Origin of the sequence: Roseiconus lacunae, assembly GCF_008312935.1 — a bacterium.
Classification (GTDB): domain Bacteria; phylum Planctomycetota; class Planctomycetia; order Pirellulales; family Pirellulaceae; genus Stieleria; species Stieleria lacunae.
Genome location: NZ_VSZO01000001.1, coordinates 807,400 through 1,268,772, shown reverse-complemented (window position 1 = coordinate 1,268,772; position 461,373 = coordinate 807,400). Strand labels below are relative to the sequence as shown.

Annotated in this window: 381 protein-coding genes, 32 tRNA genes, 2 other RNA genes, 5 pseudogenes and 1 riboswitch (2 of these 421 cut by a window edge); of the genes and pseudogenes, 186 read left to right on the top strand and 234 right to left on the bottom strand. The window is 55.4% G+C overall.

The genetic code is table 11. From position 1 onward, the window contains the following. Both FYC48_RS04860 and FYC48_RS04855 read left to right on the top strand, forming a co-directional pair. Nucleotides 1–2,775: the 3' portion of a DUF1553 domain-containing protein gene (locus tag FYC48_RS04860; RefSeq protein ID WP_149495478.1), read on the top strand. Its footprint begins 1,263 nt before the window's first position; 2,775 of the gene's 4,038 nt are visible here — the last part of the coding sequence; its start codon lies off the left edge, out of view; it ends in the stop codon at nt 2,773–2,775. Then, the gene (locus FYC48_RS04855; protein ID WP_149495477.1) at nt 2,765–4,204 is read left to right on the top strand and encodes a DUF1501 domain-containing protein; all 1,440 of its coding nucleotides are present in this window, start codon (nt 2,765–2,767) and stop codon (nt 4,202–4,204) included. Before FYC48_RS04860 ends, FYC48_RS04855 begins: the two co-directional genes overlap by 11 nt. Here FYC48_RS04855 and FYC48_RS04850 read toward each other — a convergent pair. The 5 genes from FYC48_RS04850 to FYC48_RS04830 all read right to left on the bottom strand — a co-directional run bounded on the left by FYC48_RS04850 (nt 4,201) and on the right by FYC48_RS04830 (nt 17,148). After that, a complete protein-coding gene (locus FYC48_RS04850; protein WP_149495476.1) occupies nt 4,201–6,864 on the bottom strand; it encodes an ATP-binding protein in 2,664 nt (887 codons plus the stop codon). The genes FYC48_RS04855 and FYC48_RS04850 overlap by 4 nt on opposite strands. Further along, on the bottom strand, nt 6,861–8,123 hold the full coding sequence (locus tag FYC48_RS04845) for an ABC transporter substrate-binding protein (protein WP_200836535.1): 1,263 nt from the start codon (nt 8,121–8,123) through the stop codon (nt 6,861–6,863). Before FYC48_RS04845 ends, FYC48_RS04850 begins: the two co-directional genes overlap by 4 nt. Nucleotides 8,124–8,509: 386 nt before the next feature. Further along, entirely contained in the window at nt 8,510–12,883 is a 4,374-nt protein-coding gene (locus tag FYC48_RS04840) for a PVC-type heme-binding CxxCH protein (RefSeq protein WP_160149318.1), read from the bottom strand. A 50-nt stretch (nt 12,884–12,933) separates the two neighbouring features. Beyond that, nucleotides 12,934–15,669 (bottom strand): MGH1-like glycoside hydrolase domain-containing protein, encoded by a 2,736-nt coding sequence (locus FYC48_RS04835; RefSeq protein ID WP_149495474.1) that lies wholly within the window; start codon nt 15,667–15,669, stop codon nt 12,934–12,936. A 282-nt stretch (nt 15,670–15,951) separates the two neighbouring features. Further along, entirely contained in the window at nt 15,952–17,148 is a 1,197-nt protein-coding gene (locus FYC48_RS04830; RefSeq protein ID WP_149495473.1) for a phosphoglycerate kinase, read from the bottom strand. Nucleotides 17,149–17,482: 334 nt separating this feature from the next. Here FYC48_RS04830 and FYC48_RS04825 point away from each other — a divergent pair, with 334 nt between their 5' ends. The 3 genes from FYC48_RS04825 (at nt 17,483) to FYC48_RS04815 (ending at nt 20,820) form a co-directional block, all read left to right on the top strand. After that, nucleotides 17,483–18,511 carry a hypothetical protein gene (locus tag FYC48_RS04825; protein ID WP_149495472.1) on the top strand — a complete coding sequence of 343 codons (1,029 nt, stop codon included), beginning with the start codon at nt 17,483–17,485 and terminating at the stop codon, nt 18,509–18,511. A gap of 69 nt (nt 18,512–18,580) precedes the next feature. After that, the gene (locus FYC48_RS04820; RefSeq protein WP_149495471.1) at nt 18,581–19,267 is read left to right on the top strand and encodes a DUF2461 domain-containing protein; all 687 of its coding nucleotides are present in this window, start codon (nt 18,581–18,583) and stop codon (nt 19,265–19,267) included. A 347-nt stretch (nt 19,268–19,614) separates the two neighbouring features. Beyond that, nucleotides 19,615–20,820 (top strand): nucleoside monophosphate kinase, encoded by a 1,206-nt coding sequence (locus tag FYC48_RS04815; RefSeq protein WP_149495470.1) that lies wholly within the window; start codon nt 19,615–19,617, stop codon nt 20,818–20,820. A gap of 245 nt (nt 20,821–21,065) precedes the next feature. Here the strand turns inward: FYC48_RS04815 and dprA are convergent, their stop codons facing one another. The 3 genes from dprA to FYC48_RS04800 all read right to left on the bottom strand — a co-directional run bounded on the left by dprA (nt 21,066) and on the right by FYC48_RS04800 (nt 24,604). Beyond that, complete coding sequence (gene dprA / locus FYC48_RS04810) at nt 21,066–22,232, bottom strand: DNA-processing protein DprA (RefSeq protein WP_149495469.1); 1,167 nt, start codon at nt 22,230–22,232, stop codon at nt 21,066–21,068. Between the two features lie 176 nt (nt 22,233–22,408). Further along, nucleotides 22,409–23,005 carry a phosphatidylglycerophosphatase and protein-tyrosine phosphatase 1 family protein gene (locus FYC48_RS04805; protein ID WP_200836534.1) on the bottom strand — a complete coding sequence of 199 codons (597 nt, stop codon included), beginning with the start codon at nt 23,003–23,005 and terminating at the stop codon, nt 22,409–22,411. Between the two features lie 183 nt (nt 23,006–23,188). Then, nucleotides 23,189–24,604, bottom strand: coding sequence for a PQQ-binding-like beta-propeller repeat protein (locus FYC48_RS04800; protein WP_149495849.1), 1,416 nt, complete (start codon nt 24,602–24,604; stop codon nt 23,189–23,191). A gap of 577 nt (nt 24,605–25,181) precedes the next feature. On the opposite strand from FYC48_RS04800, the gene FYC48_RS04795 reads away from it, so the two are divergent. From FYC48_RS04795 to clpX, 5 genes are all read left to right on the top strand, one after another. Further along, nucleotides 25,182–26,324, top strand: a complete 1,143-nt coding sequence (locus FYC48_RS04795) for a TlpA disulfide reductase family protein (protein WP_149495468.1) — start codon at nt 25,182–25,184, stop codon at nt 26,322–26,324. Nucleotides 26,325–26,331: 7 nt separating this feature from the next. Continuing rightward, nucleotides 26,332–27,327, top strand: coding sequence for a UbiA family prenyltransferase (locus tag FYC48_RS04790; RefSeq protein WP_149495467.1), 996 nt, complete (start codon nt 26,332–26,334; stop codon nt 27,325–27,327). A 17-nt stretch (nt 27,328–27,344) separates the two neighbouring features. After that, entirely contained in the window at nt 27,345–28,172 is an 828-nt protein-coding gene (locus tag FYC48_RS04785; protein WP_149495466.1) for a sugar phosphate isomerase/epimerase family protein, read from the top strand. A 199-nt stretch (nt 28,173–28,371) separates the two neighbouring features. Further along, a complete protein-coding gene (locus FYC48_RS04780) occupies nt 28,372–28,647 on the top strand; it encodes a hypothetical protein (protein WP_149495465.1) in 276 nt (91 codons plus the stop codon). Nucleotides 28,648–29,031: 384 nt separating this feature from the next. Continuing rightward, nucleotides 29,032–30,312: an ATP-dependent Clp protease ATP-binding subunit ClpX gene (gene clpX, locus FYC48_RS04775; protein ID WP_149495464.1), complete on the top strand. Its 1,281-nt coding sequence runs from the start codon at nt 29,032–29,034 to the stop codon at nt 30,310–30,312. A gap of 120 nt (nt 30,313–30,432) precedes the next feature. Here the strand turns inward: clpX and FYC48_RS04770 are convergent, their stop codons facing one another. From FYC48_RS04770 to FYC48_RS04755, 4 genes are all read right to left on the bottom strand, one after another. Beyond that, nucleotides 30,433–32,184 (bottom strand): CotH kinase family protein, encoded by a 1,752-nt coding sequence (locus tag FYC48_RS04770; RefSeq protein WP_149495463.1) that lies wholly within the window; start codon nt 32,182–32,184, stop codon nt 30,433–30,435. 165 nt (nt 32,185–32,349) lie between these two features. Beyond that, nucleotides 32,350–33,078, bottom strand: coding sequence for a DUF4956 domain-containing protein (locus FYC48_RS04765; protein ID WP_149495462.1), 729 nt, complete (start codon nt 33,076–33,078; stop codon nt 32,350–32,352). Nucleotides 33,079–33,426: 348 nt separating this feature from the next. Continuing rightward, nucleotides 33,427–34,785 (bottom strand): porin, encoded by a 1,359-nt coding sequence (locus FYC48_RS04760; protein WP_408014872.1) that lies wholly within the window; start codon nt 34,783–34,785, stop codon nt 33,427–33,429. Between the two features lie 439 nt (nt 34,786–35,224). Beyond that, the gene (locus tag FYC48_RS04755; protein ID WP_408014871.1) at nt 35,225–36,484 is read right to left on the bottom strand and encodes a porin; all 1,260 of its coding nucleotides are present in this window, start codon (nt 36,482–36,484) and stop codon (nt 35,225–35,227) included. A gap of 598 nt (nt 36,485–37,082) precedes the next feature. On the opposite strand from FYC48_RS04755, the gene ftsY reads away from it, so the two are divergent. The 5 genes from ftsY (at nt 37,083) to FYC48_RS04730 (ending at nt 41,895) form a co-directional block, all read left to right on the top strand. After that, on the top strand, nt 37,083–38,102 hold the full coding sequence (ftsY, locus tag FYC48_RS04750) for a signal recognition particle-docking protein FtsY (RefSeq protein WP_149495461.1): 1,020 nt from the start codon (nt 37,083–37,085) through the stop codon (nt 38,100–38,102). A gap of 115 nt (nt 38,103–38,217) precedes the next feature. Then, the gene (gene miaE, locus FYC48_RS04745; RefSeq protein ID WP_149495460.1) at nt 38,218–38,799 is read left to right on the top strand and encodes a tRNA-(ms[2]io[6]A)-hydroxylase; all 582 of its coding nucleotides are present in this window, start codon (nt 38,218–38,220) and stop codon (nt 38,797–38,799) included. Between the two features lie 621 nt (nt 38,800–39,420). Beyond that, a complete protein-coding gene (locus FYC48_RS04740; RefSeq protein ID WP_149495459.1) occupies nt 39,421–40,422 on the top strand; it encodes a hypothetical protein in 1,002 nt (333 codons plus the stop codon). A 106-nt stretch (nt 40,423–40,528) separates the two neighbouring features. Further along, nucleotides 40,529–41,473 carry a universal stress protein gene (locus FYC48_RS04735; protein ID WP_149495458.1) on the top strand — a complete coding sequence of 315 codons (945 nt, stop codon included), beginning with the start codon at nt 40,529–40,531 and terminating at the stop codon, nt 41,471–41,473. Between the two features lie 32 nt (nt 41,474–41,505). Continuing rightward, the gene (locus FYC48_RS04730) at nt 41,506–41,895 is read left to right on the top strand and encodes a hypothetical protein (RefSeq protein WP_149495457.1); all 390 of its coding nucleotides are present in this window, start codon (nt 41,506–41,508) and stop codon (nt 41,893–41,895) included. A 190-nt stretch (nt 41,896–42,085) separates the two neighbouring features. On the opposite strand, the gene FYC48_RS04725 is transcribed toward FYC48_RS04730, so the two are convergent. Then, the gene (locus FYC48_RS04725) at nt 42,086–42,853 is read right to left on the bottom strand and encodes a hypothetical protein (protein ID WP_149495456.1); all 768 of its coding nucleotides are present in this window, start codon (nt 42,851–42,853) and stop codon (nt 42,086–42,088) included. 137 nt (nt 42,854–42,990) lie between these two features. On the opposite strand from FYC48_RS04725, the gene FYC48_RS04720 reads away from it, so the two are divergent. Beyond that, nucleotides 42,991–43,242, top strand: a complete 252-nt coding sequence (locus tag FYC48_RS04720; protein WP_149495455.1) for a Trm112 family protein — start codon at nt 42,991–42,993, stop codon at nt 43,240–43,242. 49 nt (nt 43,243–43,291) lie between these two features. Here the strand turns inward: FYC48_RS04720 and FYC48_RS04715 are convergent, their stop codons facing one another. The 3 genes from FYC48_RS04715 to FYC48_RS04710 all read right to left on the bottom strand — a co-directional run bounded on the left by FYC48_RS04715 (nt 43,292) and on the right by FYC48_RS04710 (nt 45,347). Then, a complete protein-coding gene (locus FYC48_RS04715; RefSeq protein WP_149495454.1) occupies nt 43,292–44,536 on the bottom strand; it encodes a M20 family metallopeptidase in 1,245 nt (414 codons plus the stop codon). Between the two features lie 189 nt (nt 44,537–44,725). Further along, the gene (locus tag FYC48_RS27600; protein ID WP_160149317.1) at nt 44,726–44,875 is read right to left on the bottom strand and encodes a hypothetical protein; all 150 of its coding nucleotides are present in this window, start codon (nt 44,873–44,875) and stop codon (nt 44,726–44,728) included. Continuing rightward, the gene (locus FYC48_RS04710) at nt 44,850–45,347 is read right to left on the bottom strand and encodes a Crp/Fnr family transcriptional regulator (RefSeq protein ID WP_149495846.1); all 498 of its coding nucleotides are present in this window, start codon (nt 45,345–45,347) and stop codon (nt 44,850–44,852) included. Before FYC48_RS04710 ends, FYC48_RS27600 begins: the two co-directional genes overlap by 26 nt. A gap of 251 nt (nt 45,348–45,598) precedes the next feature. On the opposite strand from FYC48_RS04710, the gene FYC48_RS04705 reads away from it, so the two are divergent. The 4 genes from FYC48_RS04705 (at nt 45,599) to FYC48_RS04690 (ending at nt 50,736) form a co-directional block, all read left to right on the top strand. Beyond that, nucleotides 45,599–46,894, top strand: a complete 1,296-nt coding sequence (locus FYC48_RS04705; protein ID WP_149495453.1) for an outer membrane protein assembly factor BamB family protein — start codon at nt 45,599–45,601, stop codon at nt 46,892–46,894. Continuing rightward, nucleotides 46,891–47,910: an ROK family protein gene (locus FYC48_RS04700; RefSeq protein ID WP_160149316.1), complete on the top strand. Its 1,020-nt coding sequence runs from the start codon at nt 46,891–46,893 to the stop codon at nt 47,908–47,910. Before FYC48_RS04705 ends, FYC48_RS04700 begins: the two co-directional genes overlap by 4 nt. A 229-nt stretch (nt 47,911–48,139) precedes the next feature. Then, a complete protein-coding gene (locus FYC48_RS04695) occupies nt 48,140–50,071 on the top strand; it encodes a glucosamine-6-phosphate deaminase (protein ID WP_149495451.1) in 1,932 nt (643 codons plus the stop codon). After that, nucleotides 50,068–50,736, top strand: a complete 669-nt coding sequence (locus tag FYC48_RS04690) for a tRNA (adenine(22)-N(1))-methyltransferase (RefSeq protein ID WP_149495450.1) — start codon at nt 50,068–50,070, stop codon at nt 50,734–50,736. The genes FYC48_RS04695 and FYC48_RS04690 overlap by 4 nt, the downstream gene beginning before the upstream one ends. 188 nt (nt 50,737–50,924) lie before the next feature. Here FYC48_RS04690 and FYC48_RS04685 read toward each other — a convergent pair whose 3' ends face one another. The 7 genes from FYC48_RS04685 to FYC48_RS04655 all read right to left on the bottom strand — a co-directional run bounded on the left by FYC48_RS04685 (nt 50,925) and on the right by FYC48_RS04655 (nt 61,684). Continuing rightward, nucleotides 50,925–52,721, bottom strand: a complete 1,797-nt coding sequence (locus FYC48_RS04685) for a hypothetical protein (protein WP_235034066.1) — start codon at nt 52,719–52,721, stop codon at nt 50,925–50,927. 50 nt (nt 52,722–52,771) lie between these two features. After that, nucleotides 52,772–55,120 (bottom strand): ABC transporter substrate-binding protein, encoded by a 2,349-nt coding sequence (locus FYC48_RS04680; RefSeq protein WP_149495448.1) that lies wholly within the window; start codon nt 55,118–55,120, stop codon nt 52,772–52,774. Then, the gene (locus FYC48_RS04675; RefSeq protein ID WP_149495447.1) at nt 55,120–58,491 is read right to left on the bottom strand and encodes an outer membrane protein assembly factor BamB family protein; all 3,372 of its coding nucleotides are present in this window, start codon (nt 58,489–58,491) and stop codon (nt 55,120–55,122) included. Before FYC48_RS04675 ends, FYC48_RS04680 begins: the two co-directional genes overlap by 1 nt. 98 nt (nt 58,492–58,589) lie before the next feature. Beyond that, nucleotides 58,590–59,414, bottom strand: coding sequence for a biopolymer transporter ExbD (locus FYC48_RS04670; RefSeq protein ID WP_149495446.1), 825 nt, complete (start codon nt 59,412–59,414; stop codon nt 58,590–58,592). 134 nt (nt 59,415–59,548) lie between these two features. Then, nucleotides 59,549–60,031 carry an ExbD/TolR family protein gene (locus tag FYC48_RS04665; protein ID WP_149495445.1) on the bottom strand — a complete coding sequence of 161 codons (483 nt, stop codon included), beginning with the start codon at nt 60,029–60,031 and terminating at the stop codon, nt 59,549–59,551. Nucleotides 60,032–60,034: 3 nt separating this feature from the next. Beyond that, nucleotides 60,035–60,688, bottom strand: coding sequence for a MotA/TolQ/ExbB proton channel family protein (locus FYC48_RS04660; protein ID WP_149495444.1), 654 nt, complete (start codon nt 60,686–60,688; stop codon nt 60,035–60,037). 66 nt (nt 60,689–60,754) lie between these two features. Then, nucleotides 60,755–61,684 (bottom strand): hypothetical protein, encoded by a 930-nt coding sequence (locus tag FYC48_RS04655; RefSeq protein WP_149495443.1) that lies wholly within the window; start codon nt 61,682–61,684, stop codon nt 60,755–60,757. Between the two features lie 287 nt (nt 61,685–61,971). Between FYC48_RS04655 and FYC48_RS04650 the strand changes: the two genes are divergently transcribed. After that, nucleotides 61,972–62,044, top strand: a tRNA-Phe gene (locus FYC48_RS04650). A gap of 528 nt (nt 62,045–62,572) precedes the next feature. Here the strand turns inward: FYC48_RS04650 and FYC48_RS04645 are convergent. Further along, the gene (locus FYC48_RS04645; RefSeq protein WP_235034065.1) at nt 62,573–64,399 is read right to left on the bottom strand and encodes an alanine/glycine:cation symporter family protein; all 1,827 of its coding nucleotides are present in this window, start codon (nt 64,397–64,399) and stop codon (nt 62,573–62,575) included. 245 nt (nt 64,400–64,644) lie between these two features. On the opposite strand from FYC48_RS04645, the gene FYC48_RS04640 reads away from it, so the two are divergent. Then, nucleotides 64,645–65,970 carry an alkaline phosphatase family protein gene (locus tag FYC48_RS04640; RefSeq protein WP_149495442.1) on the top strand — a complete coding sequence of 442 codons (1,326 nt, stop codon included), beginning with the start codon at nt 64,645–64,647 and terminating at the stop codon, nt 65,968–65,970. Between the two features lie 50 nt (nt 65,971–66,020). Here FYC48_RS04640 and FYC48_RS04635 read toward each other — a convergent pair whose 3' ends face one another. The 4 genes from FYC48_RS04635 to FYC48_RS04620 are packed head-to-tail and all read right to left on the bottom strand — an operon-like array spanning nt 66,021 to nt 72,718. Then, nucleotides 66,021–68,660, bottom strand: coding sequence for a VWA domain-containing protein (locus FYC48_RS04635; RefSeq protein WP_235034064.1), 2,640 nt, complete (start codon nt 68,658–68,660; stop codon nt 66,021–66,023). A gap of 17 nt (nt 68,661–68,677) precedes the next feature. Beyond that, nucleotides 68,678–70,756, bottom strand: coding sequence for a vWA domain-containing protein (locus FYC48_RS04630; RefSeq protein WP_149495440.1), 2,079 nt, complete (start codon nt 70,754–70,756; stop codon nt 68,678–68,680). 4 nt (nt 70,757–70,760) lie between these two features. Next, nucleotides 70,761–71,678 (bottom strand): DUF58 domain-containing protein, encoded by a 918-nt coding sequence (locus FYC48_RS04625; RefSeq protein ID WP_149495439.1) that lies wholly within the window; start codon nt 71,676–71,678, stop codon nt 70,761–70,763. A gap of 32 nt (nt 71,679–71,710) precedes the next feature. After that, on the bottom strand, nt 71,711–72,718 hold the full coding sequence (locus tag FYC48_RS04620) for an AAA family ATPase (protein ID WP_149495438.1): 1,008 nt from the start codon (nt 72,716–72,718) through the stop codon (nt 71,711–71,713). A gap of 520 nt (nt 72,719–73,238) precedes the next feature. On the opposite strand from FYC48_RS04620, the gene FYC48_RS04615 reads away from it, so the two are divergent. Next, the gene (locus FYC48_RS04615) at nt 73,239–74,540 is read left to right on the top strand and encodes a Trx7/PDZ domain-containing (seleno)protein (protein WP_149495437.1); all 1,302 of its coding nucleotides are present in this window, start codon (nt 73,239–73,241) and stop codon (nt 74,538–74,540) included. Nucleotides 74,541–74,625: 85 nt separating this feature from the next. On the opposite strand, the gene FYC48_RS04610 is transcribed toward FYC48_RS04615, so the two are convergent. Both FYC48_RS04610 and FYC48_RS04605 read right to left on the bottom strand, forming a co-directional pair. Beyond that, nucleotides 74,626–75,951 carry a tetratricopeptide repeat protein gene (locus FYC48_RS04610; RefSeq protein ID WP_235034063.1) on the bottom strand — a complete coding sequence of 442 codons (1,326 nt, stop codon included), beginning with the start codon at nt 75,949–75,951 and terminating at the stop codon, nt 74,626–74,628. A gap of 340 nt (nt 75,952–76,291) precedes the next feature. Continuing rightward, on the bottom strand, nt 76,292–76,858 hold the full coding sequence (locus FYC48_RS04605; protein WP_149495436.1) for a hypothetical protein: 567 nt from the start codon (nt 76,856–76,858) through the stop codon (nt 76,292–76,294). Between the two features lie 304 nt (nt 76,859–77,162). Between FYC48_RS04605 and FYC48_RS04600 the strand changes: the two genes are divergently transcribed. Further along, entirely contained in the window at nt 77,163–77,366 is a 204-nt protein-coding gene (locus FYC48_RS04600) for a hypothetical protein (protein ID WP_149495843.1), read from the top strand. Next, on the top strand, nt 77,363–78,217 hold the full coding sequence (locus FYC48_RS04595; protein ID WP_160149315.1) for a biotin--[acetyl-CoA-carboxylase] ligase: 855 nt from the start codon (nt 77,363–77,365) through the stop codon (nt 78,215–78,217). The genes FYC48_RS04600 and FYC48_RS04595 overlap by 4 nt, the downstream gene beginning before the upstream one ends. Before the next feature lie 237 nt (nt 78,218–78,454). Here FYC48_RS04595 and FYC48_RS04590 read toward each other — a convergent pair whose 3' ends face one another. From FYC48_RS04590 to FYC48_RS04580, 3 genes are all read right to left on the bottom strand, one after another. Continuing rightward, entirely contained in the window at nt 78,455–78,958 is a 504-nt protein-coding gene (locus tag FYC48_RS04590; RefSeq protein ID WP_149495434.1) for a carboxypeptidase regulatory-like domain-containing protein, read from the bottom strand. Between the two features lie 468 nt (nt 78,959–79,426). Beyond that, nucleotides 79,427–80,530, bottom strand: coding sequence for a DUF1559 domain-containing protein (locus tag FYC48_RS04585; protein ID WP_149495433.1), 1,104 nt, complete (start codon nt 80,528–80,530; stop codon nt 79,427–79,429). A gap of 705 nt (nt 80,531–81,235) precedes the next feature. After that, on the bottom strand, nt 81,236–81,604 hold the full coding sequence (locus FYC48_RS04580) for a hypothetical protein (protein WP_149495432.1): 369 nt from the start codon (nt 81,602–81,604) through the stop codon (nt 81,236–81,238). 440 nt (nt 81,605–82,044) lie between these two features. Here FYC48_RS04580 and FYC48_RS04575 point away from each other — a divergent pair, with 440 nt between their 5' ends. Further along, nucleotides 82,045–82,401 (top strand): hypothetical protein, encoded by a 357-nt coding sequence (locus FYC48_RS04575; RefSeq protein WP_149495431.1) that lies wholly within the window; start codon nt 82,045–82,047, stop codon nt 82,399–82,401. On the opposite strand, the gene FYC48_RS04570 is transcribed toward FYC48_RS04575, so the two are convergent. From FYC48_RS04570 to FYC48_RS04510, 13 genes and pseudogenes are all read right to left on the bottom strand, one after another. Next, nucleotides 82,385–83,518, bottom strand: coding sequence for a DUF6786 family protein (locus tag FYC48_RS04570; RefSeq protein WP_235034116.1), 1,134 nt, complete (start codon nt 83,516–83,518; stop codon nt 82,385–82,387). The two genes, FYC48_RS04575 and FYC48_RS04570, sit on opposite strands and share 17 nt — an antisense overlap. A 124-nt stretch (nt 83,519–83,642) precedes the next feature. Beyond that, nucleotides 83,643–84,614, bottom strand: coding sequence for a family 43 glycosylhydrolase (locus tag FYC48_RS04565; RefSeq protein ID WP_149495429.1), 972 nt, complete (start codon nt 84,612–84,614; stop codon nt 83,643–83,645). A 25-nt stretch (nt 84,615–84,639) separates the two neighbouring features. Further along, nucleotides 84,640–86,532 carry a sulfatase family protein gene (locus tag FYC48_RS04560; protein WP_149495428.1) on the bottom strand — a complete coding sequence of 631 codons (1,893 nt, stop codon included), beginning with the start codon at nt 86,530–86,532 and terminating at the stop codon, nt 84,640–84,642. A gap of 110 nt (nt 86,533–86,642) precedes the next feature. After that, nucleotides 86,643–88,208: a sulfatase family protein gene (locus FYC48_RS04555; protein WP_149495427.1), complete on the bottom strand. Its 1,566-nt coding sequence runs from the start codon at nt 88,206–88,208 to the stop codon at nt 86,643–86,645. Further along, nucleotides 88,205–89,143 (bottom strand): SGNH/GDSL hydrolase family protein, encoded by a 939-nt coding sequence (locus tag FYC48_RS04550; RefSeq protein WP_235034062.1) that lies wholly within the window; start codon nt 89,141–89,143, stop codon nt 88,205–88,207. The genes FYC48_RS04555 and FYC48_RS04550 overlap by 4 nt, the downstream gene beginning before the upstream one ends. Further along, complete coding sequence (locus FYC48_RS28305) at nt 89,127–92,726, bottom strand: sulfatase-like hydrolase/transferase (protein WP_235034061.1); 3,600 nt, start codon at nt 92,724–92,726, stop codon at nt 89,127–89,129. Before FYC48_RS28305 ends, FYC48_RS04550 begins: the two co-directional genes overlap by 17 nt. Before the next feature lie 157 nt (nt 92,727–92,883). Continuing rightward, on the bottom strand, nt 92,884–94,317 hold the full coding sequence (locus tag FYC48_RS04540; RefSeq protein ID WP_149495426.1) for a sulfatase family protein: 1,434 nt from the start codon (nt 94,315–94,317) through the stop codon (nt 92,884–92,886). Nucleotides 94,318–94,416: 99 nt separating this feature from the next. Continuing rightward, the gene (locus tag FYC48_RS04535; protein WP_149495841.1) at nt 94,417–95,889 is read right to left on the bottom strand and encodes a sulfatase family protein; all 1,473 of its coding nucleotides are present in this window, start codon (nt 95,887–95,889) and stop codon (nt 94,417–94,419) included. A 14-nt stretch (nt 95,890–95,903) separates the two neighbouring features. Further along, nucleotides 95,904–96,506, bottom strand: coding sequence for a hypothetical protein (locus tag FYC48_RS04530; protein WP_149495425.1), 603 nt, complete (start codon nt 96,504–96,506; stop codon nt 95,904–95,906). Nucleotides 96,507–96,714: 208 nt separating this feature from the next. Continuing rightward, a complete protein-coding gene (locus tag FYC48_RS04525; protein WP_149495424.1) occupies nt 96,715–97,653 on the bottom strand; it encodes a beta-propeller domain-containing protein in 939 nt (312 codons plus the stop codon). A gap of 116 nt (nt 97,654–97,769) precedes the next feature. Further along, complete coding sequence (locus tag FYC48_RS28785; RefSeq protein ID WP_230776630.1) at nt 97,770–97,892, bottom strand: hypothetical protein; 123 nt, start codon at nt 97,890–97,892, stop codon at nt 97,770–97,772. A 609-nt stretch (nt 97,893–98,501) separates the two neighbouring features. Beyond that, nucleotides 98,502–98,594: pseudogene (locus tag FYC48_RS28780) on the bottom strand (peptidase M28); the annotation flags it as partial. Between the two features lie 159 nt (nt 98,595–98,753). Further along, a pseudogene (locus tag FYC48_RS04510) lies at nt 98,754–99,222 on the bottom strand (DUF1569 domain-containing protein). Nucleotides 99,223–99,299: 77 nt separating this feature from the next. Between FYC48_RS04510 and FYC48_RS04505 the strand changes: the two are divergent. Continuing rightward, nucleotides 99,300–99,503: a GNAT family N-acetyltransferase gene (locus FYC48_RS04505; protein ID WP_149495422.1), complete on the top strand. Its 204-nt coding sequence runs from the start codon at nt 99,300–99,302 to the stop codon at nt 99,501–99,503. A 251-nt stretch (nt 99,504–99,754) separates the two neighbouring features. On the opposite strand, the gene FYC48_RS04500 is transcribed toward FYC48_RS04505, so the two are convergent. From FYC48_RS04500 to tnpA, 11 genes and pseudogenes are all read right to left on the bottom strand, one after another. After that, complete coding sequence (locus FYC48_RS04500; RefSeq protein ID WP_149495421.1) at nt 99,755–100,111, bottom strand: FKBP-type peptidyl-prolyl cis-trans isomerase; 357 nt, start codon at nt 100,109–100,111, stop codon at nt 99,755–99,757. A gap of 41 nt (nt 100,112–100,152) precedes the next feature. Further along, nucleotides 100,153–101,298, bottom strand: coding sequence for a hypothetical protein (locus tag FYC48_RS04495; protein WP_149495420.1), 1,146 nt, complete (start codon nt 101,296–101,298; stop codon nt 100,153–100,155). 586 nt (nt 101,299–101,884) lie between these two features. Further along, nucleotides 101,885–102,340: an NADAR family protein gene (locus FYC48_RS04490; protein WP_149495419.1), complete on the bottom strand. Its 456-nt coding sequence runs from the start codon at nt 102,338–102,340 to the stop codon at nt 101,885–101,887. A 255-nt stretch (nt 102,341–102,595) separates the two neighbouring features. Then, nucleotides 102,596–102,967, bottom strand: coding sequence for a hypothetical protein (locus FYC48_RS04485; RefSeq protein ID WP_149495418.1), 372 nt, complete (start codon nt 102,965–102,967; stop codon nt 102,596–102,598). 893 nt (nt 102,968–103,860) lie between these two features. Beyond that, nucleotides 103,861–106,950: a DUF3427 domain-containing protein gene (locus tag FYC48_RS04480; protein ID WP_149495417.1), complete on the bottom strand. Its 3,090-nt coding sequence runs from the start codon at nt 106,948–106,950 to the stop codon at nt 103,861–103,863. A gap of 283 nt (nt 106,951–107,233) precedes the next feature. Then, nucleotides 107,234–107,628: pseudogene (locus FYC48_RS28775) on the bottom strand (type I restriction endonuclease subunit R); the annotation flags it as partial. Then, a complete protein-coding gene (locus tag FYC48_RS04470; protein ID WP_390622113.1) occupies nt 107,627–109,201 on the bottom strand; it encodes a DUF3732 domain-containing protein in 1,575 nt (524 codons plus the stop codon). The pseudogene FYC48_RS28775 and the gene FYC48_RS04470, both read right to left, overlap by 2 nt. A gap of 350 nt (nt 109,202–109,551) precedes the next feature. Further along, nucleotides 109,552–110,037, bottom strand: a complete 486-nt coding sequence (locus tag FYC48_RS27595; RefSeq protein ID WP_160149313.1) for a three component ABC system middle component — start codon at nt 110,035–110,037, stop codon at nt 109,552–109,554. Beyond that, nucleotides 110,021–111,265 (bottom strand): ABC-three component system protein, encoded by a 1,245-nt coding sequence (locus FYC48_RS04465; protein ID WP_149495415.1) that lies wholly within the window; start codon nt 111,263–111,265, stop codon nt 110,021–110,023. Before FYC48_RS04465 ends, FYC48_RS27595 begins: the two co-directional genes overlap by 17 nt. Further along, entirely contained in the window at nt 111,262–111,468 is a 207-nt protein-coding gene (locus FYC48_RS04460; RefSeq protein ID WP_149495414.1) for a hypothetical protein, read from the bottom strand. The genes FYC48_RS04465 and FYC48_RS04460 overlap by 4 nt, the downstream gene beginning before the upstream one ends. Before the next feature lie 206 nt (nt 111,469–111,674). Further along, nucleotides 111,675–112,139 (bottom strand): IS200/IS605 family transposase, encoded by a 465-nt coding sequence (gene tnpA, locus FYC48_RS04455; protein ID WP_149495413.1) that lies wholly within the window; start codon nt 112,137–112,139, stop codon nt 111,675–111,677. 371 nt (nt 112,140–112,510) lie between these two features. Here tnpA and FYC48_RS04450 point away from each other — a divergent pair, with 371 nt between their 5' ends. The 3 genes from FYC48_RS04450 to FYC48_RS28285 are packed head-to-tail and all read left to right on the top strand — an operon-like array spanning nt 112,511 to nt 116,737. After that, nucleotides 112,511–116,284 carry a DEAD/DEAH box helicase family protein gene (locus tag FYC48_RS04450; RefSeq protein WP_149495412.1) on the top strand — a complete coding sequence of 1,258 codons (3,774 nt, stop codon included), beginning with the start codon at nt 112,511–112,513 and terminating at the stop codon, nt 116,282–116,284. Beyond that, nucleotides 116,281–116,496 carry a DUF6884 domain-containing protein gene (locus FYC48_RS28770; RefSeq protein ID WP_390622104.1) on the top strand — a complete coding sequence of 72 codons (216 nt, stop codon included), beginning with the start codon at nt 116,281–116,283 and terminating at the stop codon, nt 116,494–116,496. Before FYC48_RS04450 ends, FYC48_RS28770 begins: the two co-directional genes overlap by 4 nt. Beyond that, nucleotides 116,444–116,737, top strand: coding sequence for a hypothetical protein (locus tag FYC48_RS28285; RefSeq protein ID WP_235034058.1), 294 nt, complete (start codon nt 116,444–116,446; stop codon nt 116,735–116,737). The genes FYC48_RS28770 and FYC48_RS28285 overlap by 53 nt, the downstream gene beginning before the upstream one ends. Nucleotides 116,738–116,763: 26 nt before the next feature. Here the strand turns inward: FYC48_RS28285 and FYC48_RS04440 are convergent, their stop codons facing one another. The 3 genes from FYC48_RS04440 to FYC48_RS04430 form a co-directional block, all read right to left on the bottom strand. Beyond that, the gene (locus tag FYC48_RS04440; RefSeq protein ID WP_200836549.1) at nt 116,764–117,474 is read right to left on the bottom strand and encodes a DUF2726 domain-containing protein; all 711 of its coding nucleotides are present in this window, start codon (nt 117,472–117,474) and stop codon (nt 116,764–116,766) included. Nucleotides 117,475–117,701: 227 nt separating this feature from the next. After that, nucleotides 117,702–118,328 (bottom strand): hypothetical protein, encoded by a 627-nt coding sequence (locus tag FYC48_RS04435; RefSeq protein ID WP_149495411.1) that lies wholly within the window; start codon nt 118,326–118,328, stop codon nt 117,702–117,704. A gap of 319 nt (nt 118,329–118,647) precedes the next feature. Then, nucleotides 118,648–120,150, bottom strand: a complete 1,503-nt coding sequence (locus FYC48_RS04430) for a sigma-70 family RNA polymerase sigma factor (RefSeq protein WP_149495410.1) — start codon at nt 120,148–120,150, stop codon at nt 118,648–118,650. A 110-nt stretch (nt 120,151–120,260) separates the two neighbouring features. Between FYC48_RS04430 and FYC48_RS04425 the strand changes: the two genes are divergently transcribed. After that, entirely contained in the window at nt 120,261–120,521 is a 261-nt protein-coding gene (locus FYC48_RS04425; RefSeq protein WP_149495409.1) for a 4Fe-4S dicluster domain-containing protein, read from the top strand. Nucleotides 120,522–120,523: 2 nt separating this feature from the next. Here the strand turns inward: FYC48_RS04425 and FYC48_RS04420 are convergent, their stop codons facing one another. The 5 genes from FYC48_RS04420 to FYC48_RS04400 all read right to left on the bottom strand — a co-directional run bounded on the left by FYC48_RS04420 (nt 120,524) and on the right by FYC48_RS04400 (nt 125,519). Then, nucleotides 120,524–121,414 carry a M28 family peptidase gene (locus FYC48_RS04420; protein ID WP_149495408.1) on the bottom strand — a complete coding sequence of 297 codons (891 nt, stop codon included), beginning with the start codon at nt 121,412–121,414 and terminating at the stop codon, nt 120,524–120,526. 74 nt (nt 121,415–121,488) lie between these two features. After that, nucleotides 121,489–121,887 (bottom strand): GxxExxY protein, encoded by a 399-nt coding sequence (locus FYC48_RS04415; RefSeq protein ID WP_149495407.1) that lies wholly within the window; start codon nt 121,885–121,887, stop codon nt 121,489–121,491. Nucleotides 121,888–122,261: 374 nt separating this feature from the next. Next, nucleotides 122,262–122,783 carry a macro domain-containing protein gene (locus FYC48_RS04410; protein ID WP_149495406.1) on the bottom strand — a complete coding sequence of 174 codons (522 nt, stop codon included), beginning with the start codon at nt 122,781–122,783 and terminating at the stop codon, nt 122,262–122,264. 372 nt (nt 122,784–123,155) lie between these two features. Then, nucleotides 123,156–123,710 (bottom strand): RNA 2'-phosphotransferase, encoded by a 555-nt coding sequence (locus FYC48_RS04405; RefSeq protein ID WP_149495405.1) that lies wholly within the window; start codon nt 123,708–123,710, stop codon nt 123,156–123,158. A gap of 159 nt (nt 123,711–123,869) precedes the next feature. Then, nucleotides 123,870–125,519: a TROVE domain-containing protein gene (locus tag FYC48_RS04400; protein ID WP_149495404.1), complete on the bottom strand. Its 1,650-nt coding sequence runs from the start codon at nt 125,517–125,519 to the stop codon at nt 123,870–123,872. A 173-nt stretch (nt 125,520–125,692) separates the two neighbouring features. Here FYC48_RS04400 and FYC48_RS28765 point away from each other — a divergent pair, with 173 nt between their 5' ends. Next, nucleotides 125,693–125,932 (top strand): four helix bundle protein, encoded by a 240-nt coding sequence (locus FYC48_RS28765; RefSeq protein WP_200836533.1) that lies wholly within the window; start codon nt 125,693–125,695, stop codon nt 125,930–125,932. Between the two features lie 318 nt (nt 125,933–126,250). Here the strand turns inward: FYC48_RS28765 and FYC48_RS04390 are convergent, their stop codons facing one another. From FYC48_RS04390 to FYC48_RS04220, 35 genes are all read right to left on the bottom strand, one after another. Beyond that, nucleotides 126,251–126,616, bottom strand: a complete 366-nt coding sequence (locus FYC48_RS04390; protein ID WP_149495403.1) for a hypothetical protein — start codon at nt 126,614–126,616, stop codon at nt 126,251–126,253. A 1,137-nt stretch (nt 126,617–127,753) separates the two neighbouring features. Further along, nucleotides 127,754–127,824: transfer RNA gene (locus FYC48_RS04385), tRNA-Cys, on the bottom strand. 70 nt (nt 127,825–127,894) lie between these two features. After that, the gene (locus tag FYC48_RS04380; RefSeq protein ID WP_200836532.1) at nt 127,895–128,062 is read right to left on the bottom strand and encodes an SEC-C metal-binding domain-containing protein; all 168 of its coding nucleotides are present in this window, start codon (nt 128,060–128,062) and stop codon (nt 127,895–127,897) included. Between the two features lie 125 nt (nt 128,063–128,187). Beyond that, nucleotides 128,188–128,727: an endonuclease V gene (locus tag FYC48_RS04375; RefSeq protein ID WP_235034057.1), complete on the bottom strand. Its 540-nt coding sequence runs from the start codon at nt 128,725–128,727 to the stop codon at nt 128,188–128,190. Between the two features lie 152 nt (nt 128,728–128,879). Next, a complete protein-coding gene (locus tag FYC48_RS04370) occupies nt 128,880–129,755 on the bottom strand; it encodes a slipin family protein (protein ID WP_200836531.1) in 876 nt (291 codons plus the stop codon). Nucleotides 129,756–130,098: 343 nt separating this feature from the next. Next, nucleotides 130,099–130,172: transfer RNA gene (locus FYC48_RS04365), tRNA-Thr, on the bottom strand. Nucleotides 130,173–130,181: 9 nt separating this feature from the next. Further along, nucleotides 130,182–130,258 (bottom strand) — tRNA-His (locus FYC48_RS04360). A gap of 38 nt (nt 130,259–130,296) precedes the next feature. Beyond that, complete coding sequence (locus FYC48_RS04355; RefSeq protein ID WP_235034056.1) at nt 130,297–131,103, bottom strand: hypothetical protein; 807 nt, start codon at nt 131,101–131,103, stop codon at nt 130,297–130,299. Between the two features lie 71 nt (nt 131,104–131,174). Next, nucleotides 131,175–131,246 (bottom strand) — tRNA-Arg (locus FYC48_RS04350). A 12-nt stretch (nt 131,247–131,258) separates the two neighbouring features. Next, a tRNA-Ser gene (locus FYC48_RS04345) sits at nt 131,259–131,348 on the bottom strand. 9 nt (nt 131,349–131,357) lie between these two features. Continuing rightward, nucleotides 131,358–131,429: transfer RNA gene (locus tag FYC48_RS04340), tRNA-Ala, on the bottom strand. A gap of 89 nt (nt 131,430–131,518) precedes the next feature. Then, a tRNA-Val gene (locus tag FYC48_RS04335) sits at nt 131,519–131,591 on the bottom strand. A gap of 11 nt (nt 131,592–131,602) precedes the next feature. Further along, a tRNA-Leu gene (locus FYC48_RS04330) sits at nt 131,603–131,678 on the bottom strand. A gap of 181 nt (nt 131,679–131,859) precedes the next feature. Continuing rightward, nucleotides 131,860–131,943: transfer RNA gene (locus FYC48_RS04325), tRNA-Leu, on the bottom strand. Between the two features lie 19 nt (nt 131,944–131,962). After that, nucleotides 131,963–132,041 (bottom strand) — tRNA-Leu (locus FYC48_RS04320). A 15-nt stretch (nt 132,042–132,056) separates the two neighbouring features. After that, nucleotides 132,057–132,129, bottom strand: a tRNA-Asp gene (locus FYC48_RS04315). 15 nt (nt 132,130–132,144) lie between these two features. Further along, nucleotides 132,145–132,218 (bottom strand) — tRNA-Gly (locus FYC48_RS04310). A 13-nt stretch (nt 132,219–132,231) separates the two neighbouring features. Continuing rightward, a tRNA-Leu gene (locus FYC48_RS04305) sits at nt 132,232–132,305 on the bottom strand. A 16-nt stretch (nt 132,306–132,321) separates the two neighbouring features. After that, nucleotides 132,322–132,392: transfer RNA gene (locus FYC48_RS04300), tRNA-Ala, on the bottom strand. A gap of 64 nt (nt 132,393–132,456) precedes the next feature. Continuing rightward, nucleotides 132,457–132,530: transfer RNA gene (locus FYC48_RS04295), tRNA-Leu, on the bottom strand. Between the two features lie 7 nt (nt 132,531–132,537). Continuing rightward, nucleotides 132,538–132,609: transfer RNA gene (locus FYC48_RS04290), tRNA-Val, on the bottom strand. A gap of 20 nt (nt 132,610–132,629) precedes the next feature. Next, nucleotides 132,630–132,700 (bottom strand) — tRNA-Trp (locus FYC48_RS04285). Nucleotides 132,701–132,787: 87 nt separating this feature from the next. Continuing rightward, nucleotides 132,788–132,870: transfer RNA gene (locus tag FYC48_RS04280), tRNA-Ser, on the bottom strand. 21 nt (nt 132,871–132,891) lie between these two features. Further along, nucleotides 132,892–132,966, bottom strand: a tRNA-Glu gene (locus FYC48_RS04275). Between the two features lie 105 nt (nt 132,967–133,071). Beyond that, a tRNA-His gene (locus tag FYC48_RS04270) sits at nt 133,072–133,147 on the bottom strand. Nucleotides 133,148–133,412: 265 nt separating this feature from the next. Continuing rightward, a tRNA-Asn gene (locus FYC48_RS04265) sits at nt 133,413–133,485 on the bottom strand. Nucleotides 133,486–133,500: 15 nt separating this feature from the next. Further along, nucleotides 133,501–133,574: transfer RNA gene (locus FYC48_RS04260), tRNA-Pro, on the bottom strand. Nucleotides 133,575–133,583: 9 nt separating this feature from the next. Continuing rightward, a tRNA-Gly gene (locus FYC48_RS04255) sits at nt 133,584–133,654 on the bottom strand. Nucleotides 133,655–133,709: 55 nt separating this feature from the next. After that, nucleotides 133,710–133,780: transfer RNA gene (locus FYC48_RS04250), tRNA-Thr, on the bottom strand. Nucleotides 133,781–133,796: 16 nt separating this feature from the next. Then, a tRNA-Lys gene (locus FYC48_RS04245) sits at nt 133,797–133,869 on the bottom strand. Between the two features lie 29 nt (nt 133,870–133,898). Next, a tRNA-Ile gene (locus tag FYC48_RS04240) sits at nt 133,899–133,971 on the bottom strand. A gap of 4 nt (nt 133,972–133,975) precedes the next feature. Continuing rightward, nucleotides 133,976–134,048: transfer RNA gene (locus FYC48_RS04235), tRNA-Lys, on the bottom strand. Between the two features lie 161 nt (nt 134,049–134,209). After that, nucleotides 134,210–134,282: transfer RNA gene (locus FYC48_RS04230), tRNA-Pro, on the bottom strand. 42 nt (nt 134,283–134,324) lie between these two features. Next, a tRNA-Phe gene (locus FYC48_RS04225) sits at nt 134,325–134,396 on the bottom strand. A 469-nt stretch (nt 134,397–134,865) separates the two neighbouring features. Continuing rightward, nucleotides 134,866–135,333: a DUF1569 domain-containing protein gene (locus FYC48_RS04220; RefSeq protein ID WP_149495401.1), complete on the bottom strand. Its 468-nt coding sequence runs from the start codon at nt 135,331–135,333 to the stop codon at nt 134,866–134,868. Between the two features lie 77 nt (nt 135,334–135,410). Here FYC48_RS04220 and FYC48_RS04215 point away from each other — a divergent pair, with 77 nt between their 5' ends. Continuing rightward, nucleotides 135,411–135,980 (top strand): GNAT family N-acetyltransferase, encoded by a 570-nt coding sequence (locus FYC48_RS04215; protein ID WP_149495400.1) that lies wholly within the window; start codon nt 135,411–135,413, stop codon nt 135,978–135,980. Continuing rightward, nucleotides 135,980–136,474: a GNAT family N-acetyltransferase gene (locus FYC48_RS04210; RefSeq protein ID WP_149495399.1), complete on the top strand. Its 495-nt coding sequence runs from the start codon at nt 135,980–135,982 to the stop codon at nt 136,472–136,474. The genes FYC48_RS04215 and FYC48_RS04210 overlap by 1 nt, the downstream gene beginning before the upstream one ends. On the opposite strand, the gene FYC48_RS04205 is transcribed toward FYC48_RS04210, so the two are convergent. Both FYC48_RS04205 and FYC48_RS04200 read right to left on the bottom strand, forming a co-directional pair. Continuing rightward, nucleotides 136,467–136,862: a thiol-disulfide oxidoreductase DCC family protein gene (locus tag FYC48_RS04205; RefSeq protein WP_149495398.1), complete on the bottom strand. Its 396-nt coding sequence runs from the start codon at nt 136,860–136,862 to the stop codon at nt 136,467–136,469. The genes FYC48_RS04210 and FYC48_RS04205 overlap by 8 nt on opposite strands. Next, nucleotides 136,859–137,515, bottom strand: coding sequence for an SOUL family heme-binding protein (locus FYC48_RS04200; protein WP_149495397.1), 657 nt, complete (start codon nt 137,513–137,515; stop codon nt 136,859–136,861). Before FYC48_RS04200 ends, FYC48_RS04205 begins: the two co-directional genes overlap by 4 nt. Before the next feature lie 141 nt (nt 137,516–137,656). On the opposite strand from FYC48_RS04200, the gene FYC48_RS04195 reads away from it, so the two are divergent. Together FYC48_RS04195 and FYC48_RS04190 are read left to right on the top strand one after the other, a co-directional pair. Further along, nucleotides 137,657–137,932, top strand: a complete 276-nt coding sequence (locus tag FYC48_RS04195; protein ID WP_147872733.1) for a TIGR03643 family protein — start codon at nt 137,657–137,659, stop codon at nt 137,930–137,932. 5 nt (nt 137,933–137,937) lie between these two features. Beyond that, nucleotides 137,938–138,129: a hypothetical protein gene (locus FYC48_RS04190; protein ID WP_199773766.1), complete on the top strand. Its 192-nt coding sequence runs from the start codon at nt 137,938–137,940 to the stop codon at nt 138,127–138,129. Here the strand turns inward: FYC48_RS04190 and FYC48_RS04185 are convergent. The 6 genes from FYC48_RS04185 to FYC48_RS04160 are packed head-to-tail and all read right to left on the bottom strand — an operon-like array spanning nt 138,123 to nt 142,728. Then, nucleotides 138,123–138,542 (bottom strand): hypothetical protein, encoded by a 420-nt coding sequence (locus tag FYC48_RS04185; RefSeq protein ID WP_149495396.1) that lies wholly within the window; start codon nt 138,540–138,542, stop codon nt 138,123–138,125. The two genes, FYC48_RS04190 and FYC48_RS04185, sit on opposite strands and share 7 nt — an antisense overlap. Next, on the bottom strand, nt 138,539–139,345 hold the full coding sequence (locus tag FYC48_RS04180; RefSeq protein WP_200836530.1) for a radical SAM protein: 807 nt from the start codon (nt 139,343–139,345) through the stop codon (nt 138,539–138,541). The genes FYC48_RS04185 and FYC48_RS04180 overlap by 4 nt, the downstream gene beginning before the upstream one ends. Beyond that, nucleotides 139,342–140,055, bottom strand: coding sequence for a glycosyltransferase (locus FYC48_RS04175; protein ID WP_149495394.1), 714 nt, complete (start codon nt 140,053–140,055; stop codon nt 139,342–139,344). The genes FYC48_RS04180 and FYC48_RS04175 overlap by 4 nt, the downstream gene beginning before the upstream one ends. Next, nucleotides 140,048–140,809: a glycosyltransferase family 2 protein gene (locus FYC48_RS04170; RefSeq protein WP_149495393.1), complete on the bottom strand. Its 762-nt coding sequence runs from the start codon at nt 140,807–140,809 to the stop codon at nt 140,048–140,050. The genes FYC48_RS04175 and FYC48_RS04170 overlap by 8 nt, the downstream gene beginning before the upstream one ends. 4 nt (nt 140,810–140,813) lie before the next feature. Next, complete coding sequence (locus tag FYC48_RS04165) at nt 140,814–142,184, bottom strand: glycosyltransferase family 25 protein (RefSeq protein WP_235034055.1); 1,371 nt, start codon at nt 142,182–142,184, stop codon at nt 140,814–140,816. Continuing rightward, the gene (locus tag FYC48_RS04160) at nt 142,162–142,728 is read right to left on the bottom strand and encodes a hypothetical protein (protein WP_149495392.1); all 567 of its coding nucleotides are present in this window, start codon (nt 142,726–142,728) and stop codon (nt 142,162–142,164) included. The genes FYC48_RS04165 and FYC48_RS04160 overlap by 23 nt, the downstream gene beginning before the upstream one ends. Nucleotides 142,729–142,999: 271 nt before the next feature. On the opposite strand from FYC48_RS04160, the gene FYC48_RS04155 reads away from it, so the two are divergent. From FYC48_RS04155 to FYC48_RS04145, 3 genes are all read left to right on the top strand, one after another. Then, a complete protein-coding gene (locus FYC48_RS04155) occupies nt 143,000–143,233 on the top strand; it encodes a hypothetical protein (protein WP_149495391.1) in 234 nt (77 codons plus the stop codon). Nucleotides 143,234–143,937: 704 nt separating this feature from the next. Continuing rightward, complete coding sequence (locus FYC48_RS04150; RefSeq protein ID WP_149495390.1) at nt 143,938–144,378, top strand: hypothetical protein; 441 nt, start codon at nt 143,938–143,940, stop codon at nt 144,376–144,378. Between the two features lie 584 nt (nt 144,379–144,962). Further along, nucleotides 144,963–145,409 (top strand): hypothetical protein, encoded by a 447-nt coding sequence (locus tag FYC48_RS04145; RefSeq protein ID WP_149495389.1) that lies wholly within the window; start codon nt 144,963–144,965, stop codon nt 145,407–145,409. Here the strand turns inward: FYC48_RS04145 and FYC48_RS04140 are convergent. From FYC48_RS04140 to FYC48_RS04130, 3 genes are all read right to left on the bottom strand, one after another. After that, nucleotides 145,370–146,161, bottom strand: coding sequence for a hypothetical protein (locus FYC48_RS04140; RefSeq protein ID WP_149495388.1), 792 nt, complete (start codon nt 146,159–146,161; stop codon nt 145,370–145,372). The genes FYC48_RS04145 and FYC48_RS04140 overlap by 40 nt on opposite strands. Continuing rightward, entirely contained in the window at nt 146,161–149,295 is a 3,135-nt protein-coding gene (locus FYC48_RS04135) for a phage tail tape measure protein (protein ID WP_149495387.1), read from the bottom strand. Before FYC48_RS04135 ends, FYC48_RS04140 begins: the two co-directional genes overlap by 1 nt. Before the next feature lie 241 nt (nt 149,296–149,536). After that, on the bottom strand, nt 149,537–150,052 hold the full coding sequence (locus FYC48_RS04130; protein WP_149495386.1) for a hypothetical protein: 516 nt from the start codon (nt 150,050–150,052) through the stop codon (nt 149,537–149,539). 78 nt (nt 150,053–150,130) lie between these two features. Between FYC48_RS04130 and FYC48_RS04125 the strand changes: the two genes are divergently transcribed. Continuing rightward, entirely contained in the window at nt 150,131–150,478 is a 348-nt protein-coding gene (locus tag FYC48_RS04125) for an antibiotic biosynthesis monooxygenase family protein (protein ID WP_149495385.1), read from the top strand. Between the two features lie 53 nt (nt 150,479–150,531). Here the strand turns inward: FYC48_RS04125 and FYC48_RS04120 are convergent, their stop codons facing one another. The 15 genes from FYC48_RS04120 to FYC48_RS04050 form a co-directional block, all read right to left on the bottom strand. Further along, complete coding sequence (locus FYC48_RS04120; RefSeq protein WP_149495384.1) at nt 150,532–150,945, bottom strand: hypothetical protein; 414 nt, start codon at nt 150,943–150,945, stop codon at nt 150,532–150,534. A gap of 15 nt (nt 150,946–150,960) precedes the next feature. Then, nucleotides 150,961–151,518: a hypothetical protein gene (locus FYC48_RS04115; RefSeq protein WP_149495383.1), complete on the bottom strand. Its 558-nt coding sequence runs from the start codon at nt 151,516–151,518 to the stop codon at nt 150,961–150,963. Next, complete coding sequence (locus tag FYC48_RS04110) at nt 151,515–151,958, bottom strand: hypothetical protein (RefSeq protein WP_149495382.1); 444 nt, start codon at nt 151,956–151,958, stop codon at nt 151,515–151,517. Before FYC48_RS04110 ends, FYC48_RS04115 begins: the two co-directional genes overlap by 4 nt. Next, nucleotides 151,955–152,335, bottom strand: coding sequence for a hypothetical protein (locus tag FYC48_RS04105; RefSeq protein ID WP_149495381.1), 381 nt, complete (start codon nt 152,333–152,335; stop codon nt 151,955–151,957). Before FYC48_RS04105 ends, FYC48_RS04110 begins: the two co-directional genes overlap by 4 nt. Next, a complete protein-coding gene (locus tag FYC48_RS04100) occupies nt 152,332–152,610 on the bottom strand; it encodes a hypothetical protein (protein ID WP_149495380.1) in 279 nt (92 codons plus the stop codon). The genes FYC48_RS04105 and FYC48_RS04100 overlap by 4 nt, the downstream gene beginning before the upstream one ends. A gap of 5 nt (nt 152,611–152,615) precedes the next feature. After that, nucleotides 152,616–153,650, bottom strand: a complete 1,035-nt coding sequence (locus FYC48_RS04095) for a hypothetical protein (protein WP_149495379.1) — start codon at nt 153,648–153,650, stop codon at nt 152,616–152,618. Further along, a complete protein-coding gene (locus tag FYC48_RS04090) occupies nt 153,640–154,170 on the bottom strand; it encodes a hypothetical protein (RefSeq protein ID WP_235034054.1) in 531 nt (176 codons plus the stop codon). The genes FYC48_RS04095 and FYC48_RS04090 overlap by 11 nt, the downstream gene beginning before the upstream one ends. Nucleotides 154,171–154,274: 104 nt before the next feature. After that, a complete protein-coding gene (locus tag FYC48_RS04085; RefSeq protein ID WP_149495377.1) occupies nt 154,275–154,625 on the bottom strand; it encodes a DUF2190 family protein in 351 nt (116 codons plus the stop codon). A 21-nt stretch (nt 154,626–154,646) separates the two neighbouring features. Further along, nucleotides 154,647–154,976 (bottom strand): DUF2190 family protein, encoded by a 330-nt coding sequence (locus tag FYC48_RS04080; RefSeq protein ID WP_149495376.1) that lies wholly within the window; start codon nt 154,974–154,976, stop codon nt 154,647–154,649. A gap of 55 nt (nt 154,977–155,031) precedes the next feature. Further along, nucleotides 155,032–157,056, bottom strand: a complete 2,025-nt coding sequence (locus FYC48_RS04075; RefSeq protein ID WP_149495375.1) for a phage major capsid protein — start codon at nt 157,054–157,056, stop codon at nt 155,032–155,034. A gap of 121 nt (nt 157,057–157,177) precedes the next feature. After that, nucleotides 157,178–158,518, bottom strand: coding sequence for a phage portal protein (locus FYC48_RS04070; RefSeq protein WP_149495374.1), 1,341 nt, complete (start codon nt 158,516–158,518; stop codon nt 157,178–157,180). A gap of 60 nt (nt 158,519–158,578) precedes the next feature. Next, a complete protein-coding gene (locus FYC48_RS04065) occupies nt 158,579–158,776 on the bottom strand; it encodes a hypothetical protein (protein WP_149495373.1) in 198 nt (65 codons plus the stop codon). Nucleotides 158,777–159,107: 331 nt separating this feature from the next. Beyond that, nucleotides 159,108–160,412, bottom strand: coding sequence for a hypothetical protein (locus FYC48_RS04060; RefSeq protein ID WP_149495372.1), 1,305 nt, complete (start codon nt 160,410–160,412; stop codon nt 159,108–159,110). Nucleotides 160,413–160,611: 199 nt separating this feature from the next. Then, nucleotides 160,612–162,876 (bottom strand): terminase gpA endonuclease subunit, encoded by a 2,265-nt coding sequence (locus tag FYC48_RS04055; protein ID WP_149495371.1) that lies wholly within the window; start codon nt 162,874–162,876, stop codon nt 160,612–160,614. Next, nucleotides 162,869–163,075 carry a hypothetical protein gene (locus FYC48_RS04050; protein WP_149495370.1) on the bottom strand — a complete coding sequence of 69 codons (207 nt, stop codon included), beginning with the start codon at nt 163,073–163,075 and terminating at the stop codon, nt 162,869–162,871. Before FYC48_RS04050 ends, FYC48_RS04055 begins: the two co-directional genes overlap by 8 nt. 249 nt (nt 163,076–163,324) lie before the next feature. Between FYC48_RS04050 and FYC48_RS04045 the strand changes: the two genes are divergently transcribed. Then, nucleotides 163,325–163,666: an amidoligase family protein gene (locus FYC48_RS04045; protein ID WP_160149312.1), complete on the top strand. Its 342-nt coding sequence runs from the start codon at nt 163,325–163,327 to the stop codon at nt 163,664–163,666. After that, entirely contained in the window at nt 163,632–163,955 is a 324-nt protein-coding gene (locus FYC48_RS04040) for a hypothetical protein (RefSeq protein WP_149495368.1), read from the top strand. The genes FYC48_RS04045 and FYC48_RS04040 overlap by 35 nt, the downstream gene beginning before the upstream one ends. A 268-nt stretch (nt 163,956–164,223) precedes the next feature. Here FYC48_RS04040 and FYC48_RS04035 read toward each other — a convergent pair whose 3' ends face one another. The 6 genes and pseudogenes from FYC48_RS04035 to FYC48_RS04005 form a co-directional block, all read right to left on the bottom strand. Next, complete coding sequence (locus FYC48_RS04035; RefSeq protein ID WP_149495367.1) at nt 164,224–164,568, bottom strand: helix-turn-helix domain-containing protein; 345 nt, start codon at nt 164,566–164,568, stop codon at nt 164,224–164,226. Nucleotides 164,569–164,652: 84 nt separating this feature from the next. Further along, a complete protein-coding gene (locus tag FYC48_RS04030) occupies nt 164,653–165,090 on the bottom strand; it encodes a hypothetical protein (RefSeq protein ID WP_149495366.1) in 438 nt (145 codons plus the stop codon). Next, on the bottom strand, nt 165,087–166,652 hold the full coding sequence (locus tag FYC48_RS04025; protein ID WP_149495365.1) for a recombinase family protein: 1,566 nt from the start codon (nt 166,650–166,652) through the stop codon (nt 165,087–165,089). Before FYC48_RS04025 ends, FYC48_RS04030 begins: the two co-directional genes overlap by 4 nt. Next, nucleotides 166,649–167,143 (bottom strand): annotated as a pseudogene (locus FYC48_RS28280) (DUF2924 domain-containing protein). The gene FYC48_RS04025 and the pseudogene FYC48_RS28280 overlap by 4 nt, the downstream one beginning before the upstream one ends. A gap of 34 nt (nt 167,144–167,177) precedes the next feature. After that, a complete protein-coding gene (locus FYC48_RS04010) occupies nt 167,178–167,423 on the bottom strand; it encodes a hypothetical protein (protein ID WP_149495362.1) in 246 nt (81 codons plus the stop codon). Between the two features lie 86 nt (nt 167,424–167,509). After that, on the bottom strand, nt 167,510–167,743 hold the full coding sequence (locus FYC48_RS04005) for a hypothetical protein (protein ID WP_149495361.1): 234 nt from the start codon (nt 167,741–167,743) through the stop codon (nt 167,510–167,512). 281 nt (nt 167,744–168,024) lie between these two features. On the opposite strand from FYC48_RS04005, the gene FYC48_RS04000 reads away from it, so the two are divergent. From FYC48_RS04000 to tuf, 4 genes are all read left to right on the top strand, one after another. Continuing rightward, on the top strand, nt 168,025–168,900 hold the full coding sequence (locus FYC48_RS04000; protein ID WP_390622112.1) for a nucleotidyltransferase domain-containing protein: 876 nt from the start codon (nt 168,025–168,027) through the stop codon (nt 168,898–168,900). Beyond that, on the top strand, nt 168,897–169,724 hold the full coding sequence (locus tag FYC48_RS03995) for a nucleotidyltransferase domain-containing protein (protein WP_149495360.1): 828 nt from the start codon (nt 168,897–168,899) through the stop codon (nt 169,722–169,724). Before FYC48_RS04000 ends, FYC48_RS03995 begins: the two co-directional genes overlap by 4 nt. A 15-nt stretch (nt 169,725–169,739) precedes the next feature. Beyond that, nucleotides 169,740–170,081, top strand: a complete 342-nt coding sequence (locus FYC48_RS03990) for a hypothetical protein (protein WP_149495359.1) — start codon at nt 169,740–169,742, stop codon at nt 170,079–170,081. A gap of 470 nt (nt 170,082–170,551) precedes the next feature. Continuing rightward, nucleotides 170,552–171,754: an elongation factor Tu gene (gene tuf, locus FYC48_RS03985; RefSeq protein ID WP_149495358.1), complete on the top strand. Its 1,203-nt coding sequence runs from the start codon at nt 170,552–170,554 to the stop codon at nt 171,752–171,754. 94 nt (nt 171,755–171,848) lie between these two features. Here the strand turns inward: tuf and FYC48_RS03980 are convergent, their stop codons facing one another. Continuing rightward, nucleotides 171,849–173,012, bottom strand: coding sequence for a hypothetical protein (locus tag FYC48_RS03980; RefSeq protein ID WP_149495357.1), 1,164 nt, complete (start codon nt 173,010–173,012; stop codon nt 171,849–171,851). Between the two features lie 1,212 nt (nt 173,013–174,224). Between FYC48_RS03980 and FYC48_RS03975 the strand changes: the two genes are divergently transcribed. From FYC48_RS03975 to FYC48_RS03965, 3 genes are all read left to right on the top strand, one after another. Next, on the top strand, nt 174,225–175,301 hold the full coding sequence (locus tag FYC48_RS03975) for an integrase core domain-containing protein (RefSeq protein ID WP_149495356.1): 1,077 nt from the start codon (nt 174,225–174,227) through the stop codon (nt 175,299–175,301). Between the two features lie 227 nt (nt 175,302–175,528). After that, nucleotides 175,529–177,646 carry an AAA family ATPase gene (locus FYC48_RS03970; RefSeq protein ID WP_149495355.1) on the top strand — a complete coding sequence of 706 codons (2,118 nt, stop codon included), beginning with the start codon at nt 175,529–175,531 and terminating at the stop codon, nt 177,644–177,646. Then, nucleotides 177,643–178,779 (top strand): 5-methylcytosine restriction system specificity protein McrC, encoded by a 1,137-nt coding sequence (locus FYC48_RS03965; protein WP_149495354.1) that lies wholly within the window; start codon nt 177,643–177,645, stop codon nt 178,777–178,779. Before FYC48_RS03970 ends, FYC48_RS03965 begins: the two co-directional genes overlap by 4 nt. A 106-nt stretch (nt 178,780–178,885) precedes the next feature. Here the strand turns inward: FYC48_RS03965 and FYC48_RS03960 are convergent, their stop codons facing one another. Then, entirely contained in the window at nt 178,886–180,193 is a 1,308-nt protein-coding gene (locus FYC48_RS03960; protein WP_149495353.1) for a hypothetical protein, read from the bottom strand. 358 nt (nt 180,194–180,551) lie between these two features. Between FYC48_RS03960 and FYC48_RS03955 the strand changes: the two genes are divergently transcribed. Continuing rightward, nucleotides 180,552–180,797 (top strand): hypothetical protein, encoded by a 246-nt coding sequence (locus tag FYC48_RS03955; protein WP_149495352.1) that lies wholly within the window; start codon nt 180,552–180,554, stop codon nt 180,795–180,797. Continuing rightward, nucleotides 180,784–181,356 (top strand): nucleotidyl transferase AbiEii/AbiGii toxin family protein, encoded by a 573-nt coding sequence (locus FYC48_RS03950; RefSeq protein WP_149495351.1) that lies wholly within the window; start codon nt 180,784–180,786, stop codon nt 181,354–181,356. Before FYC48_RS03955 ends, FYC48_RS03950 begins: the two co-directional genes overlap by 14 nt. A 288-nt stretch (nt 181,357–181,644) precedes the next feature. On the opposite strand, the gene FYC48_RS03945 is transcribed toward FYC48_RS03950, so the two are convergent. From FYC48_RS03945 to FYC48_RS03875, 16 genes are all read right to left on the bottom strand, one after another. After that, on the bottom strand, nt 181,645–182,265 hold the full coding sequence (locus tag FYC48_RS03945; RefSeq protein ID WP_149495350.1) for a hypothetical protein: 621 nt from the start codon (nt 182,263–182,265) through the stop codon (nt 181,645–181,647). Between the two features lie 718 nt (nt 182,266–182,983). Next, a complete protein-coding gene (locus FYC48_RS03940; protein ID WP_160149310.1) occupies nt 182,984–184,687 on the bottom strand; it encodes a MotA/TolQ/ExbB proton channel family protein in 1,704 nt (567 codons plus the stop codon). Nucleotides 184,688–184,835: 148 nt separating this feature from the next. Continuing rightward, nucleotides 184,836–185,816 (bottom strand): hypothetical protein, encoded by a 981-nt coding sequence (locus FYC48_RS27590; RefSeq protein ID WP_160149309.1) that lies wholly within the window; start codon nt 185,814–185,816, stop codon nt 184,836–184,838. A 12-nt stretch (nt 185,817–185,828) separates the two neighbouring features. Continuing rightward, complete coding sequence (locus FYC48_RS03935) at nt 185,829–186,266, bottom strand: hypothetical protein (protein WP_160149308.1); 438 nt, start codon at nt 186,264–186,266, stop codon at nt 185,829–185,831. Nucleotides 186,267–186,286: 20 nt separating this feature from the next. Beyond that, the gene (locus tag FYC48_RS03930) at nt 186,287–187,003 is read right to left on the bottom strand and encodes a hypothetical protein (protein ID WP_149495347.1); all 717 of its coding nucleotides are present in this window, start codon (nt 187,001–187,003) and stop codon (nt 186,287–186,289) included. Nucleotides 187,004–187,012: 9 nt separating this feature from the next. Further along, nucleotides 187,013–188,791: a hypothetical protein gene (locus FYC48_RS03925; protein ID WP_149495346.1), complete on the bottom strand. Its 1,779-nt coding sequence runs from the start codon at nt 188,789–188,791 to the stop codon at nt 187,013–187,015. A gap of 30 nt (nt 188,792–188,821) precedes the next feature. Further along, nucleotides 188,822–189,355: a hypothetical protein gene (locus tag FYC48_RS03920; RefSeq protein ID WP_149495345.1), complete on the bottom strand. Its 534-nt coding sequence runs from the start codon at nt 189,353–189,355 to the stop codon at nt 188,822–188,824. A gap of 17 nt (nt 189,356–189,372) precedes the next feature. Further along, nucleotides 189,373–190,245: a peptidoglycan-binding domain-containing protein gene (locus tag FYC48_RS03915; RefSeq protein WP_149495344.1), complete on the bottom strand. Its 873-nt coding sequence runs from the start codon at nt 190,243–190,245 to the stop codon at nt 189,373–189,375. A 259-nt stretch (nt 190,246–190,504) separates the two neighbouring features. Then, complete coding sequence (locus FYC48_RS03910; protein ID WP_200836529.1) at nt 190,505–190,798, bottom strand: hypothetical protein; 294 nt, start codon at nt 190,796–190,798, stop codon at nt 190,505–190,507. A 158-nt stretch (nt 190,799–190,956) separates the two neighbouring features. After that, nucleotides 190,957–192,507 carry a recombinase family protein gene (locus FYC48_RS03905; protein ID WP_149495343.1) on the bottom strand — a complete coding sequence of 517 codons (1,551 nt, stop codon included), beginning with the start codon at nt 192,505–192,507 and terminating at the stop codon, nt 190,957–190,959. Further along, nucleotides 192,504–192,992: a DUF2924 domain-containing protein gene (locus tag FYC48_RS03900; protein WP_149495342.1), complete on the bottom strand. Its 489-nt coding sequence runs from the start codon at nt 192,990–192,992 to the stop codon at nt 192,504–192,506. Before FYC48_RS03900 ends, FYC48_RS03905 begins: the two co-directional genes overlap by 4 nt. 55 nt (nt 192,993–193,047) lie before the next feature. After that, complete coding sequence (locus FYC48_RS03895) at nt 193,048–193,236, bottom strand: hypothetical protein (protein WP_149495341.1); 189 nt, start codon at nt 193,234–193,236, stop codon at nt 193,048–193,050. A gap of 108 nt (nt 193,237–193,344) precedes the next feature. Beyond that, the gene (locus tag FYC48_RS03890) at nt 193,345–194,268 is read right to left on the bottom strand and encodes a hypothetical protein (RefSeq protein ID WP_149495340.1); all 924 of its coding nucleotides are present in this window, start codon (nt 194,266–194,268) and stop codon (nt 193,345–193,347) included. After that, entirely contained in the window at nt 194,225–195,418 is a 1,194-nt protein-coding gene (locus FYC48_RS03885) for a hypothetical protein (protein ID WP_149495339.1), read from the bottom strand. The genes FYC48_RS03890 and FYC48_RS03885 overlap by 44 nt, the downstream gene beginning before the upstream one ends. Before the next feature lie 5 nt (nt 195,419–195,423). Beyond that, a complete protein-coding gene (lexA, locus tag FYC48_RS03880) occupies nt 195,424–196,077 on the bottom strand; it encodes a transcriptional repressor LexA (RefSeq protein ID WP_145215297.1) in 654 nt (217 codons plus the stop codon). A gap of 204 nt (nt 196,078–196,281) precedes the next feature. Then, nucleotides 196,282–196,755: a hypothetical protein gene (locus FYC48_RS03875; protein WP_149495338.1), complete on the bottom strand. Its 474-nt coding sequence runs from the start codon at nt 196,753–196,755 to the stop codon at nt 196,282–196,284. 330 nt (nt 196,756–197,085) lie between these two features. Between FYC48_RS03875 and FYC48_RS03870 the strand changes: the two genes are divergently transcribed. From FYC48_RS03870 to FYC48_RS03825, 10 genes are all read left to right on the top strand, one after another. Next, entirely contained in the window at nt 197,086–197,700 is a 615-nt protein-coding gene (locus FYC48_RS03870) for an RNA polymerase sigma factor (protein ID WP_149495337.1), read from the top strand. Nucleotides 197,701–197,808: 108 nt separating this feature from the next. After that, nucleotides 197,809–198,048, top strand: coding sequence for a hypothetical protein (locus FYC48_RS03865; RefSeq protein ID WP_149495336.1), 240 nt, complete (start codon nt 197,809–197,811; stop codon nt 198,046–198,048). 38 nt (nt 198,049–198,086) lie between these two features. Further along, nucleotides 198,087–198,845 (top strand): ATP-binding protein, encoded by a 759-nt coding sequence (locus FYC48_RS03860; RefSeq protein WP_149495335.1) that lies wholly within the window; start codon nt 198,087–198,089, stop codon nt 198,843–198,845. A 52-nt stretch (nt 198,846–198,897) separates the two neighbouring features. Further along, a complete protein-coding gene (locus FYC48_RS03855; RefSeq protein ID WP_149495334.1) occupies nt 198,898–199,380 on the top strand; it encodes a DUF669 domain-containing protein in 483 nt (160 codons plus the stop codon). Nucleotides 199,381–199,474: 94 nt separating this feature from the next. After that, nucleotides 199,475–200,062, top strand: coding sequence for a RusA family crossover junction endodeoxyribonuclease (locus FYC48_RS03850; protein ID WP_149495333.1), 588 nt, complete (start codon nt 199,475–199,477; stop codon nt 200,060–200,062). After that, complete coding sequence (locus FYC48_RS03845) at nt 200,062–201,723, top strand: DEAD/DEAH box helicase (protein WP_149495332.1); 1,662 nt, start codon at nt 200,062–200,064, stop codon at nt 201,721–201,723. The genes FYC48_RS03850 and FYC48_RS03845 overlap by 1 nt, the downstream gene beginning before the upstream one ends. 45 nt (nt 201,724–201,768) lie before the next feature. After that, a complete protein-coding gene (locus tag FYC48_RS03840; protein ID WP_149495331.1) occupies nt 201,769–202,224 on the top strand; it encodes a hypothetical protein in 456 nt (151 codons plus the stop codon). A 65-nt stretch (nt 202,225–202,289) separates the two neighbouring features. Further along, nucleotides 202,290–204,494, top strand: a complete 2,205-nt coding sequence (locus tag FYC48_RS03835; protein WP_160149307.1) for a bifunctional DNA primase/polymerase — start codon at nt 202,290–202,292, stop codon at nt 204,492–204,494. A 356-nt stretch (nt 204,495–204,850) separates the two neighbouring features. Then, a complete protein-coding gene (locus tag FYC48_RS03830; RefSeq protein ID WP_149495329.1) occupies nt 204,851–205,438 on the top strand; it encodes an ankyrin repeat domain-containing protein in 588 nt (195 codons plus the stop codon). A gap of 107 nt (nt 205,439–205,545) precedes the next feature. Then, the gene (locus tag FYC48_RS03825; protein ID WP_149495328.1) at nt 205,546–206,856 is read left to right on the top strand and encodes a DNA modification methylase; all 1,311 of its coding nucleotides are present in this window, start codon (nt 205,546–205,548) and stop codon (nt 206,854–206,856) included. Between the two features lie 9 nt (nt 206,857–206,865). On the opposite strand, the gene FYC48_RS03820 is transcribed toward FYC48_RS03825, so the two are convergent. The 11 genes from FYC48_RS03820 to FYC48_RS03770 all read right to left on the bottom strand — a co-directional run bounded on the left by FYC48_RS03820 (nt 206,866) and on the right by FYC48_RS03770 (nt 211,329). Next, nucleotides 206,866–207,186 carry a hypothetical protein gene (locus tag FYC48_RS03820; protein WP_149495327.1) on the bottom strand — a complete coding sequence of 107 codons (321 nt, stop codon included), beginning with the start codon at nt 207,184–207,186 and terminating at the stop codon, nt 206,866–206,868. A gap of 3 nt (nt 207,187–207,189) precedes the next feature. Beyond that, nucleotides 207,190–207,420 carry a DUF4314 domain-containing protein gene (locus tag FYC48_RS03815; protein WP_149495326.1) on the bottom strand — a complete coding sequence of 77 codons (231 nt, stop codon included), beginning with the start codon at nt 207,418–207,420 and terminating at the stop codon, nt 207,190–207,192. Then, nucleotides 207,420–207,653: a hypothetical protein gene (locus FYC48_RS03810; RefSeq protein ID WP_149495325.1), complete on the bottom strand. Its 234-nt coding sequence runs from the start codon at nt 207,651–207,653 to the stop codon at nt 207,420–207,422. The genes FYC48_RS03815 and FYC48_RS03810 overlap by 1 nt, the downstream gene beginning before the upstream one ends. Before the next feature lie 263 nt (nt 207,654–207,916). Then, nucleotides 207,917–208,147, bottom strand: coding sequence for a hypothetical protein (locus FYC48_RS03805; protein ID WP_149495324.1), 231 nt, complete (start codon nt 208,145–208,147; stop codon nt 207,917–207,919). Between the two features lie 12 nt (nt 208,148–208,159). After that, a complete protein-coding gene (locus FYC48_RS03800) occupies nt 208,160–208,645 on the bottom strand; it encodes a winged helix-turn-helix domain-containing protein (protein WP_149495323.1) in 486 nt (161 codons plus the stop codon). A gap of 29 nt (nt 208,646–208,674) precedes the next feature. Further along, an RNA gene (locus tag FYC48_RS03795) (hammerhead ribozyme type II) lies at nt 208,675–208,759 on the bottom strand. Between the two features lie 6 nt (nt 208,760–208,765). Further along, complete coding sequence (locus FYC48_RS03790) at nt 208,766–209,008, bottom strand: hypothetical protein (RefSeq protein ID WP_149495322.1); 243 nt, start codon at nt 209,006–209,008, stop codon at nt 208,766–208,768. Between the two features lie 162 nt (nt 209,009–209,170). Then, entirely contained in the window at nt 209,171–209,476 is a 306-nt protein-coding gene (locus tag FYC48_RS03785; RefSeq protein ID WP_149495321.1) for a hypothetical protein, read from the bottom strand. 153 nt (nt 209,477–209,629) lie between these two features. Beyond that, nucleotides 209,630–209,839, bottom strand: a complete 210-nt coding sequence (locus FYC48_RS03780) for a hypothetical protein (RefSeq protein WP_149495320.1) — start codon at nt 209,837–209,839, stop codon at nt 209,630–209,632. Nucleotides 209,840–209,911: 72 nt separating this feature from the next. Continuing rightward, nucleotides 209,912–210,187 (bottom strand): hypothetical protein, encoded by a 276-nt coding sequence (locus tag FYC48_RS03775; protein ID WP_149495319.1) that lies wholly within the window; start codon nt 210,185–210,187, stop codon nt 209,912–209,914. A 284-nt stretch (nt 210,188–210,471) separates the two neighbouring features. After that, nucleotides 210,472–211,329, bottom strand: coding sequence for an amidoligase family protein (locus FYC48_RS03770; RefSeq protein ID WP_160149306.1), 858 nt, complete (start codon nt 211,327–211,329; stop codon nt 210,472–210,474). Nucleotides 211,330–211,578: 249 nt separating this feature from the next. Between FYC48_RS03770 and FYC48_RS03765 the strand changes: the two genes are divergently transcribed. Continuing rightward, nucleotides 211,579–211,785 carry a hypothetical protein gene (locus tag FYC48_RS03765; protein WP_149495317.1) on the top strand — a complete coding sequence of 69 codons (207 nt, stop codon included), beginning with the start codon at nt 211,579–211,581 and terminating at the stop codon, nt 211,783–211,785. Continuing rightward, complete coding sequence (locus tag FYC48_RS03760; protein WP_149495316.1) at nt 211,778–214,042, top strand: terminase gpA endonuclease subunit; 2,265 nt, start codon at nt 211,778–211,780, stop codon at nt 214,040–214,042. The genes FYC48_RS03765 and FYC48_RS03760 overlap by 8 nt, the downstream gene beginning before the upstream one ends. 12 nt (nt 214,043–214,054) lie before the next feature. Here the strand turns inward: FYC48_RS03760 and FYC48_RS03755 are convergent, their stop codons facing one another. After that, the gene (locus tag FYC48_RS03755; protein ID WP_149495315.1) at nt 214,055–214,354 is read right to left on the bottom strand and encodes an MTH1187 family thiamine-binding protein; all 300 of its coding nucleotides are present in this window, start codon (nt 214,352–214,354) and stop codon (nt 214,055–214,057) included. A gap of 150 nt (nt 214,355–214,504) precedes the next feature. Between FYC48_RS03755 and FYC48_RS03750 the strand changes: the two genes are divergently transcribed. The 14 genes from FYC48_RS03750 (at nt 214,505) to FYC48_RS03685 (ending at nt 224,525) form a co-directional block, all read left to right on the top strand. Then, nucleotides 214,505–215,650 carry a hypothetical protein gene (locus FYC48_RS03750; RefSeq protein ID WP_149495314.1) on the top strand — a complete coding sequence of 382 codons (1,146 nt, stop codon included), beginning with the start codon at nt 214,505–214,507 and terminating at the stop codon, nt 215,648–215,650. 41 nt (nt 215,651–215,691) lie between these two features. Further along, nucleotides 215,692–216,048, top strand: coding sequence for an FKBP-type peptidyl-prolyl cis-trans isomerase (locus tag FYC48_RS03745; RefSeq protein WP_149495313.1), 357 nt, complete (start codon nt 215,692–215,694; stop codon nt 216,046–216,048). Nucleotides 216,049–216,202: 154 nt separating this feature from the next. After that, a complete protein-coding gene (locus tag FYC48_RS03740) occupies nt 216,203–216,400 on the top strand; it encodes a hypothetical protein (RefSeq protein ID WP_149495312.1) in 198 nt (65 codons plus the stop codon). 60 nt (nt 216,401–216,460) lie between these two features. Then, nucleotides 216,461–217,954, top strand: a complete 1,494-nt coding sequence (locus tag FYC48_RS03735; protein ID WP_149495311.1) for a phage portal protein — start codon at nt 216,461–216,463, stop codon at nt 217,952–217,954. Beyond that, entirely contained in the window at nt 217,923–219,947 is a 2,025-nt protein-coding gene (locus tag FYC48_RS03730; RefSeq protein ID WP_149495310.1) for a phage major capsid protein, read from the top strand. Before FYC48_RS03735 ends, FYC48_RS03730 begins: the two co-directional genes overlap by 32 nt. Nucleotides 219,948–220,002: 55 nt before the next feature. Further along, nucleotides 220,003–220,332, top strand: a complete 330-nt coding sequence (locus FYC48_RS03725; protein WP_149495309.1) for a DUF2190 family protein — start codon at nt 220,003–220,005, stop codon at nt 220,330–220,332. A gap of 21 nt (nt 220,333–220,353) precedes the next feature. Then, on the top strand, nt 220,354–220,704 hold the full coding sequence (locus FYC48_RS03720) for a DUF2190 family protein (protein WP_149495308.1): 351 nt from the start codon (nt 220,354–220,356) through the stop codon (nt 220,702–220,704). A 35-nt stretch (nt 220,705–220,739) separates the two neighbouring features. Continuing rightward, a complete protein-coding gene (locus FYC48_RS03715) occupies nt 220,740–221,342 on the top strand; it encodes a hypothetical protein (protein WP_235034052.1) in 603 nt (200 codons plus the stop codon). A gap of 61 nt (nt 221,343–221,403) precedes the next feature. After that, a complete protein-coding gene (locus FYC48_RS03710) occupies nt 221,404–222,438 on the top strand; it encodes a hypothetical protein (protein WP_149495306.1) in 1,035 nt (344 codons plus the stop codon). Between the two features lie 5 nt (nt 222,439–222,443). Next, nucleotides 222,444–222,722 (top strand): hypothetical protein, encoded by a 279-nt coding sequence (locus tag FYC48_RS03705; RefSeq protein ID WP_149495305.1) that lies wholly within the window; start codon nt 222,444–222,446, stop codon nt 222,720–222,722. Next, on the top strand, nt 222,719–223,099 hold the full coding sequence (locus FYC48_RS03700) for a hypothetical protein (RefSeq protein WP_149495304.1): 381 nt from the start codon (nt 222,719–222,721) through the stop codon (nt 223,097–223,099). The genes FYC48_RS03705 and FYC48_RS03700 overlap by 4 nt, the downstream gene beginning before the upstream one ends. After that, nucleotides 223,096–223,539 carry a hypothetical protein gene (locus FYC48_RS03695; RefSeq protein WP_149495303.1) on the top strand — a complete coding sequence of 148 codons (444 nt, stop codon included), beginning with the start codon at nt 223,096–223,098 and terminating at the stop codon, nt 223,537–223,539. Before FYC48_RS03700 ends, FYC48_RS03695 begins: the two co-directional genes overlap by 4 nt. Continuing rightward, nucleotides 223,536–224,093: a hypothetical protein gene (locus tag FYC48_RS03690; protein WP_149495302.1), complete on the top strand. Its 558-nt coding sequence runs from the start codon at nt 223,536–223,538 to the stop codon at nt 224,091–224,093. Before FYC48_RS03695 ends, FYC48_RS03690 begins: the two co-directional genes overlap by 4 nt. A 15-nt stretch (nt 224,094–224,108) precedes the next feature. Continuing rightward, nucleotides 224,109–224,525 carry a hypothetical protein gene (locus FYC48_RS03685; protein ID WP_149495301.1) on the top strand — a complete coding sequence of 139 codons (417 nt, stop codon included), beginning with the start codon at nt 224,109–224,111 and terminating at the stop codon, nt 224,523–224,525. 25 nt (nt 224,526–224,550) lie between these two features. On the opposite strand, the gene FYC48_RS03680 is transcribed toward FYC48_RS03685, so the two are convergent. Beyond that, the gene (locus FYC48_RS03680; RefSeq protein WP_149495300.1) at nt 224,551–224,988 is read right to left on the bottom strand and encodes a protein-tyrosine phosphatase family protein; all 438 of its coding nucleotides are present in this window, start codon (nt 224,986–224,988) and stop codon (nt 224,551–224,553) included. Nucleotides 224,989–225,091: 103 nt separating this feature from the next. Between FYC48_RS03680 and FYC48_RS03675 the strand changes: the two genes are divergently transcribed. The 11 genes from FYC48_RS03675 to FYC48_RS03615 all read left to right on the top strand — a co-directional run bounded on the left by FYC48_RS03675 (nt 225,092) and on the right by FYC48_RS03615 (nt 237,503). Beyond that, a complete protein-coding gene (locus FYC48_RS03675) occupies nt 225,092–225,607 on the top strand; it encodes a hypothetical protein (RefSeq protein WP_149495299.1) in 516 nt (171 codons plus the stop codon). 241 nt (nt 225,608–225,848) lie between these two features. Continuing rightward, a complete protein-coding gene (locus FYC48_RS03670) occupies nt 225,849–228,983 on the top strand; it encodes a phage tail tape measure protein (protein ID WP_149495298.1) in 3,135 nt (1,044 codons plus the stop codon). After that, nucleotides 228,983–229,774 (top strand): hypothetical protein, encoded by a 792-nt coding sequence (locus FYC48_RS03665; RefSeq protein ID WP_149495297.1) that lies wholly within the window; start codon nt 228,983–228,985, stop codon nt 229,772–229,774. Before FYC48_RS03670 ends, FYC48_RS03665 begins: the two co-directional genes overlap by 1 nt. Continuing rightward, on the top strand, nt 229,774–232,350 hold the full coding sequence (locus FYC48_RS27585) for a hypothetical protein (protein WP_160149305.1): 2,577 nt from the start codon (nt 229,774–229,776) through the stop codon (nt 232,348–232,350). Before FYC48_RS03665 ends, FYC48_RS27585 begins: the two co-directional genes overlap by 1 nt. After that, a complete protein-coding gene (locus FYC48_RS03645; protein WP_149495293.1) occupies nt 232,347–232,898 on the top strand; it encodes a hypothetical protein in 552 nt (183 codons plus the stop codon). Before FYC48_RS27585 ends, FYC48_RS03645 begins: the two co-directional genes overlap by 4 nt. After that, entirely contained in the window at nt 232,891–234,261 is a 1,371-nt protein-coding gene (locus tag FYC48_RS03640; RefSeq protein ID WP_390622111.1) for a glycosyltransferase family 25 protein, read from the top strand. Before FYC48_RS03645 ends, FYC48_RS03640 begins: the two co-directional genes overlap by 8 nt. Before the next feature lie 4 nt (nt 234,262–234,265). After that, nucleotides 234,266–235,027, top strand: coding sequence for a glycosyltransferase family 2 protein (locus FYC48_RS03635; RefSeq protein ID WP_149495292.1), 762 nt, complete (start codon nt 234,266–234,268; stop codon nt 235,025–235,027). Then, nucleotides 235,020–235,733 (top strand): glycosyltransferase, encoded by a 714-nt coding sequence (locus FYC48_RS03630; RefSeq protein WP_149495291.1) that lies wholly within the window; start codon nt 235,020–235,022, stop codon nt 235,731–235,733. Before FYC48_RS03635 ends, FYC48_RS03630 begins: the two co-directional genes overlap by 8 nt. Then, nucleotides 235,730–236,536 carry a radical SAM protein gene (locus tag FYC48_RS03625; protein ID WP_200836528.1) on the top strand — a complete coding sequence of 269 codons (807 nt, stop codon included), beginning with the start codon at nt 235,730–235,732 and terminating at the stop codon, nt 236,534–236,536. Before FYC48_RS03630 ends, FYC48_RS03625 begins: the two co-directional genes overlap by 4 nt. Further along, the gene (locus tag FYC48_RS03620; RefSeq protein ID WP_149495289.1) at nt 236,533–236,955 is read left to right on the top strand and encodes a hypothetical protein; all 423 of its coding nucleotides are present in this window, start codon (nt 236,533–236,535) and stop codon (nt 236,953–236,955) included. Before FYC48_RS03625 ends, FYC48_RS03620 begins: the two co-directional genes overlap by 4 nt. A gap of 248 nt (nt 236,956–237,203) precedes the next feature. Further along, nucleotides 237,204–237,503, top strand: a complete 300-nt coding sequence (locus tag FYC48_RS03615) for a hypothetical protein (protein ID WP_149495288.1) — start codon at nt 237,204–237,206, stop codon at nt 237,501–237,503. Nucleotides 237,504–237,514: 11 nt separating this feature from the next. Here the strand turns inward: FYC48_RS03615 and FYC48_RS03610 are convergent, their stop codons facing one another. The 10 genes from FYC48_RS03610 to FYC48_RS03565 all read right to left on the bottom strand — a co-directional run bounded on the left by FYC48_RS03610 (nt 237,515) and on the right by FYC48_RS03565 (nt 253,379). Further along, nucleotides 237,515–237,871 carry a helix-turn-helix domain-containing protein gene (locus FYC48_RS03610; protein ID WP_149495287.1) on the bottom strand — a complete coding sequence of 119 codons (357 nt, stop codon included), beginning with the start codon at nt 237,869–237,871 and terminating at the stop codon, nt 237,515–237,517. Beyond that, nucleotides 237,868–241,326 (bottom strand): type I restriction endonuclease subunit R, encoded by a 3,459-nt coding sequence (locus tag FYC48_RS03605; protein WP_149495286.1) that lies wholly within the window; start codon nt 241,324–241,326, stop codon nt 237,868–237,870. Before FYC48_RS03605 ends, FYC48_RS03610 begins: the two co-directional genes overlap by 4 nt. 129 nt (nt 241,327–241,455) lie before the next feature. Continuing rightward, complete coding sequence (locus FYC48_RS03600) at nt 241,456–243,138, bottom strand: ATP-binding protein (RefSeq protein ID WP_149495285.1); 1,683 nt, start codon at nt 243,136–243,138, stop codon at nt 241,456–241,458. Then, a complete protein-coding gene (locus tag FYC48_RS03595; protein WP_149495284.1) occupies nt 243,135–244,328 on the bottom strand; it encodes a restriction endonuclease subunit S in 1,194 nt (397 codons plus the stop codon). The genes FYC48_RS03600 and FYC48_RS03595 overlap by 4 nt, the downstream gene beginning before the upstream one ends. A gap of 11 nt (nt 244,329–244,339) precedes the next feature. Then, entirely contained in the window at nt 244,340–246,478 is a 2,139-nt protein-coding gene (locus FYC48_RS03590; protein WP_235034050.1) for a type I restriction-modification system subunit M, read from the bottom strand. Nucleotides 246,479–246,594: 116 nt separating this feature from the next. After that, the gene (locus tag FYC48_RS03585) at nt 246,595–247,647 is read right to left on the bottom strand and encodes a PD-(D/E)XK nuclease domain-containing protein (protein WP_149495283.1); all 1,053 of its coding nucleotides are present in this window, start codon (nt 247,645–247,647) and stop codon (nt 246,595–246,597) included. 215 nt (nt 247,648–247,862) lie between these two features. Beyond that, entirely contained in the window at nt 247,863–250,139 is a 2,277-nt protein-coding gene (locus tag FYC48_RS03580; RefSeq protein WP_149495282.1) for a Piwi domain-containing protein, read from the bottom strand. A gap of 36 nt (nt 250,140–250,175) precedes the next feature. Further along, nucleotides 250,176–250,664, bottom strand: coding sequence for a hypothetical protein (locus FYC48_RS03575; RefSeq protein ID WP_149495281.1), 489 nt, complete (start codon nt 250,662–250,664; stop codon nt 250,176–250,178). A gap of 767 nt (nt 250,665–251,431) precedes the next feature. Then, a tRNA-Asn gene (locus FYC48_RS03570) sits at nt 251,432–251,504 on the bottom strand. A 180-nt stretch (nt 251,505–251,684) separates the two neighbouring features. Beyond that, complete coding sequence (locus FYC48_RS03565) at nt 251,685–253,379, bottom strand: YifB family Mg chelatase-like AAA ATPase (protein ID WP_235034049.1); 1,695 nt, start codon at nt 253,377–253,379, stop codon at nt 251,685–251,687. Between the two features lie 175 nt (nt 253,380–253,554). On the opposite strand from FYC48_RS03565, the gene FYC48_RS03560 reads away from it, so the two are divergent. Further along, nucleotides 253,555–254,082, top strand: a complete 528-nt coding sequence (locus tag FYC48_RS03560) for a hypothetical protein (protein ID WP_149495280.1) — start codon at nt 253,555–253,557, stop codon at nt 254,080–254,082. 154 nt (nt 254,083–254,236) lie between these two features. Here the strand turns inward: FYC48_RS03560 and FYC48_RS03555 are convergent, their stop codons facing one another. Next, on the bottom strand, nt 254,237–255,442 hold the full coding sequence (locus FYC48_RS03555) for a hypothetical protein (RefSeq protein ID WP_149495279.1): 1,206 nt from the start codon (nt 255,440–255,442) through the stop codon (nt 254,237–254,239). A 542-nt stretch (nt 255,443–255,984) separates the two neighbouring features. Here FYC48_RS03555 and FYC48_RS03550 point away from each other — a divergent pair. The 4 genes from FYC48_RS03550 (at nt 255,985) to FYC48_RS03535 (ending at nt 264,485) form a co-directional block, all read left to right on the top strand. After that, entirely contained in the window at nt 255,985–256,509 is a 525-nt protein-coding gene (locus FYC48_RS03550; RefSeq protein ID WP_149495278.1) for a hypothetical protein, read from the top strand. A gap of 367 nt (nt 256,510–256,876) precedes the next feature. After that, nucleotides 256,877–261,298, top strand: a complete 4,422-nt coding sequence (locus FYC48_RS03545; RefSeq protein WP_149495277.1) for a vWA domain-containing protein — start codon at nt 256,877–256,879, stop codon at nt 261,296–261,298. Nucleotides 261,299–261,682: 384 nt separating this feature from the next. Continuing rightward, entirely contained in the window at nt 261,683–263,371 is a 1,689-nt protein-coding gene (locus FYC48_RS03540; protein WP_149495276.1) for a hypothetical protein, read from the top strand. 205 nt (nt 263,372–263,576) lie between these two features. Continuing rightward, complete coding sequence (locus FYC48_RS03535) at nt 263,577–264,485, top strand: DUF1571 domain-containing protein (protein ID WP_160149304.1); 909 nt, start codon at nt 263,577–263,579, stop codon at nt 264,483–264,485. Nucleotides 264,486–264,536: 51 nt separating this feature from the next. Here the strand turns inward: FYC48_RS03535 and FYC48_RS03530 are convergent, their stop codons facing one another. Continuing rightward, nucleotides 264,537–265,886: a leucine-rich repeat domain-containing protein gene (locus FYC48_RS03530; protein WP_149495274.1), complete on the bottom strand. Its 1,350-nt coding sequence runs from the start codon at nt 265,884–265,886 to the stop codon at nt 264,537–264,539. A gap of 384 nt (nt 265,887–266,270) precedes the next feature. Here FYC48_RS03530 and FYC48_RS03525 point away from each other — a divergent pair, with 384 nt between their 5' ends. From FYC48_RS03525 to FYC48_RS03515, 3 genes are all read left to right on the top strand, one after another. Continuing rightward, nucleotides 266,271–267,680, top strand: a complete 1,410-nt coding sequence (locus tag FYC48_RS03525; RefSeq protein ID WP_149495273.1) for a Gfo/Idh/MocA family protein — start codon at nt 266,271–266,273, stop codon at nt 267,678–267,680. Between the two features lie 343 nt (nt 267,681–268,023). Continuing rightward, nucleotides 268,024–271,488: a sulfatase-like hydrolase/transferase gene (locus FYC48_RS03520; RefSeq protein ID WP_160149303.1), complete on the top strand. Its 3,465-nt coding sequence runs from the start codon at nt 268,024–268,026 to the stop codon at nt 271,486–271,488. 149 nt (nt 271,489–271,637) lie between these two features. Beyond that, on the top strand, nt 271,638–273,047 hold the full coding sequence (locus FYC48_RS03515) for a dicarboxylate/amino acid:cation symporter (RefSeq protein ID WP_149495271.1): 1,410 nt from the start codon (nt 271,638–271,640) through the stop codon (nt 273,045–273,047). 45 nt (nt 273,048–273,092) lie between these two features. Here FYC48_RS03515 and FYC48_RS03510 read toward each other — a convergent pair whose 3' ends face one another. Beyond that, a complete protein-coding gene (locus tag FYC48_RS03510) occupies nt 273,093–274,235 on the bottom strand; it encodes a hypothetical protein (RefSeq protein WP_149495270.1) in 1,143 nt (380 codons plus the stop codon). 228 nt (nt 274,236–274,463) lie between these two features. Between FYC48_RS03510 and FYC48_RS03505 the strand changes: the two genes are divergently transcribed. From FYC48_RS03505 to FYC48_RS03485, 5 genes are all read left to right on the top strand, one after another. Further along, nucleotides 274,464–275,387: a dihydrodipicolinate synthase family protein gene (locus tag FYC48_RS03505; RefSeq protein ID WP_149495269.1), complete on the top strand. Its 924-nt coding sequence runs from the start codon at nt 274,464–274,466 to the stop codon at nt 275,385–275,387. Further along, nucleotides 275,384–278,011, top strand: coding sequence for a sodium:solute symporter family transporter (locus FYC48_RS03500; protein WP_149495268.1), 2,628 nt, complete (start codon nt 275,384–275,386; stop codon nt 278,009–278,011). Before FYC48_RS03505 ends, FYC48_RS03500 begins: the two co-directional genes overlap by 4 nt. A gap of 78 nt (nt 278,012–278,089) precedes the next feature. Then, nucleotides 278,090–278,881, top strand: coding sequence for a hypothetical protein (locus tag FYC48_RS03495; protein ID WP_149495267.1), 792 nt, complete (start codon nt 278,090–278,092; stop codon nt 278,879–278,881). Nucleotides 278,882–279,125: 244 nt separating this feature from the next. Further along, a complete protein-coding gene (nrfH, locus tag FYC48_RS03490) occupies nt 279,126–279,653 on the top strand; it encodes a cytochrome c nitrite reductase small subunit (RefSeq protein ID WP_149495266.1) in 528 nt (175 codons plus the stop codon). 49 nt (nt 279,654–279,702) lie between these two features. Further along, nucleotides 279,703–281,250, top strand: coding sequence for an ammonia-forming cytochrome c nitrite reductase subunit c552 (locus FYC48_RS03485; RefSeq protein WP_149495265.1), 1,548 nt, complete (start codon nt 279,703–279,705; stop codon nt 281,248–281,250). A 200-nt stretch (nt 281,251–281,450) separates the two neighbouring features. On the opposite strand, the gene FYC48_RS03480 is transcribed toward FYC48_RS03485, so the two are convergent. From FYC48_RS03480 to FYC48_RS03465, 4 genes are all read right to left on the bottom strand, one after another. Continuing rightward, nucleotides 281,451–282,461, bottom strand: a complete 1,011-nt coding sequence (locus tag FYC48_RS03480) for an NAD(P)-dependent alcohol dehydrogenase (protein ID WP_235034048.1) — start codon at nt 282,459–282,461, stop codon at nt 281,451–281,453. Nucleotides 282,462–282,707: 246 nt separating this feature from the next. Then, complete coding sequence (locus FYC48_RS03475) at nt 282,708–283,475, bottom strand: hydroxypyruvate isomerase family protein (RefSeq protein ID WP_149495264.1); 768 nt, start codon at nt 283,473–283,475, stop codon at nt 282,708–282,710. Between the two features lie 413 nt (nt 283,476–283,888). After that, nucleotides 283,889–285,085, bottom strand: a complete 1,197-nt coding sequence (locus FYC48_RS03470) for an amino acid aminotransferase (protein ID WP_149495263.1) — start codon at nt 285,083–285,085, stop codon at nt 283,889–283,891. A gap of 212 nt (nt 285,086–285,297) precedes the next feature. Beyond that, nucleotides 285,298–286,017, bottom strand: coding sequence for an SOS response-associated peptidase (locus FYC48_RS03465; RefSeq protein ID WP_149495262.1), 720 nt, complete (start codon nt 286,015–286,017; stop codon nt 285,298–285,300). A 305-nt stretch (nt 286,018–286,322) separates the two neighbouring features. Here FYC48_RS03465 and FYC48_RS03460 point away from each other — a divergent pair, with 305 nt between their 5' ends. The 6 genes from FYC48_RS03460 to FYC48_RS03435 all read left to right on the top strand — a co-directional run bounded on the left by FYC48_RS03460 (nt 286,323) and on the right by FYC48_RS03435 (nt 300,877). After that, nucleotides 286,323–288,368: a DUF1592 domain-containing protein gene (locus FYC48_RS03460; protein WP_200836527.1), complete on the top strand. Its 2,046-nt coding sequence runs from the start codon at nt 286,323–286,325 to the stop codon at nt 288,366–288,368. Nucleotides 288,369–288,379: 11 nt separating this feature from the next. Next, nucleotides 288,380–289,786, top strand: coding sequence for a DUF1552 domain-containing protein (locus FYC48_RS03455; RefSeq protein ID WP_149495261.1), 1,407 nt, complete (start codon nt 288,380–288,382; stop codon nt 289,784–289,786). A gap of 476 nt (nt 289,787–290,262) precedes the next feature. Next, nucleotides 290,263–291,795, top strand: coding sequence for a TrkH family potassium uptake protein (locus tag FYC48_RS03450; RefSeq protein ID WP_149495829.1), 1,533 nt, complete (start codon nt 290,263–290,265; stop codon nt 291,793–291,795). 131 nt (nt 291,796–291,926) lie between these two features. Next, on the top strand, nt 291,927–294,965 hold the full coding sequence (locus FYC48_RS03445) for a VWA domain-containing protein (protein WP_149495260.1): 3,039 nt from the start codon (nt 291,927–291,929) through the stop codon (nt 294,963–294,965). A gap of 174 nt (nt 294,966–295,139) precedes the next feature. Further along, nucleotides 295,140–295,706, top strand: coding sequence for an RNA polymerase sigma factor (locus FYC48_RS03440; protein WP_149495259.1), 567 nt, complete (start codon nt 295,140–295,142; stop codon nt 295,704–295,706). After that, entirely contained in the window at nt 295,703–300,877 is a 5,175-nt protein-coding gene (locus FYC48_RS03435) for an MG2 domain-containing protein (RefSeq protein WP_149495258.1), read from the top strand. Before FYC48_RS03440 ends, FYC48_RS03435 begins: the two co-directional genes overlap by 4 nt. Before the next feature lie 24 nt (nt 300,878–300,901). Here the strand turns inward: FYC48_RS03435 and FYC48_RS03430 are convergent, their stop codons facing one another. Together FYC48_RS03430 and FYC48_RS03425 are read right to left on the bottom strand one after the other, a co-directional pair. After that, nucleotides 300,902–301,849, bottom strand: a complete 948-nt coding sequence (locus FYC48_RS03430) for an alpha/beta hydrolase (RefSeq protein ID WP_160149302.1) — start codon at nt 301,847–301,849, stop codon at nt 300,902–300,904. Between the two features lie 59 nt (nt 301,850–301,908). Beyond that, nucleotides 301,909–303,186, bottom strand: a complete 1,278-nt coding sequence (locus tag FYC48_RS03425; RefSeq protein ID WP_149495256.1) for a valine--pyruvate transaminase — start codon at nt 303,184–303,186, stop codon at nt 301,909–301,911. 120 nt (nt 303,187–303,306) lie between these two features. On the opposite strand from FYC48_RS03425, the gene FYC48_RS03420 reads away from it, so the two are divergent. Continuing rightward, nucleotides 303,307–303,687 (top strand): translation initiation factor, encoded by a 381-nt coding sequence (locus FYC48_RS03420; protein WP_149495255.1) that lies wholly within the window; start codon nt 303,307–303,309, stop codon nt 303,685–303,687. Nucleotides 303,688–303,830: 143 nt separating this feature from the next. Next, a complete protein-coding gene (locus FYC48_RS03415; RefSeq protein ID WP_149495254.1) occupies nt 303,831–304,724 on the top strand; it encodes a DUF6655 family protein in 894 nt (297 codons plus the stop codon). A gap of 166 nt (nt 304,725–304,890) precedes the next feature. Here the strand turns inward: FYC48_RS03415 and FYC48_RS03410 are convergent, their stop codons facing one another. The 3 genes from FYC48_RS03410 to FYC48_RS03400 form a co-directional block, all read right to left on the bottom strand. Next, the gene (locus FYC48_RS03410; protein WP_149495253.1) at nt 304,891–306,717 is read right to left on the bottom strand and encodes a Xaa-Pro dipeptidyl-peptidase; all 1,827 of its coding nucleotides are present in this window, start codon (nt 306,715–306,717) and stop codon (nt 304,891–304,893) included. 90 nt (nt 306,718–306,807) lie between these two features. Then, a complete protein-coding gene (locus FYC48_RS03405) occupies nt 306,808–308,157 on the bottom strand; it encodes a hypothetical protein (protein WP_149495252.1) in 1,350 nt (449 codons plus the stop codon). Nucleotides 308,158–308,321: 164 nt separating this feature from the next. Next, nucleotides 308,322–310,463 (bottom strand): prolyl oligopeptidase family serine peptidase, encoded by a 2,142-nt coding sequence (locus FYC48_RS03400; RefSeq protein ID WP_149495251.1) that lies wholly within the window; start codon nt 310,461–310,463, stop codon nt 308,322–308,324. A 242-nt stretch (nt 310,464–310,705) separates the two neighbouring features. Between FYC48_RS03400 and FYC48_RS03395 the strand changes: the two genes are divergently transcribed. The 3 genes from FYC48_RS03395 to hemA all read left to right on the top strand — a co-directional run bounded on the left by FYC48_RS03395 (nt 310,706) and on the right by hemA (nt 315,792). Further along, on the top strand, nt 310,706–313,324 hold the full coding sequence (locus FYC48_RS03395; protein WP_149495250.1) for a ComEC/Rec2 family competence protein: 2,619 nt from the start codon (nt 310,706–310,708) through the stop codon (nt 313,322–313,324). A 357-nt stretch (nt 313,325–313,681) separates the two neighbouring features. Continuing rightward, complete coding sequence (locus FYC48_RS03390) at nt 313,682–314,518, top strand: cytochrome C assembly protein (protein ID WP_149495249.1); 837 nt, start codon at nt 313,682–313,684, stop codon at nt 314,516–314,518. Continuing rightward, nucleotides 314,518–315,792, top strand: coding sequence for a glutamyl-tRNA reductase (gene hemA, locus FYC48_RS03385; RefSeq protein WP_149495248.1), 1,275 nt, complete (start codon nt 314,518–314,520; stop codon nt 315,790–315,792). The genes FYC48_RS03390 and hemA overlap by 1 nt, the downstream gene beginning before the upstream one ends. A 25-nt stretch (nt 315,793–315,817) precedes the next feature. Here the strand turns inward: hemA and FYC48_RS27580 are convergent, their stop codons facing one another. Beyond that, nucleotides 315,818–316,276 (bottom strand): hypothetical protein, encoded by a 459-nt coding sequence (locus FYC48_RS27580; protein WP_160149301.1) that lies wholly within the window; start codon nt 316,274–316,276, stop codon nt 315,818–315,820. Between the two features lie 28 nt (nt 316,277–316,304). Next, nucleotides 316,305–317,072 (bottom strand): SMC-Scp complex subunit ScpB, encoded by a 768-nt coding sequence (gene scpB, locus FYC48_RS03375; protein WP_149495828.1) that lies wholly within the window; start codon nt 317,070–317,072, stop codon nt 316,305–316,307. A gap of 234 nt (nt 317,073–317,306) precedes the next feature. Between scpB and FYC48_RS03370 the strand changes: the two genes are divergently transcribed. The 7 genes from FYC48_RS03370 (at nt 317,307) to FYC48_RS03340 (ending at nt 324,519) form a co-directional block, all read left to right on the top strand. Beyond that, nucleotides 317,307–318,026 (top strand): hypothetical protein, encoded by a 720-nt coding sequence (locus tag FYC48_RS03370; RefSeq protein WP_160149300.1) that lies wholly within the window; start codon nt 317,307–317,309, stop codon nt 318,024–318,026. After that, nucleotides 318,023–319,162, top strand: coding sequence for a cysteine desulfurase family protein (locus FYC48_RS03365; protein ID WP_149495246.1), 1,140 nt, complete (start codon nt 318,023–318,025; stop codon nt 319,160–319,162). Before FYC48_RS03370 ends, FYC48_RS03365 begins: the two co-directional genes overlap by 4 nt. A gap of 192 nt (nt 319,163–319,354) precedes the next feature. After that, nucleotides 319,355–320,461, top strand: coding sequence for a helix-turn-helix domain-containing protein (locus tag FYC48_RS03360; RefSeq protein WP_160149299.1), 1,107 nt, complete (start codon nt 319,355–319,357; stop codon nt 320,459–320,461). Between the two features lie 790 nt (nt 320,462–321,251). After that, on the top strand, nt 321,252–322,370 hold the full coding sequence (gene dnaN / locus FYC48_RS03355) for a DNA polymerase III subunit beta (RefSeq protein WP_149495244.1): 1,119 nt from the start codon (nt 321,252–321,254) through the stop codon (nt 322,368–322,370). A 52-nt stretch (nt 322,371–322,422) separates the two neighbouring features. After that, nucleotides 322,423–323,400 (top strand): transaldolase, encoded by a 978-nt coding sequence (tal, locus tag FYC48_RS03350; RefSeq protein ID WP_149495243.1) that lies wholly within the window; start codon nt 322,423–322,425, stop codon nt 323,398–323,400. Nucleotides 323,401–323,406: 6 nt separating this feature from the next. After that, nucleotides 323,407–323,775, top strand: coding sequence for a DUF721 domain-containing protein (locus tag FYC48_RS03345; RefSeq protein ID WP_149495242.1), 369 nt, complete (start codon nt 323,407–323,409; stop codon nt 323,773–323,775). A gap of 42 nt (nt 323,776–323,817) precedes the next feature. Next, nucleotides 323,818–324,519 (top strand): class I SAM-dependent methyltransferase, encoded by a 702-nt coding sequence (locus FYC48_RS03340; protein ID WP_149495241.1) that lies wholly within the window; start codon nt 323,818–323,820, stop codon nt 324,517–324,519. A gap of 144 nt (nt 324,520–324,663) precedes the next feature. On the opposite strand, the gene FYC48_RS03335 is transcribed toward FYC48_RS03340, so the two are convergent. The 4 genes from FYC48_RS03335 to cobA all read right to left on the bottom strand — a co-directional run bounded on the left by FYC48_RS03335 (nt 324,664) and on the right by cobA (nt 328,483). Beyond that, entirely contained in the window at nt 324,664–325,869 is a 1,206-nt protein-coding gene (locus FYC48_RS03335) for a molybdopterin molybdotransferase MoeA (RefSeq protein ID WP_149495240.1), read from the bottom strand. Continuing rightward, nucleotides 325,866–326,540 (bottom strand): molybdenum cofactor guanylyltransferase, encoded by a 675-nt coding sequence (gene mobA / locus FYC48_RS03330; RefSeq protein WP_149495239.1) that lies wholly within the window; start codon nt 326,538–326,540, stop codon nt 325,866–325,868. Before mobA ends, FYC48_RS03335 begins: the two co-directional genes overlap by 4 nt. Nucleotides 326,541–326,666: 126 nt before the next feature. Next, on the bottom strand, nt 326,667–326,981 hold the full coding sequence (locus FYC48_RS03325) for a carboxymuconolactone decarboxylase family protein (protein WP_200836526.1): 315 nt from the start codon (nt 326,979–326,981) through the stop codon (nt 326,667–326,669). Continuing rightward, nucleotides 326,978–328,483, bottom strand: coding sequence for a uroporphyrinogen-III C-methyltransferase (gene cobA, locus FYC48_RS03320; protein WP_149495238.1), 1,506 nt, complete (start codon nt 328,481–328,483; stop codon nt 326,978–326,980). Before cobA ends, FYC48_RS03325 begins: the two co-directional genes overlap by 4 nt. A gap of 522 nt (nt 328,484–329,005) precedes the next feature. On the opposite strand from cobA, the gene rpsT reads away from it, so the two are divergent. Beyond that, on the top strand, nt 329,006–329,269 hold the full coding sequence (gene rpsT, locus FYC48_RS03315; protein WP_149495237.1) for a 30S ribosomal protein S20: 264 nt from the start codon (nt 329,006–329,008) through the stop codon (nt 329,267–329,269). Between the two features lie 234 nt (nt 329,270–329,503). On the opposite strand, the gene FYC48_RS03310 is transcribed toward rpsT, so the two are convergent. After that, nucleotides 329,504–331,534, bottom strand: a complete 2,031-nt coding sequence (locus FYC48_RS03310; protein WP_149495236.1) for an ATP-dependent DNA helicase — start codon at nt 331,532–331,534, stop codon at nt 329,504–329,506. A gap of 501 nt (nt 331,535–332,035) precedes the next feature. On the opposite strand from FYC48_RS03310, the gene recA reads away from it, so the two are divergent. The 9 genes from recA to ruvX all read left to right on the top strand — a co-directional run bounded on the left by recA (nt 332,036) and on the right by ruvX (nt 340,447). Further along, entirely contained in the window at nt 332,036–333,148 is a 1,113-nt protein-coding gene (recA, locus tag FYC48_RS03305) for a recombinase RecA (RefSeq protein WP_149495235.1), read from the top strand. 204 nt (nt 333,149–333,352) lie between these two features. After that, complete coding sequence (locus tag FYC48_RS03300; protein WP_149495234.1) at nt 333,353–333,925, top strand: DJ-1/PfpI family protein; 573 nt, start codon at nt 333,353–333,355, stop codon at nt 333,923–333,925. A 496-nt stretch (nt 333,926–334,421) separates the two neighbouring features. Beyond that, complete coding sequence (locus FYC48_RS03295) at nt 334,422–335,723, top strand: sulfatase-like hydrolase/transferase (protein WP_235034047.1); 1,302 nt, start codon at nt 334,422–334,424, stop codon at nt 335,721–335,723. Next, complete coding sequence (locus FYC48_RS03290; RefSeq protein WP_149495232.1) at nt 335,720–336,031, top strand: DUF971 domain-containing protein; 312 nt, start codon at nt 335,720–335,722, stop codon at nt 336,029–336,031. The genes FYC48_RS03295 and FYC48_RS03290 overlap by 4 nt, the downstream gene beginning before the upstream one ends. A gap of 545 nt (nt 336,032–336,576) precedes the next feature. Then, the gene (locus tag FYC48_RS03285; protein ID WP_149495231.1) at nt 336,577–337,356 is read left to right on the top strand and encodes an NRDE family protein; all 780 of its coding nucleotides are present in this window, start codon (nt 336,577–336,579) and stop codon (nt 337,354–337,356) included. A 279-nt stretch (nt 337,357–337,635) separates the two neighbouring features. After that, entirely contained in the window at nt 337,636–338,889 is a 1,254-nt protein-coding gene (locus FYC48_RS28275) for a hypothetical protein (protein WP_230779278.1), read from the top strand. Nucleotides 338,890–338,973: 84 nt separating this feature from the next. Beyond that, nucleotides 338,974–339,072, top strand: a complete 99-nt coding sequence (locus FYC48_RS28760; protein ID WP_390622102.1) for a 50S ribosomal protein bL37 — start codon at nt 338,974–338,976, stop codon at nt 339,070–339,072. 44 nt (nt 339,073–339,116) lie between these two features. Then, on the top strand, nt 339,117–339,653 hold the full coding sequence (locus FYC48_RS03275; protein WP_149495230.1) for a 3-hydroxyacyl-ACP dehydratase FabZ family protein: 537 nt from the start codon (nt 339,117–339,119) through the stop codon (nt 339,651–339,653). A gap of 260 nt (nt 339,654–339,913) precedes the next feature. Next, nucleotides 339,914–340,447 (top strand): Holliday junction resolvase RuvX, encoded by a 534-nt coding sequence (gene ruvX, locus FYC48_RS03270; RefSeq protein ID WP_149495229.1) that lies wholly within the window; start codon nt 339,914–339,916, stop codon nt 340,445–340,447. 177 nt (nt 340,448–340,624) lie between these two features. On the opposite strand, the gene FYC48_RS03265 is transcribed toward ruvX, so the two are convergent. Together FYC48_RS03265 and FYC48_RS03260 are read right to left on the bottom strand one after the other, a co-directional pair. Beyond that, complete coding sequence (locus FYC48_RS03265) at nt 340,625–340,843, bottom strand: hypothetical protein (RefSeq protein ID WP_149495228.1); 219 nt, start codon at nt 340,841–340,843, stop codon at nt 340,625–340,627. 262 nt (nt 340,844–341,105) lie between these two features. Continuing rightward, nucleotides 341,106–341,537, bottom strand: coding sequence for a hypothetical protein (locus FYC48_RS03260; protein WP_149495227.1), 432 nt, complete (start codon nt 341,535–341,537; stop codon nt 341,106–341,108). A 334-nt stretch (nt 341,538–341,871) separates the two neighbouring features. On the opposite strand from FYC48_RS03260, the gene FYC48_RS27575 reads away from it, so the two are divergent. After that, complete coding sequence (locus FYC48_RS27575) at nt 341,872–342,351, top strand: hypothetical protein (RefSeq protein ID WP_160149298.1); 480 nt, start codon at nt 341,872–341,874, stop codon at nt 342,349–342,351. 157 nt (nt 342,352–342,508) lie between these two features. On the opposite strand, the gene FYC48_RS03255 is transcribed toward FYC48_RS27575, so the two are convergent. Further along, nucleotides 342,509–343,318 (bottom strand): SDR family oxidoreductase, encoded by an 810-nt coding sequence (locus FYC48_RS03255; protein ID WP_149495226.1) that lies wholly within the window; start codon nt 343,316–343,318, stop codon nt 342,509–342,511. 166 nt (nt 343,319–343,484) lie between these two features. Then, nucleotides 343,485–345,314 (bottom strand): UbiD family decarboxylase, encoded by a 1,830-nt coding sequence (locus tag FYC48_RS03250; RefSeq protein ID WP_149495225.1) that lies wholly within the window; start codon nt 345,312–345,314, stop codon nt 343,485–343,487. Nucleotides 345,315–345,437: 123 nt separating this feature from the next. Here FYC48_RS03250 and FYC48_RS03245 point away from each other — a divergent pair, with 123 nt between their 5' ends. The 3 genes from FYC48_RS03245 to FYC48_RS03235 all read left to right on the top strand — a co-directional run bounded on the left by FYC48_RS03245 (nt 345,438) and on the right by FYC48_RS03235 (nt 349,342). Next, complete coding sequence (locus FYC48_RS03245; RefSeq protein WP_200836525.1) at nt 345,438–346,955, top strand: leucyl aminopeptidase; 1,518 nt, start codon at nt 345,438–345,440, stop codon at nt 346,953–346,955. A 79-nt stretch (nt 346,956–347,034) separates the two neighbouring features. Next, entirely contained in the window at nt 347,035–348,258 is a 1,224-nt protein-coding gene (gene lpxB, locus FYC48_RS03240; RefSeq protein ID WP_149495224.1) for a lipid-A-disaccharide synthase, read from the top strand. A 304-nt stretch (nt 348,259–348,562) separates the two neighbouring features. After that, nucleotides 348,563–349,342, top strand: a complete 780-nt coding sequence (locus tag FYC48_RS03235; RefSeq protein ID WP_149495223.1) for a hypothetical protein — start codon at nt 348,563–348,565, stop codon at nt 349,340–349,342. Between the two features lie 22 nt (nt 349,343–349,364). On the opposite strand, the gene FYC48_RS03230 is transcribed toward FYC48_RS03235, so the two are convergent. Continuing rightward, nucleotides 349,365–350,534: a hypothetical protein gene (locus FYC48_RS03230; protein ID WP_149495222.1), complete on the bottom strand. Its 1,170-nt coding sequence runs from the start codon at nt 350,532–350,534 to the stop codon at nt 349,365–349,367. Nucleotides 350,535–350,805: 271 nt separating this feature from the next. Here FYC48_RS03230 and FYC48_RS03225 point away from each other — a divergent pair, with 271 nt between their 5' ends. The 3 genes from FYC48_RS03225 (at nt 350,806) to FYC48_RS03215 (ending at nt 354,651) form a co-directional block, all read left to right on the top strand. Further along, the gene (locus tag FYC48_RS03225; RefSeq protein ID WP_149495221.1) at nt 350,806–352,161 is read left to right on the top strand and encodes a putative sugar nucleotidyl transferase; all 1,356 of its coding nucleotides are present in this window, start codon (nt 350,806–350,808) and stop codon (nt 352,159–352,161) included. Between the two features lie 257 nt (nt 352,162–352,418). Continuing rightward, nucleotides 352,419–353,021 carry a class I SAM-dependent methyltransferase gene (locus tag FYC48_RS03220; RefSeq protein WP_200836524.1) on the top strand — a complete coding sequence of 201 codons (603 nt, stop codon included), beginning with the start codon at nt 352,419–352,421 and terminating at the stop codon, nt 353,019–353,021. A 187-nt stretch (nt 353,022–353,208) separates the two neighbouring features. Further along, nucleotides 353,209–354,651: an SGNH/GDSL hydrolase family protein gene (locus tag FYC48_RS03215; RefSeq protein WP_160149297.1), complete on the top strand. Its 1,443-nt coding sequence runs from the start codon at nt 353,209–353,211 to the stop codon at nt 354,649–354,651. A gap of 68 nt (nt 354,652–354,719) precedes the next feature. Here the strand turns inward: FYC48_RS03215 and folE2 are convergent, their stop codons facing one another. Together folE2 and FYC48_RS03205 are read right to left on the bottom strand one after the other, a co-directional pair. Next, nucleotides 354,720–355,565, bottom strand: coding sequence for a GTP cyclohydrolase FolE2 (gene folE2 / locus FYC48_RS03210; RefSeq protein ID WP_160149296.1), 846 nt, complete (start codon nt 355,563–355,565; stop codon nt 354,720–354,722). Beyond that, on the bottom strand, nt 355,558–356,277 hold the full coding sequence (locus FYC48_RS03205) for a MerC domain-containing protein (protein ID WP_149495218.1): 720 nt from the start codon (nt 356,275–356,277) through the stop codon (nt 355,558–355,560). Before FYC48_RS03205 ends, folE2 begins: the two co-directional genes overlap by 8 nt. 580 nt (nt 356,278–356,857) lie before the next feature. Here FYC48_RS03205 and ssrA point away from each other — a divergent pair. The 4 genes from ssrA (at nt 356,858) to thiC (ending at nt 361,685) form a co-directional block, all read left to right on the top strand. Then, nucleotides 356,858–357,229, top strand: a transfer-messenger RNA (tmRNA) gene (ssrA, locus tag FYC48_RS03200). A gap of 424 nt (nt 357,230–357,653) precedes the next feature. After that, nucleotides 357,654–357,998, top strand: coding sequence for a YciI family protein (locus FYC48_RS03195; protein ID WP_149495217.1), 345 nt, complete (start codon nt 357,654–357,656; stop codon nt 357,996–357,998). Further along, nucleotides 357,995–359,272, top strand: coding sequence for an RNA polymerase sigma factor (locus tag FYC48_RS03190; RefSeq protein WP_200836523.1), 1,278 nt, complete (start codon nt 357,995–357,997; stop codon nt 359,270–359,272). The genes FYC48_RS03195 and FYC48_RS03190 overlap by 4 nt, the downstream gene beginning before the upstream one ends. A 134-nt stretch (nt 359,273–359,406) precedes the next feature. Continuing rightward, nucleotides 359,407–359,520, top strand: a riboswitch (TPP riboswitch). A 68-nt stretch (nt 359,521–359,588) separates the two neighbouring features. Beyond that, nucleotides 359,589–361,685 carry a phosphomethylpyrimidine synthase ThiC gene (gene thiC, locus FYC48_RS03185; protein WP_149495216.1) on the top strand — a complete coding sequence of 699 codons (2,097 nt, stop codon included), beginning with the start codon at nt 359,589–359,591 and terminating at the stop codon, nt 361,683–361,685. Between the two features lie 137 nt (nt 361,686–361,822). Here thiC and FYC48_RS03180 read toward each other — a convergent pair whose 3' ends face one another. Both FYC48_RS03180 and FYC48_RS03175 read right to left on the bottom strand, forming a co-directional pair. Then, on the bottom strand, nt 361,823–363,091 hold the full coding sequence (locus tag FYC48_RS03180) for a hypothetical protein (RefSeq protein WP_235034046.1): 1,269 nt from the start codon (nt 363,089–363,091) through the stop codon (nt 361,823–361,825). A 261-nt stretch (nt 363,092–363,352) separates the two neighbouring features. Then, complete coding sequence (locus FYC48_RS03175; protein WP_235034045.1) at nt 363,353–366,250, bottom strand: hypothetical protein; 2,898 nt, start codon at nt 366,248–366,250, stop codon at nt 363,353–363,355. Nucleotides 366,251–366,420: 170 nt separating this feature from the next. Between FYC48_RS03175 and FYC48_RS03170 the strand changes: the two genes are divergently transcribed. From FYC48_RS03170 to FYC48_RS03155, 4 genes are all read left to right on the top strand, one after another. Then, on the top strand, nt 366,421–366,981 hold the full coding sequence (locus FYC48_RS03170; protein ID WP_149495215.1) for a sigma-70 family RNA polymerase sigma factor: 561 nt from the start codon (nt 366,421–366,423) through the stop codon (nt 366,979–366,981). Next, nucleotides 366,978–368,447, top strand: coding sequence for a DNRLRE domain-containing protein (locus FYC48_RS03165; protein ID WP_149495214.1), 1,470 nt, complete (start codon nt 366,978–366,980; stop codon nt 368,445–368,447). The genes FYC48_RS03170 and FYC48_RS03165 overlap by 4 nt, the downstream gene beginning before the upstream one ends. Then, the gene (locus tag FYC48_RS03160) at nt 368,447–369,181 is read left to right on the top strand and encodes a YqjF family protein (RefSeq protein WP_149495213.1); all 735 of its coding nucleotides are present in this window, start codon (nt 368,447–368,449) and stop codon (nt 369,179–369,181) included. Before FYC48_RS03165 ends, FYC48_RS03160 begins: the two co-directional genes overlap by 1 nt. Nucleotides 369,182–369,413: 232 nt before the next feature. Then, the gene (locus FYC48_RS03155; RefSeq protein WP_200836522.1) at nt 369,414–370,799 is read left to right on the top strand and encodes an outer membrane protein assembly factor BamB family protein; all 1,386 of its coding nucleotides are present in this window, start codon (nt 369,414–369,416) and stop codon (nt 370,797–370,799) included. Nucleotides 370,800–370,854: 55 nt separating this feature from the next. Here FYC48_RS03155 and FYC48_RS03150 read toward each other — a convergent pair whose 3' ends face one another. Beyond that, complete coding sequence (locus FYC48_RS03150) at nt 370,855–371,775, bottom strand: family 16 glycosylhydrolase (RefSeq protein ID WP_235034044.1); 921 nt, start codon at nt 371,773–371,775, stop codon at nt 370,855–370,857. A gap of 236 nt (nt 371,776–372,011) precedes the next feature. Between FYC48_RS03150 and FYC48_RS03145 the strand changes: the two genes are divergently transcribed. Both FYC48_RS03145 and FYC48_RS03140 read left to right on the top strand, forming a co-directional pair. Next, nucleotides 372,012–372,479 (top strand): DUF1569 domain-containing protein, encoded by a 468-nt coding sequence (locus FYC48_RS03145; protein ID WP_149495211.1) that lies wholly within the window; start codon nt 372,012–372,014, stop codon nt 372,477–372,479. Nucleotides 372,480–372,670: 191 nt separating this feature from the next. Further along, complete coding sequence (locus FYC48_RS03140; protein ID WP_315853761.1) at nt 372,671–374,044, top strand: nickel-dependent lactate racemase family protein; 1,374 nt, start codon at nt 372,671–372,673, stop codon at nt 374,042–374,044. A gap of 47 nt (nt 374,045–374,091) precedes the next feature. Here FYC48_RS03140 and FYC48_RS03135 read toward each other — a convergent pair whose 3' ends face one another. Next, nucleotides 374,092–374,952: a helix-turn-helix domain-containing protein gene (locus FYC48_RS03135; protein ID WP_149495209.1), complete on the bottom strand. Its 861-nt coding sequence runs from the start codon at nt 374,950–374,952 to the stop codon at nt 374,092–374,094. A 207-nt stretch (nt 374,953–375,159) separates the two neighbouring features. On the opposite strand from FYC48_RS03135, the gene FYC48_RS03130 reads away from it, so the two are divergent. The 9 genes and pseudogenes from FYC48_RS03130 to FYC48_RS03095 all read left to right on the top strand — a co-directional run bounded on the left by FYC48_RS03130 (nt 375,160) and on the right by FYC48_RS03095 (nt 385,174). Beyond that, nucleotides 375,160–376,443 carry an L-rhamnose isomerase gene (locus FYC48_RS03130; protein WP_149495208.1) on the top strand — a complete coding sequence of 428 codons (1,284 nt, stop codon included), beginning with the start codon at nt 375,160–375,162 and terminating at the stop codon, nt 376,441–376,443. 48 nt (nt 376,444–376,491) lie between these two features. Further along, nucleotides 376,492–377,928 (top strand): purine-cytosine permease family protein, encoded by a 1,437-nt coding sequence (locus tag FYC48_RS03125; protein WP_149495207.1) that lies wholly within the window; start codon nt 376,492–376,494, stop codon nt 377,926–377,928. 10 nt (nt 377,929–377,938) lie between these two features. Then, nucleotides 377,939–378,136: a hypothetical protein gene (locus FYC48_RS03120; protein WP_149495206.1), complete on the top strand. Its 198-nt coding sequence runs from the start codon at nt 377,939–377,941 to the stop codon at nt 378,134–378,136. 31 nt (nt 378,137–378,167) lie between these two features. After that, nucleotides 378,168–381,542 carry a sulfatase-like hydrolase/transferase gene (locus FYC48_RS28270; protein WP_235034043.1) on the top strand — a complete coding sequence of 1,125 codons (3,375 nt, stop codon included), beginning with the start codon at nt 378,168–378,170 and terminating at the stop codon, nt 381,540–381,542. Beyond that, nucleotides 381,484–381,693: pseudogene (locus tag FYC48_RS28705) on the top strand (sulfatase-like hydrolase/transferase); the annotation flags it as partial. The gene FYC48_RS28270 and the pseudogene FYC48_RS28705, both read left to right, overlap by 59 nt. A gap of 43 nt (nt 381,694–381,736) precedes the next feature. Further along, nucleotides 381,737–381,874, top strand: coding sequence for a sulfatase-like hydrolase/transferase (locus FYC48_RS28260; RefSeq protein WP_235034042.1), 138 nt, complete (start codon nt 381,737–381,739; stop codon nt 381,872–381,874). 19 nt (nt 381,875–381,893) lie between these two features. Further along, nucleotides 381,894–382,139 carry a sulfatase-like hydrolase/transferase gene (locus FYC48_RS28255; protein WP_315853765.1) on the top strand — a complete coding sequence of 82 codons (246 nt, stop codon included), beginning with the start codon at nt 381,894–381,896 and terminating at the stop codon, nt 382,137–382,139. Nucleotides 382,140–382,366: 227 nt separating this feature from the next. Then, nucleotides 382,367–383,857 carry an aldehyde dehydrogenase family protein gene (locus FYC48_RS03100; protein WP_149495205.1) on the top strand — a complete coding sequence of 497 codons (1,491 nt, stop codon included), beginning with the start codon at nt 382,367–382,369 and terminating at the stop codon, nt 383,855–383,857. A gap of 24 nt (nt 383,858–383,881) precedes the next feature. After that, nucleotides 383,882–385,174, top strand: a complete 1,293-nt coding sequence (locus FYC48_RS03095) for a class II aldolase/adducin family protein (RefSeq protein ID WP_149495204.1) — start codon at nt 383,882–383,884, stop codon at nt 385,172–385,174. A 203-nt stretch (nt 385,175–385,377) separates the two neighbouring features. Here FYC48_RS03095 and FYC48_RS03090 read toward each other — a convergent pair whose 3' ends face one another. Together FYC48_RS03090 and FYC48_RS03085 are read right to left on the bottom strand one after the other, a co-directional pair. Further along, complete coding sequence (locus FYC48_RS03090; protein ID WP_149495203.1) at nt 385,378–386,991, bottom strand: hypothetical protein; 1,614 nt, start codon at nt 386,989–386,991, stop codon at nt 385,378–385,380. Between the two features lie 140 nt (nt 386,992–387,131). Continuing rightward, nucleotides 387,132–389,234, bottom strand: a complete 2,103-nt coding sequence (locus FYC48_RS03085) for a type II secretion system protein GspD (RefSeq protein ID WP_149495202.1) — start codon at nt 389,232–389,234, stop codon at nt 387,132–387,134. 411 nt (nt 389,235–389,645) lie between these two features. Here FYC48_RS03085 and mntR point away from each other — a divergent pair, with 411 nt between their 5' ends. The 11 genes from mntR (at nt 389,646) to FYC48_RS03025 (ending at nt 402,087) form a co-directional block, all read left to right on the top strand. Continuing rightward, the gene (gene mntR / locus FYC48_RS03080; RefSeq protein WP_149495201.1) at nt 389,646–390,059 is read left to right on the top strand and encodes a manganese-binding transcriptional regulator MntR; all 414 of its coding nucleotides are present in this window, start codon (nt 389,646–389,648) and stop codon (nt 390,057–390,059) included. 576 nt (nt 390,060–390,635) lie between these two features. Next, a complete protein-coding gene (locus tag FYC48_RS03075) occupies nt 390,636–391,433 on the top strand; it encodes a type II secretion system protein (RefSeq protein WP_160149295.1) in 798 nt (265 codons plus the stop codon). A 304-nt stretch (nt 391,434–391,737) separates the two neighbouring features. Further along, nucleotides 391,738–392,457, top strand: coding sequence for a type II secretion system protein (locus FYC48_RS03070; protein ID WP_149495199.1), 720 nt, complete (start codon nt 391,738–391,740; stop codon nt 392,455–392,457). Nucleotides 392,458–392,524: 67 nt separating this feature from the next. After that, entirely contained in the window at nt 392,525–393,343 is an 819-nt protein-coding gene (locus tag FYC48_RS03065; RefSeq protein ID WP_149495198.1) for a hypothetical protein, read from the top strand. 59 nt (nt 393,344–393,402) lie between these two features. After that, nucleotides 393,403–394,926 carry a PilN domain-containing protein gene (locus FYC48_RS03060; RefSeq protein ID WP_149495197.1) on the top strand — a complete coding sequence of 508 codons (1,524 nt, stop codon included), beginning with the start codon at nt 393,403–393,405 and terminating at the stop codon, nt 394,924–394,926. Next, the gene (locus FYC48_RS03055) at nt 394,923–395,600 is read left to right on the top strand and encodes a hypothetical protein (protein ID WP_149495196.1); all 678 of its coding nucleotides are present in this window, start codon (nt 394,923–394,925) and stop codon (nt 395,598–395,600) included. The genes FYC48_RS03060 and FYC48_RS03055 overlap by 4 nt, the downstream gene beginning before the upstream one ends. Before the next feature lie 329 nt (nt 395,601–395,929). Continuing rightward, nucleotides 395,930–397,084, top strand: coding sequence for a type IV pilus twitching motility protein PilT (locus tag FYC48_RS03050; protein WP_149495195.1), 1,155 nt, complete (start codon nt 395,930–395,932; stop codon nt 397,082–397,084). Then, nucleotides 397,081–398,634, top strand: a complete 1,554-nt coding sequence (locus FYC48_RS03045) for a GspE/PulE family protein (RefSeq protein WP_149495194.1) — start codon at nt 397,081–397,083, stop codon at nt 398,632–398,634. The genes FYC48_RS03050 and FYC48_RS03045 overlap by 4 nt, the downstream gene beginning before the upstream one ends. Continuing rightward, nucleotides 398,634–399,839: a type II secretion system F family protein gene (locus tag FYC48_RS03040; RefSeq protein ID WP_149495193.1), complete on the top strand. Its 1,206-nt coding sequence runs from the start codon at nt 398,634–398,636 to the stop codon at nt 399,837–399,839. The genes FYC48_RS03045 and FYC48_RS03040 overlap by 1 nt, the downstream gene beginning before the upstream one ends. A 151-nt stretch (nt 399,840–399,990) precedes the next feature. Then, nucleotides 399,991–400,665, top strand: a complete 675-nt coding sequence (locus FYC48_RS27565; protein ID WP_160149294.1) for a hypothetical protein — start codon at nt 399,991–399,993, stop codon at nt 400,663–400,665. A 168-nt stretch (nt 400,666–400,833) separates the two neighbouring features. Next, nucleotides 400,834–402,087, top strand: a complete 1,254-nt coding sequence (locus FYC48_RS03025) for an SHD1 domain-containing protein (RefSeq protein WP_160149293.1) — start codon at nt 400,834–400,836, stop codon at nt 402,085–402,087. 219 nt (nt 402,088–402,306) lie between these two features. Here FYC48_RS03025 and FYC48_RS03020 read toward each other — a convergent pair whose 3' ends face one another. From FYC48_RS03020 to FYC48_RS03000, 5 genes are all read right to left on the bottom strand, one after another. Beyond that, nucleotides 402,307–403,137 carry a PhzF family phenazine biosynthesis protein gene (locus FYC48_RS03020; RefSeq protein ID WP_149495189.1) on the bottom strand — a complete coding sequence of 277 codons (831 nt, stop codon included), beginning with the start codon at nt 403,135–403,137 and terminating at the stop codon, nt 402,307–402,309. A gap of 283 nt (nt 403,138–403,420) precedes the next feature. Next, on the bottom strand, nt 403,421–403,711 hold the full coding sequence (locus tag FYC48_RS03015; RefSeq protein ID WP_230777857.1) for a hypothetical protein: 291 nt from the start codon (nt 403,709–403,711) through the stop codon (nt 403,421–403,423). Between the two features lie 200 nt (nt 403,712–403,911). Beyond that, nucleotides 403,912–404,118, bottom strand: coding sequence for a hypothetical protein (locus FYC48_RS03010; protein ID WP_149495187.1), 207 nt, complete (start codon nt 404,116–404,118; stop codon nt 403,912–403,914). Between the two features lie 78 nt (nt 404,119–404,196). Beyond that, entirely contained in the window at nt 404,197–405,462 is a 1,266-nt protein-coding gene (locus tag FYC48_RS03005) for a DUF1559 domain-containing protein (RefSeq protein ID WP_149495186.1), read from the bottom strand. A 226-nt stretch (nt 405,463–405,688) separates the two neighbouring features. Beyond that, nucleotides 405,689–406,846: an AraC family transcriptional regulator gene (locus FYC48_RS03000; protein ID WP_149495185.1), complete on the bottom strand. Its 1,158-nt coding sequence runs from the start codon at nt 406,844–406,846 to the stop codon at nt 405,689–405,691. Nucleotides 406,847–407,009: 163 nt separating this feature from the next. Between FYC48_RS03000 and FYC48_RS02995 the strand changes: the two genes are divergently transcribed. The 5 genes from FYC48_RS02995 (at nt 407,010) to FYC48_RS02975 (ending at nt 413,599) form a co-directional block, all read left to right on the top strand. Continuing rightward, the gene (locus FYC48_RS02995) at nt 407,010–408,107 is read left to right on the top strand and encodes a DUF1611 domain-containing protein (RefSeq protein ID WP_149495184.1); all 1,098 of its coding nucleotides are present in this window, start codon (nt 407,010–407,012) and stop codon (nt 408,105–408,107) included. Beyond that, complete coding sequence (locus tag FYC48_RS02990; protein WP_149495183.1) at nt 408,104–409,138, top strand: dipeptide epimerase; 1,035 nt, start codon at nt 408,104–408,106, stop codon at nt 409,136–409,138. The genes FYC48_RS02995 and FYC48_RS02990 overlap by 4 nt, the downstream gene beginning before the upstream one ends. A gap of 118 nt (nt 409,139–409,256) precedes the next feature. Next, complete coding sequence (gene ggt / locus FYC48_RS02985; RefSeq protein WP_149495182.1) at nt 409,257–410,999, top strand: gamma-glutamyltransferase; 1,743 nt, start codon at nt 409,257–409,259, stop codon at nt 410,997–410,999. Nucleotides 411,000–411,209: 210 nt separating this feature from the next. Beyond that, nucleotides 411,210–411,641 carry a VOC family protein gene (locus FYC48_RS02980; RefSeq protein WP_149495181.1) on the top strand — a complete coding sequence of 144 codons (432 nt, stop codon included), beginning with the start codon at nt 411,210–411,212 and terminating at the stop codon, nt 411,639–411,641. A gap of 26 nt (nt 411,642–411,667) precedes the next feature. After that, nucleotides 411,668–413,599, top strand: a complete 1,932-nt coding sequence (locus tag FYC48_RS02975) for a dienelactone hydrolase family protein (protein WP_149495180.1) — start codon at nt 411,668–411,670, stop codon at nt 413,597–413,599. Here FYC48_RS02975 and FYC48_RS02970 read toward each other — a convergent pair. The 11 genes from FYC48_RS02970 to aroF all read right to left on the bottom strand — a co-directional run bounded on the left by FYC48_RS02970 (nt 413,594) and on the right by aroF (nt 424,743). Then, nucleotides 413,594–416,395 carry an endo-1,4-beta-xylanase gene (locus tag FYC48_RS02970; RefSeq protein ID WP_235034041.1) on the bottom strand — a complete coding sequence of 934 codons (2,802 nt, stop codon included), beginning with the start codon at nt 416,393–416,395 and terminating at the stop codon, nt 413,594–413,596. The two genes, FYC48_RS02975 and FYC48_RS02970, sit on opposite strands and share 6 nt — an antisense overlap. A 299-nt stretch (nt 416,396–416,694) precedes the next feature. After that, entirely contained in the window at nt 416,695–417,036 is a 342-nt protein-coding gene (locus tag FYC48_RS02965) for a hypothetical protein (protein ID WP_149495179.1), read from the bottom strand. A gap of 627 nt (nt 417,037–417,663) precedes the next feature. Further along, a tRNA-Leu gene (locus FYC48_RS02960) sits at nt 417,664–417,747 on the bottom strand. A 203-nt stretch (nt 417,748–417,950) separates the two neighbouring features. Continuing rightward, the gene (locus tag FYC48_RS02955; RefSeq protein ID WP_149495178.1) at nt 417,951–419,594 is read right to left on the bottom strand and encodes a putative manganese-dependent inorganic diphosphatase; all 1,644 of its coding nucleotides are present in this window, start codon (nt 419,592–419,594) and stop codon (nt 417,951–417,953) included. Between the two features lie 45 nt (nt 419,595–419,639). Further along, the gene (locus FYC48_RS02950; protein WP_230777276.1) at nt 419,640–420,248 is read right to left on the bottom strand and encodes a flavoprotein; all 609 of its coding nucleotides are present in this window, start codon (nt 420,246–420,248) and stop codon (nt 419,640–419,642) included. Between the two features lie 9 nt (nt 420,249–420,257). After that, nucleotides 420,258–420,536 (bottom strand): DNA-directed RNA polymerase subunit omega, encoded by a 279-nt coding sequence (locus FYC48_RS02945; protein ID WP_149495177.1) that lies wholly within the window; start codon nt 420,534–420,536, stop codon nt 420,258–420,260. After that, the gene (gmk, locus tag FYC48_RS02940; RefSeq protein WP_149495176.1) at nt 420,521–421,123 is read right to left on the bottom strand and encodes a guanylate kinase; all 603 of its coding nucleotides are present in this window, start codon (nt 421,121–421,123) and stop codon (nt 420,521–420,523) included. The genes FYC48_RS02945 and gmk overlap by 16 nt, the downstream gene beginning before the upstream one ends. 65 nt (nt 421,124–421,188) lie before the next feature. Beyond that, on the bottom strand, nt 421,189–422,232 hold the full coding sequence (locus FYC48_RS02935) for a YicC family protein (RefSeq protein ID WP_149495175.1): 1,044 nt from the start codon (nt 422,230–422,232) through the stop codon (nt 421,189–421,191). Nucleotides 422,233–422,241: 9 nt separating this feature from the next. Continuing rightward, on the bottom strand, nt 422,242–422,883 hold the full coding sequence (secG, locus tag FYC48_RS02930; RefSeq protein ID WP_235034040.1) for a preprotein translocase subunit SecG: 642 nt from the start codon (nt 422,881–422,883) through the stop codon (nt 422,242–422,244). Between the two features lie 70 nt (nt 422,884–422,953). Then, nucleotides 422,954–423,709 carry a triose-phosphate isomerase gene (gene tpiA / locus FYC48_RS02925; RefSeq protein ID WP_149495174.1) on the bottom strand — a complete coding sequence of 252 codons (756 nt, stop codon included), beginning with the start codon at nt 423,707–423,709 and terminating at the stop codon, nt 422,954–422,956. Further along, on the bottom strand, nt 423,706–424,743 hold the full coding sequence (gene aroF / locus FYC48_RS02920) for a 3-deoxy-7-phosphoheptulonate synthase (protein ID WP_149495173.1): 1,038 nt from the start codon (nt 424,741–424,743) through the stop codon (nt 423,706–423,708). The genes tpiA and aroF overlap by 4 nt, the downstream gene beginning before the upstream one ends. A 686-nt stretch (nt 424,744–425,429) precedes the next feature. Between aroF and FYC48_RS02915 the strand changes: the two genes are divergently transcribed. The 4 genes from FYC48_RS02915 (at nt 425,430) to FYC48_RS02900 (ending at nt 431,090) form a co-directional block, all read left to right on the top strand. After that, the gene (locus FYC48_RS02915) at nt 425,430–425,951 is read left to right on the top strand and encodes a hypothetical protein (protein WP_149495172.1); all 522 of its coding nucleotides are present in this window, start codon (nt 425,430–425,432) and stop codon (nt 425,949–425,951) included. Between the two features lie 152 nt (nt 425,952–426,103). After that, a complete protein-coding gene (locus FYC48_RS02910) occupies nt 426,104–428,461 on the top strand; it encodes a hypothetical protein (protein ID WP_149495171.1) in 2,358 nt (785 codons plus the stop codon). Beyond that, complete coding sequence (locus FYC48_RS02905; RefSeq protein ID WP_149495170.1) at nt 428,458–429,510, top strand: ABC transporter ATP-binding protein; 1,053 nt, start codon at nt 428,458–428,460, stop codon at nt 429,508–429,510. Before FYC48_RS02910 ends, FYC48_RS02905 begins: the two co-directional genes overlap by 4 nt. Then, nucleotides 429,507–431,090, top strand: a complete 1,584-nt coding sequence (locus FYC48_RS02900; RefSeq protein ID WP_149495169.1) for an ABC transporter permease — start codon at nt 429,507–429,509, stop codon at nt 431,088–431,090. The genes FYC48_RS02905 and FYC48_RS02900 overlap by 4 nt, the downstream gene beginning before the upstream one ends. A 48-nt stretch (nt 431,091–431,138) precedes the next feature. Here FYC48_RS02900 and FYC48_RS02895 read toward each other — a convergent pair whose 3' ends face one another. The 3 genes from FYC48_RS02895 to FYC48_RS02885 form a co-directional block, all read right to left on the bottom strand. Next, complete coding sequence (locus FYC48_RS02895) at nt 431,139–431,486, bottom strand: nucleotide pyrophosphohydrolase (protein ID WP_149495168.1); 348 nt, start codon at nt 431,484–431,486, stop codon at nt 431,139–431,141. Next, entirely contained in the window at nt 431,486–432,610 is a 1,125-nt protein-coding gene (locus FYC48_RS02890; protein ID WP_235034039.1) for a glycosyltransferase family 9 protein, read from the bottom strand. The genes FYC48_RS02895 and FYC48_RS02890 overlap by 1 nt, the downstream gene beginning before the upstream one ends. A 241-nt stretch (nt 432,611–432,851) precedes the next feature. Next, on the bottom strand, nt 432,852–434,447 hold the full coding sequence (locus FYC48_RS02885; RefSeq protein WP_200836521.1) for a GntP family permease: 1,596 nt from the start codon (nt 434,445–434,447) through the stop codon (nt 432,852–432,854). Between the two features lie 581 nt (nt 434,448–435,028). Here FYC48_RS02885 and metF point away from each other — a divergent pair. Beyond that, complete coding sequence (metF, locus tag FYC48_RS02880) at nt 435,029–435,916, top strand: methylenetetrahydrofolate reductase [NAD(P)H] (RefSeq protein ID WP_149495167.1); 888 nt, start codon at nt 435,029–435,031, stop codon at nt 435,914–435,916. A 64-nt stretch (nt 435,917–435,980) separates the two neighbouring features. Here metF and FYC48_RS02875 read toward each other — a convergent pair whose 3' ends face one another. Together FYC48_RS02875 and FYC48_RS02870 are read right to left on the bottom strand one after the other, a co-directional pair. Next, on the bottom strand, nt 435,981–436,421 hold the full coding sequence (locus tag FYC48_RS02875; RefSeq protein ID WP_149495166.1) for a PH domain-containing protein: 441 nt from the start codon (nt 436,419–436,421) through the stop codon (nt 435,981–435,983). 49 nt (nt 436,422–436,470) lie between these two features. Beyond that, complete coding sequence (locus FYC48_RS02870; protein WP_160149292.1) at nt 436,471–437,616, bottom strand: WD40 repeat domain-containing protein; 1,146 nt, start codon at nt 437,614–437,616, stop codon at nt 436,471–436,473. A gap of 82 nt (nt 437,617–437,698) precedes the next feature. On the opposite strand from FYC48_RS02870, the gene FYC48_RS02865 reads away from it, so the two are divergent. From FYC48_RS02865 to FYC48_RS02855, 3 genes are all read left to right on the top strand, one after another. Beyond that, nucleotides 437,699–438,364: a hypothetical protein gene (locus FYC48_RS02865; protein WP_160149291.1), complete on the top strand. Its 666-nt coding sequence runs from the start codon at nt 437,699–437,701 to the stop codon at nt 438,362–438,364. Beyond that, nucleotides 438,339–439,757, top strand: coding sequence for a sporulation protein (locus FYC48_RS02860; protein WP_149495163.1), 1,419 nt, complete (start codon nt 438,339–438,341; stop codon nt 439,755–439,757). The genes FYC48_RS02865 and FYC48_RS02860 overlap by 26 nt, the downstream gene beginning before the upstream one ends. A gap of 138 nt (nt 439,758–439,895) precedes the next feature. Then, complete coding sequence (locus FYC48_RS02855) at nt 439,896–440,714, top strand: phosphoribosylformylglycinamidine synthase subunit PurQ (RefSeq protein WP_149495162.1); 819 nt, start codon at nt 439,896–439,898, stop codon at nt 440,712–440,714. A gap of 321 nt (nt 440,715–441,035) precedes the next feature. Here the strand turns inward: FYC48_RS02855 and FYC48_RS02850 are convergent, their stop codons facing one another. The 8 genes from FYC48_RS02850 to FYC48_RS02815 form a co-directional block, all read right to left on the bottom strand. Next, nucleotides 441,036–443,057 (bottom strand): multiheme c-type cytochrome, encoded by a 2,022-nt coding sequence (locus FYC48_RS02850; RefSeq protein WP_160149290.1) that lies wholly within the window; start codon nt 443,055–443,057, stop codon nt 441,036–441,038. Nucleotides 443,058–443,327: 270 nt separating this feature from the next. Then, on the bottom strand, nt 443,328–444,560 hold the full coding sequence (locus tag FYC48_RS02845; protein ID WP_160149289.1) for a DUF1573 domain-containing protein: 1,233 nt from the start codon (nt 444,558–444,560) through the stop codon (nt 443,328–443,330). Nucleotides 444,561–444,684: 124 nt separating this feature from the next. After that, on the bottom strand, nt 444,685–447,036 hold the full coding sequence (locus FYC48_RS02840; RefSeq protein ID WP_160149288.1) for an O-antigen ligase family protein: 2,352 nt from the start codon (nt 447,034–447,036) through the stop codon (nt 444,685–444,687). A gap of 71 nt (nt 447,037–447,107) precedes the next feature. Beyond that, nucleotides 447,108–448,241, bottom strand: coding sequence for an MraY family glycosyltransferase (locus FYC48_RS02835; protein WP_235034038.1), 1,134 nt, complete (start codon nt 448,239–448,241; stop codon nt 447,108–447,110). Between the two features lies 1 nt (nt 448,242). Then, nucleotides 448,243–449,589: an acetyl-CoA carboxylase biotin carboxylase subunit gene (gene accC / locus FYC48_RS02830; protein WP_149495158.1), complete on the bottom strand. Its 1,347-nt coding sequence runs from the start codon at nt 449,587–449,589 to the stop codon at nt 448,243–448,245. Nucleotides 449,590–449,595: 6 nt separating this feature from the next. Continuing rightward, on the bottom strand, nt 449,596–450,084 hold the full coding sequence (gene accB, locus FYC48_RS02825; protein ID WP_149495157.1) for an acetyl-CoA carboxylase biotin carboxyl carrier protein: 489 nt from the start codon (nt 450,082–450,084) through the stop codon (nt 449,596–449,598). Between the two features lie 41 nt (nt 450,085–450,125). Beyond that, nucleotides 450,126–451,211: a M24 family metallopeptidase gene (locus FYC48_RS02820; protein ID WP_149495156.1), complete on the bottom strand. Its 1,086-nt coding sequence runs from the start codon at nt 451,209–451,211 to the stop codon at nt 450,126–450,128. A gap of 157 nt (nt 451,212–451,368) precedes the next feature. Then, the gene (locus FYC48_RS02815; protein ID WP_160149287.1) at nt 451,369–452,115 is read right to left on the bottom strand and encodes a leucine-rich repeat domain-containing protein; all 747 of its coding nucleotides are present in this window, start codon (nt 452,113–452,115) and stop codon (nt 451,369–451,371) included. Nucleotides 452,116–452,829: 714 nt separating this feature from the next. Between FYC48_RS02815 and ccoN the strand changes: the two genes are divergently transcribed. The 7 genes from ccoN to FYC48_RS02780 form a co-directional block, all read left to right on the top strand. Next, nucleotides 452,830–455,148, top strand: coding sequence for a cytochrome-c oxidase, cbb3-type subunit I (gene ccoN / locus FYC48_RS02810; RefSeq protein ID WP_235034037.1), 2,319 nt, complete (start codon nt 452,830–452,832; stop codon nt 455,146–455,148). 96 nt (nt 455,149–455,244) lie between these two features. After that, on the top strand, nt 455,245–455,424 hold the full coding sequence (locus FYC48_RS02805) for a hypothetical protein (protein WP_149495153.1): 180 nt from the start codon (nt 455,245–455,247) through the stop codon (nt 455,422–455,424). Continuing rightward, complete coding sequence (locus tag FYC48_RS02800; RefSeq protein ID WP_149495152.1) at nt 455,417–456,049, top strand: cbb3-type cytochrome c oxidase N-terminal domain-containing protein; 633 nt, start codon at nt 455,417–455,419, stop codon at nt 456,047–456,049. The genes FYC48_RS02805 and FYC48_RS02800 overlap by 8 nt, the downstream gene beginning before the upstream one ends. Before the next feature lie 20 nt (nt 456,050–456,069). Then, nucleotides 456,070–457,476 (top strand): cytochrome c oxidase accessory protein CcoG, encoded by a 1,407-nt coding sequence (gene ccoG, locus FYC48_RS02795; RefSeq protein ID WP_149495151.1) that lies wholly within the window; start codon nt 456,070–456,072, stop codon nt 457,474–457,476. Then, complete coding sequence (locus FYC48_RS02790) at nt 457,476–458,036, top strand: FixH family protein (protein WP_149495150.1); 561 nt, start codon at nt 457,476–457,478, stop codon at nt 458,034–458,036. The genes ccoG and FYC48_RS02790 overlap by 1 nt, the downstream gene beginning before the upstream one ends. Next, entirely contained in the window at nt 458,036–458,818 is a 783-nt protein-coding gene (locus FYC48_RS02785) for a sulfite exporter TauE/SafE family protein (RefSeq protein WP_149495149.1), read from the top strand. The genes FYC48_RS02790 and FYC48_RS02785 overlap by 1 nt, the downstream gene beginning before the upstream one ends. Before the next feature lie 19 nt (nt 458,819–458,837). Next, nucleotides 458,838–461,373, top strand: the 5' portion of a protein-coding gene (locus tag FYC48_RS02780; protein WP_390622101.1) for a heavy metal translocating P-type ATPase. It continues 5 nt past the right edge of the window; 2,536 of the gene's 2,541 nt are visible here — the first part of the coding sequence; the start codon lies at nt 458,838–458,840; its stop codon lies beyond the right edge, outside the window.

Below are 461,373 nucleotides of genomic sequence, written 5' to 3'. Positions count from 1 at the left end.
CAGTGGCAACAATCACTCCCGCGTCTCACGCAGCGATTGATCGAAGACGACTTTGATGGGGCCGCAAAAGACAGCATCCTTGGGTTGCTGCTAAATGTAAAAGCGGAATTAAAGACCGGCAGAATATTCGAAGACGTGTGGAAACAATTACAACCCCGCGACTCCGTCAATTCTGATCGAACGGACTCCACGAAAATCACACAGTCTTGGGACCTTGGTCGAAAGGAAGACTGGAGCGATTGGTACGGAGTCAACGATGGTTTTGTGCGTGGGACCAGCGCCGGTAGCTTCGCAATTGAACCCGACGGGGACCGATTGATCACGGGAATATATCCGGCCGGCGTCTATTCACACCTTCGTTCGCAAAAGCATCCGGGCCGAACGAGCAGCGTCGACATTCCCTTGCCGGAAGGTCAATCGTTTTGGGTCGAATCGATCGGCGATTCGGGGGCTGCCGTCCGTTACGTCGTGCATGACTATCCGCGAAATGGCACCGTTTATCCCGTCAAACGCCTTGATCGACAATGGCGATGGCGATCCTTTGACGTGAGTTATTGGTCGGGTGACCAAGTCCACTTGGAAGCAGCGACTTCTCGCGACGCGCCGCTATTGGTGTCCGGACAAGACCGATCTTGGTATGGAATCCGGCGTGTTGTTTTAGCCGATCAATCGTGGTCACCACCCGATCAAAAAACAGAATGCTTGACGGCATTGATGCAGGCCGTCAAGTCGCGTCCACCGCATTCACTGAACGATCTGGCGCGGCTCTACACCGACGTTCTTGGAGAAGCGATCACTCGCTGGCGTTCAGGGACGATCGATGATTCGCATGCATTGTTTCTTGATCAAGCCGTCCAGACGACGATGCTAGACAATCGTTTCGAACACTGTCGTGAAGCTCGCAGAGCGGCAATCGAGTATCGAAAACTGGAAGCATCCATCCCGGTGCCCATCCGAATCCCATCGCTGGACGAGACCCGTCCCGAAAACCAGCCTTTGATGATTCGTGGGAACCACAAACAACTTGGCGAAATCGTTCCCCGACGTTTCCTTGAAGCGATCGATTCACAACCCTATCACCAGCCCAACAGCGGTCGCTTGGAACTTGCGGCGGATCTGCTGCGTGAAGATAACCCACTGACTCGTCGTGTCGTGGTCAATCGATTGTGGCACCATTTGTTCGGCCAAGGACTGGTAACGACTCCCGATAATTTTGGACGCTTAGGTGCAAAACCTACCCATCCAGAATTACTCGATTATCTGGCGAATCAATTTGCCGAAGATTCATGGTCGATTAAATCGATGATACGACGGATCGTTCTTTCGGAAGCTTGGCGTCGATCCTCCCGGGCCGATACAGACACCAAATTGCGTGATCCAACGAATCAGTTTCTGGCTCGAGCCAACTTACGGCGTTTGGAAGCCGAAGCGATTCGTGACCACTTGCTATCGATCTCCGGCGAGTTGAATGACGAGCTTTTCGGACCGCCGGTCAAGGCTAACATTCCGCGACGTGGCCTGTATGTCAACGTGGTCCGTAATTCGCTCGATCCATTTTTACGTGCATTCGATTTTCCCGAACCATTCAGCACCGTCGGTAGTCGACCTGCCACGAACGTTCCGGCTCAGTCGCTCGCCCTCATGAATGATGCCGCCGTCGCGAGGTCGGCCGATCAATGGGCGCGACGGATTCTGGAGCAGCCGTCGATGACCAACGACCGCGACCGCATCACGCAGATGTTCCGGCAAGCGTTTTCACGTGAAGCATCCGCTGATGAAATTGACCAAGCAGTGCAATTCGTTCGACAAGCCGAGCGAGAGATCGAAACTTTGATCGATAAACGAGAAGCTCTAACTCAGCGGCAAGCGAACCTGGATCGCGAGATCGAAGCGGCGTTTACGTTAGCCCGCAAGCAACTTACGACGCCCAGCCCCGGACAAGAACGAAATACTCCCAGCGTCCAACCCATCGCGAGTTGGGACTTTACCAAAAACACCGATGACTTGATTGGCGACCTAAACGCTTCGTTACAAGGCGATGCTTCGATCGGCCCCAATGGCTTGGCGGTCGGTTCGAAAGCGTATGCGGTTGCGGGCCCAATTCCGCGACCGATCGGCGAAAAAACACTCGAAGCATACGTCAAGCTTTCCGACCTTGATCAACGAGGCGGCGGCGTGCTGACGCTGCAGTCACCCGACGGGCGAGTCTTTGATTCAATCGTCTTTGCGGAACGAGAGCCAGGCCGCTGGATGTCTGGGAGCGATCATCATCGCCGTAGTGAGAACGTCGGTGGGCAACAAGAAACGGAAGCGGCAGGGCGACCGGTTCATTTGGTAATTACCTATCATGCTGACGGACGAATCATCCTCTACCGCGACGGCGTCCGCTACGGCCAACCATCAATTGTTGATGGCCCCGTCATGTTCGCCGCCGGTGAAGCGATGGTTAGCTTCGGCGTTCGACACCTTCCGGCGGTTGGCAATCGTTCGCTTTCAGGACATGTGTTGCGAGCCGCCGTTTACGATCTCGCGTTAACGGATCGGCAAGTCGGCGACCTAGCTAAATCAGCGCCCAAATATATCAGTGAGCGGTTACTGTTAGAGACGATGTCACCAAAACAAAGTGAACTCGTCAGGCACAATCGTCGCCAAAGACAAGCGTTGCAACCTCAAGTCGATTCATTGGCATCGATCGGGAATGATCCACGCCGGCAAGCCTACACAGAACTCGCCAAAGCGATGTTCTTGTTAAAGGAGTTCATCTATGTTCGGTAGCCGAAGGCAATTTTTAGAAACCGCATCAACAGGGTTCGGTGCCGCAGCATTATCCACGATCATGGCGTCCCAACGGGCGACAGCCGATCATCAAGGCGGTGAAACGCTTCCGGAGGACGCGGCGCTCAAGCGAACTCACTTCCCGGCCAAAGCAAAGCATGTAATTTTTTGCTACATGTCCGGCGGAGTTTCCCATTTGGATTCGTTTGACCCCAAACCGGAACTTCAGCGATTGCATGGCAAATCGATGCCCGTAGCGATCGAGCGGACTCAGTTCAACAACAACGGCAACGTGATGGCCAGTCCGTTCAAATTTCGCCAGCATGGCGAATCGGGAATGCCGGTCAGTGAGCTGTTTCCACATTTGGCCGGTGTTGTCGATGAACTTGCGGTAATCCGCTCCATGACCACCGCGGTCAATGAACACGCCCAAGGCAACTTCGTCATGCACAGCGGTTTTCCTTTTATGGGACACCCCAGTGCGGGGGCGTGGTGCTCGTACGGCTTGGGCTGTGAAACCGATGATCTACCCGGTTTCGTTGTACTCCAAAGTGGCGGAGCGGTCGCACCGCACGGTGGCGTCAGCCTATTTAGCAGCGGCTATTTGCCGGCCGAACACCAGGGATCGATCCTAGTCGCCGACGCACAAGAAGCGATCCGCAACCTTCGTCCCCGTGGGGTACGTCGATTGCAGCAGCGACGCTTGGAATTTGCGTCCGCGATCGACTCGCGATTTGTTTCTCAAACCCAACATGACTCGCAGGTCGAAGCGGCGATCAAGAATTACGAGACCGCATTTCGAATGCAGGCTTCGGTTCCAGAACTATGTGACCTTTCTCAAGAGTCTTTGCAAACAAGACAATCGTATGGTTTAGAATCCAAAGATAGCCAGATGGCCGCGTACGGCCGGCAATGCTTGCTCGCCCGACGATTGGTTGAAAAGGGTGTTCGCTTTATTGAACTGAGCTGTCTGCCGCAAACGCCCACCGGCAATCAAGCACCCAACCCTTGGGATCAGCACAGCGGGCTGGAAAAAGGCCATCGCGTGATGAGCCGGCAAGTCGACCAGCCGATAGCGGCATTGATCAAGGACCTAAAAGATCGTGGCCTGTTAGATGAAACATTGATCGTATGGGCTGGGGAATTTGGAAGGACACCGTTTTCCCAAGGTAGCGACGGACGCGATCACAATCCGTTTGGATTTAGCGTCTGGATGGCCGGGGGCGGCGTTAAAGGCGGCGTGGCCTATGGTGCGACCGATGAACTCGGTTATTACACCGTCGAAAACAAGCTTACCGTTTACGATTTATGGGCCACCGTCCTTCACCTTCTTGGTGTCGATCACACCAAACTCACCTATCGATACAGCGGTCGCGACTTTCGATTGACCGACGTACACGGGGAAGTGATCTCCCCCGTGTTGGTCTAGACGTCGGCTTGCGTTGGCGTTGCGATCGATTGGGTTGCCGAATCAAGATGGCTTTGCCGAGGCGTATCCAACTGGATCCCTTTTTCCCACGGAAAGCGAATCGTGAATTCCGTTCCGTGGTCTCGGTCTGATTGCACTGAAATGCTGCCGCCGAGCATTTCGCAAGCTGCCTTGACCGCACTCAGACCGACGCCGCGTCCGGACAAGTCCGTTGCTTCGCTGCGTGTGGAAAAACCATCGGTAAACATTGCTTCGAGTAAGTCTTCTCGGCGATCCGCCGGTAGACCGAGCGACGTCGCCTTCTCACGAATCCGCTCCCAGTCCAAGCCTCGCCCGTCGTCGCTGAGACTGATTTCCATCCAACCATTGACAACATCGCTGGACAACCACAATTGTCCGGCTTCACTTTTTCCAGCGGTCAGTCGTTCCTCCGATGACTCCAGTCCATGATCGACGGCGTTGCGAACGAGATGGATCATCGTCGGCCAAAATGATTTCAATCGTTCGGCGGGAAGACTTAGTCCGCCATCGTCAGTCGTCACATGTATTTTTTTGTCAAGTACCGTCGCGATCCGTGCCGCATGGTCGGCCAGTCGATTCAATTGAATGTTGACCGGTTCGAGTAGACACTGTTCGACCAATGGAAGGATGTCGTCGTATCCTGCTTCATTACGCAGCAAATTTGCCAGACGCTCTAAATCAGATCGCATCACATGGATGATGCCTTGGTCGCAGGTATCGAGGAAGGTTCCCATCCTGCTAAGCCCCTGATTCCAGCTTAAATTCAGCGATGCGACTTCTTCATCGCTCGGCAATCGATTGTCATCTTCGAGGATCGATTCGAGTTCATGAATCTGATCGGAGATCGAACGAAAGCCGATGATCGCGCAATTACCTTTGATCGTATGAATGATTCGTTTCGAAAAAATCATGTCGTCCGTCGTGCCGACACTTTCGATCAGCTTATTGCACTCTCGGATCGAGTCACAGAATCCGTCGCGATCTCGGAGCAAGTTACCGATAACTTCTTGCAGTTCTTTGATGGCCCGATCGGCGCGTTCGGCTTCGAGATGGGCGGTAATATCTTTGACGATAACCAGAACTCGATTCAAAGTCCCATTTGAACTGACCTCTCGATACTCCAATTCATAAGTCCGGCCGTCCAAGGTTAAGCGAGAAGGTGCCTGAGCGGCAGCGACTTCGAATGGAAAAATTTCGGAGACAATCTGATCGAAACCCATCCAAAACTCGTCCGAAAGGTTATCGTCATCGCCCGCCAGATACTCCCATAGCTTCGCGTTCTCACGCGGCTCACCAAACCATTCGACCACTGCTTTCGATCGCTCGGGAAGGATCAATCCATCGGTATCAACCGTGAAGATACCATCACCGGTACTATCGAGTACCAATTGTAGTGACGCGGTTCGCTGCTTGACGGCGAGTTCAAGACCGCTATTCGCTTCGGCCAGGCTTTGCGATAGCTCACTCAACCGCTCGTTCTGTGATCGCAAATCAAAGACACTCGTGCGGACACGAAAAGCGGCAATGATCATACAAAGCAAACCAATAATGACGATGAACGCCGTCGCCGCACGACTCCCACTGATCGTGTTCTCGGCAGTGCCGCTCGTCTCAGTCGCGAATCGCTCTGAGAATGCGAGCAAGCTTGACGTGCACCGTTGAAGAATGTGGGCAGAACGTTCCGATTCGTTTTGGATTTGACGCAGTTCCTGTCTGCGCAGCAGGATTTCGCGACGCTTGGCGGCGAGCGATTCGTTTGAATCATCGACCCGTTCGATCAACATGTTGGTCAATTGATTCAATTTCGCCAGCCGATCTTGATATTGGTCGTCGGTCAATACGCGTTCGATTTTTTCAAGTGACTTGCGGAGTTTCAATGAATTCTGAGCGGCTTCGTTGGCCGACAATGAATTTAGAATGTCAGTGTTGCCGGCGGCAGAGATTTTCCCGGCCAACGAATTGAGTTTTTGAGCCGACAAATTGAATGCCTCGATCGCTTCGGATTGCGCTCGGGTGTCGCCGACAATCAAATCTCTCAAGTGCGATTGATCTGTGATCTCGTGATCAAGGTCGTGAGCTACCTGTCGCATCTCGAGTACATATTTCAACCGCAGAACTCCGGCGATCGCCGCGGTCTCCTGAAGCAGGTGCTTTAAGTCAGCATCGACTTGGTCTTGAGCCCATTTGAATTCTTGCTCGAGTGATTCGGTAAGTTTGGCAACATGGAATAACTTTTTGCGAGCATCAAGAAATTGCTCGACTTCCGAATCCAGATTCGATGTCGCATCCGTTGGAAAGTGCTTCGCCGAAACGATAACGGGATCGGTAAGCTGCTGTTTTAGTTGGGCAAGACTTTTTAGCGCTGCGTGTTCATCTTGTTTATCATTTTCCAACGCCTCGATCTGTGTCTGATCGAGTGTATGAAGATTGCTTTGGCTAAGAAACATGCGTCCGACGGCTTCGTTCAATTCCGCCAGCTTACTTTGCATCGGAATGACCGACGTCGATAGCTGCTTGATGGATTTCCCAAGCGTATGCTGGACAACGCACACAGTCACGATCAGGCTTGCGAGAACAAATGCTCCCAATGTCGCGATCGTTTTGACATTGCGTTCGATTTTCAGCGAAGACTGACTCATTGATTCGTCCCCTGGACTTCAAAGCGTTTCGCGTCGACGACGGATTGATTCCAATCTTCGAGTAGGACCAATTGTCCATCGCGAATCGACGTGGGCCAGATTTGGTGGCTGAATTGATGTTCGTGTTTATCTAATCGATGTCGAATTCCTAGACCAAGGTCGATCGCATGATTGCTTTCGACCGCATCGATCAATGTTTCAGAGGTCGCGTCGTTACCGGCAAGTCGCAGGCTTTCGACGAACGCTTTGCCGACTAGGTAACCTTCAAAACTGACAAAGTTCTGATGTTGCGCAGGCACGATGTCACGAAACTCGGCCGCCGCCTCGGTCGTCCCATTCGGCGTCGGAACAACCTGAGTGATGATAACACCGTCACCCCACTGGCCGAGTTCGGTCACCAGGGATGAACTTCCGACGAAAGAGACGTTCAGAAAGATTGGATTAAACCCGTGTTTCCGGGCAAGCTTGATGAACCGCGCGCAGGGCTTGTAGGCTCCTACCATCACGACCGCCTTGACGGTTTCTCGTGGATCCATCAAACGGCTCAGTCCGTCTTCGACGTCGATGGTGTTTCGGGTGTAACGGCCGTGCGGAAGGAATTCGGCGTCGGCAAATCCGATTTCTTTCAAGGCGGCGACGGCTCCCTTCCATCCCGCGTCGCCGTAAGCATCGTTCTGTGTGAAAAAGCCAATTTCATTGGGCGAGAGCTGAAGCTCGTTGACGAGCCCCTCGATCATCCGAGCGGTTTCTTCCGCGTACGAAGCCCGATAGTTGATCACATAGCGATCAGGCGGTGTTCTTCGCAGTAGCCCGGCACCGGTAAACGCACCGAACATTGGAACCCGCTTTTCATTAGCGATCGGCACCGCGACCGCTGCGGTCGGTGTGCCCACGTTTCCGATCACGCACAAGACATTGTGTTGATCAATCAAACGACGCATATTCGGCGCCGTCATACTGGGTTCATAAGCATCATCGATCGTGATCAGTTCGAGCGTTCGTCCGGCCACTCCTCCCTGCCGATTGATCGACTCAAAATACGATTCGATTCCAACCCGCATTCCATTGCCCAGAGCACTCGCCGGGCCACTAAACGCGGCCGACATTCCGATGCGCCACGTATCGGTATTCCGCGTCGCATCGGAAACGTCTTCCGCGGCAACCTGGTTCCCCGCAAAGATGAAGGTGGCATAGATGACCGCGATACACGACGTCGACCGAACAGCCAAAAACGCGTTGGGGTGGGTTGCCCGAGGCATAGTAGCTCCAATGAGACGCCGTCATCGGCCTGCTTCAACAGACACTTGTGTGAAAGATACACGGTCAGCTTGGGCTACTATTGCAGCGATGTCGAAAGATCGATCCCGTCATTGATCATGGGTTGTCCCTAAGTGACGGTGAAATCGCCCTCGAACGGTGACGCATCGCGGTCATCGGCGTCCGTACAGAAACGAAAGCCGTTTAGACATCGGTAGCGACGCAACGGTATTCCGATCGGGCCGATATCCCTATGCCCCGCACAAAGTCACGTCCCACATCAGGTCACGCCCGGTACGAAGCGATGACCGGCGGCAACCGGTGGATGCGTCCAGTGCCGTCGATTGACTTGCCGCTCATCTCGCCGAGTGATCAATGATGCCGCGAATTACTCGTGGACGAACGTTACTTCTTCGCTTCGAAGTGCGATTGATTCCGGTAGCTCTCGTCCGTCGATTTGGATCAATAACGTGTGCTTGCCCGGTTCGAGTGCGACCAAATCGTCGACCGTACCGCGATCCATCCCGTCAATCCAAACGCGTGCCTTGTCGATGTTGTCAACGGCAAACTTTGCCACCGTCTTCGAACTGACCTCAATCTTGGTTCGCAGATAGATGTTTACCAACGAAGTGTGTCGCGGCTGAACAGTCAACTCTCGTAGCTGGTCTCGTTCGATATCACCGTTGACGCGAGCTTGTAAAGGTTTCCAACCTTGGAGCGGTTTGCCAGCGACGATTTCTTCGTTGCCTTCTTGCTCTATCCGGTGGGAACCGGCGAACACTTCGAGCACCCGTGCGACGGTTTGTCGACTTGCATCGAACTTGCCAGGCTTGCCCAATCGTGTCAGGAACTTGATCAGGTCCAATTGATCTTGCTGTGACACACGATCGAGTAGGGCTGCCGGCATAAGCGACTTACCTTGCTTCACTTGAACGACTTCTTCGCGAGGCAACCGAATTAGTTTGCCTGTCGCATCGCGGAGGACGAGTTCGTCTTCAGTACTTCCTTGTTCGATTCCGGCGAAGACTTGCCCGTCGTCATTCAAAACGGTCACGCTGTGATAGTTCTCTTTGATCTTCGCGTTGGGATCGAATAGCGACTCGATGATATAGTCGATCGGAGCACTTGCGCCCAAGCTAGTCATGTCCGGACCGACCTTTCCGCCAACGCCACCGATCGCGTGACAGGTCATGCACTGCAGATCGTTACGCCGGTAAACCCATTCACCGCGATCGGCATCACCACGGATCTCTACCAACCGACGGACTTCACGCGCCCGTTCGGGTGACCATGCCGAAGCCGTCATCGTCAAACCGCTCAATGGCATCAATGTATCGATCAACGGACCGGAGTTTTTACCAATTTCATTCGCGGCACGGATGCCTGCTCGAGCGGCGACCTCGCTAATCCCGCCGGCGGGAATCGAACTGACCAACAATTTTTCGCCATCTTTGGTCGACAACATTGAACGCCAAAGTCCGATCGCCGCCGTCTCATCTTCGATTTCGGTAAGCGCGGTATAGAATGGGGCAACTGCTTTGGAAGCATTCATCGAAGCGAGCGAGGAAATGGCGGCGTTGCGAACAACGATTGCCTCGGCATTCCCCGCAAGGTCCACGAGCGCTTCAAGTGCCTTTTCGCCGCCGCAAGAACGCAGGGCCATGATCGCATTTTGTCGAGCCGCATCCGAAGCTGTCACTTGTCCGGCGATCTTCGTTAATTGTGGAACGAAAAATCGCAATCGCCACGCACCGATCAAGTTCACGACGGCATCACGAATCGCCGGCTGGTCGTCCGTTAACAGTGCGCCTAATCCGCGGCCTGGCTGGTCTAGCGTTGGCGCCACTTTACGAAACTTCTTGGCATCGGCGACCGCGTTGATCGCGCGAACCAACGCGTCGTTTTCGAAATGCCGGTCGATCACTCGTTGGTAAAGCGCGGTGACTTCGCTGGGACCGCCTGCCTTGGCAATCAATTCGATCCAGGGACCGTCTCCATTGCTGGGGATTTCGTTTCGCTCGATGTAGCGACTCAGAAAAGCACTCGCTTTGGCGGCGGGAACGCTCGTCAGAACAAATTCCAACTGTGCTTGTCCATAGTCCGCTTGGTTTTGTTGTTGATTCAAATCCGCGATCAGACGATCGGTATTCGCATCGACGTTGTTAAACAAGGCATGGGAAATAAACCGATCGGTCGGGCGATTAAGTGCGTGAAGCGACAACTTGATTGCCTCGAGCGTACCGACTTTTTCGAGGGCACAGATTGACTCCAATCGCACGCGTGCATCGGTATCGACGATCAAACTTTTCAGCCATTCGATCGCCTGTCCACCTTCGACCGACACCGCTGGATTCGATGGATCGGCCCAGTCGCCGAGCAATCGTGTCGCGGCGGCGCGGGCGTCGGTGTCTTCGCCGGTCAAAACTGCTTTTAAACGATCGATGTTCGGATGACCGATCGCGGCGGTCAATCGAACAACATCGACCTGCTGACGTGGTGTCTTCGCAAGATCCCAAATCGCATCAAGCTTGCCGGCGGTCTGCTCGGCTTGTTCGATCAAAACGCGGCGTGATTGTTCACGAAGGTACCGATCATTCCCGAACAGGTTCGCCACCAACGTGTCCGTGGTTTGATCTCGAAGGTTGATCGGCTGACGAGTTGAGTGGCTCTTGCTCGTGATTCGCCAGATTCGACCGTGCCAACGGTCACGACGAGGATCACGAAAGTCGACTTCACCATGATTGATGATCGGATTGGACCAGTCGGCAACGTACAGTGCGCCGTCGGGGCCTTGTTTGACGTCGATCGGCCGAAAAGTGCTTGCGTTGGTTCTCAGCAAGTCGCTTTCTTGTGTGGTTACGAACCCTGATTCGGATTCAGAGAGACTGAAACGAGTCACCCGGTTGGCTCGGAAATCACAGGTCACAAACGAACCTTGCCAATCCTTAGGGAAGCTCTCGCCCTCGACGATTTCACCGCCGCAGAATTTCGGATAACCACCGGGGCTGATCAGTTGCAGCAATTGCCGAGCGCCTGGGGTGGGCCGAAACGTCGCCCCGGGAAACACGTACGCGATCCCTTCGAAACCGGCACCGTCGGTCATGAAGGAGTTTCCGTGTTGGTCAAACTGATGTCCCCAGGGATTCCAAAGTCCCCGAAAGAAGATATCCATCCGACCGTTGCGTGGATCAAAGCGGAGACCACCACCGGCTTTAAGTCGTGTGACGCCAAATGGGGTTTCCGCATCGGTCCGCGTGTAAACCGACTGATTCATGTAAAGACGACCGTCGGGGCCAAAATTCAGCGTATGCAAATTGTGGTGTGTATCCTCGGTCCCAAAACCGCTGAGCACTCGTTGTCGTCGATCCGCGGTGCCATCGCCATCGGTGTCTTCCAGATAAAGCAAGTCCGTGCTCTGTGCGACATACACGCCGTTACCCGACGGGGCGATCCCGGTGGGGATCAACAATTGATCGGCGAAGATCGTGGATTTATCAGCGGTTCCGTCATTGTTGGAATCTTCCAGAATCAGCACTTTATCCGGTAATGCTTGGCCGACTTCGATCATCGGATAGGCTTCACTGCTGACCACCCACAAGCGACCTTGAGGATCGAAGTTCATGTGGATCGGCTTGTTCAGCATGGGATTTTCAGCCCAAAGCGTGACTTCCAAGTCGTCACCGACGACAAACTCCGGAAGTGGCTGCGGGGTGAATTCGGCGTACTTCGATTTCAGGTGCCGCGTGTCTGCTTTGGGCTCGGTCGTCTTGAGCGATCGTAAGGCAGCGATTTTCTTTTCCTCTGCTTCGATCAACGGGTCGAACTGGGGAATCTCGACGGCGTTCTGCCCTTGCTCGTGCTTTCGAAAGCCAAAGACATAGGCCATGTTTGCTGGCCGTGATCGATGAAACCACAGACGATTTTTTTCCAAGATCACTTGTCGCAACGCCGCGACCGACGGTTCATTGTTCCAATCTTGATGTGTCATCCCCAATGATCGTGCGATGTCATTGGCGATGGCTTTGTAACCGGCTTCGTTTAAGTGGACGGCGTCTTTGCGTTGGTTGGGATCGGTCGCCGAATCACGTAGATCGATCGTATGTCCGTCGGTTTTCTTACTAACGGTTTGGATTGCTTCGGTAAAGCGATCGACAACATCACGGCTCAGTACCGAATCCCCGACCGGCGAGATCGGCGACAGGAAGAGCAAACGGCAGTCCGGGGAAGTTTCGCGAACACGGTTTGCGAGCCGCTCAAGTTGCGAAGTGAATCGGTCGGTCGCTTGGTCAAGGGTGATCGTCGCTCCCGGACGTTTGGATGCCGCGGCGTACTCCAAAGCGTCCGCCATGCCGTAACCGATCATCGCGACGGTCGGCTTGGTCAAGTCGATCTGTTTTTGCAATTGTTTCCAGCCTTCATCGGCAGGCTCGTTTCCGGCTTGCAGTAGGCTGAGTCCGAACCGAGAATCGCCGGCGGGGGTGTCCCCGTTCCAGCCTAAGTTCCGAAAAGTGACGTGATCGAGCGGATCGGCGGTTGTGATCATCGTCTCGATCCAACCGAAGTATTGCTCCTGTTCGATTAAGCCATCGCCGATCATGACGACGCGGTCACCATCGGCGAATCGGAACGGGACCGACTCGGCGACTTGTGCCTGACAAGCGGAGGGCCGAAGACTCGCGGTCGGGAAATTCGCGGTTAGGAAACTTGCGGTCAGGGCTACCAACATCACCGAGACGGCAAAATTCGGGCGTCGTCGTATCATCAATCGATCTAGCAGGAGGGCGTCGGGACAGGAGAGGACGCCCATTATATCTAAACCGTCGCGATTGGCGTGTGTCTTGGTAGATCCGATTGGCTGCGGATCATTGACGCAACCAATGCCGTCCAGCCCGTCTGGTGACTGGCCCCTAGCCCACGCCCGTCGTCGGCATGGAAGTATTCGTAAAACAGAATCAAATCCTTCCAAGCGGGATCGTCGCCGTACCTTGATTCCGAACCGTGCACGGCACGTGTGCCATTTTCGTCGCATTCAAACAGCGAGATACAGCGACTTTCGATTTCCGTGGCCACTTCCATCAACGTCATCATCTGTCCGCTCCCGGTCGGGCACTCGACCTTGAAGGCGTCCCCGTAGAAGGCGTGATAGCGTTTGAGCGACTGGATGATCAAATAATTCATTGGCAGCCAGATCGGTCCGCGCCAATTGCTGTTCCCGCCAAACATCGCGCTGTCACTTTCACCGGGGACGTAGCGAACTTCGTGACGTGTGCCGCCAAAATCGAAGACGAAAGGTTCTTTGCCATGAGCCGCCGAAAGGCTGCGGATGCCATACTTTGACAAGAACTCTGATTCATCCAGCATCACGCTCAGCAATCGCCTGAAGCGGTCTTCGCTTGGGATCGCCAGCAATCGCCGAGTGACTTTCGTATCGTCATCTGGTCCTTCGCCTTCCAGGTACGTCATGTGACTGGACAGATCCGGCCGACTGTCCAAGAACCATTGCATTCGACGTGTGAAACCGGGAAGCTTGCCAATAATTTTCTCTTCCAGGATGACACCGGCCATCAACGGTAACAGGCCAACGAGAGAGCGGACACGGATCGGAATCGATTTTCCATCGACGTACAGATGGTCGTAGTAAAAACCTTCTTCTTCGTCCCACAATCCGGTGCCATCCATCGTGTTCATCGCTTCGGCGATGGCGACGTAGTGTTCAAAGAACTTGCTGGCCATGTCGCCGTACGCTTCGCTTTCGTCGGCAAGCTCGATGGCGATCCGTAACATCGTGCCGCAATAGAACGCCATCCAAGCGGTCCCATCGGCTTGCTCCAAATGACCGTTGGGAAGTGGCTTACTGCGATCAAAGACACCGATGTTATCGAGTCCCAGGAATCCGCCGCTAAAGATGTTCCGTCCACGCGGGTCTTTTCGATTTACCCACCAAGTGAAGTTCAACAACAGCTTTTGGAACGCCCGCGCAAGAAACGAGCGATCCCGCTGCATCGGTGGACCGCTTGCTTTATAAACCTGCCACACGCCCCAGGCGTGTACCGGTGGATTGACGTCATCGAGGTGCCACTCGTACGCCGGGATTTGTCCACTGGGGTGCATGTACCATTCGCGCAAGAACAGGATCATTTGCTCTTTCGCGAACTTGGGATCCAGGTGAGCCATCGGGACCATGTGAAACGCCAAGTCCCAAGCGGCATACCAAGGGTATTCCCATTTGTCAGGCATCGAGATCACATCGCGGTTAAACAGATGACGCCATTCGCTATTTCGGCCATGCTGACGACTTTCAGAAACCGAAATGCCGTTCGGGTCGCCTTCCAACCACGTGTTGACGACATAGTGATAAAACTGCTTCGTCCACAGTAGCCCGGCGTACGCCTGACGCATCACACCATGACGACACTCGGGAATCGAATCGGGGATTCGGGTCTTGTAGTACTCGTCGCATTCTTCGATCCGCCTACGAAATGTTTCGTCAAAGCCTTCGCCAAACGCCGATTCAAAGAATTGCTCGATACGGCCGCCGCACGTTTCGGCGGCGATCGATTCGTCAACTCCGCTTAACCGCAGCTTCAGCACCCGAGACTCACCACCGGGAATTAAGTTCACGCCGTAGGGCGCGCACTTCGTCCCGGTTCGAGCGGGGTTGACCGTTCCCGTGTCGCCTTCGATGACGTATTCATGAAACGCATCTTTGTGGTACTTCGATTCCGAAGGCAAACCGGGATGGCGTTCGGGGTTCGTGTCATTATCGGTAAACAGCCAAGACCACGCCTCTTGGTTGTCCATCATGTCACAACTAAACCAGAATTCACCGAGTGTTTCATGTTTGACAAGGACCGACTGGCCAACTTGTTCCATCGTCGGGCGTTGGAGACACCCTTCATCGGTGCACTGCCACGTCCATGTGTTGCGAAAGAAAAGCTGGGGCACCAAGTGCAACACCGCGGGCTGTGCGCCGCGATTGGTCACGGTCAGTCGGATCAGTAAATCGTTGGGGCCATCTTTGGCATATTCTGCTTGAATATCAAAGTAGCGTGATTCGTCAAAAATCCCGGTGTCACAAAGTTCGAACTCGGGATCGTTGCGTGAACGCGAGCGGCTTTCGGCGACCAAATCTTCGTAGGGATAGCGCGCTTGTGGATACTTATAAAGCGCCTTCATGTAGCTGTGCGTCGGCGTGCTATCGAGATAGTAATAGCACTCTTTGACGTCTTCGCCATGATTGCCTTCCGGCCCGGTCACACCGAACAAGCGTTCCTTTAGGATCGGATCACGTCCGTTCCAGAGAGCCACCGAGAAACACAATCGTCCCTTGCGATCGGTGATCCCCAACAAGCCGTCTTCACCCCAACGATAGGCGCGGCTGCGGGCATGATCGTGGGGAAAGTACCCCCAGGTTGAATTTCCGTCTTCGCTATAGTCTTCGCGTACGGTGCCCCATTGCCGTTCGGACAGGTAGGGCCCCCATCGTTGCCAGTGGCGTTGGCGGCGTTCACTTTCGATCAAACGCTGGTCTTCGGCGGTGAATCTCATGGGACGCGTTTTCTCGGTGGTTCAAAGCTTAAGATAAAAAACGGGCCGAACTTGCGAACAGTCGCAAGCCCGGCCTTGGATGATCGATCGAGGCGGTCGTGTCATCACGGTGCCTCGAGCTAATCGCTTTAGGCCCAATCGCTCTAGTGCTCCGTCTAAACCAAATGTTCTGGTTCGGCTCATCAGACGAGCGTTAGCCGCGGTTACTGCACCGAAACCGTGGCTAACGCCATGCGGCTAATCCTAAAATCAAAAGTTGACGAAGCACTAGGCCCAATCGCTTTAGGCTTCGTCGAGTAAATCGACCGCGGCGAACGCTTGGCCTTCGAGCATTGCCAGGCTGGCCCCACCGCCGGTGCTGACATGGGAAACCTGATCGGCGAACCCGAGTTGATCAACCGCGGCGGCACTGTCGCCACCGCCGATAATGCTAATCGCGTCGCTATCGGCAACGGCCTGTGCGACGGCTTTGGTCCCGGCATCAAACGGCGGCTTTTCGAACACGCCCATCGGCCCGTTCCAAACGATCGTCTTGGCCGACTTGAGGATCTCGGCGTACTTCGCACTCGTGACCGGACCGATGTCCATGCCTTCGAAACCGTCTTTGATCGCACCGGCATCGACGACTTCTTTATTGCACCCGGCCGGATCTCCGAAATCGTCGCCGCAATGCGTATCGACGGGCAGGACCAGTTTATCGCCGCCCTTTTCAATCAATTCTTTGGCTAGGTCAACCTTGTCTTTTTCGACCAAGCTATTTCCGATCGATCCGCCTTGCGCCAGCGAGAACGTGTAGGCCATCGCGCCGCCGATCAAAACCGAGTCACAGATGCCCAGCAGGTTATTGATCACGTTAATTTTGTCGCTGACCTTGGCACCACCGAGGATCGCCACGAAGGGACGCTTGGGGTTGCCGATCGCATCGCTGAGGTATTGGATTTCTTTAGCGACCAAATGTCCGACGACGCGAGGCTTGCCTTCCATCGCAAGTGGAACGGCGTACATCGATGCGTCTTTGCGGTGGCAAGTCCCGAAGGCATCGTTGCAGTAAGCGTCGGCAAACGCGGCCAATTTTCCGGCGAACGCTTCGTCACCCTTTTTCTCACCGGCGCTGAATCGCAAATTCTCCAATACCAGCACATCGCCATCGGTCATCGCGGACGCTTTCGAAGTCGCGTCGTCGCCGACGGTATCGGTGGCGAACGCGACGCCTTTGCCCAGCAATTCGCCCAATCGCTTAGCGGCCGGGGCGAGCGAAAACTTTTCTGCGTCAGACGGATCTCCGCTAGGGCGTCCCAAGTGGCTCATCAGGATCAGCTTGCCGCCGCGATCGATGACACTTTTGATGCTGGGCAACGCCATCCGGATACGGCGATCGTCGGTGATCGCTTGTGAATCGTCCAAGGGGACGTTGAAATCGACCCGCATCAGGACGGTCTTTCCGGCGACGTCGATCTGGTCAATGGTTTTCTTGGCCATCTTTCGTTCAAGTTGGAGTGTAAAGTTCGTGCTTCCTTTGGTGGCCTGAATTATTCAGGACCCAATCAAAGGTGTCGAGGGTGCCAGACTTGAGCAATTTCGCGGCGAACTCAGAACTTTTTCGCCCCTCGGTGGGGGTCTGTGCCGAGGTGACGAAATCACTCAACTCCGATCGCCGCTTTGGCCGAACCTAACCCTGGGGTCTGGGACATCCGCGGACGTTTGCTGCCCGAATGACAGCAACGGCCTCGTGGTCGCATCAACGCAACCCAGTGTGGGCAAACTATTACGGCCCACACCTGTCCGGCATTCCCTCCGAACTCTAGGGATTTTGGTGGCAAAAAAGACCGGGCATATCGAATCCTCGGCGAGCGAATTCGGTCGTCGCTGTCGCTTTGTAGACCTTCGGTGGGCAACCTGGCTGTCCGCCGTGGTGTTTTGCTGCGTGTTGCCTACGACCATTCATGCCGAAAATCCCCGCTTGCGGAGCCCTTCAGGACGTGCCGGCGGAGATTCCGAGGATGACACCAAGCGATCCGGCGGGCTATTCGGAATTCGTTCGCTGATCGGTTCCGATAAGAACGAGCAGATAGCCGACGCCGACGACTTGATCGATGCTTTGCCGGTCGAACGGTTAACGCCCCAGGCTCGGCAACGAATCGCCTCGATCACCGACAAGCCGACGATTCGCCGGCGATTGCCCGCCCAGGCGATACGCTGCGACGAGGATCTGTTTCTCTTTTTGACCCGTCAGCCGGAAGCTATCATTGGGCTGTGGGACCTGATGGGCATTACCAATGTCCAGGCCGAACGGATCGGGCCGTATCAACTTCGAGCCGATGACAGCAGCGGAACCACCTGCGTGATTGACTTGATTTATGGTGATCGCAATCTGCACGTCTACTATGCCGAGGGCATGTACGATGGCAAGTTCACGCAAAAACCGATAGTCGGAAAAGGACTTTTCGTGTTTCGCAGTTCTTACGCGATCGCGGCCGACGGCGAAACAACTGTGATGGGAACGCTCGATTGCTATGTCAAATTCGAAAGTTTGGGCGCAGATCTGATTGCCCGTTCGTTGAGCGGCTTGATCGGAAAGTCCGCCGACCATAACTTTGTCGAAACGGCCAGTTTTATTAGCCAGGTTTCCGGGGCTTGCCAATCCAATCCGAAAGGGATGCTGGATATGGTCGAGCAACTCCCCCAGGTCGACGATTCGGTTCGAGCCCAATTTGAAACGGTGGTCAAAGAAACCTACCGCCGATCGGTCATTCGCCAAGCGAGCCGAGCGACGTCCAGCCGAGCGACAACTGGCACCGGCAATGAATCCCGTCAGCAAGGTGTCCAGCCGACGCGTCGCTAACGAAGGGGGCCGATCAAGGACGATTCGCCCACTAGCACTCGTCCACCCCCTAATCATCCAGGCGACCGAATGAGCGGACTGATCCTCGATAAGAAGCTGTTCAAGTTCCTGCGGGACCTTCGCGATCACAACGACCGCGATTGGTTCGCCGAGAACAAAAACCGTTACGAAACTGACGTGCGTGGCCCAGCGGTTGAACTCGTTTCGCGATTGCAGAAACCGCTCGACAAGGTCGCGCCGATGCTGCATGTGGTCCCCAAAGCTCACAACGGGTCGGTGATGCGAATCTACCGCGACACTCGATTTAGCAAAGACAAACTACCCTACAAAACCAACGTCGGCATTTCGTTTCGCCACCAAGCCGGGAAAGACATTCACGCACCGGGCATCTACTTGCACTTCGATCCCGATGAGTGCTTTATCGGGGCGGGCTGCTGGCGTCCAGACGGACCGACCTTGGCGGCGATCCGCGCGTTGATCGATACCGACCCCAAAGCTTGGAAACGAACACGCAACCAAAAATCATTCGCACAACATTACGAGTTGGTCGGTGAAAGTCTTAAAACCGCGCCACGTGACTATCCTAAAGACCACCCGTTGATCGAAGACCTTTGGCGTAAAGACTTCATCGCGATCGCACCCTTTACAACTTCAGAAGTCACCAGCGCGAGCTTTCCCGATCTCGTCGTCGAACGTGTCAAGCAAGCGCGCCCGTTGATGCGATTTTTGTGTGATGCGATTGACGTTCCCTACTGATCAATCTGCCTCGGGTTCGATCATCGACACACGCGGCGGCGCGAGGTTTTTTCCAGCCACGCCGTGATTTGTTTTCTAGTCGCCTTCCATTCCGGGCGTTCGTTTCGCTCCGCCGATGCAAGTCGACTTGTGCTACTTCGCACTGCAATTCGTTGACTTTTCGACGCAACCGACCTGACGATCAATAGGCTACTGCTAAGGGTGGTCTGCCCTCCGTCAATTGAATTTGTTTTGCTCGGTGACTCGCGCTGCTCACCGAGGCAAGTAGAATCGCCGATATTTCAGACGGGCTCGGGTGTCGAGCCGTTTCACTGCCCACCATCCTTCATGCCACCCGCTGATCTGCCGTGAATCGAGCTCCTGAACCTGAACGCAAACAGTTGCCGCCCGACGACCTTGAAGTCAAAGACGCGCAGCTGATTTTCAATTCTGTTTGGAAACAGCTCGAAACAGAAAGAGGGCATTTGAATTTACGGTTCCCCACCGAGTTGATTTTGCTGGGCGGGGCCCCCGGGGCGGGCAAAGGAACCAACACGGACTTCATCCGTGAGGTTCGCGACATCTCGGCCCAACCGATCGTCGTCAGTGAACTGCTTAGCACCCCCGAAGCTCAACGGATCAAGGCCCAAGGCGGCATGGTCGGTGACCGCGAAGTCGTTTCGCTGATCTTCAACAAATTGCTCGAACCGCAATTTCAAAACGGCGCCATCCTGGATGGTTTCCCACGAACGAAGGTTCAGGTCGAATGCCTGAAGATGCTGTACGATCGCATGAAGGCACTGCGCCGCGAATTGATCGACAACCCGCACCTGGAACAGATGAAGCCTCCGGTGTTTCATATCATGGTCTTGTTTGTCGATGAATCAGAAAGCATTCGACGTCAATTGATGCGTGGCCGTCAAGTGATCGCGCACAACGAGGAAGTCTCTCGCTCGGGCATCGGCGAACTTTGGGAAGAACGCGCCACCGACTTTAACGAAGAACTTGCCCGCAACCGTTACCGCGTCTTTAAAGAGAAAACATACGACGCGTTGGTTTCGCTGAAACAACTGTTTCACTTTCACTTCATCAATGCCCAAGCCGATTTGGTGATCGTTCAAGAAAATATCTTGAACGAGTTGGAATACCAAAGTTCACTCGAGCTTGACCCACGAACGTTTCACACCATCGGCGATATTCCGCTGGCAAGTCACATCGTCCAGCATGCGCGACGTGATTTGGTTCGACGACTAGATTCGTACGAGTACGATCATCCCGAAACGTTTCACCGGATTGTCAAACTGATCGAATCGAAGTTCATCCCAATCGTCCTTCGGCATGCGATTTCCGGGCGGGCGACAATCAGCAGTGAAGACGAGATCCTGGAAGACCCGCTCGCACTTCAAATGCTGATCGATGTGTTCTCCGAACGCGGTTACCACGCCGTAATCGATATCCGCAGACGCACGATCCCCGAACGTTTTGATTTAGAGACCGGCAAGATCTACTGCGAACAAATCAAAGTTTATCGCATTGCCGTCTTCTTCAAAGGTAGCGAAATCCGTCGCGGCTAGTGCATTGCCTCGGTTGAAAATATCTTGAGTGCAACGCCTTGAATGCAACGCGTTGTCAGCTCGGAGAGCTGAACGACATTGTCGTTCGGATCTCCGAGCCGTAAACGCTATGCATCGTCTCGTCGGGTATGCTCGTTTCGCCAAACCGAAACGCTGGAAACCGAACAGGAAGTCGGGACCGTCCTATGGATGTTTGGTGCCTAGTCCACGGGATAAGCTCCTCAACATTCACAGGTGCAACGCGTTCAGATCCTTGAAACGTACTGACCGCTGATTCGGCGGATCAATTTTCGCATCTCTAGAACGCTGATGGTCGCCATCACTTGGTGAGCGGCCAGCCCGCTCGAAGCGATCACTTGGTCGATCGGTGTGCTCGCCGATTCGATCGCGTCGAGGACTTGACGCTCCAAGTCGTTCAACTTTAGCTCTGCGGGATTGCGCACCTGCCGGTCATCTTCGGTCACGATGCCGCGCCCCATTGGCCCGATCGCCTCCAGAATATCGTCAACCGTTTGTACCAAGGTCGCGCCTTCGCGGATCAATTGGTTAACGCCTCGTGAAGCGCGACTCGTCACCGGTCCGGGAAGTGCTAGGACATCGCGTCCGATCTCGCCAGCTAGCCGCGCGGTGATTAGCGCGCCACTGCGATCGGGCGCCTCGATCACCAGTGTGGCCAAGGACATCGCTGCGATCAATCGATTGCGTTGTGGGAACATGCCCCCGCGTGGTTTGGCGTCGGGGCGATACTCGCTGACCACGGCTCCGTCGGCCGCGATCGCATCGGCTAATCCGACGTGTTCGGCAGGATAAATCTGTCCCAGTCCACCTCCAAGCACCGCGATAGTCCTGCCGCCGGCAGACAAAGCTCCTTCGTGTGCGGCCGCATCGATCCCTCGGGCTAGCCCCGAGACGACAGTGACACCTGCCTTCGCCAATCCATATGCCAATCGATCCGCTTGGCGGGTACCGTAGCTGGTCGCATGACGTGTCCCGACAATCGCGACGGCTAACTGATCGGCCGACTCGATCGTGCCGCGCGAAAACAACAAGGGAGGCGCGTCATGAAGATCACGCAACGAAGCCGGGTAAGCTCCTGATGCTTCGAGCAGCAAATCGACGTCGTGTTTTTGACACCAAGCCAAAATCCTTGCCGCGTCGACGTGATGATCGGCGGTCCGGATCCGATGAATCAGTTTCGGCCCCACGCCGGTCACCGTGGCCAATTGTTCTCCCGAGGCGGCGAGGACATCGGCGGGTGTTCCGAAGCGTTCTAGCAACAAACGCAAGGTTCGTGGACCGATGCCTGGCAACATCGATAACCGCAACGTTTGAAACAATTCCGCTGGCGGGGCCGACTCCTGCCGAGGGGTCAGCGTGGTCCGCACAGCCACGTCGTTATCCGAGCGGTCCATCTTGGCGGTTCCAATAGAAAGGCAAATTGATCCGACACCCGATCGGACCTCACCCGCAGGGTATCGTCTCCCCCACCGGCAGTCTACGGAGGCGTGCGCCGTAATTCATCTCCGCCGCCTTTCCGATCCGCGATGGCCGCCGTTGTCCCGTTCGCTGCGGTGATCCTATCGGAACCTTACTCGCTGCCGCTGGTGCTGAGCGGTTCTTCCTCGATCGAAGGAAACAGTCCCGAGTTGCTCTCTTCGGTACGAAGCGAGGCTTGGAATTGCCGGACGACGGGTCGTTCGGCAATTCGCGGGTTGCTATGCGGACGGACTGCCAACAGATGAGCTTGCGCTTCTTGGGGAGTCATGTCTCGGTACTTGATCAACCAGCACACCGCGACGGTCGCGCTGCGGGCGCGTCCCGCTTTGCAGTGAATGTAGACCGTGTCGTTTTGCAGCTTGTACTTCTGGATAAACTCAACCGCCGCCTCGACGTCTTCTAGTTTCGGATGCGTGAAGTCGGTCGTGGGGATATGGAGCTGCTCGATCCCGTGTTTGTGATATTCCGCCGTCGGGCCGCAATACTCTTCGCAGGTATTGACGACGGCACGAACGCCTTCCCCGCGCAACCCTGCGACGTCTCCGGAAAATGGGTAGGCGCCGACAATGACATGCTCGTCAATGCGGTCCCACCAGCGGCGGAACGGGAGCACCCTTGCGAGAAGATAGTTCCAGCAGAGTGTGGGAAAGAAAACGGTTCGGGCGTACAGGCGGGAGAGCAATGGCATGATTGCGATGATCTGATTTGCAAAACGACGAATGAGTTATTCTATCGCCGATCGACGCAAACGATAATTGCCAGTTTCTACAAACTGTATCGTAAAACCATGATTTATCGGCAGCGACGAAGTGGGACAGCCGCCCGGTTCATCGCGATCGTGTACTAAACGTTGCTCATTCCCCGGTCGGTATCACTGCTTGCCGACGCAGTAAACCGTACCGCCGCTGCGCAGGTACAAACGTCCTTCGCTAACCGCCGGTGATGAGGCAAACCCCGTGTCATCGGTTAACTGATTTGTGGCGATCACGTCCAACTCCGGAGTGGCGGTGATCACATGGAACTGTCCCTTGTTGGTGGGGACAATTAGTTTCCCATCGGCAATGACGGGGGTGGAGTAATCAATGTTGCCGAAACGACCACGTTGGGGGCTGGCGCCGGACCCGCTGCGGCGGTCCGAATCGCTGCTCGGCAAACGAGACTGGCCGACACGTTCACCGGTCTGAAGGTCATACGCGGAAATGCGTCCATCGGTATAAACGTACAAATGGCCTTGATAAGCGATCGGGGTTGAGAATCGCCCTGAAATTCCCGCCTCCCAAACAATGTGAGATTCGTTGACGTCTCCTTTGCCACCGGCACGAACCGCGATGGTCTCACCGCCTCGACCACCGATCGCATAAACGACATCGTCGACCACAAGCGGACTCGACGACGTCGTTCCATCTCCCGAACCGCGTGAATACCAACGCAACTTTCCGGTTTCGGGATTCATCCCCCAAATCTCACCGGGAACGGTCAGCACTAGATCAGTCCGATCGTCGAGCTCCACCAAATTGGGCGTGCTCCAGGTACCCGATAGGCTTGCCGCTTCCGATTTCCAAACTTGCTTGCCTGTCTTGGTATCAAACGCGACCAGCGATTCGCTTTCTTCCGCCGCGGTCACGATCAGCAAGTTCATCTGATCGGACTGGTACAAGATCGGACTCGCGGCTGACCCCCAACGAGCGCGGCCACTTCCCGTCCCTACACTTTGCCGCCACTTCTCGTTGCCTTCAAAGTCGTACGCGATGACTCCGGTTTTCCCCAGGAACACGAACACGAACTCTCCATCACTGACGGGCGTGTGGCTTGCGTACCCGTGCGATGTGACGCCTGGCGGACTGAAGGGATCTTCCGGCAAGACGGCGTCGATTGTTTTGCCCCAACGTTCCTCGCCGGTCTGCGCATCCAGGCAAGTCAGGTGACGTTTAAGATCATCCATCGACTCATCCTCTCCGCCGGTGCCGTAGCCGGAATAGCTCGTCACAAAGACCTTGCCATCGACGATGATCGGACTCGACACCCCCAATCCAGGAAGTTTTTTCTTCCATAGCAAGTTCTCGGAATCACCCCATCGGTCAACAATCTCAACCGATTCTTGGCTGACCGATCCGCCACCGGGGCCTAAAAAGCGATTCCAGTCGTCAGCGGCAGCACTTCGAAGTGGCGTGACTCCCACCGGAGCAAACGCGGATCCAACACAACTCGCCGCGGCTAGCCCCAGGGTAAGCAAGCGGCGGCAACTGGGCACGGTGGCAAATCGAGGGCGAAAAGAAAAGGCGTTCATCATTCAGACTCCCGAGTCGTTAAGAAGACAAGTCGCTTGGGGCGGTAGCCGACGGTCTAGTGGCGCTGTCGGACGCGAGCCGACACGATGCTATCGAGCGAAATCGGTTCGGACGTTTAGATCCACATCCAAAATCTCTTGGCCGGGCTCGCGCAAATGAACCCCGCCGGCGGCGGATAGTTCCGATCGAAACGACCGTTTTGCGATGTCTCGTCACGAAGTACTCTCGTGATGAACTCGCAATCGGGGGGGCACGGGCGACGGCTTAGAGACTCGGTTGGCCATCCCGAATACAATGCGTCAGTCTTGACGCAGCGATGCTGGCATTTGTGATTCTGGCAACCGTGACTTCCGGAGCGGTAAACGCATTGCCCCGAACGGCCTAGTGCTGGTCGGCGAGAAGACGTTCCTGGACCGTCGCCGCGATCATTCGACACCGAGCCGCGCTGCCGATCGGTGTTCATCGCTTTAGAATACCAGTTCACAGACGATTGATAACGACGACAACCAACGCCATGATCGGTCGGTATCGATCAGGCTTCCGTCCCAACAACACACTCAATTTGAGTTCTATTCGATGAAACGCTTTGCCCTCGCCGCTCTCTGTTGTGCCGTGACCGCCGCGATCACGGTGCGTCCTGCTCAAGCCGAAGCTGACCTCGACGTCGGCTCGAAAGCCCCCGCCCTGGATATCGCCCATTACTTTGACGAGAGCGATGCCAAAGTCACCAAGTTCAAAAAAGACAATGTGTATGTGGTCGAGTTCTGGGCGACTTGGTGTCCACCTTGCGTTGCCAGCATGCCGCACCTCGCAGAACTGCAACAGAAGCATCGTCCCGATAACGTTCACATCGTCAGCATCAGCGACGAAGACCGAGAAACGATCACCGAGAAATTGCAAGAACCCTACCCGGGCAAAGAACAATCGTTTGCCGAAGTCACCGCGCCGTACACGCTGACCAGCGACCCCGACGGATCCTCACACCGTGATTACATGTTGGCTGCGGGCCAAAACGGTATCCCCGCCGCCTTCATCGTCGGCAAGTCTGGCGTCATCGAATGGATCGGGCACCCGATGGAACTCGACGAACCGTTGGCACAAGTGATCGATGACTCCTGGGATCGCGAAGCCTTCAAGCAAGAACGCCTGCAAGAAGAACAGTTCCAAGAAGCACTTCAAAAATTCGCCCAGTTGGCCGGGCGAGGCAACGTCGAAGAAGCGGGCAAGATGCTGGAAACGCAAATCAGCGAAACGACCAATGAAGAATTCAAGGAGCGTTGGACGAACATCCGTTACCAGTTCCGTTTGCTAACCGGTATCGCGGGCGAAGAAGATTTCAAGCATTACCGCGAACAACTGAAGGAACTCAAAGGTAACGGGCCGGCCGTCTATCGTTTTTCGATGCAACTTTATGGCATCAGCCAAAACGATGGTGACTTGGGACCGCTTGTCGACGACGTGCTGACGGCCTTGAAGACCGAAGTTGAAACGATCGAAGGCAGCGAAAATAAGGTCGCCCTTCACGAAGCGATCGCCCGATTCTATGCGTTGAAAAAAGACTATAAGTCTGCCGTTGCCGCACAGGAAAAGGCCATCGAAGTCGGCGACGAACTCTCGAGTACTCAGAAACGTCGCTTGCAGTTGCTGCTCGATGAGCTAAAAGGCATGCTCGAAGGTGACGACGACAAGTCCAACGAAGATACGCCCAGCGAAGAATAATCAACGCATGTCAGAATCGGCTACGACACACCCCACCGGATCCCTGCTACCCTGGCTGCAATTGATTCGTTTGCCAACGGTGTTCACCGTCTTGGCAGACGTAAGTGCGGCCTACCTGTTGGTCGCGGGCGGCCCGGTGGCACCGCTTCGTTTGTTGACAGTCCTTGTCGCAGGCGTCGCGTTGTACTGGGCGGGGATGGTGCTCAATGATGTGTTTGATGTCGACAAGGATCGACATGAACGTCCGGGCCGGCCGATTCCCAGTGGTGCCGTTTCCTTGTTTGCGGCCAAGCGTGCCGGCTGGATCCTGCTGATCATCGGCGTTCTGGCGGCGGCGGCCAGCGGTTATGTAACGGCAGGGCCCGCCGATGCCGCCGGCGGTTTACCTTCGACATGGTTTCCCGCAGTTGTTGCCGTGGCGCTTGCGTCGATGGTGGTCGCTTATGACGGACCACTTAAAGCGACTCCGTTCGCCCCGGCGGCGATGGGAAGCTGTCGTTTCTTGAGTTTCATGTTGGGTGCGTCGGCCGCGCTTCCAATGGTCGACGGACTACCCGAGATTCCGCGTTTCGTTTGGTCTATCGCGCTGGGGTTTGGGGTCTACGTGATGGGAATCACGACGCTGGCGCGAGACGAAGCGACCGGGGGCGACCCGACCAATCGTCGGACCGGATTCGTACTGATGCTGATCGGAATTGTCATGTTGGCGTTTGCGCCCGGACTGGCCACGGCGGAACAACAACTCCATTTAGCCGTACGTCCGACCGGACAGTTTGTCTTCTTGATCGTGATGATCGGGGTTCCGGTGATCGTCCGAGCGGCTCGGTTGCAGTTAAACCCGACGCCTAAAGCGATCGGGCTGACCATCCGAGCGGCGCTGCTGACGATCATTCCATTCGCGGCGGCCTTTGCGTTTCTCGGCGCCGGCCCCAACGCAGGCCTTGCGGTTTTCGCCTTGGTCGCCCCGGCCATTCTGCTTTCCAAAAAACTCCAGGTCACCTGATCGATCACGCCGAAACGATGATTCCCGGATTCCACTGCAGCAGCCTTGAATTTCATGACGCGGTGGATTTGATTCCCATTCTCGCGGAGATGGGATTTGGGGCGATCGCGATCAGTCCCAAACGCGGCTCGTGGGATATCGATCTGGCTTGGTTTGAAACACGCACCGCCGAAATCGCAGGGCTTTGCAAAGAACACGAGGTTCGGATTGTCGTTGATTTGGACGCGCCGTTCTTCGATCGGCCGGTTTCGTGTGACTGCTTTGGTTTGGCCAGTGGGGACGCGGACGAACAGCGATTGGCGAGCGATAAGGTGCTGCGTTGGATCGACGCAACCGCCGAAATGAGCCCGCTCGCGATCACTTTTTCGAGCGGTCGGGGCTGCGGCCAAAGTGAACGGACACTGGAGCGATTGACGGCCGCCGTCCAGCCACTGGCCGAACGCGCCGCCGCCGTTGGCACTCACCTGGCTCTTCGTCCGGTCACTGAACACGCGATCGCCACGGTGGCCCATTTCGAACGATTCGGGCAATGGATTGGAGGCGACACGTCACTTCGATTGGCCGCCGACGTCGGCGAAATGGTCGTCGGTGGCGAGTTTCCGATCGGCGCCCGCTTGGCGAGGATGCAGCACCGGTTGAGTTGTGTTTACCTGTGCGAGCCGGATTTGGAATGCGGCGGAGACCTGCCATTTGGTCGTGGCGATATCGATATGGGGCGGGTTTGGCAGGTGATGACGCAGAGCGGATTTACGGGCCCAGTAATTTTTCGAGCCTTCGGGCAGGGCCGTCGTGGGCTAGACTTAGCCAGACAAGCGATCACTGTCGTGAATGATCATCGCGGGTGAATTTGGACATTCCGGTCCGGGGGATTGCTTTGGGGGCAAAATCGATGTTGACGAAATTGGCGTGAAACCCGAAAAAAGTGTTTCACGCAAGCGAAATTGCTGGACCACCCCGGCTGGACACTCGTATCATGCAGTGTTCTCGGTGTAGCCGGCAGGTGTCCCAAGAGCGTGTTAGAGATGAGCGGTAATAATGGGATTGTTGAGTGATCCAGCAGTGAAGGCTGGTGTTGCGTTATTGATTATGACCGTCTTGTCTGTAGCCGCATTTTTCCTCGTGGCAAGGTTGCGCGACTACACCAGTGGGGACTGGGATCCGAGCGCTGACGGGCCTTTAAACTTGGAAGAAATGCGTTTGAAAGGTGACATCAGCGAAGAAGAATTCCGAACAATACAGGCAGCGTCTCGGCCTCATTCCGCAGACGGTGAATTCGAAGGCGAGCAGGATTCGAACAAAGAATCCAACTCGTCGGAATGATTTGCCTGACCAAATGATTTGGACCCTCCTTCGATTTGCTTGCCAGATCGATAGATCCATCGCTAGGACGCGCCCCTTTTCCGCAGTTGGCCCTCCCAATTTCAACTGGGCAATCGGCTTCGGAAACCCTTACCAACTCGTTTACAACCAGGGTTCAAGCATCCGTTACGGATGACTCATTGTTGTCTCCTCCCATCAGCCTTGGCTGATTTTTTGGACGACATCGAGGTTGCTTGGACATTGGGCCGAACCGTTCGAAAGCAGTTCCGTGGATTGCCTCGAATGATTTGACGGAGCGCGTAGCGCTGGGCATCTGGCAAATGCTCGGCATCTCCCTACGCAGTCAGATCAGGCGGGGCTGCGCGAACGCAACAGGAGTCGTTTATGCCCGTCAAGGATAACAACAATAGTACTCGCGGCAGCTCGTCGAACAAAAAGAACGCTTACTGTTCGTTTTGTCGAAAGAGCTACCGTGACGTCGGCCCACTGGTCGAAGGCCCCGGCGATGTTTACATCTGTGCCGAATGTATCGACCTCTGCCAGTCCATTCTTGAACAAGAAGAACGGCGGCGTGGTCCGAGCAAGAAACTGTTCAAAGACATCCCGTCACCGCGGAAGATCGTTGAACACCTCGATGAATACGTGATCGGCCAAGGGGCCGCCAAACGTGTCCTCGCCGTCGCCGTTCACAATCACTACAAACGCCTGACCAGCGACTGGGAAGGCAACAGTGATGTCGAGATCGAAAAGAGTAACATCTTGCTCTGCGGACCGACCGGTAGCGGTAAAACGTTGCTCGCCCGTTCGCTCGCTCGCATGCTGGATGTTCCCTTCGCGATCGGCGACGCGACGACCTTGACCGAAGCCGGCTATGTCGGTGAAGACGTCGAGAACCTGTTGCTGAAATTGCTTCATGCTGCCGACTTCGATGTCGAAGCCGCCCAACGCGGCATCCTTTACATCGACGAGGTCGACAAGATCGGCAAGACCGGTGGCAACGTTTCGATTACCCGTGACGTGTCCGGCGAAGGCGTCCAGCAAAGCCTGCTCAAGATGCTCGAAGGCACCGTCGCCAACGTCCCACCGCAAGGCGGACGGAAACATCCAGAGCAGCAGTACATCCAGCTCGACACCAGCAATATTCTGTTCATCGTCGGCGGGACTTTTGTCGGGATCGAAGACATCATCCGTCAACGACTGGGCCATAAAACGCTTGGCTTCGGTGAAGGGGCCGGCAAGGTTAACGAACAGACCGCGGCCGAGCTGGTCGCCGAAATCCAAGTCGAAGATGTGATGCAGTTTGGGTTGATTCCCGAACTCGTCGGACGCTTGCCGGTCATCAGCTACTTGCAAGAACTGGACGAAGAAGGATTGGTTCGAGTGCTCCGCGAGCCCAAGAATGCTTTGACGAAGCAATTCGAGGCGCTCTTCGAAATGGAAAATTGTGAACTCCATTTCACCGACGGAGCGTTACACCAGATTGCCCGACGCGCCCTCAACAAAGGCGTCGGTGCCCGAGGTTTGCGGGGCATTCTGGAGGAAGTGATGTTGGACATCATGTACGAATTGCCCGACCAAGAATCGGGCAAGGTGTACACGATCGACGAAGATGTGGTTTCGGGAAAACATAAGCTCTTCCAAATGCCCACCACCAAGAGTGCTTGACCCGATCAGGTCAAACCATCACGGATCGATCACGGTCCCCACTTCCGATTTTCGAAACGCCGATGGCCCCCGCCATCGGCGTTTTCTTTTTCGCTGCAATCGTGTCGTCTTTGGCAACGACTATTGTTTGAGCAAGAACGCTCGACGTTTCTCAAAGAACGAACGCAACGAGTTTTCTGCGTCAGCGGAAGCCTCCAACGAGTTCGCTTGGTTGAACGCTTCCAAACGATCGAGCTTTCGTGTGTCGGCGGCCACTTCATCCGAGATCAGTTCCGCTTGACGGCGAACAAAGGGCTCGAGCTGCTGCCAGTCCAGTGAATCCTCTGCGATCTCGCGAATGTAGCCGAGGTACTTTGCCCGAAACTTCGGTACAGCCAACAGGCGACTGTGCAATGGCATCCGTGGGTTTTCGGCGGAGACCAAAGGGTCCAGGTCGACGCCCCCGTGGCCCGGGCCCCCGGGGCCTCTGCCTGCGGGGCCTCTGCCTGCAGGCCCACGTCCGGGTCCGCCGAATTCACCCGGACGACGTCTGCCCTCGCGGTCGTTCCCGCCGAAACGAGGAGGTGGCGGTCCATCAAATCCAGGTGGCGGTCCATCAAATCCGGGTGGTGGACCGCCGCGGCCCGGTCCCCGGCCGCCGCCATGACCGCGACTGAACGCTTCATTCATGTCGTGGGGGATGATGTGAAAGCGTCCTTCTTGATCGAGAAACAAACTATAGTCGCTCGCCCTTGTCCAGTAGCCATCACTGTTGACCAACGCGACGTCGAGCGCGAGGAAACGTAGTGTCCCGTCGATGTCCAGGAGTGGATCGAGTTCACGTTCGAGTTGATCGAGAGGTGTTTCGTTCAACGTTTTGCAAAGTTGAACGAGCTTCTTCCACGCCTTCTTACCGTCATTCGACTTCATCTCGAACCGTTCTTTGTAGGGTTCAAGTTCATCGCCAAGGTACCGTAGACCTCCGTCACCGCCGGGGCTGCCGCTAACCTTCCAGCGGGTCCCCTTGGTCGAATCAAAGTGTTCTCCCAAGAAATCTTTGTTGAACTGCTGTACGTTCACATACACTCCCCAACTTTCACCGTTGATCACGACATGAACATGGTTTGCCTTAGGGACGGGGATGTATTTGCTGGCGATGTGCGAGTAGAGAACCGTGCTCATGAACGACGGATCGCCGGAACTGTTCAGCAGGTTCAGGGTTTTGTAGCCATACAAACGCTGGTCTTCATCGGCCAGATCAAGCGACACGTTGAACGATCGCTTGTATCCCGTTGGCACCATTCCATACGACGACATTCCTCGGAATCGCATACCCACGTTCGGGTATATCTTTCCATCGACTGTAAGCATCGCGGGAACATCGACATCGGTCCCGTGGAAGTCTTCCAGTTCGCTTTCCCAGTCTTCGTTTTCGAATTCGAAGAACAGGGTTCTCACCATTGATGGATCATACAGCTCGGCGTCGTCATAGCTTGTCACATCACTCGGCGAGATCGCTCGCCCCGGTTTCGCAGGTTCTCGCTGTCCATGACCTCTGCCGCCGGGACCGCCACCTGGCCCTCGACGTCGCTCGCCGCCTTCTGCGGTCGCTTTCACTCGAGCCTTCGCCCGTTCGTCGCGATTCAACCAGCCATTGTCGTCCTGATCGAATTCCTTGACCAGTTTAAGATCGTCTTGCGGTCCGCCAGGACCAAACCCGGGAGGACCGAATCCTCGTGGGCCTCGTGGCTGTTCCGCATTTTCCCCGCGCCGGCTGATTTCATCGAAACGCGGCGAACCATTATCTCGGGGTGGCTGTGCAAAACAGCTATTGAATATTAACGCGCCTAAGGCGACACCGCCTAACAGCGTTGATCGATGTCGATAACTCATCTGATTGGGTCTCCGAGGATTGGATGAGAAAAGTTGATTGCGAAATATGTGACTCGGTGGACAAGAAAACGAAGGTGCCGCAGCGCCGGCAGCGATCCCGGTGACCGACGAGTCACGGCTTTCGGATCGATCATCGGTGCGAGTCCCGTCATCGAATTTTCTGTGCTAGCTCGGTGTCGGGCTTCCATTGCCCGGAACCGTCGTCCAAATCGTGAGTGTGGCTTTGTTGAGCACCAAGTCGACAGTTTTGATTTCCAGTTTGGTGATGTCCAATCCCGTTCGTTCACGAAGGTCAGCCATCAGATTGCCACGATGAGAATCACCCAGCCATTCGATGCGGTCGTATTCGATGGTCAGCTTGCTGGCTTTGAATGCCTTGCCAGATTGCCCATTTCCGGCGGCCTCATTTTTGGGTTTGTTCGAGCCGTTCTTTGCGATGACTTGCCCGTTCTGAGATTCACTGGCGCCGTTACGATCGCGGCCCACGATCCATTCTTTCAGCATCATTCCGGCAAAGATCAGGCTGTTGACCAGCATGATTTCGGCGTAGCTGGTTTTCTTGTTCGAGAGCGAATTGATGACGCCAATGCCGATGACGATGAACAGGTAGGTCATCTCCTTGGGACGAATCGCATCGGTGCGATAACGCAATACTCCGAAGACGGCGAACAAGCCCAAAGCAAGCCCAAGATCGAGTTCCAGCTTCTTCATCGTGAAGCAGATGAAGAACACGATCAGATTCAACATCACCGCCGTAAACGCGAAGTCGCGTTCGCGCTGGCCGGGATAGATTGCGAATACGGTGATCAGGGAGAGAAAAAATAGATCGATCGCAAGCCGGACGAGCAACTTAAAGATGTCATCGTCGTAGAGCGGGACTTCAAGAAATTCCATTGTCAGTGCAAACGGGGAGCGCGGCCCTCTTCGTGAGCACGAACATGCTGCGATCGAGAGCGATAGAATCAGTTCAAAGCGCCAAGCCGCAACGGCCCGGATAAACTGAAAAGCGAGATCGGACCGCGCAGGGGGCCACGTTTTTTAAGAAAAGATTAAGAAACCGTGGCGAACGCCATGCGGCTAATCAAGATCCCCTATCAGCCGACGAGCGTTAGCTCCGGTTATTGCACCGAATTCGTGGCTGCTAATCAGGAGTCTAGTTTGGTAGGCAAACATCAAACAAAAACGCATCGACCTTTGCAGATCGATGCGTTTCGTTGCGGGAATCGTTTGTCGGTTGATCGACTAGAACATGAAGATCGTGTCGATACCGAAGGTGGTTTGGTCGTCACCTTCATCCAGTCCGGCCAACAAGTCGTCGTCCCAATCCCAGCGGATTTCTGGACGGACGATGACATTGGCGTGTGGCTTGTAGTTCATGCCAAGGGTCAGAGCGTAAATGTCTGACTCTTGAGCGAAATCGTCGGCATCGTTGCCTGGGGTTCCGTTATCGTTGAGGAACACGCCTTCTTGGTTGTACCATTCGAAGCGGCCACCGAACGCAACGCAGTCGCTGACGGTGTAGATCAGGTACTGGTTGATGCCGAAGGTTTCACGAACCAGAGCACCGGCGTTGTTTTCCGTGTCAAGCAAGTCGCTTTGGAAAATGTATTGCAAGTTATCGGTCAGTGTTACGTCAGCAACGATCGAGTGCATGTAGCCTTGCTCGGTCGTGATCCGATCGTCAGCAAAGCGTCCACCAACGGTCGCGTAGGTGACGGTCAGGTCGTCGCTCAATCCAACCGACAATCCGCCTAGGAAAGCGTCGCCGTTGTCTTCGAAACCGCTGTCCCAACCGAACACGTATCCACCGTAAGCGGTCACGTTGTCGCTAACGTTGTACGTCGCCAGAGCACCGGTGTGGGTGAACGGCTCGCTGTTGTACATCGTGTAAGCGTGGCTGTAGAAGAAGTTGTCCGGGGCGGTCACGACTTCCCATCCGATGATGGTGTAAAAGTGACCGACTTTGACGGACAAATCGCCGTAGCCAGCTTCCAAGTACAACTGGGGCAGGGCGTGACCGTAGTCGTTGCCGTTGTCCCAGTCATTGTCCCAGTGATCGTTGTCGATGCCGAACGCCTGGGTGTCCTGCGAATCGGTACCGTAGACGTAATCAATCCGTCCACCGATGTCGAATCCGCACGAGGTGTCAATTGCTTTTTCAGCCCACAGCCACGCTTGGTGCAGTTGAAACTCATCGGGACGGCTATTGAACAACGGCAAAGCGTTGTTGTGGTAGCCCATTTGGACCCAGCCACCTGCCGAGAATCCGCATGCTTCGCCAAACAGGCTGAAGGGATCGCCCAAGTCGCATTCGCCAAGCTTGCAGGCAAGTGAGCCGTCAAGGATCGCGCCGCCGCAGCCGCTATCGCAGCCACTGTCGCATCCCATATCGCAAGCGTCGCCGATGACTTCGCAACCACACGCCGGTTCCGAACAGCCACAATCCATCGCGCCAGCGTCGCAGCTGGACGAATCACAATCGCAAGGGGTTTCACATCCGCAGTTCACTTCGTTGAAACCGACTTGTGCGACCTGCCCGCTCGCGCCCGGCGCGGCTTGGTAGTGGGCGTGCAGGTTTCCGGCAGCGGGGCCACCGGCCATAGCGGTTGAGCCAAAGCACAACATCGCAAGTGTGGTGAATAACAGTTTTCGTTTCATGGGTCTTCCTTTGAGTCCGCTCCGGAACGAGTCCTTTCGTTTCGGGATCTTGTTTCTCGATCGGGTACAATCGGAGTGCGTTCGCGGCACACCGACGACCACGTCATCCGCCAATCCGGGACGTCGATCGAGAGCCGCTTGATCATCTTCCACGGGATGTATCGGGAGGATGGCGCCGAAAATTCTGGTCTTTTTGGTTTTCGCATTTCGCCAATCTTTCCCGTTTTAACACTGGGTGTTAATCCGTACCGGTCACGTCGCGTTTGCACGTGCGAAAGTGATTTCCTCGCTGAGCGACGACGCGATCGGCGCAAAAAAAACGACCGCCTTTCGGAGTTCGAAAGGCGGTCGCCGGAGATGATCAAGCTGATCGGAGGATCGACTAGAACATGAAGATCGTGTCGAAACCGAAGGTGGTTTGGTCGTCACCTTCATCCAGTCCGGCCAACAAGTCGTCGTCCCAATCCCAGCGGATTTCTGGACGGACGATGACATTGGCGTGCGGACGATAGTTCATGCCAAGGGTCAGAGCGTAAATGTCTGACTCTTGAGCGAAATCGTCGGCATCGTTGCCTGGGGTTCCGTTGTCGTTGAGGAACACGCCTTCTTGGTTGTACCATTCGAAGCGTCCGCCGAATGCAACGCAGTCGCTGACGGTGTAGATCAGGTACTGGTTGATGCCGAAGGTTTCACGAACCAGAGCACCGGCGTTGTTTTCCGTGTCAAGTACATCGCTTTGGAAGATGTATTGCAGGTTATCGGTCAGTGCCAAGTCGGCAACGATCGAGTGCATGTAGCCACGTTCGTTCGCAGCGCTGTTGTCGGCAAAGCGTCCACCAACGGTCGCGTAGGTCAGGGTCAAGTCGTCGCTCAATCCAACCGACAGTCCGCCTAGGAAAGCGTCGCCGTTGTCTTCGAAACCGCTGTCCCAACCGAACACGTATCCACCGTAAGCGGTCACGTTGTCGCTAACGTTGTACGTCGCCAGAGCACCGGTGTGGGTGAACGGCTCGCTGTTGTACATCGTGTAAGCGTGGCTGTAGAAGAAGTTGTCCGGGGCGGTCACGACTTCCCATCCGATGATGGTGTAAAAGTGACCGACTTTGACGGACAAATCGCCGTAGCCAGCTTCCATGTAGACCTGGGGCAGGGCGTGACCGTAGTCGTTGCCGTTGTCCCAGCCATTGTCCCAGTGATCGTTATCGATGCCGAACGCCTGGGTGTCTTGCGAATCGGTACCGTAGACGTAATCAATCCGTCCACCGATGTCGAATCCGCACGAGGTGTCGATTGCTTTTTCAGCGTACAACCATGCTTGGTGCAGTTGAAACTCATCGGGACGGCTGTTGAACAACGGCAAAGCGTTGTTGTGATATCCCATTTGGATCCAACCACCTGCGGTCCAGCCGCAGTGCTCACCGAAAAGTGACCACTGCTCGCCTAGGCAGCAATCGCTACCAAGGCCTGACAGGAGCGATCCGCTGCCGCAGCCGAAGAGCGAATCGCATCCACTGTCACAAGCGTCTCCACAAGGATCGCAGTAGCTATCGACAGCTTCACATCCGCAAACCGGCTCGCCACAATCGCAAGCTGCTGCACAGTGAGAAACCAATTCAATCGAGTCGTTAGCGCTGGCGTTCATGCTGCTCGTGTAAGACGCGCAGGCAATCGCAGCCAGCATGGCAATTTTGCTAAGCTTCATCGCTTTAAATTCTCCCGAATTCCATTTTCTGGGTGTGATAAAAGGGCAGGGCAACAACGAGTAACGCCCGCGACCAAGGTACGCGGGCCGTTGCGACCCTCAATTGGTCGGGCCAGCACCTCTCCGAACAATCGCTTGTCCTTTCGTCCGCCCACAAAGCGCGAATTCAGCGAATGCGAATCTGCGTTTTCGTGGTTGCCCAAAAGAATTCCTTGCTGGAGCTGCGACTTGACCTTCTGACGCGTCGCCTCTGTCGTCACCAGCGTTATCGGGAAGCGGGAGGATTGTTTTGGGGTCAAAACAGATGAATTGTGAAGCCCGCGAGATTCGTCGGTCGGTGTGCTCGGACTGCGACGACCCGCCTTATCAGATAAACTTTTTCGATCGCAGTGACTTTGGCCGCGGTGGCATTTACACCGCCTTCATGCTGACCGAAATTAGACGGCGGGCGAGTGACCGGTATCGCGGCGCCGGGATATCCGGCAAACTTTAGCTCGCATCAGCCAGCCCCCCGACAGTTCGAGTACAGACACCTCCTATGGCTTTTTGGCGTTCAAAAAAGAAATCCGACGACTCCTCGCCCCCCAATACACCTGGCGATTCGAATTCGGCCCCCTCCGACGATTCGCCTGAGGCCGCCGACACAGGCGGCCTCTTCGGTCGCTTCCGCAGTGGTTTGGAGAAAACCCGTCGCACCCTGAACACCGACATTCGTGACCTGTTCAAGGACGAGGGCCGCTTGGTCGACGACGAGTTCCTGGGAGAACTATTCGCGAAATTGATCCGCACCGACATGGGTGCCGGACCGGCTGAGGAACTGCGGGACGAAGTCGCGAAACAATACCGCGGCCGCAAAGTCCAACTCAATGACGTGATCGAGTCGATTACCGAGCAAACGCGGACGATGCTCCGCCAGGACGAGGCGCCACTGAATCTTGGTGATCCCCCCAGTGTCGTCTTGGTCGTCGGTGTCAACGGAAGCGGCAAAACAACGTCGATCGGTAAGGTCGCTCATTTCTTGACCACCAGCGGCAAGAAGGTCGTACTCGGCGCCGGCGATACCTTTCGCGCCGCCGCCGTTCAACAACTAACCATCTGGTCGGAACGCATCGGCTGCGACATCGTGACCGGAAAACAAGGTGCCGATCCGGCCAGCGTCGCGTTTCAGACGGTCGATAAAGCCCTGCAGTCCGGAGCCGATGTGGCGATCATCGATACCGCCGGCCGCCTGCAAACCCAGTCCAATCTGATGCAGGAACTGGAAAAGATTCGCCGCGTAGTCGAAAAGAAACTCGGCCGTGAACCCGACGAAGTGCTGCTGGTACTCGATGCGACTGCCGGGCAAAACGCGCTTAGCCAAGCCAAAGGGTTTAGCGAGGCAGCCGGATGCACCGGTATTGTACTTGCGAAGCTCGACGGCTCGGCACGCGGTGGTGTGATCCTGCCAATTCGCCGCCAGTTCTCGCTGCCGGTGAAATTTGTCGGCCTCGGCGAAGGCATCGAAGACATTGCAAAATTCGATGCCGATAGTTTTGCCAAAGCTTTATTTGCGGATTGATCCTTCGCACTCCCATCGACCGGTCGTCACGCCCGCCGGCGACTGTCGGTTGTCCCTCCTCTGCCCGAAAGCGACAGGGTGTGAGTAATCGCATTCGTCGAATAGGAACTCTGTCATGCTGCATCTCCAATCCGAATCGACCACGCGTTGGTTGGCACAAGTCGACGAGAACTTGGACGAAGTTTTAATCGACCACGCCCATTGCGAACGAAAAGCCGCCTCGACCGCAATGAGCTTGATGAATTCTTACACCGAAAATCGCAAACTCTGTGAAGAGATGGCGAGGATCGTGGAGGAGGAACTGGAGCATTACTTTATGGTTCTCGACCTGCTAGAGAAACGCTCGATTGTCTTCCAACGATTGCAAAGTGGACACTATGGTCGCGAACTCAACTCGTTGACTCGGCCCCAAGAACCCCACCGCGCGGTCGATCGATTACTAATCGCTTCGCTGATCGAAGCGCGAAGCTGCGAGCGTTTCCGCCTGCTCGCCGAACACATTCGCGACCGCGACGAAGAACTCGCGACCTTCTATGAAGGTTTGTTCGAATCCGAAGCACGCCATCACACGACCTACGTCAAGCTCGCCGAACAGTTCGCCTCGCGCAAGACGGTGATGGATCGTCTGGACCAACTGTCCACTCAAGAGACTGCCATCATTGCCAAGGGAAGTCCACTAGCTCGGATGCATAGCTGAGCACCGATCTGGAGGAATGTTTCACGGTTCGGCACTCGCTTGCCGATGTGTCGTGTCAATCACTCACTGCCGCTCTAGCGTGTTGTCGCTCCTTCCTGGATTCGGATGCTCGGAAATCGAACGCGTCAGCCGCAAAAACTAGTGCTTCGTCACCTCTGAAATGAGGATTTGCCGCATGGCGTTCGCCACGGTTTCGGTGCAATCACCGGTGCTAACACCCGTCGGCTGATGAACCGGGGCTAACGCCCAATGGCTGATAAGCCGAACCCGAACATTTGGTCTCGATGGAGTGCTAGCCTGCGGGTAATCGAAATTGCTTCTCGGCCACTGCCCCGTTCGGCGTGATGATAGGCACGGTAACGTGCGGCGGCCGTGTTTCACAGGTCATCGTTTGGGTACTCTGCCAAGCACCGCGCGATCAACTGCCCCATCGCATGAACCGTTCACTCCCTTGCCAAGTGATGCCATCGCTTTAATCATCACATTGCCGACGCCGCCAAACGGACCTGAATATCAACGGCGTCAAACCTATGGAACCACACCGATCAAGGGAACTGATCGCGATCAACCAACGGAACGACTCCGGTTAACGTTTTCAGCGAAGACAGGAGTAAAACTGAGATGGACGTGCAACTTGCGAAAGGCATTTCACTGGTTGTTTTTCTAAGCGTGTTCTCTCACCAGGGCGTGTTCGCAGAAACACCGATTGTGCGATTTGATATGCCTGCGGTTGTCCCGGCGGTCGAAACCAGTGCATCCAGCGGCCACCGCGAAGTCACCGTCGCTTTACCACTTTCTTCGCTGATCGTTGACACCACTCGCCGCTCCGGATCGACGCCGCCGATCGATCATCTACTGGTCAAGTGCGCGACGCGAGATCAGCACCCCGTGGTCGGCTTCTTGCCAAAAACCGAGTTGGAAACCGACTACGCCGGACCGATCTCGATTACCCAAAAACGCGAGACCACCGACAACATCGGTGTCAACGTCGACGGCAGTTACCATCCATTCGGCGGAGGCCACTTGGGTGCCGATTCGAGCGACAAAGACTCCGACGCTTCGCAGTTCACCAAGCATGCCCCGATGCAAGCCGTCGTCGCGTCGGGCACCACCGACCGGGGACGTGGCGTGTACTTCAAGCTGCGTTGGACCGCCCAGCAAGTGCTCGAGGGCGAAAAGATTTTTCAAGTCTCTTTCGCCGTTCCCACCGGATGGCGAGGGGGATTGGTCGACGTCACGGTCGTCGCCAAAGGAACCAATAAGCCACTTTTCGGTGACGAAAAACTGCTGGACATCCACACGCAACAGTTCGTCGTCGCCGTCCACCAAGAGAAAGACGCCAAGGCGGCCGAAATCGCGATGCGTCTGGCGCAGCTGGATCATAAGCTTGCCGAGATGTCACGAGATAATTCCGGGGGTGCCACGCTTGCCGACTGGATTCGCAAAACGCTGATTCCGATGGCCGATCGGAAATCTCAGGATGACCGACCCGCACACTGGTATCAGCGAGTCATCGGTGGGACTGCCGATCCACACACCGACAAAGAAATTGCCAAGCTACCGATGCCCGTACGAGTCACCGTGCTGGACTATGCCGACGCATCACGAAAACTGACGCAGTGATCGTGACATCGGTTTCGTCGCGGCGTCTAACGGTCGATCGGCAAGCCTGTTACATTTGTGAGCTGTCATTGTTCCTCTCGGTTCCAACACCAGTCCGACAGCTTTCATGTCAGAATCGCAACAAGACGACCTCGGTCGCGAAGTCGATGCGGCCATGCGGATGTTCGAAAAATCGCAAGTCGGGGAAGCCGCCGCGATCACCCCGATTCAACCCTCACGCGTTTTGCTCGTTCTCGACGGTTCGCCGCAAGATGCCACCGCGATCGATTCGGTCGCTTACCTGCGCGAGCGTTTTAATACCGAAACACTTGTACTCGACGGGCGAATTTCCGGCGAAGATGACATCACCGCGGCGGTGATCGATCGAGTCACCGGATCGCGGCCAATCAAGGCCGAAGGCGAAGAACCTTACGACAAAGTCTTGGCGGCACTCAAGTCACATGACGTCGACATGGTCATTCTTCCCTGCCCCTTCGGACGCGACCTCGAAAAAGTCGGCACCGATAGCGCCGGCACCGTGATCGATGTCCTGCTCTCTCGGTGTGCAGTGCCAATGCTGGTCATCCGCCGAAATGATCAAACCCTTGGCGAATGTGTCAATCAAGTCTCGGTCGTCGTCGGCAGCGAATGCGATGTCGTCCCCCGAGCCGCCGCGTGGGCGTTCGGCTTGTCGGCCGAACGTGGCACCGTCGGGCTGAATTTGGTGATCGAAAAAGAACAGTTCGAAAACATTCGTTCGATCGTCGAAGCCCTGTCCGAAGAAACGACGCTGGACAACGAATCGTTCACCGAAGCGCTTACCAAAGCCCACCACGCCATCCATCAAGCGATGGCAAAGACCGCGACCTCGCTCTCGCGAAGTTATCATCTCCGCCCGTTGGCGGGTGAGATTTCACCGCCCAACCCGATGCAAAACCAAGACCGCTTGCTGATCGTCTTGCCGCTGGAAGTGGACGATCGATACGGTCAAGGTTTCGCCCATGATCGGATTCGCCGCAGCCCCCATCCGGTGCTGGTCATCCCCGGTCATGTTGAGACATCGACCGAATAATTCAAACGTTTTCAGCTTCTAGGCTTTCATCCATGAACATTGGCAATATCAGTCTGCTCAACGCGATCGTCTTGGTGGTGTTGGGCTTGTGGGGTTACTTCGGATCAGAAACCCCTTCGGCAACCGCGTTGATCCCGGTCGTATTCGGCGGAATTTTGCTGTTATGCAACCCTGGCGTTCGCAGCAAAAACAAGGCGATCGCGCACATCGCGGTGCTGGTCACCTTGTTGATCTTGTTGGGCTTGGCCATGCCACTGAAAGGTGCAATCGGTCGCGGCGACACGATGGCAATCCTACGTGTTGTCGTGATGCTGGCGACAACCGCATGGGCGCTCTATGCGTTTATCCAAAGCTTCATCGCGGTGCGCAAACAAAAAGCTGCCGAAGTGACTCCGGCAGCTGATGATCATTCGACAGAATAACGTTTGCGTCAGCCTCGGTCACTGTCACCTAACCGGGACTAACGCGCGTCGGCTGATGAGCCGAACCCGTAATCTTCTTTTCAAATAGAACGAGGTATTGGCGCTTCGTCTTGTCTTGATCTTTGGATAGCGAAAGCCTCCGCGGCTTCTATTACGGGAAGTGCCTCATTTCGAAATCTGGACGCGGCTCCTAACGATACTGCGTGAACGCCGGAACGGTTGCGATCGTCGAAGGTACCGCGGCACCGGGGGCGGCATACGGATCGCTCGGCGCCAGGTTGTGCGTCCGCATCCCCGATTGGTTCGAATTCCGCATCGGCGGTGCACTGGTCGAACGACCAACGGTATTGCTAGCAACCATTGCCGTTGGAGTGCTAACGGTCGATGCCGGAATGCCGACGGTGCTGCTGCTATTCATCGGGACCAATCGTGAGGCGACCGAAGCGCTGATCTTGGGGACGTCTTTGCCACGGGCGACCAACTGCAGGTCTTTCTCGTAGTTGGTTTCGTAACGTGTGATCCGATGTGGAACCTGGCGTTGTTCGGCAACGTATTGCGTGCGATAGGTCGTTCGGTCAACGACTTCGCTACGAGCTTCCCAGTGGGTGACGGGGACTTGCCGATATGCAACGGTTGGCTGACGGAACGGATTCCAACGCCCCTCCCAATAGGGCATCCAGCGAATTTGGGTCACCGGCGTGTAGTTGGTGCGATATTCCGGCCGGGTTTCTTTAACGGTTTCTGGACGGTAGTACGTCTGTGTCTCCATGCGTTCGTCAACGACGGGACGGACGACCTGGCGCGTTGTTTCGCGATAGATGTCGCCGGTCTCTGGATCCGTTTTCATTTGGCTGCCAACGACTTGTCCGTTGACCACCGGGCTCACGACGATCGCACTGGCCGCGACAACACAGCCTGCTGCCAAATGCCGCCACAGTTCCGCTTTACTAACGTTCATGCTCAAATTCACTCCCCGCCGGAATCCCTTCCCAGCGTCAATCCTTTGTTTATGAGAAGAACAGGATTTGCTTCTTTCCCAAAATCGGATTAACTGATAGCCAACTCGAACAATACCTGGTGGGGTCTGCAAAATTGATGATTGATGACAAGCTGCTGAAGTGGATTCGCTGCCCGATTTCAGGGCAAACCCTGCATCCAATCGAGCCTGAGGTGCTGGCCGCGTTAAACGAAAAAATTTCTCGTCGCGAGGTGCGGGATCGCTCCGATCAGCTTGTCGAGGAAGGCCTGCAGGGGGGACTTGTCAGCGAAAGCGGTGAGTATTTGTATCCCGTGCGCGGCGGCATCCCCAGCCTCGTGATCGACTCGGCAATCAGCCTCGACGTGTAACCAAAACGACCGCACGCGTGAACAACTGACCGCCTAACGACGGTTATCTTCAACAGGCCCACTGCTGCAGTGAACGCTCGTAAAGTCTGACACCCAGCTCAAGTTGTTCAATCGTGATCCATTCGTCGACCGTGTGGGCTTGGGCGATGCTGCCCGGCCCGATCACGATCCTCTGGTTCAACTGATTCCAGACACCACCGTCGGTGGCATAGCTGACCGTTCTTGCCTGACTGCCCGAGAGTGTTTCCATCATCTTCACGGCAGCGGTTTCGGGTGACGTCCACATTGGGGCACAACCGTCAATGACCTCGGCACTTACACCGTGCTGGGTTGCCACTTCGGTCACTTCGTCGATCAGCTGTTGCCCATCAATGTTCGGCATCGGGCGAAAGCTAACCCAGGCATCGCTACGATCGGGTGTGATGTTGATCGCGCGGGCATGATCGCTGACGCCAAAGTTCCAGGAAAGCACCGGTGGTTCGAACCGATCGTCAAGCAACGTCGTTTCACGTCGCGTCCGCTGACAGATCTCGAGTAGAGTCTGCAATACGGGCACCATCGATTCATTTGCGTTCCTGCCGAAGTCTGTCGCGCTATGCCCCGCTTTGCCTGTTGCTTGTAACTTGATTCCCCGGATTCCTTTGTGTGCGTGGACGACCTGCAACTCGGTCGGTTCACCGATGATCGACACCGGATCGTAACGAACCAGTTCGGCAAACGCGGTGCAATGATCGGCGAGATACTTCGCACCATCGAAACCGACTTCTTCGTCGGCGGTACAAACGATCCAGATCGGCCGACGTTGACTTTCGTGCGAAACACGGCACGCGGCGGCCAGCATTGCCGCCAGCGACCCCTTCATGTCGCAGGCACCACGGCCATAGATCCGCCCCTCCGATTCGACAGCATGAAACGGATCGGCGTCAGGCCGCCCCGATCCGGACAGATCCGTTGGGCCGATCCAATTTTGAGCGGGAACCACATCGGTATGGCAAAAATAGGCAAGTCCTCCAGCGAGCGACTGATCAGGTCCGGCGTCCGGCGAGACAGTATTGTCGGTGACTTGCCCCGTCGGTCGGCGGATCGCGACCAAGTTGGCTTTCTCGACGCCGGCGCGGTCCCGGTAAGTCGACTTGGTTACCGCAAATCCAAGTTGCCGCAAGACCGTCGCGACATGGTCGGTGATTGCAACGTTGCTAGAGGAACTGACCGTTGGGAACGCAATCAGATCACGCAGATACTTGATCGCATCAGACGCGGGACTAGAAGGACCACCGTGGGTCACAAGGCTCATAAAAACTCAGCTCGATTGAATGAAGGCATCGATCATCGGTAAAGAATCGTAACGCCCCTGCAAGGTTCGTTAAATGCCCGGCCAAAGACGAACGTTTTTTAACCCGACGCATCGGCGTAGGAATGCGCCAAACAAACGCGTCTAAGAAGCGTAAGCGCGAACGCGCTAGCGTCGGGCCCCGTTTTCTAACTAGCTATTGAGGCAAAAGACCACGATGAAGTTTTGATGCTTGGTTTCAGCGCCGAGCAACGTCGGCGTCCCGGTGACGGTCAGCAGGAACAGTCCCAACATCGCCCAAGCATCCTGGGCCGTATCAAGCATCATATTGAAGTTCATCATCAAACCAGTGATGCCCTAATTCTTGTTGGTAACGAAACAACCGTTCGCCGGCGATCCGCAAACGACGACTGACTTCGCGACCGAGATTCATCATCACCATCGCATACTGTTCGGCATCGACTTTGCATAACTTCGTCAAAGCGATGTACGGTATCCGCACGACCGAGCAGTCTGTTTCGGCACGGACGGATGCGAAGCGTTTTTGAAAGTCAATTAACGACATCTCCCCCACACAGTCCCCCGGACCGACGCGGGCAAGAACAATCGGTTGGCCTTTCCAATCTCGCTCGACGACCACCGAACCGCATCGCACCACGAACAGGCTGTCCCCGGGGTCACCTTCGTAGAACAGAAACTCGCCCGCGGTGAGATCGAGCTCGCTGGACTGTTGCAAGATGAAACGCAACGTTTCAATCTTCAAACCGCCGCAGATCGGGATTTTTTGAATCAGTTGCGTCTGTTCCAACAGCATTGTCGTTGTCCGCACCGAGGAATGCATTTCCGGAAACCAGCCCGGATACTCGCCCCCCATCGTCCCGGATCACGACCGAAGTGTCAAAGTTTTGGCTCAAACGTACACTAACTCTCGGACGCACTGTTACAGGGGGTTCGGTGTTGGAATAAACTGTAAGGCCGCATCTTCCAGAGCATTTTGTTGGCGTTTTAGACTGTGTCGTTGCGGCACGTTTCCCCTTTCATTCAAACCGTGATTCACCCTTTGCCATGCGTTCAACGTTATCTGCCGCGTTTTGTGTGTTCGTCGCACTGAGCTGTACCGCCCTGGGTTTCACCTCGCTAGGTTCGTCGACCGCTTCGGCGACTGACTGGCGTCATTGGCGTGGTCCGACCGGCAACGGAGTCGCGTCGAAGGGGACACCACCGACTTCGTGGTCCCTCGATAAGAATGTCAAATGGAAAGTCGCAATCCCTGGACGCGGTTCGGGTTCGCCGATTGTAGTCGATGACCGGGTGTTCGTTGTCACGGCAGTGCCGACCGGACGCGGCGGAGGATCGCTTCCCGAACTCAGTTTTCAGCTCCATTGTTTCGACCGAAATTCGGGGCAAGCACGGTGGAACAAAGTCGCTGTCGTTGCGACACCGCACCAGGAGACTCATTCGACCAATGGGTTCGCTTCGGCGTCGCCCTGCTCGGACGGCGAACACGTTTATGCCCATTTTGGGTCGCGCGGCTTGTACTGCTACACGCTCAAGGGCGAACTGGTGTGGAAACGGGAAGACTTCGGTCGCATGGAAACCCGGTCCAGTTTTGGCGAAGGCAGCTCGCCAACGTTAGCCGGTGAAAAGATTATTGTCCCCTGGGATCATGAAGGGGCTTCCGCGTTGTACGCTCTCGACAAGCGGACCGGCAAAACAATTTGGAGAACCGCTCGCGACGAACCAAGCTGTTGGGCGACACCGCTGATCATCGAACACGACGGAAGCCGGCAGGTGATCATGAATGGACAGAACGCGGCTCGTTCCTATGATCTTGAAACCGGAGCCGAGCTGTGGCGATGTGGCGGACAAACCGTTCGCCCGGTTGCTTCGCCAGTCGCCGACGATCGCTACGTTTACATCGGCAGTGGTTTCCGTGGCGCGTTTATGGCCGCATTCAAACCCGGCGGTCGTGGCGATATCGAAGGCACCGATAAAGTCGTCTGGACGGTCGATCGTGACACACCGGATATTGCCTCCCCCCTGTTGTCCGACGGTCGATTGTATTTCCACAAGGGCAAGAGCGGCATTCTTAGTTGCCTGGATGCGAACACGGGAAAGCCGCATTATGCCGCCGAGCGAATCAATAGCATTCGTTCGACCTACGCCTCGCCGGTCGCCGCCGGTGGTCATGTCTATTTGACCGGGCGCGGCGGAACGATTGTCGTCATCGCGGACTCAGAGCGTTTTGAAATCGTCTCGGAAAATACGCTTGGTGAAGGCATCGATGCGACGCCGGCGCCGGCGGGCGATGAATTGTTTATCCGAGGCGAACAACACCTTTTCTGTATTTCTAAGTCGTGAACACTCAAATCAGTTCGATCATCGATATGCCAGCGACGGAGTCCGAGCCCGTGGTGATGGGCATCGACCTTGGCGGGACAAGCGTCAAGCTCGGTTTGTTACAAGGCGAACAGATCATCGCGCGGACCTCGATCCTGACCAATGAATACGATCAACCGCGTGACGCCTTTATTCAGGCACGCCGCTTTGCCGAGCAAGCACTCACCAGTGCGGGGTACCAATTCGAGCAACTGCAAGCGGTCGGGCTAGCGATGGCTGGCGTCATCGACGAAGCGACCGCGACGTTGATGGAAACCGCCAACCTGCGTGCTTGGCACGGGATCGGATTTTACCGGGAACTTCAATCGGTCTTTGGCAAGCCTGTCGCGGTGATCAATGATGCTAACGCGGCGGCACTTGGCGAAGCTTGCTATGGCGAACACCCCGCAGACAGCCTGACGTTTTTGACGCTCGGCACCGGAGTCGGCGGCGGCGTGATCGTCGGCGGTCGGCCGATCAACGGTGAACACGGTTGTGGTGGAGAAATCGGACACGTCACGATCGAATACGGTTCTGACGCACGGCGATGTGGATGTGGAAAACCCGGACACCTCGAAGCCTACGCCGGCGCCGGCGGTATCGTACGCAGCGCCCAAGAACTGCTCGCCGAGTCTTCGCAAGAGTCGCTGATGCGTGAGATCGACGACCTGACGTCAGAGAAAATCGCCGATGCCGCTGAGGCGGGGGACAAGATCGCCAGTCAAGTCGTGCGGCAAACGGCAATTTATCTTGGCAGAGCCATTTCGATGTTGGCGCACATCGCCGACCCAGACGTAGTCTTACTTGGTGGTGCGGTAACGTTTGGCGGCCACGCGACGTCGACCGGGCGCGGTTTCTTGCGATCGATTCGCGAGGAGAACGCGCGGCTTTCCCTGCAACAAATCGGTACGACGATCGAAATCAATTTTGCCAGTTTGGGTAATGACGCGGGCATGCTTGGTGCTGCCCGACATGCATCGCAAATCGCATTCCGATAGCGAGACCACCGCACGGCTAGCCCGTGAAAGCGTGGTCCTTGCGAGCCGCCGCCGCTGCCTTGGGCATTGGTAATTGGCGACGCGCGGCTCGCTGACACCTACCAATGCGGCACGGTTGGCATTCGTCCGGTGACTGACGCTGGCCAGTCATCAGCGTCACCGAATCCATTTTTATCATCGCAAGCCGAAGCAAACCAACGATTATCGGCCATCATCTTGAGAAACCAACATGAGACTTGATTCTAAACGGCAACGCGGTTTCCCAACCGGCAACTCGCCGACATCGATTCCCTACCGCGTTTTTCCCGAAGCTCGCGATGCCAGCGAAGCCGCGGCTCAGGAAATCGCAACGCTGGTCCGCAGTCGCGCCGCCGAAGGCCGCACCTGCATCTTGGGCTTGGCGACCGGCTCGACCGTGGTCAAAGTCTACTCGGCACTGGTGCGGATGCATCAAGAGCAAGGCTTGTCTTTTGAAAACGTGGCGGTTTTCGTATTGGACGAGTTCCTGCCGATGACGCCGGAATGTTTGCAAAGCCATGTCAGGTTTATCTACGAACATCTACTCGATCATATCGATGTCCCCCGCGATCGAATATTTGTTCCCGATGGAACGATCAGCCAAGACCAACTATCAGATTACTGCTTGAAGTTCGAGAATCGCATCGATGAAATGGGCGGCATCGACATGCTGCTATTAGGGATCGGCCGCACGGGACACATCGGGTTCAACGAACCTGGTTCAGGCACCGATTCCCGCACCCGCCCGATCACGCTCGATGCGATCACTCGGATCGATTCGGCAAGCAACTTTTTCGGAGTCGAGAACGTTCCACGCCGAGCGATCACAATGGGGGTCGGAACGATCCTGGACGCGCGCCGGATTATCTTGCTCGCCTTCGGTGAAGGCAAAGCCTCGATCGTCGCCCGTGCCGTCGAAGGCGAGGTCGCTCCCTCTGTTCCGGCGACATTTTTGCAGCAGCACGACGACGTCGAATTCTTTCTTGATAGCGCAGCGGCGGCGAACCTCGAAGCGTTCCGTGCTCCCTGGCTGGTCGACGAAGTCAAATGGGATGACATCCTTGTCCGCCGTGCAGTCATCGCACTCTCGCAATCGGTCGAAAAGCCTGTCCTGATGCTGACCGATGCGGACTACAACAACAACGGGCTTCAAAGCCTACTCGCCGAATATGGTTCGGCCTACGAGATCAATTTGAGTGTGTTTCGCTACTTGCAAAACACGATCACCGGATGGCCAGCCGGAAAGCCTGATCAGCCCAACACCGTATTTCCAAAGCGGGTCGTACTGTTTTCACCGCACCCTGACGACGATGTGATCTCGATGGGAGGAACACTCACGCGTCTCGCCGATCAGAATCACGAAGTCCACGTCGCCTACCAAACGTCAGGTAACCTGGCCGTCTTCGATGACGACGCACTCCGATTCGCCGAATTCGTCGTCGACTTTTGCGAACAGTACGATGTCATGACCGAACCGTGCCGGCAACTGACATCTAAGATGGTTGATGCGTTGCAAAACAAAACCGCGGGGAGCATCGACATCGGCGAGGTGCAAAAACTGAAAGGTTTGATCCGACGTGGTGAAGCCGCCGCCGGGGCACGTGTCTGCGGTGTTCACGATGATCGCTTGCATCACCTCGACCTGCCATTTTACGAAACCGGAAAGGTGCGAAAGAATCCTTTTGGCGCCGAAGACATCCAGATCACGGTTGATCTGCTGCGATCGATCAAGCCACATCAAATCTACGCGGCCGGGGATTTAAGCGACCCCCATGGAACTCACCGAGTCTGTATCGACATCATCTTTGCCGCGTGCGAGGTATGTCGCAACGACGACTGGTTCCAGTCCTGTGTCATTTGGTTGTATCGCGGTGCTTGGCAAGAATGGGCACCCCATGAAATTGAGATGGCGGTTCCGCTAAGCCCGCAGGAAGTCGATCGGAAACGAGATGCGATCTTCAAGCACGAGTCGCAAAAAGATCGTGCCCTCTTCCCCGGATCCGACGCCCGCGAATTCTGGCAACGAGCCGAAGCACGCAACGCCCAAACGGCCAACATTTACGATCGCCTCGGTCTGGCCCAGTACCAAGCCATCGAGGGCTTCGTGCGATGGAAGGGCTTTGAATCGGATAATCAGTCGTGACCAAACTTGATCGACGGTTAGCAGCGGTGTCCCGTTTCGTCCCCGGTCCGATTCACGTGGATGTCGGATCCGACCATGGGTATCTGTTGCGATGGTTGCTGCGATCCGGCCAGATCAAACTCGGCATCGCAATCGAAAAAACAGAGACGCCCTATCAGAACTCCTGCCGTACACTCGCCGGTTTGAATACCGACGTGCGACTAGCCGATGGACTTGGTGGCTTGACCGAAGGCGAAGGCGATAGCGTGAGCCTGTGCGGAATGGGCGGCCGTTTGATCGCCGAAATCCTGAGTCAATTTCCAGATCGAGTTCCAAGGGTTGTCATCACGGCACCGAATGATCATCCCGATTTGGTTCGGCGATGGGCGATCGAAGCCGGTTTTGAATTAGACGACGAAGACTTCGTCTTTGACAAACATCCCTATATGATCCAACGTTTTCGAAAGTCGGTCAGCGGCACCTCCGCTGACAAAATCTACGCCTCGATCACAACCAGCGAACTTGATCGGAAGATTGCGTTACATTTCGGTCCGATTTTGATCCGTCGCCGAACGCCTGACTTTATCGCGTATCTCGAACGTGAACAAACACGACTACAGCGGTTACCCAAGCGGACCACGGTTTCTGAGCAACGTTTAGAGATGGTCAAACGGTTGCTGGGATAATGCAAACGCCTTGCCCCTCACGAAGCACCGATGCATGCCAGCTTGTGAGCCGACGGCGCTAGCCGCGGGTCCTGCTTCGGGCCGCATTCGACGACGCGGGCCCGACGCTACGCGGACGGCTAATCGGTTGTAAATCGGCGCGGAACGCAGCGTTCCCATTCGATCATCGGATCAGCCGGACCATCGCATTAGCTGCCGGCGGGTTCTTCCGCGTCCTCTTCCGGTGGCAGCTTGCCTCCGTTCGCACGTGCCGTCTCAAGGTCCAACTCCAATTCTCGAATGATCGTTGGATTGATTTGCTTGCCCAACATCTCGCGTGTTTCCTTGAACATCAAGTCGACCTTGCGACGCTGATTGGCGTTTCGATTCCCAATCTCTTTCAGATACAAACCTTGCTTGCGGCCCATATCGTTGGCGAGTTCTTCGTTGGTCGGGCGATCACGCAGCGTGTTCAACATCTCCTCGGCTTGTTCAATTTCGCCTCGCCGCAGACGCATCCTGATTCGCGCCGCGAGCAGCTTCCGAATCGCGACCAAGTCAATGATTGCGTTCTGGACACCACGAATATACGCTTCCGCCTGCAGACGGATGTCATCACCGGTCAGGTCGGCGACTTCGAGAGGCGTATTGCCGGGAACGACGGGGAGTCGCGCCAGCACGGCGCCGCCGTTTTTCACATACAACAAACGCAGCGGGTCTTCGCTTTGCGGGATCACCAATCGACCGTTCCAATCTGTTCGACCGACGAACGTCATCGATTTTCCCTGCAACTCTCGTTGATAAAGCTCGTAACCGATCAACGGAAGATCCGGATCACCCTTGGCATGTAGCCGCAGCGTCGTGTCAGGCAACTTGGGCTTAAGCAGTCGCGCCATCTTAAACGTCCGGCTGTTCGCACGCCCGGACAGTCCACCCGCCATTCCCGAATAGAAATCCATTTTGACATTCGGACCATCACGTTCGGTTGCCAATAGGTATGCCCACTCGATCTTACCGATCGCGATTGGCTTGCCGTTTCGATCATTCTTGCGAATCATCGGTTGTAAGACATCGCCAACGGAAACGTTCGCCGGTGAGTCACTGTCGGAGATTAAACGCGAGGCGCGAATCATTCCCGTGGCTGATTTCGTCCCGGCGTCGTCGATACGAACCATCGGAGAAAACGATTCGGTGACCGTATGTGCGATGACGGCTGGAAGGTCAACGGATGACAAAAACGACGACGTCGCGACCGGACCAAAGGCCTGCATCAATGTTTCCATTTCGACGGCGGACACTTCACTGACACCCGCTTCATCGGTGACACGAACGATGAAAATCTTGTCGTACGTATCGACTGCCTTAGAAATCAAGTCATCGATCGGCAGTGTCAGTAGTTTGGCTTTCGGGTTTTCCAGCAGCGAGGCACGGCCACGACTGACCAATACCGCTTCGGTTTGCGGATCCGCCCAACGTTCGATCAACTGCGCCGGATCGTTCTCGTTTGCTTTAAATAACTGATCGGCACCACCGAAGGTTGGGTCCCCACCGGCAGCGGCGCGATGCTTGATTTGCTTGACCAAACCTTCGGTCGCAAGGATCGAAGACACGTAACTAGGAAGACTGATCACCGACTGGATCCGAACGGCATCGTCGTGCGTTCGTTTGACCGCGATGACCGGATCGGATGAGGCGATCGTATCGTAAGTCATCGTGTCCATCGACCGGAACGCCGCGGTCGCTACGGAAGTCGGCGCAAGAGCAACGTCGGTTTGCCAAATCGAGAAGAAATCACGATCAAGATACTCAAGCAATGGCTCTCGTAACTGATCGACGTCATATCGCGTGTCGCGAGAAGCGATCCAGATCAGCACCTTATACGGTTTGTAATCCCAAGGTAGTTCTTCCTCGAAAAATTCAAACTCATCTGCTGCCGATTCGGCGGCGGGTGCGTCCTGGGCGATCGCCGTCGAACACAGCGTTAACGCTGCAACGTGGAACGACACGATCAATCCCGCGACGAAAGCAACCCAGTGGATGGCGGAACGGTATCGAATCAATGGTCCAGCCTCCAATTATCGGCGTTCTGATACAGCGACACGATTCGATTTCCCATGCCGGAAAGTGACCTACGGTAGGCAAACGATTCCACCATTTGCCAAAGCGGAAGAACCGGAAGCTCATGGTGCGAGATCGCGTGTAAGTCCAGCAAGCGATCGCGTACTTCTTTCCAATTCAGTGCTTCCTCAAGTCGGCGAAGACCTAGGCCGACCAACTGATCTTCGCTCTTGGCCAACCCGTTGGGACCGAGTAACCGTCGTGCATCGATGATCGGCTCCCAAATCGCCGCAGAAACATACACTAAGTCTGCCGTGTCCGGTTCCGGATACGTTTCGCCGATCGGAAGCTGCACCAATTCGACTTCCAAGCCGATCAACTGCCACTGGCTTTTGATCGCTTCGCATGCAACCCGAGACAAGTTATCAGCCGGAAAGGCGAGACGAATTTTGCGGAGCTTCGGTGGTGGCTCTTTCTTGCGTTCCGCTTCGGCATTCTTGAGGTTCTTGCTCAGTTCGACGAGTAGCTTTGCCAAACTCGGTTCGAACGGTCGCGGCAGGATCGATGCGTCGTAGGCGTATCCCAGTGGGTCCTCCTGACTGAGCCCTGCCGGAAACGGTCCGCTTAAAACGCGGCAACCATCAAAGCGTTTGTTTTCCAGCAGTTCGCCGTTGAGGATGTCGTCACGATTGATCCCGTACAGTAGTGCCCGTCGAAAGTTTTTGTCGGTAATGAATTCGTGATCCGAACAGGGGATCAGCATGTGGATCGTCGGCAACGGGTACTCGACGACTTTGATTTCCCGGCGTTGTTTAAGTGCCAGCGCATCGGCGGGGAACAGCTGATCGAGAACGTCGACTTCTCCGGAAAGCAATTTGGATACCGCATCACTTCCCGACTCACAGCGTACTTCGACAATTTCACGAGGCTTACTGTCATCGCTGTTGGCCCGTCGTGCTGCTTCGGTCAGCATGAAACGTGTTTCTTTTTCGTCTACCGAGTCGACAAAGTAGTCGCCGGTCGGCCCACCTTTTTCGCCGCCGAACCAACTGGCATCGACGTTCAGTTGCAACAAACATGTTGGCAAGACATGCGGCCGACGGAGCACACATTTAGCACGTTCGGGACTCTCGATTCCGATCCCCGTCACGGCCGCCGCCCACGGCGAAAAATACGTTTCTGATTCCGGCAGGGCTCGCTTGGTCAAGTGATCCGCCAAGACGTCGATCTCGATTTTGTTTAACGGTGAAGCAAGCTTATTCGTATCGAGTACCAGTTCGAGTTCCGTCCGGTCCGGGTTGGTGCGTGCGGTTCCGAATAAGAAGTCGTACTCGCCACCCTCGGGCGCGGCTCCTTGGATCTCGAACAGGTTGCGGTACAGCAATCGCCCTGCCCGACGGGCCGCCCAATTATCCATTCGAACGGGATCGTACTTTCGAGCGGCCTGCAGCACACCGACGGTAATCAGCGGATAGATCTCGTCGATCTTTTTGACAAGCTCTTGGCCGTTTTCGATGTCTGGTTTGAGGTACAAACTCTCTCGCGCCAGCTTTCTTGCCGAACGGTAATCTTTTGCTCGGACGGCGGCGATCGCTTCGCTACGTTTTTCGAGCGCCATTTTGAGGAACTGATCGTCCCATTTCGTAATCGCGGTCAGATCAAAATCACCGTAGTCATCTTTCAAACGGGCGAGCAACTGCTGTGCACCATCAAGCTCGCTTTCATCAACCATCGCTTGCATCAAGCCATCGGTGATTCCACTGATTGCCTTGAGCACGTTGGATTGCTTGAAGCGTGAATCGTATCGATGCAATTCTTCGAGCATCGCGAGCGATTCGGCTCGCTGATCCGTTCGTGCTCGTTGGATCGCGTTCCGCCACAGAAAATCGCAACGCAGTTCCTTCAATCCCGGTCGCCGCGGGTAATCACGAATCAGCACCGATAAAAACGGATATGCACCGACAAAGTCTTCTCGTGCGATCCGTTCTGCGACTTCGCGTTCTAGGCGTGTTTCCCAAAAATCGATTCGCTCGACGTCGGTCCATTTTGCAACGAACTCATCCGTTTCGATTCCCAGAATCTGAAACTTCAGTGTTCCTTTGCGTGCGGCCGCCGAAGGCATTTCGCGAAAGGCCAGTAGCCGCACCTTTGCCCAACCGCCACCCGAACCGTTGGTGAAATAAACGATGTCGTGCGGGTCTTCTTGCAACAGCCCCAGTCCGGGATCTTCCGGCGTCCCGGATTCGGCATACGTTAGCAGTTGCGCCGTCGCGGGCACGGCGGTGCAAGCGACAAGCAAGCTCACGACGAGCAACGACAAACGCCAATTTTTCTGAACACCAATCATCAATTGACTCCCCCGTTGGGAACGTCAATTACATAAACCACACCTTCGGCACCTGGCACCAGCAAACGTTGGCCGAGCGCCAACGGGGTTGCCGAGAACGGTTGCCGCAAATCGGTGATCCCTTGCAACTGACCGGACGCTTGATCGATCGCGGCCACCCAACCTGAATCGGCGGCGACGATCAATTGGCCATCCTGGACGAGCGGATCGCCGACAGGAATTCCTTTGGGAACCGACACACTAAACGTTGGCTTTCCGTCGATAGAAATACCGTGCAACGTTTGATCGTCGGTCAACACAATGGCTTGATCACCGGCGGCGACGGGGCCCCAGATCACGCGTCCTTCGAGTGAAAGTTGAAACTTCTCTTTGAGCGAGACGATGTCTCGACCCTGAATGATATCCGATGCCGGTCCGGCAATCGCCAAAATCACACTGCCGTTGATTCCCGCGATCGTTCCCAGTGGCTCACTTGCCAATTGAACTTTGGTCAATTCCGAAATGCGATCGCCGACACGCAAACGGTACATGCCTTTGCGGCTATCGGCGACGACGATTTGCGTCGGATCGTCTTTCAGTGCAATACAGTTGGTCCAGGCCACTTGGTCACCGGGAGCGCTAACGGGCTGGAATGGGCTACCGATTTGTGAGCCGGTTAAGTAATCCATGTAGACCGCACGGCCGTTATCAAGCGTTAAGAACACGCCTTTGTTCACGGCAATTCCCGTCCCGACGGGTTGGCCGGAGAGCAGGTTCAAACTGACCAGGCGAATTTTCTCGTTCGGACGCGCGGGATCATAAACGATCACCCGTTTACCGCCGTCACTGGAGGCCTTGTTTAATAGCACGCTGCGTTGTTCGTCGATCGGCAACGGGTTTTCGAACCGCATGATCACGCCCGAGCCGCCCACGTTCTCGATCGGGTTTCGAGTCGCACCGCTTCCGATCGCGTCTCGATCAAGTTCAAACAACGCGGCTTGGGTCGTCATCGCATGAACGCCGGCATCGACTCGCCGGAGCATCGCGACCGGGGCGCCGATATCATTTCGCCAAAACTCTTCCCCCGTTTTCGGGTCGACGGCCGAGACACGTACGCCGGATGTCCCGCGAAGCTGACGCGCGTGGACGAGTGCGTCGCCGATGATCAGTGGTTCGCCGAAGAACTTGTCTCCCGAATCCTTCGTCCAGTCCGAGATCACACGACCACGGTTGACTTGCAATTCATAGCGACCGATGCGGTCACCGGTCGTCCACATTTGACTGCGTCCGACCGCCATTTGAGTCAGCGTCGGTTGGCTGAACGATGCGGGCAGCTTGGCGACGATCGAGACTTTATCGGTTTCGATGCTTGGCTCGACGTCGAACACGGCGATTTCACCCAAGTCGGTCAGCACGACCATCCGCCGCTGTTGGGCGACGACCGGTGGTACCAGAACGTTACCACGCAGCCGAAACGGGTCTTGAGCCTTGCCGATCGAACGACCTGTTTCGTCGACGCTAAGGACATGAACCAAGCAGTAATCGGATCCTTTGTTTTCGACGACAAACAGGTGACCGAGCAACGGCTGCGGCGGAACGACAATCGTTCCCTGACTGTGTCCTAAATAGTAACTCTCGATGCTTTCGCCGTTGTTACTTGAAAGTAGATACAAGTTGCTGTGGTCACCCGGCTGATACAAGACCGAATGACGACTGTCGATTCCGGGACCGGTTTCCAGCGTTTGCGGGATCGACTGGGCCCATTTGGCATCGCCCGTCGTCGCGTCGATCGATAGTAGTCGTCCGCTTTTCGCCGACACATAGATGTCATCACGGTTGACCACCGGCTGATTAAATGACTCACCAATCTGCAACCGCCAATCGACTTTGCCGTTGCGGCCGTCACAGCGATTGATCGCGAGTGCCGCCGATTCGCTCAGCAAGACCGCTTCGCCTTCGTCCAATCGTGCCGGGCGGTGGGCGAGTGAATCGCCGACATAGCGACGCCACAACAGCGTTCCGTCTTCACCGTTGAATGCCAAGACACTTCCTTTGGCACGAAAGAAGATCACTTCGTCTCGCAGATCGGGAGCCCGATCGCCCGATCGGGCGGTCAGTACGATCGGCTTGATCTTTGATTCGGGTTCCGGGTCGATCAATTCAGGAAGCTTCGCACTTGTTTCGACCAAACCTTGTTGGATGTCGCTCGCCTGACGAATCAATTTAGTCAGGCGTTCGTTGTCGGAAAGTTCAGGAAACGCCCGCAGTAATTCAAAACGAACGTCATAAGCCTCTTTCGTTTTCTTTTGACCGAGCAACTGAGTCATCTCCGCGACCGCGGCGTCGAGTTGCTCGTTGCGAGTGATGTCGCGGACGACGCGTTCACGTTCTTCGCTGATCGCCTTTAAACGCCCCGACAACGTCGTGCGCAGGACGCCGGTCATGTAGTTCGGATTTTCGGTCAGCTCCATCTGCCGATCGAGGGCTTCGAGCAGCGAACGTTTCTCACCTGTTTCCTGTTTATCGCTCGCTTCGGCGGCAATATTTTCGGCGACTTTCACCAGCAGAGCGGCCAGATTGCCACGTTCTTCGTTAAGCCCTTCTTCGGCTTCGATCGGTGGCAAGACCTCTTTCGCCAACTGGGTCGCGAAGGTCGGATCGGAGTTACCCTCGGCACGATAAAGCCGCGTCATGACGATGCGGGTTCGGGCCAAAGAACTGTATTCGTTGCCATCACCGAAGGCATCCAAAAAATCGACGTAGCTGTCTTGGGCGGCGGTGTAATTTTGGTTGTCGTACAATTCGTTGGCGATCTTGATCCGATCGTCGGCACTGCCACGCTGCAGCAAGAAGAACAGGGCACCACCGACAATGATTAGGAAACCGATGATGCCTAAGAAGCCATAGACCTTAAACGAGTCCCACTGGTTTTTCTCCGGCACCGACTTACGAACGCGGGCCGACGATTTCTCCTCGGGGAACTCGCCCCCGAGCACATCCCCACTGCTTCTGGCCGAAGGGGTGGACGTCGACATGTCGTCGACGGAAATCGCTTCGGCGACCGGCTCGGCAAAGACCTCGATCGGTTCCGCTTCGACTTCGAAGGCATCGACAGGCGTCGCCTCGACCGCGTCAATGCCTTCGATCAAGTCGTCTTCGACCACTTCGGCGGCAACCGCCGATTCATCCGGGTAGTCGTCGCTTCGCAGTTCCCCGATCAACTTTGTTGCTTGGAACCGAGTCAGTTGACCGTTATCGACCAAGAGTTTCGCGACGGCTTCGGGAGTCACGTTGGCCCCGCCGGACTTCAACTGTTCACGCAGCGCGTCAATGATTTCTTGATCGAGCAAACCGCGTCGTTCCAGTTGATCGATCAGTTCGTTAGCAAGCATCGTTGTTCGTAAAGAGAAAAGCGAAAAGTATGTTTCGGAACAAAGTGTGAGGAAGCGTGATCGGGAGGATGCACGTCAACAAAAGACCGGCGACCCGATCAGTCGAATTCTTCCACTTGGGTGACTTGGGTTTCGGTGAACCCGGCGATGGTTCCGGCATCCATCGCGTCGACCAAGTATTGAAGCTTACACATCTCATGGACTTTGATCACAAGTCGCATCGGACCGCCGGTGTTGGCGCGTTTGAGCGTCGTGATCAGGTTTTGTTTTCCTGGCGTTTCCTCTTGCCAGTCCGCCGCGAGCACCAGGAACGAGCCAAATTCGTCGACCTGCAATTCGATCGGCGTTAGGTCTTCATCCTCTTGTTCAACCACCGTCGTACTCGGCGCGTCGGTCTGCTGCCGAGGCATTTGAATCGACTTTTGCAAACTGAACGCAGCGGTGACCATAAAGAAGATCAACAGTAAGAACGTGACGTCCACCATTGGGGTCATGTCCAGTTCTTCTTCGTCGCGAGGTTCGCGTTTAAAGACTTGCTCGTCGTCGTCTTCATCCAAGTCCGCTTGGGCGACCGATGCGTCGGTCACGGGGATCGATTGGATCGGCGAAGGTGTGGGCTCGACCCTGCCCGACGCAACCTCGGCCGTGGTCATCTTGGCGGCGCCGACGGCGACCGGTTCTTCATCGGAAACCGCAACCGCTTCGAGCACTTCGCCATCGTCGACAAGTTCGGCGTCGACCACTTCTGCTCCGGGCAACTCCGCTCCGGGCAGTGGCGGCGGCATGTCATCGCCGGACATCACATCGCTTTCGGGCACGTGAACTGCCGTATCACATTCGGGACAGCGCACGCGTCGACCGGCCAACGAATCGTTGACCTTGTTGATGGCTCCACACTGTGGGCAGGTGACAGGGATCGACATAGGTTAGAAAAGTTTTGAGGCCGATAATTCAAGTAAGTTGACAGACCATCGGTTCTTTGACGAGCGATTGCCCGTGGGCCTGCCGACCGCCGCGGCTACCCGGCGTGAAACTCGAGCAGCGTATCGCTGCCGAATCACAATTCCTTCACGGCGATGTAAGTCGACGAGATATCCTCGAACGCATCACCAATGATCTTTTGAATCCGTGTGACTTCACCGACTTTGACCTCGGCGTCACCCATGATCATCACATGGTTCTTTTCGCGTCCCACGGTGCTTTTGAGTTCTTCGGTGACGTACTCGACCAGTTCTGCGGTCTGCAACTCTTCGTCGTCACTGAACTCGGTTCCGTTGACTCGTTTGACGACCACTTTGTCTTTACCGGCGGACTCGATGAACACGACCGCTGAATCCTTGGCGCTGATTGCGACCCCGTTGGCAGCCTCGGGGATGTCACCCATTTGCGTGGGGTCCATCTTGCTACAAACGACGAAAAAGATCAGCAACAAGAACGTGATGTCGATCATCGGGGTGATGTCCATCTCTTCGCTGTCGCGATTTTTACGCGGCATCGCGAAGTCATCATCACCATCGTCATCGATCAAATCATCGGCCATCGCTTACACCTGTCCTCCGGTGCGAGCCAACCCGGTCTTGAAAGCTTCAAAGAACCGTGCGAGCCCGGAACCGACCAAGTCTTCCATCTTTGCGATTTTGATGTTCAAGTTGGCGACCAACAGCATCAGCGGAATCGCGATCGCCAATCCACTGGCGGTCGTGATCAGTGCCAACTGGATGTCACCGGCCAACTTACTCGGCTCGACCGATGTCGCGGTTGCCAACGTTTGGAACGCCCCCATCATTCCGAAAACCGTTCCAAAGAGGCCGATCATCGGAGCGCTCTTGATCACCGTGCTGATCCAGCTTAACCGGTACTCCAGATCGCTCAGCACGTCGCGTTGAAAACGATCCATCATCGCGCGGCGAGCACGCTTGTAGCCGAGCTGACGATGATTGACGGCCAGCTCAATCATTTGCGGGACCGCGCGGGTGTCGCCTTCGCAGTACTCCAAGGCCGCTTCGAAGTCGCCTTTGGCCAGCAACTGCTCGATGTCGTCAAGGAAGATATCTTGCTCTTCTTCGGTCTTGAAACGTTTTTGACCGACGCGATTCCAGACCACGACGATGCAGTACAGGCCCCAAAGTGCCACCGCAGCGAGTGCAAAATAAGTCCCGTTGGCGATGATGCTAAACAGAGAGATCTCAGCGATCATTGAAGTCGGCTTCCTGAGGTAAACGTGAGTAGGTTGTGTGGTGAAAAGATTGTGTTCGACGAGTCACTAACGTCCGACTCGATAACGTTGGCTGACGATGCTAAAGGAAAACCCGTTGCCGTCGGGATTGCTTTCGAAAATGGTCTTGGCAATGTCATGGGGAAACTTTTTACCCTTTCGCTCGCAATACTCTTTTTCCATCTGGGCCAATTGATTCTCTAAGTCCTTGGGGATGAAACGGATCACGTTTCGTCCGGAGTAGGCGATCCCGGCGGCGGCGAGCAACTGCTGGTCAAACTGCATCAACGGGTTGGACAGTTTCCATGAAAAGTACAACCGTTCCTCGCTCTTGGGATCTTGGTTGACTGATTTTTTCGGTGATCCGGAAAGGTTCGATGCCATTTCGATCACGTTGGGACCACCGCCACCGAAAGCGGCGAGTTGGATTTTGTAGTGGTCGAGTTGCCGTGCGTAGTCTTTCTTGCCTTTGGCGTTAAACGTCAGTTCCCATCGCTCCCAGCGGCCGATGATGTCGTCGCCTTCGCCGAGCGGTCCCGGCGGACGGCTATCGCCCTTGCCGGTTCCCTGGGTCGAAGCGGTCGCGTTGGTGTTCGACGTGGTCAACGATGCGGCGACGCTACTGACCGCGTCGGTGACCGCTTCGATCGTGTCGGCCAAGGTCGGCTCTTGCAGGTCTTCGACCTCTTCTGCCCCCGGTGGCTCGAAATCTCGCTCGAAACCTTCGGGGTTCTCTCCCCGCCCGGGTGGGTTTTCGATGATCGGTTCGATCGGTTTGACTTTCGGTTCCCCGCTAAGCAACCAGACGATAAACATCATCGAAACGAACGCGCCGAGAAAAAGAATCAGCGCAAGAAACAGCGAGGTCACCGAATCGAATCGACTGACCTTCAACCTCTCGCGCTCGCTGAGCCGCTCCTGCTGAACACGCTCGCGGGCATCGGTCGCCTGTTGTTGTTCCCCAACAATCGTCGTCATCGTTTTTTCAAATGCCTCCCGACGGCAACGTCGCAAAACTTTTTCGACTTAAATACGTTCACTTTCGTTAGCTGCACAGCTTACGGTAGTCTGATCAGATCAGGCGATTGGTTCGACCCGGGATTGAGAATTCCGGGAAAATCGGCATCCAAAACAAACCACACTGGCGTCATGATCGGCCTCGGCCGACACAATAACTTCACGCGGTTTAGAAAAACGGCCCGCGAACCAATTGACGAGGCACGGCATCATACCCTACGATCCTCGCAAATTCGAATGAACCAACTGGTCAGGTAGCTCAGTTGGTAGAGCACGGCCCTGAAAAGGCCGGTGTCGCCGGTTCGAGCCCGGCCCTGACCACTTTCTTCACTCCGGTGATTCTCCACCGGATGGTATCGCCCCCCGCCGAAGAATAGCGATGCCCCGCGGTGACAAGCGATCGCCGCACTGATGCCCACGCGGCCAGCCATGTCGCCCCTTTGCTCTGCCCGGGCATCCCCGCGACCACGATGGCTCATTAAATCGACGTTCGTCTGCGGCAAAGCGGAATTCACAGGGACTATTGGCTGGTTCAAACACGTCACGGATGCAAGCCCGTCGCCCGTTTAGGCGACAAGTTCGCGCCCGACCGAACGGCAGGGCTGAAGCATTTTTTGCGAATTCATCCGAACGGTGACCGGCGACATGCCACCGCCACAAGCCTCTACTGATCTGACGTGATCCGAACACGCTAGCGTTTAGCCCCAACCAATCACTTGGGCTCAGCTTCCCAGCCGACGCGCGTTGGTCGCTGTGGTCATTGCACCGCAACCCGTCGCCAACGCCATGCGGCTAATCCCAAGATCGACTGGGATTGCCGCTTTGCGATCCGGTCCGAAAAATTGCAACCTATGACGGCGTGTCGGCGTTTTCGCAGGCGTCCAGGTAACGCCGCAACTCTTCCCGAACGCGCGGGAACAGCAATAGCAACCCGCACATGTTTGGGAACACCATTGCAAAGATCATCGCATCGGAAAAATCGATGACGGAGCCCAACGATACCGCTGCCCCGATCACGATCACGATGCAAAACAACAGTTTGTAAGACAGATCTGCCGCTTGGCTTTTGCCGAACAGGTACTTCCAGGATTGCAGGCCGTAGTACGACCACGAAATCATCGTCGAGAACGCAAACAAGAAGATCGCGATCGTGAGAATGTACTTGAATCCGGGAAGTACGCTATCAAAGGCACGCGAGGTCAAATCGACTCCGCCGACTCGGACGCCTTCAATCAAGACCGCTTTGGATTGGACATCGCCCCACTGAAACAATGTTCCGCCGTTGAAAAGAACGATCACAATTGCGGTCATCGTGCAGATCACGACCGTATCGATGAACGGCTCCAGAAGCGCGACGACGCCCTCCGATGCGGGGTACTTTGTCTTGACCGCCGAGTGGGCGATGGCGGCCGACCCTGTGCCGGCCTCGTTCGAAAACGCGGCCCGCTGGAACCCCTGAATCAAGACCCCCATCACGCCGCCGACACCGGCTTCGGGTGTGAACGCACCGGCTACGATCTCTTTAATCGCCCAGGGCACACTGCCGAGGTTCATGACGATAATGATCAATGCCGCGATGCAATAAATCGCGGCCATCAATGGGACGATCTTCTCCGTCCAACTGGCGATTCGTTTGATCCCGCCGATGATCACGAAGCCAACCATGATCGCCATCCCAATGCCGATGAATGTTCCAGAGGCACCTGTATCAGGCAAACCGAAAAGTGTCTTGATCTGCTGGGCGGCTTGGTTGGCTTGAAACGCATTCCCGCCGCCGAACGAAGCCCCAATGCAAAACAAGGCAAACAGAACTCCCAAGACTTTGCCTAGTCCTGTCAGCCCCATATCGGCAACGCCCTTGCGAAGGTAGTACATCGGGCCGCCATGCACGGTGCCGTCTTCTTCGACGTCGCGATAACGGACCCCGAGGGTGCATTCGACAAACTTGCTGGACATGCCCAGCAAGCCGCAGATGATCATCCAAAACGTTGCTCCCGGTCCGCCGGTCGCGACTGCCACGGCAACACCGGCGATGTTTCCCAAACCAACCGTTCCGGAAACCGCCGTCGCCAACGCTTGGAAGTGCGAGACCTCGCCTTCGGCTTCATCGCGGATCGTATCGACCAAATCACCGTCGACTTCGTAAACATCGACATGCTTGGGAATCTCTTCTCCGAGCTTTTCTAACTCGTCATATCTGCCGCGAACGACGCGGATCGCGAGCGGCAACAAACGCACGTTGGCGAATCCGAAAGCGACGGTAAAAAACGCCGCGCCGAACACCAACAACAAGACGACGAAAGGAACATTCTCCAGCCCGGGAATTGGAATCGTAAAAAAGACGATCGATCCCCACCTGTCGGCGATCGGTTTGAACGCCTTGTCGATGGCTTGGTCCAATCCCGATTCGACCAACCCCGGTTCAACGGCGTCTTCTCCTCCGGCTTCTTCGACCTCGGGCTGCTGGGGGGGAAGCGGCTGTTCGACAGGTGTGTCGTCGGCGGCCACTTCCGCACTTGGCACTTCGACAGCGGATGACTCGATTTGGTTTGCGGTCGATCGGTCGGAGTCGTCTTGGGCTGTGGCAGCTCCGGCCAGTTGGGTAACTATGATGGTAAGGAGGATGACCAAGCCGAACGGTTTGAAACCGCTTGGCATGATTCGAGACAACTTCATCGAATTTCCCGGGTTGTAACGTGAGTCATGAGGATCGCCCGTCGAGATAACATAGTGACTTTCGAGTACGCGTGGGCGAATGATTCTTCGTGTCGATCAATTGAAGGCGTAATGTTATCGAATTCCGACACTCGGAGCCGTTAGCGAGCGCCTTACGTGTTTGTTACACAAAATCATCGTCGGCGCCATCGTTTGTTCTCGGCAAAGACCGCCTGTTTGCTTCAATCGTGTAAAACATCGCGATCATGAAAAGAATCTGCATTATCAATGTCGTCGGTCTCACACCGCGTTTGCTCCGTCACGGAGAAACCCTGTTCGACTTGGCTGGGCGCCCGGACGAATCAACGCTGACGGATGGCAGTGGAAACTTTGCCCCGTGGACCAGCCCGCTGCCTGCGGTCACTTGCACTTCCCAAGCAACGATGCTGACCGGCCTGCCCCCTCGCGATCACGGTATCGTCGCCAACGGTTGGTACTACCGCGAAACGCAAGAGATACGATTCTGGCAACAAGCGCGCTCACTGATCGAAGCACCGACGTTCTACGATGATTTTGAAACCGCCAAGATGTTTTGGTGGTTCAATCAATCGTCGTCGGCAAAGTACAGCTGCACTCCCAAGCCGCACTATGGCTGCGACGGAAATAAAGTGTTTGATGTCCTCGATCACACCGGTTGCGACCTCGTCAACAAACATGGACCGTTTCCATTTTTCAGCTTCTGGGGACCCGGCGCCGGATTACCTTCCAGTCGCTGGATCGCCGAAGCATCCGCCACGGTGATGCGGCAAAACCGTCCACAAGTCACCCTCGTCTACTTGCCTCACCTTGACTACGACTACCAACGGCAATCCCAACAGGATCCCGAACGTGTCGCCGAAGTCGACCAATGCGTCCGATTGCTTAAAGCGGCCGCCGAAGACATCGATGCACAAGTGGTCGTCGTTTCCGAATACGGTCTGGTCCCGGTCGATCGTCCCGTGCACATCAATCGCGTCTTGCGCGAAGCCGGCTTCCTTGGTATCCGCAACGGGCCATTCGGCGAAATGATGATGCCGGGCGAATCTAAGGCGTTTGCCGTATCCGATCATCAACTCGCCCATGTTTACGTGAATGATCCGGCGGTATTACCGGACGTCCGCCAATTGCTCGAATCGACGACGGGGATCAACGGAGTTTATGACGCCGACGAATTGGAACTCGATCACCCTCGCAGTGGTGAATTGGTCGCACTGGCCGATGGCGATGCTTGGTTCACCTATTACTACTGGCTTGCCGACGATCGGGCCCCCGATTTTGCACGTACGGTCGATATCCATCGCAAACCCGGCTACGACCCCTGCGAGTTATTCATGACCAGCAAACTACGGATGGCCGGTCGCCTGATGCAGAAGAAACTGGGCATGAGATACAAGATGGATGTGATTCCGCTGCAAGCGAATCTCGTTCGCGGCAGCCACGGCGTTCATCCGGATTCAGCCGACGGACCGTTGGTCATTGGCCCTCACGATTCGCAGCCGCTTCCGACCGACATGCGAGAGTTCGCGGACTACGCACGTGGATTATTGGAGTAGCGCCCGTCGGGGTTTTAAAGGCATCACCGAAATTTTCCGCGACGAGATTACTAGGAACTCAACTCAATCCGCCGCAACGCGACGTCAACGACAAAGATCGAGAGCGCAATCATCAACAACCAAGGCCACAACGGAAATGGTTGCCGGGCGGTCTGATCAGATGCCTCGAACAAGGACTCCGGCGACGGATCGTATTGGCCTTGGCTAACGGTCGCGATTCGCTGCAGCGTTGTTGTGTCGGTCGGCAGTAGACGCAATTCATCGCTGTAACCGATCGTGATCCCACGCGACACCCGACTGGTCTTTCCGCTCGTTCGTGTCTGTGCCAAATCGATGTGATAATCGCCGCGTTGATCGGTCGGGATTGTCGTTTCGAACCGCCCGGGAGCCGACTGTCGCATGGCAAGTTTTTGACGTCCCAGCCGTGGATCGATCAAATTCAACTCCGTCGTCGCGTTTTCGATAAAGGCACCGTTGTCGTCGACCGAATCGAGCGAGATATGCGTTTGATCGCCTTCACGACGAACCTCGACAAAGACGCCTTTGTTGTCTTGCTTTCGCATCGCATGGCGAATGACCTGAGCCCAGAAGGGGCCGAAGTCGGGCCACGACAACCATTCACCGGCCCAACGGTTTTTGGCATCGCTGGTAAACGCCACCGACATCCCTAGCCCATATCGCCACCAAGCCAATAGTGGATCGCCCGATTCACTCGCCAAAATAAACTCGGCCGTCGGTTTCGGACGCGTGACCACATATCCCAACAACAACGGCGATAACTCCAAGTCGATTCCTTCTAAAACGTTGGTCGGCCGAACCGTTTGCGCCATAAACGGCAATTCATTGATCGCGGACTTACTCGCCTCGACCGTTTCTTTGGCGAACACCTGGGGAACCGCGTCGGCTGAATCGCAAAAGTAGTAGCGACCGCCACCGATCTGAGCGAGTTCTTCGAGCAACGCTTCGCTGGAACCCTGCCCGAGTGCGACGGTCGAAAGCGTGATTCTGTTGGCAGCCATCTCCGAGGCGGCGCCTTGGAAATCTCCTGGCGAAGACACCCCGTCGGTCATCAAGATCACATGCTTTAACTTTGCCGTTGCGCCACGCAGGGCATCCAGGGCGTCGACCATACCGGGATACATGTTCGTACCCCCGCTCGCTTCGATCGTGCTAATCGAATCGATGATCTGGCCTTTATCCGACGTCGATCGCAGTTCGGAAACGGTGTAGGCCGAACCGTCAAACGCGATCACTCCGATCGCATCCCGTGGTCCAAGTAGCTCGACCGCTCCGCGTGCCGCGTCCTTCGCCAATTCAATTTTCTGACCGCCCATCGAGCCACTTTTGTCGATCACCAGCATCATCGCGAGCGACGGTTTCTCGCGTTCTTTTTCAAAGTTGCTACGGACCGGCAGGATTTCTTCGATCTGCGTACGATAATAGCCGCCCAAGCCAAACGATTGGTCACCGCCGAGCATGACCAATCCGCCACCGAGTTCTTTGACATAAATCCGGATCAAATCCATCTGCCGCATCGTCATCGCGGTAGCCGGGACGTTCGACAACACCACGCACTCATAACCTTGAATTTCGGTCAGGTCGGTCGGCACCCCTTGCGGCGGACGAACCTCGACGTCGATCGATTGTTCATCGAGTGCCCAACGAAGCGAATCGGTTTGATCGACATCGGGATCGATCATCAACACCCGTGGGCGTCCCTCGGCATAGACAACCGCCGAGGATTCATTGTTGTCGAACAACGTGTCTTCAAAACCACGCAACCGAGCCGCAAAGGTTTCCTGGCGTTTACCGAGCACAGTTTGTCGGAACCGAAAGCGGTTCTCGCCTTTCTTGATTTCCACTGGCTTGGGGTCGTCCTCGCCGATTTGAATGTCGCCGCGATACAAATCGATGTACCCTTTGCCATCTCGGTTACTGCTGACGACCACTTCGACATAAAACGGTTGCCCTTGGCGAACCTGTGTCGGTGCCTCCACACGAGTTAGCTGCACCTCCGCTTCGCTGCGACTCGGTAGCGGCACCGTCCAAATCGGAACACCGCCGTCGGCCGCGGTAGCGATCGGATCCTCGCCTTCGGTCGCGTTGCCATCACTGATCAAGACCACCCGCCTGACTCTCGAGGGCGGCATCGATGCGATCGCCGTCCGCACGGCCGCGTCCAAATCGGTCCCACGTTGAGTGTCGTCGGGTTCATTTGACTGGGGATCATCCGAATCGCCCGACCCGGATTTTAATTCTGTTTCTTCGACCTCTTCGGTAGCGGATTCCGAGCCCGCTTCGGATGATTCGTCGACCTGCTTTTGAAGATCGTCCCACGATTGTTGCAGCTTCGCCGGGCGTTTAGCGAATTCGAGAAAACGCAATTCGACATCACGATCGGCCGCCGACTGGACCGCTTTGTCAATGAACTCATCGGCTTTTTTTCGAGCCGCGTTGTCGATACTCTCGCTTCGATCGATGGCAAAGATCACCATCTGCTGATCCGTGTCACGCATCAACACGGGACCGGCGAGCGCCGCCGCCAACAATGCCACCACCGCGATCCGCAGCACCAACGAAAGTCGTTTTTGCCAAGCAGGAAAATCGCTTAGTGACCGAAAGTGATACCAGATCAGCCACGGCAAACCCGGTATCAAAAGGTACAACCAGCTTAGTTCAGACCACTTCACTGCAACCGATCCCTCCGCTAGGCGACGACGCGTCGTTGAAACAGCGCCCATTCGGCGATGACCAAGCCACACGCGGCCAGGACCAAATAAAACCAAGGCGAACGACTAGCCGGCGGAAGCGGCGCGCTCGCATCATCTGACAACTCGGGTACCCGCAGATCGCTCTCGTTAGGATCCGTCAAATTCACCGCGACGGCTTCGCCAAGCGAGCCCGCCTCCAGATCACTCGCTGACGTCGATGATTCTTGATCGCCTTCAGTCAGCTCTGCTTCGGTGGGTTGTTCTTGACCATCGATAGGCGTCTGATTCTTTGATTCGGTGGTCAGGTGATAGACGCCGGTCTGCGAGAGGGCGCCTAGTTTGGCGAATCCGTCTTTCACCGTCACCGGGCTCTCGTCGCCAGCGGGACCGATCATTCGGGCAAGTGTGGTCTCTTCGACCGGACCGATGTCCCAAGGAACGTCCGCTGCGATTCCTGTTGCGAGTGCCGGTCGGATCTCACCGGTCTCGCGGAAGAACCAATTCATCGCGTTGGTCATCAACACCGGAAAGGCAATCCGGAGCGGCAAATCACTGGAGTCCAAGTCGGACGCGAGCAACAAAATCCGCCCTTGCTCACGCTCGACGGACACACACACCGTTGCGCCGGTCGCGGTTTCCAGCAACGTCGTTGCGTTCCCGAGTTGTTCGTTGACCGCGATGTCACGGCCGCCGGCCAAGATCACATTTTGCAACTGCACATGACGCAATAGCGGCGACGACGTTTCTTGCTTGGCGATGATCGGATTCTCCATCGCTTCACCGATTCGCCATGCCGGAGTCCCCTGTGATTCGTCTGCACCGGCGAACTGCTTCGGACCGTCAGCGGGGATATCAACGAACAACACGGGCCCATCGGGAATCGCCTCGGGGACAACACCGGCGAAGATGTGCAGTTTTGCCTGATCGATTTGTGATTGATCGACGATCCGCACTAACGGAATCGATTCAAGCACTCGGTTGAGATAATAAGATTGGCTTTCGTCGCCGATCACCAAGTGCACCGGGATCTCAGGGCGTTCGGGCAAAATTGCTCGGGCGACATTGTCGATCAATAAGGCGTCGTCGTCTTTTAGTTCACCCGTCAAGACACCGCCGGCTTGCGACGTCGCGTCGATTTGTGTTCGATAGCTTTCGCCCGCTTGAAGTTTCAGTGGAATGACATCCGCCAGGACATCGTTCAGTTTCAACGTCAGCCGATTCTCGACAGGATCTTCCGAGAAATTTTTCACTTCCACCAATAGCGAATACCCGATTGGATCGACCGTCGAGCGACGTACTTGGAACGTCGTGATCGCGACGTTGTCAAGCGTTTGCCCGACCGAGATCAGACGGACATCGTCGGCGTCCAGTCGTCCATCGAACGCAACGTCTTCGGGTGTCGTTGACTCATCTTGGGCTACTCGCGATTCCTGATCTGCGTCGGAATCGTTGCTCGACTCTGCTTTCAATCTGTCACGATCGGTCACACCTCCGTCGGTGAAAACGACGATTCGTCGACGCTCGGGATCACTCGCCAAGCGGCGGGCCGCCGCGACGGCGTCGCGAACCTGGGTTGGCCCATCGGTCAACTTGATCTGCTCGATCGCTTCGACCACTGTCGGAGCAAAATCGGACATCCCAACGACCACCCGCACACTTGTCCCTGCCGTGATCAACGCAATGTTGTCGCCGTTGCGAAGTGTCGAAGCCATGTCCGACGCCTTGGAACGAGCTTCTTCCAGGCGAGTTTGTTGGGTGTCGGGATTGATCGCGCCCATGCTGGCCGAGTTATCGATCACCAAAATCAGATCCTGTCCACGATCGGCTTGTGAATTCCAAAGTGGGTCCGCCAACGCAAACCCCAGAAAGCCGACGAATGCCAACTGCAGGAGCAACGACACCCAGTGTCGAAGATTTTGCCAAAGCGACCGTTGACGCTTTTGTTCGAACACCTGCTCCCAAAAGAGCAACGTCGAAACCTGACGTCGCCGCAACCTGGTTTTCAGAATGTAGAACCCAATGATCGGCAAAGCGACCATCAGCCATAACAGTTTGTCTGGTGACGCAAGTGACATTGATTTACCCCACCGCCGCGGCACGCATCATTTTCAGTAACACCGCATCAAACGGCACGTCAGTCGTCGTTCGCGTATGGGCCAGACCGTGCGTCCGGCAGTACCGTTCGATGTCGGCGACGAAGGCATCAAATAGCTGCTTGTATTGACGCAACTTTCGCTCGGTCACGGTGACCTTACGCTCGGTTCCCGTTTCACAATCCACCAATTGGACATCGCCAAGCAAACTCGGTGAGGCCTCGGCGGCGGTGTGAATCTGGATCACATGCGGTTCGAACTGGGCATAACGCAAACGGTCGACACCTTCGCGAAACCCGGCTTGGTCAAACAAATCGCTAACGACGATCGCCAACCCGGTCCGTGGCGCACGGGAAACAAATTCACCGACGGTGCGTTTCAGATCGGTCGGTTCGGCATGACAGTGCAAGCTTTCGAGAAATCGCAACACGCTCAAGATTTGATCTTTTCCACGCACCAGCGGCATCGACACCTTCATGCCATCTGCGTAGGCAAAAATCGAAACTCGATCCAAGTCGGCGAGCGCGATGTATGACAGTGCGGCGGCAATTTGCCGGGCTAAGGTGAACTTTGGAATCGACTTTTGATCACCCTCGCTGGGATCTTCGACCAGCATGCTCTGGGACACATCAAGCAAGATGTAGACGTGTAAGTCTTCCTCTTCCTGGAATCGCTTCAGTAGCAAATCGCCGTGGCGTGCGTAGACATTCCAATCGAGATAACGCAGGTCATCACCGTGGATGTATTCGCGGTGATCGGAGAACTCGATCCCGCCACCGGTCTGCATCGTTCGCCGCTGGGCCAATAGCTGACCTTGGAACATCCGTTTGCTAAGCAGCGACAGATATTCCAGTTGCTTTAGGAAGTCAGAATCAAAGATAGGCGTAGACGTTTGGTTCGCCATCGTAACTCAATCAATAGAGATGAATGGCAAACTTAAACGGCAGTTTCTTGACCAACCTTTTCGATCAAGTCGTCAAGGATCGAATCGATTTGTACCCCTTCGGCTTGGCCCTCGAAGTTCAACATCACGCGGTGACGCAACACCGCATGCACGACGCCTCGCAAATCATCGCGGCAAACGTGAAAACGCCCATCTAATACCGCTTTAATTTTAGCGCACAAGATCAACGCTTGAGCTCCACGCGGGCTGCTGCCGTACCGGACGAACTGGCGCACCATCGGGGTTGCGGTTTCATGTTCGGGATGTGTTCCCATGACCAGTAAAATCGCGTAGCGACGAACGTCATCAGCGATTGGGATTTGGCGGGCGAGTTGCCCCATTCGAACGACACGGTCGGCAGCGATCACTTTGTCTGGCGGAGCGATCTCGCCCGCGGTCGTCCGGTCCATGATCGTTTCCATTTCTTCGGTCGTCGGAAATGGCACCATCAACTTCATCAGGAAACGGTCTAGTTGAGCTTCCGGCAACGGATACGTCCCTTCCATTTCCAACGGGTTTTGTGTTGCCAGGACGAAGAACAAGCCTTCGAGCTGATGGGAGGTGCCGGCGACCGTCACGCTGTGTTCCTGCATCGCTTCGAGCAGTGCCGACTGAGTCTTAGGCGTCGCGCGGTTGATTTCGTCCGCGAGGACGACGTTTGCGAACAAAGGTCCGCGCTGAAACTGAAACTCTTTCTGACCGTCGTCGCCTTCGATTAAAATATTGGTCCCGATCAGATCGGCCGGCATTAAGTCGGGCGTGAACTGAATCCGGCTAAACGGTGCTTCCAAGACTTCACTTAACGTTCGCACCAATAATGTTTTTCCCAAGCCGGGAACGCCTTCAAGTAGCACGTGACCGCCTGCGATCATCGATGTCAAAACACCATCAACGATCGGCTCCTGGCCGACGATACGTTTGGCGACTTCATTTCGCAGTTTTTGGTATTCATCTCGAAAGTGACCGAGCTCGCTGCGAAATTCGTCTTCGGAGAGTTGCATTCCCGTTGTTCCCGTCGTTAACAGAAGGCGGCTGGTGGCATGACTTGTCGTAAGCCTTATTGATAACCTGTCCGCGGTCGAGATGCAAAACAATTTGGCACCTCTGCTAGACAAAGCGTCTTAAAAATAACTTCCCCGAAAAGCTGTTGCCCTGTGTATCTGAGGCCCTATCCGAAAAACGATGGTTGCCGGCCGGTGAACCGATGACGCCGCCTTTCGCCGGACTTTGACGACGCTGGGCCGACGCTTACACGTTCGCAAAGGTGACCAATCTTGCATCACTTGCCGGCGGCATATTCCTCTTCGAGCGGCAACGTTCTCTCCGCCAGGCTCTCTCACCGCCAGTCAAGGCGATCCATCTCGTCATTGGCACCCCTGAGTGCGCTACCATGTGACCTTCAATTGGTTCAAATTGGCGAACTCCCTTCATCGTTAACACGCTAAACTGGTGCAACATGAGCACACCAAACGAGTGTTTGATGGCTCGCCCTCCCTCCGCACCAACCCCAAAAAAGGACCTATGCATAACATCGCCCTGCGGGTCTGCTGGTCAGCGCTCCTACTGGCCTCTCTCGTCAGCCAAACTTGCGTTGCCAACGACCGTGAACAAGCCGTTCGGAGCGACAAACAGCGTGTCGAGGCGGAAGGATTTTGGATGTACAACGATATCCCAGGGGCGCTCGAAAAAGCCAAGAAATCGGGCAAGCCCATCGTTGTCGTTCTCCGCTGCCTTCCTTGTGAAGAGTGTGTCAAACTGGACGACGAACTTGTCGATAATGATCCGGTCATTCGCCCGCTACTCGAACAATTCATCTGTGTTCGCCAAGTCGGCACCAACGGGCTGGATCTGGACACCTTTCAATATGACACCGATCAATCCTGGGCATTGTTCTTTCTTAACGCGGACAAAACAATTTATGGTCGCTTCGGAACTCGGTCGCACCGGACCGAATGGTATGGCGACGTCTCACTGACCGGGCTCGCAAAGGCGCTGAAGGGGGCGCTCGATTTGCACCACGATCTTGATCGCTATGAGAAATCTCTCCAAGGCAAACGCGGCCAACCGATGGAAGTGGCGTCACCGGAAAAATACCCTTCGCTAAAGGATCGCTATACCGATTCACTCGACTACGAAGGCGATGTGGTCAAGAGCTGCATTCACTGTCACCAAATCGGCGATGCCCAACGCGAGTACTATTGGCACCAAGGCAAACCGATTCCCGACAAAGTCCTTTGGCCCTACCCGCATCCCAAATCCATCGGGCTGGTCATGGATCCCAACGAGATGGCGACGGTGAAGGAAGTCGAAGCCGACTCGATCGCCGCTGCTACCGGCCTAAAATCCGGCGATCAAATCAAACGTTTTGATCGTCAACCGCTGCTCTCGATCGCCGATATCCAATGGGTCCTTCACAACCTTGATTCCGATGGACAAAGCGTCCCTCTATTGATCCAACGCGACGGGGCTAACCTCAACCTGACGATGAACTTGCCGTCCGGATGGCGCAAAGCGGGCGACCTGTCCTGGCGGGTCTCCACATGGGGATTGCGACGCATCGGCGGTGGCGGAATGGTGATCGAGGATTCTCACGACGATGGCTTGCTGATCACCCGCGTCGGCAAGTACGGCAAACATGGAACGGCGCGACGCGTCGGAATTCGTGAAGGCGACCTGCTACTTTCCTACGACCGAAAACGCTTCGATCGCGAGCAAGATCTGTTGACCTATGTCGTCACGGAAAAACAAGCCGGCGATCATGTCGACGTGAAAGTCAGACGTGAAGGAAAAGAGCTGACGTTCAAGTTGCCTATCCAGCAGTAAGAAGACAGTTCACCTGAGGCCGCGCACAAAAAAAAGCAGCCACATAGGTGACTGCCTTCGTTGATTTCTAATCGCCCGGCCTGCCTTATTGAGGCATTTGGAATCCCGGTGGAAGCGCGAAGCCGCCTTCCGGTGGAGCCGCAGGTGAGGATTGCGGCGATGTGCTCGGTACGGCCGCTGGATTTGCCGATGGCGTTGTCACAGGCTTAGCTGATGCCGAAGGGGTGTCGGCCGAAGTAGGCTTCGCCGCCTCGGCCGGCGGCGCTACGGTGGCTTGTTGAGGCGACGACGCTTGAGATGCCGACGGCCCCGCTGGCATCCGGTAGGACGCCGGACCGACTTTCACCGCGCCGCTACTGGCCGTTTGTCCCATCGACGTTGGCCCCGCGATCGCTTGACCGTTCGTCGATACGGGACGTACCGAACCGCCCGGTGATGCCGCCGCCGGACCGGTCGCTTGGTCGCTCAGCGATGCAACCGCCGTTGCCGGCGTGGTCGCCGCCGGACCATTTGCCGGGCTGGTTGCTCCGGGCATCCGCTCGAGCTGTGCCAGCAGTTGCTTGGACCGTTCAACCGCTCGTTTGGTCGCCGGATCTGATTCGGCTTGTGGGGCATAGGTGAGCGCTTGATTCAAATGCCGCGACGCTTCGGAGCCTTGTCCACGTTTGTGATGCAAGTAAGCCATGTTGAAGTGCGCGACTGCTGGCGTGTTGTTTGCAGCGAGGACTTTAAATGCGCCGCTGGAATCACCGGCTTCAAATCGGACACTGGCCAAGTTATTGGCGTAGCGTGATGAGCCCGGCGAAAGCTTCAACGCTTGCTCGATCGTTGACGCGGCGGCACTATGGTTGCCGAGCTTGCTAAGCGTTAGCCCGAGGTCGTTGTACAAGCCCGCGTCGTTCGGGTTCTGCTTAATCGCCTTGTCAAAAAACTCCGCCGCCTTTTGGTGGTTGTTTTGACGGAAGTGCAAACGCGCGATGTGCGCCAGTGCTGCCGGATCGTTAGGGTTTTTCTCTAAAGCCTTGGCATAGCTTTCCATCGCCTTTTCAAAATTATTCGACGATTCCCACAGCCGTCCGTTGGCTACGAAGACTTCCGAAGTCACCTCAGCCTTATGGGCCAAGCTGGTCGGGTCGGTCGCGTCACCTTCTTGGACATCGGGGTCCATCGAATCGGGTTTGCCAAACCAACTGACCACGGTGTCACGAGATTTGGTGGCGGCGGATTTCGCGCCGCCTGCGATTGACGTCGCAACGTTCTTCGGTGCGCTCATCCAACCACTGTTTCCCGGCGTGTTCGATGCGACTCGGCCACCACCGGTGGTGCATCCACTGATGCCAGTGCATCCCAAGGCAACCGAAAGGGTTAGTGTCGCTGCGAGACGGTTTCGTCGTTTGGTTCGGCTAGACACGTGCTATCAATCTCCCATGACTCTGCAGTCATTTTTTTCGGGCAGAAAAGGTAACGAGGTTGCCATTGCGACCTGTTCATTTGATCGCGTACAACGTCCGTTTGTGCGAGTCGTCGCAGTCCTGCATACCTGCGCCGTCAATCTGTATCGGTTCTAGGGATCGGCACTCTCTGTCGCAGACTTCACATCGGGTTGGTCAGTTGGAGCGATTCAACGAAAAAAGGCGACCTTCCGTTGAAGGAAGGCCGCCTTTAGAGCGAATGATTGGTAGCGGAACGCGCCGAGCGTTTCGGCCGCTGATCGACCAACCGTGAGGACGACCAGCAAACGCGACGCAACGCTAATTACGCGTTGCTGATGCCGTTCCGGCGGCACTTGAACTCGGCAACTTTGGCGGTGCGAGTTGCTCCAACCAAGATCGGTTGACCTTCGTTGCCCAGTCGCCGGGCGCCGTCGGCGGCTTTTTGTCGGTGATTGCGATCATCGGAGCCGGGCCGTCGAGATCGAATTGGTCAAGCATGTCGCGAACCGCTTCGACCCGTGCTCGGGTTTCCTGCTCGGTCAGCGCTCGCTCGACATTGACAAACCGTCGCGAAGGCGGAGCCTGATACGCGATCCACGCCAACGACTGCTGGCCAGAGACGTTCAGGGCTCCGTCGCCGGTGCGGAATTGGTGCCCGGCTAACGTGTTATGCAAAGCCCAACCGTTGCGTTTCTGAGCTTCGAACGCCGTGATCACGCTCATCGCATCGGCTTCGGTGAACGGGTCCGGCCAAGCGTTGTTGCGGTGATACCCCGTTCGCACATTCGCCCAGAACTCATTCCATCCGGCGTCTACGTTTGAGGCAACGCTCGACAGCACCACCGCGGCGATCAACAAACGTCCAAATAAGCTAGTGCATCGCATGATTAGGGCAGTTCCTTCCGCCGATGGGGAAATGGCTGGGTGACCGATTCGTTAGTTGGCTTCACTCATCGTCGTTGAAGCACACCGGAATCGTGATGCAAGATAACGACTCGCTGGTTAGGAGCATCGGCAGATCAACCGACGACTCTTTGCCGCCGAGCCAGGCACCCGAATAACCGATACAATTTGTCCGCTAGGTGAGGGATTCCGCTCAAGAACAGTGTCCAGGCCTACAGCACTGACCCTCGACCAGATCATTTCGCCGGCTTTTTCCCGTCCCTCCCTGACAGCACGCCAGATCTCGATGCACGACAACGCAGAAATCGAAGACGAGGATGACTTTATCGAAAACGATCATTTCGCTGACGACTTTGACTATGACGAGTTCGTCGAAACTGAATTCGGCGACCGTCATGCGACCCAAGCGATTCCGGCGATTTGGCGATGGGTTGCGACAGGTTTGTTAGCGCTGATTCTGTTCTACTTTCTGATCATGATTGGTTCATGAACGATCTATTAGACTGCCACGGAAACGTCACCGACGGCATGCGTTTGGCCGTTTCCTCATTGATCACCGATGGCGTGATCGGATCGGCCACGTACCACGCCGAAACCTCTTCCACCAACTCCGATGCACTTCAATCAATCCAAGCATCGCCTACCGATGGCTTGCCCTCCGATCATCTGCCTCGATTGTTTCTGACCGACAGGCAAACTGCCGGACGTGGCAGGCAGGGAAATCAGTGGAACAGCAGCGAAGACTCGTTGACGTTTTCACTGCTCGTCGAATTCGACTCGCACTCCCCCCACGCTGACCTTACGTCGGTCGCTTGCGGCGTGGCGGTATCCCAAGGCATCGAGTATTGCTGTGCACCGATCCGAGTCGGATTGAAATGGCCCAACGACCTCTGCTTGGTTCGCGACGGCCAACGCCGGATGATCGAAAAACTCGGTGGGATCTTGATCGAATCATCCGCGGCTGCACCTCACCGGCTGGTCATCGGAATCGGAATCAATGTCGCCAATCGTCCTCAGCTCACCAATGGACACAGCACGCCCGCAATCGCCCTTTACGATGTCGTCGAACGACGCGTCAGCCGCGAAGACCTTTTGCAATCGATCGTCCAGTCGGTTACCGAGTCGCTACGTGCCTTATCGACTTCAGGCAAAGAAGTCGTCAAAGCCTACCGAAGCCGCTGCGTCCTTTCCGGACGTCCGATCACATTGCGTCAAAACGATTCGCTGATCGAAGGGCTTTGCCAAGGCATCGCCGACGACGGTTCGTTGCAAATCACCGGTGCCCACGGGCAGACGCAACTTCTACGGAGTGGGCAAGTCCATCAGGTACGTCTCGGTTGACAGAGCTCCCTGATCGTGTCCACGCAAGCGACATCTTGGCTGAGTGAATTACCTCTAAGCCGAAGACGTCAGTGCTTTGTCCCGATTGAAAACTTGGCCTCAAATCTTCTGTCGACGGGCGTTCGCCCTGGTTGTCAACTGGAAACCGTGGCGAATGCCATTCGGCTAATCCTGATGTCAGATGTCGACGGAACTCTAGCACTTATGGTTTTTCTAGCTAGCTAGAGTCAACGCAATTCACATCTTAGCTTGCTTGATTTTGACCGACTTTCCGAGGTCCACCGGCGCAAGTTCTGCATCACCGGGCGTGACGGTCACTTCAATCGGAGTGCTCTCGACGGCGGCGAATTTTGGATCGACCAACATGTACGAATCGTTCGAAGCCGATCCCGATGGATCGTCACCGCTTCCGGCCCCGCCACCTTCGGTTTCGGTCTTGTAAAAGGTCACCTTGTATGCCCCTTCTGGCGCCCCGTCGTACTTGCCGAGCGTCTTAATGGCAACGGTTCCCATCGCGTCCGTCGCGCCCCCACAGGCCCAACGTCGATTGGAGGGATCTTGTGGAATGAATTGCACACTCACGCCTTCGACCGGCTGGCCGTTTTGCTGGACCACCATCGTGACCGGATGTAAATCGGGCATGCCATCGGGAGCGGTGCTTCCTCCGCAACCGATCGACGCGACCCCAACCAATCCGAACAAAATCAATTGCGGGAAATTAAAACGTTTTAACGCAGTCATTCGTAGTTTCTAAATTCGCACGAGAAGTACAGAGCGTACAAAAGCAACCACGCTCGCCAAAGCGTGGAAACAACCGATCACCAATCAAAAGCCGCAGACCCTGTGAGCCGGCGGCGATAAGCAGGTAAACACGAGTCCTTGGGTTTAAGCATCTGGATAACACTCTCCCGCTTGCGGGAGGGTCGGACGAGCAAACGGCCGGGGAGGGTGTCCTCTCCCACTGGGAGAGTGAAATGACTGAAGCCGAATCATTCGTGTTCAACTGCTTCGCCGCGGGCCCTGCGAACCAACGGCGCGGGCAGCGGGCCTCGGCTTCCACCCCAGCTCGGCTTCCACCCCAGCTCGGCTTCCACCCCGACGCTATTCACGTCCGGCTCACGGTTGAGAGGTCTTTATACCAATCCCGCCGTCACCGAACTTCATCTCAGCCGTGAATGCTGAGATGGTATGAGATCGCGTTGGAAAACGTTATTCCAACTCGTTCACTTCTTTGCCTTGTGGCGTTCCCATTGCGCCCCAGATGCCGTAGGGACTTTCTCCCGAGGTCACTTGATTGGCGTAAGGATCACCGGCGTCGATCGAATCGGTGACGAAGTTAACCGACCCGTCAAACATCAATGTCTGAACACCACCGGAGTGCTGGCTGGAAGGAGCATAAGTTCCCCAACTATTGTTGCCTCCGCCATAAGCACAAGAAGGCGAGTTCGGCGGGAGTGTTGTGGTGAACTTGTTATTGATCGTTCGCCCATCACCGAGAATCAGACCTCGCCAGCAGTCGGCTCCGTTAAGGTATTCGGTGGGATTGTCGGTTTGAAGTGGGACGTTCAAGCAAGGCCCCGGAACGCCTGTTCCACCACTGTAGATGCCATTGAATGCGGCCACATCGCCCTTGACCGTGGCGAAATCACGGGGCGTTGCCGCCACTTCACTCATTGCGATTGTGTTGGAAGTTCCATCGATTATGTCACGAAATCGGCGACGTGTTTTATTGAACTCGTCGGGCAACGATGGCAAAAACATACTGCGGAAATCGCCGCGCGCGATCGGACTTGCCTCTTGCGAGTTCGTCCGTGCGTTATGCCACAATTCATCACCGACAGAGAACACATAACAGTTCTTAGAAACGGTACTGTATTCCGGGTTATCAGCGTTTGCCGCAGAAGGGCAGATGAAGGCGGACTGCGGTCCGGCATCACGAAGGGTTTGGCTTTCCCATGGCCAAGAACCAGCGGGAGCCTGCTTGGCATCTTCGACGAATCCTTCATAGAGGGCCGTCATTTCTAGAAACGGCATGATGAAGATTGCCGCACTCACAGTTCGTGTCTGCGTTGGCATCCCTCCGTTATAACCTTCAAACCAAACCGCCCCGGCGGGAAACTGTTTGTAGGCGCTGTGGTAGTTGTGCAGTGCCAAACCCAACTGTTTCATATTGTTGGAACATTGCATTCGCCGAGCTGCCTCGCGGGCCGCTTGCACTGCCGGAAGCAACAGCCCGACCAACACTCCGATAATCGCGATCACCACTAGAAGTTCGACGAGAGTAAATCCTTGTCGCGCATTTGATTCTTTCACCCGATGTTCCTGTCTTATGAGAGCGGAATAGAAAACAAGCTCGTGAAAGACCGTCGCGACGCAAGCGATGTACCAATGTGAGTGGCGGGGATTTAAGCCACCCAGAGCGAAACCACCACTTCAGCTATCCTCATTCAGCACCAGAGAAAATGCCAGCGGGAAGGCCGATGGCGGAGTCGCTTCTTAAGGCAGATCTGTTCCACATTGAGCGATGGCTTCGACCGATCAAACTCTTTCGAACACCGTCGACAAAATAATGTCGTCGGCCAATCGCAATGGCAAGCGAGACATTTGAGCAAGCTGAATCGACGTTCTTTGCACAGCGATTGGGCATAGCCAAAGTCAACCTGCTTCGATCAAAGGCATCGGCCAGTGGACTTGGAACAGCCAAAGTATCAAAGCTTCGTTGCCCCGCGCGATGAAAGAACGCTCGCATTCGCGACGCATGTTTCCTCTTCGCGAAGGCATCGCGCAGCATTCACAAAGTATTCTCCCCGCAGCCGATCGAAATCAGAACAGTCAAGACCAGCGTTCTTCCTGCAAAGGCAACTTGCCAGCTTAGATGAAGTCTTGCTTGAACTTAAATGGGCTGGAAAAAAGAAGACCGCCTTGTTCGCCAGGTACTCGGACTTCCGCTACTGTTTTTCGGCATGGTTCGGATGTCGCTTCTGCCGCTGCTTCGCAATTGCTTTGACTGTGGCAGGATCAAGAGTGTCCCAATCTTTCTCGTGACTGATCACGGGCACGTCGGGGAACAGTGATCCGGTAGGACGCTGCTGTCGGCCCAAGATCCTGACGGATGGAGAAAGGCAACCCTTCAGTCGTTAAGTAGTGGACTTCGCCAGAAGTCCCTTTCAGGCCGGAAGGTTTTGATTTGGAATTCTGGCGAATCCCACTACCATCGAACTGAAAATCGTCGGCCGTGATGTGCCCGAATTCCCCTTCAATGATTCTCCAGGGAACCGCCGGTGTCTTCTTTGCCGGCTTGTAGTGGACTTCGCCAGAAGTCCGGCGTTTTTGCTTTCCTTGCTTGAGGGAATTCTGGCGAAGTCCACTACGGTACAGTGCAAGCAACGCCTTCAGTTCCTTGACGACTTCCGGATGTTCATCGTGGACATTCCCCGTACAAAACCAATCCGGAGAGAGTCAGCGGATTTGGCAGGGCTTTTCGGCCCGGAATGGCTGTTGCGATGCGATTCCCGTCTCGTTCGTTGGGAACCGAGACGAGACAAAAACGAAAGCTATTCGTTGCTTTGCTGTTAACGGAAGCTGCTTTTTCTCGCATGTCTGCGAGTGGTTAACAGGGAGAGAGACAGATGCCTAAAGCGGCTCCATCGCTGGCAATCTGTTCCGATTTTTCTGAACGGCGCGGCCGAAAATAAAACGGCATACCACTCCTCACGCACGCGGCCGTTGCGGCAAGCGAATCGTTCCGTACGCTCTTCGTTTCAGCGGGGTAAAAAAATGATGCCACCCCGATTATTTCAGGATTTGCAAGGAAATCGGCAGCGCCTATGGCCGCGATCGTTCACCCGCTTTTGACACTGCTTGCGTCACTCACTCGGCAGGAATTGGCCCAGCAAGTGACGTATTTGAAAGCGGAGAATGCCATCCTTCGGAGCAAGTTACCCGATCGGATCACGCTGAACAATCAGGAACGACGTCGGCTCGTCCGGCACGGCAAGAAGCTCGGCCCACGAATCAAAGAACTGATTTCGATCGTGAGCTATTCGACGTTTCGTCGCTGGATCCGGAACATGGAAGACGGTCCGGCGAAGCGGCCGAAATCGAAAGGGGAAGGCAAATCTGGCCGGCCACGGACGGACGAAAGCATCGCCGACACGATAGCCCCGATCAAAAGGCAGCGTTGATAGTTTCCAGCGATACTCCGAGCAAACGTTTCGCAATCAGATTGAGTTCTGCTTCTGAACCTTCAAAATGAAACGTTCGCTGGATGTGCTTCATTGTTTCTCCGGGCTCGAGGGCGGCGGCAGGAGAAGACGTTTCTAGCTCGTAAAATGGTCCCAGCGGCGGCTGGCCTGGCTCGGGCGAACCGTCGTTGTAGGCATTGATCGCATCACCGGCGTACGGCATCTCTTGCAATTCCCACATGGAATTGACGAATCCGTCCGGCGCCTCCTGCACGTTGTAGGTGACGATGTTGAGCACCTGACCCTCCGCATCGTAGCTTCCGGCAATTCCCTTCGAACGCTGCGGCGTGATGCCGATTTTTCCACGGCGCGTACCGTCACCTCGGAAGAACAATCTCTCCTTCTCGACCTTCAGGTACTCCTCCGGGACTTTTCCGAAGTACGAGTCATTTACGATTGGGCCAAGCGCCTCTTCATCACCTGCTTTAAATGGGATCACAACGGTGGTTTCAGGCGAAGGGTTGTACATGCCCAGAATCCAGATAGACAGCAGCCCGCTGCGGGGCTCCCAGGCGTCCGTGCCAGTATTCGTGATCCGGTTGTCCGTTTCATAAGCCACCATCCGCAACCCGTCGGTGAGCTGGACGCCCAACAGCTCGGAGGCATCCTCTTTGGCCAACAACTTCACCGTGCGTTCAATGCCTACATTGAATTCCTTGCCGCTGTAATTGATCAGCTTCGTCGAGTGCTTGAACTTCGCCGACGATTTTGATTGCCGGGCCAGTTCAAATGCTTCGGTATCGATGGCCGATGGGGTGACCCATTGAGAGAACTCGAATTTTGATCCTGGTTTGAAAAACAGGGCATATTGCCCACCCTCGGGTCCGAGCCAGAATCGTTCTTCACCGCCAAAGATATAGATGTGTTCTTCAAGCTTGCCCTTCTCGTCTTCGTCAGAAAGCAAGCCTCGCTCGATGACTGGGCGATTGATCCAGCCGAAGCTGGGACCGGACTTAGCGTCAAACGTGCTGGTCATCACGCGACCTTGGTATGCGGGAGCCACCGCCACCGCTGCATCACCGTCCTTCAGGAGCACGATCTGCGTGTGCTTCTTCATGAAAGCCAAATCGTCGGCGAACCCGTCGCCTGCCGCAGCCGCCCCAACAACAAACGACGCTGTCAGGAAATACAAAGCTGCTACGATCAGTACGGCGACTGCTTCGGATCGCATCGGGTTCATCTCAGTTCTCCACCGCTGTGTCAAATCGCTGAATGAATGGCAATTGATTTCGTTTGCCTTCTGCTCTTCCAATTTCAACTCCCCATTCAGGAAGCTGGCCCTCGCCGCTTTGAGTGAAAGCATGCGGGCGATAGGCACCGCCTGCCCACGGTCCATCGACCACTTGGTGAGTCTTGGAAAAATGGACTCCGTCTTCGGCGTAGAGTATCGAATTGATAATCTGTTTTGGTCCTGTCGTGCCGATCATTGCCGCGACGCCTTTTCCCTGCGGCCAAACCAAGACTTCGTGGTTTCCAGGAATGACCGGATTGGCCTCGTGTCGTACATAGGGTCCCTCCGGATGATCGGCGATTGCCAGGCCCATCTGCGTTTGGCCCGGGCTCTTTCCCAACTGCCGACCCTTGTAGTAGAGCCAGTATTTTCCTTCCCGTGTGATCAGACAGGCATCGTCGACCAAATGACTATCGAAATCATTCGGATCGTCACTGTTTTTAAGCACGGGATTTTTGGCGAGCCTTTCCCAGGGACCATCGGGCGAATCAGAAACTGCGATTCCAATCTTTGAGTCGGGGTTGAAACCCTTGCCATAGTCTCGCGATGTCCCCGTGTAGAACAGCAGGTAGCGTCCCTTGGCAACGAGAATGTTGGGCGTAAAGACGCTCGCGCTTTCCCAACTACCTGGCTCGCCTTTCGAGAGCGCCATGTCTTTCTCGGTCCAGCTGTACCCGTCTTTGGAGGTTGCGTACCAGATGGTCGCGTCGTATCCGGGTGATATCTTCCCTTTGGAATACCACACGTAATATAGCTCGCCGACTTTGATGATGTCGCTCGGATCTCGGCGCATGACGCCGGCTTCCGCTCCGATGCCTTCGACCGGCCGGTGCGCTACATTTACGGTTGGCAAAGTAGTTTCGTCCGCCAGCGCGGATACCGCCATCAGAAGAGTTGCAACGAAAGTGATAGGGCTTTTCATGATGCGTTCGGTATGGTGAGTCGCGTCACTCGATGACGGGAACGGAAAATTCGGTCGACGTGTCCTTGGCGTAGAAGCCAACGTACTCGATCGATTTCAAGTCGGGTGGTAGCGAGAAGCTCAAGGTCGTCCCGTTAATCTCCGCAGAGCCAGTTCTCTTTGAAAGATCCAGCGAGACAGCAATCTCAAAAGTGTCGTCCGGCGCGAAGGCCGCTCTTTTGGAGCCAGCATTGCCGACGTTGCCCCAACCGCCCGCGAATGCGACATGTTGGTTCATGCCGATGGCGGTACCGATCTTGAAGCTTGCTCCGTTGGTTGGTGTCGACGCCAGGACCAGGGCGCCGTTGCGCGTCACTCCGTTCTTCTGAGCACTTCGGTATTTCAAGCGAATGGTCGCGCGATCCTTGATCGGACGGTCCAGCTTCTGAAACGCGAGTCCTTCACTTTCCGGAGACATGAGGTAGCCAAAGTCCGTCTTGCTCATGCTTGTCCCGAGAACGACATCGAAAGCGCCGGTCGGATCTTCGCGGGCCGGAGGCTCAGCCGACTTTCGATTCGCACGTTTACTTTGACCATCGAGCTTCCACCAGCCAGGTCCTTCAGCCAGTACGGCGGCGTCATGCCGGATCAGGGCTTCTCGCAATTCAGCGAACTTGTCTGGAAACTCGCCCGCGACGTCGGTCGTTTCCTGCCAATCCTCCTTAATGTTATAGAGTTCGAACGAGGTGAGGTTGTCGGATCCAACAATCTTCCAGTCGCCAATGCGCATGCCGACTCGGTACTCGGCCGGCGCTAGATGATTCCGCCAGTACAACGGTTGCTCACGTTGAATTGCGTTTCCACTGAATAAGGGAAGGAGAGTGGTACCGTCAATGGTGCGGTCATCCGGAAGTGGAATGTCAAGCACATCGCAGATCGTCGGAAAGATGTCTGATCCGATGACCGGTGTTTCACTAACGCTGCCGGCTTTGATCTTTCCGGGCCAACGGACGATGCCTGGGACTCGGATTCCGCCTTCGTGAGTCGCCCGCTTTCGGCCGCGTAACCCCCCCGTCGATCCACGAGTTCGGCCTTTCGTTCCATTTCCTTCGGGACCATTGTCCGAGGTGAAGAAGACAAACGTGTTGTCGCGATATCCCATCTCGTCAACTGCGGCCATCAGCTTACCGAAGGCGTCATCAAGCTGCGTGATGTTGCCATGGTGCTGACGAATTCCCTCGTCCTCAATATCCGAGTAGTGCTTCATGTATTGATGAGCGGATTCGATCGGCAGGTGAGGTTCATGAGTCCAGACGGTGATGAAGAATGGCGTCTTTGAATCTTTCCGACCTTTCAGCCAATGAATCGCCTCGCTGGCCGCGATCACTGCGCTGGGGCCTTCCATCCGGCCAACTTCTTCACGATTTCGGACGTAGTTGGTCGGATTCATGTGGTTGGGCGCGGCGTTGTTCTGCGTGGCGAGCCAGTGGTCGTAGCCGTGATCATCCGGCTGCGGCTGATCGTCAGAATTGAACTTCCCATTGAGGTGCCATTTTCCGGCATGGCAGGTTTCGTAGCCTCTCTTCTTCAGCAGCGAGGTAATCGTGATCTCGCTGTCACGTAGGTGGTAAATGCTGCCGCCCGGAATCCACCGCCAGACACCATTCCGATAGGGAGTTCGCCCAGTTAGGATTGCCGACCGTGATGGCGAACAGACCGAACATGCCGCATAGCACTGGGTGAGCCGCAACCCTTCACTGGCAAACTTGTCCAGGTTCGGCGACTTGATGATCGGATGGCCGTAACAGCCAAGATCGCCCCATCCCTGATCATCTGTTAAGAATACAATGAAATTGGGCGAATCTTTTGCCCCTTCAGCAATGTTGAACGGGCAGAAGGCTGCTAGAGCCAAGATGGTGGCAAGAACGGTTTTGGACATGGGCAGACCTTAATCAATTAATAACGTAGTGGGATTCGCCAGAATCCCCTGTTTCGCTTTCAAGGTTACTAGGGGATTTCTGGGGAAATCCACTACGAGGATAAAGTAGTTCATTTCCGGTTCTTGCGTCGGGGCTGTACTTTCATTGCCCGATGGTTTGGATGTCGCTTCTGCCGCTGCTTCGCAATTGCTTTGACTGTGGCTGGATCAAGAGTGTCCCAATCTTTCTCGTGACTGATTACGGGCACGTCGGGGAAGAGTGATCCGGTAGGACGCTGCTGTCGGCCACGCTGCATAAACTCGCCAAGATTCTGGCGAACGGAATCGCCGAGTTCCATCAACTCATTCACAATCTCTGGATTGTCGGCCGCAACGTTCGTGCTTTCCGATGAGTCTGTGTCCAGGTTGTACAGAACCGGATTTCGGAGATTGGCAAACGCTTTGTTCTTATCCCAGAATGGCAGCTGATCCTGACTTCGCGGCAGATGGAGCTTCCAGGGTCCGCTGCGGATGGCCTGGAGATTCTCGCAGTTGTAGTAGAAGAACGGCTGTGCTGTCGGGCGCTTGAGCGGGATTCCTTCAAAGAGCGGCAGCAGACTTTCCCCGTCGTAAACACGCTCCTTCGGCAACTCCGATCCGATGGCCGCGGACAGCGTCGGAAACACGTCCATTGCGTTGATACTTACTTCAGAGACGCCGTAGTGGAATTCGCCAGAATTCCCAGCGTTGCTTTCCTTGACGACGCAGGATTTCTGGCGAAATCCACTACTGGGTTTGATTCGGGCCGGCCAGTGGAAGATGAACGGAACGCGGTGCCCGCCTTCAAATGTGACGTACTTTGTTCCCCGATATGGTTTGGCGTATTGATTGGCGGTCGGTCCGTTATCGGATGTGAAGATCACAATCGTGTTGTCCGCGATGCCCGATTTTCTCAGCGCGGCCATCATCTCACCGATGCCCCAGTCGAGTTCCTGCATGACATCGCCTCGGACACCATCCTTTGAACTCCCCTTGAAGTCCTTGCCCGCCTGGTACGGCGTGTGAGGATAATTGTGGGCGTAGTAGAGAAAGAATGGCTCGCTGCGAGTCGCCTGGTCGTGAATGATCTTGGTGACACGCTCTGTATACAGCTGTGTTAGCCGATCAAGCGGCGTTCGTGCGAATACCTCTTTGTCCCCGTCGAAGAACCTCGGCGAGTGGCTAAAGTTGCATGGCATGCCGTAATAGCTGTCAAAGCCCTGCGTCCGAGGCAGGAATTCCGGCTCTGTGCCCAGGTGCCATTTGCCGACCATGTGAGTGGCGTACCCGTGCTTGCTGAATTGCTCGGCAATCGTGATCTCATCCGGATGCAGTCCAAGGAACCAATGGGCTGTCCGATTTGGATTGATTCCCATGTAGAGTCCGGCACGCTGCGGATAAGCACCCGTCAGAAACGCCGCTCGTGACGGCGAACAGATGGAAGCTGCTGTATGGAAATCCGTAAACCGGATTCCTTCGGCAGCAAGCTGGTCAATGTGCGGCGTCTTGACCTTCTCAGCTCCATAGCAGCCAACGTCGGAGTAGCCCAGATCATCAGTCAGCACGAAAATGACGTTGGGCGGCGATTCCGCTGCAGACGACGCCAACGTCCACGGCAGCAGCAAACTGAGGGCTGGAACGAACAAGGTTAGATTCATTCTATTTCTCGACGAGAGTCCGCAGCCCGTTTTGCAATCGCTGCGGAGACCTCCTCAGCGACCTTGCTTCCTAAGTGAATGTAACCCTCCTCGGTGAAGTGAACATCGCCTTCACGAACCATTGTCTCGGGAAGCCTCAATAGTGCGTGGGAATGTAGGTCATTAATCCTCACCTTGTTCGCTTTCATGATCTCGGCAGCTACCAGATTATATTTGACATCGTCGCCCAGCTTGCGGCCGGCCTCACCTGCCGGAACAGGGGTAGTCGTGCACCAAATCAGCGTCGCATCAGTTTGTTTCAAGCGGGCGACGATTTTCTTCATATTGGATCGATAACCTTCCAGCGATTCTGTCAAAGTGCCATTTACCTTGTCGCGGTTGCCTTGCACGTTGGACTCGGGGTGCCGATAGCAGAGATCCCAAAGCCCCCAATTGAAATGAATGACGTCCCACTTGAGCGACTTCATCTCCAGCCAATCGTTTAAGTGTTCCAGACCGTACGCTGAATTCTTTGCATTGGTCGGAATACGATAGACATCTGCCTTTCCGATTAGATCCCGTCGGACATATGCCGTGTAGCCGATGGAGATCGAATCACCGATCAGCAAAACGTTCGGAAGATTTGGATTGTCTACCTCGGGATTGGCGAAGGCCAGCTTTCTGTCGAGGTAGAGTTCTTCTTTGGAAGCTAGTGCGATATTGGAACCATGATTGCTAAATTCACGCGACCTTTGTCCGTTCTGGTTCGTGCGCTGCTCCGTGATTTCAGACTTCTCATCCGCCATGATGACGACGATGTTCGGTCGGTCCGCTGCATCGACGGATGAGCATGCGATGAGAATCAGAATAACTGGATAAAGGAACAAGGGGAGGAAGATGTTGAGTGGAGGTTTTCTTCCCTCTATCATTCTGCCTGGTTCACCGGTTGAGTTCATGATGTACTGCTCCCTTTGACAGGGGTCTTGGATTCTCGGCGAATGCCGCCGGTCGGCTGTTGTTAGCAATGTCGTTTGCAAACTCGTGCAGGTGATTGTTGAGCTGTTTCACAACTTCGGGGTGCGCCTCGATGACATTGTTCATCTCGCCAATGTCATCGTCGAGATTGTAGAGTTGCATCGGTCGACCTTTGTTGGTGTGGAGCTTCCACTTGCCCGATCGGACGGCCGTGAGCGAGTTGCCTTGATGATAAAAGAATGCTTCGTGCGGCGTTGGGGACTGGCCGACAAGTGTCGGCCAGATGTCTTTCCCGTCGATGATGCGATCGGTGGGAAGTTCAGCTCCGGCCAATTTGGCGAACGTCGGAAGCAGGTCCATCGTCGTCATCAATTCATTGTTGTCGTGGCCCGCGGGAATCATTCCGGGCCAGCGGATGACTGTAGGTTCCCGCATTCCGCCTTCAAACGTCGTTCCCTTGTGACCTCTTAGCGGGCCGGGGCTGGCGTGAAGGGTGTTTTTCGGAGGACCGTTGTCTGAGGTGAAAATGACGAGAGTCTTCTCGTCCAATCCATTTGCTTTGAGTGTGTCGAGAATGGTTCCGACCGACCAGTCGATCTCAGCGATCGCCTGTCGGAACAATTCGTCACGCGTGCGATAGTCGATTTTGCCAACTTCGTCCTTCAGCTTCGAAACAACTTCATCGGCGACGCCTTCCATGAACGGCGAAGACACGTGCAGCGGAGCATGTGGAATTGGATGCGGAACATATAAGAAGAAAGGAACGTCTTTGTTCAGCTCAATGAACGATACAGCTCGTTCGGTGATGCGTTTGGTGAGGTAGTCTGCATCCGGATCCATCTCAATCACAGTGTCGCCGTCGAGCACCGGCAATGGTGGGAAATTGAATCTGTCCTGCCGTGGATGGAACGGGTGAATGTCGTGACTGTAAGGCAGTCCGAAGAACTCGTCGAAGCCCTGCCGTGTTGGAAGAAAATCTGGCTGATCTCCGAGGTGCCATTTGCCAAACATCCCCGTTTTGTAGCCAGCCGATTTGAGAACCTCCGCGATTGTCATTTCCTCGGGATTCAATCCCTTGGTATCGCCGGCCAGCAGCACTCCAAAGTTCGATCCTGTCGCCATACCGACTCGCTTTGGATAGCAGCCCGTCATCAGGCCTGCTCGAGAAGGCGTGCAAACCGGAGCCGCGACGTAAAAGCTGGTGAGCCGGGAACCCTCTTTGGCCATCTGATCGATACGCGGTGTGCTGACGTGATCTGCTTCGTAGCAACTTAAATCACCGTAGCCCTGGTCGTCGGTGAAGATGACGACGAAGTTTGGCTTGAAGGACGGCACCCCCTCAGTCTTCGAGTAGTGGACTTCGCCAGAAGTCCCTTTCAGCTCGGGAGATTTTGATTTGGAATTCTGGCGAATCCCACTACTGGCCGTAGGGTACTCGTCGAACACTTTCCCATCGAACTGAAAATCGTCAGCTGTGATGTGACCCCAACCGCCGGTCGCGTTGTCGACAATTTTGATAAACATCTTTTTGCCGGCATACGGTGAAAGGTCCCATTCGCACTGCTGCATCACCTGGTCACGGATGCCTCGAGCGAACTGAACTTCTTCTCCGTCCGCAGTACAAAGAGCCGCATACGTGTTCGGACCGTCGCCGCCGCCGACACGGAACGTCATCTTGCCAAGTTCGGGAATGAATAGCGGTGAGACAACGATGCCCGTTTGAGGGTCACTTCCTTTTTCGGCGCCCGTGGATGCTTCCAATGTCGTCAGGTAGTGTTCACCCTGCTTGTTGTATTCACCTTGGTTGTGAAAGAAACGATCTCGGCTGCCGATAATGTGCCCGAATTCCCCTTCGATGATTCTCCACGGAGCCAGCGTTCCGGACTCAAAATCAAACGACGCACTGCTGTTGCTGGGAATCGCCGGTGTCTTCTTTGCCGGCTTGTAGTGGACTTCGCCAGAAGTCCTTCGTTTTTGCTTTCCTTGCTTGGGGGAATTCTGGCGAATTCCACTACGGTACAGTGCAAGCAACGCCTTCAGTTCCTTGACGACTTCGGGATTTTCATCATGGACATTCTGTGTCTCGTTCACGTCCGCTTCCAGATCGTAAAGCTGAGCGGGCGGCGCGTCTTGCCTGATCTTGCCGTCTTCGATGTCGCTGTTGACGGAGCCCACGAACGTTGCCGCTGCTGGTCCGGCGAATGTGTGATCGCCCGGCTTCTTTCCCCCGAATCCACCGCTCCCCTGGTTCGGGATATACATCCATTTTCCTTTGCGAACCGATAGGTGAGTGCCCTTGTGTGGAGCAAGAACCAGATGGTCGCGAATCTGCTCTTCCGGTTCGTCCACGAAGGCAGGAAGCATGTTGACGCTGTCCGCTTGCTGAGCCTTCCCGATCTTTTGTCCGGTTAACGCAGCAAAGGTCGCCAGCATGTCGACGTTACCAATCAACTGATCGGAAGTCGTGCCCGCTTTCACTCTACCCGGCCAACGCACAATCATTGGCACGCGGTGTCCGCCTTCCCAGACCCCGAACTTGAACCCAAGCAAGTCACCGTTCTGCCGATGTCCTGCCTTAAATGCAGCCTGACCACCGAGATTGAACATGCCGCCGTTGTCACTCGTGAAGATCACCAATGTGTTGTCAGCAACTCCGTTCTCTTCAAGACAAGTCATCACCTCGCCGACGATCCAGTCGAGTTCATGGATGAAATCACCATAAAGACCACACCCGCTGGTACCTTGAAACCGTTTGGCGGGAGTAAAGGGGTGATGAATGTTGGTCGTCGCTAGATACAGAAAGAACGGCTTGTCTTTGTGCTCATTGATCCATTCGACGGACTTCTTCGCCAGCGTTGTTCCGACCTGGTAATCGTTGAACAGCGCGTGAGCCTTCTTTGCTCCACCAAATTGATTGGGACTACGCTGCGCGGCTTCCGGAGGAATGGGTGTGATCGGTGTGATGCCTTTGGCATTCCTGCCGAGAAGCACCAGCGGGTCATCCGAATCGCTGCCGACGACACGATCGTTTTCGACATAAACATAGGGCGGAGCACTGTTGACGACTGGCATACCAAAGTAGTAATCAAACCCAAGATCCTGTGGACCGGGACGCAATGGTTCCTGCCACTTGTTCGTTCCCTCCCCGAATCCCAGGTGCCATTTCCCAATCACGCCTGCTTCGTAACCCGCACTCTTGAACACATCTGCGATGGTTGTCTTGTTGGTATCGACAATGAGTTTCGAAGTAATGGGAGCAGGTCCCCAAACGCCTCGACCATCGTTTGCGCGGACCGGATATTGGCCGGTCAGTAACGCATAACGCGACGGCGTGCAAACCGCCGACACCGAATGAGCATCCGTGAACCGCCGCCCATCTGCGGCCAACGCGTCAATATTTGGCGTCTGTACTTTCGTGGCGCCGTAACATCCAAGATCGCCGTAGCCGAGATCGTCGGCGAAGATCAGAACGACATTGGGCGGCCCGTCCGCTGACTGACAATGCGGAGTCGGAGCTAGATAGATGAAAAATGCCGTGATGGCGAAAACGATTTTCTTATTCATTGTCTTGCAGGAGTCCAACTTTATTTGAAGGAAAACCATTTTCTTTAGCGCGTAGCGGTTGATAAGTTACCGTAGTGGATTTCGCCAGAAATCCCTTGTTCCGCAGGATTTCTGGCGAAATCCACTACGGTGGGTAGGAACTCAACGGCCATTCGCCTTATCGAGACGGATTGAACTGGAAGAGCGGCTTGACCTCTGACGGCAGCGGTCCAGCACCCTTCGCACGGTACTTTGAAAAGCACTCTGGGTTGAGTTGCTCTGGAAGTGTCGCATGCCAAGCCTGTAGCTGTTCCAATAGCTCACCGGCGATCTTCGGATGTGAGTCCTTCAAATCGTTCTTTTCCAAAGGGTCTTTGTTCAAGTCGTAAAGCTCGAGCACCTCGAAGTCAGGACTGACCAGCAGTCGCCACCTTCTATCCAAGATCGAAAAGACAGGGCCTTTGCTGTTTGGAATGCCCTTCCAAAACAACGGCTTGTTGCGCAATTCAAGTTTGGAACCTTGCAGTGTCGCCACTTGGCTCATGCCGTCGGGCTCATACCCATCAGGCATGCCTGCTCCCGCGATTTCGCAGAACGTTGGCAGCAGGTCGACAGCGGAAATCCACGAAACATCATCGATCGCACCGGCCTTGATCTTTCCCGGCCAGCGGGCGATGAATGGGACACCAATGCCGCCCTGCAGAATTGACTTTTTGCGTCCATTGCGTCCACCGGTTGTCCCAACGCTACAACCAATTCCAAATCCCTCGCCCGTCGCGGAGTCGTACATGGTGGTAAGCTTGCCGCCTCGGCCGTTGCCTGCCGGACCGTTGTCCGAGCTAAAGATCACGAGCGTGTTGTCGGTCAGTTTTAATCGGTCCAAGGCATCGAGCAATTCTCCAATCCGGTCGTCGGCGTGGGAAAGCACGGACGCGTAGACATTGTCAGGATCATCCAGTCCTGGGAAACGTCGACGATATTCCGGCAAAGTATGATGCGGTGTGTGCGGCTCGTGCATCCATAAGTTAATGAAAAACGGCTTCTTCGCAGCGGAGCTCTTTTCGATGAATGCAATTGCGCGAGTGGCATCTTCGTGCACCGGCATTTGTTCGCCAGAGCAATTGAAGGCACCATACTCGTCGTACCCGTAGTCCATTGGCAACGGCGAATCGGGAATCATGTTGTTGGCGAGATGCCACTTTCCAAAATGAGCCGTCGCGTAGCCGGCCGACTGCAGCATCCGCGGAATCGTCGGCGTCTTCGGATCAAGCCAGTCCGGCATACCACGATTTGCGTTACTCCTAACCGCCGCGAAATGACCATCGATGTTGTAACGCGCCGGGAAATGACCGGTCATCACCGCGGTGCGACTCGGAGAACAGACGCCGCTGGCGACCGTAAAACGATGGAAGTCGGTGCCTTCTTTAGCAAGCCGATCGATATTCGGCGTCTTTAAGTACGGATGCCCATGGCAGCCGAGATCGCCCCAGCCCCAGTCGTCAGTAAAGATGAACAGAATGTTTGGCCGATCTGCACCATCAGACTGCTCCCCAGCAAAGACTAGACAGGTTGCCAAGAGGAAGAAGGTCAGCAATTGAACGGGGCGTTTCATAAGTTGGCAATCAGATGTTGGGTGATAGACCATTGCGGAAGTCGTCAAGACTTTCGAAATACGCTGAGCAAAACGAAGGTCTTGACGACTTCCGCTACGTTACTTTCTTGTTGTTGGCTTTCGAGGTGCTGGAACGGGTGGTGTCGTGGGGCGGACATCTAACGGATCGAAGAACCTCATGTTGTTTCCCACCCGGTCATAGTCACCCAGGTCTTTGCGCATCGTTTCGGCAAGTCCAAGCAGCCTATCCACGACCTGAGGATTCTCTGCCGCAAGGTTCGTCGTTTCGCCGAGATCGTTTTCCAGGTCGACCAGAAAGGGCTCTTCAAAACCAATACGATCCTTGGGCGCGATGTGGGTATTGCGACCAAACGGTGCGGCTCCGATTGGTTCCTTTTCCCTGGATAGGTGAAGTTTCCACTTGCCCTGACGAACAGCCTGCAGATGGACTCGCAGATAGTAGAAGTACGCCTTATCAGGATTCGCCTTGTCGAATTCGCCGTGGAAGAGATGTCGAATGTCTTCGCCGTCGATCACACGATCGGATGGCATTTCGGCACCGGCTAGCGCAGCAAACGTCGGCATGACGTCCATAGTCGTGGCAACGAGATCGCAAACCGTTCCGGCTGGTACCTTGCCGGGCGCCCAGACAATCGCGGGGACGCGAACGCCACCTTCGAAGGTCGACACCTTGCCGCTCCTGAGCGGTCCGGCCGATCCACCGTGATCACCCGGCAGATGCCCGTCGGCATGGTCTTTGTTCTTGATTAGCCAGGGACCATTGTCGCTTGTGAAAAGAACATAGGTGTTCTCAGCCAGATTCAGCTCATTGAGCGTGTCCAGGACCCTGCCGACATTGAAGTCGATCTCTTCAATGACGTCGCCGTACAGACCTCGCCGGCTTTTCCCTTTGAACTTTGGCGATGCATCCAACCGCGTGTGCGGCATTGAATGCGGTATATAAACGAAAAACGGCTGGTCTTGATTCTTTTTGATAAACGCGATGGCTTCATCCGTGTAACGCTGAGTCAGCGTCGCCATGTCCGTCGCCGGTTCGATCAGTTCTCCATTGCGGTAAAGGTTCGCGGTCCGGTCATTGCTGGTGGGTGTTCCGTAGAAGTAATCGAATCCCTGGTGGGTTGGGAAAAGATCCATGAAGAAATCCGACTGAGAATGTTTCGCCAGATCCCACTTTCCAAAGCAGGCCGTCGCATAGCCCTTCGTTTTCAGGACTTCAGCGATGGTGATCTCGTCCTCGTGCAGAATCGGATGAACCTGTTTTGTGTGGCCTCGCTCGGCAACACGCATTGGATAGCAACCAGTCATGAGTGCGGCACGGGACGGTCCGCAAATCGGTTGCGCGTAGAAGCTAGTGAACTTCATGCCGTCAGCGGCCATTGCATCTAAACGTGGAGTTCGAATGTCGGGTGAACCAAAGCAGCCAACATCCTGATAGCCCTGATCATCTGTGAAAATGATGACAAAGTTGGGTTTCTCAGCGGCAGAACACGTAGTGGACTTCGCCAGAAGTCCCAAAATAACCAACGTAGTAAACTTCGCTAGAAGTCCCATGACGAACCACCTAATCATTCGCTTTCTCCTGCTTCTCCTGCTTCCGGAATTCTGGCGAATTCCACGACTAGTCCATTCTTGCGCAGATACGCGGTCGCTCGATCGAAACGCGTCCAGAAGTCTGGCTGAAACGGCTTCAGCTCCGGATACCCGGGGACCAAACATCCGGAATAAGGATATTCCGCGTAACCGTCTAACGGAACGAGTTCTGCTCGCTCCGGATTGCGAGCGAGGTAGTCGCAAGTTTCGACAATCGCTGTTTCGTTTCGTTCTTCAGGTCGTAGCACATGATCATAAGGTTGATCCTGCAACTCGACATCGATTTTGCGTAGCGATTGGTTCAACCTGGTGCGAAGATGCTTCATCGCAAGCTTCTGATCAGAGGAATCGAGGATCCCGATCCAAATCAGGTGCATATGATCCGGCATCAGGCAAAAGATCGGGCAGGCGATCGCATAGCGAAACAACGAGTGAGTCAGCAACTCGCGAAAGTGATAGTAGAACATCGCATCCAACCAGCCTGTACGACGGTCTCGCATCGTCATCGTCCAATGCACCACGGCATTGCCCCTATAGGCATTGGCATCCAGTCGTCGCAAGTGATCGCGTTTGCTCATGACAAGTCCCAAAGCGTAGTGGACTTCGCCAGAAGTCCAACAGATCCCAATGCGTAGCGGACTTCGCCAGAAGTCCAACAGATCCCAATGCGTAGCGGACTTCGCCAGAAGTCCAACAGATCCCAATGCGTAGTGGACTTCGCCAGAAGTCCAACAAAAAGACGATCGGTTGTTTCCAAGTCAGGAATTCTGGCGAATTCCACGACGGTCACTTGAGAACTGGTCCTTTCAGCCTCGTTCCGTTTGTCGTGATTATTTGAAAGTGATGGATGCCAACCTTTTGGCCGTCAGTGTACGTCCACACGACTTTCTTATCACGTGTCACTTCGAACAGCTTCGGGGCGTGAGGGTTTGCACGTCCGGCGGCATAGCTGGTAATGACGATGTTTCCATTGGGCAGTACCTGGGCACCACAGGGATCTTGAAGCCATTGTCCCGGTAAATCGTCATTGGTTAGCGTCCAAGCGATCTTGCCATCGCGGTCGAAGTCGACGACTCGGTTACCGTGTGTGCAGCAGACAAGAGTTTGGCCATCGCCATGTCGGATTGCCGTGAATGGCCAGGTGTGGATCTTGTGTTCGGAATCGCCCGGTGCGGTTGTATCCAGCTTGCTCGAGATTGTGCCGTCTGCGTCATAGTGGATGACGGCGAAGTCCAGCAGATGCGGGACGAGATAAGTTCCGTCGGAGAGCTTGCGTGCCATCCGCGTCTGCATGTGATGGTTTTCCTTCTGGCATGCCAACGGAAACTCCAGAACGATCTCTCCATCCGGGCTGATTTCGAAAAGCCGCGGATTGTTTCCCGCTTCCGTGATCACAAAATTGCCATCTTGGGTTGGCTGCGCGCTGTTGACTTCACTTTGCGTGCCTTTCCAAAGAAGCGTTTCAGCCTTGTCCACACCGATTTTGACAACGGCTCCACCCTTGTATCGCTTTGATTTGCTTAGCGTCAGAATGATTGTTCCGTCTTCGAGGATATAACCGTCTCGCGTGGCTGCCGGGTACGTCCAACTCTTCGTGCCATCAGCCTCCATGACGTAGGTATTCTTGCCACACGCCAGGAAGCTGTGCGTGGTCTGCTGAGCGATCGCGCTGGTTGAAAAGATCAACAAGGCAATCAGAGCGACGGATCGGGTTGCGGGATTCATATTTGTTTCTCATCTATTGATGTGCAAGTGTCAGCTTTCCAACCTGAATCGCTGCTCCCATGTTGGCGATCCCCAGACCGACGTAGTTCTTTTCCAAAAGTAGAATCATTAGTTCTTCACGCGTGTGACAACTCGGCCACCAACGGTTCGTTCGAAATAGTCAGGGCCTGAGTGGGCACGTTGGATACATTGCGTCTGCCCGTCGAACTGAACAGCACTGGCCTGCCAAATGTCAGCATGAACGGCGAGAGAAAGTTTCGCCGCACTGCAATGTAGTTCGAACGGCGACACAGCAGGTAAAGAATTAGGATTGGTCGCACAGCCGTCATTTTGGTCCCGCCTAAATGAACTGCGACATGGAGTGGGCAATCGCCAAGCCGCCGCAATCTCATCATTCTTGCTTTCTCGACCAGCTTGTCGAGGATAAAATGCGACATGCGGCTAACGATTTGCGACATGTAAAATCATCTCCGACACAACAACTATGCCACGAGAAGTCAAACCTCCCAAGAAAGTCGCTTTGCTCGTCGCAACGTCTCGCTCGTATGCGCGAGACCTTTTATGTGGGATCGCTCTCTTCGCCAGGATGCGGAGCCATTCACACGAGGACTGGCGCAGCTCCTGAGGTAGTGGATCTTGCCAAAGATCCTTTTGTGTGAAGGGCTAAGCATCGAACCTGAAACAATGGTCGTTCGGATCTCCGAGCCGACAACGCTCGACGAAGCCGCTGACGGCTATCAGAGCCGAGCGACACACGAAAATCCGACGACAAAGGTTGCTCGATGCTAAAAGAAGGGCCCAGCGCCTCGTCCGCAGGATTGTTGACAAGGGACTCGCGGCCTCGTCCACTACTGAAGCAATTTACGCATCGCGGATGCGACGCCTAAGGTGACTTCGGTCATCCTGGGATAGTCGAGCGTGTCTGGCCTGTCGGTGGCTTGGCAGCAAGTTCAATCCAGGCCGTCATGATGGACTACCGATTTGCATAGTCGCTTGACTCTCCGAGTCGACAACGTACAGCGGAAAACGGATTCGACTTGGAAAGTCGACCGACAATTGGAAATCGCACATCCGTTTGCGAGTTTTTCTCCGTCGGCCAATCAAACAGATTCACCTTCGGTTCGAAGATGTCGGAGATGGTGAGCAGCATGAGCGGTGTGGATTTCCAGAATCTTCTCGCGTGGCAGCCTGCCGAATCCTGGATGCGGAACGAAGTTGCCGGAGTGATTCAGCAAGCGTGTAACACTTGCCGCGAATGCTTCCACTTCGGTTGCATCTTCCAAATCATCAAGCGGAACGAATATCGAAGCTGTTCGTATCCCGCGAGGAGAATCACCGCTCAGCACCTTGGTGCAACAGTAGTCGTCACACCAGAGGCCGCAATGGCGCAAACAGTGACATCCAAACCGGATAGCCATCGACGCTGGGGTCTTGAACCAAAACCAAGTGCCGACAGATCTGCCCGAGCGACCAGTTTCCGTGCCGGACATACCCGGTGGCCAACAATTGCCGAGCGTCATCAACGGCGGCTTCGAGATTGTTGAACTGCAATTCTCTTAGGTCACTCATATGTCCGCGGCATCTCGGTAGAATCTGAATCTTTCGAAGCGCATTATGGGCGACACGCCTGAAGATTAACACCAGCGATGAACACCGACTCCATTCAATTCCGACCGGCTCGCAGCGATGATCGTGATCGCATCCTTGCTGTACACCTTGATGCATTCGGCAACGATGAAGGCCCCGTGATCGCAAGCTTACTGGAAGAGATGCTCGACGATCCGACGGCAGAGCCGATGCATTCAATCGTTGCCGAGTCAAATGACATGATTGGAGTCCGAAGTCTTTAAAGAAACATTGATGGGCGAAGGCCATCCGGTACCGGGGGAACGACTGGATACGGCGGCATGCCTGGATAGTACTCACCGGGGTGACCGGGCGGCAGGTTGTCCGGCGCTGAGTAGCGAGGCGGCACGTGGTACGGTTCGCTGGACACAGGCCGCACATGGGAATCGCTTTTGTTTGCAAGGACCGGCGAACATCATCGTCGCACGCGTCGAATGTCGACCTGTCCATGAACCTACTCAAAGCCACATCGTAGTCAGCCCGATTTCTCGCAACGCAGCAGTTCGATGCTTAGAAACAGGGCGGCGTTCGAGGGAATCTTTTCGGAAACACCTGCGGCACCGTAGCAAAGATGCGGACCAGCTTTTAGTTCGCGACGCCCGCCGACGTGCATTCCTTCCACTGCGTAGTCTATAGCGGCGATGACCTGCCGTTTGCCAACCTCAAAAGCATATTCATCAAACGTTGCAACGACGTCTCCATGATTGAGCCGGATCTCCAGTCGGATCACTACTGAATCGCCACGCGACGCAACAGCCCCAGTGCCGACAACCTCTGTGTCAACCTTCAGTCCACCTCTGAGCTTGCTATGTTGCGTATCGCTTGAGTCCATTGGTCAGTGCTCCGTTCGATCACGGACTTGTATTCGATTGCTTAATCAATCCACTTGATCCGGCATTCTGCGTTCTCGACGAGTGCGAGCTTTGCATGCAGATCTTCGGCAAGTGCCTCGACGATTGTTCGGTCTAAATTCCCTTCAATCGTCACTGTGACATGATCCATATTGTCAACGTAGCGCACGTGCACGCCCTCCACATCGATTCTCTTAGTCCGCCAATCTTCGTCGCATTCGTCTTGGGGATCCAACGACGTGTGTGTCATTTGCGGTCGGTAAAGGGATTCGTAAGCGTCCATGTTTGGCTCTGTACCGATCTCATCCGCCAAGTCAGCCTCTCGGTCAAAACCTGCACCTGGATGATCAAGTGCGAACTTCCGCATTTCATAGCTCCACAGATGCAGACTCGCTTGATCGCAACGAGCAACTTGAAACCGAGTCCAATTTCGGATCGTTAATCGAGTCCAGGAGAAGTCGGCCAGTGACAATGACCAATCATCGATATTTTCGAGGAAGCCATCTTCGGTCAACAAGTCTCCGCCAGACACCAAAATCGCTGACGCATCTTCGGTCAATTGTGCATTGTGTTTGCTGATCCATCCTGGAGGGCTGCCCGTGGTGGAAATCTCCTCAATCGCAAGCGTGTCCGTATTGAGGGAGTAGACCTGGGTGCGTCCCACTTCGCGATCGTCGGGATAGCCGATACTTCCAATGATCAAAATCTCTTTTCCACCGTTGATAGCCGTCGCCGTGTGAAAGTCAGTCGGGCGAAAAGCTTCTTCAGGATAGCCGAGGATCTGCACGGCTCCGTCCCCGTGCTCGATGATGAGATCGTTGTAGATGAAGAAATCTGGATCGTAGTAGTCCTCGTGCTCTCCAGCGATCCAAAACACGCGACCATCGGCGAGTTCGGTCCGCGATTGCCCCATTCGACACCCAGCCCAGCGAGGTTCATCCGGAAAATCGACGCTGCCGAGTATTTTTCCCAGCCGTGATTTGAAACGTTCGTTTGCGTGGTAGGGATCTACACGACCTCGAAACAGCCAAGCCCAGACGGGATTGGTCATGTCCTCAGCTACAATGGAACCTCGTCGAGCTTTTTGCCACTTGCGAAACAGCTTGGGCGTCACTTCGGGGCCGGGTTCCCGGTCTTCTTCTTTGATCTCTTCGCCGTCTAACGACATTGCCACTCTTCCATCATTTGGTCAAACCGTCGCGACACGAAATTGAAGGGCAAAGTTCGCGATCGCTCCGGACGACTGGTCGCCGCCGATGTCAGGAGTCGTTTGGCGGAGCGACATCGTATCATCCAAACCAACATCGAGTTAGCAAGAATGAAAGTCATTGTCGATTTATGCGTCGTTCCCATGGGAGTCGGCGTTTCGTTGAGACGGGCGTGCATGAATGACTTTCACCAGTTCGTGTCTTAGATCACGTGACGGATGGCTCGTTTATGGCCGACGATAATGACGCCGTCGGGATCGACGACGATCGGTTGCCGGAAACCGAACTCGTTGATGGATTAGACCACGGGGGCAACCGCATCGTCGCTGATTCGCGGATTCTCTTCGTAAGACGCTGGGCCTTTGACAGGTGCTTCGCACGTGGCCGATCAAGCGACCACCCCGTGACGGGGTCGCTCAAAACAACACAGCAACCTGCATGTGCACTGGCCCTTCCAAGGCGAGGAGAGAAACGGAAGGGTTCCGTCGGTGATTGGTTGTTTAGATGGTTGGATGGATGGGACGAACGCTATTCCACAGTGTCGAGCTAGCCTTCGGTGGTCTGCGGACGCAGGGTCTCACGCAGTTCAACTAGCAAACGGCCGAGCATGTTCTTGCCGCGGCCATCGCCACCATCGCCCCAGTAATCATCGTTGGCTGTGTGTTCGATGATTTTGGCGTCGCCGGTGCCGAGGAGCAACTCTCGGAGTTCTTCGTGTTGCGTAAATTTCGCAACAAGTGCTTCATGCATGACGTTCACTTTGGCGGATTCCCAATCCTTGCGCAAGGTACGCTTGCGATCACGTCCCATCCTTGCCGCGAGCATCGGCGAGTTCGCTTTTCGAATCTGCTCTTGGTCTTTCTTGTCCTTGAACTTCATCGCCTGGAAGTAGTGCTCACTCGTCGGCCAAATACGATTGCCGATTCGTATGGGGTACGCAGCGAAGTTGGAAAACTCGCCGTATTCATCGCCTGTACTGTAGAATTTGATTGGTTGGTTCATCTCGTTTTCCATGTCTTTTGATAGTTTCGACGAAGACACCTAAAGACGAGGCAAGGTTCGCAAGGCTATTCGGACAAACAAATCAAACTGTGTCTAATAGCGAGGCTGTTCCCGCGGCCCTGGGACGAACATGCTCGCCCTGGGTGGCCCCATCCGCAGTCCGGCGACAATCGTCGAACAATGTTCTACCGTGTCCCATGGCGAGCGTTCCCTGAGTGGTGAACCTTACCTTGCGACTTTCCGCTGACGGTTCGCTTAGTTTGATTGACCGGCCGTGCTAGTCGGGTGATTGTTCGGAACATCACGACTATGCTTTCGATTTGCCGCGATCCATACCGCCGCTTCCCTCATGATCAGTGTGAGGACGAACGTCCCAACGAAACAGCCGACCAAGGGGCCGACAACCATCGCGACTACTTCAGGCATTAAACTCGTCTCCTCCAGAAGGCTCCAGAGGATTGAACCGCTGAGTAGCCCAGTTGGCACACTCAACAGACTCCCACCAAAAACTCCGAGCATTACACCGGGTCGACCTCGTTGCCCCCATGCGCCCAAGACCAACGGCAACAGAATCCCAGTAAGAAACGACGCGGCGACGATGTAGATGACGATTGGCGGAACAAACATAGGAACTTGTGACTTTCAATAACCGGGCGTTGTGCGGATAGGCTTCAACGTTCCAGAGCCCGACTCATCCGACGCAATGCGCGCGAAGTTGGTTGCTCGTATACGGAAGCAATGTGCAGACACATTTCTGACCTTTGAGAAGGTGGATTCGTACTCATATTTAAAAGCATCACCCGAACCTATCACTCTTGCTAACGCACCATCTGGGTCGATCCCGAAGCCGTGAACGAGCGCCGTCGCCGCGGCATAGGTTTGCGAGTGACCGCCACTGCTCGAGACCGCCGGCGGCATCGCAGCGAGGTAGGCGATAGCTCGGGTTTCGACGTCGGACGCGTCAGTCGGCGAGAGTGGCGGCGACGTTGGCTTACCCGCGATAACGCTTCCCCACGTCGCACGATCACGGCATCAGCAAGAGCTTTCACGCAGGCAGCCAGCATTGGAGCGGGAACGGTCGCCGGTTCTACATCGAGTCGGTCATACTCTTCACCGCTGGGATGCGCGCTAGGACTGACCAACGTGTGAGGACCGGTTGACCGGAGTTCGACGATCATCGCCCCAGCGCCGTCGGTGTGTGTTTCGGTGTCTCCCCGAGCGTAACCCCCAGCGTGAGACCTTTCGAAAACTCTCTCTTTCCTAAACCCTTACCCTAAAACAGCTTACAAAGTCAGAGGCCGTTCCGGCTAAAAACGGCACAAACGTCACTCGTAGAAACCATAACAACAGCCGCGAATGGCAAGCTCCAGTTCCAATCCGCTAACCAACAACGAACAGTTTGCGGCGTTACGCTCGCGAAGCGTCTGTCACGTGTAACCGCAATCGAATCGCCAGTGCCGGACCACTTGTCCGATGCTTGTGAGTTTCCCGGAGGTTCGCACATCTTGTTTGTACGTAGATTAAACCGCAATCTGCCGAGCCATCGTGCGAAGCAGGCGTGTTGGAACAGGGTATTCGAGTTCCCAGACAATGCTGATGGGGCGACTGCCTGTGTGACTCAAGTAGTTGCACGGTCCAAGGAAGTGGTATGGAGCTGAAATCCCGGACGGAAGATTCTTTGTCTCGCGCACGAATAGCAACGGCGTGTAGCCCATTTCTCGGTGATGGATGTAGCGTTGACCAGTCGGTGACTGCTCCGACGTGTTGCTTTGAGACTGCCAATGAAATTGATTGTGTGAGATCAGGTAGTCTTCGTACATCGTCGTGGGCGAGTACTCATCCTCGGTTTTCTGCAGCGTCACGAAAAACACATCGTGCTTCCGATCCTGCAGATGCAGCACACCCTCGCGTTGGCTTGGCCGATCATTGAAATTCCAGTGTCCAAGCGCCACCAAAATTTCGTCCCGCGTGTACGCAGCGTGAATGGCCAATGGCTCGAACGCCACGGCATTTTGGTTTGCGATCAATGGCGAGTGTTTCAATCGGTATTCAAGCACGCACCGCAGGTCATCGATAACCACCGAATTGTCTCGCAATCTTTTGTCCGCATCCGCGAGTGACATTTCAGCGTGCTGCGCCCCCCACAATGAAACGTGAAGCATCTCCGCGACACTAGCTTCCGGAGGCGAGTCTTGCTCCAGGTATTCGGTTACAGCCTGGATCTGCAGCGGGCAGTTGATGTGACTTAAACGACGCAGCCCCTTTGCGAGTTGTTTTTCGTCTGGGGCGTCCGCCAGCTCAATAAGTCCCGCATCCGCCAACAATCGTGACCACAAGCCTCGCTTCAGTAACTCGTCAAGGGTTGTATCGAAATAGTCGATCGCATCTTCAAGCGTTGGCACTCTCCCCAGATATTGCTTCAGATCTCGAAGCGAGCTTAACATCCGCGGTCGGACCATGCGAATCGACTCACGTACATTTTCAAGCACGCGTTGTTGCGCCACTCGCTCGAGCTTGATCACACAACCACTTGGCAAGTGCGGAAAACCGTTTTCGATTTCTTGGTCAAGTTTCTCAGTCGGCTTATCACTCAAGGCACGAAACCGGCTGGCGAACCGAAATTCTTTGCGTTGCGCGCCGATGAAGTCGAGCACGGTCAAACACTCTTTCTCAGGATGCAATCGCAAACCACGCCCCAGCTGCTGCAGAAATACAGTCAAACTTTCGGTCGGTCGAAGAAAAAGCACCGTATCGACCTCGGGGATATCGATGCCTTCGTTGTAAAGATCAACGACAAAGATGAAGTTGACCGAGCGCTCACGTAACCGCTGCTGAGCGGAATTGCGTTCCTCGCTGGTCGATCCCGCTGACAATGCAATCGAAGGGATTCCATTTTCATCGAAGAATCGAGCCATGAATTCAGCATGTGCGACGCTGCAGCAAAATCCCAGGCCACGTACGTCCTGCGAATCCAGTACGGTCTCAGCAACTTTCTCGAACACTAACTTTGCACGAATGTCATTGCCCGTATAGAGCCGATCCAAGTCATCGATTCGGTAGCCGCCACGTTGCCATGTCAGGCCATCAAGATCGACTGCATCTGAAATCCCGAAGTATTGGAACGGACACAACAGACGCCGGGAAATGGCATCTGGCAACCGTATCTCAGCAGACGCTCGTCCTCCAAACCAACTCAACACGTCCAGTTGATCAGAACGTTCGGGCGTGGCTGTCAATCCAAGCAGAACCTTCGGATTCACGTGCTCTAACAAGGATTGGTAGCTGGGGGCCGCTGCATGGTGAAACTCATCAACCACTACATACTCGAATTGCTCCGCGGACTCCATTTGAAGATTTCGAGAGTTGTAGCTTTGGATGGAGCAGAATAGATGTTCGTGCTGCTCTGGCTGATTCCCATCGACGAGGAGATCGCCGAAATTCTGATCTCGCAGCACGCAACGGAACGCGACCATCGCTTGGCTGAGAATCTCTTTTCGATGGGCGATAAATAGCAACCTCGGTTTGCGTCCCGACTCCCTCGCGAAACGAGCATAGTCGAACGCAGCTATCATCGTTTTACCGGTCCCCGTGGCAGCGACGATCAGATGTCGATGTTTGTTTTGGACATTGCGTTCCGCGGCAATGATGTCAAGAATCTCTTCTTGAAACGGGAACGGACGCAAATGGAAATTGATCGCGAGTTCATTGTCCGTTCCTGCTCTCCGCTCGGTGCTAATTGCTTGGCGAAGTCGAGGCAGCGACTGAACGTCAAACGACTGAAACTCATCATCCTGCCAATAGGTCTCAAAGGTGCCCGTGACCTTGTCCCATAAATACGGCAACTCGTACTGACTGATTTTCGTCGTCCATTCAAGTCCCTCGGACAACGCAGCGTTGGACAAATTAGCGGAGCCAACATAGGCACTGCTAAAGCCGGTCTTGCGGTGAAACAAATAGGCTTTCGCGTGCAGTCGCGTTCGTTTGGTGTCGTAGCTCACTCGCACCTTCGTCCTTGGAAGCTCGCTCAGTGCTGCCACCGCTTTCGGATCCGTAGCACCCATGTAGCTGGTGGTGATCACGCGAACGGCCAGTTTGTCATTGCGATCGACAAGGTCGCGAAGCTGGTCAATGATGACCCGCAATCCGCTCCACTTGACGAACGAGCAGAGGATGTCAACTCGATCGCAAGTTGCGATTTCCTTGCGAAGCTGGCTTCCCAAACTTGCATCCAGTCGCGTTCCAGTCAGAAGCGAGCAACGGGAGAGAGGACTGTCCGGTCGCTCGTTTGGCGAACCATCGACTGACCGGTGGATCGCCAATAGCCGTCGCAATGGACTGGAAATGCTCAGAACGTCAGCATCGTCGTCATGCAACGCTTCGGCGAGCGTGCCAAGAATTTTGTCCGTGAGCTGCCGCTGCTTCTCAGCTGCATCCGCCCCGCGAAACGCGGCCAAACTGCCAGCGATCAGTCGCTCGAGAAATTGAGCAAGGGCCGAGTGCGATTCCTCTGCCTCGACTGGCGCAAGCGTTGCCAGGCGGGGATCGCCTAACCGAGCAATCTCGTCTTCAATAGCTTTCGTCAGAAGATGATCGTAGAGTCCCGGTTCCACTAGCTGCCTACTATCCAATAAGTAATTGCTGGCAGAATGACGCTGCCTGATCTAACGAACACGAATTTTAGCGACTTACGACGATGGCTGGTTGTTCGCTCAGCTTCAACGAACGATCAGGTTTGATCGCAGGTAGCAGAACCGTTAGAAAAGAGTTGATTCCGACATGTCGAAGCAAGTGGATGGTGTTAGAAGCCAATTTGCGCCGCCCACGTGTCACATGCGAACTAACCATCGAAACAAACACATCGGAAGCCTCAAATCTCTTAAACAGGTGAGGTGGTCTGGCCGTTGCCTGCGTGTGCCAGAACACGCCCGCCTTGCACGAGTCGGGTTGCACTTCGTCGCCGTAGGTGGCTCGGCGTTCGCGGACGGCGGCGTCGTCGGAATCGGCAGCCGCGATCGTGGTGACGCGGACGGCTTCGCGGACTCCGTGGAACTGATGGCAACCGGCAATCTTTTTGATCAGCGAGTCGCCATCGTCTTCAAACAGCACGAAGTACTCATGTAGTCCAGAGATAACTCTGGATCGAAGAAGCCGCGAACGACTTTCTCCAACTGGTATTCCAGCAGCGGCCGATCGTCTTCGTTCTTAATCGTATTCCACGGCATGAACCGTTCTTTGTTGGCCGTCAGCGAACCGACTCGCGCCGTGATCCCATCGCTGATGACGAAGCTACTTTGGCCAATCGTCTGGAATCAGCTTCTCTTCGTCGTTCCATCTTCGGACGATTGCGTTCTTGTAGTCTTCATTGCTAGCAAGGTACGCGTGTTCTATGACGATGAATTGCATTCCCTTCTGTCGCTTGACTTCCTCAAATAGGAACTCGAAGTACCGATAAACTGCCTTTGTATCTTCGCTGAGTGGCACATCGGCTTCTTCAGGGTTCTCCTCGGGCGGATAGTATGGCCGACTAATTTGGTCAAATACGAGAACTCCGGGAACAGGAGACTTGTTCGCAGCAAAATGTCTGTGCAGCGAACACAACACGGACACATGCAATGAGAGATAGTTTTCATCAGAGCCCACGTCTCGCATGGAAAAGGATCGGGTTTCGGTCACGATTCCACAACCAACGTCGTTGTTTGCTCGAAAGTAAACCGAGCCGTCACGATACTCTTCCTCAAACGGCAACTCTGCGAGGAGTTTGGTCGCAATAGTGCCAATCCGCTGTGACTCTTCTTCAAGTCTCGCACGTTTTCCATCGACATCGACTTCTGCTTCCAAGCCAGCGATCTGCTCACGGAGCACATCAATTCTCAAATCCTCATCGGAAGTTACACCTGAGAGCGATTCAACATAGAGAGAAATTCGGCCAGCCAATCTGCTACGTTCATGATCGAGTTGTTGCGCCGAAGCAATACGCTCTTCTTGTTCAACCAACTCCCCGATTTGCCCACGCACTTGATTCAGTTGCCCTTCAACTCGCTGAATCGTATCAAGTTGCTCAGACAGGTACCCGTCGATACGTGGCTTTTCAACTTCAACTTCATTGAGTTCTCTGTCGAGTTCTTCGATTGCATCACGGATCGCATCGGTAGATGAATGTTCTTGACCAAGACTGTTGTTACACAATGGACACGTAGTTTCGTCTGATGGGCTGTTAAACAGTTCAATCGATTCTAGCCGCCGACGCTGCGTTTCAGATGTTTCATTAAATTCATTTGCGTCGCCTTCAATTGCTCGTGCCGCTTTGAGGTTTTGTCTTGCCGAGCGAAGCTCGCGAAACAGATTCTGCTCACGTTCATAGAGCAAAACCAGTTCATCTTGGCTTGCTGTAGTTTTTTCGCCGGGGCGCCATTGCGAGGCTGTTTTCAATAGATCTTCGGAGGTTTCTAATGTGACGTCGCTCGGCTTGGGTATTAGCCCTAAACTGACAGCTTCGGTAACAAGTGAAAACGCCCGGTCAGATTCCTCGGCTCGGATCGCGGCCTGTTGCTTTTCTCTCGACTCGAATCTTCGGAGATCGGCTCGAAGACGTCTAAGCGTTGCGACTTTCGCTGCGGCTTTCTCGTCCGAAATTCCAAAAAAGTATGGAATCGAGTCGATGATTTGCCTTCTCCGCTCGTCATTCAAGCCACGAAGAAGAGTTGTCTTGCTAATAATTACATCATCGTCCTGGAGAATGAACGGAGCGACTTGGCGCACCGAAATCCTCTTGCCTTCTCGGCCAGTTCCGAATGTCTCTCCTTTTACCTCGCCGATTCCAAACTGCGCTTCTACGAGCTTGTTCACCTCGTTCCGATTCATTGTCTCCGGCATCGCATCGGCGTTGTCCGGAAGGAGTTTCCTTGGGTCACTCCCGGTAAGAAAGCACATTGCGTTGTCTGTGCTGTCCTTACCTTCCGGCAACTTTCTGGTGACAGCAAAGCACTGCGAACCTTTTGACCAAACAAGCCCAACCCAAGAGCACTTTTCGCCAACGACACCCGGAATGTGGCATTCACCTGCCCCAAGGCAATAGTCCAAAATGTCGATTATCGCAGACTTACCAGTGTGTGACGGTCCAGTAATAATGTTTACTGCCTCTGTCTCAAAAGGCAGCAGAACATGGCGTCCGTCTTTTGAATACAGACGTATCTCCTTGATATTCCAACGTTTCATGGTCGAAGCCCCAATAGCGCGAAAATACGTTCTGCCGAATCTACCTGCCCACACCATTGCCCGAGTCGGTTGGCGGCCGTAAAAGGCCGATCTTCTATTCTTCTTCCGGTCGGATCTTTCGGTTTCGTCTTGAATGCTCCGTCTAGGGGCACCAAAGTTGAGTCGCGCATCTTAAAAACATTGCTTAGCAAAGCATATTGCAGTGCACGACGCGTGAACGTAACAGAGCGGCGCACTTCGTTCACGATATTGATTTGCAATTCAGGGCTTCTTAAGTACCACTTCGCTAATCCTGTGGTTGCATTAGTCCCCTCCAGCGTTCGCGCGAGCTTCTTCGACACCACGATTGGGCAGGGAAGATACATGAGCACATAACTTGGATACGTGTCCGAAGCTTTGTGGTATCCCTTCGCGAATTCGTGAAGTACGACGCCGAGGAACGCGGGGTTTGTTTGAGAGTAAACATCAACACTCGTTGTCATCGTGCCACCTCATTCCCGCTTCAGTTTCCGTGCATAGATTCAAGTAGTCTGGGTGCCAACCAACTAGAAGCTCCTCGGCCAATTGTTGATACGTCCCTCTTACCAAGGAAGGCACGTTAAGCCCCGGTTTAAACGAGGGAACCTCAGTGTAGGCAGACTTGTGTGACCAATCGAGCAACTCAAGTCCGCGAGACTCTTGATCTGTACTGTCGAGTTCGCTTACGTCATGAGCCATGGGGGCGTGGCGGTCTCTCCACTCTTCAATTAGAACCTTGTTGTATTCCTTCAATTCGTCGGCGAACGCCAAGCTCTCGTCCATCCAGTGTTTGCGATTGTTTCTCGCTCGCCATCGCTCGCGTGCGGCTCTCTCAATTCTGTAATTGCCTCCATTAACAAGTTGGATTTGTCGCTCCATATTGCCGCCCATCTCAGCGCTCAGGTCCTTTGGGCCTCTGTCACCATAGACGTCGGACAAACCGTGCCCCAAGACAACGACTCTGATTTCAGCAAGTCGTTCAAGCAATTCACTCTTGCTGATTTCACGAGGGGACTTCTCCAAGAGCGCGCGGGCAACGCGACGATCCCACCACTCGATGATTCGCTCACCTATCTCCGCTCGGTTTCGCCGAGGTTCCGTGTGAAGAAACGCCTTCAGGAGTTGTTCTTTAATGTCTCCGGCGTTGAAACTCGATGGGACTAATGTCAGGCGGCGAACAAACAGTTTTCGCTTTTTCTCGCTCAGATCCAAGAATGCTTGGCACGCCGGTCGGCGAATCTTGTAGTCGTATCCTGTGACATCTTTCAGTTTCTCGGCTTCTGCGACGGTAGGCGTTTCAATAACTCGTTTTGCCTCAGCCAACAGACACGCGAGGGCGCTATCCACGTTTCGATCGGGCGTCTTCTCAAGGAGGGAAGAGAGCTCGCAGCCGTCCGCCAGATCGGCGCATGTCACAAACATGAACAAATACTTGTGCCAGTCGGAAATCGAAATCCAATTGCCGATCGTCTTCCAAAGACCATCGTTCTTTTCATTCAACGCCGGTGGTTTCCCAGTGGAATGCTTTAGCTGTGCAAGTACTGGAGTAGTTCCTTCGTGCAATTGGACATCATCAGTTGTTTCGACTGACACAACTGCCTCGTCCGATGAACGGCTAAGCAAAACAAGGGAGAATCCCGACTGAAAGTAAAATCCAAGCGAGGAATCAGCGGCTTCAAAGTTACTACTCATGCGGCGTTCCTGTACTCTGGACATTGGTTGTCGCGGATCGCCGCCTGCAGTTTTTCGGACTCGTCGAATTTAGTGGCTAACTCGCGGGTCAAACCCTCCATCTTTTCGGTGAAGGGGACGCCGTCGCCTTCCACCTCTTCGGTGCAGGCGGAACGACTGGGAGTGAACTTGTTAGTCCCGCTGGGACGGCATGGTGTAGCCACGGGTGCAAACCCGTGGTTGGATGGACAAATACGATCGAGAAGCCCTGAAGGGGCGACATGTGATGGTGAAGCACCGACTCCTATCGTCCCTTCGGGACTAACAGCGTGGTGGGAATTCCGGGACCATGGGCTGACGCCCAGGGCTACATCATGTCGCCACTTCGTGGCTAGATGCGCGTGACGCGACGTGGCTGGGTGCGTGTCGATCAATCGATGAACTCCTGCTCGAAAACGTAGCGCATGTCGAACTCGATGTGGTGCTTCGGCAGAATGGCGAGGAATTCTTCTTGAAACGTTTTCTTGCGGTGATGTTCAGCTTGGTTTGCAGTGTATTCGGCGACTGCAGGCAACTGTGATTCGCTTACTGAAAACGCGGCGTAGCCCGATTGCCATTCGAACTTTCGCGTCACGTCGGAACGCTCGTTGATCCACTTGGACGAGTTCGACTTGGGCGTTCGCAGTACATCGGAGATCGCAATGGTTGGACTGAGCTTTGCTAACAGATGTACGTGGTCTTCGACGCCTCCAATTTTCAGCAACGTACCCTTTTGGTCGCGTACGATGCCGCCGACGTATGCATAGAGGTCGTCTTGCCACTCGGAACGGATTGTTGGCTCGCGGTACTTCGTGCTGTGGATGATGTGAAACAACAGATTGGTGAACGCTGACACGCTAGATGCCCCTAACCGGCAGTCATATGCCGAATGTTTTTGTCTCCGTATCCTGTCAGTTGATCCCTTGTCCGAAATCGTTGATACGGCAACTTCGAAACCGGGATTCGAGTCTGAAAGTGCAGCACGCTCCTATACGCGAACTTGACAATCGAGTCAGACAAGCAGCTTCGCCCAAATACCCTTAGGTTGGTTGCATTTTGAAGCGCTTGATCTTAAGGTGCGAGGAAGGCCCAGGCAAGCAGGGAGAGGGGGAAGCGTGATTCGCCAAGTGCTGCGTTTTGTTGACGTGCTCACCTCTCGTGATGTGTTGTGCCGAAATGGGTAGGCTCGAGATCATCGGCGATGGAAATGTTGCTTTGAGTTATGGCATGGAAGACTCTCCGTTTTTGAACGTGGCGAAAACCGATTGGATCGCTTCGAACGAGTTGGCGTTTGCTTTCCATGATCGTTTTCCGGTGACGCGCGGGCATGCGTTGGTGGTGACGCGGCGCGTGGTGGCGACTTGGTTTGATGCTTCGCCGGATGAGCAGGCTGCGTTGATGAGTTTGGTCAATGTGGTGAAGGCGCACCTGGATGAAACGCTGGACCCAAAACCCAATGGGTACAACGTCGGTTTCAATTGCGGTGAAACCGCTGGACAAACTGTGATGCATGTCCACGTGCATGTGATCCCGCGTTATCCAGGCGATGTGCCGGATCCACGCGGTGGCGTGCGATACGTGATTCCGGAGAAAGCGAATTACTTGGTTGACGAAGCGCCGGCGGAGACAGAGACGGCACCGGCGAAATCAAAAGGTTCGCCGCGTTTGGAACTGTTGACCGGGCACCCGGATTCCACGTTGTGGGAACGGCTCTCGACTCGGATGGCAGGTGCCACCAATATCGATGTGCTGGCGTCGTTCGTTCAAGTTTCGGGCTTGGCGGTGATCGAAGAGCGGTTGTTCGAAACACTGCAGAGAAACGTTGCGGTTCGGATTCTGGTCAGCGATTACCTATATATCTCGCATCCAAATGCGTTGGCACGTTTGCTCGCATGGCAGGAGACGGTCGAGGATGACGCGGACTTCCGAGGGAATTTGAACGCTCGACTGGTGCGGATTGAATCACTGGCCAGCCGGCCGGATTCGTTTCACCCGAAGGCATGGCGAATCATGGATGAGCATGGTTCACTCGTCGCCGTTGGCAGCAGCAACCTGTCCAAACCCGCTTTGCAAACGGGGGTTGAGTGGAACCTGCTTTGTTCGAGCCATGGAGGCGAGGGCGTGCCGGACGATTTCGTCCAGGCGTTTGATGAACTGTGGCAATCGGCGGCTCCGTTGACTGTCGATCTGGTGGAAGAGTACCGGCGGGAGGCCAAAGCCTATCGTCAGGAGAACTTCAAACCCGAAAGGATCGACACCACCTCGATTCCCGAACCTCGGCCTTGGCAGGCGGCCGCTCTTGAGTCGCTCGCAAATCTGCGCGCGGACGGTTTCTCGAAGGCGTTGATCTCGGTCGCGACGGGCATGGGGAAGACTTGGTTGGCCGCCTTCGACGCCAGGCAAGTCGGCGAATCGCTGGGGCGTCGACCGCGAGTGTTGGTGATCGCTCACCGCTCGCATATTTTGATGCAGGCGGAAAGCGTTCTTTCTCAATTGCTTGACGATGTGTTCAAGCAAGGTGATTCGCTGGCGTCGCGAACATCGTGGTATGTCGGCTCACGCGGTGACATCGACGGCGAGTTGGTGGTCGCCTCGATTCAAAAGCTTGCTCGTCCTGAAGGTCTGAAGCGGTTGGCGAACGAGCACTTTGATTACGTGATCATCGACGAAGTTCACCACGCGGAAGCGCCGACGTACCGCCGTGTGCTGGCAAAGCTGGACGCCGGTTTCATTCTGGGGTTAACGGCGACGCCTGAACGCACCGACGGCGTCGATGTGGTCAGCATCTTCGATGACAATTTGGCTTACCACGCGTCCATCGGAACGGGCATCGAAGAAGGGGCGTTGGTTCCGTTTCACTACGTTGGTATCCGGGACACGGTTGACTTTGATCAAGTTCCGTGGCGGAACGGCCGCTTCGATCCAGAGGAACTGGAACAACGCGTCGCGACGAGCGAGCGGATGGAACGATTGTGGCAGGCAATCAACGAGCATCCCGGTCAGCGAACGATCGTGTTCTGTTGCTCGCGGCGTCACGCTTTGTTTGCACGTGATTGGCTGCGTGCCAAAGGGGTTCGCTCGGCAGCGGTGTTTTCTGGTGGCGGCGGTGATAGCTACGGTGAATCGCTGGAACAGTTGCGTGACGGCTCGCTGGAAGCGCTGTGCGTGGTCGACATGTTCAACGAAGGACTGGATGTCCCGGCGGTGGATCGTGTGGTGATGCTGCGGCCAACAGAATCTAAGGTTGTGTTTCTGCAGCAACTCGGCCGCGGTCTGCGTGCCAGCGTGGGCAAGACTCGCTTGTTGGTGATCGATTTCGTCGGCAACCACCGGATATTTGCTCAGCGAATGCTTCACTTGTTGTCGCTGGGAAACCACACGGCTCAATGGGGTGATTTGCGGAAGTGGATCCAGGGTGAACCTCCGGAATTGCCCGAAGGATGCTTGCTGGATGTTGAATTGGAAGCACAGGATCTGCTGAAGCAGTTCTTACCTACGGGAGCTGCCGCTGGTGTGGAGGCGTATCGGGGGTTGCGAGACGAGTTGAGACGTCGCCCGACGCCGGCGGAATTGGTGGCTCGTGGGTACATTCCCGGAACGATCAGTCGAAGTGCGGGAAGTTGGTTTGCGTTTGCCGCCGAAGAAGGTGATTTGAACGATGCGGAACAGGCAACGTTGAAGCAGTTCGCCGATTGGTTCAAGACGGTCGAGACGACCAATCTGAACAAGTCGTACAAGATGGTGGTGCTACGCGTGTTGCTGGATCAATCGTCGTTCTTTGATCCGGTTGATTTGTCCACGTTTGCAAAGCTGTGCCGAGCGCACATGCTGGAGCATCCTGTGTTGCGGCGAGATTTACTGGAAGGAAAACACGCGGTAGACCATCGCAACGCAAGTGATGCGGAGTGGATGGCATGGTGGATCAAGTGGCCGATTGATCGTTGGTTGGATGCGCAGAACGGTACGCGATGGTTCAAGCGGACGGGCGGCCAAATGCAGTTGGCGATTGATTGTCCAGATGCACTTCGCGGCGTCCTTGAATCCATGACGGAGGAGTTGGTCGAGGGACGCTTGGCTCGCTACATCAAGACCAAGCGATTGAAAGAGCCGGCCGGGGCCGCGACTTCGTTTTCAGGGAAGGTTTCCCATGCGAACGGAAAGCCGATTCTCTTCATTCCAACCGTCGAGAATGAGCCCGGACGACCGGTGGGACCGACCGCAGTGCAGTTGCCTGATGGAGAAGTTTGGACGTTCAAGTTTGTCAAAGTCGCATGCAACGTGGCGCATCCGAATGACAAGAAGAAGAATCGCTTACCTGAGTTGTTGCGGGGATGGTTTGGCGATGACGCTGGTTTGCCGGGAACTGACTTCCGTGTGCAGTTCAAACTGAGTGAAGGGCAATGGCATGCGGAGCCAGTGGGTGCCGTGAGTGCGTCGGCGGCCAAATCGTCCAGCAGTCATGAAGCAGACGAACAGATTGGAGCGGAGGAAGCTGGGTGGATGATCGAACCAGCGGTTGCTGACTCCGCCAAGTACACGAGCCATGTTCCAGTGTATGACTTGGTTGCCGCAGCAAGTGGTTTCGGACCTGACGGTGCGCCGGAAGAGATCGGTTGGGTCGAAGTGAGCGACCGGCGTCTCGTCGATGGGATGTTTGCGGCGCAGGTAGTTGGCAAATCAATGCTGCCAAGAATCAGCGATGGGAGTTTATGTCTGTTCCGTCGAATCGCTGCTGGTTCGCGGCAAGGCAAACTGGTCCTCGTTCAGTTGAACACACACGCTGATCCGGTGGATGGTGGACGCTATACCGTCAAACGATACCACTCAACCAAAAGCGTGAACGAAGACGGTTGGCAGCATGAAACCATCGAGCTTCAACCGCTTAACCCAGAATTTAATCCCATCGTCATCGACGAAGATTCCGCAACCGACCTACGAATTCTCGGCGAGTTTGTGGACGTACTGCATGATGGGGCTTTGGATTCGGATGACGGGCGATGAAGCGCGGAATCCTTGTCATCGTTCCATGCGGCAGCAGCAAGGTTTGGTCCAACGATCCGTCGGCCGGCCCGACTATCGCCAAAGATGCCTACATCGGTTCACCGTTTAAGGTCAATCGAAAGTACGCAGAACATATCGGCAACCGCTGGGTAATCTTGAGTGCGAAGTACGGGTTCATCGAGCCAGTTTTTTTTGCTTCCCGGTCCGTATGAAGTCACGTTCAAGAAAAAATCGACAGGGCCGATCGACAGTACGACTCTCGCAGTGCAAGTCGTCGATCTGAACCTTGATCAGTTCGACCGAGTCATTGGTCTCGGCGGGAAGGAATACCGCGCCGCGATCAAAGAGGCATTCTCTACCACAGGCATCGAAACCGAGTTCCCGTTCGCCGGTCTGCCCATTGGAAAAGCGATGCAGGCAGCCAAGGTCGCGATCATGATCTCGCACGGTTGAATTGAACTCTGTTCAATGGCTATCGCTCAATCAATCTCAATGATCTCGCGGCACCGCGGATAGTTGGCGCAGGCCCAGAATCGCTTTCCCGCATGCTTCCCTTTGGCGGCCTTCCGCTGCAGCATGATGGCTTCGCATTTGGGGCATGCGGGAGCGGAAGCACTATCCGTTAGTTGTGCAACGGAAGGAGTCACTTGCCCCGTTTCTTCCGCAAAGTTTGAAATCAGCGTACCGATTTCGTTTCTGACTTCGGCAATCGAATAGGTGCGAGCGGCGGGCACGTGAAGAATAGGAAGTCCAGCTGCGGCCAAGGCGTCGTCGACGAATGCGTCACGTTCTTGTCGGTCTCTGCGATTGTGGCTGGCATCGTCGAGCTCGACGGCGAGCACCGGTTGCATCGTCGTCGGATCACAGAGCAAGAAGTCGATGTGCTTGCTGCTGATTTTGTTTTCAAAACTTAGACTGCCTTCTTGTCGCGGGACGTAAAGGACATCCCAAAGGCGGACCTTGTTGTTGATGGAGTACTGCTGTCCGACCGCCTGCACAAGAACGCGATGAAAAGCCAATTCTGCGGGCGAAAGAAAGTTGTCTCGTAGGCGATAAGGAAGATTGGTTTGTAAACCTTCCGCCCGATTGTCCGTGCCAATACCAAGGAACTTCAAAAAGAATCCCAAACATCCGCTTCTCTGCGATTCCGCCATGCTTGTTCGCCCCAGATCCATTTTCAACGGTGCCATATTGGTGGAAATCTAACACACACCGGAATCGGCCAAAATGACCAGCCTGTCCGAACTTGCCTAGCCCGATCGGCTGTCGGAAGCAACAACAAGGAATGCTCAAGGAAGCCGGATACTTGAACAAAGATCTGTTCCATTGCAAATACGCGCAACGAATGTATGACGCTGAAGGTTCGTCGACCCTGACAATCCATCGCACGACGAAGTGACACGTAGCTACATTTACGCTAAGCACCCCGGTACGCCCACAAAGCCATTTCAAGCGTTCGCGGCATCCAGAAGTTGGATTTGAAGGTGTCTTGCATTGAGCGAGCTTTTTGCACGATGATTTCTGTTAAGACCGAACCGTCCGCTACCGTCAAGCCTTCCGAATTCATCGACTCGACCTTGGAGGCTTCCTCAGGAACTTCGAGCAAGGCTTTGACGATGAATTGGTCGACGGTTGCAAAGCGATCTGGGTAAATGAGCGACAATAATCCGGACGCGCCTGCAACGCCGAGGCCGCGGATTTGACTGGCGGTCTTCAATGCTAACTCGGGATCGCTTTCACCTGACTGCAGGATCTCCTTTCGGATGACATCCAACTCGCCGAGTTGATCCATGGTCTTGTACGTTGCGAGGTTGGCTCGCGTGGTCGCCAAGCGATTCTTCGCGGTGTACTTCCAAACAAAGTACCTGTCATGAAGAAAATTGAACCACTCAATGGGGGTCAAGTCAACTAAGTCTTCTCTCCGTAGCTGATTCAACTGGAACTCGACCTGAATACTCTCGGGACGAAGCATCGCCCAGTACTTTTGGAAGAGCTGATTCCAAACCCGTTCATCATCCGCCTTCCAAATCTCATTGAAGCTCATCGACACCACCTCAAAAGTTGATTCCCATCATCGAACGCCCTTCGCTTCACAAACCGTCACACGCTGCAATGCTGAGTGAAGGACCTAAAAAGGGCGGCGGAAAGCTAGCCGGCGGCCATGGATGCATCAACCGGGGCAAGCACCGCTTCTAAGGATTCCGTGGGAAGGTTGCAATTGCGGGTAGCTAGTAACTCAGGATTTTGCTGAGTGTCTGCGGTCACCCGGCCGATCGCTGAACCACATGCTAACAACCGCTTCATTCAATCTTCTACATTTCGCTGCTTGCGATGACCGCCACCGGTCCGAGACGACGAATGCGCTACTTAGTCTTGCCGTACCCGTCCGCGTGAGTGTGTTTTGATAACTCCAGTACCAGGACTCGAATCGAGATCGAACGGTCCGCTGGTGATGACGCCAACGATCGGCGCATGATCGTTTGGAGGAATGCGTTAGTTTGAGAACTGGTATCGTCGTTGGAGCGTTGGGGATCGATTGATCGCATCAGGGTTTCGGCGGTACCGTCGCCAGCGTTGGGTGGCGATCCCCTGAAATGCCAGTGGATGAGTCCGCCGATGGCGTAGATGTCGGTTTTGGGGCTGACGTTGCCGAAGGCAGGGTCGATCTGCTCGGGGGCTGCGAAGCCCAACGTACCACCGAGAACCCGTGTTCCGCCGAGGATCGGGTTGGTCGCTCTGACGGATGCTTGGGAGAAACCGAAGTCCGTAATCGTGACTCGGTCGTGATTGTCAATGAGGATGTTTGCGGGCGTGAGGTCGCCGTGTACCAATCCAGCATCGTGGACCGCCTGTAGGGCTTCGCAGATTTGTCGCAGCCACTGTGAAAAACGTTGCTCGCTGGGGCGGTCGATCGCGTGCATTGGGCGGCCATCAATCCATTCACTCAGAACGTATGGACCGCCCTGCGGTGACTCGCCGTATCCGAGGTAGCGGATGACACCAGGGTGATTGATGCGGGACGCCGCGTTAATTTCCCGGATGAACGACTCGCGAGCCTCTTCGTTTTGCCAGAATGCTTTTCGGAGGAATTTTGCCGCGACGGTGCGTCCATCGGATTGCGTGCTCGCCCGATAGACTTTGCCGAAGCCACCGCTGCCGATTAGTTTTCCAAGCACGAATTGGTTGTAGTTGACTCGTGGCAACGTGGTGGACGAGGCGTCGAGTCGCTGCTCATCCGGATAGCCGGAGAGAGGATTCGTCGCCTCATCCGCTACGGGTGAAAGCAACTGGCGGACCCGTGTGATTCGCCTTCGAACGGTTCGTTCGTCTACCCCCAGCGATTTAGCAATTTCTTGTTGCGTCAGGCCGGCGAGCAAGGCTTCGACGACTAAAAACTGATCGGCCGGAAGTTCTGTTTTTAGTTGGTCCAATAACTCGTCGGAGTCGTCCGCCGAAAAGATCTCGGCTTGGTCTACTGCCTGATCGAGAGGGACTCGAGTTTGCTCGCCACCTCGCTTTGACGCTGAATGACGCTCGATCGATCGCGCTAGCTTTCGACGGGCAAACGTTGCCAGCAATCGCCAAAGCGAAACGCTATGGCTGACCTGGATGCGACTGTGTCTGGCAGCATCGAAGAAGCTTCCCATTGCCGATTGCATGACGGCGTCCGGATCGACTTGCGAGCGATACCGGCGGTTCAGACGGCTAGCAACGAGGGCCACAAGCCGGAAAGCGTAACGGTCAAAAAGGACTTCGGCTGCCTGCTCGTCGCCGCTTTTCCACTGACGCAGCAGCCAACCGTCCGGCCGATCCGTGATCGATTCGGATTTTTGAAATTCTTTTCCGTTGTCGCTGTCCGGTTCCAAGCGTTGATTCTCACTTCCTCGGTAGCGGATCTTGTCAAAGATCCTTTTCGGATGAGGGACTCGTCGCCTCGTCCACTACGACCTAAAGACTAAAGCCTAAGGACTCTTCCATGACAATGGTGGTTACTCAACCCTGCATCGGTTGCAAAGACAAAGCTTGCTTGGTGGTTTGCCCGGTCGAATGTTTTTACACGAACGAAGACGAGCCAATGGTCTACATCGCCCCCGATGAATGCATCGATTGTGGTGCCTGCGTTCCAGAATGCCCAACCGAAGCTATTTTCTATGAAGACGACGTCCCCGAGCAATGGCATCGGTTCATTGAACTGAACGCGACGAAGGCGAAGGAATGCCCCTCGGCACACGACTAAGCCTAGCCGAGCAGTTTGCGCATCGCGGATGCGACGCCGACGGTGACTTCGGTCATCCTGGGATAGTCGAGCGTGTCTGGTGTGTCGGTGGCTTGGTGGTAGTTCGGATTGCGCAAGAAGCTGGTGTCGGTGAGCATCAGGGCGGGATAGCCTTGGTCCCAGAACGAGCTGTTGTCGCTGAGGCGGATCTCGTGGATCTTTTCGGGTAGGCAGATCGAGAACAGGGGCATGCGGCGCGTGCCGCGTTTGAATCCTCGCCGGAATTTCCAGCACAACTTCCAGGATGGCATGTTGCCGACGGCTGCCAGAAAGTTGCCTCGTTGTGGAAAGAATCGGTGCATCCATTTCGGGATGCCCGGCGGAAGCGTCTGCGAGCCTTTCGTCAGACTGTAGTAACCGACCATCTCCAGGCACAGCATTCCAATGATGTTGTCGCCGCGCTCGCGTGAGAGGCGGGCGTGGTGCTGGCTGCCCATCGAATCCATGTTGAAGTACGGCGGCTCTTCGCAAGCGAATGCGACGAATCGGGCGGTTCGTTTTCCACTATGGTCGCGCAGCAATCGGCTGGCTTCGATCAAAACCGCAACGGCGGAGGCATTGTCATCGGCACCGGGAGTGCTGAAGACAGTGTCGTAGTGGGCGCCGAGCAAAACGATCTCATCGGCTCGTTTGGCACCAGGACACTCGACGATCAGATTGGTCGCCTCGTCGCCCATGGCGTCGTAGCATTCCCGCGAATGACTGTATCCCATCTCGGACCACTGACCTTCGATGTAGCCGATCGTGGCCTGAATTGTTTTCGGCTTGCTCAAGGTGCGCGGACCGATCAGTCCCGCAAGCCGATCGACATGCAGTCGCAGATTCTTCTCGATCGTGTCGCGGTCGATTGACATCGTTCAGGGGAATTTAACGCGGAGTTGCGGAGGAGCGGAGAATCGCGGAGGAAAATTTGCTGTGGAAGGGGCGACTATTCGGAAACTCGTGGGCCGTGATAGTTGTTTACGATTCGATGGAGGCCATCAACAAGTTTCGCTTCATGGAAATTGAGAAGCAAACCAACATTCAGGTTCATCAGGCGAAGGTGAGAAAGGGTTTGTGCCTTGTCGATTGGATGGATGGCTGACTTGGCTTTAAGCTCGACGACGATCAATTCTTCGACAAGCAAGTCAGCGCGAAACGCACACGGGTCATGCAAATTGTCGTAGTCGAGGGCCACAGGCTTCTCTTCGACGACTGAGAATCCGCGTTTTCGAAGCTCATACGCAAGACATCGACGATAAACTGTCTCCAATAGACCCGGTCCGAGCCTGCGATGCACCTCAATCGCCGTACCAATAATTGCATCGGTCAATTCATTTTCCGTCATTCCTCTATCCCCCTCCTGAATTCCTGCCGGTCACACCACCATTCTCCGCGATGCTCTGCCCCGCCGCGTTTCAACCTCTCAGCCAACAGCTCGGCACATCCCTAATCGCAAAATCGGGAATTCAATGCGGAGGTGCGGAGAATCGCGGAGGAGCATTCGCTTCGAAAAGGTGCTTCGATTGCAACCGCCATTCAAAAACTAGCGGGCCGCCAAAGATCTTTTCTTCGATTTCCGCCAACGGCGTTCATACAATTCAAACTGCCTATTCTCCGCGATGCTCCGCCACTCCGCGTTTCAGCCTCCCAGTAAACACCTCGGCACATCGTCGCGATTGCCAAGAACGAGAAAAGCAGGCCGTACTTCAGGCAGCCTCCTCACGCTCGATTTGCCGTGCAGTGAACGGCTTCTTGAAGTTCTCCACGGTGTTCCTCGGACCTGACAACGATCGAGAGTGTGATCCCATCAAACCGTGACTCGTTCAACATCGGTGAGACGGCTCGACCGAAATCCGGGATCGTCAACGGACCGTATCCAGTGGCTAAGGTCGGGGAAGCAACGGTCTGTGCACCTCGTTCGATGACCATTTCCAATGCGGTACGCAGCGTTTGCCCAACAAGATCGATCGACGAGTCATAAAACGGATCGATCGCCACCGCATGAAGGATGCACTGAAACGGTAAACTGCCGGCTCCGCTTTGAACGACGGTTCCGGCGGGGACGGCTGAGATTCCATGAGACTTCAGGTAGCTGTGAAGTTCATCTTGGATCGCAGGCCCCACGGCTGAAAGGATGGCGCCGTTGACTCCCCCAGAAAGATTTAACCACGGGTTCGCCGTCGAGATCAAAACGTCAGCGGGACATTGCAGCACATCGCCTACTTTGATCTCTACTTGCATTGATCTAATCCCGACTGCTTTTCGGTTTTTGAAACTGAACGATGACGACTCTTCCGTCAAACTCAGCCCTTGAAAGCTCTTCTTTCATCATATCAAGAACTTGATGAGCTGATCTTCCGCGAGGCTCCGCAAGACAAGGCCGGGAGTTTGGCGCGGAGGAGCGGAGAATTGCGGAGAAAGAAATTGCTGCTGATAGCTGCTCCGTTCCGGCCCGATATTCAGAGGCTCGTAGACCGTGATAGATCAATTCTTCGACATTCACCCACCGCTTTCAAACAAATCAAGCTTCCCATCCTCCGCGATGCTCCGCACCTCCGCTACTCCGCGTTTCAATTGCACACGCACAGCTCGGCACGCCCCCTAATCGATCATTCATTCCGGAAAAGTCAGATAAGATGCCGGCACGGCGTCGACGAGCCAGACGCCATTGGCGGAAAGGTAGAATTGGTGGCCGTCACGATGCATGGTTTCGGCAGCCACTCTCAGGATGATAGGCTTGCCTCGCCGCGAGCCGACCTTCGTCGCGGTTTCTTGATCCGGCGAAAGATGGACGTGGTGACGTGATCGCTTTTGCAGACCAGTAACGCGGATGGTGTCAAGGAAAGCCGCGACCGTTCCGTGGTAGAGAATCTCGGGAGGCGTTTTCTGTTCGAGATTGAGTTCGACGCCTGATACCGAGTGGCCCTGGCTAGCGCGGATTCGCAAGCCATCGTCGCTCAAGGCGAAACGCTTCTTGTCATTTGTAGCGACCACTTCGTGCAGCAGCTCCTGCGTTAGTGCCTTTCCATGGGAGTTTGCTTGGGCAATCAATTCGTCGATGCAGAGCCAACCTTCAGGGTCTAGCTTTGCACCAATCACTTCGGGCCGATGGCGAAGGACCAAGCTGAGGAACTTGCTGGTGGAGACGAGTTTATCGTTGTGAGCCATGTTCAACATTCTAAAGGGTTCACGCATGCCGACGTAGTGGATGAGGCGACGAATCCCTGCGGGGAAGGGAAAGAGAGGGACTCGTCGCCTCGTCCACTACAGAAAAACGCCCGCGACAGAGATTTCCGTCACGGGCGTTTCGATATTTAACCTTTCGTCCTACAGCTCAACGGCTTCGACCTCGCGGACGAAGCGGTTGGTGTCGGACTCTAGGAAGCTACTAACGACGTTGAACACGGCGTCGCTGAAGCCTCCGATGTTCAGGATGTCCTGTCGATCGGGTGCTTGCGTGTTGCCGTATGGGGCGATGTCGATGCAGACCAACTTCGGATCGGCGATGCCGGCCGCTGCTTGCGTCTTCTTAAACTTCTCCCATTCGGTCATGACGCCAGTCGAACCGCCTCGGCCGTATCCGTAGACACGTCCCGAGTTGATCCAGCTTTCGTTGTCGCTGACCAGGACGATTCCCGCAAACGTACGCTTTGCGTAACGCTTGTTGGCCTCGACCAACGGCAACGACACATCCGTTCCGCCGCCACCGTACTTCGACAGCCGTGCCGACAGACTCAGGATCGAATCGCTTGGATCGATATTCGCCGTGTAAGCTTGCGTGTCGAACGGAATGACGACGCTGTCCGGGTTACGACGCAGGATCGCTGCTGCGAACAACGCGGCGACGTCAACGCAACGCATTTTCGACGCGCGACCTCGGCCTTGCCATCCCGTCACCGAGCATCCCATCGATCCAGACGTATCCAGACCGATGATGACCGGCGCCGGTAGCTGTGGAATGTTGCCACATGCGATCTCCGCCGCGTCATGCAACGCTGACGTGATCTTGTGTGGAACTTCATCCGCAGCGTTCAGGTGCGCCGCCAAGAACTGGTATGGGAACTGACGTGAACGTCGAATCGCCTCCGGATCCGCGATGCGGCCGGCAACGTAATCGATCATTGCCTCGTCGGGTCGGTTACCATTCTTGAAAACGTCGTGACGCAACAGCGTGTTCAGGTTCATGCGCAGTGCCTGTGGTCCCATCTGGCGGGCAATTGCCTTCCAGACGATCGGACCCTTGGCCGAGTCGGCCAGCAAGTCCCATCGAACTGATGTTGGAAAGTCGCCAGCGATCAACGCCTGAGCCTCTTCGGTCTCCGCAGCCCGGAACGCCTTCAGTGACTGAACCTCGGCCGGCAAGTCAGCTTCCGTTGCCGGAGCCCACTTGTCGACTTCCTTATCGGTCAGCCAACCAAACAACGCTCGACGAGCGTCATCCTTCGGCGTCGGACGTGCCATTCGCAGGACGTCGCGCAGGCTCGGATCGTTACCGATCGAGCTTGACAGCAGCTTGCCTGTCGAAGCCTCGTTCAGCCAACGCTGGAACGCACGCTGAAGCGAAGACGACAGACCCTTGCGACCAAACTGTCCTGAACGAACCATCTGGAACACCGTGCGCAGAACGCGACCGTTGTCAGCGACTCGGTCAAAGACCTTGTGCATCAGAGCCGTGTCGCGAGTCGACAGCGTGACGAGCAGCGCCGCCGGCATATCCTTCATGTAAGCACGCTCACGTGAGTAGACCGCCAGCTTTGCCAGGAACTCGTTGTCGTCGACCTGGTCGATCAGCTTTCGCAGTTGGTCAAGCTGATCCGAGGCCGTCGCGTAGAACACGTTTCCGAACGTACCGGTAGCCGCAAGCTGCGCGAGCGCATGCTTTGCCGGGAACTTGTACGCCGGACCGCCAGCTTCGTTGACAGCCAGTGCTCGTGGTAGAACGCTCGTGATGCTTGAAAACAGACTCTTGCTAACCATGATATGAAGTTGGAATGATGAAGAGTGAATTGTGAAAGAAGAGGAAAACCTGTAACCTCGTTCCTATGAAAACGGACCTGCCAGATCGAACTTTCGAATTTGCCAAGCGCATTGTGAAACTCTGCCAACTGCTCGAAGAACAGCGTGGCGTTTCGTAGACTCTTGGTCGGCAATTGATTCGGTCAGGAACGTCTGTTGGGGCCAACATCGAAGAAGGCCAAGCGAGTCACAGCCGCAAGGATTTCGCGTTGAAGTGCAACATTGCATGTCGTGAGGCTAGGGAAACGTTGTATTGGCTAAGGTTGATCGCCGAATCGGATATTGTTCCGGCCGATCGGCTGAAGCCGCTGATGGGGGAATGCAACGAACTCATCGCGATTCTTACGACGATCGTCAAGAAAGTCCGGGAATAGCTTTCACCATTCACTCTTCCCAATTCAAACTTCCGTTGTGCTTCACTCCGGCAGTCGAATGTGTTCGCTTGTTGGTTGTGATGCAGCTTTGGAAAATAAAACGCGATCGACGAAGTTGTGATCAGAGGATTTACGGTGCTCTACCACTGAGCTACGGCCCTGGAAAAGTCTCAAGACCCGAGTATTGAGACTTGAGCAAATTCACTCAGGCCTCGCGACTCACAGCTCGAGACTCAAATTGGGCCGGTGGGACTCGAACCCACGACACCCGGCTCCTGAAGCATGTACTCCGAATCGGCAGTCGATCGTGCGCGCTTGCTATTTCCGTTTCTTCTTTAAGTTCTTCCTCAATCGCTTCCACACCTTGCGACCAGTGCCTCGGTCGAGCCGGACGAGCTGGTGTTTGCGGATGTCGAAGATCGCGGTACCGCCTCTCGCTTGCTTGGTGTAAACGAACGGCAAGCAGACGGCGACAACTTTGCTGGGCTGGCCAGCGTCACGGGCTTTGTAGACCGATCGAACCGGTTCGTCCGCCGCAAGCGTGCTGCTGGTGCAGCACCACAGGAAGGATGGCAATTCGTAGATCTCCGTCAACGCGGTGACGTAGTCTCCTGGTTTGATGTCTTCTCCAGCGACGCGTGCTGCCACGTTCGTCGCGAAGTTGGTTTCGGTTGTGGTTTCCATGATTCATATCACTTGATGAAAGTAGTTTTGAATGTGCAGATCGCCTTCGCTCGACACCCGATTACTCGGCGCCGGATGTCCTAATGGCGAAGAATTGAAATTGCACACGCATGGTTACTCTCACGAGCAAATGAAAATGAAAACGGCTGACGAAGTGATGTGTCAGAGATAAGCTCTCCCAATTGAGCTACGGCTCGGCTTGGCCAAACCGACGGGACTCGAACCCGCATCCTTCGATTAACAGTCGATGTACTCCAACTCGGCAGTCAGTCGTGTTTTGTTTGAGCATCCCGCGCAGGGCGTTCGCTCATGGATTTGTAAATACGATCAACGAAGTTATCGATCAGACAGTTCGATGCTCTACCCACTGAGCTACAAAGCGATCCAAAGATTCGCTTTGGCGGGATTCGAACCCGCGACCGTCGCGTGATGTAGTCCAACCTGGCAGTCAATCGTGTATGGGTGGCGACGAAGTCATCGTTCAGAAGCATCAGATAGACGACCAGCGATGCTGGACGGGACTCGAACCCGCTTCTCGTGCAGGCACGTGTCTTAATCAATGTATTCCAAACTGGCAGTCGCCATGTTCGTGTTTCAAAAGCAACCGACGAGGTGTTGACCAGAGGCTTTTTTCCGCGTGTCTTCCAATTGCACCACTGCGATCGTGGATCGCAGACGGGATTCGAACCCGCAAGGTCTTTCGACCACAGAACCCTATGTACTCCGAATCGGCAGTCAGTTGTGTATGGGTGGCGACGAGGTATTGGTCAGATCACAAACGTGTGGGAATCGAACCCACCAACGACGCGAACGTTGTTGCCAGACTCACTGGACGGCACATTGGTTAGCATGTATTCCGAACCGGCAGTCGCCGTGTTTTACGCTTGAACGAAGTGGTTGTTGAGTCGTTTAGGAGCGTCCGTTTTCGGCTTTCGCCGATCGTTGACTGGCACCTTTGTCTGCGAGAGACTCCGGTGACGTTCACTAGCCGGTCGCCCGACATCGCTACCTTAGGCTCCTCATATGTAGACCCAAACGGCAGTTCAAGCATTGTTGGTTTGCGACGGATCGACGAGGTAACAGCTCAGATGGTTCACATTAGCAATATGTAATCCAAGCCTGCAGTCGATTCGTCAGAAACGCTGGTGGGAGTCGAACCCACTTCGACCGGGTTGCAGCCGGTTGCCTGGCCATCTGGCTCCAGCGTTTTGTTGTCCGCCGATGCGACGGACATATTTCAGTCCTTGTCTCTAAAAGTAGTCGTCGCGATTGGAGCCATCAAAAGTGGCCCGACTTGATGCAACATCGTTTGAATCGCAGGCCGCTGCCGCATGGGCAGGGATCATTGCGTCCAAGCTTTTCTTCGAGTTGTTTGTCGCCGTGGACGATTCGCTTTCCACACTTGACGTGAGTCTCAGAGGGGAAGCCGCGTCGGCGTTTACTCATCGGCTCGAAAGCAATGGTCTTCGTTGTGCTCGTTTTTGTATCGCATCGGTCCACTCCAAAATCTGCGATTGGCTTCGGATGGAAACAAGTTGACGATTAAGACTCTTGGTGAGCGATTGGGTTCGCTAATTTCCACCACGGCTTAGTTGATCAACACGTTTCAAAATCGTTGGCAGTCGATGTGGGCCATGCATGGCGCCGATGTTCAGAACTGCTTGGGTGATCGGAAGTCCAACTGCCGTAATGTAAAGTGGGCGATCGCTCTCGCCGCGGCGAAGCTCAGTGGCGTGGTCCGTGTCTTTGAACGGGTTCTTCGCGACACCGATCACGGGAATTTTGCGATCGAGCGACTCGTAGAGATGAGCCCCCAATCCGGGACGGCCATTTCCATCCAGCCAAACGTAGCCGTCGACCACGATGCAAGTCAGTGGTCGATTCAGTTTTGCGAGTACCGCTTGGATGCACGGCAGCTCTCGACGGTAGAATTCGCCCGGCTGATACTCTTTCACCTCATGGATCATCGCTACATGCTCGGCGACTGGGATCGAAGTGTGCCAGTCGTCAATGACAACGCATGCCGCTCGCGCTGCACTATCCGTGTAGCCCACGTCGAGGCAAGCAATCGTTTGGTTTTGCGTCGTGTTCTCCATTTGTATTGGCGTCAATTATAAGTGTTAAGCGTCCTCGCCAGGAATCGAACCTGATCTACGACCTTCGCACGGTCGCGTGCTGTCCGGCACACTCCAAGGACGAAAAATCGCAGGACCGATGAACGGGTCACCGGTCCTGCTTGAATCGAATACAAGATCCGCTTCCATCACGAATCGTGCTTTCCTGAATCCGTTCCGTTCAGACTGACCCGGTCGAGACCGAGGTACAGTCGCGCGTTGCCGTTCTTGGCCAGTTCACGCAGCGTTTCGAGTTCAGCCAGTCGCAGCAGTGCCGGATGGCCTTCCAGTGCCTCGGCTGCCTTAACGCGTTCTGCGTACGCTTGCGTTTCGGCTTCCGCCTTAGAACGCGTCGCTTCCGCTTCGGCCTGCTCACGCAGTCGTCGCGCTTCGGCATCCGCCTGGGCATCGCGTCGCGTGATCTCCGCTCGAGACTCCGCCTCAATCTGCTCGACTTCCGCACGCGTGCGTGCTTCGACCAGTTGAGCCTGGCTGTGTCGCTCGGCGGCCAGAACGCGGTTCATGATCTCCTGCAGGTTTCCTGGGAAGATCAAGTCCTTCACGTCAGCTCGCCTGATCGTCACACCGTAGCTGCCGGCTGATTCCGTGACGTCGGACAGAATATCCTCACTCAGCCGGTTTCGGTTCGTCAGGATTTCCTCCAGCGTCATCGACGCTAGTGAACGTCGCGCCGCAAGCTGAACGTCGCTGTACAGTCGGTCCTCAAAGCTATCGACCGTATGGATCGCAGCCTTTGGATCCGTCACACGGAACTGCACCAGAATGCTGACTCGGATAGCCACCTTGTCAGCCGTCAAGATTTCCTGGCCCTTGATCGTCAGCTCTCGCTCACGAACATCAACCAGCATGCACTCGACGGTCGGCAGCTTTCTGAAGAATCGCTTGCGTGGCGGAATCTTGTAGTGTCCCGCCTCGAGGATCTTCGTCAGCTTACCATCTTCGTAGTACAAACCGCGGTGGGTGTCCTTAATGATGAACTCTCGTCGAGCACCGCTAATCATCATGTTGCACCTCCTGTCGGTTTGCGTGATTGATGATTTGGAATGGTTAAGTGAATGGCGCCTCGGAGCGGAGTTGATGTGAAGTACGAGCTGTCAGATCAGGACAATCTGAGCGATCATTTCGAATGGTGAACGCAGGATCCATTTGTTCGCTCGCTCCTAACGCCGCCGAGGCAAGTAACTCGCCCAGGAATCGAACCTGGTCCGACAGTTTCGAAGACTGTCATGCGATCCAGCACACCCGCAAGTCATGTATTCAAGCGTCCTCGCCAGGAATCGAACCTGGTCTACGACCTCCGCAAAGTCGCGTGCGAATCCGGCACACTCCAAGGACGAAAAAGTTCAGAGCCGACGACTGGATTTGCACCAGCATGGGCCGCTTTACAAGAGCGGTGCCTTTCTCAGTCGAGCCACGTCGGCAAGTTTTCAGGGTGACCGAAGGGATTTGAACCCTTACCTCTTGCTTCACAGGCAAGTGTGCACAAACCGAGTACACCACGGACACCGTATGAAACGGCTCGCCACCGTGGTGGAGAGCCGCGGGTTAATCGATGAACGCGACGTGTCGCATTGCAAGCGATTCGTTTTCTGTGTTCATCATGACTTGATGCCATCCGTTCAAGATGATCGTCTTGTGATCCGGATGACGTACTCGTCCACGAACGAACACACTTGGGTTTCGTCGTTGAGCCACCCAGTGCAGATGACGAAGTTCAGGTCGACGACTTATCATTTGTCGACGCTGGATCTCGGTCACACCGCCGGGGTATTGGTTGCTGACGTAAACCAGTTGTCCTCCCTGCCGAACGACCTCTTCGCACATATGCGGCTTTCCACCGCCACGTGCAATTGGCTCGTTTCGCAATACCAGTCGCTCATCGACAAAGCTCGGGTTTTCGACGGGAACGAAGAACCATTCACCTTGACGGATAAACGCTTCGTTACGTCGACGGTTTCGCTTTCGCGGCTTCACGCCGAGACGGTTTTCGAGTGCTCGCACCGCCGTTGGCTTGAGCGCTTCGAACGCTGTCTTTACAGAAGAAACCGAAGCTCGCTCTGGAACGGCCGCGACGAACCAGTGACGTTCATCGTGTCCGCACAGGAACTTGTGCTTTCCGTCGTCTTGACGCGACATCAACAGCAAGTGCCGCATTGAAGGCTGAACATCGATGACCTGCGTTTCAGCGACCAACTGGGGCTGAATCGCAAGATCGAAGAACTCGCCCTCGGCGTCGTTGCCGATGTCGATCGAAACTTCGGGAGGCGTTCCCCAGCGTCTGGCGATCGGAGGGTGGACTTTTGCTCGAGCACCAATCCGCGTGAATTGACGCTCGATACTCTGCATGCTCATGACAATGCCTTTCAAAAGTGTCAAACAAGCGGAATGATGCCGGCAGCCAACGTGACCGCGATATTCGGCAGTAGCCCGACCAGGAATCGAACCCGGAACTTCTGGTTAGAAGCCAGAGATGATGTCCGTTTCACCATCGAGCCGTTACAAACAAGCGGAAGGAGAGGGAGTCGAACCCTCAAGGCACCATCAAGATGCTCGCCCGGCTAGCAACCGGATACCGTCGCCGATCGGATTGCCCTTCCGTTAATGAGTGGACCGGAAGGGAATCGAACCCTCCCACCGATCTTGCAAGGATCAGTCGCCCCCTTGGAACATGCCAGCCCATATCAGAGGTCCGTCCGGGAATTGAACCCGGTCTTCGTCCATACCACAGACGCGTGCTGCCGCAACACTTACAGACCTTGTGAATCAGTGATCGCGGATGGAATCGAACCATCGATCTTCTGCATGTCACGCAGACGTCTTCGCCGCTGGACCACGCGATCGTTTTGCCAAGTAGTCGAGACAGGAGTCGAACCTGCAAAATCACTTGGCTCTCGACCAAGTCGCTTTTCCGATTTGCGTACTCGACCTTGGAAGTAGCGGATCCGGGGGTCGCACCCGGCGGTCCTGGCTTATGAGGCCTGGCTGAGCACTGGCCCATCCGCGTTGTTGTTTGCACCGAAGTTGCAGGTCTCGGTATCGAGCCGAGCACACCGACCTTATGACGGTCAGTTGGACACCTGTCGCACCTGCAATGATGTTCTTGAAAAGTAGCCAAGGCGAGAGTCGAACTCGCACGCCGCTGTGGGCACGACATTCTGAGTGTCGCGTGTCTACCGGTTCCACCACTTGGCTGTTTGGTGTTTGCAAGAAGTAGCGCGGGAGGGAATCGAACCCACAGACATTTCACGGAGGTTTGAGCTCCGCCGCTTTACCGGTTTGCGTACCGCGCCGTTTGAATTGAAAAGCGTCCCCGATCGGATTTGAACCGACGACCTCTTGCGTGACAGGCAAGCGAGCACTCCGCTGCTCCACGAGGACGATTGAATTGGAAAGTACGGGTACTCGGATTCGAACCGAGACTAATTGGTTGGAAGCCAATCGTGCTGGCCGTTGGACACTACACCCGTATGATGTTTGTAGTAGCTCGAGTGGGATTCGAACCCACAGCATCTCTGGTTCTAAGCCAAAGTGGTCTTCCGGTTGCCTACCGAGCCGTTTGAATCAACCAAGTGGAGCACCGGGGAATCGATCCCCGATTTTCTGCTTGCAAAACAGACGTCTTCCCGTTGGATGAGCGCCCCATGTGTTTCGTGTTTGAAGAGGACAATGTTTGATTAGTGGTTCGCCTCTTTCATAAGTTTTCAGTACCCAGAGCAGGGATCGAACCTGCAAACACTCGGGTTTAAGCCGAGTCGCTCTGCCGATTGGCGTACCTGGGCATGCAAGTAGTCCTGGATGGAATCGAACCATCGTTTCCTGCGTGTAAAACAGGTGTCATAGCCGTTGAACCACAGGACTGTGTTTGTCGATCCGGAGAGCACGTCCCCAAGGATTTGAACCCTGACTTACTGGTTTGGAATCAGCAGTGCTACCGTTACACCAAGGACGTGTTTGAAGTGGGAACGCAAGGCGACTACCACACAATTAAAGGCAGAAGGGTTACAACCTCCCGTGTGGAAACGCTCCCAAGTTGAAGCGGAAGCCGTGGGACTCGAACCCACAACGGTTTGACCCGCAGCTGTTTTCAAGACAGTGTCCTCATCCGGCCGGGTGACTTCCGAGTGTTGCGATTGCTCGCAGCGACGTGAGCGGGAATCGAACCCGCGGACTCCTGGATGAAAACCAGACGATTCTGCCAACAGAATCTACCACGCCGTTTAATTGCTTCATTTGAAGCGAGTACCGCATAGGAGTATCGATCTCCTTCCTGTTGCCTGAGAAGCAACCGACCTAGCCAGTAGTCGAATGCGGCGTTGCAAGGGTAGCCAACCGGAATTGAACCGGCGACAAACTCATTCACAGTGAGTCTCTGGAAACCAGCACCAGATCTGGCCACAGTCGGGTATCAGTGAGTCGCACACTGTCCATGCGTGGTCCCAAACCACACCGCTTACTCCAAGCTATACCCGCAATTCTTTAATGAGCGCCGAGGACAGGAATCGAACCTGTGTTTGCCTGGTTCAGAGCCAGGTGCAACGACCAACAGTTGCCGCCTCGGTGTAAAACGAACTTCAGCACTCCGTCCGGGAATCGCACCCGATCAGCGGGCTTCAAAGGCCCACGTCGCGTCTACGCGCCGGAGAGAATTACAACACTGCAAGCTCCGGTGGATGGGCTCGAACCATCAATCGTCTCCTTAACAGGGAGCCGCCCTACCGATTGGGCCACACCGGATTCTTAACTCAACAGTCAGGATGGCTGGATTTGAACCAGCGGTCTCGTGCACCCGAAGCACGCAGATTGCCAGACTTTCCCACACCCTGATAACAAAAAGCGCCCAGTGGGAGTCGAACCCACACTTCCGCCATGGCAAGGCAGCAGGCTACCGCTACATCATGGGCGCAAAATTGCATCACAACCAAATTGTCAAAGATCACGGATGCACGAGGCATCCAAAGAGCACCGAGTCGGAATCGAACCGACGTCTCCTCGTTACGACGGAGGGATCTTCCCGCTAGACGATCAGTGCTTGTTGTTTGTTTCAGTGGGACCGGTGAGAATCGAACTCACATCGTTCGGTTTAAGAGACCGATGCATTACCTTGTCTGCCACAATCCCAAATTGTGTTGTCGTTGTTTCGTTGCCAGTCGGCGCGGAAGGAATCGAACCTTCAACCCTCGTCTTATAAGGACGCCGCTCTTACCACTGAGCCACGCGCCGTAAGTGGGGCCGGAGAGGATCGAACTCTCACCGAACGGATTAAAAGTCCGTCATGCTGCCAGTTACACCACAACCCCAAGAATGATCTGGGGTATGCGTTTCAATCGCTGAAGCATGTTTGGTTCTCCTTCGTGTTCGTTGTCATAAGTGGTAGCCCCGAGGATCGAACTCGGCACAACCTCGTTATCAGCAAGGCCTGGACAACCAGCCCTCGACTACCATGTGGTTCCCATTCAAGTCGGACACCTCGGAGTCGAACCGAGACCCTCCTGCTCCCAAAGCAGGCGTGCTTCCATCTGCACCTGTATCCGATGTGTTTTGCCGATTCCGTCGGCGCATATCTTCCTTGTCAGTGGGCCGGGAGGCGCTCGAATCCTCGTCTGCGGTTCTTCAGACCGCCGCTAGACCGTCTCAGCTACCAGCCCATGTTGGCTTGTTTGGTTCGTCCGATAGGGACACGAAAAAAGGCTCGATGTCTGCGTGACACCGAGCCTTCATGTAGAAAGCAGTTCGCTTAGAGCGAGTGTCACGTGAGCAATCGATACGGGGAATTACCGGGCAGGAACGTACTGGCTAAAGACCAATCGCTACCGCCGAAGGTATTCCCTTCGTGTATCCGTTCGAGTTGATTTGATTGCTGTTTGGTAAACATCAGAAAGCTCTGCTCGCTTCTCTGGGTGTGACTTTTATGCTCCGGCTTGGCCGGTTCTGGGGTAATAGACGCTATCGGATCCGAATGGTTCGCGAAAAAACTCGCTTTCACAAAACTAGATGCGCTGCGCGGCGAAGTTATTTCATGCTCGCAAGAAAAACTTTGCCATCTCTCGGACGAAAGTCAAACGATTCATCCATGCTTTTGTACTCGCAGCTTACGAGATTTTCTCTGGCGACCAATTAAGCAAACTGATCGTGTGCTCGAAGATGTCGGAGATGGTGGGCAGCATGCGCGGTGTGGATTTCGAGAATCTTCTCGCGTGGCAATCGGCCGAATCCTGGATGCGGAGCGAAGTTGCCGGAGTGACTTAGCAGTCTTGTAACACTTGCCGCAAACGCTTCCACTTCGGTTGCATCTTCCAAGTTATCGGGCGGAACGAACATTGGAGCCGTTCGTATCCCACGAGGAGAATCACCGCTCAGCACCTTGGGCAACAGCAGTCGTCGCACCAAAGGTCGCAATGGCGCAAACAGCGACATCCAAATCGGATAGCCATCGACGCTGGGATCTTGAACCAAAACCAGGTGCCGACAGATCTGCCCGAGCGACCAGTTTCCGTGCCGGACATAGCCGCTAACCAACAATTGCCGAGCGTCATCAACGGCGGCTTCGAGATTGTTGAACTGCAATTGACGGAGGTCACTCATATGTCTGCGGCATCTCGGTAGAATCTGAATCTTTCGAGGCACATTATGGGCGACACGCCTGAAGATTGACACCAGCGATGAATACCGACGCCATTCAAGTCCGACCGGCTCGCAGCGATGATCGTGATTGTATTCTTGTAGTGCATCTGAATGCATTCGGCGGGGACGAAGGTCCTGCGATAGTGAGCTTGCTACAAGAGATGCTCGACGATCCGACAGCGAAACCGATCCATTCATTCGTTGCCGAGTCAAATGACGAGATTGTCGGTCACGTGCTCTTCACGTCTGTAACGATCAAGTCGGCCAGCGTCTCTACCGATGCTACGAATGCCCAAATCTTGGCGCCCTTGGCTGTACCCAGCGAACTGCATGGCAAAGGTATCGGCACGCATCTCGTCAAAGAGTCATTGCAACAACTTGCCGCAGTCGGCGTGCAACTTGTTTTTGTGCTCGGTTACCCAGGCTACTATTCTCGATTTGGTTTCGTGCCCGCCGGTGCTCGCGGTTTGCAAGCTCCTTATCCGATACCTAAGAAGAACGCAGACGCTTGGATGGTTCTGGAATTGGAAGCTGATGCGGCCAAATCGTTCGACGGCACGGTCAAGTGCTGCGAAGCTTTGAGCCACCAAAAATACTGGGTCGAGTGATGGGCGGTGCTGCATCACTACAGCTTAGACCGTTCAGACCACAGGACGCAGAAACGTGTTTGGCATTGTTCAGGGATTGCGTCCATCGTGTTAATTCACGCGACTACACGCCCGACCAGATCGCGGCGTGGGCTTCACCGACGATAGATCTTGAAACATGGCGTGCACGGTTCCATGATCGTTTCGCTTACGTTGCAACGGTAGATGGTTGTATCGTTGGCTTCACCGATATGACACGGGCAGGACATCTCGATCGCCTGTTTGTATCCGCCGACCATCAGGGCCGCGGTATCGCTCGCGGACTTGTTAGAAGACTTCTAAACGACGCCATCGATCATTCAATCGAAGAGATCACGACGGACGCCAGTATCACCGCAAAACCATTCTTCCAGCGAATGGGCTTTAGCGTCGTTCGCGAGCAGTCCGTCGAGTGCCGCGGAGTATGGATGACCAACTATCGAATGCAGCGAGCCGTTCAAGCCGAAGCTAGTTGACCCTGCAAGTTCCATCGTCGCAGCGCCCCGTCAATCGCAAGCGGTTCTTAGCAAAGACGCGATAGCCGAACTCGAGGCCGTGCGAGATGCCGGGCAGGCGAGTGAGCGAGACAATCGGCTTCAGGCCAACGGCGGCATACAGTCGACGAAAGACCTCGACGCCCGTGATCCACTCGCCACTGGGCAACCGACCTTGGATCTCGTCCATGAAGTCTTTCATTGTCATTGCGTAGCTTGCCGGGCTAAACGAAGGGTCGGCGATGTCGGTAAAGCGAATTCGATGCTTTCGATCGAGTCGACGAAGCAGTTTGATCTCGCGCAGGCAAAGTGGACACTCACCGTCGTAGAAAACCTCCACCTGCCAGTCGTTGTTCACTTCGCTGCTCATGAGTCCTGCGCCGTCTCGCTGTCAGACTCCGAATCGCCTTTCTCGGGTTCCTCAACCGACGTTTTCATGCGGATCAGGATCTCGTTCCGGCGGAGCGCTGCTGGAGTGAACGGCGGATCGTAACCAGCCGCCTCCGCCGACTCCTCTCCTTCCAAGCCTTGACTCTTCATCCATTCACGCAGCTCGGTTTCTTTTTCTTTGGCGAGCTTGGAATCGAGCTTGCCGGGGAAGCGAACCACGGCGAACCGGCCGCCCTTTCGCTCTCGCAGTTTCACGCCTTCACCTTTCGGATCGGGAGCTCCCTTTGCCGCGACTTCTTTGGGCATCACAAACCCCATCGAGACTTCTGACTTGCCGATTTCGCCTTCCATGAATACCGGCGTCGTCATCGCGATCTTCTGCTCAGCTTCGTTGGCTCCGCTGATGTACTGGAACAGTCGCATGAAGCTTCCATCCCGACCTTGCGAGTCCATCTTGGAATCGGTCGCGACCAGCATCAAGTTCGGGTATTCGCGGACTTCAAAACTGCCGTCGGACTCGATCACTTTGTATTCGGCTGACTCGTACCCCGCTCGAGTGGTCATCGCCAGGGCGAACGTGCAGACCAGAGCGACTCCGAGGAATCCCGCGATATAGATCATTGCTCGTTTCATCCGTCCCAACTCCATCGTTTTGAACTTTCTTGACTGTCTTACTGTAGGCACCCGGCTAGCAACGGCCATGCTGCCATTGACACTTGCCAATCCTGCCCTTGAGCAAATCGTATGGGGTGCAAAGTCTTTGGAGAAACATTAATGGGCGAAGGCCAACCGGAACTATCGAGAGGCGAGATCGATCGTGTCATCATGATGGCCTGGGAAGATCGCACCAGCTTTGACGCCATCCAGGACCAGTTCGGCCTGTCCCCGGGCGACGTCATTAAGTTGATGCGTCGAGAGATGAAGCCAAGTTCCTTCAAGCTCTGGCGAAAGCGAACTCAGGGGCGAGTCACCAAGCATGAGGCCAAGTTCGCCAAAACCGTGAACGGCGACGAACTCCGGCGGTTCCGAGCGTCGTCTCAGCGAGGATAACCACGTTGGCGAAGATCAAACGAGTCAGGACAAAGCCCTGCGGTCGCTGCAATGAAACCAACGATGTTCTCTACCGGGTTCGCGTCGAGGAAGACGGCGACTGGATTTTCGTTTGCCCGACCTGCCTCGGCAAAGTCAAACCTGACAATCCACACTATCAATACGGTGGAACCTGGAAGAGCAAGAAGCGTCATTGACTGGTGAAGCTTCCATCTCCAGTCGAGCCTTCCGGTTCATCCGGTACCGGGTGAACGACTGGATACGGCGGCATGCCAGGATAGTACTCACCGGGGTGACCGGGCGGCAGGTTGTCCGGCGCGGAGTAGCCAGGCGGTACGTAGTACGGATGGTCGGGCGGCAGTCGCGGCCAAGTGTGGATCGGCGGCGGGGCTTCGATCACGACGGGTTCTTCGGGTTCCGGCGGCCACGGCCAATCCTCGGGCCACCAGTCGGGCCGCGATCCCGAGCTGGACGTCTCATCGTCGGTGCTGGATCCTTCCGGCGGATCGGGATCGGCGGGCAACGATGGCGACTCGCTACCGGGCGGATCAAACGGCGGAATGAATGGAGGCGGCGGCATTTCGGGTTCGAACGAATCATGCGGGGTCATCGCAGGGCACTCCGTTGCAATGGATTTGGATGAACAAACTGGGTGCGGTTCGATGGACACAGTCCGCACTGGTGAATCGCTTTTGTCTGCAAGAACCGGCGAACTTCATCGTCGCTCGCGTCCGGTGAGCAGGCTTGGTAATCGCGGAACGGTTGCCATTGCGGTAGGTGGTGCAACTTCAGCTTTGCTTCGAGTTGTGCGTGGTACGCGAGCGCTGGACATTTCCAGAGCTTTGCTTGATAAAGTTGCGTGCAGGTTTTCTGCATACAAACCCGATAGGCCGATTTCGGTTCGGAATCGAAGGGAACCGGCTTACCATCTTTGACGTTGTATTGCCGCATCCAACCGCGATGCGACTGTCGAATCTTGATCTGAATACCGGGATGCTCTTCTCGCCATCGCCAAACAGTCTGTTTCACCTCGTGGAATCGATCGAGGTATGACGGGTGGGTACCATGCTGACTGACCTCAAGCCGGCAATTGGTCTCGATAAGAGTTCTCGGAAGCGCGGGATGCCGAGCAAAGAAAAACCCGTTGGTTACTAACATCAGATCCGAGTGAGGCCAACACGCGCGAGCCAATCGCAGATGCTCGATCAAGTTTGGGTTCAGCAATGGTTCACCGCCGAGCAATGCGAATCGCTTCGGTAGGATGCGATGATTCCAGACTTCGTATTCCGCTTTTGCATCAGCAGGCGTAGGCATCGTGCCCGCCAAGCGGAAATTGCTGTAATGACTGCACTGCTGACACGATAAATTGCAACCGTGTGCGAGGTGATACTCCAACGCCGGAAGGTCGATCATCGCCAAATCACCTGCTCCAAACCGTGTTTCTCCAGCCCGCGTTTTAGGAATTGCGGACGATGTCGCTTGTAGCCGGGCGGATCGATGTGTTCATGCTTGAATGAATGGGAGACGTCGCAGGCCACATTGACGCCAGCGACTTTGCATCGCCAAAAGAAATCCCAGTGTTCTTCAACCTTCAGAGACTCGTCCCAACGGATCGCTTGCAGAATGTCGCGGTAGGCGACGAAGCAATTGCCCACGTAGTGGCACCAACGAATCGAGCCTCGTTGTTTCAGAGCGCCACGATGGATACGGAGACGACGACCGTTGCTTCTCAGTAATCGCGGACGCTCCTCATCGTTGCTCAGGGCCGCGAGCAGATCGATGTCGTTGTGCTTATTGAGCTTGTCGACCAGCTCCGGAAGTCTTGTTCGCTGCGTCACCAAATGATCGTCATCGGTGAAGACGACGATTGGCGTCTCGCTCGCGTCGAGCAATCGATTGCGGCCTGCGGATAATCCAATATCGAAATCTGTCTCGATCAATTGGTCCACCATTGCCGCTTCGGTCGGACAATTGGTAGAGAATCGCAACTCCGGTTTGCCATCGTCGAGCACATGGATCGCCGGTCGATTGGTTCCGTAGTACTCGTGAATGCTCCGCACGAGTGCAGCGCAACACTGCGGTCGATGGATCGTCTTGATGCAGAATGTGACTTGATCACGCATGGACGATGCCGCCTCCTGGGTATCGCATTGAATGGAAGCCATGTTTGCGAAGGCCGAGCTTCCTGAACTTTGGCCGGCAGCGCAGATCGCCGTAGGGTTTGGCTCCAACGTGGGCATGAACGACCATGCAGTCCTCCGCCACGGCGACTTTGAGTTTTTCAATGTGGCTGGCCCGGTAGAAGAATTCCCAATGTTCGTAGGTCTTGATTTCGGGATCCCATCGCAGCTTGGCGATCGTGTCTCGGCGCGCGAGAAATGCGTTGCTGGACATATCGCACCAAGCCAGCGGGCCGATGCGCCGATGTTCGCCTCGGAACATCCAGATCCGCTGACCATTCATCAGCGGAGCAAACAGCATCGGCCGGCCGCCGTCTCCCTGACGCACGCCGAGGATGTCGATATCGTGCTGCTGGATCCGCTCGTAAACTCGATGGAGGTGCAGGTCCGGCGTGATGACGTGATCGTCGTCGAGTAAGAAAATGAATTCAGTTTCGGCGGCGTCGATCACCGTGTTACGCCCCACACCGACTCCGACGTCGTGACGATCAAGATCAATCACTCGGCAGTGTTTAGCAGTCTCCGGATACTTGACCGAAAACCGCAACTCAGGCCGACCATCATCGACCACGACGATTTTCGGATCAAAATAGTGCGTTCGCAGTGACTCCACCAACCGATGGCAGGACCACGGCCGATGGATGGTCTTAATGCAGAAGGTGATATCGTCGGGGGTGAATTGCTTTGCTTCGCTCATACTATCACCCGTGCTTTCTTAGGTCAGGGTTGACGTGCGCGATGGCCGAGGCGATTTCGTCCTCGGTCGGTTCAATGCCGAGGAATTCAATCAATTCGCCGATGATGCGATCTGGCTCAGCAGTCAGTTCGGCGAACTCGATCTTGAAGACCGGAACCTCTGGATGCAACTCGATGAATCGATCGCGGTGTTCCAGCAGACTCCGCTGCAATCGCTCGCACTCCTCATCGTCGGCAGCGAACCATTGACCGGCGTGCTTTCGGGAGCGATCTTGCAAACTGCGGATGGAGGCTTCGATGTCTCGGTTCACTGCAATGATGCGTAGTGAATCGCCGAGTCCCGCGTGCAGGTGCTCTGCGAAACGACACAGATGCGGGTACTTTCCTCCGGCAACCGTTTTGTCTCGGTTTGCTTCTGACTTCCGCGAGACGATCCAGGATTTCAGTTGCTGGGTCAGCTGCTGGTCACTGATCACCGGGTCGGTCGCTGGAAACCGCATGGCTTTCTCGCATAGCTGCGCGAGTCCAACCGCTTCGCCACCGCCGGTCGCCTCGTAGCCGCCGAGTTGGTTGCCCATGTGAACGCCCAGATGATGCATGACCATGGCAACACAGGAGGTGCCAGCGCGATGCGGCCCGAGAACCGCAAAGAATGGTGCGTCAGAATGATCAGCGTTACGGGCGTCGTTGAAAAACCGCGTCTGATTCCATTTCCGGCCGCAGATGTTTGATTTCGTCGGCAGCTGTCCCACCATCCAGCGATCGGGCGTATAGACGGCGATCGATTCCTTTTGAATGTTCTTGCCCTGGACGAGTGCTTCGTAGCGGCGTTGAATGAAGCGACCGAGGTGATGATCGATGTGGTGTTTGTGGTGCCAGTCGTTCCAGGTCAGGTGCCGATACAGCGCTTTCATGTTCTCGCGACCGCGGACCATGAAGGCGTGAGTGCGATTGACGTTGTAGGGACGATAGACATGTTCGCTGACCTTCTGCGGCGGATGTTTGCCGGCGTAGAGGTGCTGGCCGCCCAGGTAGGCCAGTCCCCAATCGGCCGGCAACTCATCGACGAATGCGGTGAAGCGTTCGGCAAAGTCTTCGGTGAATCCCGCGTCGTCTTCAAACACCACATACGAATCGATGTGTTCGGTTAGGCACTTTTCCAAGATCAACAGATGTGATCGATAACAGCCCCAGGCTCCGTTGCCGGCTCGCCATTGCGGCGGTGTGGCGACATGTCGGCCATCGATTGCCGGGAATCGCTCGGGTTCGGGCAATGGCCATGGATCGGGCAACTGTTCGAGCCATTCCCGCAACCGATCAGGCCGGCGGTCGAGGTTAATCAGGAAACAGCGATCAACGATCGACTGTGTCTTCAAGATCGTCGTTCGGCTCGGATGCCCCTTCGGGGAACTTTTGTTCGAACTTGCGGATGGCGGTGTTGACGAGTCCACAGGCGATTCGAGCCGTAAACCTTCCATGGGGCAGACCTCTTAATTGAGCTTCTTCAAGTAACCAGCCGACGATCGTGTCGATGTTGCGGCGACAGCCTTCCGCGCCCCAGTCGTTCATCGTGTCGACTCGGGTTTCGCAGTTGCACGTTTCGCTCGGCTTGGCAAACCACGCCAACATGCGTTTCAGTTCATTGCCAGGACCAGGACGAAAACGATCGATCTTGATCGTCTCGGGTTCATCACGCTCCGGTAGATAGTTGCGAAGCAGTGACTCGAGTTCGCGAGTGTCCCGTTTGCGGCGCTTCTTGTTGACCACCGCCATGCCGATCGTGACCAAGTTGATCGCTCTCGGGTTTTCGTTGGCTTGGCAGGCGTTGCACGCTGAAGGCGTCGTTCGGACCTTGCAGCCAGCCATTTGTCCGGCGACTTCACAGGCGTTGTCTTGGGTCAGGTGGGGACAGTGAATCATGCGGTCATCCCTGCAACTTGACCGTCGTAGGCTCCGGAACTGCTCGGCGGCTCGCCGGGATCTTCGCAGTCGCTATCGACTAATTCCCAACCGCAAGACCAGATCCAGGTGCTGTTGCACGGTTCGCTCGATCCGCTGCTGTCCTCGGACGGCGGTTCGCTGTCACTATGGCTCGGTCGTTCGGATCCTTCGCTGGATTCAGATCGACTTTCGCTGGGGCGATCGGAACTGTGGTCGCTGCTATGGCTTGGTCGATCGGAGTCAGAAGTTGATGGATGACTTTCTGACGGTGGTTCACTATCGCTTGCCGATGAATCACCGACACTGGGATCATCAATGCTGTCGCTGGGGCGGTCGCTATCGGAGGTTGATTGCGATCCGCTATCCGATTGCGATTTTGAACGGCTGTCGGACGCTGATTTGGAATCACTACCTGACTCGGATTCACTCGTTGATTGCGAGGCGGAACCGCTTAGTGAACCGGACTCGCTTAGAGATCCACTGACGGATACCGAGCCACTCCCCGAGTCGGACTGGCTGTAGGAGTGCGATTCGCTCGCGGACGATTCTCGCGAGTAGCTTGGTTCGCTTACCGATTCGCTTACCGATTCGCTTGTCGATTGCGAATGCGATTCACTCTCTGATTCGGATTTCGACTCGGATTGTGATTGGCTTGATTCCGATTCGCTGTGACTGCTTGCTGAAGCGGAGTAAGAGCGTGAATGGCTGGGCTGAGAATACGATTCGCTTGCAGATGCGCTGTGTGAGTCGCTTCCTGAATCGCTTCCCGACTCGCTTGATGCGGACTTGGATCCAGATGACGCAGAGACTGACTCGCTTGTGCTGGATAGTTCGCTATTGCTGGCTGAGCTGTACGAGTCGCTATCCGAATCACTCGATTCCGATCCCGACGAACTCGCCGACTGAGATCCGGAAGATGAATCGGATGAGTTTGATGACGAACTAGGTCCTGAGTAACTCGGCTCGCTGTAGGAGCGGCTCGATTCGCTTTCGCTCTGAGATTCGCTTGATTCAGATTCGCTGCTGCTTTGGGATGAATTGCTGGATGACGAATCGGAACTCGATGCATCGGACGATTCAGACTTCGAATCGGACGATTCCGACGAGTCAGAAGATGACGCTGAGCTGTCACTGGATGACTGACTTGACGAGTCCGAGGATCCGCTTGATGAACTCGATTCGCTGCTTTTGGATGAACTTGAATCACTCGATGAGGAACTGCTGCTGGATGATGACGAACTGGACGATGAGGAACTGCCGGAAGACGAGCTGGATGAACTCGATGACGAACTTGAGCTGGATTCCGACGAACTGACGGAACTGCTGGATGAGCTAGATCCTGATGATGACGATGAGCTGCTGGACGACGACGAAAGCGAGCTTGATGAAGAGCTAGAAAGCGAGCTGCTGGAACTCGACGAAAGACTGCTCGAGCTGGATGATTCCAGGCTGCTCGATGAACTTTGGCTGGACGATGCGCTGCTAGAGCTACTGCCAGACGACGAGTCACTTGATGATGAACTACCCGACGAGGAGCTGCTTGACGATGAGCTGCTGCTGGAGCTGGACGATGAACTGCTGGAGCTTGAACTACTGCCATCGCAGCAACGGCACCCAATCGTGAGGTAGGCCGAGGTGTCCTCATGGAAATGGCAAACGATCTGCTGCGATGCCAAGAGCGCGTAGTCGCAGACGTTGTAGACTGAAACGTTGACACCGATCGGTCGCCACTGCGTCCCGTCAAATCGCAGCTCGCGAGCCGTGCCCCAAGATTTGGCTTTGATTCTTTTGGTTGGTTTGCAGAGTAGCGTTTGCTTGGGCGGGTCAAGCACCCACGATTGGTTGCCGTCGAAGGTGACCGATAGATACTGGTCCCCGGCACCCTCGATTGGCCCGCGGATCCGCTGGGCCGAGTGATTCCGAGCAACGATGCGGACCCGTTCGCCGTCGACATCCAACACCGGTTCGATGTTGCCGGATTGGTCTAGTCGGTGGAGATCACATGTCCCGCTGCCGGTCGTCGTCCCCTGGCGGGCGCTGATGCCGCCGACCGGAACCTTGACCAAATGTGCGATGTCGGTCGGATGACCAACCCGGACGACTGCCCACTGCAAACCGGTTTCCGTCGGATTTCGTCGCCAGAGGATCTGGGCCGAACCCTCTGGTTTGGATTCCAGATAGAAGCTCGGCGACAGTGATGCGTCGGCAAAGTCATGCCAGGTCTTGGTGATATTGACTTGAGCCGCGACAACGCCATCGAAGACGACGCGACCAATTTTGTCTTCGGCGATCGGTTCGATCGCGACGCCCACGCGACCCGTGGAAGCACTCGCTCCAGGTTTGCCAACTTTGATTGTCGCATCACGGACGAATCGAGCGAGTTCGACCGGACCATCGAGCGGGTCGGTCAGTGGCTGAACGAATCCAGCCGCGCCACCAATCGGAATCGTCTGCGTTGTGATGTTGTGAACGCGAACCGTCGCCGCGTTCTGCAGGTATGTCCGTGGTCCGCCTCCACCGGGCAACCGATTCTTGTGCAGTGCATCGGCCGCCGCCAACAGCCGGTTGTACTCGGTGGCGGTGATATTGTACTGGTCGCCGGGGCGAACTCGTCGTGTCATCAGTTGATGCCCAGCGCGTTAGAGTTGCCCTCCGGATAGACTTGCTCGACGTAGGCCGCGGCCGGACGGCGTAGAACGCGATCGCCGACCACCTCTTCATCATGCCGGACCCACAAGTAGTCCCATCCCCGCTTACTGATTCCCGAGATCGCGCCGACGGACAACGCCGGTTGGTTGGGACGCGCGGCGAAGTGATAAGTGATGTCGACCCAATTCTGTTCGTCTTCGCCACCGTCGGCTCCGAGAAACAGAGCTTCGCCGGGAGCGAAAATGGACCAGTCGGTCGAGTTCGTGCGGCCAGTCATTGCCACAACGGCCAGCAAATAGGCGGTCGAAACCCACTCGAACTTCTTTCGCACCGAGAACTCGAATGCCGGTACGGTCACGTCGACGCCTTCGACACCGGAATCGCTGACGCCGATCGCGCCCTGGTAGATCGGAGCGACCTTGCCCGGTGCGGGATAGATTCCGCGGGTGCCGAGGGATTGATTGAGGTGCGTGGTTGCTCCGGTCGTGTTGAACGAGACCGGATCGAGCTTGGTCTTATTGATGGTGACGCTCACCAACGCGTGCTTGGCGTTGATGAACTCGGCGTCGATCTGCAAATACGGAATCAGGTCCGGGAAGTTGGCTTTGTAATAGCCGTAGGCGGCGCTGGCAGCCGCCGCCGGATCGACTGCGCCACCGTTGGTCGCAACATAGGCGACGAAGTCCGAATGCGATTTTCCTCGCGATGCCTTCTCGGAGAGCGCCGCGGTCTCGAAATTGTATCCGCCGGCCGAAAAGCTCATCAGCTAAACACCAAGCCTCCGGACTTCGATCGTTCGACCAACCGACGTGTGTTTTCTGCGGTCGCGATGATCGCCCGTTTCATGTCCTCCGTAATGCCATCGCCGGACGAAGCGGGGAGTTGCAAGCGAGACGTGGCACCACTGAGTGCCAGGTCGAATTCGGTGAGCGACTGACGGACCGAGGCGAAAGCTTCGTTGATCGACGCAACATCCAGGGCCGGTTCGTCAGCTTCCGGCTCCACTTCTGCCAATGCCTCGACGACAGGTTTATCTTCCTCCGGAATTTTCAGCTGCGGCGCCGCGATTACCTCCTCGTCCAACGGTTCGATTGGATCCAGTTTCAGAGGTTCCAGCTTTCTCGCACTGCTGCCGAGTCCCAGTCCTCGCGAATCGAAGTTGCCTGCCGTTTCGACTTGCGCCGTGCTGTCGGGACCATCCGCGAATCGATCGATTGATGCTTGAGCATCAGGATCGATTCCGAGCTTTAGATCCTTAGGATTCGGAGGTTGCAATTCGGGATCATCGATCCCGGGGAGATCGACCGGGGGAATATCGATGTCATCGGGATTGATCGGTTCAGGCAACGCCGGCGGTTTCGGCGGCTTGGCAAAGTCAGGTAGGGAACCAGGTTCATCGGTACGGTCAGATGGTGCGGTCGCATTGTTCGCCCGATCAATGGCGGCCTCGAAATCTGCTTGTGCTGCCGCGATCTTATCCTCGCGTTCCTTTTGGCGATCGCCCAACTCATTCGCACGTGCTGCCTCACGAGCCGCCTTGGACTCGGCCCGCATTTGGTCGAGAGTGGATTGGACGCCGTTTGTGGTGTCGTCGATCAGTTGCTGTCGTCGAGCCTGAGCAGAATCGTTTTCCCGGAACTGTTGCTGTTTCGACTGATCGACGACCGCATTCTTTGCATCGGTCTCCGCATCGATCGCTCGCACTTCCGCATCGAGATCACGACCTTCACGGGCTTTACGCCGTGCTTCGAGTTGAGCCGCGATGCCCTTTTGCATCTCGATGCGGTTGGCTTCGATCTGCTGTTTCCGCTTCGATCGTCGCTGTTGCCGCTCAATGATTGCCTGGTTGCGACGTTGTTGCTCCGCCGCTTCGGCCGCGCGGGTATCGGCGTCGATCTTGGCCATTTCGACGTCGACATTGATATCGTCATCGAACAGAGCTTTGAGTTTGATCCATGCCTTCTTGAGGAAGCCGACCGTCGAATTCCACATCGACTTCACTTGGCCGACAAACACGGTCCATGTGTCGGCCAAGTAGTCGACTGTTTCGACCCATGCTTTCTCAACGCCAGCCAGGGCATTGATCAGCACGCCACCGACTTGCACGGCGACGTCGCCGGCGATATCGACTAATTCATGAAGCTTGAGAAATCCCTTCTTCAGAAAGCCAATCGTATTGTTCCAGCCTTTCTGGACTGCGGTAGTCAGAATGGTCCAACCGTCGGCCATGAATCCGAGCGTTTCATTCCACACACCCGCCAATCCAGACAACGCACCGATGAGTACGTCACCAATGGCATAGGCCGAGTCCGCCCAGACATCCGCAATGTACTGAGTGAACTCGGACCATTTGGTTTGCAAAAAGGTAGTGCCCTTGATCCATTGGAGTTTCAGGTACGACCAAAGCACATCAGTGGCCGCGGTGATATCGCCCGCCGCCAGCGCGTTGGCGATAGCACCGAAGGCGGCCAACGTTTCCGCTTTAAGGACTTCGAAGACGCTGCCCAGATACTCAATGGCCTTGCCAGCGATGCCGGTTGAATACAGGAAATAGCCACCGAGGGCCGCGATTGCAGCGACGACCAGCCCCAGCGGAGTGAACAACATCCCGACAGCACTGACAATGACGCCGATGGAGGCACCAATGAAACTAAAGATGCTGGCCAAGCCTCCAACGGCGAAGGATGCCGCGGCGGCAAACGAACCAAGCGTGAATAGTGCGGCGCCGATTCCGATGATGGCTACCGCACTTGCCGCCGCAATCTTGACAATCTTTTGATTCTTATTGATCCACTCAATCACCCCTGAAGCAGCCCGGCTAAACGCATTGACCATGTTGGTGACGCTACCTTCGAGCGATTCACCGATTGCGATGGCAACACCCTCGATCGAAGATTTGAGGATCCGAAACGCACCGCCCAGACCGCCTTCCATCTCCTCGGATGTCTTAGCCGCAATCCCGCCGGCGTTCTGTAGTTCTTGGTACAGCTCACGCGTATCAGCAACCGATTTTCCGATGGAACTGGCGGCCGTGATGCCCAGCAACCCGAAGACTTCGTTGAGCTTTTCCGCCTTCTCGGCCGTGCCCATGTTCGCGGTCGCCGCAGCGACTTCGCCCAGGATGTCGACCAGCGATCGGGCGTTGCCCTTGACATCCTTGGTTGCCACACCGAAGACGGCTTGGAATTTCTCAGATTCCGCCGCGCTGATCGTCAGCAATCGACGCATGGCGTTACCTGCCGATGAACCTTGGATGCCCATGTTGCCGAGCGTTCCAAGCACCGCCAGGGTTTCTTCAAGGCTCATGTTGGCATCGGCGGCAACGGGACCGGCATACGACAAGGCTTCGCCGAGCGACTCCACCGTGTTGAACGATTTGTTCGCCGCGGCGGTCAATCCGTCGGCAACGCGCGTTGCTTCGCCGGCTTCCATGCTAAATTGCCGGATGGTGGCGGCCATGATGCCGGAGGCCTGCGTGGCGTCGGTGCCGGTCGCGCGAGCCATATTCATCACCGCGGCGGTCATTCTCTCGATCTGTTCCGGCTTGAAACCGGCACGACCGAGTTCGGTTATCAGCGAGGCAACTTCGCTGGCCGAGTAGCTAGTTGTTGCACCAAGCTTCTTGGCGGTATTGCGCAGCGACTCCAGCTGCGCTTCCGTCGCCTGTGTGATCGCCGCGACACCCCGCATGGCATCGTCAAAGTTGGAAAAGATCGCCACGCTGCCTCCCAGAGGAGCTGCTGCAGCGGTGCCGAGTCCCATGAGTTTCGTGCCGAGCAAACGAGTTGATTGCCCGAACGATTGCAGTCGCTTTTGAGCCGATCGAAGCCCCTTCACGAATGCTGCATCCTTGGTCAGCAGTTCGACGTAGGCGGCTCCGGCTCTGACTTGGGACATAGGGAATGGCTGCTTGCTAGAAGCGTGTGACTAGAAGGTGTGAACACCGCACCGAGAAGTGTCGCAACTTGTTCGACAGTTGCTTGGGCGGGCACTGGCTTGGAGGCCGTGTACGGATTAAAGTCATCGGGCTTGAACGGCTTGCGACGGCGCCGGCGATCGCGATTGATCTCAGCGGTCAATGCCATAACGCTCGAGGCGATGTTCCAATCGTGGCGTCGCCGAGCGTCCGCCATTTGCATCAGTTGGCGCAGGGTGAGTGGTCCTGGGTCGACTCCGACGACGCCGGCGAGTTCGATGACGATGCGTTCAACGTCGGCACCCCGAGTTTCTGTTCGAGGTCGCTCACGATCGAATCCACCAGTGTCGGATCGTCCAGCCTCCGCTCGATCGCCTCCAGTCCCCGTGTTTCGATCATCCGCTGTTTGTCGGCCGCCTTCCGTAGAAGACGGCGACGGGACTCCGGGAAGTAGGCCACCAATGCATCAACGACCGCTTTGCAGGCTTCATCAATGGCGTCACCCGCCAAGCCTTCGGCGAATGCTTCATCGTCAACGTCCTGCTGATCCGCTTGGGGTTTGCAGATCGCGAACAGAACGTCGCCTAGCAACAACGGATCCGTCGCCAACCGGTTGATCAAATCGCCGTCGATCGCGTCGAGCAAGCGAACATCGGTGAGTGTTTTCACACGGCGAAGCGTCGTGTTGTCGATATCGACGATCCAAACCCGACCACGACGATCAATGAATTTTTGCATGGAAGTCCGTCATATACCTGAAATTGTGTAGATTTATTGCTTAGCGAGATGTCATTTACAGCAAGGATAGTGCAGCAAATGAAGAGCAATGAGCCGATTGCAGTGACCCCCGAGCCTCCTTATTACTCTGTCGTCTTCACATCATGTCGGACTGATGATGACGATGGCGGATATGCCGTAGCGGCGAAGCGGATGATTGAACTGGCGGCTCAACAGGACGGATTTCTCGGTGTAGAAAGTGTCCGGGACACGACGCGTGTCGGAATCACCGTTTCGTATTGGCGAGACCTCGATTCGATACACAAATGGCATCAGGTGTCTGAACACAAAGAGGCTCAGTTGCTTGGAAGATCCAAGTGGTACGAGTCTTTCTCCGTCCGTGTTTGTCGCGTAGAGCGAGAGTATCGGTTTGATCGCGGCGACTAGATGTCGAACCGTGTTCTTAATTCATCCAGTCAAGTCAATTGTGAGGAAACTAATCAAGGTCCACTTGCACCCACATTCATTCCGCCGCCGGATGAAGACTGTGTCGGCTTAAGTGTGACATCAGCCGAGACGACCTCTTCCAGGTTCTGGTTGACGTTGAAGTTCATGACTTCGCACGTCAGCGCGAGCGCACCGCCTGCATCTGAAATGCCGACATCGCACGGCGTGCCGCTGCTCCACAGTCCCTGAAGCATGCCGAACGAGGTGTCGCCGTTCTTGTTGAGCACGGTGAACTCGATCGAGGCATCCTTCAGCGTACCCACGGTGGCTCGCCAGCCGTTGTTGGCCCGCGTCGAAGCATCGGCCTCGGCCTTTTCTAAGTTGACCGTCAGGTCTTTGACGTTCTTGATCTCGGCGCCATCGATAGTGAGAACGGCGTCGAGACCGAGGACTACTTCAGCTGACATAAGGTTTCTCGCGAGTTACTTCACACTGTCACGCCAGAACTTGGGCAAGCGTGATTGATTAGCTTCGAGGGCGGGCCGCATGAATGGGCGTTTCGGATAACGACGTGGCTTTGATGCACCGCGACGTTCGTTTTCAGCTTCGATCAGTCGGGTTGCACGGTTGGCTTGGGCACCGGTCAGTAGCTTCGTTCGAGCGAACTTGCCAGGCCGGATGACTCGAATCGGACCGTGTTCACCGACGCGGAAGCGATGACGTTTGAGTTTGCGGCGCTTCGTGGAAACGCCTCCAAACTCGTGCAGGTTCCACAGTCGGCCAGCAATCTCGTTGACCGGCCCGACGACGGCTTCTTCGCGATCCCGATTCACCTCGTAGCGAATCACCCGACGGAGCATGCCGGTCTGCGTGTGCGGCGGTGATCCGGGGCTGGATGGCTTCTTGCGTTTGCGGATCGACCGCTTGGCGGTCAGTCGAATCGTACCGGCCGCGTGCCCGAGTGACCGAAAGTTGGCGGCCTGAACTTTCTTTTGGACCTGGTCTTGGTTGAATCGGACACGAGTCCGGATATGGATCACTTGGCCAGTTCAAACGTAAGTGTCAGTAGGCTTGTGAACTGATTGAACTGCGTCCAGTGTTCGGCGGAGTAGAGCACTGCGTTCTCGACCTTAACGCAGCGGGCGGCGACGAAGGAGTTGAGCCGTTTGAGGCGAAAGTAGTCGGCCAATTCCTCGACAAAGAAGACAAGCGGGTCGATCTCTTTAGCGTCACCCTTGGAAAACTTCTTCTGGACCGCTACGTCGATGGTTGCGTGGAACTTGTTGCTGACTCGATCGAGTGGTAGGTATTCGACTTCGCGTGGCACCACAGTGACTCGCAGTTCCTTCATGTCTTCGAGGTCGAAGTTGGGAACATAGAGTCGTTGGGCTGCGAGGTTCTTCTTGCTGAAGTCGCCGGCGTTGATCTCGGCGACAACACTCTCGGCGATCTGAATGACGGTGGCGGGAGTCGCGGTCATGAAAGAGTATCAACCAGTTTGGTGTGGATGCGAAGTTTGACCCGAAAGGGATCGCTGTATCGCCACGGCGGCTCGTTGCCAATCGACATCAACTCGTAGACGAACGTTGTGTCACCGTCCGTTTCGAGAATGCGATCGCCGCGTCGCGGCCAAGTACCGATGGAACTATTGAGCAGGTCTTTGGAGTTGATCAGAAAGTCACGGACTTGGGCTCGCGAGATAATGCCTTCGCCATCGTCCTGCTCGTATTCTGACTTTCCGATCGTTGCCGGAAGCTCGACCGACAGTTCATCGCGTTGGTATGAAACCATGCGTGATGCGTGTTTGGTCAGCTTCTCAGAGAGCCACGCCTGACCGCGTGCAAGCAGGTCGCTCACGATTTGGTGGACCGTGATGTGGCTGCCGGCTTCGCCTTCAACAGCGTTGCGGCTTTTTCGCCCAACTCTTCACGCCAGGCTTCATCGGCGCGACGTTGATATTCGTCGGCGATCGCTTCGGCTTCTTCGTTGAGCTGTTGTTGCCGGTAGTTGGTCGGGCGGACGAACGGCTGGGTGAAGTTGAGATTGTTGCCGTCTCGGTCGCGTTTCTTTGACGGGAGCAAGGCCACCGCAACGAGCACCAGGACGACAACAGTTGCAATTCCAAGAATCATGAGCCTTACATGCCTCGCTTGATGAGAATGAATCCGAGCAGAATGATCGCGACGACAATCAACGCCAGGGTCGCCAGTTCGCCGGCACCCGCCCAGATGAATGCGTTGCGTCCACCGGAATCGCGGTCAAAGAGTGGTTCGCGATCACGGTCTCGATCACGATCGAACGGTCGCCACGTTGGTTCCGTCGGTTCGATCGGACAGTAACCATCGGGACAGTCTTCCGGAGAGAGTTGAAGCGTCGGTGAGATCGCCGAATCCCAAGAGTAGCCGCGTGACTTCAGAGCGCCAGTCTTCTGAGCTTGACGAGTTTGCTGATAGAGTTCGTAACCGTGTCGCAGGTCGTCGAATAGTTCCGCCGGAGTCGACGGCAACATCGTGTAGCCGGCGGCATGGACGTGACCACCGCTCGAATCCTGGAAGAGGACGACCGGAAACTGGCTGGCCGGGACAATGTCCGCATAGCGAGTCTTGTAGAGGGCATTGCTTTCGGTATAGACCTGAAACTCGCAGCTCTGTCGGAGCTTCGATAGCTTGACGTCCTCGTTGAACCAGTCCAGCAGTTGCTGACTCTTCGCGTCGTTGCCGACGAACAAGGCGATTTGGTATCGCTTCGTCGCAGTTTCTGCGGCTGTGTTACCGGCGGAGTTCGTTGGCGTGACGATGATCGGCGCAGGAACCGTCGGTGCGGGCACGGTTGCTGGGGTTGGCGTCGACGGGCGAACAACTGGCGTGGCAGGGACCACGCGATACGGTCGCAGTGTCGGTCGCACAACTGGCGGACAAGGTGGCGGGCAGTATCCAGATTGCTGCTTGAGTTCCCCTTGTGCGTCGAGGTTCACCTGAGCGGGTTCGGGCAGTTTTTCAATCTGCCGGCCAGCCGGCGGAGTTGGTCTCGCCGTGGGAAGTCGCCAGTCATCATTGGTTTGCGGTTGGGGCGTTCGGTGCAATGCCGTGAAGACTGCACCCAGCAAGACGGCATGCAGGACCGCCACCACGATCAGGCCGACGCTCAGCCGGATCCGAATTTCATCCTTCATCAATGACCTCATAACTTCGATAGGGCAAGGAACTGGCGGGGTCTTCCATAACGGTCAGTGCGAATCCGCCGTAACCCGCCCAGAGGCGTACAAACTGTTCTCGTGGCGTGAGCTCAAAGCGGCCGGGATAGTTGTTGTCGAGGATCGCGGCGTACTGCTGACCATTTCGCTCGACCCAACCGACGAAGGTGCAGCAATGTGCGGGCTTCCACCAAAGGATCGCGCCGCGTCGTGTTGCGTTGGCCCAGTCGAGGAAGCGAGGGTCAGCTTTAATCGTGTAGCTGTAGTCGATGCCAGCCGCATCGAGCCGGTTTCGCAAACGCGTGTCCCACTCACCGTCGCTGTAGGTCGCTCGCCAACGTTCACCGAGTTCAAACTCGTTGAGCCATCGCAAGTGATTGACCAGCGACGCGTGAACGCAACTGCCCTGATTCAGTCGGCCAGTCCAATTGCGTTGATGCAACTGCGGCGGCAGGTTGGCGATGGGCTGTTCCGGTGGCGGGGCCGGCAACGGTCGCACTTGCACATCGCGTTGCGGTAGACAACCCGTGCAGACGATGAGAGCACATAGCAAGACGAGAGATCGCAACTTGGCATCCATGCGAAATAAGACCTGATGCAAGATTACTGAAGCAGCCGAACTCGGACGGTCGGTGTGCTGGGCGGAGCATCTTCGACCGAGACTCCGATCATCGAATGCTCGTACTGGTTCTTGATCACGTGATGGCTAATCTCGGACCAGTAGAGAATCGTGCCGGCGGGAATGTTCGTGGTTGGATCTTTGACTAGGCTGAAGACGCCGCGAACCGTGACGCTGCCACGAGCACCCGCATAGATACCGAACTTGGCGACGCCTACCAGTTTGTTCAGAACGACAACGTCACCCGGTGCGATGTCGACATCTGGCACGAATGGAATAGTGTCACCTTCATGAACGAAGTTGACCCCAGCGGGAACGATAATGGCGTTGCTCACGTGGCTTCATCACTTGGTTGATCACTGGCTGAGACGAACGCGGACAAACTCGTCGGTCGCGGCAACATCGTCGACGACCTTGCCCAGATACACCGTGTTCGTGTCAATCAAAGTGATGATGCCGTCGTTCGTGGCATACACCTTCTGACCCGCCGAGTACTCATCCTCGCTGGCCATGGCTTTCGGGAAATCGAAGACGCCTTCAACGGCAATCGAGCCAAGCACGTCCGCCTTGAGGTCGCGTTTGGTGATGCCGACCAAGTCGCCTTGAATGACGATTGATCCAACCGGAACGTCGACATCGGGCGTGAAGTCAACGTGTTTGCCGTCGTGAACGAATTGAGCTTGCATGGGATTCCAGTTAAGAAGCTGAGAAATCGAGAATCAGGTGGGATCGCAGCGAGCACTACTCGCCGGCGACCTTCACGGCGGCGCGGTGATCTTGAGAGTTCACGCCGAAGTCGATGTAGGAGCGGAAGCCCATGCCGAGCGTGTTTGGAGGCATTTCCACGCGCTCGATGACCGGCGTCCGGCGACCGTTGAGGAACACAATCTCAAACGCTGGAAGGACTCGCGGGTTGGCGAAGAGGTACCAGGCTGTGCTAGACGCACCTTGGTAGTAGGAGTCCGAAAGATGCGGCGTTGAAATGACGCGATACTTGTTACGGTGTGGGTTGTCGACCGGAATCTTGGTCGGCGACCCTTGTGCGTAGATCATCAACTGGGCCGAGCCCATCAACAGTTCCGCTTCGGTTTCTAATTCGACTGGCACCACCAAGTATTCGGGCCGAATGTTGATAGGCTTCTGGTCCTTGGGTTTGCCACCCGGACCAGCCTTTTGTTTACGGAAAGTCGTTTTGGCGACGGTAAGACTGTCCGGTCCGAACTTGGTGTCTGGCCCCTGCAAGAAGTTGGCGTTCGCCGAGGAGAAGAATCCCGAGTTCTTCAGCAACAGTGTGAAGAACAAATCATCGATCGACTCAGCACCGGAGCGTCCCATTTGGCGTGGGATGTCCATGAAGGCGTTGAGATCATCGTTGATAATGTCGTGCCGAGTCAGTGTGAGGATCTGACCGTAGGTGTCGGCCTTGTTCGTGAACTTCTGGTCCGACAGTTTTCCATGCTTGAGCTCGCCGTCGGGAGCGACCTGTTCGAAGCCGCCAGTACCAAGGAGTCGATAGCGTGAAACCTCTTTGAAATCGGAGACGGTACCGACACTGCATAGATCGAACGCGGCGATCGGCGTGTTCTGGTAAGCCGCGAGCAACGTCTTGTTCATGACGTTTTCCATAATGCTCGGCAAGCTCATCGACGAAAAACCGGCGCGGATGGTTTCAGTTCCGTCGCCAAACACACGCGGAACGTCGATGCCTTCGCTGCGTGCACACTCGGCGACGAGTTCCTTCAAGCCGATGTGGCGGAGCGGGTTTGCGGCTTCGAGTGTTCGCTCGCCATAGCTGGCCAACAGCGTCTTTTCATCGATACCAACGGACAGACAAGCGGCCGCTTCGAGAACCTCGCGGTTGTACCGCGGCGAGTGTTGCGATTGATCGGGAGCTTTGGGGCGTTCGCTGCGTAACACGGTGAGTTCCGTTTTCGTGACCGACCAGCCTTGCTTGATCGCATCGGCCTCGATGGTGGGATGCTTGTCGCCGCAGAGCTTGCGAATGCCGGCGATGCGACGTGACTCGGCAGCGGCCTCGGCACGCATCTGCTCGACGGCCGAAAGCGATTGAGATTGCGGTTTGGCTTTCGGCTTCGTGGGCATTTCGAGACTCGCATTGACAGGTTCGAGGTTGTCGTTGTTTTCTTCGTCGCTGGTTTCAGGATCGTCCTCATCTGATTGGCCGGCGGCGACGCGGGCTTCGGTGTTGTCGTCGGCACCAAGTGCGACAAAGGAGACTTCACCAAGAGTGGACTTGCGGGCGATGTAGAGTGGGCCGGAATGATCACGCCCGTTGGCTTTGGCCGTTTTGCCTTCCGGGATGAAGACCACTTTGTCGGCGGTGGCCCCGAGCGACGCCTGCCACGGGAAACCGTTTTCGCTGGTCGCGATCACTTCTTGGGCCGTCACGCCGACTCCGGAAATGACACCAGCAACCTCCAGTGATCGATCGCTGATCTTGATATCGTCGGTGTGGCCGACGATTGATCCGCGGTCGTGGTCTTTGAGAATCGGTCGAGACTTTCGAGTCACACGCAGACCAGCCAGGTCAACGACGACTGGATAAGGCCAACCGCCCAGTCGCATCGCACCGCCGGTGTAAGCCACCATCGAAAACTTCCGCAGTGCCGGCTTGTCGTCGCCTTCGATCGGCGGATCAGCGGCGGCAAGCGTGATCGTCGCGGCGTCATCGCAGACGATACGCAGCGAACTGGGGACGGATTCGGATTCCGCTTCAAGCGGTTTGGGGTTCAGTGTCTTCGGCATGGTCTTCCGTGACTTCGGGTTCGGATGAAGAATCAGTTTCGGACTCGATCGTCAGACCGAGGTCACGCATCAGGGCGATCTCTTTCGCACGTTGTTTGAGTTCCGTCTCCCAGTCACGCCCCTACCGCGCAAATTCGATAGCCAGAGTTGTCGTATGACTGGCGAGACGGATCTTTTGGGCATTGGCTTCTTTGGCGGGATCGACATGTTCGTGTCCGTCCCAGAACCATTGGTGCTCGAACGTGGAGTCGAGCGTACGAAGCGAATTGGGCAGATAGCCCTCGATGAGAATGGCTTCGCGAAGCCAAGCGTGCAGGATGCGGTCGAGTACCACGCGGGCGAGTTGTGATTGCTCGACCCGAATCGATTTAAAGTAGGTCTGGTGGTCGAGCCGCCCACTGGCGTAGTTGTAGCCCGACGAATTCCCAGCAGCGACATTGAACGGCATGTTCAAACAACGCGCGATCTCGTTGAGGATCTCTTTCTTAAACTCGCTGTACGTGGTCGATGGCTGCTCACTCTTCATTTGAGCCATCTTCCAGCCACCGGGCATCGTCAGCAGCATTCGTTTTTCGAGTTCGATCGGCTCGACAGGTTCGGCCGCATCGGCTTCACCATTGGCCGGCGCATCGGTGTAAAGGATGCCGGCGAATTCAGCTGCCGTTTCCGCCGCGGCCAGGACCGCTAGAGTGGATCGCCTCAGTTGTGCAAATAGCGGCAGCGCCGGCGTGATGTCCGGGATGCCGCGAATCTGTCCAGGACGGTCGCAGCGAAAATAGTGGACGACGTCGGCGGCTGGCACTGTGTCGTATTCATCATCTAGCACAAAGAAGCCGTCGCCGGGATGGTTCTTCAGCACGTCGTACGCGACCGGATTGCCATCGGCATCGAATTGGATGCCATCCAGGTAGCGACGTGTGTCGGGTGCGAGTGTCGGCGAAGCAACTTGATCGGCTTCAATCAGACGCAGATCCAGATTCACCGGAGTCTCTAGTCGCTCATTGCTGGTAAGCAGCCCAAACGATTCCCCGTCTGCCACCCGGGCCAATCGCATCGTTCGCAGCTTTTCCGCTAAACCAACCGCTTCACACCAAGCAATGAACTCCGTTTCAACAAATCGATTCGCCGCATCATCCGCGGTGAGCATCTGCAACCGCGGTCCGGTCCCAACGACATCGTTGGCAAGCGTCAGCGTGATACCGCGAGCGTAACTGTTATTCGCGACCTCGTACCGCGATCGATTGCGGAGTGTTCGTCGGACGTCGGGACTGTTGGCTGCGGAGGCTGAAAGCCCGTCGGCTCGCGACCAATGTTTGATATTGTCGAGTGTCGTGTTTGCAGCGTCATACTTGGCACGCAAACGGGAGAAGAAGGGCTGCCGGGGCGAGCGTCCAGAGGCGACGGAGCGATGGAGTCCTCCGCCGCGCAATTGCTCGATGATCCCTGACAAATGTTTCAGCATCCGTGCTGTTTCCTGTTGCCGTCCCCGGCAGCCCTTGTGGATTGGAGAGCGAAAGAAAGATCAGCCAGCCGACGGCGGCACGATCTTGTTGAAGCGGAGCCCGCGATGCGGTTTGGCAACGGCATTCTTGCCGGCGAGATGTTTGTCCGCTGCAGTCTGATCGGTCAGCTTGTGCTGTTCCACCGACCCAGCATCGCCCGAAGCCTTCGCCGGCCCCGAGGCGTTCTCACGAATCTCGTCTTGAAGGTCATCCGCCACAGATATCTCGTTAGGAAAGAGATGCTTTCTTCTGCGAATACACCTACCCGGTCGCACCGTCTACCGACGAGGCTTCACCTAGAAAATTCCGGCATTTACCTTGCTCGGCACTAATGTGAACCGCGTACTTGCCTGTAGGTCGAATGGAAATATTACCGAGCCTGCCATAAGCAATTGCGGCTAGCCAAACAAATCCAAGATCGACGCTCCCAAAACAGTCTAAAGCTCGGCCTTTTAAAGATGTCCCATCGCGGCAGCTTTGTATTAAGCGAGAATAGACTTGGCTGTAAAAAAGCTCTAATCTAGCGCCGCATGTATTTGTTCCAACAGATCAGGGAATCACCGCATCTGCGAACTCTACGACTAGGTTGTAAAGCCTGAACGACTCCGTGTGCCAGTCTTCGCTTCTCGCAAATGTGCCTGCATTAAGACTGTCATCAGCCATGAAAAACTCATTATCAGCCGTTAGTATTGGTGGGAGCGGAAGCCGCCCAAGTCCATCGCCGTGTGCGAATGCTGCGTTGGCGATAAGTCCGCTGCTGAGTCGCCAAATGTCCTCGACGCGATCTCCAAGCATGCCCTCTGATCTTGGTGCCTCGATTGCGTGGGCAGCTGCAACACCATTGGTAATAACGTCCGTGACGCTTCCAAGCCCAGAACGACTCAATATTGCATTTAGATGCTCAAGAACATCGACGCATTCTTCGAACGCGAGGTCTCGGGCATGCTGCACCAAGACAAAATACATGAAGGTGGGATCGCGGTTCTTGAGAAAGCTGTCACATCGATGCCCAAATGTGTTTAAGATCTGCAAAGGCACCTTGAGTGAATCGAAGGCACTAGCTGATGCCATCAAACAAATTCCCGCTATGTGAGATCCAATTGTAAATGCGTTTATCAAATCTTTGATTTTGAAAGCATTTGAAAGACAGTGCCCCGCAACCGTGTACTTTGTGAGAAGCGGATCGTATAGGGTTTCAAGCATTTTCTTACTCCATAATTTCTCCTCTACTACGCGCATGCCCTTCTCGAGTTGATCGAGCACAATTTGAAATCGATGTATCTCTGCGGCGACTGAGCGCAACTCAAGAAGTGAAGCGACTGAAAGTGGTACCCGGCATACGGGCGCACCGGAGTGAGTTGCAAATTGCGTAAACAATAGCGGACGGGATTTGTCCGGCAATCCGTTGGGGCCAATCTCCAGCCCACAGGTGAACTGGTATTGCCACACGTTTCCGTCCCAAGGCTCGGAGACTGCGGTAAGCAGTTCTGTGTAGTAGTCGTTGTAGTCAACGCGGCGAAGGGCTCGTACCAAACCTATTACATCGTGGAAGTTCTGGAGGTCGCATTCAGCGCGGACCTTAAATGCGGTAAAGATTTTGACAAGGTGCTGCCGACCCCAGAGCGTTCCTAGATTGTCTACAAAGTGCTGTAACTCGTGCGCAAGAAGCGGGAGCACCCGCAGCCCTGCAGTTTCGTCTTCGCCCGCGAGGGCGGATTTGAGCTCCTTTTCACTGCATTGATGCAGGGTTATCTGCTGGCTGAAGGGGCAGTAAGAACCAAGTGTTTGCGTGTTTGGAAACGGAGACCAACGCTCCATCATGCGTTTTGAAATATCGAGATGGGTTTGAATCATGATCCAGCACTCTTCACGCGAAATAAATCGTCAGTAACAAGAAGCGGACTTCGCTGCCGCGATCTCTGTTGATATACAGCCAACAAGTAGTGTAGCAATCAGAAACCGTTGGCGTACGCCCCACTTCAATGCGGATTACCTGCAAACAAGTACCACATCTCTCTTGTTTTGGCTGGAGCACGTCCACACAGGGACGCGTCTAGCTTCTCTTCTTCCTCTGAAGTTGTCGGAAGCTAACTCGTGCTCTTCTAGAAGCTGTAGCTAGATCGGTGCCGAATAGCAATGCACCCTGCATGGAAGCGGCGACGGCGGAGCCGACGAGGCAGTCGAGCCAGTGGTTGTCGGGTTGTTCGGGGCGGGCTTTCCATTCGTCGACGGTTCGTCCGCGGCCCTCGGTGCGGACGTAGTACTCGGCCGTGACTTGCTCGGCAAACATTCGGTGTTGGTCGGGGCGATCGCCGAAGATGGAAAGGCAGCCTCGGTCGCCCATGGCTACGGCGAGTCGCGCGTGCGTGAATGACTTCCACCAATTCGTGTCGTAGATCACGTGGCGGATGGCGCGTTTTCCATGGATGGTAGGGACTCGCCAGTTGAGCCCAACGCGATCACCGGGCCGGCGTTTGTATTCGCTGAAGGGGTTGGATGAGGCGCCGACGAATCGGCCGTGCGATGGGAGCAGGATCGAAGCGTGGTGACTTTGCCGGCAGAACTGATACACGACGTTGGTTGAGTGACCCCAGTTGGCGTCGATCAAACATCGGCCAATCTTCATGGCTGCCCCATCGTCACGTTGCCACTCGCGACCGAGTAGCTCGATTGTCAACGATTCGAGGCCGGCGTAAATGCTGCCCTCAAGCCCCGTCCCCTCGGCCGCAGTGGCCAACGTGTGCCGCGCGTCGCGGAGCGTGAAGTAGGTTCGCTGTTGATCGGGGTAGGTTCCGTAATCGACAACGTAGCCTGTGAAATCATCTTCCCACGCAGCGACGACGTAGAAGAGCAGTTTGCCTTGGACGTCGATGAATGCGGTCAGATGATTTCCGGCAATCGGGATCCGGCGTCGCGGAAGATTGTTGATCTTGGCGGCGACTTGGTCGGCAGTGAGTTGATCGGCACCGACCGTTTCTTTAGGCAGCGGTTCGTTTTGGTATTCGGCGAAGAACGCGGCTTCGTCTTGAAGCTTCAAGTTCATCGCGTGTTGGATCGCCGACAGTTCATCGTGGTTGAAACGTTCTTTCCATGAAACGTCCGCGCCGGCATCCATGGTTTCACGGTTCTGGCGATAGAATTCGGTGCCGGCGGCTCCACCATCGCCGGACCGCAATCCTTCCGCACGGATCTCTGCGTAACGTTGCCAGAGCGTTTCGTTGGTCGGAAACGCGTTAACCATGCGAGTCCGCTCGCCGTTCCATTCCGGATGCAGGTCGCGGTTGAGAATGTTGTCGGCCATGTCGCCAGGACGGATGACCGTGCATGGCATGATGCCCGAGATCTTATTGCCTGGGCCGGCGAGGCCGAGAACCGCGCCGGCCAGGATCGCTTCGCGGTTGGCGCATTGCGACAGCGAGCGAGCGGATTCGTCGGTCTGCGGATCATCCAGGACGACTAACGAAGGCCGAACGGTCTTGCCGTCCGGCCGTTTGAACTTCATGCCGCGGATGCGACCGGTGAGGCCGGCGACCTTGATAATCGCGCCGCTGGCTTTACTGCTGGCAAGGGTTGGCAAGACGATTTCTTTGGCCGTCCAACCAATCTGAGTTCGCTTGCCTTCGAAAAGCTGGCCGTTCGCTCGGTTGGCGATGCCGTCAAGGGCTTGGATCGGAAAGCAAACTTCTGGATAGTCGGCGGCGAGTAGGTCGTTGCTATCGAGTTCGGTCTTGATCGAGTCGAGCATGTCACAGGCATGACCTTCGTCGCTTCCGATCAGACAAACGAAGTCGCGAAACCCGTTCAGCACCGCCCAGATGCAGGCGACTTCGGCGAGTGAACTCTTGCCGGATCCACGCGCCATCGCGAGAGAGAAAAGACCGCCGCGGATGACCGCTTCTTCGATCTTGCTGATCACCTTCAAGTGGTCCGGCGACCATTCGAGATGAAACGTCAAGCGGAAGTACGCCTCGCAGAACGCTCGGAATGAACCGGCAGCCTTCGCCTTGCGTTCGGGATTCTCGACCGCCGGTAATTCTCCGATATCGCGACCGGCCAGTGCGATGGCGGCATTTCGTGCGCGGGCACTCTCTTTGAGCTTGGCGTACGGATCTACATCGGAAACCGGTTTCGGTGCATGCCGTTTCTCATGCAACCAATCAGCGTAAGCCAATAGATCAACGTGCCGGCCGTCTCCGATGCGATTGCCCGCTTCGACTCGGTGCCGATGCAATTGCCGTTCATTGATGACGGTACCGAGCGGCGTTGAGTTGAGTAGCCGGCAGCACTCGCTCGGTTTCAGTTTGCGTGGGTCATTCACCACGACCGGCCTCCTTCAACATCCATGCGGTGTAAGTCAACAGGTTCAAGCGGCCGGCACCGTTGGTCGGCGCGCCGTCCTCGATGTCCGCTTCAATTTCGGCAACCGGAACCTTTCGCCGACGCAACTTGGAGAACAGCGCGGCGGTTTGTTCGGCGGTCATCGCATTCGGGTTCAGTTCTTCGTTATTGCCTTCCATGACGGGCTCCGTGGGTTGGATTGCGACTGGGCCAACACGTCGGCCACTGTCGTGATTGTGTGCATGTTTGCGGTCAGTGGCCGCATGTTTTGGGCGGCGACGTGGGGCCAAAACTGGCCGCCTGTGGGCAAGAAAAGAAAGCTGCAGATTACTGGAACATTACTTTCAAACTTCGCTTGAGGTGTCTCAAAACGCATGGCTCATGTGTGTCAACGCAAAACGAATTCCACGCTTTTCGGAGACACAAACATGCACGCCAACGACATCGCCTTCGGTATCGAAATCGAAACTCACATGCCCGGACACGATCGCACGCCGATTGGCGGCTACCACAACGGCCTTCCGGTTTCCTGGTTGCCCGAGGGTTGGAAAGCCGAACGCGACGGCAGCATCCGCACGCCGGCCGGCCGCAAACCTTGCGAGTTTGTTTCACCGGTCCTCCGCGGACGCGAGGGATTGGAAAACGTCGAAACCGCGGTCGACACGATCAAAGAACGCGGGGCGCGGGTGAACGAATCTTGCGGGCTACACATCACCATTTCATGGAACGGCGGCCTTGGCCCGACTGATTTCCTTGATCGCCAACCATGAAAAAGCAATCTACGCATCGACCGGAACGCGACGCCGCGAACGAAACCAATGGGCAAAGCAGATCAAGTCCTATGGCAACAAGGACGCGGCGAAGACGCGATGCGAACGCGACCGCTATGCAGAGCATCCAGAAGTGGTGATGGCGTATCCGCATCCGGAGAAGCAAACACTTCGGAAAGCCTCTGGACGTAATCGTTGTGGGAAAGAGCGGTCTGGTCCGGATGCAATTGCTTCACGGAAAGGTAATCACGAAACGGCTCCAGGAATTCCCGAAGCCGTTGTGGTTTGATCGATAGCAAGAATGGCAAGTTGGTAAATCGTTGATAGTTGAGCGTGTGCATCGATTGTCCAAAGCGGATCACGAACAGGTCATAAAGCGTCCATGGGGAAAAAGGTCAGTTCCATTCCGAATGGCTGATTGAAAGTGCGACGAGGCTGAGCGATGGCGGATTCCACCACCGATCCAATTTGGTCTCCGTTCCGCTCGTCCGTGGCCTGCTGTTCGAGCGATCCGTTTGGGCGTCCTGCCGATTCACCCAGCCCCGTCGCCGGAGTTGCTAGCATTGCGACAGGGGTGGACACGTTTGGTCACGCAGCGAAAAGAAAACCGGTGAATTCTCGACTGGCGTTCGGAATGCAGTGACGAACGCCAGATCCGCAGGCGTTGATCGTTCGGGGAAAAGTTGTCGGAAGCCATCGAAAGCCAGGCGGTCCCACGGCGGTGAATCGAGAATGATGTCCAGTTTCTCAATTAGGTCGTCATCGCCTTCTTCGAACTCACCATGCTCCAACGAGGCCAGGTGCTGGGGCGAAATCCAAAGTTGCTCGGCGAGCTGGGGCAGCTCGAGGTGATTTTCAAGTCGACGAATGCGGATTTGGGCACCAAACTTTTGCGGGGTCATCTGTCACTCCATCCTGGAAGCGGGAAACGATCTTCAGCCGGCAATCGAGATTGCTGGCATTAACGAAAGCAGCGATGCCGGCGATTATTGGGATTCAGTGGACACGTTTGGTCCAAGCCGAGAAGAAAGCTCTTGCCACATGTCGCGCTGGTGTTTCCATTTCGCGGTGAGCGCGATCGGCTGCATGTCGCGAACGGAAATTGGATCGCGACCCTTGCGAATTTCCGGGGCGAACAGGATCGCTTCTTGGATGTCCGGTGCGAGCAATCGCAGGTTCATGATCTGCGTCACACGGGCTCGGGAAACGAGGCTCAGCCGTGCGAGCTCGGCGTAATCCGTGACGACGCCGTCGGCGATCAGTTCCTCGAACCGAATCGCCAACGCCATCAGTTTGGTGACTTTCATGAGACGTCCGGCCGGCAAATCATCTTCGTCCGGCTTCTCGTCCGTTGCGACTCGTCGCGATCCGGCCCCACGACGTTCAAAGGTCAGATTTGCTTCGAAGACAATTGTCGAGTTCATTCGGTAGCCCCCGCGAGCAAGCGTTGTTCGATCACACCAATTCCTGAAGGATGAAACGCGATCGAGATCTTACCGGCCTCGCCGTCGTACTCGATCGATTGGATCAGCATCTGAATCAATTCGGCTTGTTCTCTGGGGACAAGCGATTCCCAGAGATCATCGAAGTGCGCTAATGTCTCGGTTGCCGAATCTGGATCGACCTTGGATCGGGCAAGTTGATCCGATTCAATCCGAATCGCAGTGAGTCGCTTTTCGCCTTCGCGGATTCGGTCCTGTAGATCAGCCAAAATCCCCAGCATCACCGAATCCTCGCCCATCGCTGGCAGCTTGCGGAGAACTTCACCGAGTTGCGTTTGCCAGAGGCTGAGATTCTTCAGTAGCAGATGTTCTTCATTGGCCAATGCAGCAATCTGCGTTCGTGATTCGACTTCGCCTTGTTCCATTACCTTTCGAGCAAGGTCCGAATCGCGGCCGATGCAACGAATGTGGTCGACTACAAAGCGTTTGATCTCGCCGGCCGGCACCGACTTGGTTGGGCAATTCGCCCAGCCTCGTTTTTGGGCCATGGCGCAAACGTAGTAGCGATATCGTTTGCCGTTTGGTTTGGTCGAATGCGATGGAATCATGGTGCAATCGCAGGGTTTGCAGCGAAGCAGTCCCCGCAGCAATGCACCGAACTTGTTTTTCACCTCGCCACCGCCGGATCGTCCGTTGCGGTTCATCAAGGCTTGCACCTTTTTCCAGACATCCTCGTCGACGATCGCATCGTGTTCGCCCTCGTGGATTTCGTCCTTGTACCTCAACTTCCCGAGGTAGGTCACGTTCGTCAGAAGGCGATGCAGGCTCGTCTTGCAGAACGGCCGGCCTCCACGCTGGGTGCCCTTGCGAGTTGTCCATTGTTTTGCAACCCAGCAACGGCGATCCAATTCAGCGACGACTCCCAGCAATGACTTGCGTTCAAGGTACAGATCGAAGATGGCTCGCACACGCTCGGCCTCCAATGGATCAACAACCAGTTTGGTCGTGCCTTCCGGAACCGTGTAACCAAGCACAGGCATCCCGCCCGACCATTTGCCTCGGCGACGTGCCGCGGCGATCTTGTCTCGTGTTCGCTCCGAGATGATTTCGCGTTCGAACTGGGCGAATGAAAGAAGGATGTTGAGCGTCAGTCGCCCCATGCTGCAGGTCGTGTTGAACTGTTGGGTGACCGAAACGAACGACACCTTCTTTTGTTCGAATTCGTCCATCATGCGAGAGAAGTCGAGCAACGATCGACTGAGACGGTCAACTTTGTAGACAACCACACAGTCGATCTTGCCCCTGTCGATGTCTGCCATCAACTGTTTGAGCGCCGGCCGGTCCATGTTCCCGCCGGTGAAACCACCGTCGTCGTATTGGGTCGACAGTGCGACCCAACCTTCACTTGCTTGACTAGCAATGAAATTCTCGGCCGACGCACGTTGGGCATCGAGCGAGTTGAACTCCTGGTCGAGTCCTTCTTCAGTCGACTTCCGCGTGTAGATCGCGCAGCGGATCGTTTTCTTGGTTTCGGTCTTTTTCATGAGTCCGCCTTTTGAATGTTGAAGAATGCGTAGCCGCTGCAGTGCTGACCGGTGATCGCTTTCGCCACTGCGGTCAGTGACTTGTAAAATTCGCCGTCGTGCTCAAAGCCGTCTTGGCGAACTTTGCAGATGTGCAGCTGTCCCTTGTATTTGCGAGTGATGAGGTTTCCGGGTGGCGGAAGACGCTTGTCGATCGACGGCCGGAATTCCTCGGTCACTTAGCGGTCCGGTGGAGGCTTCGGCTTGGGCATTTCCGGCGGAGGCGACATGCGTACGTCAGAATCGCATGCGATCTCCAACGCTCGCTGACGAGCCCGTTTAGATATGTCGCCTTCTCTGTTCGATTGCATCCGCCAGGCGATTCGCTTGATCAGCCAATCTTTGTTGGACGCATTGGTCGCTTCGCCGAAGACTTCGGCGTATTGTTTGCGAAGGTCCCGGACGGAGCATTTCTCCATCCTCCGAACCTCCCTGGTCACGTTGAGTGCCATTTGTTGGGTCTCCTTCTCGAGAATCACGGGTGCGTTAACCGTTGTGGACAGTCAGCCCGGAGTCGCGAGAAGACTCAAGCCGAGATGCCGAAGAGTCGCCAGAGATTTCCGACGGTTGGATGCCGTCTAGTCCGGTCGATTTGCTCAAACCGCCGCGACCGTTCAATCGGGCCAGTGCGATCCCGAGAATTTCAACAACACGGCGTTGGTGCTGATTGGCCGTGTTCTGATCGATCGGTTGTTCGGTCGCTTCGTCTGCTCCTTCGATTTGTTGACGCACTTGATGGACGGAATGTCGGTGGATGGCAGGATCGGGTTCGGTGTCTCGTTGAATCGGTTGTCTCGTTTGCAGAAATCTGAAAAGGGTTAACGGTTGGAAACAGTCAGCCCAGAATCCGAAAGAGACTCAAGCCGAGATGCGGCGGAGTCGCCAGAGATTGGCAAAGAAGTCGAACCAACTCGCTCAGTTGCTTTGGACAGTCCGGCTCGACGATTCAGACGCATCAGCCCGATCGCCAGGATTTCGACGACACGTTGTTCGCGCTGCTCGGCGGAGAGCTCGCCAGCAGATAGGTCTTCGGTGAGATAAAGCGACGACACAGAATGCTCCTCAAGTGGATGCAGTCCGCGCCAAGTGCCTGCGATGCTCGCCCAGCCAAAGCCAACGGAGAAGAAGTTAACAGCCAACGAGACTTACCTACCCGGTTCACGCCCGGGCCGACGAACGAGATTCGCTCCAGCAGAACCCATCTAGCTAAAATCTGTCTCTATCGTGTCGTCCAATCAACTCCAAGGTGTCACGCTCCATAGGGAAGCTTTCAGTGACGGAACATTCGCTTATCTACAGTGTCGGCACGCAAGTGGTCGCTCAGAAGGAAGTCATGGCGGCAAACGATCGCATTGCGCACCCGGCGGGCGCTGTCGGTGTGATCGTCCGGTCGCCAGTCGATCGCACCCACGCTTATCGCGTGAAGTTCAGTGACGGTTTCGAGGCTCCGATCCATCACGACCAACTTGTTCGGCTGGCGGAATTCAAATCAAACAGCATCCGTGATAGCGACGCGCCGCTGATGAGTTCGGGCTTGTACGATCGCGTGATCTATCGCTGCGTGATCGGATCGCGGGCCTACGGCCTTGAAGACGAAGCGTCCGATACCGATCGCCGTGGAATCTACCTACCGGCAGCTGAACTGCATTGGTCGCTCTTCGGGGTTCCTGAGCAATTGGAAAATGATGAGACACAGGAGGTTTACTGGGAACTGCAGAAGTTCATCGTGCTCGCGCTGAAGGCGAACCCGAATGTGCTCGAGTGCCTCTATTCCCCAATCGTTGAGTCAGCGACTCCGCTGGGTGAAGAACTGCTCGAGATGCGATCTGCATTCCTCTCGAAGCTCATCTTCCAGACGTTCTCTGGATACGTTGCATCGCAGTTCAAAAAGATGCAAACCGACATCCGCAATCAGGGACGAGTGAAGTGGAAACACGTGATGCACTTGATCCGGTTGCTGCTGTCTGGAACCCATGTCTTACGTTCGGGTGAGATGATGGTCGACGTTGGCCAGTATCGAGATCAATTGTTGACAATCAAACGAGGTGAGATGCCGTTCGCCGAAGCAGACTCGTGGCGGAAGGAACTGCAAAGTGATTTTGAGTCTGCGTTCAAAACAACCAAGCTACCGGACCGTCCTGACTACGAGCGTGCGAATGCTTTCCTAGTCGACGCACGCCGGCGAGCGATGGGAGAGTCATTGCCATGACCGATGCCAGCACGATTGACCACGTGAAGATGATGCAGCATGTCGAGTCGCATCCATACCCGCTGCTGTTTGCGACCATCAGTGGAGCTCATCTTTATGGTTTCCCTTCGCCCGATTCCGACTTCGATCTCCGTGGCGTTCATATGCTGCCACTGGAGACCGTTGCCGGACTCGATGAGGGCGAGCAAACGGTAGAAAAAGAGGGCATCTACGACGGTCTGGAAATCGACTTGGTCACGCACGACGTGGAAAAGTTCTTCCGGTTGATGCTGAAGCGGAACGGGTACGTGCTTGAGCAAATCTTCTCGCCGCTGGTGGTGTACAGCACTCCCGAGCACGAGGAACTCAAGTCGATCGCCAAGAACTGCATCACGCGTCATCACGCACATCACTACCTCGGATTTGCCGCGACCCAGTGGAAGCTCTTCGCCAAGGAGTCGCCGCCGCGCGTCAAGCCGCTGCTGTACGTCTATCGCGTGCTGCTGACGGGGATTCACCTAATGCGCACTGGCGAGGTCGAAGCCAACCTGATCACGCTGAACAAGTCGGCCAAACTCTCGTACATTGACGAGCTCGTGGACCGCAAGCGTTGCGGACCCGAGAAAGGAACGCTTGAAGCCGCCGATCTGGAATTCCACACCCGAGAATACGAACGCCTCACTGCCGAACTCGAGTCGGCCTACGAAGCCTCCAAACTTCCCGAGATGCCATCGGCTCGTGGCGAGCTAAACGACCTACTGGTTCGATTGCGTTTGAAACCTGAACGTGTAAAGGCACTCGATGAGTTGACCCGACAAGCGCAAGATCTTGGAATGGGATACTAGTCGCAGGAGCAAAGCATGCCGCATTCCAAAGAAATCAATCACAGGGAATTGGTTGACCCTCAATCACTGTTGGATCGAGGGGAATGTCCTTACACGTTCTTGGCATTTCCAGCATCCGCGGTCGACGAGAACGGACTCCCGACTAACTTGGAAGCGAGGCAATACATCGCTCGCGTTCAGTCCGAAGGCGTACCCATCGGAATCTGGCTTGACACGCCTATCGAAGACACTGGGTACGCCTTCGTCCGCCCAGAGCGCATCAAAATGCTCCACGATGTACTGGAGACGATCGAAGCATCAGGAGAGTACGTCAGCGGTTTCGCGTCTGATCTGTCCGAACGTTTGCTAGGAAGGTAACTTTTTTTTAACCTGCGAGGTAACAGTTCTACGGGTGAGGTGTTACCGGAACTGAATTAGTCAGCTGGACTGTTGCGTCTAACAGCATTCTTTAACCGAGCTGCATCTGTTTTGCTGGCGAACCAATCTTTCGACCATGTGTCTCTGCTTCGGTCCGTCAATTCTGGAAACCCAATGACTACTTTCACCACAACATCAACATCATCAACGACCGACTCGTCATTCGACGGCGAGGCGGGGATGGTGCGTCGTGGTTGAAGTCTAAGTTCAAAACGATTCGCAAAGCCCGCCTGGTGATTCACTTGGCGGGCTTTTTTTGTGGATTGCCGGTTCGTGATTGACGGCGTTTTCCTGTTTCTTCGTTTCCGTTCATCTGGCGCTCACGCAGGGCAAAAAGGTTGCCGAGGCTGCTCACCTCGGCCGCTGGCGATCGGTGCGAAACGTTTCCTTTACAAAGGAGTTTGCGAGCTATGGTTCAGAACGAAATGACGCGAAATGGCAAGGTGTCGGTCAACGTCGGCACGATCGGTCACATCGACCACGGCAAAACGACACTGACTTCTGCCCTGTTGCGAGTTCAATCCGAGAAGGGACTGGCCAAGTACAAGTCGTACGAATCGATCGCCAAAGGCGGTATTGTTCGTGACAAGAACAAGACTGTGACCGTGATCGCTTCGCATGTGAAGTACGAAACCGCTGCCCGAAGCTACGCCCACATCGACTGTCCCGGCCACGCCGACTACATCAAGAACATGATCACTGGTGCGGCTCAAATGGACGGCGCAGTGTTGTTGGTGTCTGCAGCTGATGGTCCGATGCCGCAGACTCGCGAGCACTTGTTGCTGGCCCGACAAGTTGGCGTGCCGCACTTGGTCGTGTTCATGAATAAATGTGACTTGGTAGAAGACGCTGAATTGCTCGAGCTGGTCGAACTGGATTTGCGCGAGTTGCTCAGTGAGTACGGTTACGATGGCGAAAAGACTCCGGTCATTCGCGGATCGGCCAAGCTGGCGCACGACGACCCCACGAATCCAGGGGCAATTGAGTGCATTGAGCGGCTGTTAGATGCACTGGACCGCTGGATTCCCGATCCCGTTCGTCTGGTTGACAAGCCGTTCTTGATGCCGATCGAGAACGTTTATTCGATCGCTGGCCGCGGCACTGTCGTGACTGGCAAGATTGAGCAGGGAATGATTCGCGCCGGTGACAGCGTCGAGATCCTCGGACTGAGATCCGCGACCGCGACAGATGTGATCACGCAAGTGGAATCATTCGGCGAAGTCTTGGAGGCCGGAAACGCTGGTGACAACGTTGGTGTGTTGCTTCGCAAGACGGCTCACAACGAGATCACCAAAGGTCAAGTTTTGGCGAAGGCGGGGACATTGACTCCGCATCGTGAATTCGAGGCTGAAGTGTACGTGTTGAAGAAAGAGGAAGGAGGCCGACACACGCCGTTTTTCGACGGCTATGCTCCTCAGTTCTTCTTCCGAACCACGAATGTGACCGGCAGCGCAAACGTGCTGGGCGGAGTCGACATGGCGATGCCCGGCGACGGCGTGCAGTTGAAAGTCACGCTGAAGCAACCGATCGCGGTCGCTGACGGTGACCGCTTCGCCATCCGTGAAGGCGGCAGGACCGTCGGATCGGGCGTGGTGACACGCGTGGTCGGCTAGATTGGCGACAATTGGATAGCATTGCACAACGCTCGCGGCGGAGAGATCCGTCGCGGGCGTTTGTAACGCTTTAAGTACGACCAAACCATAATGCTCAATCATGAATCTCGTTTTTCAGATGTTCTGGAAGCCGGTTGTACCAGCGAATCAGCTGTTGCGCCGCTCCGGCTACAAACTGGTTAAGCTTGAGCAAGTCGTCACCAGCACACTCAGTGCCTGTCGGAGAGTAGTTCGCTTTGGCATGAGCTACATAATTCCGCGTAGAGCAAATCGCATCGGCAACATCTCTTGCGACCTTTTCGAGTTTCGAGCTATTGCCATCAAAGCCTCGCTTTAACTTATCAGGAAGTGCCTCAAGGAGGCCGGGTAGGTCTGTACCCGTTAGCAATACTCGCTTGATCAAATCACGCTCGGCCGTTTGCTTTTCGTAGTCCTTCGCTAACGAAAGAATCTCTCGAAGAAATTGCCCCGTAGGCTGCAGTGCTTCAGGACGATCAAGCTTTTTCCGCAACGATTCATGAGAATCCAGGTTCTTAACGCACGGTCCGAAATACTCGAGCACCTTGTACAGACTAAAAAGGCGAAGTTCCGGATCGGTTACTTGGACAGCAGCTACGTACAACCGGACACCTTCATTGTATTCGTCTAGGGGCCGAAGCGGAAAATCCGGCTCCTCTCCCGCCTCCCACCAGTCCATTCCGTGCTCTTCATCAATAAAGAACTCGCTCCGTTCAAAAACGATTTCATGAGAAGCAGCAAGTCCGAAGAGATATCGATCAATAAGTTGGTCTAGAACAATTTCGCTTGGTTTGACTTTTGATTCTGCAAAGTCAACTTCTACCGCACAGTAACCAAGAGGGGACACAACGTATTCGTTGTAAAGCCCTTTCTCGCTCGCATAGACGCCTACGGGCAGGGGAGAGTAGTTGATCGAAAGGACTACGCCATCATTGGATACCAATCGTAGCCGATCTTGCTGATGCTGTGCCGCATGAGCCATATCGCTCTTGGGCGATACGAGCTGGAATGATCGCGATCGAAACGAGATGCAACCCTTGTCTCTGGCATCAAGTGTCTTGTACTCTTCAGCTGTGCGAACGATTTCTGAAACCTCGAACTCCTCGTTGTCTGGATCGTCCCGAAAGGAAAGGCCAGTCACTCCATCGTCAATGATTGCCTGAAAAGTCTCAATTACCTCTGCTGTTCTTGATTCTTGGTCCTCAAGCGATTCGAGATCATCAAACTCATAAAATGACATTCGATAATCCGACGTACGATTTAACTGAACGACAGAATCGATCAATTTTTCAGGCGTTACATTCACAATGCAAATCCACTGAGTTCCTTGGTGAACGGCGTCAATGCTTCGACACAAACCGACCACCGTAGGTTCTATACATCGTGTTCGACACGGCGAGAACAGGTTGCGGTAGCACTGCGAGCTCGAAGTCAATTGGTCATATTGCGAATACGAAAAGCTTTCTGCTTTTGATTACCATGGATTATTGCGTCACAAAACAAGCGACTCCAGACGTGTGAATACCGCTGCTCGGGTTGCCGTTGTTATTTAGGCGATGCAGCTGCTCCAACTCATTCAATCCGGTTGCAGACCGCAACCAGAAACTCCGGTTTGCTTTCCGGGATAGCGACTTGCTACCAGAGATCTCTCACGTGCCAAGGTTTGTCGCAGAGGTGTGCCCGCATGGGAGCGGTGAGCGTGGCAGCTCTCGCAGTCTCTCGCGACTCTCTTGGCTGAATTCGGGAGAGGTTTGCGGAAGCACTGGCGAGCAGGTTGGCCCGGTGCATCAAAGAGAGATCGGGCGTTAACCCGGTTGGGCTCGTGATACAGAGAGAGTGAGATGTTTTGGCGGTCTCGGCGGGGATTCGAGCGCGATCTTGGGTTTCACGCTTGTCTCAGAGGTGACAGCTCGCGAACGCGCGAGAGGTGGCCGGCCGGCGAGAAGTCGCGTAACACCGCGAAAATCGGGGCCGAAACGAGAAACGCCCGCGGGCCGATTGGGGCCTTGCGGGCGTTAACTGGACGGTACTTCGTTCCGTAGTTTTTCAAAAAGCTCCCCGTACAAAACCAATACGGAGAGAGTCGGCGGATTTCGCAGGCTTTTTCGTGCTGAACACACCTTTTGCAATGCAATTGCCGTCCCTTTTGATTCGTCCTCGGGCGACGCAAATGCGAGATCTATGGGGGACGTTACTGTCAACCGACGCTGCTTTCTCTCACATGTCTGCGAGTTGTTAACAGGGAGAGAGAATGTCGCCCTCAGCAGCTCCATCGCTGGCAATCTGTTCGGATACTTCGGAACGGCGCGGCCGAAGCCTGGACGGCAAACCACGGTTCACGCTTGCGACCATTGCAGTGGGCGAATCGGTCCGTACGCTCGTCGTTTCAGCGGGGTAAAAAAATGTTGCCACCCCGACTATTCCAGGATATGCAAAGGAATCGGCAGCTCGAATGGCCGCGATCATACACCCGCTTTTAGCACTGCTTGCTTCGCTCACTCGGCAGGAGTTGGCCCAGCAAGTGACTTATCTGAAAGCGGAGAATGCAATCCTTCGGAGCAAGCTACCTGATCGGATCACGCTGAGCAATCAGGAGCGGCGGCGGCTGATCCGCCATGGAAGAAAGCTTGGCCCGCGCATCAAAGAACTGATCTCAATCGTCAGCTACTCTACGTTCCGTCGCTGGATCCGGACGATGGAGGACAGACCAGCAAAACGGTCAAAGTCCAAAACCGAGATTAGGCCGGGCCGGCCACGGATTGATCAGAGCATATCCGACACGATCATCCGGATCCGCAAAGAAACCGGCTGGGGTTACACCAAGATCGTCCAGGCGATGCGAAGGCTAGGGCATCGGATCTCACGGCAAACAGTCAAGAATGTCCTGGTCGAAGCCGGACTCGGTCCTGATCCGAGTGACCATCCTGATACCTGGTCGGACTTTCTCAAACGCCATGCGGCGACGATGTGGCAGTGTGACTTTGCGTCAAAGCGGAAATGGACGATTAGAGGCATGGTCGATCTCTACTTCCTGGTGTTTATTCATGTTGAAACGCGACGCATCTGGATCTCGCCATGCACCGCAAATCCGACCGCCGAATGGACGACTCAACAAGCTCGCAACTTCGATATGCACTTACAGGACGAAGGCCTGTCATGCGAGATTCTGCAACACGACCAAGACTCCAAGTATGTCGACGCGTTCGACGAGGTCTTCCGGTCGACTGGCTGTAGAATCAAGAAGACTCCGGCACGGTCGCCCAATCTTCAAGCATTCGTCGAGCGAGTGATTCAGACACTCAAACACGAGGTCCTAAACGCGTTTTGCGTGGTTAGCGAAAAGCATTTGGACCACATCCTCAGGATTTCACAGGAGTGGTACAACCGACGCCGCGGGCACACTGGGCGCGATCATCTTCCACCTGTCTGCGATGAAGGGGAGCCGACAGTAGTTAATCTATCTCAACATAAAGCGGTATGCCAAACCGAACTCGGTGGGCACTTGAAGTCCTATCGCGCCGCAGCATGATCTTTTCGCTACCTGAAGATCGACCTGTTGCATTCCGAACTCGGTTGACTGGCCAGAGCCGAAGAACGGACCGCCAGGCACCGTTCTGGCTAGATTTCGGACAAGATCATGGTCGTCTGCTTCGGCTCTACGAACGACGTGCCGCGTGAACGAGTGATCAAATCTCTGTACAATCATCGCAACCAAAGAGATGTTGCGCGCATTTATGATTCAGGAACTCACACTGCATGGAAAGTACATTCACCTGGATTCCGCTCTACACAGAGCTGGCTGGTCTGCTTCTTGATTGGGAAGCTCGCCAGGACGAGTTGATTGCGTGCCTCGACAAATTGCGTTCAGAAGGTGTCAAGGTTACTCCGCTGAACGACAAGGACAAAGACGGGGCCAGCTTTCTGATCAAAGAGATCGACCCATTCACGTTTCTGGGCTCATTTAATCGGCAGACGCGCCCTGAAGGGCGACTGGCGATTCTGGCCGAGGTCAAAAAGCTTTTCGGGGCCACAAGTCCTTTGCCGGAGGACTTCAACGGCATTCCGGTCCTGAATAATCAACGTTCCTGGTTCATCGCGTATCAGGCGACACGTGGGCGTGATGACGTCGCGACACTCTGGAAGGTTTTTCGGTTGGCCCTCGGCGACAAGCCTCTTGAATCACCGGAGTTCGAGTCGGCATTTGATTTGGCCCTCGATGTCTGGGGCGTCTCCACCAATCTGACTATGGGACTGTTCTGGATTCGGCCAGACACGTTTTTGAACCTGGACAATGTCAATCGCGCCTACCTTGACATCAAGCTGCCTCCTCAGGGGCTGTCTGCGGAATTCTATATTGATGCTGTTAAGAGAGTTGCCGCCAAAGGCAAGCCTCTGCCTGAGGTGTCATATGACGCATGGCAGTCATCGAATGCAGAAGACGGTGAACCGACTGGCGGAACGTTACCAGCGGAGAACAATTATTGGCTCGTTGGATCCTACTGGGACAACTCAGACCCGCCCGACCAGACAGAACGATTCTTGGACGAAGGCGTGTGGCAGAACGGTTACAAGGACAAGTATCTCGAAGAAGTTCGCTCCATTAAAGTCGGCGATCGCATTGCCGTTAAGTCGTCTTCCACACAGAAGAAGAACCTTCCGTTCGACGCGCGGGGCAACACGGTTTCCAAGATGTCCATCAAAGCCATCGGCACTGTGGTTGCTAACCGCGGTGATGGCAGGACAGTGGAAGTAGAGTGGGAGCCAAACTTCAAGCAAAAAGACTGGTTCTTCTACACTGACCGCCGAACCATCTGGCGCCTGCGGACGGATGCCGACTACCAGCACAACGATCTTTCCAGCCGGCTGGTTGATTTCATCTGGAACAGGGCAGATCAGGATTACGACTGGTTCTGCAATAGATGGTGGGATGCGGACGGTGCGTCTGAACCCGAATCCAATGAGGATGATGAAGGTTCAACATATGAGCCATACAGCATTGATGATATCATCACTTCTGGCGTCTTCCTCCCGGAACCGGAAATCGTTCAGGCACTCGAACGGCTTCGCTCCAAGAAGAACCTGATCCTGCAGGGTGCGCCAGGTGTCGGGAAGACTTTTGTCGCGAGGAAGTTGGCTTACGCATTGATGGAGGAGAAGGCTAACGACCGATTGGAAATGGTCCAGTTTCACCAGACGTTCTCCTACGAAGACTTCATTCGTGGATACCGTCCGCTGCCGGATAAAGCTGGGACATTTGGCTTGCAGGACGCAATCTTCTACCGATTCTGCAAACGCGCCGAGGGCGATCCTGACCGCGACTACGTTTTCATCATCGACGAGATCAATCGAGGAAATCTGGGGCAGATCTTCGGTGAATTGCTGATGCTGATCGAGGCGGACAAACGTGGCCCCGAGTTTGCAGTTCCGCTGGTCTACCAAAGGAAAGATGAGCCGCGTTTCTTCGTTCCAGCCAACGTCCACCTGATCGGTCTGATGAATCTCGCGGATCGTTCGCTGGCCATCGTTGATTATGCACTACGGCGTCGATTCGCATTCATAACTCTGACGCCTCAGTATTCCAGCAGCATCTTTCGTGAGTGGTTGCTCGACCGCCAGATAAAAGAAGAATTGGCGGACTTGGTCGCAACCAGAATGCTCGCGCTGAATCAAGAGATCGCAGAGGATCCGTTGCTCGGTGAGAACTATCAGGTCGGTCACAGCTTTTTCTGCCCAAAAGGCGAGGACTTCTCCGGGCTGGATCGCGAGTGGTATGAAGGCGTCGTCCGGACTGAGATCGTGCCGCTGCTGAAGGAGTACTGGTTCGACAACGCCAAGCGAGTTGAGCAGGCTCAAGAAGGATTGCTTGCGAAATGATCCAGACGGGGCCCCCAACAGCACAGCTCACCAAGACCGGGATTCCGGTGCGGAATCTCTGGCACATGTTGCTGTATGCGTGGGATGTCGTGCATTTGAAGTCCCATTGGAAGTCGGATGTCGAGAACGCACCGACACTCGATGCACTGCTCGCGACGATTCTGGCGAACCTCATTCAGCAACGCCTGCGGATCGGACTCGGGCGGGACTACCGGGATCACGCATCGGAGATTGCCGGCGTGCGAGGTCGGGTTGATTTCAACGAAAGCCTGAAACGCATGTCGTTTCAGCATGGTCGCGCTTGTTGCCAGTTCCAGGTATTCAGCGCCAACGTACCCAAGAACCAGATTGTTCGCAGCACGATGGCCCGTCTGGTTCAAGTTGGTGAATTCGGCAGCAGTGTGCCGGAGGCAAATAAACTGAGAGCTCGACTTCGCAGGCTCGTTCGCGATATGGAGGCCGTCGATTTGGTCGAGTTGAAGGCGGCGAGTATTCGGCGAGAACAATTGCAGCGGCACGACCATGATTATCGGTTGATGCTGGCGATTTGCTACTTGATCAATCAAATGCAAATGCCTACTGAAGATCCTGGAATCACCGGATTGTCCTATCTCGATCGCGATGCTTTCACTCTCTACGACATCTATGAGCAATTTGTCGCGAAATTTTACTCGCACCATCTCGAGGACTGGTCAGTTTCGCCGCAACAAAAGCTCGCATGGCCAACAGATGACGCGAGTGATTATCTGCCGGTCATGTATCCGGACCTGACGCTGCAACATCAGGCGTCGGGGCACCTCATCATTCTTGACACGAAGTTCACTGCGAAGGTTCTCGTCACTGGACGATGGGGCAATCAGACATTCAACCGCGACCATCTGTTTCAGATCTACGCGTATTTGAAATCGCAGGAGCATCAATCGGAGAATCACAAAACGGCCACCGGCATCCTGCTCTACCCGACAGTGGAACATGACATTTCCGAGTCAATCACAATCCAAGGCCATTCTTTGCGCTGGGAAACGGTCGATCTTTCGAAGCACTGGGAAGAGATCGAAAGTGACCTGCTCGAAATTCCCAATACTGTATTGACGAAGTACCTTCAGCCAACTGCCATTTACAAGCCTGAATAGTGCGTCAGGGGTTTCAATAGGTGATCACCTGCGGATGTCTGAACTCGTTAAGGAGCACACCCTCGTTCTTGCGATTGGAGCTGGACACGAGACGTCCACGGTGCTTCTACCATCGAGAGCGATCACTGACATCGTAGCCAAGACCTTCCAAAATCTGCGTGACTTCGCTGTAGAGATTCCAATGTCGGTCGCCACAGCGTTGCTTCAGTTCCTCTCTCGTTAGCCTGGCGAGTTCGTCGGTGTTACCAACCTGGCCTTGTTCAAAAGCTCGGCGCGCCTTCGAAGTAAGGTCAAGTTCTTTGATCCGCTTGTTGGTGCGAGCGATCGGTTCGTCGATCTCGGGCCGAGTTGGTGTTGGCGTTACCGGGCAGACCGAATCTGCGTACCACTGCGCCCACTGCCGCCATTTGGGGAAATGATCAGGATCAGTCGGCGTCACCTCATTGGCGGCAAGCTTGGCATCCAATGCGGAAAGGTAGCCTCGAATCTGCGTAGCTCGAACCCAGGCATCGACGCACGAATCAAGGTTTTTGATTCGCTCGGATTCTCGGGCCATGTTTGCCTTCCTTGCTTCGCGAATCTTTTCCGCCGCTTGCTTTTGCCGACTCTCGCACTCATTATCCAGCCGGCGATCGCGGACATGAATCACCCATTTTTCCAAATTTAAGGCAACGTTTCCAAGCACCGATTCAAGTCGCTGAACTTTCCCGTCCGACCAATTTTTTCGCAACCCATCGCCCCATCCGTCAATGGACAACGTTAGTTTACCAGTCGCTTCGTAGGTGAATTCTTTAAAGTAGTAGCGTCGTTCATTCGGCTTCTCGTGACGTCGGATTTGCTCACTGATGGAAATTGAGACTCCGTCATCGTCGCGGCAAAATCTAGCGCCAGATTCGCAGGCTGAAACCGTTCCGTCCACTGACTCCCAGTACCGCATCAACGCATCGAGAATGCGTAGTGCCCTGGACAAAGACTTCTTGGTAACGGATATGTTGAGACACGACTTGGAGTTTGCGTGCAACAACCCTCGGTCATTCGGCTGCTCCGCTCGAAGCTTTGCACGTGCTTGATCAATGAGTCGGTGTGGCTTACGCAAATCTTCCTTGACGACGATATCGGGAACTTCCGCTTTTGTGCCATTCGGCTCCGCGCCTGCATCAAAGCCGACACGGAAGAAACGAATCTCTTCAAGATCTGATTCGTCCAACTCGGGTAGTTCTGGTTTGGAAGTGGCTTTTCCATGTTCCAGCTTTGCCCAGTACCCTACAGGCGGCCTTGGAATCTGGTGTTTCTTGCATACCTTTGCCAAACCGACATCTGATAGGCCGTATTTAGGAGCCACTTTCGTCATTGGATCCGACCACACTTCGTCAAACAGCTCTCGACGACTCACGATCAGTACTTCGTCGGACATTGGGATTCCTCGATTAAAGGCACCACCGGGATACTTCAATCAGTAATATCATGTCGCAGGTCCCGATTGTCGCCGATCTGCAACCAGGCTTCCACAAAATGTTCGAAATCTACGAGAATCCACCCTTCAGTTACCAGCGAACTATCGACTCCACCGCGGTGGCAAGACGCGGGCGATTATTCAGACTAGCGAGCGACGCTGATTCAGGGGTGGTCACAGAGCGTTCATTTGGCACATTAGCCGCGTCTCGGATCGGGCCAGCTGGAGCGTTTGGGGGTCGATCGGACAAGATTCCGGCACTTCGTCCAGCCCCAATGATCGTCTATACTGCGTCTACCAAAGAACGGAGCAATTTATAGTGACGGCGACTGAAATCGAGCTGGAATACGAACGGCGCTGGAAAGCGATGTCGCCTGCAGAAAAAGTTTCTCGGAGCGCTGCAATGCTCGCTTGGACGCGGCAGCAAATCGCGAGGCGTATTCGTGACGAATTCCCAAGTCTTTCGGACGAAGAAGTCAGGTTGCACGTCGCATTGAAGCTCTACGAACGAGAACCAGAAGTGGTCAAGCTTATTCAGGAACAGCTTTCCAATGTTTCCCGTTGAAGCATTTGAAAGGACGATCGGAAAGTTTGTCGCGATTGCAGCGTTGATTGATCTTCCGTTTCACTTGACTGGCGGCTCGATTAGTTCGGCGTATGGCGAACCGCGATTAACCCAGGACATCGACATTGTCGTATCACCGGAGATCGTGCAGTGCCGAGTTGATGACTTGGTGAACCTGCTGGGATCATCCGACTTCATGTTCACTGAAAGTGTCATCCGACAAGCCGTTCAAGGCGGGGGCCTATTTCAGCTTCTCGATAAAAGCGAGAGTCTAAAACTAGACATCTATGCGAGGGAACTGATCCCCGGAGAGTTGCAACGCTCTCAAACAATCGAGCTATTTGAAGGAGTGTTTCTTCCAGTGGTCTCTCGCACCGACGCCGCAATCTCGAAACTCATTTGGATCGACAAGGGGAGCCAGCGTAGCCGCCGGGATTTTCGAGGTATCTTCCGCGCCTGCGATGAAAAACAGCAATCAGAAATTCAAAACAAAGCAACAGACATGCACTTGGGAAAATTGCTTAATGAAGTACTCGCAGAATCCGATGAAATCCGTTGATCCGGATCGCAGTTTGAATTGCGCTTGTCACACTTGCCTGCTTAGCGATGACGCTCGCTTCAATAGCCAAAACTTGCGCGACCGGTGAAAGCTGGCCAGTCCATCAAATCGACACAGGCATCAGCTGTTCGCTACATAGGCCAGCTTATCGGACGATGGGGGACGGTTTTGTCGCTGTAATTGTCGTACTCGTCAGTATTACTGAATCGGCGATCCTGCTTGACAATTCGAAAGTGCTTGACGCAATGCGGCTTGAGCTTGGCATAGCCCTGACCCTTGACTCGAGCCTCACGGTTTGAAGACTTTCTCTTTCATCCGTGAGCCGTCTCCGAGCAAACCGTTTCGGCCTCGTTTGTATGCATAGAGATAGACGACGTCATCCGCGTTGCTGATCTCGACGTATCGATTTGGATTAGAAGAGAAATACCCAAAGCCAGTTAACGCGTAGGTTGTTACTCGCTGAGATTGTGTAAAGGCTGAGCCCGGCGCCCACTCTCGCTCACCAATCAGCCCCGTATTGCAGCCGTACAGGTGCACGCCTTGATTGTCATCGGCCCATGGCAAGCGCGGGAGCCCTTCAATGTCGGATCTCGTAAGGGTTCCGCTGCTATTTCCTGTTTGCGCGAATTCCAAGCCGTCCTGCTGATCGTCTTGCTTCGAAGCATGCGTGAACACATGAACCGCAACGACGACTGCTGAGTTGTTTTCTGCTTGGCTTCTGATTGCCTTCCAACTTTCAAGAAAGTCGTTCTTTGTTTTGACCTTCAAAAACTCCTGAATTGCCTCACCCTTAATCTCGTGCGCCATTGTTTTTGCAGCCCGTTCGAACGCTCTGTCCTCTACGTCATAGAAGATAAATGCTTGCACTGTCAATGTTTCGGCACTTGACTTTGATGCAATCGATGCCACGAGGGAAAGCGTGAACACGGAGAGAAGAAGTGTCCGAAGCATAATGGCCTCACATGCTTAGAGAAGCGACTAATCAAGGAATGTGTTGAGAACCCGAATTTACACTTGGTGCGTGACGAGCGTTGACATGGAAAACTTGGTGTAGATCAGCAATCGATTGTAGCAACTGTCAATAGGTGTCGAAGGTTGGCTTCACAGGGGCGACCCTTCGGAGTTCGCGGCTCGAACACGGACGGACGAGCGACCTCGACCGACGCTCCGCATCGGTGCCTGCGGCTCCGTCGAGAAAGACCTAAAAACTGGCTTGATGACGATTTTCCCGAGTCCCCGTCGCACCAGACTATTTCACACCGCTGCTGGGCTGACATGCCGACGATGCGAAGAGGGACGCCCTCCTGCGACGAGATCACACTGACGTTCACGCCCGGCCTTGATTTAAGCCCATGAAACCCAGGAATGCATTGTACCGAGTGCAGGAAGATTTCATGAATACTCAGCACTCTCGCACGTGAAAACCACAAGATACTCAACCACCCGGGTAATACTCCTGGCAGCCTTTCCACCAAAAAAAAGGGCCATGCATGGTGAGCACCTTTGAATTAGCAACGCAATCAGAGTCGGAGCGATTACTAATGGTCGACATCATTTTTCCGAATTCCTTGCTGGAAGAATCCTCATTCGCGCACTGTTGATGGCTATTTGACTCGCGAGCAGGTCTCTAGCGTTCGGGCCGCAGCGAAGAAAGCCATCCGTCTCCCGCAAAGGCATCCCACGCGACAAGACCGGTCAAAGTAAGGCAGACCAACACTAACGAGAGCAAGATAACTCCAAAGAAACGGACTCTTCGATAAACTCTATCCGTTCTCTCAGCGTATTCTTTTAATTGGCTAGTTTGTCGGCTTGCCAATGTATTGAGAGCCTTGCCGATTCGATTCACACCACCCTTCACTTGCTCATCAAGCCCTGCGATTCCTCGCAACTCATCGGCGGTAACCTTTAGCTGTGCAGTTGACTTTTCTACGTCGGACAGAGAATTTGTAAGTGCTGAAACGATCGCACTGGCCCTGGCATCTTCATCGATATGCACACCGCCCTGAATGAACAGTTCACGTACATTGTCAGCGGCATCACTGACCACCAACTCTTCTGCCTGAGTTGCAAGGTGGTAGATGAGCATAGCAATGAGGCTGAGAAGTAAAGCAACCAAGGTAGTGTCAAACGCCACCCCGATGCTGCTTGATACCATGCTCTTGGCAATTGATGCCGTTACAGGGTTTTCCGCATCTACGTCAATAGTCGCCAGAAGCGCATTTCCGATTCCAACCACCGTGCCGACAAACCCGATACTTGGGATCGCCCAAAGAAAGTATTTAACTGAACCTAAACGAGCACTGCGCTCATCAATTAATGAAGCTGCCTTCGAATCCACAAATTCTGGAACAGCCTTGTAGTCACGGGACAATAGAAATGCCGAGGCCGCTTCTTTGTAGAGTTCTAAAAATACCGGTGTGGTTGACGTTGAATTTCTGCTAGGCCAAAGCCTTGTTCGATCTTGGGCTTTCGAACGTAGGTGCTCGGCGGATTTTAGGCGGACCGTCTCTGCCTTCGAGTCGATTGTCACATGATTTGGATTCTTCAATTCTTCTAATGTGAATATCGGATTGCCATCGACTGCTGGCTTTTCCTCTCCCGTATTTCTTTTTCGATCTTCAACTGGGAGAGCCCCCTCCTCCAATTGTACATATGTGACGTAACGACTCACCAGGACAATAATCAACGCACTGAATGCCCACACCGTGCACCATTGAATCATTCCGTTAACCCTTCGCGCCGATTGAGAATCCGCAGCCAGGGTCCCAAAACTCTTGCGGAAACGAGAGGCTAGAGCTTTCACAAGAACGGATTCCGCTTGTTCGTCTCGCGTGTAGCCTGAAACATCTTTGTTCTTGTAATATGCCGACTTTTCATTCACGTATAGCAAACTATAGGTAACCGCTTTGTCAAACACGTGAACGCTTGCAGGGGTTTCAACCGTAAACGTGAATGGCGTCAGAATCGACTCCGGTTGCGCTCGATAGAGGACAAACTTATCCAAGACAAGCTCAAATTCTGTTTTAGAATCATCGTTAGCATCGTCGCTCCATGAGTTGCCGCCTCCCGGTACGGCTATTTGGCATGCGATTTCGGATGTGCCCCTGAACAACCATGAAGATGACCTCACTTCTTCAACGCGAATTTTTAGGATTGGCGTTTTCTTTGGATTAGTGATGCTCACTTCCCACTCCAGAATTTCCCTTTCATTGCCACTGCCTTCATCAACTTGAGACTGTGCAGCAGTTTTCGTGACGTCAAATCCGCCTACAGTCGAGGATTCGCCACCGAGCGTCAGGGCGGCATTGAAGGAATCTATACCTCGAACCATTGGAGGAGAACTCAACCAATAAACGGATGCCGTGACCAACCAACTGCATAATGCCACAGTCGCAAATGACAACGCTCCGACAACTGCGTTTGCTCTAGCGCCGGACAAGAAGACGACTATTCGTGAAAGGTATTTCATGACCATGCTGTTATGGAATTGCCTGTATCGATGAGACACAATACGACCGCGGGTGCAGGAACCAATTTGCCATTGACTCTCGCGGGAACGTACAAAGGCTGGTAAGCAAAAGATAATCGTCGTCGGACAGTGGTAGGGACCATGCCCGCTCGCCTTCTGACGGCACATTGCTATTTAGCGTCCGAGCAAGGCTTGTCTCGACGTCTGCCTTCGCTAACAGTGAAAGCTCTAAGACTTGTGCCCCTCCATTAGACATATAGAGCCCATTGTTGGCTCGGTACAGAACGATTGAACTGACGACGGGGTTGGCAGACAACCGTGTAGGACGACCGAGCGAATGAACTTCAGATGGGAGGCTCCGCGAATCTAGAATCGATATGGCGTCCTCAACTGCCGAATGGTCGGCAAAACCAATCCTCAACTTTCGTGTCGCAGAATCATCTTTTCCTCTAAATTTGAGGATAACAACAGATCGCAAACCGAAGCGGCCGTGCATTGAGCCAGAAATAGGGGCGGGTCCCCAAATGACTGCATGCCAAATCTTAGACGAATCGGACCACGAATCCGAATCATCATGCACGATTTTCAAACTGCTTGCATCAGAGAACTCGTCGGCGTGCTTCTCTAAAAGAAATCTCATATGGGATATCGCTCCTGCACTGTCTAAGGGAGACATGATGTAGTGCGGAAGTCCGGCAAATCCAACTCGCGGCCGAGTAGGCCGCAAAGAATTCTGAAAACCCTCGACAATCGCCCTTAATTGCCTGCTGTTGCTCCACAAGAATACTTCACTCATATCAGGAGGCATAATAAACGCCAGGCTGGTGTTCGATCGGTTATAAATCACGAAGCTTTCCGCTGGGATACCGCTTCCCTGGAGAGCCAAACTCAAATTATTGTCCTCTGTGGTGGCAGCTTCAGAAGATGCCAACTGCGCATAGGTCGCATGGTGGAATGCTAGGAACAGAACAATTCCGAAAAACAATTTCATATGGTTTAGCATCTACTTCCCCACCTCAATAACCTGAATCAAGTTGGCTGGCGACAGGACAGCGTCGTTCTCTTCTTGTCGCTTTTCACTGACTACACGCCAATGAAGATTGTGCGTTTGACTCGAGTTCGTGCTTGTCAGATCGATATCCCGAAGACCGAGAGAGAGACTGGCTGCTTCATCAAGACCATTTTCAAGCTTTAGGACTGCACTGGAGTCCGTTACAATCCAGCCGCCACCGCCATTGGTTGTGTCTCCGAAGTGTTCTTCAGTCCCATTCCTTAGATGGAAAACAAAAACCGCGTTAATTGATGTCTCTGGTATCTCAATCTGCAAAATCGCCGGTATTTTCAAATCTCTTACTGGGACTGGTCTTTCCGCAACCGCATAGAGGACTAGCACGCCTGCCATGGCGCAAGAGATCAGATCCAGAAAAGACAGGCTAAACACTTGCACAGAGGGTCGTTTTCTCACGGCAATAGCACGCTCCTGTCAAATAGGCCTTGATCAGTCATTGCTCTTCCGGAGTACTGTACTTCCGCATCGCCTTCACCGAATGGTATCCGAACAACCAGAATCTCCGCTCCTTTCACCATGGCGTCCCGATAATTTGGGACAGTCCGGGTACCCGCAACAGTTCCCGCATCAAACGTGAAGGATTCTGCTTTCTCAGTCGTAGAGTTCGCCAAGACGACGTCAATTTTGTGCTCGTCCGGGGATTCGCATTGGCGGAATGCGAGCTCGATTTCGCCCGCAGGGCATCTGCTGGAAACCAAGATGCTAATCGAACCTGCTAAGCCATTTCGTCCAGAATCATCGATAGTGAACTGCAACTGGGGTGCACCATCAGCATCGAATTCGCTCGCGATTAGCTTGGCCCAGTCCTTGCCATCGCCGATTTGGTATCCCGTATCACTTTGGTTGCTCGCGACCCCAGGTATAAAGCTGTTTGCTCCATTCTCATTGAATCGCGGAAGAGTGCTTAATCCTTTCACGGTAACGGTGGCTAGGTGCAAATAGCCAAACTGTTTAATCGATACGAACGAAAAGCGATCAACCTCCTCTACGGGAGGAGGCGATCGCTCTAGTAACACCCAGAGCAATACAACAGCGGCTAAACCACACGAAAGCAGATCAAGGAAAGAGGTTGAAAACACCTCTATTTCCTCACGGGTGCGTCGTCTCATGACCCGCGCCTATTCACCATTGACAACGTCAACGGCCTTCCAGACACCATTTTGTTGCAACGTTAGCTCAACCAAGTTTTCCATGCCGTTGACAACTACCGCTGCTCGAATGATTTTGTTTTCTGGGTCATAAGACTTGATCACAAGTGGCATATCTTTGGAAATTCCTAGCGGGGTAATCCCATCAGACTTCGTTACTTTGTCGGCGGGAATCTCTTCTACCAGCGCACCTTTGTTTAGAATCCGAACGCTTCCATCGTCAGAAGATACCCAAGAGTATTCTGAGGGTGAGGTCGTCCCATCTTCGTGTACGACGGGAGGGGTAGGTTTAACAACTCGCCACTTTCCACCGAACGAGGTAATCGTGTGCGTGCTTTCGCCTACACCGATTTCGAACGTCTTTTCGTCTTGCGAAATTCCTTTGAAGCGACCAAGTGTACCTTCGGTAATCCCAGCTTCCATACCGCCGGCAATATCGGCGATCGTAACATTCAGTACAGGGTCACCTGTTTCAGCATCCATCACAATAAGCTGACCATTTTGTTTGCCCGCGAGGAATTTTCCATCGGGGTCACTGCCCAGATTTACTGCCCCTGCTGGCAAAGAAGGTTTCTGCGGGTCTGCTGGCTTTGGCTCACTAAGTACCTCAGGAACTCCACCCTCGCCCAACGCAACTTGACCGTCACCAGTGTCGCCAGGCTGCTTGTTCCCTGGCTGACTGCTTGGATCTCCGGCTCCAGTGACCCGGCCTCCAGAACCGGGGCTCTCATTTCCGCTACCCGGCCCGTCAGAGTTCCCTCCCCCGTCACCATCACCGCCATCTCCGCCGCCGCCTTTACCAAATACGAATTTGAAAAGCGCAATCAAGGCTACAATTGCAACTGCTGCCGCGATAACGTATGGATTGCCTGTTGCCATTGCCGTGGTCAGCAGGTTCACAGAAAACATTGCGAAGTCTGCACTTGATCTGTGTACGTCCACAACCGCTTTGGCAGATTCGACGACGCCTTTAATCTGCTCAGCTGGCAGCCCCAGTTTTTCGAGTAGGTCGCTGCCGAGCGCTCCAATTAATTCGGGCGTAAGCACGCCATTTTTTGTAAACCGACTAAAGATTTCGTCTGCGATCGCTTCAGCGGATAACGATGTCACCTCTTCTGCAAGAGATGGATCAAGTAGGCCGAGGACTTCTTCGAAGCGTTTTTTATCTGCTTCCACTAAGCTGATCAGTTTGTCGCGAGTTAGCAGTGGTTGACTAAGCTTGCTTAGCAAAGCCGGAGGAAGATTCGACAATGCTGACTGGTATCTTTCAAGAGCCTCTTTTCGAGCGTTTAGGATGAGTTCTTTACCATCCTTTATTGACCCTAAAACCTTCGCAACTTCGGTGGCCGACGTATTTGCATCGATCGTTACGGATGTAGCAGTGTCGGTTAATGTTTGCAGCTTCGTGCGAAAGTCATGCAATGCGGAATCTTCTTCAAACTTCTTAAAGTCTGTCCCAAAGTCATCAACTGGTTTTAGGATTCGGTCTTTCGCCGTATCGATGATCTTCTTAGTTTCTTCGTCACGCTTTTTTCGATCCTCCGGTGACAACCCAGACAGAGCTTGTTGCTGGAGCAGAAGCTGAAGCATCTCGCGGTTCTTTAACACTTCGCCACGAAGCCTCTGCATTTCTACTTCTGGCTCATCAGCGAATGAAGTATTACTCAGCAACTGGAGCGGCAATACCATTAGAATGGCCAGAAGCACCGTAAGCTGCTGACGAATTTTCTGTAGTGACTTTCGTTTCATACTTTTTCTCCGTGGTTGCGATTCTAGTCGCTAGAATATGGGACTTTGTCGACGCGACGATTTCTTCTTGGTCGAATTCCCGGTCTGAGCCACGAGACTTTCGCGGCTGTCCGAAACTGATTTGTTAGAGAGGTCTTCGCTTTTTTTGAGTTTCTCTTCAATAAACTCAACCTTACTAGCCAAAGCTTCAAAATCACTTGCTGGCAAATCCGGGCGTTCACTAGCTTCCGATGCAGTAGTTTTATTGCTGCTTCCCCGTCCGTCTGGCTTATTCACCTCGGCCGTGCTATGTGAATCTGAAGTGGTGGAATTTGACAACGATTTACTGAAGGTAATCCGAGCCAGCAAGTCTGGAGGCATTTGAGCTGCAGCCAGCAACCCTAAATAGACCAAGAAACACGCAACCAACATGGAAAAGGCAAATCCCCACCAACCACCTCTCGTACGTCTCTTGGATGCCGCTTCCATAGGCTGCTTCAAAGCTGAAATCTCATTTTGGAGCGACGGGATTCGATCGTTCAAGATTTCGTTCAGCAGGGCAATTACGTCATCAAATGCTGCCATGACAGTTCATCTCCGAGTCAGTTGTCGTCGCGTACAGGTGCCTTAATGCCAACATGTATGTGATTGTCATGGCCTGAAAGACTTTTGCACAGACCTTCAGAGATAAGGTCTGGATCATTAAAGAAAATTTGCTCCGTGTTGACGAGTTCTTGTGATCGAAATGCTTTGATTATCGCTCGGGCAGCTGCCTGGTCGTAGTCGCTGGACTTGTAAGTCCTTCCGCCAGGCGTAACTTCACTGTGATCCGTTTTCGGCAAACGCAGGTCGATGTTCAAACCTGTCTCATGACCTGAATGATCAGGTGAGTTACCACCTTTTGCTGGGCTAGCGTCATTTACTGTAACGAGAGACGAGTTATGTAGGCTTCGATATTTTTTTTGATAAGACCTTGATGCATTCTTGATTGTAGAATCAAGCCAAGTCGTCCCAAAATCGTGGTCGTCGTCAATTTCACCGAGTTCAATATTTTTGAATCCAGGACCAGATTCAGTCATTTTTGTCCATCGGGGCGCATTCTTTGCTTCAAGCCACTTGTGCGTGTCACCGTTCACGTCGATGCGACCGTCGCCAACGACTTTTGACTCGCCATCTTTAATTGACTGAAAAAGCCTGATGGCAGCGATCGTGATGGGGCCAATCTGCCCGTCCGCGTCAACCCAAGTAAAGCCAAGTTCTCGGAGTCGCAATTGCACCGCTTTTACATCGCTTGAACTGTTCGCTCCCCCGCTCCCGACGCTCCCTGACAGTGCCATAGGCTCACGGCCGTTGCAGTTCACTGTGATCACAGTCAACAACATCGCGGAAAACAACACCCGACTTGTGAACGATCCTTTCATTTCCGGTTTCTCCAAAGCACTCGACGATTTCTGCAGTGCAAATTCTATCAACATCCTCTCTGGTATGGGGGGACACTCGCTACCTACCGGAAAATGCTGAAAAAGTCCGGATAAATGGCTAATTTACATTCTGACGTGAACGTTTGATCAGAATCTTATTGAATCCGTTTCCGAAATGGGAGAGATTCACTAGCTGACATCTGCAATCAGCGAGGTTGTAGCGTAGACGGATGGACTGGGGCCAGAGCTGAGGATCACGACTAGCACAACCCGCTGTGCTTTACGACGTAGCTGAGGTTATCGGACCTTCAAGCTAACCGCGATCGTTGCGACCGGCAGATCCGGTAAGCTTCTTGAAACGGCGGCGTTGCTTGTCCCAGTTGGGTTCGGCGGCGATGGGGCGGATTTGACGCTCGGTGATGGGCGCTCGGCCGTTGAAATAGGGCTTTAAGAACAGCAGCTCTTCTTGAAGATCGGGGGCGAGATTACAGAGGTTCATGATCTGGCTGAGGCGAGCTCGTGTGACTTGCCCTGCTCGCGCCAAGTCGGCTTGCGATCGGAGGCGGCCCGATGCCAAAGCGTGGTCGAAATGGATGGCGAGTGCCATCAGCCGTGACAGTCTTGGCAGTTGGCCCGTTCTGGGCCGCGGTGGGGCCGCACCGCCGCGCACCTCACGGGCTCCGCGATCCACGCGGGTAACGTGAAACGTGCGGCGTATCGCCGACGTGCGTGGCGCTGGTTCGTTTGAGTTGTTCGATCGGTCGCTCAATTCAATGTCTCCGTGATGTGTCGGGCAAAGTTGCCGTCCTGGCCGAGTGACGCGAGTCCGGCGGGATGGAAGGTGATATCAAGCGTGCCCTCAACGCCGTCGTAGTCGATCCTTTCGATCAACAATTCCATCAGTCGGCAACGTTCTCTCGGTGGGATCGTGTCCCAGGCTTTATCCAGTTCACCGAGGGTCTTGCGAATCGATGCGTGGCTGACGCGAATCGGCCGATGGTTGTCGATTGCTTCACGTAGCTCTTTCAATCGTGTTTCGCTTTTATCAATGCGTGATTGCGTTGCTTCAATCAAGTCAGGGCTAGCGGCCGTTGCGACAAGGTGAGTCATCTCGGCGTGGTCCTCTTTGAGAAACTTCGCGATCGAATCGGCTTCACGTTTTTGCGAATCGATGTCCTCGCGGTTCTGCTCATAACAGCGTTCGTAGATGTCACGGATGAGCTGGTCGTCACTTGCGAACACGCGGAGTTCGTCGACGACAAACCCCTCAATTTGCCTTGCGGGAATCGAAGGCGATGGACAAGATTCATAGCCTTGTTTTTCGGCTTTGCCGCAAACGTAGTAACGATACCGTTTCGTGCCGCGGCCAGAAGAAGTGTGCCGCATGGCTCGATTGCATTTTGCACACCGAAGGATGCCTCGCAGCATTCCGTCGAAGCTGGTGGAAGCTCGTATCATTCCGATGCGACCATTTTTTCGCAGCGACTCTCCGACTTCTTTGAAGACCTCAGGATCGACGATGGCCTGATGCTGGCCTTCATGGATCTCGTCCTTGTACGTCAGCTTGCCGATGTAGGTGACATTGGTCAGCATCTGGTAGATACGGTTCTTGTCATACGGCAGACCACCGCGTGTCGTGCCCTTCTTGGTCGTCCACTGCTTGGTCCGCCAACCTCGGCGGTTGGCTTCCTTGGCCGTTTCGAGCAGGGAATGCGTTCGTTGGTAGAGATGAAAGATCTGCCGCACGCGTTCGGCTTCATGGGGCACCACGACAAGCTTGGTTTCTTCGATCGTAAAGCCAAAGACTGGAACACCGCCGCACCATTTGCCTTTACGACGCGTTGCCGCAATCTTGTCTCGGGTGCGTTCGCTAATCATCTCGCGCTCAAACTGCGCGAAGGAAAGCAGCACATTGAGAATCAACCGGCCCATGGAGCTGGCGGTATTGAACTGCTGGGTAACAGAGACGAAGGCCACATTGTGTTTCTCGAATGTTTCCATCACCCGAGAGAAGTCGAGCAGGCTGCGACTAAGTCGGTCAACTTTATAGACAACGACACAGTCGATTCTGCCGGCCTCGATATCGGCTATGAGACGTTTCATCGCGGGACGTTCGAGGTTGCCACCTGAAAAACCGCCGTCGTCGTATCGCTCTTCGAGACATGCCCAGCCTTCGCTTCGCTGGCTGGTGATGAATGCTTCGCCGGCATCACGCTGCGCATCAAGGCTATTGAACTCTTGGTCGAGTCCTTCTTCAGTCGATTTGCGAGTGTAGATTGCACACCGAATGGGTTGTTTCATTTGATCGCGATTCATGCTGACTCCTGCTTGTGAACTTTGAAGAACCGAAAGCCATTCCAGTGCTGGCCCGTGATCGCTTTGGCGACGGCCGAGAGTGTCTTGTAGTGCTCGCCCTCAAAATCGAAACCATCGGGCATGATGGTGACGACGCACTCCCGGCCCTTGTAATCGCGAACCAGACAATCGCCGACGGGCGGCAACCGCTCATCCTTGGGTGGAAGTTCGCGATTCACCGGCGGGGGTGGTGGCATGCGTGACGGCTCGCGCGGCGCAATCACGCGAAGATCCGATTCGTTGGCGAGCTCACTGGCTCGCTGGATGGCCCGATCACTCAGGCCGCCGAACGCATTGGCTTGCATTCGCCATGCGATTCGCTTCTGAAGCCACGCTTTATTGCGACCGGTCGTTGATTCGCCGAAGACCTCGAGGTACTTGGCTTGAAGGGTGCTGACCGACATTCGGCGAAGCGCGGCCAATTCTTGGCCCAATGGGTTGCTCATGTTGCTCTCCATGACTCGAAATAGGGAAATGCCGGGCGTGTTTACCGCGGCGGAGTCACAGAGAGCGATCGTTTTCCGATTCGATCAAGCCATCGGCTTGGGCATCGCCGTCAGATTCTTCGGAGTTCCCGGAAATTGCGGTAACTCGATGGTGACGAATGATGGTACGAGTCAGCAGGTCGACGATTTCGCGACGCCTCAATCGTGTTTCATCGAAATCAGATTTCGGATTGGAGTTTCGCACTGGCAGAACCTAGAAGTGAGAAATGGGGACATGCGGTTAACAGACCGCTCTATCCCCAGACCTTCCAAGTTCTGGTTCTGAAAGTCGGAGCCAATCGAAAAGAAAGATTTAGCGAAGTTGTTTGCGAGGCAAACGCAAAACGGCATCCAGGTCATCCGCCGTTTGCCAAAGCAGTCGCAGCTGATTGGCAGACGCGTCTCTCATGCAGCGACTGACGTCGGACTTCGACATTCCGGTTTGTCGCGCGAGTTCTTGTTGCGTCGGACGAGGCAACAATTCGCCGGATGCATGAGCATGATCAGCAGTACTGCGTAAGTGCAGCGTCAATTCTTGAACCAACAGTTCGATTTTCGCAGTGCGCGACGATCGACGTGGCTGCGGCTTGGGTTTTGGAATTTTGGATTCACTGGATTCGATCAGGCGATCTTCGACGGTCTCCCAATCGATTCGAAGGCGGTCATCCGAGAATTCAACGACGTCCTGAATTCCGATGACCAAGTTGGGAACCATCGAGTCGAGTCTCGCTGCAGAACTGGCTAGCGGCATGAAAACCAGTGATCGTTTTCGGCGACCAAACTGTTCGACGATGCTTGTTTCGTTTTTTACATTCAAGCAACGCAGAAATAGCAACTCGCGACTTTGCCCTTCGAAGGTTCGTCTGCCGATATGCCACAAGAGATCCGTGTCGATCGGTTTGATCGCGAGTCGTGATTCGACAAAGAGATGTTCCAGTAGCGGCTCGGTATCGAAGACGAACTGGTCAAGCGATTCAGGATGCACCTCTGCGGGACCACATCGCTCGCAAACGATAAAGCCGTGCCGACCACCTTCACGGTCCGTTGCATAGATGACCGGCTGATGCTCGCCACAATCTTTGCATTGCAGTTCAGTCGCCGGCGTGGTCGGTTTGACCATGCGATGGCGACGAAAGACAGCGAGATGGTCTTGATGAAATAGTTCGGCATCACGGGCTGTGAATGCCGGTGGACTAAGCTCCCACCGAGACCAGATTGGGCTCGTCCGTCGGCGCATCGTCGACTCCCCACATACGAAGGTGCTTCTGGACAATCTCGGCACGATCCGGCGTTAGGCTCCGCAGGTTGCAACTGCCGGGAGTGATCCGAATGATCCGGCCGCCGGCTCGGGCATACCGTGTGGCCGGGAATACGAATCGGATGCCAACGGAATTGACGCTGAAGTTTGCCAGCACGTCATGCAAAGAACGAAGTTCCTCGCTGATCGCCCGGTGAATCGTATCGGTCTCGTCGTGTTTGTTGATGTCCGTTGAGATCCGACGACGAGTCGATGGATTGAACATCTTGATCTCTTCGATGCGGACTCGGATTTGATCTGCCGGATCGGTCGGCAGGGGCGTGTTCGGATCTTTCAAGTGATCGATGTAGTAGCCGCTTTCGTCCTCGTAGGGCGGTAATTGCCAGCCAAGCACAGTGCGCGAAAAGATTGGCTCGAGTCGCTCTTTGTGGGCTTTCGGTAATCTCGCGCAGAGTTCAAATGAACCGGCGTGCCGGTCATAGGCAAAGATGATGTCCAGGGTCGGACGAATCGACACAGTCGCCAAGCGGCCCTGATCGTCGTGTGTGTTATCGCTGCGAACGAAGTCGTCGGGATGAACGACGAAATAGACGATGCCGTTGTTTTCCAGTCGCTCGACGGTGACGTTTTGGCCTCGTCCTTCCTCACGTAACATGTTGGACACTGCGTTACCAAGTAGCTCAGCGGCATCGGCGGCGATTTCAACGTTGGACGGCACTCCGTTTCTCTTCCTCCAGAATGTCGCTTCTTCCAAATGCAGGAGCGTGGTTGCGGCGTGAAGGATCTCCCACTCATGCAAGCGAACCCACATTGCACGTCCATTGAGATTGAGTCCATCGGGAATGCGAGACAACAAATCAGGCTCACCGTGCATCCGTGCGGTATCCTCGATCGCCCTCATGCCCGCTTCGCTGGCGAACGAACGGATGGTCCGAAGATCAATCTCGGCATCTTTACGAATGCTTGATGGCAAGTCGTCTAGATGCACGATCATGGGCTCGATGTCGTTCTCTCCCAACGTCTCCCAGGAAATATCAAACGGCCCCGGAATATGATCATGGAACCACTTTTTGAGCAGCTCGTTGGGAATCACGCGAAGCAAGGTGGACAACGGAGTGGGTTGAGGCATGACAGCTAACTTTCAGATTTCTTGGTGACACAAATAACCTTTCCAAGCACACGAAAGTCGCTATCGGGCTCAATCTCGATCGGCTTGTATTTCCGGTTTTCCGGCAACAAGCGAATCGCTCCGTCGTTCAAATCGAGTCGCTTCACGGTCGCTTCGTCATCGATCAACGCGACAACGATCTCGCCGTTTTCGGCAAGCTGTTGTCGGCGAACGATCACGATGTCCCCGTCACGCATGTCCGCGTCCTTCATGCTGTCACCACTGATCGTCAATGCGAAACATGGACTGCGACCGACCAGGTCGGAAGCAACCATGACTTCACCCAGACAATTCTCCTCGGCGAGCATTGCCGGCCCCGCTTTCACCACGCCGAGCATCGGAACGCTCGTCATCGATGCGAGCGTTTGACTTGGCCGACGAACCACCCTCAAACTGCGAGCCTTGCGGGGCTGGCGAGCGACATAGCCTTTGCGTTCCAGTTGCAGAACCAATTGGTGGGCGCTAGCGGCGCTGATGCCAAGCCGGTCACCGAGTTCGGTCATCGTGGGTGCGATACCATGGCGATCGATCGCGGCGGACAGTACGTCGAGTGCTCGCGATTGGCCTTCGGTGATTTCGGTTTGGCGTGGACGTCCCCGGCTTGGTTTGGCTCGCTTCATGAATCGGCATCCTTGGCGGTTGAATGTGGCGGCTTGAATTAGCGCTGATAGACTTCGTTTCGTGCTATATTTAATCTAGTCGTGCCGATTATTCCGACAAGCCAAGTTTTGCTAGCAAACGCTTTGGCCCTGTAATTTGCAGGAAAAAAATGTTGAATTAGCGCTGATAAACAAAGTGGACATCGGACCGAGTGGGAGTTCCTGTCAGTTCAAGGCAGCATTCGTTTGCGCGGCCGACTGACGGCTGCGGTGTACCGGGTTCATGTTGGCTTTGAACATCGGTTTTCCGCCAATGTTAGTCGTCTTGATTCCTTCGACTGCCGGCACGAATTCATAAACCGAAGACTGAAACCATGGCTGACCGCTGTGATCGCAGAGCGACCCTAAAAGCAGTGGCATAACGAATTCTTTGCGTGGTTGATTGAGGGCATGGGCCACAAAGGTCAGTTCGTGGGAACCTCGTTGCTCCATCATCCAATTCGTGCCGGGCGCCGCTGTGTTTTCGATCACGATCTGCTGGTAGCCACAAAGGAAGCGGATCAGATCGATGTCGGACAAGATGCCGTCGGCGATATCGCAGCGATCCAGTGACGGATCGAGCAACAGTCGGGCGAGGCGTCCAACCATTTCAGTTTCAACGGGTTCAGTACCGGAAAGCTGTTCAACTTCGGCGTGCATAGCGAGGCTCCATCAAGAGGAAGGTCTGGATAAACAGTGGCCGTCCAGATTGACCGATGCCATGGACACGTTTGGTCCAGCAGGCTGAAAAAACCTGCCGCCCATTCCAGCCTTCCTCTCCGCCCATCTCCGGGCAGCCAGTGTTTCAATTGCAGTTAGTGCGATTTCGTGCAACTGCAACAACATTTTCTTCAACGCGTTTTCGCTGTGAATTACGGGATGAAACGCTGTCGCACTGATCGCTGAGTGCGATTTGGTGCAACTTCGCCGGTGGGTGTGGCCGCTGCCGAGACGCGGCCTTTTCCAACACCGCCCATCGACGGAGTGAACATGTCTGTTTCAACACCTCCTCTGCCCCAAACCACTTCGACCGCCGCGACACTCACCGACGACCCCTTTGCTCAGACGGTCATTCGCCGCTGCGTCGGTCGTCTTTTGCGCTACCCGGAATTCGCTCCGCACGAAGCGGAAGACCTGCATCAGGAACTGCAGGCTGAACTCGATCGGGCGATGCGATCGCACGACGCGACGATTGGCCACCGGAATCCGTTCATCACGATGGTCGTCAACCGAGCTGCCACCAACCTGCGTGCCTATCGATTGCACAAGATTCGCGATGATCGCGAGGTGACGTCGCTGAACGTGATGGTCGAATCCGGTGGTGAGCGCCGCGAGTTGATCCAGTGCATCAGCGAAGACGACAACCGAAACCGCATCGAAACGGCAAAGCTGTCGGACACGGAGCTGGTTGACTTGCGCCACGACTTGGTCGTGGTCATCGCAACGCTTCCCGAGCACTGGCAACGGCTTCTGAAGCTGCGCACCGACCATTCGCTGCGAGAGTGTTCGCAAATCATGGATGTGCCCCTTTCGACGCTGAAGTACTGGATGGCCAAGATCGCCGTCGTGTTTCGTGAGCAAGGTCTGCACGAGTACCTGGTCTGAAGTTTTTGACCGCCGCTTCGTCTTTCGGTCTGAAAAGTTGGAAGGTCTAGAGGTAGCGGAAAGCCATCAGAAGTCTTTGCTCCACACAACCTCAAACACCGAGCCTCTATGCCTGACCTGTCTTTAGACATCGAACGTCGCGTCGCCATTTCTCTCGCGGTTGGTCGTTACCTGCGATCGGCCGACCGTTTCAACGAAGCATCACGCGAATTCACCGGAGCGTGTAAGTCACTTCGGAAGCAACTCGGAACCGGTCAGCGGTTCGTGGTGCAAGTCGACTTCAAGCACTACCTCGTGACCAGCGATCGCGACGGCAACTTCGACGTCGAGCATATCCAGTCGCTCTAACCATCCAATCAAACAACAACCAAGGAGTCAACCAAACAGTGACCAACCTACTTGAAACCATCCAGTCCGGCCGGCAATCCAAGCCGCCGCGGGTCTTGCTTTACGGTGTCGAAGGCATCGGCAAATCAACTTTTGGCAGCCAGGCTCCCAAACCCATCTTCATTCAAACCGAAGACGGGCTGGATGAGATCGAATGCGATCGATTCCCATTGGCTGTGAATTTCGACGATGTCATCGCCGCTCTCAAAACGCTCGTCAATCAAAGGCACGATTACGAAACCGTCGTAATCGACTCGCTCGATTGGCTGGAGCGTCTCGTCTGGGACAAACTCTGTCAGCAGTATGGCGTCGAATCGATCGAAAAGGTCGATGGCGGCTATGCTCGCGGTTACATGCACGCCCTCTCTCTGTGGCGTGAAGTGCTCGATTTGCTTGGCGTCCTCCGTTCTCGCGGAATGGTCGTCGTGTTGATCGCTCACTCCAAGGTTGAGCGATTCGAAGATCCCGAATCATCGCCCTACGACCGCTATTCACCTCGCCTCCACAAACACGCCGCGGCGTTGGTGAAAGAGTGGTGCGACGCCGTGTTGTTTGCAACTCGCAAGATGCGAACGCAAACCGAGGATGGTGGCTTCAATCGCAAACGCACCATCGCCCACGCCGTGGGCAAGGACGGCGGGGAACGCGTCATCCGTGCGTACGGCTCACCGAGCTGCGTTGCCAAGAACCGCTACGGCATCGCCGAGGAACTGCCGCTTTCCTGGCCCGCCTTCGTGACGGCGTTGTCAGCAAATTAACCGTCCGTCGCTTCACTGACCTTTATCACTCCACTCAACCAAGGAACCATCCATGGCCAACCTACAAGGCTTTGACGCCAACGAAGTCGAACCAGCCAACGATCTCGAACCGATTCCCGTGGGCAAGTATGTCGCCGTCATCACCGACAGCGAAATGAAACCCACCAAATCCGGGGCCGGCTCGTATCTTCAGCTCACGTTCCAGATCATCGAAGGTGATCATTCCGGACGTTTGTTGTGGGTGCGACTGAATCTCGACAATCCCAACGGTACGGCTGTCGAAATTGCACGCCGGGAACTCTCATCGATCTGCCGCGCGGTCGGTGTGCTCGCCCCGACGGATTCCACCGACCTGCACAACTTACCGTGCATCATCCACGTTCGCGTCAAGCGTCGTAGCGACACAGGTGAGTTGCAAAACGAGGTGAAGGGCTACAGCAAGCGGGATCCGGGTAGCGGAACTCTGGAAACCGCCAGCCCGGTAGGCGTTGGTCCTCAGTCCGCCGCCTCGACCGAGGCGCCTTGGAAGCGATAGCCGCGGCCTCTCTCTGATCGCTTCCAAGTTCAACAGCCGGCCGGCACGGAATGCCGGTCGGCTGTTTTCGTTTCCATGCTCAAGGCGTCGCACCATGTTCAAACTCAAGTTGCCTTTCCCACCAACGGTTAACACCTACTGGCGACACGTAGGCCAGCGGGTGCTGATTAGTCGTCGCGGACGTAACTATCGCAAGCAAGTCATGGAGTATTTGCGGACACGCGACATCGAAACACTCACCGGCCCGCTGTCGGTCAACATCGAGCTCTACACACCCGATCGACGACGACGCGACGTCGACAACGTCCTCAAAGCGATCTTGGACTCGCTTCAGTGGGGCGGCGTGTATGAAGACGATACTCAGATCTTTCGTTTAGCGATTGAAAAGATCCTTCCGGAAGTCAAACCGAAGGGAAAGCTGAAACGTCGAACACGCGAAGAGATTGAGGCGGGCGTGGAACTTCCCAAGCAATTCGAAGGCGAGGCTCTAATCTGGGTAATTCCGCTTATCGAAGAGGCCAAGCCAAACCTCGAACGAATCTGCCTGCAGTGCAACCGGCCGTTCTCGTCCAGCGGACCGGCCAACCGAATTTGTGGTGATTGCAAGCGGGGCCAGTCAGAGATGTCGCCGAACGCCGTCCCGAGATGGCTTGGTAAACGTCACAACGGAAAGGCACTCTGATGAAGCTGCGTGCCTACCAACAAGCTGCGGTCGACGCGGTCTACGACCACCTTCGAAGTCGGGATGACAATCCAGTTGCGGTGTTGCCGACTGGCGCTGGCAAGTCCCTGGTCTTAGCGAAGATCGCGAGCGACGCCGTTGGCTTATGGGATGGTCGCGTATTGATCTTGGCCCACGTCAAAGAACTGCTGGAGCAGAATGCCGACAAGGTTCGCCGGCTGTGTCCCGATATCAACGTCGGCCTCCATTCGGCTGGTCTCAAGAAGCGCGACATCAATACGCCAGTGTTGGTCGCTGGCATCCAAAGCATCTACAAACGAGCTTGCGATCTCGATCCGTTCGACCTCATTATCGTCGATGAAGCCCATCTGATCTCCAAGAAGGGTGACGGTATGTATCGGCAGTTCCTAGCCGACTGCAAAGTCGTCAACCCGAATGTTCGCGTCATTGGCCTGACTGCCACACCGTTCCGCCTCGACTCGGGCATGATCTGTTCGCCGGATCACTTTTTGAATCACATCTGCTACGAGATCGGAATCAAAGAACTGATTCGCGATGGCTACCTCTGCCCGCTGATCTCCAAGGCCGGCGTCAATCGCGCGGACTTCTCCGGTGTCCACATGCGGGCTGGCGAGTTCGTTAGCGAAGAGGTCGAACAACTGGCTGGCGACAACGAGCTCGTGTCGGCCGCGTGTGCGGAGATCGTTGAACTGACGGCCGATCGCAGAGCCGTATTGATCTTCGCGACGTCCGTGGCACACGGTCGGCAGGTCATCGAAACGTTACGTGACAACCACGCCATCGAGTGTGGATTCGTCACCGGGCAGACGCCTGCGGCGGAGCGTGACGAGATCCTTGGCCGCTTTCGTGGCGATGCCAGCAACGAGCTGTTCGGCCAAGAACCGCTGCGCTATCTATGCAATGTCAATGTGCTGACAACCGGTTTTGACGCTCCTCGCGTCGACTGCGTGGTGATGCTGCGCCCCACCATGTCACCCGGGCTGCTTTACCAGTGCGTCGGCCGCGGCTTTCGATTGCATCCTGCCAAACAGAACTGCCTGGTCCTCGACTTCGGAGGCAACATCGAACGCCACGGGCCGATCGATCAGATCAAACCCAAGGAAAAGCAATCACGATCCGGACAACTGCCACCGGGCAAAGAATGCGAGAATTGCCACGCGTTGGTCGCGTGTGGCTATGCGAACTGTCCGGAATGCGGGCAGCCTTTTCCCCCGCCTGAACGCGAATCGCACGAGGCACAGGCGAGTGAAGCTGGCGTGCTATCAGGCGAAGTCACCGACACGGAATATGACGTCCACGATGTGGTTTATCGCGTTCACCGAAAACGCGACGCCGGAGACGAGGCGCCTCGATGCTTACGCGTCGACTACATGATCGGCCTCGATCACTGGCAAAGCGAATTCATCTGCATTGAGCATTCCGGCTTCGCCAAACGCAAAGCGGAGACTTGGTGGAGAGAACGCTGCCTCGATCCGTGTCCTGACGATGCGGACGAAGCACTGGCACTGGCCGATGCCGGACTACTGGCGGCACCCGAGTCCATTACCGTCCGGTCGATCTCCGGCCAACGGTACGACCGCATCGTCCACCATCAGCTTTCCGCGATTCCGAATACGGCTCTCGAAGAAGCGCCGTTCTAAATCAATTCCCCATCGTCTCTCGCCCCGCTAATAAAAGGATTGTTTGTGCAACAACGCTTCGAGCTATTTGACGGACCCTTCGACGGACTTCACATCGTCAGCGATCTACCACCGAGCAAGCAGCTTCGCAGTCTTGCCATCGAGTTTTACGACGAAGACGATGAGGATTGTTATCAAAACGCCCCCATGCAAACGAAGTCTGCAAAGTACGACTTGACGGATACCGACGAGTCGAGTGATCCGATCGTGCATCGGCTGCATCACAACATGACGCTGCCCGTCAAATGCCCCGTTTCGACGGATCTCTGGTCCAAGTGTGCCTGGTCGATGACGACCGGTGATCGCCATCGCTGGAACACGTGGCGATACGAAATCTTCGCAGCTGCTGAAACCTGTCGCGATGTCGCCAAACAATTCGGTGACAACGAACTCAATGAAACCATCGACGAGTTCGAAACCCTGGTTCTGCAGATTCCAAACATGGATCCGGTCGACCGCTGAGTCGTTGGCCGAAGTCATTCAGGGAATTGCAGGGGGAGTAAATGTCGATGGTGGAACCCGAACCGATGGACGCGCGCTCGTGGGTAGCGAACTACCGCGAGCGTGGATGGTTCGCTGTTCCGCTGCGCCCACGCTCCAAGTCGCCGGCTCGACGCGACTGGACAAGACTCCGTCTGACGCCTGAAGTTTTCCCCGAAGGCTGCAACATCGGATTGATCTTGGGTGAGCCCTCGGGCTGGCTCGTTGATGTTGATCTCGATTGCCCAGAGGCGATCGAATTGGCCGATCAGTACCTGCCGCCGACGCCGGCTATCACCGGCCGGCCGTCTTCGCCCAAGTCCCATCGCTGGTACATCGCCGTCGGCGCGACCACCGCGAAACATACCGATCGAAACGGCTCGATGATCGTCGAGATCCGGTCCACCGGTGCTCAAACCGTCGTTGGCCCGAGCATCCACCCGGATGGTGAACCCTATGACTTTCTCGACTCCGAACCCGCGATCGTACCTGCTCCCATGTTGGCGGTTTGCGTGAAGGCCCTCGCCGATGCCGTTATCGTCAAACGTGGCCAGTTTGTTGCTTCACTCGCTCAAGAACCGGATTCGCGAGCTGCTAGTCGATCAATCGACTACAACCTGGAACAGCGGGCCATCGCCTACCTCGCCGCGATGCCGCCAGCGATCGCCGGTTCGAACGGTCACTCGCAAACCTTTGCTGCCGCCACCGCACTGGTGCATGGCTTCGGAATCGAACCCGAACGCGCCCTCGCGATCCTTCAATCCGAGTACAACCCGCGATGCCAACCGCCGTGGTCTGATCGCGAGTTGCAACACAAAATCAATCAGGCGGTTATCAAACCACATGATCGACCGTTCGGATGGCTTCGCGACGATAGTCCGATGGAACCTGCTGGGATCGCTGTGGACCTCAGCGGTTTCAATACCGAGCCGGTAACCAAAGTCGTCCAAGTCGACCCTGATCTTCCAAAGCCGATGCCGGAAGATCCCGGTGTGTTGCCCGAATCGCTTTTGCGTTGCCCTGGATTCATCGCCGAGGTCATGGACCACTGCCTCGAATGTGCGCCCTATCCAAACACAGTGATGGCGTTTTGCGGAGCGGTATCGTTGCAAGCCGTTCTTGCGGGCCGACGCGTTCGTGATCCCGGCGATAACCGGACGAATCTATATCTGCTCGGACTGGCTCATTCCGCCGCGGGCAAGGACTGGCCGCGCAAGCTGAACATGCAAATCCTGCAACAAGTCGGAATGGCCGACTGCGTCGGGGAACGCTTTGCATCTGGCGAAGGTATCCAGGACTCGTTGTTTCTGACCGAGTCGACGCTGTTTCAAACCGACGAGATCGACGGACTCCTGCAATCGATCAACAAATCCCGCGACGCCCGGCACGAGCAGATCATGTCAACGCTGCTGACCATGTACTCGTCGGCGAACAGCGTGTACCCGATGCGACGCAAGGCGGGGAAAGAAGCGGCCGGCGTTATCAACCAACCCCACTTGGTTGTCTTCGGCACTGCGATCCCGAACCACTACTACGCCGCTCTCTCGGAGCGAATGCTAACCAATGGTCTTTTCGCTCGCATGCTGATCTTCGAATGCGGCCGGCGCGGCAAAGGTCAGGAGCCCAAGATCCGAGACATTCCAGACTCGATTCGCGACACTGCGGCATGGTGGGAGAACTTTCGTCCTGGCGCCGGCAATCTTGTCGATTGGAACCCAACGCCGGCGATCGTTCCCCATGACGATAGCGCTAGGCAACTCCTGAGCGACGCCCGAGTCAACGCGGAGGAGATGTACGATGCCGCGGAGGAGGACAATGATTCGGTCGGAACGACGGTTTGGGGGCGAGTGAGCGAACAGACTCGCAAACTCGCGTTGATCCATGCCATCAGTCGCAACTGCCGTGATCCGATCATCGATGCCGAATCAGCCCGTTGGGCCATCGAGGTCGTTGAGCATCAAACGCGTCGCATGTTGTTCATGGCGGCGTCTCACGTGGCCGAGAATCCGTTTCATGGTGAATGCCTGCGACTTCTTGAAAAGCTACGCAAGGCACCCGAGCGGACGCTACCGCATAGTGTGTTGCTCAAGCGGATGAAGATGGAAGCGAAGGTGTTTCATCAATTGATTGACACGTTGGTTCAGCAAGGCGACCTCAATATCATCTCTGCGGAGACCGCAGGACGTCCACAGCGCGGTTACCGAATGACCGAGCAGGCGATGGCCAAAGAGGATGGTGAAGGAACGGGGTGAAAGTGAATGATGTCGGTCGTCGCGGGGTGAAAGAGAGTGAACGAACGAGAAAGAAGGGTGAAGGAAGTTTGGTCGTAAAACACGTAAATATAAGAAAAAAATCTCTTCTTTCACATATTCACCCGCACCCACCCGCGCACGCGATATGCCCGCGTATGTGTGTGTCTATGCGACAGGGGATGAAAGAGGGAAAGAAGTTCTCAATCGACGCCGGCGAAGTCGTTTAGGTACTTCCGGCCGAATCGTTTTCTCACAAGGGCCGCGGGAACAGCCGCGCTATTGGGCACAGTTTGTTTTGTTTGTCCGAATAGATTTTTGGTAAGCTTATCGGATCCAATCGCCCGAATTCATCATGAGTGAGCACCTCCGAGTTTATGACGAAGTACGACGAAGAATTCTTGACCAAGATGACAGAGGCCGTTGAGAGCAACAACATTTCGTTCGTACGGCAGCAGCTTGAATCTGATCGAGACCTCATTCACTACAACGAGGGCGTCGGCGGGTGGTTGGACGCCGCCGTCGACAGTGGTCATCGGGAAATGACGATCATGTTGATCGAGATGGGGTGCGACGTAAATGAGAAATGCGACCTCGGCACTCCGCTCGGCACGGCCATTTCGTCTGACCGTCCTGACATGGTTCAATTACTGCTCGAGCATGGTGCGAAGATTAGCTCCGACGAGCGACATGTGCTTACGTGTGTAACGAGCCGTATGAACCACTCACTTGAGATGGTTAAGCTGCTTGAGCACCACGGCGCCGACCTCCATGAAGTTTTCTTCAACGAGCATAATGGGGATAACATCAATGCTTTGATGATGGCTGAATTGTTCGGACATTCAGACGTCGAAGCCTATCTACGTGCAAAAGGATGCGTTTTGCCAGAACAGCCCGAGCGTCCTAGCATCGGGAAACGATTGAAGCGTTTCTTTGGCAAAGAGTAGGAGCAAGCGATAGAGAATCCAAGGCTCCAAACCAACCAGCCATCTAAACAACCACCCACCGACCAAACCCTTCCGTTTCTCTCCTCGCCTTGGAAGGGCTTTTGCACATGCAGGTCGAAATGTGGTCGCTTGATCGGATCAAGCCTTACGAGAAGAATCCTCGAATCAATGATGACGCGGTTGCCCCCGTCGTCCAATCCATCAACGAGTTCGGCTTCCGGCAGCCGATCGTCGTCGATCCCGACGGTGTCATCATCGTCGGCCATACACGCTGGAAAGCCGCCAAGCAGTTGAACCTTGCCGAGGTGCCGGTTCACGTCGCAACGGACCTTGAGCCTGAGGCGGTGAAGGCCTACCGCATCGCCGACAACCGCACCGGCGAGAACGCCGAGTGGGACTACGATCTGCTGCCGCTCGAAATCGGCGAGCTTCAGCATGTTGGATTCGATTGTGAACTGCTCGGTTTCAACAGCGACGAACTGGCCAAGCTGCTCGATCCAGGCGTTGAACCGGGGCTCACCGATCCCAACGACATCCCAGAACCTCCCGACGCCCCAGTTACGCAACCCGGCGACCTCTGGATCCTCGGAGACCACCGACTACTGTGCGGCGACTCGACCAGCGTGGAAGACCTCGATCGGCTATTGAACGGTGCGAAGATCCAATTGTGCAATACGGATCCCCCGTACAACGTGAAGGTTGAACCACGTAGCAAGAACGCGATCGCCGCAGGCAACAGTTCTTTTGAGGCCGGCAAAGGGAAATCGAAAGACGGTCCGAAGAAGATGCGAGCCAAGGATCGGCCACTTGCAAACGATTTTGTTTCGGACGAGGAATTCAATCGCTTGCTCGAAGCCTGGTTCGGCAACATCGCTCGCGTTCTCGAACCCGGCCGAAGCTTCTACATCTGGGGAGGCTTTTCGAACATCGCGAATTATCCGCCCGTGTTGGCCAAGGCCGGCTTGTATTTCTCGCAGGCCATCATCTGGGACAAGATGCACCCAGTGATGACGCGCAAAGACTTCATGGGCGCGCACGAATGGGCGTTCTACGGCTGGAAGGAGGGTGCCGGTCACAAATTCTTCGGACCGAACAACGCGACAGATCTGTGGCACGTCAAGAAGATTCCGCCGCAGCAGTTGGAACACCTCACCGGCAAACCGGCCGAGCTCGCGGTGATGGCGATGCAGTATTCATCGCGGCGCGGCGACAACGTCCTCGATCTCTTTGGCGGCAGCGGTTCGACGTTAATCGGTGCCGAGCAGACCGGCCGCAAAGCTTTCTTGATGGAACTCGATCCGCCGTACTGCGACGTGATCGTGGATCGCTACCAGCGGTTTACCGGCAAAGCCGCGGTGCTTGAGCGGACCGGCGAGGCACCGATTCCCGTCGGCGCTCGCGAGGAGAATATGCGATGAGCGGCGGCATCAGAGTTTTTGATGGGTCCAACGTTCATCACCATAGAAGTAAATGTGCTCGGCGTTCAGATACCGAGCCAGACGCAGCAACTCGTCGGCAGAACGTAGCACTTCAGTTGGCCGGCTGGTTGCAAAGTACTCGGGCTGGGCTGGCCGCGGCGATAGTGATCGCAACTCGCCGCCTTCTATCAACTCCAATGCTTCGTCCGGATCGAGGTAGCCTCCTTCAAGGATCGGCATCACGTGACCGGGATAGCCGTCGAAGTGCAAGTACGTTGCGACGACAGATTCGTCGGGCAGTTTTAGGGCGATCACAGCGCGAGTGGACATGGTTTATTCTCCTGATTGGTTTTGGGGTGAGGCATCGATGCGTTGAACTTGGTCTGGCGGAATGGAGAGCATCAGTGAACGGTCGCCCTCCCAATTCACGTCGACTTGCGTCCAATCGCTTTGCGGATACACGGCGACAACCGTTCCGATGGTGCCGGCGGGGATCGGGTCGGGGTCGTCCATCGAAAGCAAACGGATTCGGTCGCCCGCCTTGAAGTCACATTTGGTTTTCATCAGTTTCTGACTCCGTTCGTTTCGTCGAGTAGCGTTGCGACCTCCGATAGCTGAGCGTTGATGAGGTTGACCGCGCGTACGTGTTGCCACCGTAGGTCTTTGCTATCCGGCCGCATCATGCGGTCCAGTTGCAGCTCGATGTGCTGTAACAAGTCGCGAGCGATTTGGTGTCCGTTCTCATAGGCCGGGGCCGGCTCGATCGGCCGAGGATTTAGGGTTTGAACTTTGCTCATTCGGGTTCTCCGTGTTCGTGGAAAGAAGCGGCGTTCGCGTTAACACACATGAGCCATGCGTTCGCCAACACAGCAAGCGAACTTTGCAAAGCATGCTGAAAGATTCGCTTTGTTTTTCGGCTTCGACAAAGCGCGGCCGTCGTTGCCGCGTGTGGCCTTGTGGAGTGATGCGGCCAAGTAGCCGACGCACGGCAAAACGCCCGACCGTGGCCAACGTCGGGCGTGTGTGGCGAAGCGTTCGCCGGGGGAAGAAAGTGTCGAAGCTACAAAGAGAGGGGAACCAAGACGTGCGCGTTTCGGCCCACAACCGAGAACTCTTCGCCGGCGGTTGTTCTCGCGATGATCATGTCGCCGCGTCGAACCAGGTGTTCCACTGTACCGTGTTCAAAGCGGTCGCCAATGGCGGTCCGCAGTTCGTATCCCATGTCGGGTTCCGGCGTTGCCGTTTCCCCTTCCGCAAGGTCCTCGATTTGTCGAACGTCTCCGATAAACATTTCGCCGGCCTCCTATGTGCGAACCGTGAACCGGCCGCGTTCCGTCTTCACGAACCGGCTTTCGTCGCCCTTGGCCAAGTCGCGAAGGATTGCCGAGTACAACGTCGCGTGCGGAGTCTTTCCGCCGGGGCTTTCCCAAAGGTTCTGGTCAACCATCGCGGCGATCATTTCCTGCGTGTTCATGGGTTCGCCGGCGGATTCCAAAACCTGCAAGGCGGCTTTCGCGCAGGAAAGCTTTTTCTCGTCGCCGGTGCTGGTGTCGGACTTCTTCTTGGCGACTCGCTTCTTTACTCGCGTGGCGGGCTTCGCAGTCGACTCCGCCGTCCGTGCCGGTCCTTGCAACCGACCGGCCGTTTTGATGCGGACCTTCTTGTTTGTCGAAAGGTTGGTTGCGTCCCAACCGCCCGAGGTGTTTTCCGCGTCGATACGGACAACGACCTTCTTGTTTGTGACCGTCGCGTAGTACTCACCACCGATTTTTACGTCTGCCTTCTTCATTCATCTGTCTCCAATGCTTGAGTTCGTATGGTTGGCTGCCATCGTCAGGCCGCGGGAACCGCCCGCGACGACGCCGGCCCGATTCGTTCGAGGAAAGGGGCCGGCGTTTCGGCTTTCGGTTCACACGACCCCGCCAAGGTTGCTCTTGCGAAGCAGGTCGTACATTTGCAGGAAAAGAAAATGCTCGTCGAGCAGCGGTCCGGCGTGGCCGCCTTGGTCGGCGTCGGCCTTCTCCAAAGCGTCGGCCAGCGGTTTGAGGTTGACGGCAATGCGGTAGTAGCTTTCCCGAATCTCTTGGTAGGTCGCCGGGTCGAGTTGTTGCATTGCGGTGCGAAGGTCGGCGGTCTTGTTTTCTTTGGCCATGGTTTTGTGTCCGGTAGAAGGTCGTGGTTCTTGGTTCTCCCCGTCGGCGTTAACACACATGAGCCATGTGTTTCGCAGCACAGCAAGCGAAGTCCGGCAACAATTCGCAGTCTTTCGCAATGTTCCTCAAAGACTGCGAACAATGCCGCTACTCAGGCGATTTCAGCCTGCCGTGTTGCGGCGAAGTTTGGCGGCCAGCCCGTCGATGGTGTCGTGCAGGTCATCGAGTTCGCAAAAGACTCGCTCGAAGTTGGCGCTGTCGACCGCCGCGGCAAGCGGCAAGTCTTTCACTGCTGCGTGCAACTCTTCAATCAACTCGAGCGTTTGCGTGTGCAGGTAAAGAAGGTCTGCGGAAGTTGGGCGGGCAGTTGCGTTGGCCATGTGTCTGTCTCCGTAGGCGGGAAGCGTGAAAACCGTTTCGGTGACACACATGAGCCATGCGTTTTCCAACACAGCAAGCGAAGTCATGGAGGAATCTGCACTCTTTTTGCAGTTTTGGGTTGGCCGGCGACGTTCGGCCGAGACGCCGTTCCATGGGCATGCGGCAAAGCACCCGCAAACAAGAAAACGCCGCGACAGGTTGCGAACGTCGCGGCGTGTGGGCAAGTAACCGTTGGGCGATCAGTTCTCGCCCGTGGCGAAGTGCTTTTTCAACTCCGCCAATTGTTCACAAAGATGGTTTAAGGATCCGACATGCCCCCAATCGATCGGGAACTGGTCGTTGCCCGGTGCGGGCATGTCCTCGACGGTTTCGTGCAGATCCTCAAGCAAGGTCAAAACTCGAATGTGCGCGGCCGCATAGGCGTCTTCCATTTTGTCTCGGTTCGTCATTGGTTTATTCCTGTGTTGTTGAATAGAAAGGCCGGCGGCGATCTTTTTCGCCGCCGGCATGCTGGTTCGCGTTTAGCAATCGCGGCAGGTTTCCCATGCCCGCTTGCTGCCGTAGCAGATCTGTCCGCCTTCGACGATGTAAACCATCGCGTCTTCTGCGACGTCTTGGTCGTCCGCGAATTCGTGCGGGTCCTCATGTTCCGCTTCGTTCATTTCCGCGCCGCTGGTGATTCCCGCGATGCGGTTTTCAAAGGGCCAGTTCTGTTGCGTCATCAACCGCACTTCGCAATCTTCGCCGTGCTCGTCGCGGTACTCCTCAAGCAAGCCGATCAGTTCGCCAAGGGTCATGTTTGTTTCTCCGTTTGGGTGAATGAAAAACCGTCTTCCGATGACACACATGAGCCATGCGTTTCCAAACGCAGCAAGCGAATCCAGGCAGTAATTCGCAGGGTTTTCGCAGGTTTATTGATGCCGCCCGTGTCGCCCACATTCGCCGCGTGTCGCAGCATGGCAAAAGCCGCGTCTACCTTTGGACCTTCCAAAACATGGCCACCGAGGCCAACGTGTGCGCCACAAAACGGCGAAACGCCACGCTCTGTAGCGAGGCGTTTAAAGATTCAAAGCGGAGGTGATCAAATTGCCTGGTCGTATTTGCGGGCCAGCTGGAGAAGCTTCTTTTTGACCGGGCGAAAGTCGCATCCGTTTTCGCCGGTGGTCAGTTCGCCGAATCGTTTGTTGCGAAGCTCGCCCTTGTACCAACCCTTTGTCCAACCCAGCCGGTAGAAGAGCCGGTTCAGTTCCGTTTCCCCGTGGCCGGCGTCCGGTCGGTCCCAGCAAGATTTCGTTCCCGGCTTCTTCGCGTAGTCCCAGCCCGCACATCGTTTTTGGTTCATCGCGAGTTCGGCCAAGCCCAGGATCATTTGGATGTAGCCGATCAATTTGGTTTTGTTAAGCGTTCCGGCGAAGGCCCGGATCTCAATCCGTTGTCGCCCGCGAGCCAGGTGCGTCAGGTTCAAGAGATGGTAGCGGTCTCGTTCGCAGCGTGTCTTCGCCGCGTCCTTGTTGCCGTAGGTTTTGATTTGCTTCGCCCATCGGTTTCGTTCCCGGCGTCGCGTTCCGGTCGATGCGTAGATGGCCTTTTCGTGGTTGGCGATCAAGGAAATCAGTCGGGCCAAGGCCGCCGCGTCGCCGTTCCAAGAAATGGTGATGTGCAGCCCGCAAGATTCGTTGACCCGGGCGCCGCGTTCTTTGATCGCGTCGACCGCGGTCTCGACGTTTTGCAGACCCTCGCGTCCGTGAAGGACCGGTGAAACAAACTCGCAAGGTTTGCGGCCGGCCGGCGTGCGGATGCTGCCGTCGCGTTCCGCCTTCCAACCCGCGGGTAGCCAGGAAACCGGAAGGCCGTTGTGGTAGCCGCCAATCGGCGTGTGGTCGTGTCCGGGCATGTGGGTTTCGATTTCGATACCGAAGGCGATGTCGTTGGCGTGCATGTTTGTGTCTCCGAAAAGCGTGGAATTCGTTTTGCGTTGACACACATGAGCCATGCGTTTTGAGACACCTCAAGCGAAGTTCGAAAGTAATGTTCCAGTAATCTGCAGCTTTCTTTTCACGCCCACAGGCGGCCGGTTTTGGCCCCACATCGCCGCCAAAAACATGCGGCCGCGGACCGCAAACATGCACATGCTCGCGACAGTCGCCGACGTGTTGGCGCAGTCGCAACCTCATCCACGGAGCCCGCCATGGAAGGCAGTAACAAAGAGCTGAACCCGAATGCGATGACCGCCGAACAAACGGCCGCGTTGTTCTCCAAGTTGCGTCGGCGAAAGGTTCCCGTTGCCGAAATTGAAGCGGACATCGAGGACGGCGTGCCGACCAGCGGTGCCGGCCGCTTGAACCTGTTGACTTACACCGCATGGATGTTGAAGGAGGCCGGTCGTGGTGAATGACCCACGCAAACTGAAACCGAGCGAGTGTTGCCGGCTACTCAACTCAACGCCGCTCGGTACCGTCATCAATGAACGGCAATTGCATCGGCACCGAGTCGAAGCGGGTAACCGCATCGGAGACGGTCGGCACGTTGATCTCTTGGCGTACGCCGATTGGCTCAATGAGAAACGGCATGCACCAAAACCGGTTTCCGATGTAGATCCGTACGCCAAGCTCAAAGAGAGTGCCCGCGCACGAAATGCCGCCATCGCACTGGCCGGTCGCGATATCGGAGAATTGCCGGCGGTCGAGGATGCTGAACGCAAAGCTGCCGCTGCCGGTTCATTCCGAGCGTTCTGTGAAGCGTACTTCCGGTTGACGTTTCATCTCGAATGGTCGCCGGACCACTTGAAGGTAATCAACAAGATCGAAGAAGCCGTTATCCGTGGCGGCCTCTTCTCGCTCGCCATGGCTCGTGGCTCCGGTAAAAGTTCGCTCGCCGAAGTCGCTTGCATCTGGGCGGTGCTGAACGGGTATCGGGACTTCGTTTGTTTGATCGGCAGCGACGAAGGCCACGCCTGCGACATGCTCGACTCGATCAAGACCGAACTTGATAGCAACGATCTGCTTGCCGCCGACTACCCGGAAGTTTGCTTTCCGATCCAAGCCCTCGACGGAATTGCCAACCGAGCGAACGGGCAGCTGTTCGAAGGCAAGCGAACACAGATCGGGTGGACTGCCAAAGAAATCGTCCTGCCAACCATCGCCGGCAGCAAAGCCAGTGGCGCAATTATCAAGGTTGCCGGTCTCACCGGTCGCATTCGCGGTATGAAGTTCAAACGCCCCGATGGCAAAACGGTCCGACCGTCGTTAGTCGTCCTTGATGATCCGCAGACCGACGAGTCCGCTCGTTCGCTATCGCAGTGCGCCAACCGCGAAGCGATCCTCGCCGGTGCGGTCCTCGGGCTCGCCGGCCCCGGCAAGAAGATCTCAGGCATCATGCCATGCACAGTCATTCGTCCTGGCGACATGGCCGACAACATTCTCAACCGCGACCTGCACCCGGAATGGAACGGCGAGCGGACTCGTATGGTGAACGCGTTTCCGGCCAACGAAACGCTCTGGCAACGCTACGCCGAGATTCGCGCTGAAGGCTTACGGGCCGGTGATGGTGGAGCGGCCGGCACCGAGTTCTATCGCCAAAACCGTCAGGAGATGGATGCCGGCGCTGATGTATCGTGGAAAGAACGCTTTAATCACGACGAACTATCCGCGATCCAACACGCGATGAACCTAAAGCTTCAAGACGAAGCAGCATTCTTCGCCGAGTACCAAAACGAACCACTGCCGGAAGAAACGGTCGGTGCCGATCAACTGACCGCCGATCAAGTCGCTGCGAAAATCAACAACCTGCCTCAACGCCGGATCCCGATATCCGGAAACCATCTCACAGCATTCATCGACGTCCAAGGCAAGTTGCTCTTCTACGTAGTCGCCGCCTGGGAAGACGATTTCACTGGCTACGTTGTGGACTATGGAACCTACCCCGATCAGCAGCGAACCTACTTCACGCTACGCGACGCGCGGTACACATTGGCTACGGCGGCGGAGGGCACCGGACTCGAAGGTAGCATCTACGCTGGCCTTGAATCATTGACGAACGAGTTACTTGGTCGCGAGTGGCAACGCGACGATGGCGCTGCAATGAAGATCGGCCGATGTCTGATCGACGCCAACTGGGGCCACTCGACCAACGTCGTCTACCAGTTCTGCCGGCAAAGCCACCACGCCTCGAACCTGCTACCGTCGCACGGTCGATTCGTCGGCGCCTCGTCCAACCCCTTCAGCGAATACAAACGCCGACCAGGCGATCGCGTCGGACTCAACTGGCGAGTGCCAACCATTCATGGCAAACGGGCGATCCGCCACGTGATCTACGACACGAATTGGTGGAAATCTTTCACCCATGCGAGGCTTGCCGTCGCAATGGGCGACCGAGGCTGCCTGTCCATCTTCGGCGATCGTCCCGACCAACACCGCATGTTCGCCGAGCAGGTCACCGCCGAGTACTACGTCCGCACCGAGGGCCGCGGCCGAACCGTCGACGAATGGAAAGCCCGCCCCGAGCAGCCCGACAACCACTGGCTCGACTGTTTGGTGGGATGTGCTGTCGGTGCTTCGATGCAGGGTGCGTTATTGTTTGGTACAGACCTAGCTGTCCAGCCCAAACGGGAACGCATTAGCTTTCGAGAAATGCAACGAAAGAAAAGGAGCTAGTCAAAGAAGGGACTATTTGCTTACTGCCGCGACACTTTGGACCTTTTCCTGCATCGATTGCTCGCGATCCGTGCGTGTGCCGACTTTGATGCTGGTCGTGATTCGCGGGGCGCCCATCGCGTGAACGCGTTCGTGGCAACTCTTGATCGCGGCGAATACATCATCCCAATCGCCTTCGATGTTGGTTCCGTAGGCATGAAGTTGGTGTTCCAGTTCTGCTTCCTGAAGCACCTTTTGGCATTCAGCGACGTACTTGCTCACGGAAACGCCAACTCCCATGGGAACAACGCATAAATCGACAATGACTTTCATTCTTGCTGACCCGATGTTGGTTTGGATGATGCGATGTTGCTCCGCTAAACTACTCCTGACTTCGGCGGCGACCGGTCGTCCGAAACGGTCGCGAACTTTGCCTTTCAATTTCGTGTCGTGACGGTTTGACCAATTGATGGAGGAGTTGCGATGACGTCAGACGACGAAGAGATCAAAGAAGATGACCGGGAACCCGGCCCCGAAGTGACGCCCAAGCTGTTTCGCAAGTGGCAAAAAGCTCGACGGGGTTCCATTGTAGCCGAGAATATGACCAATCCCGTCTGGAGTTGGTTGTTTCGAGGTCGTGTCGATCCGTACCACGCAAGCGAACGTTTCAAATCACGGTTGGGAAAAATACTCGGCAGCGTCGATTTTCCGGATGAACCTCGCTGGGCTGGATGTCGAATGGGGCAATCGCGGACCGAACTCGCCGACGGTCGAGTGTTTTGGATCGCCGGAGAGCACGAGGACTACTACGATCCAGATTTCTTCATCTACAACGATGTCATCATCGAGCACGGGGACGGTGCCGTACAGATCCTCGGCTATCCTGAAGAAGCTTTCCGCCCGACTGACTTTCACACGGCGACCGCTATCAACGGTGGAAAAGAGATTTTGCTCATCGGAAGTATCGGCTATCCAGACGATCGCGAGGTGGGACGAACCCAGGTCTACTCCCTCAATACCGACACGCTTGCGATTGAGGAGATATCCACCACGGGCAACCCTCCAGGATGGATCAGCAAACACAATGCACAATTGAACGAAGATGCGTCAGCAATCGTGGTGTCTGGCGGAGACTTGTTGACCGAAGATGGCTTCCTAGAGAATATCGATGACTGGTCATTGTCGTTGGCTGATTTCTCTTGGACTCGATTGACGATCCGAAAATGGACTCGGTTTCAAGTTGCTCGTTGCGATCAAGCGAGCCTGCATCTGTGGAGCTATGAAATGCGGAAGTTTGCACTTGATCATCCAGGTACAGGTTTCGACCGAGAGGATGACTTGGCGGATGAGATCGGTGCAGAGCCAAACATGGACGCTTACGAATCCCTTTACCGACCGCAAATGGCGCACACGTCGTTGGATCCCAAAGACGAATGCGACGAAGATTGGCGGACGAAGAGAATCGATGTGGAGGGCGTGCAAGTGCGCTACGTCGACGATATGGATCACGTCACGGTGACGATTGAAGGGAATGTAGACCCAACAGTCGTCGAGGCACTTGCCGAAGATCTGCATGCAAAGCTCGCACTCGTCGAGAATGCGGAATGCCGGATCAAGTGGATTGATTAATCGATCGAATACAAGTCCGTGATCGAACGGAACTCTGACCAATGGACTCAAACGATACGCCACGCAGCAAACTCAGAGGTGGATTGAAGGTCGACACGGAGGTTGTCGGCTCTGGGGCTGTTGCGTCACGCGGCGATTCAGTAGTGATCCGACTGGAGATCCGGCTCAATCGTGGAGACGTCGTTGCAACGTTTGATGAATATGCTTTTGTGGTTGGCAAACGGCAAGTCATCGCCGCTGTGGACTACGCCGTGGAAGGAATGCACGTCGGCGGGCTTTGCGAACTGAAAGCTGGTCCGCATCTTTGCTACGGTGCTGCAGGTGTTCCCGGAAAAATTCCTTCGAACGCCGTCTTGTGTATACGCATCGAACTGCTGCGTTGCGAGAAATCGGGCTGACCAATGGGCCGTTCCAAAAGCATCGCCGACAAGTGGTAGCGGAATGGTCGGCGAGCATTTCTCAAAAAAATACTCACCCGTTTCGACTTTTGACTTCGAAAGTTGGAAGGTCTAGAGGTAACGGGAAACATCGACTCCTCCTCTAGATCGTTTGATGGCTGAACACCTCGAAGATGAAATCCGCGAGAACGCCAAAGGGCCGGCGAAGGCGTCGGGTGATGCTGGGTCGGTGGAACAGCACAAGCTGACCGATCAGATTGCGGCTGACAAACATCTCGCCGGCAAAAATGCAGTGGCCAAGCCGCATCGCGGGCTTCGCTTCAACAAGATCGTGCCGCCGGCGGCGGGCTGATCTTTCTTTCGCTCTCCAATCCACAAGGGCTGCCGGGGACGGCAACAGGAAACAGCACGGATGCTGAAACGTTTGTCAGGGATCATCGAGCAATTGCGTGGCGGGAGATTTCATCGCTCCGTCGCCTCTGGACGCTCGCCCCGGCAGCCCTTCTTCTCTCGCCTGCGTGCCAAGTACGACGCGGCGAACACAACACTCGACAATATCAAACACTGGTCGCGAGCCGATGGGCTGTCAGCCTCCGCGGCCAACAGCCCCGATGTCCGACGAACACTTCGCAATCGATCGCGGTACGAGGTCGCGAATAACAGTTACGCTCGCGGTATCACGCTGACGCTTGCCAACGATGTCGTCGGGACCGGACCGCGGCTGCAGATGCTCACGGCGGATGATACGGCAAATCGATTTGTTGAAACGGAGTTCATTGCTTGGTGTGAAGCGGTTGGTTTAGCGGAAAAGCTGCGAACGATGCGATTGGCTCGGGTCGCGGATGGTGAATCTTTTGGCTTACTCACTAGCAACGAGCGCCTAGAGACTCCGGTGAATCTGGATCTACGTCTGATCGAAGCCGATCAGATTGCTTCGCCGACACTCGCACCCGACACACGTCGCTACCTCGATGGGATCCAGTTCGATGCTGATGGTAATCCGGTCGCATACGACGTCTTGAAGAACCATCCAGGCAATGGCTTCTTTGTCCTTGATGATGAATACGACACGGTGCCGGCCGCCGACGTCGTCCACTACTTTCGCTGTGATCGCCCCGGACAGATTCGCGGCATCCCAGACATCACGCCGGCCTTACCGCTCTTTGCACAACTGAGGCGATTCACGCTTGCGGTCCTTGCCGCTGCGGAAACTGCAGCTGAATTCGCGGGCATTCTCTACACCGATGCGCCGGCGAATGGCGAAGCGGATGCGGCGGAACCATTCGAGCCGATTGAACTCGAAAAACGCATGCTGCTGACGATGCCCGGCGGATGGAAGATGGCTCAAATGAAAAGTGAGCAGCCATCGACCACGTACGCGGAGTTCAAGAAAGAGATCCTCAACGAGATCGCTCGTTGCTTGAACATGCCGTTCAATGTCGCCGCTGGGAATTCGTCGGGATACAACTACGCCAGTGGGCGGCTCGACCACCAGACCTACTTTAAATCGATTCGCGTCGAGCAATCACAACTCGCCCGCGTGGTGCTCGACCGCATCCTGCACGCTTGGCTTCGCGAAGCCATTCTCATCGAGGGCTATCTGCCCAATTCGCTTCGCACGCTCGACTCCACGTTCGAGCACCAATGGTTCTGGGACGGACATGAACATGTCGATCCCGCCAAGGAAGCCAATGCCCAGAAGATCCGTCTCGCCAGTCATACGACAACTCTGGCTATCGAATTTGCGCGGCAGGGGCGTGACTGGGAGACGGAACTTAAACAACGTGCGAAAGAAATCGCCCTGATGCGTGACCTCGGTCTGACGATCGAGTCCGAAACTGATTCTTCATCCGAACCCGAAGTCACGGAAGACCATGCCGAAGACGCTGAACCCCAAACCGCTTGAAGCGGAAGCCGAATCCGTCCCCGGTTCGCTGCGTATCGTCTGCGATGACGCCGCGACGATCACGCTAGCAGCGGCTGATCCACCGATCGAAGGTGACGACAAGCCGGCGCTGCGGAAGTTTTCGATGGTGGCTTACACCGGCGGCGCGATGCGATTGGGCGGTTGGCCTTATCCAGTTGTCGTCGACTTGGCTGGTCTGCGTGTGACTCGAAAGTCGCGACCGATTCTGAAAGACCACGACCGCGGATCAATCGTCGGCCACACCGACGACATCAAGATCAACGAACGATCGCTCGAGGTTGCTGGTGTCATCTCCGGAGTCGGCGCGACGGCCCAAGAAGTGATCGCGACCAGCGAAAACGGTTTCCCTTGGCAGGCGTCGCTCGGAGCCAGCGCCGACAAGGTGGTCTTCATCCCTGAAGGCAAGACTGCCAAAGCCAATGGGCGTGATCACAATGGCCCGCTCTACATCGCCCGCAGATCCACTCTGGGTGAAGTCTCTTTCGTCGCACTCGGTGCCGACGACAACACCGAGGCTCGCGTCGCCGCCGGCCAAGCCGGTGAGGACGATGTGGAAACAGGCGATGAAGAAACCACGGACGACCTTGAACCTGTCAACGCGAGTCTCGACATGACGACGAAGCCGAAAGCCAAACCACAATCGCAATCGCTTTCGGCTGTCGAGCAGATGCGTGCCGAGGTCGCTGCCGAGTCCCGCCGCATCGCCGGCATTCGCAAACTCTGCGGCGACAAGCATCCCACCGTCGAAGCCGACGCGATCGAGCAAGGCTGGTCCATCACGAAAACGGAACTTGCCTTGTTGCGAAGCGAACGCCCTAAAGCTCCCGATCAATCGCAACACTCGCCGCGATACAACCGCGAGGTCCTCGAAGCCGCGGCTTGCTTGTCGGTTGGCATCGACGAAAAGACACTTCTCGCAAGCTATGGCGAACGAACACTCGAAGCCGCCAACCCGCTCCGTCATATTGGCTTGAAGGAACTCGTCGCCGAGTGTGCTCGCAGCGAAGGCATCGACGTTCCACGTGTGTTTGGCGACGGAACCGAAACCATCCGCGCTGGTTTCTCATCCATGAGCCTGCCGAGCATCATGGAAAACGTCATGAACAAGACGTTGCTTGCTGCTTACCAGAACACGCCGATCGCCGCTTTTGATCTGTGCAGTGTCGGGACCGTCTCCGACTTCAAAGAGGTTTCACGCTATCGACTGCTTGGTACCGGCGGCTTTGAACAGGTTGCTCCCGACGGCGAGCTGAAACACGGAAAACTGTCGGACCAGAAGTTCACGAACAAGGCCGACACCTACGGTCAGATCCTCACGCTGACTCGTCATGACATCATCAACGATGATCTCAACGCCTTCATGGACATCCCACGCCAAATGGGACGCTCCGGTGCCGAGTCGATCGACGATTTGTTCTTCACGCTGCTGCTGAAGAACTCGGGATTCTTCTCCTCGGCGAACGCCAACTTTCTACAAGGTCCCGACACCAAGTTCGGTCCGGATAGCCTGACCGTTGCCAAGACGACCTTCCGTAAACAGAAGGCTGGTCCAGGCGGCAAGCCCAAGGACCAGAAGCCAATCAACATTCGGCCCGAATACTTGGTGGTTCCGGTCGAACTGGAAACCGAAGCGGAACTATTGATGGGCTCGGCCCAATTGATGATCGATGCTCAAGGTTCGCCGACCAAGATTCCGGTCGACAACCCACACCGTAACAAATATCGCGTCATCTCCACGCCACACCTTTCGGATACGTATTACCAAGGCGCGTCCGGCACAGCCTGGTACCTGTTCGCCAACCCGCGAGTCCTGCCGGCGTTTGAGATCGTGTTCCTCAATGGACGTCGCACACCGGTCATCGAACGCGTGGAAATGCCGCCGAACACCCTGGGCATGGGCTTCCGCTCTTACATCGACTTCGGTGTGAACTCTCAAGATCACCGCGCTGCCGTGAAGGTCGCCGGCGAGTAATCCTCACTGCGGTCTCAACTGATTCTTGATCTCTCAGCTTCTTATTTGGACTCCCATGCAAGCTCAATTCGTTCACGACGGCAAACATGTTGACTTCACGCCCGATGTCGACGTCCAGGTTGGTTCCATTGTCATCCAAGGAGACTTGGTCGGCATCACGAAACGCGACCTCAAGGCGGACGTGCTTGGCTCGATTGCCGTTGAAGGTGTCTTCGATTTCCCAAAAGCCATGGCCAGTGAGGACGAGTACTCGGCCGGTCAGAAGGTTTACGCCACGAACGACGGCATCATCACTCTGATTGACACGAACACGGTATATCTCGGCAAGGTCGTCGCCGATGTAGCCACGACCGATGAGTTCGTCCGCGTCCGTCTCAGTCAGTGATCAACCAAGTGATGAAGCCACGTGAGCAACGCCATCATCGTTCCCGCTGGGGCCACCTTCGTTCATGAAGGTGACACCATTCCATTCGTGCCAGATGTCGACATCGCACCTGGCGACGTGGTCGTTCTGAATAAGCTGGTCGGCGTCGCCAAGTTCGGCATCTACGCGGGGGCTCGCGGCAGCATCACGGTTCGTGGCGTCTTCAGCCTCGTTAAAGATCCGACCACGAACATTCCCGCCGGCACGATTCTTTATTGGTCCGAGATCAGCCATCACGTGATCAAGAACCAGTACGAGCATTCGCTGATCGGAATCTCGGTCGAAGATGCACCGCCGAGCACACCGACCGTTCGAGTTCGGCTGCTTCAGTAATCTTGCATCAGGTCCTCATTCGCATGGATGTCAAGTTGCGATCTCTCGTCTTGTTTTGTGCCCTCATCGTCTGCACCGGTTGTCTACCGCAACGCGATGTTCAAGTACGACTGTTGCCGGCGCCTCCCCCGGAACAGCCCACCGCCAACCTGCCGCCCCAGTTGCATCAACGCAATTGGACGGGCCGGCTGAATCAAGGCAGCTGTGTGCACGCGTCGCTGGTCAACCACCTGCGTTGGTTGAACGAATACGAACTCGGCGAACGCTGGCGAGCGACCTACAGCGACGGCGAGTGGGACACGCGATTGCGAAGTCGCCTGGATGCGGCCGGCATCGACTACAGCTACACCGTCAAAGCAGATCCACGCTTCCTCGATTGGGCCAATGCCACACGACGTGGTGCGATTCTTTGGTGGAAGCCCGCGCATTGCTGCACCTTCGTCGGATGGGTCGAGCGAAATGGTCAGCAGTACGCCGCGATCCTCGACAACAACTATCCCGGCCGGTTCGAACTGACGCCGCGTGAGCAATTCGTTCGTTTGTGGGCCGGATACGGCGGATTCGCTCTAACCGTCATGGAAGACCCCGCCAGTTCTTTGCCCTACCGAAGTTACGAGATTCTTGACGGGGCGTATTAAGTCGAGCGTCGCGCAACCAAAGACCGGCAATACACTTTTTCTGCTTGGAGCAACGTGAAAAATGAAGGATGAAATTCGGATCCGGCTGAGCGTTGGCCTGATCGTCGTGGCGGTCCTGCATGCTGTCTTGCTGGGCGCAGTCTTCACGGCATTGCACCGAGCACCTCGGCCGCAAACCAATGATGACTGGCGACTTCCCGCGGCGAGACCAACTCCACCGGTTGGACGGCAGATTGAAAAACTGCCCGAACCTGCTCAGGTGAACCTCGACGCACAAGGGGAACTCAAGCAGCAATCTGGTTACTGCCCGCCGCCTTGTCCGCCAGTCGTGCGGCCGACACTGCGACCGTATCGCGTGGTCCCGGCCACGCCAGTTGTCCGCCCGGCGACGCCAACCCCAGCAACCATGCCCGCTCCGACGGTTCCTGCTCCGATCATCGTCACGCCAACGAACTCCGCCGGTAACACAGCCCCAGAACCTGCGACGAAGCGATACCAGATTGCCTTGTTCGTCGGCAACGACGCGAAGAGTCAGCAACTGCTGGACTGGTTTAACGAGGACGCCAAGCTCGCGAAGCTCCGGCAAAGTTGCGAGTTCCAGGTCTACACCGAAAGCAACGCCCTCTACAAGACTCGCTATGCGGACATTGTTCCGGCCAGCCAGTTCCCTGTCGTGCTCTTCCAGGACTCGAGTGGTGGTCACGTCCATGCCGCCGGCTACACGATGTTGCCGTCGACTCCGGTAGAACTGTTCGATGACCTGCGACACGGTTACGAGCTCTATCAGCAAACTCGCCAAGCTCAGAAGGCCGGTGCTCTGAAGTCACGTGGCTACTCTTGGGATTCGGCGATTTCACCGACGCTTCAACTCTCTCCCGAAGACTGTCCCGACGGGTACTGTCCGATCGAACCGGCCGAACCAACGTGGCGGCCGTTCGATCGTGATCGAGACCGCGATCGCGAACCACTCTTTGACCGCGATTCCGGAGGACGCAACGCATTCATCTGGGCCGGTGCCGGCGAACTGGCGACGCTCGCGTTGATTGTCGTCGCGATCATTCTGCTCGGATTCATTCTCATCAAGCGAGGCATGTAAGGCTCATGATTCTTGGAATTGCAACCGTTGTTGTATTGGTTCTCGTCGCCGTCGCTTTACTCCCGGCAAAAAAACGTGACCGAGACGGCGGCAACCTCAACTTCACTCAGCCGTTTGCCCGGCAAGCCAACTTCCGGCAACAACAGCTGAACGAAGAAGCCGAGGCGATCGCCGATGAGTACCAGCGTCGCGCCGACGAAGCCTGGCGTGAAGAGCTGGGCGAGAAAGCCGCAACGCTGTTGAAGGCGAAGCCGGCAACCACATCACGGTCCACCAAATCGTGAGTGACCTGCTTGCACGCGGTCAGGCTTGGCTCTCTGACAAGTTGACCAGACACGCATCACGTCTGGTTACCTACCAACGTGATGAACTGTCAGTCGAGCTTCCGGCCACGATTGGAAAGTCGGAATACGAGCATGACGATGGCGAAGGCATCGTTACGCGAGCCCAAGTCCGTGACTTTCTGATCAACTCCAAAGACCTGCTCAATAGTGCCATCGGGACTTGGCCTCGCCGAGGTGACCGCATACTCGAAACGGACGGTGACACGACGTTCATCTATGAGCTTATGTCGATCGGCAACGAGCCGCCGTGGCGTTACAGCGATCCCTTTCGCGTCAAACTCCGCATCCACACCAAACTGGTTGATACCCTTTCATGACCGCGACTCCAGCCACCGTCATACAGATCGCCGAAAGTATCGTTGCCGAGATCAACGCCGGCGACTTCAGCAAAAAGAACCTCGCAGCCCAACGACTGTACGTTCCGAACTTCGACCTCGAAGATATGAAGGAACTGCGAGTCACTGTCGTGCCTCGCGAAGTCGAGTACCTACCACTCGATCGAGTCAGCAACAAGTTCCATGCAACCATCGACGTGGCAGTCCAGAAGAAGTTTTCCAAAGGCGACGCCAGGGAGATTGATCCCCTCGTCTTCTTTGTCGAAGAGCTGGCTGACTACTTCCGACTCAAACGGCTCAACTCGTTCGTTGCCGCCCGGTGCGTCAAGGTTGAGAATGCTGTGCTCTACTCAGTGGAACACTGGACGCAGTTCAATCAGTTCACGAGCCTGCTGACACTTACGTTTGAACTGGCCAAGTGATTCACATCCGGACTCGTTTCCGATTCAACCAAGGCCAGGTTCAGAAGAAGGTTCAGGTCGCCAACTTTCGATCGCTCGGTCATGCAGCCGGGACGATTCGGCTGACCGCCAAGCGGTCGATCCGCAAACGCAAGAAGCCGTCCAGCCCCGGATCACCGCCGCACACACAGACCGGCATGCTTCGTCGGGTGATTCGCTACGAGGTGAATCGCGACCGCGAAGAAGCCGTCATTGGTCCGGTCAACGAGATCGCCGGTCGGCTCTGGAACCTGCATGAGTTCGGTGGCGTTTCCGCGAAGCGCCGTAAACTCAAACGCCATCGTTTTCGCGTTGGCCAGCACGGTCCGATTCGAGTTATCCGGCCTGGCAAATTCGCTCGAACGAAGCTACTGACCGGTGCCCAAGCCAACCGTGCAACCCGACTGATCGAAGCTGAAAACGAACGTCGCGGTGCATCAAAGCGACGTCGTTATCCGAAACGCCCATTCATGCGGCCGGCCCTCGAAGCCAACCAATCACGCTTGCCCAAGTTCTGGCGTGACAGTGTGAAGTAACTCGCGAGAAACCTTATGTCAGCAGAAGTAGTCCTCGGTCTCGACGCCGTTCTCACCATCGATGGCGCCGAGATCAAGAACGTCAAAGACCTGACGGTCAACCTGGAAAAGGCCGAGGCGGATGCATCGACACGAGCCAACAACGGCTGGCGAGCCACCGTGGGGACGCTGAAAGATGCCTCGATTGAGTTCACCGTTCTCAACAAGAATGGCGATACCTCGTTCGGCATGCTGCAAGGACTCTGGAGCAGCGGTACACCGTGCGATGTCGGCATCTCTGACGCCGGCGGTGCGCTAACGCTGACCTGTGAAGTCATGAACTTCAACGTCAACCAGAACCTCGAAGAGGTCGTCTCGGCGGACGTAACACTCAAGCCGACACAGTCTTCGTCTGGTGGCGGGATGAATGTGGGGAGCGGTACCGGGCCGTAGCCATAGACCAACCGGGGCTCATTGGTCAGTTAATTCTGCGGGAATGGATGCGAGGAAAAATCTGTTCGACTTCTTTCCATAGTGCTGGTTTGATTTCAAGCGTCTTAATGCTTGCGATTCGTGTGAGTACTTCATCCGGCTGCTGCGAAAGGTAGGCGGCTAGCGCGAAAGCAGCGACTGTAGGAGAACGCGACATGCCAGCAGAGCATGCGACGATGGTTCGCACGTCTGCATTCAAAAGATCGACAAGGGTTTGAATCGACTGGAGTAAGACCGCAGGATTGTTGCCACCGCCATCGTTGAGCGGAAAGCGGCAGTAGACCAATTGCCTTGGCAACGCGGCGGGAGGCTCCTCGAACGCCACATCCACTACGGCTGCGATTTCAGCATCAAACAACGATCGCGGTTCGCGAATGTCGAAGGCATGGCCGATCCAAAGTAAATCCGGATGAATCTCATGCATTGATGCAACACATCGAAAAAAAGTTCGTTTGACTCCGATACGCCGGCGTCGTGAAAAATTCAGTTTCGTCCATGCCTTTGCTCACAGTTGAACATTATATCCCATGCAAAAATTCATTGATCGTCGTGGTCGGGTATGGATCGTTGACATTGACAATACGACGCTTCGCCGCGTGAAAACGCTGACCGATGTTCGCTTGCTCGATGCGATCGACGGTGATTTGATCAATCGGTTGGCGACGGATCCGTTGTTGCTAGGCGACGTTCTGTTCGCGATCTGCAAACCGCAAGCGGACCAGCAAGATGTCGACGATGAAGCATTCGCCGAAGGCTTGGCGGGTGACGCGATCGATGAAGCTTGCAAGGCGGTCGTTGATGCGTTGGTGGCTTACTTCCCGGAGTCCCGTCGCCGTCTTCTACGGAAGGCGGCCGACAAACAGCGGATGATCGAGACTCGGGGACTGGAAGCGATCGAACGGAGGCTGGACGATCCGAACCTGGTGGACTCGATCGTGAGCGACCTCGAACAGAAACTCGGGGTGCCGATGTCGAACGCATCGTCATCGAACTCGCCGGTGTCGTCGGAGTCGACCCAGGACCACTCACCCTCCGCCAATTGATGCAAATGGCGGACGCTCGGCGACGCCACGATTGGAACATCGCGTCGAGCGTGATGGCACTCACCGCTGAGATCAATCGCGATCGCCGGCGTCGTCGTAAGCCGTTCAAGCCCGATGACTTCAATCCGTACACGGCAGCTATGCCAGTGCCTGCTCAAGCAACCGTCGAGCAGGTTGCCACTCTTCTCGGTGCTGCGTTCACACCTTCTAGCCCTTCGCGTCTAGCAAGTAGCCATTCCCCATGTCGCAAGTCAGAGCCGGAGCCGCCTACGTCGAACTGCTGACCAAGGATGCAGCGTTCGTGAAGGGGCTCCGATCTGCTCAGAAGCGACTGCAATCGTTCGGGCAATCAACTCGTTTGCTCGGCACGAAACTCATGGGACTCGGCACCGCTGCGGCAGCTCCCCTCGGCGGTAGCGTGGCCATCTTCTCCAACTTCGACGATGCCATGCGGGGTGTCGCTGCGATCACACAGGCGACGGAAACGCAGCTGGAGTCGCTACGCAATACCGCCAAGAAGCTCGGTGCAACAACCAGCTACTCCGCCAGCGAAGTCGCCTCCCTGATGACGGAACTCGGTCGCGCCGGTTTCAAGCCGGAACAGATCGAGCGAATGACCGCTGCGGTGATGAACATGGCTCGCGCAACCGGCACCGACGCCACGCAGGCATCCGGCATCATGGCCGCCACCATCCGGCAATTTGGTATGGAAGCCGGCGAGGCCACTCGCGTCGCTGATGGGCTAACTGCCGCTGCGAACAAATCGTTCAACACGGTGGAGTCGCTCGGCGAAGCCTTGTCGTATGCCGGTCCCGTTGCCGCCGATGCCAATATGAGCCTGGAAGAAACTCTGGCGGTGCTGGGAACACTCGGCAACATGGGCATCCAAGGTTCATCGGCCGGTAACGCGATGCGTCGATTGCTTACGATCAGCGCAGCGGAATCCGAGAAGTTTCAAGCCGTCTTCGGTGTGGCAACCAAGGATGCCAAAGGCAACGCCCGATCGCTGGTCGACATCCTGGGCGAAGTCGCTGCGGCTACCGCGAACATGGGCACGGCCGAGAAGGCGGAAAAGCTCAACGAAGTTTTCGGGTTGCTGGGAATCACGGCCGCCAGTTCCATCGGAAAATCGGTCGCTGACACGCGAGAGCTGTACCAAGAACTGCAGAACGCCGGCGGGATCGCGGCGAAGACATCGGAGGAAATGGAAGGCGGCTTGGGCGGCGCGTTTCGGATTCTCAAATCTTCGATCGAAGGCGTCGCCATCGCAATCGGCGAATCGCTCGAAGGTAGCGTCACCAACATGGTCAATGCGTTTAGCCGGGCTGCTTCAGGGGTGATCGAGTGGATCAATAAGAATCAAAAGATTGTCAAGATTGCGGCGGCAAGTGCGGTCGCCATCATCGGAATCGGCGCCGCACTGTTTACGCTTGGTTCGTTTGCCGCCGCGGCATCCTTCGCCGTTGGAGGCTTGGCCAGCATCTTCAGTTTCATCGGTGCCTCGATCGGCGTGATCGTCAGCGCCGTTGGTATGTTATTCACGCCGTTGGGGCTGGTCGTCGCTGCCATCGCGGCTCTCGGCGGATATTTCCTTTATTCCACCGGCATCGCTGGCAAGGCGATTGAGTATCTGGGCAGCGTCTTTGAAGTCCTCAAAGCTGAAACGTTGGCCGCCTTCGGTGCAATCGCCAACGCGCTGGCGGCGGGTGATATCACCGCAGCCACTGATGTGCTCTGGTCGTACCTGAAACTGCAATGGATCAAGGGCACGACCTTTCTACAAACCAAATGGGCCGAGTTCACTCAGTACATCGCGGATGTCTGGGCGGACTCGGCCTATGCCATTGGTGACGTATTGATCGGTGCGTTGTCCGGGCTAGCCGGTGTGTGGAACGACACGCTCGGATTCATGGCGGACGGTTGGACCATTCTCACTTCCGCAGTCCAGAAAGGCTGGAACAATGCGATCGGCTTTCTGAAGAAGGGGTTCCTCAAACTTCACGAACTGGTCGATATCGCCGGTGACGTCGCCGTGCAAATCGGTGGCGTGCTAATCAATGCCCTGGCCGGCGTTGAGAAAGCGTGGGTGGAAACCGTCGATTATTTGGCCGACACCTGGACCGTGTTTGTTGGCCAGGTGAAGTCGATGTGGAATTCGACGGTCGGCTTCCTCAAGAAGGCATGGATCAAACTCAAAGCTCTGTTTGACGACGATATCAACGTCGACGTCGAAATGGCCAAGATTGACGCCGACACTCGCGCGGCCGAAGCAGCGGAGCAACAACGTCGCAACCAGGCAATCATTGAGCGGCAACAACGACGATCGAAACGCAAACAGCAGATCGAAGCCAACCGCATCGAGATGCAAAAGGGCATCGCGGCCCAACTCGAAGCACGTCGTAAAGCCCGTGAAGGTCGTGATCTCGATGCGGAAATGCAAGCCATTGACGCGGAGACCGATGCAAAGAATGCGGTCGTCGATCAGTCGAAACAGCAACAGTTCCGGGATAACGATTCGGCTCAGGCTGGACGACAGCAACTGATCGACGACACCACGGTCGGCGTCCAAGCCACCCTCGACCAAATGCGCGCAGAGTCCAAAGCGGCTCGTGAGGCAGCGCGTGTGAATGAGTTGGGCGATCGCCAGCGCGAACGAGACGAGAAGGTTGCTGCAGCGCAGGCCGACTTCGAGGCCGCAATTGATCGGGCGAACAATGCGACCGCACCATCCGACCGTACCGATGAACCTGATTCCCCACCAGATATTGCTGAGCCGCCGAAACCGCCGGCGTTGCCTGAACCGATCAATCCCGATGAAGTCGATATTCCCCCGGTCGATCTACCCGAAATTGATGATCCCGAATTGCAGCCTCCGAACCCGAAGGATCTGAAGCTTGGGATCGATTCTGATGCTCAGGCATCAATGGATCGATTTGCAGACGGTCCCGACAACACGACGCAAGTCGAGTCGGCAGGCAACTTTGATTCGCGAGGACTGGGACTCGGCAGTAGTGCGAGAAAGCTGGAGCCTCTGAAACTCGAGCCCATCGAGCCGTTGGACGAGGAGGTAATCGCGGCGCCGCAGCTGAAAATACCGGAGGAAGATAATCCTGTCGTCGAGGCAATGGCAGAAGTGGAGTCGGAAGCTGATGAACCGGCACTGGATGTTGCGTCGATCAACGAAGCTTTCGCCTCGGTCCGTCAGTCGCTCACCGAATTCGACCTGGCACTTAGCGGGGCAACGTCGCGGTTGCAGCTGCCCGCTTCGTCCGGTGATGGCATCACGGAGGACATGGAACGGGCGATTATCGCGACTGCGGAGAATACGCGTCGGCTGGTCGAACGATCGAAGTCCGGAGGTCTGGTGTTTAGCTGATGAGCTTTTCGGCCGGCGGATACAACTTCGAGACCGCGGCGCTCTCCGAAAAGGCATCGCGAGGCAAATCGCATTCGGACTTCGTCGCCTATGTTGCTACGAATGGTGGCGCGGTCGATCCGGCGGCGGCTGCCAGCGCCGCCTACGGCTATTACAAAGCCAACTTCCCGGACCTGATTCCGTATCTGCAGATCGACGCCGAGTTTATCAACGCCAAACACGCGTTGGTCAGCGTCACCATCAACAAGACCAAACTCGATCCGGTCTCGTTCAATACGACCGGAGCAACCACGCACCTCAATCAATCGCTCGGCACCCGTGGGATCTATCCGGCGCCGGGCAAGGTCGCTCCGATCTACCAGGGTGCAATCGGGGTCAGCGACTCCGGTGTGGAAGGCGTCGATGTGACCGTGCCGGCTTTCGAGTTCTCCGTGCGGAAGAAATTCGAGTGGGTTTCGACCGCCTATCTGTTGGCCGTTGTGTCGATGACCGGCCGCACGAACTCGACCGACTGGTCCATATTCGCTCCTGGCGAAGCTCTGTTTCTCGGAGCCGAAGGTGGTGAAGACGAGCAGAATTGGGTCGACATTACTTATCACTTCGCCGCGCGGCCCAATCAACCGGCGTTGTCCGTCGGCGCGATCTCGGGAATCAGTAAGCGGGGATGGGACTACTTGTGGGTCCGGCACGATGAAGAGGTCGTCGGTGATCGAGTGCTTCGCCGGCCGGCCGCCGCCTACGTCGAGCAAGTCTATCCGGAGGGCAATTTTAACGCGCTGGGCATCAGCTGATGACACGAAGAGTTCGCCCCGGCGACCAGTACAATATCACCGCCACCGAGTACAACCGGCTGTTGGCGGCAGCCGACGCGTTGCACAAGAATCGGTTGCCCGGTGGAGGTGGACCAAGGACGCACCTGCAGAACGCAGCGACGGTTCGCGTTCACAACATCACAACGCAAACGATTCCGATTGGTGGCGCCACTGGTTTTATTCAGCCACTGACCGACCCGCTCGATGGTCCGGTCGAACTTGCTCGATTCGTCCGCGATGCGACAATCAAAGTTGGCAGACCCGGGGCGAGCGCTTCCACGGGGCGAGTGGGCGTCTCCATCGAACCGATCGCCGAAGATAAGGTCGGTCGCGTCGTCTTCGATGGCGTTGTCGCGGCTCAAGTTAATATCACCGAGACCTGGCATGACTTTGCCGACGCATCACTGTCGCCGAGCTTCTATCTGGAATCCAAACCAGAGGGTTCGGCACAGATCCTCTGGCGACGAAACCCGTCGGAAACCGGTTTGCAGTGGGCGGTCGTTCGGGTTGGTCATCCGACCGACATCGCACATTTGGTCAAGGTTCCGGTCGGCGGCATCAGCGCCCGAAAGGGAACGACGACCGGCAACGGGACATGTGATCTCCACCGACTGGACCAATCCGGCAACATCGAACCGGTGTTGGATGTCGACGGCGAACAGGTCCGCATCGTTGCACGAAATCACTCGGCCCAGCGGATACGCGGACCAATTGAAGGTTCTCGCGACCAGTATCTCTCGGTCACCTTCGATGGCAATCAGTCGTGGGTGCTCGATCCGCCCAAGCAAACGTTGCTTTGCAAGCCAACACATCGGATCAAAGCCCAGTCTTGGGGAACGGCTCGCGAGCTGCGATTTGACGGAACACAGTGGCGACCGGTCGGCGTCAAGGTTTCGGTCTACAACGTCTGCGACTACGCGCTGCTTGCGTCACAACAGATCGTTTGCCATTTCCACGAGGACACATCGGCCTACCTCACGATTGGTTGCCGTTGCTGCGATGGCAGTAGCTCAAGCTCCAGCAGTTCCTCATCCAGCTCCGGTAGCAGCTCATCGTCAAGCAGCTCCTCGTCGGGTAGTTCATCATCCAGTGACTCGTCGTCCAGCAGTAGCTCTAGCAGCGCATCATCCAGCCAAAGTTCATCGAGCAGCCTGGGGTCATCCAACTCGAGCAGCCTATCGTCGAGTTCCAGTAGCTCGCTATCCAGTTCTTCATCAAGCTCGCTCTCGTCGTCGTCATCTAGCAGCTCCTCATCATCATCAAGTCCCAGCTCATCCAGCAGTTCCCCTTACAGTAGTTCGTCTAAATCCAGCTCGAGTTCATCCACCTCGTCATCCAGCAGTTCCTCATCATCCAGTTCGTCCTCATCTGAAAGTAGCTCATCATCTAGCGATTCAAGTTCATCCAAAAGCAGCGGATCGAGTTCATCTAGCGAATCATCAGACTTATCGAGCCAGTCATCCAGCGACAGTTCGGCGTCATCCTCTGACTCGTCAGAATCATCCGATTCGAAATCTGATTCGTCCGATGCATCAAGCTCTGTTTCGTCATCCAGCGATTCGAGTGCGTCATCGGCAAGTAGCAGTGACTCCGATTCGAGCCAGTCCGAGAGCGAAAGCGAATCGAGCCGCTCCTACAGCGAGCCGAGTTACTCAGGACCTTCGATTTCCGGGAGTTCGTCATCAAACTCATCCGACTCATCTTCCGGATCTCAGTCGGCGAGTTCGTCGGGATCGGGCTCGAGTGATTCGGATAGCGACTCGGACAGCTCAGCCAGTGAAAGCGAGACATCGAGTGTCAGTGAGTCGGTCTCTGCGTCATCCGAGTCCAAGTCTGAATCGAGCGATTCAGAAAGTGAGTCGGGAAGCGACTCACACAGCGTATCTGCAAGCGAATCGTATTCTCAGCCCAGCCATTCACGTTCTTACTCGGCTTCAGCAAGCAGTCACAGTAAATCGGAATCAAGCCAATCGCAATCCGAGTCGGAATCCGAATCAGAGAGTGAATCGCATTCGCAATCGACAAGCGAATCGGTAAGCGAACCAAACTACTCTCGAGAATCGTCCGCCAGCGGATCGCAGTCCTACAGCCAGTCCGACTCAGGGACCGGCTCGGCATCCGTCAGTGGATCTCAAAGCGAGTCCGGTTCACTAAGCGGTTCTGCCTTGCAATCAACGAGTGAATCCGAGTCAGGTAGTGATTCCAAATCCGCGTCCAATAGCCGTTCACAATCGCATTCGGATAGCGGATCGCAATCAATCTCCGATAGCGACCGTCCCAGCGACAGCATTGATGATCCTAGTGTCGGTGATTCATCGGCAAGCAATAGTGAACCACCGTCAGAAAGCCATCCATCAACTTCCGACTCCGATCGACCGAGCCACAGCGACAGTGAACCGCCGTCCGAGGATAGCAGCGGATCGAGCGAACCGTGCAACAGCACCTGGATCTGGTCTTGCGGTTGGGAATTAGTCGATAGCGACTGCGAAGATCCCGGCGAGCCACCGAGCAGTTCCGGAGCCTATGACGGTCAAGTTGCAGGGATGACCGCATGATTCACTGTCCTCACCTGACCCAAGACAACGCGTGCGAAGTCGCCGGGCAAATGGCTGGCTGCAAGGTCCGAACGACACCTTCAGCGTGCAACGCCTGCCAAGCCAACGAAAATCCGAGAGCGATCAACTTGGTCACTATCGGCATGGCGGTAGTCAACAAGAAACGCCGTAAACAGGACACTCGCGAACTCGAGTCACTGCTTCGCAATTATCTGCCCGAACGCGATGAACCGGAGACGATCAAGATCGATCGTTTCCGTCCTGGTCCTGGCAACGAACTGAAACGCATGCTGGCTTGGTTTGCCAAGCCGAGCAAAACATGCAACTGCGAAACCCGAGTCGACACGATGAACGACTGGGGTGCCGAAGGTTGCAGGCGCAACATCGACACGATCGTCGACTGGTTACTCGAAGAAGCCCAACTAAGAGGTCTGCCCCATGGAAGGTTCACCGCCGCGATTGCCCGCGGACTCGCAGGCACCGCCATCCGCAAGTACGAGCAAAAATTCCCCGAAGGGCCATCCGAGCCAGACGACGAAACTGAATAGCCGCGCGATCGTTGAGCGTTGCTTCCTCATCAACCTTGATCGGCGACCGGATCGGCTACGAGAGTGGCTCGAGCAGTTGCCTGATCCTTGGCCGTTCCCCGAGCCAGAGAGATTCGCGGCAATCGATGGACGGAATGTCGCGACACCTCCGCAGTGGCGAGCCGGCAACGGAGCTTGGGGATGCTACCGATCACATCTCTTGATCTTGGAAAAGTGTTTGAGCGAGCACATCGATTCGTACGTGGTATTTGAAGATGACGCAGGGTTTGCTGAAGACTTCGCGGAACAACTGAACGAATTTGTCGACGAACTGCCGCCTGATTGGGGATTGGCCTACCTCGGCGGCCAGCACTTGTACGCCGGAAAGCATCCGCCACACAAAGTCAGCGAGCACGTCTACCGCCCGTACAACGTCAATCGCACGCACGCGTTCATGGTCCGTGGCCGTGACAACATGAAGGCGTTGTATCGGCATTTGACTTGGAACGATTGGCACACTAAGCATCACGTCGACCATCATCTCGGACGTTTCATCCAACGCCGCTACGAGTCGCTTGTTCAAGGTAAGAACGTCCAACGCGAGTCGATTGCGGTCTACACGCCGGACCGTTGGATGGTCGGGCAACTTCCGACGAAGTCCAACATCTGTGGTCGCAAGTGGAATCAAACGAGGTTCTTCAACGACGCGCGAAACGCCGATCATTCGGACGCACCTTTCTTTGCGGTTCTGGGACCGCATCGTTCGGGTACTTCCTGCGTTGCAATGGTGATGCATCACCTTGGCGTCCACATGGGCAATCAGCTGGGCGGCTACGAAGCGACCGGCGGAGGCGAAGCGGTCGGACTAGCACAGCTTTGCGAAAGAGCGATGCGATTCCCTGCGATCGATCCTAGTATCAGCGATCAACAACTCACGCAACAACTCAAATCCTGGATCGTCGCCCGCAAGTCAGAAGCCAACCGAGACAAGACCGTGGCGGGTGGAAAGTACCCGCATCTGTGCCGCTTTGCCGGGCATCTGCATGAAGCCCTGGGCGATTCACTTCGCATCGTTTCGGTTCATCGCGATATCAAGGCTTCCATCCGCAGTTTGCAAGATCGGTCCAACAAGCATCGCGGACAGTGGTTCGCCGCGGACGACGATGCATGCGACATGTTACAGAGAAGCCTTGCCGAACATCGCGATCAATTCATTGAAGAGCATCCCGATGTGCCAGTTTTCCGCATCGAGTTCTCCGAACTGACCGCTGATCCGGAAAGTGTCATTGGCGAGCTCGTCGAGTTCCTTGGAATCGAACCTTCTGACGAAGAGCTCGCATCTGCTATCGCGCACGTGAACCCTGACCTCAGAAAGCACGGGTGATGCAATGAGTGAAGCGAAGCCATTCTCGCCGGACGACCTCACGTTCTGCATCAAGACCATCCATCGACCTTGGTCCTGCCATCGGTTGGTCGAGTCGCTGCGAAAACACTTTGTGGATCCAAAGATCGTCGTTGTCGATGACGGTCGTCCTGAACTGCGTTTCTCGGAGAAGTACCCGGAAACTGCCAAACACTGCAAGGTGATTGATCTCGACAAACACGATGTGGGTGTTGGCGTGGGACGCAATGCAGCGATCGATGCTGCAGAGACTGAGTTCATCTTCCTGCTAGACGACGATCACGTCATCACGAACGATTTCCACCTCGCATCGGTTTACGAGCGTTTCCAGCAACACGAGATCGATATTCTCGGTGTGCGTCAGGGTGGAGGCGGGCGGCCAATGTTGTTTGCGCCGTTAATGAATGGCAAACGTATCTGGATGTTTCGCGGTGAGCATCGGCGGGTTGGTTCACTCGCCTGGTGCGATATGTCCAGCAACGCGTTTCTCGCTCGACGGGACACTATCGCCAAACTTCGGTGGGATCCGGAGATCAAGACTTATGAACACTGGGAGTTCTTCTACCGCGCCAGTCATGTCGAGAACCTGAAGGTCGCGGTTGCGGAAGACAACATGGTGGTTCACGCCCACGTTGGTGCCAAGCCTTATGGCGATCTGCGTTGTCGCCCGAAGTTCAGGAAGCTTGGACTACGCAAACACGGATTCCATTCACTGCGTTATCCCGGCGGAGGCATTGTCCATGCGTGACCAAGTTACCTTCTGCATTAAGACCATTCACCGTCCGCAATGCTGTGCAGCTTTGGTGCGAAGTATCCATGAACACTGTGGATCGAATCGGCCGGCGATTCATGTTCTAGATGACGGAAAGCCAGAGCTTCGCTTCTCGGCAAACTGCCCCGCCGAAACGGGAATGGTGGATGAGCTGATCGAAACGGAATATGACATCGGTTTGTCTGCTGGTCGCAATCGCTTGCTCGACTCTGGTAACTCGCCGACTGTTGTGTTTACGGACGACGATCATCTGGTGACCGCGCGGACGCGATTGCCGGAACTGGTCGACAAACTGAAGCGGAACAATGACATCGATCTGCTCGCTGCGCTTAGCAATAACGACGAGCGACCACGGTTGCTTCGTAGCAACGGAACACGATTGCGAATCCATCGCGGTTCGCTGAAGCAACGCGGTTCAATTCGATGGTGCCATTACGTTGGCAATTGCTTTGTCGCCTATCGAGACATCCTGCAGGCGATCCGCTGGGATGAGGAACTCAAGGTTGAAGAGCACTGGGACTTCTTCTGGCGTTGCAAACTGGCCGGCGTGAATGTTGCGGTCGATGTTGACCATTCTTTCAAGCACGAGCACGTTGATCCGCCTGGTTACCAACGTCATCGTCCTCAGTTCCTAAAACGTGGCCTCGATAAGCACGGACTGGAGAAGGTGATCTGGCGATGATCGAGCTGTCCGCTCTGGAATACCACCTTGCACACGGCTGCAATCTGTCATGCCAACAGTGCAGCCACTACAGCAACTTTCGATTGGCTGGAGCGATGCCCACGCCAGCCGAAGCAAAGGTTGAATACGAAGCTTGGAATCTGCGTATTCTGCCGAAACGGTTTGCCTTGCTCGGTGGTGAACCACTGCTGAACCCCAAGTTGATTGAGCATCTGCTCTTAGCGCGTGAATGCTGGCCACACTCGAACTTGATGCTTGTCACAAATGGCTTCTTCTTCGATCGGCATCCGGATTTGCCCAAGACCCTCGTTGAGGTCGATTGCCGGTTGGAAGTCAGTCAGCATGGGACGCACGAGGCATACCTCGCAAAATTTCGCCAAGCCAAACAAACCGTCTGGCGGTGGCGTGAAGAGTATCCGGGCATCCAGATCAAGATTCGGCAATCGCACCAAGGGTGGATGAGACAGTACCGAATTGAAGATGGCAAACCGATGCCGTTCGATTCGAGGCCGCAAGCTGCATACAAGATCTGCATGCAGAAGACCTGCACGCAGTTGTTCAAGCAGCGACTTTGGAAATGTCCGGCACTCGCTTATTGGTCCCAACTTCAACAGCGATTGAACCTAGAAGATATCCCTGAGTGGCAATTGTTCCGGGACTACAAAGCTTGCTCTTCCGAACGCAGCGATGCTGAACTCTTGGCCTTCCTTCGCTCAGAGGCAATTCCTCAATGTGGGCTCTGCCCAAGCAAGCGGAAGCCCTTTCGTCATCCCGATCCAACTCAAAGGAGTGAGCTTCGATGAGCTTCCGTCCGCGCCGTCCGCGCCGTCCCGACATGCCGCCTCCGTGGCCACCGTTCATCCCGCCATTCGATCCGCCGGGAAGCGAGCCGCCACCACTTCCGCCCGAATCAGATCCGCCGGAGGGTTCGAGTACCGACGACAGTACCTCGGGTTCCGAATCAAGACCCGACTGGTGGCCCGAAGATTGGCCGTGGCCGCCCGAACCCGAAGAGCCCGTTGAGATTCTCGCGCCGCCACCAATCCACACGTGGCCGCGACTGCCGCCCGACCATCCGTATCACGTCCCACCTGGCTATTCCGCGCCCGACAATCTGCCACCCGGACACCCCGGCGAGTACTATCCAGGCATGCCGCCATATCCCGTCGTGCATCCAGTTCCCAGCGCCGAAGACTCATCGAATGATGGCAGCGCGTCTTAACCTTGCGCGATCTATCCACTGACAGTCAACAAGAATCAAAATCGAGAATCTTTCCAAGCCGGCTAACCGCCGGCTTTTTTCGTTTTCGCGTCGGACTGCTTGGGCTGCCGCAGGCGTTACAACAATACAACCAACATCCAGCTTGCTGAGACCAACTTGTCTCGATAGGTTTCGATAACGGACGCACAAGTAAGCGAAGCGTCGAAGTTAAATCCAGTAGAAGAACAGCCGACGGAGCCAACCATCTGATGTCAGAACCACTCTTAAAGATTCCCAACCATCACGCCGCGTCGTGTGGCGATCCGCCGATCGTCAATGGTACTGTTCGAAACAACTACCTCGGCTACTTTGAGAATGAACACGGGGAACAGTGGATTTTTACCCGCGATCGCAAGACCGGAATCGCTACGCTACGTGGTGGCGATATTGGCTGGAATACAGCGATCGATGTAACCGCTGGGCCTTCACCAGATTTAATACTCAATCCATCCGAAAGAAGTTGGCTGAACGCGTGTTTGACCGCAACGATTCCACGTCGTGAAGCGTGATATTGGTGGTTTCACTTTGCGGTTTCAATAATCTCTCGAATGTGGCTGCGAACCTGCTTTAATTGCTCATCGTTCAAACGATCGGCCTCACGAATCAACGCAGGCATCTCGATAGGATGGCTTTGGATGATGGACGGCAGATCGTCAGGAACTCGGCCAGCGAGTGCGGTCCATTCGTCGGCGCTGGCGTCGAGAAGTTCCGCCATGACTTTGACGCGTTCGGCGGTAGGCGGCGCCACGTTCCCCTTTTCAACTTGAGAAAGATAGGTTGGGCTGACACCGGACAATTCGGCGAACTTTCGGATGCTGTAGCGCCCCTCCCGAGCCTTCCGAAGTACCTCACCGAATGGCTTCTTACGTCGACTCATGATTCATCGACTCCCGATTTCATCAGTCCAGCCTCGCTCTGCTGCCAGACGTGCTCGTACAAACGACCTGCTAACTCGTTGGTTTCTTTGTCATTGAACGGTGGGCGAGGGAGGGTTTCGAACAACCAATCCAAGATAGATGTCTCGACCTCAGCTTGTGTTTGCGCATTTCTGGTCCAATGCTCCATCGGCGCCAGCAATTCGCGGATGCTTGCCAAAAGGGATTGGCTCGCCTGCTTCACTTTCTCGCGATCCTTCTGTGAGAGCTTGTCGCGTTTGAGCAAATCGAAGATTGCCAGCTCTTCCGGCGTAAGTCCTTCCTCAACCGTTCTCTGCTGCTCGGCATCTAGGCTTTCAGCCAGGGCGATCAACGCAGCAAACGTCTGCTCAACCGTTGTTCGATCTTTTTCTCGGTTGTAATCCGCGATGATCTCCTGGTAGCGACGGTAGTAATCCATCGTCAACGGATTCGTCGTGATCATGGCCTGAAGTTTCTGCTCGATCACATCGCGAATATCTCGCAAGGCAATATTTCGCCGGGGGACTCGTTTGAATTCTTCTTTCAGCTTCTCGAAATCGACTTCGCTGAGGTCGATGGACAATCCCTCGGCATGATCCTCGCCGGGACCGGCCGCACGGATCGCGTTGTTGACGATACGGTGTAATTCTTTCATCAGGGCCGTTACGTCGGCCGTATCACGTTTCTCGTCTAGCTTTTTGTAGATTGCCTCGATGTTGTCGTGCCGTTCGGCATAGGTATAGATGCTGGGCTCGGTCGCCAGCGCCCGAAAGCGATTGAACAGCTCCCTCGCCATGATTTCAAATCGGCGGCGTGTTTCGTCGGTCGTACACACGGCGTTAACACCATCCTTGATGACTTCGATGCGATTGAATCCCGTGGCCCCGACGAACCGGCTGACGTCAAAGCCCAATTCCAATAGAAATCCTTCGACAACCTCCAGAGCGTCGATCAGCGATGCGACCAGATTCTCGATCGGCTCGGCGATCTCATCCGGCTGCGTCGCATCGTCGTCGCCGACCGCATACTGTGCGAGTGCCTTTCGTAGACTTTTGAGCATCCCGTTGTAGTCGACGATGACACCGCAGTCCTTGCCGGGATAAACTCGATTGGCTCTCGCAATCGCTTGCATCAGGGTGTGAGCCTTCATTGGTTTATCGATGTAGAGCGTTGACAAACACTCGACATCGAAGCCGGTCAGCCACATGGCACAGACGATTGCCACACGAAAAGGGTGCTCCGGCTTCTTGAAGGCATCTTCGAGTGTCAGTGTTTTTCCTGAAGCGTCGGTAAAGCCGCGTTTGATCAGATCACGATGCGGAACGATGTCGATGCCCCAACGAGCGAAATCACGGACTTCGTTCTGCGCTTCGCTGATATTGATTGCGATGATGGTCGATTCCATCCAGGCAATTCGAGCCTGCAGATCTGCCAGCTCTTCAGTCCGCTTCTCCCGTAAACTTGGGTCGCTGGTTGCCGCGACCTGAGCTTCCGCAATCGGCAACTGTGCTTTTAGCTCATCGATACGACGTTTCCAGCGTGGTTCAATGCGCTCGAGCATTCGCCCGCAGGTGATCTTGTCAACGCAGACCAACATTGCCTTGCCCGATTGCCACCGTGTCGAGCAATGCTCGACAAAATCATCGGCCAACTTGTCCAACCGATCATCCGCTGTGATGACCTCATAGTCTTGCCCGAGCAGCTTTTCGAGAAGGCGAGTCTGGTCCTGATCCAGGTCGGCCTCGGCGACCTTTTCAGCAATCCGATCATTCAGGTCCAACCGAGCTAGCCCCAGCTTTTCTCCTCGGTTCTCGTACACGAGTCGGACCGTCGAATGGTCTTCCTGAGAACGCTTGAAGTCATACTTGGATACGTAGCTGCCGAAAATTCGCCGTGTCAGGTGATCCCGCTTGAAAAGCGGCGTGCCGGTGAAGCCGATGAACGATGCGTTCGGCAAGGCAAGCCGCATATTGCGAGCTAACTTGCCCGCCTGTGTTCGGTGCGCTTCATCGGACATCACAATGATGTTGTCGCTCTCGCTATACGGCTCATCCGGCTTGAGGTCTTTATTAAACTTGTGAACCAGGCTAAAGACGAAGCGATGAGATTGCTGCAGCAATTCCTTGAGTTCGTCACCAGATCCGGCTCGCGGAGTCTTTTCGTTAGCAACGCCGCAGCCGACGAAGGTACGAAAGATCTGGTCGTCCAAATCCTCGCGGTCGGTCATCACGACGAACGTAAAGCTCTGCGGGACCTTGCGTCGCACCTTTTGCGCGAAAAACGCCATAGAGTAGGACTTGCCGCTGCCTTGCGTGTGCCAGAACACTCCCAGTCGACCAAGGTCCGGATGCGCCCTTTCAACCAATGGCAACTCCATCGTTCGTGGTGACGCTTCACGGACATTCATCGTCGCATCGGCAGTGTGCTCGTACTCCAACGAATCGTCCGATGTTTCCGTGGTCCGCTCCGGCATTTCCACCGTCGCCATTCGATATCGCAAGCGTTCTTGAATGGGAAACCGTTCTTTCAGTTCCTCTTGCTTGAAGACGGAAGCAACCGCACGGTTGACACCAAGAACCTGGTGATTTCGAGCAACGATTTTCCGCACACCATCTGGTCGGCTGGCGTCGAACAGAATGAAGTTCTCGACGAGGTCCAAAAAACGCCTTCGCTCCAGCATGCCATCCAACAAAACCTTTGCGTCCAACTCCCCCTTCTGTTTTTCGTCGTTACGCTTCCATTCGGCAAAATGCTCCCACTTGCTGGTGATCGAACCGTACTTCGCTCGATCGCCATTGCTGACGACCAGGAATACGTTGTGGTGAAACAAGTGATTGATCGACGTCGGCGACATATAATCCGTTAGGTTGTCATCGAAGCCCTGACGGATGTTGCGATAGACCGCTTTCAACTCGATCACCACCAATGGCAATCCATTGACGAAACAGACGATGTCGGCGCGGCGGTTATAGTGCGGGACGCCCAGCCCCTGAACCTTTAATTCCCGTACCGCCAAGAAACGATTGTTGGGAACGCCAGCTGTTTCGCCGTCGGCAAAGTCGATTACTTTTGCGCGTTCATTGCGTTCTTCGTCCGTAGCCGGGTCTCGCCAAGTGACCGGTACGCCGCCGCGGATGTAGTCATAAAACGTCTGGTTGTGTTGGACGAGCGTTCTTGAGAAGTCGACCTGGGTGATCTTTTCAAATGCCTGCTTCTGAACATGATCCGGCAGGTCTGGGTTTAATCGCGAGATCGCGGCTTTGAGATCGGGGACAAGGACGGCGTCCTTCTCGTGACTGCGTCCCAGCGATCCGGTCGGACCGAACGTTTCCGTATTGAAGGCGTAGACGCTCTCCCAGCCGCAGTGATCCTGCAAGTGGTCGGCAAACGTGGCCTGTACGAGGCGATCTTCGCCGTTGATGTTGGTGATTGCCATGGTTCGTTTATTCAATCATCTGCTTGTCCGTTATTGCCCGGTTTTTGCCACCTCTTGTCTTGATTCAACCGCTTTTGGCGCAATCCTAAGTCTCGACAGAATCGCGACTTACGGCGAAACACCTGCATTTTACGTCTCTGGGATTGCGCCAAATTCCCCTGATTCGGCCGGATTTGGCGCAATCCGGTATCTTCGGGCCCCGCGGTCGCCAATCGCCAAGAGTCGCCCATCAGCAACCATATCCGCCAATTCCCGCTGAATCGTCCTCCGTGGGATTTCACTGCCGATACGCTGGTGCAGTTCGCCTATACGGACCTCCTGATAAATCCCGATATCTTGCAGAATCAACGCTTGGAGCCGGGGCTTTTCGATTCCCTTCAAGGACGTCGCGCCCTCAAACGCCAGCCGACGCAGCACATCCGGTTCAATGAAGTATGTCGTCGCTTTAGTTTGGCCACGCGAACGGACCAGTCCCCAGTCACGCAAATTTCCAAGCCAAGGTCGTAGCTCAACCGAATCCTTCAACTCCAACAAGCTCGCCAGTTCCATAGCCGTCAACGATTCGTGCTGAGCGATCAACCCCAGCGTGATCAGTTCCTTTTGCGTTGGAAAGAACGTCTGATGAACTTTGACCATAAAGTCAACGATTTCGCGGCGAGCGATGTGTTTTCGAACCGTCGCAACGACACGATCGTTCCCTTCACTGACGATCGGCGGTTTCTTTCCGCTCGCGAGCAGCACTTCGTACATCCGGTCATATCCGCTGCCCTCGCGTTCCATCAGTTTTAGGTCGTAGAAGACCCTGGCCAAATGCGGGTTCCGCTGGCTCGACGTATGCAAGATGTTTCGCGGAGTCACACCGATCGGCAACAAGCCTGGGTTGTGAATCTCAAGCCGATCGGGATAGAGATTGATGAAGATGTCGCCCCGCTGCGAATAAGGCCGATGGACGAGCGCATTGGCAAGCAACTCGCGTACGACCACTTCGTCGTAATGCGGCACGTTTTTGCGAAATAAGCCGGCCGGGAATTCATCGCTGTAACTCCAGTCGGGAATCTCGTCCCAGACCGCTTGAATCAACTCCTGCGGGTTCCGGCTGTAATCGTCCCACACCCACTTGGCTACTTTCCGTTCATTCTCATCGAACTTCATGCACTGGATGACTGGAGCATGCAGCAGCGCCGCGCGATCCTCGCGGCGGCCGACCCAAAGCACTCCAAGATTCGTCAGGTAACCGTCTTTGACAAATAGGTAGTGATCGAGGATCTCCCGGTCGGTCTTGCCTTTCACAAACGGTGTGACACGATCCGAGGCTCGAATCTGTCTGACAAAGTCTGCCAGCTTCTCGGGCTCAACCTGCGAGGCCGGAACGCGACGAACGACACTCAATTCCCAGACGAGCGAGTTTCGGTCTGCGAGCAAACGCCCCAAGTCGTCGGGCATCAAGCGTTTCGTCTCGTCCGAGACTCGAAGGTAGTATCGTCCATCGGACGTAGCGCCGATGCTTTGCTGGTTGCCCGGAATGCGAATGTCGATGTACTCACCACCGTTATCGGCGAGGACCAATTGAGGCACCACGTGAACGTTTAACGTGACTTGCGGGATACGCTTCCGGATCGATTCAATCAGTTGCGCTGGCACCTTTTGTCCGACTGGCGGCAGGCTCTCTCCATCTTCAATTCCCAGCAAAATGTTCCCGCCCGAGGCGTTTGCGAAAGCAACGCAATCGCTGGCCAAGCCATCAAGGTCTTTGTGTTTGTCCATTGCATAACGAATGGACTTCACATCGAGTTCTTGGCCTTCGTCCGTCATACCGGCACCTCTCCACTCATCAACCGTGGAAGCAAGTGATCGCGGGCGGCCTTGAGTTTGGTATTCTGCGACCAACACCGATCCCAAAGTTCGTGCATTGGTGACACGTACTCACAATAAGCATCCTGAATTGCCATCGGAGGAACGGGGATTGGCGTCGATGACAGCACGGCCGTGTCAAGCTTCTTTGTGCCGTGAGATGCCTCGGTGGATCGGTCACGAATCACCTCGCGTTGGGCTATCAGCGCTGAGTACAGAAAAAGCGGTCTGACATCCTCATTGGCAGTAATGGCCTTTAGATCCTGGTTGAAAGTCATCGAGCGACTACACATCGCGATTCTAAATTCCTTAGCCAACGACATACCACGCACGACCGCAAGAATCGTCCCTGGGGGAACAAGCCGCGTGCCGTTCTCCGAGCCTTCTGATGTGACGCGACGTTCAGAATCGTGTAGCCGCCAATGAGTCATTTCGCCAGAACTGATCCACGGAATATCCCCATCCCAATATTCCGCGTTGCTCTTCCTGGGTGTCCCACCGGATGAAAACGTTGAACAGTCGGAAAGCGGTCGAGTGACCCATCCCTTGGGCACACCGTCTTTGATAGGCGTGTGTTCGTGGCCGGGAAAGCGGAGGCGGACAAACCACTCTTCGTACAGGTGCCGGGCCGACGCTTCGAGTAACTCCATCCGACGACGATTGTTCTCGATTAAATCGTCGTACGCGGAGAGACGGTCAGCGATATCCTTTTGAACACTGACCGGAGGTACCGATAGCGGAATCGACAGTAGCTTCTGCTGACTTAAGTTGGCCTGAGCCGCGCCTTGCGACACCTTCTGGAATTCCTGCTTGACTACGTCCAATTTGTATTTAATGAAGCGTACGTCCGAGACTTCGTCGTCGGCTACAAAACCAATGACACTGTCCGGAAAACACGCTTCGATTCCAAGGATCGCGGTTTCAGCAATATTAGCAGCGATTGTGATGCACAGCGTGTTTACCGGCCACTTCTTGCTCTGTGCGAGCCCTGCATCACTGTATGTTTGAGTAAATCGATTCAAATAAAGCTGCGCCGATTTGATATCGCCGGTTTGCACAAATGGATGAGGACCTCCGTATAAATGCTCTGCGTCACGGGGACGATGACGCGATCGTCCGCGGGACACGTGACCTAGTTCATCGAGTCGCATTGGCTTCCAGCTCAAACGACCATCTCCTGATAGTTCGCTTGAATCTTCGCCGCTAACTCAATCGCTTCCTCATTCAGGTCCGCCAGCTCGGTGTGGATGTCTTGCATGGTCTGTTCGAAGTCGAAATCTTCATCGACTTCAGCCGGAACGACGCCTACGTAGCGTCCCGGCGTCAGACTCCATTCGGCGTCTTCGACGTCTTTACGCGAAACCAGCTTTACCAAACCGGGGACGTCGGCCAACTTGCCGTCCGGGAATCGCTCGAGCAACCACACGGCTTGACGGTAGAAATAGACGCCCCTCCTAAGCTGAGCGATCAGCCGCACCCGAATCTCATCGAGCTGCTTTAGCTGGCGACTGACAGCGCGCCGATCGTATTCCAACTCCTTTTTAGCTTCGTCGCTGGCATCCGACAACAACGCCACGACTAACGGGTGAACGCGACCAACCAGCTTGCACAGCAAATCAATCTGTTTCACCAAACCTCGAACGCGTTCCGCCAGCGGTGCAAATTTTTCGATTGCGTTTAATTGCGGCTTTGTGGTTGCCGGCGTCTTCACTGTAAAACTCTTGAGTTGCTTATGGAGATCCTTCAGTAACGCCTTGCGATCCTTTCGATACGCGTCGTCAGCTTCGGTCACTTCGCTAGCGGCGGATCCGATCGGCTCTTTCTGCTCAGCCTTGATGTGTTTGGTTTCGGCTAGATTCGTCAGAAAAGAATCAACCCCATCGCGGAGACTATCCATCACGGAGTCCAGTTCGGCGGCCAGTGGCTCAACCGTGCCCGTTTCTTCACGGATCGATTTGAGATACCGCTGGACAAGCGAAATGAAGCGATCTTTCTGCCCCCGATAGAGCCACACGATCGACGACAGATTCGCCATCTGTTCGGGCGAAAAGTCGTTGATGGTTCGATTGACTTTGCGATACACATTGCGGGCATCGATCATCAGCACGTGGTCGCGATGTTCGTCCGGTTTGCCTCGATCAATGAACCACAGCTCGCACGGAACTTGGCGAGTGTAGAAGAATCCGGAGCGAATCGACATCATCACGTCGACGTCGCCGGTGCGAACGATCCGCTCGCGAACATCCTTTTCACCGTGGCCGGCGCTGGACGCCTGCGACGACATTACGAAACCAGCTCGACCGGTCTCGCTCAGGTAACTCCAGAAATACGAGATCCACAGGTAGTTCCCGTTGGACACTTTCTTTTGTTTGTTGACGCCCGGCAGTCCGAAGGGCAATCGATCGGTATCGGTCTTGATCCGCTCGGCATCGACCAGATCGACGTTGAACGGAGGATTGGCCATCACGAAGTCCGCTTCGCCGACCAAGTTGTGCTGATCTTGGTAATAGGTGATTGCTTCGCCAATCTCCCCGGTCAATCCGTGTACCGCCAGGTTCATCTTGGCGATGCGGATGGTGTCCGGGTTCTTTTCTTGACCATAGAACACCACGCTCTTCGCCGTATCGCCGCCTTCGTGTTCGATAAAGTGGCTGGACTGGACGAACATGCCGCCGCTGCCACACGCTGGGTCGAAGACTTTGCCGTGGTTCGGCTCGATGACATTGACCAGCATCTGAACCAGGGACGATGGCGTGAAGAACTCGCCGTTGTCGTGAGCTTTCTGAATGGAGAAACGAGCCAGGAAGTACTCGTAAATCCGGCCGAAAACATCGCCCGTCGCCTGCTTGATCTGTTCGCTGTTGAACAGCCGCATCAAATCTTCGAGTACCTGCGATTCGAAGATGCCGTAGTCTTTCGGCAACACACCTTGCAGCGGAGCGAACTTCTTCTCGATCGCCCGCATCGCTTCCGTCACCAGGGCCGGGAGCGGTTTCTCACCGCTCGTGGCCATCCGCATGATCCAGTCGAAACGAGCTTGCTCCGGTAACGGCAAAGCGCGGCGGCGGACGTAATCCTGGTCGATGACCTTCCGTTTCGGCATTCGGCCGGCGGCCTTGTCGGCTTCGATCTGCTCGGTCGCAGCAACAAACCGGTTTTCCGCGTGGCGAAGAAAGATGATGCCCAACACAGGCATGAAATAATCGCTGGAGGTGAGCTTCGAGTTCGCGCGTAAATTGTCCGCCGCCGACCAAAGGTCCGCTTCCAGCTTCTCAATATCCGCAAACGAGCTTCCATCCATCCGCCTAGCACCCCGGTCGTCCAGTCGCCAAATCAAGCAGCAATCCACTGCACATGTTTACCAAACAGTGCGCAGTCGGGCAAGCTGATATACGTATGCGAAACCGCAATTCTGATTCACTTCCCATGCGGACAGACCACCACCGATACGCGGAAGTCGTCATCTTCCGACGCAAGATCCTTCTCCAAGGCAACTGGATTCTTCAGTCGGAGATTCGGGTCATAAATGAAGCAAATCAAGTGCTTGCAGGTCGTTTCCTGGCGATAATATCGAGCGTCAATAATAAGCTGATCGGCAATGTGGCGCTGAGTCAGCCGATCACCGGTGTGCTTCACCTCAATGGCAAGTTGATGATCAGGCAACACGAAATCTATTCTGTTTTGATTGTCCGCATACGACGGAGTCCAGGGCTCCGCACGAACGTCCTCAAAAAATAACAGCAGGATCGCATGGAACGCGTCTTGGACGTCATACTCATCAACCATCGCGATGGTGGGTCTCGGGAGCCTTTTCTTTGTTCCGTCTTGCTTTACATCTTTTCGCCGCTTTTGAAGTTGCCGGGCGAACAGGGGAAAATTTCGGCATAGCTGTTCGACCAGCCGTGCTGCGTCACGATCAGTCGCGGGAACAATTGCAGTTTCATTAAGACGAGATCTAAGACGCCGTTCGATGCTTTCCTCCAAAGCGATCAACAGAAGCGTCGCGTCTGCGACATTCTTGAGGTCAAATTTTCCGACGGCGACATCGTTCAGAATCTTATCTTCGACCGCAATAACAAGATCGGAGTCGATTGATACTTCGACCGTGTTCTGCGTGTCCAGCCACTTAATGACAACTGCCATTTCAAAGGAAATTTGGTCGCCCAGTAGCCTTGGCAGTTCGTTGTTACCTTGCTCTAGAAGAATTTCCGCGAAACGATAGAGCAATCGAGATTTCGCGTCTTGGTTTGCCTTGGACAGGCAACTGCGAACCGTCTCGGTGAACGCAGAGAATAGCGAACCGGATGGATCGGCCAATAGCTTAATGCCGTAAGCGATACCCAGCACCTCGATTGGCCGAAATGTGAATGCTTGCCGATCGATGGGGAACAAGTCACGACTCAGAGCCGACTCGCAGGCTGCGGGCCAATCTTTCTGGTGGTTTCTCTCGTACGCTGGATCTATCGCCATGAGATAGCCGAAGCAGGCGAGTGACTGTGGATGCTTGAAACTTGTACCTTTGGGCCATAAGGGAAGCGACAGATTTGTCGCGGGCTGTCGAAGATTGAGCGAACGCAATAAAAGCGAAAACCCCGCTTCTGGATTTGGTAACTCGCAATTCTGCTCCACGAACGAGCGAAGCTCAGCGGCGGTTGTGGCGAGGCTCTGAGAGAGTCTTTCATGCATCAGAGAAACCACTTGCTGTTTCGGAGCTTCGTGTTCAGGACCGCTGGCGACCAGTCATCGACGGACTTCATCCGTGCGAGCAACTCAGCTATCAGCGATGAATACAGAATGGTGACGGGTTTTTCAGATGGCAGCGTTGATCTCCACGAAAGCGTCGTGAAGTTTAGGACTTGTTCAGAAAGGTAAGACAAATCACGGTAGGTCGATTGTTTGTGAAGGTGAATCAGTAGGGGTTTGGGCAGCGGCAAATTCGCACGTTTGACCATGTGTGGCCCAGTTGTTGTGACCAATCGGGTGTATTTCCCAACCTGTGCAGATAGCCCTCGTCGGGGCACGAACACTCCCTTCGTTTGATTGCGTTTGGTCACACCTCTCTGTGCCATGTCGAGCAGAGAAAACGAATGATCTAGCGATACGTTTAGGAAGGCGAACTCAATCGTTTGCTCACTGCCCACCTCTTTGACACTGGAGGCAATGATGTCAGCCACCTCAACGTTCTTCAACGGTTTGAATGCGTGAAAGACGATCCTCACGGTTTGCCCGGGTTGCCAATTGTTCCGTGTCTTTACTTCGCGAAGAACCGCGACTGTCGACTCGCGAAGTACGGCTGGATAGTCTTCGTATTTGCACTCTTTGGAAAGATTCGAGAGCAGGTAGTTTCCGTCACCACGAAAGACCGTCGTAATCCCTATATGACGCTGGCGTTTTTCAAAGCGGCTCCCTGACAATTCCGCATTTCCAATGCCTACGACCAATTCGTCATCGACGGTCTCGCCATGGTCAACAGTCCACGGAACGCCACCCATTTTTGCGTAGAGTGCAGTGGCAAGATTCCTGAATGTGAACTGAAGCGGGTATTCATCTGCCGTCAACGTGGAGACACGTGCTTCCTGAACGGGAATACCGTGCGACAGCAGAATAGATTTGGCAACCAAATATGGATTGTGGGCGTCGGGCAAACCCGCGTGCTCATCGAGAAGAATATTGAAGGCTGCGTCGAATTCACAATCCCGTGATAAGCGGTCTTCAATTGCTGCACGATATATTCTCGCAACCTCCGACTTTTCAGCACCCAGCAGTTTAACGGACAGCGGGAAGAATACTGGATTCGCGAGGTGGAAGGTGTCGGTGAATCCGTCATACCCACTCTTTTGACTTGAACCAAATCCGTCACGAAATTTCTTGAGGGCTTGGCTGATCTTGCCGGACACGGTGTCAGGGGTGACAAGCAATATTCGAGGCGATCGAGTTGGAAAACTCCCCCGATCGAACGGGCCAAATCTTGCCAGACCATCCCAGGCGTACTGATGCAATTTCGTCCGTGAACGATCGAATGAATACTTGCCCGGTGGTAGTTCGATGATGGTTTTGTAGCCTGGCTCGTTCGCTAAGCGAACTCGATCTCCGATCGTAACTTCGACTCCACCGTGCAACTTCACCGGACTCTTGACCTTTAAGAATGCCTCCATCTTCTGCAATTCTTGGTCAAACCCAGCTCCTCCGCACAGCTTGCCAAACTCGTTGTCGACTGCGTGAGAAAAGCCGTCGTATCGACTCCCAAGCAAGCGACGCAAACACACTGCAAACACTTCTTTCGATCCCTCGACCCTGACGTCCTCTGCGGGAACTTCAGTATCTTCGCCATACGATTCCTTTAATACGACAGAATTGCCGTGAATGCGATCGAAAGTTCCGATCAGGCGTCGTTGACCAGGCTCCGCGTTCGTTCGCACGAGGTGAATTCCCTGGAGTGGAATCCCCGCGTTAGACAAGTCAACAACGCTCGCAGTACAAATCCACCGAGTCGTCAGGTTGATCGCCAACATCAACTCCAACTCGTTCGGTCGAAGCTCAATCAACTTTGCCTCAAGTTCGTACTTCGGGCGTATTTCAAAACTGGACAACAACTGCGGCATTTCCCCTATGTTCCCTGCCGCGGAACCGACAAGTTCTTTGTTCTGAGCTAGAAACGTAAATGGGCGGTCGCGGACTGGATCGTATTGGTCGAAAACATCTCGCATCGCTTGATCGAGCATGCTCTTTACGAAACGAAGGCCGAGGTGATTCGAAAGTACCAGTAGAGTTTGGTCACCGATGCCTTCGGTAGCATTCTCGTCTTTCGCAAGTGAATAGAGGTGCCCTTCATGGAACATGGTGAACCACGAGTTGCCGAGCTTGCGCCTAGTTTCCTTTACCTGGACCGGAGAGATCGCGGACTTAAGTACGGTTAGTGACGCACCAGAGATCTCGGTCGAAAATCCGTTCAATTGAAGCATAGGAAGTGCGTTGTTGGGTGACGGTTGTCTCTTTAGCTACTCAGTTAACTTGGCGACCGCCTCGATCGCCTTTTCAAGTTCGGGAACAAGTGATTCCTTGGATTTAACGATCTCCTCTCGCAATGCTCCAATATGGGAGACGGCTTCGATACGTTCTTCGATGCTGCAATCGACTAGAGGCTTCCAGGCGATATCTTCCTCAAAGCCCTGGTAATGGAAGTAGTGTGCCGCATGACACAGTCGCCAACCACCTTTCAAACGAATCATTCCAATGTGCCAACTGTGCTCGCCAACTGTTCGTCCACCATCGAGTTCTTCGGCTGTGCGGTAGCAGTACTGTGTGTCGCGAGCGATCATCATTGCCTTCAATTCACCTTCTTGTTTTTCTATTCCAAGGTTCAGCTGTTCAAGGCGAGCAGTCAGCGCCTGATTAAGCTCATCGTTTCGTTCATCAATTGTCATTTCAGGTTTCTCCGGCATTTGGAAGGCTCCAACGTAGAAGCCATTGATGCGGTTAAAGGGCATGAGAAATCTCCAACATCCGCGAGCACGCCGCGGTTGCAGAAAGTGTGTGGGCCTTGGGGACACAAGAGAACCGTTCCCTCGTCGCCATCAAAGCAAAATCGTCGTCAAACGAACTGCATGCAGGCTTTCAACCCGGCGAGCAGAAGAACCGCCATCACAGCGGCGTGGGCATGGCGTCAACCAATCTCCACAATTTGAAATGTACGCATATGGAGCCGAAGGTCAATCCCTCAACGGTCTGCTCCGAATCTTTAGGCAGTGGTGGTGCGCGAGATGCCCATCTCCGCCGAAACGTGTGCAGCCATTCCCTGGCTGCGATTCCCTGCCAATCAGTCAGCTAGGTTTTTGATCCATTGGGCTTGGCGATCGCAAAATCGATCAGTGGATCGAGAAGTGAAAGCTTGCACTAATTACGAGCACGGCCGACTTGGCCCGTGGAGAACCCTTTAAACATGTCGCGGTTGTTGATTACCAGCAAGATTGGTTGCGGTACGCAATCGGTTGACTACCCCCTTGCGTGTAAACCGAGACCGGCATGTCAAACAGAGACTCAGAGAGTTCTCGGGGTTGTCTCTGGGGTGCGGGACGAACCAGGGTGGTTGGACTCGGCAGCCCGGACTCTCTCTGCGAAAGTGAGAACTTTGGGTTTGGGCGTCGCGGTGGCGAAAGACCGCGAAAAAGGGGGCCGAAACGAGAAACGCCCGCGGGTCATGCTGGACCAACGGGCGTTAACTGGTTCGCGAGAGTTTTCGCTTTTTTAAATTCAGCTCCCCCGGCAGGACTCGAACCTGCGACAAGGCGGTTAACAGCCGCCTGCTCTACCAACTGAGCTACAGGGGATTGCTTCGCTGAAAGGTCAAACGGTGGTTCGTTCTCTCAACGGGTCGCGGAGTTTACTTGGTCGGCTTTCCTACTGCAACCTCTGTTGCTCGGACGCCATTTTTTCCTTCTCGGTTCGCGACCGATGTCCGGTCAACTCCATTTTTTGCCTCGTAACGATCACGCAAACTTTAACCCCGCTCAAACCCAGAGGTCCCGGTCGAGATTGCGATAGTTGATCGCTTCGGCCAAGTGAATCTCGCTGATCTTGTCCTCCCCCGAGACGTCTGCGATCGTCCGGCAAACTCGCAAAATCTTGTCGTGCGCCCTCGCCGAAAGCCCCATCTCTTCGACGCTGTGACGCAGCATGTCACTACATGTCGAATCTAACTTGCAACACTCGCGAACTTGGCGACTGGTCATCTGCGCGTTGTAACGGACTCCGGTGCGGTCGCCGGAGAATCGTGCCGCCTGACGCTTCCGAGCCTGCTCGACCGCTTCCCGCATCTGAGCGCTCGTCGTTCCGCCGGTCACATTTCCCGACCCAGAGAGTTCTTCGAAAGGAACGGCGGGGACTTCAATTTGAATGTCAATCCGATCCATGAGCGGTCCCGAAATTCGGCTCATGTATTTCTCGACTTGTGGCGGGGTGCAATTGCAGGCCCGGCGCGGATCACTGCGATACCCGCACGGACAGGGGTTCGCCGCCGCGATCAGCATAAAATCACTGGGAAAGGTCGTCGAGCGCAGCGCCCGCGAGATCGTCACGACGCCATCCTCGAGCGGTTGGCGCATCACCTCGAGCGTTTTCCGATTGAATTCAGGGAGCTCGTCGAGAAACAAAATCCCGTTGTGAGCTTTACTGATCTCGCCAGGCGACGGCGGACTGCCTCCACCGACGAGCCCCGCGTCACTGATCGTATGATGGGGCGAACGAAACGGCCGACGGGCCAACAAAGGCTGCCCGCTCGGTAACTGACCGAGTGCCGAATAGATCCGCGTTGTCTCGATCGACTCCGGGGCACTTAGCGTCGGCAACACCGTCGGCACCCGCTTGGCCAACATCGTTTTCCCGCTGCCTGGGGGACCGATCATGATTAGATTGTGCGACCCGGCGGCGGCGAGCGTGATTGCTCGCTTGGCAGATTCTTGGCCGCGGACATCGCCAAAGTCGATCTCGTAAGCGCTATGCTCTTCGAATAGTTCTTCAAGGCGACTGGGGGCCGGAGCGAGATCGATTTCTCCGGCGAAAAACCCGACCGCTTGCGCCAAACTCTCCACCGGAATCACATCTAATCCCTCCACGACCGCCGCTTCGGCAGCGTTCGCGGCTGGCAACACCAAGCCGGCCAAACCTTCCGCTTTGGCCGCTTCGATCGCGATCGACAAGCAGCCTTTGACCGGACGAGTGTAGCCCTCCAAAGCAAGCTCGCCGATGATCGCGTAGTTTTCCAAGCGATCGGGGATCAGTTGACCGCTTCCGGCGAGCACCCCGAGGGCGACCGAAAGGTCAAACGAGGCGGCTTGTTTGGGAAGATCACCAGGCGCCAAATTAATCACGATGCGGTCGATCGGACGCGTAAAACCGCTGTTGACGATGGCTCGCTCGACACGGTGCGTTGACTCTTTGACGGCGGTGTCGGGAAGCCCGACGAGAATCGTTTTGGGCATCGCGGCGGGGGAAATGTCAACTTCCACATCCACCGGCATCGCTTCGATCCCCAGTAACGTGTACGTCTTGAGCCGTGCAAGCATGTCCTTGATCCCAGAAAAGTCTCCTTCGGCAGCACACCCGCAATGGTGACACGCATACCCTCCGAAAGCAACCGGCCGATGGGATGCGTTCGGTGCGTCCTGTTGCTGGCTGGGGAGATCACTAAGCAACGTCGATGCCATTTCTGAATTGCCAACGAGAGGCCATTGAGAGAATCCACCTTGCCCGGAGTCAAAGGTTCGCTCAAGAGAAGACTGTTTTTGGCTCGATGATCGAGTTAGGCTGGCTTAGCTGGAAACCGTTCTTTTCTTGGTGACCACCGGTTTCGGTCACGTTTCTCCTGGTTCGTTTGCACGCATGAATTTGCAATTTGACATTGTTAGCACTCCGATCGAGTGCGAGCGTTTGCGGGAATCGATTCGACTGGCGGCGGAACGGTTTGACGCGGGAGGGACTTCTGACGGAAGGCAGCCGGACGTCACGTCAAACGAATCGGATGGTCGCCTACGGCTGAGTCTGCGAGCGGGCGAAACGGCAAGCGACGATTGCGTCGATCTAGATGGACTGATCGAATTTCTGCGTCATTTGGCTACGGCGATTGAAGGAGAAACGGTCCGCTGGACCATCGGTCATCAACTTGAGTCGTCTTTGGGATCGTTTGATGAGCGGGGCGTCGGGACCGACCTAGCGATCGAGCTGTCGACCGCTTTCACCGTCGCCGAAACGCTGTCTGACATGATGGTCGATGGTGAGTACCAAGAGGATGCGTTTGCCGGCGACGACCCAGTGCTGCCCGAGGGCGTCGTGAGCTTGCAAGACGAAGACGATTGGAACTCACTGGAGTCCTTTGAAGAGACCTTTCAGCGGTTTCCGGAACTCGATTGAGCAATCGTGATTCGGCAGCGTCGCTATCAGTTTCGAGTGCGCGATCTCAAGAGTGCCGCGTCGGGTTGGAGAGACGCGAAAGACGCAAAGCCTCTCTGCATGGGCAAAGCCTTGGGGGTCATTGTCTTGGCGAACGAAAATTGCTTGCAGCCGTTTAAGATTTCTTATCAAAGACCAGCTTGGTGGTCGATTGACCGCTAGCATTTTCGAGTTCCCACGTCATGGCGTTTGCGGTGACCGTGACGGCGCCTTTGAGGACGATACCGTTGCCGCTGAGGACCAATTGGTTTTGGTCGAGGCGAAACGAACCGCGAGAAACCTGATTGTTGCTACCTTGAGAGTGCACGAGCACAAAGGAGCCTTCGTCGCCGAATCGGATCGCCCACGCTTGGGTAGCGGAAATCTTGGCGGACCAAGTACCGATCAAATTGATCGCCGAAGCTGCGGAATCTGAGATCGCCGAAGTGGGATGTTGAGCTGATGTGGTCGCCTGCTTTGATTTGCTTGCAGCGGCGGACGGTGCCGCTACCGACTTGGGTTGCGAAGCGATGGTCGCATTTTGAGTTGACGAAGGAGTGCCGGTCAATGCGATGTTTCCGATAGACTCGTCCCCGGCAGATTCGTCGCTGCTCGAATCGGTCACCGTCGACTCGTTGATGGACGATTCTGAAGAGGCGATCGATCGCAATTCTCGCCTGCCCTCCGCTAGCAAAGTCGCAGCTCGATTGATCGCGTTGAGATTCAGGGCCGGCGTTGCCAACGTAGAACTCAGCGTCAGCGTGTTGCCGCGGAAAGCGAGGTGAACATGATCGAAACGCTCTAGTTCGATCAGCGACGCTAGCAAATTCTTCCCCTTGATCAGTGACCGCGTAGTGGACTCGTTGAGCGGCAAACTGATTTCGAGTCTTTGGTCCTCCGCGTCGACTTGAAATAGCAACGTTGATTGCTGCACCTCATCGTCGGTGCCGTCGACATCGATGAGGTCACCGAGTTTGACGCGGACAGTTTGCGACTCAATTTCGCTAGCAATGTCACTCTTGCGGAGGAAGTTTGCTAGCGAGACCTCGCCAATGATCAGCGATTGCTTCGAAACCGTGGATTCGGACAAAGTTGGCGAGAGGTTCGCTTTTGATTCTGTAGCGGAGACGGTTTGCGACATCGAGATTGTGCTGAACAAATCCCCAGCCAGCCGAGAACCGCCACCCGGGGTCTGTCCCCGCTTTGGGCTCTGTCCCCCGACGGTGCTCTGTCCCCCGGTAGTGCTCTGTCCCCCGACGGTGCTCTGTCCCCAGAGCGGGCTGGTGACGGTGGATGCTAGCAATAGCGTTTGGAGGAGGCGGGTGACGTGACGTCGACGCATGGCTGGCGGTCTCGTGATCTCGGTGATGCGGCTGTGTGATCGGCGATCCCCATTCGGCGGGCTCGGCTGGGTGTCTAAGCGGAATCCCGAGGGCGTTGTGACAGTTTTTTTATGACTTCTTTCCGCTGACCAGCCGACGTCGATTGAGGGGAAATCGTGACCGCAAACACGAGCAAATCGCGAAATCTGGCGGTTCGTTATTAAGAAAACACTCATGCCAATGGCCCCCAAACGCCGATCGTTGCTGTCGAAGGCCGAGACTGAGCTTGCTGCGAGCAGCCAGCGGCCTACACTTACGCGGCGACGCCTACATACGGCCTCGCCCGCTTTGGTCTTTCCATTTCGGCAGAGGGATCATTTTTAGGGTTCGCCTAAGCCAACGAACGGCAAGTGCAGTAGCACGCTAAGGCTTACGCGTTTCTCCCAGCGGCTCCATTTTGCCGCCGACGGGCCAAAGCAATTGCCGGTTGACGAGTCGATGGATTTGTCAGCCGGCTTTTTTTTGGTCTGCATCCGCGATTGAGCATCAATTTCATTCGAGCATGAGTGCCTCCCCCGATCCTGATTCGACCGATAGCAACACCTCGGGAATCTCGTCGGGTCCCGACGATGTGGTCCGGGTTTCGCCCCACAGCCGTGTCCCACGCGGAGCCATCATTGCGGCATTCGGCGTCATGATTGCAGTCGGACTGGGTGTCTACGCACTTTTTCCTGACAGCGTTGGCGGACCGCCGCTGCCGGTGAATGTCATCGTCACCAAAGCGGCCGTCGAAACGACCAGCGGAAACTTGGCAGTGATGACAGACGTCGTGCAGATCACCAACGAACTGGACCAGCCGATCGGCAATTTGGCGATTGAAGTCAATGGCCAGTATTTGTTGATGCAAGCAAGCCCAATCCAGCCGAGCGAGACTCTGACGCTGCCCCTGAAAGTTTTCACCGATAAACGCAGCAGCCAACGATTTGATCCGAGCAGCGATCAAGTCACCGAAGTGATCGTGAGGGGACAGTTGCCCAGTAAAAAACGCGGTGTTTCCAAATTTGAATTTGGTGAAGCAACGAAGTAGCTGCCTGACTTGGGTATATCCGAAGGCGAGAGAGCCGCTTTTTAGAAAGCACGTTCGACGATTGGCACAGCGTTCGCGTCTTAGCGGTACCGAACGGGGTTTGACGAGTCTTTCGCCCTCTTTGGCTGAGCAATTCCGCAACAGGTGTTGCAAAATGCTACACCCGGTTATTCCGGAGGTTGTCAAACCAGAGGCGGCGAAAGACGTTTTTTTCGTAGAAACACGCCCGGACCGGAAATAGACTCTGGAGTTGAAGATGCTATTCCCAGTCCATACGCCGGGCTGATTCCTTTTCCTAGTCGCGTCTCAAGCTGCCGATTTGGCGTTTTGGCAGGTTTGACACTTAGCAAACAGAACGGTTGTTCCGATGAAGACACGCAGACGCCTGTTTTCAGCCACCGCGGAGAAATTTCAGATGCGAGCAGTCGCAGTTCACTCGACCCGATTGGCGAGCCGTTTTCGGCGGCTTGCCCCACTGGCCATCGCGATGATAGCGATGATGGCCCCTATTGTTTCTGCTGACGAAGCACAAATTCGGATTGTCAGCTTTCAGGCCTCGGAGGGTGATTCGTACTTTGCAGCATCGATTGTGCCGGCCGCGGATGACGCGTTGCTTTCGGCAGCTTCGAAAGCGGCGGCGGACGTGGTGGTCATCGTTGACACCTCCGCTAGTCAAGCGGGTGAATTCCGCCGCGAGTCGATGTCGGCACTCAAGTCCGTCCTCTCGAACGTGCGTGCGAGCGATCGCGTGAAAGTTTACGCCGCTGACGTCGACGCCGTCGAAATGTCATCGAGCTTCGCCGCCGCAAGCGATTCGGCGACCGAAAACGTGATGTCAAACTTGTCCCGCCGTTTGCCACTCGGCCATACCAACATGGTGGACGTGATCGAGTCGGTCCGTGGTAGTTTGCTAACCCAGCCTCACGCACACACCCGCTCAATCATTTATATCGGCGATGGCGCGTCGATCGACGCGACCGGTAACGAACAACGGTTCGCGGCGATGATCGATGCCCTGCGAGCCGATCACATCACCGTTCATAGCGTCGCCATCGGGCCCACCAAGAACGTCGAACTGATGGCGATCTTGGCGAACCAGACCGGCGGTGTTTTGGGAATTGTCGAAGCGTCCAGCGGCAACACCGCTGCGGCAATCGCACGGCAAGTCACTGAATCGGCTGTGCGTTCACCGATCTGGGTTGAAACACTGAAAGTCCCGGCATCGCTGCAATTGGTTCAAAGCAAACGAATTCCACCGTTGCGAGTCGACCGTGATTCGATCTTGCTCGGTTCAATGAAAGAACCCGTCAAAGAGGTCGCGATTTCACTGCAAGGCGTCACCCCGACCGCCAAGGTTTCGATCGAAGGCGACGCAAGCGTCGAAGCCGACCATCCCGACTTTGGTTTCCTGCCGGGCTTGGTTGAACGAGCCGAAATCAATGACGGTTTGACGTTGCCGACCGCCCACAGTGGACTATTGCGTCAGACGGCCGAACTGATGGCCGCCCAATCCAACGAATTGGTTCGCGCCGGTAAGCTGGCACTCAAACAAGGCAACAAGAAAGGTGCCAAAGCCGTCGCCGACATGGCCGTTCAAGCTGATCCGTCCAACGAAGAGGCAAAGTCGCTACAACGTTTGAGCGGAACGACATTGATCATCCAAAACGAATCGCCGTTCGGTGGCGATGACCTGTTTGGCGAAGCCGGCGGAGACGCCGCAGGCGATGCCGGGGCGTTGGACGATCTGTTCGGTCCCGACGCGAGCGAACCAGCGGCACCGGCTGACGACGCTCCCGCACCGGCAGGCGATGACTTGTTCGGTCCCGCCGATCCTGCACCAGCCGCGCCGGCTCCGACGGCACCGGCTCCTGCCGCTGCAGCCCCGCCTGCGGACGCCGCACCGATGGGACGACGTCCACAAGTGCCTCCAAACCGTACCATTGTCGGCGACGATGAGATCATCGAATCGGGTGGTGACCTACTGCGAAATGTCGAAGCAGCACGAACGGCTGCCGAAGGTCGTTTGCGTGCCGAGGTTCGCGGTGCACTGCGGATTGCCGAGCGGGCATTGCGATCGGATCCCACCGGAGTCGCCGGCCAACTGAAGTCGGTCCTGGCCCGCGTTCAGTCGCTACCGGACATCAATCCGAAGCTACGTCGCGAATTGGAAAGCCAACTGCAATCGGCGATCCAAGCGGCTAGCTCTGCCGAATCGCGTTTCATGGCTCAACAAGAAAACATCGTCGCGCAACAAGAAGCGGCCCGCGCGACGGCTCAGCTGTTGGAAAAGACATACCGACGCGAGGCGACACTACAAACGTTGTCACGCCAGATGAATGCGTTGATCGACGAAGGCCAATACGACAAGGCGGACGGCGAAGTCTCCTTGGAATTTGCGGCACTCGCCGGTGACTCGATCACCGAAGATTCCGTCGCCGGTCGTCACTTCACCGACCAACCTTTGGCACTGCAAGTTTACGATCGCGACCGTCGCTACAAAGAGATGCGTGAGCGTAACTTTGTCGATGCGTTCTCGTTGGTTTTGAAGAGCAACATCCCGTTCGTCGACGAGCCACCGGTGATGTATCCCGATGCCGACGTTTGGCGTGAACTGAGCGATCGCCGGTTGGCCGAGTACAGCTCGATCCAATTGGTCGGCGATAACGAAATGGAACAGTTGATCGAAAAGCGGTTGTCCGACGAAACGTCGCAAACGTTTATCGAGATCCCGCTTAGCGAAGCGATTCGTAAAATCGCCGACGACCACGAGATTCCGATCGTGATCGACCAGCGAGCACTCGAAGAGCTTGGTCTGGATGCCGAAATCGGAGTCAATATTGACCTCAAGAACGTGAGCCTGCGTTCCTTCCTGCGACTGATGCTTCGCGACTTGGATTTGACCTACTTGATCAAAGACGAAGTCATGCAGATCACGACCATTGAAGCCGCTGATGAAAACCTCGTGACGAAAGTCTATCCCGTTGGTGACCTCGTCGTACCGATCATTTCAGGCGGCGGTATGGGCGGCGGCATGGGTGGCGGCATGGGCGGCGGCATGGGTGGTATGGGCGGCGGCATGGGTGGTATGGGCGGCGGCATGGGTGGTATGGGCGGCGGCATGGGTGGCGGCGGTATGATGGGCGGTGGCGCCTTCGTCGTTCCCGATGACGTTGACCTGTCCGACAAAAATGCCAATCGCACTGTTGCCGAAGCCAATGGTGCTCAAGCCAGTGACTCCGAAGCCAGCGCGGGTCGACCGGCCCGTTTAACCGAGGAGCAACTCGCTTCGATCGAGCCGATCAAACTGGAAATCAAAGACGGCCAAACCCGCACGGAAGCTTGGGCGGAATATTTCGCCGGATTGGAAATCAATAGCGCCGTGGAATTGACGTTACTCGATCAACGGATCCGCCGTTCGGTCAGTCGCTATTCCTACAAAGCGGCGGCGGCGGATAAAGCCGGCGATCGCGACGCGGCGACTGAGTGGTTTGCCCAGTCGCGTGACCTGATTCAGGAAGCAATCCTAGCCGGGCACATCCAACCTTGGATGTACCACGCTTACGCGATCGCGCTGACCGCAACCGGTGCACCCGATACCGATGTCGAACGGGCGTTGTTGTCGGCGGTCGACTTTGCCGAAACACCTTCGGATATCTTGAACGTCGCCTCGCGATTGGAAGCCATTGGCTCCAACGCCGCGGCACTGCGTCTATGCAAACGAGTCGCCGATCTTGAACCGAATCGCCGAGAACCTTACGTCGTCGGGATGCGATTGGCCGAGGCGATGGACGACAACGACGCGATTGTCTGGGCATGCAGCGGAGTTCTTTCGCAAGCCTGGCCCGCCGACTTCGCTGATGTTGTGGACAAGGCAAAGTTACTAGCGCGGAGTACCTACGCCGAATTGATCGAAAACGGTGAAACCGAAAAGGCCGCCGCGTTCGGTGAGCAATTGAAACTCGCGTCCGCCCATGACGTCGTGATTCGTGTTTCCTGGACGGGCGATGCCGATATCGATTTGGCCGTCGAAGAACCCAGCGGCACCGTGTGCTCGTTGGAAAATCGATCGAGTGCCGGCGGCGGAACGCTGCTGGGTGACTCGTATCCCGGACAAGGTGAAAGCAAAGCCGGAACGATCTCCGAAACCTATGTTTGCCCACAGGGATTCAGCGGCCAGTATCGTCTGCTGGTTCGAAAGGTTTGGGGAGAAGTTTCGACCGGCCAAGCGACGGTCGAGATCGTCACCGACGCGGGGCGTCCAAGCCAAAAGTTTATTCGCGAAGAAATTCCGTTGACCGAGAAGGACGCCTTGTTCGTGTTCGACGTGAAGGAAGGCAAGCGAAAAGAGATGCTCGGTGAAGCACAATTGGCGCATCTGCGGGACGTCCAACGTGATCTTAATGATCAAATGCTCGGTCAATTTGCTGCACCATCGAATTCCAGCGAAGTGCTGCAAGAGTTGTTCAGTGACGTTAGTCGTTTCGGCGGCGGTGTCTCTGGCGGTGTAAATAACCCGTTCTTCGGCCGAGCTCCCGCGGTCGGGTTCCAACCTGAAATCACGCAGTTGCCCGAAGGGGCGAGTCTTTCGGGACTGGCGATCATCTCGGCAGACCGCCGCTACGTGCGAATCACCCCGTTCCCATTCTTTTCGCAAGTCGGCGACGTGACAACGTTTAACTTCGTCGACGGCGACACCGGTGGCGGTGGCGGAGGTGGCGTCGGCGGCGGTGCCGGTGGCCTAGGCGGAGGCGGTCTTGGCGGCGGTGCCGCTGGCGGCTTCGGCAACTAAGCCCCTTAACATCGCTGTACCTTCCCCCTCTTTCACCTGGGCGACAGCGATCATGAAATTCGTCAAATCGGCGTTCCGAAAGGGACGCCGATTTTTTTTGCGCCCCGCTGAAACTTGAGATGCGGCCCAGAGGTACATCGCGTAGCGACGGGTAGCGATTCCGACAGATCCCCACGCGATCACGTTCGCGTTGTTGCATCCTCGTGAAGAGTGAAAGGCGTCGAGATCTGTTTCATCGGGATCGATTGCCTCGCCATCGCAATATTGTTAGCTTGCCCCCTACCTAGCGTGTCAAAGGCGCACGTTCCAACCGAGTGTCGTGCGAATTCGCTTCGTATTCCATCGGTCTAGAATCCCCATCATCGAAAAGGACTACAACTGAACATGGGTTTGAAGACAAACAATTGGTTCGCCGCGACTCGACTGAAGTCGGCGGCCTCGGCGGCAATGCTGATGCTAGCATTAGTTGCCGCACCTGTAGCTCGCGCCCAAGGCACTCCGGCGACGCTGACCGATGGGACCCAGCCTGTCCTCGCCGTTTCGGTCGCTTCGATCAACAAGATGACCGCGGATGTCAACTACCTCACCGGCCTGGCAGGGCAGCCCGGTTATGGCGGCATGTTCGCGATGATGACCGGCATGTACGGTCAAGGTCTCGATACCAGTCGTCCGATCGGCGTGTTGGTTTCGTTGGCCGGCGGAATGCCCCAGCCAATCGTGGTGTTGCCGACCAGCGACATCCGTTCGATCCTGAAACGAATCGAAACTCAGACCGGGCCGGTAGACGAGTTAGAGGATGGTACGCTTGTCGTGACCGTCAATCGCAACACGTTTTTCATCAAGCAAAACGAAAATAATGCCGTTGCCGGGCCCAGCAAGGACGCCTTGCAACTGGTACCTGCCGACCCGAGCGGTTTCTTTGAGGGCATGGGCAAAGACTACAACGTCGCCGTGCGTCTACAAATTCAGCAGATCCCGATGGAACTTCGCAACGTCGCGATCGACTCGATGCGTCAAGGGTTTGAGCAAGCGATTGCCAACCAACCCGACAGCGAATCGACTCGCGAAGTGGCTGAAAATTCGATCGAGCAAATTGAGCAGTTGGTGCGTGAGGCTGATGAGATTTTCTTCGGTCTCAATATCGATCAAGAGGGTCGCCACGTCGGAATCGATGCTTCCTTCACTGCAATTCCGGGCAGTAAGTTGGCAGCCATGTACGGCGGACAGCAATCAATTCCGTCGCGGTTTGCGTCGGTGATTCGTGACGATGCCGCCGCCTACATCCACAGTGCGACCTCGGTCAGCCCCGAAGCGATCGCGCAAGCGAAGACCAGCTTGGGAAATGCCGCAACGATGATTCGAAGCGCGATGGCTGCCGACGGCAACCTGCCGCCTCAGCAAGCCGAAGAAATCGAGCGTTACATGAGCCGGTTCTTTGCGATCATCACCAAGTCGATCGAAGAAGGCAAAGGTGACTTTGGAATGATGGTCAACGCCGGCACCGATCAATTCAATGCCGTCCTTGGTTTCTTTGTCGCCGATGGATCCGAAGTCGCAACCTTGGCCAAGGAATTGGCAACCAAGGTTCCCGATACCGCAGACGCGCCGCGATTCACGTTCGACGCCGGCAAACACGGTGACGTGACGCTGCACCTAATCGAAGCCGATATCCCAGAACGGGAAGACGAAATTCGCAACATGTTTGGCGACGTGTTGAAAGTCCACATCGGAACCGCGCCCAAGGCGATCTATTTGGCAATCGGTCGTGATAGTGAGAGCGTCTTGAAGGACTTCATCGACTCGGGCAACACGAACGATAGCGGCAACCGCCCGTTGGGTCAGTTTAAGATGAAGTTGCTTCCGTTCCTCGAACTCGCCCGCTCGGTCGATCCGAGTGAAGCCGAAGAAATTGAATCGATCATCGCGACACTGAACGCTTCCGAAGACAAGGGAACCGTGACCATGGTGAGTGATTCGATCCAAAACGGATCGAAGATGAGCATCAAGGTCGGCGAGTCGCTGATCCAAGCGATCGGCGCCAGCATGACGCCGAAACAACCGGGCCAGTTCTGATCGTGTTGACAAGCTCCTCGCCCTTGAGCGGGTGGCTTAACGATCAACTTGCTTAACGAACACGCGAGTCGAGTCATCCTCGACTCGCGTTTTTTTCTGGTTGTCTGCGAGTCGGGCGCGGTAAGAATGCCTTGAATCAGGGCGTCGAACTGAATTACAACGCAGACCGATGATCTGCAATCGCTACTTCAATCCAATAATTCCAATGACCACCCATCCTCAACGCGGCCGACGTATCGCCTTTGTCTGCGGTGCAGCGATCATCCTTGTCGCGGGCGTCGCGTTCGCGTTTCGCTCGGGTCCCGAGGTACGGCAAGACGTCGTGCCGACATCGACCGAACTTCTCGAGGAGCTGGACAACGATCATCCGGACGGTTCGCCGACCCGAAAGTCATCGATGCGCGAGGTGTTAGAACTGGCCGAGTCGGCACTGCGACAGATGGAAGGTACGCTCAACGACTACACCGCAACGTTCGTCAAACAACAACGTAACGAAGCCGGTGAACTGAGCGAGCGGAATGAGATGGAAGTGAAAATCCAAACTCGGTTGCGGAACGAAACCAACGATGCCCCGATGCGGATTTATCTCAAGTTTATTGCGCCGGAATCAACTGCCGGGCGTGAGGTAATTTGGGGCAAAGATCTGTATGACGGATTGATGGCGGTGCATGAAACGTCAATGTTACTAAGTTGGAAAACGATCTGGTTGGAACCGACCGGGATGTTGGCAATGCAGGGGCAACGGTTTCCGATTTATGAAATCGGTTTGGTTCGGCTGACCGAACAGTTGCTCGAACGCGGCAAACAGGATTTAGACAATCCCGACGTCAACGTCACGATCACCAAAGGTCATGAATTCTTTGGGCGACAATGTGAGCTGATTCGCGCAACGCGTAGCAAACCCGGTGGCGGTGAAGACGATTTCTCACTCGCCGAAATTATCTTCGACCCCGATGCGATGCTGATTGTCAGCTATCGCAGTTTCGGTTGGCCGGAAAAGGAAGGCGATGAATTACCGCTCTTGGAATCTTACGAGTATCGCAATCTAAAGACCAATGTTGGTTTAACCGACGCGGATTTCGACGTCGAAAACGAAGCGTATCAGTATCCGTGATCGCGACCGAACCTCGGTCTAGTGCTTCGTCAACTAAGAAAGCCTACGACGCTACTCGACGATCTCGAGGTCTTCTTTCTTTTCGAGTTCGTCGAAGGCGTCATAGCCGATGTTGGAGTTGGCAACCCCCAACCACTTCAGGTTCGGTAACTGTGCCAGCTTTGCGAAGCCGTCATCGGTCATCATTTGATTGCCCGACAGATCCAATTTTGTGAGCTTTTTGAACTTCAAAATAGTATCGACCGCTTCGTCACCGAGTTCGGTGTCCCGCGCGTCCAAATCTGTCAATTCTGTCAAGCCGCCGAGTGCCTGCATCGCTTCATCGTTCAGTTTTGTCTCCCAAAAACCGACGTAGGTCAGTCCGGTCGCACCGGCTAGGTTTTTGAAACCCTCCGATTGAATTCGTCGGCATTCGCCGAGATCCAAATACGTCAACTTGGGATACTTGGCGATCCGGCCAAGGGCTTCGCCGGTGATCGATGTGTCGCGTAATTCCATGCGTTCAATCTTGGCACCGCTTCCCATCGCTTCGATGCCTTTGTCGGTAACGAAGCAGCCACGGATGCGAACTCGTTTGAGATCAGAGAGGTCTGCCAGATGTTTCATCCCCGCATCGGTGATCGATGAGTAATCCAGTTGCACTTGTTGCAGCGTCGAGATTTTTCCAAGTGACTCGAGCGTCGCGTCGGTCAAGCTGCGGCAAGCATTCGCATTGAATGATTTGAGCTTCAGGGCGGTGAGGTGTTCGACGGCGGTGTCGGTGATTTGAGTTTTTTCGAGTTGAACATCGACAAGCGATTTTAGGGCGACGACTTCTTTGACGCCTTCATCACCGACGGTCGTGTTACGCAGGTCGATCATGCGGAGTTTTTGCAGCGGCTTTAACTTCGCGAGGCCATCTTTGGTGACCGCGACACGACGTAGTTTCAGGACTTCTAACCCCGGAATCTTTGCGATCGGTTCGAGGGTTTTGTCGGTAATCGCCGAATCGGTAAAGTCGAGTCGTTTGAGTGTTTGAAGTTCCGAAAGAACTTCCATTCCCTTGTCGTCGATCCCGGGGCCACTGAACAAACCTTCTTGAACGTGATTCAGTCCGGCGAGAGCGGAGAACGACTCGCTGATATCTTTTTCACTCGCGATGCCGAAGGAAAGCACATTGCCCTGATCATCTTTTTCGAGATCGAATCCGACGTCTTCAAGCGTTTTAATGGCCGCGGCATCATCGGGTTTCGGAGCCGGCTTTTCGTCCGCAGTTGTTTCGGGACCTGCGGGCACGGCCGATTCAGGCTGGCCGGTCGACGCCGTGTCGGCTTGACGTTCGCATCCGCCGACGGCAGCGAATGACAGGGCAACGGCAAACACGATGGGGCCGCGTTTGCGATGAAAGATCGATCGGGTCATGAGTTTGATAGGGGTTGAGGTGGGAAGCGGATGCGGGGTCAGAATCTATTTTTTTCGGGGAATGACGCTATTTTCAAGAATTTTAGGGGGGGGGGAATCATGAAACTCTCGCTTTCGGTCGTGTGGTTTTCACCCTCCCCAGGGAACGCCCGACTTTTTGCCTTGACTGGTCATGTTGACAAATGATTAACAAGTTGACAACGAACTACAGCGTCAAAACGTTGTGATTTGCGATCCCGACGGTTATTCTTTCTAGGCTGCAAAGTGAACGTAATCGGTGCGGACTTCGTTTTTGGCCGGGCCGACGTTTCAGGCTCGCCAACGATTTGCGTAGACTCCCATCCACGCAACCACCCTCCTGACTCCTTCTGAGGAACTAATTGAATGACCAAGCAGACGAATCGTCGTACCTTCCTGGGGCAAACCGCAGCGGCGGGTGCCATTGGAGTGGGCTATTGGACCGGGACTTCGAAACAACTTCGGGCGCAGGATTCGGCACTTCAAGGTTTGAGCGCTGCCTGTATCGGAGTCGGCGGCAAAGGAAGTAGCGACGCCAGTCACATCGCCGAACACGGCGTCAATCTGGTTGGTTTGTGCGATGTCGATTCGATCTTCTTAGAAAAGAAGGCCTTGGATCATCCCGACGCTGAAAAGTTCTCGGACTTCCGCGAGATGCTGGAAAAGCTTGGTGATAAGGTCGACATCGTAACCGTCAGCACTCCGGACCACACGCATGCCGCCGCGGCCGTGCGAGCGATGCGAATGAAGAAACACGTTTACTGCCAAAAGCCACTGACGTGGTCAATTGGTGAAGCTCGCCTGATGCGAGACGTCGCCAAAGAAACCGGCGTCGTCACTCAAATGGGCAACCAGGGGACGAGCGAAGACGGCCTGCGTGAAGCCGTCGAGGTGATTCGTAGTGGCGCGATCGGTGACGTGAGCGAAGTCCACGTTTGGTCGAACCGTCCGGTCTGGCCGCAAGGCCAAGGACGTCCCGCGGGTGAAGATCCTGTGCCGGACACATTGAACTGGGATGCCTGGATCGGACCGGCACCGATGCGACCGTTCAAGAAGGCCGCCTATCACTCATTTAACTGGCGCGGTTGGGTCGACTTCGGCACCGGTGCACTTGGCGACATGGCTTGCCACACCACCAACATGCCCGTCATGGCGCTCAAGCTATGGGATCCGGTCGCCGTCACGGCGGTCAAGAATCCCGGCATCGTCGAGGGCGAAAGCTATCCGGCGAGTAGCTCAATCGTATTCGAATTCCCCGAACGCGAAGGACTGCCGGCTTGTAAGTTCCATTGGTATGACGGCGGCGAATTGCCCTCCGACGATTTGATCAGCCAACTGCCATCGCGTTACCAAAAGAAGATCGCCGAGCAACGCGCCGGCGGCAAGAAGAACAGCGGTGCGTTGGTGGTCGGCAGCGAGGGCATGTTGTTCAGCGAGAACGATTACGGCGCTCGCTACGTGTTGCTGCCGCGCGATCAATACGCCGACTACGAACTTCCCGAGCAAACGTTGCCACGAATTCCGTTCAAGGGCAACAATGATTTGCGTCAAAAGTGGGAGTTCGTCGCCTCGGTCAAAGGCGAATACGAACCCGGTACGATGTCAAACTTTGATTACGCCGGTCGCCTGACCGAAACGATCCTGGTTGGCAACTTGGCACTCCGCGCCGGCGAGGGCCAACGGATCGAATGGGATGCCGAGAACATCAAGAGCACGAACACTCCTGCGGTCAACGAGTTTATCTCGCGCGAGTATCGCGAAGGCTGGGAAATCTAATTCCCTGATCTGAACAGATTTCTGGTCTCAACCGATCAGACGACCAACCGAACGATCGCTCGTTAAACCAACGAGCGGTCGTTTTTTTGTGACGACACGGGTTTCAATCCTAACGAAGCAAGTAAATACGAGTCTTTGGATTGAAGCATCTGGATAACACCCTCCCGCTTGGAGAGTGAAATGACTTAATCCGAATCATTCGTGTTCAACTGCTTAGAAGCTAATTGAGATTCGTCGTCAAAGCGTTTAAGGCGTCGCGATTCGCTCCCTGGTGCAAGGCGGTGCGGCTATGATGTTTTGCATTCCCGCCTTTCGAATCCTCCTCTCGTCCCCGCATTTTTTGATGATCGATCACCGAAGTCTTTCTCGCGTGAACGCCACGTTGTTCATCGCGATCGCTTTGTTTGCGACTCACCCCGGCCGAGCCGCCGAACACGCATGGTCGCCCGTTGCCGATTCGATGTTGACCCGTTGGGGTAAACAAGTTCAACCGAACGATGCTTGGTCACAGTATCCACGCCCGCAATTGAAGCGATCGCGTTGGCAAAACCTCAACGGGATGTGGGACTATGCGATCACCGCGAAAGACTCCGCCAAACCTGAATCGTTTGAAGGGCAGATTCTGGTTCCTTTTGCCGTCGAAGCCCCGCTCTCTGGCGTCGGCCGACGACTGTCCGCCGAACAAGCGTTGTGGTACCGAACGTCGTTTGATCTTGTCGATGCCAGACCGAAGGACGGGCAATCCATTCGATTGCATTTCGAAGCGGTCGACTACGCCTGCGACGTCTGGCTTAACGGCCGCAAATTGGGCAACCACGTCGGCGGAAACCTACCGTTCTCGTTCCTGATCGATGACGTCAAACCGGAAGGCAATGAACTGGTTGTCAAAGTCATTGATGCGACCGATGCGACCGGCAAGTATCAGTTACGCGGAAAACAGAAAGTCGAAAACCGTGGAATCTTCTACACACCGGTCTCGGGGATTTGGCAGACCGTTTGGATCGAACCCGTCGCAAAACACCACATCGAAACCCTGAAAGTCACCGGCGATGATCAAGGTAATGTGACGGTATCGTCGAAGGTTTCCGGTGATCAAACGCAACTACGGGTGACCGCATCACTGGGCGATTCCTCAACGACCGCCACCGGATCCTCCGATGGAGTCACGCTATCGGTTGAGAATCCGAGTCTTTGGACACCTCAATCACCCACGCTTTATGATTTGAAGGTCGAATTGATCGGGAAGGACAATCAAGTTCTCGACAGTGTCGAATCCTATGTCGGTTTGCGAACGGTCGGTAAACGTCGGGACGCCGACGGCAACTTCCGTTTGACGCTTAACGGCAAAGACATCTTCCATTGGGGGCCGTTGGATCAAGGTTGGTGGCCGGGCGGATTGTTGACGCCGCCGTCGGACGAAGCGATCCGATTTGAAATCGACTTTTTGCAGAAAGCCGGCTTCAACATGATTCGCAAACACATCAAAGTCGAACCGCGGCGGTACTACTATCACTGTGACAAAGCGGGCATGCTGGTTTGGCAAGACCAAGTCGAAGGCGGTGCCGGGATGCCATCGGGTGAATGGCCAAAATGGAAACGTCTAGATAAGAACCATGACGCCGCTAAGCGACCGAACGCTTGGAAAGAAGGCGAGTCGCTTGATGCGACATGGCCGGACGCGGCACACGACCAATACATGGCCGAATTGAAGGGGATGGTCGATCATCTTTACAACCATCCTTCGATCGTCACCTGGATTCCCTTCAATGAACGCTGGGGTCAACACCGAACGATGGAAGTCGGGCGTTGGATCACAAGTTATGATCCATCACGACAGATCAACATTGCCAGCGGAGGAAACTTTTTTCCGGTCGGAGACATGGCCGACGAACACGTTTATCCACATCCCGATTTCCCCGTCGATGATCCGCGTTATGACGACTACGTCAAAATCGTCGGTGAGTTCGGAGGCCACGGCTGGCCAGTACCCAATCACCTTTGGGGCAGTCAACGCAACTGGGGATACGGCGGCCTTCCCAAAACCAAACATGAATACATCGAACGATACAAAGAATCGATTCGGCGTCTGGCGGACCTCAAGGCCAAAGGCGTCGCCGGGGCGGTTTATACGCAAACCACAGATGTCGAAGGCGAAATCAATGGATTGATGACTTATGACCGAGACGTCATTAAGATCGCCGCCGGTCACCTGCGGCAAATCGCAGAAGACGAAGGCCTGATCGAAAAGCAAACGAAATTGGTCGGGTCTCGACCGAACATCATCGTCGTCTTGGTCGATGACATGGGCTATTCGGATCTGGGATGTTACGGCAGCGAAATCGAGACACCTCACATCGACTCACTCGCCAAAGGCGGTTTGCGGTTCACCCAGTTTTATAACCAGGGTCGTTGCTGCCCGACGCGAGCGAGTTTGATCACCGGGTTGCAACCCCATCAAGCCGGGATCGGGCACATGACCGCGCCCCCGAATCAACCGCTCGGTTTCGAAGGCCCCTATCAAGGCTACCTGAATGATCAATGCACGACCCTGGCGGAGGTCTTGAAAGAATCTGGTTACAAAACATTGATGACCGGGAAATGGCATTTGGGTGCGGACAAGAAAGAGTGCTGGCCACTGCAGCGTGGTTTCGATCGCTACTACGGGTGCCTCAGCGGCGCGATCAATTATTTCAAACCCGGTGGCGATCGTGGATTGACCGAGGGAAACGAGGCGGTGAAGGTTCCCGAGGACTTCTATGCGACCGACACGTTTACCGATAAGGCGATCGACTACCTGACCGACGCCAAGTCTGAAGATGACGATCAACCCTTCTTCCTGTACCTCGCCTACAACGCGCCGCACTGGCCGCTCAACGCGAAATGGGAAGACTATCAAAAGTACCGCGGGAAATACAAAGATGGTTGGGGTGCGTTGATGAAGTCGCGTCAGAAGCGTCAACGTGAACTCGGCTTGCTTTCGGCGAACACCGAAGCGGCTCCGCACCCCGGTCCAGACTGGGATAGCCTGGACAACAGGCAACGTGATCGGCTGGACGCCATCATGGCTGCTTACGCGGGGTGTCTGGATTCGATTGACCAGAATATTGGCAAGTTGGTCACGCACTTGAAAGACACCGGCGAGTACGACAACACCGTGATCTTCTTTTTGTCCGACAACGGTGCTTGTCAGGAAGGCGGTGACTTCGGTGTCGGCAACGAAGCGATGGTTAAGGACCCACCGCTGGAAACCACCAAGGGCGTCCGCATCGGGCTGCATTGGGCCGGGGCCTGCAACACGCCCTATCGGAAGTACAAGCACTACGTTCACGAAGGCGGTGCGTGTACGCCGATGATCGCCCATTGGCCCAGTGGGATTCCCGCCCCGACCCGTGGCAAGCTTGTTCGGCATCGAGCCTACCTACAGGATTTTATGCCGACGGTGATCGATCTTGCCGGCGGCGAATATCCCAATGAGGTGACCGAATGCGAGGGGCGGTCGATGGTTCCATTACTTGCCGGAGACCGCAAAGGCATTCACTTTGATCCGATGTTCTGGGAGCACGAAGGCAACGCATCGGTACGAATGGGGCAGTGGAAGCTAGTCCGTGAGTATGAAAAACCCTGGGAATTGTACGACCTGTCCAAAGATCGAACCGAGCTTCATGACTTGGCAAAGAAGAAACCAAAGCTTCGCAAAGACATCGTGTCGCTATGGGAGGCATGGGCGAACGAGAAAGGCGTTGCGTTTCCTGAGCGTTTTAATATGTACGAATTCCTGCGAAAGAAGAATCAACCGCAGAAAAATTAGTCCATTGAATTCGAGTTCGATCGATCAGCCGACGGGGGTTGACCGCGGTTAATGCGGCACAACCGTGGTTAGCGCCATTCGGCTGATCCTAAAATCACGTACAATTGGCGGCAGCATGAACAACACAACTTGAAGGAGCTGCCGAAGCGATGGCCGATTCTGAAGCCTGGTACAAGAAGTCACATTGGCAAATCATCATCGGCATGTTGCTGGGTCTGGTGTATGGCTTGATCGCGGCAGCCGCCGGTTGGTCCAAATTCACGAATGATTGGGTCGCACCATTCGGCGTGATCTTTATCAACTCGCTTCAGTTGATCGCGATTCCACTCGTTGTCGCGTCATTGGTACTCGGTGTCGCATCGCTTAGCGATCTTAAGAAATTGTCGCGGATCGGCGGCAAGACGATGGGGATCTACATCGGCACTACGGCGATCGCGGTGGTCATTGGACTGGTGATCGTCAACGTCTTGCAGCCCGGACTGCAAGTTCCCGAAGCAGCCCGCACGCAGCTACAAGAACAATTTGCCGGCGACGTCTCGGCGAAAGAAGAGATCGCCGCGGACGTTCAAACACGCGGACCGCTACAAATCTTGATCGACATCGTGCCGTCGAACTTCTTTTCCGCGGCGTCGAGCAACCGGAACATGTTGCAAATCGTGTTCGTCTCGTTGATGGTCGGGATCGGCTTGATCCAGCTCGAGAAAGCTCAAGCGAAGCCGATGATCGATGTCCTCGAAAGCTTGAATCATGTCGTCATTCGATTGGTCGACTTGATCATGTTGTTCGCGCCGATCGGTGTGTTTTCGCTGATCGCTAGAACGATCACTGACTTGGCCGGCGATGATTTTTCCCAGATCTTGCAGTTGCTCACCGCGTTGGGGTTCTACTGTATCTCGGTCGTGCTTGGATTAACGTTGCATGTTTGCATCACGTACTTTGGACTGCTGAAGTTGGTCACTAAGATGCCGATCAAGACATTCTTGCAAGGCATCGCGCCGGTTCAGTTGGTTGCCTTTTCGACCAGTTCGAGCGGTGCCACTTTGCCGCTAACGATGGAGCGTTGTGAAGAAAAGCTCGGTGTCTCCGAAGAGGTTTCGTCGTTTGTGATCCCTCTCGGGGCGACGATCAACATGGACGGTACGGCGCTTTATCAAGCCGTCGCGGCCGTCTTCATCGCCCAGTCGATGGGCATGGACGTGGGGCTAACCGGGCAATTGACCATTGTGCTCACCGCCGTGCTGGCTTCGATCGGCACCGCCGCCGTCCCAGGCGCGGGAATCATCATGCTGGTCATCATCTTGCAATCGATCGGTGTCCCAAGTTCTGGTATCGCGCTGATCCTGGGGGTCGACCGGATCTTGGACATGTTGCGGACGGTGACCAACGTGACCGGTGATGCCTCGGTGGCCGTTTCGATCGCATCAATGGAAGGCCAATTGAATCCACCAAACCTTAGCGAGGTGCCCGATCATATCCGGACGCACGGAGAAGAAAACTTGGTGGAACACTCAAGTCCCGAAGCGGAAACAAACAAGAAAACCGAATCCTCCGGCGACTGACGAACATCTGATGAAAGCGGCGACGATGTGCATTGCACGTTGCGATCAGGCGGCCTTGGCAGCGGGTGTCAAATATGAAAACAGGTGAACGCGATTGACTGACGCTGACTCCAAACGCTGACAAAACGCGTTGGGGCTGAGATGATCTTCGTAATACCTGATGACTTCACCGCGCATCGTTGCGATCGCATCGGCCGACATCGCATCGAGACGTTCGATCGCTTCACACAATCCATCTCGGCCGCGATAGGCGATACAGTTTACGCCGTCGGTCAGTGGCGGCGTCAGTAGCGAGTCGTACTCCAACAGCGGAATCGTGCCCACCGCGATCGATTCAATCACGTTGTGCGACAGGGGATAATCACAACCCGGTGCGGCGACGAAAAAGTCAGCACTGGAAAGCAATTCCAACCAGCGCGTTGCGTCCGAACGATACTGTGCGTTGTCAATCATGACAAAGCCATCATGACGTTGGCTCAGGCACCGATCGAGCATCTGGTCAGATCGAATGTTTCGCGTCCGGTCGCCGTACCAGTCGGTTAACTGACGAATGGTAGTGTATCGATCGACCGGTTGCATTCGTCGGTACTTGCGGATGCGTTGGTAGGACGCTTTCGAACAATGCCCGCCAAAGAATAGTCGCCAAACCCGATCACGCTGTCGATACTCGGCGAAACGATCGTCTTCGTGGTTGTCCCAAATCAACGGGTAAAAGCTATAGGGAACCGCAAGATCCCGCGGCGAAACCGGGCGGCGTGTGCTGGTCACCACCTGAACCGTCCGATCGGCTAGCGGATGATCGGTTCCCCGGTCGGTCAAACAAAGATCGAAACGCCCTGCGGCCAGATCGTCGGTCAGGGGCTCGGCGACATTCAGGGCGCTTGCTTTAAATGCGCGGTCTCCGGTTTGCAGAAACGGCAGTCGTGGCACCATCACGACCTGATATCCGCCACGAGCCAGCAATGACACCAGCGCGTGAAATCGTCGGCCCTGCTCGCCATCGCAGGAGATCCTCCGAAAGTCCAGCAAACAACGCTTGGTCGCGCTCCGCACCGGAGTCGCCTGATCGGTTTGGTGAATCCAAAGCCAGTGGTCACGGATTTGTTTTGTTCGTTTCAGTCGCGCGATCCAACGCCACTGTTTGACGGCGTGTTCGATTGACAGGTGCAGGGATCGGAAACGATGCATGGTGACGAAGAGGCGTGGCCGGACTGATAACCGCCGCAGGCTAGCGATTGGGACAGGTTTGTCGCTAGTGCGAATCTCAGGTGGCTGTGAAACGCGGTGTTTCACGCGAATGACCGTTGGCGATCCTCAGTCCCCGAGTGGTGCTGGCGACGGTTACAATGCTGCGTTTCGTAGAACGCTTTCGTTCTCGATCCCGCCCCTTTCCCACCGCGACGAAGGTTCGACCTCGTGCTCGAAAATCGACTTGATGGCTTGATCGCCGCCACCTGCACTCCATTGAAGACATCCGGCGATGTCATAACCGATCCGATTCCTCCGTTGGTTGACGCGCTGATCGATCAAGGCGTCCGTGGATTGTATGTCTGCGGCAGCACCGGAGAAGGCATTTCACTATCGACCGAAGAACGTCAACTCGTCGCCGAAGCCTACGTCAAAGCCGCGGCGGGACGTGTTCCCGTGCTCGTTCAAGTCGGTCACAACAGCGTCAGCGAAGCCAGAAAACTTGTACGGCATGCCGCAGACATCGGTGCCGACGCGGTCTCGGCGACTTGCCCGTCCTACTTCAAAGTCTCGGACCCTGTGACGCTGGCCGATTGCATGCGTGAAATCGCTTCGGCCGCCGAGATCCCGTTTTACTATTACCACATCCCGTCACTGACCGGATCGACGATCGACATGGTTGAGTTTTTGTCGATCGCGGCCGAACGAATTCCGACGCTGGTCGGGTTGAAGTACACCGACACGAAACTGCACGAGTTTCAAGCCTGCTTGGAAGTCGCCGACGGGCGCTTCGATGTCGTCTGGGGCTGCGATGAAATGTTACTCGGAGCGTTGGCCACCGGGGCACGTGCCGCGATCGGTAGTACTTACAATATCGCCGCACCGCTGTACCGCCGGGTAATCGCGGCTGCCGAGCAGGGCGATTGGAAACACGCTCGCATGCTGCAATCGCATTCGGTGGCGATGGTCCGCGTGATGTGTCGCTATCCGTTCCACGGGGCACTCAAGGCGATCATGCAATTCCAAGGTCACTCGCTCGGTGGATGTCGACTCCCACTTTGCGGTCTGTCCGCCGATGCGACCGAGCGCCTACGTGCTGATCTCGAAGCGATCGGATTTTTTGATTGGTCCGCCGCGGATTCAATGGTATGAGGGACGCGTTGATGTTGGTTGCCGAGGGTGCTCGCCTTGCCGGGGCATCGATGTGGCTCGTCGGAGTTTTGTTGTTCAGTCCGACGACGAGTGCTGATGCTCAATCGCCGGCGTCGATGTATCAATGGACGGAGCTACCTGCGCTGCCGGAAGAGCTTGGCGTCGCGGGGCCCTTCGCGGGTGTGCATCGCGACGCGTTGATCGTCGCCGGTGGGGCAAACTTTCCCAAACCGGTTTGGGACAATGACAAAGTCTGGCACGACAAGATTTACGTTCTTCGCCGAAGCGATGACGGGTATACGTGGAATGAGGCGGGAACGCTGCCCCGAAGGATCGCCTATGGCGCGGCCGTTTCGACGGCCGACGGTGTGCTGTGTTTAGGGGGGAACGATTCAGTCGACACGTTTGCGTCGACGTTCTTGTTGCGGTGGGATCCTTCAACCGAACGCATCGAAACGATTGACTATCCGCCACTTCCTCAGCCTTGTGTTTATGCGTCGGCGGCGTTGATTGGCGACACTGTCTATCTCGTTGGCGGCCAAAACGATGCGTCGTTGTCGTCGGCCGGCGACCAATTGTTCGCACTTGACCTTTCGCTTAAAGATCAACCCGAGCGGTTTCGGTGGCAAACGTTACCGCCTTGCCCTGGGCCAACTCGAGCATTCAATTTGACCGTCGCCCAACACAACGGCTTTCAAGATTGTCTGTATGTGATCGGCGGACGGCGTCAATCGACAAGCGATGAAAGCTCAATCGAGTTCCTTTCCGATGTCTGGGAATACGACCCAGCATCGGCGACTTGGCGGGCACGATCCGATGCGCCTCGACCGATCATGGCTGGCGTGGGAATCGATGTCGGCCAAAGTCACATCGCGGTGCTCGGTGGCGCCGACGGATCGCTGTTTTTTAAGGCCGATGATTTAAAGGACGACCATCCTGGGTTTCCCAAAACGGCGTTGGCTTATCACACCATCACCGACACCTGGACCGAAGCAGGCTCTATCCCTGCCAATCACGTCACCACCATCGCCGTTGATTGGAACGATCGGATCATTATCCCCAGCGGTGAAGTGCGACCGCGCGTTCGTTCGGCAAAAATTTGGGCGTTGGAACGAATCGCCTCCGATCACCAATTTGGCACGGTCAATTATGTCGTCTTAGTGACCTATTTATTGGCCATGGTTGGCGTCGGCGTTTATTTTGCCCGAAAGAACAAAGACACCAACGACTTCTTTCGCGGCGGACAATGTATTCCTTGGTGGGCAGCCGGATGCAGTATCTTTGCGACGATGCTCAGTTCGTTGACGTTCACCGGGATCCCCTCTAAAGCGTTTGCGCAAGATTGGGTCTACGCGGTGGGTAACTTCATGATTCCCGTCGTCGCGTTTTTGGCGGTCTACATCGCGATGCCGTTTTATCGTCGCATCGACGCGACGAGTGCCTACGAGTACCTTGAGAAACGTTTTAGCCGGGCAGTGCGATTGTTTGGCAGTGCCAGCTTTACGCTCTTTCACGTCTTTCGAATGGCCGTGGTGATGTCCTTAACTGGGCTCGCCCTCGCGGTCGCGACGCCGCTGACCCCGGCGCAATCGGTGATGCTGATGGGCGTGCTCAGTATTCTGTACTGCACGATGGGCGGCGTCGAAGCGGTCATCTGGACCGACACGATTCAAACGGTCGTGTTGCTCGGAGGAGCGATACTGGCGATCTGGTTATTGATCTCGGGGGCGGGGACGGATTTGGTTGGCTTCATCGAGATCGGTCGTCAGCATGAAAAATTTTCGATGGCCAATCTGCACTGGGACGTCACGCAAACACAAGTCGCCTTGTGGGTGATCATTGTCGGTGCGATCGCGCAAAATGTCTCTTCCTACACTGCCGATCAGGCCGTCGTGCAACGATACATGACGACAGCGGACCGGCGTCTTGCCGCTCGTTCCATCTGGACCAACGCATTGATGACGATTCCGGCGACCTTTCTATTCTTTTCGATCGGAACGGCACTCTATGTGTTCTATCGCGCGCATCCTGAGAAACTGGACCCGACCATCACAACCGATCAAATCTTTCCGATGTTCATCGCCCGCGAGATGCCAATTGGGATCGCGGGATTGATCGTCGCCGGAGTCTTCGCGGCAGCCCAGTCGACCGTTTCGACCAGCATGAATTCCGTCGCAACCACGATCGTGACCGACTTTATGCGACCCTGGCGGACCTGTCAGACCGAGGCCGGTTACCTCAAGGCGGCTCGGTGGTGGACATTCGCCATCGGTGTGACCGGGACCTTGTTTGGTTTGGCATTTGTCGACCCGAACATTAAATCCTTGTTCGATGCCTTTATTAAAGTCATCGGGTTGTTCATGGGAGTACTGGGCGGATTGTTTGTGCTGGGGGCATTTTCGCGGCGTGCCAATGCGACCGGAGCATTGATCGGTGGTGTCGTCGGTGCGGGTGTCATGTATTGGCTTTGGCAATTCACGTCCGTCAACGGGTATCTCTACACCGCCTGTGGTATTTCCACATGTTTCGCCGTCGGCTATCTAACTAGTTTGGTCACCGGATCGCAAGCTTCCCGTTTAGACGGGCTAACGATCTACACCTTAAGAGGAACGAGCGGCAATTAGCTTGTCCAGCGAAGACGGTTCGGTCGATGATTTGTTATGATGGATCGCCAATGAACCGTTCGCACCTGGAGTAGTCTGGTGAGTGAATTCGCTGTCGTCCAAACCCGTTTCGAAACGATCCCGGCCGAGTTGTTGGCCGACGTGTTGACCAAACAAGGTGCGATGACGCATCCGGATGCGATGGTAGCCATCCGTCGGCATCAGGGCATTCTCTGGGATCATTTTGATCGTCCTCAAGCCGAATCGGTTCAAACCACGCTTGCCGAACAAGGCTATGGCGTCAAGCTGGTTCGTACCGACGACATTCCCAAGTTGGGTGAACCACGCAACATTCGCTGGTTCGAATTGGACGACGAAGAACTACGGATTCCGGTTGGAATTCATGGCGAAACGATCTCGGTTCCTTGGCACAATCTTTTTGTGATCAGTTTAAACCGAGTCGCTGAGGTGACTCGGCGCGAGGTCTCCGAACGCACACAGATGTCAAGTTCTTCGACATCCGGCTTGTCCATCGCCCGTGACACTCACCCGCGGTACCAGAAACGTAGCAAACTGATCGACGTTCTCGATTTGATCTGCCTGGATAAGGATAAAGCGGTCCACTATTTGCGATTGCCCAGCAACGAATTGAGCTTCGGCCGAATAATGGGCGAAGGGACAAACCTCAGTCGCTTTGAGCGTTTCCTTGTCATTATCGAGTACTGTGTCCACCATGCTCCCGATGCCATTGTCAGTCCGGAAACTCGAAAGGTCTTAGTCACGCGTCAAGAAACCATGCTCGAAGTCGATGGCGACGCGATGCATGCGATTCAAGAGGAATCGATCATCAATCGCAATCGCTGGCTGCTCTTCCAAGCCATCAACCAATAACTACGATTGCTCCGTCACCGCACATCAATCTCCCAAATGCCCATTGAAATGTGCGTCTATGTCCCACATTGATTTTACTTTCACCAAGATTAACTGTATCAAATTCAACGGAAATGTGTTTTTCAGGAAATTGGAATTCAATTGTGGCATTTCTCATCTGAACCCCTAGATTGAAAAGCGATCGGCGTCCGAGTAGAGCACGGGCACCATTTATCAACGTCAAGATATCGCAACGTAGCCAGTGATGACGGATCAGTCACAGCCAAACGATTTATCGACGAATTCGCATGACGAATCGAAAGCAACCTCAACGCGTCGACCGCGTTTCGGCAAAGGTGCAATCGTCTTCGCGGTGATTCTCGGCCTACTATTCGGCGTCGGGACGTTCACGTTCGGATATGGCAAAGGCGCTAGCTATCTGAGTAACAATCCACAGACCTGTGTGAACTGTCACGTCATGCAGGACCACTTGGACTCTTGGCAACAAAGTAGCCACCATCACGTCGCAGTCTGTAATGACTGCCACCTTCCCCATGATCCGATTGGAAAGTGGGTAACTAAGGCAGACAACGGTTTCTTTCATTCACTTGCGTTCACCGTCGGTGGCTATAAGGATCCGATCCGTATTAAGCCGCGCAATCGTAGGGTCACGCAGAGCACCTGTATCGATTGTCACAAAGACTTTGTTCATCCGCTCTTGCCGGCGACGGCGAATGACGACATGCAATCTTGCGTTCATTGTCACGCAGATGTCGGGCATGCGGGACGCTAATGACAACCCGCCTTTTAAAGCTTTCACCACTTAAGGACTCAGCGAGACGATGGCTTCCGATCAGAAAAGCGGATTCAGTTGGCTACTACTGCTAACGTTCATCACCGGCGCGGCTACCTTTGCCGTCGTCGCGTTACTTGTCAATATTTTTGAACGTAAGCAAGAAGCTCGTGCCCCGTTTACAAAAGTCGTCGAAGTCAGCGAAGTCAGTTCGGATCCCGAACCGTGGGGACTGAACTTTCCGCAACAATACGAGGATTATCTAAAAACCGTCAACGATCCTTATACAGACTTCGGTGGGAATCACGCGTTGCCACCAAGTAAGCTGGAAGAATCACCGTGGTTGAAACGATTGTTCGCCGGCTACGCATTCAGCATCGACTACCGCGAGGCTCGGGGTCATGCCCACATGCTGGCCGACCAAGAAGTCACCAAACGTGTAACCGACGTTCAACAATCCGGAGCATGCATGCATTGCCATGCTTCGATCATTCCGACCTATCGCCGGATCGGTCTAGAAACGATGGGCGAGGAAGCGACGGTCGATAAGCTGGCCGAAGACTTCCGAATGGATGCCGTACTCGCGGGGTTTAAGGAAGTCAGCCAAAAGAAATACGAAGAGGTTCACGCAGAAGTCGAAAAAACTCCCGACGGAATGGATCCTGAAAGTGGTGACCCGCATATCGGCGGCGCACACCCAGTCTCTTGCGTCGATTGCCACGACCCAAAAACGATGCAAATTCGTGTCACGCGCCCCGGTTTTGTGCTCGGTATCGACAAGCTTGCGAAAAGCGACGAACCGGTTCCTCATCTGCCGAGCGTCGAACAATGGCGAAAGGATGGTCGACAAGGCGACTATGACCCGAACACGATGGCAACCCGGCAAGAAATGCGATCGTTTGTCTGTGGACAGTGTCACGTCGAATATTACTGTGCCAACAAAATGACGTTGACGTTCCCTTGGAGTAACGGCTTGAAGATGGAACAGCTAGAAGCCGAATGGGACACCACCACCTTCCCAGACGGTGACGACTTTTATGACTACGTGCATAAGGAAACCGGAACGAAAGTCTATAAGGCTCAGCATCCCGAGTTTGAACTTTGGAGCCAAGGTATCCATGCTCGCAGCGGCGTGAGTTGCAGCGATTGCCATATGCCCTATGAAAAGGTCGGTGCGACGAAAGTCAGCAGCCACTGGGTACGCAGCCCGATGATGAACATCAATAAGGCCTGTCAGACCTGTCACAAGATTCCAGAAGAAGAAATCAAAGCCCGCGTTGATACAATCCAAGACCGAACGAAAGCGCTAATCGAACGAGCGGCTGCGGCGATGACCGAAATGTTGGATGCCATTATCGCGGTTCAGAAAGCCGGCGCGAGCGAAGAACAGCTCGCACCGATTCGAAAGTTACAGCGGAAAGCGATGTGGCGTCTGGATTACATCGCTAGCGAAAACAGCAAAGGGTTCCATGCGAGACAAGAAGCGGCTCGGATTCTAGGAGAATCGATCGATTACAGCCGACAAGCCATCGCGGCCTGCTGGAAGCTGGAGCTTGATGATGGGTCGGCTGAGGAAACCGCCGCAGTCGAGGAATGATTCTCGCTGAGCCGCAGGTGCTACCGTATGCGACGGAGCAAAAGTTGGCCCGACGCTAGCGCGTGCGGCTTACAAACTGTGAAGGCATCGGCGTTTGGGTAAGTTTTGAGTCAGTCGATAGCTTGCCGAAAGCCTCCGCGGCTTCCGCTACCAAGAAAAGCGTGCGGCTTACAAGATAAGTCGACGGTGCTCGCGAGAGCTTATTGGTTCACTTTCACAACGACCTTGCCGTGATCGACGCCTTCTTCGACACGTCGGTGCGCATCGCCGAGTCGGGCGAGCGGATAAGTCGAATCGATTTCGATTTTTAGCTTTCCATCGTTGTAAAGATCCACCAGCGTGCGGAGGTCCTCCGCGTTCGGTTTTGCCAACATCACCTTTGCCTTCTTCGAAAACGGCGCGGTGACGGCGGTCATGAAAAGGCCCTTCACGTCAGGCTCGGTTGAAACAAACCTTGCCCCTTCACTCATCACTGGTCGTGAATCGAGGTAGCTTGCTTTCCCGGCCGCATCGAAGATCAGGTCCCATTGCTGCCCCGTTGTTGTGTAATCAGTGGTACGATAGTCGATAAACTGGTCGGCACCCCAAGCTTCACATACCGATTGGTTCTTCCGGCTCGCGACCGCCGTAACAATACAGCCATACGCTTTGGCAATTTGAATCGCGAACATCCCAACGCCACCACTCGCACCGTTGATCAACACCCGATCGCCAGTCGCCATCTTTCCATGGTCACGAAGTGATTGAAGAGCCGTCGTCCCCGCCAATGGAATCGCGGCTGCTTTTTCGATCGGCATCGGTTTGGTCAACGGTGTCACCGCATCGATCGAACAAACGGCGTATTCTGCCGATGCTCCGCCCCGCACCGAATCCAAAAATGCGATCACCGGTTGGCCGACCGGGAATGGCGCGTCATCCGCAGCGGCGGCGATCCATCCGGCGACATCGTATCCGGGTACTCGAGGAAACCCCCCTGGCATTAGCGCCCGCATCTCTCCGCGACGCAGTCGATAATCGATCGGGTTGACGCTCGACGCCGCAATTTGGATCAAAACCTGACCGGGCAGGCATTTGGGTGTTTCAAGCTCTGCCTCATGCAGGACTGCGGCATCACCATAGTCCTCATAAACCATTGCTCGCATCGTATCGGTCGCATCACGCAGTGGTGTCGCCGTTGTTTCGGTAGTTGCCTCAGCAAAATCAGTTGACATCGTTGGCCCTCGTTTCGATTTGATTGTCGATTGAACAACGTTCAAATCGATGCAAGTACCGTACCGAAATGGGTGAGGCGTTTATCTCGATTCGCGGGGTCGACCGGCTTGATCGCGCGATGACCGCCAGTTCCGATGCCCAACCAACTTAAAAGCGAGACGTGCGCGGATTGTACTGAACAGTGTTTATCGCTTGGTTTGCGTTTATCGCTTGGTTTGCGTTTACCGCTTGCCGTACACGATCCATTAGGCGACGACGAGTGATTTCGCTTGCTTCAGACCGGCTTCGGGATCCTCCAACGGCCAGTATTCCAGACCAACGTATCCGTCATAGTCGGTGCCTCGGATGGCAGAAAATATTTCAGCGTAGTTCAACTCGCCACGTGTCAATTCATTTCGGCCCGGGTTACCGGCGGCGTGCAAATGCCCAATGCGATCGATGTTTTCAAGGACGTTACGTGTCACGTTGCCTTCGCTGATTTGTTGATGATAGATGTCAAAGACAACTTTCACGTTGGGGCTATCGACATGATCAACAATCGCAAAGGCTTGTTCGCTGCGGACGAGGTAGTAGCCGACGTGATCGATCAGATCGTTAAGGGGCTCGAACACCAACACGACACCGGCCTGTTCCAGCATCGGTGCCGCTTCACGCAATCCCTCGACCAAGCAATCATGCTGTTCCTCGTGTGAGACATCTTCCCGAAAGTCACCGACTTGAGAAATGATCGTCGGACAGTCTAGCCGTTTCGCGGCTTCGATTGACTCGGCCAACCCATCGAGATATTCGCGGCGCGTGGCAGGATCAACCAAGGAAACAAACTTCGTACAGCACGACGCGATCTGCATATCGTGCTTCGCCTTGGCATCCTCAATTTCTGCCAAGTCTTTATCCCACCAACCCCAAAACTCAAACGCATCGATCCCACACGATTTGACTTTCGCGATGGCTTCGGCCTTGGGAACATCTTCAAAAACGGCGTCGATACAAACTGAGGGTTTAAGTCCGGGCATCGTGACAAGGTTCCAGGGATTAGTGTCGTGAAGGTGATTTGAGAAGCGAGCATTGAAATGATGTTTTGGATTCATCTACCCGCAAGACGGTCAACGATAGCCTGGAGAAAACCTTCGTTTCGACATCATCGTTTTTCACTCCTCGTACTCCGTCTAAGCGAATTGTTTGGGTTCGGTTTATCAGCCGACGGGCGTTGGCGCTGGTTGTTGCACCGAAACCGTGGCTAACGCCATGCGGCTAATCCTAATTTCAGAGGTTGACCAAACTCCAGCCTTTTACTCACTACGCCTATGACCCGACGCTAGCGCGTTCGGCTCGCCTCCATCGGTTTCTGGAAACTTCTGAGTCAATCGACGAGCCACCGAAAGTCTCGGCGGCTTCCGCTACCATTGAACCGAGCGTCGACAACTTCCTAGCTCAAAACCGATGCGACCGAATCACAGAAGTACTGCATCTTGGATTCAGACATTCCGGCCACATTAATCCGTCCGCTGCCGACGATGTAAATCCCATACTTGCTTTTCAATTCATCGACCTGCATCGGCGTTAAACCGCTGTAAGAAAACATGCCGCGTTGGCGAAGCAGGAACCCGAAGTCATGACCGCTGCCGGTGCTCTTCATCGTTTGGACGAACTGTTCGCGAAGCCGCGTAATTCGTTGCCGCATCGATTCGAGTTCTTCTTTCCACTGCGCGGTCAACTGTGGATCACCCAGGATCGTCGCGACGATCGAAGCACCATGACGCGGCGGGTTGCTGTAGTTGGTTCGTACGGTGCGTTTAAGTTGGCTGCGCGCGGCGGTTGCGTTTTCGGCATCGGCGGCGACTAAGCAGATCGCGCCCACTCGTTCGCTATAGAGCCCAAAGTTTTTGGAGAACGAACTGCACACGAGTGCCTCGTCAGTGTGTTGCAAGATCGTCCGCAACCCAACGGCATCTTGCTCGATGCCATCCCCGAAACCTTGGTAGGCGAAGTCAATCAAGGGGAGCAGTTTCTTTTCCTCGACGACCTGGGCAATTTGCTTCCAGTCATCACCGCTGGGATCGATCCCGGTCGGGTTATGACAGCACCCGTGAAGCAAAATCACATCACCGGCCGAAGCTGACTCGCGAAGCGTTTGCAGCATGCCATCGAGATCCAATGACGTGCGGTCGTCGGCGAGGTAGCGATAGGTTTCCGTTGGTACGCCGCTCGACATGAAGATCGCCGGGTGATTCGCCCACGTCGGATTCGGCATCCAGACTTTTACCTGCGGCAATTGAGTCCGCATGAAGTCTGCGGCAACACGGAGCCCGCCGGTTCCACCTGGGGTTTGCACAACCACCGTTCGGTCCTGCGCGACAGCATCGCCAAAGACGAGTTTTCGGACGTCCTCGGCGTACTCCGGCGACCCTTCGATCGGCAGATACCCCTTGGTCGCTTCCTCTTCGAGAATCTTTTTCTCAGCCGCCTTCACCACTTCCAAAATGGGGGTTTTACCCGTTTCGTCTTTATAGACACCGACAGACAGGTTCAGCTTGTTCGGATTGGAATCGGCACCGAACGCTTCCGACAGACCTAAAATGGCATCGGGGGGAGCGGTTTCGAGGTGGGAGAATCGATGGCTCATGGGAGATTTGACGGGGAAATGTGAGTGTGGAAAGTCAACCGTCTGGCACAGACGGGCCTGGGAAAGATCCGGTTCACTCTCGGGCCTGATCGTAGTGCAAGACGGTTGATCCGGCTATCCTCCCCCCGGTCCAGGTAGGACCTGTCCGGTGACTAAGCGTCGAGCTGTCCGGAGACTAAGCGTCGGGCTGTCCGGTGACTAGCGTCGGGGACCTAAACGTCCGGAGCCTGCAGGCATTCGGGCACATCGTTACGGGCGTTGTTGACAACGGTCGACACCGGGCGGGCGGTCATTGCGTCCTCTTCGGCGGGCTTCAGCAGCGGCAAGACCGACTCGATCGCCTGATTTTGCGGATCCAGCCACTGCGTAAAATCCTGGGGTTTGATCAAGACCGGCATCCGATCGTGGATTTGGCTCAGCGACTTGTTCGCGGCTGTTGTCAGAATCGTGACCGTCTGCAGCGGCGTTCCGTCCGTCCCCAAGGCTTGATTGACCTCCCAAAGTCCGGCCATTGCCAACACGTCGCCAGCTGTTGATTCGATCACATAGGGCTGTTTGCCATTACCCGTTTTTTTCCATTCATAGTAGCCGTCGGCCGGCACAAGGCATCGCCTCCGAACCAAAGGCGTTTTGAAGGATCGTTTCTCGTGCGCCGTTTCGCTGCGGGCATTGATCATCCGATTTCCGATCGCGATGTCTTTCGCCCAAAACGGCACCAATCCCCAGCGAAATAGTGACCATTGACGTCGATCGTCTTGATCACTGACATCGGCAGCGTGAATACACGAAACCGATTGGGTGGGCGCAATGTTGTATCGTGCGTCGACGCCCAATTGCTGTGTCCTGTCAGCGATTTCCTGCTCGCTCCATAGCGGCAGGAACTCCTGTGTCCAGGCGGCGGCGGGGGTTTTTAGATTGAAACGTCCACACATGGCAGTCTTTTTGAGGAGGACCGATCGTCTCGATCGAATGGATGTTGGTCGTTTTGCACGCCGTTCTATCTAAGTCCGAGACAAACGTCGACCGTTTTCTAGGCTTTTCGCGGCATCTTACATGGCGTATCGACGCGCTGACGAATGTGAAAACCTTCGCAATACGATGCCTGATGCGATATGATGGACGATCCCCCAAATGCCTGCCTTGCCTTCCCACCTCGATTTTCCCTCCCTCCAAAGTCGATGACGCCTCACCGGCAAGTCGCACTTTCTGGATCAGTCCATTGATTAACACACCCTCAATGAATCTGAAACCATCGGATGACCGCCTCGATGCCGTCCCGCCATTGTGGTCAACGAGATGGCTGCTCAATGCGATATTGCTCGGCCAAGCGATGATGTTCGGCCGAGCAATGATGTTCGGCCGATCTTCTACTGCGATGGCGGTGGTGTTGGGAATTGTTTTCGTTGCTGCGAGTCCGTTTGACGTTCCGTGCCAAGCGGATGACTCTTCTGAGACGACAGACCCGGCGATCGATTTCGAGGCACTTCGCGCCGATGCCGAAACGACGTTTAAAAAGAAGGTCGGTCCCTTTGTCGACAAGTATTGCATTAGTTGTCACGGACCGCGCCCAGAAGCGGGCATCAATTTGCGTTCTGCACTCCAAAGCCCGGGCGCGGCGTCGTCGTTCCTCCATTGGAAAAAGGCGGTCGCGAATGTCAAAGTCGGTGACATGCCTCCGGAATATGTTGACGAGCTCCCATCGGACGAAGAGCGGCAACAGTTCGTCGAATGGATCGGAAAGCTCAAGTACTTTTCCCCTCGCGATCCCGGTCCCTTTGTCATCCGTCGATTGAGCAAGGTGGAGTACGGCAATACGTTGCGGGATCTCTATGGTGTCGATCCCTCGATCGCCGATAGCCTTCCCGACGAGGTCGTCGGTGAAGGCTACTTGAATTCAATCTCGCCTTTGCAATCCGAGTTGTTTCTCGACATCGCAAACAAGGTGGTCGACGAAGTGATTGCAGCGCAGGATCAAACGTCGACGGAAACACAACGACGTCTATTCGGCCCAACGCCAGCTCACGAAGTCGACTACGAGGGCGCCGCTCGTAACGTCGCTCGATCACTGGCGCGCGATGCCTACCGTCGACCACCCGGCGAAGCGGAACTGGATGTTTTGGTCGACGTGTTCCGGCTCGGTCGCGACAACGGTCTGGACTATCAAGCGTCGCTCGCTTTGATGTGGAAAGGCATCCTCGTTTCGCCACAGTTCCTGTTCATCATGCCGGCCGATGAAATCGAAAATAAAGACACCATTGTGCCGCTCGATGACTATCAACTGGCGTCACGTTTGTCGTACTTACTGTGGTCATCGCCGCCTGATGCCGAATTGTCCTCGCTTGCCGAGAAGGGCGAGTTACATCAACCTGAAGTGTTGCGGTCTCAGGCCGAACGTCTGCTAAACGATCCGCGTTCCCGGGCGTTATTCGATGGGTTTGGCGCTCAATGGTTGGGCGTGGGAAGCTTGCGACGTCAAACCTTTGACCCCGATCTGTTTCCCCAAGTGGACGCGATGTTGGTGCAGTCAATGACCGACGAGGCACGTTTATTCTTCGACAGCATCGTCCGTGAGAACGAAAGCGTGCTCCGGTTGATCGACAGCGACTACACGTTCCTGAACGAACCGCTGGCGAAGCTCTATGGGATCGAAGACTCTGTCGAAGGACTCGCGATGCAGCGGGTCAAGCTCGACAATCCCAATCGTGGTGGCATCCTTGGCATGCCGGCCACGCTTGCGACGACATCGTTTCCCAATCGCACCAGCCCGGTACGCCGCGGCGTCTGGGTGCTCGAACAAATCTTGGGCGAACGCGTCCCACCCCCACCACCGGACGTGCCCGAATTGGAAGAGCAGACGCAGAAAAGCGTGGAAGGGTTGACGCTGCGAGAACGGACGGAGTTGCATCAATCGGAACCGACCTGTGCCAACTGCCACAAAGTTCTCGATCCGATCGGTTTTGGCTTGGAGAACTTTGACGCGATCGGTCGCTGGCGTGACACCAATGCCGCCGGTGTGGCGATCGATTCGGCGGGTGAACTTCCCAGCGGGGAACGTTTCGCATCACCGGCGGACTTAAAGCGTTTGCTAGGCCAGCGCAAGGCCGACTTGGCTCGCAACTTGACCGAACGGTTGATGGCCTACGCGGTCGGACGACAACTCGACGGTTATGACGAAATTGTGGTCGATCAGCTGATGGTCAAAATCGCGCAGGATGACTATCGCGTGCGGACGATGATCACCGAAGTCATCACCAGCTACTTGTTCACACATCGTAAAATTTAAGGATGACTCACATGAACAACGATCCTCGTGTTAATCGCCGCACCATGTTGAAGGGAACCTTGCTCAAAGGTGCGGGGGTTTCGCTGGCATTACCATTGATGGATTCGATCGGCTTTTCCGTCGGGGCTGGCAGAGTTTCCGCGGGAGCCGGTCCGTCAAAGCCCCCGGTTCGGCTAGGTTTCATGTACATGCCACACGGCGTCATCATGGATGACTTCTGGCCGGAAAGCCCCGAAGCGTTTCATCAGTCACCGCCACCGGCAATTGAATCGCTGCGTCCGATCTTGGACCAATGCTTGATGATGAAAGGAATTTCCGGCGTACCGATTTCACCCTTCAACGGTGCACCGCACGCGTTAGAGTTATCAACCTGGTTGACCGCGACGTTGCCCGACGCGGAAACGCGAAGTCGTATCAACATTGCGATCTCGGCCGATCAGATCATGGCCAACTATGTCGGCGCGCAAACTTCGCTGCCATCGCTCGAACTGGCCACCATGCCGCAGACCTGGAAAGAAAACCAAGCCGGCCTGCACGAAGCTTACTACTCGCACTGCAGCTATCGATCGCCGACTCAGCCGGTCCCCGCCGAGATCGACCCACGCAACGTGCTCAATCGACTGTTCGGCAAGAAAGGCAAAGACGGCCATGTCACCGAAGCCAACCCGTTAGATCGTCAAATGCTCGATCGTGTGCTCGGCGGCGCCCGCGATCTTCGTAAAACCCTGGCTCGTACCGATCAACAAAAACTCGACGAATACCTCGACAGCGTCCGTGCGGTCGAGCGGCGAATCGCAGCGATCGAATCGCGTCAGAAAGAGGCGGCTTTGGAAAAAGCCGGAGTCCGGACAACCCAACGCGACGCCAGCGACTCGCCGCCGATCGAAGTCAAAATCCCCGAAGGCGACAAACGTAGCGAATACATGCAAGTCATGTGTGACTTGACGATCCTGGCGTTTCAAACAGACACCACCCGCGTGAGCACCTACATCGGATCAACGCCCAACGGTGTTTCGTATCCCGAGTTGGGCTTCACCGATAAACACCACTCACAGACACACCATGAAAATCGCGAGAAGATGGTGCGGAAGGTCGCGGCGATCACCAAGTTCAACATTGATCAGTACGCGTACATGGTCAACAAGATGGCCAATCTTCGCGAGGGCGAGGGAACCCTGCTGGACAACTGCATCATGATGTGGGGATCGGGTTTGGAAGACGGCAACAAACACCGCCGCGAGAATCTGCCCTTCATCATCGCGGGCAAGGGCGGCGGTTCGATCAAGACGGGGCGTTTCCTGCCCGACACCAAGGGCAACCAAGGCGACTTGTTGACAACACTGCTTGACTGCGCCGGCGTGCCGGTCGACCGCCCGATTGGCATCGCGACAAAGCAGATCACGGAAATGAAAGCGTGATTTTGGTTAGCGGTGACGCCAATTCGCGGTGTTGCAAAATGCTTCAGCAAAATGCGGCACCGCTTGCGGTATCGAACACCGTCCTTTTCAGCAGTACCGGCCACATCAGCAGCCGAAAAATTACGTGAAAAGGCGTAAAAAGCGGCGACCGACGCCGCCTCCAGCGCCGATCGCCAGTCTTCGTTCATCCCCTGGGGAAGGGCTGTTCGAGACTGACCCGTTAGCGGTTGCAAACAGGGTGCCAAAGGCTACCGCCACTGTCGATTCGCAACAGCCATCGCAGGCATCGGTGGGCCAAAGATCCGAATCAACGTTGCGAAGGCCCATCGCGAAAACCGCTTGGCAACCACTACAATTCTTTCGTTCTGACGAATTTGCCACCTGTCCTGCGGATCGGACACGAGACCGAAAGACCATTGAATTTTCGATTACTTAGCCGAGTGCTTGGAGTGATCTGCCTGCTGATTGGCGGATCGATGGGATTCTGTTTGCCGTTTGCCTTTCCTAGTTTGGCCAATCGCACTCACCTGCCAGCCGCCGAATCGGTCGAACATGCCGGAATCCAAGGCTTGGTTCTTAGCATGGCGATCAGCATGTTTGTCGGGGCGGTGTTGCTGATCGCCGGGCGGACTCGACAAAGCCATAAGCCGCTGTTTCGTAAGGAAGCGATGGCGGTGGTCGGATTGAGTTGGTTGCTGGCGACGATTCTTGGGGCTCTGCCGTATTATTTAAGCGGCACGCAAATCTGGAACGGTCGTTCGATCACGTTTGTCGAAGCGATGTTCGAAGCTCAGGCTGGATTTAGCACCACGGGGGCGACGATCCTGACCGATCTTGAAACGCCCGAGGTTGTCCCGCACTGCATCCTATTCTGGCGCAGTTGGACGCACTTTTTGGGCGGCCTGGGAATCGTCGTCTTGTTCGTTGCGATTCTGGGTCAGGGATCGGCCGGAAAAGCCATGGTCCGCGCCGAGATGCCAGGACCAAGTAAAGAAGGCAGCATGCCGCGGATGCAGCACACGGCGTTGGTCTTTGCCGGGATTTATTGCGCGCTCAATGTCATCCTGACGATCGTTTACATGATCGAAGGCATGACGTTGTTCGATGCCCTTTGCCATGCGTTCGGTACGATGGCGACCGGCGGATTCAGTACCTACAACCGATCGCTTGGCGGCTTTGACAGCCCGTTGATTGAATACACCACGATCTTATTCATGATCATGGCCGGGACCAACTTCACGTTGCTGTATTTGACGATGATTGGGGGTCCGAAACGATTGTTCGGCGACGTCGAATTTCAGACCTACGTGGGAATCATCGCGGTCGCGACGGCCGGCATTATGTTCTTTGGTTTTCGAGCCGAAGACCTGGGTTTTGAAACTTTCGGCCAAGGCTTGCGAAACGGTTTATTCCAAGTCGTCTCGGTGATAACGACTACCGGTTATGGGACCGCCGACTTCGATCGCTGGAACAACTTTGCCCGCGGTAGTTTGCTGGTGTTGATGTTCATCGGCGGCTGCGCCGGCAGCACCGGAGGTGGCATGAAAGTCATCCGCCATGTGTTGTTTTACAAGATCCTACGTCGCGAAATTGAGCTGTCGTATCATCCCCGCGTCGTGCGTTTAATCCGGATAGGCGACACGGTGGCCGACGACCCGGCAATGTTACGCGGGATCATGGTCTACTTTTGTTTGATCCTGGGGATCTTCGTCGCGTCGTGGATGATGTTGGTGACCTTTGAACCGAGTTCCACATGGGGTTATGACGCCAGCGATCCGACCAGCGTCGAAGATAGCAAACTGGACGAAAAGCTGTTGGACTGTGCCAGTGCTGTCGCGGCAACGCTCAACAACATCGGCCCGGGCTTGGGCGTCGTCGGTGCGACGCAAAACTATGCCGGTTTCAGCCAAGGCGCGAAGTTCCTGTTTGTCTGGCTGATGATGCTCGGCAGGGTTGAAGTCTTTAGCGTGTTGGTGTTGGTCTTTCCCTCGTTTTGGCGGCGAACGTAGTCTCCTCGACAACGGCCGAAATCGTGATGATCAGTGGCCGGCCGCGGGCAAATCGCTCGGGTAATGGGCGGGTATTTACGGTATGATAGAGGGGCATCGCTCGTCTCGCCCTTCGCCGTTTTTGGTCAGTAATGCTTCCTTATCGCATCAGTTTCGAGCATCCGACGTTCTTGTGGCTGCTCCTCGGACTGCCGATTCTTTGGTATCTGGGCATCGAATCGCTCGGCGTACTCGGTAAATTCCGGCGTTCACTAGCGTTGGTTTTTCGCACACTGGTTTGGACCATCCTGGTGTTTGCCCTCGCCGGCGTCCAACTTGTTCGTGTCAGCGACCGCATCACGGTGATGTACGTCTTGGACCAATCCGAGAGTATCCCAGTGGCCAAGCGGCAAGTGATGCTGGACTATGTCGTCCGCAATGTGAAACGCCATCGTGATGCTCGGCGGGGTGATAAAGCCGGCATCATCGTTTTCGGACGTGATGCGTCCGTCGAGATTCCACCGTTCGACGACGAGATCCGATTGAGACGTTTGGAAACCTTGCTGCAACGTGGCGACGCGACGAACCTTGAATCGGCGCTCAATCTGGCTCAGGCGACGATGCCCGAAGACACGTCGCGGCGAATCGTGGTCGTGACCGATGGCAACGAAAATTTAGGGCAGGCACGGAAACTGGTCGCCCGTGTGGCCGCGGCCGGCATCGGCATCGATGTTGTCCCGGTGATGCTCGATGCGAAGAGCGAAGTGTTGGTCGAAAAAATTGACTTACCGACCGACATTCGCAAAGGCCAACCGTTCGAAGCACGGATCGTTGTTAACAATTACACCGACACCGGTGAAACATCGACACCGACGAAGGGAAAGATCCGCGTCAAACAAAAGGAGGGCAAGGAAGAATCGATCTTGCTCGAACGCGAGATCACGCTTGATCCTGGAAAGAACGTCTTTCCGCTGCGCCACACGATTGATCGACCGGCACCTTACGTTTATGAAGCCGAGTTCGTGCCCGACAGCCGTGAAGAAGACGGCATTCGCCAAAACAACTCCGCCACCGCGTACACACACGTTCGTGGGCAAGGCCGCGTCCTGCTGATCGAGGATCGGCAAAACGAAGGCGACTTCAGTCTGCTGGCAAGCAAATTACTCGACAACAATATCGAAGTCGTCATTCAATCCAACGACGACCTCTTCGGCTCGCTTGCGGAGCTTCAAGCTTACGACGCGGTGATTCTGGCCGGTGTCCCCAGAACGACTGGTGGGAGCGACAACGAAATCGTCTCTTTCAGCGACGAACAGATTGAAATGTTGGTCCGCAACACGCAGCAACTCGGTGCGGGACTTTTGATGATCGGCGGTCCCGAAGCGTTCGGTGCCGGCGGTTGGACGGGGACGGAAATTGAAAAGGCGATGCCGGTTGATTTTCAGATCAAGAACGCCAAGGTCCGCGCGGTCGGTGCGTTGGCCTTGATCATGCATGCCAGCGAAATGGCAGACGGCAACTACTGGCAAAAACAGATCTGCAAGGCGGCAATCGAACAATTGGGAACGTCTGACTTCGCCGGCGTCCTGCACTGGAATTTTAGCGGCGATGCTTGGCTGTGGGGCGGTGATCCGCGCTGGTCGGGACTCGCCGAAGTCGGCCCCAATCGACGGGTCATGTTGTCACGCGTCAGCCGAATGACACCCGGCGATATGCCACAGTTCGACCCGGCGATGAACATGGCCGTCAAATCGCTGAACAACGTTCCAGCGTCGGTGAAACACTGCATCATCATTTCCGATGGTGACCCCAGTGCGCCCAACCCAAACACAATGAACGCGTTCGTCAACGGCAAGATCTCCATTAGCACGGTCGCCGTCGCTTCGCATGGCCTGCAAGGTAGCCAACGACTACAGCAAATCGCGAATCAAACCGGCGGGAAGTACTACAGCGTCAAAAGCGGACGCGCGTTGCCGCGTATCTTTCAGCACGAGGCCCGACGCGTCAGTAAACCATTGGTCTATGAAGCGGCCGATGGACTGGTCCCACAAGTCGTCTTTCCGCACGCGATGCTTGACGGAATCGATCGTGACCTGCCGCCGATCACTGGCTTTGTGATGACGCAGACCAAAGACAGTCCGCTCGCCCAAGTGTTGATTCAATCGCCTCGGCCGGAACAACCCGAAAACGCGACAATCTTAGCCGCTTGGACGTACGGGCTGGGGCGAACCGCCGTGCTGACAACCGACGCCGGTGCCCGTTGGGCCAGCACATGGACGGAATGGGACAACTATGAAAAATTTCATAGTCAGTTGGTGCGTTGGCTGATGCGCCCGACCGGTGACACCGGAAAGTTTACGATCGCAACGGCGGTCAAGGACGGCGAAGTGCAGGTCGTGGTCAACGCGCTCACCAAAGACGACGACTTTCTAGACTTCTTAGAAATGAACGCGACCGCGCTTGATCCCGGCCTCAATCCGATGCCTCTGGAGATGCGTCAAACCGCACCCGGACGCTACGTCGGATCGTTTCCAGCCTCGGGTGCGGGTAGCTATTTGGTCAACGTCGTTCCAGGTGCCGGAGCCGCGCCGCTGCGAACCGGCGTCACGGTTCCTTACAGCGACGAGTATCGTGTGCGTGAAACCAACATGGCCTTGATCGAAACCTTGGCGGCGACCGAACCCGAAGGCGGTGAACCCGGTGAAATTAACCCTCCGCTGGAACAACGCACGAGCGAAGACTTGGTCGCGACCGACCCGTTTCGTGGTGGGCTGGCGCTGGCGCGAAGTATCCGTGATGCGTGGCCTTGGTTTGTACTTGGCGCTTGCTGTTTGTTCCTAGGCGACGTGATGGTGCGTCGGATCGCGTTCGACTTCACCTGGGTCGGACAAACGATCAAACGTTTGCGTGGCGAGAAAGACACGTCCGAGGACGCTGTCACACGCTTGGACGCACTGCGTAAAAACAAATCACAATTAGACGAGGATCTTCAGAAGCGTCGCGCGAGTGTTCGCTTCGAACCAACCTCCGTCGATTCTGCGGAAAATACCCAAGTCGACTTGTCGGACCTTGGCGACGGTGCGAGCAAACCAAAACCCGGCGCCTCGACACCTGATTCATCGACACCCGCACCCTCGAGTTACACCGAACGGCTGCTGGAAGCCAAAAAACGGGCTCGAAAAGACAAGTGATCCCCATCGCAAGGCAAGGGCCTAAGTTTCACCGGTCCGCCAGACGCTTCGTCGGATCAATTGAGGCGATGTTTCAAGTTCGTCTTCGTCTTTTTTTGACTCAATTGAAATCCGAACGCTCGGCTTTGTCGTCTTGATTTGCAGACAACGCTGTTCTGCCGTGGATGACACTTTATGACCGACGATCCGGAATCGATCGAACGTCTTTCGGGGCCCCCGAAAGACGCCGCTACCGCCCGTTTGGAGCGGTTTTTCGATTCCTGCGCCGACGAATTGCTCGGCACCTTGTACTACATCGTCGGCAATGTCGAAGACGCGAGAGACGCGTTGCAAGAGTCGTTTTTAAAGTGCTGGCATCACCGGCACCAGCTCGACGATATTCAAAACTTAAAAGCCTGGGTCTTTCGAATCACGCTCAACACGGGCCGTGATGTTCGCAAGACCGCTTGGAATCGTCGGCGAACTCCCTTGCCCGAGAACGCTTCCCGCGAGGACTTTCCGATGGCCTCGACCTCCGATAGCCCGCCCGACGGGCTGATCAAAGACGAACAACTTCAACAGCTACGCAAAGCTGTCGCGGAGTTGCCACCAGACTATCAAGAAGTCTTTTTGCTGCGTCAAAACGGTGATCTCTCTTATCCCCAAATTGCCGAAGCCATCTCGATCCCTCTGGGGACGGTCAAAACACGCATGCGTGCCGCCATTCGTCAGCTTCGCGAAAGCGTGGGAGATCTGTCATGAATTTCAATCAACACCCCGAACACCCACCGCACGACGACGACCAACTGCGCCAACAGTTACTCGAACTGCATTACGAATTGCTAGACGATGACGAAGTCGAATCACTTCGATCACGGATTAATCGAGATCCCCACGTCGCCACGCTCTGGGCTCAAACGCTGCGAATGGCCGGCAAGTTTGCCGAAGCGGCGAAGTTAGATGCTTCCGCCGGACCTCCGTTCGATCTCTCGACGGTGGTTGCCGAGAGCCAGCATCAGACGACCGGGAGCGAAGCATGCGAACATGTAGCAATGTCCAAGGCTAGCGCCGACGGCGCATTCGGTTCCGCCATTCCAACGAGTCAACCGGGATCCTCATCAGACAATCCGATCGAAGTCGCCGGCGATACGAAGAAGACTTCTTCTCGGTTCATCAAACTCTGGTGGGTATCGTTGGTCACGGCGGCTTCGCTCTTGATTGCGATCACCGGCTTCCGGCATTGGAACCGTTTGCCACCGCTGCCCGTCGCTCCGCTGCACGTTGCGATTGAGCCCATCGCGGGCCCCGAAGCTACCAGCCAGAACGAGTTTTGGGTGGTGGTGAACTCGAAAGGCATCGCGACGGAAACATCCGGCGGTCAACCGGGGCTTGGCTTTGGATCGGCGTTACCGATTGTCCCGGCGAACATCTCCTTTCAGGTGTTATCCAAAGGATCGGTGTTGTATCGCGGTCAAACCGAGACCACCGCCGATCACCCGGCGCGAATTCAAATCCCAAATGAGATCGTCATCCCGGTCGATGCCGAGTTGCAGATCGATGCTTGGGCAGATCCAGAAGGCAAAAAAAGAGTTCGTTTGACGACACCGTTGGAACCCACCCGATGCTTAACATTTTTGAGCACCGATCGCCCAGTTTACCGCCCCGGCGAACAAATATTTTTTCGTTCGGTCACTTTGAATCGCCGCACGTTGGCTTCGCACCTAGAAGTCCCGATTCGGTTTGAGTTGCGGGATGCCAGCGGCGCATTGGTGGAAGGGGCCATCTTGGAAGGTGTCACCGAACGTGGCGTCGGAAATGGATCGTTTGTAATCCCGGAAACGTCTGCCGGTGGAACATATCAATTGATCGCCAAGAGTTTGGACGGATTTTTCCCTGATCAGACACTCGAACTCGAAGTTCGTCGATACCGGGCCGTTCGCTTAAAAACAGATCTGCAATTTGTTAGCCGCTCATACACTTCTGGCGATCGAGTCGAAGCCACGCTTTCGGTCCGTCGTGCGAATGACGAAATCCCCGCCGGAGCAACGGCGAAAGTCCATGCGGTCGTCGACGATCAAACGATTTATCAAGTCGAAACAAGTATCGATCTCGATGGCTCACTCTCGATCGCGTTTGATTTACCGAAGTTCATTCGGCAGGGTGAAGGACGACTGTCGGTGTCGATCGATGATGGATCCGTCACCGAAACTGCGACCCGAGCTATCCCGATTCATACCGGCCGCATTTCCGTTGATTTTTATCCCGAAGGCGGCGAACTGGTCGGTGGACTGACCAATCGTGTTTACTTCACCGCCCGTGATACGGACGGTAAACCGATCGAACTTGCAGGCGAAGTTCTCTCCCAAGCTGGTCGAGTGGTTGCGACCGTGGAAACGGTTCGTGACGGGATGGGACGCTTTGAATTTAAGCCAGAACCCGGGATGCGATACTCGCTTCGGGTCACCAAACCGCTCGACATCACCGAAACGCCTTGGCTACCGACGGTGGTTGATGACATGCCCGTATTGGAAACCGGTGAGGGCGTTTTCGATGCGGGTGAACCGATCACCATGACCATCCGAACGCTGAAGCGTCGCCAGTGTCTGATCCGTGCGGTTTGCCGAGGTGAATTGGTTGGCTTGCAATCCGTCGAAGTCGGTATTGGGGATCACGAACTCGTGGTGCCGATTCAAGATCGAGCCACCGGAGTGATCCGCGTGACCGTGCTGGAAACCGATTCTGAATCGATGTCAACTAGGCCGCTTGTCGAACGCTTGGTGTACCGTCGTGGCGTGAAAGCATTGCAAATTACCGCGACGATCGATGACGATGCGCGGCAACATCAACCAGGCGACCCGGTACGAATGACAGTGTCGGTCAAAGACGAAAACGACACCCCGGTTCCCGGCGCGATCCTTGGGGTCAGCGTGGTCGATGATGCCGCCCTCAGTCTACGGAGGCAGAAACTACCCTCGATCCAAACACACTTTTTCTTGACCAGCGAAATCGAATCCCCGGAAGATCTCGAACAGGCCGACATCTACTTGGCCGATGATCCCGAGGCCGCAAAGAGTTTGGATTTATTGCTGGGCACGCAAGGTTGGCGGCGTTTTATCAGCGGCGATGAAAATCGATTTGATGAGACATTTCGTGATGCCCTCGTCCGGCTACTCGAACTTGACGGTGATCGAAACGACTTGGTCGGCAAACGTCGCTCCAACATGGATCATCTGCGGTCACAGTTAATCACCTATCGCACTCGGGCGACCGAGATTTGGCAAGAGTTTATCTCTGACATTCGGTTCACTTTGATGATCGTCGGCTTTGTTTGGCTGATCGCGTTGCTGTTCAAGCCGCGAAAAGCACTCGCACCGCTCTCGGGGCTGTTTCTGCTAGGAATCACCATCGTCGGTTGTGGGCAAGCGACACCAACGTCGACCCGCGCGGTCCCTTACAACTCAACTGTCGAAGCCGACTTGTATCAAGCCGAAGGTGAATCCGCCGAAGGAATGTCGAACCCATCTGATGAACGAGCCCATGGCGCGGAATCTGTCAGCGACCGATCAGAACCGGCCGCCGCGGACGATCAAACGCGACCTTCGTTTGCCCGTCGAGTCTTCAACGTACTGATGCCCGGAGAACGTCCGCCGACAAATACCGCTTCGGACCAAAGTCTTGAAAACCGGATCAGTACCGCCAAGCTCCGGCAATTTGCACAAGCCCGCGGGATCGACACCGAATCACTGGCTGATCAATTGATCGAAGAGTTACGCTTCCCGATCCGACAATACGCCCACGCCCATCGCACCAGCGACGACGGTAGTCGTGTCGACTTTGCCGAAACGTTGTACTGGAATCCGTTAATGGTGACCGATTCGACTGGAACCGCTAGTATCCGATTTGATCTATCCGACTCGCTGACGATGTTCAAAGTCATCGTCAACGGTCATACCAACGATGGTCGACTCGGGAGTGGCGGTGGGATGGTGGTGACCCAGTCGGCTTTAGAAGTCGATGCCAAATTTCCATTGGAAGTGACCGGTGGCGACCTGATTCGACTACCCGTCGGGTTAGTCAATGGGACAGACGATGATGATGCCTTTGCGATTCAAGTGTCGACGGGAGAACCGTTGCGGCTGGATCGTCACACCGCGTCGGTCAGTGCTGGCGCCGGCGATCGTTTGACAGAGTTCTTTCCGATCGAAGTCCGCTCGGTCGATCAGCTCACCGAAGTCGACTTGGCCGTCACCGGCGTGAGTTCATCCACCGCTATCCGGGACGGCGTCCGACGAAATCTACGCATCGCCCCGGCCGGGTTCCCGTTTACCGGCTCAGCCTCGGGGACTCTCGTTCGTTCGGCAAAGCTGAACTTCGCGATCCCGGAACAAATTGTTCCCGGCTCTCTACACGCGGAGCTCACGTTGATGCCTGCAATACAATCGCAGATCAGTCAGGGACTACAGAGCATTTTGCGTGAACCACACGGGTGTTTTGAACAAGCATCGTCGACCAACTATCCCAACGTGATGGCGTTTCAACTAATGCAAGTCGATGGCGGTGTTGATCCATCCGATCGTAGACGAATCGAATCGCTATTGCGGCGAGGCTATCGAAAACTTGTCAGCTACGAATGTCGTGAATTGGGCTATGAATGGTTCGGCAATGACCCCGGACATGAGGCGTTGTCAGCATTCGGCTTGATGCAGTTTTCCGAGATGGCGAAAGTCATCGAAGTCGATGAGAAAATGCTTCAGCGTACTCGGCGATGGCTACTCGATCGACGCGATGGCGACGGCGGATTCAAACGCAACTCCCGTCACCTGCACGCTTGGTCGGTGCAACAGGAGATCGTCAATGCCTATGTTTTGTGGGCTTTGTCGGAAGCCGCGACGTCATCTGACCAGTCGACTCGTTTTATCAACGAATTGGGAAAAGAGATCGATCAACTCGAACGAGTCGCGACGGAATCCGACGACGCCTATCTGATCGCGTTGTCCGCGATTACGCTCGAAAATGCGAATCGAACCGAGGTTGCCAAACGATTACGTGAACGTTTAGTCGACTTTCAAAAGCCAGACGGTCATCTCGATGGAGTCACCACGGTCACGCAAAGCGGTGGATTTTCAAAACAGGTTGAAACCACGGCTTTGGTCATACTCGCTTGGAATGCCGACGATCAACACGTCCAACAATTGCGTAAAGCGACCGATTGGTTGCTCGCCAATCGACGTGGTGGCGGGTTCGGTTCAACCCAAGCGACCGTATTGGCACTTAAAGCACTTGTCATGACCCACCGCATGATCGCCGGCGATGGTTCGGGTGAACTGGAGTTAGTCGTCGATAACGAAATTGTTGATACGATTCGTTGGTCGGACGCCAAACAAGAAGGCGTTGTCTATCGGTTGCCCAATGACGTTTGTAAGCGGATTGAAAACGACCCATCGGTCGCCGTCGAACTACGTTCGAGGGAACAAGTTTCGCTGCCGTACACGCTACAGCTTGTCGGTCAGACGAAATCTCCGCAAAGTGATCCGTCGTGTCCACTTGAGCTACACGTCAACTTTCCGAAGTCGTCCGATTCTGGTTCGATCAACGCAGGTGATTCGATCAACGTTCAGGTGTCGGTCGTCAATAAAGACGACCAAGGCCAACCGATGAGCGTCGCGGTGATCGGTTTACCCGGTGGCTTGGAACCGGTGATCGAGCACTTGGAACAGCTGCGTCAGAACGGCGTGGTCGACTACTACGAGCTGATCGGGCGTGATGTGGTTTGTTACTGGCGAACGTTTGCGCCGGGCGAACGCAAGGAGTTCTCGCTTTCCTGCGTGGGACAGATTCCGGGACGTTACACCGGACCGCCCAGCCGCGCGTACTTGTACTACACCGCCGAGCAAAAGACGTGGCATGATCCACTCGTCATCGAGATCGATTGACGTTATCGAAAAACGTTGCGTTTTCTAACACAAACGCTGCGAGACCTGGTTGGCGAGTTGACGTGCGACTTCGATCCCGGGATCGAACACACCGGCGAAGTGAACAAATCCGTGAAGCATGCCTTCGATTCGCCAGTGATCCACGTCAACACCGCTTTCGAATAGCCGTTTGGCATACCGCGTTCCCTCGTCGCGAAGCACATCGTATTCGGCGGTGATCACGATCGCCGGCGGAAGATCGGCCAGCGAATCGGCGCGCAGCGGTGACGCGGCGACGGGATCCGCATCGCCAAGAAAGTGTTGCCAAAACCAACGCATTGTGTCCCGGGTCAATCCATGTCCGTCGGCGAACGATTGGTAGGAAGGGGTTTCAAAGTCGGCTTCGATCACCGGATAAATCAGCACCTGCAATCGAACCGGCGGTCCGCCTTGCTCACGAATTTTCAGGGCTACCATCGTCGCCAAATATCCACCGGCACTGTCGCCCACCAATGCCATTCGTGACGCATCGACGTCCAACTCACGTTGATGGTCAGCGACGTATTTGACAGCCGCATAGCAATCGTTGACCGGCCCTGGGAACTGACTTTCCGGAGAGAGCCGATAATCGACTGCGATGACCGTGCAAGCGGACTCTTTGGCTAGCCGACGACACAACGCATCGTGGGTGCTCAAATCTCCGAGCACCCAACCGCCGCCGTGAAAGAAGATGATCACCGGAGGCGATTCGTCTGCGACGTCAGCGACGTCCGTTTCCTTGCCGGACGAATACAAACGCATCGGGATCTGAACACTGGAATCGTCTGTCGCGATCAGATCTTCGACGCGATCCAAATCGGGACGCGGCCCGCAAAGCGGATCGAGTGATTGAAAAATTTCACGCGCCTGATCGACCGAAAGTTCGTGCCAGCCGGGACGTCCTTGCTGAAGAACATTTTCCAAATACGCTTTCGCTTGAGGATGCAGTGTCATGGGCAGTTCGCGTTTGATCGAATTCAAACTTCGCGCCAGAAACATCGGCGCACTGACCGCTATGGTACTGCAACGCGGTAGAGGGAGTTGATTTCTTCGCCCAGGATTTTCAGACCACGTTTTAGGACATCTGGATCGGTCGTGTAACTCAACCGCAAACACTCGTTGCGATGTTGCCACTGATCATCTTCGAGACCGAAAAAGAAATGGTGGCCGGAAATCACCAACACCTTGCGGCGTTTCAATCGCTCGTAAAGTTCTTGCGAAGTGATCGGCAAGCCGGGGAGCCACAACCACAGGAAAAACGCCCCTTCACATCGATGAATACGAAACGGAACGTCCGCGTCGATCGACTCGGTCAACCATTGCCGCGCCTGTTCGGCGCGTTGACGATAGTAGGGGCGAATGACGTCGCGACTGAGCGTGGCCATTTGGTCGGATTCGAAAAGCGGTCGAGTGATCGCTTGCCCAAGATTATTGTTGGCCAGTGAGCTGATCGCGTTCATCGAAGACAATCGTTCGATCACTTTTGGGGCGGCGATCACGATGCCCGTCCGAGTTCCGGGCAAACCCATTTTGGACAGGCTATACGTCAGCACCATCGACGGATCGAACTGTGGGATCGCGTCACCGAAGATCGCTCCGGGGAACGGCAAACCGTACGCATTGTCGACGATCAACGGTACGTCGGCTTGTTTGGCGATGTCGATCAACTTGGAAAGTTCTTCGTCGCTGATCACGTTTGACGAGGGGTTGGTGGGCCGTGACAAACACATCGCCGCGACCGAATCGTCGATCGTCAAAGCGTCGAAATCGATCCCATATTTAAACTCATGGTCCCCCGTCTCTTCGATCAAAGGCTTCGTCGCTTGAAAGAAGTCTGACGAAACCGACTGGTCGGCGTACCCGATGTATTCAGGTGAAATCGGTAAGAGTACCTTGCGGTCTGGCTGGCCTTCGCAGCGACCGGCAATGGCATTGAGAAGTAAGAAGAACGCGGTCTGGCCACCGGCGGTCACCGCGACGTTCTCCATCGTGATCGGCCAACCGTATTGCCGCGAAAAAAAAGCAGCGACGGCTTTGCGAAAGGCCGCATCACCGGCCGGTGGGTCGTAATCACCCAAGACTCGCGCCGTCTGTTTCGGATCCGATGCAATTTCCTGCAAACGCCGCTGCCAGAGTTCGTCGATCGCGGGAATATGGGATGGTTGCCCCCCACCGAGCATACAAATGTTGCCATCGCCGGCGGCAAGTGCATCACCAAGGTCGCGCATCAATTCGCCGATCCCGGAATCCAGGGCCAGTCGCTTACCGAAGTTGGAGAGTTGTTCTGTCATCGATCATCTGCTGTGGTTTTCGTACATTGTATGCAGACCAATTTTGTCACAAAGGGTTCGCCAAATTGGTCCTCCACTTCTGACGATTACCTGCCGCTTCTCCTCCACTAGAACGATCCAATGGCAAGCTTATTCGCCGGCACTGAATTCTACATCCCGCCTTCGTGCGACTTGTGCGGCAAGCCAGAAACCGACTGCGACTGTACGGCAGAGCAAAAGGCAGCGGCAGAACGGGAGAAACAAACGCAAGCCAAACGGCTCCCCCCAGAGAAACAGACTGCGAGAGTCCGCGTCGAAAAACGCAAGGGCGGTCGCAAGGCTACCGTCGTGTCGGGACTGACCGCCGAGGCGAACGATTTGTCAGCTCTACTCGGTATGCTTCAGGCGGTGTGCGGGACCGGCGGCACCGTGAAAGCGAAAGAAGATCTTGTCGAGCTGCAAGGCGATCATAACGATTCGATTCGTGAGAAACTGAAACAACTCGGCTATCGAGTGAAGTAGCTAGGTGAAACAAGCGAGCTGATTTGCGCGGACCGGGCTTGTCACGCGACCCGATTGGTCGCTAGTTAAGTCGTTTCGGGTTCGTTTTTCGTTCCCCGTCCCACCTGGAACTGCTTTCCGATCATCCGAAGTTTCACGCGTTGATGTTTCACGCCCTGCGATCTATTTCGACCACGCTTTCGCTGTGTCTGATGACACTCGCGTTTGGTGGTTGCGGTACGACTCGCGAACACCGAGCGACGGAGCAACTGGTCGTCAGTGATGCGGTCGACCGCAGTATTCAAGACCTAGACTTTCGTCCGCTCACCGGGCGCAAAGTTTACCTGGACACTAGCTACCTGCGAACGGTCAAAGGCGAGGGCTATGCCAATGCCGAATACGTCATCAGCAGTTTGCGACAGCAGATTCTTGCCGCCGGTTGCTTGATCCAGGATTCATCCCCCGAAGCCGACGTAATCATCGAAGCTCGGGTCGGTGCCTTGGGGACCGACGATCATTTAGTCACTTATGGGATCCCCGAAAACAACGCGTTCAACACAGCCGCTGCCGCGATCCCCAATGCGCCTATTGTGCCAACGTTGCCGGAAATCTCCGTCGCCCGACGCGAAGCCCGCGAAGCTGCGGCGAAAATCGCGGCCTTTGCCTATGAACGCGAAACACGACAACCCATCTGGCAATCGGGGGTTCGGCAATCCACCGCGACAGCCCGCGATACCTGGGTCATGGGCATCGGTCCGTTCCAGGGCGGGACCATTCGCGACAAGACTAAACTGGCCGGCAGCCAATTTCTGATCGGTCGTCGCAGCCGCAACGGCAGCACGGCACCGGAATTTGAACGCCCCTCGGTCGACTTCACCGCCGAGACCCGGTTTAACCAAGGTTGGCCCGAGTTCGATGAATTTGGGCCGGCCCCTGACCTACTAGCATCGAAGCCGGAAGAGAAAGCATTGCCCGAAGTACCACCGGAAGAAGCAACCGATGGCAAACCAGCCGAAGCGATTGCCGAGAAGCCTGCCAAAAAGGGCAAGAAACGTTGATCGGACGCGCCAGCAGTCGCACCTCCCGGTCGCGGAACTCGCCAATCGTTTCGTTGATTTAATCGAATGAAGCGACTCAACGATCAGCCGACGGGCATTAGTTCAGGTTTGCGAGGACGAACCGCACGTTAGCGCGTTTGCGGCTGATTGAAACGACGAACCTACACTACTGCTTCTCCAGCGGCAGGGAGCCCCCGACGATTGGCAAGGTCAGCTCGGTTTGTTGAAGGTCGATCGTCAGCTTGGTCCCGGGGGTGGGATGCAACGTGTAGTCGCGGTCGCTTGAAAAGATCATCAAGCCGATTTGCTGGCCTTTGGCGATCACCTGATCGTCGGGTTGGAGATCAAACTCGACATCGTAAAACTGCCCGGGCACTAACGCTTCACTTTCGCGAATCGACTTGATGTTTTGTGGATCGGCCCAGCCGCGGGTGATGATATTGTCGGTGATCTTGGCATTTTTGTCGGTATTCCAAGGCAACGAAACTAACCAGACACTCAAGTTGGCCGCCGACTGATCACACGCCAATCGAACCTTCACGCGTGGCGTTCCCGACAAATGAACGGCATCGGTAAATTTTGGCGTGGTGTAGATCAACCGATGCTCGGTGTACTCCGCTTGGGCGAGCGCATCGCCGGAGAATGAAAAGTTATCGACGAGTGTTTCTGTCGTCGGTTGCTGAACCGGCTTTAACTGCAAGGCACCGCGTTGCGGTGCACCGGCGACCGGGTAAACGGTGACGTCTTTGGCTTCGGGATGTGGATAGTCGGCATACTCTGTCGGCTCGGTGCGTTTATCGCCTTCGCGAACGATCCAAGCTTTGGAGTCATTCTCGACACCATTTTCGACATCGAAAAGATACCGCGTGAACCATCGATTCATCATCTCGGTCGGCGGCGGTCCCCCGTGTCCCCCTTGGTGCATAAACAAGGCTGTCGGAACACCGTTCTTTTGTAGCGCTTCATAAATTCGAATGCTGTGCTCTGGCACCACATTCCAATCGTTGAACGCATGAGCCATCAAGACCGCCGCTTTCACGCCATCGACTCGGTTAAGGTAATCGCGTGACGACCAGAAATCGTTGTAGTCACCAGTCGCCCGATCTTGGTTGGCTTTCATCTGTTTGTCGCGGACATGACAATTGCAATATTCGCGAACTTGTTCGTTACCACCGCTGTGAATGTAGTCGTACAAGATGTCGATATCTTCGCCCAGGAACCCGCCCGGATGACGAACCAGTCCGTTGGATCGGTAGTAGTGGTAGTATGACGTGTTCGGTGCCACCGGAATAATTACCTCCAAACCTTCGACTCCGGTGGTCGCGGCCGCCAATGGGATCGTTCCGTTGTAGCTGGTTCCGGTCATGCCAACCTTTCCCGAACACCAGTACGCTTCGACAGGTTCGCCGCCCAGCGGATCGCTGAAACCCTTTCCACGTCCACACAACCAATCGATCACCGCCTTGGGTGCGAGTGCTTCTGGATCGTCACCGACGGTCGGGCAACCTTGGGAAAGCCCGGTCCCTGGCGCGCTGGAGTGAACGACGACAAATCCGCGCGGCAACCAATCTTTGACGTGTCGTTTGGAGATAATCGGACGTGTTCCGGTTCGCTCGATTGAGGGGGCTTTGGAACGTTTTGGTGGGTCGGCACCCAACTCTTGACGAACATCCCAGAAGTACGACTCGTCGCTGCCCGTCGTCCCGGCGAAGTAGGGGCTGGAGTTGTAGATCACGGGCAGCTTTAACGACTGCGTGTCCGTCTGGGTGGGCCGAGTCACACTCACATGCATCCGATCGAGCCGCCCATCGCCGTCCGAATCGAATTCGGTTTCCACCCAAAGGTCGTGTCGAATCCAATAGTCAGAGTCTTCGAGTTCCTTGATTACCTGAGCCTTGCCGTCCTTAATGACGGGGATCTTGACCTCATCTCCGTTTAAAGGCGCGACAAAGGAGAACAGTAAAACAACGCTCGGAAGTGACAGACGATTCATCGTTGTAGATACCAAGTTGAGACCGGAACGAGACCCGATCAGCTTAGCTAGACAACAACGCTTTGCCCAGGAAACATCGTCAATTGCCGCTCAAACTAGCGGGCGGAGTTGATCGCAGAACAACTCCAACAAGTCTTTCGTATCGTCGGGTCCGAAGAGATACGGATCGCAGCGCAGCGAAAAGGTGAGTTGCCGTCCGTAGATACTCGACGAAAGTGTGCTACGGGTTTGTTCGCGAAGCGGGGGAACTCCCGTGATCGCTTCAAGCGTGAAGTCATCGCAACTGACCTTACCGCGCCGCTTCGGCAACCGACCGGTGAACCGCCGTGACGGGTCACCCGCGTTGGAGAAAACACCGGTCGCCAAACATCGACTCGCTTTCAAAATCCAAGGCAGTAAACCGCCTTCCATCGCGGTGGTGATCGAATTGACAAAGTCCTTTTGAGGCTGACCGTTCTTCAACGCCAACGTGTCTTTGACGATCAACTCCATCAACCGTTTCTCATCTTCGATCTCTCCGAGACTGCGTGTGATGAACGTGCAGGCAGTCATATTACAAGCGGGGATCTCAAAGTCGTCGCCGTCGCGCATATCGGCCGGTACCAACAACCGAATCTTTCGCGAACCGCTGAAGGAACCGTTCCAGCGACGCGCCGCGACAAACATCTTGCTGAGGAACAAATCGTTCAGCGTGCCACCTTGTGAGGTCGCGGCCTTACGAAGACTTGCCAGCTGCGCCGCCGAAAACGTTTGTTTCTGCATCGCCGGAAGCGAAAACGTCTCGGGGCGTTTCGCGGGTGGCTTAAGCGGGGCGACTCGGGTTCCGATGTGATTGAACGCTTCGGAAGCGGCCAAGCGAAACTTTTTCAGTGCGCTTTCATGCATCAGAATGCTGCGCATCTTTGAGCGACGAACCTTGAGCGACGCGGCATCAAAGTTCGACAATTCGACGTCGCCCTGGCAACTTGGCAAACGTCTCATGTAACACCCGAGCAAATCGCCGACAAACCGATACGCACCGGTTCCGTCACAAGCGGCGTGATGAAATTGCATTGAGACGCGGGCACCCGCGGCCGATTGCCGGACCCAAATACGTAGACCCGTCGTTTCGCGGAGATCCAGGTAGCCATCGCCCATGTCGATCGGAACGCTATCGTCGGCCCAATCGACCGGCGAACGAAGTTCGGGGGCCAAGACCCAACAAAGCCGATCGTTTTTTTCAACGCCGACGCGACAAAACAATAGCGGGTGTCGCTGCACCGCTTCGTCGACGGCGGCTTCAAACAAGGAACGATCCAGTTGGCCGCTGAAATCGAGGTCCAAGAAAAAGGACATCGTGTACCGGGGACGATCGTCGGTAAGAAAGAACCAATCGATGGGCGGAACATACAGCGGAAACGTACGCCCATACGTCGGCGCCGTCGGGGTAGCAAGATGCATGATCTTGTGCGCGGGTAGGCGGGCGCGGGCTGTCGACGACACGTCATGGTGCCGATTTCATCACCCGCAAGACCAGAAAGGTTAGTTCGTCCCCACCGATCCCGCTATAGGGTCCCGGGTGAGGGTCCCACGTGCATCAATCGCATCGATGTCGATTCTTACGGTCACTGAAGATTCGCTTTGAGGAACGTCCACAAATCGGTGTACTCCTCGATTCGCTTGCTGACCGGTGTCCCGGCACCATGTCCGGCGCGGGTTTCAATTCGAATCAGAGTCGGGTTGTCACACTGTTGTGCTTCTTGGAGCGCGGCGGCGAATTTGAAGCTATGTCCTGGGACGACCCGGTCATCTCGATCGGCCGTTGTCACCAAAGTTGCCGGATAGCACGTGCCACCTTTCAGGTTGTGAAGCGGCGAGTAGGACAACAAATTCTTGATTTGATCCTCTTCGTCGCTGCTACCGTATTCGCCGACCCACGCCCAGCCGATGGTGAATTTCTGAAAACGCAACATGTCCATCACGCCGACCGCGGGCAAGCAAGCACCGAACAGATCCGGACGCTGTGTCATCACCGCACCGACTAGCAAACCGCCGTTGCTGCCACCGCGAATGCCAAGTCGTTTGCTGGACGTGTAGCCTGAATCGATCAAGTATTCGGCCGCGGCGATGAAATCATCGAAGACGTTTTGTTTGCCCAGACGCATCCCGGCTTCGTGCCACTGTCGCCCATACTCGCCACCACCGCGAAGGTTTGCGACCGCATAGATTCCACCCGCGTCGACCCACGCCGCATTGCCTGGCGAAAACGACGGCGTCAACGAAATATTGAATCCACCGTAGGCGTACAACAACGTTTGATTGCTGCCATCCAGTTTGGTGTCTTGATGACGTGTGATGATGATCGGAATCTTCGTCCCGTCCTTGCTGGTACAAAACACCTGCTCAGTGACGAAATGATCCAAATTGATTTCAAGCTCACTTTGGCGCCACAGTTCGGCGGTGCCTTTTTCGGGGGAAGGATCGTCCAGGTCGACACGATAGATCGCACCGGGAGTGACATAGTTAGTGAACGAGAAAAACGTTTCGGCCGCGTCTTGATAGCCACCGAAGCCTCCGACACTGCCGAGTCCCGGCAATTCAAATTCATCGATCAACTTGCCATCGATCGCGTGCCGTGTCACTCGACTACGAGCATCTCGAAGTGCGGTGACGTAAAAGACCTCACCGAACAGACTGGCTGATTCGATCACGTCGTCACTTTCGGCGACAACCTCCACCCAGTGATCACGACCGGATTTGTTCACGTCGACGGAGATTAGGCGGCGGCGAGGTGCTTCGTGATCGGTAAGAAAATAAAGTCGATCGCCGACCGATCCGACCAATTCATACTCGGCATCGAACCCGATGATCAGTTCTTTGACCTCCGCGGACTCTTGATCGAGACGTTTGATGAAAATCTGTGACTTCGGCTCGCTGCCTTTCCAGTTGTGAATCACAAGGAACCGCCCGTCATCGGTTACACTGGGCGAGAATCCCCATTTTGGATTGTCAGGGCGGGCCAGGATCAACGGATCGTTGTCTTGAGTCGTTCCCAATCGATGGAAGTACATCTTTTGGTTTTCGTTTGTCCCGGTCAGTTCGGCGCCTTCTTCGGGCGCGTCGTAGCGTGAATAAAAAAAGCCGCTGTTATCGGGCAGCCACGCGACACCACTGAATTTGACCCAACGGACGACGTCTTCAAGATCCTCCCCACTCGCAACATCACGCACTTTCCAAGTACGCCAGTCACTGCCCCCATCGGCTAGTCCATAGGCCACCAGCGTGCCGTCTTTGGTGACCGCCGTCGACGCCAACGCAACCGTGCCGTCTTCGCTAAGGGTGTTCGGATCGATCAAAACCTTTCGTGGGGCATCTAACGACTCGGCGGTGTAGAAGACACTTTGGTTTTGCAGCCCATCGTTGTGCGAATAGAAGTAACGATCACCGCGACGACGCGGGATCCCGTAGCGTTCGTAGTTCCAAAGTTTTTCAAGACGCTGCCGCATCTCGTCACGTCCGGGTAACGATTGCAGGTAATTTTGTGTGACCTCGTTTTGTGCATCGATCCAGGCCCGAGTCGCGTCGCTTTCGGTATCTTCCAACCAACGATATGGATCCGCCACGGAGATTCCGTGGTAGGTATCGGTGATGTCCACCGTTTCGGTTTCCGGATAGGTCAATTTCGAAGTCGCGTTTTGCGCTGGCACGGCTGAGGTCAAACCAATAACGAGGAACGAGGCAAGCGAACGGGGCAACAAGTACTTCATATCAGTGTCTGTGAAATCGATGTCATGGATTCAATGCGAACTTGTTCGACGAGGAGCGATCGATACAACGATCGCGTCGCTCCGCGTTCTAAGTTTAGCGCGCGATGTCTTGACTGACGAACACCCCCCGCCACAGAACCTCTATCATACCATCCGTGCAACAGTTCATTGCCGCGCGGCTGATCCGATGATGATCGGCCGCACGGCTGCGTTCATTCGATGTCGACGAGGACGATTCGACGGTGCGGTTTTCTTCGGGGCAACGTTTTTCCAGTGTTCGATCGGTCGTCGCTGCGCTGAAGGGGCACCGCTGGATCGAATCTGACTTCTCGATTCGCGAAGCCTTACATCGTTACCCGGCTCTGATCTTCACGGTCGTTGCCGTCCTGGGAATCTTGCTTGATTGGGCGACCTTTCGATCCTTGAACACCAGCCTGCTGATCTGGGGTGGGATCGCGACCGCTTCGTGGTTGACAAGTGAAATCGTCGGACCTCGTCAGGCTCGTCCGGTTCGATTGTCAGCTGTGACAAGTGGATTGGCAGTGCTGTGCCTGTTTGCTTGTTGGCATGCGTTTCTTGAACACCGCTATCGCTCGGCTACGATCGGTCGTTTGCTGCAAAGCGAAGCGATCCCCGTCATCGTCCGCGGCAAACTCGCCGAACGGGTCACCTTAAGACTTAGCCATCATACTCGCGATGCCATCGCTACTTACAACAGCGAATTGGTTGTCCGAGTCGACTCGTTTCGCCAACACGATCGCTGGTCACCTTGCGACGGCAAGGTCTTGGTCACGACCGAAGGAGACCATAGCGGGCGACTGCCGGGTGAACGATTGGAAGTGTATGGCTGGTTACGAGCTTTCGACGCACCGACCAATCCGGGTGAACCTGATCTACGCATCGCCTATCGAAGGCGTGGGCTGCATGCCCGAATGGAAACGAAGAACGCCGACGCGATTGTACGGTTGCAAGCGTCTACCGATTGGGTGCACCGCTCGGTCGCATCGATCGCGAACTCCGGACGCGAGTCTTTGCTGCGGCACACCGACCGGGAAACCGGATCGCTTGCCCTCGCATTGATTCTCGGGCAACGCGAACTGGTCGATGCCGAAATGCGTGATGCGTTGCTCACGACCGGCACGGCCCACTTGTTGTCCGTCAGCGGAATGCACTTGGCCATCTTGGTGCTGTTTGTTTCGTGGGCGATCGCCGGTGCTGGACTACGTCCGATATCACGGTTGATCATCATCGTTTCGCTGAGCGCGATTTATGTGGCCATGACCGGGGGGCGACCGCCGGTCTTACGCGCCGCGATTTTGATCGGTGTCTTGATGTTGGCTGCGTGTTTCCGCCGCACCAGCCAGCCACTGAACACTTTGGCCTTCGCGGCGGTGCTATTGTTGCTGAAGAACCCGTTAAATCTGTTTTCTACCGGCGTACACCTGTCGTTTCTAGCCGTCGTGACGTTGATGCTTGCCGGTCGTTCAATCGCATCGGTTGGTCTGGATCGGCAATTGGATCGACAGCGACAACAGAACAGCCAAGAACAAAATTTCCAACAGCTCGTTGACGAAGCATCTCCGCGTTGGAGACGTTTCGGTGGCGTGGTGTTTCGATTTGTTTTTCAGATGGCTTGGATGAGCGCCTGCGTGACGGCCGTGAGTTTGCCCTACGTTTGGTCACAGTTTCATTTGATCTCGCTGGTCAGCGTTTTGACCAATGTCCTCGTTTGGTCCGGGCTGATGATCGCCTTGCCTGCTGGCGTGTTGGTCGTGATCTTCGAACCGATCGCTCCTTGGTTAAGCGAGCTACCTGGGGCCGGATGCCAGTTTGCATTGCGGTACATGTCAACGGTGATTCGATGGTCGGCATCGATCGAAAACGGACACGTGTGGTTACCATCGCCGAACGGTTTCAGTGTGGGCTCGTTCTATGTCGTCTTGATGTTCACGTTGGTACTGAAAGGACCGATCGCGCGGTGGGTTCGATTGGGTTGGATTGCGGTTTGGATTTTGGTCAATGTCTGGTTGGTCACGCAGGTTGCACCGTTGCCGCCGACCGTTTTGGAAGCAACCTTCGTTGACGTTGGTCATGGCACCAGCGTGATCGTCCGTTCGTATGACCAAACGTTACAACGAGAAGGCATCTGGCTTTATGATTGCGGCCGGCTGGGCAATCAGCAGATGACGTCGTGGCCGATCGATAGGGCACTCTGGTCGATGGGCATCACGTCGATCGATGAAGTTTACCTTTCACACGCCGATTCAGATCACTTCAACGCGCTGCCGGCTTTGTTGGATCGATTTGCGATCGGCAAGATCATCACCCCGCCAGAGATGTTGATGGGCGATGGCGACCTGCTGGCGAGATTGCGTACGGCGATTGACAATGCCGGAGTCCCCGTGGTCGAAGTTCATTCTGATCGTCGCGATCCCCGGTGGACGTTGCCGGGCAATGTCAGTGTTCTTCATCCTCCGGCGAGCCGTATCGAAGGCAACGACAACGTGAATAGTTTGGTCTTATCGATTCAACATGCCGACACAACGTTGCTATTGCCCGGTGACTTGGAACCACCAGGAACCCAGGTGTTGGTCAATCATCCACGTCCTCGTCCGGGCGGGGTGATGATGGCGCCGCACCACGGAAGTCTGCGAATGAACGCCGACATGGTGTTGGCTTGGGCGCGGCCGGGGGAAACGATCGTCAGCGGCGGACAGCGTGCCGGCCGACCGGAGGTTCACGACATGCTCTCCCAAACCGGCAGCGGCGTTTACGTCACGGCCCAAAAGGGGGCCATCCGCGTCCGTCTTGATCAGGATGGGAAGACCGAGATTCGATCCTGGCTGGAGCGTCCCTGGTGACCGACTGTCCTGGGATGATTGGGTTGACCCAAGATTCAGGTCGGACATTTACAACACGTCTGGGGCTCCGAAGATACCGCTCGATTTAGTCGCGAGACGACGGATTGGTCGCGGCTCTGGCCATTGTCGCAAACACGTGTAGGATGTAGGAGACGGCGAAAACACGACTTAGTGGTCCGTTCTCCCTTGTTGAAATCCTGCCACAAGTTGCTTTTTTGCGACAAAAGTCTCCTTTCTTAACGGTTGCCACTTCGACCGACACAAAGGAAGGGCGTATCTTTTCTCGCACGATTGAATTGCCCATCGAAATCGTTCCGTTGCCTACCTTCCGTTCCCGCCCACCAAGTTCTGGCGTTCGTGTTTGAAATCCTGAACAAGATTTCCGTCGCCTGCTTCTTCACCAGTTACCTGCTCGCATTATTGATCGAGCTGTCACGGCTGGTGTTTAACTTTGGCGCGCGCTCGGCGGCGGTGCTGATGATGATGGGGTTGGGATTGTTTACCCAAATCAGTTTTCTATTTTTGCGGGTTCTCGAAGGCGACGTCACTAAGGAGCAGGGGTTACTGTCCAGTTGGGCGGAGTGGTCGCTGTTACTCGCGCTCGGCTTGGCGATTTTTTTCACCGTCGCGTATGTTCGCCGTAGCGATACGATCATCAGCTTTTTCTTTTTGCCGCTGATTTTGGCGACGATCGGATTGGGAATCTTGGTCGGTGGATGGGAACCATTTTCGCGAGATCGGGCGACAAACGTCTGGGCCTCGATTCACGGCTTGGCCATGTTGCTCGGAACCGGCGCCGTCTTGGTCGGTTTCCTCGCCGGAGTGATGTACCTCGTTCAATCGTGGCGATTGAAACTCAAGCGTGCCGGCTCTCGCCGATTTCGACTTCCCACGCTGGAAACTCTCGATCGATCCAACCGTCAATCGCTACTTGTCAGCACGATTTCGGTCGGCATTGGTGTGATCGCCGGCATGATCATGAATCTCAACCAAAACAATCGATTGATTTGGACCGACAGCGGCATCATCTTAAGTTTGGTGTTGTTCGCATGGCTGTGTGTCGCCGCCGCGACGGAGTTCTTTTATCGACCGGCGAGCCGAGGCCGAAAGGCGTTTTACATGACACTGGCCAGTCTTGGATTTTTGCTGTTGGCGCTCTCAAGCGTCATCTTTAGTTCGCACGGGGTGAGCTAATGCAGCTGCAAATGATTGGATGCAGCCACCACGATTCCGCTGTTGAATTTCGAGAACGGGTGGCTTTCTCGACCGAGCAAATCGGCACAGCCCTGGACGCCTTTCGCAATCGTTTTCCCGATGGCGAGTTGGTGCTGATCAGCACGTGTAACCGCACCGAACTGTACACGACCGCCGACGATAGCGGTGCCCTGGGCCGTGACGCCATCGTTTCTTTCTTGGCCGAACAACATGCCCTTCGGCCGGACGATGTGATGGACAAGATGATCTATCGCAGCGGGCACGAAGCGATCGAGCACCTGTTTACCGTCGCGGCTAGCTTGGACAGCATGGTGATCGGCGAGTCACAGATCCTTTCTCAGGTCAAACAGGCGTACGAGTTGGCGTGCGAATTGGGATCCGCCGGCCCGCTGACCCACGCCGTCTTTCAAGGCGCCAATCATGCCGCCAAACGGGTGCAAACGGAAACGGAAATCCATCGCCGCCGGGTGAGTGTTCCCAGTGTTGCCGTCGGTGAAGTTGTTCCTGAGGTCTTCGACAGCTTGGTCGGCAAACGCGTGCTGATTTGCGGTGCCGGCGAGATGGGCGAGGAGACACTTCGCTACTTGATCCAAGCGGGCGCCAATAATGTTGTTGTCTTAAACCGGAGTCTGGAACGGGCAAAGACGCTGGCCGAAGCCTTCAATGTCACCTACGCCCCTTGGGACACGTTTTTAGATCAAGTCGTTCAGGCTGATCTGATCGTCGGCACGACGGCCGCTCCCGAACCAATTTTGACACGTCAACAATTTGAATCTTTGCGTTCTCGCCGGAAGGACCGAGTCTTACTAGCGCTTGACTTAGCGGTCCCTCGAGACTTCGATGCCGGTCTGGATGATTTTCCCAATCTTTACCTCTATCAAATCGATGACTTGCAGGCCGCCTGTCAGCGAAACCGCCACGAGAGGGAAAAGGAATGGCCCAAGGCACAACGGATCATTACCGAGGAAACCAAGCGGTTACTCGCCGATCTGAACCATCGCGCCACCGGCCCAGTGATCAAACGGCTTCGCGAACAAGCTCAACAAATCAAGCGGGACGAACTCAGCCGGCTACTGCCCAAATTGGAATCACTCGGTGGTGAGCCGGCGATCAACGGTGAGATCGAAAAAAGCCTGGACCGGATCATCAACAAGCTGCTGCACCCACCGCTAGCGTCACTCAAAGAGGACGCCGCCGAAGGCCATCAAAAAGGGCTCGTCAAAGCCCTTCGCGAACTATTCCGTCTTGACTGACTGATCGTTCGCACGGAGTGACCGGTCAGTCCCAATCCTCTTCGTCCTCGTCTTCTTCCCAGTCATCGTCGTCGTCATCCCAGTCATCGTCATCTTCGTCGTCGAAGTCTTCTGAGAAATCGTCGTCCTCGTCGTCGACTTCTTCCCAGTCATCATCTTCCTCGTCGTCTTCGTCGTCGAGATCTTCTTCGTCATCGTCGTCGTCGTCGTCATCAAGATCGTCGTCGACTTCGTCCCAGTCATCTTCATCATCGTCGTCGTCGTCATCGTAGTCGGGCTCACCCTCGTACAATTCGTCTTCTTCATCCTCGATGACGGCCCATGGATGAGCGACCAAACTTGATTGTGCAACGGTTTGTTCAAGCTGGCCTGAAACGAAGGGGCCATGCATGGGCTCAATCCCCCACCAAAAGTCGGCGGAGATCGGATCGTTAGTTTTGGTTCCAGACGCGGTGCTGGCTCCAGACGAGGCAACAAGGCTCACGACTGACTCCTTCTTGATGTCGATATTACTAGAGGTCGAAATTTGAAGTCGATGATTTGGGGTCCGATTCAGCCGGGGTCTCTGTAAGAGGATCCCAGTCGATCGGTGGTAGTGCGTCGGTGGATGGAAGCCCGAAGACTTCCAGAAAGTATTTCGTTGTATCGTATAGATACGGTCGACCGAGTTCTTCGCTCCGTCCAGAAATTCGAATTAAATCGCGTTCCATTAATTGCCGCAACAACTCGCCGCACGCGACCCCGCGAATCGCTTCCACGTCGGCGCGTGAAACCGGTCCTCGATAGGCAACCACTGCCAGCGTCTCCATCATCGGCGATGATAACCGAATTGCTGAAGGCAAATGTTCAAGTCGGCCGAGCCAGGGAGCATAAGCTGCCCGGGACAACAACCGATAACCGCCGGCGACCTGTTCGATTCTGACCGCTCTGCCCAGTTCGTCGTAAAGTTGATTCAATTGGCGGACAAGTGTACGAGCCTCCGTACCGTCCGCCAAGTGAGCCATTTGTGCCAGTTTTCGGGTCGTCAGTGGTGATTTCGCCAGTAATAACACCGCTTCCAGACGCATCCGCCGATCAAGCGGATCCTCGTCTTCGGCCGGCTGGCCGCTGGAAGCGATCGCGTTCCGGTCAGCATCAACATTCGAGCCGATCTCCGTTTGGACGACACTGTAAGGACGCCGACAACGGGTGTAGGGTGGTTGCAACCGCGATAACGGATGTCCCCGGCGATCTTCGCCCAACCGTTGTAAGGCGTTTCGGTACGACTGAAAGTGCTGCATCGCGTAGACTGAAGGACGCTTCGAAACGTGTTGGAATGCCAACGGGTTGGTTCGCCGGACCGACTTTTGGTGTGATCTTAACGTTTTGACGGCGTTTGCCGGGGGTGGCAACGCCTGGTTTTTCTTGATCTTTGCTTCAATTGCCTCTTTGTTTCGATCGCCACCGTGTCCACATCGGTTTCTTCATCAACGAGTCCACCGACTACCCGTCGCTTCCGCCACTCGCGGGGCGTGATGATCAGCGTGTCTTCGATCATGACCGTGATCTTGGTCGGCGGGTTTGTCTTGTTCAAAGGAAACGTAAGCGGCTACGAATTCGCACCCAGCCATTTTCAAACTCGTGAGTTTTCCTTTTACGAGATTCCATATTTAGAGATCCAAATTTCGCCGATCCGTCGCTCGGTGGTCAACGATAAGCTAGCCCGCCAATTGCGGACTCAATCGCTCGTCACCATTCCTCGCGGCCGAAAACCCAACACTTGGCACCTCGTTTCCCTGCGAAGGGGGCCCACGTTGACCCCAGCTCTGGCATCGCTCCTGGTCGATTCGATGCGGATCGGTGGTTTGTCCGGCAACCTCTACTGGGTCTCTTGGATTTCCGATCATCCCAATCGGGCCGCCGTGCTTTGGCCCACCGTTCAACAACTCGCCGAAAGAGAGTTGTACGTGCTCATTCCCGAACTCCTCGAATTAGCTCGTAGCTTTCCCGGCGATGATGACGCCGCTTCATTTCAAACCGCCGCCGATGAATTACTGGTCGGGCAATATGTTTCTCTGATCGCCGACCTGCGATTGGCTGATCGAGCCCCCCTCGCCGAGGAACTACTCCGCGAAGCACTCCAAGACTATCCCGACGCCGAAAGACTGCGGCAGATCAACATGCAGTCAGCAAAGTCAGACGTGGCCGCGGAAGAAAAGACTTCGCCTAACAAAATACCGCCTTCTGGGTCATGATCTATCTCGATAATAACGCCACCACTGCGGTCGATCCTGCCGTGATCGAGACGGTGGTCGAGGAAATGCGCCGCGGACCGAGCAATGCTTCCAGTCTGCACCGACTCGGGCGTGCTGCCGCCGAACGAATCGATCAAGCCATGGTCGCGATCGGCCATGCACTCGGCGCCGAGGTGAATGTTCCCGGTGGGCCCCGGTTGATCATGACCAGTGGCGGTACCGAATCAAACAACCTTGCCCTCGGTGGACTCGGCCAACCCGATTCCCCCTTGATCGTCAGCGCCATCGAACACGCCAGTGTTTTGCAGTTCGCCGAGCAGCAACAAAAGTTGGGGCGGCAAGTCGCGGTGATCAACGTCCGTGACAATGGAGTCGTCGACCTCGATCACTTTGACGAATTACTCGATCGCTACGATTCGCCGATCGTATCGGTGATGTCAGCCAACAATGAAACCGGGGTGATTCAACCGATCGAAGCGATCGCCCGGCGGTGCCGACACCAGACTGCATCATTGCACGTCGATGCGACTCAGTCGATCGGCAAAGTCAAAGTGTCCATCGCCGAACTCGGCGCCGACGCGGTGACGGTGACGTCGCATAAATTTCATGGCCCCGCTGGTGTTGGGGCGCTCTTGCTCGCACCAGGAATCAAGCTTCGGCCGGGACTTTTCGGCGGCGAACAACAATTGCTATCCCGCCCCGGCACCGAACCGGTGGCGCTGATCCTGGGGATGGCCAAGGCGATTCAAATTGCCGTGGAAAACCTGTCAGTGAATCGTCAGCTTATGGTCAGCCTTCGCGATCGACTGGAATCGAATCTGACGGCCGGGGTCGCCGGGGTCCTAGTCCACGGCTGTAGCGTAAATCGTTTACCTAACACGACTTGCATTTCAGCAAAGGGGATCGACCGGCAATCGATTTTGATGGCGCTCGACATGGCCGGAGTCGCTTGCAGCAGCGGATCGGCCTGTAGCAGCGGAAGCAGCCCACCGAGCCACGTTTTGACTGCGATGGGATGCCCCGAATGGGCGATATCGAGCGCCGTTCGGTTTGGTGTCAGCCGGTTCTCCACGGAACAAGAAATCGACGATGCTTCCGAACGTATCTGCCGTATTTACAACAAGTTAAGATCGTAAGAGATTGTTGAAAACTACGTGGAAAAGTCACTTGCAAATCCATCGATAGGGCTAGAATAGGGCGTCCTTTGGGGTGTCGGTGATTGTCAGCCGGCACCGCTCACACCAACGAAGATCCGCGTTCGGTTGTCGGAGATCTGCCCGACCGCCTTCCGCTCGCTGATCCTGTGTGCCCCATTTCCGTGTGACTTCGTGAATTCACCCGTCAGACTTCCGATCGATACCTTTCCCATCGAACGGCCGTTGCTCCGTCAACGTCCGCGGGATAGCAAATTGTCGGTCGATGCCGCTGGCGCTACGCTTCCGGTCTTTGTCGCCGGGGAAGAAAACAGGCTCGCCGCGTTTGTTTGTCAGTCGGAAGTTTCCGTTTGGTCAGCCGGGCCGATGCTATTGATCGGTCCCGAGGGAGCCGGCAAGACGACGCTCGCACTTCATCTCGCCGCCCGTGGTGCCGCCGAAGCGGCTCGTGCCGACGATCCCACCGCTGTTAAATTTGTCTCCGCTGTTGATTTTGCCCGAGACTATGCCGAAGCGGTTGCCGCCGATGATCTTCCGCCCCTTCGTGATGCCCTCGACCGGGCAAACGTTCTGGTCATCGATGACCTGCACCAAATAGCTGGTAAAACGGCCGCCCAAGACGAACTGACGATTCGGATTGATCAGCGGATCGAGAACGGGTTGCCGACGATTTTGACCAGCCGTCGTCTCCCAACGGAAACACGCTCGATCCGCCCACAACTGGCTTCCCGATCGGTGCTCGGTCTTACCATTCCGATCGCCTATCCACGAGGCAACAGCCGGTTGGCGATTCTGCGTGAATACTCAATCGCTCGAGGCGTTGAAATCAGTGATGAACACCTCGGATTGCTCGAAGCCGGACTTCGCCCCGATGTCTCCGCTCGCAGTCTGGATGGGGCGATCCGCCAAGTCGACTTGCACTGCCGCATGACCCAAACCAGGGTCGACGTGGCGGCCATTCAATCGGCGATCAATGCGGCTGGTGCCCAAAATGATCTCGATTTGGGCAAGATCACGCGGACGGTCGCCAAGATTTGGGGACACCGCACCCGTGACCTACGAAGCGGATCACGTAAGCAATCCGTCGTCCGCGCACGGTCCCTGGCGATGTTGCTCGCTCGTCGCCTGACACCCTGTAGCCTCGATAAAATCGGCGAATACTTCGGCGGACGAGATCACTCGACGGTGTTGCATGCCATTCGGAAGACCGAAACTCTTCTGGAAAGCGACGCCGATCTGAGCCGCATTCTTCACGAAGCCAAAGAAAAGTTGGCCGCTTGAACGCTGGGCGGTGGGCGATTGCTCTGTCCCCTCTGGCACTCTATCTCTGGCTGGCAGTTTGTCTGGCGTTTCTGAAAATCCGACGCGGGAGCGGAATGGGCCGAGTGTTAGGGCGTCTGGACTCTGAATCGTAAAACGCCGTCGCTGCCTTCCCAACGGCCCAACCCAAAGTTGTGTGTGTCACTGGACGGGCCCCAGCAATCCTTGCAAATGTGTCTGGCAAAATCTGCGGGAACCCGACCTTCGAACGCCCCTGTCACTTTAAGAACCCTGTCACCATGTGAAATCGACCACGTCAACCGGTGCTATGTCCCCCAGCAGACTGCTCTAAATGCCGATAAACGGTTTGACTGCTATCATTGTTGAGCTCGCTGAAGAACTTTTTCGATCGACTCACTTCGTGGAAAACTTGTCGAAGTGGTGTCAGTGATTCGTCGACGTCGCTGTTGGTGCTCTGACCCCGCGTACCTCGGCTGTTAGCGAGTGTCAGCCCATCAGCGATTTTTCAACCAAACGCGGACAGTGGACCGACGGGTTTTCCACTGTCGATTCATGCCCCTAACTCATTACTAGCAAAAAGGATGAGATAGCTGAATGTGACTTGCTGACACTTTTAGGGGCCGCATTATGACGACGACGATAAAAAGAAATCTAATACAAGAATAAGAGCTAGCACCGTGTTCCATCGTTGAAGGGAACACGCACCCCAAGCCTACGCTACCGAAACGAGCCAGATCCGGTACAACATGGAGGCAGCAGATGATTCTTCCTTTCGCTTTTGCATCGCAACATGAAAATCTCGTGTGCCCGTGAGCCTCTGACCAACGCCTTTTCCCTCGCTGCTAGCATTGCGCCGGCTCGTTCGCCGAAAGAAATCCTGACGAACGTAAAATTCACCGCCACGGGCGGAAAGTTGGTACTCACGGCCACCGACATGGAAGTTGGCATTCGTCTGGAGGTCGAGGAGGGGGTTGAGATCGAGACCGAGGGAGCGGCCTTGCTACCGGTCCAGCGAACGATGGCGATCCTACGGGAAAGCAATGACGAGACGATCACGCTGGAGACTGACGACACGGGGATCTTGCTCAAAGGCGACCGCAGCAAATTTAATCTTCCCGGCGGGAATCCCGATGAATTCCCGCCGGTGATTTCATTCGAAGAGGAAAAGTACCACGTCCTCTCGGCCCGCTTATTCCGCACGATGGTTCGCCGAACGGTGTTTGCTACCGATACCGACAACACGCGTTTCGCACTTGGCGGCGTGCTGCTGGAACTGACCGAGGGCAAGGTCACGGCGGTCGGCACAGACGGTCGCCGGTTGGCTTGTATGGAAGGCGAGGGAGAATCGGTAGGCGGTCATGAAACGACGGGCAACAATACGATCGTGCCCACTCGAGCGATCCAGTTGATGGAGCGGGCGGTCAATCCGGATGACGAAACCATAGATGTCGCAGCCCGGGCTAGCGATCTGTTGCTGCGAACGAAGAACGCCGTGATTTATTCGCGATTGGTCGAAGGCCGCTATCCGACATGGCGTCAGGTGTTGCCGCAACGCGAAAACGCGACCCAGTTGGATATGACCGTCGGCCCCGTATTTGCTGCCTTGCGTCAAGCATCGATCGTGACGGATCAAGAAAGTCGCGGGATTGACTTTACCTTCGGGGACGGGACCCTGAAACTAGAGGCGAGCACCAAAGACATCGGGCAGTCGCAGATCGAATTGCCGGTCGCCTACGATGGCGAACCGGTCACGCTGACTCTGGACCACCGATACCTGGCCGACTTTTGTAAAGTTCTCGATCGCGAGCAGCCCTTTCAATTCGAATTCGAAACCGGTGCCTCACCGGCGCTTTTGAGCACGGACGATGGATACTCGTACGTGATCATGCCGATGTCGCGCGATCGATAACCCCATACGTTTTCGTTAGTTACTCAATTCCACCAACCGCGGAAAAAGAAACGTGTCGAGCGGAGCCAACCAACTGGATCAATTGAAGCAGTACACCGCCGTCGTCGCTGACACCGGTGACTTTGAGTCGATGCGCGAGTTCGAACCTCAGGACGCAACGACCAACCCGTCGCTCATTCTTGCCGCGTCGGGGCAACCTCAATACGAGTACCTGATCGATCAGGCGATCGGTGAGTTCGCGTCCAAGTCGATGTCGGATTCAGAGCGTGTCGCGGCGATCATCAATCGCGTGTTGATTCTGTTCGGAAAGGAAATTTTGCAGATCGTTCCCGGTCGCGTTTCAACGGAAGTCGACGCGAGTTTGTCTTTTGACACGCAAGGCACGATCGACTTGGCTCGGCACCTGATCGATCTTTACAAGAAGGAAGGCATTGATCGTGATCGCGTGTTGATCAAGATCGCTTCCACGTGGGAAGGCATCAAAGCGGCCGAGCAGTTGGAAAATGAAGGCATTCATTGCAACCTCACGCTGTTGTTCTCGTTGCCCCAAGCGGTTGCCTGTGCCGAAGCAAACGTGCAATTGATTTCACCCTTCGTTGGCCGCATTTATGACTGGTACAAGGCGTCGACCGGCCAGGAATACAGCGGTGCCGATGATCCAGGTGTCCAGTCGGTTCAACAGATTTACAACTATTATAAAAAGTTCGGTTACAAGACCGAGGTAATGGGAGCAAGCTTCCGAAACGCGGGGCAAATCACCGAACTCGCCGGATGCGACTTGCTAACGATCAGCCCGAAACTGTTGGCGGAACTGCAATCGTCGACCGATCCGGTCGAAAAGAAGCTCGACGCGTCGGCAGCGGCTTCAAGCGACATCGAGCGTTTGGAACTTGACGAAAAAACATTCCGTTTCCTCTTCAACGAGGACGCAATGGCGACGGAAAAAACAGCCGACGGGATTCGCAGGTTCGCCGCCGACATGCGGAAGCTAGAAAAACTGATCTCCGAGAAAGCGCAAGCGGCGGTTTAGTCACCGATGGCAACGCCAGGGAAATCAAGATCCCAATCGCCGAATCGTCGTCATCTGGGTTCCAAAGAGCCCGAGGCGAAACGAAGTGCTCAGCGGATTGGGAATTTGGTCAGCCAGTTGATGTCCCGCCGCGGGTACGCCCAGGCGGCGGCCAACGATCAGTTCCTGGGCGTGATCGCCGAATTGGTGGGCCCGGGCATCGCCAACGAAGTGACGGTCGGAAAACTCAATCGTGGCGTGCTGAAGGTCTTCGCGTCCGACTCTGTCACGATTCAAGAGTTGACGTTTCAGAAGCGCGCGATCTTACGCCGCATCCAGTCATCGCTACCGGACGCGAAGGTCAACGACATCCGCTTTGCGGTTTTGACCAAGTAGGCTCGATAGGAACGTTTCCTTCGGTTTGATAAGATCAGCCGAATGATCACTCAAGACATCAGCGAAATCCCGCAAAAATTGGTCGATGCGGCCAACGCGGTGTTGGATTGGCACTGGCAAGAAACCGAAGTCGGCGGTGTCGATTGGCAAATGGCAGTCGCGAGCGATCCCGACGCGATGTTGGTCGAAGCATGTGAGCGACAAGACGCCGGCGAAGAAGGCGTGATCGACCCCTTTTGGGCGACAACTTGGCGAGCCGCCGCAGGTCTGGACCGATTCCTTCAATCGATCGACGTGAAAGGCAAGTCGATTCTAGAACTCGGCTGTGGAACCGGGCATGTAGGAATTGCCGCGGCGATTCGCGGGGCTGATGTCGTTCTGACCGATGGCGTCGAGGACCCGTTGCACCTGGTTCGGATGAGTAGCTATCCGGTGCGATCGCGTTGCCAAATTCAGCGTTTGCGTTTTGGGCAGGACGAGCTTCCCGAGCGATTTCCAATTCTGCTCGGTAGCGATGTGACCTACTTGCGGCAACTTTGGCCGGAACTGCTTGAATGCATCGAACAGCATCTCGCTCCCGACGGCGTCGTGTTCTTGAGCGATCCCTGCCGGATCATCGGCAATGAATTCCGCGAGTGGATCAAACCGCATCCGTTTGATTACGTCGAACACAAAGTGCAGATGGACGACGATCCGGAGCATCCGATCCGGGTGATGGAACTGCGCCGCGAGGCGGTCAATTAGCTCACAGAGCAGACGACAGAGCAACTTCTCGAACTCGGGGAGTTAGGATTCAAATCGGCATCACGATCAATGCCATTCGGCCGGACATCAACTTGCGTAGTGACGATGCTGTCGCGGATCGCCACGTCATCCAGATCGCTGCGACTACCAGCGAAACATTGGCCACGGTCCGGGCGAGTCTTCTTGGGGAGAGACGCAAACGTAGCCATCGCTTTTGGCCATCGCGACCAAGTCACCGGATCCTTTGCTTTCGACCAGCGTAGCCATTCCCGGTCCGGTGATTCGAGCCAACAGCATCGCATGAAGGGGAATCGTTTTCCGCAGCGGAGCGTCGAGCGTGACCAACGCCGGTTGTCGCATCCAGTGTTGGCGACCCGCCATCTTGTGAATCAAGGGTATCGCAAAACGATGACAATTGATTGTCGCACTAACCGGGTTACCGGGAAGTGCGAGGATCAATCCGCCGGCGGGGCCGACCGCACCGAGGATCGGTTTCCCCGGACGGATCGGTAAGCCGTGAAAGCGAATCTCCGCACCCGCTTCGGCGATCACATCGGGGACATAGTCGTAGTCACCTTTGGAAACGCCACCGGTCATCAATACCACGTCCGCAGCAAGTAGTGCCTGAGCAACAGCGGCGGACAACGATTGACGATCATCGATCACGTGCTGGTGCGTGACGACCTGAACTAACGCCTGTTGCGAAACAATGGAGCGAAGCGCGACGGAGTTACTGTTGCGTAGCTGCCATGGATCAAGTGACGTGGCTTCCGGAGCAACCACTTCGTCACCGGTCGTCAGAATGGCAACGCGAATTTTGCGAAACACCTCCGGCGCCGTAACACCGAAATTGGCCAGTGAAGCGGTGACGGCAGGCGTGATTAATCGGCCGGCATCAAGGACGGCATCGCCAGCGGCCGCGTTCTCGCCGGCGCGGCGGATATGGCTTCCGGCGACGGTCGATTCAATGGTGGCAGCAAGTATGCGAATGCTGTCCGTTGATTCCACGGTGTCTTCACGTTTAATGACCGCCTCGCAGCCATCGGGAATGACCGCACCGGTAAAGATTCGTATCACATGCCCGGGCTTCATTTCAGGCGGTGCGGCCCCCGGTGGACACTGACCGCTGACGGGTAGATCACGGTCATCGTTCAAATCTTCCAACCGGATGCCGTAGCCGTCCATCGCGGATACGTCAGCGGCCGGGCTATCTCGATCGGCCAACACCGGCCTTGCCAAGACACGTCCGAGCGGATCATCCGTGGTCTCGGTTTCGGTGACGACACTCAAGTCATCGGAGATCGCCAACAGGGCGGATTCAGGATCGGAAAATGCAAACGGATCGTTCATGGATCGTCAGATAGGGCGCGGAGATCGGTAGGAGTGTTGAAATTGCGTAGTGACCGGGATGACATTCGGATCTGGTGGGCGGAAAGTTGGGCGAGAAGCCGCTGCAAGCCAAACCGTTGCTCTTCGATCGCTTTACGAACCACGGGCAATACGCGAGTCGGATAGACGGCGACAAGCGGTTCGTAGTGTGGTCGTTGAGGCTCAGTCACTAAATAGGAATCCGGACCCGCCTGAATCTCGCGCAAGTCGGTGGGCATGTCATCGATTGTGGCACAAACAATCATCGTCGGATCTCGATCAAAGACGCATCGTAACGCGCCAATGTCATCGGCTGTCAAGAAAGGCGTATCGACAGCGGTTAACAAACATCCATCGAGTTGACGTTGATCGGCGTGGGTAAGTGCCGATTCGAGGCCGCCGATCGGGCCATAACCCGGACTAGAATCGGTGATCGTCGGATAACGTCGACTGATCGCGTTGTTTGGTTCGGCAATCGATACAACAACGGACTCGACGAAGGGATGCAGACGGTGATAGGCATGATCGAGGAACGTCGAACCGGCAAAACGTCGGTGTAGCGGTAGCGGCAACGCGGCCTTATCGCGTCCCATCCGCATCGACTTTCCTCCGCACAAAACGACCCCCAACAGCGAAGGAGATTGATTGGACATCGTTCAACACCGTTCGGCGGCTAGGGCGTGTTTGATCTGAAGCTGGGGATTAGACGAAAGGCTTTGAAGCCCCCGGTTATTGCACCAAAACCGTGGCTAACCATAAATGCAGATTCAGACCAGCCATTAAGAGGATTGCTTGTCGATGACATCTTCGACCCAGCTTTTCGCTCGCATCATCGTGGGAAATCCGATCGTCGGTGCCGACAGCAACGCGACGTGACGTAAGTCATCGGAGGTGCATCCGGCTTCGAGCGCCTTGCGACAATGGGAATGTGCGGCGCCTTCGAGTCCGGCGCCCAGCGAGATCGCGAGTTTGACCAAGGCGACTTCGCGATCTGAAAGTGGTCCGGCTTCTTTGGATGCTTTTCCAAACGACTCGTAGGCTTGCATCAAGTCAGGATAGTCTTCATGCATTTTCTTATAGCGTTTCGGGATCATCGTTTCCTCTCGAGTGCGTTCAGCAACGAATCAATCGTGTAGGGATCGGCGGTGACATCGACCGTCAAGCCGAGGTCCGTCAGGACAGCAGCCGTCTTTGGCGAAAGCGCGGCCAAGCGGCTTCGGTTCAGCGAAGTCCCATAAAGTCGATGGAGGTTTCGCGCGGTCGCGCTGCTAGTCACCGTGATCCAATCGAGCTTGCCCTCTTCGAGAAGGCTTTGCATTTGGGGATCGGGATGATCGCTGTCGGTATTGAGATAGGTCACAACTTCGTCCACCTTCACGCCGGCGGATTTCAAACGGCTGGGTAACTCGTCACTGCCACGGTTGGCACGAAAGATGACGACATGCGTGTCGGCGGGGTGGTCAAGTTTCTCGGCGAAGGCGTCGGCGAGTCCGGCCGAGCTAAAATCATCAGGGACGAGATCACAGAACACACCGAAATATTGTAAAGCCTCGGCGGTTCGTTCGCCCACAGCCGCGATCGAACAGTGCGCTAAGCGACGGACATCGATGTTTCGTTGACGCAGCCGTTGAAAAAACGGTGCGATCCCGTTGCGGCTGCAAAAGACCAGCCAATGGGTCTGGTCAAGGTTGTCGATGACCCCGTCGATTTCACCAAAGTCATCGATCGGTTCGACGGCGATCGCCGGAGCGATGATCGGGTATCCGCCACGGGCGCGAATGTCCGCGGCCATCGATTCGGCTTGGTCACGAGGTCGCGTGACGGCAATGGTTTGACCGGCTAGCGGTAACTGGTCGCGCAGCTTTTCGATCGGTTCGGCGAGCTCCGCGACTTTGCCGATGATCGCGATCACCGGAGGTCGGAAGCGGTGGGCGGGGGTGAGCCGCTCGGTGACTTCCGATAACCGGCAATGAATCGCCCGTTGATCGGGCAGACTGCATCGCCGGATCAAAGCGACTGGAGTTGATGGATCCATTCCGCCGGAGATCAGTGCCTCGGTCCACACCGAGGCGGTCGTGACCCCCATGTAAATGACCAACGTTCCCGGAAACTTGGCCAATGCGTTCCAGTCGATCGCCGATTCAGCCTTTCCCGGTTCTTCGTGACCGGTGACCAACGCTACGGCCGAAGCAAACTTGCGGTGGGTGATTGGGATACCGGCATAGGAACCGGCGGCGAGGGCGGCGGTGATCCCCGGGATGATTTCAAAAGTGACGCTGGCTTCCAGCAACGCGTCGACTTCTTCGGCCGTGCGGGCAAAGACGGCCGGGTCGCCGCCTTTCAATCGGGCGACCGTTTTGCCTTCTCTGGCGTGGCGGAGCATTTCCGCGATGATTTCGTCCTGCTTCCAAATGCGAGAGTGGCCGTGCTTGCCAACACAGATGTGTTCCGCCTGGGGTGCATGGTCGAGTAGTCGCGGGTTGCTCAGTCCGTCGTAAAGGACAACATCCGATTCGGCCAGGGCCGCCGCCCCCCGCAGGGTGAGCAGTTCCGGATCACCCGGCCCGGATCCGATGAGGTAAACGTAGGGTTTCATGCCCACAATTGAACCAACTCACGATCAGTTGGGGCAGGAGGGGTGTCGGCCGAGGCGAGCACGAATTTTTGTTTTCCGACAGCAATTTGGTGCGAATTGCTGTCAAAAGGCGCCGATGGGAAGGGGAGAGGTCGAAGCCAAATGTTCGGGTTCGAGTCATCAGCCGACGGGCATTGGCCCCGGTTATCGCACCGAAACCGTGGCTAACGCCAATCGGCTAATCCTAAATTCAGCTCGTTGATTTAATCAGCCACAATCGCGATAGCGTGCGGTTCTTTCGCGCAACCTTGGCTTATGCCCGTCGGCTGATCGTTGAGCCGCTCAATTCGATTAAGTTCACAGGCCGAATACCGATCCTGCCGTCGCACGAGGCGTGAAAATAATCTCACCCTCTCGGGCGGGTTGGCAAAGTTATCCCTGGACACGCCGCGTCGAGATCGCCATACTACGCGGCTCGATTGAAACCGATCCGAAATCAATACACCTATAAACACGCTTTCCGGCAAAAGTTAACAGAGAAAGATGCCAAACACCGCTAGTGCAAAGAAACGGTTGCGTCAGAACGAAAAACGTCGCGTTCACAATCGAGGAATCCGCAGCCGCATGCGGACTCAGCTTCGTCGTGTTCGCGAAGCGGTCGCTTCGGGCGATTCAGAAAAGGCACAAACAGAGTTCCGAATTGCAGCCAAGCGTTTGGACCAAGCTGCCGCGAAGAACTTGATTCACAAGAATGCCGCCGCCCGCAGCAAAAGCCGCTTGAACAAATTGGTCAAGAGCGTCGCGTAACCACGCCGCGAATCGATTCGGCCAATCAAACGAAATCATGAAGCGTCCGTCGGTCACACCGGCGGACGCTTTGTTCGTTTGTGGCGTCTGTCTCGTGCTCCGTCGAGACCAAATGTTCGGGTTCGGCTCATCAGCCGACGGGCATGGGCCCCGGTTATTGCACCGAAACCGAGGCGAACGCCAATCGGCTAATCCTGATTTCAGAGTGCGAAGCACGAGCGATGAACGCTCGCCCTACCGTGAGTGCGAATGAATCGACACGTCCTCGATGGGCTGAGACGGCAGCGAAGCCAAGAAGACTTTGCCGTAAGGCTTGGTGCGAATGCGAGGGTCCAGCACGACCACCATGCCTCGATCGGATCGTGTTCGTATCAGTCGACCGACGCCTTGGCGAAATTTGATCGCCGCTTCAGGAACCTGATACTCCGAAAACGGGTTTCCGCCGCCGGATCGGATCGCTTCTAAACGGGCTTCAAGCAACGGATGATCCGGGACCGCAAAGGGAAGCTTGGTGATGATGACGTTCGTGAGCGCTTTGCCCGGTACGTCGACACCCTGCCAGAAACTGTCGGTCCCGAAGAGGACTCCCGGTGCTCGCTTGAACGCGTCGACCATCTGTGTCCGACTCATGTCACCGCCTTGTGTGTAAAGCGGTAACTGTTGTTGGGCAAAGTGGCGCGAGAGCCGGGCAGCGCAGTGCTTCAGTAGTCCGTAGCTGGTAAACAGAACGAACGCGTGACCTTGGCTTTGATCGACGTACTTTTTAATTTGTTCGGGAAGTCGTTTTTCGAACAACTCACGTTCACGCGAGGGGTCGGGCATGTCGCGAACGATGACGATTTTTGACTGTGTTGCATAGTCGAACGGGCTGCCCACGCGAACCGACATCCCACCGGTCAGGCCGACGCGTGAACGAAAGAAACTGAAGCGATCGTCGTCACCCGAGGCAATCGTGGCGCTGGTCATCACCACGCTACGAATGTCTTCGCTTTGAAACAAACACTCACGCAGTTGAGAGCCGACGTCGATCGGCGACGAAGAAAGTTCGACACGATCCATGCCGCCGCGGGTCGGTGTCGATTCGATCCAGAACACCGTGTCCTCGTCGCGTTGGCGTATCCAGCGGTCAAGTGATGACGACAATAAAACCAAACGATCATGTGCCGATTCGAAATCCAAACGATCCGCTTCATCACGTTGCCCCTGAGCTTGCAGCGATAACTTCTTCGCCAGTTCCTCCATCGGTTCGCTTAAAGGATTCGTCACGATGTCTGGCCGGCGGACGCGCCCGTTCGAGCCGCCATGATCACGTTGCCAATCCAAAATGTCGGCAAAGAACTCACTGTGGGCAAACCGCAAACGATCGACCAGTTGCTGAAGCCCTTTCAGGTTTTTGTCTACCAACAATCCCCGTTGGTTTCGGTCGTTGTAAAGTCGATCAAACAAATACGTGAACTGGCCACTCGTCAAACGCAGCCCCAAATGATCACCGGCGACGGACTCGATCGTATGACACTCGTCCAAGATCACCGCGTCGTAATCGGGCAGTAACGAAACACCTTCACGGCGAAGAGCAAGGTCACTGAAGAACAACGCATGATTGACGACTAACAACTGGGCGTTCTGAGCCCGACGTCGAGCTTTGAAATAAAAACAGTCCTGAAAGTGATTGCACTTTTTACGTAAGCAGTTGCCGGTATCGCTGAGGATCTCTGTCCAGACTTCGCGATCGGGCCGGAGCGGCATTGATGCCAACGATCCGTCGGTGGTGTCTTTGGTCCAAGCCCGGATCTTGTTGAGTTGCTGAAACTGATGATCCGATCCCAATAGCGAAGTCATCTTTGCCATCGTGCGATCGAGTCTTCGTTTGGAAAGATAGTTGCCGCGGCCTTTGACCAAGACGCTTGAAAACTCACGCGGGATCACGCTATTGAGTAACGGCAGGTCTTTGGCGATCAGTTGTTCTTGTAGACTGATCGTGTGTGTTGAAATCAACACCCGTGGCTTGCGGCCATCCTCATCGTCCGGGTTGGACTTGATGCGGGCCTCGCCGGTGGCATGCAAGATCGCCGGCACCAAATACGCAAAACTCTTTCCCGTCCCCGTCCCAGCTTCGGCGATCAAGTGTTGTTCCGCTCGAAGTGCTTTGGCGACCGCTTCGGCCATTTCCAATTGCTGCGATCGAGCCTCGTAACCTGATAACCGCGCAGCGATCCGGCCTTCGGAACCGAGAATGGAAGCGACGTCGAGTTCGGGTTCGGACAAGTGAAGGAGGCCCGTCAGTGGCGTTGAAGAAGCAGCGAATAAACCAGTCGATTCGGCCCGTTTGGTTTGAGCCGCCGGGATGCTTGGCAACCTACCAAATTCGACCACGCACGCACATCGCTAGCGGATTGAACAGCGATCTTGACGAGCGAGTTTGCTAGCAAACCAGAGGTGACGAACCACTCGTCGGGAAACGCGATCGTAGGCGTCGAGGTTTTCAGCGGTCGGGGGAGACTGATTGGCGAGGTCGTAGAATATTCGCGGCGGCTTCAAGTTGTGCGATGACCAGTTGTGTCCAAGCGCACGCGATAAATCTACTGTCGCCGACAAGTTTTCCACGCTTGTTTGGTTGTGACTATTGGCAGTCGCGGGTAAGTTTCACAGTCGGTGGAAGCGACCAGTCCGCTCTGGGGGTGCCAGGGAGACGGAAGGGGTGCGAACCGGTGTTATCCATAAGATCACCGCCGACATTTTTCAACGTGGCAGAGAAGGAAGCAAAAGATGGCAAAGAAAAAAGCGACCAGCAAGGCTCCGAAGGTTGATCCAAAGTTGAAAGCGGTTTTGGAGCGTGAGCCTGGATTGGCGACCACCCTCCAGCAGATCGACAAGACGTTCGGTGAGGGTGCAATCATGCCCTTGGGAGCGTCAACTCACTTAGATATCGAAGGCATTCCGACGGGCAGTTTGTCGTTGGATATGGCGCTCGGCGGACAAGGTATCCCGCGTGGACGGATCATCGAAATCTATGGTCCGGAATCGAGCGGTAAAACGACGTTGGCGTTGCACGTTTGTGGCGAAGCACAAAAACAAGGTGGCATCGCGGCGATCGTCGACGCGGAGCATGCCTTCGATCCGTCCTGGGCCAAAAAGCTCGGGGTCGAGTTGGATACGCTGTTGGTCAGTCAGCCGGGCAGCGGCGAAGAGGCGATGCAGATCTGCGAAATGCTGGTCAAAAGCAACGCCGTCGATGTGATCGTGATCGACTCGGTCGCCGCCCTCGTTCCCAAGAAAGAACTTGAAGGCGAGATCGGTGATAGCCACGTAGGTTTGCAAGCTCGTTTGATGAGTCAAGCGTTGCGGAAACTGACCGGTGCGATCGCGAAGAGCAAATGTGCGGTGATCTTCATCAACCAGATCCGTGAAAAGGTCGGGGTGATGTTTGGTAGTCCTGAAACGACCCCCGGCGGTCGGGCGCTAAAGTTTTACAGTTCCTGCCGGATCGATGTTCGCCGAATCGGTGCCCTTAAAGATGGCGAAGAGCAGGTCGGTCAGCGCGTCAAAGCAAAGATCGTCAAAAACAAAGTCGCACCACCGTTCCGAATTGCCGAGTTCGACATGATGCACACCAACGGCATTAGCTACGAAGGTGATTTGCTGGACTTGGGGACGAATCACAAAGTCGTTTCGCGAAGCGGTGCATGGTTCAAGTATGGCGAAACTTACCTTGGCCAAGGGAAAGAGAAAGCACGAAACTTCTTGATCGAAAATACCGACGTCGCCGATGAGATCAAACGGAAGGTCATGGCCGAAGGTGGTTTCGGACCACCGGTCGACGAAGCTCCGATGGTCGATGACGCCAGTGAGTTAGACTCCGAAGAGGTCGCAAACTCTTAGTCATCCATCGGTGGCATCGTCCAATCGACGGTGCTCAGAGATCAAATTCGAAAGCCAGCGGATGACCGCTGGCTTTTTTTGTCATCGTTCGACAAAACGATCGATCAACAATGAATTTTGCTGCTCGGTCGCTGCAAACGGCGTTGCGATCGGTCATCATGCGAAATCTGAACTCGTTTTCCCCATTGCTTGCGATCGATAGCTATGTCTCAAGAGAAAGTCCTGATCATCATCGGTGATGCCACCGAAACGCTCGACACGATGTATCCGTATTACCGATTGATCGAATCAGGATTCCAGCCGGTCGTTGCCGCCCCAGAACGCCGGCGCTATCAGATGGTCCTCCACGAAGTCAAACCGGGATGGACGATAACCAAGGAATGGGAAGGCTATACGTTGGAAGCCGATGTCGCGTTTTCAGCAATCGATCCGGCGGAGTATCTCGGGATTCTCTTCAGCGGCGGCCGAGCCCCCGAGTACATCCGTTACGACGAAGACTTGGTACGGGCAACCAAGCACTTTTTTGCCGAAGGCAAACCGATCGCCAGTGTTTGTCATGGTGTCGAAATACCGGCGTACGCCGATTGCGTTCGGGGACGAAAGATGGCGACCGTGCCCAAATGCAAATTCGATCTCGAAGTTTGTGGCGGGATCTTTGTCGACGCTCCCTGCGTGATCGACGGAAATTTGGTGAGTGGTCGCACCTTTCACGACAACGGCCACTACATCGGACCTTGGATCGACTTGCTAGAAAAAGCACGCGAAGCGGTCGCGTAGTGATTGGTTTGAAGTTGCACTTAGGGTAGCGGAACTCGCCGACGGCTTGTTGTTTTCATCAGCCGCAAACGCGATCGCGAGCGGTTCTTCCGCGCAAGCCTGGGCGAATGCCTGTCGGCTGATCTTTGAATCGCTCCATTCGACTAAATCAACAGGCCGTCGGCAGTTTCTGCCACGGCGGTTTCCGCTACGACGAATGCGGCATAGGCGTGGCGAATTTCATGTGGCCGATGCTGAACTCCAAACCGAAATCAGCATCCGCGGCTTCGACTCATTCAATTGGGGTCAGCCAATTGGCACTGCCGTGAATAGAATTCAGATAAATTGAACTGAGGCGTGTGCGATGCGGTGGCTCCTGATTGGTTTTCTGGTGATTGAATTCGGTGCCGCACTGTCAGCCCAACGAATTGTCAGATCATCAGAAGAGAAATCGCCGCGACTACCCAATGTTGTACTAATCATCTCGGATGATCAGGCCTTCGGGGATTTCGGGTTCATGGGCAATCCCGTAGTCCAGACACCGAATCTAGATGCACTCGCCCAGCGTGGCACCGTGTTTACACATGGCTATGTGCCTGCGAGTGTTTGTCGGCCCTCTTTGGTCACGTTGCTGACCGGGCTTTATCCGCATCAACATGGTGTTTTCTTCAATCATCCACCTCCGGGGTTTTCCAAGCTGACGCGGACGATGGATCGGCAGCAATATGAAACCGCGCGGGCGACGACCGATCACTTGATTGAAGACCAAGCGACATTGCCCCGTATGCTTACCAAGGCCGGGTATCGATGTTTGCAAACCGGTAAGTATTGGGAAGGGCATTGGTCAAACGCCGGATTCACCGAAGGCATGACAACGGGCCGGTACCAGCCCAACGCTAAGTACGGCAACAAGCAACTTTCAAACGGTGATTGGGTCGCCCACGGCAACGGTGACGCCGGACTTGCGATCGGACGACAAACCATGCGACCGATCGAAACCTTCTTGCGAGAGACACAAGCGAACGACGAACCGGCATTCGTCTGGTACGCGCCATTTTTGCCACACTTGCCACACGATAGCCCGAAAACGTTTTTCGATCGCTATGACAAGTCGGTACCAACTCACTTGAGGGCCTACTATGCCGCGTGCAGCCAATTCGATGCCAGCGTTGGAGAGTTGATCGAATTAACACGGCGGTATCAAACTCGGCCGACGCTGTTTGTACTGGTGGTCGACAATGGTTTTCGACCCGACGCCACCAAACCAATGCGCGATGGGCATGGTTTCAACTACACCCATCGGAGTAAACGGTCGCCTTTCGAAAACGGGTTGCGGACACCGGTCGTCATCTATCAACAAGGCGTCACACGACCGCAACAACAAAGTTGCTTGGTGAGCAGTGTGGATATCGTTCCGACGATCCTTGAAGCAACCGCACAAATTGAATCAATCGAAGTGGCGAAATACCCCGGCCAAAGCCTTTGGCCGATCGCAACAGGGCAGCAAACAACAGCGACTGAGTTCGATGCACGTGCAGTCTTCGGCGCGGTCTATCCGGGGGATGCCAGTCGACTCGGCCGCCCCGACTTGAATGTTGCCTATCGATGGGTTCGCCAAGGACGATTCAAACTGATCGTACCTCATTCCCAACAAGGGAAGATTTGGGGAGACTATGTCGATCAGGTTCAGTTATTTGATCTGGACGATGATCCAGACGAACAGGTCAACTTGGCGATCCAGACTGAGTATCGATCACGTGTCGAGCAACTGCGCAGGCAGCTCGACCGCTGGTGGTCACCGCAAACGAAGAGCGAATGAACGTTACCCCCGAGTCCATTACACGCGACGGAGAGACCGCCATAGTCATTCAATGGTCTGACGGGAAGGTCACGCGGTGGACCGTTGCTAAATTGCGAGCATCTTGCCCGTGTGCGACGTGTCGAGAAAAAAAACGCGGTGAAGTGAAATCGCGTCCGGTATTGCCGGTGCTAACCGCCGCCGAGGCACAACCGCTAAAGATCGTCTCGATGCGACCGGTAGGAACTTACGCTTACAACATTGAATTTAGCGACGGGCACTCCTCGGGACTGTTCCAATTCTCAATGCTCTATGGCGAGGACGATTAGCTTTAGCTCCAGTGCATTTAGAACTAGCCGAATGGCGTTGGCGACGGTTTCCGAATAATCACCCGGTCTCATGCTCGTCAGCCGACGGACGTTAGCTCCGGTTTTTGCACCGCAACCGCGGCTAATCCGAATTCTTAAAAGGTTAACGGAGCACCAAGGGGGAGGCGTCGACCAACTTTCTATAGCGAGTGCTATAAGTACCGGCCAAGATTCGAGCTCAAGCAAAACTCACACGAGAACGAAACCCGCATCGCGAATATCGAGAACGTGCCGGTTGGAAATAGGTTATTTGGGATGTTTGAGTACCCTAGAATGGGTGGTGTTTTGGACACTGTTTGTCCGAAAAGCTTGCCCAGTGGTGAGCGTGGACATCCTTGGAGCCGAATTTAGGTCGGTTTTTCCTATCGAACCCCCTGTCAGGGGGTGCAGGTTGTAGCGTGACGCAGATAGATTGGCGTGCGTCGTGAACGACTTTGAGCGGCAAAACGCCGACGAAGTGTTCGCGGTTTCATTGCAACCAACTGATCTTTGAAAAGAAGTTCCCGATGTGCTTATTGGCCGTTCAGTATCAATTGGTCCCCGAAAGTCCGATTCTTGTTGCCGCCAATCGAGAGGAATATTTTGACAGACCAAGTCTGACGCCTTCGATCCAATCTGGAAAGCCCCGAGTCCTGTGTGGGATCGATCAAAAAGCTGGCGGTACGTGGCTTGGTGTGAATCAGAATGGCTTATTTGTCGGGGTTTGCAACCGGGCGACGGCGATGCCGTTGTTCGGTCAACGCTCACGCGGCTCGCTTGCGATGGATTTGTTGCGGTGCACGACAGCATCGCGTGCACTCGAAAAGGCTCTCGGTGAACTTGCCGAAACCCAGTACGAGGGCTGCAATCTCGTGATCGCCGACGCCAAATCAGGTTATGCGATCTACTCGGATCAGCGTCAAGAAGTAGTCGACCTTCAGCCTGGGCTGAACATCATCGGCAACCATAACTTGAACGATCCCGATGACGAGCGGGTCTGTATGGCACGTCGACTTCTGACGCTTCAGACGCTCGATTCGCCGGTTAAATTCCTTGCCGTGGCGAGTCGTGTTTTTGCTCGAGCGCCGGTCGGCCCTGGTCGGCCGAGCATGGTCGTTCGCAACAAAGACTACGGGACGGTCAGCAGTTCGTTGATCGCCTTGGGCGTCAAACCCCGCGACGCGATTTATCAGTACAGCAACGGCGCACCCGATCAAACGAAGTACGAAGATTGCTCGCCAATGCTACGTGATATCCTCAGCCGAGGCCTTCGAGAAGCTCGGACGAAAGCCAAAATGGGTGCCTAAGTTTGAATGTCAGAATCGGCCAAACCCCCGTGCATCGCGGGGATAGGCGGTCGACTCTGCTGGTTCATCGCTTGAAGTCACTTGCAGGACAGAGGACGGACGGTTCGCTCGCAACCGCTCGTCATTCAGCACGGTTGGTCTTGAGCCAATTCCTGAAAAACTTCTCTTTCTGTCACTCGGCCTGATCCCTAGACTCCCAAAACGTCGCTCGCAGACGCCGCAACGGATGTGGCTTTGCTTGCATGACGTTGCCAGAACACAAACCGGGAGTCCTCCGGCATGGATGCCACTGTAGGTCGAGCAGTTGCCGATTGCGCAACGAACAGTCTTGCCGCCGCACGTCGTCGCGTCATCGGTTCGGTCTTTCACCGAAGTTTCGTCTGGCTCGTCTTTGCTTGTATTGTGACAGGTGTCACAACAAGTGACGCGGCGTCGAAACGCAGCCAGAATTTCTATGTCGAAGCGGACACTCAAGCGTTGGCGGATGCCGTCGCGACACATGCCGAGCGGTACCGTCGCGAGCTTGCCGAATACTGGCTTGGTAAAGAACTGCCGCCCTGGCCCCAACCGTGCCCGATCAAAGTGATCAGCGGACCTCGATTGGCCGCCCAGGGTGCCACAACGTACAACCCTCGTCCGGTCAGCAACTTTCGGATGGAAGTGATCGGAACGACCGAGCGAATTCTTGACAGCGTTTTACCCCACGAAGTCACGCATACGGTGATGGCAACCCACTTTGGGCGACCGCTGCCACGCTGGGCCGACGAAGGTATTTGTACGACGGTGGAGCACGCCGCCGAACGCAACAAACACGAACGAAAACTGCGAGAGTTTCTGCGCACCGATCGCGGGATCGCGATGAACCGATTGTTCCTGTTGACCGAGTATCCCCAGGACATGTTGCCGATGTACGCCCAAGGCTATTCGGTGTGCCGGTTCTTGGTTGAACAACAAGGGCCGCGGCGATTTATTGAGTTTCTCGAAGACTGGATGCAATCTCGGTCATGGACCGGCAACGTGCAAAAGCACTATGGATATGAGTCGTTGTCAGACCTTCAGGAAAACTGGCTCAACTGGGTTTCTGATGGCAGCGGATCAGTCGAAGGCTATGTCGCGTCGAATCGTCGTGGCTCGGTAACGCTTGCCTCGGCGGAATCAACGAACACCGGCAAGGCACAAATCCGGCAAGCGAGTCTGATTGGTCCGGGATCTTCGATCGACCAGCGGGCAGCCAGCCTATCAGGGCCACTGTCGAGGCAAAATGCCCAAGCAGCGGCGGGGGGGATGACGCTTTCTGCCCCAGCTTCGAATTCCAATCGCTCGATGGCAATTCACTCCCTCGGCTCCGGGGCTTCGAGTGAAAGTTGGTACAAACGAAAACGCGATGAAACGGCACGGGGAAAGATTGCCACTACAGAGGAAATCGAATCCCCCCGAAGTCAGACGGGTTTCGATTCTCCGGCACCAACCGGTCGTTCTGACTACAGTGTCTCGCAGCCGCAGCCCGAATTAAGATACGGACAACTTCGCTAGCGGTAAGCCTACCGCGAAGTGGCCAATTCTGGTATTTTCTGCGGTCTTCGAACACATTTCCACACTCTGACACACGATTGATTGATGGCTAAGCCACACCACAAAGTGAAGAAAGCAAATCACGGACGCCGTCCGGCGAACGCCAAGGCGCGCAAAGCAAAACGCAAAAAGATCAAAACTTGAGCCTTCCACCGCTTTGATTGACCCTCTCTGCCGAAGCGATTGCCGTGGCCAAAAACGACTTTATTGTTGACCTTTCGCTGCTCGATCACGACCAACCGGTTGCTGATTTGGAAGCCGTTCGCGCGTTGAATCCGCAGCGTCACGAAATGGAACACCTGACCGGCATCCTGTACGAGGATGTCGAGACGCTGCGTTGTGCAGGCTATAAAGACGTCACCCATGATGAGTTTTGGGTGCGAGGTCATATGCCCGGTATGCCGGTCATGCCCGGCGTCATTCAGTTGGAAGCCGTCGCACAACTGTCGAGTTTCTTCGCCCAGAAACATGACTTGCTGGGTGCCGAAATGGTCGGTTTCGGCGGCGTCGATGGCGCAAGGTTTCGGGATGTCGTTGTTCCCGGCGATCGCCTAATTCTTATGATCCGCTTGACCAAGGCTCGACGCAATCGAATGATCGTTGCCGAGTTCCAAGGTGTCGTAGGGAATAAACTTGTTGTCGATGGGACAATTCGTGGGATCCCACTGCCGGTTGATGCCGTAAAAGCATATCTGGCCAATCGGGCCGCCCAAAACGCGGTGTGAACAGAAATCGCTGCAGGCGACCAGATCTTGAGTTCAGCCATGGAGAGCAATTGCGGCTCTCTGGCGTAAGTTAGCTCTTTCAAAGCGACAGGCTAGTTCCTCGTTCCGGTTGAACTTTCGGCGGCATGTTTTTAGCCGACTGGCATCGGCCCGGTTACCACGCGGGGTCCGTGGCTAGTGCCGTCTAAAGTAGCACGCAACAAAGCACTCGTCTCTCAAGCGATTCAAACCCAACACCCAGCCAACTGGGTTGATCAGTGATGAACGAAGCTCAGGATTCAGCATCTGGCGAATCTTCTTCTGAATTTCCGTCGACTGGGCGGCTTGCGGCGATTGACTATGGGACGGTTCGGATCGGAGTTGCCGTTTGCGACCCTGGGCGTTCACTCGCGAGCCCGATCGAGGTTTACAACGTACGTTCGCCAAAATTGGATGCGAAGTACTTTCGGGAACTCGTCAAGCAAGAACGTTTGGTCGGCCTAGTCGTCGGCCTGCCGATTCACTGTGATGGCAAAGAGAGCCAGAAAAGTCAGGAGAGCCGGACTTTTGCGCGTTGGTTGCACGAGGAAACAGGACTTCCGGTCCGTCTATTCGACGAACGTTTTAGCACCGCCGCAGCAAAAGAGAGACTGCGGACCGGATCGATGACGCGAAAAAAGAATAAGAAGCGACTCGACGCTGTAGCCGCCCTGGTGCTATTGGAGTCATTTCTTGAGGCGTGCCGATACCACGGAAACCTTGTCGGCCAGTCGATCGATGAGACTGGCGATGGGGCTGACGCAATCGAAGACTAGAACGAAAGCACAGTGATACCAAATACACGATGAGATTCGCCGGGTGAGACGGGGAGGATCAGGACATCTCTCCCCATCTCAGATTTTTAGTGACAGCTGTTTTGCCTGCAATGGAGCCAGCAGGAACCCAGCCGTGATCAACCAGCGGGATTGACCGTCGCCACCATGGCGGGCCACCTAGGCGGCTTCCGCGAATAGGGTGTCAACAAGGTTTTGGAAACGACGGTCGGCTTCTTCACGACGAGCTTTACGCTCGGAGAGTGACCAATTGGAGCGGATGTCGCGGACGCGTCGCATGATCTCGGCATCAGAAAGCTGTGGTTTCTCACAGGTGTTCTCATTTTGAGAAGCGATTCGCGATTCCAAAACTTCGGTGTTGCAGACAGCGTTCATCATTTTCAATCCCTCGTAAGAAAAGGGCCGACCGTGAAGGGCGGTTTGTGGGGTTTCCAAGGTTGGGCAATCGACCCAGTTGATTGCCTTATTTCAATTTTGCCAGTTCGTTTTGATCTGACGAATAGAAGTAGTTGCAACCAATGTGCCAATCAATGACCTAGAACCCAAAATCGCGATCATTGTTCGCGGAAAAATCGCTTAGGTCCATAAAAAGCGAGGAAGCGTCGTTGATGGAGGGCGAAATCTGCAATTGCGAGCAAAATCAGCTTGCATTCTCGTCGAGCATTCTTTCAAAGCTTTGAAAATTCTTCCACTGCCGGTTCGGCAGGACCATGATCGAAAATCGATCAACGTTCTCTGTCCCCGCGATTGCCTGCAAAAGCAGTCTCCAGTATTTGCTTTGGCCGTGCCCTCTTAGTTCGACGTACTGAATTTGATCGGCCGCATCGTAGATGATGCCAACAATTTGGTGCTCTGTCCCCGCCCAGGCGATCGATCCATCGGGTTCGGTGAGGACCGAGGGCGTCAAATCTTGCAATCGCGCCATCGCGTTCTCGAATGTCGTCGCAATGGTGCTCTGCTGTCCCTGCTCGGTGCTCTGTCCCCGGTTTTTGACAGCATCGGCGGGGACAGACCCCAAGTCGGTGAGTCTCGGAGGGCCATAGATGTGAACGTGATAAGCTGGCTGCTGCATCGTTAGTGGCTGATTTCATTGGCTGGGAGAAAAGGGCGAAGGCAAGTTGACCAACCGCAGGGTGAGAAACCTTCGCGACTGAACTGGTTTGCCGATTCGGTTCAGCCCGCAGGACTATCCAGGTCACAGGCAAGCCGAATGAGCGGTCGATCCAAAGGTCGAATCACACGGCAAGCTCGCCTGTTGATTGCAAAACCTTTGCAGATCGCTTAACGGTCGGGAATGTTTCGGCACTGCTTTACCCTCGATCACAGAGTTCGCACCCTGAGTTCGAATACAGGGCTCGATTACAGAGTTCGATCACAAAGCTCAAACACCAAGGGAGTCAGTGTCCATGAACCGAGTTCGTCCCATTGTTGCTGTGCTGGCATTGTTTGCTATCACAGCAACCACCCACGCGGCTCCGGCGGATCAAGATTTATCGGCTTTGATTCGGTCGAACGGTCAGGATGCCCATCACCGCATCGCCAAAGCCCCCACCGGCGGCGACCGACTTGCCAACTTCCCGGTCGCCAACAATCGGGGCGTCACGAAACGACTGCCAAACAGTCGAATCGCAATGGCGCCAAAAATCCACCAGTCGTTTGTGCCGACGCCGATCCCGGCGCCGGTCCTTGATGTGTCCTCCTCGTCGCAATCCTCTTCTTCTTCTCACGCGACACCGGCCCATCGACAAGCACAAGGTGACCAAAAGCGACAATCCGCACATGCAAACCGCTCAAGCCAGAAAACGAAGCCTTCGATCACCGATCGGATTCGTGATTTGGATCGACGGAGCAATGCTTGGTTGAAGCGTACATTTCTGGGCGGATAAGGGTCCCGCCTCGACATGTCATCAGCCAGTCGCGAATGATTCTCCGCAAGGCGAAGTGGCTCTACACCGCTTAGCCTTTACCGTACTTGTCTTGCCAGAGATGCGCCCGACCGAACCCACCTTCGGCGGGCGTTTTTTTTTGCGATCGCATCACCGATCAGCCAGTATTTTCACCGACCTGCAAGCCGTCGGGGGCAAAGATCGTCCGGCCGCCATCGACCGGTAGGCAGACACCGTTGACGAAGGTGTTTTCGCAGACGAAACGCACGGCATGTGCGACGTGTTCGGCGGTGCCAATCTTTCCACCAAGTGTGCTCGCACAAAGCTTACGACGTTGTTCGTCGGGGACTTCGTCAGCCAGTAAGACCGGACCGGGTTTGATGCAGTTGACTCGGATCGCGGGGTTTTTTTGTGAAAGCTCGATGGCCAGCGACCGGGTCATTACGTCGATTGCGCCTTTGCTAGGAAAGTAAGCCGCGTGATCGAGATATGGTCGTTCGGTTGCCCAGTCGCCGAGGTTGACGATACTGCCACCGGTTATTTGGCTAGCCATGACGTTTGCCGCCGCACGTGCGCACAAAAATGTCCCGATCGTATTCACGTCGAAATACCGCCGCATTTCATCGGCGGTGACGTCATCGATCTTCGTTGGTTGCCAGATCGCCGCGCTGTTGACCAGGACATCCAGTCTTCCAAATCGCTGATGAGCTTGATCGACTATGGTTTTCGGCACTTCCGGGTCATCGAGCGCACCGATCACGACTGCCGTTTCGACTTCAAAGCGTTGCCGCAATAGATCGGCCGTTCGCTGGGCTTCTTCGACACTCGTATTAGCATGGATCACGAGATTACAGCCGGACCTGGCGAGTTCACTGGCGATCGCGCGTCCGACTCGTGGGGCACCGCTCCCGGTAATCAACGCGACCGGGGCGTCACAATCAAAGACGCTTTGGAGAAGGTTGGTCATGACCGTTACTGTCGTTCTTTATTATTCAGAAGATGGCGGCTACTAGTTCTTCAACATCTCAAACGGGGATTAGCCGATTGGCGTTCGCCACGTTTTCGGTGCAATAACCGGGACTCACGCCCGTCGGCTGATAATCCAAACCCAAATGTTTCGTCTCGGCGGAGCACTAAAGGTACTTTGCCAAAGCCCCACCACGGGCGGCGCGGGCGTCGACTTTTTTGATCGTTTCGGTGTCTTCGATCAGTCCCGGCGCTTGCCAGGGTTTAAAACGAGCGTCGATCACCACGCTTCCCCGACAGCCCCAATGCTTAGCAATTGTGTCGCTCTCGATTCCACTGATGTCCGTGGCTGGATTGCTTCTTGTGAATGTATTCCAAAGCCAATTGGAAAGGTTCCGCGATGCGAAATCGCTATCATCGACGATCGTAATCAAGGGAAACTTCGCGATCGAATCGGCCGCAGAGAATGCTTCGCAAAACCGTCCAAGGTCAGACCGACCGTCGTCATGTCGATAGGCGTTGGCTTCGACGGCCAAGACCCCTGGCATGACTACGCGCGGCGATTTGAAGCCTTCTGGTAACTCCAATTCGCCGGGCAATTCAGTGGGCAACTCACGGCGGACGGGGCCTGCCGCGGCGATCACAACCTTGGAGCCTCGGTTGAACCCTTCACCGCTGTAATCGAGTGTATCGATGGTAGTTTGTGTCTGGAAATGTAAGTCGCGCGACGGATCGAAGCGTGACAAAACGTAACACAGGAATTCCTCGATGTTGTGAAGGTCTAATCGGTCGTCGGGATCGTCGGCGATCATCAAATACTTTGCCAGCGAAAGCTGACCATTGCCCAGAATCGCGTTTGCTTGGGTGAGCAGTTCCTGGGGCGTCTTTTCTTCGAGGTAGGGCATGTATCGTTCACTGCCGATCGCCAATAGCAATGGGTGGACGCCCGCGGCATCGACCGCATGAACCGCTTTGACACCGTGGATCACGGTCGGAATGATCGGGTCGGTCAGTTCATGGATCAGTTGTCCGAACGTCGTGTCTTCTTGAGGCGGGCGGCCGACGACGGTGAAGGGCCAAATGGCGTCCTTGCGATGCCAGACGTGACGAACTTTAAGCACCGGGAACGGATGTCGCAGGCTGTAATAGCCGAGGTGATCGCCGAAAGGGCCTTCCGGTTTGGTGACGTTCGGATCGACCGAGCCGACGATGGCAAAGTCGGCATCGCCATAAACCGGTGCATGGTCCCCACGCACCATCCCAATGCGTCGACCGGCGAGCGCCCCGGCAAACGTTAACTCGGTCAAACCCTCCGGCAGCGGCATCACGGCGGCAAGGGTCATAGCCGGGGAACCACCGACGGTGATCGTGACGTCTAGCGGTTGCGATCGCGCCAATGCTCGTTTGTGATGAACGCCGATTCCGCGATGGATTTGATAGTGCAAACCCGTTTCGTCGCTGGCGTATTCGTTGCCTGAAAGCTGAACACGGTACATTCCCAGGTTCACTTTCATCAAGTTTTGCGGATCGTCGGGGTCACTGCTAAGCACTTGAGGCAACGTGACAAACGCCCCGCCGTCATCTGGCCAGGACGTCAACATTGGAAGGTCAGTCACTTGGCAGCGGCCCCCGCACACCGCACCACGGCGGGTGAACTTCGGCAACATCCGCAGGGCGGTTAGCGGCACGCCGGCGTAACGTAGCGGCCGCTTAGGTACCGCCGAGGGGTCAAGCTTAACCTCGATCAGGCGACGAACTGATTCGAGGGTCTCACGAAACAAATAACGCGCTTGTTCGATCGACCCAAACAGATTGGAAACCATCGGAAACGAAGTACCGATGGGGTTGGTAAACAACACCGCCGGACCACCGCCGGCATACACGCGGCGTTGGATCTCGGCCATTTCCAAATGGGGGTCGACAGGATCAGAAACTTCGATCAGATAACCGCCGTCGCGAAGATCGTGTACCGTGTCTCGGGTGCTGCGGTGCTTCATAGCGGCCGGTAAACTTAAAGAACTTAAAATCCAGGTTGGTTGCGTAACCGAAGGTGGACATGGCCACCGTCAGCAATCTCAGGTGTAGTAACCTACCGAAACAATTCACTGCTGAATCATCTTATGTCGGAAAGTTCGTCACAGTCTCAACGGAAATCGTTCTTGGGGCAATTGCCCCTCCCCTCTCTCCGAACGGCAAACCCAGGCGTCGATGAACCCAGCGACGTTGCGATCGTCGGGGTCAGCGAAGGAGCGTCGCTCAGCCCAACCGCGGCGCTCATTGATCAACAAATCGGCGGCGCGATCGCTCGTTTACTTAAAGCCGGCAAGCTTTCCGCCGACGAAGGCGAAACGATGTTGCTGGCCGGACCCGCCGAAGGCGGACCCAAACTGGTTCTGGTGATTGGCCTCGGTCAACTTATCAGTGACAGTCAAGCGAACCGCGAACTAGCGTTCCGGTTAACCAGTCAAGCGATCCGTGGTCTCGTCGGAAAGTCTCACGAAACCTTCTTCGTGGCCCTCGCCGAATCCTTTGACGCGTCTACCCATGACATGGTCGTCGCCGGCGCGTTGTATGCTTTGGAAGGTCAATCGATCTATCGGACCAAGGCGGTCATCAATGTTCCCCAAACGATCGTTTTCAGTGCCGTCGACCAAGATGCCGTCAAACGCGGTGAAACGCTCGGCCAATCCGTCAACCTCGCCCGCCGACTAATCAACGAACCAGCTTCGGCGATCTACCCCGAGTCGTTCGCCGACATCATTAGCGAGTTATCTGTCGAGAATGGCATCGATTGTCAGGTCTGGGACGAAACCAAATTGGCCGAGGAAAACTGCCGTTCGATTTTGGCCGTCGGCGGCGGCAGTGAACGCCCGCCTCGGTTGGTCATCATGCGATACAACGGTGGTAAACAAGGCGACGCCCCGATCGCCTTGGTCGGCAAAGGCGTGACCTTTGACAGCGGAGGACTGTCACTGAAGCCGAGCGACGGAATGGTCGATATGAAATGCGATATGGGTGGCGCCGCGACGGTGGTGGCGACGATGAACGCGATCGCAAAGTTGGGCGTCAAACGCAACGTCGTTGCCGTTTGCGGTCTGGCCGAAAATATGGTCAGTGGATCGAGTTACAAACTTGGCGATGTGATCAAAACACGCAGCGGTAAGACGATTGAGATTCTCAATACCGACGCCGAAGGACGCGTCGTCTTGGCCGACGCCCTGAACGTAGCGATCTCGTTTGAGCCTTCCGCGATGGTTGACTTGGCAACCTTGACCGGCGCCTGCATGGTCGCCCTGGGGAACGAGGTCGCCGGGCTGATGGCCAACGACCAAACGGTCGCCGATCAAATCACTGCCGCGGCAGAGGCCGAGGGCGAGTTGGTTTGGCCGCTGCCGATGCACTCGCTGTACGACGAAAAAGTAAAAAGCAAAGTCGCCGACATCAAAAACGTCGGCGAAGGCCGCTGGGGAGGCGCGATCACGGCCGCCAAATTCCTGGAAAACTTCGTCGAATCAACCCCGTGGGTTCACCTCGATATTGCCGGTCCGGCGTTTTCGGATAGCCCCAAACCCCATCGAGACGCGGGCGCAACGGGCGTGTACGTGAAAACGTTGGTGCGGTGGATCGAATCGCTGTAAGCCTTCGCAGCTATCCCCGATGGCGTCAAACGCCCAGTTTATCTTGACGCCATCGGCTGCTTGGCCTACCAAAGCCAGCATGAGCAAAACGATATTCTTTTCGGTCGGCGAACCCAGCGGTGACGAACACGCGGCGCACTTGATCGAGGCCTTGCGGCGCGAGGTTCCCGGCGTGCAGGCCCGCGGATTCGGCGGCCGTGAAATGAAGCGAGCCGGCTGCGCGATCGACCTTGATCTCACCGAACATGCCGTCGTCGGTATCCTGGAAGTGCTCCCCAAGTTGCGGCAATTCTTTCGTTTCGTCGACCAAGCCGAAGCGATTTTTGCCGCCGGGAAAGTCGACGCGGTCGTGCTGGTCGACTTTCCCGGATTCAATTGGCACATCGCCAAGCGAGCTAAGAAATACGGCATCCCAGTTTACTATTACTGTCCGCCGCAATTGTGGGCTTGGGCGTCGTGGCGGATTCGCAAGATGAAAGCGACCGTTGATCACGTGTTAGCCGTCTTGCCGATCGAGCAATCGTTTTTCTCTGCGCATCAGATCCCAACGACGTTCGTGGGGCACCCATTCTTCGATGCGGTCGACCAAACGGCATTGAATCAAACCAACGTCGATTCCATTCGGCGAGTATCGGGTGAGCATCAGACGACGGTCGCGGTGCTACCGGGATCGAGGACTTCCGAGGTGACCAAGAACTGGCCCGTGATGCTCGAAGCGATCGCAATCCTCAGCCGTCAACATCCCGGTACCCGGTTTGCCGTCGCCGCGTATCGTGACAAGCACTTAGCATTCTGCCAGTCGACCTATCAACAATATGTCGATCGCGAAGGCAACGATCTGCCCCTCGATTTCTATCAGGGTGCGACCAGCGAAATTGTCGATCAATCACGGTGTGCGATGATGGTCAGCGGTTCGGTCAGTTTGGAATTGATGGCCCGATGTAAGCCAGCAGTGGTACTCTACCGGGTGGGTCGGTTTTTGTACGCATTTGGAAAGTGCGTCGTGAAAGTTGACAGCGTCACACTCCCGAATCTGATGCCCGATCCGGAGAGCAATCAGCGGCCGTTTCCCGAGAAGATCAGTGTCGGCAATCCAATCCCCGCACGCGATTTCTTGGTCGATCAAATCGGCGCGTTACTCTCAGACGATGCGTTGCTGAATCAACGTCGGCAGCAACTCGCTCGGCTGAATCGTTTGTACGCCCAAACGGGGGCAAGCGAGCGGGCGGCGAAAAAAATCGCGGAGCTACTTTCTGGCGTATCGAAAATCGGCCATCTTCCCGATCGCGAAAAGGCCGCTTGAGCGGCCGGCGCGAAGGCAATGACGACCAAAACTTCGCATTTGGGATCGATTTGGTTAAATTTCTACTGCCACCGGCAAACCAATCGCCTCTCGGCTGCGTAGCTTTCTGATCCGGAACGGCGTTATCTCCGTTTCGGACCGAACCGCTTGTTGATTTTAGATTGTCACTTTCATTTCTTCAGCCACGATCCTTCGGTCAGGCAGAAGCAGCAGTGCAGCTGACTTTGAAACGAAGTTAGACTTGGAAATCAACCGGCTGCTAGTTCCTCGAAGATTCTCTCGCCCCCTTCCGAACCACTTTCTGATGACGACCGAATCGACCTCCCCGCGGACGCTCGGCGCGGTAATGAGCAGCGAAGCCGGGTTTGAATCCCAAGACACGCCGCTTCGAATTTCCGGCTTTATCGCATTGATCTTGGCCCTTGTCAGCGGATTCGCCACCGTCGCCCTGCCAATGCTCGCGGTTGGTGTACTCGCGATTTTGTTCGCGATGTTTGCCCTTCGCAAGACACGCCCTGAACTCGGAGATGTCACTCCGGTCGGAACCGGGGTCGCTCGGCTGGCCATCATTCTGGCCTGTTTCTTCGGTGCCTGCAGCATCGCGAGGTATGGATCAAAACACCAGACACTTGGGGCGCAAGCGGAGTACTTTGCACGTCAGTTCGTGCGAGTCGCCAGCAGTGGAAATCAGATTTATGCCAACGAGCTTCAGAAGAGCTACGTCAATCGTTACCTCAAAACGATGCCGTTGGAACTGCATTACCGAAACGAAAAGCTGAAGCAAAAACAAGAAAGCGAAAGCATGGGCATGGGGTCGATGCCGGAGGAAGAGGATACGACGGTCGCCGATTTGGCCAAGTATCCCGTCGATCATGACTGGGTTTTATGGCGTCCCGTGCGGATCTATAACCATTACGGACGCCAAAAGGCCGAAGTGATTCTTGCCGCCGATGAATCAGAGAATCCCTATCGGTTGCGAATCGAATTGGAATACCTCGTCCACAAGGATCGTGGGACAAGCGAATGGTATGTTGAGGTGGCCACACCGTACCATGAACGTCTGGTCGCCGAGTCGGTTCTCTAAGACTGATTTTTCGGAAGGGACGTTAGTCGATCGAACCGACGCTTTGACGTCCTAACAGAAAAGCCTGATGTGCGGCGTCACGCTGCTCGGATGACTCGAACCCAAGACTGTAGGGTTGATAGCCCAGTCTCGGATGAGCTCGTAAGGAAGCAAATCCGAAGTCGCGAGGATCAGAATGTTGCCGAGCGAGTCGGATTGCTAAAACGACGTCGCGAAGTTCTGAGCGTACGATTCGTTTAGCCGGCGTTGCGGTTCGCCAAACCGTCGCGATTCGTCGATCATCTTGGAAGTCATCAAGCCAATGAGATAGCTCATCGTTGGACGTGAGCTGCGCTGACATTGCCAACAACGCCACCGAAACATTCGCCGGTGATTGCGATCGGTCACTCAAAACGTTTCGGCAGTCGATGTCAACCAATCGCTCGCATCCATAACGCATCCCGATGCAAACGCGATCTTGAAAATCGACGAATACTGTGTCCAAGTATTTCCCGATAAGTCGAGCAAAAACACGACGTGGGACGTCAGGATTTAAATTGTCTGACAAGGAACTCATGCCTTCCAAGTCGGGTCCCAAACCCTCGCGGCTGAGTACGCTGACGATCGCCAGACTGCGGCGGTCTGAAACCGAAGGGCGATGGCAGCATTCCATCGTCAACAGCGCGATCCAGTCCAAACTGTCGAGACGGTGTAAGCGATTCGGTACGGCGTCCTGATCGTCACGGCCGGCATCAACGTTGGGTAACTGAAGTCGGTCTCCGAACGAAGGATGACGATTCACGATCGATACAAACACTTGTCGTGCATCGAAGTCATCACCGGCGAAGCGGCAAAACGTTGTCCATCCGCTGGGAGTGGGGCTATCGGAGTTCGGTTCATCAAGAAACGACTGGTGCAATCGTTGCACTCGGCGATGTGCGATTCGTTGCCGTAACTCGGATCGGGCGAGGTCGTATTCAAGTTCTCCGCGAAGCGGCACCGGCTTTCGCAGCGCTCGATCGACTTCATCAGCCGCCGCGCTTCCAGATTCGGCAAGCTTCAGGAGTTTTCGTCGAGCATTCAAACGTGTTGCGTAAGAGTCGTCGGCCAATTGCCCGACAAGTGCGTCGATCGTCGTTTCGCCGGCTTGCACTCTCAGACCCGTCGTCCAAACCAACATCGATAGCGTCAAGCAGCCACAAGCGATCAGCACTGCTAGCCATCGATGGCACCGTACGAACGGCAATCGTGTCAATGACGCAGCAACAAAAAGCTTTCCGGCAGTACGCAGGTGCAACACGATCGTTACAAGTCAACGGGTTGTGGAAACGAGCGGCAAAGTCATATTCAGAAGGTAGATTCCTCCAGTTCGACGCTCGGTTTCAGCCGTCATGACAACAACAAATCGGCTGCGGAATCGCCATTGACCTTCGTCACATTCGTTCAATCGTTACAACCCGCACTCGCGCGAAGCGACCTTCACGATGAAATTGATCTGCTTTGAGGACCAAATTGTTAGTCAATTGCAGCCGATCACGTACGCTCGTCCGGCTTACGCGATCACTTGTGCGAGTTATCAATTGCTCGATTGGCTCCGCCTACTACCGGGTGATTTGTCTGTCGCCGTACGAAATTATCTGGCGACGCTCGAGTCGCTTGACGCTGGACTGGCTTCGCCATCGGACGCGGCGGTGGAAGGCCAAGACGTCTTGCTAGTCAATGCCCGATTGGTTCCCCGCGTCGAAACGCTGCGTCATCTGAAAACGATCGCAACTTCGGAAGCCAGCGGAGTGATTCGCTGTGCTTCGACGGGAGCAATTTTAGTTGCCCGTTTGGGTAAGTCCGAAACGACTGACTTGAACAGCAATCAAACCGAAGTCTCCGGTGCGGCTAAGCCCGAAGTTGCTTCGCCATTTAAAAAGTCAGTCGGCCAATCGACCGATGAGCTGCAAAAGTTAAGTGGCGGCGAGACGGTTAAGAAACTGATCGCCAAAGCTGATCAGATCGATCACGCTCCATGGCAAATCGATGCTGATGATTTACCCGCGTTTCAGTGGCCTCACGAAGTCGTCGCTTGGCATATGAAAGAAATGCCCGATGCGATGACGTATCGATTGGAACACGGCAACTACACCGAAACCAAAGAAGGTGTCTTTGTCGCCGAAGGTGTTTCGATTGGTGACTACGCGGTGATCAATACCGATGACGGGCCGATCTTATTTGACGAGGGCGTCAGCGTCGGACCGTTTTGCTTTCTCGCCGGACCCGTCTATGCGGGAAAGAAAACACGTGTGATTGAACATGCGGCACTTAAGGACGGCGTGGCTTTGGGGCACACCGTCAAGATCGGTGGCGAGGTCGAAGCGTCGGTGATCGAGCCTTACACCAACAAACAGCATCACGGATTCCTTGGTCATAGCTACTTGGGAAGCTGGATCAACCTCGGCGCCGGAACATGTAACAGCGACTTGAAAAACACCTATGGAAAGATCAACATCGAGTACGGCGGCGAGAAGGTCGCCACGGGAATGCAGTTTCTCGGATGCATCATGGGTGACTACAGCAAGACGGCAATCAATACCAGTATCTTCACCGGCAAAGTGATCGGTGTCTGTAGCATGTTGTACGGCTTTGCGACATCAAATGTCCCCAGCTTTGTCAACTACGCCCGCCTGTTTGGACAACAATCGTTATTGCCGGCCGAAGTGATGATCAATACCCAGCAACGCATGTTCGCACGTCGTAAAGTCGAACAACGCGAGTGTGACATCCAATTGATTCAGGACATGTACCGACTCTCGGCGGCCGAACGTGATGGCGGTGACCCTTACAGTTTCTAAGCAGTTAAACACGAGTCTTTGGGGTTAAGCATCCGGATAATACTTCCCACTTGCGGGAAGGTCGGATGAGCAAACGCCCGGGGAGGTTGCCCTCTCTGGGCCGGAGGTCCGATTTTTCCTGTAGGGATAGTCTAATTGTATTCGTGCAGAAGCGAGGGCCGAATGCGCTAGCGTCGGGCCTGTGTTACGACGTCGTCGGCCTTTTGAAGAGAATACGAAACTCACAGGTCGCGATTGAAACCACCAGGAGAGATTCGATGGCACCCGATTGGAACGAGCGATTTTCAGATAGCGAGTACGCGTATGGAACCGAGGCGAATACGTTTCTGGCAGACAACGTGACGATGCTTGTCGATCCTGTCCTTTCAATCGCCGAAGGCGAAGGACGCAACGCTGTTTATCTTGCCACACAGGGATTCCGAGTGCATGCGGTTGATGGTTCCGAGGTTGGACTTGAGAAAGCTGCCCGGCTTGCCGCCGACCAAAACGTCACCATTACGAGCGAAGTTGTGGACTTGAATGACTATCAAACTCGCCCCGACAGTTGGGGAAGCATCGTATCGATCTATGCTCATTTACCTCGCCCTCTCCGCATCAAGCTGTATCCGATGTTAGTCCAGGCGTTGAAGCCGGGCGGCATATTAATCTTTGAGGCATACTCAGAAAGTCAACGTGGCCGAGGCACCGGTGGTCCGAACGACTTAGAACTCTTGATGACGTGCCGAAAGATCGAGGAAGAATGGAAAGGGCTGGAGACGATCCTGTTACACGAAATTGAACGCGAGGTCCATGAAGGGAAATTTCACACCGGGATGGCATCGGTGGTTCAGTACATCGCGAGAAAACCGGAGCAGAATTAAGACGTGTTGATCGGTTTTGTTTTGATTAACTCATTGGCCCCACCACGTGACGGAAGATCGTTACCATAACACGGCCTATTTCTTCCCGACGGCAGGCCTCGAAGTTCCGTTTAGGATCCTCTCCGACAACGATTACACATTCGCTTCGAGTGATGTCATAGAAAATACCCTTTGAGTGTATCCAAAGATGAACCTGATGAAACTCGCTTTCAGCTTCGCATTGATCGCCAGCGGAATTCTTGGCTGCACCGCTCAAAAGGCGATGGCTGAAGAGTTCCCCGCGGTGGCTGACTTTGGTGATCCTGCTCGATTGGGACAAGGTGTTCAGCGCACGATGACTTTATTGCAGTCGAGCAACCCAACGGAACGCCATACAGTTCGAATACTGTTGTACGGTCAATCGATCACTGCGGGTCAATGGGGTGTGAGGCTTGAGAAACATCTGCGTGAAACCTACCCTCACGCTAATTTAATTTATGACCGCAAGCCACTGTCCGGCTACTCGACGGAACGGTTGGTCAAAACCGCCGAAGCAGACTTGTACCCGGCATACGCGGATCTGGTGATCTTCCATGATTATGGTAACGACGAAGATTACGAAACAATGATTCGTACGTTGCGGGAACAAACGACGTCCGAAATCTTGATCCAAGGCGATCACTTTCGTCGGTCGGAACAGGTGATCGATGAAACAGATCAGTCTGTAATCGAAACACAACGTCAACGTTGGGCGGCTCGACGCAATTTGGAATTCCTGCCCGCGATGGCGAGGAAGTACGGCGGCGGCTTTGATGACCGACGAATCCCTTGGCGGTCGTACTTAAAGGAGCATCAACTCGACTCCGGTGACTTAGTCAAAGACGATGTGCACCCGAACGAACACGGTACCTACCTGATGACCGAGCTGGTCAAGGCGTATCTAGTTCCACGGTCTGATACAAAGGTCGATCCGATGAACTGTGGCTTCGTCACCACCATCCCAATCGAAGCGATCGAGTCGACTACGAATGAAACGCTGGAGTTCGAATTTGACGGAAACCGGATTGATGCCGTCTTTGATCAGAATGCCAAAGGGCGGTGTGAAGTGTGGATCGATGGACATCGACCACTGGAGGATCCGAACATGTATCTCCATGGCCGGAATCGTGTGAAGTGGCGCGGCACGCCGATTCCACCCGGTCCTTGGCCGCCGGCGTTGAAAGTCGGCTTCGAACAGCCGCTTGTCGAAGAATCATGGAAGTTAATCGCCAAGCAAGATCCCGAAAAACCGTCGTCTTACACGTTCGAGGTCATCGGATCGGTGACCGGAGCGGACGGACGCGGCCGAACCGATCAGCGGTTTGTCTCCGATTCAGGTCGTGTGGTGATCGAAGCCGATGATTGGGACGTCGAGTTTGCAATCGTTGCCTTGCGACGGCTCGAAACATTGCCAAGTGAATTTCAACTCGATTGGACGGTGGTCACGCAAGCGACTAATACCGCCATCACGCCCGATTCTGAACCAGGGGTTGAGCCTGTGGTCACGTTCGCACAACGACTTGAAGACCGACCTCACACGCTGCGAATCAAAGGCGATGTCAGCACGATCCGAGCGCTCCGTGTTTACAAGCCATCGGCGTTCCCACGGTAGATCAAGCGTTAGATGTTGGGATCAAAGCCAACGACACATTTCTTACCAAATCGTCCAGAATCAGTGTCCTACGATCTGGGGTTTGAGACGCTGATGTGGTCATCGTTGTCCATCTCGATTCGCGCGAAGGCATTGTGCTGGTGAATCGATTCAAAGTTCTCGGTTGAACAGCAAAACCACGAGATTCGTCGTTCCGATCGAAAACGAAGTGCCAGATCGCGAACGGTATCTTCGACAAACTTCGGGTTCTCGTAGGCTCGTTCGGTGATGTATTTCTCGTCGATTCGCTTGACGGTCGGATAGACGCTTGCCGATGCCGCTTGCTCCATCGTTACAAAGAGTTCGTCGATCGATAAGCAATCCGATAGATCGCGAAATCGGACGCTCGCCGAGAGCTGGCAGCGTTGGTTGTGGGCGCCGTACGCTGCAATTTCCTTCGAGCACGGACACAGGCTGGTTGCCGGTCCGGCGACCCGGACGACGAGGTCTTCTTGGTCGTTGACTAGCACTGAGAGTTCGATATCGAGACGGAGAAGCCCAGGCTCACTGGTCACCGGCGCCGTACGCTTGACAAAAAACGGAAAGCGGACCGTGATCGATGCTTCCTCCGCTTTGAGCCGTTGACGGAGTTCGCCGCAAAGGTCGATCGTCCGGCGATAGTCCAGCGGTTGTCGAAAGTCACGAAGAAGTTGCACGAAGCGTGACATGTGCGTTCCCTTCACCGTCGACGGCAAGGAAACGAACATGTCGAACGTTCCCATCGTGCTCTGTGCGGGCTCTCCGGCCGTCCGGCAAGATGTGAATTGGATCGGGTATGGCACCTTCGAAATCCCAACCTGATTGATCGGGATTTGCCTGCCGTCGTCAAAGGATTGAACGTCCGGCAGAACGGTCGCGGTTTTCAACTCAGACACTTTCGGCTGGGGCACTTTCGGAAGGTGTTGGGCAACAACCGCACAGGCATCCGTAACGTCGATTCAAAAGGTGCGCCACGACCAGGATGATTCCGCCAAGCGGCGTCAGCCATGGGGCGATACGGCCGACCCAAGCTGAGTCAACCGGTAGGCCGATACCGCCAATCCCAGCATAGTCCGTTTTCGCGACGTCCGAGTTTACCGCCGAGTCCGAATCGGTCACCGCACCCTTGTCCGCGGCGCAGTGGGCACAGCAAGCTTCCGTGCAAGCCTCCGCCGCGGTATCGCCGGCAATTGCCCCGGAAGGCTCCGTCACGGCGGAGGTGGCACCGCTTTCACAGGCCGCGCAACAGTCACCGGCAAAACCGAATGCGGCGACTGAAATCATCACCAATCCGACGCTGCCGATCAGCACTGGCGTCAGTCGCCCGTGTTTCCGCAGTCCGGGAACAAAGGCGGTCAGAGCGATCGCAAAGCAGGCGACGGCCATCCACTGGTGAAACGCCTCGTCAGCCAAAAAACTAAGCCCCAAAGCGGGCAGGTACGCGATCACAAATGGCATGGCGGCACAATGGATGGCGCACCCGATCGATGCGACCATTCCGGCCCAATCGCCCCATGAAGCGAGCCCCGTCGAGGCCGATTCTCCCGCCAAGTTCTGTCCGCCGGACGTCTGCTCACCCGGGTTGATCACCAACAGCTCACCACTCATCACCACCTCTCTATCATTCAGCCGTCAAAGTTTCGCAGGTCAGGAAAGCTCGTGCGATCGCATCGAGGCGAAAAATCCTGATCCACAAACGGAGAAAGTATCTTATATGCAACTAATGTGCAACTGAGTATCGGTCTCGAATGAGAGGGAATTGAGCCGAGTTGAGAGCAATTCTTGAAGTGGAGGATCGAGACACCCAGACGGCTGATCCGGCGCAGCCAAACAGTGAGTCGGGACCAAGTAGGAGAGGTCATGTGGCCTCAGAACCCGCCGAGGGCTTGCCGATTTGGCGTTCGTCGCCATTCAACCGTGAACGCTGCGTACGCAATCGCCATTTTTGTGGAGCAGAAGGCGACTCTGTTCGCCCCGTCTTGGAATGAGCCAAGTCTCGGAATAAAGCGACAATCCGCCAGTGTTTCGACCGGAATAACGACTCCCCCAACCGCCATGCGACTTGCCTTTGGGGGGCTGGGTCGTAGAATAGCGTGGACGCAGGTTTGCCGATTGGAATCAGCGATGACTTTAATCGAGCGAACCTGTTGTTGAATTCAGGAGACTATTCCTGAGCACCGTTTCGATCGGGGGCGACTTGGATTCGACCGGATGATTGAAAGCGTGTGGTTGCGTGTCGTGGTTGATCAGTTGGCCACGTAAAAAGCTGATCACAACATAATTGCAGATGAAAATCTAGCACTGGCTGCCTAAGAACAGGTAGTCCTGACTGAGGGAGGCTGCCAGAGTCGCCCGACTGTCAGCTGTAATTCTGGCTCGCCCGCCGTCCTGCTCGAGACGCGGTGGGCTAAATTTTGATTCGAGCTAGCGAGCCGCGGAGCCTGTCGGGCAGCGCCGCAGTAAGCGAAACGGGTTTCGGCCCAAAATAGTTCGACTACACACGTAGACGCTGCCGTGGACGCATCGCGGGACGCGGGTTCAATTCCCGCCGCCTCCATCTTTCAAGCCGCTTGCTAAACCCATTTTAGCAAGCGGCTTTTTTTGTGTTTCCAGCGTAACGGTTGAGAAAAGGGGACGCGATCAATAGTGTTCGGCTCGGCGTTCGCCGAGATTTCCAGCGTGGTGCGTTTGGGTTTTTCTACAAGGCTTAGCCCGCTTCGCTTGCCAATCCTCGAAAGTCGTACGAAATCATTTCGAAAGTTCGCTTGTTCGGCTTCGAGCCGGTCCAACGGTTGGTCAACGAGCAAACGATCATCGAACAGTAGACCCAGATTTCAATCCCGTTTCTCTCGCAAACGGAGCCGGGGAGGCGTCGTAAAATCTTTCCTGCAAAAATTGTATTCCGAGTGTCCAAATTGTCATACGCCGCGCGTCATGGCTGAAATGGGAACTCTTTCCATGCATCCCTTACCATGAGGACACCGATGACCAAGAAACGTTTTCTGTGCATTCAACGAAGTGCCCCGACCGGCGAATCCCAGGCCAGCCCATCACCTTCTCAAATGGAGCAGATGTACGCAGCCTTCAACCAATGGAGAGAAAAGTTCGAAAAGAACATTGTCGACATGGGAGGCAAGCTCGGGACGGGAGCTGTCGTCACGGCGGAAGGCAAAACCGATGGCCCGTTCGTCGAAGTCAAAGAGATCGCGGGTGGCTTCATGATCGTTGAAGCTGACTCGCTCGCCGAAGCATTACAGGTTGCCCAGGAAAGTCCCGGAACCATGATGCCTGGTTCCAGCGTGGAGGTTCGAGAGATCCATCAAGGATGACAGCGACACCGCTCAGCGAAGATTCGTTTAGGCACGAACACGCAAGACTCGTCGCGATCCTCACTTGCGACCTTGGCATTCGGCATCTTGCCGATGTCGAGGACGCGGTTCAAGCTGCAATGCTATCAGCGGTGGAACGGTGGTCTCTGCGTGGAACTCCTGAGAACCCATCTGCCTGGCTTTATCGAGTCGCCCGGAATCACTTGCTTGGCAATTTACGGAAGACGAGTCGACGTCGACAAGTTCTGCAAAATGACTACGCGAAGACTATCGACAGCAATCGTTCCAATGGCAGCGCTGATGACGACGAACAAACCAGGTGTCTACTTCGCATGCTTTTCCTGTGTTGCGACGAGGTTGTGCCTGAGGAATCGCGTCTGGCTTTCACGCTCAAAACGCTCTGCGGATTCAGCGTGAAGGAGATCGCAGTCCGGTTATTTACCAATGACGAGAACATTTACAAACGGATCTCGCGAGCGAAAGCAAGTCTGAGTCAAACAAGGCTCGTCGACGCCGAATTGAGTACCGAAAACTTTATGAATCGAATGCCTTCGGTGCAGCGAGTTCTCTATTTGATGTTCACCGAAGGATACCTATCGATCGATGCTGAAAGTTCCATTCGGAGCGAGCTATGCAATGAGGCCATCCGACTCGCTTTGGTCCTTGCGAGTCACCGCGACGGCGAACACCCCGAGACGTCGGCTTTGATCGCTCTCATGCTGCTCAATACCGCTCGTCTGAATGGCCGTCAAGATCACGCGGGCGGACTACTGTTGCTAGAGGAACAGGACCGCACCAAGTGGGACCAAGAGTTGATTGCTCAGGGAATGCACTGGCTCAAAAAGTCATCCACCGGCGAACACTTCAGTCGATATCACTGCGAAGCCGGGATTGCAGCGGCCCACTGTTTATCTCCATCGTTCACGGAGACTCGATGGGATGATATCGTCAAGAACTACTCGGTACTGGCAAGCTTCGTTGACGTTCCAGTTCATCGTCTGAATCATGCCCTCGCGATTGCGGAGAATGACGGGCCTGCGGTGGGACTTGAGTTTTTGAAACTGTACCAGCCACCAAGTTGGCTAGCCGGATCGTACATGTGGTCGGCGGTATCCGCTGACTTGTATTTCAGATGCGGGCAGCAGCAGATGGCGATCGAGTTCTATGAAACCGCGATAGCAACCGCTCCGACGGCCGCAATTGGAAAGCTGATTCAGCGGAGGTTCGACTACACTTGTTTGCTCACGAGAGTTCGCACGCCGCCTTCTGACTGACATGAACGCGAGAAAAGCCTTTTCAGCTGCCAAGTGAAGATCGATATGGCCACACGTGAGGGGGCTGCGTCGCGAATTTACAATGCGACGCTGGGATTGAGGGTGTTGACCGGTGACCGTGATAAGCGATACTAAACCTACCGCAGGGGTGTCCGATTTGGGCTGAGAGTTTCGAGAAACATGATTCGAAACAACCCTTCGAACCTGATACGGGTCATACCGACGAAGGGAGCGAGACGGCAATTTACATTCTCTCGGGCTTAGCCGTCCTTTCTTCTCCGAGTCATACGCCCAAAATGCAAATTAAAGGGAAGCGATGAATCCTCCGAACTTGCCGACGTTGAATGTGCTGGAGAATACCAAGCAGCGTGACGATTTCCCGGGGCAGTTCACCGACGACGTGGACAATACGGAGGAGATTCGAGCGATCGAAAACGATCCGACGCTATTCCCAAATTCGACGCGGATTTATGTCGAAGGCGAGATCCACCCGGGGCTGAAAGTGCCGATGCGGGAGATCCGCGTCTCGGACACCGAACATCCCAATGGCGAAATCGAAAAGAACGAACCGGTGCGCGTTTACGACTGCTCCGGTCCCTGGGGCGATCCCGAGTTTGACGGCGACGTCACCCAGGGACTTCCGGCTTTGCGTCGGCAATGGATTTTGGATCGCAATGATGTCGAGGAGTACACGGGCCGCGACGTCAAACCAGAAGACAACGGTTATCTCTCCGAAGCTCATTCTGAAAAATACAACCAACTGAAGAAGGCAAAGAACCGACTCAAGGAATACCCCGGGTTGAAGCGAGCCCCGTTGCGTGCCAAGAACAGCCAAACGCCGGGGAGTGATTGGCATCCGGTCACGCAGAAGTGGTATGCCGATCAAGGGATCATCACGCCTGAGATGGAATATGTCGCCATCCGTGAAAACCTTGGGCGTAAGGAAGAGTTCAAAGCGATCGCCGACAAATATCCCAATCTGCGAGACCTTCCCCCGGAAGCATCCGATCGAATTCGCCAACTGTGCACCACACCGGATGGTTACGAGATGCCTCGCCCTTCCGAGGTCGATCCCGCCTTGCAAGTGCCCCGCAATCGGATCGATCATCAACATCCGGGACAATCCTGGGGAGCGATGACGCCCGCCTTCATCACGGCTGAGTATGTGCGTTCAGAGGTCGCCCGAGGTCGCGCGATCATTCCGGCGAACATCAATCACCCAGAGAACGAGCCGATGATTATCGGCAGAAACTTCTTGGTGAAGATCAATGCCAACATTGGTAACTCCGCGGTTACCTCGACCATCGACGAAGAAGTCGAAAAGATGCGTTGGGCGACCAAGTGGGGCGCGGACACTGTCATGGATCTCTCGACCGGAAAGAACATTCATGCGACCCGCGAGTGGATCATTCGCAATAGCCCTGTGCCTATCGGAACGGTCCCGATCTATCAGGCCCTGGAGAAAACGGGTGGACAAGTAGAAGCGCTCACTTGGGAGTTGTTCCGCGACACGTTGATCGAGCAAGCGGAACAAGGCGTCGACTACTTCACGATCCATGCCGGAGTCTTGAAGGCCTTCATTCCCCACACCGCCAAACGGATGACCGGGATCGTTTCCCGAGGAGGTTCGATCATGGCGAAGTGGTGCATTCACCATGAGAAAGAGAATTTCCTCTACGAGCATTGGGACGAAATCTGCGACATCTGTGCCGCCTACGATGTGAGTTTTTCGATCGGCGACGGATTGCGTCCCGGTTCGATCGCCGATGCCAATGACTACGCTCAGTTGGCCGAGTTGGAAGTACAAGGCGAGCTGACCAAGCGAGCGTGGGCCAAGGGATGCCAGGTGATGAACGAAGGGCCGGGACACGTCCCGATGCACCTGATCCAAGAAAATATGCAGAAGCAGATCGAATGGTGCCATGAAGCTCCGTTCTATACGCTCGGTCCACTGACAACGGACATCGCGCCGGGCTACGATCACTTTACCTCAGGAATCGGAGCGGCGCAAATCGGTTGGTACGGTTGTGCGATGCTTTGCTATGTTACCCCCAAGGAGCACTTGGGGTTGCCCGATCGAAACGACGTTCGGGAAGGCGTCGTGACATACAAGATCGCGGCGCATGCGGCCGACCTCGCGAAAGGACACCCGGCCGCTCAAATCCGTGACAACGCACTCTCGAAGGCTCGTTTTGAGTTCCGTTGGCGCGATCAGTTTGCACTCGGGCTCGATCCCGCCCGCGCCATTGAGTATCACGATGAAACGTTGCCCGCCGAAGGTGCAAAGACGGCACATTTCTGCTCCATGTGCGGACCGACGTTTTGTTCGATGAAGATCACCGGCGACGTTCGCAAGTATGCCGAAGAAAAGGGCTTCGGAACGCCAGATGTGACCAAGCAGGACTCAGTGTAAGACGCTGGGTTGAACTTGGGATAGCCGAGCACGCTGGTGGCTGCGTTCTTGAAGAGACGCACTGTTTGAGCCCAAATCATTCTCTTGGGCTTTCGATCAAACCAGAGCAGTGGCGAGGTCGTTGAGACCTTGCCCGGTCATTGTTGCGATACCAACCGTTTGGCTTTCCAGTGCGCGGCCAAGTGATAGACGATCCCACAACTGGAGCAGCGATCGTAGTTGAGACGTTGAAGCAGGCGATGAAGGTCGGCTTGTTGATCGTCGCTGATCGACGCGTGTGGCACCATCATCGCAATCAATGCTGATTCGCCAGTTTCTCGAATGGTGTGCCAGACTTCGCGATACGGCCCCCATTGCGGGTTGGGGTAGCCGCCTTGGTGAATCCATTTTTCTGCGTGTCGCCAATCCGGTCCTAGCATTGTAAGTGTTTGGTCGTCCATGGATCGAATCTTCGCTAACGATTCGGTTTGTTTGGTTCGGCCCATTTGCCCCACTCGGTTCATGATTGAAACGATCTTCGCCTTCCTTGCCGCATCCGTTTCAACGTCGTGGAGAACTTCCAGGGAGCATTGCATCTGCAACAGAGCGTAGGCGGGTTGATGTTTCAGCGGGCCGGCCGATTGCTGGATCGCTTCATTGACATACCGTTGCCACTGTTCACGAAATCTTTCTTCGCCCGTCGTGTCCCAGGCCGCTGCGTAGATCATCGGCAACCTGGCGGCTTCATGAACGTTGACGTTCCACATGCGACAAATCCCCAACGGGCATCGAGATCCATCGGCACGGCAAAAATCGAAGTCGTTCTCTGGAACCACAAATTCGGTCATGCGATCTGCGACCGCAGCCAACAGGTTTCCGATTGCTTGCTTCGTCGAAGCATCTGGCAAGGGGCTGTGAAAGTATCGCCATAGCCCGTGAACGAAGTGGGTTACTTGATCACGCGATGAATTGATGTAGATGCTGGTTTGGTCGCCAGGACAGACGTTACGGGCCACGAATCCGGGCTTGCCATGCACGGTCGCGCAGCGTCGCATACCGGCAAAGATCATCTCGGCTTTCTCACCTAGACTTGCTTCTTTGGTCACTGCATACCGATCACAAACAACACTGAGCATGGCCCCACCGAGAATCATGCCGTCTTCCATCCCGGAGCCGTAACCACATGGGTTGGGGAACTGACGCTTTACTTCAGTCACGGTTGGTAAGTGGGCGAGTTCGTGTCCGGCTTCATAACTGCTGAGGTAGTCCATGAACGTTTGAGAATCGGGATGATAGAAACGTTGCCAAATCGATTCCCAAGCTTGCTGCGACTGTTTCTGTAGGATGTCTTGCGCGGTCGTGACCGATGCCGGGGCCGCACAAATTGCAAGGGCGAACAGAAACGGTGTCGCAGAGAGGCGATGCATTTAGCGAAGGCGGGTTGAAAGTTTGAGAGTGACCGTTGCGGTCACCCGCGTTTGAGTAACGGTCAATCAGTGCCGTTGTGCAGGCCGAGTATACTTCATCTCGATCCCCCTCCCCGGACTTTTTCGGTTCTCTGAAAGACGCGTCGAGTACTCAAGATCGGCAATCTCGATATTTGTCTCGCCATCAGACGGAGACGTTCAACGGACGGCTCCACACTGGCGGTAGGAGCCATGTTGATACGACACGCACGATTAATCTGCCTATTCATACTCGAGAATCGCGCTGACAACTGCCGGAACGCGACTGCGAAATCGAATCCACGAAGCAGAAAACTCCTGCGGGAACTCGTAACTCAACGGAGCACGAGGTTGAACGCTGAACACATCGTAGGGGACCCACAAGCCCTCTCCATTGATGTCTACTTCAGCCGTGATTGTGGTTGCCACCGATGACTTTAGAGTGAGCGTCTTTCGATCATATCCGGTCATCAGGTAAGGATCCGATTCTTCGCCAGCAGAAACGGAGGTTTCTTTCCATGGGCCGCCGGTACCGACGGGCTTGCCGAGTTTCCATAGGTCGTCGATGCCGCCGAACCAAAGTGCTACGCCGAGTTTTTGGTCGCGGAAGAGATGTCCGTCTTCGGCCGCATCCGGTTTGATTCCCGATAGGACTAGCAGACCATTCCAAGAGCAGAAGTCCGTTATCTGTTTGGTGTGGCTGCTGATCGGTCGGATCAGATTCCAAGCCGGCGGGGCTCCGTTCGTGATCAGGGGCGTTTCGTAAAATGTTCCGTGAATGTTGGCAAGTTCACGTTCCGACTCAACCTCGCGAAGTGCCCGTGGCCATCCGGACGCAAAAGGTTTGTCGAATGCGGCGGGTCCTTTGGGTAACCGATAGCGCTGCCCTCGCGATTGGATGATGACCGATGCTTCATCAAGCGAAAACTCGGGGGTGATCGCAAGCAAATTCTTCAGCTTTTCGTCGGTCGCGTCGGCTTGGAATTCAAAGCGTGATTTTGAGAACTCGTAGTAGCGATCATCGCCGGTGATGAATCGCAAATTGCGATTGCGTTTCGCAGCGTAGACCAAACCGCCGATCGTCTGTTCGTCATCCAGACCGGCAATGCCCGCGAACAGCGATCGGTTTTCTGGCAGATCGCCATTGGCGTACTGACTTGTTGTCTGATGCAGAAACGCTGTTGCGATGCAATCACGATTGGGGATCAATCGCAGCCATTGAGCCTCGAGGTTGCTTGGAAGCGGGTGAGCCACGTAACCGCCGCCGGGGACCGTCACGTTTTCAAGATCAATCCACTCGCCATTACCTTGTCGGTCGACTTGCAATGTGAAAACGACCGACGATTGTTCGGAAGCTAGCTTGGGAGTTTCGGGACGAGTGACGACGGAGCTTTCGATCGCGTCGATTGTGACTTGGCCACCGCGTGATTTAATGAACGCGGTGTGCGGCATCCCAAACGAACCGGGAGTATGCTCGGTCGGGTTGTCGGGAATGGTGACTCGGCCCGCCGGGAAATCTCGCGAGTAGACGGTGTCTTCAAATCCCTTGCCCCACGTCACCGTGTGGTTGGTCCGTTTCCAAGTCGAAGGCAGCTTCGGGCTGCCTCGGCGATCGACGGCCAGGAACACCGTCACTGGGACATCGACGGCGAATTCGAAACCCGCCGCAGGTTGGTGCCAGTCACCGCGGGCCACGGTGACGCGCGGCAGTTGGGCCAGTTCTTTGGAGATCGTATTGATCTTTTGTTGATCGGCCGCACGGAAGGCAGAGATCGCGGGTGCGGTTTTTCGCCCGACGGCGAGATGGACGAGCCGCCGATCAAAGCCGGCGATCAGAAATGGATCGGAGGCTACACCCGCTGGTACGTTGTCTTCGATCCACGGGCCACCGTAGCCAGAGGCCGGGCCCCATGACTTTAGGTCGGCATAGGTCCCAAACCAAAGGTTGCTTTGCGGTTGGCCGGCGAGCGGGTTGCCTTGGATGCTGGTTTCGTCCGTTGCCAGGACAAGCTTTCCGTTCCATTGACAAAAATCCGGAACGTATCGAAGATGGCTCCCGATCGGTCTGATCCCAGCGGAGTTCGTCGCCGAGAATGTCTTTGGGAAGTCGTAGAACATCCCATGCATATCCATCATCCAGCGACCGCCTGTGATCTCGCGAATACGTGGCCACTCGGTATACCAACCATGACTGGCGTCGTTGCAGTAAGCAGCTTTGGGCAGCAAGTAAGTCTGCCACTGTCCGTCATCAAGGACTTTTAACCGCACGCTGCGGCGATCCCAGCCCATCGTCCAGATCGGTTCATTGCCATCGCTGCCGCCGGTGATTCCTTTCGGTCCGGTGACTTCGGTGTACTGCCGTCGTTCGACAATCTTCCATTGCGATCCATCGTATTCGGCCAGCACGCCGCGTTCCTCTTCGTTCTTCGCTTTTCCTCCGACCAAGACGTCACTGTAGTTACCGACGTGCAACTCACCGTTGTTGGAGATGACGAGTCTTCCTTGAGAGGTGTAGCCACCTTTGCCATGCCATCCGGGAACCGGCTTCTTGAACAGTCGCTTGACTGCCAGTGTGTGAACGTTGGCCTCCCAGATCGAGCCTTCCATATCAATGTAGTAGACCAGGTTGGCCGGATCGGTCAGGTGGCGAGCGATCGCAGTGACGCGAATGGGCATGTCCGCCGGCTTGATGGTACGTACATTTCCGCCTGCATCGATCAGGTGGTGGGCAATGAGAAGCTGATTCGATTCTTTGTGAATCATCCGACCCGCTGGTGTGCCGCCAACACTTTCCGGGTGGATGGTCATCGGCTTGGTGAGATCTGCGTCGACTGAGAACAGTTTGTGCTCGCTGCCTCGTGGCATGTGCGGGGCGTAGTTGACCATCCAGAGTTTGCCTGCCCACGGAACGATCGCTCCGATTCCACATTCGTTGTGGCCGTCCTTTTCGTGGCTACCGTTCTGGCTGTAGACACCGTAGGTTGTCAGGTGGGGGTAGATACCGCTGATGTGGATATCGGTACGAACGGACTCGGACGGAGTGATTCCAGGATGCGCGACGTCATTTTCAGCGGCGGTCAGATGAGGACATGTTTCGGCCACGAAACACACGAACAACGTCAACAGAATCGATCGTTTCATCAGTCACTCAAGGTGGAGGTGGTGGAGCTAGGTTGCTCAGTTAGCGTTACCCGATTGTGATTTTGGACGCTTCGTTATCGGTTTTCCTGTAAAAACTCTGTTTTCCCGCCGATCGACGCGTCCAAACCTTGTGATTTCAAGCTCTCAATTGGCAAGACGCGAGGTTAACAATGGAAGAATCTGTGAACGACGACGATCGAGCCGCACTCTTCATTCGCCTGCTTGCCGAGCATGAGCGGCGACTGGCAGCATACGTCATGACGTTCGTTTCATCGGCGTCTGACGCGGACGATATTCTCCAAGAGACGAAGATATGGCTATGGCGATCATTCGATCAGTTCGAAAGGGGCACCAATTTCGGTGCCTGGGCTCGCCAAGCCGCCTTCTACCGCATTCAACAGTTCATCAGAAAACGAGGGACCGAAGGCAAACGATTCGTCTTTTCGGATACTTGTCTGGAACAACTGGCTGATACGTTTGAAAAGAACGTAGAGAGTCGAGAAGAACGCGTCGAGCGATTGTCCGATTGTGTTTCCAGGCTCTCCCCGAAGCACCGGCAAATTCTGACGCTTCGCTATGGAGAAGAACTAGCAGTGGACGAGATCGCAGGCCGAATCAACCGGACTGTTGCGGCAACCTACCGTGTGCTGAGCCGAGTCAGGCTGTCTTTGCGTGATTGCGTATTGGGTGGGGGTGAAGATTTTGTGGCCACATCGGAGGTGGCGCAATGAAGGGCAATGATCGCGATCAACTCGCCGAGTGGATCGAAAAGCAACTCGATGATTCGCTTACTCGGGAGGAGTTCGATCGACTTCAGCGTATGTTGACGGATCAACCCGACGCACGCGAGCTGTATCTCGACCTCATGCACCAGAATGCACATTTGCAACTGGAGCGTGTCTACCTATCGGCGACCAGTCCCAGATCGGGTGAAGAGTCGAGAAAGCTGCCGGACGGCTCGCGATCAACCGACAAGAAATTTTGGTCGTCTGTGTTCGCGGTGTTAGCCGCAAGTCTGTTGTTGGTTTGGTGGAATCTCCCATCAGCAAAATCCCCCTACAGTATTCCCGGCATCGCACATATCGCCGATTCCTCTGATGCTCGGTGGGGCGATTGCACGCTTCCCACCGCGGTTGGATCACAACTTGGTCGAGGGCGTCTCAAGATCGATCGCGGCCTAGCCATGATTCGGTTCGCTTCGGGGGCCGAAGTGACATTGGAGTCCCCTGCGGAACTGGAAATCGAGTCGTCGCTCTCCGGAAGGCTGCTCTCCGGAACCGCCGTTGTTGAGGTACCGAAGTCAGCCCATGGGTTCACACTCACGACACCGACGGCGGTCGCGATTGACTATGGCACCGCCTTCGCTGTTACGGTCGATACATCAGCAAAGACTTCGTCGATCGAAGTGCTTGATGGCGAAGTCGAAGTGAAGCACGTCACGTCGGATGCGTCGTTGCGATTGAAGGAAAAACAGCGTGTCATCGCTTCCGAAGAAGCGCTGAGCGATGCAGACGTTTCGATCGGAGAAGCAAAACTTTTTTCCGCACGACCATCGGTGAGCGGCGAAAACAGATTGCATCGCATAACAACAGCAGATGGCGGGGGCGGTGACACTTCGGTCAGTCGTAGCGAGGACGATGACGTGCAAAAGAACAGCCACTCGGAACTCGTTCTCATTAAGAATCCGTATCGCGGCTACGAACGTTTCGGCCGCATGGGCTATTTTCGTTTCGACCTATCGACTTTGTCTGGGATGGAGATCACGTCGGCAAGGTTTGTTTTGACGCTCATGCCGAGCGGTCTGGGCTTCGCCAGCAATGTGGACGACTGTGAATTTGTCGTCTATGGCTTGACCGACGAATCTCGCGACGATTGGTCAGACGAACAACTGACTTGGCAGACGGCACCTGCCAACCTCGACGGCGCCGCCCGGGTCGATGCTGACCGAGTCAGTGAACTCGGACGATTTATTGTGCGTCGTGGCGTACAGCACGGCCAGGTTTCGATCGAAGGAAACGCATTGGTTCGGTTTCTAAACGCTGATACAAATCAGAGTGTGACATTGATCGTTGTTCGTGAAACGCGGGAGCGCGAACCCGGAGGTCTCGTACACGGCTTCGGCAACCGAACAAGTTCCGAGGCCGCTCCGCCAACACTTGTGATCGCAACAGACGAATCCGTGCTTAGGCAGCGTTGATGGAACGGAGATCCGATCGTACTTGGCCGCTACCACGCCGGCCTTGGGTGATGCGAATGACGTGGTCAGAATTGCTGTTCGCTCACTGGACGATCGAGCCCGATACGGTCGCGAAATTGCTTCCACCCGGCGTGATGCTAGACACGCGCGAAGGCAAGGCTTGGGTGGGAGTGGTTCCGTTTCTGATGTCGGGTGTGGCACCGCGATTTTGTCCGCCGCTTCCCGGACTGAGTCGTTTTCTTGAGCTGAATGTGCGAACTTACGTGACCGTTGATGGCAAGCCAGGGGTATGGTTCTTTTCGTTGGATGCGGAAAGTCGATTGGCAGTGCGGTCGGCTCGAGCGACCTTCAATTTGCCCTACATGGACGCAAGAATGTCGCTGAAAAGACGAGACGAAGGGATGATCGACTATCAAAGCAATCGCACCCATCGCGGTGAATCGGCGGCAAAGTATGATGCAAGTTATTCCGCCACAGATGAATTCCGGGTAGCCGAACCTGGTTCGTTGGAGCACTGGTTGACCGCACGGTACTGCCTTTACAGTGCCAGTCGACGCGGTCAAGTTTATCGCGGCGAGATTGACCATCCTCCCTGGAGGCTTGCACCAGCATTCTATGACGAACGGGCGAATACGATGGGCGAAGGATTCGGGTTTCACTTCAAGGGCGAGCCGCATTTGCTAATGGCCCAACCGGTCGATGTGCAAGCGTGGCTGGTAGCGAAGTGCACTTGACGACGAATGAAGCGAGATTGCAGCTCCACAGCGGCTGACGGGATGCGGCTCACGCTAAAATCAATCTGGAGCGTGACTTTCGGCTGGATGGCCACGGGACTCGCGGTTCCTCCTCGCAGCTTGGCGTTATCGTGTCAATCGAAGCATTCGATGACCGGCGGATTGACTTCGCTAAAAACTGTAGCATGAGTGAAAGTGATTTTTCCGTAGCCCTTACCAAAGCATTGATCCCGTGAAATTTTTACCTGTGCAGGTGGCATGTGTTTTCGTGTTCTTGGCGGCAACCGTTGTTCCAGCCGAGGAGAACTATCCGCAGTTTCGCGGTACTGATCAAATCGCGGTTTCGCCGACGCCATTGCCGGTTCGGTGGTCAGACGTGGAAGGCCAACGTGAAGGCGTTCGGTGGAAGGTTGATCCCAGAGGTGAAGGTTGGTCGCAACCGGTGGTTTGGGAAGACCACCTGTACCTGACCACGGCCGTGCCGACTTCGACGGAAACCGATACAACCAAACCCGAAAACGTTCGTGGCGGATACGGCCGCGATCGTGATGATTTGGTGAACGTCGTCTATGACTATCAAGTCGTTTGTATCGACCGAGCGACTGGCGATGAAGCGTGGCGACGCACTGTAAAAACGAGCCGACCGCCGATCCCACGTCATACGACGAACACGTACGCCACCGAAACGCCCGCCGTCGATGGAAGTCGGATCTATGCGTACTTCGGAATGAACGGGGTGCATTGTCTGGACTTGGACGGGAAAACTCTTTGGCAGACTGATCTAGGTGTCTTCGAGATGCGGGCTGGTTGGGGAACTGCCAGTTCCATTGCTCTGCTAGACAACCGATTGTTCGTCCAAGTTGACAACGAAGAGCAGTCTTTTTTGGTCTGCCTCGATACCGCCACTGGCAAAGAAGTCTGGCGAACCAATCGCCCCGAGCGGTCTCAGTACAGCAGCCCCTATATCTGGAAGAACTCTCAGCGGACCGAGTTGATTGTTGGCGGAATGGTCTACCGGTCCTATGACCCGGAAACCGGTCGTCTGCTGTGGCAGATCGACATGAACAAGGGACGAAGTTCGGCGACACCAATCGCGTTGGGAGACCGCTTGTTCATCGGCAATGAGTTGCGCAATCGAGGCGGCTCAGACGACGGAGGCGGACGGCTTTACTGTATCGTGCCTGGTGGCCAAGGCGATATCACTCCGCCGAACGATGCGACGACAGGCGATTTCGTTCGATGGCGGATGGATGAATCCGGCATTCAAATGGCCTCGCCAATCTATTGCCAAGAGAAATTGTTTTTCTTCCAGCGGAATGCTGGTGTCGTGACATGCGTCGATGCCTTGTCTGGTGAAAAGGTATTCAAAAGCCGCGTTCGTGGTGCGAGAGCATTCTGGGCTTCGCCATGGACCGATGGTCGACATGTCTACGCATTGGATTCCAGCGGCAACACGCACGTGATCAAGCCAGGGGAGTCGTTGGACGTCATTGCCGTCAACGAATTGGGTGACCAGATGTCGTGGGCGACGCCGGCCTTCGCCGACGGTCAGATCTACTTGCGGACAATCGATCACCTTTACAGCATCGCTCGTCGTGGCGATGTCGATGGCTCGTGATTCCAGCTCGCGTCCTAGTCCAAGCGAAAGCCAAAAGTCGTCGTAAGGTAGCGACTTACTTCACGCGATCCCAAACACGAACGTAATCAATTTCCATTTCGGTGGGAAATTCATCGGTCCCCTCGACGATCGACGGTACGAAACCTTTCGTCGTGTAGGTTGCGTAGGGTGGACGCAGGCCAAGGGAGATGGCAACGTTCATCTCGCGGTGCCAATGGAGATTCGGCTTGTGCCCGATCTCTTTTCCGTCGATGTACCATGTGATAGTGTCGGGGGTGATTTCACAACCGTATGTGTGGAAATCGAGACGTGGGTCAAACTGGAGACGAACTTCGTTGGCTTGTTCTGCTCGGTATCGTTCGTCATTCGGTCGATGCCACTCGCGGCCTTGTATTCCCGGGCTGCCGTTGGAAAGGATTGCGTGCAAGTTGCAGTCGGCGATGCGTTCGTTGCCGGCGACTCGGTCACCTCGCTGAGTCAATTCGACTATGTCAACTTCGCTGTATCGCGTTTCGTCCTTAGCGATAATCGAATCATCAATTTTGCTGTAGAGCCAGAAAGACGGGCACACACCGGGGAAGAGTAGTGCCCCTTTCATTCGTGCTTCGTAGTAGCCGTACGTCCCCGTCGCATGTGACTTGAGCATGCCCGATGTGTAAGGCGTCGGAGTTCGGTTACCTTCGGCGACCGGTGACGAAAGCCGACGCATCATGAGTTTTAGAACTCCGCCAGAAATTGAAACGTTGTTTTCGTTATCCCAAACCCAAGCACCAAAGTTTTCTGGGGACTCGTTCCATTTTTTCCAATCGACTTCATTGCCATTGAAATCGTCGGAGCGATCCCATCTTATTTTCCAGTGATCGGCTCGCGTCGAAGACAAGGGGACGTTGTTCTTGCTTGTCTGCGCAACTAGATTCAGCATTCCGATGTTGAACTGCATTACCATGGCTAGGAACAAGATCATGAGTTGTCTCACTGGCTTTCCTTTGGATAGGCATTGGTTCGTTGGCACTGACGCGTAGTTCACTGCCGCCTGGCCGATCGTGCTACATGGTTTGAATCGATTGGCTCTCGCCGGCGCTGTAGTTTTGATCGCTGCAAGCCGTGAGGAAACATGAATTGCAACCGTCTTTCATCGCCGGTGTCAATTGTTCGAAGAGTCGTCCATAATGTCCACGAAGATGCCAAATTCTACCGAGATGCCGAAGCCCCATGAGCGACCTCCGTCAATTGCAGTTTAGTGACCTCGAAGTGGCGGTCGATGATGCCCGGCAATTGTTGGCCAGCGGATACATCCGTCATGGAAACTGGTCACTCGGACAGATTTGTCGCCATTTAGTTTTGGTACAAGACCTCGCCATCGGTGGTTATCCACTTTGGATGTCGGTCTATGCCCCCCTTCGACCATTAATGCGATGGCTGCTGTTGCCAAAGATGCTGAGCGGTAATTCTCCTCGTGGCTTCCGAACGTCGGGAATTTTCCAGCCACCGGAAGGTCTCGATGACGCGGCGGAAGTGGAAGCATTCGCCGCGAGTGTTAAAACGCTACTTGCCCACACCGGGGATTTTGCACCACATCCGGGATTCGGCAAGTTGCCACCAGAGGGAATCTTGGAGATCCACGCGGCGCATGCTGCTCACCATCTCCGACATTTGAGCCGACAAGGCGATACGGAATGAGTGTGCATCGGAAATAAACTTGGTACTCAGGTTGGAACTCAGGAGGGTGTGGGGCTTGGGAAGCGTGGTCACCAGTGCTTAGTTCCAATTGACAATACGGGTGTGAGTCTTCAGCTGATGGGTGTTTGCCTCCGGTTATTGTTCGGAAAACGTGGCTATCGCCATTCGGCTAATCCGAAAATCAAGTTGGAATGCAGCAGGTGATGGAACCGCACGGTAGAGAGCAGGCAAGAATGGATCCTTGTGTTGAACTGTTGTTTGGCCGAGGGACGAAGAAAGTACGGCTTCCCGAATTGGTGACACCAACGGTCATCCGGAAGCCAAAAATGCCCGTACGGTATGATTGTGGAAAAGCGGTACGTAGTGCTTTGTCCGCTGATGGATCGTCTGGAAACGCTTCGTCTAGTGGTTCGGCGAATCGTGTTTCCTTGGTCGAAGTTGCCAAAAATGCCAATTCAGCTTGTCTCGCGATCTGCGATATCACGCGGCCGGTTCCCAATCATTTGTTTTTGCGTCCGGCCATCGAAATACTGCTGGACGCCGGGATTGACCACAAGGCAATTACCGTCTTAGTCGCGACGGGGCTGCATCGTCCCAATGAAGGCGAGGAGTTGCGAGAATTGGTTGGTGACGACTGGGTTTTCGATCACGTCCGGGTCGTGAATCACTTCGCGACCAGTGATGACGACCATCTCGACCTGGGAATCACTCCTACACGCCGGGTACCGGTCAAAATTGACCGTCGTTTTGTGCAGGCAGATCTGCGTATCGCAACGGGTCTGGTCGAACCGCACTTCATGGCCGGTTACTCTGGCGGCCGGAAGGTTGTCGCCCCCGGACTCGCCCATGCTGATACGATCCGTACGTTTCACAACCACGCTTTCATGTCTGATCCGGCGGCTGCGAATTGCAACCTCGACGGTAATCCGCTGCATGAAGAACAGCTCGAGATTATTCGGATGATCGGAGGTGCGTACGCGATCAATACGGTGATCGATGAAGAACGAAATTTGTCGTTCATCAATTTTGGGGAGGTTACCACCAGCCATCGTGAAGCAGTGAAGTTTGTCCAGCGATATTGCCGGGCGCCCGTGCCTCATGAATTCGAAATCGTGGTGACCAGCGGCGCGGGCTACCCGTTGGACCAGACGTACTACCAGTCTGTCAAAGGGATGGTGGGTGCGATCGATATCCTGAAGCCGGGAGGCGATTTGTTTATCGTCTCGGAGTGTGCCGAGGGACTTGGCTCGGACGCATACCGTCGAGCCCAACAACAGTTAGTAAGCCTGGGTGAAGAGGCGTTCTTGCAGGTGCTTCAGCGGCAGCGCAAAGCAGACATTGATCAGTGGCAGTCGCAAATGCAAACCAAAGCGTCGTCAAAAGCCCGTATTCATCTGCTTTCGACGCTGCCGCGTGAGAGTTTTCCGCTAACCGGGGTGAACATGTACGACGACGTGAACGAATTCGAGCGGTCGATCGCTTCCGCCGCTTTAGGAAAGCAGCACATCGCGGTGATCCCCGAAGGTCCTTACGTCATTCCCTATGTCAGCGATGCGACGGAATAAATCGCAAGCTCGGTAATGATTTTATATGAGCAAGCCGCCACTGGAATTCATCGGTAGCGTTTGCGGTACTCCCGTGGGGATTGGCCTTGAGTTTTGCGAAACCGACGACTGAAGTAATTGCTGTCACTGAAACCGACATCAAAAGCAATGTCGGTAACACTTCGGTCGGTGCTGCGTAGCAGTCGGCTGGCTTCTTCGATACGAAGACCGATCAGATAGTTGATCGGCGACGTTCCCATCGCCGCTTCGAACATCCGGATGTAATTGGTCCGAGACATTCCAGAAATGTTGACTAAGTCTTCCAGTGCGATCGGTTGAGAGATGTCACGGCGGATATGAGAGATGGTTTCTCCGACGCGGATCAGTGATTTACTCGATGGGTTATGGGTTTCGCCGTAGCATCGCGATACGAACGTGATCAGTTCCAACATCGCGGCGATCGCCATGACCTGAAATCCGGGCTGACGGGCGCAGAGTTCCTGATCGAGTTTGTCGACCAGATGAAGTGTCTCACCAAGTTCGGCTGGGCTGAGTTGTAGGCGGCTGGTGAATTGATGTCGGCTACGCCACGCCGGTTCGAGTGTAAATAAGGCGTGGTAGCCGGAGAGAGACTGCAGGTCACCGATCGATAACGGCAGTTCGTTGGGGTCGAACAGAATGTTGATCAGGCTTAACCGATCCATGTTCAGATAGTCATGCGGGCGGTCGCCGCCGATGACAAACGTGTCTCCGGTTTTCAGCTCATAGCTGTCTTTGCCGGTGATGTGTACACCGGCCCCACCGGTGATGATCACGATTTCCGAGAACTCGTGACAGTGCAGGCCGAACGGTTCCTGTGGATCGCGACGTTCCACGACGATCGGGAATCCGTCGGAATGAAACCAGTCCTGTTTTCGAAGTACTTTCATCGGGCACTGTCGCGTTAGCGGCATCAGAATGGCCGACGGGGTACTCTAGAGGTGATCGCTTGCACCGAAAAGACATTCTGTGATGGTACTATTGTGCTAGTTTCCGGTTCGATCGTCAAGGTTTCGGTGTGCTTGGCGGCCTAAACTGGCTGCCGGATCGGGAAAGGTTTCAATCGGGCAAGGCCCACCAGACTGGCGAGGATGAAGATGAGCAACTCAAGTCAAGTTCGCGCCGCTTTCGAGTTGGCGACCGAGCAGTACGCGTCTCAAGGAGTCGACGTCACCACCGCGCTTGAACGGCTTTCCCGTGTCGCAATCTCCGTTCATTGTTGGCAGGGAGATGATGTCGCAGGCTTCGAAGGTCAGGCAGGAACCCTGGGCGACGGACTTGCCGTTACGGGCAACTATCCTGGTCGTGCACGAACGGCAAGTGAGCTTCGGAGTGATCTCGAGATCGCGTATTCGTTGATTCCCGGGAAGCACCGCTTGAACCTTCATGCGATATACGGCGAATTCGCTGGTCCTGTTGATCGTGATGAAATCGGCGTGGAGCAGTTTCAGGGATGGATTGATTGGTCACGCGACCGAAACATCGACCTGGACTTTAACCCAAGCTATTTTTCGCATTCGAAAGCCTCCGATGGTTTTACCCTGGCACATGCCGATGCCGGGATTCGCCAGTTTTGGATCGACCACGGAATCGCGTGTCGGAAAATCGCGGCGGCGATGGGAGCGGCGCAAGGAAACGCCTGCGTCAACAATTTTTGGGTACCGGATGGATACAAGGACACGCCGGCAAGTCGTAAAGCTCCGCGAGAGCGACTGGCCAATTCACTTGATGCGATTTTCGCCGAGCAGCTGCCACGTCATCAAACGCTCGACGCCGTCGAATGTAAGTTGTTTGGAATCGGTAGCGAGAGTTATGTCGTCGGTTCCCATGAATTTTATCTGGGGTACGCGATCTCGCGGAACAAAGTCTTGTGCTTAGATGCAGGGCACTTTCATCCGACCGAAGTGATATCTGACAAGATATCATCTGCGTTGATGTACGTGCCCGAATTATTGTTGCATGTCAGTCGTGGCGTGCGTTGGGACAGCGACCACGTCGTTACCTACAGCGATGAGTTGCAGTCGATCATGCAGGAAATCGTTCGCGGGGAGTTTCTAGATCGAGTGCATATCGGCTTAGATTTCTTTGATGCGAGTATCAACCGAGTCGCGGCATGGGCGATCGGCACCCGCAACGCATTGAAAGCTCTTTTGGCGGCGCTGCTAGAGCCGACGGAGACGTTGCGGCGGTTTGAGCGTGAGGGTGACTTGACCGCGCGGCTGGCACTGATGGAAGAGCAAAAGACAATGCCGCTTGGCGCGGTTTGGAATCACTACTGTGAGTCTTCGGGAGCGCCGGTCGGAGCCGAGTGGCTCGAGAAGGTGCGGCAGTATGAAAACGACGTGACGGCGTCACGATGCGATGCTTCGGTCATGGCATAAAAGAACGTTAGCGCCACAATCACATCAGCAATCATTTAGAGATTTTAAATGACTGAAGAAGCAGAGGCTCCTGGCGGAGAGTTTGAACGCGAACCAGTGCCGGATTCGGCGTTGCTTGGAAGCGGAAAATTCTGGGGCATGTATGCAGGTGAGCATGCCGCGGGAACGGAGTTCATGATTGGCCCGTTGTTCCTTTCGGCCGGAGCGAGCTTGTCCGATCTAATCTTGGGATTGATGCTCGGGAATTTCCTTGCGGTTTTAACGTGGCGATTTCTGGTCGTCCCGATCGCGATGGCGAAACGCCTGACGCTTTACTATCAGTTAGAACGGATTGCGGGTAGATCCTTGGTCAAGTTTTATAACTTGGTCAACGGGCTGCTGTTTTGCTTTCTCGCAGGAGCGATGGTCACGGTATCTGCATCGGCAGTGGGTGTCCCGTTTGGGATTACGTTCGATGTGCCGAGTGATACGTTTGGCTTGAGCAATCCAGCCTTTACCGCGCTAGTGGTCATTGTTGGTGTGGTAATCGCTGCCGTCGCAGCAGGTGGATACGAGCGTGTCGCTCGTTTCGCAAACATTGCCGCACCATGGATGATTGCAGTGTTTGCGGCCTGCGGAATCGTATCGCTAGCGCAGATGGAAGTCACTAGCTTTGCGGCACTATCGGAAGGCAGGTTTTGGGAAGAGGCGATCGTGTTTGTTCAGGAAAAGAACGGTCCCGGAGAATTCGGTTTCTGGAAAATCGTCGTGTTCGCTTGGTTGTGCAACGGGGCGATGCATTTCGGAATGTCCGATCTGACGATCTTTCGGTTTGCTCGAAGCAAGGCCTCCGGTTGGGCACCCGCGATCGGAATGTTTCTTGGGCACTACATGGCGTGGGTATCAGCCGCTTTACTTTTGGCGGCGCTCATCAAGATTCAGCCCGAACTGGCTGTCGGCGAGGACGGTAAAGTCGCCGCGAACCCGGGACTACTTGCTTTCGAGTCGCTTGGGTGGGCCGGCATCATTTGCGTTGTGTTAGCGGGTTGGACGACGGCCAACCCGACGATCTATCGCGCCGGACTCGCGTTCCAGGGCGTACTGCCCAAGAGTCCGCGAACGGCAATGACACTCGTCGCCGGAACCGTCGCAACGATTGCCGGTGCGTTCCCGAACCTCTCGGCAAAGTTGCTCGACTTTGTTGGTACCTACGGAACGGTTCTCGGTCCGATGGGTGCCGTAATACTTGTCGATTTCTATCTGATGAAGAAGTTTGGGTTACGTGACGAGTATGCCTACCACAGTGACTTACGAATCAATTTCTCCGTCTTGATCGCCTGGTGCCTGCCGGTAGCTGTCGGTCTGTACCTGATTCTCTGGCAGGGGCTGTTTGCGGCGTACGCGGTGATTCCATGCTGGATCGTCTGCGGACTACTCTTTCTGGTCATAAGTAAGTTCACCCAGAAAGAACTTGCCGATCAAGCAAACGCTTCGCCAAGCATTTAGGAATCTTGTCATGAATCACATCGCAAAGCTTGTTTCGCTGATCACCCTCGGTCTAGTCATTGGTCCTTGCCTATTGCATTTGACGGGGACAATCGGTCTAGACACCGTCAAGGTCGCCGCTCTTGGCGGCACAGTTGGATGGTTCATTGCGACACCGATATGGATGGGCCGCAAATTGCCCGTCGACGCAAGTGAAGTTGAAATCTGAGAACTGAATGCCCTAATACGTGAGCCCTACCTTGAAATCAAAAATATATTTGACTGCCCTATTCATACTGGCCGGATTTAACGCGAGTGTTGTAATTGGGGACGACGCCTCTCGCGATCAGCCGAAGCCGAACGTGGTTTTCATCTTGGCAGACGATCTTGGTTGGAGCGACACGACGCTGTTCGGCACCACCGATCTTTACCGGACGCCAAACATTCAGCGACTGGCAGAACGGGGGATGACGTTCACCCGGGCGTATTCGTCCAGCCCGTTGTGTTCGCCGACGCGAGCGAGCGTGCTGACGGGATTGAGTCCCGCGCGGCACGGCATCACGGCACCGACGTGCCACCTTCCTAAGGTCATTCTTCGACCGACAGTACCAACCAGTGCGGCGCCGAACAAATTCTCGACGACACCCCAAAGCGTGTCCCGTCTAGATACTCGGTATTACACCCTGGCCGAAATGTTTCAGGACAACGGCTATGCGACGGGGCACTTTGGCAAGTGGCACCTGGGGCCGGAACCCTACTCGCCACTGGAGCATGGATTTGATGTCGATGTTCCTCACCATCCCGGACCTGGACCAGCGGGTAGCTATGTCGCTCCCTGGAAATTCAAGGACTTTGATCATGATCCGCACATTCCGGACGAGCACTTGGAAGACCGTATGGCGAAAGAAGCCGTGGCCTTCATGGAAGAGCATCAGAACGAACCGTTTTTTCTGAATTACTGGATGTTCAGTGTGCATGCTCCGTTCGATGCCAAAAAAGCATTGATCGACAAATACCGAAAAGTTGTCGATCCGAATGACCCGCAGCGCAGCCCGACGTACGCGGCAATGATCGAAAGTATGGATGATGCGTTAGGCACCCTGCTCGACACGTTGGACCGACTGAAGATCGCCGACAACACGATCATCATCTTCGCGTCCGACAACGGCGGGAACATGTACAACCTGGTCGATGGTGCAACGGCGACCAGCAATGCACCGTTGCGAGGTGGCAAGGCAACGATGTACGAAGGTGGCGTGCGAGGGCCGGCGATCGTCGTTCAGCCCAGCTCTGTCGAAGCCGGCTCGCGTAGCGACGCGATCATTCAGAGCAGCGATTTTTATCCGACTCTACTAGAGCTGTTGTCGATCGATGCAAAGCCCGACCAGAAATTCGATGGGGTCAGTATTGTCCCCGCATTGCGAGGCGAATCACTGGACCGCGAAGGGATTTTTACGTACTTCCCACACGGGCCGGGCGTGCCGGATTGGTTGCCACCGTCGGTCAGCGTCCACGCCGGCGATTGGAAACTAATCCGTATCTTCCACGGCGGTAAAAATGGCGGTCACCGATACAAGCTGTTTTATCTGAAAGATGACATCGGCGAACAAAACAATCTCGCTCAAAAGTTCCCCGAACGCGTGAAGCAACTCGACGCACTCATCGAACAACACCTCCGTGAAACACAGGCCGCGTGCCCGCTGGCGAATCCGAATTTCGACCCATCGAAATACGATCTCACCAACGAAGGCAAAGCGGAACTGAAAGGCGGCGCAAGTAAGAAGCCGTCCGGTGGAAAACCAAAGGCTGCCGGCACGCCCGTCGCAGGATGGCGACCGGGAGGCACTTGCACTTTGTCCGCCGCAAAGGGGATGTTGCTCGTCAAGAGCACTGGACGTGACCCGTACCTGAGTCACACATTCACCGATCCGCTCCCCGCCGGTTCCTACACGCTGCAATTCACGATGGCCTCGAGTTCGAACGGACACGGCCAGGTGTTCTGGCAGGAGCAAGGGGCTGGACCGTTCAACGCCGATCGTAGCGATAAGTTCAATGTCGAACACGACGGGAAAACACATGCCTACGCGGTCGAATTCGCCGCGACGAACCCTGTGCTTGCAGTACGAATCGACCCCACACGCGGCAACGGCGAGGTAAGGATTTCGGACATCCAACTCGTTGGCGAGGATGGTTCGACACTGTATCAGTTGAACATTCCCAAGGTATCGGATGCATCACAACCGGTTTCGCAAAACGGCAGACGGCAGCCAAACATCATCGTCATTTACACCGATGACCATGGCTATTCGGACCTTAGTTGCCAAGGAGTTTTTGATGATGTGAAAACGCCCAACATCGATGCGCTTGCGAGGGGCGGCGTGCGAATGACCGATGGATACTGCACCGCGCCACAATGTGTGCCATCTCGGGGAGGACTGATCAGTGGTCAATACCAAACGAAATGGGGATTGGAATCGAACCCACAATTCAAAGATGCGGCGACCATGAAACGTTTCGATGAACTCGAGACGATCCCCGAGCGTTTGCAGAGTGTCGGTTACGTCACGGGCATGGCGGGAAAATGGCACCTTGGGCCGAGCCTCGCCGATCGAATCGCGACTCATGGTTTCGACAAGGTCTTTCACAAGAACAGCAACGGACCGGGGCACTGGAACATGAATCTCGACGGTGAAGACGTCCGGGCAAACGAGCAACGGGGCGGCGGTTATCACATCGACATGATTTCTGACTTCGCCTGCACATTCATTGATCGATTTCACAAAAAGCCATTCTTCTTTTATCTCGCTTGTCGCGCGCCTCACGTACCGCTTGATGCACCGAAGAAGTACCTCGATCGTTTCCCCGGAGAAATGCCCGAGCGTCGACGTCAGGCGTTGGCAATGTTGTCGGCGGTCGACGATGGAGTCGGCCGGATCATGGCATCGCTGCGAGAGCATGAACTCGAAGAAGACACGCTGATTTTCGTGATCAGCGACAACGGCGCACCGCTAAAAATTCAAAAACTGGACGCACCCGGCGGCGGTCCCGGCTGGGATGGTTCGCTGAACGATCCGATGAACGGTGAAAAAGGAATGTTGACCGAAGGCGGCATCAGGGTTCCGTTCGTCGTTCACTGGAAAGGGACGATTCCCGGTGGACAAGTTTACTCGCATCCGGTCATCACGCTCGATGTCGGTGCCACCGCTTGTTCCTTGGCCGGTCTACCTGATGATCCGGTGCTCGATGGTGTAAACCTAGTCCCTTTCTTAACTGGAGAAAACGAGGCGGAACCCCATGAGACTTTGTATTGGCGTTGGCTCGGTCAGTCAGCGATCCGCAAAGGACGTTGGAAGTACGTCCGAGCCGACGAGCGCGAGTATCTTTTCGACTTGGAAAACGACTTCGAGGAGACTCACGATCTGCTCAACGAATCACCTGAGATTGCATCGTCCCTTCATAAGGATCTTCAGGCCTGGGCCAACACTCAGTCTCCGCCTGGCATCTGGGCTGAACGATCCGAAGCAATGAGTCGTCAGGCTGCGAAGTACTTCGACTGGTACATCGAGGGGAAACGTGATGCTGTGCCAGCGGCAAATCAGCAGAGACCAGGAACAAATAGAAAACAGAAAAGATAGAACCTTGACCGGACAAGCATTGACCGTGCTTGACCAATCCGGTGACAGCAACAACACGATCGTCATTTTTATGAGCGACCATGGTCCGACGTTTCAGCACGGCAAGATGACGCAGTACGACCTCGGCCTGCGTGTGCCGCTGATCATTCGCGGCCCCGAAATCGTACCGGGAGCAGGCTGTGACGAACTGGTGAGTGAGTTTGACGTCCCACATCTTGATCATTGTCGCGGACGATGTCGGTTTTTTGGACCTCGGTTGCTATGGTGGAGAAATCGATACGCCGAATCTAGATCGTTTGGCGGCCGAAGGAAGAGGGTTGATTCAGCACTGACGCTTTCACAGATGATGCGATCGAGCAAATTGATGCTTCGGTCACGGAAGGGAAGCCCTTCTTCACTTACGTCGCAATCAATGCCCCGCACAGCCCACTGCACGCGCCGCGCAAGAACGTCGAAAAGTACTACGACCGCTATCGTACCGGTTGGGAATCGTTACGGAAGCAGCGATTCAACCGAATGAAAGCGATGGGATTGATCGATGATCGCTCTGTGATGTCACGCCGTCGGCGTCGGATTCGCCATTCCTTGCTGTGCTAAACAGTCGGCCGAAGCCGGACGCAGAATGCCCTACAATTTGTGGTGTAGAGGTCCAGCCCGAATTTTAGGGACGGCAGAAAGCCAAGTCTCCGGTGGGACGATCGTGCTAGTTAGGGGAACGATCGTCAAGGTTTTCGCTATTAAAGTCGCCTACATTGCAGCACCGGTATCTGCAATCGGTATGCTGTCGCGGACCCAAATTCACACCCGGATCAAGCGAGAATCTAATGAGCACTGCGCTTCAACTCACGTTACTGCCCGAAGTCGAAACGTTCCTGAGCCAGTCTCCGCTGCAGGGGTTCGTCGGAGGGAAAAATTTTCCCAATGCGGACGGCAACTTGATTGCGACCATCGATCCGGGGTCTGGTGAGAAGATTGCCGACATCCACGATCTTAATGCGTCGGAGATCGATCGTGCCGTAGGCATAGCCGACGCAGCCTTTCCGGCATGGGCAGCCCTTTCACAACAAGAGCGTCGCGGAATTTTACTGAAGCTTGCCGATGCGGTTGAATCACGAAAATCGATCATCGCCCAAATCGAAGCACTCGATGCCGGGAAAATTCAGGGCCAAGCGGCCGGTGACGTCCAAAACTTTGTTGACACGTTACGTTATTTCGTCGGTCTGGCCGACAACGTCGAAAAACGAACTGAGCTTGATGTCGAAGGACACGAGGCTTGGACGGTGAAGCAGCCTTGGGGAACGTGCGCGTTTATTTTTCCTTGGAATTTTCCGTTCCTACTGATTGGCTGGGGTATTTCGCCGGCACTTGCCGCCGGCAACACGGTCGTGATCAAGCCCGCCGAGGATACGTCGCTTTCGGCCATCTATCTGGCACAATTGGCGAAGGAGGTCGGCGTACCCGATGGCGTAATCAATGTTGTGACCGGACGCGGTGCGACCGCCGGTGCCGCATTGTCACAGAACCGGCAGATTAAACGTATGTCGTTTACGGGGTCTCCCGAAGTCGGGCAATTGGTCGGTGAAGCCTGCGGAAGGAATCTCGTTCCCGTCAAATTAGAGCTCGGAGGCAAGGGCGCGGCCGTCGTTTTTGATGATGTCGACGTCGAAGCCACTGCGAGAGCACTCGTAGGAGCGATTACCTTCCACACGGGGCAGGTGTGTTGCGATGCGACGCGCTGGCTGATTCAAAAAGACATCTACGACGAATTTGTCGGGCACTGCAAAACAATGATGCAGAACGTAAAGATCGGTCACCCACTTGATCCGAGTAGCCAAATGGGCCCGGTCGTCAACCCAAAGCAACGTCAGCGCGTGCTGGGTTATCAAGACAAAGGCAAGAATGAGGGAGCCGAATGTCTGTGTGGAGGCGGTCCGGCCCAGGTCGAAGGATACGAGGGAAATTATGTCAAACCGACGTTGCTCGCCGGTTCGCTAGACAACGTCGCTGCTCGCGAAGAAATTTTCGGACCGGTCGCTTACATTGCGACATTCGAAACCGAAGAACAGGCAATCGCAATGGCCAATGATACCGACTACGGATTGGCAAATAGCGTTTGGACCAAGGACAAAGAACGGGCCAATCGTGTGGCCGAATCGATGGTTGCCGGGAACAGTTGGATCAACGCACACAACGTTTTCGCACATGGTGTGCCGTACGGTGGGGTCAATAAAAGCGGCATCGGGGGTGGCGTCCTTTCAGTCGAAACGCTCATGGATTACTACCGCAGTACGTCCGTTGTGCGTCCCCTCGGATAACCTTGAACTATCTCGAATCATATCATGAGCAGTCAACGAAACACCATTCATCCACGTGACGAGATTATGCGGACGATGGATCGTATCTATCGGTATCGGATGACAACCACTTCAGGTGGCAACATTTCGATCCGCGACTCGGCTGGCGACATTTGGATATCGCCCGCACGGGTGGATAAAGGCAACTTGACCCGTAGTGATATCGTTTGTGTTCACGAAGACGGGACGACTGACGGACGACATCCGCCGTCGAGTGAATTTCCATTTCACAAAGCGATCTATGATGCGCGGCCGGATATTCGCTCGATCGTCCATGCCCACCCCGTCGCCTTGGTTGCGTTCAGTATTTGTCGCAAATTACCTGACACACGGCTGTTCCATCAAGCGCATTCGGTCTGTGGGAAAGTTGGCTTCGCACCATATGCTTGTCCCGGTAGTCAAGCACTAGGCGAGAGTATCGCAGAGACGTTTTCAAACGGATGTGACAGCGTCATCTTAGAGAATCACGGCGTGGTTGTTGGGGGCGATAACCTGGCGGCGGCGTTCGAACGATTCGAAGCGTTCGAGTTTGCAGGAAAGACATTGATCAAGGCCAATCAGCTTGGCGACGTGCGGTTTCTCGATGAGATGCAGCTTAATCAAGCGGCGAATCGTAGCGTTGATTTTGTCTCTTATGCGCCGAACGATGCCACTGGATGTGAGCTAGAACTGAGAAAACAGCTATGTGACTTCGTGCGGCGTGGTTGCCGTCAGCGGCTTTTGATTAGCACCGAAGGGAGTTTTTCCGCACGGGTTAGTGAGGATTCATTCTTGATCACACCGACCCAGAAAGACCGCGAACTATTGCAAGCGGACGACTTCGTACTCGTACGTGGTAACGAGCGTGAAGGTGGAAAACAAGCGAGTCGGGCCGCCCGCGCTCATCAAGCTGTTTACAAGAAGCATCCGGGCGTTCATGCGATCGTGTTCGCCCACCCGGTGAACGCGACGGCGTTCAGCGTGACTGATGTTCCATTGGATGTCCGCACGATTCCAGAAAGCTATGTCTTTTTGCGTGATGTTCAGCGAGTTCCCTATGGGATTCAGTATCAAGATGATGGTCAAATCGCTGAATTCGTTTCGGCTTCGAATCCGGCCGCGATGTTGCAGAACGACGGCGTACTCGTTACCGGGTCGACTGTCCTCGATGCCTTCGATCGATTGGAAGTTCTCGAATCGACCGCAGAAGCGGTAATCAATGCGGGAGCGATCGGCGAAGTATCAGCAATGTCCGACCAAGTGATTGATGAACTCTGTACGGCGTTTGGGCTTCATTGATTCGCTCGCTCGTAGTAGTGAACGCGAGGCTCTCAAGCGCCTGGAAGCCAGACGGTATCAAATCTCTGGTGGAGACCGATTCCTTCGTCTAGATCAAGTGTTCGGTTTCGATTCATCAGCCGATGGGCGTCAGCCCCGGTCGTTGCACCGAAGACGTGGCTAACACCGATCGGCTAATCCTAATAGCGAACTGGATCGAAACACTAGAGCATTCGACTTTCGATCGAATCGATCCGTTGGCGAATCAGCTCGGCTTCTTCCTTTCGGCCTTCCAAGTGAAGGATCGCGGCTTCGTTGGCGAGTGATTGGCAAAGAGATTGCCACCGATTGTCCTTCAGCATTTGTGCTTGAACGGCATGCAGGTTTTGCAATGCGTTATCAAGATCGCCCATGATCAAACGGGCATTCGCCAAGTCTGCTTCGGCGGCCAGTCTTCCTGGCCAGTCTTCCGCGCCACGGATCGACAGCGCCTGTCCGAGAAATTTGCTTCCTTGTTCGTATGCGCCACTTTGGATTTTGATCGAGCCGAGTGTTGCCAGACTCGACGCTCGGATTCGTGGATTATCCGATTCGGTCAATGTGCCCAAAATTGTCGTGGCGACCGCCTGTTGTCCTTGCGCGGCCATTGATCGAGCAAGCGCGATTTGAAGGAACGATCGAACTTGGGTTGACGTCGCATCGATCGTTTCGGCTCGCTTGATCGAAAGCGATGCTAGATGAGGCTGGCCAGTTGCGAGCTGGTATTCCGCGATCGCCGACCAAAGGGCAACTTCTGGCGTCAATGAACCGTCCATTCGAATACCGAGGCGTGAATGCCAAGGAGCCAACGTGACCGTAAGTTCTTTCGGTAGTCTGTCACCGGGATGTGCCAATCGGACTGCCTGTTCCCAGAACACCGTATCGATCGTCGGTAAACCTTGGTTCGCGCCTCGAGTATGCATCGAAGCGAGCCCGCTGGAAACGGCAGCGTTCCAGCACTGACGTGACTGTTCGATTTGGTCAAGTCGTAGCGACGCTTCACAGGACATCAACCATAGGTCAGACGCCAAGTTTGAGAGGCCATGCTGAGCGGCCAATTCTGCGGCAGAGACCAGGGATTCAAGTGCCAAAGAAGTTTTCCCCAATGCGATTCGGAACTGCCCTTCCAATCGCAACGATTCGATCTGCAGCAACGGACTTTCAAGTTCTGAAGAGAGCAGCTTTAACCGGTGAATCTGATCCTGAGATGTTGAGGAAACTTCGCCGGACGCACCTAGCGATGCGAGGGTAGTGTGCCACTGAGACGCTCGCGTCGTATCGGTCTGGAAGCGATCAACAAGGCTTCGCCAATTCGTCTTGCCGGTTCCGTCGTCGATCACGTCCGAGACAAGTGTCAACACTGCGGCAGAGACGTCAGGCTGAACGTGTGCCGGTTGGCCGAGTAGTAACCGGCAGGCCGAGCGTTGATGAAGTTGTACCAAGGTAGCCGCGGAGCGGAGCTTCTTTTGTTCGATCAACTCGGTAAGTTGATTCGCCAAATCCTTTGGCGGCATCGCTTGGCAAGAGCCTCCGCCGAGCAATTGTTCTTGTCCGTCGAAGCGTATCTGTTGTGCCGGAGGGTTTGATACTCGCATGGCACTCGACGCTGCTTCGGCGCGGTCACCGATCGAAGCTTGGGGTGATGCGGTTTCATTTTTGTCGGGGAGCCGCTTGGAAACGAGCGTGCATCCGCTGCTTGATACGAGAAAACTGCAAAACGCAAGACACGCGATCAGATGATCGGCATCGATACGAAATGTCCGGGAGTAAGTCGGCAGCTTCATGAGTGTATTTGGCATCGCATCGTCCTCCCTCGTGTGGCCTCAACATCTGAATGAAGGTTTAGCGGGATGACATTAACCACGGTTTCCGCAATATAACCGGGGCCAACGCCCGTCGGCTGATAAGTCGAACCCAAACGTTTGGTCGAGACGAGACACTAGTAGATCGCCGGAACCACATTGTGCAGTCGGAGTAAGCAGGCTCGGTCAGTACATTCCGGGTCGGGACGGATGACTTCGCAAGGCAAGTAGGTATTCATCGAGCCGACAGGATCCGGACCACTGGGATGCAAGGAGTTTTCGGAAACGACACATTGGCTTCGTTGTGCCGCTTCGGCAGGTGTGTTGAAGATGTATGGTCGAACCATCACGATCAACTCACTGCGCTGCCGTCCGGTTGCCTGCCGACGGAACAGGAAACCGATCTTTGGGATGTCACCGAGAATCGGGATTTGATCACGCGTGTCGGTCACCTGTTCTTCGATCAAGCCGCCCAGCGCAACCGCCATCCCGTCTTGGGCGACTACCGTTCCGGTAACGCTTCTCCTGCGGACCGTGTCCACGTTCACGGTGGTCACGGTTGTGCCATCGGTGGAGGGAACAGGAATCGAAGCGCCACCGAGAATACGTTCGCTATTCTCTTCAACGATTCGAAGTGTCACCGTACGATCAGAGTTGATGTTAGGAGTGATCAACAATGATTGGCCCACATCGCGTAGTTCGGTAATCGGAGTCGGAGCGACCGCCCCGCCGACACCCCCAACTACGCCGCCGACGATCTGCCCGGGTGTAAATCCCACGGTGAACGGTAGCGTGTCACCGACAAAAATACGGCTGACTTCGTTGTTGGCGGTCAGGATTAAAGGTGATGCCAAGGCCGTGACTCGGTTTTTGCTTTCCAGTAATTGCATACGAAACCGGAAGTTATCGTCGATCACTTGAAAGGTGAGAGCGCCAGGGACGTTGCGGGAAATTCCCAAACCTTCCCCAAGCGTTCGCGATACGGCGGTTCCGCCCGGAAAAGGAACCGCAGGTGGAACGCTAAACGGCGTCCCGTCGGAAAACGCTCCCGCGACATCGGTGTCACCGCCAAAGTATTCAAAGGCGCTGTTGAGACCGTCGGCTAATTCGACTCGCAATACTTTGACTTCTAACAGGACCGTTGGCGTTGGTACATCCAACTGCGCGATTAACTGAGCAATTTGCTCCATCGTATTGGGATCGCTCGTTCGAACTACGACTTGATTGTTTCGGCGGATGGTCGAAACGAAGATTGTTGCTTGACTACGACGCGAGATCTCAGCCTGCTGCTCGTCTGTCAATCCGCCATTGCCACGAGCGTTTTCTATCTCCTGTAATACGTCTTTGAACAACTCTCGTTGCTCTTCCCGTTCTTCGATTGCTTCGGCGGCAACGTTGACTCGTGACCGCGAGCGATTTGTCAAACCAAAACCGAACGCCCCTTGGCCGCCGCCGATTCCGTTCAAACCACCGCCGAAAGCACCAAGTCCGCCCCCGATTCCACTACCTAGGCCGCCTCCCAAGCCGCTGCCACCCAAACCTCCGCCGAACGTTCCCAGTCCCAACGCTCGCCCGTCAACGATGTCGAACTTATTGAATCGTTGTGTCAGTTCGATCAAATCTTGAAAGTCGTTGTCAGCCTGATTGAGCTGTACACGGTTTCCATACATGTGCTGGATCGCTTGTGCCACCGCCGTTGGATTGGGATACAACAGCGTGAAGACTCGCGTTTCTTCTTCACGAAAGTTGGTCAGGTCGCTGACATATTCATCTCGCGTTGCGATCCGGATGATGCCAGATTGATCTTCAATGCGGTAGAACAACCCATTTGCTTTGACGATGGCGTCAATGGCATCGATGGCCGTTACCTCTTCAAGGTAAACGGTGATCGGCTGCTGGCCCGCCTGGGCGCTGGAGATGACATTCAGCCCGACTTCTTTCGAAAGCGTTTGCATCGCCTGAGCGAGGGGAACGTTGTCGAATTCGACTTTGGTGATCAAGCGAGTCGCAGATTCGGGGAGGACTCGCGCGGAATTCTGGGGCGAATTGAGACCGGATTCACCGCGTTCCCCGGTAGGACTGTTCAGTTGTCTGCGAAATAGATCGCCACGTTCACGGGCCGTTTGCGGCGAGCGAGAAAACTCCTCTACGGGCAGATCGGTGATTTGCTGGGCATGAGAAGAATCCGAGATTACCCCCAGAAAAAGCCATAGCAAAGCAACGTGTTTGATCGCACGCACAGGCGTACCTTCATCGTATAGGAACTCCAATGGTGGACCCGACCCAGAAGCATGTATCGGCGTCTCTGACCTTGCGGCTTGAGTTGGTTTTGCGGGTTTTGTGGGGCGCGTTTGTTCGTGTTCGCGACGATCCAGACAGGCGGAATCGTGACTTGTCATTGGAGGTATGGAAGACGAGGCCGATGTTGCGGCGTTTTGGTTGGTATGCTCCTTGGAAATGAAACATGACAGATGACAAATGACAAATCTCTTCGGTTTCATCGTGATCGATTGATCGCAGCTGTTGCTAGCGGCGGGGGACTCGAATATCAGCGGTCACGCGGCCGATGGTTTGAGAGAGAGTCTCGTGCTAGACTCTCAATCTGCTTCGCAAAATCCCGTCTTCTTTTGTCGCCCAAGTCTCGCGCCCCAATGGCAAAGCCCGATCCACATCAGCGCACACGACGTGATCACGCGCTTGAGACAGCGGAGGACTATGTGGAAGCGGTGGCCGAATTCATAGATTCAAAAGGGAATTGCCGGGTCGGTGATTTGGCCGGTTTTTTCGGTGTTAGTCATGTCACCGTGTCCCGTATCGTTGGTCGATTAGTCGGCGAGGGATTGCTGAAAACCGAGCCTTATCGACCGATCACATTGACTGCCAAAGGCAAAAAACTTGCTGAGAAATCTTGGAAACGCCACCAGATTGTCCATGAATTTTTGCTCGCCTTGGGGGTGGATGAAGCCACCGCGGCGCTTGATACCGAAGGTATCGAGCATCATGTCAGCCCCAAAACGCTCGAAAAACTGCAAGCGTTGACCCGACGACTTAACGATGAAATCTGACACGAATTAGATTCATCTCGCTCGTGCATCTACCGCTCCAATCCCGGTTCGGTGATGGAAGTCATGTGGCGTCGACGGTCTGTCCGGAAGCCGTGTGCTGAATGCTGCAGTGCTCCGACTAGGCCCAACGTTTGGGTTCGGCTTACCCGACGACTGGCATCAGCGCCGGAAACTGCGCTGAAACCATGCGAACGCCATTCGGTTGGTCCAATGGGACTGCATCACCGAGTCCCGCAACAGACGGCACCGCGGCGAGCGGGAGATTCGTGTCTCCGTCGGTCTCGTCTGTCCTGGCAAAGACGATGCTTTAACGCTGCGGTTGTCCCAATCGCGGGCGGTGGATTCAAAGGTGTATCGATACCAACGTACGGGCGATCGATGAATTTCATATGAACCCTCTTGTTTGATCCGTAGCCACTGCTACAATCGGAAACCGTAGCAGATGCTACAATTTGTGGAAGGTTGATCGTTGGTCGCGATCGGTTCGGGATAGGAGTGATCCATCTGGCCGATCGGGTCACCGCCATGAATCGAAGATTTCATTGCTCCGAGTGAATGAAGGTTTGACGAATGGATATGCGAGAGCTTCACGCACGTGATTCCCAGCGACGCTCCGGTTTGACATTAATTGAATTGGTCGTTGTGTTGACGATCTTGGTCGCCCTTGGCGGACTGATTGTCCCAATGCTGCCGAACTTCTTGGCCAAGACGCACTTCGCCAAGTGCTCGACCACGATCCCAGAGATCAACAAGCTGTGGATCACTAGCTATACCGGCGATGTGAAGTATCCCAATGGCTACGATTCGCTTCTTGAGGGCGGCGGGTTGTTCAGTCAATTACCGGGGGCGGATGCCGGTGGAGAGGTGTTGCAAGGGACTTTGACTGCCGATCAGGCGGCCAATCTTGTTGCCATCGGTGTGTCTCATGTCTATGACCACACTGCCGTCACTGTTCCCGATAGTGCCACGCTCGACTCGGTCCCGAATGATCCATCGGTTAACTTCGCTACAGCACGGCAACTCGCTGACGGAGAGGCGGTCGCGGTGATCAATCCAGCGGGGCCTTCGGTTGAGAGTCTTGGTATTGATGTGGCAAAGTACCAGGCTCGGCTTGGTGCTGACGTTCAGTTTGTAGTCTTTGGAATCGGTAATAATTGTGATGCTGTTGGTCCAACGGGGCTAATGACAGAGGCACCGACGCACTTTGGCGGGGAAGATGCGATGAATCCAGTCGATTTTTATCAGCGTTACTGCGTGATCTTCGCGACCAGTGATGAGAAGGCCGAGTTCGTCTGTGCGTGCTCGATCCACCCCGACGGATTCGATGGTGCCGAGGCACATATTCGGGCGTACTACGAAGATCAGCAGATTTAATCGTCTACATCACGATCCACGGATGGACGTTCTGGTGACCGACGGTTTGGGCTTGAGTCCTGCCGTCGGTCGCTTGGTCAAACACCGTCCGCGGTGGGCGAGGGCGAGGCGGCTAAGGACCCGACCTGTCGTTACCGTCACGGCCCGTCCATCTGCGGACGACTTTGGAAGAGTGAAAGAGTGGACGAGACGTCCCTCCCCGAGGAAGGATGAACGCGAACCGGCTTCCGCTTTCCGCCGGGCGACATGGTGCTATTGTTTCTCGACATTGTTAAATCAGTCGGCGATCTTGTCAGGTGATTCGATGGAAGATTCTTCGAGCCAAAATCGAAACGCTTTAACGCTGGTCGAACTCGTCGTCGTAATGACGATCTTGGTCGCGCTGGCGGGATTGGTCATGCCGCGATTTGTCTCGACGACACAAACCGCAAAGAAGGTTGCCACCGGCGCGTCGATGGTCGCAGTCCGTGATGCGATGATGCAGTATTGGTTGGATACGAAATACGTTTCACTGCCCGGAGGTACCGCGACGGCGGCCAGCGACAGCGATACCACTGCGCTTGCAAATACTAACAATCGTTTTCAAGTCCGGTGGCTCTTCGAGAACCCAGCCAACAACCCCGCAGTGCTTGGCGATGAATTGGTTGTCACCTTCGATCCCGATTCTCGCCTCGGATGGAATGGGCCTTACCTGTTCAAGCCAACGGGCAGGTATTTTGACTCCGCTGGTGATATCGACACGGATGGCAACCACATGACTGGAACAAACTTTTCGACTCTTTACGGGAATGTCAGTGGCCCGGCTGTGCTCAGTGCGGTGCAGGCCGGTTCGGGAGTGGTGTCTCGCCCTCTAATTGTCCAGGCGATCGACAATGGAACGACGGTCGATTGCCGAGTAGTCTCGGCGGGCTCGAACGGCAGGATTGATATTCAGCATGATGTTTCGACGGCCGCACTCGTTGCGGATACCACGGGCGTCTTGGTAGGAGACGACGAATATGTTTCGTTCACGTTGCGACGATAACGACTCATGGCCCTCCCGCCGGGTGTGCGCAAACTTGATCAACCTCCTTCCGGGAGGATCACAGAGGATGCGCGATGACGCGAGAAGGGCCGCCCTGACGCTATTGGAACTCGTCGTCGTCCTCGCGATCCTCGCCGCGCTGACTGGCGTTGCAGTCAAGTCGCTTGAACCGATCGAAGATCAAGCGAGGTATGAAGCGACGAAGAAGACTCTGGGGCACATTCGTGATGCCATTGTGACGCTGCCGCCTGTGCGGAGAGGTGACGGGTCTCTTGCCGTTCAGGGCTTTGTGAGTGACATGGGACGGTTACCGCGCAGTCTCAACGAACTTCTTGTGAAGCCGGTCAACGAAGCGGACCCAACCAAGAATCTCTTCGAGTTCGCGAGGGGCGTTGATTACGGCGTCCAGCGAATCGCCTCATCAACGGATGGGCTTCCGTGTGGGTGGCGCGGTCCCTACCTGCAAGCCACGACGTTCACAACGGGATGGGGGACGGATTTCATTGAAAACACGAGTAATCCAGATCCTCAGGATGCTTCAAGGTTCGTGCTCGACGCGATTCATGTGGTTCAGCCTGGGACTGCCAATGTTCTAGCAGTTCCGTCAGAGTTTGATCCAACGGTTAGCACAACGGACAACACGCTCTTGGATTCCGCCTACGTCGATGTCTCCGTGATGTTTGGTACACCGCCTATGGGAGCTGTCTCTCTGTACATTCCTGATGCAAACAGCGGCACTCTTAAGCGACTCACCGAAGACGGTACATCTACGACGACGTTAAAGGTGTTCCTTGATGTCCCCGTCGGCGTTCGACTGATCGAAGAATCTTCAACCTACAAATATGTTGATGTGACACGTGGAATGCCACCTGTTCATTTCAATTGATTCGCGATCCCGATCATCCCGGTTTTACGAGCCTGCATCCGATTAAAGTTGAAGCGTTCATGCCAAAGCAACTCACTCTCCTCCTGATCACCAGCACGCAGGTTGCTCGGATTGATGTCGTCCCAGGACGCCGATCCAAGGTCAAGAACCTATGGATGCGCGATCGGATTATGGGCGAGTCGACGGCGACGCTTGCTGATGCGGCGATTCGGCTGGGGCCGAAGAAGACTGGCGAGGTGTGGGTACTGTCGGCCGACTTTTGGACCGGGGTGATTCATCTCGCTCCCGATTTAGCGCGTTCGCTCGAAGGTGATGAACTCGAACAGGCAATCGCTCTCGAGGCGGAAACTTACTCGGGGATCTCGGCCTTCGATTCACGTCTAGGGATCAGATCGTTGCCACCGGATGAAACCGGCGACCTCCGCTGGTGGGTGACACAGATCGCGCAGTCCGATTGGCATGATGTGAAGCAAACCGTTGCGCAGTTCGGCGGCAAGCTGGCGGGCATGGGGCATGCGGCCATGTCCGGTTTACCGAATCGCATCCGATTCGACGGTTCCGAACAAGCTTCATGGCGACTATTGCAGGCGTTCGGTGAAATGACGCTCGGCTTGCAAGGCGCCGGTTCGGATGTTCGCGACGTGATCACGCTTGGAAATCTCAGCACGCAACGCAATCGCTCTCAACTAAATAATTGGTGCGGCGAAGGCGAAGATTCCGACGAACAAGTGACCTGGGTGACCGATGGACCACTGCGAGGGAATCTGAATATTGGCAAAAGCACAATGCTTTCGCTAACGAATGAAAACGTGAATTCAGAAGTAGTTCTGTCTGACTCTCCCAGCGCGAGGGAGATTGTTGGCGAAGCTGCGTTTCAGGTTTGGGCTGAGTCGATTGGCGAGTCGTTGCGGGCGGATCGAAAAGGCAACCTCGCTAGCCCGCCGGTAGCGATCAGCGAAACGTTGCCGATGTCTAATCAAACGGCGACCGTGGTGGCCTGCGGTTTGGGCCTTGTCGCCGCCATCGGTTGCGTTGCGCTATATTCCGCGTCTGCTCGTCAGCTTGAAGTGTTGACCGCGCAAGTTGAAACACTTGACGTTCAAAAGAAAAAAATGTCGACCGACAAAAAGATGCTTACTGCGTCGGAGAAGCAGTTGGCGGAGAAAAAAAATACGCTCGCTGATCTGCAAGCTCGCACGTCGCTGTTGCAAGCCAACCTAAGTCGAGCGACTCGGATGCGTCAATTTCAGCAGACTCGATGGCTGCAACTTGTGACGTCAATCGCGAAGTCACATCGCGATGACCTGTGGGTACGTGGCGTCTTTAGCGATGGCCAAACGGTCACGGTGCAAGGGATGGCGGTCAGCAATCAAGACGTGACTGAATTCACAACCAAATTAGAAGTCTTTGCCAGTCCTCACGGTTGGAAAGTTCATCCCGCCCAGACGGAACGCAACGAGATGGCACTGGTCGATTTCGAAGTTGATTTGGATGTCTCCGATCGTGTGATGCCGGTGACTTCAGCCGATCCCACCGCGGTGGTTTCGGAGACAACCGAATCAAAGCAGGTGGCGCAGCGATGAATCAAATCAAAAAGCAACCGAGCCCTAGCAAGATCAATATGCTCGCACCGATAGCGTTGGTACTGATCGGTTACGGCTACATGTTCCACAGGCCACAGCAAACACGATTGCAAAGCGTTCAGCGACGCCTCGAGGCGCTCTCCGCAGGTCAGCAAGAAGTTGAGCGTGGTTTAATGGATACGATGATCGCGTCTAGCAAAGCAATGAAACAGTCACGGGAGATCGACGCGGAACTTGTCGCACTGCAGGCGGTCGAGAGTGATCTTCTGCGTCGCCGCGACGACATGCGTTTGCAGTTGACCCGAGCATCTCTTCCCGCGGCGACCATGCAAGGCGTGACTCATTTGTTGGAACTACATCAGTTGCAAGTGCTCGAAAGTGGGCCAGATACGGGGGCGTCCGAATGGGCCGAAAAGACTCTCCGTCCGGTCATCGATTTGTTGACCGAGGGGACGAACGACAATGGTGCGAGACGGGATAGTCTGACTGACGGACGAGAAGTTTATAAGGTTCGTTTGCGGGGGCGGTTTCAAAACTTACGCGACGCACTCGAAAGCCTTGCCCGCCAGCAGGAAAACGTACTGCCGTTGTCGTTGCAGATGGAACCGATGGAACTCGAATCTAAAACGGTAAGACAAAACGATCGGGTTTGGACATTGGTGATTTTGGTGTGAAGTCGATACCCGGCGTCGTTCACAAATACTTCAAATGGTCAATGTTGCAATGCGAATACAGTGAGCCGAACACACGAGCGTTGCAGTCGCAGAAGGCTGTCGGCACAAGCCGTGGTGTTCGGAGCGTGTAAAGGCGTCGTCGGCCGAGCGATGACATCTATTTTCAGTTGACTTGTCGAATCGCAGCGAAAATGCAATCTCGATTTGTCCCAATGACAGTTGAACATGACAAGTAACGAATGGTAGCTAAAGACGTGAGCACAACGCCAAATTCAACCGTTCGACACGTTTCGCCGAACCAGACCAGTCAATCCCCCGTCAGTCTCACCATGTCGTCTGCGTCTGAATTGCTCAAAGAACTGTTGACTCACTGCGTCAAAACTGGGGCCAGCGACTTGCACCTCAGTCCGGGGCAGCCGCCGTTCTATCGGGCGGATGGCAGACTCAATCGCGAGTTGGCTTGGCCGGTGTTATCTGGAGATGACGTTCTGCAGCTAGCTTGTGTGTTGGCTGGGAGTGACCTTGAAGGGTGGAGTCAAGGCGCGATCGACGGTGCGACCTCGGAGGCCGGCGGTCGGTTTCGATTCAATCTTTATCGGAAGCAAAAAGAAACGGCGATCGCGATCCGGCGTTTGGATGAACATATTCGGCCGCTCGTCGAGCTTGGACTACCCGATTCGCTTTATGAACTCAGTGACTTGAAAGACGGTTTGGTCATCGTTGCCGGTCCGACCGGGTCTGGCAAGAGCACAACGTTGGCGACATTGATCGATCGAATCAATCGCGATCATCAAGCTCATATTATCACGATTGAAGACCCGATCGAATACCTTCATCCGTCACAGAAGTCGCTTGTCAATCAACGTCAGATCGGCATCGACAGCGAATCATTCAACGACGCATTGGTTGCTTCGCTGCGGCAAGATCCCGATGTGATTTTGGTCGGCGAAATTCGTGAGATCGAAACGATCCGTACGGCAATCACTGCCGCTGAGACCGGGCACTTGGTGTTTGCCACCGTCCACGCTCCCGACTGTGTGGGCGTGATCGAACGGATCACCAGCGTTTTCCCGGCAGATGAGCAATCGGGTGTCCGTCGACAATTGGCATTAGTGCTCAAGGCCGTGATCGCTCAACATTTGTTGGTTGCCGATGGTGCAAAGGTCGAAGCGGATGAGAAAGCCGGATCGCGTCAAGTTGCCCGCCGCGTCTTGGCAAGTGAAATCATGCGTGTCAACTCCGCGATTGGCAACTTGATCGCTTCGGGTAAGAGCGCCCAAATCCTCTCATCGATCGAATCGGGGGCCTCGGCCGGAATGCGAACGCTTGATCAGAACCTTGCCGAGTTGATGCTTGCGGGGATGATTAGCGAGCGGACGGCGACCGCCTATGCACAGAATCCGCAGATTGTTCAGGATCGCTTGATGCGATTGAAACGTGGTGGCGGACGCATCGGGTTGATGCGGGCAGAGGGACACCGATGAGCAACCACGATAAGACGATTGCTGACCCAGAAGAGATGGTCAATGCTGGGTCGAATGCCGCACCGATGGGCTTGATTGAGTATCACGAACTGAACATGGACGAAGTTCGTGTCGATCCCAAATGGGCACTTAAGATCCCTGCATCGCTCGCGATGCGAAAGCAGGTCATTCCGCTGTGCAAACTTCAAGGTGAGATCATCGTCGCTTGCGCGGACATCGAAGACACCGCTTGCCAGCGTCAACTGACACGGCTGCTCGATGACGAAGTCCGGCTATTGACCGCCGAACCAGAATCTTTGCGATCGGCCATCAAGCGAGTTTACGGAAGTGTGTCGACTTCGTCAGCCAAGTCCAGTCGTGGAGGCGAAACAGCGACGGTTGAATCCGACGATGCCGTCGCAATTTGTGAGGAGGTGTTGGAGGCGGCCGCGATGCGCGGTGCTTCCGATGTTCACTTCAAGCCTAACGAAACCGCGATGATGGTGCGGATGCGAGTGGACGGAAAACTGGAATCGTATTCCACCATTCCACGTCAGTTACAAGGCGCCGTGGTCAGTCGCTTGAAGGTCTTGTCAGGTTTGGACATCGCAGAAAAACGAGCACCACAGGACGGCCGATTCACCGCACGTTTGGGACCCGGACAGGTCAAGACGGACTTGCGAGTGGCGACGTTGCCGACAAGGTTCGGTGAACGCGTCACTTTACGATTGCTTGGCGGTTTGGGGCGAGCGCTCAGTTTGACGAACATCGGGATGAGCGATCGAGATCTCGAAATATTCCAACGGGCGATCACTCGTCCGCACGGGTTGGTCTTGTTGACCGGTCCGACCGGCAGCGGAAAGAGTACGACGTTGTACGCCGCGATTGACGAGGTTTTAAAACGCCGTGATGGAAACATCATTACGGTGGAAGACCCGATCGAATACGAAATGGAAGACGTCTCACAAGTTGAAATCGATTCGGTCGACAAAGTTTCCTTTGCAAAGGCGCTGCGAAGTATTTTACGGCACGACCCGGACGTGGTCATGATCGGTGAGATCCGCGATTTAGAAACCGCAGAGATCGCAGTGAAGGCTTCGCTGACCGGTCACCTGGTTTTCAGCACGCTTCATACCAATACGGCCGCCGGTGTCGTCACGCGATTAGCGGACATGGGGCTCAAGCCGTTCTTGATCGCCGCAACGTTGCGGCTGGCCGTGGCTCAACGTTTGGTTCGGCGTTTATGCCCGAAGTGCCGAACGCCGCGTACGATCAGCGAAGACGAAGCGAGCTTACTTGAGCGGCCGACGATCGCGGGTGCAACCATCTTTGACGCGTCAGGCTGTGTCTATTGTGCGGGACGTGGATACAACGGTCGGATCGCGTTGATCGAGTGTTTCGATTGTGACGAAAGCGTTGCTAAGTTGATCACCGATGGTGCCGGGGAAGAAGCTTTGCTGGCCAACGCACGCGAGCGAAAACGTTCGATGCTGATGGATGATGCGGTTGAGAAACTACTCGCCGGCATGACGACCTATCAAGAAGTCCTCGAAGCCGTTGTGGTCTGGTGATGCCTGAGTATTCGTATGTTGCGCGAGGCCAGGAAGGCAAAATCCAGCGAGGCCGGATGGCCGCCGAGTCGCTCGCCGCACTGCGTTCGATCCTGGAGTCGCAGGGTGAGCGTTTGATTTCGGCGAAGTCGCAAGAACCACCAGCGAATTTGTTGCCCTTTCGCAATCCACTCGATCGCTTGCCCGCAAGATCGATCACGGTCGAAGTCGCGCTGGAACAGGTCGCCGTGATGCTTGAAAGCGGATTGGGGATCTTACAGGCACTCGGCACTGCGGCAGAGCAAACCACATCACAATCGATGCGAACGATCCTGCAAAAGGTGTCCGAGGAGATCCAAGAAGGAGACTCGTTGGCCGAAGCGATGCAGCGGCACAAGTGCTTTCCGTTGATTGCCGTTCAATTGGCCCGCGTCGGCGAAACAACCGGAAACCTAGACATCGTGCTTCGACGGGCTGCCGAACAAATGGCTGCCCGGCGTGAAAACATGTCGGCTGTTCGTACCGCCGTTGCTTATCCGGCATTTGTCGGAATCGCTGCGATCGGCGTCGCGGGCTACCTGGTCGTGTTCGTGATTCCTGAACTTGAAAAGTTTCTCTCGTCGATTGGACGTCGCCTGCCCGCGATCACCCAGTCGTTGTTGAATTTATCGATCTGGATTCGAACCAACGGAATCACAGTGGCAATCCTATTGGTGGCGGTGACCATCGCGATGACGCTGACGTATCGAGTACCGAAGGCGCGTGTGATCGTCGATCGCTGGTTACTGCGTATCCCGGTGATGGGAAAAGTACTCCGTCTAGCCGGGACCGTCACGTTCGCTAGTTCCCTTGGTGTAATGCTGCGCAGCGGGATCACAGTGTTGGAAGCGTTGCGAACCGTCGAAGGGTTGCACGGAAACACCCACCTCGCGTCACGCGTTGCGGTTGCACGTGAGGTCGTTATGGAAGGCGGCGCGTTGGCTCCCCCGTTGGCACAAAAGCATGGGTATATGCCGATGCTTTCGAGTATGGTCGCGGTAGGTGAGAACACCGGGCAGCTTGACGAAGTCCTAGCCCGCGTCACCGAATTTCATGAAGCTCAATTACAAGCCGCTATCAAGAAGTTGAGTGCATTGATCGAACCACTGACGATTGTGGTCGTCGGTGGAATCGTTGGTTATGTCTACCTTGCGTTCTTTATGGCTTTGTTTGCGGCCGGAGGTTGATCAAGTGATAAATCCAATCGTCTTAATACCATTTTCTTGCCGTGTCGTCATGCGATCGAAGTCGAGCTTTCGACAAATGTGTCGTTGCACTTCAACGAACGAAAAAGGTATCGAGGGGAGATCCGCAACATGCTCCCTCAGATATTTGTTTGTGCCAATCACATTCGCGATGATGTTATTGGCGATGCCCCAGAACGCTTCATCGCAAGAGCCACATGACACGTCCGATCGATCCACGGCTGCCGACTTTTTTGCATTGATGCGACAGGTGATTGCACCGCCGAACGAACAGAATGTTGAACAACCGGAGTTCCGAGATCCCACGGCACCATCGAATCGCATTTTGGAATATTTGCCCCAGGCAGAACGATCGACACCAAAATCGTCCGATGCTGGACGGCGGTCGACCGCGCGCCCAGCCTCGCCGAACCGTTTGCCGGCGTTGCCCAAGATCACGATCAAAGGTCTGGTGCTTAGTACGCCGGATAGCGGGACAGCGATGTTGGATGTATCGGGGAAGTCGGTGTCAATTTCTTTGTTATCAGTCGCAGACCAACAACGGCTGGCGATTCCGTCGATTCAGTTCGCCGCGATGAAACCCGCTCTTGAACAACGGAAAGTAATCTCACAGTCAGGGGATTTTCCGGCATCGCGGGGCTCGGAAGGCCGCAATGTTCTTGCGCAGCCACCCGTTTACGAAATGAGCCTGCAGTGCAGTTTCACTGTCGACGGTGTGATCTTTAATTTAGAAGCCTTCACCGCCGACACCCTGCTTTTCCGGGTCATACCTCACGGCGACCTGTTGCTGGTCAAGAAAGGCAGCTAACAGCGTCCGTCGCTATGCAATCTTGTCCGACGCGGGTTTACAATAGCAACGCCTTGGAATCGAAGACACTCGCGAAAGGAGAGAGGTATGGCAGCGCAATTGACTCCCTCAGTGTGTGAACGAGCAGTATGTGAGCGATGGCGTATTGGTGCTCGCTTGATCTTGATAATGCAATTGTTGATCACCGCCGTCTTCTTGAATTGGGGCGCCATGGATGCCGATGGGCAGGAAGGTAATGAACGTATCTGGCGAGATGTTACAGGGAGTTTTTCGGTGAAGGCGGCGCTTGTAACGATTGGCGATGAATCGGTCGAGTTGCTGACAAGTGATGGACGAAAGATCTCCGTTCCGATTCGCAAGTTGAGCGGGCAAGATCGGATCTACCTGAAACGATCAAGTGCTCCGAAAGATACAAAAGTGTCTCCGGATGCGACTGCCGACGCCATCAGGAAAGCCTTGGCAGGGCCTGCATTGCCGCCTGCCGAGATCAAGCTCAACGACCTCTACGAATTGTTATCCATTCCCGTGTTCATTGACGAGCGAGGGTTGGAGAGTGTTGGTCTGCACAAAGAGATGCCGGTAACTTTGAAAGCCGGTCACGAAAGCCTGCAGGATCAACTTGACGAATCGTTGGAAGCGATCGATTGTTTCTGGTGCAACACGCAGACCGTCCTGGTGGTGAGTTCGACCGATTCGATGGACCGATTCGATGAAACATGGATTTATCGGTTTCCGACACCGAGGATGGATTATACGAGCGTTATGAGTCGCATCTCAGAAGTTCAGCCTGATAGCTGGGAGGCGTTGGGAGGGCGTGGGACGATTTGCCCGCTGGTTCCGGTGTATGTGATCACACAGAGTCCCACGGTACATCGGAAAATCATCAAATCATTCAAACGACATCCCGTGCCGCATCGTTACGAGCATCCGTTGGACTTGCGTAGTGTCACCGTGACGGGAAAGGAGATGTTGCTTGAAGATTGCTTGAAATCGATCAGTCAGCAAATCTCAATCCCGATCGAGTTTTCCAGTGGGCTCTCGAGCATTGGCTTGGACCCAGAAGGAGTCTACGTGAGTGCTCAACTGACGAATGTTTCCGCAAAGGACGCCTTGGATCTAATTCTTTTACAATTCGGCTGCACTTGGGTTGAGGAGGGGAAGAAGCTAGTCGTGAAACATGATGTAGAAGCCGAAGAATCACTTTCCACGCAGCGAATCCCAATCGGGTTTGCGGTCATCAACGGAGACGCTAGCCACTTTCTTCAGGCCGCTCAAACTTCGGTAGCGGTTGAGACTTGGGAAGCCTTTGGGGGCAAGGGGCAAATCAGTTTTTCACCACCCGCTGTCTGTGTTGTTCGGCAAGGACAACCGGCGATGCGTGAATTTGAGCAGTACCTACGAGACCTTCGGTCGTTACGCTGAACGCGCTCCGTCAAAACCAAATGTTTGGTCTCGACTCATCAACTGACGGGCTTCAGTGTCGGTTGGTACTACGAAACCGTGATTAACGCCAATCGGCTAATCCAGATTTCAGATGTGAACGAAACGCTAGAGTCGTCTGAGTGGTTTGTCTGTAGTTGCAAACCGATGTTGTTTAACCATTCAGCGCGGCTTCACGAATTAAGCGTGAGCAATTGAGGTTCATTCGAAGGGGTGGCTCAGCAATCGACCTTCGAACATCGTAATCGCCGGACCAGACAGATGGACGCGATCACCGACGACATTGCATTGAACGATTCCCTGACGTGCCGAGGCCTGCAGACCGACGAGATTGTTCTTGCCAAGGCGTTGAGCCCAAAATGGTGCCAAGCAGCAGTGCGCCGATCCGGTCACTGGATCTTCGTTGATGCCGCACCGAGGCGCAAAGAACCGTGAGGTGAAGTCGATGTTTTGGGGACCGCCGGATGCGGACACCATGACGCCTCTCGTTTCAATTTTCTCGAGTGCATCAAAGTTTGGGTGGAGTGATTGAACGATGCTGTCTTCCTCGACGACGACAAGGAGATCGAAGTCGCTGTTCAGCACGCGTCCATGGTCGAGGCCAAGTGCGGTTAGCAACGTTTCTGCGAGCTTTTGAGTAACGTCGCCTTTCGGTGGCGTTGCGGGAAAGTCCATTGTGATTCCGCGTTCACTGTGAAAGCAAACGAGTTCACCGCTACGTGTCTGGAATCGGATGGGCTGATCCATCGTCACGATTCTTTGTTCAATCAGTAAATGGACAGAAGCAAGCGTCGCGTGCCCACACAGGTCGACTTCGGTGGCAGGAGTAAACCAGCGAAGATGAAATTGATTATGAACAGCCGACCGGACTAGAAAAGCGGTCTCCGATAGGTTCATCTCGGCGGCTACCTGTTGCAGCCATTCGTCTGACGGGAATTGTTCGAGAAGGCAGACGGCCGCTGGGTTTCCGCCGAAAGGCCGGTCTGTAAATGCGTCGACTTGCCAAATGGGGACGCCGGGCGATGAGCTCATCTTACTTTCTCGATTCAATCGCGTTGTTAGAATGCCACATCACTTATTGAGCTCTCCTGCCGTCTATCGGTTCGCAGTCGAGCGAAAGTGTTCTTCATTTTAGCGCCAGGTGTTTCGTCAACGTCCGAGATTAAGTTTCGTCGGCTGGCGTTCGCGACGGTTTCTGCGCAGTCGCTGGGGCAAAGCCCGTCGAATGATGATCTGAATCCAAACCGTAAGTCTTGACGGAACCCGCATCGATGAGGTTAGAAGCGTTAGACGAGGCTTGATCGACAGAAGACTGCTATTTGGCAGTGGGTTCGACGAACACACTGCCTGTTCGGTCGTCGACGCGATAGAGACGTGGGGCCAATCCGGGAGCATTAGCGCTGGGTTTCAGCGAGACCAGCCAATAGGGGTCATCGGGAACATTGGACGCGACCATTGCTCGGCGGATCTCCGGATCGTGAACGCCGTTTTGGCTGTAGAGTTTGGCGTGGAATTCTTTTTCCCTGCGAATCCGCTCGGTGTCGAAGAACACGGCGGAGCATTTGGTGCCCGGTTGGACGTTGCCTAGATGTTCGATGACGATCATGATCGCCGCTTTTTGGTCAAGCTCTCGACTGGTCAACCTTTGGTCCTCGCTCACGTACGGTTGAAACGACTATCGTACGTTTGATATTAGCAGTTTGAAGGCCGTTTAGCGGGTACGCAAAGAAAACTTGTCCGGTCGAGCGATTTCATCAAGGTCAACGGTGGATCGCGCTTGGTGAATCCCGGGCTTTACAGAAACCGTTATTCTTCGTTTTCGGCTTCAGCTTTTGCCACTTTTTCTTCGTTGGCTTCGTCAGCGTCACGTCGCTGTGCGGCTTGGATCTGTTCTTCGGTTGCATAGTCGAAAGCGGTTTCCAGTTCCCCGGATTGCCGGCAACCTGCGAGTGAGAAGGACGTGGCAAAGAGAATGACCGGAAACAGGCGGTGAAGTGTAGTGATCGGCGTCATCGGAGAGTTGGGTGATGTGGGTTGAAATCGTTGAACGGTGATTCTGATCGATCGTTTCGGTGGGGCACGTTGCGGCGTCTAAAGTGATTCGCCAATCGTTTCTCGACCGCCGCGCGTTCCCAGAGAGCCCCAAAGGCCATACGGGCTTGGTGCGCCGGGAGCGGCCGCGCCGGTACCGCTAAGTGAAACCATCCGAGCGCGACGGTCACCGGATTCGATGGAATCGGAAATGAACGTTACCGAGCCGTCACCCATCAAAACATGGCAGCCGCCTTGATGTCGACTAGAGGGTGGGTTGGTACCCGTTTCACGCCAGTTTGTCGTACAGACTTCGCTATTGGGCGGCAGGATCGTGTACATGCCTGTGAAGTAGTTGTGGTATTCCGCCCAACGGAAGCCGCGACCGAATGTGGAGTCTTCGGTTGTGGCAAAGACCGTCGCGTTAGGATGCCAGAACCCTGGCCGATCCGGATCGATGGTGTCGTCAGCGCTGTCCACGCAGAACGAGGGGTTGTTACGGATCGCACTGTTAGACGTATTGTCGTACCCCATGGTCCGGATATCACGATCACCTAGATCCGTAGCGATTTCACCGGCTGCGATGGTGTTCGAAAGCCCGTCAAGGATATCGCGAAATCGGCACTGGTCGTGAGGTTGAAAGAACCCACGGTTCTTAGCTCGGGCGGCAGAAGCTCTCGAACTGACCTGGATGTAGGGGACGGGGACCGGTGTTGATACTTCTGAGCCAAGGGCATCGTTATCGACGTAGATGCTCCCTCGATCACCGTAATAGCTCGAGTCGCCTAAGCAGGCCGCGTAGTTCGTGCGTCCGCTGGCGGGCAGTCCGACACCGGGATCGCTCGGGCAGCGAAACGTAGGAATTTCACTGACCCATGGTCGGTATCCATCGTTCTGTGGCGTACATCCCATCGGGTTCCATGGATAGTCAATTCCAACACCCGATGGGTAGTTGTCCGAACGGCCCCACAACGGGTTGCTGACTTGATCCCATAACCCTTGCTGTTCAATAAAGGGCAATAAACCGACCAGAAAGCTGAGCCTGCGATTGGACGAATGCACCGTATCGGAATAGATTTCCCAAGGAATGCCACCACGTCCCCCTTCGGTCCCCGATCCATGAATCGGGAGCATCTTATAGGCGCTATGATAGTTGTGAATCGCTAAGCCAATCTGCTTAAAGTTATTACTACAGCTCATACGGCGTGCGGCTTCCCGTGCCGCCTGAACCGCCGGTAAAAGCAGTCCCACTAAAACGCCGATGATTGCGATGACGACAAGTAACTCAACGAGTGTGAATCCACTCGCCCTGCGCGAAGTAAGCATCGATTGACCTTCAATCAAATGGGATCGAAATAAGCAGTGTGACTCGATCCGCCAACGCAACGCTTCCACTCGGAAACCGCACGAATCACCGTCAGTATCCTAACGAGACCATTTGAATCGGCTATACGCAATTACGCATGCATGTTCATTAATTGCGCATCGTTGAATCTCTTTCGTTAATCGAGATGGGCGTCGAAAGAGCAATACCGTTCCGCTCCAACACAGTTCACGATTGATGGTTGGAATTGCGCCGGTAAGATCCAGGTGCTTCACCGAATTCTTTTCGGAATAGTTGCGAAAGCGACGCACCGCTTGAAAAGCTACACGCATCGGCGATCACATCGATCGACATGTCGGTATTCAGCAATAGATCTTTTGCCCGATCAAGTCGCACGCGCCGCAGTTCGCTTCCGGGGGTGCGTTGAAGAGTCTCGCGAAAAAGCTGTTCCAGTTTTCGACGTGAGACGGCGGCTGCTTTTGCGACATCTTCGACACTGGCGCCTTTCGCCGCGTGGGCGCGAATGAATTGTAACGCCGCTGCGATCGTTTCATCTTCGATCGCAAAGATATCTGTCGATTGACGAGCCCGAACGCGCAGTGGTTCGACCAATTTGGCTTGTTTGGGGACACGACCGCCATTCATCAGTCGCTGAAGAATGTCGGCCGCGATTTTACCGATACGGTGGCTAGCCAATTCGACGCTCGAGATCTGCGGAAACGCTACGTTACAGAGCAGTTCGTCATCGTCCCCCGAAATGACCGCGACTTCATCGGGGACTCGGATTCCAAGTATCGAGCAGATTTCGATCAGTTGTCTGGCGGGATAGGGGTCACCCGCAAAGACACCAAGTGGTCGTGGGAGTCGTTCGAGCCATTGTCCGACACGGTCAAAGTTAGTTAGCCAGCCGGCGGTTTCGGCACCGTCATAGAGGCTGCAGTGGCACCCCAGTTGCTCGACCGCCGCCTTGAATTCGCGGGCACGAATGTCGGAGTATCTGCCGATTTCCGGGGCGTAGCAAGCGAAGTGCTGAATTCCTCGCGACCGAAGGTGTTCGGCGGCCATGGTGGCTCGGCGGCGGTCGTCGGTGCGAACGGAGGCGAGCCAGCTTTCGTTGTTCAAAATTCCGGAAACGTTGACCGCCGGAACGCCCAGTTTTTTGACGTGTTGAAGCGATGCACGGTTCCGCAACGCGGCGATCACTCCGTGCCCACGCCAAACTTTGGGGACCCGCAATAGCCCTCGGTGGTCACGCGGGGCGATCAATGTCGTCCAGCCGAATTCAAGGCCACGCCGGACGCTCGATTCAATGATATTGCGTCCCCAAGAGTCGTCGGGTTCGACCAGTAGTCCGACTAATCGAGTGGGTTTCAGCTTTTTCGACATCGTGAACTTTCAAACTAGAGGGTGCGCATTTATTGATTCATTATGCGCTGATGCGCATTGTCATTCCAGGTTCCATGCCTACCTTATCGTCAGAACAAGAAATGATGGTGCGGCCCGTCAAAGCTGACAGGCATGCAGATTGATTCATCAAAGGATGTGAACCATGAGTGTTTCCACGACGTTTCCCGTACAGGAGACTCACGACGAAAGCGGTGCGAACCTGACGGGATACAACCGAATTGTCCTTTTAACGGACGGGTATTCCACGCCTTTTCACGCCAAGACGGCGATCAGCATTCTGCGTTACCGTAGCGACGATGTGGTCGCCGTGTTCGAAACATCCGGCGTCGGTGAAACCGCCGAAGCGTTGTTTGGAATCGGCGGTTCAATTCCAGTCGTGGCATCGCTTGAGGAAGTCGATGCGGATGCCGTGTTCTTAGGAACCGCTGTTTCGGGAGGTCGATTGCCCGAGCAGTGGAAGCCGTTGATTTTGAAGGCGCTCTTAAGAGGAGTGGATGTCGTTTCGGGGAACCATCAGTTCTTAATCGATGATCCCGACTTTCGAAATGCGGCGGAATCAAGCGGGGCGCGATTGATTGACATCCGTCGAAATCGGCAGAACGCGACGTCGACGGGAATGCCCTTTCGCGAGGATTGCCTACGAGTGCATACCGTCGGTCAGGATTGTAGTCTCGGCAAAATGGTGGTCAGCTTTGAGGTCCAGCGAGAACTACAGCGACGTGGCGAGGACGCCCACTTCATCGCGACGGGACAGACCGGAATTATGATTTCCGGTGAGGGGATTCCAGTGGACTGCATCGTGTCGGACTTCGTCAACGGATCGGTGGAAGCCTTGGTCCGCCGAAACGAAGGGCATGACATTCTGTTGATCGAAGGGCAAGGCAGTATCGCCCACCCGAGTTTTTCGGCGGTTACGATGGGCTTGCTACACGGCTGTGCCCCACAAGGATTGATCTACTGCTACGAAGTCGGCAGGACGTCGGTGAAGGGACTCGACCACGTCCCGCTGGTGTCGCATCAGAAGATGATAGAGACTTATCTCGCCAATGCGTCACTGCGTTGTCCGTCCACGTTGATCGGAATCGCCTTGAATGGGCGAAACGTTTCTCGTGAAGAAGGCGAGGCCGAGCGTCGTCGGATGGAATCTGAATTCGGCTTGCCGACTTGTGATGTTTATCGCGACGGTGCGGCTCCGTTAGCCGATGCTGTTATAAAGCTTCGGGGGGAGTTGCGATCGTGAGGCTTCGTTATTACCGGGTGGAACTTCCGCTGGAGCATGTTTTTACGATTGCTCGTGACTCGCGAACGACACAAGTATCTGTGATCGTCGAGCTCGAAGACGGTGGCCTGCGCGGCTATGGCGAGGCCACCGAGAATCGCTATTACGGCGTGACCAGCGAAGCGATCATCGAAATGCTAGAACATTGCCGCGAGGTCATCGAGTCGCCGAATGACTGGCAGCCCTACGAGTTGTGGGATCGTCTGTACTTGCGATTGTCCGAGCACAGGTTCATCCTTGCTGCGATCGATTCCGCCGCTCACGATTTGTACGGGAAGCAGTCGAAGCGAAGAACATTCGAGACACTTGGCTTGACGTGGAACGATGTGCCTTGTTCCAGCTACACGATCGGAATCGATTCCATCGAGCGTATGATCGAAAAGCTCATCGCACGCCGCGATTGGCCGATTTTTAAGATCAAGCTAGGGACCGATCATGACGTAGAAATTGTGAAACGCTTGCGCGAGCATACCGAGGCTATTTTTCGAATCGATGCCAATTGCGGGTGGACCGCTAGTGAAACAATAGACAATTCGGTCGCTATGAAAGAATTAGGGGTGGAGTTTATCGAGCAACCGCTGCCCGCTAATGCGTCTATCGAAGATCAGCGAAAGGTATTTCAGGAATCAGTGTTACCGATCGTTGCTGACGAAAGTTGCTTGATCGAATCCGACGTACGACCGTGTTCCATTTTGTTTCATGGGATCAATGTCAAACTCAGCAAATGCGGTGGAGTCACGCCCGCGATTCGGATGTTGCGAAACGCACGTGAACTGGGGCTCAAGACAATGATCGGATGCATGGTCGAAAGCACGGTCGGCATCTCCGCCGCGGCCCAACTGCTTCCTCTGCTTGACTACGCTGATTTGGATGGGGCAGAACTACTGGCAGCGGATATTGCTGAAGGGATCGCCGTTCGAAACGGTCGTGTTGTTTCCCAAAGCGGTCATGGCAATGGCGTGACGTTGCCGGATCAATTGGTGACGATCTAAAGAGCTTATTGTTTCGGCCAAGTTTCCGTTGTCGACCGCGCCATGGTCTAAGATGGCATCGCATCGTGATTGACGTAAGGTATCAGAACTCATGTCCGGCTTTATCCAGAGAACTTCGATGATCAGACACACGAGTGACAGGCGTTTTCCGTGGCTGTTGGCCATTGTATTTTCGGCAGCGATGCTCGTTCCGGCCAAACTGCCGTTGTCGGCTCAGGGGGAGGTGCGTCGCGAACGAGGTGACCGGGGCATGGTCGTCAGTGACTCGGTGCATGCCAGCCGTGTCGGCCGAGATGTGATTGCAAAGGGAGGAAACGCAGTTGACGCGGCAGTGGCGACCGCATTTGCGTTGGCCGTTACGTGGCCTGAGGCGGGCAACATCGGTGGTGGTGGATTCATGATGATCCGTCCTGCCAATGGACAGGATCCCGTGTGTGTCGACTACCGAGAAAGGGCACCGATGGCCGCTGAGGTGGATACGTTTGTCAAAGGCGAAAGTCGTCATACGCGAAAAGTCGTAGGGGTTCCAGGCACTGTTCGTGGACTCGAACTGGCCCATCAAACCTATGGCCGTCTCGCCTGGAGAGATCTCGTGATGCCTGCGGCACGCTTGGCAAGCGAAGGGTTTTCGGTCGACGGATTCCTCGCCCGTTCGACAAACCGAGTGCTCGACGCGACACGAGGCAATGCGGCATTTGCTGAATTGCACCGCGTCTACGGAAAGCCCGATGGGATGCCATGGAAAAGTGGAGATGTGATGACGTTGCCAGACTTGGCGCGGACGTTGACGCTTATCGCGAACGAAGGCGCCGGTGCGTTCTATGAAGGTGCGGTCGCCGACTTGCTGCTCCGAGAGACTGCGAAGGGCGGAGGTTTGATCCGGAAGAAGGACTTGGTCGCTTATGAGGCAAAGATTCGTGAGCCGATCGTGGGGACATTCAGAGACTACACCATTATCGGTGCCCCACCGCCAAGTTCAGGAGGCATCGCATTAGTGCAGGGCCTGAATATGGTCGAAGCGATCGACTTGCCGAAGGACAAATCTTTACCGCAAACAATTCACTTACTGACTGAAATCTCACGTCGTTTCTTTCTCGACCGGGCGCGGTATCTTGGTGACCCCGACTTCGTCAAAATCCCTGAATACCTTACAACAAAACAGTACGCCCGCCAGTTGATCGCGGACATTGATGGCGAACATGCTACCGATAGTGCGGCCTTGGCTCCGGACATCAAGCTTGCCCCCGAGAGTGATGACACCACCCATTTTTCCGTGATTGACGGTGACGGGATGGTGGTTTCAAACACCTATACGATCGAAGCAAGTTGGGGCAGTCGCATCGTTGTTCCGGGTGCAGGATTCCTATTGAACAATGAGATGGGTGATTTCAATTGGACGAAAGGCTACACCGACCGAAGCGGTTACATCGGTAGCGATGCGAATTTGGTTGAACCGGGAAAGCGGATGTTGAGTTCTCAATGTCCGGTGATCGTTACGAAAAATAATCAGCCGGTGTTAGTTACTGGTAGCCCCGGCGGACGAACGATTCTCAATACGGTGTTTAATGTCGTCTTGAATGTCATTCACTTCGACATGCCCGCGACACTCGCCGTCAAGGAAAAGCGGTATCATCACCAATGGATGCCAGACGTCCTGTACTTGGAGGATACCGATGAGATGCCATTCGAGGCGATGAAAAGTCAACTCGAAGCCTACGGCCACCGCATCAGCAATCGCGTTTCGCAAGGTTCGGCGCACACCATTTGGGTGGACCCTGTGACCGGGCATGTGTACGGAATCGCCGATTATCGCCGTGGCGGTCGTGCCGTAGGACTTTCGTCAGCGGCGACGGCGCGTTGAGGTCTCGTTAGCCGAATCGATGCGATCTGAACCTCTCCAAGATCCACGAGCGGCACGGGCTGGCATCGGGGCCGCGTCGCCAACATCGGTAAGGTCGCGACCGACGATCAGCGCGGTCGGTTTCCGGATAGCTGATCGGAGAAAACACAGCCGTCGACGTTCACCAAAACATACGATTGATTTGTACGCCGCTAACGAAAAAGGAACAACATGCCCACGCCGTTTCACCTTGCCATTCAGGTTCGTGACGTTGCCGAAGCTCGTGAGTTCTATGGAACCAAGATGGGCTTTTCGGAAGGACGTAGCGACACGTGTTGGATCGACTATGACATGTTCGGGCATCAGTTGGTCGTTCACTTGAACCCAAATCTTGGCCCCAGCGGCAAGGTGCAAAATTACTGTAATCCCGTCGATGATCATGCCGTGCCGGTACCGCATTTTGGAGTCGTACTGGAGATTCCTCAATGGAAACAGCTTGCCGAACGAGTGCGTACCTTCGTCGATGAATTTATCATCGAGCCTTACGTACGTTTCGAAGGCCAAGCCGGTGAACAGCACACAATGTTTTTTGAAGACCCAAGCGGGAATGCGTTGGAATTCAAAGCATTCGCGAATATTGAGACCGAGCTTTTCGCGAAGTGAAGCCGCCGTTTCGAGCGAGAAAGTTAATGAAGCAAAAGCGATTTGAATCCGTAGCGTTGTGCTTGATTTGCCTGTTGATCGCGGCGCCGGTCGCGACCGCAGTTGAAACGCACACCGGATTATTAGGGGAAGGCACGCCATGGCAAACGCCATGGTATATCAACGATAGCGGCATTGATGGTCCCACCGTGGTGATCACAGGCGGTATCCATGGCAACGAACCTGCCGGAGCGGCGTCGGCGGAGCAGATTCGCCATTGGCCAATTGTTCGCGGAAAGCTGGTGGTCATCCCCAGGGTCAACACCGCCGGGCTTGAAGCGAACACGCGTTATATCCCAGGAGCCGTAGACGCACAAAAAGACTTGAATCGTAACTTCCCGAGCCCGGGGATTGCTCAGCAGCCTCGTGGAGAAATTGCAACGGAACTATGGGAGTTTGTCGTCAACCAGGATCCCGACTGGTTGTTTGATTTGCACGAAGGCTATGAGTTCAATATTTCACACAAGCCAAAGCCAGGGAAGAAAAAGTCTGTCGGGTCAACGATCATCTACTCCAGTCGACAAGAAATCGGCCCGATGGTGGAGCGTATGCTGACGGCCGCAAACGGAACCGTCAGCGATCCCGATCGCAAGTTTGTGCTGCGAGGTCGGGGGCCGATCAAACGCTCACTCGCCAGCGCGGTCAATCTCATTTTGAATAAGCGGGCGATGATCTTGGAGACGACATACAAGTCTCAGCCTCTGTCGATTCGAACGCATCAGCATCGCGTCATGATGGCGTCCGCTTTGCGGCAGTTGGAAATCATCGAGCGGACGGCAGAAGAGCTGGATGAATTGTTGGTTTCCGCGAATGCGGAGATGTCACAGGACGGCGTCGCAGCACAACCACTCTCGAAGCAGCAAGCAGAGCGATTGGTCGAGGTCTTATGGGAAGACTATGCCGTGGGGGAAACGAACAAACGGCAAAGAGAAATCGAAAGTGGTCAAATCACGATCGGTGATAAAACGATGCCGTTTTGGTACAAGGTATTTGGTGACAAGCCAAGGTCTGGACGTCGGTTATATATTTCGATGCATGGCGGTGGATCCGCACCCGCAGCCGTTAACGATCGCCAATATGAGAATCAAAAGCGGCTGTACGAACCTGACGAAGGGGTTTACTTTGTTCCGAGGGCGCCAACCAACACTTGGAATCTTTGGCACGAATCTCACATCGATGCCTTCTTCCAGCGTGTGATTGAGAACATGGTGCTGCTGGAAGATGTCGATCCGAACCGTGTTTACATCATGGGGTACTCGGCCGGCGGAGACGGCGTCTTTCAGCTCGCGCCACGAATGGCGGATCGATTGGCCGCGGCTGCGATGATGGCAGGTCATCCCAACGAGACGACGCCGGACGGACTGCGAAACCTACCGTTTACAATTCACATGGGCGAACATGATTCCGCCTATGATCGAAACCGATTGGCATCACAGTGGAAAACAACACTCGATGACCTTCACCGACAAGACCCGGGGGGCTATCGAAACCAAGTGACGATTCACGAAGGTATGGGGCACTGGGTGAATCGAAAAGATGCCGTCGCCGTTCCCTGGATGGCTCAATTTTCACGTGTGACATGTCCCGATCTGATCGTCTGGAAGCAAGACGATCGAACGCATCAGCGATTTTATTGGTTGGCGGTTGATCAGCAACATGCGCGACCGAATGCTATTGTTCGTGTTAAGCATGACGGTCAGGCGTTCGAAATTCAGCAATGTGACGCAGCAAAGCTACTGATTCGTGTCAATGATCAGATGATCGACTTCGGTCAGAATGTCAGGGTTACCTATCAGGGCGACATATTGTTCGATGGGCAATTGAATCGTAGCAAAGCCGTCATCGAGAAAACCTTTAACGAACGACACGACGTCAACGCAGTTTATAGTGCTGAGATCGCGGTCGAGATACCGCTATAGGCGATCGATGACCGCATGAAACGCCGCCTTGGGATTACGGTTTCGGTCGAATAAAAGGGGGTAGTTTGTTCGCTTCCAGGGAAAATAGTTCAGCCAGCTTTGACCATCGTGAAGGTTCCAAAACGAGACCCTTGCGATACTCTCGCTGTATTCGTCGAACAGTTCGAATAGGTCGACGTATTGCCGAACCATTTCGTCTTCGACGTTCGACGGAAGGCCATCCTCGTAAGGATCGTAATGCCGCAGCTCCTCTCGGTACTTGCCATCATCAGACCACCATCGCCCTCGTTTGACCACATCGATATCAAGTTCCGAAACGACAATCTTGATGTCCAGTTTACGAAGTTCATCAAATGTCTCGCGCAATTGGGACAGTGATTGATCACCGAGTTCAAAGTGCCCCTGCATTCCATAGGCGTCAACGGGCGCACCGGCGGCTTTGAGTTGCTTTAAAAACTCAATCAGCTTTTCGCGTTTGCCGGGTTGGTGACCGTTGTAATCATTGTAGATCAGCAACGCATCGGGATCATTCGCGCGAGCGGTTTCGAAGGCGGTGACGACGAAGTCGATTCCCGTCGTACGTGAATAGATCGAGTCACGGAGTAAACCATCGTTGCTGTCGCCGATCGCCTCGTTGACGACGTCCCAATGAGTGACGACATCGGCGTAGCGTTTCACAACGGTTTCGGTGTGCGTTTCGATACGTCGCAGGAGTGTCTCTCGCGAGACCGGTTGATCACCTTCTGTCATCATCCAAGTGTCGGTGCGGTCATCCTTTGCCCAAACTAGGCAATGACCGACCATCTCCAATCCAGATTGACGAACGAAGTCTGCGAAGGCATCGGTTTGCTCAAAACTCCAACGGTGTTCTTCCGGATGAATACCTTGTGGCTTCATGCAGTTTTCCGGTGTCACAATCTGAAAGTGACGGCGCAGCAATGTGACGTCTTTGGGATTGCCGATGACTTGATGACTGACACCGACACCAATTTTGAAGCGTTGTCCCACCGCGTCTTTCAGTGCGGGGAAATTACTTGTGGTCGACTCTAGCCCTTCCGCTCCGAAGGGATATGTCGTGACCAAGATTTGATCAAGCATTGCGCCGTCTTCGCGGTGCTTGATGACAATCGAATGCGATCCCGGTTTCAAGACAGCCGTGGTGAGCTTGACCCATTGCCAGCCGTTGGTCGTCAGGCCGTTGACGGCAGCGAAGTCAGAGTCATCGATCTTCAGCCAAAACGAATCGTCGTCAGCAGTGGGGCAATTCACGCGTGCATGAACGTAGTATTTCGCATCCTTGGTGGTGGTCACCGAAATCGAAAGCGAGCTATTCTCGTTTTGTGGAACGGCTTCGGTACTATTGAGGCCATCGTTGATGATGACGTACTTTTCTCCGGATGCCTTTGTATCTTCCTTGATTTGCCAGTCGGAGCCAGGATTCATCGCTTCCGCTTCGAAGGTCAACGTTTCGACATTTGCCCCGTCAAGCGTGGGAAAACTTGAGGTGCCTTTGGTCCAACCGTCGTACCAGAATTCATGCTCGACTGATTCAAAGGGATGTTTGCTGACCGATGTATCGACCTCTGTTCTGCCAAGGAGGAATTTGTCGACAAAGGCTTCGACTTCGGGCCGTTGGTTGTCCGGTAGTTGGCAGTGAGGATTGTCGGCAACAATGGAAAACCCAAACCGGTCACCGACACCAAAGTTTTTCCAGACTTCATGTGCGGCTCGGCAAGACACGTATCCCGATTCATCAGCCAACCATTCATAGTCGGGGTTCCCGAGAACCAATAGCGCGCGGGGCGCGACGAGTGCCATTAGCTCGTGGTGATCGTAAGGAAGCTTGTCGACCGCGCCGGAAAATTGGAACATGTCATCCAAAAACCATGCGTGGCTCGTCTTGCCAAGCGTTTCGACGTTACCGAGTGTCTCGGAGACCCGCCACGCTGCCGCGCCCCCACCGCCGGATTCTTGCGCGATCGTCAGGGCAATTCGTTCGTCCAACGCTCCGGCAAAGAGAGCCATTTTTCCGGCGAACGAACAACCGGTCACCGCAAGACGTTGACGGTCGATGGGCAGGTCATCGTCGACAAGTTCCAAGCCATCGATCAGACGGCTGATTCCCCATGGCCAAGCCGCGTAAGCACCGATATGGGTGAGTTGCGGGTAGAGCCGATTGATCGGTTCACTGCCTCGGTTTTGCTGATGCGCCATCACTTGATTGAAGTTGAACGCGATCATCGCGATCTTTCGCTGCGAGAAAATCTCGCGCGGAAGGCTTCCACTGCCCCGGCCGATTCCGATCACTGCCGGGAATGGTCCTTTGCCTTCGGGCAAGTCGACACGCGCGGTGAGGGTAAGCGTTTCACCATTTTCGGTGACCGAGACGCGGAGTGTGTTGTTTTCAAATTCGGCCGTGATATCACTCGGTTTGGGAGGCTTTTCGCCGATTCCGTAACGTTCGATTTCTGCCTTGATTTCCGAACGACGGCGCGACCAATCTTTAAACGCGGTTGATCGTCCACTTCCGTCGGACCAAGCGAACGGATCGGGCAGCGGACGAACGACTGGTAGTTCATCGAATTCGGGTAGAACAGGTGCGGGATACGCTTCTCCGGTGTGCTCGGCTTTGTAAACGAGCGGAATCGTTGGTGAAGAATCGGATCCGCCAGAAATTTTAGACGATTGGCTTTCTTGAGCTGAGGACGGTTCCATCAATGGCGAAGGCACCGCGGTGGCAAGGATGCCGATAAGGATCGCCGATAGCGAGATGGGAAGGCGTTCAGATCGAATCATGATAAGGCCACTTTTCATGGATGAGGACAAGCGACGCACAAAAAGCTTCAGTCACAGTACTGCAAATTTCAGTTTAACAGCTCGCGCGTCGCATCGATCGGTGCCGGCCAGGACAGCCGACTGATCATCGATATTGAGGGAACGGATGGACACACCTACTTAATCGAGTTCTAAAGCGAAGCGGGCAGGCGGAAGTAATCTGCCTGACTTGCGTTCTGTGGGTAAAGAAAAACCCCGTCAGTTTTGACGGGGTTAATGTTGCTCCGGCGTTGTTTGCCGTCGTTCCACGATTGACCTGATCAATCTTTTTCACTGAAACGCTCGACCAGATCAACAATCTTGTCATGATTCTTTCCGGTCGTTGAAACAATCAGACACAGGTTTTGAGGATACGGTGCCATGGTCGAGTGTCCCCCCTTTGCCTCCCAGTCATTCGGTGAGACCGAACTTTGAATAAAAGCCATGAGCATGTCGAACGAGACGCCCTTCTTGGGGCGATAGATTGGGAGAGCACCAACCTTGTATACCCTGGTGATAATCTCTGGCTCTGCACCGGGTTTGTATTCGGCGTTCACACCGGCAGCCAAGAAACTTCCTAAGACGATTGCCACAAGGCACACGGCAACAGAAACTTTTTGCATCGTTCAATCCTTTGAGTACTTCGAATGCACTAACGAAAGGCAGGGTATCACCTCCCCCGGAATACTGCGATAGCAGTCCCTTTGCTATCAGTTCCCCGCATTAAGCAGGTCAACACGAGTCTTTGGGGTTAAACATCTGGATAGCACCCTCCTGCTTGCGGGAGGGTCGGACGAGCAAACGGCCGGGGAGGGTGCCTTCTCCGGGCCTGAAGGCCCGACTCTCCCACTGGAAGAGTGAAATGACTTAATCCGAATCATTCGTGTTCAACTGCTTAATACGCCGAGAGGCTGTTGGTGTTTCAGCCGACCAGCCTCTGATTGACTATTTGGAAGGCTGTGTGGGATACCCGAGTCCGTCACGCTAATCCCATTGGCGTTGCATCCACCTGCGGCAGCGAGATGCATGATGACTCGAACGCGTATTCCAAATGGAACGAAGCACTCGGAGCAGGCTTCGGAGACGACAACGGAGTCTGACTCCATTAACGCGAACCCATCTCATCGATTGGAGTCGAAGGCGAGGGCTTTTCTAAAGCTGTGTCGGGATACGAAAAAAGCCCAGTGAGTCCGTTTTTTACGGGCTCGCTGGGCTCTTTTGATCTTCGGTGGACCTTGCTGATCCACCAGTACCGAAGGAGGGACTCGAACCCTCACTCTGTTGCCAGAATTGGATTTTGAATCCAACGCGTCTGCCAATTCCGCCACTTCGGCGATTGATGACTGGCCGACACCCGAGGGCTGGCCCGTCAATCAAGAAGTATCCAATACGAAACAGGTTCGTGCAAGCCGTCAGTTGACGACGATTTGTTAAATCATCGCCATAGAAAGCGGTTGGATCGTTCGATTGAAGCTGTTTCGGCTAATTCATGGCCCCACTGCAGTCATTCTTGCGATTCGACGTCCCGATCGCTGCGTCAGTGCGATTCCATGAGGCTGCTGATCAGCGGGAGGAGTTGCTTTTTGCGGCTGACGACGCCATCGAGTTGATAGAGCCGGTCCTCAAGTTCTGGATAGTTGATCTCTTCCCAGCCCTCCGGTTCCCGGCTCATCAACAACAAACTGCCGTTGCTGGCGATGTCGGTCACCAAAAGCGCACTGAATTCCAATTGCTGCGAGTTTGCCATGCTTTCGAGGGCACCGAAAAGTTCCTTCTTGCGCTGCCAAAAGAGGTCGAAGCCGATTTCTTCGATTTGTGAGATTGAAAATTTCTGTCCCGACTCTTCGAAGTGCTTGCAGTCTTCGCGGACCACTTCGTCGGGGCTGCAGGTTCTCAGGGCCGAGCCGACTTTGAAGAAGTCGTTGGCGAACTGATCGAGTTGGACGCTACAGAATCGCTGCAGCCAATCGAGCATGTTGCGGTCGGTGTCGGTGGTCGTCGGCGAACGCAAGAACAGCGTGTCGCTGATCATCCCAGAAGCCATGCAAAGGGCGATCGAGGGATCGGGATCGATGCCGGCTTGTTGGAACATTTTGGCGACCAGCGTGCACGTTGAACCGACCGGTTCCATCGTCAAACGAATCGGCTCGGTCGACTTCAAGGAACCGCCGAGCCGGTGGTGGTCGAGGACTTCGATGATCCGTGCTTCGTCGGCCCCGGCGACCGCTTGGCCGATCTCGTTGTGGTCGACCAAGACCAATTCGGGTTTGGGTGGATTGACGAGGTCGCTTTTACTGAGCACTCCGACCAGCTCGCCGTCTTCGAGAACGGGAAAGATCGTTTGTGGCGAACGAAAGATTTCACGGCGGGCATCGGCGACGGGCATGCGGGCCGGCAGTGACATGAAGTCCGATTCCACGACGCCACTGATCAGCTGGGCGGCTTTGATCCGCATCGTCGTCGTTGCCGTATCAAACGGGCTGCGCAAGACCGAAATCCCACGGGCTTGTGCCAGTTGCATCAGGCCGTCGCTGAGTTCATACCCGCCGGTGACGACAAGGGCGCGGACGCCGACTTCCAGCGCGGGTAACTGGATCGTGGGACGGTCACCGCTGACGACGATCAAACGCTCGGCGGGAAATTGTTTGATGTGTTCGGTAAACCCGCCGGCGCTCATCGCACCGACGCTGACGATCAAATCTTCGTCGCGGTCCGGTTCGACGGCATGTTGGAATTCACCGCCCAAGACTGAGACAATCTTGGAAAGGTTGGTGCGGACTTGTCGTGCCGTCGTCGGGTCGACGTTGCTGTTGAGGACCAGTTCCAGAAGGTCCAACAGGGTAACGATTCCGACCAACTTCTTGTCACGGTCGACCACCGGAATGCTGCGAAGTCCCCGGTCGTCCATGCGGCGATAAACCTCGTAAAACACCTCTTCGCAGGTGGCCAGAGTCACGTCGGTTTGGCAGACGTCTTCGATCACCGGACGCACATCCATGACGATCCGTGGGTGCGAGAGGCCGGCTTTCTTGAGGGCGAATTCCGTTCGTTGGTTTGGGGCACCGCAACAGGCCGCGATGGCATCCGGACGAGTCGTCCGGCGGAGAAAATCGGCGTAGGCGATCGCGGCACAAATCGCGTCGGTGTCCGGATTGCGATGGCCAAAAACGAAGAGGGGCATGGATCGGGCTTTCGAAAAATGAACTGGATCGCGGAGGCGATATTCTTAGCTTCCGTCGCGAGATCGTCGATCGGGAACGGAAAGGATTTTTAAGGCATGATCAAGAATCGTTTCCGGCTCGCTCATCCGACCGTACCCACGCACGCGACAAGAAAGCCAGCCCGATTCGGGGCCGACCAGGTGGCATCCGTCTTCGGCGATCTGCCGGACGTTGCGTTGGACGGATGGTTTGCCCCACATCGGATCACTCATTGCCGGGGCGATCAAAACCGGGGCAACATTTTGCAGGTACAGCGTGCTGATCAGGTCGTCGGCGATGCCTTGAGCGAATTTGGCGATCAGGTTCGCCGTCGCCGGTGCGACGATCATCAAGTCGACGTCGCGAGCCAGTTCGATGTGGGGGCCGAGCGGATGCCGGGGCGAGAAAGATTCGGTGACTACCGCGCGACCGGACAGCGCGGTGAGGGTGGCGGGACCGAGGAATTCGGTGGCCGCCCGGGTCATCGTGGCTTGGACACGGTGGCCGGCTTGGACCAAGCGGCTGCACAATGTCGCAGATTTGTAGGCTGCGATCCCACCGCCGACCGCCAACAGGATTCGTTTGGCCGAGTCCTGTTGGCCCAATGTTGGATCGGATACGGCGGTCTTGGTCACACCGCTGCCTTACAGATCAGAAGGATCGAGATCGGGAGATTCGGCGGCGGCGATGGTCGCGTCCAAGTCCAACTCGGTAACCTGTTCGACTTCGTTATCGGTGTTAAGAAAGATCTTGTCTTGCAGAATCTCTTTTAAAACGATCGACATCTTGTCATGGGTATCCGCGTTGACGAGCGCGCGGCTGCCTTGGTTGAGTTGCACCAAACGCTTTTGGATCAGCGTGCTCAACTTAAATCGTCCGCCAACCTTGTTGACGGTTTCTTCGTCTTTTAGCTCTTCGAGCATACCTGGTTCTCCTGGTGGTCTTTCAGAATTCGGCAAACTTGGGCGACGGCCGCGTCGACCGACCCATTGATGATTTCGTATTGGTACTCGTGCAGGAATCGCATTTCCCCGGCGGCCGTTTCCATTCGGCGTTCGATCGCCTGCTCGCTTTCGGTTCCCCGGTCACGCAGTCGTCGCTCGAGTTCTTCCATTGAACCGGGATGGATGAACAGCGAAATGTGTTCGAGATCGGGGTGTTGCATCACGTCCAAGGCGCCTTGAACATCGATCTCTAAAATCACCCATTCGCCCGCTTTGATTCCCTCGACAACTTCGCTTCGCAGAGTGCCGTACCAGTGTCCGCGTCCGAACACTTCTTTGCATTCGAGAAACGCGTTCTCTTGACGCAGTTTGTCGAATTCCGCTTGCGAGACGAAATGATAGGCTTTTCCGGGGATTTCACCAGGGCGAGGCTGACGGGTGGTCGCCGAAACGCTCATCCGTAGCGGCAGTTCGCACTCTGACAAGAGCCGTTTGGTCACCGTCGATTTTCCGGCACCACTGGGCCCGGAAATGATAATCAACTTGGCGGCGGGGGATTCGTTCATGGAAGTGTATCTAGATCGCAGTCGACGAGCGTGCGTGCGTGTTCGCTGTTCAGCGTGCGTGTTCGCTATTCTAGGTTCTGAACCAGTTCACGCATCCGTTCGATCGCACATTTGATCTCGACGACCAATGCCGAGATGTCAGCGTGATTGGCTTTCGATCCGATCGTGTTGGTTTCTCGGAACATCTCTTGGGTGATAAAGTCCAGCCGGCGCCCGGCCGGCTCGTCTCGGTTGGCAGCACCCTTCGGCTGAGGCGACTGCGTCTGCGACGGCTGAGTGGGGCCCGCGGCCTTGGCGTGCTCGTGTTTGCCACGCAGGACGGCTTCGAACAACGTCAAGTGGCTTCCTAAGCGAGTGATTTCTTCGCTGATGTCGGCTCGGTCGGCGTACAGCTGGACTTCACGTAGCAGATCAGTCGGACCGACTTGGGCGTCGAACTCCGCCAGCAAACGATTGACCTTGGTCTCCAATCGCGAACGATATCGATCGGCGACTTGGGGGGCGAGTACGGCGATCGAGTCGACGTGTTGACGGACGGTGGAGCAATCGGCGATGAGCGTTTCAGCCATCGCTCCGCCTTCGCGTTGCCGCATCTCGATCAAATCCGTCGCCGCGGCCGCGACGACCGCACGGATTTGATTCCACAATTGGTTGTCGTTTTGTCGGCTGTGATCACCCGACAGGACACCGGGGAGCGAGACCAACGAGGCCGTGCTCAGGGTGATGTGATTGCCAGAGATACCGCTCTCTTGAATCGCTTGCTGACACTGACGCAAGTAATCGGCCAGCACCGCCGCGTTGATTTGAACGGGGGTCTGTCCCCCGGCACGTTCGAGCGAAACGTTGACGTTGATCGCACCACGATGCAGGTGTCGGCGTAACTCGGCTTCGATGCGGGCGTCCAAAGGCGAGACCGACTCGGGGCTGCGCAGGCTGCACTTGAAGCCGCGGTGGTTGACCGCCCGCAGTTCGATCGTCACGGTTCCGAGTGCACTGTCACCTGTCGCTCGGCCCTGCCCGGTCATGCTGGACACCGCGAACGCGCGCGAACTGTCCGTTGAATCGCTCGAGGCGTTCTCGGCAGACTGGGCGGCGGGGGCAGACGTCATCGGCAAAGTCTATTCGTCGGAAGAATCAGTTTCGGCTGACTCGGTTTCGTTGGTCGCGTCGGCAGAGTCTGCGTCGGCAGGTGCAGCGTCACCGGTAGTGGGGGCAAGCTCGGCCGATGGGGTTTCTGTTGCCGCTTCGTCGGACGCGTCGTTCTCGCTCGCATCGGTGTCTTCCGTTGTGTCATCGGCGGCGGTCATGTCTGCGTCACCGCCGAGGAGACCGCTGTCGAGACCTTCCAGTCCGCCAAGACCACCGAGTCCACCCGCTGGTGCACCTTCGGAGCCGGGGGAGACCAACGCCGGGGGCGTTTCGAGGTCGAGGTCTTCATCAACCGAAGCGACCGGTGGGACGCCGAGGGTGTACATCGCGACCGCACAAACCAAACCCCAGATGATTGCCGAAACGGCGGTGATCAGGGTGAACGTGTCGCCCGCTTTACTTCCGAAGGCGCTTTGTCCGCCGGGGCCACCGAGGGCGCCGGCGAGTCCACCGCCTTTGCCGCGTTGGACGAGGATCAGCAGGATCAGGAAGAGCGAAAGCATGAACATCACCCATCCGATCGCGGCGCTACCAAGGGACGCGAGCGGAAGAGTGTGCAGCGGGAGGGCATCGAAAGGCATCGAGACGGCACAATGAATTGAATCAGTCATTGGATCTCACAGTCCGTTTAGGTTTGGTTTGTATGGTTTCGTCAAAAATCGCCGTGTGACATTCCGTTGATCAACCGGCGTTGATGATAGCGACGAAGTCGTCGACTTTCAGGCTGGCGCCACCGACGAGTGCTCCGTCAATATTCGGTTGGCCGAGCAATTCCTTGGCATTACCAGGTTTGACGCTGCCGCCATATTGGATTCGCATTTGGTCGGCGACTTCACCGGAGAACAGCTCGCCGAGCAGTTGACGGATAAACGCGTGGACTTCTTCGGCTTGTTCGGGCGAGGCGGTCTTGCCGGTGCCGATCGCCCAGACCGGTTCGTAGGCGATCACAACACCGGGGGCGCGTGCTTCGTCGAGGCCTGCGAGCGATCCGCGGACTTGGGTACCGACGACGTCTTCGGTTTTGCCCGACTCGCGGTCTTCCAATGTTTCACCGACACAGACGATCGGGATAAGGTTACCGGCAAGGGCGGCAGCAAGTTTCTCGCTGACTTGCTGGTCGGTTTCGCCCATCAACGCGCGTCGTTCGCTGTGGCCCAGAATGACGTAACGGCAGCCGCAATCAGACAGCATGGCCGCGTTGACTTCGCCGGTGTAGGCACCATCGTCGGCGGGGTACAGGTTTTGTGCGCCCAGACCGACGGCCGAGCCGGCGAGAACGTCGGAAGTCAGATGCAGGTAGACCGAAGGCGGGCAGACGGCGACTTCGACATCGGGGTTTTCGCCCACCGCGTCGCAAACGCCTTTGGCAAGCGAGGCCGCACTGTCGGCTCGCAGGTTCATCTTCCAGTTTCCGGCGATAATGGTTCGGCGGCTCACGCGGTGGTCTCCGGCAATGGTGAAACGGTTTTTCCGAGTAGTTCGGCGAGGCTTTTCATTTGTTGAGCAAGCTCGGCGTACTGCTCTGGCAACAATGCTTGCGGCCCATCGCTCTTGGCGACTTCGGGGCAATCGTGGACTTCGACGTGAACGCCGTCAGCCCCGGCGGCCAGTCCGGCCAACGCACAAGCGGGAATCAGTTCAGGTTTTCCGGTCGCATGCGAAGGGTCGACGATAATCGGCAGGTGGCTGAGTTGTTGGACCAGCGGGACCGCAGCGACGTCGTACAAATTGCGGGTCGCCGGATCGAATCCTTTGATACCGCGTTCGCACAAGACAACGTTCGGGTTGCCTTGGGACAGAATGTATTCGGCGCACATCAGCAGGTCATTGACCGTTGCTGACATGCCACGTTTGAGCAGCACGGGGCGCTTCGAGGCGCCGACTTCGTTGAGCAGCGCGAAGTTTTGCATATTGCGAGCGCCGATTTGAAGCATGTCGGCGTACTCGGCGACCAACTCGACCAAACGCGGGTCGGTGACTTCGGTGACGACCGGAAGGCTGTGTGCGTTGCCGACATCACGTAGGCGTCGCAAACCTTCTTCGCCGAGGCCTTGAAATGCATACGGGCTGGTCCGCGGCTTGAATGCACCGCCACGGAGGATGTTCGCACCCGCCGCCGCGATCGACTCGGCGATCCGGTGCATGCGGTCCTCTTCTTCGACACTGCAAGGACCGGCGATCAGGCCGACGTGGCCGCCCCCGATCTTGACTCCGCTGACGTCGACAACACTGGATTCTGGGTGGGCTTCGCGCGACGCGAGCTTGTAGGGTGGCAAAACCGGTACCACTTTGGCAACGCCGGGGATCGCACGGATGGATTCGACCACAATTTCCGACTCATCGCCAATAATTCCGACGATGGTGCGGAACGTGCCGCGGCTAAGGTGGGCTTTTAGGCCGAGCGATTCGACACGTTGAATGACGTGGTCGATTTGTTGCTCGGTCGCACCGCCCTTGAGGATCAAAATCACGGTGTTTCAGAGGGATTATGAGTTACAGAAGTGGGGCGGGAATTCGATCGAGCCACAGAGTTTAGCTAGACGGTGCGGTTTTCGTCGAGGGCAAACATGGATTGTTCCGCTTGTCTCCCCCGCGATCAGCCACTCCATCACTTCGCCGCGACACTCAGCAGACGTTCACCCAGCTACGATTGGGGCCGAAAACCGCGTGTCGATGGTGTCTAGCATCGGGCCCTGCGTCGAGAAAACTAGGTCTGCGGCGAGCTAAGGCGGCTCACATGCCGGCGTTCGGCGGTTTTCGGAGGAGGTTTTCAAACCGGTCATTTTGTATTGAGCCACTTTCGGCCGAACGATCCCTGCGGGGTGTGCTCAGCCGATAATTCATTGGAATTTATTCGTTTCCCGGCCGCTTAAACGGGAGAACTCGCCGTACCGGGGTCCTCACCGACACGTTTTGCAGACGAGCATTGGCTTTCGGTGTTTCGTTCCATTTGAAAATACGGGGGGCGAGTCTTCGGGCTCGACTCATCAGCCCGGTGATCGCCTCGAAACCGTGGCGAACGCCATGCGGCTGATCCTAGAACCGTCGCCGCGGGAATCACACGGTGGACTTGCGAACTCGTTAGACTGAGACACGAGACCATCACGACGGAGGGTGGTCGCTCCCGCTTTTCTTATCTGTCTGTTCCAGTACTACTATGGATTCACCCCACCGTTCTGGTTTGGTAGCCGGCCAACGGGGGCGGCAAGCCGATCCTGAAGCCGTGTTACCGAGTCGGCTGCTTCCGCGAATCTCCTTTCGCTCGCTGCTCGGATTGACCACCGCGAGTGCGATCGTGATCGCCGTTGTCTCGGCGGCCGGCGATGGCGGGGCCTACGCGATCGCCGGTGCCGTCGGGCTCGGGTATTTGCTTGGTTGCTTTGTGTTGTTCGTCGCCTTGTTCTTGCTCAGCTGGGCCGTCGCGATGTTTCCCCGGCTAGTTGGCGTGGCCTTGATGGTTGCCGGCGTGCAACTGTTGGTCGCGAGACTGACGGGAACTAGCTTCGCGGGATTGGCATTTCTGACGTCGACGGTGTCGCTGGTCGGCATTGAAGTGATCGGCTTGTTTTTGTTGCTTTATCCGATCGGCCGCGAAACGCAGGACGCCGCGCACAGCCCGTTCGCCGAAGACCAGTTGCCGCCTCAGATTTTTGCTCCTCGGGACCCCACGGATTCATAATGCCGAGCGTCAACCATTATTTCCAATTTGACGGTCGGCCAAACGCTGCCAATGTGGGTTCGGGATCGAACTTGCGTTCGCCGCGACAAAGCCGTCGGCCGGGCCGGTTGCGATGGTTTTCGGCGGTTGGGGTGCTCGTTGCGATCGTGTCAGTGGGTTTTCCAGTTCACGTCGATGCTCAACCCGTCAACCAAGCGGCGATGTTCAGCCGGGCGGGGATTGGCATTTATAAGGCGAACTTTCCTAGCCTCGATATCAACGGCAAGGTCTCGCCGACGGCGGGATTGGTTGGCGATCTTGAACTTCGAAATGTGTTTCCCGTTGGGAACGTTCAGGTCAAAGCAACGCTGAAGTCAACGGTCGGCCCCCTGGCCGCACAGCGGCAGCTGGCGATACGGTTGACGCCGGTGGAAAAGCACTTACCTGCGAAAAACGCGACCAGCGTGACGATTCCGATCACATTTGATCAAGGTGCTCGAACGGTCCAGATCGACCATGTCTTTTCCAAGTGGACGCTCGGTGACACTTATCGGATCGACCTGCTCGAAGACGGCGATCCGATCCCCGAGTACACGGCCAATATCGGTAACCCGTTACCGGATCGTCCGGCTCGGAATCCATTGCTATTGATGCCTGACGAAATGGTCAGCAACATCGGTGTGTTGGGTTTAGAGCTGTCCTCGGTGCCTGGCCCCCCTGACGTTGATTACTTTCGCACGCCCGTTTACGGCGCCGTTGAGACGATCGATGAGCAACAGTTTCCAACCGATTGGCGTCTGCTACAGCTATACGATTGCTTGCTAGTCGATGCGTCGTTCTTTTCCGAACAAGTCGTCGAGTCTGCCGAAGGCGGCGAACCCGGCGATCCCGAAGAACTTGGCGGCGAGACGAGCGGACGCGACGAGCTCGCCGAACGCTCAGGCGACTCGGTGCCTCGCCGACGAATCATTGATGCGATTCGCCACTGGACGATGGCCGGTGGTGTATTGGTGTGTGTCGCGGCGGAAGATTCCGAAGCGCTTTCATCGACGGAATTGACCCAGCGTTTGCGGTTGACGCTGGGGCCACCGTTGGTGGAAGGAGAAAAGCAACTGACGGCCATCAATGAAGCGTTTGTGTCTGCCAACGGATTACTGAGATACGCGGATCGCTGGGCCGAACAAGCGTTATCCAATGCGATCGCGGCTCGAAATGGCTACCGAATTTCGCTTTCCAATGGCCAGTGGATTCCCGGCAACGCATTGTCGACCAATCCGGCGGACTTGCGAGCATTGCAAGACTGGTCGGAGGAGTATGCCGCCACGTTGAAGCGCGCACAGGAATTGTGGAATGACGCGACGTTTTATTCAGCGTCCGCCGGTAGTGTGGTTTCCATCGGATCGGGCGAGATCGATCGAAACGTGCTGCCTTCGATTTTGCAATGGACGGTCGGGTTACGGGCGTCACCGATGCTTCGCCGAGGCGTCGACCCGATCCTGGGTGACAGTCGTCATCGTCGCTGGTTGATACCCGGAGTTGCTCAGCCGCCGGTTTATACCTTCATCGGTATTTTGACATTGTTTGTGATTTTGGTCGGCCCGATAGCTTATCGCTGGACGACGCGCAGCCATCGATCGCACCTGATGTTCTTGATCGCGCCGGTGCTGGCACTTCTCACGACAACGCTGATGTTTTCTTACAGCATTGTCGCCGATGGGTTTGGCACGTTGACCCGCGTTCGTCAATTGACTTGGATTGATGGAGCGAGCGGGGACGCGTTCGAACGTAGTCGCGTGACGTTGTTCGCCGGGATCAGTCCGACCGAAGGATTGACGTTTGATGCCGAGAGTGAAATCTATCCATATCCCGGTGGTGAGACGGCTTGGGAAGACATCGATCGTCGCGTCAATGACGTTCGGCAACGGGTCACAATCGAAGGTGGCATCCAACGCTGGACGCCTTCGTTTTTGCCTTCGCGGTCACAGACACAATTCATCGAAAATCGCATCCGTCAGCAGCTCGGATCGTTGCAGCTCGGTTCGCTGACTCCGTTTGATTCGGGCGGTAAATCGGACAATCAGACGACGGTCGATCTAACCAGCACGCTCGATTTTGAATTGCGAAGTGTGGTCGTACGATCGGCGGACGGGCGGTATTGGCACGCCACTCGCTTGCCGGCTGGCGAAACGGTGCAAGCGAAATGGATGAGCGACGATCGCCAATCATCCGAGCTTCTCGGCTCGCTGTATACCGATTACCGCCCGGTCGGATCGACGTCTCGATCGAATCGATCAAAACGCGATGACAAGACACGTGATTTGCTGGTGGTGGCCAACCGGCAGATCTCCGGCAATAGCACCCAGGCGGTCGACGGGTTGGTCGAAATTTGGCTGAACCAACAACTGTTTATCAAAGGCGACTTGCCCAACGGCTCGTTCGTCGGGATTTCGGATGTTTCCGGTGACATCGTTCCGGTCGCCGATGCCGAAGCTGTCGAAAGCGTTCGATATGTGATGGGGACGATGCCATGAACGAACAACCTGTGAATGAATTGACTGCGAGCGAGGCCGCTTCGGGAGGCACCGATGCTCTCGAAGTCCGGTCGGCCGATCAAGTTCCACACGTCCACTCCGCCGACACGCCCAGCATTGAACTGCGGCGACTACACCGATTCTTTGGCAAAACCAAGGCGGTCAACGACATCACTTTCGAGGTCCAGAAGGGCCAAGTGTTTGGCTACATCGGCCCCAACGGCGCCGGCAAGACGACATCGATGCGGATCTTGGCGACGTTGGATCTGCCCAGCTACGGCGATGCCTTCGTCGACGGGTTCTCCGTCGTGAATGATCCTGAACTTGTCCGTAAGCGTTTAGGGTTCATGCCCGATTCGTTCGGAACGTACCGCGACGTGAACTGCCGCGAATACTTGGACTTTTTTGCCCGAGCGTATGGGCTGGTCGGCCGTGAGCGAAACGAACGGCTGAAATGGGTGATCGGGTTCACCGGGACCGAAAAAATGTCGGACAAACCGATTCGCGGGCTGAGCAAAGGGATGAAGCAGCGGCTGTGTCTTGGGCGGGCGCTCATTCATGATCCCGCGGTCTTGATCCTTGATGAGCCGGCGGCGGGACTGGATCCGCGTGCCAGAATCGAATTGCGAAAGATGATTCGTGAACTTGCCGATCGCGGTAAAACCATTTTGATCAGCAGTCATATTCTGACCGAACTCGCAGAGATGTGTGACGCGGTGGGGATCATTGAACAAGGACAGCTATTGGCGACCGGCCATGTCGACGACATCCAAAAGGAGATGCAAACCGAAGCGGAGCTGACGTTGCGAATCTTGAATCGTCAAGACGATCTCACCGCCAGCTTGCAGCGATTGCAACCGCACGTCGACCTCGGTTCGATCGTTGTCGACGGACAACTCGTTCGCTTCGGTTTCAGCGGTGACCTGAGTGAGCAAGCCGCGATCGTTTCGGGACTGGTCGCCGAAGGCTTTCAAGTTGCCGAAGTGTCGGCGCGCAAGAAAAGTTTGGAAGATGTCTTTTTGCAAGTCACCGAGGGGTTGGTGCAATGAGTTTGGCGGTGGAACAACAGGAATCGCCCGTCAGCTTTTTTGCCGATTGGCTCGACTCGCTCGATCGGCGTTGCGAACGGTTCGGCGATGCGATCAATCCGATTTTGGTCAAGGAAACGCGGCAGTCGCTTAAGAGTCGCCAGTTTGTGGTGACGTTTTCGTTGATCCTATTTGCGGCATTGGCGTGGACGGTCGCGGGCAGCCTTTCGATGATGCCGCAGATTTATACCTCGCCATCGGCACCACGAATGATGATCGGCTACTACGCCGTGTTGGCACTGCCGATGATGTTGGTCGTGCCGCTGGCCGCCTATCGGTCGCTAGAAAGCGAGATCGATGACGGGACGCTGGAACTGCTATCGATCACAACACTTTCGCCTTGGCAGATCGTGTTAGGAAAGCTGTTCAGCGCGATGCTGCAAATGTTGCTTTACTTTGTCACTTTGTTTCCATGCCTGGCGTACGCCTACTCACTTCGCGGTGTTGATCTTCCGACAACGTTGCTGATCATCGGATCGTTGGCCGTCGCCGGGATGGTGCTAACGGTGATGGGGCTGTTCTTTGCGCCCGTGTCCAAAGGTCGAGGCGGCCGGGTGATGACCATGTTGGTGCTGATTATCGTTCTGCTGTTGGCCGAATATGGCGTCAGCGCGATGGTGATCGGGATGGTGTTTTACGGGAACCCGCTGACGACAACGGATTTGGTTTTCACCGTGTTGGCGACGGTCGCCTTTGCAATAGCCGCGTCGCATTTGATGCTGACCGCGACCGCGGCGCAGTTGACACCCGAAACGGAAAATCGGTCGACGGCGATACGGCTTTCATTACTCGGTTTCACCGTGGTCTGTGTGACCATCAGCGCCGCGTCATTGGTTCTGTTGGAACAGCGTGGGATCGGGATTTATATGATCAGTCTGTTTGTCCTGTCGGCGATTTGGACGATCAGCGGTGCGATGATGGTCAGCGAAAGCGACACCATGACGCCGCGAATCCGACGCGAATTGCCACAGAGCTTTCTCGCCCGTTTGATGCTGACTTGGCTGACGCCGGGTCCGGCGACCGGGACCATTTTCGCGATCACGTGTATCGGATTGTTGACGGTGCTGCAGCAGTTGTCGGTCCAGTACATCGCAAATACGGGGATCGCCCGTGGGACTGGTATCGGGCGGTTGAATGCCTACATCGGTGACCCCGGGCTACTGTACGCTTCTTATGTGGTTGGCTATCTGGTCATCGTACGGGTGATGATGTGGGCGATCAGGCTTCGCAATAACCCTCGCGTCGAGATCGGGTTGGCGGCGTTCGTCGTCGTCGCCGTACTCGCCGCGTTGCTGCCGTATTCGTTGCAGCTTCATTACTATGACTATCAGCAGATCAGCTATGACCCGGCATGGCAGATCACCAACTGGGCGTTCACTCTGTTCACGGCGCTCGACCAAGGGTTGCCGGCGTGGCAAGTCCACAACATCGTCGGTGGCGCGATCTGTTTGTCTTTGATGGCCGTGTTCGCTTCTTGGAAAGCGACACGTCCGAGAACGATTGCGACGCCGGAAAACGTGCGAAAAGAATTGGGGCTGTAGCGGATCGTTAGGCGAGTCTACCGAACGATGTCGGCCGAGCGGCTGACTTCAGGGGACGGGATACTTGATCGCGTTGCGTTTCATCTTTGCTTCCAGCGTCGTGGTGACATCGATGTCCATCATGTTTGCCAGCGCGAGCAGGTATGACAAGCAATCGGCAAGTTCTTCGCCGACGTCATGCTTACGTTTGGGGTCGTCTTTGACGACCGCAGATTCTTCCAACGTCAACCACTGGAAGTGTTCCATCAATTCACCTGTTTCGATGGCTAACGACATCGTCAGGTTTTTCGGGTTGTGGAACGAATGCCAGTCACGTTCGGCAACGAACCGTTCGACGACGTCACGCAGGTGCCGAACCGTCGCCGTCTGATCGCTGTGGTTGGGAGTGTCACTCATCAAGCGGCGACCAACAGTTTGCGTTCACTTTCGATCTGGTCGATCGCTTCGCAAACGTGCCGAACTTCGATGGCCCGCATCGCTTGATTAGATGCCTGGCGTCGTTGTCTTGAGTTCCCGGTTTCGACCGCTTTTTGGATCGCGATCTGGCCGTACGGGCCGCTGTCACCTGGTTGCGTGGCGCCATAAAGACCGATCGTTTGGGTCCCCACCGCGACGGCCATATGTAGTGGACCGGTGTCGTTGCTGATAAACAGATCCGAGGTTTCAATCATCGCGGCTAGGTGTTGCAGGTCGGTGTCGGGGGCCAAGATTGCGGCGCCCTGGCTGGTGGAAACGATATCGGTCGCCATCGCGCGATCGAGCGGCGTGCCCCAGACCGCGATCGATTGGTAACCGTAACGATCACGAAGGTATCGCGCCGTTTCACCAAACCGTTCGGGTAACCAACGTTTGCTGTGCCAAGTCGCCCCGGGATTCAGGATCGCGACCTTGGGTGAATCGATGGTGCTCCGGTAACGCTGCGCCCACGCGCGTGCCGGGGCGGCGACGGGCAGATCCCAGCGGATCGTTGGCGAGTTGATTCCGAGCGGGATCAAAAGCTCCAGCGAACGGTCGGTGAGGTGATGAAATACCGGATTGATTTTGACGTTCGAAAACCAGCGACTCAATTCGCGAGCATGCTTACCGGCGTAGCCGACTCGATGCGCGGCGCCCGACAAATAGCATGCCAAACTGGATTTGGTCATGCCTTGGCAGTCGACCGAGATATCGACGTTCAATTCGCGGAGTTGCTTTCGTGCCGCACGCAATCGTTTCGGCGACGTGAACCAGCCGCGTTCCAAAACAATCACATTGTCCACCGCACGATGACGCCGCACCATCGGCGAGGATTTCTCTTCGACGACCCAAGAGATCGTCGCATTGGGAAATCGGTCTCGCAACGCGCATGCGACCGGCAGCGTTAGGATCGTGTCCCCGATCGCACTCATCCGGCTGACCAGAAAATGCGGTCGTGTTAGATCATCGACCGGAATCGTCGCGATGACGGGAGTCGGTGTCGTCGCTTGTTCGTCCCTACGTTTCCGAAACTCGGATTTCGGTGTTCGTTCGCCAGCTGACATGGTCACGATCCTTCGTGTTGCTTTTTTAATCCAAAGAAAAGAGCAACTACGGCAAAGCTACGTAGTTGCCGAGCAAAATCAGGCTAGGCTTTTTCCCCGGCGACCGCCAGATCGACTTTCAAATCACCGCGATTGTCGACGTCGCGCGGCCCCCCTATTCCCCTCGTCGGCGACCAATGGATCGACCATGGGCATAGCGGAAATGCTTGCAAAAGAGTCTTCGTGGCGAATCGGCGGTCCATCAGCCGAAGAATTGCCAAAGGATGGTAGCGATGCCGAAGCCGACGAAGGAGATACACGTCGAGATCACGCCCCAGGTACGAAGCGTTTGTCCTTCGCTCATTTTGAAGTACCGGGAAATCATCCAGAATCCGGAATCGTTGACATGAGAGAAGCCCGTCGCACCGGCAGCAATCGCGACCGCGATCAGAGCCAGTTGAGGCTGCGTCATGCCGACCGTGAAGTTCCCCATCAACCCGGCCGCGGTCAGCATCGCAACCGTCGCGGAACCCTGGGCGATTCGGATCAGTGTGGCGAACATCCATGCCAGTAGCAGCACCGAGATGCCCGAGTCGGCGAACATGATCTCCATCGCATCGGTGATCCCAGTCGCCGCAAGCACGCCTTTGAAGACACCGCCGGCACCGGTGATCAGGATGATGATTCCCGCCGGTCCCAGGGCCTTGGTCGAAATGTCCAGTAACGTTTCGCGGTCAACACCGCGGCGGGTGCCAAGGAAATACAACGCGATGATGGTCGAGATTAGCAACGCGATGACGGGGTGACCAAAGAACGAGATTAACTGCATCGGCAGCGGGCTGTCGGCGAGTAACTGCGAAAGTTGGGCACCGCGTTCTTGACGGGATAGGCCTTCGGGTAAACCTGATGCATACCACTGTTCGACAATGGTATTGGCCAGAATCATTCCGATCGGCAATCCGATTAACGCCAGGATAAAACCGACCGACGGAAGCTCAACTTTGGTCTCTTCGATGAACTCTTCTTCCGGCATCGGGAGTTCGACGCCCTTGCTGAGCAGGATGCAAAGAGGAGGACCGCAGATCAACGCCGTGGGCAGTCCGACCAGGACACCGAACAGGATCACCCAACCCAGATTGACGCCAAGGAAATAGGCGACCGCGACCGGTCCCGGAGTTGGCGGTACAAAGCCGTGAGTGACCGCGAGCCCCGCGACCAGTGGCAACCCGAAGTGTAGGAACGGACGTTTGGTGTCTCGTGCCAGGGCGTACAGCAACGGAGCGAGGATCACCAAGGCGACGTCCAAGAACACCGGTACAGAAATGATGAAGCCGGTTAGCAACATTGCCCAGGGCGCGTGTTTGGCGCCAAACTTTCGCACCAAGTAATTGGCGAGCGATTGAGTGCCGCCGCTGTGTTCTAGGATCGCCCCAAAGATCGCGCCGACGCCGATAATGGTGGCGATAAAACCGAGGGCGCCGCCCATGCTGGTGACGATCGTATCGGCGACTTGCGTCAACGGGACCGCTTCGGGGTTCACCAACCGACTGGTCGCCGCGACGAGGACCGAAACGATCAAGAGCGCCAGGAATGCGGAAAGTTTTAGCTTTAAAATGAGCACTAGCAGCAACGCAATTCCGATCGCCAGCAAGGCGATCAACGGCGCCGGCTGAAGCGTCGTTTCGGCGACGACGGACTCCGCGGCTTGAGCTAGAAAACAAGGCTGTCCCAAACAAGGTTGCCCGAAAAGACTCGTCAGTCCAAACATGTGAGGTGTCGATTGGGCGACAGCCTCGGTCGTCAAGAATCCGAATGGGTCCGGCAGTCCGAACAAAGCAGCATCGATCAAGGTTGGCACCGATGGAGAAGCGTGTGAGAAAAGGTGGGGCGTGGAGCGTCTGGCGGGACGGGCCGCTATTCTAGTGAGTTGGCCCAATGCTCGCGAATTTCTGTGCTTGCGAATTTCATCAAACGATCACGTCGATCTTTCCGTTCGCGTCAACGAGTCGCCAGATTGCCTCGGCGGGGTGGCCCGCGAGTCTAGGGAGGACGCCCAGCGAGGTCAAGTTTTGCATCGATGAGGTGGGATTCCGTCTCCAGACGGAAGCGGCTCGTGCTTTGTCGCTACCAGTCATTTAAGTCTGGTCAATCATAAGTCTGGTCAATCAGTCGACAGGCGTTCGCCGCGGTCATTGCGGCAAAACCGTGGCGAACCCCATTGGGTTTATCCTAAAATCAAGATCGGAACGCGGCATCCGGAAGAGCCTCAGAGGGTGTCGATTGCTGAAGGCACGTTTCCAGAATGGGAGTTCTCATGGTCTTTTGGGGGCCTTATGGGCGAATTCTGCCGGGGCGATACAATGGGACCACCAACCAATGTTCAAATCACAAGATTCTTCATTGCACAATTCTTCATCCCACAAGGATTTTCGATCGACAATGACTTCCACGACCAAGCTTGCCGATCAATACCGAGGCGAGGGCTGCACCATTTCGTTCGAACTGTTTCCCCCAAAAACGGACAAAGGGATGCAGCTGATGGAACGTAATGTTGAACGATTGACACAGTTCGGTCCCGCGTTTTTCACGTGCACCTATGGGGCGGGCGGATCGACCCAAACAAAAACACTCGATGTCGTTCAGCGGGTTCGTCAAGCGACGGATTTACCCGTCGCATCGCACCTGACTTGCGTCGGGCTGACGGTGGACCAGCTATGTGATTATTTGCGAGAAGCAAAACAACGCGGGGCCGACTACATCGTTGCCTTGCGCGGCGATCCACCCCAGGGCAGCACCGAATTTCAAGCCGTCGCAGGTGGGCTGCGTTACGCCAATGAATTGGTGGAATTGATCCGTAGCGAATTCGCCGACGAGTTTGGTATCGCCGTCGCGGGTTATCCGGAAGTTCATCAAGAGGCCATCGATGCGGCGACCGATTTGACCAACCTAAAACGAAAGGTCGATGCCGGTGCCGACGTTGTGGTGACGCAGTTGTTCTATGACAACGACGATTTCTATCGTTTCAGAGACGCGTGCGATCAGGCGGGGATCCATGTCCCAATCGTCCCAGGCATTCTGCCGGTGACCAATTTTCGGCAAGCCGAACGAATTGCCGGTTTGTGCAAAGCCCGTATCCCAGATCAACTGGCCGCCGCGATGAACGCCGTCGAAGACGACGCGGAGCAGTTTGAAATCGGTGTCGAGCATGCTCGCAAGCAGACGATCGATCTACTCGAGAACCAAGTCGCCGGCATCCATTACTACGTGCTCAACAAAAGCGACGCGGCCGAAAAAATGCTCGAAGGTCTTTCGCTGGGCAAGGTGTAGCGAGGTCGTAGGTGAGTAAGGCGGAGTTCTTAGGGACGCTGTGCTCGCGAGGCGAATGACAACGTTATTGATCCAGTTTAGCGGCGTCTGCGAGTTCGCTGATGAATCGTTCCCGATCGATTGGCGATACGAGATAGAAGCGTGAAGCCGTTGTGATCTTGACCCGACGAACTGATAGCGCCGGGGCACTCAGCCAGCTACCGCTCGGTTCGATCGTTCTGATCTGCGACAGCGGGATCCGCGACATCACGATGCCGCAGCGTATCGCTAACGTGTCCTCGGTGATCGTGTAGCGACAGGGGATGACCAACAGACCCGTCAGTAACAGGACCCCGGCTCCGGTGACCAAACTGATGAAGGCGTCTTGATTTTTGCCTTCGATCAGCAACATTCCGGTGACCCCGACACAGATCAGCGGCCCAAGCATCAACAGTGCGGCCAACCACCAGTCCACGGCGGATGGGTAAACAATGCGTCGTGACGGAGATGACGTTTCGGAAGGCATCGTGAGCGGTCGCGGCAATGGTGTCAGGTGGGATGGTAGACAGGTAGATTCAGCGAGCGAGTTTCTCGGGGATTGTAAAGTCAAGTGATCGTAATTGACCACCGCTGCCACCGACAACGATCGACGTTCGGGGGGCGTTATCTTGTTTGGCAGAGACCGCAAGGCTGTAGACCCAGCCTTCCAGTACAGGCAGGGTCTCGATGACCTGGACGTTGACGGTGTCGATCAATCGAACCTGGCCGTCGTCACATCCGGTGACCAGGTGCTTGTCATCGAGCCATGCGACGACCAACGGAACCGCAGGCAGTCGAACATAACGAACCATCCGGCCGATCGTCGGTTGCCAAAATCGAATCGATCGATCGGCCGACGCGGACGCGACCATCGGAAGGCCGTTGCCATTTGCCCGGGTCGCCAAGTCATTGATGGCTGCGGTGTGTTGATGGAGCGTTCGGCGGAGCGGCGACGAACCCGCCTCTGGCATCAATTCCCAAACGCGAATCGAACGGTCGTCCCCACCGCTGATAAGACCGGTACGGACTGTTTTCGATACGGATGTCGAAGCTTGCGGGTTCGATTTCGAGGTGACGTCAAAAGCGGCCAATGCATGAATGCTGCGAGAATGACCGCGAAGTGTCTGTTGCCGATGTGGTTCGCCGGCGAGGTCCCAACGGATAATCGTGCGGTCTAAACTTGCCGATGCGATCGACGTTGGTCCTAGCCAGACGATGGCACGAACGGAATCGTCGTGACCGGTCAGGCGTTGCGAGCGAGAGAATTTGGCTTCCCTCGTTTGAGCTTCCGAAGACAGTGGCCAAGGGAAGATTTCCACCGAGCCCGACTGGGACGGCTCGCCTCCGCCGATGGCGACGTGGCTTCCATCGGATGAGAATGCAACACAGTGTAGGTTCGGCGCATCGACCTCCAAGGTACCTCGCAAATCAAGCACGGTACGTTGCAAATCAAGTGACGGCCAGCGGTAGATTTGCAGCCCCGATTGACTGACCGCAACGATCGCGTTGCCATCGGGGGTGAAAGCGACGTCGGTGATCGGGGGTGCCGGAGATTGTGCATAGACCAAAGATTGGGTCGCGATCACCAGTTGAGTGATCGCGAGACAGGCTGTTCGAACGGCGTCACGCCGATCGCAATATCGTATGGCGGATGGAGGTCGCTTGGCTTGGCCTGGTCTCATCTTGCAGATTCCGGTCCGACTCGGGCATAGTAGGGGCATGAACGTGATCGTCCCCCCAACAGCTGCGCGACACCGAATGCGATTGGACCGGAGTGCTACCCGTTGGCAGGCGGCGAATCTGTATCGTAACCCGTTTGGAGAACTGGAACGTGCCGAGAGGGCTGAGTTGGCCGTCGTCGACGTTGATCGCATCTTACGGCAGATCGGTTCGCAATCTGCGACGAGGGATTGGCAGTTCCGATCCCGAGCCGCGTTTCAACTGTTAGGCGATTGTGGTCGAGGCAAGACCACGCGGATGCTGGCGATCGGAAGGGTCATTCCCCAGGCGGCGTACGTGTATTTGCCCGAAGATGCCGCGTGTCCGACGATCCCGTGGGGATGGCCATTGTTGGTCGACGAAGCCCAACGGTTACCACGACGGATTCGGCGCCTGGTTTTCGATAGTGGCGTGCCTTTGGTTTTATCCAGCCATCGCGATTTGACGGGGCCGCTGCGCCGGGCCGGCTATGATGTCCACACCGATCGGATCGGACTGACGTTGACGGCGGAAAAACTGACCGAGATCTTAAACCGGCGAGTGCTCGCATCGCTTCGTGGCCCGGCGACCGACGTCCCACAAATCACGCTGACCGATGCGGCCCGATTGATCGAACGATTTGGGACTGACGTCCGGTCGATCGAAGGCTACTTATACGACGTCGTGCAACAACAGGTAGAGACGGATGGCGAACTGCGATTTATCGATTGAACTTGACGAGCCTGATCGCATTTATCGGGGCGGCGAAAAAGTACGTGGGTCGGTTAACGTCGAAACCGATACGAGTGTTAATTGCAAAGCACTCGAGGTTCAGTCCGGTTGGCGTACGCACGGTCGCGGCAATGTCGCCAAGGGAACAGCCGAAAAGGTGACATTGTTCTCCGGACAGTGGGAGCCGGGACGGCGCGAGGCGTATCGCTTCGAATTGACTGTCGCAGATTGGCCACCTAGCTATCACGGGAGTTACATCAACGTCGATCACTACATCGATGTGCGAGTTAAAATCCCCTGGGCGTTCGACCCAAAGGCGTCCGCAGAGTACATCGTGCGGCCCCACAAACGGCCGGAGACGATCAAGAATCAGTCCACCGAATTGACCGGTTGTATTGGCAATGCCGTGGCAGCCATCGTCATCTTGGCGCTGATCGCGGCATTCGGCGGCATGATCGCTGTGCTGATCGCGAATCCGTTTGCCGGATTGTTTATCGGCGTCTTTATCGTTCCGTTGTCCGCCCTGTTGGCGGCGAAAACGGTGCTTCCAAAGTTCTTGCTAGGAAACGTCGAGTCCGAGCTGATGACCCCCGAGGTACATCCCGGCGGAACCGTGAACGTGAAATTGGGGTTCCAGCCGAAGCGACGTGTCAACATCAACCGGATCACCGCGACGCTGAACGGAAGCGAAGTCGCCGTCAGCGGTAGCGGTAGTAATCGGACGACGCACCGCAAGCAGTTCTATCAAACCGAGGTTGAGTTGTTAGGAACGACCGTGATCGAACCCGGGGACCAGCAAGCATTCAGTTTCGATATCCCCGTGCCAAGTGACGCGCCCTACTCATTTGATCTAGCCGACAATGATTTGAAGTGGACGGTAGACTTGCGGGTCGACATTCCTCGCTGGCCTGATTGGACAAAGTCGCTGGCGTTCGATGTCTTTCCAGATCAGGACGCGGCGCCGGAGGAGGCCGATCGCGCAAGGTTGGCGCCGATGGATCACGCCGATGGATCTTCGCTTGAACAAACGGGACAGCAGGAGATCGAGTCGGAGATAACGTTCGTCGAAACCGCGAGCCATTTGTGGGATTCTCGTGGTGACGATCAACGGATTGACTTGTTGATCGACGCGGTTTCGGGGATGACGTTTGACATGGATGTATTTATCGAGCGGCGGCTGCTCTACAGCGGCAAAGAGGATCCGCACGTGTACGACGATGGCTACGCCGTCTGGGCTCGGCACGACGAGCCGCCGTTGCCGCTGGTATTGTATATCCCGCGTCATTTGGCGGATGAGTATGAACAGGCCGGACGCGATCGTCTCACCATCCGAGGGGCCGTCGTGGGGTGGGATCACGACCACGAACGGTTGCAAGTGAAGGTTCTGCCGTAGGTGCGGCCCTAGGAAAGGTCGTTTCGAACCAATAAACTCGGCATTTCCAGGTGGCGCGGATGGACGGCTGTCTGGAGGAAAGGCCGCCGAAACCGGCGGCTGAGCACTTTTAACTGACACCGTACTGACCGCCAAGCAATGCCGCGACCACGAGTCCTCGTCTTACGAGCCCCGGGCACCAACTGTGATGAAGAAACCGCGTATGCGTTCGAGCGTGCCGGCGCCGAATGCGAGCGGGTTCACGTCAATCGTCTGGCCGAAAACGCCGCGCTGAAAGACCGCTACCAAATTCTGTGCGTCCCCGGTGGATTCAGCTATGGCGACGACATCGCTGCCGGTCGAATCCTAGCCACACGACTGCAAAACCACTTGGCCGATTTGGTCGATACGTTCGTGCACGGCAAAGGCGATCGTCTGGTGCTGGGGATCTGCAATGGGATGCAGGTTCTGATGCGGTTGGGCGTACTGACCGAAAACGTCGCCGCCGCCGAAGGTGAGCAGCCCGCGACGTTGGCCTGGAATAACCACGGCCGCTTCGAAGACCGCTGGGTTCATTTGGCGACCGATACCGCCGGTGGTGAGCAAGGTGCCTGCGCGTTCTTGCGAGGCATCCGGCACATGTACCTGCCGATGGCTCATGCCGAAGGAAAGTTTGTCGCCCGCAGTGAAGCGGTCCTCGATGAACTGAAGCAAGCTGGGCGACTGTGCTTGCGTTACACGCGTGATGCCGATAGCGGTGTCGAAGACAACGTGATCGAGTTTCCAGCGAATCCGAACGGTGCCGACGCAAATGTCGCCGGTGTTTGTGATGCCAGCGGTCGTGTCTTTGGATTGATGCCGCACCCCGAGCGTCACATCGATCCGACGCAGCACCCGTATTGGACACGTCGTACCGAGCAACCCGAAGTCGGCGACGGTTTGGCGATGTTCCAGAACGCCGTCAACTGGTTTGAATAATCAGCGCCGCCTCGGCTGAGAAACAACCCTGAAATCGTAGGGGGCCAGCTTGGGGGCCGACGCTAAGCAGTTGAACACGAATGATTCGGCTTAAGTCATTTCACTCTCCCACTGGGAGAGTCGGGCCTTCAGGCCCGGAGAGGGCACCCTCCCCGGCCGTTTGCTCGTCCGACCCTCCCGCAAGCGTGAGGGTGTTATCCAGATGGTTAAACCCAAAGACTCGTGTTTACCTGCTTAGCGCGTTCGGCTTACCTTTAAGCCGACGGCGCTAACCGCGGGCTTCGCTACAAGGGCTCGACGACGTTTCCTTGCCGTCATTGATCAATCGTTGTGTTCAATCTCGGGCCAATAGATGTCTTCGAAGGCGCCCTCGTCATGGAAGTCGGGACTGTTATCGAGGTCATGGCACTCCATGCAGTGTTCTCGAGCCTTTTCGATTGGCAGCTGAACTTGCAGTCGCAGTTTCTTGCGAAGTGATTCGATCTCGGGTGTGTTGGCCTTGTTGCTTTCGGCGGCGACGTGGGCTGACCCCGGACCGTGGCAATTCTCGCAGCCGTTGCCGCCCAAATGCGCGGTGCTCGTCAGATCCATGTAACCGGATTTGTATGGGTAATAGCCTTGCGGGTTCCAGCCGGTCACATGACAGCTTAGGCATTCCGGATCGAAGTGACGTGGGACATCCCCGCGCTCGGCCGGTGGCTCAACCAAGTGCTCGGTCGCCAAGGCATGCATGGAACCTTCCCAGATATCGTAGGCATTCTCGTGGCAATCCTTGCAGGCTTCGCTTCCGACAAACGTGTTGCCAGAACGATGCGGCATCGGCGTGATACCGAGACCGCTGAAGCCCAGTTGTTCAAGTTGCTTTTGGTAGTCGGCCATCAGTTTGCGCATTTCCGGTGCGTCTTCGAACTCATGAGTCAAAGCAACGCGGGCGTACTTCATCGGCTGGTTTTGATAGAGGCCAACCAAGCCGGCATACATGCCTTTGTTGCCGGTCACGATCAATTTGGTTTTGGAACCTTCGATCGGTTGTGGACGATACAGCGGTTCGCCATAGCCCCCGGAGACGACAATCAGGTCAAAACCTTGAACGTCGGTCATCAATTTCTTCGCCGCTTCTTCTTCGCCGAAGAAAGTCAGCACACGAAACTCTGCCCCGTCGCCGTTCATCGATTTGAGGGCCGCTTGGGCGGCTTCTTTCATTGGCGAGACGGTGATGTCTGAACCGGTCGCTGCTTCGAGTGCGTCGGGATCAAGAATCGACGTCACGCCGATTTTCCACTCGCCGCGCCGAATCACCTTATAGGTCGGAAGCAATTCCGGTTCGAAGATCGTGACGTTGCCGGAGACGAACATCTGTTCGTCGGAGTACGCCATCGCGATCAAATCACCCGCACCGATCCGCAAATCGGACGGACCGTAACCGACCGCCTGGTACTTCATTTCCTTGAGTGCCGTCGTCGATCGTTCGAACTTGATCGCCGCTTGGGGGACGATCCGGCGAATTTGGTTTCCGGCGTCGACCGGAATCAGATCCCAGCCTTTTTTGCGAAGCTGCTCCATAAAGGTATAACGTCGTGCGACGCCGCCTTTTTGATTCTCAAGTCCGGTGCAGCCACACGGTTCGATATAGCCGTGCTGGTTACCGGTAAAGAACAGCAAAACATCTGGGGCTGGCCAAGTGTTGTAGTCTTCGGGGCCATCATCGGCGACCATGCCAGCCTCGGTCGTCGGGTCAATCAGGGCTGGAGCTGTCAGGTCCTTACTTGGCGCTTCGGCTTTCGAATCGGCGACATCGGCAGCAATGCGAGCCATCGGTGGTGTTTCTTCAGCACCATCGAAAGATTCAGGCAGGCCCTGTGGGGTGGGGATCAATTCGCCTTTCATCTCGGGGCGTGGCTGAGGCGTCGGCACGACTTCGATCGGCCCGGTATCAGAGAGGCTCGGACTGGCCGAAGGATCATCCGAAGAGAGCGGCGGTGAACTGGCAGGCTTGGCAAGAGGGGCCTGAACCAAGCGTGTGGCGGGGCCGAACTGAGGATTCGAAGGCGGCGTCATTGCATCGGCTTCAACGTCATCGCTGAACTTCGCGTAACGTGTGATCACCGCTTCTTCGCGGGCGGCCCGCTTCAGTTCGTCTTTGATCCAGGAGGCGCGAAAGTCGAGCGAAGGTTGATCATCGATGTGTTTGAACGCCGCGTCTGTTTCGGCGACAGGGGCCAATTGGCGATCGATCGATTTGGCCGTTCGCGATTCGCCCGGGGTTGGGCCGTCGTTACAGCCGGCAAGACTGCCTAAGCCGGCGGCGATAAGCATCGCCGAAACCCCGAGTCTTGACGGCATACGGGGGCTCCTGGCGGAGGGGCCGGATAAAATTCGAGATCGAAACGCAGCTGAAAACGGTTGCATGGGCTGTTTCACTAGTGCTTCGTCAACCTTTGAAGTTAGGTTTAGCCGCATGGCGTTAGCCACGGATTCGGTGCAACAACCGGGGCTAACGCCCGTCGGCTGATGAGCCGAACGCCGGCTGATGAGCCGAACCCGCGCATTTGGTCCAGGCGGAGCACTAACTCGATCCGAGGATGCCCCGCAGCGGTGCTGCCGAATCAAAATTTAGGGTTCGATCATGACTTTGACCGCGACACGCATGCGGCCGACCTTGGGATTATCGGATTCGATCCATACCCAACCAAAGTCCTCCTTGTTCTTGCCCAACAAGTCGACCGTCTCTTCGCCTGCCGTCAGTTTCAGTGTGATCGGAAAAAGTCGTGTCTTCCCACGTCCGATGGGCTTTCCGAGTTCTGCGCTGACGACGCCCTTTGGGTAAGTCTCGCCAATCGTAAGGCTTGTTCCGTCCTTCTCGCTACCCTTAAGCGCCAGAAGGGCCTTAAACTCTTTTTTATCGTCAGGGCCAAGTCGGCCGAGGTTCCAGTAGTATCCACCCTTGTCGGTGGTTTTGAGGTGCGTATTTTCGAGCATCGATAAGGGGCCGACGATTTTGCCAGCAACTTCGGCGCTTCCGTAAAGCTTGTCGCCGACCGGTTCACCGGCTTCGTTAAGCTTCTTGAACACCATGATCAAACGCGTGGCCATCGGCCCTTGGCGAAGTCCCGGTTTGACTTTGGCGACGACGTTAAAACCTTGGTTAGCGTGCTGGTGCGTGCCGTCGGCTTCGGACAACTCGAATTCCTCGAATGTGACCTCGGCTAGTTCGGTCATTGATTCGCTGCTGAATTCGCCTTCGATCAGTTCGATGTCATCATCCAGGTAGTTGTAGAACTTAGTCGACATTTCGAGCGGTTCCCCGACGGTGACTTCGCCAAAAGAAATCAACTCGGGTTCCAGTTCGATGTCTCGGATGATCCGCCCCATCACCACCAATCGAATTGCGGGGTTGCTGGGATCGTTGGTTCGCAATTCGGCGGACTGTTCGAAGGTGGTTTTATCCGATGCGACAGTCCACTCCATCTCCACGGAAGTCGTTTCACCGGGTGCGACAGAGCTGTCTTCGAGTGACCCGAGCGTGCATTTACAAGTCGTCGCACCGAGTTCCAAAGTCAACGGTTCGCTGCCGGTGTTTTTGATGACAAATGTGTGCTTCCCCTTGGTGTTGGGTGGCATCGCGCCGAAGTCATGAGTGGCTTCGCCGTCGACTTCGGCTACCGCAGAACTGTCACTGTGGAACTGTTTGAGATGTTCCATCACGTTGTCGGCGGTGACATGACCGGTGAAGTCAATTTCGCCAAAATACGCATCGCGGCGTCCGTACTGAACAAAATTCGTGGTCCAACCGATCGATGCACCGATCACGACGGATAGCAATAGGATGAGCCAGAAGTATTTCACGGGATTTCTGTCCTGTGCGTAGTCTGTGCGAGTCAAATGAGTCTGCGCGAATGAAGTGGCAAAATGCCAATGGGGGAAATCGTTCCGAGACCAGAACGTGCCCGGTGCTACGGGAATCCCAGCCCTATGGTTCGCTGGGCCAGCCAGGGATTCGGCTAAATTGCACTTTAATCCGTTCCTGAACGGGGGCGTTGACGGCGGCAGGGCCGATGGGCCGAACAACGTACGCAAACTGCAGCCCAAGCAGCCGGACGACATTTTCACCGAGCGTTGAAAGCCCCCTCGCTTGCTGGGCCAATCGTTTCGCTTCGGCGCCACGGCCTTGCTGGTGTGCCACCAAGGCGGCCTGGGCGACCAATGACACATCGGTGGGGTTGTCACGGCACAGATCCATCAGCATCTGGTCGGCTCGCTCAAGGTCAGCCGCTTTCCCGAAACACTGGTAAACGTGCAGGTATTGTTCGGCCACGGAACGACGGGCGATCGGGTCGATTCCACACCTGCGCAGGACCTCATCGGCGGCGGATTCCCATTCGCTACGATGGCGGACGGTGTCGCCTTCGTTGATCAGCTTGGTTTTCAGCAGATCGCTGTGCCAAATCGCCGGCGCCGTTCCCCAAGGATCGTGTGCGACAGCCGATTCGATGTCTATGATCGCCTTGGCAGCCAAGCCCGATTGGGCGGCATACTCGGCCCGCGACATCGCCGTACCGGCAGAGGTCACCGGAACCAGTGAGGTCGTTCGGATAGTCAGTAGCAAAATCAGCCCCAGCGAAAGCATCCAAAGCGAGGCATTGCGGCGCGATCGGCCGTGCCGCGACGCACCGGTATTTCCCAAGGCACCACTTTCGTGCGGTACCAAGATGGCGACCGCAATCCAGATCACCACCGCCACACCCGGGACCGTCCAGCCGCCCGAAACACAGAGATGGAGGAGCATCGCGATCAGCACCGCCCCCGCCCAAGGTATGAGTGCCGTCAGTCGCGATCGCGATTTCCATGCCAGCGTTCCAGCGGCAATCGCCCCGGGCATCACCAGAAGAATTTGACCGAGTTTCGGTAGGTTGCCAGCCGCGATCGATAACAAACAAATCACACCCGATGAAACCACCGCTCCGATCGCCATCTTCATCGCCAACTGGTGATCCGCGAACGGCGTGCTACTTGAATCGGGCAAGGCCGGCTGTCGTCTAGTGGTGTCGGGTTGCGATCGGCGGTAAGCGCGAACGAGCAGGATTGCCAGCGTCAGCAACAACGCACCGGCGACGATGCCACCTGCGGCTAGGGTTTCGAAAACAAAGTTATGAGGGTCCGCGATCGTTTCGTTAGCTTGGGGAAGCCGGTACTGCAGGTACATCGCTTGGAATGTACCTGGTCCGGCACCGAACCAAGGATGGTCGGCCAGCATCGCCAAAGTGGATTTCCAGTACTGAAGCCGGAATAGCAGTGACGAGGGGGCCGCATCGATCCATTCGGCATCCGAAAGCAGACCTACCGACACAAAGCCAAACGCGACCGCGATCACACCGACGATCGACGGCACCAAGGATCGTTGCCACCACGCGGGCCTTGAAGGTCCCAAAGACGTTGGGGCAGAGTCCTCCGTGGTGTCCGCGGCGATCGCGTCGTCACTGCCGTTCATCCGAAATGTTAAATAGACCGCTGCTAGGATGCACGCCAGCAAGCCGCTGCGGCTTTGGGTTCCAACGAGCGCAAGGCCTCCGACCGAGATAGCAATCAAACCAAGCCCGGCCGTACCCAGCGACGCTCGTTTGCGCCGCCAATGAATGACTGCTAAGACGCCCGCCAAGATTGGCAGTGAAAGTACCGCGGCAAGTGAATTGGCGAGCAGGTACGTCGAGGTTGGCCCACCATCGAGCAATCGATTGGCAAACACCATGCGCGCCGCCGATTGCCGCGGCGCGTCAATGCCGGCCTGCCGGAGCATCTCGTCCGGATCAGCCAAGTATTCCGCTCGCATTCGAGGTAACTCCACCGCCAATTCATAGCAGGCATCGAGTGCCATCGCGAATGTCATCGCAATCAGCAAAGCAAACGCCATCATGCGACAGGATCGCTCGACAAGCAGTCGCCGCGCGGCGGTCAGTGTCGCTGCGGCAGCGACCCAAAACCATGCTTCATTTGTCGCCGACCGCAAGTTACCCGGCGGGCACATCGCCAGTGCCGCCATCATCATCCAAATCGCCAGCAGCCAGGCCGCGGTATCGATCGTCACATCACCAAAGCAACGATCGATGAATCCGGAACGATCGCTTGACTCGGCGGATCGTCGCGACGCTTGCCAGGGTTCGGAAACCAATGTCAGCGTCCAAACAGCGATCGCAAAGGTCGAAAACCAGAGTCCTTCCCCGCGTTCGATTTCGACGCTATCGGCGGGATCGAACGCGACGAAAGCAAGCAGACCACCGAATCCGGCGACGGCAAGCGACCGACACCAGACGGCCCAGTTCGGCACCGATTCATTCGGCGACGTTGGTCTTCGAGCTGGCTCGGCGAAAGCGTCGGTCGCCGAACTGCGTGATTCATTTACTCGCCGCTTTGCTTTCGCCATCCGGTCGATTCCAAAATGACGACAAGTAACAACATGCATCCGACGATGCCCAAGACCGCGATCGCTTGCAGCACCGTGACGTGTACCAGCAGTAGCGAAGCCAAGCCGCACGTCGCCGTCACGAGATGAATCGTCAGCACCGCCTGCGTTCGCGAGAGCCCCAAGGCGACCAGGCGATGTGAGAAGTGGCTGCGGTCACCTTTGAAGACACTGCGGCCTTCACGAATTCGAATCCACAACACCGTTCCCATGTCATACATCGGGATCAGCATCGCGCAGATCGGCGCGAGCACCGCATGGGGGCGTGGTTCGGATGCGAAGGTTGCCATCAACATCGATACCGCGATCAGAAATCCCACCAAATAGCTTCCGCCATCACCCATGAACAGCTTTGCCGGCGGTCGGTTATGCCAAAGAAACCCCAGCAGCGAACCGCAAACGCACAGCAGTAAACCGGCGACGAATAGTTGCGGTAAGCTACCACCGCTGCCCGGCGTGGTCAGCATCACCGCGGCCATCGACGCGGCGATGATCGCGGCGACACCACCGGACAACCCGTCCATGTTGTCAAGCATATTGAACGAATTGATCACCGCGACGATCCAGATCACCGACAACAAATTCGTTAGCGCCGGAGCCCCAATAAACGCGGTCAAGCCAAAGCCCATGACGTAGACCACAAACGCGGCGACGCCAAACTCGATCAAGAGACGCAATCCAACCGGGGCACCACGTCGATCGTCCCAGATCCCTAAAGCGAACAGCACGGTGCCGGCACCGAGTAGGCACCAAAGCTGGCCCAGTCGCGAGCGGATGCCGGAGAAAAAGACGGTGACCGAATCCGGCAGTCCCAGCGATTGATGGAAGCCGAGATCGATACCGCAAACGATCAGGGTGCCGCCAATCATCGGGAGGATGATCCCCAGCCATATCCCGATTCCACCGCCCAGCGGTGTGACGTTCGTGTGGGTACTGTGACCGCCCGGGTTGGCGATCAATCCGAGCTGACTTGCGAATCGGCGGACCGGGTACAAGCTGATCAGACTGATGATCAGCGGCGGAACCACCGCTAACCCGATCAGCCAACCGATCAACGCCGAATCAGTCAACTCAGTTGCCCATCAGTTCGCGTTCGACGAACTTGGTGTCGTGCTTTCCTTCGACAAACAGCGGGTGCTGCAGCACGACATCGTGGAACGGAGCGGTGGTGGAAATCCCCTCGGTTTGAATTTCTGCCAGGGCTCGTCGCATCGTCGCGATCGCTTCTTCACGCGTCGGGCGATGGACGATCAGTTTTCCGATCATCGAGTCATAGTGGGGCGGCACGCAATAGCCACCGTAGACGTGCGAATCAAAGCGAACGCCCAATCCACCGGGAGCATAGAACTTGTTGATCATGCCCGGATTGGGCATGAAATTCTTGTCGGGGTTTTCGGCGTTGATCCGGCATTCGATCGCATGACCGGTGACGGTGATCTCGTCTTGTGCGAACGAAAGCTTTTCACCGGCGGCGACACGGATTTGCTCTTTGATCAAGTCAACTCCGGTGATCATTTCTGTCACGGGGTGTTCGACTTGGATCCGCGCGTTGACTTCGATGAAGTAGAAATCGTCGTTTTGGTCGACGATGAATTCAACCGTTCCGGCGTTGCTATAGTTGGCTCCGCGGATCATCCGCACGGCGGCTTCGCAAATGGCGTTGCGTTTTTCGACCGGCAGGTTGGGGCTGGGCGCCTCTTCGATCAGCTTTTGGTGGCGGCGTTGGACGCTGCAGTCGCGTTCGAAGAGGTGGCAGACGTTACCGTGTTGGTCGGCGATCACCTGAACTTCGACGTGTCGCGGCGAGGTGATGAAGCGTTCTAAGTAAACGCCGCCGTTGCCGAACGCGGCCTGCGCTTCGGTGCGGGCTTGGGTGAGCGCTTTTTCCAGCGAATCGGCATCTTCGGCGACCCGCATGCCTTTGCCACCACCACCGGCGGTTGCCTTGATCAGCACGGGAAATCCGATCTTGTTTGCCGTTTCGATCGCCTTACTGTCGTCCTCGATCAGGCCATCGCTGCCGGGGACAACGGGGACATCATTGGCGATCGCCATCGAGCGGGCGGTGTTTTTGTCGCCCAACTTTTCCATCGCGTCCGGGCTAGGGCCGATGAATTCGAAGCCGCTTTCCCGGCAAACTTCGTTGAAGTGTGCGTTCTCGGAGAGGAAGCCATAGCCGGGATGGATCGCGTCGGCCCCGGAAACCTCGGCAGCCGCGATGATCTGGTCGATCTTCAGGTAGCTTTCGGCGCTCTTCGCTTCGCCCACGCAGTAGGCTTCGTCGGCCAACTGGACATGCATGGAATCTTTGTCGGCGGTGCTGTAAACGGCGACCGAACCGATTCCCATCTCTCGCAGGGCGCGGATCACTCGGACCGCGATTTCGCCGCGGTTGGCGACTAATACTTTTTGAAACACGGTGAATTAGTTATTCGGTTGGATGCGAATCAAGGGCTTGTTGAAATCGACGGCTTCTTGGTCGGAAACCAGGATCTCGACGACGCGCCCGCTGCATTCGGCCGGGATTTCGTTGAACACCTTCATCGCTTCGATGATGCAGACAATCGTGTCGGCATTGATGTTCTGACCGACTTGGACGAACGGTTCCGCCTCGGGGTTCGGTTTGGCGTAGTACGTCCCGACCATCGGGGAATTGATGGTGATGGTTCCGTCATCGCCACCGCCCGCCGGTGCCGCCGCGCCACCGGCCGGGGCCACGGGGGCCGCCGGTGCCGCCATCGGAACCGCCGCCGGTGCGACCGGAATCGCAGTGCCACGGCCCAACTTAATTCGGTCGTCTCCTTGTTGGAGATCCACTTCGGTCAAGTCGTGTTCTTCCATCAACTTGACAATATCCCGGATGCGGTCGAGTTCAAAAACGCTCTCGCCGCTGGATTGCTTGCCTTTACTCATGCCTGTCTCGTCAGGTGAAGATCGTGTGATTGGCGGAGGTTTTACAGGATCAGATGACAATCATCGAGTCCCTTTGGAAATCCGCTGAGGACTTCATTTCCGTCTTCGGTGACCAGGATGTCATCTTCGATTCGGATCCCAAACTCCCCTTCAAAATACACCCCGGGTTCGACGGTGATCACCATCCCCGGCTGAAGAATGTCCTCGCTGACCCCAGATAGGCGGGGGGATTCGTGGATTTGCAGTCCCACGCCGTGCCCGAGTCCATGCACAAAATACTCGGCAAGTCCCGCTTTTTTTAGTACCGATCGCGAGGCTTCGTCCACCGATTTTGCGGTCGCACCGGGCCGGATCGCGTCGATCGCGGCGAGTTGAGAATCGAGCACCGCTTGGTATGCCCCCGCAAATTTCGCCGGCGGATTGCCGTAATGAAAACACCGCGTCAGGTCGCTCGCATAGCCACCCAGTTTGGTGCCCCAGTCGATCAGCAGCGTCGAATGGTCACCCAGAACGGTCTGGTCGGGACTGTAGTGAGGCTTCGCACCGCCTGGGCCGGCCCCGATAATTGGGTCGAAACTGAAACCCGTCGCGCCGAGTCTTCGGATGGTCGATTCCAATTCGTACGCGACCTCGAGTTCCGTCCAGTCTGGCCCGAGCTTGGCGAGCACCGATTGTAACGCCCGCTCGTTAATCCGGACCGCACTGCGAAGCACTTCGATCTCTTCGCTGTCCTTGATCATCCGTTGCTTCAGCAAGACGCCGCTGGTATCGACCCACTCAATTTCGGGCAGTTTTGACTTGATCGCGTTAAACCCGGCGACGGTCATGCTGTCCGACTCGATTGCGATTTTCTTTGCCCCCGATCCGGCTAACACGTCGGCGGTAAAGGCGTCGGGACGCTGTGACGGCGACTTGATTTCGTAACGCAAGCCAGGGCATTCTTCGTCAAGTTGTTCCTTATATCGGCCGTCGCTCAGCATCAACGCCCCGCTGCGGCTGATCAACAGTGACGAACTGTCGCCGGTGAAACCGGTCAGGTAACGGACATTGATCTCGTCGACGACATAGAACGCGTCGGCGCCGATTTCATCGAGTTGCTTCGTCAGCGTTTTGATTCGTTCGCTCATAGAAATCCATTATCGGTGATGCGGTTGGAAACTGTGTCGGTCGTTCCGGGGGTCGGCACGGACGATTTTAGACGACTTCGGCGACCTCGCCGATCCGGGCAGGCGAGCGAAAGCCCGTGTGACAAAAGGGGTGCCAGGTTGCTCGGGTGATCTTGTGTCAATCCGGTTGGTCATGATCGGGGATCGAGCGGTCCAAATGTCGTTGATTGACATGGACGTGAATTTGCGGGTGGTTTTCTTGGAACCAGGTCCAGCCGTCATCGCTGACCTTCGCGTCATCAAGGTAAAGCGAACGCAAATGCGGTAAGGCGGCGATTTCACGCAGACCCGCATCGTCGATGGGCACGCCGATCAGATGCAGGGCCCGCAGGCTTTTGAGTTGCCCGATCGCTGGGGCGGTTTCGGCGGTCAGCCGCGTTCCTCCGAGCCGAAGGTTGCGAAGGGATTTAAGCGACGCAAGCGAAGCGACGCCTTCGGCAGTGGCGTCGCACTGGGGCAAATTTAAAATCTGAAGCTTTGGGGCCTCAGCTAGCAATCGCATGCCCACGTCGCTGATCGGTGACTGGCGGAGGCGGAGGTGGGTCAGGTGAGGCAAGGCGGCGATCGATTTCAGGCCTTCATCGGTGACCTTTCCTCGATCGGCAATGACGGTCTTTAACCAGGTGTCTTTGCCGCCGATTGCCTCGAAAGCTCGATCGTCGATCACGGTTGCCCGGAATTCAAGTCGGTCCGATTGGCCGGAACGTCCCGCGGCCAATTGAGTCGCAACTGTCGCCTCCGGATGACGTTTGTCGTTTTCTCGCAATGGCTCATGCCGCGCAAGCTCCGGTGGCTCGGCGGGTGTGTCGGGGGCGGGTGTATCAGTGGCGGGCGTACACCCAAGACTGGCGAACAGCAGAAGCAATGCGATCGAATCGAAAGTGGATGTTCGCCTGTCCGTCCGAAGCCGGCTTGTTGAAAACTTGCATACCGAAGAATTCGTCGAATTCGTCTGGGGGCGAGTGATGAATCGGAAACGCATTGGCGGGTAGGTCCGGGGACAGGCTGACGGTAGGGTCTGATCGCCCTACGCGGCTGTGGTACGATGGCGGCTTGGGCGAATGATCAAACCAGTCGATTCGAAGATCGGTCTGTTTGCTGATCACCCTCTCTAGCTAATGAGACTAATCAATCTACAGTTCGGTCGCCGAATGAAGGTGTGTTGGCTCGTCGTCTGATGGTGAAGTCGAGGTTCAGAAACGATCCGACCGACAACGAAACGACACGTTTTGACCGTCGTGGTTGACAGTGTGCGATAGGGCACGTGCGGTGTCGAGATTGTGCTCGAAAACACGCTTTATCAACACCTTGCGTTGTTTTAAACCACGGCTTTTGTGCGGCAAAGCGTCACGAACGCCATTGGGTTTGCGGCGTATCGCCGCGATGGACTAGTTAACCACGAATGTCGCTCTAAGATCGCGGCATGATTTGTTAGAAATATTGTGTTCCTCTCACAGGCAGCTCGGTCACGGGCAACCGTTTTTCGCTGCCTCTATTCCCCGCCATACAGATTATCGTTGCGATGGAAACTAGCAGTGCCACCTCCTCGGACACTGAAGTCGGGCAAACTGATTCCTCGATGGCCAAGACGGCTGGCGGATCAGGCGCGTTAGAGTCGTTCAGCTATGACGATGCGATCGTTCGGCTATTCGCGACCGCGACCATCCTTTGGGCACTTGTTGCGACGCTTGTCGGAGTGATCGTGGCGGTGCTGCTGGTCATGCCGAGTGCGACCGAAGGCGTTCCGTATCTGACCTTCGCACGGCTGCGTCCGCTGCACACCAATGCGGCAATTTTTGCGTTCGCCGGCAACGCGATCTTCGCGGCCGTCTATTACAGCACTCAGCGATTGTGCAAGGCGCGGATGTGGAGCGACGTGCTCAGTCGGCTTCACTTTTGGGGGTGGCAGTTAATCATTGTGCTGGCCGCGGCGACGATTCCTTTTGGAATCACACAGAGTCGCGAGTACGCGGAGCTGGAGTGGCCGATTGACTTGCTGATCGCGGTCGTATGGCTGTTCATTTTCGGCGGCAACTTCTTGATGACGTTGATCAAGCGTCGCGAGCGTCACATGTATGTCGCGCTTTGGTTTTACATCGCGACGATCATCACCGTCGCGGTGCTGCACGTGTTCAACAACTTGTGCGTTCCCGCCGGTTGGTTCAAAGGTTACAGCGTTTACGCGGGTGTTCAGGACGCGTTCATGCAGTGGTGGTACGGTCACAACGCGGTGGCGTTCTTTTTGACCACGCCGTTTCTCGGTTTGATGTACTACTTCCTGCCCAAGGCGGCCGACCGTCCGGTCTTCAGCTATCGCTTGAGCATCATTCACTTTTGGTCGTTGGTCTTCATTTATATCTGGGCCGGACCTCACCACTTGCACTACACCGCGCTACCGGAATGGGCTAGCACACTGGGGATGCTCTTTAGCGTCATGCTTTGGATGCCCAGTTGGGGCGGGATGATCAACGGTTTGTTGACCTTGCGCGGTGCATGGCACAAGGTTGCCGCGGACCCGGTGTTAAAATTCTTCGTCGTCGGCGTGACGTTCTACGGCATGGCAACGTTTGAAGGCCCGTTGCTGTCGGTCAAGTCGGTCAACGCACTGAGCCACTACACCGACTGGACGATCGCCCACGTTCACTCGGGGGCACTCGGCTGGAACGGGTTCATGGCGTTCGGGATGCTGTACTGGTTATTGCCGCGGATTTATCAAACCAAGATTTGGAGTGACAAGCTGGTCAGCTTGCACTTCTGGACCGGGACGATCGGCATATTACTTTACATCATCCCGATTTATGCCGCCGGTTTGATGCAGGGTTTGATGTGGCGAGCGATGGACGAGACGGGCAACCTGATGTACCCCGACTTTGTCGAAACGGTTCAATCGATCGTCGTGCTTTGGTGGTTGCGTGTGCTCGGCGGATTGTTATACGTCGCCGGCGTCTGCATGTTGTGCGTCAATACGTTGATGACTTGGTTCGGTCGCCCATCGACCTACGAAGTGCCCGTCTACACCGCCGCGCCACTTAGCAAAAGCTATCGCGATTCGAAGCCGGAAACGAAGGATGACGAATACAAAGACGTCCCGATGTTGGACTTGGGGAAAGGCATGTCGGTGTGGGCCAAGATGGGTTGGCACCGTCGCTGGGAACGTTTGCCGGTGACCTTCACCATCCTGGTGACCATCGCGGTGGTCAGTGCGACGTTGTTCGAACTGATCCCGACGTTCCTCATTCGGTCCAACGTGCCGACGATCGCGACGGTAGAACCCTACACGCCGCTGGAGCTTTACGGCCGTCACATTTACGTCTCCGAAGGCTGTTACAACTGCCACTCGCAGATGATCCGTCCGATGGTGGCGGAAACCAAGCGCTATGGTGAATACAGCAAGCCGGGCGAGTTCGTTTACGATCGTCCGTTCCAGTGGGGCAGTCGTCGTATCGGCCCCGACTTGGCCCGTGAAGGCGGTCGACAAAGTAGCTTCTGGCACTGGCGTCACTTCGAGAATCCCGAAGAGGTGTCGCCAGGTTCGGTGATGCCGAGCTACCGACACTTGCTGGATTCCGAATTGAAGTTCAGCGCAATCGCACCGCACGTCAAAGCAGCGTGGCACCTCGGTGCCCCGTATAGCGACGACGATTTACACAACACCGAAGAGGTCGCTTACAAGCAAGCCGAACGGATCGCCGCGGAAATTGTTTCCCAGGGCGGACCGGCCAACACAATGGACCGGCAGGCGGTGGCGCTGATTGCGTACCTGCAGCGGATCGGAGTCGATTTGTTTAAGACGCCTGAACCCGAAAACGCCGACGCGGAAGGTGGCGAAGAGGCGGCCGCCGAGGCCGACGCGGATGTCGCCGAAATCACCGCCGGAGCGGAGAGCGCGACCCGTTAGACGTGTTCGTTAGGCGAACGTTTTCAGTGTTTGAACATTGATCAATCAAGCGGATCGGCCGACCGCCGGTTCGATGACCTTTGGTAAGCATCCATCATGATTCGAGATTTAGTTTCGTCCCTCGATTATTCGGTCTGTGCCGAGATCGCTTTGGCGCTCTTCGTGGGGACGTTCGCGTTGGTCTTCTTCGCGGCGTTTCGGTTGAGCAATAGTGCGACGGACCGATTCGCATCGATTCCACTTAGCGATCAACCCGAGGACCCCCGCAGTGAGTGAGACTCCAAAAACTGATCACGCCTACGACGGCATCGAAGAGTACGACAATCCGCTGCCCGGTTGGTGGAAGTGGTTGTTCATCGCTTCGATCGTGTTTTGTCCGTTCTATTGGGTGTTCTATCACAGTGGAACCAAAGGCCGATCGCTCGAAGATTCCTACAACGTCGCGTTGGCGGAAAATACTCGATTGCAATTCGAGGAAATCGGCGAGTTGAAACTCGACGGTCCGACCATCGCCAAGTTCATGGGCAAGGATAGTTGGGTGAAGGTCGGTGAAGCGGTCTTTCGTGCCAATTGCGTGTCGTGCCATGGACGCGAGGGCGAAGGTAAAGTCGGACCGAACTTGACCGATGATTTTTACAAGAACGTCGCCGAGATCGGCGACATCGGAATGGTGATTGCCAACGGCGCCGGCAACGGTGCGATGCCGAAATGGTCCAATCGCTTGCACATCAATGAGATGGTTCTCGTTTCAGCCTATGTCGCCAAGATGCGCGGCAACAATGTCGACGGACGACCCGCCGAAGGTCGTCAGATCGCACCTTGGCCTGATGTTCCGGCCGACGACGCAGAGACAACCGAGGGAGGCGAAGGAGAGGAGGCTGACGCAGAGGGACCAGCGTAACTCAAACCCCGAGATGTAAGATGACCACCAAGACTGTCCCCGACAATGATGCACTGCTGGACGCTCCCGAGCATGTCCTGAGCACGCTGGAGAAAGACGGCAGTCGTCGTTGGCTTCGGCCGCGGCTGTCGACCGGTTTCTGGTGGCACAAACGACGCGTCGTCGCTTACATCCTGATGGTGATCTTTGTCGCCATCCCGCACCTAAGCATCAACGGCAAACCGTTGGTGCTGCTGGACATCGCCGCCCGCCAATTCACGATTTTCGGTCGAACGTTCTTGCCGACCGACACGCTGCTGCTGGCACTGCTGATCCTGACGGTCTTTGTCAGCATTGTGCTCGTCACCGCCATCGCCGGACGGGTCTGGTGTGGTTGGGCTTGCCCACAAACCGTTTACATGGAATTTCTGTTCCGGCCGATCGATCGATTGTTCGAAGGCACGAAGGGCAAAGGTGGCAAACCACGGCACGCCGTCAGCGGCGCCTTACAAGTCGCTCGTTTCGCCGTTTACTTTGTCCTCTGTGCGTTTCTTGCACACACCTTTTTAGCCTACTTCGTTGGCGTCGACCGGCTTTCCGAATGGGTGCGACGCTCGCCGATCGAACACCCCATGCCGTTCCTGGTGATGGTGTTCACGGTCGGTTTGATGCTGTTCGATTTCATGTTCTTCCGCGAGCAGTTGTGTTTGATCGCCTGTCCTTATGGACGGTTTCAATCGGTCATGCTGGACGAACAATCGATGGTCGTCGCATATGACCATGTCCGCGGTGAACCACGAAAGAAGGGCAAGCATCTGGAAGGTGAAAACGTCGGCGATTGTGTCGACTGCAACCAGTGCGTGGTGGTCTGTCCGACCGGCATCGATATCCGCAAGGGATTGCAGATGGAGTGTATTAACTGCACTCAGTGCATCGATGCTTGCGATTCGGTAATGGAAAAGGTGGGGTCACCCACCGGATTGATTCGATACAGCTCACAGGATTCAATCGCCGGGAAAGTCCGACGGATGTTTCGGGCACGGACCATCGTCTATCCGCTGATCTTATTAGGTCTGATGTCTGGTCTTGTGTTCGCGATTTCGACCAAGTCGGGTTTTGACGCTCGAATCATTCGCCAGCCGGGATCGCCGTTCACGATGTTGCCTAGTTTGGAAGTGGTCAATCAATTCCGAATGCGATTGGTCAACCGAACCGACCAGGAACAGACCTATTCGATCACCGCCGCGCCAGAACTGGGGCTGGGGATCGAGGTGATGGACGAAGACAAAATGACGTTGGTGCCAGGCAAGTCCGTGCTGGTGCCGATCAATATCACCTTTGACAGTCGTCTGACCCGCGGCTCCGGACGCAAAGAAGTTGCGATCACAATCAACGACGGCGGCGAAAACGAACGCGACGTCGAGTTCTTTCTTTTGGGACCGAGTTAATGGACCAGAACAACACGGGGGCGTCCAATCCACAGCGAGCTGAGATGCAGGCCGCCGACATGCAGTCTGCAGAGAAACGAGCGAAGCGGTTCTACATTTCGTTGGTGCTGTTTTTGTTTTTGATTCAAAGCGTCATCATGGGATCGGTGATCCATCTGGCGATCGGCGATCCGGCCTTTGCGGTCGTGCCGAACTATCACAAGGAAGCACTGCGATGGGACGAGTCTCGCAAGGCGGCGCTCGCCGCCGATCGTCTCGGTTGGATGATCGAGCTGAAGCCCTCTGACATCGCCGATCAACGCGGCATGCGGGCACTGGAACTATCGATCGACGACACCCGAGAAGACGCGACGCTTGATCAGCTAACGATCACCGGCAAGCTGTATCATCACGCCCATGCCGACGAAGCCGTCGAGGTCACGTTCAATTATGCCGAACGAGGACGCTACATCGTCCTCGCACCGGCTGCGGCGGCAGGGCTGTGGCAGTTGGAACTTTCGATCGAAGGCGGCCCCGAACCGATGACTCAATCGATGACGTTTCAAATCGAGGCCGACTGATGACACCTTTAGTCGTTCTGGCAACCGCCGTGGTAACGGCCAGTGTGATGGGAAGTTTGCACTGCGTCGGTATGTGTGGCCCCTTGGCGATTTGGGCCAGCGGTAGCGGTGACAAAGTTGGCAAAAAAACGATGGCCGCGTCGACGACGCTGTATCACCTCGGACGCTTGGTGACCTACGCGATCGCCGGAGCGGTTGCCGGGTTGATCGGCAGTCTGATCGATAGCGGTGGCGGCATGGTCGGCATTCAAGTCGCCGCGGCACGTTTCGTCGGAACCGCGATGGTGTTGATCGGGCTTTACAAACTGGTCAGCCTTTGGTGGCCGGCGTCAACTTCGAAGGTCGCAACACCGTCTGCGGTCGGCAAAGTGTTGGTCAAGCTGCGTCCGTATATTTTTGGATTGCCGGTGCTTTGGCGGGCCTTCGCGACGGGCCTGCTAACGACGCTGCTGCCTTGCGGTTGGTTGTATCTGTTTGCGTTGATCGCCGCCGGGACGGGATCGCCCATCGGTGGGGCGGTGGTGATGTCGGCCTTTTGGTTGGGCAGCGTGCCCGCACTGACGGCTCTTGTCGCAGGAGTGCGTTTGCTGTCTCAGCGATTTGTCAAGTTGGTGCCGGCAGTGGCTGCTGTCTTTCTAATCACCGCCGGACTGTTCACCGCGTCGGGCCGTGGGTTCGCCGGATTCGAACGTTTCGACGAATTGGCTTCCGAAGGTTCGTTGCTCGAACAAGTCGACCAAACCGACGAAAAGCTGCCGCCTTGCTGCCGAGTTAATCCGTAGGTTTTTCGGGCGATCGATCGTGGCAACGCCAAGTCATTCCCTATCACAATCAACGTCCGAGTCGACCGGCAAACGGTGCGAACTGCCCTGTGTACATTGTGGTTTAGCAACCCCGTGTCGCTCAGACACCGATCCCAACGACGTCTTTTGTTGCAACGGGTGCCGCCAAGCTTACCAGTTGATCCACGGCTGGGGACTCGATGCCTATTACGCGATTCGTGATCAGAACACCGTCGCCGGTTCGGTCCAAGACACGTCGTCCGGCGGATGGGAATCGTTCGATGATGAATTGTTCCTGGGATCCTCGACGCCGCGTCCGCTCGATGATGGGACGATGGCGACGGAGCTCTCTATCGTCGGTTTGCACTGTGCCGCGTGCGCCTGGTTGATCGAAAATGTTGCCTCACGCACCGATGGTTGGTTGCTCGCGCGAGTCAAACTGAATCACCACACCACGCAACTTGTGTTTGACCCGCAACGGATCAAGCTTAGCGAGATCGCGCGTCTGATCGCAAAACTTGGCTACGGACTTGCACCACTGACATCCGAACCGGTCGATCGCTTTCGGGCCGAGAACCGAAAGATGCTGATGCAGATCGCAATCGCCGGTTTTTGTGCCGCCAATGCGATGTGGATTGCCGTTGCCCTGTACGCCGGTGACGCGTCGGGTGTGGCCGCCGATCACCGTTTGTTCTTGCGGATCGCGGGGACCGTGCTTGGCGTGACGTCGGTCTTGGTTCCCGGGCGTACCTTCTTTGTCAGTGCGTTGGCATCGATTCGGACACGAACGCCTCACATGGATCTGCCGGTCGCGTTGGGGCTTTCAGTCGGCTCGATCGTCGGACTCTATCATGCGATCATCGACAGTGGTGAAATTTATTTCGATTCGCTAGCGATGCTAGTGTTCTTGCTGTTGATCGGACGTTGGATTCAGTTTCGTCGTCAATACCATGCGGCTAACGCGGTCGACTTGTTGTTGCGGATCACGCCCCAGCATGCTCGCTTGATTTGTTCCGGTGACGAAACTGCCGAACACGTTTCCAAAGACGCCGCTGACCAGGTGGAAGGTTCCGGACGGATGGTCCTGACTTCGGCGCTTTCGCCGGGACAGATCATTCGCGTTGTCGCCGGCGAAAGCCTGCCCGTCGATGGGATCGTTCGCGCCGGACAAACGTCGATCGATCGCTCTTTGCTGACCGGTGAAAGCGTGCCCGTTTCCGTTTCGGTTGGCGAAGAAGTCACCGCGGGCACCGTCAACTTATCTCGGCCGATTGATGTCGAAGTCACTGCGATAGGGAACGAAAGTCGAATCGGACAAGTCATGCAGTCGGTCGAATCGGCGATGCAGCGACGAACGCCGATTGTTCAGTTGGCCGATCGAATCGGAGGAGTCTTCGTTGTCGTCGTGACCTTGCTGGCGATCGTCGCCTTTGTGGTGTGGTTGCCGTATGGGCTCGATCTGGCAACGGCAAATGCGACTTCACTGTTGATCGTTGCCTGCCCGTGTGCACTCGCCCTGGCGACCCCGCTGGCGGTTGCGGTCACACTGGGACGCGCCGCGAAACGAAAGGTTCTGATCCGAGACGGCGATGTGTTTGCAAAGCTGGGCAAACCCGGGGTGGCATGGTTCGATAAAACCGGAACCCTGACCGAAGGGCGACCGCGGGCGGAACTGGTTTTCGGACCGGTTGAGATATTGGCGGATGCGGCGGCGATCGAACAGGAATGTCGTCATCCGATTGCTGATGCGATCATCCGCGAAGCCGAATTGTCCGGCCAGAAAGCGAACGCGATCGCTTCTGATGTCGAAGTCCTGGTCGGTGGTGTCGTCGGTCGCGTCGAAGGCCGAACGGTGACGATCGGAAATCGGGGATTATTTGATCGCCACGGCATCACGATGACCGAGGACGTTGTCGCGGCGATCGCTCGTTGTAGCGAACAGGGGATTTCACCGATTATCGTTGGAATCGATACCATCGCGTTGGCTGTCATTGGAGTGGCCGATCGTTTAAAGCCTGACGCGGCGGCGATGATCGAATCGTTTCGTCGTCGGGGCTGGAAAACGGGCATTCTTTCGGGGGATCACCCGGTCGTGGTCCAGGATGTCGCGAGGCAGCTTGGAATCGAAGCTGACCGGGCCCGGGGAGATCTATCACCGGAAGACAAATTGGCCATCGTCAGCGACAAAACGCAGTCGCCCGTGTTGATGGTGGGTGATGGCGCGAACGATGCCGCGTCGCTGGCCGCCGCCGAGGTCGGGATCGCCGTTCGAGGGGGCGCCGAGGTCAGTCTGCAGGCGGCGAGTGTGTTCGTGGCGAGCGGGACGCTGCATAGTATTGCGGAATTGCTTGAGGCTTCACGATCGTGTAACCGGCTGATTGGAACGGCCTTTGCAATTTCATTGACGTACAATGTCTTTGCTGTCCTATTGGCAATCTTTGGCTTTATCAGCCCCCTGATCGCCGCCATTTTGATGCCAATCAGCTCCATTTCTGTCTTATCGGTCACCCTGGCTTGGCCCACGTTTCGGGCCAAAAACGTTGGGGAGCTGACTC

Coding starts and splice junctions, on each gene's coding strand:
- FYC48_RS04855 (WP_149495477.1), top strand. CDS start 2,765: ATGTTCGGTAGCCGAAGGCAATTTTTAGAAACCGCATCAACAGGGTTC.
- FYC48_RS04850 (WP_149495476.1), bottom strand. CDS start 6,864: ATGAGTCAGTCTTCGCTGAAAATCGAACGCAATGTCAAAACGATCGCG.
- FYC48_RS04845 (WP_200836535.1), bottom strand. CDS start 8,123: ATGCCTCGGGCAACCCACCCCAACGCGTTTTTGGCTGTTCGGTCGACG.
- FYC48_RS04840 (WP_160149318.1), bottom strand. CDS start 12,883: ATGATACGACGACGCCCGAATTTTGCCGTCTCGGTGATGTTGGTAGCC.
- FYC48_RS04835 (WP_149495474.1), bottom strand. CDS start 15,669: ATGAGATTCACCGCCGAAGACCAGCGTTTGATCGAAAGTGAACGCCGC.
- FYC48_RS04830 (WP_149495473.1), bottom strand. CDS start 17,148: ATGGCCAAGAAAACCATTGACCAGATCGACGTCGCCGGAAAGACCGTC.
- FYC48_RS04820 (WP_149495471.1), top strand. CDS start 18,581: ATGAGCGGACTGATCCTCGATAAGAAGCTGTTCAAGTTCCTGCGGGAC.
- dprA (WP_149495469.1), bottom strand. CDS start 22,232: ATGGACCGCTCGGATAACGACGTGGCTGTGCGGACCACGCTGACCCCT.
- FYC48_RS04805 (WP_200836534.1), bottom strand. CDS start 23,005: ATGCCATTGCTCTCCCGCCTGTACGCCCGAACCGTTTTCTTTCCCACA.
- FYC48_RS04800 (WP_149495849.1), bottom strand. CDS start 24,604: ATGAACGCCTTTTCTTTTCGCCCTCGATTTGCCACCGTGCCCAGTTGC.
- FYC48_RS04795 (WP_149495468.1), top strand. CDS start 25,182: ATGAAACGCTTTGCCCTCGCCGCTCTCTGTTGTGCCGTGACCGCCGCG.
- FYC48_RS04790 (WP_149495467.1), top strand. CDS start 26,332: ATGTCAGAATCGGCTACGACACACCCCACCGGATCCCTGCTACCCTGG.
- FYC48_RS04785 (WP_149495466.1), top strand. CDS start 27,345: ATGATTCCCGGATTCCACTGCAGCAGCCTTGAATTTCATGACGCGGTG.
- clpX (WP_149495464.1), top strand. CDS start 29,032: ATGCCCGTCAAGGATAACAACAATAGTACTCGCGGCAGCTCGTCGAAC.
- FYC48_RS04770 (WP_149495463.1), bottom strand. CDS start 32,184: ATGAGTTATCGACATCGATCAACGCTGTTAGGCGGTGTCGCCTTAGGC.
- FYC48_RS04765 (WP_149495462.1), bottom strand. CDS start 33,078: ATGGAATTTCTTGAAGTCCCGCTCTACGACGATGACATCTTTAAGTTG.
- FYC48_RS04760 (WP_408014872.1), bottom strand. CDS start 34,785: ATGGCCGGTGGCCCCGCTGCCGGAAACCTGCACGCCCACTACCAAGCC.
- FYC48_RS04755 (WP_408014871.1), bottom strand. CDS start 36,484: ATGAACGCCAGCGCTAACGACTCGATTGAATTGGTTTCTCACTGTGCA.
- ftsY (WP_149495461.1), top strand. CDS start 37,083: ATGGCTTTTTGGCGTTCAAAAAAGAAATCCGACGACTCCTCGCCCCCC.
- miaE (WP_149495460.1), top strand. CDS start 38,218: ATGCTGCATCTCCAATCCGAATCGACCACGCGTTGGTTGGCACAAGTC.
- FYC48_RS04740 (WP_149495459.1), top strand. CDS start 39,421: ATGGACGTGCAACTTGCGAAAGGCATTTCACTGGTTGTTTTTCTAAGC.
- FYC48_RS04735 (WP_149495458.1), top strand. CDS start 40,529: ATGTCAGAATCGCAACAAGACGACCTCGGTCGCGAAGTCGATGCGGCC.
- FYC48_RS04730 (WP_149495457.1), top strand. CDS start 41,506: ATGAACATTGGCAATATCAGTCTGCTCAACGCGATCGTCTTGGTGGTG.
- FYC48_RS04725 (WP_149495456.1), bottom strand. CDS start 42,853: ATGAACGTTAGTAAAGCGGAACTGTGGCGGCATTTGGCAGCAGGCTGT.
- FYC48_RS04720 (WP_149495455.1), top strand. CDS start 42,991: ATGATTGATGACAAGCTGCTGAAGTGGATTCGCTGCCCGATTTCAGGG.
- FYC48_RS04715 (WP_149495454.1), bottom strand. CDS start 44,536: ATGAGCCTTGTGACCCACGGTGGTCCTTCTAGTCCCGCGTCTGATGCG.
- FYC48_RS27600 (WP_160149317.1), bottom strand. CDS start 44,875: ATGATGAACTTCAATATGATGCTTGATACGGCCCAGGATGCTTGGGCG.
- FYC48_RS04710 (WP_149495846.1), bottom strand. CDS start 45,347: ATGCTGTTGGAACAGACGCAACTGATTCAAAAAATCCCGATCTGCGGC.
- FYC48_RS04705 (WP_149495453.1), top strand. CDS start 45,599: ATGCGTTCAACGTTATCTGCCGCGTTTTGTGTGTTCGTCGCACTGAGC.
- FYC48_RS04695 (WP_149495451.1), top strand. CDS start 48,140: ATGAGACTTGATTCTAAACGGCAACGCGGTTTCCCAACCGGCAACTCG.
- FYC48_RS04680 (WP_149495448.1), bottom strand. CDS start 55,120: ATGATTGGTGTTCAGAAAAATTGGCGTTTGTCGTTGCTCGTCGTGAGC.
- FYC48_RS04675 (WP_149495447.1), bottom strand. CDS start 58,491: ATGCTTGCTAACGAACTGATCGATCAACTGGAACGACGCGGTTTGCTC.
- FYC48_RS04670 (WP_149495446.1), bottom strand. CDS start 59,414: ATGTCGATCCCTGTCACCTGCCCACAGTGTGGAGCCATCAACAAGGTC.
- FYC48_RS04665 (WP_149495445.1), bottom strand. CDS start 60,031: ATGGCCGATGATTTGATCGATGACGATGGTGATGATGACTTCGCGATG.
- FYC48_RS04660 (WP_149495444.1), bottom strand. CDS start 60,688: ATGATCGCTGAGATCTCTCTGTTTAGCATCATCGCCAACGGGACTTAT.
- FYC48_RS04655 (WP_149495443.1), bottom strand. CDS start 61,684: ATGACGACGATTGTTGGGGAACAACAACAGGCGACCGATGCCCGCGAG.
- FYC48_RS04645 (WP_235034065.1), bottom strand. CDS start 64,399: ATGAAGTTGTCTCGAATCATGCCAAGCGGTTTCAAACCGTTCGGCTTG.
- FYC48_RS04640 (WP_149495442.1), top strand. CDS start 64,645: ATGAAAAGAATCTGCATTATCAATGTCGTCGGTCTCACACCGCGTTTG.
- FYC48_RS04630 (WP_149495440.1), bottom strand. CDS start 70,756: ATGTCACTTGCGTCACCAGACAAACTGTTATGGCTGATGGTCGCTTTG.
- FYC48_RS04625 (WP_149495439.1), bottom strand. CDS start 71,678: ATGGCGAACCAAACGTCTACGCCTATCTTTGATTCTGACTTCCTAAAG.
- FYC48_RS04620 (WP_149495438.1), bottom strand. CDS start 72,718: ATGCAACTCTCCGAAGACGAATTTCGCAGCGAGCTCGGTCACTTTCGA.
- FYC48_RS04615 (WP_149495437.1), top strand. CDS start 73,239: ATGCATAACATCGCCCTGCGGGTCTGCTGGTCAGCGCTCCTACTGGCC.
- FYC48_RS04605 (WP_149495436.1), bottom strand. CDS start 76,858: ATGCGATGCACTAGCTTATTTGGACGTTTGTTGATCGCCGCGGTGGTG.
- FYC48_RS04600 (WP_149495843.1), top strand. CDS start 77,163: ATGCACGACAACGCAGAAATCGAAGACGAGGATGACTTTATCGAAAAC.
- FYC48_RS04595 (WP_160149315.1), top strand. CDS start 77,363: ATGAACGATCTATTAGACTGCCACGGAAACGTCACCGACGGCATGCGT.
- FYC48_RS04590 (WP_149495434.1), bottom strand. CDS start 78,958: ATGACTGCGTTAAAACGTTTTAATTTCCCGCAATTGATTTTGTTCGGA.
- FYC48_RS04575 (WP_149495431.1), top strand. CDS start 82,045: ATGGCCGCGATCGTTCACCCGCTTTTGACACTGCTTGCGTCACTCACT.
- FYC48_RS04570 (WP_235034116.1), bottom strand. CDS start 83,518: ATGAAGAAGCACACGCAGATCGTGCTCCTGAAGGACGGTGATGCAGCG.
- FYC48_RS04565 (WP_149495429.1), bottom strand. CDS start 84,614: ATGAAAAGCCCTATCACTTTCGTTGCAACTCTTCTGATGGCGGTATCC.
- FYC48_RS04560 (WP_149495428.1), bottom strand. CDS start 86,532: ATGTCCAAAACCGTTCTTGCCACCATCTTGGCTCTAGCAGCCTTCTGC.
- FYC48_RS04555 (WP_149495427.1), bottom strand. CDS start 88,208: ATGAATCTAACCTTGTTCGTTCCAGCCCTCAGTTTGCTGCTGCCGTGG.
- FYC48_RS04550 (WP_235034062.1), bottom strand. CDS start 89,143: ATGAACTCAACCGGTGAACCAGGCAGAATGATAGAGGGAAGAAAACCT.
- FYC48_RS28305 (WP_235034061.1), bottom strand. CDS start 92,726: ATGAATAAGAAAATCGTTTTCGCCATCACGGCATTTTTCATCTATCTA.
- FYC48_RS04540 (WP_149495426.1), bottom strand. CDS start 94,317: ATGAAACGCCCCGTTCAATTGCTGACCTTCTTCCTCTTGGCAACCTGT.
- FYC48_RS04535 (WP_149495841.1), bottom strand. CDS start 95,889: ATGGGACTTCTAGCGAAGTTTACTACGTTGGTTATTTTGGGACTTCTG.
- FYC48_RS04530 (WP_149495425.1), bottom strand. CDS start 96,506: ATGAGCAAACGCGATCACTTGCGACGACTGGATGCCAATGCCTATAGG.
- FYC48_RS04525 (WP_149495424.1), bottom strand. CDS start 97,653: ATGAATCCCGCAACCCGATCCGTCGCTCTGATTGCCTTGTTGATCTTT.
- FYC48_RS28785 (WP_230776630.1), bottom strand. CDS start 97,892: ATGCTGACATTTGGCAGGCCAGTGCTGTTCAGTTCGACGGGCAGACGC.
- FYC48_RS04505 (WP_149495422.1), top strand. CDS start 99,300: ATGAACACCGACTCCATTCAATTCCGACCGGCTCGCAGCGATGATCGT.
- FYC48_RS04500 (WP_149495421.1), bottom strand. CDS start 100,111: ATGGACTCAAGCGATACGCAACATAGCAAGCTCAGAGGTGGACTGAAG.
- FYC48_RS04495 (WP_149495420.1), bottom strand. CDS start 101,298: ATGTCGTTAGACGGCGAAGAGATCAAAGAAGAAGACCGGGAACCCGGC.
- FYC48_RS04490 (WP_149495419.1), bottom strand. CDS start 102,340: ATGAACCAACCAATCAAATTCTACAGTACAGGCGATGAATACGGCGAG.
- FYC48_RS04485 (WP_149495418.1), bottom strand. CDS start 102,967: ATGTTTGTTCCGCCAATCGTCATCTACATCGTCGCCGCGTCGTTTCTT.
- FYC48_RS04470 (WP_390622113.1), bottom strand. CDS start 109,201: ATGAATCGGAACGAGGTGAACAAGCTCGTAGAAGCGCAGTTTGGAATC.
- FYC48_RS27595 (WP_160149313.1), bottom strand. CDS start 110,037: ATGACAACGAGTGTTGATGTTTACTCTCAAACAAACCCCGCGTTCCTC.
- FYC48_RS04465 (WP_149495415.1), bottom strand. CDS start 111,265: ATGAGTAGTAACTTTGAAGCCGCTGATTCCTCGCTTGGATTTTACTTT.
- FYC48_RS04450 (WP_149495412.1), top strand. CDS start 112,511: ATGGAAGACTCTCCGTTTTTGAACGTGGCGAAAACCGATTGGATCGCT.
- FYC48_RS28770 (WP_390622104.1), top strand. CDS start 116,281: ATGAAGCGCGGAATCCTTGTCATCGTTCCATGCGGCAGCAGCAAGGTT.
- FYC48_RS04440 (WP_200836549.1), bottom strand. CDS start 117,474: ATGGCACCGTTGAAAATGGATCTGGGGCGAACAAGCATGGCGGAATCG.
- FYC48_RS04435 (WP_149495411.1), bottom strand. CDS start 118,328: ATGAGCTTCAATGAGATTTGGAAGGCGGATGATGAACGGGTTTGGAAT.
- FYC48_RS04425 (WP_149495409.1), top strand. CDS start 120,261: ATGACAATGGTGGTTACTCAACCCTGCATCGGTTGCAAAGACAAAGCT.
- FYC48_RS04420 (WP_149495408.1), bottom strand. CDS start 121,414: ATGTCAATCGACCGCGACACGATCGAGAAGAATCTGCGACTGCATGTC.
- FYC48_RS04415 (WP_149495407.1), bottom strand. CDS start 121,887: ATGACGGAAAATGAATTGACCGATGCAATTATTGGTACGGCGATTGAG.
- FYC48_RS04410 (WP_149495406.1), bottom strand. CDS start 122,783: ATGCAAGTAGAGATCAAAGTAGGCGATGTGCTGCAATGTCCCGCTGAC.
- FYC48_RS04405 (WP_149495405.1), bottom strand. CDS start 123,710: ATGGCTCACAACGATAAACTCGTCTCCACCAGCAAGTTCCTCAGCTTG.
- FYC48_RS04400 (WP_149495404.1), bottom strand. CDS start 125,519: ATGGTTAGCAAGAGTCTGTTTTCAAGCATCACGAGCGTTCTACCACGA.
- FYC48_RS04390 (WP_149495403.1), bottom strand. CDS start 126,616: ATGGAAACCACAACCGAAACCAACTTCGCGACGAACGTGGCAGCACGC.
- FYC48_RS04380 (WP_200836532.1), bottom strand. CDS start 128,062: ATGAGTAAACGCCGACGCGGCTTCCCCTCTGAGACTCACGTCAAGTGT.
- FYC48_RS04370 (WP_200836531.1), bottom strand. CDS start 129,755: ATGATGATTAGCGGTGCTCGACGAGAGTTCATCATTAAGGACACCCAC.
- FYC48_RS04355 (WP_235034056.1), bottom strand. CDS start 131,103: ATGAGCATGCAGAGTATCGAGCGTCAATTCACGCGGATTGGTGCTCGA.
- FYC48_RS04220 (WP_149495401.1), bottom strand. CDS start 135,333: ATGAGTGACCTCCGTCAATTGCAGTTCAACAATCTCGAAGCCGCCGTT.
- FYC48_RS04215 (WP_149495400.1), top strand. CDS start 135,411: ATGAATACCGACGCCATTCAAGTCCGACCGGCTCGCAGCGATGATCGT.
- FYC48_RS04210 (WP_149495399.1), top strand. CDS start 135,980: ATGGGCGGTGCTGCATCACTACAGCTTAGACCGTTCAGACCACAGGAC.
- FYC48_RS04205 (WP_149495398.1), bottom strand. CDS start 136,862: ATGAGCAGCGAAGTGAACAACGACTGGCAGGTGGAGGTTTTCTACGAC.
- FYC48_RS04200 (WP_149495397.1), bottom strand. CDS start 137,515: ATGAAACGAGCAATGATCTATATCGCGGGATTCCTCGGAGTCGCTCTG.
- FYC48_RS04195 (WP_147872733.1), top strand. CDS start 137,657: ATGGGCGAAGGCCAACCGGAACTATCGAGAGGCGAGATCGATCGTGTC.
- FYC48_RS04185 (WP_149495396.1), bottom strand. CDS start 138,542: ATGACCCCGCATGATTCGTTCGAACCCGAAATGCCGCCGCCTCCATTC.
- FYC48_RS04180 (WP_200836530.1), bottom strand. CDS start 139,345: ATGATCGACCTTCCGGCGTTGGAGTATCACCTCGCACACGGTTGCAAT.
- FYC48_RS04175 (WP_149495394.1), bottom strand. CDS start 140,055: ATGCGTGATCAAGTCACATTCTGCATCAAGACGATCCATCGACCGCAG.
- FYC48_RS04170 (WP_149495393.1), bottom strand. CDS start 140,809: ATGAGCGAAGCAAAGCAATTCACCCCCGACGATATCACCTTCTGCATT.
- FYC48_RS04160 (WP_149495392.1), bottom strand. CDS start 142,728: ATGATTCACTGTCCCCACCTGACCCAAGACAACGCCTGTGAAGTCGCC.
- FYC48_RS04155 (WP_149495391.1), top strand. CDS start 143,000: ATGGATGACTTTCTGACGGTGGTTCACTATCGCTTGCCGATGAATCAC.
- FYC48_RS04145 (WP_149495389.1), top strand. CDS start 144,963: ATGCCAGGTCTTGGTGATATTGACTTGAGCCGCGACAACGCCATCGAA.
- FYC48_RS04140 (WP_149495388.1), bottom strand. CDS start 146,161: ATGAGCTTTTCGGCCGGCGGATACAATTTCGAGACCGCGGCGCTCTCC.
- FYC48_RS04135 (WP_149495387.1), bottom strand. CDS start 149,295: ATGTCCCAAGTCAGAGCCGGAGCCGCCTACGTCGAACTGCTGACCAAG.
- FYC48_RS04130 (WP_149495386.1), bottom strand. CDS start 150,052: ATGCAAAAATTCATTGATCGTCGTGGTCGGGTTTGGATCGTCGATATC.
- FYC48_RS04125 (WP_149495385.1), top strand. CDS start 150,131: ATGAAGAGCAATGAGCCGATTGCAGTGACCCCCGAGCCTCCTTATTAC.
- FYC48_RS04120 (WP_149495384.1), bottom strand. CDS start 150,945: ATGTCAGCTGAAGTAGTCCTCGGTCTCGACGCCGTTCTCACTATCGAT.
- FYC48_RS04110 (WP_149495382.1), bottom strand. CDS start 151,958: ATGACCGCGACTCCCGCCACCGTCATTCAGATCGCCGAGAGTGTTGTC.
- FYC48_RS04100 (WP_149495380.1), bottom strand. CDS start 152,610: ATGATTCTTGGAATTGCAACTGTTGTCGTCCTGGTGCTCGTTGCGGTG.
- FYC48_RS04095 (WP_149495379.1), bottom strand. CDS start 153,650: ATGAAGGATGAAATTCGGATCCGGCTGAGCGTCGGCCTGATCGTGGTG.
- FYC48_RS04080 (WP_149495376.1), bottom strand. CDS start 154,976: ATGCAAGCTCAATTCGTTCACGACGGCAAACACGTTGACTTCACGCCC.
- FYC48_RS04075 (WP_149495375.1), bottom strand. CDS start 157,056: ATGCCGAAGACACTGAACCCCAAACCGCTTGAAGCGGAATCCGAATCC.
- FYC48_RS04070 (WP_149495374.1), bottom strand. CDS start 158,518: ATGCTGAAACATTTGTCAGGGATCATCGAGCAATTGCGCGGCGGAGGA.
- FYC48_RS04060 (WP_149495372.1), bottom strand. CDS start 160,412: ATGATTCAAACCCATCTCGATATTTCAAAACGCATGATGGAGCGTTGG.
- FYC48_RS04050 (WP_149495370.1), bottom strand. CDS start 163,075: ATGGAAGGCAATAACGAAGAACTGAACCCGAATGCGATGACCGCCGAA.
- FYC48_RS04045 (WP_160149312.1), top strand. CDS start 163,325: ATGCACGCCAACGACATCGCCTTCGGTATCGAAATCGAAACTCACATG.
- FYC48_RS04035 (WP_149495367.1), bottom strand. CDS start 164,568: ATGACCCCGCAAAAGTTTGGTGCCCAAATCCGCATTCGTCGACTTGAA.
- FYC48_RS04030 (WP_149495366.1), bottom strand. CDS start 165,090: ATGAACTCGACAATTGTCTTCGAAGCAAATCTGACCTTTGAACGTCGT.
- FYC48_RS04025 (WP_149495365.1), bottom strand. CDS start 166,652: ATGAAAAAGACCGAAACCAAGAAAACGATCCGCTGCGCGATCTACACG.
- FYC48_RS04000 (WP_390622112.1), top strand. CDS start 168,025: ATGGCGGCAAACGATCGCATTGCGCACCCGGCGGGCGCTGTCGGTGTG.
- FYC48_RS03995 (WP_149495360.1), top strand. CDS start 168,897: ATGACCGATGCCAGCACGATTGACCACGTGAAGATGATGCAGCATGTC.
- FYC48_RS03990 (WP_149495359.1), top strand. CDS start 169,740: ATGCCGCATTCCAAAGAAATCAATCACAGGGAATTGGTTGACCCTCAA.
- tuf (WP_149495358.1), top strand. CDS start 170,552: ATGGTTCAGAACGAAATGACGCGAAATGGCAAGGTGTCGGTCAACGTC.
- FYC48_RS03980 (WP_149495357.1), bottom strand. CDS start 173,012: ATGTCATTTTATGAGTTTGATGATCTCGAATCGCTTGAGGACCAAGAA.
- FYC48_RS03975 (WP_149495356.1), top strand. CDS start 174,225: ATGGCCGCGATCATACACCCGCTTTTAGCACTGCTTGCTTCGCTCACT.
- FYC48_RS03970 (WP_149495355.1), top strand. CDS start 175,529: ATGGAAAGTACATTCACCTGGATTCCGCTCTACACAGAGCTGGCTGGT.
- FYC48_RS03965 (WP_149495354.1), top strand. CDS start 177,643: ATGATCCAGACGGGGCCCCCAACAGCACAGCTCACCAAGACCGGGATT.
- FYC48_RS03960 (WP_149495353.1), bottom strand. CDS start 180,193: ATGTCCGACGAAGTACTGATCGTGAGTCGTCGAGAGCTGTTTGACGAA.
- FYC48_RS03950 (WP_149495351.1), top strand. CDS start 180,784: ATGTTTCCCGTTGAAGCATTTGAAAGGACGATCGGAAAGTTTGTCGCG.
- FYC48_RS03940 (WP_160149310.1), bottom strand. CDS start 184,687: ATGGTTCGAGGTATAGATTCCTTCAATGCCGCCCTGACGCTCGGTGGC.
- FYC48_RS27590 (WP_160149309.1), bottom strand. CDS start 185,816: ATGAAATTGTTTTTCGGAATTGTTCTGTTCCTAGCATTCCACCATGCG.
- FYC48_RS03930 (WP_149495347.1), bottom strand. CDS start 187,003: ATGAGACGACGCACCCGTGAGGAAATAGAGGTGTTTTCAACCTCTTTC.
- FYC48_RS03925 (WP_149495346.1), bottom strand. CDS start 188,791: ATGAAACGAAAGTCACTACAGAAAATTCGTCAGCAGCTTACGGTGCTT.
- FYC48_RS03920 (WP_149495345.1), bottom strand. CDS start 189,355: ATGGCAGCATTTGATGACGTAATTGCCCTGCTGAACGAAATCTTGAAC.
- FYC48_RS03915 (WP_149495344.1), bottom strand. CDS start 190,245: ATGTTGATAGAATTTGCACTGCAGAAATCGTCGAGTGCTTTGGAGAAA.
- FYC48_RS03910 (WP_200836529.1), bottom strand. CDS start 190,798: ATGGCACTCGCCATCCATTTCGACCACGCTTTGGCATCGGGCCGCCTC.
- FYC48_RS03905 (WP_149495343.1), bottom strand. CDS start 192,507: ATGAATCGCGATCAAATGAAACAACCCATTCGGTGTGCAATCTACACT.
- FYC48_RS03900 (WP_149495342.1), bottom strand. CDS start 192,992: ATGAGCAACCCATTGGGCCAAGAATTGGCCGCGCTTCGCCGAATGTCG.
- FYC48_RS03890 (WP_149495340.1), bottom strand. CDS start 194,268: ATGCGCCGACGGACGAGCCCAATCTGGTCTCGGTGGGAGCTTAGTCCA.
- FYC48_RS03885 (WP_149495339.1), bottom strand. CDS start 195,418: ATGCCTCAACCCACTCCGTTGTCCACCTTGCTTCGCGTGATTCCCAAC.
- lexA (WP_145215297.1), bottom strand. CDS start 196,077: ATGAAGCGAGCCAAACCAAGCCGGGGACGTCCACGCCAAACCGAAATC.
- FYC48_RS03875 (WP_149495338.1), bottom strand. CDS start 196,755: ATGCACGCCGAAGTTGAACAGCTTTCCGGTACTGAACCCGTTGAAACT.
- FYC48_RS03870 (WP_149495337.1), top strand. CDS start 197,086: ATGTCTGTTTCAACACCTCCTCTGCCCCAAACCACTTCGACCGCCGCG.
- FYC48_RS03865 (WP_149495336.1), top strand. CDS start 197,809: ATGCCTGACCTGTCTTTAGACATCGAACGTCGCGTCGCCATTTCTCTC.
- FYC48_RS03855 (WP_149495334.1), top strand. CDS start 198,898: ATGGCCAACCTACAAGGCTTTGACGCCAACGAAGTCGAACCAGCCAAC.
- FYC48_RS03850 (WP_149495333.1), top strand. CDS start 199,475: ATGTTCAAACTCAAGTTGCCTTTCCCACCAACGGTTAACACCTACTGG.
- FYC48_RS03845 (WP_149495332.1), top strand. CDS start 200,062: ATGAAGCTGCGTGCCTACCAACAAGCTGCGGTCGACGCGGTCTACGAC.
- FYC48_RS03835 (WP_160149307.1), top strand. CDS start 202,290: ATGGACGCGCGCTCGTGGGTAGCGAACTACCGCGAGCGTGGATGGTTC.
- FYC48_RS03825 (WP_149495328.1), top strand. CDS start 205,546: ATGCAGGTCGAAATGTGGTCGCTTGATCGGATCAAGCCTTACGAGAAG.
- FYC48_RS03820 (WP_149495327.1), bottom strand. CDS start 207,186: ATGTCCACTCGCGCTGTGATCGCCCTAAAACTGCCCGACGAATCTGTC.
- FYC48_RS03815 (WP_149495326.1), bottom strand. CDS start 207,420: ATGAAAACCAAATGTGACTTCAAGGCGGGCGACCGAATCCGTTTGCTT.
- FYC48_RS03810 (WP_149495325.1), bottom strand. CDS start 207,653: ATGAGCAAAGTTCAAACCCTAAATCCTCGGCCGATCGAGCCGGCCCCG.
- FYC48_RS03805 (WP_149495324.1), bottom strand. CDS start 208,147: ATGTTTATCGGAGACGTTCGACAAATCGAGGACCTTGCGGAAGGGGAA.
- FYC48_RS03800 (WP_149495323.1), bottom strand. CDS start 208,645: ATGAAGAAGGCAGACGTAAAAATCGGTGGTGAGTACTACGCGACGGTC.
- FYC48_RS03790 (WP_149495322.1), bottom strand. CDS start 209,008: ATGGCCAAAGAAAACAAGACCGCCGACCTTCGCACCGCAATGCAACAA.
- FYC48_RS03785 (WP_149495321.1), bottom strand. CDS start 209,476: ATGACTTCGCTTGCTGTGTTGGAAAACGCATGGCTCATGTGTGTCACC.
- FYC48_RS03780 (WP_149495320.1), bottom strand. CDS start 209,839: ATGACGAACCGAGACAAAATGGAAGACGCCTATGCGGCCGCGCACATT.
- FYC48_RS03775 (WP_149495319.1), bottom strand. CDS start 210,187: ATGACCCTTGGCGAACTGATCGGCTTGCTTGAGGAGTACCGCGACGAG.
- FYC48_RS03770 (WP_160149306.1), bottom strand. CDS start 211,329: ATGCACGCCAACGACATCGCCTTCGGTATCGAAATCGAAACCCACATG.
- FYC48_RS03765 (WP_149495317.1), top strand. CDS start 211,579: ATGGAAGGCAGTAACAAAGAGCTGAACCCGAATGCGATGACCGCCGAA.
- FYC48_RS03755 (WP_149495315.1), bottom strand. CDS start 214,354: ATGAAAGTCATTGTCGATTTATGCGTTGTTCCCATGGGAGTTGGCGTT.
- FYC48_RS03750 (WP_149495314.1), top strand. CDS start 214,505: ATGACGTCAGACGACGAAGAGATCAAAGAAGATGACCGGGAACCCGGC.
- FYC48_RS03745 (WP_149495313.1), top strand. CDS start 215,692: ATGGACTCAAACGATACGCCACGCAGCAAACTCAGAGGTGGATTGAAG.
- FYC48_RS03740 (WP_149495312.1), top strand. CDS start 216,203: ATGGCTGAACACCTCGAAGATGAAATCCGCGAGAACGCCAAAGGGCCG.
- FYC48_RS03735 (WP_149495311.1), top strand. CDS start 216,461: ATGCTGAAACGTTTGTCAGGGATCATCGAGCAATTGCGTGGCGGGAGA.
- FYC48_RS03730 (WP_149495310.1), top strand. CDS start 217,923: ATGCCGAAGACGCTGAACCCCAAACCGCTTGAAGCGGAAGCCGAATCC.
- FYC48_RS03725 (WP_149495309.1), top strand. CDS start 220,003: ATGCAAGCTCAATTCGTTCACGACGGCAAACATGTTGACTTCACGCCC.
- FYC48_RS03710 (WP_149495306.1), top strand. CDS start 221,404: ATGAAGGATGAAATTCGGATCCGGCTGAGCGTTGGCCTGATCGTCGTG.
- FYC48_RS03705 (WP_149495305.1), top strand. CDS start 222,444: ATGATTCTTGGAATTGCAACCGTTGTTGTATTGGTTCTCGTCGCCGTC.
- FYC48_RS03695 (WP_149495303.1), top strand. CDS start 223,096: ATGACCGCGACTCCAGCCACCGTCATACAGATCGCCGAAAGTATCGTT.
- FYC48_RS03685 (WP_149495301.1), top strand. CDS start 224,109: ATGTCAGCAGAAGTAGTCCTCGGTCTCGACGCCGTTCTCACCATCGAT.
- FYC48_RS03680 (WP_149495300.1), bottom strand. CDS start 224,988: ATGCATGAGATTCATCCGGATTTACTTTGGATCGGCCATGCCTTCGAC.
- FYC48_RS03675 (WP_149495299.1), top strand. CDS start 225,092: ATGCAAAAATTCATTGATCGTCGTGGTCGGGTATGGATCGTTGACATT.
- FYC48_RS03670 (WP_149495298.1), top strand. CDS start 225,849: ATGTCGCAAGTCAGAGCCGGAGCCGCCTACGTCGAACTGCTGACCAAG.
- FYC48_RS03665 (WP_149495297.1), top strand. CDS start 228,983: ATGAGCTTTTCGGCCGGCGGATACAACTTCGAGACCGCGGCGCTCTCC.
- FYC48_RS27585 (WP_160149305.1), top strand. CDS start 229,774: ATGACACGAAGAGTTCGCCCCGGCGACCAGTACAATATCACCGCCACC.
- FYC48_RS03645 (WP_149495293.1), top strand. CDS start 232,347: ATGATTCACTGTCCTCACCTGACCCAAGACAACGCGTGCGAAGTCGCC.
- FYC48_RS03635 (WP_149495292.1), top strand. CDS start 234,266: ATGAGTGAAGCGAAGCCATTCTCGCCGGACGACCTCACGTTCTGCATC.
- FYC48_RS03630 (WP_149495291.1), top strand. CDS start 235,020: ATGCGTGACCAAGTTACCTTCTGCATTAAGACCATTCACCGTCCGCAA.
- FYC48_RS03625 (WP_200836528.1), top strand. CDS start 235,730: ATGATCGAGCTGTCCGCTCTGGAATACCACCTTGCACACGGCTGCAAT.
- FYC48_RS03620 (WP_149495289.1), top strand. CDS start 236,533: ATGAGCTTCCGTCCGCGCCGTCCGCGCCGTCCCGACATGCCGCCTCCG.
- FYC48_RS03615 (WP_149495288.1), top strand. CDS start 237,204: ATGTCAGAACCACTCTTAAAGATTCCCAACCATCACGCCGCGTCGTGT.
- FYC48_RS03610 (WP_149495287.1), bottom strand. CDS start 237,871: ATGAGTCGACGTAAGAAGCCATTCGGTGAGGTACTTCGGAAGGCTCGG.
- FYC48_RS03605 (WP_149495286.1), bottom strand. CDS start 241,326: ATGGCAATCACCAACATCAACGGCGAAGATCGCCTCGTACAGGCCACG.
- FYC48_RS03600 (WP_149495285.1), bottom strand. CDS start 243,138: ATGACGGACGAAGGCCAAGAACTCGATGTGAAGTCCATTCGTTATGCA.
- FYC48_RS03595 (WP_149495284.1), bottom strand. CDS start 244,328: ATGCGACTCGATGAACTAGGTCACGTGTCCCGCGGACGATCGCGTCAT.
- FYC48_RS03590 (WP_235034050.1), bottom strand. CDS start 246,478: ATGGATGGAAGCTCGTTTGCGGATATTGAGAAGCTGGAAGCGGACCTT.
- FYC48_RS03585 (WP_149495283.1), bottom strand. CDS start 247,647: ATGGCGATAGATCCAGCGTACGAGAGAAACCACCAGAAAGATTGGCCC.
- FYC48_RS03580 (WP_149495282.1), bottom strand. CDS start 250,139: ATGCTTCAATTGAACGGATTTTCGACCGAGATCTCTGGTGCGTCACTA.
- FYC48_RS03575 (WP_149495281.1), bottom strand. CDS start 250,664: ATGCCCTTTAACCGCATCAATGGCTTCTACGTTGGAGCCTTCCAAATG.
- FYC48_RS03565 (WP_235034049.1), bottom strand. CDS start 253,379: ATGGCATCGACGTTGCTTAGTGATCTCCCCAGCCAGCAACAGGACGCA.
- FYC48_RS03560 (WP_149495280.1), top strand. CDS start 253,555: ATGAATTTGCAATTTGACATTGTTAGCACTCCGATCGAGTGCGAGCGT.
- FYC48_RS03555 (WP_149495279.1), bottom strand. CDS start 255,442: ATGCGTCGACGTCACGTCACCCGCCTCCTCCAAACGCTATTGCTAGCA.
- FYC48_RS03550 (WP_149495278.1), top strand. CDS start 255,985: ATGAGTGCCTCCCCCGATCCTGATTCGACCGATAGCAACACCTCGGGA.
- FYC48_RS03545 (WP_149495277.1), top strand. CDS start 256,877: ATGAAGACACGCAGACGCCTGTTTTCAGCCACCGCGGAGAAATTTCAG.
- FYC48_RS03540 (WP_149495276.1), top strand. CDS start 261,683: ATGGGTTTGAAGACAAACAATTGGTTCGCCGCGACTCGACTGAAGTCG.
- FYC48_RS03535 (WP_160149304.1), top strand. CDS start 263,577: ATGACCACCCATCCTCAACGCGGCCGACGTATCGCCTTTGTCTGCGGT.
- FYC48_RS03530 (WP_149495274.1), bottom strand. CDS start 265,886: ATGACCCGATCGATCTTTCATCGCAAACGCGGCCCCATCGTGTTTGCC.
- FYC48_RS03525 (WP_149495273.1), top strand. CDS start 266,271: ATGACCAAGCAGACGAATCGTCGTACCTTCCTGGGGCAAACCGCAGCG.
- FYC48_RS03520 (WP_160149303.1), top strand. CDS start 268,024: ATGATCGATCACCGAAGTCTTTCTCGCGTGAACGCCACGTTGTTCATC.
- FYC48_RS03515 (WP_149495271.1), top strand. CDS start 271,638: ATGGCCGATTCTGAAGCCTGGTACAAGAAGTCACATTGGCAAATCATC.
- FYC48_RS03510 (WP_149495270.1), bottom strand. CDS start 274,235: ATGCATCGTTTCCGATCCCTGCACCTGTCAATCGAACACGCCGTCAAA.
- FYC48_RS03500 (WP_149495268.1), top strand. CDS start 275,384: ATGAGGGACGCGTTGATGTTGGTTGCCGAGGGTGCTCGCCTTGCCGGG.
- nrfH (WP_149495266.1), top strand. CDS start 279,126: ATGACGGATCAGTCACAGCCAAACGATTTATCGACGAATTCGCATGAC.
- FYC48_RS03485 (WP_149495265.1), top strand. CDS start 279,703: ATGGCTTCCGATCAGAAAAGCGGATTCAGTTGGCTACTACTGCTAACG.
- FYC48_RS03480 (WP_235034048.1), bottom strand. CDS start 282,461: ATGTCAACTGATTTTGCTGAGGCAACTACCGAAACAACGGCGACACCA.
- FYC48_RS03475 (WP_149495264.1), bottom strand. CDS start 283,475: ATGCCCGGACTTAAACCCTCAGTTTGTATCGACGCCGTTTTTGAAGAT.
- FYC48_RS03470 (WP_149495263.1), bottom strand. CDS start 285,085: ATGAGCCATCGATTCTCCCACCTCGAAACCGCTCCCCCCGATGCCATT.
- FYC48_RS03465 (WP_149495262.1), bottom strand. CDS start 286,017: ATGTGTGGACGTTTCAATCTAAAAACCCCCGCCGCCGCCTGGACACAG.
- FYC48_RS03460 (WP_200836527.1), top strand. CDS start 286,323: ATGAATCTGAAACCATCGGATGACCGCCTCGATGCCGTCCCGCCATTG.
- FYC48_RS03455 (WP_149495261.1), top strand. CDS start 288,380: ATGAACAACGATCCTCGTGTTAATCGCCGCACCATGTTGAAGGGAACC.
- FYC48_RS03450 (WP_149495829.1), top strand. CDS start 290,263: ATGGGATTCTGTTTGCCGTTTGCCTTTCCTAGTTTGGCCAATCGCACT.
- FYC48_RS03445 (WP_149495260.1), top strand. CDS start 291,927: ATGCTTCCTTATCGCATCAGTTTCGAGCATCCGACGTTCTTGTGGCTG.
- FYC48_RS03440 (WP_149495259.1), top strand. CDS start 295,140: ATGACCGACGATCCGGAATCGATCGAACGTCTTTCGGGGCCCCCGAAA.
- FYC48_RS03435 (WP_149495258.1), top strand. CDS start 295,703: ATGAATTTCAATCAACACCCCGAACACCCACCGCACGACGACGACCAA.
- FYC48_RS03430 (WP_160149302.1), bottom strand. CDS start 301,849: ATGACACTGCATCCTCAAGCGAAAGCGTATTTGGAAAATGTTCTTCAG.
- FYC48_RS03425 (WP_149495256.1), bottom strand. CDS start 303,186: ATGACAGAACAACTCTCCAACTTCGGTAAGCGACTGGCCCTGGATTCC.
- FYC48_RS03420 (WP_149495255.1), top strand. CDS start 303,307: ATGGCAAGCTTATTCGCCGGCACTGAATTCTACATCCCGCCTTCGTGC.
- FYC48_RS03415 (WP_149495254.1), top strand. CDS start 303,831: ATGTTTCACGCCCTGCGATCTATTTCGACCACGCTTTCGCTGTGTCTG.
- FYC48_RS03410 (WP_149495253.1), bottom strand. CDS start 306,717: ATGAATCGTCTGTCACTTCCGAGCGTTGTTTTACTGTTCTCCTTTGTC.
- FYC48_RS03405 (WP_149495252.1), bottom strand. CDS start 308,157: ATGCATCTTGCTACCCCGACGGCGCCGACGTATGGGCGTACGTTTCCG.
- FYC48_RS03400 (WP_149495251.1), bottom strand. CDS start 310,463: ATGAAGTACTTGTTGCCCCGTTCGCTTGCCTCGTTCCTCGTTATTGGT.
- hemA (WP_149495248.1), top strand. CDS start 314,518: ATGCAGCTGCAAATGATTGGATGCAGCCACCACGATTCCGCTGTTGAA.
- scpB (WP_149495828.1), bottom strand. CDS start 317,072: ATGCAGCACTTTCAGTCGTACCGAAACGCCTTACAACGGTTGGGCGAA.
- FYC48_RS03370 (WP_160149300.1), top strand. CDS start 317,307: ATGATCAGCGTGTCTTCGATCATGACCGTGATCTTGGTCGGCGGGTTT.
- FYC48_RS03365 (WP_149495246.1), top strand. CDS start 318,023: ATGATCTATCTCGATAATAACGCCACCACTGCGGTCGATCCTGCCGTG.
- dnaN (WP_149495244.1), top strand. CDS start 321,252: ATGAAAATCTCGTGTGCCCGTGAGCCTCTGACCAACGCCTTTTCCCTC.
- FYC48_RS03345 (WP_149495242.1), top strand. CDS start 323,407: ATGGCAACGCCAGGGAAATCAAGATCCCAATCGCCGAATCGTCGTCAT.
- FYC48_RS03340 (WP_149495241.1), top strand. CDS start 323,818: ATGATCACTCAAGACATCAGCGAAATCCCGCAAAAATTGGTCGATGCG.
- FYC48_RS03335 (WP_149495240.1), bottom strand. CDS start 325,869: ATGAACGATCCGTTTGCATTTTCCGATCCTGAATCCGCCCTGTTGGCG.
- mobA (WP_149495239.1), bottom strand. CDS start 326,540: ATGTCCAATCAATCTCCTTCGCTGTTGGGGGTCGTTTTGTGCGGAGGA.
- FYC48_RS03325 (WP_200836526.1), bottom strand. CDS start 326,981: ATGATCCCGAAACGCTATAAGAAAATGCATGAAGACTATCCTGACTTG.
- cobA (WP_149495238.1), bottom strand. CDS start 328,483: ATGAAACCCTACGTTTACCTCATCGGATCCGGGCCGGGTGATCCGGAA.
- rpsT (WP_149495237.1), top strand. CDS start 329,006: ATGCCAAACACCGCTAGTGCAAAGAAACGGTTGCGTCAGAACGAAAAA.
- recA (WP_149495235.1), top strand. CDS start 332,036: ATGGCAAAGAAAAAAGCGACCAGCAAGGCTCCGAAGGTTGATCCAAAG.
- FYC48_RS03300 (WP_149495234.1), top strand. CDS start 333,353: ATGTCTCAAGAGAAAGTCCTGATCATCATCGGTGATGCCACCGAAACG.
- FYC48_RS03295 (WP_235034047.1), top strand. CDS start 334,422: ATGGGCAATCCCGTAGTCCAGACACCGAATCTAGATGCACTCGCCCAG.
- FYC48_RS03290 (WP_149495232.1), top strand. CDS start 335,720: ATGAACGTTACCCCCGAGTCCATTACACGCGACGGAGAGACCGCCATA.
- FYC48_RS03285 (WP_149495231.1), top strand. CDS start 336,577: ATGTGCTTATTGGCCGTTCAGTATCAATTGGTCCCCGAAAGTCCGATT.
- FYC48_RS28275 (WP_230779278.1), top strand. CDS start 337,636: ATGGATGCCACTGTAGGTCGAGCAGTTGCCGATTGCGCAACGAACAGT.
- FYC48_RS28760 (WP_390622102.1), top strand. CDS start 338,974: ATGGCTAAGCCACACCACAAAGTGAAGAAAGCAAATCACGGACGCCGT.
- ruvX (WP_149495229.1), top strand. CDS start 339,914: ATGAACGAAGCTCAGGATTCAGCATCTGGCGAATCTTCTTCTGAATTT.
- FYC48_RS03265 (WP_149495228.1), bottom strand. CDS start 340,843: ATGATGAACGCTGTCTGCAACACCGAAGTTTTGGAATCGCGAATCGCT.
- FYC48_RS03260 (WP_149495227.1), bottom strand. CDS start 341,537: ATGCAGCAGCCAGCTTATCACGTTCACATCTATGGCCCTCCGAGACTC.
- FYC48_RS27575 (WP_160149298.1), top strand. CDS start 341,872: ATGAACCGAGTTCGTCCCATTGTTGCTGTGCTGGCATTGTTTGCTATC.
- FYC48_RS03255 (WP_149495226.1), bottom strand. CDS start 343,318: ATGACCAACCTTCTCCAAAGCGTCTTTGATTGTGACGCCCCGGTCGCG.
- FYC48_RS03250 (WP_149495225.1), bottom strand. CDS start 345,314: ATGAAGCACCGCAGCACCCGAGACACGGTACACGATCTTCGCGACGGC.
- FYC48_RS03245 (WP_200836525.1), top strand. CDS start 345,438: ATGTCGGAAAGTTCGTCACAGTCTCAACGGAAATCGTTCTTGGGGCAA.
- lpxB (WP_149495224.1), top strand. CDS start 347,035: ATGAGCAAAACGATATTCTTTTCGGTCGGCGAACCCAGCGGTGACGAA.
- FYC48_RS03235 (WP_149495223.1), top strand. CDS start 348,563: ATGACGACCGAATCGACCTCCCCGCGGACGCTCGGCGCGGTAATGAGC.
- FYC48_RS03225 (WP_149495221.1), top strand. CDS start 350,806: ATGAAATTGATCTGCTTTGAGGACCAAATTGTTAGTCAATTGCAGCCG.
- FYC48_RS03220 (WP_200836524.1), top strand. CDS start 352,419: ATGGCACCCGATTGGAACGAGCGATTTTCAGATAGCGAGTACGCGTAT.
- FYC48_RS03215 (WP_160149297.1), top strand. CDS start 353,209: ATGAACCTGATGAAACTCGCTTTCAGCTTCGCATTGATCGCCAGCGGA.
- FYC48_RS03205 (WP_149495218.1), bottom strand. CDS start 356,277: ATGAGTGGTGAGCTGTTGGTGATCAACCCGGGTGAGCAGACGTCCGGC.
- FYC48_RS03195 (WP_149495217.1), top strand. CDS start 357,654: ATGACCAAGAAACGTTTTCTGTGCATTCAACGAAGTGCCCCGACCGGC.
- FYC48_RS03190 (WP_200836523.1), top strand. CDS start 357,995: ATGACAGCGACACCGCTCAGCGAAGATTCGTTTAGGCACGAACACGCA.
- thiC (WP_149495216.1), top strand. CDS start 359,589: ATGAATCCTCCGAACTTGCCGACGTTGAATGTGCTGGAGAATACCAAG.
- FYC48_RS03180 (WP_235034046.1), bottom strand. CDS start 363,091: ATGCATCGCCTCTCTGCGACACCGTTTCTGTTCGCCCTTGCAATTTGT.
- FYC48_RS03175 (WP_235034045.1), bottom strand. CDS start 366,250: ATGAAACGATCGATTCTGTTGACGTTGTTCGTGTGTTTCGTGGCCGAA.
- FYC48_RS03170 (WP_149495215.1), top strand. CDS start 366,421: ATGGAAGAATCTGTGAACGACGACGATCGAGCCGCACTCTTCATTCGC.
- FYC48_RS03165 (WP_149495214.1), top strand. CDS start 366,978: ATGAAGGGCAATGATCGCGATCAACTCGCCGAGTGGATCGAAAAGCAA.
- FYC48_RS03160 (WP_149495213.1), top strand. CDS start 368,447: ATGGAACGGAGATCCGATCGTACTTGGCCGCTACCACGCCGGCCTTGG.
- FYC48_RS03145 (WP_149495211.1), top strand. CDS start 372,012: ATGAGCGACCTCCGTCAATTGCAGTTTAGTGACCTCGAAGTGGCGGTC.
- FYC48_RS03140 (WP_315853761.1), top strand. CDS start 372,671: ATGCAGCAGGTGATGGAACCGCACGGTAGAGAGCAGGCAAGAATGGAT.
- FYC48_RS03135 (WP_149495209.1), bottom strand. CDS start 374,952: ATGAAAGTACTTCGAAAACAGGACTGGTTTCATTCCGACGGATTCCCG.
- FYC48_RS03130 (WP_149495208.1), top strand. CDS start 375,160: ATGAGCAACTCAAGTCAAGTTCGCGCCGCTTTCGAGTTGGCGACCGAG.
- FYC48_RS03125 (WP_149495207.1), top strand. CDS start 376,492: ATGACTGAAGAAGCAGAGGCTCCTGGCGGAGAGTTTGAACGCGAACCA.
- FYC48_RS03120 (WP_149495206.1), top strand. CDS start 377,939: ATGAATCACATCGCAAAGCTTGTTTCGCTGATCACCCTCGGTCTAGTC.
- FYC48_RS03100 (WP_149495205.1), top strand. CDS start 382,367: ATGAGCACTGCGCTTCAACTCACGTTACTGCCCGAAGTCGAAACGTTC.
- FYC48_RS03095 (WP_149495204.1), top strand. CDS start 383,882: ATGAGCAGTCAACGAAACACCATTCATCCACGTGACGAGATTATGCGG.
- FYC48_RS03090 (WP_149495203.1), bottom strand. CDS start 386,991: ATGCCAAATACACTCATGAAGCTGCCGACTTACTCCCGGACATTTCGT.
- mntR (WP_149495201.1), top strand. CDS start 389,646: ATGGCAAAGCCCGATCCACATCAGCGCACACGACGTGATCACGCGCTT.
- FYC48_RS03075 (WP_160149295.1), top strand. CDS start 390,636: ATGCGAGAGCTTCACGCACGTGATTCCCAGCGACGCTCCGGTTTGACA.
- FYC48_RS03070 (WP_149495199.1), top strand. CDS start 391,738: ATGGAAGATTCTTCGAGCCAAAATCGAAACGCTTTAACGCTGGTCGAA.
- FYC48_RS03065 (WP_149495198.1), top strand. CDS start 392,525: ATGCGCGATGACGCGAGAAGGGCCGCCCTGACGCTATTGGAACTCGTC.
- FYC48_RS03060 (WP_149495197.1), top strand. CDS start 393,403: ATGCCAAAGCAACTCACTCTCCTCCTGATCACCAGCACGCAGGTTGCT.
- FYC48_RS03055 (WP_149495196.1), top strand. CDS start 394,923: ATGAATCAAATCAAAAAGCAACCGAGCCCTAGCAAGATCAATATGCTC.
- FYC48_RS03050 (WP_149495195.1), top strand. CDS start 395,930: ATGTCGTCTGCGTCTGAATTGCTCAAAGAACTGTTGACTCACTGCGTC.
- FYC48_RS03045 (WP_149495194.1), top strand. CDS start 397,081: ATGAGCAACCACGATAAGACGATTGCTGACCCAGAAGAGATGGTCAAT.
- FYC48_RS03040 (WP_149495193.1), top strand. CDS start 398,634: ATGCCTGAGTATTCGTATGTTGCGCGAGGCCAGGAAGGCAAAATCCAG.
- FYC48_RS03025 (WP_160149293.1), top strand. CDS start 400,834: ATGCAATTGTTGATCACCGCCGTCTTCTTGAATTGGGGCGCCATGGAT.
- FYC48_RS03020 (WP_149495189.1), bottom strand. CDS start 403,137: ATGAGCTCATCGCCCGGCGTCCCCATTTGGCAAGTCGACGCATTTACA.
- FYC48_RS03015 (WP_230777857.1), bottom strand. CDS start 403,711: ATGATCGTCATCGAACATCTAGGCAACGTCCAACCGGGCACCAAATGC.
- FYC48_RS03010 (WP_149495187.1), bottom strand. CDS start 404,118: ATGACGCCGATCACTACACTTCACCGCCTGTTTCCGGTCATTCTCTTT.
- FYC48_RS03005 (WP_149495186.1), bottom strand. CDS start 405,462: ATGCTTACTTCGCGCAGGGCGAGTGGATTCACACTCGTTGAGTTACTT.
- FYC48_RS03000 (WP_149495185.1), bottom strand. CDS start 406,846: ATGTCGAAAAAGCTGAAACCCACTCGATTAGTCGGACTACTGGTCGAA.
- FYC48_RS02995 (WP_149495184.1), top strand. CDS start 407,010: ATGAGTGTTTCCACGACGTTTCCCGTACAGGAGACTCACGACGAAAGC.
- ggt (WP_149495182.1), top strand. CDS start 409,257: ATGATCAGACACACGAGTGACAGGCGTTTTCCGTGGCTGTTGGCCATT.
- FYC48_RS02980 (WP_149495181.1), top strand. CDS start 411,210: ATGCCCACGCCGTTTCACCTTGCCATTCAGGTTCGTGACGTTGCCGAA.
- FYC48_RS02975 (WP_149495180.1), top strand. CDS start 411,668: ATGAAGCAAAAGCGATTTGAATCCGTAGCGTTGTGCTTGATTTGCCTG.
- FYC48_RS02970 (WP_235034041.1), bottom strand. CDS start 416,395: ATGATTCGATCTGAACGCCTTCCCATCTCGCTATCGGCGATCCTTATC.
- FYC48_RS02965 (WP_149495179.1), bottom strand. CDS start 417,036: ATGCAAAAAGTTTCTGTTGCCGTGTGCCTTGTGGCAATCGTCTTAGGA.
- FYC48_RS02955 (WP_149495178.1), bottom strand. CDS start 419,594: ATGCCCCTCTTCGTTTTTGGCCATCGCAATCCGGACACCGACGCGATT.
- FYC48_RS02945 (WP_149495177.1), bottom strand. CDS start 420,536: ATGCTCGAAGAGCTAAAAGACGAAGAAACCGTCAACAAGGTTGGCGGA.
- gmk (WP_149495176.1), bottom strand. CDS start 421,123: ATGAACGAATCCCCCGCCGCCAAGTTGATTATCATTTCCGGGCCCAGT.
- FYC48_RS02935 (WP_149495175.1), bottom strand. CDS start 422,232: ATGACGTCTGCCCCCGCCGCCCAGTCTGCCGAGAACGCCTCGAGCGAT.
- secG (WP_235034040.1), bottom strand. CDS start 422,883: ATGACTGATTCAATTCATTGTGCCGTCTCGATGCCTTTCGATGCCCTC.
- FYC48_RS02915 (WP_149495172.1), top strand. CDS start 425,430: ATGGATTCACCCCACCGTTCTGGTTTGGTAGCCGGCCAACGGGGGCGG.
- FYC48_RS02905 (WP_149495170.1), top strand. CDS start 428,458: ATGAACGAACAACCTGTGAATGAATTGACTGCGAGCGAGGCCGCTTCG.
- FYC48_RS02900 (WP_149495169.1), top strand. CDS start 429,507: ATGAGTTTGGCGGTGGAACAACAGGAATCGCCCGTCAGCTTTTTTGCC.
- FYC48_RS02895 (WP_149495168.1), bottom strand. CDS start 431,486: ATGAGTGACACTCCCAACCACAGCGATCAGACGGCGACGGTTCGGCAC.
- FYC48_RS02890 (WP_235034039.1), bottom strand. CDS start 432,610: ATGTCAGCTGGCGAACGAACACCGAAATCCGAGTTTCGGAAACGTAGG.
- metF (WP_149495167.1), top strand. CDS start 435,029: ATGACTTCCACGACCAAGCTTGCCGATCAATACCGAGGCGAGGGCTGC.
- FYC48_RS02875 (WP_149495166.1), bottom strand. CDS start 436,421: ATGCCTTCCGAAACGTCATCTCCGTCACGACGCATTGTTTACCCATCC.
- FYC48_RS02870 (WP_160149292.1), bottom strand. CDS start 437,616: ATGAGACCAGGCCAAGCCAAGCGACCTCCATCCGCCATACGATATTGC.
- FYC48_RS02860 (WP_149495163.1), top strand. CDS start 438,339: ATGGCGAACTGCGATTTATCGATTGAACTTGACGAGCCTGATCGCATT.
- FYC48_RS02855 (WP_149495162.1), top strand. CDS start 439,896: ATGCCGCGACCACGAGTCCTCGTCTTACGAGCCCCGGGCACCAACTGT.
- FYC48_RS02850 (WP_160149290.1), bottom strand. CDS start 443,057: ATGCCGTCAAGACTCGGGGTTTCGGCGATGCTTATCGCCGCCGGCTTA.
- accB (WP_149495157.1), bottom strand. CDS start 450,084: ATGAGTAAAGGCAAGCAATCCAGCGGCGAGAGCGTTTTTGAACTCGAC.
- FYC48_RS02820 (WP_149495156.1), bottom strand. CDS start 451,211: ATGAGCGAACGAATCAAAACGCTGACGAAGCAACTCGATGAAATCGGC.
- ccoN (WP_235034037.1), top strand. CDS start 452,830: ATGGCCAAGACGGCTGGCGGATCAGGCGCGTTAGAGTCGTTCAGCTAT.
- FYC48_RS02805 (WP_149495153.1), top strand. CDS start 455,245: ATGATTCGAGATTTAGTTTCGTCCCTCGATTATTCGGTCTGTGCCGAG.
- ccoG (WP_149495151.1), top strand. CDS start 456,070: ATGACCACCAAGACTGTCCCCGACAATGATGCACTGCTGGACGCTCCC.
- FYC48_RS02790 (WP_149495150.1), top strand. CDS start 457,476: ATGGACCAGAACAACACGGGGGCGTCCAATCCACAGCGAGCTGAGATG.
- FYC48_RS02785 (WP_149495149.1), top strand. CDS start 458,036: ATGACACCTTTAGTCGTTCTGGCAACCGCCGTGGTAACGGCCAGTGTG.